Annotated in this window: 388 protein-coding genes, 4 tRNA genes, 1 other RNA gene, 7 pseudogenes, 3 riboswitches and 2 other annotated features (1 of these 405 running past the window's edge); of the genes and pseudogenes, 328 read left to right on the top strand and 72 right to left on the bottom strand. The window is 43.0% G+C overall.

The genetic code is table 11. The features are described 5' to 3' along the window. The 11 genes from atpA to DESACI_RS22010 form a co-directional block, all read left to right on the top strand. Positions 1-1,105, top strand: partial view of a F0F1 ATP synthase subunit alpha gene (gene atpA / locus DESACI_RS22060; RefSeq protein WP_041276175.1) — the 3' portion only. The gene continues 404 nt to the left of window position 1, outside the view; 1,105 of the gene's 1,509 nt are visible here — the last part of the coding sequence; its start codon lies off the left edge, out of view; it ends in the stop codon at positions 1,103-1,105. A 24-nt stretch (positions 1,106-1,129) separates the two neighbouring features. Beyond that, positions 1,130-1,972 (top strand): ATP synthase F1 subunit gamma, encoded by an 843-nt coding sequence (gene atpG / locus DESACI_RS22055; protein ID WP_014829441.1) that lies wholly within the window; start codon positions 1,130-1,132, stop codon positions 1,970-1,972. Between the two features lie 36 nt (positions 1,973-2,008). Then, positions 2,009-3,406: a F0F1 ATP synthase subunit beta gene (atpD, locus tag DESACI_RS22050; protein ID WP_014829440.1), complete on the top strand. Its 1,398-nt coding sequence runs from the start codon at positions 2,009-2,011 to the stop codon at positions 3,404-3,406. A 3-nt stretch (positions 3,407-3,409) separates the two neighbouring features. Next, positions 3,410-3,817 (top strand): F0F1 ATP synthase subunit epsilon, encoded by a 408-nt coding sequence (locus DESACI_RS22045; RefSeq protein WP_014829439.1) that lies wholly within the window; start codon positions 3,410-3,412, stop codon positions 3,815-3,817. A 332-nt stretch (positions 3,818-4,149) separates the two neighbouring features. Further along, on the top strand, positions 4,150-4,872 hold the full coding sequence (locus DESACI_RS22040) for a YwmB family TATA-box binding protein (RefSeq protein ID WP_148271362.1): 723 nt from the start codon (positions 4,150-4,152) through the stop codon (positions 4,870-4,872). A gap of 109 nt (positions 4,873-4,981) precedes the next feature. Then, positions 4,982-6,232 (top strand): UDP-N-acetylglucosamine 1-carboxyvinyltransferase, encoded by a 1,251-nt coding sequence (murA, locus tag DESACI_RS22035; RefSeq protein ID WP_014829437.1) that lies wholly within the window; start codon positions 4,982-4,984, stop codon positions 6,230-6,232. A gap of 162 nt (positions 6,233-6,394) precedes the next feature. Continuing rightward, positions 6,395-7,333: a stage II sporulation protein D gene (spoIID, locus tag DESACI_RS22030; RefSeq protein ID WP_014829436.1), complete on the top strand. Its 939-nt coding sequence runs from the start codon at positions 6,395-6,397 to the stop codon at positions 7,331-7,333. 156 nt (positions 7,334-7,489) lie between these two features. After that, entirely contained in the window at positions 7,490-8,206 is a 717-nt protein-coding gene (locus DESACI_RS22025) for a M23 family metallopeptidase (RefSeq protein WP_014829435.1), read from the top strand. A gap of 132 nt (positions 8,207-8,338) precedes the next feature. Next, positions 8,339-8,587: a sporulation transcriptional regulator SpoIIID gene (gene spoIIID / locus DESACI_RS22020; protein WP_014829434.1), complete on the top strand. Its 249-nt coding sequence runs from the start codon at positions 8,339-8,341 to the stop codon at positions 8,585-8,587. A 190-nt stretch (positions 8,588-8,777) separates the two neighbouring features. After that, positions 8,778-9,758, top strand: coding sequence for a rod shape-determining protein MreB (gene mreB / locus DESACI_RS22015; protein WP_014829433.1), 981 nt, complete (start codon positions 8,778-8,780; stop codon positions 9,756-9,758). Positions 9,759-9,879: 121 nt separating this feature from the next. Continuing rightward, positions 9,880-10,596: a WecB/TagA/CpsF family glycosyltransferase gene (locus DESACI_RS22010; protein WP_014829432.1), complete on the top strand. Its 717-nt coding sequence runs from the start codon at positions 9,880-9,882 to the stop codon at positions 10,594-10,596. A gap of 28 nt (positions 10,597-10,624) precedes the next feature. Here the strand turns inward: DESACI_RS22010 and DESACI_RS22005 are convergent, their stop codons facing one another. Then, positions 10,625-11,728: a glycosyltransferase family 4 protein gene (locus DESACI_RS22005; protein ID WP_014829431.1), complete on the bottom strand. Its 1,104-nt coding sequence runs from the start codon at positions 11,726-11,728 to the stop codon at positions 10,625-10,627. A 159-nt stretch (positions 11,729-11,887) separates the two neighbouring features. Between DESACI_RS22005 and fabZ the strand changes: the two genes are divergently transcribed. The 8 genes from fabZ (at position 11,888) to DESACI_RS21965 (ending at position 18,913) form a co-directional block, all read left to right on the top strand. After that, positions 11,888-12,325, top strand: a complete 438-nt coding sequence (fabZ, locus tag DESACI_RS22000; RefSeq protein ID WP_014829430.1) for a 3-hydroxyacyl-ACP dehydratase FabZ — start codon at positions 11,888-11,890, stop codon at positions 12,323-12,325. A 219-nt stretch (positions 12,326-12,544) separates the two neighbouring features. Beyond that, positions 12,545-12,910 (top strand): hypothetical protein, encoded by a 366-nt coding sequence (locus DESACI_RS21995; protein WP_014829429.1) that lies wholly within the window; start codon positions 12,545-12,547, stop codon positions 12,908-12,910. A gap of 31 nt (positions 12,911-12,941) precedes the next feature. Then, positions 12,942-14,666 carry a DEAD/DEAH box helicase family protein gene (locus DESACI_RS21990; RefSeq protein WP_242833106.1) on the top strand — a complete coding sequence of 575 codons (1,725 nt, stop codon included), beginning with the start codon at positions 12,942-12,944 and terminating at the stop codon, positions 14,664-14,666. A 10-nt stretch (positions 14,667-14,676) separates the two neighbouring features. Continuing rightward, on the top strand, positions 14,677-15,417 hold the full coding sequence (locus tag DESACI_RS21985; RefSeq protein ID WP_014829427.1) for a ComF family protein: 741 nt from the start codon (positions 14,677-14,679) through the stop codon (positions 15,415-15,417). A 64-nt stretch (positions 15,418-15,481) separates the two neighbouring features. After that, on the top strand, positions 15,482-15,784 hold the full coding sequence (locus DESACI_RS21980; RefSeq protein WP_014829426.1) for a zinc-ribbon domain containing protein: 303 nt from the start codon (positions 15,482-15,484) through the stop codon (positions 15,782-15,784). A 597-nt stretch (positions 15,785-16,381) separates the two neighbouring features. Beyond that, the gene (locus DESACI_RS21975; RefSeq protein WP_014829425.1) at positions 16,382-17,191 is read left to right on the top strand and encodes a basic amino acid ABC transporter substrate-binding protein; all 810 of its coding nucleotides are present in this window, start codon (positions 16,382-16,384) and stop codon (positions 17,189-17,191) included. A gap of 338 nt (positions 17,192-17,529) precedes the next feature. Continuing rightward, positions 17,530-18,207 carry an amino acid ABC transporter permease gene (locus DESACI_RS21970; RefSeq protein ID WP_014829424.1) on the top strand — a complete coding sequence of 226 codons (678 nt, stop codon included), beginning with the start codon at positions 17,530-17,532 and terminating at the stop codon, positions 18,205-18,207. After that, complete coding sequence (locus tag DESACI_RS21965; protein ID WP_014829423.1) at positions 18,194-18,913, top strand: amino acid ABC transporter ATP-binding protein; 720 nt, start codon at positions 18,194-18,196, stop codon at positions 18,911-18,913. The genes DESACI_RS21970 and DESACI_RS21965 overlap by 14 nt, the downstream gene beginning before the upstream one ends. 334 nt (positions 18,914-19,247) lie before the next feature. Here DESACI_RS21965 and DESACI_RS25860 read toward each other — a convergent pair whose 3' ends face one another. Then, the gene (locus DESACI_RS25860; RefSeq protein ID WP_427846758.1) at positions 19,248-19,499 is read right to left on the bottom strand and encodes a cation efflux transmembrane domain-containing protein; all 252 of its coding nucleotides are present in this window, start codon (positions 19,497-19,499) and stop codon (positions 19,248-19,250) included. A gap of 71 nt (positions 19,500-19,570) precedes the next feature. Beyond that, positions 19,571-19,843, bottom strand: coding sequence for a hypothetical protein (locus DESACI_RS24370; protein ID WP_148271360.1), 273 nt, complete (start codon positions 19,841-19,843; stop codon positions 19,571-19,573). 194 nt (positions 19,844-20,037) lie between these two features. Between DESACI_RS24370 and DESACI_RS21955 the strand changes: the two genes are divergently transcribed. The 6 genes from DESACI_RS21955 (at position 20,038) to DESACI_RS21930 (ending at position 26,657) form a co-directional block, all read left to right on the top strand. After that, positions 20,038-20,235, top strand: a complete 198-nt coding sequence (locus tag DESACI_RS21955) for a cold shock domain-containing protein (protein WP_014829422.1) — start codon at positions 20,038-20,040, stop codon at positions 20,233-20,235. Positions 20,236-20,392: 157 nt separating this feature from the next. Next, a complete protein-coding gene (gene hpf, locus DESACI_RS21950) occupies positions 20,393-20,917 on the top strand; it encodes a ribosome hibernation-promoting factor, HPF/YfiA family (protein WP_014829421.1) in 525 nt (174 codons plus the stop codon). Positions 20,918-21,140: 223 nt separating this feature from the next. Continuing rightward, positions 21,141-23,642 (top strand): preprotein translocase subunit SecA, encoded by a 2,502-nt coding sequence (gene secA / locus DESACI_RS21945; RefSeq protein WP_014829420.1) that lies wholly within the window; start codon positions 21,141-21,143, stop codon positions 23,640-23,642. A 70-nt stretch (positions 23,643-23,712) separates the two neighbouring features. Further along, positions 23,713-24,820, top strand: a protein-coding gene (prfB, locus tag DESACI_RS21940) for a peptide chain release factor 2 (RefSeq protein WP_179943923.1) whose coding sequence is annotated in 2 segments (ribosomal slippage) — positions 23,713-23,781 and positions 23,783-24,820 — 1,107 coding nt in all. Because the reading frame shifts where the segments join, the coding sequence is not laid out codon by codon here. 75 nt (positions 24,821-24,895) lie between these two features. Beyond that, positions 24,896-25,729 carry a transketolase gene (locus tag DESACI_RS21935; RefSeq protein ID WP_014829419.1) on the top strand — a complete coding sequence of 278 codons (834 nt, stop codon included), beginning with the start codon at positions 24,896-24,898 and terminating at the stop codon, positions 25,727-25,729. Next, positions 25,719-26,657, top strand: coding sequence for a transketolase family protein (locus DESACI_RS21930; RefSeq protein WP_014829418.1), 939 nt, complete (start codon positions 25,719-25,721; stop codon positions 26,655-26,657). Before DESACI_RS21935 ends, DESACI_RS21930 begins: the two co-directional genes overlap by 11 nt. A 150-nt stretch (positions 26,658-26,807) precedes the next feature. Here the strand turns inward: DESACI_RS21930 and DESACI_RS21925 are convergent, their stop codons facing one another. Genes DESACI_RS21925 through DESACI_RS21915 form a run of 3 tightly spaced genes read right to left on the bottom strand, consistent with a single transcriptional unit; the run spans position 26,808 to position 28,804 of the window. After that, positions 26,808-27,506 (bottom strand): ABC-2 transporter permease, encoded by a 699-nt coding sequence (locus DESACI_RS21925; protein WP_014829417.1) that lies wholly within the window; start codon positions 27,504-27,506, stop codon positions 26,808-26,810. Next, positions 27,500-28,375 (bottom strand): ABC transporter ATP-binding protein, encoded by an 876-nt coding sequence (locus DESACI_RS21920; RefSeq protein WP_014829416.1) that lies wholly within the window; start codon positions 28,373-28,375, stop codon positions 27,500-27,502. The genes DESACI_RS21925 and DESACI_RS21920 overlap by 7 nt, the downstream gene beginning before the upstream one ends. 54 nt (positions 28,376-28,429) lie before the next feature. Beyond that, positions 28,430-28,804, bottom strand: a complete 375-nt coding sequence (locus tag DESACI_RS21915) for a GntR family transcriptional regulator (RefSeq protein ID WP_014829415.1) — start codon at positions 28,802-28,804, stop codon at positions 28,430-28,432. 372 nt (positions 28,805-29,176) lie between these two features. Between DESACI_RS21915 and ftsE the strand changes: the two genes are divergently transcribed. The 5 genes from ftsE to DESACI_RS21890 all read left to right on the top strand — a co-directional run bounded on the left by ftsE (position 29,177) and on the right by DESACI_RS21890 (position 34,454). Further along, complete coding sequence (ftsE, locus tag DESACI_RS21910) at positions 29,177-29,863, top strand: cell division ATP-binding protein FtsE (RefSeq protein WP_014829414.1); 687 nt, start codon at positions 29,177-29,179, stop codon at positions 29,861-29,863. Then, positions 29,853-30,743 (top strand): permease-like cell division protein FtsX, encoded by an 891-nt coding sequence (ftsX, locus tag DESACI_RS21905; protein ID WP_014829413.1) that lies wholly within the window; start codon positions 29,853-29,855, stop codon positions 30,741-30,743. The genes ftsE and ftsX overlap by 11 nt, the downstream gene beginning before the upstream one ends. 83 nt (positions 30,744-30,826) lie before the next feature. Then, the gene (locus DESACI_RS21900) at positions 30,827-31,972 is read left to right on the top strand and encodes a murein hydrolase activator EnvC family protein (RefSeq protein ID WP_014829412.1); all 1,146 of its coding nucleotides are present in this window, start codon (positions 30,827-30,829) and stop codon (positions 31,970-31,972) included. Positions 31,973-32,044: 72 nt separating this feature from the next. Continuing rightward, a complete protein-coding gene (locus DESACI_RS21895; protein WP_014829411.1) occupies positions 32,045-33,226 on the top strand; it encodes a S41 family peptidase in 1,182 nt (393 codons plus the stop codon). A gap of 190 nt (positions 33,227-33,416) precedes the next feature. After that, positions 33,417-34,454 carry a hypothetical protein gene (locus DESACI_RS21890; protein WP_014829410.1) on the top strand — a complete coding sequence of 346 codons (1,038 nt, stop codon included), beginning with the start codon at positions 33,417-33,419 and terminating at the stop codon, positions 34,452-34,454. A gap of 14 nt (positions 34,455-34,468) precedes the next feature. Here DESACI_RS21890 and DESACI_RS21885 read toward each other — a convergent pair whose 3' ends face one another. After that, complete coding sequence (locus DESACI_RS21885; RefSeq protein ID WP_014829409.1) at positions 34,469-35,311, bottom strand: HDOD domain-containing protein; 843 nt, start codon at positions 35,309-35,311, stop codon at positions 34,469-34,471. Positions 35,312-35,506: 195 nt separating this feature from the next. On the opposite strand from DESACI_RS21885, the gene DESACI_RS21880 reads away from it, so the two are divergent. The 30 genes from DESACI_RS21880 to DESACI_RS21745 all read left to right on the top strand — a co-directional run bounded on the left by DESACI_RS21880 (position 35,507) and on the right by DESACI_RS21745 (position 73,497). Then, a complete protein-coding gene (locus tag DESACI_RS21880) occupies positions 35,507-36,895 on the top strand; it encodes a sugar ABC transporter substrate-binding protein (protein ID WP_014829408.1) in 1,389 nt (462 codons plus the stop codon). A 351-nt stretch (positions 36,896-37,246) separates the two neighbouring features. Continuing rightward, positions 37,247-39,298 carry an excinuclease ABC subunit UvrB gene (gene uvrB, locus DESACI_RS21875; protein ID WP_014829407.1) on the top strand — a complete coding sequence of 684 codons (2,052 nt, stop codon included), beginning with the start codon at positions 37,247-37,249 and terminating at the stop codon, positions 39,296-39,298. 27 nt (positions 39,299-39,325) lie between these two features. Next, positions 39,326-42,184, top strand: a complete 2,859-nt coding sequence (gene uvrA / locus DESACI_RS21870; RefSeq protein ID WP_014829406.1) for an excinuclease ABC subunit UvrA — start codon at positions 39,326-39,328, stop codon at positions 42,182-42,184. Positions 42,185-42,354: 170 nt separating this feature from the next. After that, positions 42,355-43,206, top strand: a complete 852-nt coding sequence (locus DESACI_RS21865) for a Cof-type HAD-IIB family hydrolase (protein ID WP_049804148.1) — start codon at positions 42,355-42,357, stop codon at positions 43,204-43,206. 43 nt (positions 43,207-43,249) lie between these two features. Next, positions 43,250-44,248 (top strand): alpha-hydroxy-acid oxidizing protein, encoded by a 999-nt coding sequence (locus DESACI_RS21860; protein WP_041276741.1) that lies wholly within the window; start codon positions 43,250-43,252, stop codon positions 44,246-44,248. Positions 44,249-44,398: 150 nt separating this feature from the next. After that, positions 44,399-46,174, top strand: a complete 1,776-nt coding sequence (locus DESACI_RS21855) for a B12-binding domain-containing radical SAM protein (protein WP_014829403.1) — start codon at positions 44,399-44,401, stop codon at positions 46,172-46,174. Continuing rightward, positions 46,107-47,366, top strand: coding sequence for a sugar ABC transporter substrate-binding protein (locus tag DESACI_RS21850; protein WP_242833105.1), 1,260 nt, complete (start codon positions 46,107-46,109; stop codon positions 47,364-47,366). Before DESACI_RS21855 ends, DESACI_RS21850 begins: the two co-directional genes overlap by 68 nt. Before the next feature lie 19 nt (positions 47,367-47,385). Beyond that, positions 47,386-48,276: an RNase adapter RapZ gene (gene rapZ, locus DESACI_RS21845; protein WP_014829401.1), complete on the top strand. Its 891-nt coding sequence runs from the start codon at positions 47,386-47,388 to the stop codon at positions 48,274-48,276. After that, positions 48,273-49,646: a gluconeogenesis factor YvcK family protein gene (locus DESACI_RS21840; RefSeq protein ID WP_014829400.1), complete on the top strand. Its 1,374-nt coding sequence runs from the start codon at positions 48,273-48,275 to the stop codon at positions 49,644-49,646. The genes rapZ and DESACI_RS21840 overlap by 4 nt, the downstream gene beginning before the upstream one ends. 19 nt (positions 49,647-49,665) lie before the next feature. Further along, positions 49,666-50,625, top strand: a complete 960-nt coding sequence (gene whiA / locus DESACI_RS21835) for a DNA-binding protein WhiA (protein ID WP_014829399.1) — start codon at positions 49,666-49,668, stop codon at positions 50,623-50,625. 52 nt (positions 50,626-50,677) lie between these two features. Continuing rightward, complete coding sequence (rpoN, locus tag DESACI_RS21830) at positions 50,678-52,078, top strand: RNA polymerase factor sigma-54 (protein ID WP_014829398.1); 1,401 nt, start codon at positions 50,678-50,680, stop codon at positions 52,076-52,078. Positions 52,079-52,583: 505 nt separating this feature from the next. Continuing rightward, on the top strand, positions 52,584-53,303 hold the full coding sequence (locus tag DESACI_RS21825) for an MIP/aquaporin family protein (RefSeq protein WP_014829397.1): 720 nt from the start codon (positions 52,584-52,586) through the stop codon (positions 53,301-53,303). 45 nt (positions 53,304-53,348) lie between these two features. After that, positions 53,349-54,845 (top strand): glycerol kinase GlpK, encoded by a 1,497-nt coding sequence (gene glpK, locus DESACI_RS21820; RefSeq protein WP_014829396.1) that lies wholly within the window; start codon positions 53,349-53,351, stop codon positions 54,843-54,845. Between the two features lie 128 nt (positions 54,846-54,973). Then, complete coding sequence (gene glpA, locus DESACI_RS21815; protein ID WP_014829395.1) at positions 54,974-56,593, top strand: anaerobic glycerol-3-phosphate dehydrogenase subunit GlpA; 1,620 nt, start codon at positions 54,974-54,976, stop codon at positions 56,591-56,593. Beyond that, positions 56,590-57,837 (top strand): FAD-binding protein, encoded by a 1,248-nt coding sequence (locus tag DESACI_RS21810; protein ID WP_242833104.1) that lies wholly within the window; start codon positions 56,590-56,592, stop codon positions 57,835-57,837. Before glpA ends, DESACI_RS21810 begins: the two co-directional genes overlap by 4 nt. Before the next feature lie 39 nt (positions 57,838-57,876). Beyond that, positions 57,877-59,124, top strand: coding sequence for an anaerobic glycerol-3-phosphate dehydrogenase subunit C (locus DESACI_RS21805; protein WP_014829393.1), 1,248 nt, complete (start codon positions 57,877-57,879; stop codon positions 59,122-59,124). Positions 59,125-59,421: 297 nt separating this feature from the next. After that, positions 59,422-60,000 carry a glycerol-3-phosphate responsive antiterminator gene (locus DESACI_RS21800; protein WP_014829392.1) on the top strand — a complete coding sequence of 193 codons (579 nt, stop codon included), beginning with the start codon at positions 59,422-59,424 and terminating at the stop codon, positions 59,998-60,000. A gap of 270 nt (positions 60,001-60,270) precedes the next feature. Beyond that, a complete protein-coding gene (locus tag DESACI_RS21795; protein WP_014829391.1) occupies positions 60,271-61,455 on the top strand; it encodes a phosphoglycerate kinase in 1,185 nt (394 codons plus the stop codon). A gap of 140 nt (positions 61,456-61,595) precedes the next feature. Then, on the top strand, positions 61,596-62,360 hold the full coding sequence (tpiA, locus tag DESACI_RS21790; RefSeq protein ID WP_041276172.1) for a triose-phosphate isomerase: 765 nt from the start codon (positions 61,596-61,598) through the stop codon (positions 62,358-62,360). 22 nt (positions 62,361-62,382) lie between these two features. Continuing rightward, positions 62,383-63,927: a 2,3-bisphosphoglycerate-independent phosphoglycerate mutase gene (gene gpmI, locus DESACI_RS21785; RefSeq protein ID WP_014829389.1), complete on the top strand. Its 1,545-nt coding sequence runs from the start codon at positions 62,383-62,385 to the stop codon at positions 63,925-63,927. Positions 63,928-63,952: 25 nt separating this feature from the next. Beyond that, positions 63,953-65,236, top strand: coding sequence for a phosphopyruvate hydratase (gene eno, locus DESACI_RS21780; RefSeq protein ID WP_014829388.1), 1,284 nt, complete (start codon positions 63,953-63,955; stop codon positions 65,234-65,236). A 127-nt stretch (positions 65,237-65,363) separates the two neighbouring features. Beyond that, on the top strand, positions 65,364-65,588 hold the full coding sequence (gene secG / locus DESACI_RS21775) for a preprotein translocase subunit SecG (protein ID WP_014829387.1): 225 nt from the start codon (positions 65,364-65,366) through the stop codon (positions 65,586-65,588). A gap of 310 nt (positions 65,589-65,898) precedes the next feature. Beyond that, positions 65,899-66,690, top strand: a complete 792-nt coding sequence (locus tag DESACI_RS21770) for an alpha/beta hydrolase (protein ID WP_014829386.1) — start codon at positions 65,899-65,901, stop codon at positions 66,688-66,690. Positions 66,691-66,904: 214 nt separating this feature from the next. Beyond that, on the top strand, positions 66,905-67,375 hold the full coding sequence (gene smpB, locus DESACI_RS21765) for an SsrA-binding protein SmpB (RefSeq protein WP_014829385.1): 471 nt from the start codon (positions 66,905-66,907) through the stop codon (positions 67,373-67,375). Between the two features lie 171 nt (positions 67,376-67,546). Continuing rightward, positions 67,547-67,897: a transfer-messenger RNA gene (gene ssrA, locus DESACI_RS23935) on the top strand. A 924-nt stretch (positions 67,898-68,821) separates the two neighbouring features. Continuing rightward, a complete protein-coding gene (locus tag DESACI_RS21760) occupies positions 68,822-70,126 on the top strand; it encodes a DNA methyltransferase (protein WP_014829384.1) in 1,305 nt (434 codons plus the stop codon). Positions 70,127-70,151: 25 nt separating this feature from the next. Then, on the top strand, positions 70,152-71,294 hold the full coding sequence (locus DESACI_RS21755; RefSeq protein WP_014829383.1) for a DUF262 domain-containing protein: 1,143 nt from the start codon (positions 70,152-70,154) through the stop codon (positions 71,292-71,294). Further along, positions 71,291-71,422, top strand: coding sequence for a hypothetical protein (locus tag DESACI_RS25615; RefSeq protein WP_282434148.1), 132 nt, complete (start codon positions 71,291-71,293; stop codon positions 71,420-71,422). The genes DESACI_RS21755 and DESACI_RS25615 overlap by 4 nt, the downstream gene beginning before the upstream one ends. Before the next feature lie 5 nt (positions 71,423-71,427). Beyond that, complete coding sequence (locus DESACI_RS21750; RefSeq protein WP_242833103.1) at positions 71,428-71,988, top strand: MAE_28990/MAE_18760 family HEPN-like nuclease; 561 nt, start codon at positions 71,428-71,430, stop codon at positions 71,986-71,988. Between the two features lie 147 nt (positions 71,989-72,135). Further along, positions 72,136-73,497 carry an IS1182 family transposase gene (locus DESACI_RS21745; protein ID WP_014825334.1) on the top strand — a complete coding sequence of 454 codons (1,362 nt, stop codon included), beginning with the start codon at positions 72,136-72,138 and terminating at the stop codon, positions 73,495-73,497. Between the two features lie 57 nt (positions 73,498-73,554). On the opposite strand, the gene DESACI_RS21740 is transcribed toward DESACI_RS21745, so the two are convergent. The 5 genes from DESACI_RS21740 to DESACI_RS21720 all read right to left on the bottom strand — a co-directional run bounded on the left by DESACI_RS21740 (position 73,555) and on the right by DESACI_RS21720 (position 77,169). Then, entirely contained in the window at positions 73,555-74,637 is a 1,083-nt protein-coding gene (locus DESACI_RS21740; protein ID WP_427846735.1) for a replication initiation factor, read from the bottom strand. Between the two features lie 335 nt (positions 74,638-74,972). After that, positions 74,973-75,815 (bottom strand): FtsK/SpoIIIE domain-containing protein, encoded by an 843-nt coding sequence (locus DESACI_RS21735; RefSeq protein WP_014829381.1) that lies wholly within the window; start codon positions 75,813-75,815, stop codon positions 74,973-74,975. Next, entirely contained in the window at positions 75,802-76,542 is a 741-nt protein-coding gene (locus DESACI_RS21730; protein ID WP_014829380.1) for a hypothetical protein, read from the bottom strand. The genes DESACI_RS21735 and DESACI_RS21730 overlap by 14 nt, the downstream gene beginning before the upstream one ends. Further along, positions 76,526-76,909 (bottom strand): hypothetical protein, encoded by a 384-nt coding sequence (locus DESACI_RS21725; RefSeq protein WP_014829379.1) that lies wholly within the window; start codon positions 76,907-76,909, stop codon positions 76,526-76,528. The genes DESACI_RS21730 and DESACI_RS21725 overlap by 17 nt, the downstream gene beginning before the upstream one ends. A gap of 50 nt (positions 76,910-76,959) precedes the next feature. Then, entirely contained in the window at positions 76,960-77,169 is a 210-nt protein-coding gene (locus tag DESACI_RS21720; RefSeq protein ID WP_014829378.1) for a hypothetical protein, read from the bottom strand. A gap of 184 nt (positions 77,170-77,353) precedes the next feature. Between DESACI_RS21720 and DESACI_RS23310 the strand changes: the two genes are divergently transcribed. Continuing rightward, the gene (locus tag DESACI_RS23310) at positions 77,354-78,049 is read left to right on the top strand and encodes a helix-turn-helix domain-containing protein (protein ID WP_014829377.1); all 696 of its coding nucleotides are present in this window, start codon (positions 77,354-77,356) and stop codon (positions 78,047-78,049) included. Beyond that, positions 78,046-79,569: a recombinase family protein gene (locus tag DESACI_RS21710; protein WP_014829376.1), complete on the top strand. Its 1,524-nt coding sequence runs from the start codon at positions 78,046-78,048 to the stop codon at positions 79,567-79,569. Before DESACI_RS23310 ends, DESACI_RS21710 begins: the two co-directional genes overlap by 4 nt. Before the next feature lie 453 nt (positions 79,570-80,022). On the opposite strand, the gene DESACI_RS21705 is transcribed toward DESACI_RS21710, so the two are convergent. Beyond that, positions 80,023-81,006, bottom strand: a complete 984-nt coding sequence (locus DESACI_RS21705; protein ID WP_014829375.1) for an oxidoreductase — start codon at positions 81,004-81,006, stop codon at positions 80,023-80,025. A gap of 279 nt (positions 81,007-81,285) precedes the next feature. Then, positions 81,286-82,527 carry an IS110 family RNA-guided transposase gene (locus tag DESACI_RS21700; protein WP_014826601.1) on the bottom strand — a complete coding sequence of 414 codons (1,242 nt, stop codon included), beginning with the start codon at positions 82,525-82,527 and terminating at the stop codon, positions 81,286-81,288. A gap of 642 nt (positions 82,528-83,169) precedes the next feature. On the opposite strand from DESACI_RS21700, the gene DESACI_RS21695 reads away from it, so the two are divergent. From DESACI_RS21695 to DESACI_RS21675, 5 genes are all read left to right on the top strand, one after another. After that, positions 83,170-83,553 carry a MerR family transcriptional regulator gene (locus tag DESACI_RS21695; RefSeq protein WP_014829374.1) on the top strand — a complete coding sequence of 128 codons (384 nt, stop codon included), beginning with the start codon at positions 83,170-83,172 and terminating at the stop codon, positions 83,551-83,553. Between the two features lie 601 nt (positions 83,554-84,154). Beyond that, complete coding sequence (locus DESACI_RS21690; RefSeq protein WP_014829373.1) at positions 84,155-85,231, top strand: restriction endonuclease PLD domain-containing protein; 1,077 nt, start codon at positions 84,155-84,157, stop codon at positions 85,229-85,231. A 182-nt stretch (positions 85,232-85,413) separates the two neighbouring features. After that, on the top strand, positions 85,414-88,491 hold the full coding sequence (locus tag DESACI_RS21685) for a DEAD/DEAH box helicase (protein ID WP_014829372.1): 3,078 nt from the start codon (positions 85,414-85,416) through the stop codon (positions 88,489-88,491). A gap of 472 nt (positions 88,492-88,963) precedes the next feature. Beyond that, entirely contained in the window at positions 88,964-90,271 is a 1,308-nt protein-coding gene (locus DESACI_RS21680) for an AAA family ATPase (protein ID WP_014829371.1), read from the top strand. Between the two features lies 1 nt (position 90,272). Then, positions 90,273-90,971 (top strand): HNH endonuclease, encoded by a 699-nt coding sequence (locus DESACI_RS21675; RefSeq protein ID WP_014829370.1) that lies wholly within the window; start codon positions 90,273-90,275, stop codon positions 90,969-90,971. A gap of 866 nt (positions 90,972-91,837) precedes the next feature. Here DESACI_RS21675 and DESACI_RS25320 read toward each other — a convergent pair. Further along, positions 91,838-92,056, bottom strand: a pseudogene (locus tag DESACI_RS25320) (IS110 family RNA-guided transposase); the annotation flags it as partial. Between the two features lie 393 nt (positions 92,057-92,449). Between DESACI_RS25320 and DESACI_RS21670 the strand changes: the two are divergent. The 4 genes from DESACI_RS21670 to DESACI_RS23305 all read left to right on the top strand — a co-directional run bounded on the left by DESACI_RS21670 (position 92,450) and on the right by DESACI_RS23305 (position 100,205). Beyond that, positions 92,450-94,297 carry a histidine kinase gene (locus DESACI_RS21670; RefSeq protein ID WP_242833102.1) on the top strand — a complete coding sequence of 616 codons (1,848 nt, stop codon included), beginning with the start codon at positions 92,450-92,452 and terminating at the stop codon, positions 94,295-94,297. Next, positions 94,294-95,142, top strand: a complete 849-nt coding sequence (locus tag DESACI_RS21665; RefSeq protein ID WP_014829368.1) for a response regulator — start codon at positions 94,294-94,296, stop codon at positions 95,140-95,142. The genes DESACI_RS21670 and DESACI_RS21665 overlap by 4 nt, the downstream gene beginning before the upstream one ends. 241 nt (positions 95,143-95,383) lie before the next feature. Next, complete coding sequence (locus tag DESACI_RS21660; RefSeq protein WP_014829366.1) at positions 95,384-95,662, top strand: response regulator; 279 nt, start codon at positions 95,384-95,386, stop codon at positions 95,660-95,662. A 73-nt stretch (positions 95,663-95,735) separates the two neighbouring features. Continuing rightward, positions 95,736-100,205, top strand: a complete 4,470-nt coding sequence (locus DESACI_RS23305) for a cell wall-binding repeat-containing protein (RefSeq protein ID WP_014829365.1) — start codon at positions 95,736-95,738, stop codon at positions 100,203-100,205. Positions 100,206-100,897: 692 nt separating this feature from the next. Here DESACI_RS23305 and DESACI_RS21645 read toward each other — a convergent pair. Both DESACI_RS21645 and DESACI_RS21640 read right to left on the bottom strand, forming a co-directional pair. Next, positions 100,898-102,568 (bottom strand): GH3 auxin-responsive promoter family protein, encoded by a 1,671-nt coding sequence (locus DESACI_RS21645; RefSeq protein ID WP_014829363.1) that lies wholly within the window; start codon positions 102,566-102,568, stop codon positions 100,898-100,900. 524 nt (positions 102,569-103,092) lie between these two features. Beyond that, positions 103,093-104,274, bottom strand: a complete 1,182-nt coding sequence (locus DESACI_RS21640) for a CaiB/BaiF CoA transferase family protein (RefSeq protein ID WP_014829361.1) — start codon at positions 104,272-104,274, stop codon at positions 103,093-103,095. Positions 104,275-104,927: 653 nt separating this feature from the next. On the opposite strand from DESACI_RS21640, the gene DESACI_RS21630 reads away from it, so the two are divergent. The 3 genes from DESACI_RS21630 to DESACI_RS21620 all read left to right on the top strand — a co-directional run bounded on the left by DESACI_RS21630 (position 104,928) and on the right by DESACI_RS21620 (position 109,921). Beyond that, positions 104,928-106,541, top strand: a complete 1,614-nt coding sequence (locus DESACI_RS21630; RefSeq protein ID WP_014829359.1) for an APC family permease — start codon at positions 104,928-104,930, stop codon at positions 106,539-106,541. A gap of 215 nt (positions 106,542-106,756) precedes the next feature. Continuing rightward, positions 106,757-108,469, top strand: coding sequence for a sigma 54-interacting transcriptional regulator (locus DESACI_RS21625; protein WP_014829358.1), 1,713 nt, complete (start codon positions 106,757-106,759; stop codon positions 108,467-108,469). Between the two features lie 351 nt (positions 108,470-108,820). Further along, the gene (locus tag DESACI_RS21620) at positions 108,821-109,921 is read left to right on the top strand and encodes a Leu/Phe/Val dehydrogenase (RefSeq protein ID WP_014829357.1); all 1,101 of its coding nucleotides are present in this window, start codon (positions 108,821-108,823) and stop codon (positions 109,919-109,921) included. A 20-nt stretch (positions 109,922-109,941) separates the two neighbouring features. On the opposite strand, the gene DESACI_RS21615 is transcribed toward DESACI_RS21620, so the two are convergent. Beyond that, a complete protein-coding gene (locus DESACI_RS21615) occupies positions 109,942-110,985 on the bottom strand; it encodes a response regulator transcription factor (protein ID WP_014829356.1) in 1,044 nt (347 codons plus the stop codon). 239 nt (positions 110,986-111,224) lie between these two features. After that, positions 111,225-112,736, bottom strand: coding sequence for an IS5 family transposase (locus DESACI_RS21610; protein WP_049804021.1), 1,512 nt, complete (start codon positions 112,734-112,736; stop codon positions 111,225-111,227). Between the two features lie 657 nt (positions 112,737-113,393). Here DESACI_RS21610 and ald point away from each other — a divergent pair. After that, positions 113,394-114,527 carry an alanine dehydrogenase gene (gene ald / locus DESACI_RS21605; RefSeq protein WP_014829355.1) on the top strand — a complete coding sequence of 378 codons (1,134 nt, stop codon included), beginning with the start codon at positions 113,394-113,396 and terminating at the stop codon, positions 114,525-114,527. A 248-nt stretch (positions 114,528-114,775) separates the two neighbouring features. On the opposite strand, the gene DESACI_RS21600 is transcribed toward ald, so the two are convergent. The 3 genes from DESACI_RS21600 to DESACI_RS24660 form a co-directional block, all read right to left on the bottom strand. Next, on the bottom strand, positions 114,776-116,002 hold the full coding sequence (locus DESACI_RS21600) for a sensor histidine kinase (protein ID WP_014829353.1): 1,227 nt from the start codon (positions 116,000-116,002) through the stop codon (positions 114,776-114,778). Positions 116,003-116,261: 259 nt separating this feature from the next. Continuing rightward, positions 116,262-117,440 carry an iron-containing alcohol dehydrogenase gene (locus DESACI_RS21595; RefSeq protein WP_014829352.1) on the bottom strand — a complete coding sequence of 393 codons (1,179 nt, stop codon included), beginning with the start codon at positions 117,438-117,440 and terminating at the stop codon, positions 116,262-116,264. A 673-nt stretch (positions 117,441-118,113) separates the two neighbouring features. Then, entirely contained in the window at positions 118,114-118,257 is a 144-nt protein-coding gene (locus tag DESACI_RS24660) for a hypothetical protein (RefSeq protein ID WP_014829350.1), read from the bottom strand. A gap of 371 nt (positions 118,258-118,628) precedes the next feature. Between DESACI_RS24660 and DESACI_RS21585 the strand changes: the two genes are divergently transcribed. Further along, positions 118,629-118,970, top strand: a complete 342-nt coding sequence (locus DESACI_RS21585) for a late competence development ComFB family protein (RefSeq protein ID WP_014829349.1) — start codon at positions 118,629-118,631, stop codon at positions 118,968-118,970. A 24-nt stretch (positions 118,971-118,994) separates the two neighbouring features. Here the strand turns inward: DESACI_RS21585 and DESACI_RS21580 are convergent, their stop codons facing one another. Beyond that, positions 118,995-119,396: a response regulator gene (locus DESACI_RS21580; RefSeq protein WP_242833101.1), complete on the bottom strand. Its 402-nt coding sequence runs from the start codon at positions 119,394-119,396 to the stop codon at positions 118,995-118,997. A gap of 112 nt (positions 119,397-119,508) precedes the next feature. Continuing rightward, positions 119,509-119,595, bottom strand: a riboswitch (cyclic di-GMP riboswitch). Between the two features lie 103 nt (positions 119,596-119,698). Between DESACI_RS21580 and DESACI_RS21575 the strand changes: the two genes are divergently transcribed. Beyond that, a complete protein-coding gene (locus DESACI_RS21575) occupies positions 119,699-121,210 on the top strand; it encodes a diguanylate cyclase domain-containing protein (protein WP_014829347.1) in 1,512 nt (503 codons plus the stop codon). Positions 121,211-121,264: 54 nt separating this feature from the next. Here the strand turns inward: DESACI_RS21575 and DESACI_RS21570 are convergent, their stop codons facing one another. Further along, positions 121,265-122,131: a LysR family transcriptional regulator gene (locus DESACI_RS21570; RefSeq protein WP_014829346.1), complete on the bottom strand. Its 867-nt coding sequence runs from the start codon at positions 122,129-122,131 to the stop codon at positions 121,265-121,267. 121 nt (positions 122,132-122,252) lie between these two features. On the opposite strand from DESACI_RS21570, the gene DESACI_RS21565 reads away from it, so the two are divergent. The 15 genes from DESACI_RS21565 (at position 122,253) to DESACI_RS21490 (ending at position 140,989) form a co-directional block, all read left to right on the top strand. After that, a complete protein-coding gene (locus tag DESACI_RS21565; protein WP_014829345.1) occupies positions 122,253-123,623 on the top strand; it encodes a Na+/H+ antiporter NhaC family protein in 1,371 nt (456 codons plus the stop codon). A 213-nt stretch (positions 123,624-123,836) separates the two neighbouring features. Next, entirely contained in the window at positions 123,837-125,513 is a 1,677-nt protein-coding gene (locus DESACI_RS21560; protein ID WP_014829344.1) for a sensor histidine kinase, read from the top strand. 18 nt (positions 125,514-125,531) lie between these two features. Next, entirely contained in the window at positions 125,532-126,299 is a 768-nt protein-coding gene (locus DESACI_RS21555; protein ID WP_014829343.1) for a LytR/AlgR family response regulator transcription factor, read from the top strand. A gap of 201 nt (positions 126,300-126,500) precedes the next feature. Next, positions 126,501-128,321: a carbon starvation CstA family protein gene (locus DESACI_RS21550; RefSeq protein ID WP_014829342.1), complete on the top strand. Its 1,821-nt coding sequence runs from the start codon at positions 126,501-126,503 to the stop codon at positions 128,319-128,321. Between the two features lie 97 nt (positions 128,322-128,418). Further along, positions 128,419-128,724, top strand: coding sequence for a hypothetical protein (locus tag DESACI_RS21545; RefSeq protein WP_014829341.1), 306 nt, complete (start codon positions 128,419-128,421; stop codon positions 128,722-128,724). 513 nt (positions 128,725-129,237) lie between these two features. After that, entirely contained in the window at positions 129,238-130,320 is a 1,083-nt protein-coding gene (gene serC, locus DESACI_RS21540) for a 3-phosphoserine/phosphohydroxythreonine transaminase (RefSeq protein ID WP_014829340.1), read from the top strand. Between the two features lie 58 nt (positions 130,321-130,378). Next, positions 130,379-131,542, top strand: a complete 1,164-nt coding sequence (locus DESACI_RS21535; RefSeq protein WP_014829339.1) for a phosphoglycerate dehydrogenase — start codon at positions 130,379-130,381, stop codon at positions 131,540-131,542. A gap of 104 nt (positions 131,543-131,646) precedes the next feature. Next, a complete protein-coding gene (locus DESACI_RS21530; protein ID WP_014829338.1) occupies positions 131,647-132,885 on the top strand; it encodes a DUF1015 domain-containing protein in 1,239 nt (412 codons plus the stop codon). Between the two features lie 282 nt (positions 132,886-133,167). Further along, positions 133,168-135,432 carry an LUD domain-containing protein gene (locus DESACI_RS21520; RefSeq protein ID WP_014829336.1) on the top strand — a complete coding sequence of 755 codons (2,265 nt, stop codon included), beginning with the start codon at positions 133,168-133,170 and terminating at the stop codon, positions 135,430-135,432. A gap of 2 nt (positions 135,433-135,434) precedes the next feature. Beyond that, the gene (locus DESACI_RS21515) at positions 135,435-136,277 is read left to right on the top strand and encodes a lactate utilization protein (RefSeq protein ID WP_014829335.1); all 843 of its coding nucleotides are present in this window, start codon (positions 135,435-135,437) and stop codon (positions 136,275-136,277) included. A 101-nt stretch (positions 136,278-136,378) separates the two neighbouring features. Further along, positions 136,379-137,557, top strand: coding sequence for an ABC transporter substrate-binding protein (locus tag DESACI_RS21510; RefSeq protein WP_014829334.1), 1,179 nt, complete (start codon positions 136,379-136,381; stop codon positions 137,555-137,557). Positions 137,558-137,674: 117 nt separating this feature from the next. Next, positions 137,675-138,565: a branched-chain amino acid ABC transporter permease gene (locus DESACI_RS21505; protein WP_014829333.1), complete on the top strand. Its 891-nt coding sequence runs from the start codon at positions 137,675-137,677 to the stop codon at positions 138,563-138,565. A gap of 1 nt (position 138,566) precedes the next feature. Further along, the gene (locus tag DESACI_RS21500; RefSeq protein ID WP_014829332.1) at positions 138,567-139,508 is read left to right on the top strand and encodes a branched-chain amino acid ABC transporter permease; all 942 of its coding nucleotides are present in this window, start codon (positions 138,567-138,569) and stop codon (positions 139,506-139,508) included. Next, on the top strand, positions 139,508-140,266 hold the full coding sequence (locus DESACI_RS21495; protein WP_014829331.1) for an ABC transporter ATP-binding protein: 759 nt from the start codon (positions 139,508-139,510) through the stop codon (positions 140,264-140,266). The genes DESACI_RS21500 and DESACI_RS21495 overlap by 1 nt, the downstream gene beginning before the upstream one ends. Further along, positions 140,267-140,989, top strand: a complete 723-nt coding sequence (locus tag DESACI_RS21490) for an ABC transporter ATP-binding protein (RefSeq protein WP_014829330.1) — start codon at positions 140,267-140,269, stop codon at positions 140,987-140,989. A 36-nt stretch (positions 140,990-141,025) separates the two neighbouring features. Here the strand turns inward: DESACI_RS21490 and DESACI_RS21485 are convergent, their stop codons facing one another. The 3 genes from DESACI_RS21485 to DESACI_RS21480 form a co-directional block, all read right to left on the bottom strand. Then, positions 141,026-141,232 (bottom strand): hypothetical protein, encoded by a 207-nt coding sequence (locus DESACI_RS21485; protein WP_014829329.1) that lies wholly within the window; start codon positions 141,230-141,232, stop codon positions 141,026-141,028. Between the two features lie 290 nt (positions 141,233-141,522). Then, positions 141,523-141,651 (bottom strand): hypothetical protein, encoded by a 129-nt coding sequence (locus tag DESACI_RS25610; protein ID WP_282434147.1) that lies wholly within the window; start codon positions 141,649-141,651, stop codon positions 141,523-141,525. A 155-nt stretch (positions 141,652-141,806) separates the two neighbouring features. Then, positions 141,807-143,048: a M48 family metallopeptidase gene (locus DESACI_RS21480; protein ID WP_014829327.1), complete on the bottom strand. Its 1,242-nt coding sequence runs from the start codon at positions 143,046-143,048 to the stop codon at positions 141,807-141,809. A 78-nt stretch (positions 143,049-143,126) separates the two neighbouring features. Here DESACI_RS21480 and DESACI_RS21475 point away from each other — a divergent pair, with 78 nt between their 5' ends. After that, positions 143,127-143,861: an MBL fold metallo-hydrolase gene (locus tag DESACI_RS21475; protein WP_014829326.1), complete on the top strand. Its 735-nt coding sequence runs from the start codon at positions 143,127-143,129 to the stop codon at positions 143,859-143,861. Positions 143,862-144,071: 210 nt separating this feature from the next. Here DESACI_RS21475 and DESACI_RS23920 read toward each other — a convergent pair whose 3' ends face one another. Continuing rightward, positions 144,072-144,245, bottom strand: a complete 174-nt coding sequence (locus tag DESACI_RS23920) for an aspartyl-phosphate phosphatase Spo0E family protein (RefSeq protein ID WP_083845631.1) — start codon at positions 144,243-144,245, stop codon at positions 144,072-144,074. A gap of 264 nt (positions 144,246-144,509) precedes the next feature. On the opposite strand from DESACI_RS23920, the gene DESACI_RS21470 reads away from it, so the two are divergent. The 4 genes from DESACI_RS21470 to DESACI_RS23300 all read left to right on the top strand — a co-directional run bounded on the left by DESACI_RS21470 (position 144,510) and on the right by DESACI_RS23300 (position 153,884). Next, positions 144,510-145,094 (top strand): 4Fe-4S ferredoxin, encoded by a 585-nt coding sequence (locus tag DESACI_RS21470; protein ID WP_014829325.1) that lies wholly within the window; start codon positions 144,510-144,512, stop codon positions 145,092-145,094. A gap of 164 nt (positions 145,095-145,258) precedes the next feature. Next, a complete protein-coding gene (locus tag DESACI_RS21465) occupies positions 145,259-146,998 on the top strand; it encodes a histidine kinase N-terminal 7TM domain-containing protein (protein WP_014829324.1) in 1,740 nt (579 codons plus the stop codon). A gap of 50 nt (positions 146,999-147,048) precedes the next feature. Then, positions 147,049-148,170 carry a response regulator gene (locus DESACI_RS21460; protein ID WP_014829323.1) on the top strand — a complete coding sequence of 374 codons (1,122 nt, stop codon included), beginning with the start codon at positions 147,049-147,051 and terminating at the stop codon, positions 148,168-148,170. A gap of 323 nt (positions 148,171-148,493) precedes the next feature. Next, a complete protein-coding gene (locus tag DESACI_RS23300; RefSeq protein WP_014829322.1) occupies positions 148,494-153,884 on the top strand; it encodes a cell wall-binding repeat-containing protein in 5,391 nt (1,796 codons plus the stop codon). 291 nt (positions 153,885-154,175) lie between these two features. Here the strand turns inward: DESACI_RS23300 and DESACI_RS21450 are convergent, their stop codons facing one another. The 3 genes from DESACI_RS21450 to DESACI_RS21440 all read right to left on the bottom strand — a co-directional run bounded on the left by DESACI_RS21450 (position 154,176) and on the right by DESACI_RS21440 (position 156,789). Beyond that, the gene (locus DESACI_RS21450) at positions 154,176-154,892 is read right to left on the bottom strand and encodes an SIMPL domain-containing protein (RefSeq protein WP_014829321.1); all 717 of its coding nucleotides are present in this window, start codon (positions 154,890-154,892) and stop codon (positions 154,176-154,178) included. 123 nt (positions 154,893-155,015) lie between these two features. After that, complete coding sequence (locus DESACI_RS24710; RefSeq protein WP_014829320.1) at positions 155,016-156,314, bottom strand: hypothetical protein; 1,299 nt, start codon at positions 156,312-156,314, stop codon at positions 155,016-155,018. Further along, on the bottom strand, positions 156,307-156,789 hold the full coding sequence (locus DESACI_RS21440) for an RNA polymerase sigma factor (RefSeq protein ID WP_014829319.1): 483 nt from the start codon (positions 156,787-156,789) through the stop codon (positions 156,307-156,309). The genes DESACI_RS24710 and DESACI_RS21440 overlap by 8 nt, the downstream gene beginning before the upstream one ends. Before the next feature lie 220 nt (positions 156,790-157,009). On the opposite strand from DESACI_RS21440, the gene DESACI_RS21435 reads away from it, so the two are divergent. The 3 genes from DESACI_RS21435 to DESACI_RS21425 all read left to right on the top strand — a co-directional run bounded on the left by DESACI_RS21435 (position 157,010) and on the right by DESACI_RS21425 (position 160,447). Next, positions 157,010-158,314: an HD-GYP domain-containing protein gene (locus DESACI_RS21435; protein WP_014829318.1), complete on the top strand. Its 1,305-nt coding sequence runs from the start codon at positions 157,010-157,012 to the stop codon at positions 158,312-158,314. Between the two features lie 178 nt (positions 158,315-158,492). Further along, entirely contained in the window at positions 158,493-159,824 is a 1,332-nt protein-coding gene (locus DESACI_RS21430) for a sensor histidine kinase (RefSeq protein ID WP_014829317.1), read from the top strand. Next, positions 159,821-160,447 (top strand): response regulator, encoded by a 627-nt coding sequence (locus DESACI_RS21425; RefSeq protein ID WP_014829316.1) that lies wholly within the window; start codon positions 159,821-159,823, stop codon positions 160,445-160,447. The genes DESACI_RS21430 and DESACI_RS21425 overlap by 4 nt, the downstream gene beginning before the upstream one ends. A 182-nt stretch (positions 160,448-160,629) precedes the next feature. Here the strand turns inward: DESACI_RS21425 and DESACI_RS23915 are convergent. Together DESACI_RS23915 and DESACI_RS24365 are read right to left on the bottom strand one after the other, a co-directional pair. Further along, positions 160,630-162,233: pseudogene (locus tag DESACI_RS23915) on the bottom strand (IS1182 family transposase). A 254-nt stretch (positions 162,234-162,487) separates the two neighbouring features. Then, positions 162,488-162,700: a hypothetical protein gene (locus DESACI_RS24365; protein WP_148271356.1), complete on the bottom strand. Its 213-nt coding sequence runs from the start codon at positions 162,698-162,700 to the stop codon at positions 162,488-162,490. Between the two features lie 278 nt (positions 162,701-162,978). On the opposite strand from DESACI_RS24365, the gene DESACI_RS21410 reads away from it, so the two are divergent. From DESACI_RS21410 to hcp, 15 genes are all read left to right on the top strand, one after another. Next, positions 162,979-164,553 carry an ABC transporter substrate-binding protein gene (locus DESACI_RS21410; RefSeq protein WP_014829315.1) on the top strand — a complete coding sequence of 525 codons (1,575 nt, stop codon included), beginning with the start codon at positions 162,979-162,981 and terminating at the stop codon, positions 164,551-164,553. Positions 164,554-164,653: 100 nt separating this feature from the next. Continuing rightward, positions 164,654-165,670, top strand: a complete 1,017-nt coding sequence (locus DESACI_RS21405) for an ABC transporter permease (protein ID WP_014829314.1) — start codon at positions 164,654-164,656, stop codon at positions 165,668-165,670. 5 nt (positions 165,671-165,675) lie between these two features. After that, positions 165,676-166,605: an ABC transporter permease gene (locus tag DESACI_RS21400; protein WP_014829313.1), complete on the top strand. Its 930-nt coding sequence runs from the start codon at positions 165,676-165,678 to the stop codon at positions 166,603-166,605. A gap of 14 nt (positions 166,606-166,619) precedes the next feature. Further along, positions 166,620-167,597, top strand: a complete 978-nt coding sequence (locus DESACI_RS21395; RefSeq protein ID WP_014829312.1) for an ABC transporter ATP-binding protein — start codon at positions 166,620-166,622, stop codon at positions 167,595-167,597. A 2-nt stretch (positions 167,598-167,599) separates the two neighbouring features. Continuing rightward, positions 167,600-168,568 (top strand): ABC transporter ATP-binding protein, encoded by a 969-nt coding sequence (locus DESACI_RS21390; RefSeq protein ID WP_014829311.1) that lies wholly within the window; start codon positions 167,600-167,602, stop codon positions 168,566-168,568. Positions 168,569-169,076: 508 nt separating this feature from the next. After that, positions 169,077-169,592 carry a PadR family transcriptional regulator gene (locus tag DESACI_RS21385; RefSeq protein WP_158310207.1) on the top strand — a complete coding sequence of 172 codons (516 nt, stop codon included), beginning with the start codon at positions 169,077-169,079 and terminating at the stop codon, positions 169,590-169,592. Between the two features lie 81 nt (positions 169,593-169,673). Continuing rightward, complete coding sequence (locus DESACI_RS21380) at positions 169,674-172,832, top strand: efflux RND transporter permease subunit (RefSeq protein WP_014829309.1); 3,159 nt, start codon at positions 169,674-169,676, stop codon at positions 172,830-172,832. Between the two features lie 5 nt (positions 172,833-172,837). Next, complete coding sequence (locus DESACI_RS21375; RefSeq protein WP_014829308.1) at positions 172,838-174,154, top strand: efflux RND transporter periplasmic adaptor subunit; 1,317 nt, start codon at positions 172,838-172,840, stop codon at positions 174,152-174,154. A 199-nt stretch (positions 174,155-174,353) separates the two neighbouring features. Further along, a complete protein-coding gene (locus DESACI_RS21370) occupies positions 174,354-176,090 on the top strand; it encodes an ABC transporter ATP-binding protein (RefSeq protein WP_014829307.1) in 1,737 nt (578 codons plus the stop codon). Next, positions 176,083-177,951, top strand: a complete 1,869-nt coding sequence (locus DESACI_RS21365; protein ID WP_014829306.1) for an ABC transporter ATP-binding protein — start codon at positions 176,083-176,085, stop codon at positions 177,949-177,951. The genes DESACI_RS21370 and DESACI_RS21365 overlap by 8 nt, the downstream gene beginning before the upstream one ends. Before the next feature lie 533 nt (positions 177,952-178,484). Then, the gene (locus DESACI_RS21360; RefSeq protein ID WP_242833100.1) at positions 178,485-178,850 is read left to right on the top strand and encodes a GntR family transcriptional regulator; all 366 of its coding nucleotides are present in this window, start codon (positions 178,485-178,487) and stop codon (positions 178,848-178,850) included. Continuing rightward, complete coding sequence (locus DESACI_RS21355) at positions 178,847-179,743, top strand: ABC transporter ATP-binding protein (protein ID WP_014829304.1); 897 nt, start codon at positions 178,847-178,849, stop codon at positions 179,741-179,743. Before DESACI_RS21360 ends, DESACI_RS21355 begins: the two co-directional genes overlap by 4 nt. After that, on the top strand, positions 179,727-180,458 hold the full coding sequence (locus DESACI_RS21350; protein ID WP_014829303.1) for a hypothetical protein: 732 nt from the start codon (positions 179,727-179,729) through the stop codon (positions 180,456-180,458). Before DESACI_RS21355 ends, DESACI_RS21350 begins: the two co-directional genes overlap by 17 nt. After that, positions 180,455-181,138 carry a hypothetical protein gene (locus DESACI_RS21345; protein WP_014829302.1) on the top strand — a complete coding sequence of 228 codons (684 nt, stop codon included), beginning with the start codon at positions 180,455-180,457 and terminating at the stop codon, positions 181,136-181,138. The genes DESACI_RS21350 and DESACI_RS21345 overlap by 4 nt, the downstream gene beginning before the upstream one ends. A 279-nt stretch (positions 181,139-181,417) precedes the next feature. Beyond that, positions 181,418-183,061 (top strand): hydroxylamine reductase, encoded by a 1,644-nt coding sequence (hcp, locus tag DESACI_RS21340; protein ID WP_014829301.1) that lies wholly within the window; start codon positions 181,418-181,420, stop codon positions 183,059-183,061. Between the two features lie 128 nt (positions 183,062-183,189). Here hcp and DESACI_RS21335 read toward each other — a convergent pair whose 3' ends face one another. Continuing rightward, on the bottom strand, positions 183,190-183,702 hold the full coding sequence (locus DESACI_RS21335) for a gamma carbonic anhydrase family protein (RefSeq protein WP_014829300.1): 513 nt from the start codon (positions 183,700-183,702) through the stop codon (positions 183,190-183,192). Between the two features lie 358 nt (positions 183,703-184,060). Here DESACI_RS21335 and DESACI_RS21330 point away from each other — a divergent pair, with 358 nt between their 5' ends. The 3 genes from DESACI_RS21330 to DESACI_RS21320 all read left to right on the top strand — a co-directional run bounded on the left by DESACI_RS21330 (position 184,061) and on the right by DESACI_RS21320 (position 186,775). Then, on the top strand, positions 184,061-184,717 hold the full coding sequence (locus DESACI_RS21330; RefSeq protein WP_014829299.1) for a hypothetical protein: 657 nt from the start codon (positions 184,061-184,063) through the stop codon (positions 184,715-184,717). A gap of 260 nt (positions 184,718-184,977) precedes the next feature. After that, positions 184,978-186,180 carry an HD-GYP domain-containing protein gene (locus DESACI_RS21325; protein WP_014829298.1) on the top strand — a complete coding sequence of 401 codons (1,203 nt, stop codon included), beginning with the start codon at positions 184,978-184,980 and terminating at the stop codon, positions 186,178-186,180. A 34-nt stretch (positions 186,181-186,214) separates the two neighbouring features. Beyond that, on the top strand, positions 186,215-186,775 hold the full coding sequence (locus tag DESACI_RS21320; protein WP_014829297.1) for a DUF5317 domain-containing protein: 561 nt from the start codon (positions 186,215-186,217) through the stop codon (positions 186,773-186,775). Between the two features lie 210 nt (positions 186,776-186,985). Here DESACI_RS21320 and DESACI_RS21315 read toward each other — a convergent pair whose 3' ends face one another. The 4 genes from DESACI_RS21315 to nuoE all read right to left on the bottom strand — a co-directional run bounded on the left by DESACI_RS21315 (position 186,986) and on the right by nuoE (position 192,172). Continuing rightward, complete coding sequence (locus DESACI_RS21315; protein WP_014829296.1) at positions 186,986-187,756, bottom strand: tRNA threonylcarbamoyladenosine dehydratase; 771 nt, start codon at positions 187,754-187,756, stop codon at positions 186,986-186,988. A 258-nt stretch (positions 187,757-188,014) separates the two neighbouring features. Further along, positions 188,015-189,757, bottom strand: coding sequence for an NADH-dependent [FeFe] hydrogenase, group A6 (locus DESACI_RS21310; RefSeq protein ID WP_014829295.1), 1,743 nt, complete (start codon positions 189,755-189,757; stop codon positions 188,015-188,017). A gap of 22 nt (positions 189,758-189,779) precedes the next feature. Then, positions 189,780-191,663, bottom strand: coding sequence for an NADH-quinone oxidoreductase subunit NuoF (locus DESACI_RS21305; protein WP_014829294.1), 1,884 nt, complete (start codon positions 191,661-191,663; stop codon positions 189,780-189,782). After that, positions 191,660-192,172 (bottom strand): NADH-quinone oxidoreductase subunit NuoE, encoded by a 513-nt coding sequence (nuoE, locus tag DESACI_RS21300; protein ID WP_014829293.1) that lies wholly within the window; start codon positions 192,170-192,172, stop codon positions 191,660-191,662. Before nuoE ends, DESACI_RS21305 begins: the two co-directional genes overlap by 4 nt. 326 nt (positions 192,173-192,498) lie before the next feature. On the opposite strand from nuoE, the gene DESACI_RS21295 reads away from it, so the two are divergent. From DESACI_RS21295 to DESACI_RS24360, 9 genes are all read left to right on the top strand, one after another. After that, positions 192,499-193,737 carry an acyl-CoA dehydrogenase family protein gene (locus DESACI_RS21295; protein WP_014829292.1) on the top strand — a complete coding sequence of 413 codons (1,239 nt, stop codon included), beginning with the start codon at positions 192,499-192,501 and terminating at the stop codon, positions 193,735-193,737. A 126-nt stretch (positions 193,738-193,863) separates the two neighbouring features. Then, on the top strand, positions 193,864-194,337 hold the full coding sequence (locus DESACI_RS21290; RefSeq protein ID WP_014829291.1) for a MarR family winged helix-turn-helix transcriptional regulator: 474 nt from the start codon (positions 193,864-193,866) through the stop codon (positions 194,335-194,337). Positions 194,338-194,467: 130 nt separating this feature from the next. Beyond that, positions 194,468-195,655, top strand: coding sequence for an MFS transporter (locus DESACI_RS21285; RefSeq protein ID WP_014829290.1), 1,188 nt, complete (start codon positions 194,468-194,470; stop codon positions 195,653-195,655). A 71-nt stretch (positions 195,656-195,726) separates the two neighbouring features. Beyond that, on the top strand, positions 195,727-196,983 hold the full coding sequence (locus tag DESACI_RS21280) for a DUF445 domain-containing protein (RefSeq protein WP_014829289.1): 1,257 nt from the start codon (positions 195,727-195,729) through the stop codon (positions 196,981-196,983). Continuing rightward, positions 196,980-198,284, top strand: coding sequence for a DUF445 domain-containing protein (locus DESACI_RS21275; protein WP_014829288.1), 1,305 nt, complete (start codon positions 196,980-196,982; stop codon positions 198,282-198,284). Before DESACI_RS21280 ends, DESACI_RS21275 begins: the two co-directional genes overlap by 4 nt. Positions 198,285-198,635: 351 nt before the next feature. Continuing rightward, entirely contained in the window at positions 198,636-199,865 is a 1,230-nt protein-coding gene (locus tag DESACI_RS21270; protein ID WP_014829287.1) for an ammonium transporter, read from the top strand. A gap of 56 nt (positions 199,866-199,921) precedes the next feature. Next, positions 199,922-200,260, top strand: a complete 339-nt coding sequence (locus tag DESACI_RS21265) for a P-II family nitrogen regulator (RefSeq protein WP_014829286.1) — start codon at positions 199,922-199,924, stop codon at positions 200,258-200,260. 263 nt (positions 200,261-200,523) lie between these two features. Beyond that, a complete protein-coding gene (gene clpP / locus DESACI_RS21260) occupies positions 200,524-201,147 on the top strand; it encodes an ATP-dependent Clp endopeptidase proteolytic subunit ClpP (protein ID WP_014829285.1) in 624 nt (207 codons plus the stop codon). Positions 201,148-201,188: 41 nt separating this feature from the next. After that, complete coding sequence (locus DESACI_RS24360; protein ID WP_148271354.1) at positions 201,189-201,467, top strand: hypothetical protein; 279 nt, start codon at positions 201,189-201,191, stop codon at positions 201,465-201,467. Positions 201,468-201,703: 236 nt separating this feature from the next. Here DESACI_RS24360 and DESACI_RS21255 read toward each other — a convergent pair whose 3' ends face one another. After that, on the bottom strand, positions 201,704-202,945 hold the full coding sequence (locus tag DESACI_RS21255) for an IS110 family RNA-guided transposase (RefSeq protein ID WP_014826601.1): 1,242 nt from the start codon (positions 202,943-202,945) through the stop codon (positions 201,704-201,706). Between the two features lie 642 nt (positions 202,946-203,587). On the opposite strand from DESACI_RS21255, the gene DESACI_RS21250 reads away from it, so the two are divergent. Then, the gene (locus tag DESACI_RS21250) at positions 203,588-205,309 is read left to right on the top strand and encodes a methyl-accepting chemotaxis protein (protein WP_014829284.1); all 1,722 of its coding nucleotides are present in this window, start codon (positions 203,588-203,590) and stop codon (positions 205,307-205,309) included. Here DESACI_RS21250 and DESACI_RS21245 read toward each other — a convergent pair. Beyond that, positions 205,306-205,710, bottom strand: coding sequence for a putative ABC transporter permease (locus DESACI_RS21245; protein WP_041276721.1), 405 nt, complete (start codon positions 205,708-205,710; stop codon positions 205,306-205,308). The genes DESACI_RS21250 and DESACI_RS21245 overlap by 4 nt on opposite strands. Positions 205,711-205,916: 206 nt before the next feature. Here DESACI_RS21245 and galU point away from each other — a divergent pair, with 206 nt between their 5' ends. The 26 genes from galU to DESACI_RS24655 all read left to right on the top strand — a co-directional run bounded on the left by galU (position 205,917) and on the right by DESACI_RS24655 (position 236,272). After that, a complete protein-coding gene (gene galU, locus DESACI_RS21240; RefSeq protein ID WP_014829282.1) occupies positions 205,917-206,804 on the top strand; it encodes a UTP--glucose-1-phosphate uridylyltransferase GalU in 888 nt (295 codons plus the stop codon). Between the two features lie 193 nt (positions 206,805-206,997). After that, positions 206,998-207,789: a hypothetical protein gene (locus DESACI_RS21235; RefSeq protein WP_014829281.1), complete on the top strand. Its 792-nt coding sequence runs from the start codon at positions 206,998-207,000 to the stop codon at positions 207,787-207,789. A gap of 530 nt (positions 207,790-208,319) precedes the next feature. Continuing rightward, complete coding sequence (locus DESACI_RS21230; RefSeq protein ID WP_014829280.1) at positions 208,320-209,117, top strand: hypothetical protein; 798 nt, start codon at positions 208,320-208,322, stop codon at positions 209,115-209,117. Positions 209,118-209,363: 246 nt separating this feature from the next. Further along, on the top strand, positions 209,364-210,419 hold the full coding sequence (locus DESACI_RS21225; RefSeq protein ID WP_014829279.1) for an acyltransferase family protein: 1,056 nt from the start codon (positions 209,364-209,366) through the stop codon (positions 210,417-210,419). Positions 210,420-210,508: 89 nt separating this feature from the next. After that, positions 210,509-211,651: an acyltransferase gene (locus tag DESACI_RS21220; protein WP_014829278.1), complete on the top strand. Its 1,143-nt coding sequence runs from the start codon at positions 210,509-210,511 to the stop codon at positions 211,649-211,651. 105 nt (positions 211,652-211,756) lie between these two features. Beyond that, positions 211,757-213,628, top strand: a complete 1,872-nt coding sequence (locus DESACI_RS21215) for a polysaccharide biosynthesis protein (protein WP_014829277.1) — start codon at positions 211,757-211,759, stop codon at positions 213,626-213,628. A gap of 18 nt (positions 213,629-213,646) precedes the next feature. Further along, entirely contained in the window at positions 213,647-215,002 is a 1,356-nt protein-coding gene (locus DESACI_RS21210) for a nucleotide sugar dehydrogenase (protein WP_014829276.1), read from the top strand. Between the two features lie 262 nt (positions 215,003-215,264). Continuing rightward, positions 215,265-216,311 (top strand): Gfo/Idh/MocA family protein, encoded by a 1,047-nt coding sequence (locus tag DESACI_RS21205; protein WP_014829275.1) that lies wholly within the window; start codon positions 215,265-215,267, stop codon positions 216,309-216,311. Positions 216,312-216,361: 50 nt separating this feature from the next. Further along, positions 216,362-217,222, top strand: coding sequence for an N-acetyltransferase (locus DESACI_RS21200; protein ID WP_014829274.1), 861 nt, complete (start codon positions 216,362-216,364; stop codon positions 217,220-217,222). Positions 217,223-217,446: 224 nt separating this feature from the next. Next, positions 217,447-218,781: an O-antigen ligase family protein gene (locus DESACI_RS21195; RefSeq protein ID WP_014829272.1), complete on the top strand. Its 1,335-nt coding sequence runs from the start codon at positions 217,447-217,449 to the stop codon at positions 218,779-218,781. Next, entirely contained in the window at positions 218,778-219,908 is a 1,131-nt protein-coding gene (locus DESACI_RS21190; RefSeq protein WP_014829271.1) for a glycosyltransferase family 4 protein, read from the top strand. Before DESACI_RS21195 ends, DESACI_RS21190 begins: the two co-directional genes overlap by 4 nt. After that, positions 219,877-221,139 (top strand): glycosyltransferase, encoded by a 1,263-nt coding sequence (locus DESACI_RS21185; protein ID WP_242833099.1) that lies wholly within the window; start codon positions 219,877-219,879, stop codon positions 221,137-221,139. The genes DESACI_RS21190 and DESACI_RS21185 overlap by 32 nt, the downstream gene beginning before the upstream one ends. Before the next feature lie 13 nt (positions 221,140-221,152). Continuing rightward, on the top strand, positions 221,153-221,299 hold the full coding sequence (locus tag DESACI_RS25005; RefSeq protein WP_207643906.1) for a hypothetical protein: 147 nt from the start codon (positions 221,153-221,155) through the stop codon (positions 221,297-221,299). Continuing rightward, on the top strand, positions 221,277-222,698 hold the full coding sequence (locus tag DESACI_RS21180; RefSeq protein ID WP_014829269.1) for a flippase: 1,422 nt from the start codon (positions 221,277-221,279) through the stop codon (positions 222,696-222,698). Before DESACI_RS25005 ends, DESACI_RS21180 begins: the two co-directional genes overlap by 23 nt. A 262-nt stretch (positions 222,699-222,960) precedes the next feature. After that, the gene (wecB, locus tag DESACI_RS21175) at positions 222,961-224,028 is read left to right on the top strand and encodes a non-hydrolyzing UDP-N-acetylglucosamine 2-epimerase (RefSeq protein ID WP_014829268.1); all 1,068 of its coding nucleotides are present in this window, start codon (positions 222,961-222,963) and stop codon (positions 224,026-224,028) included. Positions 224,029-224,033: 5 nt separating this feature from the next. Continuing rightward, the gene (locus DESACI_RS21170) at positions 224,034-225,770 is read left to right on the top strand and encodes a polysaccharide deacetylase family protein (RefSeq protein ID WP_014829267.1); all 1,737 of its coding nucleotides are present in this window, start codon (positions 224,034-224,036) and stop codon (positions 225,768-225,770) included. Further along, complete coding sequence (locus tag DESACI_RS21165; RefSeq protein ID WP_014829266.1) at positions 225,764-227,110, top strand: O-antigen ligase family protein; 1,347 nt, start codon at positions 225,764-225,766, stop codon at positions 227,108-227,110. Before DESACI_RS21170 ends, DESACI_RS21165 begins: the two co-directional genes overlap by 7 nt. After that, on the top strand, positions 227,085-228,089 hold the full coding sequence (locus DESACI_RS21160) for a lipid II:glycine glycyltransferase FemX (RefSeq protein ID WP_014829265.1): 1,005 nt from the start codon (positions 227,085-227,087) through the stop codon (positions 228,087-228,089). The genes DESACI_RS21165 and DESACI_RS21160 overlap by 26 nt, the downstream gene beginning before the upstream one ends. 85 nt (positions 228,090-228,174) lie before the next feature. Beyond that, a complete protein-coding gene (locus DESACI_RS21155; RefSeq protein WP_014829264.1) occupies positions 228,175-229,386 on the top strand; it encodes a glycosyltransferase family 4 protein in 1,212 nt (403 codons plus the stop codon). Between the two features lie 125 nt (positions 229,387-229,511). Further along, positions 229,512-230,168, top strand: a complete 657-nt coding sequence (locus tag DESACI_RS21150) for a sugar transferase (protein ID WP_014829263.1) — start codon at positions 229,512-229,514, stop codon at positions 230,166-230,168. A gap of 203 nt (positions 230,169-230,371) precedes the next feature. Further along, positions 230,372-231,025 (top strand): GNAT family N-acetyltransferase, encoded by a 654-nt coding sequence (locus tag DESACI_RS21145; protein ID WP_014829262.1) that lies wholly within the window; start codon positions 230,372-230,374, stop codon positions 231,023-231,025. 235 nt (positions 231,026-231,260) lie between these two features. After that, positions 231,261-233,624: a cell wall-binding repeat-containing protein gene (locus DESACI_RS21140; RefSeq protein ID WP_041276716.1), complete on the top strand. Its 2,364-nt coding sequence runs from the start codon at positions 231,261-231,263 to the stop codon at positions 233,622-233,624. Between the two features lie 33 nt (positions 233,625-233,657). After that, positions 233,658-234,965: an ArnT family glycosyltransferase gene (locus tag DESACI_RS21135; protein ID WP_014829260.1), complete on the top strand. Its 1,308-nt coding sequence runs from the start codon at positions 233,658-233,660 to the stop codon at positions 234,963-234,965. Between the two features lie 4 nt (positions 234,966-234,969). Further along, positions 234,970-235,335, top strand: a complete 366-nt coding sequence (locus tag DESACI_RS21130) for a DUF2304 domain-containing protein (RefSeq protein ID WP_014829259.1) — start codon at positions 234,970-234,972, stop codon at positions 235,333-235,335. 68 nt (positions 235,336-235,403) lie between these two features. Then, positions 235,404-236,111, top strand: coding sequence for a glycosyltransferase family 2 protein (locus DESACI_RS21125; protein WP_014829258.1), 708 nt, complete (start codon positions 235,404-235,406; stop codon positions 236,109-236,111). After that, complete coding sequence (locus tag DESACI_RS24655) at positions 236,099-236,272, top strand: hypothetical protein (RefSeq protein WP_158310206.1); 174 nt, start codon at positions 236,099-236,101, stop codon at positions 236,270-236,272. Before DESACI_RS21125 ends, DESACI_RS24655 begins: the two co-directional genes overlap by 13 nt. Before the next feature lie 251 nt (positions 236,273-236,523). On the opposite strand, the gene DESACI_RS21120 is transcribed toward DESACI_RS24655, so the two are convergent. Both DESACI_RS21120 and DESACI_RS21115 read right to left on the bottom strand, forming a co-directional pair. Then, positions 236,524-236,868, bottom strand: coding sequence for an EamA family transporter (locus DESACI_RS21120; protein ID WP_014829256.1), 345 nt, complete (start codon positions 236,866-236,868; stop codon positions 236,524-236,526). A gap of 151 nt (positions 236,869-237,019) precedes the next feature. Beyond that, positions 237,020-239,101 carry a cell wall-binding repeat-containing protein gene (locus DESACI_RS21115; RefSeq protein ID WP_014829255.1) on the bottom strand — a complete coding sequence of 694 codons (2,082 nt, stop codon included), beginning with the start codon at positions 239,099-239,101 and terminating at the stop codon, positions 237,020-237,022. A 216-nt stretch (positions 239,102-239,317) separates the two neighbouring features. Between DESACI_RS21115 and DESACI_RS21110 the strand changes: the two genes are divergently transcribed. The 4 genes from DESACI_RS21110 to DESACI_RS21095 all read left to right on the top strand — a co-directional run bounded on the left by DESACI_RS21110 (position 239,318) and on the right by DESACI_RS21095 (position 250,334). Then, positions 239,318-242,092 carry a S8 family serine peptidase gene (locus DESACI_RS21110; protein WP_014829254.1) on the top strand — a complete coding sequence of 925 codons (2,775 nt, stop codon included), beginning with the start codon at positions 239,318-239,320 and terminating at the stop codon, positions 242,090-242,092. 94 nt (positions 242,093-242,186) lie between these two features. After that, positions 242,187-243,776, top strand: a complete 1,590-nt coding sequence (locus tag DESACI_RS21105; protein WP_041276169.1) for an N-acetylmuramoyl-L-alanine amidase — start codon at positions 242,187-242,189, stop codon at positions 243,774-243,776. Positions 243,777-244,483: 707 nt separating this feature from the next. Next, positions 244,484-248,029 (top strand): cell wall-binding repeat-containing protein, encoded by a 3,546-nt coding sequence (locus DESACI_RS21100; RefSeq protein ID WP_014829252.1) that lies wholly within the window; start codon positions 244,484-244,486, stop codon positions 248,027-248,029. 592 nt (positions 248,030-248,621) lie between these two features. Then, the gene (locus DESACI_RS21095) at positions 248,622-250,334 is read left to right on the top strand and encodes a cell wall-binding repeat-containing protein (protein ID WP_014829251.1); all 1,713 of its coding nucleotides are present in this window, start codon (positions 248,622-248,624) and stop codon (positions 250,332-250,334) included. Positions 250,335-250,484: 150 nt separating this feature from the next. Here DESACI_RS21095 and DESACI_RS21090 read toward each other — a convergent pair whose 3' ends face one another. Next, positions 250,485-254,012: a cell wall-binding repeat-containing protein gene (locus tag DESACI_RS21090; protein WP_014829250.1), complete on the bottom strand. Its 3,528-nt coding sequence runs from the start codon at positions 254,010-254,012 to the stop codon at positions 250,485-250,487. A 670-nt stretch (positions 254,013-254,682) separates the two neighbouring features. On the opposite strand from DESACI_RS21090, the gene DESACI_RS23295 reads away from it, so the two are divergent. The 24 genes from DESACI_RS23295 (at position 254,683) to DESACI_RS20970 (ending at position 284,884) form a co-directional block, all read left to right on the top strand. Further along, complete coding sequence (locus tag DESACI_RS23295) at positions 254,683-256,062, top strand: exopolysaccharide biosynthesis polyprenyl glycosylphosphotransferase (RefSeq protein WP_158310205.1); 1,380 nt, start codon at positions 254,683-254,685, stop codon at positions 256,060-256,062. A 102-nt stretch (positions 256,063-256,164) separates the two neighbouring features. Then, a complete protein-coding gene (locus DESACI_RS21080; RefSeq protein ID WP_242833209.1) occupies positions 256,165-257,073 on the top strand; it encodes a GDP-mannose 4,6-dehydratase in 909 nt (302 codons plus the stop codon). 183 nt (positions 257,074-257,256) lie between these two features. Then, on the top strand, positions 257,257-258,300 hold the full coding sequence (gene gmd, locus DESACI_RS21075) for a GDP-mannose 4,6-dehydratase (protein WP_014829247.1): 1,044 nt from the start codon (positions 257,257-257,259) through the stop codon (positions 258,298-258,300). Beyond that, entirely contained in the window at positions 258,300-259,076 is a 777-nt protein-coding gene (locus tag DESACI_RS21070) for an ABC transporter permease (RefSeq protein WP_014829246.1), read from the top strand. Before gmd ends, DESACI_RS21070 begins: the two co-directional genes overlap by 1 nt. Before the next feature lie 10 nt (positions 259,077-259,086). Beyond that, a complete protein-coding gene (locus DESACI_RS21065) occupies positions 259,087-260,412 on the top strand; it encodes an ABC transporter ATP-binding protein (protein ID WP_014829245.1) in 1,326 nt (441 codons plus the stop codon). 108 nt (positions 260,413-260,520) lie between these two features. Continuing rightward, positions 260,521-262,050, top strand: coding sequence for a class I SAM-dependent methyltransferase (locus tag DESACI_RS23290; protein WP_014829244.1), 1,530 nt, complete (start codon positions 260,521-260,523; stop codon positions 262,048-262,050). Positions 262,051-262,054: 4 nt separating this feature from the next. Then, positions 262,055-263,179, top strand: coding sequence for a glycosyltransferase (locus tag DESACI_RS21055; protein WP_014829243.1), 1,125 nt, complete (start codon positions 262,055-262,057; stop codon positions 263,177-263,179). Next, positions 263,176-264,216 (top strand): glycosyltransferase family 4 protein, encoded by a 1,041-nt coding sequence (locus DESACI_RS21050; RefSeq protein WP_014829242.1) that lies wholly within the window; start codon positions 263,176-263,178, stop codon positions 264,214-264,216. Before DESACI_RS21055 ends, DESACI_RS21050 begins: the two co-directional genes overlap by 4 nt. Then, a complete protein-coding gene (locus tag DESACI_RS21045) occupies positions 264,213-265,523 on the top strand; it encodes a glycosyltransferase family 4 protein (RefSeq protein WP_014829241.1) in 1,311 nt (436 codons plus the stop codon). Before DESACI_RS21050 ends, DESACI_RS21045 begins: the two co-directional genes overlap by 4 nt. Positions 265,524-265,584: 61 nt before the next feature. Then, positions 265,585-266,670: a glycosyltransferase family 4 protein gene (locus tag DESACI_RS21040; protein ID WP_014829240.1), complete on the top strand. Its 1,086-nt coding sequence runs from the start codon at positions 265,585-265,587 to the stop codon at positions 266,668-266,670. Between the two features lie 88 nt (positions 266,671-266,758). After that, positions 266,759-267,250: a hypothetical protein gene (locus tag DESACI_RS21035; protein ID WP_041276168.1), complete on the top strand. Its 492-nt coding sequence runs from the start codon at positions 266,759-266,761 to the stop codon at positions 267,248-267,250. 45 nt (positions 267,251-267,295) lie between these two features. After that, the gene (locus DESACI_RS21030) at positions 267,296-269,362 is read left to right on the top strand and encodes a DUF6311 domain-containing protein (protein ID WP_041276167.1); all 2,067 of its coding nucleotides are present in this window, start codon (positions 267,296-267,298) and stop codon (positions 269,360-269,362) included. Positions 269,363-269,398: 36 nt separating this feature from the next. Beyond that, the gene (locus DESACI_RS21025; protein ID WP_014829238.1) at positions 269,399-270,340 is read left to right on the top strand and encodes a glycosyltransferase family 2 protein; all 942 of its coding nucleotides are present in this window, start codon (positions 269,399-269,401) and stop codon (positions 270,338-270,340) included. Further along, complete coding sequence (locus DESACI_RS21020) at positions 270,270-270,719, top strand: GtrA family protein (protein ID WP_345788481.1); 450 nt, start codon at positions 270,270-270,272, stop codon at positions 270,717-270,719. The genes DESACI_RS21025 and DESACI_RS21020 overlap by 71 nt, the downstream gene beginning before the upstream one ends. Before the next feature lie 128 nt (positions 270,720-270,847). Then, on the top strand, positions 270,848-271,882 hold the full coding sequence (locus tag DESACI_RS21015) for an acyltransferase (protein WP_014829236.1): 1,035 nt from the start codon (positions 270,848-270,850) through the stop codon (positions 271,880-271,882). A gap of 81 nt (positions 271,883-271,963) precedes the next feature. Beyond that, the gene (locus tag DESACI_RS21010; RefSeq protein WP_014829235.1) at positions 271,964-272,545 is read left to right on the top strand and encodes an acyltransferase; all 582 of its coding nucleotides are present in this window, start codon (positions 271,964-271,966) and stop codon (positions 272,543-272,545) included. A gap of 877 nt (positions 272,546-273,422) precedes the next feature. Beyond that, the gene (locus tag DESACI_RS21005) at positions 273,423-275,093 is read left to right on the top strand and encodes a Wzt carbohydrate-binding domain-containing protein (RefSeq protein ID WP_014829234.1); all 1,671 of its coding nucleotides are present in this window, start codon (positions 273,423-273,425) and stop codon (positions 275,091-275,093) included. Between the two features lie 264 nt (positions 275,094-275,357). Next, on the top strand, positions 275,358-276,524 hold the full coding sequence (locus DESACI_RS21000; RefSeq protein ID WP_242833098.1) for a glycosyltransferase: 1,167 nt from the start codon (positions 275,358-275,360) through the stop codon (positions 276,522-276,524). A 71-nt stretch (positions 276,525-276,595) separates the two neighbouring features. Then, positions 276,596-277,969, top strand: a complete 1,374-nt coding sequence (locus tag DESACI_RS20995; RefSeq protein ID WP_014829232.1) for a sugar phosphate nucleotidyltransferase — start codon at positions 276,596-276,598, stop codon at positions 277,967-277,969. A gap of 58 nt (positions 277,970-278,027) precedes the next feature. Then, positions 278,028-279,863: an O-antigen ligase family protein gene (locus DESACI_RS20990; protein WP_014829231.1), complete on the top strand. Its 1,836-nt coding sequence runs from the start codon at positions 278,028-278,030 to the stop codon at positions 279,861-279,863. Between the two features lie 294 nt (positions 279,864-280,157). Further along, entirely contained in the window at positions 280,158-280,826 is a 669-nt protein-coding gene (gene cysC, locus DESACI_RS20985; protein WP_014829230.1) for an adenylyl-sulfate kinase, read from the top strand. Between the two features lie 316 nt (positions 280,827-281,142). After that, complete coding sequence (cshA, locus tag DESACI_RS20980) at positions 281,143-282,609, top strand: degradosome RNA helicase CshA (RefSeq protein WP_014829229.1); 1,467 nt, start codon at positions 281,143-281,145, stop codon at positions 282,607-282,609. A gap of 229 nt (positions 282,610-282,838) precedes the next feature. Next, a complete protein-coding gene (locus tag DESACI_RS20975) occupies positions 282,839-284,491 on the top strand; it encodes a S41 family peptidase (RefSeq protein WP_014829228.1) in 1,653 nt (550 codons plus the stop codon). 48 nt (positions 284,492-284,539) lie between these two features. Next, positions 284,540-284,884, top strand: a complete 345-nt coding sequence (locus tag DESACI_RS20970) for a hypothetical protein (RefSeq protein WP_014829227.1) — start codon at positions 284,540-284,542, stop codon at positions 284,882-284,884. Between the two features lie 48 nt (positions 284,885-284,932). On the opposite strand, the gene DESACI_RS20965 is transcribed toward DESACI_RS20970, so the two are convergent. Then, complete coding sequence (locus DESACI_RS20965; protein WP_014829226.1) at positions 284,933-285,169, bottom strand: YtxH domain-containing protein; 237 nt, start codon at positions 285,167-285,169, stop codon at positions 284,933-284,935. A gap of 139 nt (positions 285,170-285,308) precedes the next feature. On the opposite strand from DESACI_RS20965, the gene DESACI_RS20960 reads away from it, so the two are divergent. Both DESACI_RS20960 and DESACI_RS20955 read left to right on the top strand, forming a co-directional pair. Next, complete coding sequence (locus DESACI_RS20960; RefSeq protein ID WP_014829225.1) at positions 285,309-286,484, top strand: TolC family protein; 1,176 nt, start codon at positions 285,309-285,311, stop codon at positions 286,482-286,484. 27 nt (positions 286,485-286,511) lie between these two features. Beyond that, positions 286,512-287,783 carry a TolC family protein gene (locus tag DESACI_RS20955; protein ID WP_014829224.1) on the top strand — a complete coding sequence of 424 codons (1,272 nt, stop codon included), beginning with the start codon at positions 286,512-286,514 and terminating at the stop codon, positions 287,781-287,783. A 276-nt stretch (positions 287,784-288,059) separates the two neighbouring features. Here DESACI_RS20955 and DESACI_RS23285 read toward each other — a convergent pair whose 3' ends face one another. Continuing rightward, positions 288,060-288,455: a hypothetical protein gene (locus tag DESACI_RS23285; protein ID WP_014829223.1), complete on the bottom strand. Its 396-nt coding sequence runs from the start codon at positions 288,453-288,455 to the stop codon at positions 288,060-288,062. Between the two features lie 524 nt (positions 288,456-288,979). Between DESACI_RS23285 and DESACI_RS25315 the strand changes: the two are divergent. Both DESACI_RS25315 and DESACI_RS20940 read left to right on the top strand, forming a co-directional pair. Then, positions 288,980-289,336, top strand: a pseudogene (locus DESACI_RS25315) (cell wall hydrolase); the annotation flags it as partial. Between the two features lie 5 nt (positions 289,337-289,341). Next, positions 289,342-289,581 (top strand): hypothetical protein, encoded by a 240-nt coding sequence (locus DESACI_RS20940; RefSeq protein ID WP_148271351.1) that lies wholly within the window; start codon positions 289,342-289,344, stop codon positions 289,579-289,581. Positions 289,582-289,945: 364 nt separating this feature from the next. On the opposite strand, the gene DESACI_RS20935 is transcribed toward DESACI_RS20940, so the two are convergent. Beyond that, entirely contained in the window at positions 289,946-290,902 is a 957-nt protein-coding gene (locus DESACI_RS20935; protein WP_014829221.1) for a metallophosphoesterase, read from the bottom strand. Positions 290,903-291,016: 114 nt separating this feature from the next. Here DESACI_RS20935 and DESACI_RS20930 point away from each other — a divergent pair, with 114 nt between their 5' ends. Continuing rightward, positions 291,017-291,979, top strand: a complete 963-nt coding sequence (locus tag DESACI_RS20930) for a polyadenylate binding domain-containing protein (RefSeq protein WP_014829220.1) — start codon at positions 291,017-291,019, stop codon at positions 291,977-291,979. Between the two features lie 230 nt (positions 291,980-292,209). Further along, positions 292,210-292,395, top strand: a complete 186-nt coding sequence (locus DESACI_RS24350; RefSeq protein WP_148271350.1) for a hypothetical protein — start codon at positions 292,210-292,212, stop codon at positions 292,393-292,395. A 72-nt stretch (positions 292,396-292,467) separates the two neighbouring features. Here the strand turns inward: DESACI_RS24350 and DESACI_RS20920 are convergent, their stop codons facing one another. Beyond that, positions 292,468-293,067 (bottom strand): hypothetical protein, encoded by a 600-nt coding sequence (locus tag DESACI_RS20920; RefSeq protein WP_014829218.1) that lies wholly within the window; start codon positions 293,065-293,067, stop codon positions 292,468-292,470. A gap of 163 nt (positions 293,068-293,230) precedes the next feature. After that, entirely contained in the window at positions 293,231-293,713 is a 483-nt protein-coding gene (locus DESACI_RS20915) for a YlbF/YmcA family competence regulator (RefSeq protein WP_014829217.1), read from the bottom strand. Between the two features lie 167 nt (positions 293,714-293,880). Here DESACI_RS20915 and DESACI_RS20910 point away from each other — a divergent pair, with 167 nt between their 5' ends. Beyond that, complete coding sequence (locus DESACI_RS20910) at positions 293,881-294,588, top strand: GDSL-type esterase/lipase family protein (protein ID WP_014829216.1); 708 nt, start codon at positions 293,881-293,883, stop codon at positions 294,586-294,588. Here the strand turns inward: DESACI_RS20910 and DESACI_RS20905 are convergent, their stop codons facing one another. Beyond that, positions 294,589-295,329 (bottom strand): ZIP family metal transporter, encoded by a 741-nt coding sequence (locus DESACI_RS20905; RefSeq protein WP_014829215.1) that lies wholly within the window; start codon positions 295,327-295,329, stop codon positions 294,589-294,591. A 211-nt stretch (positions 295,330-295,540) separates the two neighbouring features. On the opposite strand from DESACI_RS20905, the gene DESACI_RS20900 reads away from it, so the two are divergent. The 42 genes from DESACI_RS20900 (at position 295,541) to DESACI_RS20700 (ending at position 342,450) form a co-directional block, all read left to right on the top strand. Further along, positions 295,541-296,344 (top strand): GerMN domain-containing protein, encoded by an 804-nt coding sequence (locus tag DESACI_RS20900; protein WP_014829214.1) that lies wholly within the window; start codon positions 295,541-295,543, stop codon positions 296,342-296,344. Between the two features lie 102 nt (positions 296,345-296,446). Beyond that, positions 296,447-296,881, top strand: a complete 435-nt coding sequence (locus DESACI_RS20895) for a MarR family winged helix-turn-helix transcriptional regulator (protein ID WP_014829213.1) — start codon at positions 296,447-296,449, stop codon at positions 296,879-296,881. Positions 296,882-297,046: 165 nt separating this feature from the next. After that, complete coding sequence (locus DESACI_RS20890) at positions 297,047-297,742, top strand: response regulator transcription factor (RefSeq protein WP_014829212.1); 696 nt, start codon at positions 297,047-297,049, stop codon at positions 297,740-297,742. Continuing rightward, positions 297,739-299,271, top strand: a complete 1,533-nt coding sequence (locus DESACI_RS20885) for a sensor histidine kinase (protein ID WP_014829211.1) — start codon at positions 297,739-297,741, stop codon at positions 299,269-299,271. Before DESACI_RS20890 ends, DESACI_RS20885 begins: the two co-directional genes overlap by 4 nt. Positions 299,272-299,399: 128 nt before the next feature. Further along, complete coding sequence (locus tag DESACI_RS20880) at positions 299,400-301,001, top strand: efflux RND transporter periplasmic adaptor subunit (protein WP_014829210.1); 1,602 nt, start codon at positions 299,400-299,402, stop codon at positions 300,999-301,001. Between the two features lie 42 nt (positions 301,002-301,043). After that, on the top strand, positions 301,044-301,769 hold the full coding sequence (locus DESACI_RS20875; protein ID WP_014829209.1) for an ABC transporter ATP-binding protein: 726 nt from the start codon (positions 301,044-301,046) through the stop codon (positions 301,767-301,769). Continuing rightward, complete coding sequence (locus DESACI_RS20870; protein WP_014829208.1) at positions 301,766-302,983, top strand: ABC transporter permease; 1,218 nt, start codon at positions 301,766-301,768, stop codon at positions 302,981-302,983. The genes DESACI_RS20875 and DESACI_RS20870 overlap by 4 nt, the downstream gene beginning before the upstream one ends. Before the next feature lie 90 nt (positions 302,984-303,073). Continuing rightward, positions 303,074-304,687 carry a cell wall-binding repeat-containing protein gene (locus tag DESACI_RS20865; RefSeq protein WP_148271349.1) on the top strand — a complete coding sequence of 538 codons (1,614 nt, stop codon included), beginning with the start codon at positions 303,074-303,076 and terminating at the stop codon, positions 304,685-304,687. Between the two features lie 325 nt (positions 304,688-305,012). Beyond that, positions 305,013-305,966 (top strand): GntR family transcriptional regulator, encoded by a 954-nt coding sequence (locus tag DESACI_RS20860; RefSeq protein WP_014829206.1) that lies wholly within the window; start codon positions 305,013-305,015, stop codon positions 305,964-305,966. Next, positions 305,963-306,871: a glutamate racemase gene (locus DESACI_RS20855; RefSeq protein WP_014829205.1), complete on the top strand. Its 909-nt coding sequence runs from the start codon at positions 305,963-305,965 to the stop codon at positions 306,869-306,871. Before DESACI_RS20860 ends, DESACI_RS20855 begins: the two co-directional genes overlap by 4 nt. Before the next feature lie 113 nt (positions 306,872-306,984). Beyond that, the gene (gene glmS, locus DESACI_RS20850; RefSeq protein WP_014829204.1) at positions 306,985-307,404 is read left to right on the top strand and encodes a methylaspartate mutase subunit S; all 420 of its coding nucleotides are present in this window, start codon (positions 306,985-306,987) and stop codon (positions 307,402-307,404) included. A 14-nt stretch (positions 307,405-307,418) separates the two neighbouring features. Further along, positions 307,419-308,798 carry a methylaspartate mutase accessory protein GlmL gene (gene glmL, locus DESACI_RS20845; protein WP_014829203.1) on the top strand — a complete coding sequence of 460 codons (1,380 nt, stop codon included), beginning with the start codon at positions 307,419-307,421 and terminating at the stop codon, positions 308,796-308,798. 12 nt (positions 308,799-308,810) lie between these two features. Further along, positions 308,811-310,262, top strand: coding sequence for a methylaspartate mutase subunit E (locus DESACI_RS20840; RefSeq protein ID WP_014829202.1), 1,452 nt, complete (start codon positions 308,811-308,813; stop codon positions 310,260-310,262). Positions 310,263-310,407: 145 nt separating this feature from the next. Continuing rightward, positions 310,408-311,658 carry a methylaspartate ammonia-lyase gene (locus tag DESACI_RS20835; protein WP_014829201.1) on the top strand — a complete coding sequence of 417 codons (1,251 nt, stop codon included), beginning with the start codon at positions 310,408-310,410 and terminating at the stop codon, positions 311,656-311,658. Between the two features lie 196 nt (positions 311,659-311,854). Next, positions 311,855-312,868 carry a 2-hydroxyacyl-CoA dehydratase family protein gene (locus tag DESACI_RS20830; RefSeq protein WP_014829200.1) on the top strand — a complete coding sequence of 338 codons (1,014 nt, stop codon included), beginning with the start codon at positions 311,855-311,857 and terminating at the stop codon, positions 312,866-312,868. A gap of 52 nt (positions 312,869-312,920) precedes the next feature. After that, positions 312,921-313,709, top strand: coding sequence for an acyl-CoA dehydratase activase (locus DESACI_RS20825; RefSeq protein WP_041276702.1), 789 nt, complete (start codon positions 312,921-312,923; stop codon positions 313,707-313,709). Positions 313,710-313,864: 155 nt separating this feature from the next. Further along, positions 313,865-314,254, top strand: coding sequence for a hypothetical protein (locus tag DESACI_RS20820; protein WP_041276165.1), 390 nt, complete (start codon positions 313,865-313,867; stop codon positions 314,252-314,254). Positions 314,255-314,463: 209 nt separating this feature from the next. Continuing rightward, positions 314,464-316,221, top strand: coding sequence for an IS1634 family transposase (locus tag DESACI_RS20815; RefSeq protein ID WP_014825279.1), 1,758 nt, complete (start codon positions 314,464-314,466; stop codon positions 316,219-316,221). Between the two features lie 247 nt (positions 316,222-316,468). After that, a complete protein-coding gene (locus DESACI_RS20810) occupies positions 316,469-319,711 on the top strand; it encodes a cell wall-binding repeat-containing protein (protein ID WP_014829197.1) in 3,243 nt (1,080 codons plus the stop codon). A 256-nt stretch (positions 319,712-319,967) separates the two neighbouring features. Further along, positions 319,968-320,828 carry a fumarate hydratase gene (locus DESACI_RS20805; protein ID WP_014829196.1) on the top strand — a complete coding sequence of 287 codons (861 nt, stop codon included), beginning with the start codon at positions 319,968-319,970 and terminating at the stop codon, positions 320,826-320,828. After that, complete coding sequence (locus tag DESACI_RS20800) at positions 320,825-321,382, top strand: Fe-S-containing hydro-lyase (RefSeq protein ID WP_014829195.1); 558 nt, start codon at positions 320,825-320,827, stop codon at positions 321,380-321,382. Before DESACI_RS20805 ends, DESACI_RS20800 begins: the two co-directional genes overlap by 4 nt. 100 nt (positions 321,383-321,482) lie before the next feature. After that, the gene (locus tag DESACI_RS20795; protein ID WP_014829194.1) at positions 321,483-321,695 is read left to right on the top strand and encodes a hypothetical protein; all 213 of its coding nucleotides are present in this window, start codon (positions 321,483-321,485) and stop codon (positions 321,693-321,695) included. Positions 321,696-321,997: 302 nt separating this feature from the next. Continuing rightward, entirely contained in the window at positions 321,998-323,104 is a 1,107-nt protein-coding gene (locus DESACI_RS20790) for an IS110 family RNA-guided transposase (RefSeq protein ID WP_014825172.1), read from the top strand. Positions 323,105-324,000: 896 nt separating this feature from the next. Further along, positions 324,001-325,248, top strand: a complete 1,248-nt coding sequence (locus DESACI_RS20785; RefSeq protein WP_014829193.1) for a globin-coupled sensor protein — start codon at positions 324,001-324,003, stop codon at positions 325,246-325,248. 32 nt (positions 325,249-325,280) lie between these two features. Continuing rightward, positions 325,281-326,504: an HD-GYP domain-containing protein gene (locus DESACI_RS20780; protein WP_085939242.1), complete on the top strand. Its 1,224-nt coding sequence runs from the start codon at positions 325,281-325,283 to the stop codon at positions 326,502-326,504. A 306-nt stretch (positions 326,505-326,810) separates the two neighbouring features. After that, positions 326,811-327,467: an O-methyltransferase gene (locus DESACI_RS20775; protein WP_041276699.1), complete on the top strand. Its 657-nt coding sequence runs from the start codon at positions 326,811-326,813 to the stop codon at positions 327,465-327,467. Between the two features lie 36 nt (positions 327,468-327,503). Continuing rightward, positions 327,504-328,244, top strand: a complete 741-nt coding sequence (locus DESACI_RS20770) for a heparan-alpha-glucosaminide N-acetyltransferase (protein WP_014829190.1) — start codon at positions 327,504-327,506, stop codon at positions 328,242-328,244. Between the two features lie 50 nt (positions 328,245-328,294). Further along, the gene (locus DESACI_RS20765; RefSeq protein ID WP_041276697.1) at positions 328,295-329,221 is read left to right on the top strand and encodes an alanine-tRNA synthetase second additional domain-containing protein; all 927 of its coding nucleotides are present in this window, start codon (positions 328,295-328,297) and stop codon (positions 329,219-329,221) included. Between the two features lie 105 nt (positions 329,222-329,326). Then, a complete protein-coding gene (gene rph / locus DESACI_RS20760) occupies positions 329,327-330,052 on the top strand; it encodes a ribonuclease PH (RefSeq protein WP_014829188.1) in 726 nt (241 codons plus the stop codon). Next, the gene (locus DESACI_RS20755; protein WP_014829187.1) at positions 330,049-330,651 is read left to right on the top strand and encodes an XTP/dITP diphosphatase; all 603 of its coding nucleotides are present in this window, start codon (positions 330,049-330,051) and stop codon (positions 330,649-330,651) included. The genes rph and DESACI_RS20755 overlap by 4 nt, the downstream gene beginning before the upstream one ends. Positions 330,652-330,845: 194 nt before the next feature. Then, positions 330,846-330,923 (top strand) — tRNA-Pro (locus DESACI_RS20750). A gap of 61 nt (positions 330,924-330,984) precedes the next feature. Next, positions 330,985-331,061 (top strand) — tRNA-Arg (locus tag DESACI_RS20745). Between the two features lie 20 nt (positions 331,062-331,081). Then, positions 331,082-331,157, top strand: a tRNA-His gene (locus DESACI_RS20740). Between the two features lie 264 nt (positions 331,158-331,421). Beyond that, positions 331,422-333,533, top strand: coding sequence for a YhgE/Pip domain-containing protein (locus tag DESACI_RS20735; protein ID WP_427846757.1), 2,112 nt, complete (start codon positions 331,422-331,424; stop codon positions 333,531-333,533). A gap of 32 nt (positions 333,534-333,565) precedes the next feature. Next, entirely contained in the window at positions 333,566-335,728 is a 2,163-nt protein-coding gene (locus DESACI_RS20730; protein WP_014829185.1) for a YhgE/Pip domain-containing protein, read from the top strand. Between the two features lie 228 nt (positions 335,729-335,956). Then, positions 335,957-336,601, top strand: a complete 645-nt coding sequence (locus DESACI_RS20725) for a TVP38/TMEM64 family protein (protein ID WP_014829184.1) — start codon at positions 335,957-335,959, stop codon at positions 336,599-336,601. Between the two features lie 114 nt (positions 336,602-336,715). Further along, a complete protein-coding gene (locus DESACI_RS20720; RefSeq protein WP_014829183.1) occupies positions 336,716-337,720 on the top strand; it encodes a DUF5667 domain-containing protein in 1,005 nt (334 codons plus the stop codon). Positions 337,721-337,993: 273 nt separating this feature from the next. Then, complete coding sequence (locus DESACI_RS20715) at positions 337,994-338,290, top strand: hypothetical protein (RefSeq protein ID WP_014829182.1); 297 nt, start codon at positions 337,994-337,996, stop codon at positions 338,288-338,290. A gap of 79 nt (positions 338,291-338,369) precedes the next feature. After that, positions 338,370-338,452 (top strand) — tRNA-Leu (locus DESACI_RS20710). Positions 338,453-338,948: 496 nt separating this feature from the next. Further along, complete coding sequence (locus tag DESACI_RS25605; protein WP_282434145.1) at positions 338,949-339,077, top strand: hypothetical protein; 129 nt, start codon at positions 338,949-338,951, stop codon at positions 339,075-339,077. Positions 339,078-339,256: 179 nt separating this feature from the next. Then, positions 339,257-339,341, top strand: a riboswitch (cyclic di-GMP riboswitch). Between the two features lie 102 nt (positions 339,342-339,443). Next, positions 339,444-341,048, top strand: a complete 1,605-nt coding sequence (locus DESACI_RS23275) for an Ig-like domain-containing protein (RefSeq protein ID WP_148271348.1) — start codon at positions 339,444-339,446, stop codon at positions 341,046-341,048. A gap of 31 nt (positions 341,049-341,079) precedes the next feature. Continuing rightward, complete coding sequence (locus DESACI_RS20700; protein WP_014829180.1) at positions 341,080-342,450, top strand: Ig-like domain-containing protein; 1,371 nt, start codon at positions 341,080-341,082, stop codon at positions 342,448-342,450. A 361-nt stretch (positions 342,451-342,811) separates the two neighbouring features. Here the strand turns inward: DESACI_RS20700 and DESACI_RS25310 are convergent, their stop codons facing one another. The 5 genes from DESACI_RS25310 to DESACI_RS20680 form a co-directional block, all read right to left on the bottom strand. Continuing rightward, positions 342,812-342,913, bottom strand: a complete 102-nt coding sequence (locus tag DESACI_RS25310) for a putative holin-like toxin (protein ID WP_014829179.1) — start codon at positions 342,911-342,913, stop codon at positions 342,812-342,814. A 253-nt stretch (positions 342,914-343,166) separates the two neighbouring features. Beyond that, positions 343,167-343,361, bottom strand: coding sequence for a hypothetical protein (locus DESACI_RS20695; protein ID WP_014829178.1), 195 nt, complete (start codon positions 343,359-343,361; stop codon positions 343,167-343,169). Positions 343,362-343,594: 233 nt separating this feature from the next. Continuing rightward, the gene (locus tag DESACI_RS20690) at positions 343,595-344,041 is read right to left on the bottom strand and encodes a hypothetical protein (protein ID WP_014829177.1); all 447 of its coding nucleotides are present in this window, start codon (positions 344,039-344,041) and stop codon (positions 343,595-343,597) included. A gap of 206 nt (positions 344,042-344,247) precedes the next feature. Then, the gene (locus DESACI_RS20685; protein WP_014829176.1) at positions 344,248-344,628 is read right to left on the bottom strand and encodes a DUF4363 family protein; all 381 of its coding nucleotides are present in this window, start codon (positions 344,626-344,628) and stop codon (positions 344,248-344,250) included. A gap of 21 nt (positions 344,629-344,649) precedes the next feature. After that, positions 344,650-345,330 carry a DUF421 domain-containing protein gene (locus DESACI_RS20680; RefSeq protein ID WP_014829175.1) on the bottom strand — a complete coding sequence of 227 codons (681 nt, stop codon included), beginning with the start codon at positions 345,328-345,330 and terminating at the stop codon, positions 344,650-344,652. A 185-nt stretch (positions 345,331-345,515) separates the two neighbouring features. On the opposite strand from DESACI_RS20680, the gene DESACI_RS20675 reads away from it, so the two are divergent. The 8 genes from DESACI_RS20675 (at position 345,516) to DESACI_RS20640 (ending at position 357,477) form a co-directional block, all read left to right on the top strand. Next, the gene (locus tag DESACI_RS20675) at positions 345,516-346,667 is read left to right on the top strand and encodes an MGDG synthase family glycosyltransferase (RefSeq protein WP_014829174.1); all 1,152 of its coding nucleotides are present in this window, start codon (positions 345,516-345,518) and stop codon (positions 346,665-346,667) included. A gap of 39 nt (positions 346,668-346,706) precedes the next feature. Continuing rightward, positions 346,707-348,017 carry a polysaccharide deacetylase family protein gene (locus tag DESACI_RS20670; protein WP_014829173.1) on the top strand — a complete coding sequence of 437 codons (1,311 nt, stop codon included), beginning with the start codon at positions 346,707-346,709 and terminating at the stop codon, positions 348,015-348,017. Between the two features lie 323 nt (positions 348,018-348,340). Next, complete coding sequence (gene tig, locus DESACI_RS20665) at positions 348,341-349,624, top strand: trigger factor (RefSeq protein WP_014829172.1); 1,284 nt, start codon at positions 348,341-348,343, stop codon at positions 349,622-349,624. Positions 349,625-349,665: 41 nt separating this feature from the next. Then, entirely contained in the window at positions 349,666-350,931 is a 1,266-nt protein-coding gene (gene clpX, locus DESACI_RS20660; protein WP_014829171.1) for an ATP-dependent Clp protease ATP-binding subunit ClpX, read from the top strand. 184 nt (positions 350,932-351,115) lie between these two features. Then, positions 351,116-352,861 (top strand): ATP-dependent protease LonB, encoded by a 1,746-nt coding sequence (gene lonB, locus DESACI_RS20655; protein ID WP_014829170.1) that lies wholly within the window; start codon positions 351,116-351,118, stop codon positions 352,859-352,861. A 72-nt stretch (positions 352,862-352,933) separates the two neighbouring features. Beyond that, complete coding sequence (gene lon, locus DESACI_RS20650) at positions 352,934-355,354, top strand: endopeptidase La (RefSeq protein ID WP_014829169.1); 2,421 nt, start codon at positions 352,934-352,936, stop codon at positions 355,352-355,354. 390 nt (positions 355,355-355,744) lie between these two features. Continuing rightward, positions 355,745-356,335 (top strand): ribosome biogenesis GTP-binding protein YihA/YsxC, encoded by a 591-nt coding sequence (yihA, locus tag DESACI_RS20645; RefSeq protein ID WP_014829168.1) that lies wholly within the window; start codon positions 355,745-355,747, stop codon positions 356,333-356,335. A 152-nt stretch (positions 356,336-356,487) separates the two neighbouring features. After that, entirely contained in the window at positions 356,488-357,477 is a 990-nt protein-coding gene (locus DESACI_RS20640; RefSeq protein ID WP_041276164.1) for a sodium:calcium antiporter, read from the top strand. A 151-nt stretch (positions 357,478-357,628) separates the two neighbouring features. On the opposite strand, the gene DESACI_RS20635 is transcribed toward DESACI_RS20640, so the two are convergent. Together DESACI_RS20635 and DESACI_RS20630 are read right to left on the bottom strand one after the other, a co-directional pair. After that, on the bottom strand, positions 357,629-358,492 hold the full coding sequence (locus tag DESACI_RS20635; RefSeq protein ID WP_014829166.1) for a DMT family transporter: 864 nt from the start codon (positions 358,490-358,492) through the stop codon (positions 357,629-357,631). 332 nt (positions 358,493-358,824) lie between these two features. Continuing rightward, a complete protein-coding gene (locus DESACI_RS20630; RefSeq protein WP_014829165.1) occupies positions 358,825-359,532 on the bottom strand; it encodes a ferritin family protein in 708 nt (235 codons plus the stop codon). 169 nt (positions 359,533-359,701) lie between these two features. Here DESACI_RS20630 and DESACI_RS23270 point away from each other — a divergent pair, with 169 nt between their 5' ends. From DESACI_RS23270 to cimA, 11 genes are all read left to right on the top strand, one after another. Next, a complete protein-coding gene (locus DESACI_RS23270) occupies positions 359,702-360,529 on the top strand; it encodes a TIGR04086 family membrane protein (RefSeq protein WP_014829164.1) in 828 nt (275 codons plus the stop codon). Positions 360,530-360,725: 196 nt separating this feature from the next. Continuing rightward, positions 360,726-361,256, top strand: coding sequence for a nitroreductase family protein (locus tag DESACI_RS20620; RefSeq protein WP_014829163.1), 531 nt, complete (start codon positions 360,726-360,728; stop codon positions 361,254-361,256). 49 nt (positions 361,257-361,305) lie between these two features. Further along, positions 361,306-361,539, top strand: coding sequence for a hypothetical protein (locus DESACI_RS20615; RefSeq protein ID WP_041276163.1), 234 nt, complete (start codon positions 361,306-361,308; stop codon positions 361,537-361,539). 154 nt (positions 361,540-361,693) lie between these two features. After that, positions 361,694-363,127: an FMN-binding glutamate synthase family protein gene (locus DESACI_RS20610; RefSeq protein WP_014829162.1), complete on the top strand. Its 1,434-nt coding sequence runs from the start codon at positions 361,694-361,696 to the stop codon at positions 363,125-363,127. A gap of 187 nt (positions 363,128-363,314) precedes the next feature. Continuing rightward, positions 363,315-363,536: a binding site (T-box leader), on the top strand. A 55-nt stretch (positions 363,537-363,591) separates the two neighbouring features. Beyond that, positions 363,592-366,252, top strand: coding sequence for a valine--tRNA ligase (locus tag DESACI_RS20605; RefSeq protein ID WP_041276162.1), 2,661 nt, complete (start codon positions 363,592-363,594; stop codon positions 366,250-366,252). Positions 366,253-366,274: 22 nt separating this feature from the next. Next, positions 366,275-367,600 (top strand): bifunctional folylpolyglutamate synthase/dihydrofolate synthase, encoded by a 1,326-nt coding sequence (locus DESACI_RS20600; protein ID WP_014829160.1) that lies wholly within the window; start codon positions 366,275-366,277, stop codon positions 367,598-367,600. A gap of 183 nt (positions 367,601-367,783) precedes the next feature. After that, positions 367,784-368,410, top strand: a complete 627-nt coding sequence (locus DESACI_RS20595; protein WP_014829159.1) for a DUF47 domain-containing protein — start codon at positions 367,784-367,786, stop codon at positions 368,408-368,410. Beyond that, entirely contained in the window at positions 368,403-369,410 is a 1,008-nt protein-coding gene (locus DESACI_RS20590; protein WP_014829158.1) for an inorganic phosphate transporter, read from the top strand. The genes DESACI_RS20595 and DESACI_RS20590 overlap by 8 nt, the downstream gene beginning before the upstream one ends. A 141-nt stretch (positions 369,411-369,551) precedes the next feature. Further along, on the top strand, positions 369,552-370,250 hold the full coding sequence (locus DESACI_RS20585; RefSeq protein WP_014829157.1) for an SPOR domain-containing protein: 699 nt from the start codon (positions 369,552-369,554) through the stop codon (positions 370,248-370,250). Positions 370,251-370,400: 150 nt separating this feature from the next. Beyond that, positions 370,401-371,033: a redox-sensing transcriptional repressor Rex gene (locus DESACI_RS20580; RefSeq protein WP_014829156.1), complete on the top strand. Its 633-nt coding sequence runs from the start codon at positions 370,401-370,403 to the stop codon at positions 371,031-371,033. A gap of 623 nt (positions 371,034-371,656) precedes the next feature. Continuing rightward, on the top strand, positions 371,657-373,249 hold the full coding sequence (cimA, locus tag DESACI_RS20575) for a citramalate synthase (protein WP_014829155.1): 1,593 nt from the start codon (positions 371,657-371,659) through the stop codon (positions 373,247-373,249). A 39-nt stretch (positions 373,250-373,288) separates the two neighbouring features. Here cimA and DESACI_RS20570 read toward each other — a convergent pair whose 3' ends face one another. Then, positions 373,289-373,681 (bottom strand): tautomerase family protein, encoded by a 393-nt coding sequence (locus DESACI_RS20570; RefSeq protein ID WP_014829154.1) that lies wholly within the window; start codon positions 373,679-373,681, stop codon positions 373,289-373,291. A 433-nt stretch (positions 373,682-374,114) separates the two neighbouring features. Then, complete coding sequence (locus DESACI_RS20560) at positions 374,115-374,561, bottom strand: hypothetical protein (RefSeq protein WP_014829152.1); 447 nt, start codon at positions 374,559-374,561, stop codon at positions 374,115-374,117. Between the two features lie 319 nt (positions 374,562-374,880). On the opposite strand from DESACI_RS20560, the gene DESACI_RS20555 reads away from it, so the two are divergent. Then, a complete protein-coding gene (locus DESACI_RS20555) occupies positions 374,881-375,324 on the top strand; it encodes a hypothetical protein (protein ID WP_014829151.1) in 444 nt (147 codons plus the stop codon). 164 nt (positions 375,325-375,488) lie between these two features. On the opposite strand, the gene DESACI_RS20550 is transcribed toward DESACI_RS20555, so the two are convergent. After that, entirely contained in the window at positions 375,489-376,157 is a 669-nt protein-coding gene (locus tag DESACI_RS20550; protein WP_049804089.1) for a glutamate--tRNA ligase family protein, read from the bottom strand. A 139-nt stretch (positions 376,158-376,296) separates the two neighbouring features. Here DESACI_RS20550 and aspA point away from each other — a divergent pair, with 139 nt between their 5' ends. The 47 genes and pseudogenes from aspA to DESACI_RS25305 all read left to right on the top strand — a co-directional run bounded on the left by aspA (position 376,297) and on the right by DESACI_RS25305 (position 427,197). Then, a complete protein-coding gene (aspA, locus tag DESACI_RS20545) occupies positions 376,297-377,706 on the top strand; it encodes an aspartate ammonia-lyase (protein WP_014829150.1) in 1,410 nt (469 codons plus the stop codon). A 646-nt stretch (positions 377,707-378,352) separates the two neighbouring features. Further along, a complete protein-coding gene (locus tag DESACI_RS23265; RefSeq protein ID WP_014829149.1) occupies positions 378,353-379,921 on the top strand; it encodes a hypothetical protein in 1,569 nt (522 codons plus the stop codon). A gap of 396 nt (positions 379,922-380,317) precedes the next feature. Continuing rightward, positions 380,318-380,878, top strand: a complete 561-nt coding sequence (locus DESACI_RS20535; protein ID WP_014829148.1) for a DUF1697 domain-containing protein — start codon at positions 380,318-380,320, stop codon at positions 380,876-380,878. A gap of 188 nt (positions 380,879-381,066) precedes the next feature. Beyond that, the gene (locus tag DESACI_RS25600) at positions 381,067-381,189 is read left to right on the top strand and encodes a hypothetical protein (protein ID WP_282434144.1); all 123 of its coding nucleotides are present in this window, start codon (positions 381,067-381,069) and stop codon (positions 381,187-381,189) included. A gap of 222 nt (positions 381,190-381,411) precedes the next feature. Then, positions 381,412-381,675, top strand: a complete 264-nt coding sequence (locus DESACI_RS20530) for a DUF4321 domain-containing protein (RefSeq protein ID WP_014829147.1) — start codon at positions 381,412-381,414, stop codon at positions 381,673-381,675. A gap of 1 nt (position 381,676) precedes the next feature. After that, positions 381,677-382,315, top strand: coding sequence for a Maf family protein (locus DESACI_RS20525; RefSeq protein ID WP_014829146.1), 639 nt, complete (start codon positions 381,677-381,679; stop codon positions 382,313-382,315). Beyond that, the gene (radC, locus tag DESACI_RS20520; protein WP_014829145.1) at positions 382,284-382,967 is read left to right on the top strand and encodes a RadC family protein; all 684 of its coding nucleotides are present in this window, start codon (positions 382,284-382,286) and stop codon (positions 382,965-382,967) included. The genes DESACI_RS20525 and radC overlap by 32 nt, the downstream gene beginning before the upstream one ends. Positions 382,968-383,138: 171 nt before the next feature. Then, a complete protein-coding gene (locus DESACI_RS20515) occupies positions 383,139-384,158 on the top strand; it encodes a rod shape-determining protein (protein WP_014829144.1) in 1,020 nt (339 codons plus the stop codon). A 21-nt stretch (positions 384,159-384,179) separates the two neighbouring features. Next, a complete protein-coding gene (gene mreC, locus DESACI_RS20510) occupies positions 384,180-385,046 on the top strand; it encodes a rod shape-determining protein MreC (protein WP_014829143.1) in 867 nt (288 codons plus the stop codon). Beyond that, positions 385,046-385,552, top strand: a complete 507-nt coding sequence (gene mreD / locus DESACI_RS20505; RefSeq protein ID WP_014829142.1) for a rod shape-determining protein MreD — start codon at positions 385,046-385,048, stop codon at positions 385,550-385,552. The genes mreC and mreD overlap by 1 nt, the downstream gene beginning before the upstream one ends. Before the next feature lie 180 nt (positions 385,553-385,732). Then, positions 385,733-387,838 carry a penicillin-binding protein 2 gene (mrdA, locus tag DESACI_RS20500; protein WP_014829141.1) on the top strand — a complete coding sequence of 702 codons (2,106 nt, stop codon included), beginning with the start codon at positions 385,733-385,735 and terminating at the stop codon, positions 387,836-387,838. A gap of 111 nt (positions 387,839-387,949) precedes the next feature. Then, complete coding sequence (minC, locus tag DESACI_RS20495; RefSeq protein ID WP_014829140.1) at positions 387,950-388,630, top strand: septum site-determining protein MinC; 681 nt, start codon at positions 387,950-387,952, stop codon at positions 388,628-388,630. Positions 388,631-388,666: 36 nt separating this feature from the next. Further along, the gene (gene minD, locus DESACI_RS20490) at positions 388,667-389,461 is read left to right on the top strand and encodes a septum site-determining protein MinD (protein WP_014829139.1); all 795 of its coding nucleotides are present in this window, start codon (positions 388,667-388,669) and stop codon (positions 389,459-389,461) included. 29 nt (positions 389,462-389,490) lie between these two features. Continuing rightward, on the top strand, positions 389,491-389,769 hold the full coding sequence (gene minE / locus DESACI_RS20485) for a cell division topological specificity factor MinE (protein ID WP_014829138.1): 279 nt from the start codon (positions 389,491-389,493) through the stop codon (positions 389,767-389,769). 177 nt (positions 389,770-389,946) lie between these two features. Further along, positions 389,947-391,107 (top strand): rod shape-determining protein RodA, encoded by a 1,161-nt coding sequence (gene rodA, locus DESACI_RS20480; protein WP_014829137.1) that lies wholly within the window; start codon positions 389,947-389,949, stop codon positions 391,105-391,107. Positions 391,108-391,228: 121 nt separating this feature from the next. After that, positions 391,229-392,011, top strand: coding sequence for a murein hydrolase activator EnvC family protein (locus tag DESACI_RS20475; protein ID WP_014829136.1), 783 nt, complete (start codon positions 391,229-391,231; stop codon positions 392,009-392,011). A gap of 69 nt (positions 392,012-392,080) precedes the next feature. Beyond that, the gene (locus DESACI_RS20470; protein ID WP_014829135.1) at positions 392,081-392,971 is read left to right on the top strand and encodes a site-2 protease family protein; all 891 of its coding nucleotides are present in this window, start codon (positions 392,081-392,083) and stop codon (positions 392,969-392,971) included. 108 nt (positions 392,972-393,079) lie between these two features. Beyond that, positions 393,080-394,936 carry a TIGR03960 family B12-binding radical SAM protein gene (locus tag DESACI_RS20465; protein ID WP_014829134.1) on the top strand — a complete coding sequence of 619 codons (1,857 nt, stop codon included), beginning with the start codon at positions 393,080-393,082 and terminating at the stop codon, positions 394,934-394,936. After that, complete coding sequence (locus DESACI_RS20460) at positions 394,933-395,643, top strand: TIGR03936 family radical SAM-associated protein (RefSeq protein WP_014829133.1); 711 nt, start codon at positions 394,933-394,935, stop codon at positions 395,641-395,643. Before DESACI_RS20465 ends, DESACI_RS20460 begins: the two co-directional genes overlap by 4 nt. A 903-nt stretch (positions 395,644-396,546) precedes the next feature. Beyond that, complete coding sequence (locus DESACI_RS20455; RefSeq protein WP_014829132.1) at positions 396,547-397,833, top strand: Rne/Rng family ribonuclease; 1,287 nt, start codon at positions 396,547-396,549, stop codon at positions 397,831-397,833. Positions 397,834-398,676: 843 nt separating this feature from the next. Further along, positions 398,677-401,604 carry a cell wall-binding repeat-containing protein gene (locus DESACI_RS23900; protein ID WP_014829131.1) on the top strand — a complete coding sequence of 976 codons (2,928 nt, stop codon included), beginning with the start codon at positions 398,677-398,679 and terminating at the stop codon, positions 401,602-401,604. A gap of 237 nt (positions 401,605-401,841) precedes the next feature. Then, entirely contained in the window at positions 401,842-403,395 is a 1,554-nt protein-coding gene (locus DESACI_RS20445) for a cell wall-binding repeat-containing protein (protein WP_014829130.1), read from the top strand. A gap of 230 nt (positions 403,396-403,625) precedes the next feature. Next, entirely contained in the window at positions 403,626-404,324 is a 699-nt protein-coding gene (locus DESACI_RS20440; RefSeq protein ID WP_014829129.1) for a YveK family protein, read from the top strand. A gap of 15 nt (positions 404,325-404,339) precedes the next feature. Further along, the gene (locus DESACI_RS20435; protein WP_014829128.1) at positions 404,340-405,059 is read left to right on the top strand and encodes a CpsD/CapB family tyrosine-protein kinase; all 720 of its coding nucleotides are present in this window, start codon (positions 404,340-404,342) and stop codon (positions 405,057-405,059) included. Between the two features lie 80 nt (positions 405,060-405,139). Further along, a complete protein-coding gene (locus DESACI_RS20430) occupies positions 405,140-405,937 on the top strand; it encodes a tyrosine-protein phosphatase (protein ID WP_014829127.1) in 798 nt (265 codons plus the stop codon). A 298-nt stretch (positions 405,938-406,235) separates the two neighbouring features. Beyond that, on the top strand, positions 406,236-406,559 hold the full coding sequence (locus DESACI_RS24945; RefSeq protein WP_014829126.1) for a sugar transferase: 324 nt from the start codon (positions 406,236-406,238) through the stop codon (positions 406,557-406,559). A gap of 291 nt (positions 406,560-406,850) precedes the next feature. After that, positions 406,851-408,242, top strand: coding sequence for a sugar transferase (locus tag DESACI_RS20420; RefSeq protein ID WP_014829125.1), 1,392 nt, complete (start codon positions 406,851-406,853; stop codon positions 408,240-408,242). A 69-nt stretch (positions 408,243-408,311) separates the two neighbouring features. Continuing rightward, the gene (rfbA, locus tag DESACI_RS20415) at positions 408,312-409,211 is read left to right on the top strand and encodes a glucose-1-phosphate thymidylyltransferase RfbA (protein WP_014829124.1); all 900 of its coding nucleotides are present in this window, start codon (positions 408,312-408,314) and stop codon (positions 409,209-409,211) included. Between the two features lie 13 nt (positions 409,212-409,224). Beyond that, positions 409,225-410,253: a dTDP-glucose 4,6-dehydratase gene (gene rfbB / locus DESACI_RS20410; protein ID WP_014829123.1), complete on the top strand. Its 1,029-nt coding sequence runs from the start codon at positions 409,225-409,227 to the stop codon at positions 410,251-410,253. A gap of 52 nt (positions 410,254-410,305) precedes the next feature. Further along, a complete protein-coding gene (gene rfbD / locus DESACI_RS24050; protein WP_014829122.1) occupies positions 410,306-411,169 on the top strand; it encodes a dTDP-4-dehydrorhamnose reductase in 864 nt (287 codons plus the stop codon). Positions 411,170-411,181: 12 nt separating this feature from the next. Further along, a complete protein-coding gene (gene rfbC, locus DESACI_RS24045) occupies positions 411,182-411,736 on the top strand; it encodes a dTDP-4-dehydrorhamnose 3,5-epimerase (protein WP_014829121.1) in 555 nt (184 codons plus the stop codon). Between the two features lie 60 nt (positions 411,737-411,796). Beyond that, positions 411,797-413,038, top strand: coding sequence for a beta 1-4 rhamnosyltransferase Cps2T (cps2T, locus tag DESACI_RS20395; protein WP_041276686.1), 1,242 nt, complete (start codon positions 411,797-411,799; stop codon positions 413,036-413,038). After that, positions 413,004-413,870, top strand: a complete 867-nt coding sequence (locus DESACI_RS20390) for a glycosyltransferase (protein WP_014829119.1) — start codon at positions 413,004-413,006, stop codon at positions 413,868-413,870. The genes cps2T and DESACI_RS20390 overlap by 35 nt, the downstream gene beginning before the upstream one ends. Continuing rightward, a complete protein-coding gene (locus tag DESACI_RS20385) occupies positions 413,854-415,188 on the top strand; it encodes an O-antigen ligase family protein (RefSeq protein WP_014829118.1) in 1,335 nt (444 codons plus the stop codon). The genes DESACI_RS20390 and DESACI_RS20385 overlap by 17 nt, the downstream gene beginning before the upstream one ends. Positions 415,189-415,531: 343 nt before the next feature. Further along, positions 415,532-416,665 carry a glycosyltransferase family 4 protein gene (locus DESACI_RS20380; protein ID WP_014829117.1) on the top strand — a complete coding sequence of 378 codons (1,134 nt, stop codon included), beginning with the start codon at positions 415,532-415,534 and terminating at the stop codon, positions 416,663-416,665. A 366-nt stretch (positions 416,666-417,031) separates the two neighbouring features. Then, positions 417,032-417,991 (top strand): glycosyltransferase, encoded by a 960-nt coding sequence (locus tag DESACI_RS23260; RefSeq protein WP_014829115.1) that lies wholly within the window; start codon positions 417,032-417,034, stop codon positions 417,989-417,991. Next, positions 417,991-419,112: a glycosyltransferase gene (locus tag DESACI_RS20370; RefSeq protein WP_041276159.1), complete on the top strand. Its 1,122-nt coding sequence runs from the start codon at positions 417,991-417,993 to the stop codon at positions 419,110-419,112. The genes DESACI_RS23260 and DESACI_RS20370 overlap by 1 nt, the downstream gene beginning before the upstream one ends. A gap of 73 nt (positions 419,113-419,185) precedes the next feature. After that, on the top strand, positions 419,186-420,058 hold the full coding sequence (locus DESACI_RS20365) for a sulfotransferase (RefSeq protein WP_014829113.1): 873 nt from the start codon (positions 419,186-419,188) through the stop codon (positions 420,056-420,058). Between the two features lie 122 nt (positions 420,059-420,180). Continuing rightward, on the top strand, positions 420,181-421,779 hold the full coding sequence (gene murJ / locus DESACI_RS20360) for a murein biosynthesis integral membrane protein MurJ (RefSeq protein ID WP_014829112.1): 1,599 nt from the start codon (positions 420,181-420,183) through the stop codon (positions 421,777-421,779). A 115-nt stretch (positions 421,780-421,894) separates the two neighbouring features. Then, positions 421,895-422,467, top strand: a pseudogene (locus DESACI_RS20355) (3'(2'),5'-bisphosphate nucleotidase CysQ family protein); the annotation flags it as partial. Positions 422,468-422,553: 86 nt separating this feature from the next. Beyond that, positions 422,554-422,688, top strand: a complete 135-nt coding sequence (locus DESACI_RS25855) for a hypothetical protein (RefSeq protein ID WP_282434143.1) — start codon at positions 422,554-422,556, stop codon at positions 422,686-422,688. A gap of 41 nt (positions 422,689-422,729) precedes the next feature. After that, positions 422,730-423,938, top strand: a pseudogene (locus tag DESACI_RS25850) (GTP-binding protein); the annotation flags it as partial. A 6-nt stretch (positions 423,939-423,944) separates the two neighbouring features. After that, entirely contained in the window at positions 423,945-424,595 is a 651-nt protein-coding gene (gene cysC, locus DESACI_RS25700; RefSeq protein WP_345788497.1) for an adenylyl-sulfate kinase, read from the top strand. 270 nt (positions 424,596-424,865) lie between these two features. Then, on the top strand, positions 424,866-425,228 hold the full coding sequence (gene tnpA / locus DESACI_RS20345; protein ID WP_014829109.1) for an IS66 family insertion sequence element accessory protein TnpA: 363 nt from the start codon (positions 424,866-424,868) through the stop codon (positions 425,226-425,228). Beyond that, a complete protein-coding gene (gene tnpB / locus DESACI_RS20340) occupies positions 425,222-425,575 on the top strand; it encodes an IS66 family insertion sequence element accessory protein TnpB (RefSeq protein ID WP_014829108.1) in 354 nt (117 codons plus the stop codon). The genes tnpA and tnpB overlap by 7 nt, the downstream gene beginning before the upstream one ends. Further along, complete coding sequence (locus tag DESACI_RS20335) at positions 425,568-426,476, top strand: IS66 family transposase (protein ID WP_014829107.1); 909 nt, start codon at positions 425,568-425,570, stop codon at positions 426,474-426,476. Before tnpB ends, DESACI_RS20335 begins: the two co-directional genes overlap by 8 nt. 529 nt (positions 426,477-427,005) lie before the next feature. Next, a complete protein-coding gene (locus DESACI_RS25305; RefSeq protein ID WP_345788496.1) occupies positions 427,006-427,197 on the top strand; it encodes a transposase in 192 nt (63 codons plus the stop codon). Positions 427,198-427,217: 20 nt separating this feature from the next. Here the strand turns inward: DESACI_RS25305 and DESACI_RS20325 are convergent, their stop codons facing one another. Further along, positions 427,218-427,829, bottom strand: coding sequence for a hypothetical protein (locus DESACI_RS20325; protein WP_014829106.1), 612 nt, complete (start codon positions 427,827-427,829; stop codon positions 427,218-427,220). Positions 427,830-428,170: 341 nt separating this feature from the next. Here DESACI_RS20325 and DESACI_RS20320 point away from each other — a divergent pair. Both DESACI_RS20320 and DESACI_RS20315 read left to right on the top strand, forming a co-directional pair. Further along, positions 428,171-429,532: pseudogene (locus DESACI_RS20320) on the top strand (transposase). A 91-nt stretch (positions 429,533-429,623) separates the two neighbouring features. After that, on the top strand, positions 429,624-429,839 hold the full coding sequence (locus DESACI_RS20315) for a hypothetical protein (protein ID WP_041276156.1): 216 nt from the start codon (positions 429,624-429,626) through the stop codon (positions 429,837-429,839). A 206-nt stretch (positions 429,840-430,045) separates the two neighbouring features. On the opposite strand, the gene DESACI_RS20310 is transcribed toward DESACI_RS20315, so the two are convergent. Beyond that, positions 430,046-430,282, bottom strand: a complete 237-nt coding sequence (locus tag DESACI_RS20310) for a hypothetical protein (protein WP_041276155.1) — start codon at positions 430,280-430,282, stop codon at positions 430,046-430,048. Between the two features lie 40 nt (positions 430,283-430,322). Next, positions 430,323-430,613: a hypothetical protein gene (locus DESACI_RS23255; RefSeq protein WP_014829105.1), complete on the bottom strand. Its 291-nt coding sequence runs from the start codon at positions 430,611-430,613 to the stop codon at positions 430,323-430,325. Between the two features lie 185 nt (positions 430,614-430,798). Here DESACI_RS23255 and DESACI_RS20300 point away from each other — a divergent pair, with 185 nt between their 5' ends. The 4 genes from DESACI_RS20300 to dprA all read left to right on the top strand — a co-directional run bounded on the left by DESACI_RS20300 (position 430,799) and on the right by dprA (position 435,080). After that, entirely contained in the window at positions 430,799-431,071 is a 273-nt protein-coding gene (locus DESACI_RS20300) for a hypothetical protein (RefSeq protein WP_041276154.1), read from the top strand. Between the two features lie 402 nt (positions 431,072-431,473). Further along, on the top strand, positions 431,474-432,040 hold the full coding sequence (locus DESACI_RS20295) for a transposase (protein WP_014829104.1): 567 nt from the start codon (positions 431,474-431,476) through the stop codon (positions 432,038-432,040). Between the two features lie 358 nt (positions 432,041-432,398). Continuing rightward, complete coding sequence (locus DESACI_RS20290; protein WP_014829103.1) at positions 432,399-433,943, top strand: YifB family Mg chelatase-like AAA ATPase; 1,545 nt, start codon at positions 432,399-432,401, stop codon at positions 433,941-433,943. A gap of 18 nt (positions 433,944-433,961) precedes the next feature. After that, positions 433,962-435,080 carry a DNA-processing protein DprA gene (dprA, locus tag DESACI_RS20285; RefSeq protein ID WP_014829102.1) on the top strand — a complete coding sequence of 373 codons (1,119 nt, stop codon included), beginning with the start codon at positions 433,962-433,964 and terminating at the stop codon, positions 435,078-435,080. Positions 435,081-435,316: 236 nt separating this feature from the next. Here dprA and DESACI_RS23880 read toward each other — a convergent pair whose 3' ends face one another. Both DESACI_RS23880 and DESACI_RS23875 read right to left on the bottom strand, forming a co-directional pair. Then, the gene (locus tag DESACI_RS23880; RefSeq protein ID WP_014829101.1) at positions 435,317-435,535 is read right to left on the bottom strand and encodes a helix-turn-helix domain-containing protein; all 219 of its coding nucleotides are present in this window, start codon (positions 435,533-435,535) and stop codon (positions 435,317-435,319) included. 135 nt (positions 435,536-435,670) lie between these two features. Continuing rightward, positions 435,671-435,884: pseudogene (locus tag DESACI_RS23875) on the bottom strand (helix-turn-helix domain-containing protein). Between the two features lie 118 nt (positions 435,885-436,002). On the opposite strand from DESACI_RS23875, the gene DESACI_RS20280 reads away from it, so the two are divergent. The 4 genes from DESACI_RS20280 to DESACI_RS24650 all read left to right on the top strand — a co-directional run bounded on the left by DESACI_RS20280 (position 436,003) and on the right by DESACI_RS24650 (position 437,995). Beyond that, positions 436,003-436,188 carry a hypothetical protein gene (locus DESACI_RS20280; protein ID WP_014829100.1) on the top strand — a complete coding sequence of 62 codons (186 nt, stop codon included), beginning with the start codon at positions 436,003-436,005 and terminating at the stop codon, positions 436,186-436,188. Positions 436,189-436,616: 428 nt separating this feature from the next. Beyond that, positions 436,617-437,039, top strand: a complete 423-nt coding sequence (gene mntA, locus DESACI_RS20270; RefSeq protein ID WP_014829099.1) for a type VII toxin-antitoxin system MntA family adenylyltransferase antitoxin — start codon at positions 436,617-436,619, stop codon at positions 437,037-437,039. Continuing rightward, positions 437,029-437,436 carry a type VII toxin-antitoxin system HepT family RNase toxin gene (gene hepT / locus DESACI_RS20265; RefSeq protein ID WP_014829098.1) on the top strand — a complete coding sequence of 136 codons (408 nt, stop codon included), beginning with the start codon at positions 437,029-437,031 and terminating at the stop codon, positions 437,434-437,436. The genes mntA and hepT overlap by 11 nt, the downstream gene beginning before the upstream one ends. A 233-nt stretch (positions 437,437-437,669) precedes the next feature. Next, positions 437,670-437,754, top strand: a riboswitch (cyclic di-GMP riboswitch). Positions 437,755-437,842: 88 nt separating this feature from the next. After that, positions 437,843-437,995 (top strand): hypothetical protein, encoded by a 153-nt coding sequence (locus tag DESACI_RS24650; RefSeq protein ID WP_014829096.1) that lies wholly within the window; start codon positions 437,843-437,845, stop codon positions 437,993-437,995. 122 nt (positions 437,996-438,117) lie between these two features. On the opposite strand, the gene DESACI_RS20260 is transcribed toward DESACI_RS24650, so the two are convergent. Both DESACI_RS20260 and DESACI_RS20255 read right to left on the bottom strand, forming a co-directional pair. Continuing rightward, a complete protein-coding gene (locus tag DESACI_RS20260; protein WP_014829095.1) occupies positions 438,118-438,561 on the bottom strand; it encodes a DUF6773 family protein in 444 nt (147 codons plus the stop codon). Continuing rightward, positions 438,554-438,763, bottom strand: coding sequence for a helix-turn-helix transcriptional regulator (locus DESACI_RS20255; protein WP_014829094.1), 210 nt, complete (start codon positions 438,761-438,763; stop codon positions 438,554-438,556). The genes DESACI_RS20260 and DESACI_RS20255 overlap by 8 nt, the downstream gene beginning before the upstream one ends. A gap of 372 nt (positions 438,764-439,135) precedes the next feature. On the opposite strand from DESACI_RS20255, the gene DESACI_RS20250 reads away from it, so the two are divergent. Continuing rightward, positions 439,136-439,450, top strand: a complete 315-nt coding sequence (locus DESACI_RS20250; RefSeq protein WP_014829093.1) for a nucleotidyltransferase domain-containing protein — start codon at positions 439,136-439,138, stop codon at positions 439,448-439,450. After that, positions 439,422-439,814, top strand: a complete 393-nt coding sequence (locus tag DESACI_RS20245; RefSeq protein WP_014829092.1) for a nucleotidyltransferase substrate binding protein — start codon at positions 439,422-439,424, stop codon at positions 439,812-439,814. The genes DESACI_RS20250 and DESACI_RS20245 overlap by 29 nt, the downstream gene beginning before the upstream one ends. A 170-nt stretch (positions 439,815-439,984) precedes the next feature. Here DESACI_RS20245 and DESACI_RS20240 read toward each other — a convergent pair whose 3' ends face one another. Continuing rightward, positions 439,985-441,637 (bottom strand): FAD-dependent oxidoreductase, encoded by a 1,653-nt coding sequence (locus DESACI_RS20240; protein ID WP_014829091.1) that lies wholly within the window; start codon positions 441,635-441,637, stop codon positions 439,985-439,987. A gap of 152 nt (positions 441,638-441,789) precedes the next feature. On the opposite strand from DESACI_RS20240, the gene DESACI_RS20235 reads away from it, so the two are divergent. Continuing rightward, positions 441,790-442,233 (top strand): DUF134 domain-containing protein, encoded by a 444-nt coding sequence (locus tag DESACI_RS20235; RefSeq protein WP_014829090.1) that lies wholly within the window; start codon positions 441,790-441,792, stop codon positions 442,231-442,233. Positions 442,234-442,316: 83 nt separating this feature from the next. Here DESACI_RS20235 and DESACI_RS20230 read toward each other — a convergent pair whose 3' ends face one another. The 3 genes from DESACI_RS20230 to DESACI_RS20220 form a co-directional block, all read right to left on the bottom strand. Beyond that, entirely contained in the window at positions 442,317-442,544 is a 228-nt protein-coding gene (locus DESACI_RS20230; RefSeq protein WP_014829089.1) for a DUF2922 domain-containing protein, read from the bottom strand. Between the two features lie 77 nt (positions 442,545-442,621). After that, positions 442,622-442,843, bottom strand: coding sequence for a DUF1659 domain-containing protein (locus DESACI_RS20225; RefSeq protein WP_014829088.1), 222 nt, complete (start codon positions 442,841-442,843; stop codon positions 442,622-442,624). Between the two features lie 198 nt (positions 442,844-443,041). After that, positions 443,042-443,257 (bottom strand): helix-turn-helix domain-containing protein, encoded by a 216-nt coding sequence (locus DESACI_RS20220; RefSeq protein ID WP_014829087.1) that lies wholly within the window; start codon positions 443,255-443,257, stop codon positions 443,042-443,044. A 249-nt stretch (positions 443,258-443,506) separates the two neighbouring features. Between DESACI_RS20220 and DESACI_RS20215 the strand changes: the two genes are divergently transcribed. The 12 genes from DESACI_RS20215 (at position 443,507) to yhbY (ending at position 453,748) form a co-directional block, all read left to right on the top strand. Next, positions 443,507-444,475: an efflux RND transporter periplasmic adaptor subunit gene (locus DESACI_RS20215; RefSeq protein WP_014829086.1), complete on the top strand. Its 969-nt coding sequence runs from the start codon at positions 443,507-443,509 to the stop codon at positions 444,473-444,475. A 14-nt stretch (positions 444,476-444,489) separates the two neighbouring features. Then, a complete protein-coding gene (locus DESACI_RS20210; protein WP_014829085.1) occupies positions 444,490-445,143 on the top strand; it encodes an HlyD family secretion protein in 654 nt (217 codons plus the stop codon). Between the two features lie 15 nt (positions 445,144-445,158). Further along, positions 445,159-446,787, top strand: coding sequence for a DHA2 family efflux MFS transporter permease subunit (locus tag DESACI_RS20205; RefSeq protein WP_014829084.1), 1,629 nt, complete (start codon positions 445,159-445,161; stop codon positions 446,785-446,787). After that, complete coding sequence (locus tag DESACI_RS20200; RefSeq protein ID WP_014829083.1) at positions 446,753-447,220, top strand: MarR family winged helix-turn-helix transcriptional regulator; 468 nt, start codon at positions 446,753-446,755, stop codon at positions 447,218-447,220. Before DESACI_RS20205 ends, DESACI_RS20200 begins: the two co-directional genes overlap by 35 nt. A gap of 536 nt (positions 447,221-447,756) precedes the next feature. After that, positions 447,757-447,833 (top strand) — a sequence feature (ribosomal protein L21 leader region). A gap of 10 nt (positions 447,834-447,843) precedes the next feature. Continuing rightward, positions 447,844-448,155: a 50S ribosomal protein L21 gene (gene rplU / locus DESACI_RS20195; RefSeq protein ID WP_014829082.1), complete on the top strand. Its 312-nt coding sequence runs from the start codon at positions 447,844-447,846 to the stop codon at positions 448,153-448,155. Then, positions 448,061-448,507, top strand: a complete 447-nt coding sequence (locus DESACI_RS23870) for a ribosomal-processing cysteine protease Prp (RefSeq protein WP_345788480.1) — start codon at positions 448,061-448,063, stop codon at positions 448,505-448,507. Before rplU ends, DESACI_RS23870 begins: the two co-directional genes overlap by 95 nt. Further along, the gene (gene rpmA, locus DESACI_RS20185; RefSeq protein ID WP_014829080.1) at positions 448,501-448,806 is read left to right on the top strand and encodes a 50S ribosomal protein L27; all 306 of its coding nucleotides are present in this window, start codon (positions 448,501-448,503) and stop codon (positions 448,804-448,806) included. Before DESACI_RS23870 ends, rpmA begins: the two co-directional genes overlap by 7 nt. Before the next feature lie 264 nt (positions 448,807-449,070). Next, the gene (locus tag DESACI_RS20180) at positions 449,071-449,583 is read left to right on the top strand and encodes a Spo0B domain-containing protein (RefSeq protein WP_014829079.1); all 513 of its coding nucleotides are present in this window, start codon (positions 449,071-449,073) and stop codon (positions 449,581-449,583) included. 62 nt (positions 449,584-449,645) lie between these two features. Then, positions 449,646-450,914 carry a GTPase ObgE gene (obgE, locus tag DESACI_RS20175; RefSeq protein ID WP_041276681.1) on the top strand — a complete coding sequence of 423 codons (1,269 nt, stop codon included), beginning with the start codon at positions 449,646-449,648 and terminating at the stop codon, positions 450,912-450,914. Positions 450,915-450,944: 30 nt separating this feature from the next. Next, entirely contained in the window at positions 450,945-452,219 is a 1,275-nt protein-coding gene (locus DESACI_RS20170) for an efflux RND transporter periplasmic adaptor subunit (protein WP_014829077.1), read from the top strand. Next, positions 452,216-453,415, top strand: coding sequence for an ABC transporter permease (locus tag DESACI_RS20165; protein WP_014829076.1), 1,200 nt, complete (start codon positions 452,216-452,218; stop codon positions 453,413-453,415). The genes DESACI_RS20170 and DESACI_RS20165 overlap by 4 nt, the downstream gene beginning before the upstream one ends. Positions 453,416-453,454: 39 nt before the next feature. Continuing rightward, the gene (gene yhbY, locus DESACI_RS20160) at positions 453,455-453,748 is read left to right on the top strand and encodes a ribosome assembly RNA-binding protein YhbY (RefSeq protein WP_014829075.1); all 294 of its coding nucleotides are present in this window, start codon (positions 453,455-453,457) and stop codon (positions 453,746-453,748) included. Between the two features lie 306 nt (positions 453,749-454,054). Here the strand turns inward: yhbY and DESACI_RS20155 are convergent, their stop codons facing one another. Next, entirely contained in the window at positions 454,055-454,762 is a 708-nt protein-coding gene (locus DESACI_RS20155; protein ID WP_014829074.1) for an SGNH/GDSL hydrolase family protein, read from the bottom strand. Between the two features lie 593 nt (positions 454,763-455,355). Here DESACI_RS20155 and hutU point away from each other — a divergent pair. The 5 genes from hutU (at position 455,356) to hutI (ending at position 460,999) form a co-directional block, all read left to right on the top strand. Next, positions 455,356-457,401: a urocanate hydratase gene (gene hutU, locus DESACI_RS20150; RefSeq protein ID WP_049804143.1), complete on the top strand. Its 2,046-nt coding sequence runs from the start codon at positions 455,356-455,358 to the stop codon at positions 457,399-457,401. Between the two features lie 42 nt (positions 457,402-457,443). Then, on the top strand, positions 457,444-457,596 hold the full coding sequence (locus DESACI_RS24645; RefSeq protein ID WP_158310203.1) for a hypothetical protein: 153 nt from the start codon (positions 457,444-457,446) through the stop codon (positions 457,594-457,596). A 425-nt stretch (positions 457,597-458,021) separates the two neighbouring features. Further along, positions 458,022-458,651 carry a cyclodeaminase/cyclohydrolase family protein gene (locus tag DESACI_RS20145; protein WP_014829071.1) on the top strand — a complete coding sequence of 210 codons (630 nt, stop codon included), beginning with the start codon at positions 458,022-458,024 and terminating at the stop codon, positions 458,649-458,651. A 146-nt stretch (positions 458,652-458,797) separates the two neighbouring features. Continuing rightward, complete coding sequence (gene ftcD, locus DESACI_RS20140) at positions 458,798-459,694, top strand: glutamate formimidoyltransferase (RefSeq protein WP_014829069.1); 897 nt, start codon at positions 458,798-458,800, stop codon at positions 459,692-459,694. Between the two features lie 45 nt (positions 459,695-459,739). Then, positions 459,740-460,999, top strand: a complete 1,260-nt coding sequence (gene hutI, locus DESACI_RS20135; protein ID WP_041276679.1) for an imidazolonepropionase — start codon at positions 459,740-459,742, stop codon at positions 460,997-460,999. Positions 461,000-461,169: 170 nt separating this feature from the next. Here hutI and DESACI_RS25590 read toward each other — a convergent pair whose 3' ends face one another. After that, on the bottom strand, positions 461,170-461,292 hold the full coding sequence (locus DESACI_RS25590) for a hypothetical protein (RefSeq protein WP_282434142.1): 123 nt from the start codon (positions 461,290-461,292) through the stop codon (positions 461,170-461,172). Between the last annotated feature and the right edge of the window lie 81 nt (positions 461,293-461,373).

Genomic DNA, 461,373 nt, shown 5'->3' with positions numbered 1-461,373 from the left:
CGTTATTGCACGGAAATCGGTTCATGAACCTGTGCAAACCGGTCTTAAATCAATCGATGCTATGGTTCCCATTGGCCGCGGTCAGCGTGAGTTAATCATCGGTGACCGTGAAACAGGTAAAACCGCTCTGGCCATCGATACGATTATTAACCAAAAAGGCCAGGATATGGTTTGTATTTACGTTGCTGTTGGGCAAAAGGCTTCAACCGTTGCCAGCGTTGTTCAGAAATTAGAAGAACACGATGCTATGAAGTATACGATTGTTGTTGCTGCCACAGCTTCTGAATCAGCACCAATGGTTTATATTGCACCTTATTCCGGTGCGGCCATGGGTGAAGAATTCATGTATAACGGTAAGCACGTTCTCATTATTTATGATGACCTTTCTAAGCAGGCCGTTGCTTATCGTGAACTTTCACTGCTTCTGAAACGCCCACCAGGACGTGAAGCATACCCTGGTGACGTTTTCTACCTCCACTCCCGTCTCTTGGAACGTGCTGCTAAGTTATCTGACGAACTCGGTGCGGGTTCTATGACAGCACTCCCTGTTATTGAGACTCAGGCCGGAGACGTTTCAGCTTATATTCCTACAAATGTTATCTCTATTACAGATGGTCAGATCTTTTTGGAATCAGACCTCTTCTACTCCGGTTTCCGCCCGGCCATCAACGTTGGTCTCTCCGTCTCGCGGGTAGGTGGCAGTGCGCAAATCAAAGCGATGAAACAAGTTGCCGGTCAGCTCCGTTTGGACCTTGCCAGCTATCGTGAATTAGCTGCATTCGCCCAATTTGGTTCGGACTTGGATAAAGTGACCCAAATGCGCCTCAACCGTGGAAAACGGACAATGGAAATTCTCAAACAAACTCAGTACGCGCCAATGCCTGTTGAGGAAGAAGTTGTGGTTATTTACGCTGCGGTTAAAGGATTTACCGATGATATTGATGTTGAGAAGATTGGGAAATTTGAGCAAGAGTACCTGCGTTTCATGCGCTCCGTTAAGGCTGACCTGTTGACTAAAATCCGCACCGAAAAGGCGCTCTCCAACGAAATGATCGCCGAACTGGAAAAAGCGATTAATGAATTCAAGCAGGGGTTTGTGGCCTAGATTAAAAAGGAGTAGGTGAATGAGGTGGCAGGAGTACGCGATATTCGTCGCCGGATCCGCAGCGTACGTAATATGCAGCAGATCACGAAGGCGATGAAAATGGTTTCCGCGGCCAAACTCAGAAAAGCCCAACAAAAACTTATCGCTGCCCGCCCGTATGCCAACCAATTGCAAGGGGTCTTGGAGCGCCTATCACAGGCTGGGGATACTGTTCATCCGCTTTTAGTCAAGCGGCCTGTGCAAAAGGTGGTTTATGTATTAATTACATCGGACCGTGGTCTCTGCGGAGGGTATAACGCGAACCTGATTCGGAAGACGACCGGTTTGATTGCCGAAACGCCGCAAGAAGTTAAGTTGGTGACGGTAGGCCGCAAAGGTCGGGATTTCTTCCGCCGTGGTAAAATTGAGTTTTTGGCTGAGTTTGTAGCGCTTGGTGATGATCCAAGTTTTAATCAAGCAAAAGATATAGCTCAGGAAGTAATTCGGCTCTATGAGCAAGGTGAAGCGGATGAGGTATATTTATTGTATACTGAGTTCGTTAGCGCTATCACGCAAAGACCTTCGCAAGTCAAATTACTCCCTATTGAAAAACCTGAAGGCAAATATGGAAAACAGTATATTTTTGAACCGTCTCCGGATGAAATCCTTGCCGGCTTATTGCCGAAGTATGTGGAAACACAGATCTTCCGGTCAATTCTTGAAGGAAAAGCTAGTGAGCAAGGTGCCAGGATGACGGCTATGAGTTCGGCAACGGATAATGCCACGGACATGATTGACCGACTGTCGCTGGCTATGAATAGAGCCCGGCAGGCGGCGATTACCAAGGAAATATCTGAAATTGTCGGTGGAGCAGCTGCTTTAGAATAAGCTGCCGGAAATACCCAATAAGGAGGTTTTGCACCTGTGAAGAACGGCAAGGTTTTGCAAGTCATGGGACCGGTAGTTGACGTTGCTTTCGCACCTGATGAACTGCCGGAAATATACACTGCTATTAAGATCAAGGTTCCCGAGAAGAACATTGATCTTACCTTAGAAGCTGCTCAGCATCTAGGAAATGACACAGTACGCTGCGTAGCTATGTCCTCTACCGATGGTCTGCAAAGGGGCATTGAGGCAATAAATACCGGTGCACCAATTACAGTTCCTGTTGGCCCAGCGACACTGGGGCGGATGGTTAACGTTTTAGGAGAGCAAATTGATAACGTCGGAGAAATCAGTATGGAGCATACTTATCCGATTCATCGTCCTGCTCCCGCCTTTGAAGATCAAGAACCATCAACCCGTATTTTAGAAACCGGAATCAAAGTTATTGACTTACTGGCTCCCTACTCGAAGGGTGGTAAGATCGGACTCTTTGGCGGTGCCGGTGTTGGTAAGACAGTCTTAATCATGGAACTGATCAACAATATTGCTAAGCAACATGGTGGTATCTCTGTATTCGCCGGTGTTGGAGAGCGGACTCGTGAAGGAAACGACCTTTACCACGAAATGAAAGAATCAGGCGTTATCGATAAGACAGCCATGGTGTTCGGTCAAATGAATGAACCGCCTGGTGCTCGTCTGCGGGTAGGATTAACCGGACTGACCATGGCGGAATATTTCCGTGATGAACAAGGTCAAGACGTGTTGCTCTTCATCGACAACATTTTCCGCTTTACTCAGGCAGGATCTGAAGTTTCGGCTTTGCTCGGCCGGATGCCATCTGCTGTTGGTTATCAACCAACTTTGGCTACAGAAATGGGTCAATTGCAAGAGCGGATTACTTCAACTCGTACCGGTTCTATTACTTCAGTACAAGCTATCTATGTGCCGGCTGACGACTTAACAGACCCCGCACCGGCAACAGCATTTGCTCACTTGGACGCTAAGACAGTTTTGTCCCGTGCCATTGCCGAAATCGGTATTTACCCGGCAGTGGACCCACTGGATTCAACATCACGGATTCTCTCTCCCCTGGTTTTAGGTGAAGAGCATTATGCGGTTGCCCGACAAGTTCAGCAAATTCTGCAAAAATACAAAGAGCTGCAGGATATCATTGCAATTCTCGGTATGGATGAGTTATCTGAAGAAGAGAAACTTATCGTTGCCCGGGCACGTAAGATTCAACGGTTCTTGTCACAGCCATTCTTCGTTGCAGAAAACTTTACAGGTTCGCCTGGAAAGTATGTGCCTTTGAAAGATACAATTCGTGGCTTTAAAGAAATTGCGGAAGGTAAATACGATGACATTTCGGAGGCAGCCTTCCTGATGGTGGGCCCCATTGAAGAAGTAGTTGAAAAAGCTAAGAAAATGGGGGCGTAAGCCATGGCAAGTACATTTGGATTGCGCATTGTCTCCCCGAATGGAGACGTTCTGAAGGAAGATGTAGAGTTTGTTGTGCTTCCTGGGGGAGCCGGTGAGTTAGGAATATTACCTAACCACGCACCTCTTATTGCGGGACTTGATATTGGCGTTGTTCGTTACACGATCAATGGTACAGTCAAACGCCTTGCCTTAGCGGGTGGCTTCGTCGAAGTGGCTGATAACTCTGCAACGATTCTTGCTGATACGGCTGAGCTGAGTGAGAACATTGATCTCCAGCGTGCCTTGGCAGCGAAGGAGCGCGCTGCAAAGCGTTTAACTTCACCAACCAGTGAAGTCGACGTAAAACGGGCGGAGTATGCTCTGCGTAAAGCTGTGGCTCGGATTAGTGCATCTGAAGATAAGAAGTAAGCTAACCGAAGTGATTAATATTAACCAGCCTTGATCAGTAGGAAATTAATATGTATACTATAAGGGACCCTATGAGGGTCCCTTTTTTTTTATTATGTGCAAGACAACACAATCTGTAGTCCGTAAGCTTAAATTAAAGTAAAATTAAATTAAATTAGAGGAAAAGTAAAGTAAGTCCGCTGAGTAATAGCTCAAGACTCAATTACAGGCTTAAGAGTTATCAGGAGGTCTCTTCAGGTTATGAACCCTGGAATAAATTATAATAATAAAGAGTGGTAAGGATGAAAAATATAGTTAAATAAAGCACAGATATACGTTAGCTTTCACACGATTTGGCAAAACTACCTGTAAGTCCAAAACGTGAGAGAGGTTTAATTGTTTTGAAAAAAATAATAAATATCTTAGGTAAAAACGTAGTTAAAAAGCATAGTAACGTTGGAATACTAGTAGTATGCATTCTTCTGATGCTGTGCCTAAAAACAAATGTCTTAATGGCCCAAAATACGATGAATGATGATGGGGTTTCGAATAAGTCAATCCCTTTACTTTTAAATTCGAAATTTGTAGATGCATCCGAAGCTAGGGTAACTATGGTGATTTGGTTTGATGATTCAAATAGGCCACTCTCCTCTGAGCAAATTACTAATCCGCCGGTTAAGAATTGGTCTTGGTCAAATAATTATCTGCAGGCAGGAAATAGCAGAAGAGCTAGTACCATTTCCGGAGAAGGATTGGTAAATAAAAAAGAAGAACTTAAAGTATATAAATGGTATACTATAATGGCGCCGAAAATAGCCAAAGCCGGCGGCAGGATGTACTTAGATGAACGTGTTCCGGAAAGTATAGACATACCGGCCTATTTGAATCACATAGATGCTCAGCCGGTACAGTGGGCTATTTCAGATAACTTAATTTCTATTGCGGCTTATCAAAAGCTAATCAATCCAAGCGTTAAGATTGGGACGGACAAGCTAAATATACAAATACTCAGTCGAGGGGAAGCTGCAAAAGGAGAAACCGTTTTGGCAATCCCTGTATTATTAGAAGAATTTTGATCAATTTGAGTGGAAAATAGTCGAAATCAAGCAGGAGAAACTACAAGACAGAGAGAATAATATTTAGCTGTGCTTGTCATTAACCTGGAATAGGGGGTGTCTTCAAAATTTGAGTAAGCTAATAATTACCGGCGGGAAACAGCTCGAAGGAACAATCACGGTAAGTGGAGCAAAAAATGCTGTACTGCCTATCATAGCGGCGAGTTTGCTTAGCGCAGAACCTATCCGGCTAGAGGATGCTCCGGATTTATTAGACGTTAATATTATGAATCAAGTGATTTCAGCTTTGGGGGCAGAGGTTGTACGTGAAGGCTCAACACTTAAGATTCAAGCTAGTTCGATAGATTGCATAGAGGCCCCCTATGATCTCGTATCACAGATGAGGGCGTCCATCGTGACGATGGGACCGCTTTTAACGCGACAAGGTCACGTGCGTATTTCTCATCCTGGAGGATGCGCAATTGGCTCCCGTCCCATTAACTGGCATCTTAAAGGTTTAGAAGCTTTAGGTGCAGAGGTAAAGATGGATCATGGGTTTCTCGATGTCACGTGTAACGGACTCAAAGGTGCTAGGATATATTTGGATTATCCCAGTGTCGGAGCAACAGAAAATATTATGATGGCTGCGGCGTTAGCACAGGGAACTACTTTGATAGAAAATGCAGCTCAGGAACCGGAAATTGTGGATTTAGCGACATTTATTAACGAGATGGGCGGAAAGGTCCGCGGTGCCGGGACGAGCATTATTCATATTGAAGGGGTTCGTGAGCTGCATGGTACTACTCATACCGTGATTCCTGATCGCATTGAAGCAGGAAGTTATTTGTTGATGGCTGCAGCGACAGGGGGAGACGTACTTGTGCAGAATGTTATTGCAGATCATCTTAAACCCCTGATGGCTAAAATGGAAGAGGCAGGGATTCATATTTCCGAAGAAGGGGATGGAATTCGAGTCACAGGCGATGGAATTTATACTGCAGTTGATGTAAAAACTCAAGTCCATCCAGGATTCCCGACAGACTTACAAGCTCCGTTCATGGCCTTTTTAACTAGGGCGAAAGGGACAGGTTTAATAACTGAAACTGTTTTCGAAAATCGCTTTATGCATGTGGATGAACTTAAACGCATGAGAGCAGAAATTAAGATTGAAGGACGAAGCGCGGTGGTACAAGGAATTCAGCGCCTCAGTGCAGCCCCTGTTACGGCTACTGATCTGAGGGCCGGAGCTGCCTTAATACTCGCGGGGTTAACTGCAGAAGGAATGACGGAAATCCGGGGAATTCATCATATTGATCGAGGCTATGAGCGGGTGGAAGAAAAGCTTTCACGCATTGGCGGCAACATAGTGCGAGTTGATTAGAGATTCCTTAGTAAGCACTTTCAAAGATGGGGTGATAACAAACGTAATTGTTTGTTATCACCCCATCTTTGTATTAAAGAAGTGTCTTTTTGTCACTTTTGCCATATTCGAAATTGATCCGGCATAGACTGAAAAAAAGGCTTGGACTTGTGGGGGGATACGATGAAAAAGGAATTGTTCTGGTTGATTATTCTTTCGTCATTATTAGTTTTGATAATTCCCTGGAGCTTGGATCACTGGCAAAAAGGCAAAATTAGCACAAAGGATATATCAATTCGCGTACTCATGGCTGACGGAAAGGTTTCGTCAATGCCGCTGGAAGGATACCTGGTGGGTGTTGTGGCAGCAGAAATGCCCGCGGAATTTGAACTTGAAGCGCTTAAAGCACAAGCGATTGCCGCTAGGACCTATGCCGTTAAACAGTACAGTAAACGAGGATCAGCAGATAAGGGGTATGATGTTGATACCACAGTCAAAACTCAGGCATGGTTATCAAACAGCGAACTAAGAAACAAATGGGGCTTGCTTAATTATTTTCGTTATCGGAGTAAATTGGAAAAGGCAGTACAGGAAACTCGTGGTTTGGTACTGGTGGCAAATGGAGATTATATTGATGCATTTTATCATAGCAGCAGTGGGAGAAAGCCTACAGAACGATCCGAAGATGTATGGGGGTCTCCCCGGTCGTATTTGCAAAACGTCAGCTCAGGTGAGACGAATCCGGATCGATATGTTGAAACGCTAAAATTCAGCAGAGAAGATATAATTAAAAAAATGGGGATAACAAATCTATCACACCCGCTTCTTTCAGGGGATTTTAGCATAGTGAGCAGAACGGCAGCAGGAAGGGCTAAGACTGTAAAACTCTTAGGCAAAGTTTATGAGGCGACCCAACTGAGAGGGTTGTTGGGATTACCTTCCACAGATATTGAAGGTGTTGTACAGGGGGACTATCTGATCATCACAGCATATGGCAAGGGTCATGCTGTGGGAATGTCTCAATGGGGGGCAAACGATTTAGCGCGTCAAAAAATGAATTCGCAAGAAATTTTATATCATTTTTATCCTGGGACAAAAATAATGCAAGTTAAAATCAATTAAGAGATAACAACGATATTAAGTCAATTCATGTTCCTTAAATGCAAGTTTTGACTATTAATTCGTTTAGCAACGGGATAACCGCTCACTCAAAGCCATTGCGATTAGAAACGACTAAAAGAAAGAGGATTCGGCAAGTATAGGTTTGAGGTGAGTTTAATGATCCGTTGGAGAGGATCCCTGAGCTGGATTTTGGTTTGGCTTTGTTCAATCATGATTGGGATAGGAATTTTAAGTTTTGGTTATTTTGATACATCATTGAAATTTATCTCCGAAAAAGAGTCATTAAAAACAAACTCAGAGATTCAATCAATAGCACTGCAAAAAGAGACGAAAGTTCAACAAAGGCTAACTAAAGATTCGAAAACAAACGTACAACTTAAAGCAATAAAAGAACCTAAAACCGTAGCAGAATCAAAAAAAGCGGCAAATTTAAATACGCACTCAGCAGAAAATATTGTGATATTAACAAATAAAGACTTTCCAAGTCCAGTTCGGGGAAGGCTCCTGAGGGGTATCGAAAACTATTACAATGATGTTTTTAAAAGTTATTTATTTCATCCCGGTGAAGATTTTGCAGAACCTGAAGGGACAGTTATTCGTGCAACCCATCCGGGAAAGGTGATTTTTGCCGGCTCTGATCTTCTTCTAGGACAGAAGGTAGTGCTGGATTGCGGACAAGGTTGGACAGTAGTCTATGGAGGTTTGGAAAACCTTAGGGTCCAGGCAGGACAGATTGTAGAAATGCAGGGACTGATCGGTCAAGTCGGATTTTCTCCAGGGGCAGAAGGGGTAAATAATCAGTCCCAGCTACACTATGAAGTTTTGTGTGGAAATAAGGTTGAGAAGTCCGGATCAGAAGAGGGGAATTTATAACATTAGGTATAAAAGGAATATGTTAATTAAGAACACAGTATTTACCATCAAAAGACATCCATTTATGGATGTCTTTTTTCAATGAGAATGCATATAAATGTACTACACATGTGGACGAAAGGAGGACTCTGCGTGCAAGAATATATACGTAAACGGGTACTCGATATAGGAACCTATATTTTGGAATCGAGTGCGACGGTAAGGCAAACTGCTGATGTTTTTGGTGTATCAAAGAGTACTGTACATAAAGACGTGACGGAACGGTTACCTTTGGTCAACGAAAAACTATCGATGGAAGTCAAGCACATTCTTGAAATGAATAAGGCAGAGCGCCATATTAGAGGAGGAGAAGCAACGAGGAAAAAATATCAGGAAAATTAGGAAAATTATAGGACTATGTTTAACGAGAATATGTAAAAAATTTGAGAAAGATAAAGGATTTAGAGATTTTATCACGAATTGTTATGTGATTAAGCTAGCATATCTCCCGTAAGGGAGATTATGCTATTTGATGCTATATTTGAGGCTATAAATGGACAAGCTATAGATAACGAAAGGGGTATTTCCAGTAATGTTTGGAATTGACTTGGGGATAGATTTGGGAACGGCAAGCGTTTTGGTATATGCCAAGGGTAAAGGAATTGTATTGCATGAACCCTCTGTTATCGCTATTGATCGCAGCACCTCAAAACGAATTGCCGTGGGAGAAGAAGCCCGCCTCATGATAGGGCGGACTCCAGGTAATATTATTGCTGTAAGGCCGATGCGCGAAGGGGTAATCGCAGATTATCAGACAACTGAACTCATGTTAAAATACTTTTTAGAAAAAGCCGGAGCAAAACGATGGCCCTTCTTCCGAACACGTGTCGTTGTTTGTATACCTTCCGGAGTTACCGAAGTAGAACAGCGAGCTGTGAAACAAGCAGCATATCAGGCCGGTGCTAAAGATGTCAAAGTTGTTGAAGAACCTTATGCAGCGGCTTTAGGTGCCGGGTTGGACATTTCCGGTCCTACCGGCAGCATGGTCGTAGATATAGGCGGAGGAACCACGGACATAGCTGTTTTATCCCTCAATGGGATTGTAGCCAAACGCAGCCTTCGAGTCGGCGGTGACAAATTTGATGAAGCTATCAGCCGATATATTCGAAGAGAGCATAATTTGATGATTGGAGAACGTACTGCAGAGGAAATCAAAATTGCCGTTGGAGCGGCAATACCGGAGGGCAGACCCTCAGCAGATATTGATGTCCGCGGACGAGATCTTATAACCGGATTGCCAAAGACCGTAAAGGTAAATTCACAGGAATGTTTTGTGGCCTTAGAAGAATCAATTGATGCCATTGTTTCCGGTGTTAAGGAAGTGTTGGAGCGTACTCCGCCCGAACTTTCTTCAGACATTCTTGACAAAGGTATTATTATGACAGGCGGCGGCTCATTGATCTATGGTTTTGATACTCGTATTTCCCGCGAGACCGGACTGCCGGTAAGTTTAGCGGAAGATCCGGTGTCCTGTGTTGCCTTAGGCACTGGCAAAGTATTAAATGGATTCTAAGTCCGTTAATAGTAAGTTTTATAATCAGAAATAATTGTCCAAGGTGAGTGCCTTTTACGAATTAAGTTTTATTCGAATGAGGTCTTGCCTTGGATTTTCTTAATCGAAAGGAAGAGTTTTTGTGAGAGTAAATATTCTGGGGGTCACAGTAGATACCTATTCAATGTCAGAGACCGCCGAGAAAATTAAGCTCGCGGTTTCTGCCCAAAGGCCGATTAGAGTAGTTACTGCAAATCCTGAAATAATTTACGCTTCTCAATACAACTGGGCGCTTAAGAACGTAATAAATTCTGCAGATATTATCACAGCAGATGGAATTGGAGTAGTATGGGCGGCGCGGCAGTTGGGAACTCAAATAGAGGAACGAGTGACAGGAATTGATTTGGTACAGTCACTCTTTCCAATCGCCAATGCTGAGAAATGGCGGATGTATTTTCTCGGAGGTAGACCGGGGATTGCAGAACAGGCCGTTAAACAAGTTGCTGAAGATTACCCGGGGATTGTCTTCCACACAAGTCATGGTTATTTTCAGCCCCATGAAGAGTCTGGAATATTAAAGGAAATTTGTGAGTTTCGGCCGGATGTTTTACTTGTGGGTTTAGGCGCTCCGCGTCAAGAATTTTGGCTTGCAGAACATCCGGGCCTAACATTTGTTGGCATTGGTGTAGGAGGGAGTTTTGATGCCCTTGCAGGGACCGTTAGGCGCGCACCAAAGCAATTCCAAGACCTGCATATTGAGTGGCTCTATCGTTTGCTTAAAGAACCCTGGCGCTGGAAGCGTCAGACGGTTTTGCCCCGGTTCCTTTTTAAGGTTCTATGGCAGCGGTTAAAATCTTGATCCCAAGTTATAATTTTATTACTATATCTCAACAGAGTAAGGATTTATAAATTTCTTCAGTCGCTCTGACCATCTCTTCAACAGAAAACAAGGGCCAACGACGTTGCCCTGACGAAACAAGGGATTTTGCCAGTTCAGGATTCTCAATCAGCAAAGTGCAGGCATTAATAAGTTCCGAAACATTTCCGGGAGGGACAAGTAAGGCTTCTTTCTTAGAGCGTACAACTTCGGGAATTCCTCCGATTTCGCTGGCTACAATGGGAACACCCATTTGCATGGCTTCCAGAAGAACCAAACCCATACCTTCACTTATAGAAGGCAGCATAAAAATGTCCATGGCCGGGAGTGCTCGATAAGCTTGAGGGAGGAAGCCTGCAAAGGTATAAGGCAGTGAAGTGTTTTGAAGTTCGGCCTCGAGGGTCGAACGCAGGGGTCCTTCTCCGATAATCAGGAGATGAAGTTTGGGAAATCTCTGAACGAGCTGGCTGGCGGCGCGGCATAAAAATACATGCCCTTTGGTAGGATGCAGGCGGCCAATGGTCCCCAGAACGAAGGCATCCTTTGGGATGCCCCATTGTTCACGGAATTGAACTCGCATAGCTGAAGAGTCAATGAAAGGCAGGGGAGATTGCCCGTTATAAATTGTAGTGAGGTGCTTTCCCCCACGAGAGGAGACTTCCATAGAGAGATAGTGGGAGACAGTAATTATTTTTGAAGTCATGGGGAGAGTCAGCCGGTCAAGACCAATTGCTAAGCGTGCTGACCAAGGGGATAGATAGTCATGGGCAAGTGAACTGTGCACCGTGGTTACATTAGGAAGTTTGAGTAATTTCGCGCTAATCCGCCCGAGAAAATTAGCCCGTGAACCGTGAGTGTGGATAAGGTCAATGCCCTGTTGGCGAAGATAGTGCATAAGACTCGGAAGAAGTGAGAGGTCAAGAGGGTTGCGCATGATGAAGGATTGAGTCGGGATGATGGGTTCAGCAAGCTCAGCGAAAGGACCTTGAGTTAGACAGATTAAAGAGGGGCGAAATTGTGATGGGTCTAAATTTTGGAGGAGAGTTAGAACATGTTGTTCAGCTCCCCCAATTTCTCCCCCTCCGATCATATGTAAAATTTTGAAGGTTTTCATGGGACGTTTCATCTTCCCTTCAATTAGAAACTTAGGTATACTAGGTATGACAAAGGTATTACTCTCATCTTATGAAGAAGAATATCTGATTCTCATCATATGATAAACATGTACATTTCTGCAAGTGTTTCATCCGGTAAGATTCAAGGAGGAGTTTTAGTGCTTTCAAGTCAAGAGATCCAAGATATTATTCCGCACAGGTATCCCTTTTTATTGGTTGATCGCATCGTAGAATTAGAGGAAGGGAAACGGGCTGTAGGGCTAAAAAATGTAACAATTAATGAGCCTTTCTTTCAAGGACATTTTCCGGGGCATCCAATTATGCCGGGGGTTTTAATTATTGAAGCTTTAGCCCAAGTTGGGGCAGTTGCAATATTGAAAATGCCTGAATACGCTGGGTTCTTAGGGTTATTTGCCGGTTTGGATGAAGTGAAAATCAGAAGGCAAGTTATCCCTGGCGATCAATTGCGTTTAGAAGTTGAAGTATTAAAACTTCGTAAAACGTTTGGCGTTGCTAAGGGAAAAGCCTATGTAGGGGAAGAATTGGCCGTCGAAGGCACTCTGAAATTTTTTCTCGAGAAGAATGCAGCTATTTGATGGGAACAACTGCATAAAGTCAGCAGAGCCGGGAGCAGCAGAGCAGCCTCCTGGCTCTTTATTATACTATCTGAAAAGTATAACCATTGGTTGTCTACTGCAAGAAGAGTTAATTCGTGTGAAGACATGTCCTCGCCATCTAGCATCAGTGCAACTAACCTAAAGAATATTCACGCAACTCCTGCTTAATACATAAGTTGTAAGTGGGAGCGTGAGAGTATGCTTGGATGGGGGCTTATTGTAATATTCATTATCTTGTTATGGAGTCTATATTCCCATTGGGAGTGGAGAATTCCGCAAAAACTAGAGGAGTTTATTCGAGCTGAAAAAAATAAGCTTGGCGCTAACTCGATGGGGATCCTTTTTGACCGGAGGGAATTGAAAGAAGATGAACTGGAGAAAGATTTAGCTTGTCTGCAAAAGAGATTTCCTCACCTAAGTAAAAAAAATAAGGTTCATTTTTGGATTGAGGTCGAGGTGGATCGAGCTATAGCCCAAGAACCGCGAAAGAAATACTTAACTTGTCTTCAGCGCAGGTTCTCGGATATTGAAATATCCGTCGGGCAACAAAGATATAGCGAATAACGACTATACTTAGAGTTGGATATGTGAGGTTATGATGTACTTTTTTCTGACGTTAAATAAAAATGGTGACGTCGGTTACTTCCCCGCTGGAGAGAAGGACAGGTTACCTCCCGGAATTTGCTGTCTGAAAAGACCCTTGCCATTAGGGTTAATTCAAAATGCCCAAGATTGGACCAACAAGAGGAAAAAAGGAAGGTTTTGGGGTTCCGGTTTAAAGGAAAGGCAGTGTGACAGAGTAAAATCGGAGTTGTGCAGATTACTCAATGGTCAAGAATGGAATGTCCCAAAACTTTCAAGTCAAGAGGACTTTGTAACTTCAGACTGTCAATTGGCCTCGTCAATAGATGGCAGGGAGCTTATGTTCCAGGCCTTTGATGAACTTGTTCTGGGCAGACAGCTTTCTTGGGGAGAACTAAAGATCTTAGCTCGTGAGCTAAGGTGTGAAGCGGAGATTATTTTAGCATTTGCCCATCTAAACGTCGAAAGGAATATGGCCGAGTGGGTTCCGGCTGTTGTGCCGCAAGGAAAAGGATGGCAATGCCAACGTTGCGGGGAAAGGAATATTAAAGAATGGCCCAGTTATTATGGCAGAGCGGGAACTTGTCTCAGCTGTAAGACTTTAGGTCCCAGCACATCTCTTGAAGCCTTTTACAGAGATCACCGACCACTTCTCAAGGGTCAGGAAAACGTAAATTTTTATCCACATTGGCCCTTAACTGAAGCTCAGAATCTAGCCAGCGGACAAGTCTTGGCTTTCCTCAATAATTCTGCACAGCCCAAAGCCCTTCTTTGGGCGGCATGCGGCAGCGGAAAAACTGAAGTGTGTTTCCCCTCTGCGGCCCGGGCTCTAGAAGAAGGAAAATCGGTTCTATTTGCGGCGCCCCGTCAAGATGTCATTCATGACGTAGCCCCGAGGTTAAAACGAGATTTTCCCGGGGTTCCGATTCAAGTCTTAACCGGGTCTGTTCCTATTAGATACCAAAGGGGAAATTTGGTCTTAGCAACGACTCATCAAGTTTTGAGATTTTGGCAAGCTTTTGACGTAATTTTCCTTGATGAAATGGATGCTTTCCCTTACCAGGGAAGTGAGGCTTTGGAATGGGGGTTGACTCACGCCTTACGTCCTAAAGGTAAATTAATTTACTTAACCGCCACTCCCTCGTTAGAGGCGTTAAAAGAAGTTCGCCGGGGGAATATGTTGCTAATTCGACTTCCGGCGCGCCATCACCGTTATCCGTTGCCAATTCCTGTTGTCGAGAAGTATCGCAATCCATTCGATCCTAAAAGTAATCTGCTATCTCTAAATAAAGCAAGATTTGAATCGATACGTCAGGCCGGCCGAATCTTAGTTTTTGTACCGAAAATATCTTGGATCCAGCCCTGGGTCAATTGTTTTCGCCGATATTTCCCTGATTGGAAGATTGAGGGGAGCTATAGTTCAGACAAGGAACGTTTTGATAAAATCAGTGACCTAAGACAAGGCAAGTTTGATCTTTTTGTTAGTACGACTATTTTAGAACGAGGTATAACTCTTGAGGGAATACAAGTAGTGGTCCTGGGAGCCGAGCACCCTATATTTGACGAACGGGCCTTGGTCCAAATGGCTGGGCGAGTGGGAAGAACTCGAGAAAATCCGAGTGGAACTATTGTTTTTATGTCTTGTTCGAATTCAACTGCTATGAAAACAGCTATTCAATGGATAAAGGATCAAAATCGATTAGCACTCAAACAAGGGCTAATTGACTTAAGGACGTAAGGGAGACTTTATGAAAAGGTTTTTCGAACAAGGATTAAAACTTATTCAAGCCATATGGTACTCGGAGGAAACCGGATGTGTACTCTGTGGAGGGAATGGTGCTCCAATTTGTGAAAGCTGTACCCGAGACCATCTGCATCCGGAATTAGGACGATGCTTGAGATGCGGTAAATTGATTGCCAGGGAAAAGACACTTTGTTTGGACTGCCAAGAAGGAAGAGGTCCCAAGCACCTTAAACGGGTGATTGCTTGGGGTCATTATAGTGGTTATCTCAAAGAATTGATATTAGATGCAAAATTTGGAGCAAACCCTATGCGTATCGCCAAAATTGGTCCACCGTTTGCAGACTGGGCTATTCATTGGCTCCCACCTGCAGACGGGATTTTAGCCGTCCCGATGCATCCGGCGCGTTTAGCAGAGCGGGGATTTAATCAGGCCGAGGTCATCGTATCACAATTACATTGGGAACTGGGGCTGCCAATTTTTCAAGGGGTGACCAGGATTAAACCGACTCCGCCTCAAGTTTCTCTCTCCCGTCAAGAACGGCTGATCAATGTCAAGGATGCTTTTGTGTTACAGGAACCGGAGCGTTTTCAGGGGCGCAGCGTGTGGTTAGTCGATGATGTCACAACTACGGGAACAACGCTTGATGCAGTTGCAGAAGTTCTGCTTGAAGGCGGTGTAAGCACGGTCTATGGCTTATGTCTAGCGGCCGGGATAGAAAAAATACTTGTGCCCGAGTTTGTTTAGAGTTATAATAACAGATGGATGGGCAGAGCCTGTTACATTTTTTTACGTAAGGGGAATATCTTTCATGGCCTTTGAAGACAAAGAACTAGTATGTAAGGACTGCGGAGCAACTTTCATTTTTACCGCCGGAGAACAAGAATTCTACGCTGAAAAAGGGTTCGAAAATGAACCACAACGTTGCCGCGAATGCCGTAACGCTCGTAAAGCAAGCCGTAATGCACAAGAGGGCAGATCACGTGAAATGTTTACTGTAGTTTGTGCGGATTGCGGAGTGGAAACACAAGTACCTTTCCAACCGACATCCGATCGCCCGGTATATTGCCGCGAGTGCTATCAACATCATCGTCCTGCTCGCGAACAATATTAATTTAAAGCCTTTAGTAATTAATTAAGAGATTACAAGCATTGGTTGACCATGTCGCCCAATGCTTTTTCTTATTTTAGCTGGCAGAATGTGCGCAATTTCGGTCGGATAAGATTTTTAACGAATCGACAAAGTTACCCACAAGTTTCTCATGAGAAAAAGTGCCTTTTTGACACTTATCCACATTATCCACAGTTGGTTGTGTGTAACTTTAAGGTATATCTTATAATTCTGAATTATTTCCGTAAGTTCCAGATGCAATTTCCCGACATTTAGAAGTGTAGTGAAGGGCTTAATATATTATTATCAAAATATGTTAAATTGTAATATAGTTTGAAAATACATTTCATTAACTATGGGACAACAATAGGTGTAACTCGAGAGTTATAGAAATGTTATAGATTAGTTGGAAAAATTTTATTAATTATATACATTAGGGGACAGAAAACATAATAAAATGATCTGAGAAAGGAAAAAAATAGGTATTGAATAAATATGCATGTATATGTATAATTGTAACCACAAGGATAAGCTGCCTGGATGATTACCTAGCTTAGGATATTTATTCAAGGACAGTACGTTAAAAAGGGAGGAACTAAAATGTTTAAACCAAAGTTTCGTGTGATTTTGGCAGGATTACTTAGTCTAAGTTTATTTGCTCTTGCAGGATGTGGCAGCACAAGTACATCTTCAGCAACATCTTCGTCAACTTCAGCTCCTGCACCCGCGGCTGAGAAGGTTCTGAAAGTCGGTTCTGATATTACCTATGCACCGTTTGAATTTATGGATGACAAACAAAAACCAACGGGATTTGATATGGAACTTATTCAAGCTATTGGGAAAGATATCGGATATAAAGTTAACATTGAAACATGTAACTTTGATGGTTTGATCACAGCTCTGCAAGCAGGCAAGTACAATGCCGTCATTTCTGCAATGACAATTACCCCTGATCGCGCGAAGAGCGTAACCTTTAGTGACAAGTACTTTAAATCTATGCAGTATATTGCTATGAAAAAAGGATCCAACTTTAAAACTCTTGAAGATCTAAAAGGGAAAAGAGTAGGGGTTCAGCTCAATACAACTGGCCAATTTGATTGTGAAGCAAAAGGAATTACCCCTAAGAAATATGATACGACTCCGGATGCTCTTAATGACTTGCTCAATGGCGGGGTAGACGCTGTTGTTGCAGATTCACCGGTTGTTCTCTGGTTCCAAGCCCAAAATCCAACGGCTCAAATTGAATCAGTTCCGGCCAATGTTGACCCAGAGTATTATGGAATTGCTATGAAACTGGGAGATAAAGAATTAGCTGACAAAGTCAATGCTTCCTTGAAGAAGCTGATGGATAATGGTACTTACAATGAGATCTATAAAAAATGGTTTAAGAAAGATGCTCCGAAATTCTAGATTTTATTAAGTTTAATTAAATTGTGGATTTGATTCTTGATAATTCAAGAAGAAACTTTACCTAAAGGACATCTTCGAAAATTAAGTGTTCACAAAGGAGAAGGTATATTAAGTGCCTTCTCTTTTGAATTGAAAGTAACCTTTCTTTAAAACCCTATTTAACCAGTATAAATTGTATAAATTGTGTAAATTGTATTCATTGTATAAGTGCCTATTTTTGCTTGTATAAATTTAAGCTAATAGGTATAATTTTAGACAGCGATTGCGGAAATCATAAAAAACTATCAGTTATCTGATTTGCGCTCACTATATTAAAATAAAATTAAGGAGGATTTTTCGTGGGATTGAACTGGAATGCGGCGATTGAGAGCATCCCTGTGTTAAATCGTGCAGCTCTGCTCACACTGGAATTAACAGCCGGGGCCGTTGCCATCGGGGTTGTCATTGGATTAATTATGGCTTTGGGACGGTTGTCTAGTGCGAAAATTCTGCGAGGGGCTGCCATCGCTTACATAGATTTCTTTCGAGGGACCCCTTTGTTGGTCCAAATCTTTTTAGTTTATTTTTTAATTCCTAAACTTCTCCACTGGCAGGAACTCCCTGACAACTATCAATATATAGCGGGTATTGTCGCCATGGGGCTTAATTCAGGGGCATATATTGCGGAGATTTTTAGGGCCGGAATTCAATCCATTGACCGGGGACAAACCGAGGCTGCACGTTCTTTAGGTATGACCCACTCTCAGTCCATGCGTCATGTTATCCTTCCGCAAGCATTCAAACGTGTCATCCCACCTTTAGGAAATGAGTTCATTGCCTTATTGAAAGATTCGTCCTTATTATCAATTATTGCGATTGAAGAACTTTTTTATAGTTCAAAGATTATTGCAGGACGTACGTTCCAACCGATCCCCATGTATATAGCAGCTGCATTGTACTATCTTGTGATGACTCAGTTAATTTCTCAATGGGTTGCGTATATGGAGAGGAGGTTAGGCAAGAATGATTTACGTTAAGAACCTGCATAAATCCTATGGGAAGCTGGAAGTCCTTAAAGGAATAGACTGTCACATTCGCGAAAAAGAGGTTGTCGTAGTCATCGGGCCAAGCGGTTCCGGGAAGAGCACCTTTTTGCGCTGCCTTAATAAGTTAGAGGAACCTACAAAAGGGGAAATCATTATCGATGGCATACCGCTGAATTCCGAGGTAAATGTCAATGCAATTCGCCGTGAAGTAGGAATGGTCTTTCAGCGATTTAACTTGTTTCCCCATATGACAGCGATCCAAAATATTACCTTGGCCCCTGTAATTGTACGAAATATGGATAAAGCTGAGGCAGAAAAAATTGCCATGGAGCTTCTGGCTAAAGTTGGACTTTCCGATAAAGCCAATGAATATCCGGACCGTCTCTCAGGCGGACAGCAGCAACGGGTTGCCATCGCCAGGGCTTTAGCCATGAGACCGAAAGTCATGCTCTTTGACGAGACAACATCAGCCTTAGACCCGGAAATGGTGGGAGAAGTGCTCGCAGTTATGAAAGACCTGGCTCGTGAAGGCATGACCATGGTGGCCGTAACCCATGAGATGGGTTTTGCCCGTGAAGTTGGAGATCGAGTCATTTTCATGGACGAGGGGATTATTATGGAAGAGGGAGAACCTAACGAGGTATTCTCAAATCCTAAAAATCCAAGAACCCAGTCATTTTTAAGTAAAATCCTATAAAATGATTTTATGCGTGTTTAGGCATATACCCGAGGCGCTCCGTTCAGAGGCTTAAAAACGTAAAGATATGTATTAAATATTTTTATGCAGAAGAATAATGCAATGGTACTGAAAATTTGTAGTGCAAAAGAACCGCTTGTTGGCGGTTCTTTTAATATGAATAAATTACATTAGCAGAGCCTAAAGCTAAAGAAGTATTTGTCTTTGGGACTGGCCTCTAATGTTTATGACACTGAGCATAATCATTTCCGCAAAAAACTGCCCTATCACAAGGGTTAGTCTTATCTTCTGGTTTAATTGTAACGTGTCCTATACCAAGATGAGCCAATTTTGTTCAATAGCTCTGAGTAGATTCTGCATTCCCTCTATTTCGATTCCAGAGGGAGTCCCTTCCATTAAATGAAAAATTTACTGTTTGCTTAATAATTCTCCATGCTCCAACTGCGATTAACAGAGCAATCAAAATACTAAGAATAGGGTCAATGATATACCATTTAGTAAAGATTATTATAATGCCCCCGATAATAACCCCACCTGATGCTGCTGCATCGCTGAGCATGTGGAAGACAGCGCTTCTTACATTGATGTTTTTTTATGGCTGCGAAGGCCCCTACTCCCAAAATAGACGTGTGCACATGAAATGTGCCGTCACCCAATCTACGTCCCCCCTCGTTCCCCGGACCCAAGATTGGGACGCAGTATGACAACAGCGTGACGTCTTTTACGTAAGCAGCCCAGCAAACTTCGTGAAAGCGACTGACCCCAGATACGGGGCTGCGCATAGGTCCCCTCTCGCCATCCATGGCTCCGGGGACACTCGGCCATCCATGGCCTTCGGACGTGCGCTGCCGCCATTGCGCCAGGGACGACGGCACAGGATGTGCCTAGTGCAGGGTACGCCAAGGATGGCATAGTACCCTGCTGGCGCATATGGCGGGCACCCCGCTCCCCAAAGCCAGGAGCTTGAACGTTAGTTTGCTCTGCGTCGTAAGACAGAACGATGTGTCATACAAGTCCCACAAGTTCCCGGACGTTTAGACTCCCCCAAACTTGGGTATCCTCCTAAAGGTAAGTGTATCATGGCCCCAAAAAGAGCCATAATAATCAAGGAGGGTGTATTTTTTGTGTTAGGTAAAGTCAAGTGGTTTAACAAGCAGAAAGGTTACGGTTTTATCGAACAAGAGAATGGTCAGGATGTTTTTGTCCATTTTCAATCTGTTGTTGGGGAAGGCTTTCGTACTCTCGAAGAAGGTCAAAATGTGGAGTTTGATATTGTCCATGGCCCTCGGGGGGAACAGGCCTCGAACGTAATGGTTCGATAAGAGAGGTTTTAACCTGTTTAGAGAAGGAATCGTTTTATTTAAAACGATTCTCTCTTTAGGTTAAAACAAAAATATCTTTAATAAAGTTGTAAATCAGCAGGATTTTTCGGAGAAATCGGGAATGTTACATATAGATCAGCTATAAGGGGGTTGAAATATGAATATCATTATTCGTGGTAAACATATTGAACTAACAGACGCATTGAAAGAATATGTCACAAAACGGGTTGGAAAGCTTGAAAAATTTTCTGACGAGTTTATGGATGTTCAAGTTACCTTGCTTGTCGAGAGAGATCGTCATCGTGTTGAGGTAACAGCACCGATCCATGGGATAATTTTACGCGGCGAAGAAGAAACAGAGGATATGTATTCGTCAATCGATATGGTTGTAGAAAAGTTGGAACGTCAAATTGATAAATACCGAACGCGAATTAATAAACGTATGCGTTCCAAAGTTATGAAGGATCATGAGCAACCTGCTACAGCCACCGAAGAGCCGCGGGAGGAAGTTGTAAGACAAAAGAAATTCCCAGTGAAGCCAATGTCTGTTGAAGAGGCTATTATGCAAATGAATCTGATCGGACACACATTCTTCGTATTTACCAATTCTGAAACTCAAGAGATGAACGTAGTTTATCTGCGAAACAGTGGAGACTATGGTCTGCTTCAGCCCCAATTTTAGGAGTTTATCGAGACCTCAAGTAAAATCAGCATACGTTCAAAGAGAAACATCGTAAAGTTTTTATGAAGTGATAAGGTTAATTACCAAGCGCAGGCCCGCTGAGCGGGCCTTTTAATGTGAAGTAAAATTATCCCATTGACAAATCGCCCGCTTCAGTTGCAGTGGGTTCTCTGGAATGTTAAAATTATGAAGACACAAGCAAGATTGAAGAAGGGTGGATATCATGGGGCTTTTAAATTTGTTTGATGATAATGCGCGGGAAATCAGGAAGTATCAGAAACGCGTTGATGTAATTAATAGCCTTGAACCGCAAATCGAGGCGTTAAGTGATGATGAACTGCGAGGAAAGACGACTGAGTTTAAAGAACGCCTAGATAAAGGGGAAAGTTTGGATAACATACTGCCGGAAGCTTTTGCGGTTGTACGTGAGGCGAGCCGGAGGGTTATCGGTCAAAGACACTATGACGTACAGCTTATTGGAGGAATGGTTCTTCATGATGGCCGTATTGCAGAGATGCGTACTGGGGAAGGAAAAACCCTTGTTGCAACCCTGCCGTCCTATCTGAATGCCTTGACAGGGCTGGGAGTCCATGTGGTAACAGTTAACGATTACTTAGCCCGGCGTGACAGCGAGTGGATGGGTCAAATCCATCGTTTTCTGGGTTTAACAGTCGGTCTTGTTGTTCATGGTTTGAATTATGAGGAGCGGCGCAGCAGCTATGGTGCGGATATAACCTATGGGACTAACAATGAGTTCGGTTTTGACTACCTGCGGGATAATATGGTTACACGTCCGGATGGTCTTGTGCAGCGGGATTTAAATTATGCCATTGTTGACGAGGTTGACTCAATCCTGATTGACGAAGCCAGAACCCCCTTAATCATTTCCGGTGAGGCGGACAAGCCGACAGAACTCTATTTCAGAGTGGCTATGGTTATCCCCCGTTTGAAGCCGGAAGAGGATTACAAGGTTATTGAAAAAGAGCATGTTGTTACGCTGACAGAACAAGGGGTAAGCCGAGTAGAGAGTATGTTGGGCGTAGAAAATCTCTATGAAGATATCCATACAGAGTTGGCACATCATGTTAACCAGGCTTTAAAAGCCCATACTCTTTTCAAACGCGATCGCGATTATGTGGTTAAAGACGGGGAAGTTATTATTGTTGATGAATTTACCGGACGGTTGATGTTTGGCCGTCGTTATAGTGAAGGGCTTCATCAAGCGATTGAGGCCAAAGAAGGCGTGAAAGTAGAAAAAGAATCCCAAACATTAGCCACCATCACTTTCCAAAATTACTTTAGGATGTTCAAGAAGCTAGCCGGTATGACGGGAACAGCCATGACCGAAGAACCGGAGTTTCGTAAAATATACAAACTCGATGTGGTAGAAATACCTACTAATAAGCCAGCTATCAGAAAGGACGAGCCTGATGTCATCTATCGCACGGAAAAAGGTAAGTTTCTTGCCGTAGTAGAAGACATCATTGAACGTCATTCAAAGGGTCAGCCCCTTCTGGTCGGAACCGTTTCGGTAGAGAAATCCGAACATCTCAGTGCTATGCTGGAGAGGCGGGGAATCCCACACCAGGTTCTGAATGCCAAATATCATGAAAAAGAAGCCCAGATTGTTTCTCAAGCAGGGCAGCTTGGAATGGTGACCATTGCTACGAATATGGCCGGCCGCGGAACGGATATTATTCTTGGTGAGGGCGTTGCCGAACTCGGCGGACTGCATATCATTGGTACAGAGAGACATGAATCCCGCCGGATCGATAATCAATTGCGAGGTCGGGCAGGACGTCAGGGGGACCCCGGTTCGACTCAGTTTTTTATTTCCTTAGAAGATGATTTGATGCGGATGTTTGGCGCGGAAAACATTATGGGCATTATGGACAAATTGGGGATGGACGATTCCGTACCCATTGCTTCCCGTATGATTTCCCGATCCATAGAGTCTGCTCAGCGCCGCGTCGAAAACCGCAACTTTGATATACGGAAACATGTACTTGATTATGATGATGTCATGAACCAGCAGCGTGAGGTCATATATGGGCAGCGGCGAGCTGTTTTAATGGGTGAAAACCTTAAGGATAACATAACGGATATGCTGGAGAAAGCCGTTAAAAACAGTATTGCTATGTTTAGCGGGGACAGTCCTTTTCCTGAGGAATGGGATTTAGCGAGTTTAGCCGACTATGTTGAGAACTTTTATCTGCCGGGAAACCATTTGGACCCCGAAACACTGGCTGATCTCTCCGGCGAAGAAATCGAAGAACTCCTGCTGGATAAAGCCACAGAACTTTATCAAAAGCGCGAAGATGAGTTCGGCGCAGATCTAATGCGTGAAATCGAGCGTGCCGTTATGCTGCAAGTCGTGGACAGCAAATGGATGGATCACCTCGATGCTATGGATATGCTGCGTGAAGGGATTGGTCTGCGGGCCTATGGTCAAAAGGATCCCTTGGTTGAATTCCGTCGAGAAGGATTTGAGATGTTCCAGGCTATGATCGATTCTATTCAAGACGACATTATTCGCTATGTTCTGAGAGTAACCCCACAAGTTCGAGAAGAGGCTCCAGAGCAGCCGCGCAATGTCACGGAAAACCGCTATGAAGGAGAACCAAGCGCACCGGTCCATACAGGGGATCAGATTGGCAGGAATGACCTCTGCCCTTGTGGAAGCGGGAAAAAATATAAGAAGTGCTGCGGGGCAGAAAAAAAGTAATTTCGGAACCCAAGAAGCCACAGAGACGTTTTAATTAAACCATTATCAGATTTGGAAGGGTGAATTGGCAGTGCTTTCTGATTGGAAAAAGGATCTTGAAACTTTAAATGTGCGCCTGGCAGATTTGAGGGTTTCTCTTTGACGTTACTCAGAGAATCGATAAGATCAGTGCTCTGGAGATAGAATTTCATCGCCCGGATTTATGGGATGATCCGGATCTAGCTCAAAAGATTATGCGAGACTTAGCGTTTCACCAGGGAAAGGTAAAACTCTATGAGGAATTAAAAAAGGACTTAGAAGAAACGGAAACACTTTGGCAGTTAGCGGTGGAAGAAGATGATGTGACTCTTGAGCCGGAAGTCGAACAAGGAATTAAAGCGCTGTTAGATAAATTCGACGCCCTGGAACTGGAACTTCTTTTATCAGGACCCTATGACAGGAACAATGCCATTGTTACTCTCCATGCCGGCGCGGGGGGCACTGAAGCGCAAGATTGGGTGCAAATGCTTTGCCGGATGTATACCCGGTGGGGGGAGCGACACGGATATAAAGTCGAAACGTTGGATTTCTTGCCAGGCGAGGAAGCAGGCATTAAGAGTGCAACCTTGTCCTTTAGCGGCGAAAATGCCTATGGATATGCAAAGTCGGAAAAAGGCGTCCACAGGCTGGTGAGAATTTCTCCTTTTGATGCGTCCGGCCGCCGGCATACTTCCTTTGCTTCCGTCGATGTTATTCCGGAAGTAGCCGAGGATAATCAGGAAATAGCAATAGATCCGGAAGACTTGAAGGTAGATACCTACCGATCCGGTGGGGCCGGAGGGCAACACGTTAACAAGACGGATTCAGCCATACGAATTACTCATATTCCCACGGGCATTGTGGTCCAATGTCAGAGCGAGAGGTCCCAGATTCAAAATCGAGCTTCGGCCATGCGGGTTTTGCAGGCAAAATTATTAGAATTAAAACGTAAAGAACAAGAAAATGAGATTTCGGAACTGCGGGGTGAACAACAAGAGATTGCTTGGGGCAGTCAGATTCGTTCTTATGTCTTTCATCCCTACAGTATGGTAAAGGACCACCGAACGAATGTTGAAACGGGAAACGTGTCCTCTGTGATGGATGGGGAAATCGATTCATTTATTGCCGCCTATCTGCAGAAAACCAAAACGGTTCATTAGATTGACCAATGAACCGTGTTTATTGAGCGAATGTTTGACCACCATACCTGGGTGAGATCTAAAGGAGGGAATCACTTGACCACTGTTGAATTAAAACGGAAAGCGAATCTCATTCGTCAAGACATTATTTCTATGCTGGTACCTGCAAAATCAGGCCATCCCGGGGGAAGCCTATCGGCAGCCGATATTGTGGCAACTCTCTATTTCCAAGAAATGAGAATAAATCCACAAGAACCCAATTGGGCCGATCGAGACCGTTTTGTTTTATCCAAAGGTCATGCGGCACCGGTTCTCTATGCAGCGCTTGCTGAAAAAGGGTATTTCCCCAAGGAGGAACTTCAAGGGCTGCGCCAAACGGGGCGTATGCTGCAGGGACATCCGGATATGAAAAAGACTCCCGGAGTCGATATGTCCTCAGGTTCCTTAGGGCAGGGTCTTTCCGTAGCCAATGGCATCGCTTTAGCAGGAAAGCTTGAGAAGAAAGACTATCATGTTTATGCGCTGCTTGGTGACGGAGAAATGGCTGAAGGACAGATTTGGGAAGCAGCAATGGCTGCTGCACATTATAAGCTGGATAATCTTACGGCCATTTTAGACTTTAACGGTTTGCAGATTGACGGAACGACGGATAGTGTCATGTCAACCGCACCACTAACCGATAAGTGGCGTGCTTTTTGCTGGAATGTCATTGAAGTTGACGGCCATGATATTGAGGCCCTGCAAAAGGCCTTTGCCGAAGCCAAACAAGTTAAAGGAAAACCAACGATTCTCATTGCCAAAACTGTGAAAGGCAAGGGTGTTTCCTTTATGGAAGATCAAGCCGGTTGGCATGGCAATGCACCGAATGCTGAGCAAGCTGAACAGGCCCTCAAAGAATTACGAGAGGAGGGTTTATCCCTTGGCGAATAAAGTTGCAACGCGAGATGCTTATGGCAAAGCTCTTCTGACGTTAGGGAAGGAAAACCCTAATGTAGTTGTTTTAGATGCTGATTTATCAAAGTCGACGAAAACAGCCGAATTTGGCAAGAATTATCCTGAACGTTTCTTTAATATGGGTATAGCTGAAGCGAACCTCTTAGGAACTGCGGCTGGGCTGGCAGTTGGCGGAAAAATCCCCTTTGCAAGCAGTTTTGCCATTTTTGCAACCGGGCGGGCCTTTGAGCAAATTCGCAATTCCATTGCCTATCCAAAATTAAATGTGAAGATTGCGGCAACCCATGCAGGAATTTCCGTCGGAGAAGACGGCGGTTCTCATCAGGCCATAGAAGATGTCGCTATCATGCGGGCCCTCCCTAATATGACGGTTTTGGTCCCTGCTGACGGAGAAGAAACCCGCCAGATGGTCTTAGCAGCTGCTGATTACAAGGGTCCCGTTTATATCCGGATGGGAAGATTAGAAGTGCCTGTGATTTTTGATGAAAACTACCATTTTGAAATTGGCAAGGCTAAGGTTCTTAAAGAGGGAAGCGATGCTGCTATTATGGCTAATGGCTTAATGGTGGCCTGCGCCCTGGAAGCTGCCGAGCTGCTGGCAGCAGAAGGAATTAACGTCAGCGTAGTTAATGTTTCTTCAGTAAAACCTATTGATGAAGAAACCATCCTGCGGGTTGCCAAGGAGACAAGAGCCGTCGTCACCGCCGAAGAACACAATATTATCGGGGGCTTGGGCAGCGCCGTTGCGGAAATACTGGGAGAAAAGCTGCCGACACCCATGGTACGTGTTGGGCTTAAGGATACCTTTGGCGAATCCGGACGTCCTTATGAACTTCTTGAAAAATATGGTCTAACGAAAGAAGACCTCGTTAAAGCCGTTCGCGAAGTGCTGTCCAAAAAGTAATCCGGCTTATAAAGATAAACAAAAAGGGCGTAATAAAACTTAGTGTTTTGTTACGCCCGGTATTTTTCTAGGGGTATATTCTCATCTAAGGTTTCTTGTTTTTAGTAGGAAATACTTTATCTCTTCTGTGGAGGCAGGGCCCCTGCCTGCTCAAAATTCTCTCCGAGCATAAAACTTCAGAGAAGTTCCGGCTGACAAGCTGAGCAAGAAAAGATTTAAAGCTCCGAGATAAATGGCAATTTGCCAATTCGCTTGAGATTGTAACCAGCCGGCTAATCTATGCAAGGCTGTTGATAAAGTTTGCAGCAGTAAACTATGCCCTGTACCGGGGGAGTGAGTAATTAGTCCATATACAAAGGGGATCAAAAAGAAACAGGCAAGGAATACCAACATACCAATCATTCTGGAGCGTAGATATCCTAATTTAAAGTATAGCGGAAAATAAATGGAAACAAGAATGATTAGCGCGGAAAAGGCCCCTAAAATCCCAGGAAGGGTTATTTTTGCTGCGTTGATGGGCATTCCTGTAACTGACACGAGTGTTTGCGCCAAAAGATAAGAGAACAGGCCAATGATCGCGTAAAGAAAGATTGAGAGATATTTAGCTAAAACTATGTCCCTTCGCAAGAGCGGCAGGGAAAGCATCATGATTTCCGATCTGTTTTTATCGTCTTGAGCGCAGGCTTGGGAAATCAGAGTATAGGATACTCCAACTAAAGCGGCGCTCAGGGCTCCTTCTTGAAGGTAGTTAAATGCAAAAAGAGCAAAAAAGCCATAGAAAACTGCCACCCATAAATAGCGTTTTAAAATAAGAAGGTCCTTTTTTACTAAATATAGGACGTTCAGCATGCGGATACCCCCCTTACCGTATAGAGCATAACATCTTCTAAGGTTGGTTTTTCCAAGACTACCTGTTCTTTAAAACTTTGTGGTAAGCTCCTTTTGTCTCGAACAAGCCCTTCAAACCCATATGGATTCGTTTTGAGGCCAATGAATAAGCCTTTCAATTCGTTGGTCAGCAATTCCCGTGCTCCTTTTATTACTCCATAGTTATCTAAGATATCATCTTTAGGAGAACTTAAAACAACCCTGCCCTTGTGAAGAAACGTCACATAATCAGCAATCTTATCCAGGTCGGAAGTCAAATGGGTGGAAAAGAAAACCGATTTCCGCTCATCTTGAATCAGGTTTGTCAGTATTTCTAAAAGCTCATAACGAACCAGAGGATCAAGGCCCGCAGTCGGCTCATCCATGATTAAGAGCTCTGCTTGATGAGAAAGGGCAACGGCCAGGGAAAATTTCATCTTCATTCCTTTGGAAAGTTGTTTTATCTTTTGCTTAGGATTGAGGTTGAAGTCTTTTAAATATCCGGCAAAGGTTTTTGGCTGCCAATTCTTATAAAACGATGCAACGATACGACTCATGTCTTGGATAGTTAGGTCATCATAAAAATGGTTTTCATCGAAAACGAAGCCAAGGCGTTCTTTAAGTTCAAGAGCATGTTTTTGGTGATCAAGCCCGAAAACTTTTATCTCACCGCTGTCCTTATGAAGCAAATTCATAATTAATTTCAGGGTGGTGGTTTTACCGGAACCATTGGGCCCGATAAATCCCATTACATACCCGCGGGGCAGGTTAAAACTGACAGATTGTAAGGAAAAATCTTTAAAACTTTTCGTCAAATTTTGAACGGAAAGGATATCTTCCGTTGAATTCATGGCTTTTCCTCCTTAATAATTTTTAGTTTGGCGAGGGAGCATAGGCCTTGGTGATCAGCTATCCTCATAGAGCAGCTTAAACATATCGAGAAGCTCGTTTCGAGATAAACCTGCGATTTTAGCAGCATTGATAGCTTCAGCAACCTTTTCCTCTACGACACGCAGGCGTTGTTCGCGTAATAATTCTTGATTCTGAGCGGCAACAAACGAACCTTTTCCGGCGACCGTTTCTATATAGCCTTCTCTTTCCAGGTCTTCATAAGCTCTCTTAGTAGTAATCACGCTGATTTGCAATTCTTTTGCTAAGGAGCGGATAGAAGGCAGTGCTTCGGCTTCGGAAAGTTTTCCGGTGAGAATCAGATGCTTTAGTTGCATGACAATTTGCTGATAGATGGGTTCTGAAGAAGAATTTGAAATAATGATGTTCATTGCAAGACGGTCACTTCCTTTTGAGTATTAATGAGCTAAAGAAAACTTAGCTGCGTCCACGAACACGGTCTTTTCACGAATTAGAATCCTTGCAGGCACTGTCCTAGGGCGTATTAACTCTTCATGGAGTATTCAACTGAAAGTTATACGTTCTTTCTTTGAAGGTGCCGCTTGGCGGCATGAGGGTCTGATAGTGTAAACAATGGTGTTGCTTATACTGTATATAAACAGTATATACAGTATAAGCGAAGATGTCAAGATTATGTAAAACCTATCATTGACTAAATTTGCAAACAGGAAAATTGCGAGAGATGTCGAATTAATAAGGGTTATAGAAAAAGGGCGTGGCTCGCGAAAATCAAGGAGGACTGTATGATTCAGTTAAAAAATGTATCCAAGATTTATCCGAATGGTGCCAGGGCCCTCGTAGATGTCAATCTTAATATTGGCAAAGGGGAGTTTGTCTTTCTGGTAGGCCCAAGCGGAGCGGGTAAATCGACTCTGATAAAATTACTCTACCGGGATGAAACTCCGACTCGGGGACAGGTTCAAATCAACGGTAAAAATTTAGTTCGGATGAGAGAACGAGAAGTTCCCTATCTGCGGCGCAGCATAGGGGTAATCTTTCAGGATTTTAAGTTACTGCCCAATAAAACGGTTCATGAAAATGTAGCCTTTGCTCTTGAAGTGATCGGTGTCTCAAAAAGAGAGGTTCGTAACCGCACAAGGAACATGTTGGAACTTGTCGGACTTGCGGGTAAGGAAAAAGCCTTTCCCAATGAATTATCCGGCGGAGAGCAGCAGCGTGTTTGTGTTGCTCGGGCCATAATTAACAATCCCGCCTTATTAGTTGCGGACGAACCGACGGGAAACCTTGACCCGGAGACGGCATGGGGAATTATGGATTTGCTCTTTAACATTAACAAAAGAGGAACCACCATCGTTATGGCCACTCATGCTCGGGCAATTGTTAATAAAATGCAAAAACGAGTCATTGCCATTGAAAATGGCCGAGTTGCGCGGGATGAGGAAATGGGGGGCTACGGCTATGACGTTTAATTTTCCCAGTTATATTCTGCGTGAAACGGGTCATTCGATGAAGCGCAACCCTTGGTTAAGCATTGCTTCCGTTCTAACGGTTATGGTATCGCTGGTTATTTTGGGCTTTTCGGTCTTCTTTTTAGCAAATGCAGCCAATATGGCCCAATCTTTTGAATCTCAACTTGAAATTGCTGCCTTTGTTAAAGATGATGCGACAGCGGACCAAGTCCAAACCCTGCAGGGTCAAATTCAAGGGATGACAGGGGTTGCTTCTGTGACTCTTGTTACAAAGGATCAGGCCTTATCAGATTTCGGAAAGACCATAGGCGGATCCCAGAGCAATCTTGTAACAGATTTGGGAGGAACAAATCCATTCCCGGATAAATTGACGGTAAAAGCTACAAATCCTCAAGATGTAAAGACGTTGGCAGATGCTATACAAGCATTGCCGGAAATTGATACAGTGCGCTATGGACAGGGCTATGTGGATAAACTTCTGGAATTCACCAAATGGCTGAGATGGATTGGCCTCGGTGTGGTAGCTGCCTTTTCCGCGGCTTCCGTTGTGCTTATTTCAATTAATGTTAAAATGAATGTTTTTTCCAAACGGCGGGAAATTCAAATTATGAAGTTAGTGGGGGCAAGTAATAGTTTTGTCCGCTGGCCGTTTCTCATTGAAGGATTAACTCTAGGTCTGCTTGGTGGTGCTCTGGCGGCCTTGATTGTCGGAATGGGCTATAACTGGATGACCATGTATATTCAATCGGCTCTTACGTTCTTGCCTGTCGTTCGCAATCCCCTCCTGTTTCACCAAGTGACAGGCGGCCTTTTACTGGCGGGTATGGCTATGGGGGCTGTGGGCAGCGCTGTGTCTTTGCAAAAATTCCTGCGTTCCTAAACATTGAACGTGTATTGTGCTGAGGACACGTGGCAAAACGTGTTCCTTGGCACGTTTGAGATTTGTGTCTTAGGGGGGAGTAGATGTTCAAGAAAAAAGTGGTCTTAATTACGGCACTGAGTCTTGCTTTGCTTATAGCCTCTAAGGCGCCCTCTCAGGCGAGTGAGCTTTATGACGCAGTGCATGAGCAGCAATCGATCTCCAGTCAAAAGAATCAAGCGCAGAACAAACTGCATCAATTGACCTATACCTCCGATAAATTGAAGGCTCAGCTGGCTCAGTTAGAAACCCAAATTTCTGCTGCCCAGTCACTTTTAGCCGAAAAGCAGCGTGCTTTTAACCAAACCCAAACTCAGGTTCAAGCTGCGCAAAAAGAACTGGATCAAAAACAGCAAGAACTGGCCGACCGCCGTACTGCCCTTGGAAAAAGGGCTCGGGGAATTTACGAAAACGGGCAGATCAGCTATTTCGAATTACTCTTTCAATCTGCAAACCTGAGTGATTTTATCACGAGGATGGAGTATTTCAATAAATTAATTACGAATGACCAAAAGTTATTGACAGATATCCAAGAGCAAAAGGAAAAAATCGCTCAAAAAACTCAGGAACTAACAGTGAAGAGGAATCAAGCCGCTCAACTTCAGGCTCAGGCAGCAAAAGCCAAAACAGACCTGGATGCGAAAAAGGCTCAGCAGCAAACGGCTTTGGAGCAAAATCAGAAAGCCGTTCAAGCTTCTTATGATGAGGTCGAACGCTTACAAACAGAAGCCAATGCTTTAAATGATAAGATTCGCAAATTGCAGGCTGCTCAAGCCGGACGAAACAATGGGAATGGAACCATTTCAACCTGGCCCTTACCGGGGCATTATGAGATTAGTGATCCTTATGGGTGGAGAACTCATCCAATCACCCACAAGCAAAGTTTACATACCGGAACGGATATAATGGCTCCTATGGGGACCGAGATTCACGCTGCAGGAAGTGGCGTTGTTATTATGGCCGGTTGGAATGTTGCCTACGGCAACATGGTTATTATCGATCACGGTCATGGGATTTCTTCTCTTTATGGGCATCAGTCAAAATTGAATGTTACCGAAGGACAATCCGTAGAAGCAAACCAAGTTATCGGCTATGTCGGTTCCACTGGATGGAGCACGGGCCCGCATTTGCATTTTGAGGTTAGGGTCGATGGCAACCCGACAGATCCATTGCAATTTTTCCCCAACTAATGGATAAGCAGTATTTCTGCAAGGGGATAGGCATATAATAGAGCAAGACTTGAGGAAAGGGTTTGACATTGAGTGCAGGAGTGGAATTGGAAAAGAACAGCAAAACATGTTGGAGTTGTCTTACTGATTTTTTGTGTGCTGGTGACAGCAACGGTAGGCGGAATCGTACTCGCCAACGTCGATAACATTGGTCGTCTGGTTCATGTTGCACAACTTATTCACAGCGATTACTTAGAGAATGTTTCGACATCACAATTGGTTGAAGGTGCTACGAAAGGAATTGTGGATATTCTGGGGGATCCGTATTCGACCTATATGAATGCCCAAGAGAATCAAGAACTTTTTCAGATTCTTGATAGCAAATTTGGCGGAGTGGGGATTGTTCTTAGCCTGAAGGATCCAAATAAACTCGTGGTCTTGCGGCCTATTAAAAATTCTCCGGCAAGCAAGGCGGGGATTTTGCCGGGGGATGTTGTGAGCAAGATCAATGATACCGATACGGCCGGTATGGACCAGGACAAAGCCGTAAATTTGATGCGCGGTGATCCGGGAACGAAAGTGGTTTTAGCATTATATCGCGCCAGTACCAACAAAACTTATACGGTGAGCCTGACAAGGGAAAATATAACCGTTCCTACGGTTGATGGAGAAGCACTGCCCGGGCATCCTGATATTGCCTATATTAATATTACTCAATTTTCCACGGATACCGGTACTGAACTTAAAGATACTTTGAACAACATGAATATAAAAAAATACAAAGGTATCGTTCTGGATTTAAGATATAATCACGGCGGTGAACTTAATGCGGCTGTTCAAGTTGCAAGTTATTTTGTTCCTTCCGGACCGGTGGTCTATATTGTAGACAAACAAGGAAACGTAGATACAAAGATGGCCACTGGAACGTATTTAGGAATGCCTTTGGTCGTGCTTGTCAATGAAGAGAGCGCTTCGGCCGCGGAGATTGTCTCCGGCGCTATTAAGGATGAGAAAACGGGGACGTTAGTGGGAGTAAAAACCTTCGGCAAAGGGATCGTCCAAACAATTTTCCCTCTCGATGCGGGGACGAGTGTCAAATTAACCACTGCCAAATATCTTACACCAAATAAGGTCTCGATTAACAAAATTGGGATTGAACCGGACGTAATGGTAGAACTCCCAAAGGGCCAGCAAGCTACACTTTCGCCAACGGATACGAATTTTGATCCTCAGCTTTTAAAAGCAGTTCAAGCATTACAAGGAAAAATGAAGTAAAATATACAACCAAAAGTTATACTTTTTGATAGTATAAAGAAAACGAGGCTGCGGCAACATTTTGTTGCGCAACCTCGTTTTTTATTTTAAACGCCTAGACTACAGTTTAGTTCCTTTTTTATAAATTCACCCTCGAAGTTCTAGCTGCATAGACTACGCTGATATAAAAAACAACGGGGGCTGGATGAAGATGGGAAATAAAACTGGGGTAAGGCATTACTTTGCCGAAGGAATCACCACGCGGGGGTATATTTCTCTGGTGCCTAATATGATGCCGAATTGGCAAAGGGTTTATGTCTTGTTAGGGGGGCTGGGAACAGGTAAATCGACTTTAATTAAAGTTATTGGCCTGGAACTGCTAGATCGGGGGTATGAAATTGATTTTATGCGTTCAGCTCGCGACCCCGATTCTATGGCCGGTTTCATAATGCCTCGTATGGGATTGGCTATGCTGGATGTGATGGAAATTTCGCCGTTTCGTTGGCGTGCTCCGGGTGTGGTGGAAAAGTTTATTGATTTTAACCGCTTTTGTGATGATTATAAGCTCGAGAAGCAGCGTATACATATTTTAAAACTTGAAAATCAGCTTCAATTACTTCAACAGAAGGTAGAGGAAGAATTGGCGGCTGAGCTGAGTTCTTTAATTGTTCCCAGGACTTCCAGAACCGATAAAAGAGAGGACATGTCTTGGATTTTGGGCAATTCCGCCCGGCTAAAAATCAGAAAAGAGAATACTGGGCCTTGGCCACTTGCTGAGAATGCAGTAAAACTGCTGCAAAAGAGTATAATTAATCCCTATTTTTTGCATGGCTTAACCTCAGAAGGATGGTTGAACCTAGCCCCTCATTTTCTTATGGATTTTGATCAGATTCGGCTTGAAGGGGATGAAACCTTAGATGCCTTAGACTGGGTATTAAATGAAGCGCAGCAACTCGGTCAATTAATTGAAATTATCTTACATCCACTAAACCCAGATGAAGTGATTGGGATTGTTTTTCCAGAAAGACATCTGGCCATATGGCAGGGTAATCCGGATAACTTAGTTGATCAGGGCTTAGAACGACCCTTTGGGGAAAAGCTAATTGAAACTATCTCCTCTTGGCAAAACCATAGATCTCAGCTTAAAGCCATTTATACAGAATCTGTAGACTTTGGGAAGTTAGATGAATACCGGGAAATTCTTCTTAATACAATTTTGGGAGATTTGAAATTAAATGGATTAAACTAAAATGCTTTGAGAACCTAGCCAAAAATGGAGGGGTCAACGAGATATTCACCAATCTCCGAAATGAGACGTTCAAGGTCACTTTCCTTGAGGGTAAAGCGGTCTAGAATTTCTTGCTCAAGAGGGTTAAAAAAACTGTCCACCCCACCACCTGTGCCGAGCAAATTAGCTAAGCCATTCGCAATGTGAATAACAGACGCTAAATCAATGAAGTTGTGGGCTTTCAAAGGAGAATGGTGGTAGGAAATACCTTCCACAAGGTCGTCTGGCAGGTTCCAGTTAATTGCTAAGTATCCGCCCACCGTAGCATGGTCATAGCCAATAACTTTTTCCTCAAGTTCAACATAGGAAAGTGATGTTTCCTGGACTTTTTGCAAAAGGATGGTATTAACTTCCTGAATATAAATGGAGATGACTAATTTACCGATATCGTGGAGCAAACCTGCGGTGAAAGCAACTTCTCCAAAGGGAAGCCTTAAATGCTGACATAATCGTTTGGCTGCCATAGCCGTTAACATAGAATGCTTCCAGAGGCCCTCCTGTTCAATTTCATAGCCAATGAGGGGCGTTTTAAGTATAGGAGCAACGGCTGAAGCCATGGCTAATCCTTGAGTCGCCTGAAAACCTAACATTACGATGGCTTCTTGGAGTGATGAAATGCGTCGGGCATATCCGTAATAGGCAGAATTGGCTTGCTTCAACATCCCGGCGGCAAGCGCAGGGTCTTGTGAAATTACGGTTTCAAGCTCTTTAACTGTAGTCGTAGGATCTTTTGTTAAGGTTACAACTTTTACGGCAGCAGTAGGCAGAGGGGGAAGAGTATTAACACGAGTGAGAATGTGTTCCAATTTGACCGGCAATTTTAACCCTCCTTAAAATCATTGGGAGCGTCGTCAGACTTGAATGAACTCATGGTTTGAAAAAGAATCATTATAATGTTATAACTAAAGACTTCAACATACAATGAGTCGCTTGAACTATTTAAACAAACTGCATTATTTTATACGACAAGGGAAGACTAATGACAAAATTAGGAGTTCGAAAGGAGCGTTTCCATGACATACAGAAAGCGAACCCTAGTTGTTTTCATTGGTTTATGTTTATGTCTTAGTTTAACCATAAGTGGCTGTGGTCTTCAAGCCCTTTTAGGCAACAAAAACAAAACTTCTTCTGCAGGTAATAATTCTAAACCTCCGATAATTGCAGTGTCTTTAGATGAAAAAGACCCAAATAAATTGCTGATCACCAAAGGCATTGACGATTTAGCGAAGAAGGGGAATGTCAAAGTCAAATACCTCGATTCAAGTCAAGCGGTGGATGATTCAGCCTTGAAAGGGGCTAAAGTCTTAATCTATCAGGGAGGAAATGCGAATCTTTTAAAGAACGCCCAGACAAATAAAGTGCCAGTCCTAGCATTAAACCAAGTTCCGGCGGGCGCTAATCTTGCAGGCATAGTAACGTCAGATCAGGAAAAGACAGGGGAACTGATGGCTCAGTCCTTAGTCAGCAAAGTTTCAGACGGGCAAGTCATCATTTTGCAGGGAGATCCCAGTGAGACGGGATCTCAAGAACTTCTTGCCGGGAACAAAGCGGTTCTCAGTAAATATCCTAAAATATCCATTCAAACGATTGCCAGTCCACAGGGAGCGGAATCAACAGTTAAGCAAAGCTTAAACGACTTTTTACAAAAGAATCCTGGGAAAGTGCAAGGGATTTTAGCCCCTACGGCTCAATTGTCGGGAATGGCAAGTGATGTTTTAAAACAATTGCAATTGGATAAGAAGGTTTTGCTGATTGGGGGGCAGGCAAGTATTTCTTCCCTTGACCGAATGGCCAGCGGATCTCAAACCAGCGATGTGGACACATCTCCGTATCTTCAGGGGGCAAACGCCTTCCAGTGGGCTCAGAAGGTTATTGATAAAGAGCCTCTTGATCTTAGTGATTCAATTACCAGTGAACAGGGAGATATTCCCGCTAAGATCATTCAAGTTAAGGCGGTTACCCCTGATAATCTTGCGGTAATTCAAAAAAGTTATGTTAAAACGATGCAAAGCGCACAACAAGACCAGAAAAAACAGACTTCAAAAGCACAAACTCAGAGTAAGGAACAGGGAGACAGTAAAAATCAGGGAGACAGTAAAGACAAACAAGGGAGTAAACAGAGTGCAAGCGGCAGCAGTGATCAAGCCCAGACGTCAGGAAATGTTCCGCCAGGGGTTGCTAAAGTTACAGAAACAGTTAAGACGGAAACTACAAGAGAATATCTAGATTCGCAAGGGAAAGTCATAGGGACGGAGAAGACGACGAACCAACAAGTTAAGACGGTGCCTCCGGAAATGCTGCAAACGGAAGGGAAAGATCAGTCATCCCAAGGTCAGTCTAAAGACCAAGGAAGCCAATCTTCACAAGACAAAAGCGGCGGTGGCGGTGACAGCGGAGGATAATAAAAGGCTATACAGGGAAGAGACGAAAATCCTTATCCTTTCGTCTCTTCCCTAAGATTTTGACAACCGTTACCCAATGGAATAAAAAGGTATTCTGAGACTGCAATTAAGAGGGCTGATATTGTTGAATATGCATCTCCTAAGATGTAAAATGAACTTAGAAAGATTATAATTATTACCCAAAATGAAGTTTTTATCAAATTGTAAGACTCCCACTACTTCCATAAGTGGGAGTGGTTCACGTTCTCTGCCTCTGTGTGGATAGAGTCCTTCGCCGAGGCCCCGATGTTCAGCTTTGGCTGAACGAGTTCACATAGTGTTTATTTTACAATTTACAAAGGGGATCAAAAGATGGAATTTCGTTTACATGCCCCCTACCAATCTTCAGGAGATCAGCCCCAGGCCGTAGATTCTTTAGCTGCCGGTATAAAGGAAGGAAAGCGTCACCAAACACTGTTGGGGGTCACCGGTTCAGGAAAAACCTTTACAATGGCAAATATTATTACGAAAGTCCAGCGCCCGACCCTTGTTTTAGCGCATAACAAAACATTAGCAGCACAGCTCTACAGCGAATTCAAAGAGTACTTCCCAGAAAACGCCGTAGAGTATTTTGTAAGTTATTATGATTACTATCAACCGGAGGCTTATGTTCCTTCGAGTGATACTTTTATTGAGAAAGATGCTTCAATTAATGACGAAATCGAGAAATTACGTCACTCAGCTACGGCATCACTTTTCGAGCGGCGGGATGTTCTGGTTGTCGCCAGTGTTTCCTGTATTTACGGTTTGGGTTCACCGGAAGAGTATCGTGAGCTGGTGCTCTCTTTACGCCAAGGACAAGTCATTGATCGCAATGATATTCTGCGCAAATTAATTTCAATTCAATACGACCGCAATGACATTGCTTTTACGCGCGGAACCTTTCGCGTGCGCGGGGATGTTGTGGAGATTTATCCGGCGTCTTCTAGTGAAAAGGTTCTTCGAGTTGAGATGTTTGGGGATGAAATTGAACACATTTACGAAATAAATGTATTAACCGGAGAGATTTTAGGGGAAAGAAATCATGTCGCTATTTTCCCAAATTCTCACTATGTCACAGCCCAAGAAAAAGTAATGAAGGCAGCTGAAAATATTGAACTTGAATTAAGTGAACGTTTGCAGGTTTTACAATCCCAAAATAAGCTGCTAGAGGCTCAGCGACTTGAACAGAGAACACGTTATGATCTGGAAATGCTGCGGGAAATGGGCTTTTGCAATGGAATTGAAAATTACTCCAGACATTTGACCTTCCGTGAACCTGGAGAAACTCCTTATACCTTGCTTCACTATTTTCCTGAAGATTTCTTGCTTTTTGTGGATGAATCTCATGTTTCCATCCCTCAAGTAAGAGGGATGTATGAAGGAGACCGATCGCGGAAGACAACCCTCGTAGATTTCGGTTTTAGATTGCCCTCTGCTTTGGATAATCGCCCTTTAACGTTTGCTGAGTTTGAGCGGCTAATTAGGCAAACCATTTATGTCAGTGCTACCCCCGGCCCTTATGAGTTAGCTCACTGCCCAACGGTGGTTGAACAGATCATTCGGCCAACGGGTTTGTTAGATCCGGAAGTCGTTGTCCGTCCGACTAAAGGTCAAATTGACGACCTGCTGGGAGAAATTCGAGCAAGAATTGCCCGAAACGAACGAGTCCTGATTACTACACTAACCAAGAAGATGGCTGAAGATCTCACAGATTATTTAAAAAACCTGGAGATTAAAGTGAAATACCTTCATTCGGATATTAAGACCTTAGAGCGGGTTGAAATTCTGCGAGAGCTTCGTTTAGGTATAATTGATGTCATTGTTGGGATTAATCTCCTGAGAGAAGGTTTGGATTTGCCTGAAGTATCGCTAGTGGCGATTCTTGACGCGGATAAAGAAGGTTTTCTGAGGTCTGATCGTTCCCTCATTCAGACCATTGGACGCGCGGCGCGAAACGCTCAAGGAAAAGTCATTATGTATGGTGACAAGATAACCCAATCTATGCAGGTTGCTCTTGACGAGACGAATCGACGGCGGGCTATCCAGATGGCTTATAATGAGAAAATGGGGATTATCCCCCAAACGATTCGGAAAGCAGTCCATGATGCGCCGGAAGCAACGAAAGTAGCCGAAAGCAAAAAAGCTTATGGTTCAAAACTGCCGCCGGAGGAGATGGCTTCTCTTATCGCCAGCTTAGAACAAGAAATGCGCCTGGCAGCTCAAAACTTGGATTTTGAACGAGCAGCCGAAATTCGTGATGCTATGATAGAATTAAAAGGTGAAGAAAACAAGTACAAAATCACGAGTCAACAGCGGGGAAGCGGAAATCGTTATAACCGATCTAAAGGTGATAATAAGAAGCGAGGTAAAAGAACCAGTTAGATTATCATACAAATTAGGAGGCTGAACATGAGCCAGGAATACTTGCGTGTGCGTGGGGCACGCGCTCATAATTTAAAGAATATTGATATTGATATACCCCGGGACAAGCTTGTTGTAATTACCGGATTATCCGGCTCCGGAAAGTCTTCCCTGGCCTTTGATACGATTTATGCCGAAGGCCAGCGGAGATATGTTGAATCTCTTTCGGCTTATGCCCGGCAATTTTTGGGGCAGATGGACAAGCCGGATGTCGACTCTATCGAAGGCCTATCGCCGGCAATTTCAATTGATCAGAAAACAACGAATCGTAATCCCCGCTCAACCGTAGGTACGGCCACAGAGGTTTGGGATTATTTGCGTTTGTTATATGCACGGATTGGTCATCCCCATTGTCCCAAGTGCGGGCGTGAAATCTCGCAACAAACGATCCAGCAAATGGTGGATAAGATCTTGGAGCTTCCGGAGCGCACAAAACTCCAGATATTAGCACCTTTGGTTAAAGGGAAAAAAGGAGAACACGTAAAAGTATTCGAGGAGGCTCGTAAGGCGGGATATGTTCGGGTCCGAGTTGATGGCGAAATTCGTGATCTCAGTGAAGAGTTTAAATTGGCGAAGACTAAGAAGCATTCCATTGACGTAGTGATCGATAGAATTATCCTAAAACCCGAAAGTGCTGAACGTTTGGCCGATTCTCTGGAAACGGCCTTAAAGCTTGGGGAAGGGAATGTTATTATTGATGTTACTGACGGGGACGAACTGCTGTTTAGTGAGAATTTTGCTTGCCCTGATTGCGGAATAGCACTGGAGGAAATTTCTCCGCGGCTTTTTTCCTTTAACAGTCCCTATGGTGCCTGTCCCACTTGTACCGGTTTAGGTGCTAATTTAGTGGTGGATTTAGACTTAATTCTTCCCGATCATTCTAAGTCCTTATCCGAAGGTGCCATTGCCCCTTGGGCCAAATCAGTTTCCACCTACTATCCTAAAATGATGGAGGCCGTGGCTCACAATCTTGGGTTTACGATGGACACTCCTTTGCAGAAGCTATCTGAGAAGCAATGGCAGGGTCTGCTTTATGGCACGGAAACGCCTATCAAGTTTCAATACCATAATATTTTTGATCAATTAAAAACCTATCATTCTAACTTTGAAGGGTTAATTCCTTATTTTGAGCGCCGCTACAAGGAATCTACTTCCGATACCGTACGCGCTGAGATCGAAAGCTATATGAGTGAACGTCCTTGCCCAGAATGTCAGGGAAAACGCCTAAAGCCGGAGGCTCTGGCTGTCAAGGTAGGGGGGATTTCCATTGATGATTTATCTCGTCTTTCCATTACGGAAGCCATTGACTTTATAAATCAATTAACGCTGACCCCAAAAGAAGAAACGATTGCCTATCAAATTCTGAAGGAAATCAGAGAGAGGCTGGGTTTTCTAATCAATGTTGGTCTGGACTATCTTACGATGGCCCGTTCCGCTGGGACACTTTCCGGCGGAGAGGCTCAGCGAATTCGTCTTGCCACGCAAATCGGATCAAGTCTTATGGGTGTGCTTTATGTTTTGGATGAACCCAGTATTGGACTTCACCAGCGAGACAATGCCCGGCTTCTTTCAACCTTAAAACGCTTAAGGGATTTAGGCAATACTCTGATCGTGGTTGAACACGATGAAGATACGATGCTTGAGGCTGATCATATTATTGATATTGGGCCGGGAGCCGGTGCCCATGGCGGTTACGTGGTGGCTGAAGGGACCATTCAAGAAATTAAGGCTAATAAAAAATCTGTGACAGGTCAGTATTTAAGCGGTGAAAAGCAAATCCCCGTCCCTGAGAAACGGCGGGAAACGAATGGTAAATGGCTGGAAGTCTTCGGGGCTCGCGAGAACAATTTAAAGAATGTTCATGCTCGGATTCCTTTAGGGCTTCTGACCTGTGTAACCGGTGTTTCCGGGTCGGGCAAGAGTACTCTTGTCAATGAAATCATCTATAAAGGTTTGGCACACAAGTTAAATGGTGCACGGCAGCGCCCCGGTGCTCACGATCGTATAGAAGGGCTGGAGCATCTAGATAAAATTATTGATATTGACCAATCTCCTATTGGGAGAACCCCACGTTCTAATCCGGCGACTTATACAGGAGTTTTTGATTTGATACGGGAACTTTTCTCCATGACGCCTGAAGCTAAAATGAGAGGGTATAAGCCGGGGCGGTTCAGCTTTAATGTTAAAGGCGGACGCTGTGAAGCTTGCCATGGAGATGGAATTATTAAAATTGAAATGCATTTTCTTCCGGACGTTTATGTCCCTTGTGAAGTCTGCGAAGGGAAGCGCTATAACCGGGAAACTCTTGAAGTTCGCTATAAAGGGAAAAACATTTCGCAAGTTCTTGACATGACGGTGGATGAGGCCGTGGAGTTTTTTCAGGCGGTCCCCAAGATTTCGAGGAAACTTCAGACCCTTCAGGATGTCGGACTGGGATATATCCACTTAGGTCAGCCGGCCACAACGTTGTCAGGAGGAGAGGCCCAGCGTATTAAGCTGGCTACAGAACTTAGCCGGCGCAGTACCGGTAAAACGATCTATATTCTCGATGAACCTACGACCGGGCTCCATATGGCGGATATTGACAGGCTTCTTCAAGTACTTCACCGCTTAGTGGATGCTGGGGATACTGTTCTGATTATTGAGCACAATCTCGATGTTATCAAAACCGCCGATTGGCTTATTGACCTTGGTCCCGAAGGAGGAGACCGGGGAGGAGAGGTTGTTACAACCGGGACGCCTGAGGAAGTGGCTGCTTTCCCTTCATCTCACACCGGACAATATCTTAAACGATATCTTTCTCAGCCGTCTTTCGGCAACTCGGAATCGATAGCAAAGGCTCAGTGAAATCATTCAGTAACGGATTAAACAACGGAATTTCCGTGAGGTATTCTTGAGGGCTCTGCCTTCTCCGAAGAGAGTGTTGGAGTCACTTCCGCTATAGAAGCGGGGGTCTTAGATAGGGATCAAGGGATTTTTTACCTCTCTAAAGGGAGGTACGGGAGTTGAAGAAAAAATTGGCTATCCGCTTAGTGGCTATGGATTTGGATGATACGTTATTAAGAGATGATTGGACAATCTCTCCTCGTGTGGTCAAGGCTATTCAAAAGGCTCAGGAGCAAAAAGTTAAGGTAACCATCGCAACAGGTCGCATGCCTATATCTACGCGGCCCTATGCTCTCCAATTGGGCATCGATGTTCCTGTGATTACCTATCATGGGGCAATGGTCCAACAAGTTATCAGCGGAGAAATTCTTTTCCGCCGTGTGATCCCAAGCGCGCTAGCAAAGAAAATTATCGGCGATGTTTTGGAACGCGGGATGTATGCACAGATCTATCTAAAAAATCGTGTTATTACCTCAAAGTTGACAGAACTATCGGAGCAATACGCCCGCATCTCAAAGGTCTCGATTGAAGAAGCTGATTTGCAAGAGACAATATCTCAGGAGCCTGAAGGGGTTGAAAAGATATTATTGATGGCGGAAGAAGCAGGGTTAGACCAACTAACGCCGTTTTTGGACCAACGATATGGTGATAAAGTGCATCTTACAAAGTCTAAGCCCTATTTTCTGGAAATGACGGAATCCACGGTTAACAAAGGGGTTGCTCTTGCTGCTTTGGCAGAGAGGTTTAATATAGCTCAAGAAGAAGTCATGGCCATAGGGGACAGCTTTAATGACCTGGAAATGATAAAATATGCCGGAGTTGGCGTTGCCATGGGGAATGCCCGGAAAGAAATTCAAGAACAGGCGAATATAGTAACTGCTACAAATCAGGAAGACGGCGTGGCTGAAGCCATTGAACGCTATGTTTTGGGATCAGCCTTAGACTTGGTTCGAAGAGTGCCAGAAGGAATGACAAGTTCTTAATATACGGATATGAATTAAAAATGTGGGGGAAAAACAAATGAAAATGACCATGAAGACCATTCGCGAAACTGCTCGCGAAAAACTTAAGGGATATTGCCGCGTTTGTCCGGAATGCAATGGCAAAGCCTGTGTCGGGGAGGTTCCGGGAATGGGGGGTGCCGGTACCGGTGCTTCCTTTAAGAATAATGTTGAGGCTCTTGCTGCTTATCGCATAAACTTAAGGTCCCTGCACGGCGCCAAAGATCCGAACACAAGACTGGAATTTTTTGGTCAAGAGTTAGTAACGCCGATTATTGCAGCTCCTATCACCGGCAATAAATTTAATATGGGCGGAGCTTTGAGTGAAGAGGAATGGGCAGAGGCTATTCTCCAGGGCTGCCTGACGGAGGGTTCTTTAGGAACTACGGGTGACGGCCCGGATGTAGCGCTGTATAATACCGGTGTGGATCAAATCGCTAAATTTCAAGGCCGTGGTATCGCCTTCACAAAACCGAGGGAGCCTGAGGAAGTCATTAAATGTCTTAAACGCGCCGAAGAAGCTAAGGTCATAGCGGTGGGCATGGATGTCGATGCTGCCGGTTTGTCAACCATGGCTGTAGGGCCAAAGTCTCTAGAGGAATTAAAAACAATTATATCCGGGACGACGCTGCCGGTAATCCTTAAGGGGATTATGACGGTCGATGAAGCGGAAATTGCCATTGAGGCAGGTGCAGCGGGCATTGTTGTTTCTAATCACGGGGGGCGGATGATTGATCACACTCCGGGCACGGCTGAGGCTCTGCCGGAAATTGCAGCGGCAGTCAATGGTCGAATTGCGGTGCTGGCAGACGGAGGAATACGGTCAGGAGTTGATGTCTTGAAAATGCTGGCTCTTGGTGCAGATGCTGTCCTTATCGGACGTCCTCTTGTGATAGCTGCTTATGGCGGAGGTGCTGAGGGGGTTGCCACAGTCCTGCGCAGGATGACAAACGAACTTAAACAAGCCATGGTATTGACGGGATGTGCTTCTCTAAGTGATATCAGTATGGATGTTATCTTCTAATAATATTTTCTAATAATAAGAATACTAATCCAACCAAAAGGTTAACGGCCTTCTGCTTATTAATAGTGGAAGGCCTTCGTGCATTCTGGCACAAGAATTGCATTAAACGGTCTAAAACGCTATACTTAGGGCGAAGGGGGATTGTCAGATTTGCGTGTTCTACTCGTAGCACTCAATGCAAAATATGTTCATACCAATTTAGCCCTTCGCTATTTGCAAGAAAGCGTACGCCAGTCAGTAACATCCGACGTTATTCTGCGTGAATACAGTATTAATGACCACCTTGAGCGTATCGCCGGAGAAATTTATGAAACTCAGGCCGATGTTATAGGTTTTTCATGTTATATTTGGAACATAAAAGAAGTCATGAGTGTCATTAGACAGCTTCATCCGGTCTGCCCGGATGTGCAATTTGTACTTGGGGGCCCGGAGGTATCCTTTGAAACAGAAGAGTTTTTGAGGTCGCACCATGAAGTGGATGCCGTGATTCTTGACGAGGGAGAGAAATCTTTCCCTGATCTGCTTAGAGCTTGGCAGGAAGGCGGGAATCTTTCACAGGTCGAGGGGCTGGCCTGGAAACATGACGGGAACGTGATCGTCAATCCTCCTAGCCGGGCATTGCTCAATTTAAACGAACTTCCCTTTCCCTATTCTGGTGATGAGGATTTTTCCGGCCGGATTGTTTATGTCGAAACTACCCGTGGGTGTCCTTTTTCCTGTCAGTATTGTTTGTCCTCGACCTTTCAAGGCGTTCGCTATTTGGCTCCCGAAAAATTTCGCATCATGTTTCGGCGCCTTTTAAGTCAAGGCGCACGTACCATCAAGTTTGTTGACCGTACATTTAATGCCCATAAGAAGCATGCTTTGGAAATTCTGACGATTGTACGTGAAGAGACTTGTTCTTTGGGATTAAATGATCGAGTGCGGGTCCATTGCGAAATAGCAGGGGATCTTTTAGATGAAGAATGGATGGACTATCTGAAAGATTATCCACGGGGTCTGATTCAGATGGAAATTGGTGTGCAATCGACCTATCAGCCCACTCTGGAAGTTGTTGCCCGACATCAGAACTTTGAAGACTGGAAAAGGTTTGTACCTGTCATGAAGGATTTGCAGATCCCTTTGCATCTTGATTTGATTGCCGGGCTGCCCCTGGAAAACTGGACGAATTTTCGTAAATCCTTCAATGATGTTTACTCAGTGGGGCCGGACATGCTCCAACTGGGATTTCTAAAAGTCCTGAAAGGATCGGGTTTGCGCCTGAGAAGCCGACAATATGGGCTTCTGTTTAACCCTGATCCGCCATATACTATTCTTGAAACCGCAGCCTTGTCTCATGGTGAAATGCTGCAATTACATCGCATAGAAGAGGTTCTTGACAAATACTATAATTCCGGTAAGTTCACCCATGTTTTGCGTGAAGCTCTTCACTTTTTTCCCTCAGCTTTTGATTTCTACCATCAATTGGCCCTATATTGGGAGAAACAAGGATGGTTTCAGCGGCTGTGGCCGGGTAAAGCATTATTTGATAAACTTTGGGATTTTATAATCTGGATTCAATCCCAAACTCAGCCCAATATGTTAAGCACATCAGAGTTAGATTTAACGCGCTCTTTCCTTGACGCACTGCGCTTTGACTATTACTTATGGGAACGGCCCAAAACCCTTCCTGATTATTTTGCCGTAGGTGCAAGTCAAGAGGCGAAGGAAGCGGAGCTAAAGCGCACCGGCGAAGAGATTCAACGAAACGACTATTGGGCGAGGGTTATTCCTGAGTTTGCAGCCATGGATCGACGTCAGTGGAATCGTAATACAGCAGTGGCTTATTTCGAGACAGATGTGCTGCAAACGGGTGAAGATGTACCAAGCTGGTTCCTCTTCATTTACCGGCAGGGGCAAGTCAAGGTTTATCGCTATCAAGTTTGAATGGAGTGAAACAATGATTTCCCGTTTACTGCACAGTATATTCTGTATGCTAATCATTGTATTTTTGGTCAGTGGATGCAGCAAAGCGCCACAGACAGGAGAACCGGGCGGTCCGGCACCTGCAGTCATCGAGGTTTGGCATTCTCTCCTTGGGGCACAGGCTGATGCCTTGCAGAACCAGGTTCAGGCGATTAATAAGGCTCATCCTCAGGTGATTGTAAAGCTCAGATATGTTCCGGAACAGAATTTTGCAGCCTTTACCTACCAAGCTGAAGCAGGCGGAGAAGGGCCGGAAATTTTTATTGCCAGAAGAGAAATTATTCGTCAGCTATATAGTCAAGGGACTCTGGCCAAGGTTGCCTATGCGGATCAAGGAAGTTTTACCGCTGCTGCTGCCGGTTTTCGCTTTGGAGATACACAATATGCATTACCCTGGTTAACGGATGTTCCGATGCTTTATTATAGAACCGATACGGCAAATGCTCCGAGCACCCTTGCGGATTTATTCTCATCTCAAGGCGGAATCTCTGTTCCTGCAGCTGATACAGCGACGCTTTCCGCCTGGTGGAGCGGTCAGGGAGGGGCCTTAATGACCGGAGGAAACCCTGCTTTAGATAATCCCAGCAACCTTGCCTTTTTACAGCAGCTAATAGCTTGGCAAAACGCTAAGAGCCTTCGGATTGATCCTCAAGCCCTTACGTCCTTTGCAGGGGGTCAGGCTCCCTATGTTATTGCAGGAGCCAGCCAGTCAGTACTCTTAAATCAGCAAAAAGTTCCTTGGGGATGTGTTTCTTTAACCGACTTGACGGCAGGTCAGGGTGAACCGCTTCTGGGTTTAACTTTCGGAATTGCGAATTCCGCGATCATGACCAAGGATCTTAGTCCGGAGATTAAAATCGTTGAACAAGCACTTCTACAGCCCGACGTGGAAGGGGCTCTTGCCAAGTCGGGATCCCTTCTGCCCGCGAATATGGCTTACTATCAGCTGCCTGAAGCTCAAAAGGGAATCTTTCCCCAAGCTTATCGCGCTTTTTCAAAGGCATGGGGACTTGTGGGAAGCGCCCCGGAGTGGAACTTGATATCCCTTCAGGATACAGCCTGGAGCAATGCGCTGGCGGGAAGCAGCAGTCCGCAAGATGCTCTGACGAGTGCTCAGGCTCAGGCTTTAAAGGCTTTAAACAAAAGTTCATAAGAAGCAGGAGGTGAAAGAAATGGATAAAGAAGGTTTAGAAATTATTGTAATTACAGGTTTGTCGGGGGCCGGAAGAACACAGGCTATGCAGAGCCTCGAGGATCAGGGTTTTTTCTGTGTGGACAATTTGCCGCCGACTTTCTTAGTGAAGTTTGCGGAGCTTTGTGCACAATCACGAGGCAAGGTTTCCAAAGCTGCTATTGTTTGTGACCTGCGTGGAGGCGAATTTTTTTCTTCCTTGAGTGAGGCCTTAACTAATCTGGAGACGGAAGGGTTTCATCTGCGGGTCCTCTTCTTAGATGCTTCTGATAAGACGCTGATCCGGCGCTATAAAGAATCTCGCCGCCGTCATCCCTTATCTCCGCAAGGAAGAGTTTTGGATGGAATTCAAGCGGAGCGTCAGCAGCTTGAAGAATTAAGGATTCGGGCAGACGAAATCATTGATACCTCCGATTTAACATCTCAGCAGCTGCGCGCTCAAGTGGCGGAACGGTTTGCTAAAGGGCGAGGCACTCAAATGGCAGTATCGGTGATCTCCTTTGGTTTCAAATATGGAATACCCCTTGATGTCGATTTGCTTATGGATGTGAGATTTTTGCCAAATCCATTTTACGTGGAAAAGCTGCGCCCTTTGACCGGCGAAGATAAACAAGTACAGGATTATATTTTTGGCAATCAAATGGCCCAGGAATTTATGGAGAAATATTTGGCTCTCCTGGAATATATCCTTCCAAATTATATTAGAGAAGGAAAAACTCACTTAGTCATTGGAATCGGCTGCACAGGCGGTCAGCATCGTTCCGTAGCCATTGCTGAACGAGTTGGACAATTCTTAAGAGACCGGAATTATGTTATTAGTATTAAGCATCGGGATGCCGCAAAAAATAGGAAGGGCGGAACTGCTCGATGAAAAGCGAAAACCGTGAGAAGATTGTTCAATATCTGAAGTGGCTCTACCCAAATTTGAAAGTGAAGCGCTGGTTTCTCGTAACAGTTCTGGGGATTTTTTTGTTTGCTACAGGTTTTGCGGTCATGAATGATGGGGTTGCCTTAGGATATGCGGAATTACAATTTCGCGAGATTGTTTATCGTCTCACGGGAAGCACTCAAATTATAGCCATACCCACAGGTTTAGTCATAAGTGCCCTTGGGGTTTTGCTGATCATTGTTGGTTTTAAGCGTATGTTATATTCAATTATCTCCGGGGTATTACCGGAAAATGAGGGCAAAATCGTTGATGTCATTTATTCTCGGCAACATTTAATGAGAGGTCCCAAAATTGTCGTTGTGGGGGGAGGGACCGGGCTTTCCTCCCTTCTGCGCGGGTTAAAACAATATACCCGTAATCTTACGGCGATTGTAACGGTTTCGGATGATGGCGGAAGCTCAGGGCGGCTGCGCGAGGAGTTAGGCATTCAGCCTCCTGGGGATGTGCGGAACTGTTTAGTGGCCCTGGCGGACACCGAGGATATTATGGATACGCTTTTTTCGTACCGCTTTGAAGGCGGGACACTCAATGGCCATAGCTTAGGAAACTTACTTTTAGCAGGCCTGACGGATACGTTTGGTGACTTTCAAATGGGAATTGAGCAAGTTAGTAAAGTTTTCGCTTTGCGCGGTAAGGTCTTCCCATCGACTTTGGAACAGGTTGAATTAAGTGCCGATTTTGAGGACGGGCGACATATTGAAGGAGAAACAGCTATACGGGAAACTGACGGAAAAATCTGTCGAGTTTATTTAAGTCCCGACAATTGTACCCCTCTCCCTGGTGCTTTGCAGGCCCTTGAAGAGGCCGATCTTATCGTTCTTGGCCCGGGCAGTCTTTATACAAGTGTGCTGCCTAATCTCTTAGTTAATGGGCTTCGGGAAAAAATTCGAAACGTGAATGCGCCTTGTGTTTATGTTTGCAATGTAATGACGGAAAAGGGCGAAACAGATGGATACACGGTATCCGACCATCTTAAGGCAATTTTAAATCATTGCGGCTCTGGGTTTGTGGATGCGGTATTGGCAACCAAAGGAGAAATTACAGCTTCTATTTTACAACGCTATGTTGAGGAAGAGGCCGTGCCGGTGGTGACGGATCCCAAAGAAGTAGAACGTTTAGGAGCAAAGTATTTCGAGGCTAACCTTGTTCAAGAAAGAAATGTTGTACGGCACGATCCGGATCGTTTAGCGAAGGAACTTGTTCGCGTGCTGTTTCGTCTAAAACCTATGGGTGAACGGATTGCTTTAGTTGACGCTTATCTGCTGTCCCAGAAGCTTCGCAAAAATACCTAAACTAAAGGAGGGATTGTTATTGTCGTTTAGTGCTGTAACTAAAGAAGAGTTGGCACGCTTGCCTGAACAAAAGCCTTGTTGTGAGCTGGCAGAACTTGCTGCTTTAGTTCGCATGGACGGTACCCTTCAAATCAGCGCGCATCAGCAATACGCTCTGAATGTTATCACGGAAAGCGCCCCTGTAGCCCGAAAGATTTACCGCCTAGCCAAAGATGTGCTCAAACGACCCGTGGATATTGTAGTTCGGCGCAAACTCAGGCTTCGTAAGAACAACTCTTATATGGTCCGAATTTATCCCCGGGGAGCAGAAGACTTGCGGAATTTGGGATTACTCAATGACGATGGACAGATTTACCATGGGATTCCCCCTGATTTAATCAGGAAACGCTGTGACCAAAAGGCTTACTTGCGAGGGGCCTTTTTAGCAGGCGGTTCGATTAATAATCCTGAAGGAACGTATCATTTGGAGATTGTCAGCAATGATGAACAACATGCCAAAGCCTTATGTCAACTTGTCAATCGTTTCAAATTAGGTGCTAAAGTTAGTATGCGCAAACATTGGTATGTCGTTTATATCAAAGAAAGTGAACGCATCGTAGAGTTTCTCGGTTTTATAGGAGCTCACCATGCCCTCTTAGAATTTGAAAATGTACGGGTTCTCAAAGATGTGCGCAACCAAGTTAATCGATTGGTGAATTGTGAAACAGCAAATCTGGATAAAATTGTCGATGCTGCCGTGAGGCAATTGGAGAATATCGAGCTGATTCAAAAAACAGTTGGCCTTCAATCCTTGCCGCCTGCACTTAAAGGCATGGCAGAGCTGCGCTTAGAATATCCCGATGCCAGCTTAAAAGAACTCGGCGAAATGCTGCGGCCTAAAGTAGGCAAATCAGGGGTTAATCATAGAATGCGTAAAATCGAAGAGTTAGCAGAACGAATCAGGAGCCAGAAGATGGGAGATCCTAAGGTAACTATGTGAGTCAAGAGCAAGGCAATAATCTCGTAGACCTAAAAAGAGATGAGGGGATTAGGTGCGGTTAGGATATGGCTTGAGTTTAGAACAAACTCAAAAACTAATTATGACTCCGGAATTGCGACAGGCAATTACAATTTTACAGTTGTCCGCACTCGAATTATCTACGTACGTCGAAGAGCAACTTTTAGAGAATCCCTTACTGGAAACTCAAGAGGAAACCTTGGATGCCAAAGGAGATTCGGAGAACAATAGTGCGGAGGAACATCCGATTGAGGATAAATGGGAAGTTGATTGGCACGATTATTTCCATGATCAAGAGGAAAACCATATCCGGCAAGAACGGGTGACCCCGGATGAAAAGCAGCGGTTTGATCCTTTTGTTGCTGCTGCACCAACTCTTCAGGAGTACTTGCTGGAACAGCTTCACGTGCAAAAGATTTCTGCTTCTTTGGCCGTAGCAGAGTATATTGTGGGGAATCTTGATGACAACGGCGGCCTAACGTTGACGTTAGAAGATATTGCGCGAGAAACCCAAGTCACTTTGGAAGTCGCTGAAAAAGCCTTGGCGGCAGTTCAAGCTTTGGATCCTTTAGGCGTAGGTGCACGCAGTCTTGAAGAGTGTTTGAGATTACAGCTTCCTCTAATTCCAAACTGTCCTACGGAATTACCGGAATTACTGAAGCATCTTGAAGATTTAGCAGCGGGACGTCTGCAAAAGATTGCTCATACCATGAAGTTATCGATTACTCGGGTTCAAGAATTGGCAGACTTGCTTCGCAAATTAGATCCTAAGCCGGGGGTCCGCTTTTCCGGCCCCGGAGATGTGCGCTATATTGTACCCGACGTTGTGATAGAAGAGGTGGGCGGTGAATTCATCATTTTAGTGAATGATGTTACCGTTCCTCGCCTGGGCATCAATAAAACCTACCGCGAGGCTCTCAGTCATGAGGGAGAGACCGACACCCGCAAATTTGTAGAGCAAAAGCTAAACGCGGCTGCCTGGTTGATTCGCAGTATTGAACAGCGGCGCTTAACCTTATATAAAGTTGCCAATGCTATTGTGAAGTGGCAAACGGATTTTCTGCGTCACGGGATTCAGTATTTAAAACCGCTCACGCTGCGGGATATCGCTGAGGAAATCGGTGTGCATGAATCTACCGTCAGCCGGGCTACTTCTCATAAATATGTTCAGACTCCACGCGGAATTTACGAATTTAAATTCTTTTTCGCTAATGGCATGGGGAGAGGACATAATAACGATTCAAACATCACTACGGAGAAGATTAAGCTCGCTCTGCGTGAGATTATTTCCGCAGAGAACCCTAAGAGTCCCTACTCAGACCAGAAATTAGCTGATCTGCTTAAGGCAAAAGACATGGAAATTTCCAGGAGAACTGTTGCTAAATATAGGGACGAGTTAGGAATTCCTACGACAACGGTGAGAAAAAGGTACTAACTAAACATTATGGCTCGGGTTAATTGTAATAATTGCTGAAAAACTGATGCCAAAGGTTTTCTTCTAATTTAGGTTAATTAAGGAACAAGAATTATCGGAAATTTTGTTATTTTAGGTATTGAAAAAGTCCAAAAGAAAGAATATACTGATATCACAGACAAGCGATTACTTCATTGAAATTTGCTTAACTTAATATTAAGGCTAGAGTATTAGAGAAGCCGAGTTATGCTGGTCCTTCTTAAGAAGGGACTAGTGTAATTGGGCTTTTGTTTTTGCCTTGCTTGATGTGAAAATTCAGATTTTACCAACTACTTTGTGAATTCCTTTTGGCGAATCGGGCCCGACCTGCCGAACAGGAGAAACGAATGAAGCATGTTATACGGTTGATTATCTTTTAAAAGGAAAGAAGAAAGGAGGACGAATAAATCAGGGATTCATTAATATATAACTTAATTAATTTTCTAAACTGAATATTTAATATGTTAAAAGTTGAGGAGGACTTGAAGTGGAAGCGAAATTTTTAGCTGAAATGATAGGGACGATGATCATTCTTATCTTTGGTTCGGGGGTAGTTGCCAACGTTGTGTTGAAGAAGACGGGCGGGAATAACGGCGGCACTTTTATGATTACGTTAGGCTGGGCAGTCGGGGTTCTCTTAGCCATTTATGCCACAGGACCTATCAGCGGAGCACACTTAAATCCGGCTGTTACCATAGCCTTGGCAGTTATCGGTCAATTCCCGTGGTCCGAGGTTCCCATATATATTGCGGCACAGTTCATAGGAGCATTTCTCGGTGCAGTTATTGTCTACCTTGCCTATCTGAAACAATGGGAAGTTACCGAAGATCCGGGATCAAAATTAGGAGTTTTTAGCACAGCACCTCAAATCCGAAGTTATGGTGCAAACGTACTCACCGAAATCATAGGTACTTTTACTTTAGTTTTTGTTGGACTTGCCATTGGAATTACCAAATCGGCCACTACCACAGGACTCAATCCGCTTCTCTGGGGCTTCTTAATTTGGGGACTTGGAGTATCCTTAGGCGGGCCTACAGGTTATGCTATCAACCCTGCTCGTGATTTAGGACCTCGTATTGCTCACTTCGTTCTGCCGATACCCGGCAAAGGCAAATCAGATTGGGCATATTCTTGGGTGCCGGTGGTTGGTCCGATTATCGGCGGAATCCTTGGTGCTTTCCTCTATAAAATCATCTACTTGGGCTAGAAAGTCTTAAAAACTTCACTATAATTAAATGAGGAGGATTTACCCATGAAAAAATACGTTATGGCCCTTGACCAAGGTACTACCAGCTGCCGAGCCATTCTATTTGATAAGGAAAGTAAAATTGTAGGGATAACGCAAAAAGAGTTCACGCAAATTTATCCCAAAGCCGGTTGGGTTGAACACGATCCCGAGGAAATATGGAGCACCCAATATGGAGTTATCGCCGAACTCATTGCTAAAACCGGCATAAAAGTTGATGAAATTGCTTCCATTGGGATAACGAACCAACGTGAAACTACGGTGGTTTGGGATAAGAATACCGGTAAACCGGTATATAACGCCATCGTCTGGCAGTGCCGCAGAACAACGGCCATTTGCGATGAGCTGAAAGCTAAAGGTTATGAAGAAATGGTTCGGGAGAAAACAGGCCTTGTGGTTGACGCCTATTTTTCCGGAACAAAGGTTAAATGGATTTTAGATAATGTTGAAGGAGCCCGAGCACTGGCCGAAAAAGGCGACTTGTTATTTGGCACCACGGACACTTGGTTAATCTGGAAACTCACGGGCGGAAAGGTTCATGTCACGGATTATTCCAATGCATCCCGGACCATGATGTTTAATATCCGTGATTTGAAATGGGACCAAGAATTATTAACGATGCTCGATGTACCGAAGGGAATGCTGCCCGAAGTGCATAATTCCAGCGAAGTTTATGGCAACACCGATGCAGGCATTTTCTTGGGTTATGAGATTCCTATTGCCGGTGTGGCTGGCGACCAGCAAGCCGCTCTGTTCGGACAAGCATGCTATGAGCCGGGGGATGCTAAGAATACCTATGGAACGGGCTGTTTCATGCTCATGAATACAGGGAGTAAAATTCATGCTTCAAAACATGGTTTATTGACTACCATTGCTTGGGGAGTTGACGGCAAAGTAGAGTATGCCTTAGAAGGCAGTATCTTCATTGCCGGGGCAGCAATTCAATGGCTGCGGGACGGTCTGAAGATGATTGACGTTGCTCCGGATTCCGAGTATTTTGCGAAAAAGGTTAAAGATACAGATGGAGTTTATTTTGTCCCAGCTTTCGTGGGGTTAGGCGCTCCTTATTGGAACATGCGCGCTCGAGGCGGAATCTTTGGTCTGGCTCGGGGAACTACGAAATCGCATATCATTCGGGCGGCTCTTGACTCCTTGGCTTATCAAACAAAAGATGTTTTAGGCGCTATGGAGGCCGATTCCGGTATTTCTTTGAAATCCCTGAGAGTTGACGGCGGTGCAGTGGCCAATAATTTGCTTATGCAGTTCCAAGCCGACATTTTGGGAACTAAAGTCGACAGACCGGAAATTATTGAGACTACAGCCTTGGGCGCAGCCTATCTCGCCGGCTTGGCAGTTGGCTTCTGGTCGAGCAAAGAGGAATTGGCAAGCCGCTGGCTGCTGAATCAACGCTTCGAGCCTCAAATGGAGGAAGAGAAGAGGAAGAAGCTTTACAAGGGTTGGCTAAAAGCAGTTGAGAGGACGAAAGACTGGGAAGAAGACTAGGATGAGTCTCTCGCGGTCTGGAAAAACTAGATAAGGCGGCTCTGAGAATAAGTGAAGCCACCAAAGAGGCCATTGCGAAACAACGGTTTCTTTGGTGGTTCTTAATTTCGGGCAAGGAGGAAATATGAATGCGTGAGATTGAAACCCAAGTCGTAGTTATCGGTGGAGGAGCGACAGGGGTTGGTATATTAAGAGACCTGAGTATGCGCGGCATACCAGCGCTTTTGTTGGAACAAGGAGATCTGGCACATGGGACAAGTTCACGCTTTCATGGACTATTACACAGCGGCGGCCGCTATGCAGTGAAAGATGGAAAAGCTGCCCAGGAGTGCATTGAAGAAAATAAGATTGTAAAACAGATTGCAGCCCATTGTATCGAGGATACCTCCGGCTGGTTTGTTTATCTAAAAGAGGATGACCCGGGTTATTTGCGGCTGTGGCTTCAAGGATGCGCTGAGGCCGGGATACCAGTTAAGGAGGTCCCTCTTGAAGAGGCTTTTCGACTCGAACCCTTGCTGTCCCGTCAAGCGGCGCGGGTCTTCGAAGTCCCCGATGCCACCGTCGACGGTTTCAAATTGTTATGGGCTAATGTAAAATCTGCCCAGAAATATGGCGGAACCTTTCGAACGTACTGCAAAGTTACGTCCCTTTGGTTAGAAAATAAAGAAATTAAAGGAGTTTATGCGGAAGATCTCCTCACGGGTGAACCCCTGCAGGTACGAAGCAAAATCGTTGTGAATGCTGCCGGCCCTTGGTCGGGTGAGGTTGCGGCCATGTCCGGGTTTGAAGTTCATATGCTGAAAAACAAAGGTTCGTTGCTTGTGTTTAATCAACGGATGTTTAATCGAGTGATTAACCGGTTGCGGACGCCAGGTGATGGGGATATCTTTGTACCTCATGAGACGGTGACTATTTTAGGGACCACCTCACAGATGGTAGATTTGGCGGATGATCATCAAGTTAATGAACAAGATGTTAAGTATTTAATTGAAATGGGCAAAGACTTAGCAGAAGAGATCGAACAACACCGTATCTTGCGTGCTTTTGCAGGTATTCGTCCCTTGTATGAAAACGAAGATAGTTCAGAGCATGAAGGTCGGGGAGTCAGCCGTAATTTTGCTCTTATTGACCATGAAAAAAGAGATGGGGTACGCGGGCTGGTAAGTATCGTAGGAGGCAAACTGACTACCTATCGTTTAATGGCCGAAAAAGTCACCGATTGGGTTGCAGCAAAATTAGACGTGACCGTTCCTTGCCGAACCGCCGAGGAACCTTTGCATCAAGAACCTCCGGCGGAGGTATGGAACAAGGCTTGCCAGCTGATAGGAGCAGCGGCTGCGGATAAGATGATGGAACGCCTGAACGAAGAAGCTGCTTCTGTGGTGGCAGCTATTGAAAAGCAGCCCCTGCTGGGAGAATTCATCTGTGAATGCGAAATGGTTACTCGCGCCGAAGTCCTGCATGCTCTGCAAGACCCTGCAGTTCATTCCCTTGACGATCTTCGCCGGAAGACCAGGCTGGGAATGGGGACTTGTCAAGGAACGTATTGCACCTATCGAGTGACCCCTATGATTAAGGATGCCTTTGGCAGCTGGGAGAGAACTCTCCAAGAATATCAGATTCTGCTAAGTGAACGGTGGCGAGGGATAACTCCGGTTCTCTGGGGGGATCAGCTTCGTGAGAGTGAGCTGGCGAGGGCTTTGTTTTTGAACGTTTTAGATTTTAAGGCAGTTGAAAGTGAGGAATGAGAGAAATGTGGGACGCCATAGTGGTGGGGGGCGGTTTAGCAGGCTGGACAGCAGGAATTCGTGCCGCACAACGGGGCAAAAAGGTGCTTATTGTCGCGGAAGGAGTTGGTACCCTCTATTATTTCTCAGGGATTTTTGATTATGGAGATGTAGAGGGTTTGCGTCACTTGCCGAAACACCCCTATTCCTTATTTGATGCCGAGATGATTGAGAGCGGCAAACAATTTGTCCAAGAGCTCTGTCCGGACTATCTTGGGAAGGACAAGCCTCTGTCGGCTTTGACGGTTTTGGGGACGGCTCGCCAAGGGGATCTTATGCCGCGCAGTATGATTCTTCCGGATCGTCAAGAACGAGGAATTTTCGTGCTTTTAGTGCCCGAAGGGTTGAAGGACTTCTTTCCGGAGATTGCAGCGTCAAATATGGCTCAGGAATTTCCCGGTTGGGAAGTGAAGATAAAGAAAGTACAAGTGGAGATATTCAGAGAATGGGAACAATTGGGCAGGAGTGCGTCCGGTGTTGATTATGCAGCTATCTGGAGAACCGAAGAAGGACAAAACCTTCTGGCCCGCGAAATTGAAGCAATTAAAAGCGAGCTGTCAGCAACGGGGAATAAATCGGAAAAGATTGTCGTCGTTCTGCCAAGTTTGGTAAGGGAGTACTTTGACGCTTCGCGCACTAAAAGTCATGGGCGGGAGTTTTCGCTGCCAATCATGGAGATGAGTTCTTTTATCCCAAGTCCCCACGGCCGTTACTTGGCGGAATATTTAAAGCATCGATTCACAGATTTGGGCGGTGAATTGATGCTTGGAGCCCGTGCGGCTTCTCTGCAGGGTGAATCTGTGCCAGATAACCCAACAAAGTCCTGTGGAGAAATAATCGTTCACAGCATGGGTAAAGCTGTCAACTTAAAAGCCAAAAAATTTATTCTCGCCACCGGAGGGCTCTTAGGCGGCGGAATTAAAGTGGGGATTGAGAGACAATCTATTCGCGAAGGTGTTTTTAATCTCCCCTTATATGTACCGCAAGAATGGAGTGCTTCCCAGTTCCTTGCTCCTCAGCCCTTTGCACAGCTCGGCGTGGAAACAGAAAAGGGTCTGCGTCCGCTGGATCCGGCAACGGGACAAGTGGTCTGGGATAATGTCCATGTCGTGGGAAGAATGCTGGCTCACTGGGATCCTTGGACTCAACGATGCGGCGGAGGCGTAGCGGTGACCTCGGGTTATGCCGCAGCCGAAATGATTTAGAATGCAAGGCACTTTAGACGGGAAGGAGGATCCTTGACGATGGATTCAATAAATGAAATAGCAGCAAGATTGGATGCTTGTCAAAAATGTAATGTGTGTACCGCTCAGTGCCCGGTGGCCAAAGTAAACCCTCATTTTCGGGGTCCCAAAGGATTAGGACCGGATATGGAGCGTTTTCGCAGAGGACAGTTTATTCCAGGGGAAACAACGTTGGACGATTGTTCTAATTGCAAGACCTGTGAAGTAACCTGTCCCTCGGGAGTAAAGATAACAGAGATGATTCTTGCGGCTCGGAGGGCAGCCCAAAAAAGCTCACAGAAAAATGGTTTAGGTGTTAAGTTGCGCTTAAGAGGTTATGTCCTTGGGCGAGCTGAATATCTTGGCAAATTGGGGGTCATCTGGCCTTTAATGGCCAACCAGGCTTTAAAAATCAAACTCATGCGCGTGGCTCTTGATAAAGGGTTAGCGATTAGCCAATATGGGCCCTTGCCTGCCTATGGCAGACCTTTAGAGGTAACGCCGGGTAAAGGCGAAAAGGCTGGAGCAGCTGCAGGTAAGCAAGTTGTGTACTTCCCGGGTTGTTATACACGCTATAATGAAGCGGATACAGGACGAATCATGATTAAGATTTTAGAGCATATTGGATATAAAACCATTGTGCCTAATTTTCATTGCTGCGGCTTACCTTTAGAGGCCAATGGTCAGTTTGATCAAGCGCAAAAGAACGGACTTTATAACCTGGAATTAATGCGCCCCTACCTGGAAGCGGGAGTGCCGGTTATTACCTCCTGTACCAGCTGCGGCCTGAAGTTAAAGGAAGATTATCCCAAGCTGCCTGTGGCAGCGGCCCAATTGATAGGAGCCCAATCCTATGATCTGTTTGAGTTTCTGTGGCAGCTTTACGAAAACGGGGAATTACCCCTGGATTTCAGAGAAGTTAAGGCTTCTTTCGGTTACCATCTGTCCTGTCACTTGAAGGCTCAAGGCATAGGGACTCCGGCCTTGCGTATTTTAGGGTTAATCCCCGGCATGAACGTCCGTAATCTCGATGCCGGCTGCTGTGGTTTATCCGGAAGTTACGGTTTTAAAGCTGAAAAGTATGCTCGCTCGATGAAAATCGGCAGTGCTCTCTTCGAGGCGGTCAATGTGGGTGTTGAACACGGAGACTTTCAGGGCATGTTAACGGAATGCGGTGTATGTAAAGTTCAAATTCAGCATGGCACGGCTGTTCCCACCGAACATCCTTTGCGTATTCTGGCTAGGGCCTATAGGATTATTGACGATTAATGGCATTCTCTTGCCTTTCTTTCTCGTCTTGAACATTATTTAGAGGTTTAATAGTTTTATAGCTTGGTTTCAATGACCTGTAGATAATAGGCTTCTATGATAAGCGGATATGAGTTAAACACTTATCACTGGAAACGTAAGATTGCTTAAATGCTCTAGAAAATTTTGCGTTGGAGGCAGTCAACCATTAAAATGACAAGGGTATGATTAAAGTCTAGGATTGGTACGATAGCATGTGATTGTGACTTGCGGCAATCTGATCTTAATATATTATTTGAGTCATGGGGGGAGAGCAGTGTGGACTTTTTAAATGTTGTCATGCAGGGGAAAAAGGTTGGTGCAACAATAAGGAGAGTTGAAGATCTAAGTGAAGCTTTGCTTCATCCTAATATCGGCGCTATCTTTCTTTTAGGCGGAAACATTAATATTCTGCCCTCCGTTGTAAAAAAGGTTCATGCAGATAATAAGGTTTTAATGGTCCATCTCGATATGCTGGAAGGGGCCGGTAAGGATAAGGCCGGGATACATTTATTGGCGAGAATGGGGCTGCGAGGTTTGGTAACTACGAAGCCAAACTTAGTCAAATTTGCCAAAGAAGAAGGAATGGTGGTTATTCAGCGTTTATTTGTTTTAGATTCGGAGTCTGTTAAAACAGGGATTAAAATGGCAGCCGCCGTTAAACCTAATGCTGTTGAAATTTTACCCGCTACCATTCCCCACTATGTTATCCAGGAAATGAAAGATGCCTTGGGCATCCCTGTTCTTGGAGGTGGATTATTGAGAACGGAAGAAGACGTCAGGACGGCCTTGGCCAAAGGAATAGACGCCGTTTCTACAAGTTTGCAGCATTTATGGGATATTAACTTTGATGAATGAAAAATATAGATCGGTTATTCGCAATCTTTCAATGAAGCTAGGGTTAAGATTTTGTAAAAAGTCTGGAACATGATATACTTGGCAGGAATCTTTAGCTTGATGAAGAAATAGAAATTAAACTCGTTTTGGCAGTATTGCAATCACTAGATAGAGTAGGGAGTTTGGAAGAGTAAGAAGTTTCTTTTCTCGGTATACTAAGGATATCAGCCAATCGCGGAATTGAACTGAGGAAACTACCAAACCCTTGAGTCCTAGAAAGGGGATTTTTGTATGAACAAAAAGAGTATTTACGACATCGATGTTAAGGGAAAACGCGTGTTAGTGCGGGCGGATTTTAATGTGCCGCTGAATGAACAAGGACAAATTACGGATGATACCCGCATACGTGCCTCTCTTCCAACGATTGAATATCTCATTAAAGAGGGAGCTCGTGTTATTCTGGCCTCTCATCTCGGACGCCCCAAAGGGCAGGTTAATCCGAAGTATTCTTTGGCACCCGTTGCTCAGCGCTTGAGTGAACGATTAGGGCAAACCGTTGCCTTAGCTCAAGATTGCGTTGGAGACGCGGCTAAAGAGGCCGTGGATAAATTACAAGATGGTCAGGTTCTTTTGTTGGAAAATGTTCGTTTCCACAAAGAAGAAGAGAAAAATGACCCTGAGTTTGCTCGTCAGATGGCTTCGCTGGCTGACATTTTTGTCAATGATGCTTTTGGAACAGCTCATCGTGCCCATGCTACCACAGAGGGGGTTACTCACTATATCCCGGCTGTGGCAGGACTCTTAATGAAAAAAGAAGTGGAGTTTATGGGCAATGCCTTGGAACGTCCTGAACGCCCCTTTGCAGCGATTATTGGAGGGGCCAAAGTCAGTGACAAGATTGGAGTTATTGAGAACCTCTTAGAAAAGGTCAATGCTTTAATCATCGGCGGGGGAATGGCTAACACGTTCCTAAAAGCTCAAGGTTATAAGGTTGGAAGGTCTTTATTGGAAGAGGATAAACTTGAATTAGCAAAGCAATTGATTGAGAAGGCTAAAGCTCAAGGAGTGGCGTTAGAACTGCCGGTTGACGTCATTGTGGCCAAGGAATTTGCGGCCGACGCTCCTCACCGCATAGCAGCTCTAACAGACATTCAGGACGATGAAATGGCCTTGGATATCGGTCCCGCCAGCTCCGAAAGATTTGGGAATCTGATATCAACAGCGCAAACTGTGGTTTGGAACGGTCCTATGGGTGTTTTTGAAATGGATGCTTTCGCTAAGGGAACTGAGCGGGTGGCCCAAGCCGTTGCGGACTGCAAAGGAACAACCATTGTGGGTGGCGGAGACTCCGTAGCTGCCGTGGAAAAGACCGGAGTGGCCGAGCGGATGACGCATATCTCTACCGGCGGGGGAGCATCTCTCGAATTTTTAGAAGGAAAAATTCTGCCGGGTGTTGCAGCTCTGCTTGACGCTTAAGTAACCTTCGGATAACTCATAGTTTAAACGTTACTATGAAGTTTAAGCTATAAGAATAAAATTAAAGAGGTAAGGTTTCGATGGATTGCGCGCCGCGCAACAAACTTCGTGCCTCTCAAACGAAGTGGAGGAATCAAAACGTGGCAAATCGAAGACACGTAATCGCCGGCAACTGGAAAATGTTCAAAACTGTGAAGGAAGCCGAAGATTACGCAGTAAAGTTTTTAGAGGATGTTAAAAACGTTACCGATCTTGACATTATTCTTTGTGCTCCGTTTACCGCTCTTTATGCCCTTAAAAATGAATTGGAAGAAAGTGTTGTCCATTTAGGTGCCCAGAATATGTCCTGGGCTGATCAAGGCGCCTATACCGGTGAGATATCGGCGCAGATGCTTTTGGAGGCGGCTTGTACTTATGTTATCTTAGGACATTCCGAGCGCAGAGAAATGTTTGGAGAGACCGACGAAGCTATTGCCAAGAAAGTCCGTAAGGCTTTGGAAGCAGGGCTGACTCCTATCCTCTGTGTCGGCGAAAACCTCAGTGTCCGTGAAGCGGGAAAAGCTGTCGCACAAGTGCAGGGTCAAGTAGCGAAGGCCTTAGAAGGTATTTCCCCCGAAGATCTCAGCCGGGTCGTTGTTGCTTATGAACCTATATGGGCCATTGGCACAGGGAAAACTGCTTCCAGTCAGGATGCCCAAGAAATGTGCGCGGCTATTCGTTTTACTCTGGCGCGTTTTATGGGAACAGCTTCGGAGAAAGTGCCCATTCTTTATGGCGGCAGCGTTAAGGCGGATAATATTGCTGAGTTGCTTTCTGAGTCTGATGTTGACGGGGCACTAGTCGGAGGGGCCAGTCTTGATCCCCAGGGTTTCGCGAAACTAATACATAACGCAGCTTCAGTTTAGGCAGCGTGGAAGGAAACTAGAGATGAGTACTGACAAACCACTATTGCTCATGATCCTTGATGGTTGGGGATATCGTGAAACAAGGAAAGGAAATGCTATTGCCCAAGCGAACTTGCCAAATTTCCGGCGTCTAGAAGAGAATTATCCTCACACCTTGCTTCAGGCGTCAGGTGAAGCGGTGGGGCTGCCTGATGGGCAAATGGGGAACTCTGAGGTTGGACATTTAAATCTGGGAGCAGGAAGAGTTGTCTATCAGGAATTAACCCGCATATTTAAAGCGATTAAGGACAGAACCCTTTTTGAGAATCCTGTGATCCTTGAGGCAATGCAATCTGCCCGCCTTCATAATCATGCATTCCATTTGATGGGCTTGCTTTCTGACGGAGGAGTACACTCGCATATAGACCATTTATTCGCCCTGTTGGAGATGGCTAAGCAGCAAGAGTTAACGAAAGTCTTTATTCATGTTATCCTGGATGGCCGGGACGTCTTGCCTCAGAGTGCCAAAGAATACATTACCTGGCTTGAGGGAAAGCTCAAGGAGCTGGGGATTGGACAAATCGCCTCTGTAAGCGGCCGTTATTACCTGATGGACCGGGATAAACGCTGGGAACGTCTGGAAAAGGGTTATCAAGCCTTGGCCTATGGTCAAGGCAAGTTTGCTCCCAGTGCTCTGGCTGCCGTGGAAAATTCCTATGATGTACGTGTTACCGATGAGTTTGTACTCCCCACGGTAATTCTCGGCCAGGATGGAAAGCCTCTAGGGTTAATCCAAGAGGGAGACAGTGTGCTCTTTTACAATTTTCGGTCTGACCGTGCGCGGGAGATTACCCGAGCCTTTGTGGACGAGGAATTTGCAGGTTTTGAGAGACCGAACCGTCCTCATGTGAACTATATCTGCATGACCCAATATGATGATACGATTCCGGCTCCTGTAGCTTTTCCGCAGCAGGACTTGGAAAACACTTTAGGCGAAGTTCTTTCTAAACAAGGGTGTAAACAATTAAGAATTGCTGAGACTGAAAAGTACGCTCATGTGACCTTCTTTTTTAACGGCGGGATTGAGGAACCTGATCCTGGGGAGGAGCGGATTCTGATTCCGTCACCTAAAGTTGCGACCTATAATCTTCAGCCTGAAATGAGCGCTCCTGAAGTCACCAGGACACTTCTTGGGGAACTCAGGAAGAAAACTCACGATGTGATCATCCTTAACTTTGCGAATCCGGATATGGTAGGACATACAGGAGTCTTTGAGGCAACCATTAAAGCAGTAGAAACTATTGACCAATGTCTCGGAGAAATTGAGGCAGAGCTGCACAACATGGACGGGACGCTGCTCGTAACAGCGGATCACGGAAATGCTGAAGAGAAGATTGATCCCGAAACAGACCTTCCTTTAACGGCCCATTCGACCAACTTAGTACCATTCATTCTGGTGGGTGATCAATTTAAAGGACAAACTCTGCGTGAAGGCGGAGCTCTGTGTGATGTAGCGCCAACCATTTTGGAAATACTTCAGATTCCCCAACCCAAGGAAATGACGGGGAAATCATTGCTGAGGTCTTAACATAATAAATAAGGGGGATTTTTCAATGAGTGTAATTACAGATGTTTATGCCCGGGAGATTCTTGATTCCCGCGGCAACCCAACCGTAGAAGTGGATGTTGTTTTGGCGGACGGAATCATGGGTCGTGCCGCTGTTCCTTCAGGAGCTTCGACAGGGGCTTTTGAAGCCGTAGAGCTTCGTGACGGGGATAAAACCCGGTATATGGGCAAAGGGGTTCTGCAAGCCGTCGATAATGTAAATTCTGTGATTGCTCCGGAAGTTGAAGGCTTATCGCCTTTTGATCAACCCGGTCTTGACCAATTGCTCAAGGAATTAGATGGCACAGAAAACAAGGGTAAACTTGGCGCCAATGCCATCCTCGGGGTATCTTTAGCAGCCGCCAAAGCCGCGGCCGAATCCTTGGGCTTGCCTCTCTATCAATACTTGGGCGGAGTCAATGCTAAAGAACTTCCTGTTCCAATGATGAATATCCTCAATGGCGGGAAACACGCGGACAATAACGTAGATATTCAGGAATTTATGATCATGCCCGTAGGAGCCACGAGCTTTGCGGAAGCTCTGCGCATGGGTACCGAAGTCTATCACAGCCTGAAATCCGTTCTTAAGGAAAAGTCCTTGGCAACGTCCATTGGCGATGAAGGCGGCTTTGCCCCCAGTCTCGAATCGAATGAGGATGCATTGCTTTGCATTATGGATGCCATTCAAAGAGCAGGGTTTGTTCCGGGGGAACAAATAGCCTTAGCTTTGGATGTTGCTGCCACAGAACTTTATGATAACGGGGCTTATCATTTAGCAGGAGAAGGCCTTACCAAGAGTTCTGAAGAGATGATTGATTACTATGAAGGCCTAATTACCCGCTATCCCATTGTCTCCATTGAGGATGGTCTTGCCGAAGAAGACTGGGAAGGCTGGGCTAAATTAACTGCACGTTTGGGAGATCGAGTTCAACTCGTTGGAGACGATTTGTTTGTTACCAACCCAGCCCGCTTAGAGCGTGGAATCGAGGCAAAATGCGCCAATTCTATCTTAATTAAAGTAAATCAAATCGGAACTCTCACCGAGACCCTTGATGCCATCGAAATGGCTAAACGTGCCGGATACACTGCGGTTGTTTCTCACCGTTCCGGTGAGACCGAAGACGTCACTCTGGCCCACATCGCGGTAGCGGTTAATGCCGGAATGATTAAAACAGGGGCTCCCGCTCGGACGGAACGGGTGGCAAAATATAACGAACTGCTTCGTATCGAAGAAGAGCTCGGTGACAGCGCCATTTATCGCGGTCGGAAGGCACTGGCAAGAAGTAAGTAATAACCCTTACCAACCAGCAACATACTTTTTATAGGTTTGTTGAGTTTTAAGAAGGCTTGTGCTAAAATAGTCCTACTGACTATTTTGGACGGCATACAACGGAATGTTGTATTTAGGGGGTGTTTACTTGAAAATCGCTTTGATCGTTGTTTTAGTTCTTAGTTCCATTGGATTAATTGCAACTGTCCTTCTCCAATCCGGCAGAAGCGCGGGGTTATCAGGCGCAATTTCCGGTGCCGGAGAGTCTATCTTTGGCAAGAAGAAAGGCATGGACGAATTATTTGCCAAGGTTACGGCAATATTAGCAGCTGTCTTTTTGCTGGCCTCTTTAGGATTAAGTATGGTTCAGTAGAATTAGGGTTAAAGGTTATCAAGGTCGGGCTACCATCAAGTTCGAAACTTGAGACCTAAGCTATATTTTTGATACATGAGGGACACTTCCTATGAAGTGCCCCTTTCGTGTATAGTTTGTCTTGTTGGAAGGCTTCAAAGAAGTATTGTTTCATATCGTTGTAATCAACATATATTTAATATATTGTGCCTTATTAAGGAGAATGTTCTATAGTTAAAGGCTTAAGTTAAAAGATTTTAGTTAAAGGTAAAGGGTTTTAGTGAGAGGCTAGTTTTCTTCGTAAATCTAGCTTTGCGAGGGGGGAATTTGAGTGAAACCGAAAAAACGCTTAGTAGAGCCTTTTTATTTTCCCGGAAATTCTTTAGGGTGCCTACTTATCCATGGTTTTTCGGGATCGCCTTCCGAAATGCGCTATTTAGGCGAACAATTGTCCGGTCTTGGCTGGACTGTGCTGGGAATAAGACTCGCCGGGCATGGAAGCACACCGGAGCAGATGGCGAAGACACGCTGGGAAGACTGGGTCAGGGATGCTGAAGCCGGTGTGAAGGAATTAAGGAAATCCTGTTCTCGCGTGATCGGTATCGGCCTTTCAATGGGAGGGTTATTAGTGCTCCATTTGGCAACACTAGACTTAATTGATGGGATTGTATCGATGAATTCTCCAATGCTGTTGGCTGACCGAAGGACACGATACGTTCGCCTGATTCGCCCTTTCCGAAAATTCGTGGCAAAACCGAATTCGAGAACTAACGGCCAAATTGTCCCCGAGGAATCGAAATCAACTCAGCAAAAGCCGGAACGTTTTGTCTACGATAAAATTCCGGTAGATTCGCTGATATCCTTAAACAAAGCTATTGGTAAGGTTCGCCGTGAACTGAAGAGGATTAAATGCCCGGCCTTATTGATGCAAAGCCGAAAAGACTTTACCGTCGACCCAATCAGTGTTCAGCTTATTAGCAAGAACATTAATGCTCGAAAATCCGAAGTGCTTTTTTGGGAGCATTCAGGACACATATTAACACTTGGGCCTGAACGAGACGAGGTTGTCCGAAAGGTTGACGGGTTTCTTCAGGAATTCAATAACTTTAATCCGGAGATATGATATATTTACATTAATTGCAGGAATCTGGTCATGTCCATTTCGACTATATTTAAACCATCTGCAATATAGTTTTGGCACTTCCACAGTCAATCCTGAGTACCTTAGTTTAGTTGGAATACAAAGCTGCTGTATGGGTAAAAGAGTGGATAAAATAGGAAATAACCATGACATAGTGGTAATATGTAGTATAATAATAACGAGAGGAGGGTTATGAATGCCTTCTGAAGGAATTAAAGTTGTTTCTGAAAACCGCAAAGCTTTCCATGATTATTTTATTGAAGAGCGTATCGAAGCCGGAATCATTCTTACCGGGACTGAAATTAAATCCATCAGGAACGGAAGAGCTAATTTAAAAGACAGTTACGCCAATTTGAATAATGGTGAGATTTGGGTTTATCAAATGCATATTAGTCCTTATGAACAAGGAAATCGTTTTAATCACGACCCTTTGAGGCCTAGAAAATTACTATTGCACCGGTCGGAAATCAATAAACTTGTCGGAAAAATACAGCAGCAAGGGCTAACCTTGGTACCGGTCAAGATTTATTTAAAAAGAGGTTTGGCAAAAGTTGAATTGGGAGTCGCCCAAGGCAAGAAGAATTATGACAAGCGTCAGTCCCTCGCAGAACGTGAAAGCAAACGGGAAATTGAAAGAGCGCTTAAAGAAAGGAATAAGGATTATTAAACTTGGAGATTTAGCGTCCACTAAGGTTTTTTAAAGATTTGTTTAAAAACAGAATTATATTCTTCTTGAATTCTACTAATGTTAATTTTAATTCCATGATAATCCTTACATTCCATTGAAAATCAGTTTGTTTTATGGTCAAATATGATATACTAGTTATGTAATTAATTCGGGGGCGTTTTAGACTCGCTCGGGGAAGCGGTGGCAAGAGTTGCGCGTCGAGATTCCACCTGGTCTCGTTAAACGGTGGACCAAAATAGTTAACGAAGATAATTTCGCTCTAGCTGCCTAAGTGCCGCTAGCATCCTGCCTTCTGACCTACGGTGAAGGGTCAGGGTGTCAAAATAGTAGGACGCTCTAATGTCAATGCTCGGAGACGTTAGCTAAGATGATCGAGCTAGCCTGAAATGAATCCTTGCCTTTAGGAGGCACGAAAGGCGAAACTTAAATTAAAGGACACACGCGTAGACGCTTTTGTGGCTGTTCTTCGATACAGGGGTGCAAGTCCCCTCGCCTCCACCAAAAGAGTATTATACGAACACCTTCTATTATAGAGGCGGCTTTGCCGTTACAGTGTGGTTTTAATATATTGATATAAAAGAGCAACCAAAGTAATAAAACTTGATTGCTCTTTTTATATTGAAAAGTTTAATTTTACCTATTGGGTGGTTGCCGATGATAAGGTGAATGAAGAATAGGTAATCAAAACTGCTGAAAATGAATGATATACTACTTGCAATGACTGATGCAACGATAGGAAAAGTTGGATAATTGCAAAGGTACCCTAAAATTACTTCTCAGGTGATGTTCTAGTATTAAAGACAAAAGATAACATAAGTCCAAATATTACAAAGTCCTATATGGCAAAATCAGTTTAAGCGTCGGATAAATGGTTCAACAAATGGCCATTTATCACCCTGGGGTATGAGTATAATTCTGATACCTAGATTGGATGATGAAGAAAAACTAAAAATGATAAAAACAATATTTTAGAGTAAGGGAAAAGTTTGCGGAATTTTTTAATGAAGCCATAAAAAGAGTTGAATCATTTATTGAAGGTGGAATTTCAATAAGAGACGACGCTCGGCGCTTGCCAGGCAAACTCTCTTTAAATATCGGGTAGTTCTCTGGGGTTAAAGAGACTTTGCAGTTTTTAAGCGTTTGGGTGTGGTGAACGTGTCAATGGGATGATGGCGAGCATATCCTCGGCCTAGCGGCCTCCGGTATCCCCCGAATCACCCTTGACACTTTTTAGAGGGATCAGCATAACACGTAAGACTGTAATCCGCAGTGCTTATACAAAAGTTCACCTAATTAGGTGAAACTTTAGACTGTTTGGGAGTTTCAAAAGCATTTAGTGAAACTTAATAGCTTATTTGCAAATACAGCAGGATTATATAAAATATAGTTATTAATTAGTACACAACGAATGGAGAACCCAAGAACATGAGCAATTTATTCATGATACAAAATCCCAAAAGAACCATTGGGGGAAAGGTAGGTAAGTCTACATGGTATGACTACTATGCCAGTTATTCAGCACAATTTGTCCGCGAATCTATTTTAAACAGTAATCTACCAGTAGGTTCTTCAATAATGGACCCTTGGAATGGCAGTGGTACTACTACGCAGATTGCTGAAGAAATGGGTTATATTTCTTATGGATATGACATAAACCCCGTTATGATTATCATTGCTAAAGCCAAAAGACTCGAACATAGTGTTAAAGATAGTCTCTTTAGTGTCTCAAATGATATTATCAAAAAAGCAAGACGCTATAGAAAATCATTTTGCGATATAACTGACCCATTAGAAACCTGGTTTACTCAAGAGGCAGTAAATGGATTTAGAAATATAGAGCGTGCTATTCAGCAATTGCTAATTAATGATATAACTGGCCACAAATTTTTAAAAGAAATAAACTCGGACATAATATCTAGTCTTGCTGCATTTTACTACGTAGCTTTATTTAGAACTCTCAAGTTTTTTTTAGCAGAATATAAATGCTCCAATCCTACCTGGATAAAAGTTCCTAAAGATGGAGAACAAAAAGTTAAAATTTCTGCTTATGAAATATGCAATTCCTTTCAACAAAGTGTAATTTTAATGATAAATGCTTTTACTGACACTCATACAACAAGTATCTCTAATCCAGGAGCAGTAATAAAAGTTGCATCTTCAACATCAATACCTCTAACAGATAAACAAATAGATATGGTAATCACTTCACCACCATACTGTACAAGAATTGATTATGTAGTAAATACACTTCCTGAATTAGCACTAATGGGCTTCTTTCCAACTAAGGAGGACATACAAAAAATTAGGAATGAAATGATTGGAACTCCAACAATAATTAAATCGGCGTTAACAACAGAAACGAGCTGGGGAAGTGTTTGTTCACAATTCCTAGAAAAAGTCCGTAATCATGAATCTAAAGCATCAGAGTCTTATTACTTAAAGAATTATCTACAATATTTCAACGGAATTTATAAGTCATTAAAAGAAATAGACCGAACACTCAAACATAATGGGAAGTGTATTTTTGTGATACAGGATTCGTATTATAAAGAAATACATTTGGACATTGTAAGTATTTACAATGAGATGGGTAATTTATTATCTTGGAAACTCGAAAATAAAACAGATTTTCCAAATAAACATTCTATGTCGGGAATTAATAAAAATGGTAGTAAATACCGCAAACATACAAAAGCTACTGAAAGTGTCTTAGTATTTAGGAAACTGTGACATATATAAAGAGGAGGGTAAAAGAGTGGATGACGTTATCGTAAAAACTGAAGGAATAGATCTTATTAAGGCCGTAGAACAAAAGATTGACAAGGTTAGAACTAAAAGTCTAGATTTATCATTTAATGAGATTCTGGATATGTATAAGGATCAAGAACTAATAATTGATCCTGAATATCAAAGGTTATTTAGATGGTCAGAAGCTAGTGAATCTAGATTTATAGAATCTTTAATTTTAGAAATGCCAGTACCACCGATATTCGTGATTGAACGTTCTGAAGGAGTATATGAACTAATTGATGGTCTACAACGGGTGTCGTCATACTTGCATTTTCGTGGAAAACATCCGTTGCGAAAAAATTCGGATGATACTTTCGAATTTCTTAAATTAACAGATTGTGATATTGTTCCAGAATTAAACGGCTATGGTTACGAGGACTTGCCTAAAGCATTAGAGATAAGACTAAAGAGAAATTTTATACGTGTTGAAGTACTACGCAAGGAGACTGACCAAAGGCTTCGTTATTATATGTTCAAAAGACTTAATACAGGCGGAGAAGACTTAAGCGAACAAGAAATCAGAAACTGTACAATAAAATTACTAGATGATACTTTCAATAAATTTCTGATTAAATGTAGCCTCAATGAAGATTTTAAAGAATGTATCGAGAATTTGCCAGAAGAGAAGCTCGAACAAAAACAGGACCAAGAATTGGTATTACGGTTTTTTACTTTTAAGAATTATAGACATAAGTATGTTCATGATGTTAAAGACTTTATGACCGAATACATGGAGAGCGTATCCGATCCTGAGGATACGGCGAACGTTTTTGATTACGAAAAAGAATACGCTATTTTTGAAAAGACTTTTAAAGTATTGAAAGAAACATTAGGGTCAAACATTTTTTCTGGCACAAATTCTAGGGGAACTTTAGTATCCAGATTTTTAAGTTATCATTATGAAGCTTTTACACTCGGAATTCAGCCTTATTTAAGTAAAATAGATTTGTCCAGTAAGACAACCATGGAAAAATTAACAAGAATATTTACTGAAATTAAACAGGATTCACAATTTAAGAGAATTACGACTGGTGGTGGAAAGAATTATTCTAAACCTTTGGATGAAAGGATAAACTTTGTCCAAACTAAGGTGGGCGAAGGTTTATGAATGTATTAGACATACTTGCTCAATTAGAAGAAGAGCTAACATGGAGACAAAATGAAATTCGTTTTTTAAAGAATCAGCTTTCTGAAATAAGTGACGTTGAAAAAAAAGACTTTATAGAAAGTCTTTAGTTGTAATGCTTTATTCACATTATGAAGGTTTTTGTAAAACTGCATTTTTAATTTACGTCAAATCGATCAACCAAGAGAAAATTCTTAGATCTATTGCGAATGACTTTATGGTTGCTGGATCTCTTTCGGAAGTATTTAAAGCATTTAATAACACTGATAAAAAATGTAAGGTTTTTAAGAATGCTTTGCCTCATGATGAAAAGCTGCATAGGTTTGCACGTGAGGTGGATTTAGTAAAAGAATTCGACAATTTCTTACAGCAAATTATTAATATACCTGAATCTATTGTTGATGTTGAGTCAAATTTGAAACCGTTAGTTTTGCGTAAAATGCTTTACCGCTTAGGTTTCCAGTATGATACCTTTCAGGTTCACGAAGGATTAATTGACCAATTACTCAATTATAGGAATAATATTGCTCACGGAGCTATAAAAAACGGATTAGAGCAAAGTGACTACGACTCAATTGAGAAGGCCACGTATATTGTAATGGAAGAAATAAAGAAGATGATCATAGATGCATTGCAAAATAAGTTATATTTGAAATCTACCGCAACCCCGCCTTAATAAATTAGTAGATAGATGAGTTAGTTTCATAATTCATACCCCTTGATATAAGCGGGCTTTTTACCCGTAAAAAAAGGAGTACCTCCCCAAAATCTCGAAAGTGTAAGTGACCAAACAAACACCGAGAGGTTGAAAGGAGAACTCCCAATGTTTAGTATTCGCCAAGAACGTCTATTTTCCTTGGAAGAAATCTTAGAAATGTCACCGAAAGAATCGTATCCGCTTCTATTGGATCCGCTGAATATTACTCCTTTGTTGAGAGTGGTTTCAAAAAAGGCATTTTTGGGAGCTCCAACCACGCTTAACTATTCAGCCATGATCTATTCTTTATTCATTCGAGTGATCGAACGAATTCCTACGATCAAAGATTTACGAAAACGATTAAAAAACAGCTTGGAATTCCGTTTCGACTGCGGCTTTACGATGGCTGATGCAGTTCCTAGCGAGTCCTCTTATACTCGAATGATTCAAAAAATCAAGGGTTCTTCTGCTTTGGAAAAAATTCAAAATGAACTAGTCTCTCAGGCGTTTCAAGAAGGCTTCATCGATGGGGATGTTATAGCCATCGATGCTACTCATATTGAAGCGAGAGACCGTAAACCTGAGAAAAAGAAAGACGAAGAGGTTCCAGTCAAGCAAACCTCCAAAAAACGCGGACGAAAACCCAAATCGGAACGGGAGAAATGGCTCAAAGAACAACAGGAACTGGAAGAGAATCGACCCCTCTTTGAGAAGAAAATTGAAGCTCAACTTCCTCTTGATTTCAAGACGATCGAACAGCAAATCCCGCAAGATCCTCACTGGGGAATTAAGAAAAACTCCGAGGGCAAAAACGTCTTTTGGTTCGGGTTCAAAGGTCATCTTCTCGTGGACTGTAAAAGCCAATACATTTTAAAGTCCTTACTTTCCTCGGGAAATGTCAATGATGGCAAAATGGCGATTCCTCTACTCAAGGCTCTTCATGAACTTCACCCCCAGCTGAAGCCTTCCTATTCGCTTTTGGATGCTGGTTACGATTACAGCCCAATTTACCAACAAGCAAAAGCCATGGGGTCAAGGGCCCTGATTGATTACAATCCACGCAATGAACAACTACCCGAAGACAAGGACAAATACTTTTGCCCTAAGTGTCAAGAAGGTCATTCCTACCGATATGATAGCTATGATTCCCGATACGACACGTTGAAATATACTCAACCCAAGAAGTGCAAAGAGTGTCCTCTGAAAGAAAACAACCAGTGTCAAAAGGTATTCAAGGTTAAGGTTTCCTCAGACCCCAGAAAATACACCGTTCCAGCCAGAGGAAGTGGGCGCTACTTTGAACTCTATAAACAGAGAACAGCCGTAGAACGTGTTAATGCTTATCTCAAAGAGTACTTTCAGTTAAACAACATTCGACATCGAGGAAACGTAGCCAAAATCGACTTCGAGTTTTCTATCCTGACCTATACCCTCTGCAAATTAGCCGTAGACCGATTGAACAAGTTCAAACGTATAGCTGCAGCATAAATCTTCAAAAAATGTTACTAACGAAATTCTGAAGGTCTGAGCTTTAACAATTAAACATTATGAAATTGACTCAGATATATACTTTTTCCGTCTTCGTTCCTTTTCATTTGAGAGGGACGTTTGTTTTTGTTCAAGTTTCAAATTGGTCCAGGTCGTCAGAACATTGGTCGTATCATTTATTAGGTTATGGTCTGCCAAAGTAGCAATTGATAATACTATCCCTGCTGCCTGATTTAATAACCTATTGATATTACCTATTTTTACTGCTTCTCGGATCAAAGGAGAAGTGTTAAATCCATAGGTCGATTTTTGAATTAGCTGCCATTTTCGTTTAACTTTCCAACGAGTAACATTTTCAACATCCGGCTTTTTTATTACCAACCATTCTCCCGTAAGATAGGCCCATAGACCATCCAACTTTGCCAAAATGTCTTTAACTGTATCAATGCCAAATTCTTTTAAGACTTCCCTGCGCAGTTGGAATTCCGTTCTCCATACCATTTTAGCGCAATTCCAACCGTTGTTTTCCCATACGGTATAAAACCAAAACTTACCTGAGCGTTTTATCTCTAAAGACTTGTTGTATATCCGTGCTAACAAAGGACCACCACCACCAATAGTAAAACCACTAAATTTTTTGCCTTCGGAGAATTCATCCGTTACGAAGTGTTTTCTTCGTTTCCTTGCCCTTGTAACAATTCCTTTGAGATCGGACTCTACAAAGGCTGCTTCATCAGTATCAACACAAGGATCAACTCGAGAAACCCTATTTCCAGTCACAATTACATTAAAGGCTTTAAACCACTCCATAAAGTTTTCGAATGCTTTTTCATACCCAAAGGACCATAAATAACAGGCCATAAGCCGTACTTTTATAGGTGGGTTATCTTGTATTTCTTTATCCATAAAGCAGATGGAGAAATCATTACAGGTTAGCTTGAAAGCGTGAAAGGGAATCCCGTTCCTATGAACTGATAGGTTTACATCTCCAATCAGTATTTCTTGTTCCTTACCTTCAAGCTGTGCAGCTTCTTTTAGCTCCTTAAACCTTGCTAGAAATTCATTCATGGAACTCAAATAATTCTCAATATCTAAACCGAATTCTAAACTGTCAATTCCCTTTACTATCAACGGTTTCACCTTATTTTCTTGTAATTATAGCCCAGCATGTTATATGGTTGCTGGGCGGTAGCTAAAGGTAATACTGTACTAGCCAACTTACCGCCGCACATGACCCAATAGCTTAGCCTGGCAAACTCTCTGCCCAAGTCATCAGATTAATGCACACTTGAGTCAATTCTTGCGCCTGAGACAGGAAGTTTATGATAGAACTCGATCCCGCGGTCAAGTAAGTCTTTGTTGAGCAAAATGTTTAGACCGTCCATATTCTAGAAATCTATATCGAAGCTATTAGGTTTGTTCTGCTCTGGTCGTAGTCTGCGCCCCCTTTGCCCATACCCGCCCGCGCCCCTTTGCTACGCCTCCGCTTTGCTCTGGCTTCGCAGTGGCGCGGGCGGGTATGGATTTTTGTCATACTGCGTCTCTAAAGCACGTTTCAATGTCGCGGGAAGTTGGCTTTTATCCAGCCTCGGAGTTTCTATCATTTCTGGCTGCTCCGTCTGGCCTGCAAGCATATAAAGACCTTGACCTGGGCTAAATATCCGCTTTGGATATGAAAATCCTTCACCAAATGTCATCCTGTACTCTATGCCACCGGAATTTCCAAGAAAAATTCGCAATCCCGTCTGAGATCTCACTTCGGTACTTATGTTCTGACTTCCGGGATTCTGCATAATTGAACATAGCATGACCCCGGCTTGACGGCCTTGTAAGGTTATACTTTTTACGTCAGCCTCAAAGGATTCACGTTTGCTTTTTCCGAGCGATAATACGAAAGCGGCCATCTCCTCGATTACAAGGAAGATAATCGGCAGCCCAAAGTCAGCAAAGTCAGCTTGAAAAAGCCCTCTTTGAAGACGTTCGGCCTGCATATAGCCATATCGTTCCATCATAACATCGACAACATTATGAACCATTGCGACGATTCTTTCCGGTTCCCATGCCACCCTGTCATGGGGCATAAAACTGGAGAGACTTCCCAAATCTGAGTTTTTTGGATCTGCCAAAAACAGAATGGCATTCTTGATAGAGGCCATTATAATGAGATAAAGTGTAAAGAATGATTTCCCAAATCCTGTATTTGCACTAATGAGGGCGTGGGGTGAAGCCCGTAGTGACCAGACCACCCCATGCTGTATAGGTATTTCGTAGTCCTCGTTTCTGCTTGCTAGCATTACAAGTTGTTCATACATATTCATTTTTATCCACCCCGCTAAAATCATAAGCCTGGCTGACCGTTTCATCTTTGAGGATGAACAAGACAAGGTCATCATCAAAACTCACGCGATTCACACTCCAGCCAATGATGCCGCTTTCTCGAAGCACTCGGCTGATTATTCGCTCGTCAACTGAGTTAATTTTAGCAATGAAGCTGACATATGGTATGAGCAGTATATATCCGATACCAGCAGTCAAGATGAAATCGGTGTGAAATTCGACGGGCTGTACCTGGAGAAATTCGTCGCCTGTGTACACCTTTATTTTTGTCAGTCCGGTTTCTTCGTAGAGACCGAGAGTGATTAAGGCTTCGACAAGGTTGCGATACAGCAATATACTTGCTTCATAGTCATCCTGTGTCCGTTCTGTTTTTAAGTCAATGCGATTGAGATAGCGATTTGGAAGCCATGAAGCAGAATTGCGAAACCCGTTGCAGTTTTTGGCTTGCCACTTAGAAATGAGCAGTTCTCCCCTCACCCTCCGGCGTAGCAGAATAGCCACGACTGCCAGGGTAATGGCGGATGGGGCAATAGCCCACATCCACCATGCTTTAAGTTTGAAGTGGATTGCTGCGACGACATCGAGAATTGCGATACTAATCCAGAAAGCAGGGTTAGAAAATGTTCTCCAAATCGTGCTTAAGGTGTTTACTTCCTGATAGCCCGTTGGCTTCCAAACGAGCAGGACACCTCTATTTTTTTGGTTCATTGTTAGTCTCCACCACCTTCACCACACCAATAACGGAAAGTTGGTTTTTAAAATCTCCGTAGACAGAAGCGCGTTCAATGTCTGAAATTATCACTTCTGTGTTGAGCGGACGCAGCTTAGCATAAGCGGCAGGTGCAACTCCGCGCGTTTTAATGATGAGCTGCTCACCAAAATTGCTGATGTCTTCTTTCGGGTACTTAGTGTCATCCGCCACAATTTGGACGACAACCTTGCTTCCTGCAAGCGTAAGGTTACTCCCTTCGCCTTCATGCCAAGGGGAAGCCTTGACAAAAACCAGACGCTTGCCTGCCAGAAAATCCTCCAGCGAGAAAAAAAGAAATGAGCTTAATCCTTTAAGTGGTGACATAGATTGTTCCTCCTAAATTAAATTTTTTATATAGACCCTGCGCAGGTAATCTATCGCGATTTGATGGGGCGATTGCGTATATGGCGCCGCTTGACATGTGAGGATGTTTGTTTGGTCTCTTTGGCGAGGTATTCATTCTTAAAGCGTTCATAATCCTCTGGATTATCCCGTCTGGCGGCGGCTATAAATGAGCCAATGTCACGATACAAGCCGGCAGCGAGCATATAAGCAACTTTTTGCGCAAGTTTATAGTGAATCACCGCCAGCACCTCCTTGACAAATAGTAAATTAACAACTACCATTAAAACCGAAATATAATTATTTATATTTCGGTTTAGTGCTATTGTATCAAGTGAGGCACATAAGAAGTTATTGTTTCTGCATAAAAAATATTAGCCGAAACACTTTGTGGTATGTTTCGGTTTACAGAAAGGAAGATTCATATTGGAAAAGAAAACGAGGCAAAAAAGAGCCATACATCATGTTGACCCACAGCAAATAAGCGAAGCAGTAGGCAGCGATAAAGAAAAAACAAAGTTATCTTTCTCGATGAAGCTTAACGAGTTATTAAATGACAAAGAAACAGCGCAAGAAGATTTAGCGAAAAAAACGGGTTTATCCATGTCTTCCATTTCAACTTATAGGAATGGCAAGGCTGAACCCAAAATTACAGCTTTTAACGAAATAGCAAAGGTTTTGGATGTGTCTACTGATTATCTATTAGGGAAGACCACGATAGAAAGCCGCGACGAAGATATGCAAATATCATGTAAATATACAGGGCTTTCAGAACCAGCTATCAAGATTATACAGAACTTAGGCAACGAAATTGATTCATATTATTATGATACTTTGGGGTTCAAGCCACCCTTATTGAAGATTCTTAACACACTCTACGAAGAAGGGGTTATTGCTGAATTGACTAAGGCCATTGGCCGTTGCTTATACCAGATTATCGTGCGCGATAATTATGGTGCTGATCGTGTTCTCAGCATAGAGGAAAAACAGCGTATAATGTTGCCAGCCATTGGGTATTTAAACAAAGAAATTGCTGACGAAATAAACAAGGTGATGGATACATTACGGCATGACCTCACAGGATATTATTATGGTTTTGTGAATCCGGAGGATTTGAAATGAAGAAAGCAGTTATTTACGCCCGATACAGTCCCGGCGGTCAACAAACTGCACAATCCATAGAAGGACAGTTAAGGGTCTGCCGTGATTATGCCAACCGCGAGGGATATAATATTGTTACTGAATACACTGACCAAAAGCTGACCGGGAAGACAGCGAAAAAACGCCTCGGCTTCCAGCGCATGATCGCAGATTCGTCAAAGGGGCGGTGGGATTATGTCATTGTATACCAGCTCGACCGATTCAGCCGCAACAAATATGACAACGCCATCTACAAGGAGAAACTGAACAGAAACGGCGTCAAGGTTATTTCTGCAATGGAACGAGTTAATACGGAAGACGCCAGCGGTATCTTGATGGAAACCATGCTTGAGGGGATGGCTGCTTACTATTCACAGGAGTTAAGCCAAAAGATACAGCGGGGAAGGGCAATCAACGCCTCGAAGTTTTTGAGCCTCGGAAGTAATCCCGGCCTCGGATTCAAAGTGGTGGACAAACAAATCGTCATTGACAAAGCCAACGCTCATTACGTTGTACGAGTTTTTGAAATGTACGCCAATGGTGCGACCATGCTGGAAATCATAGCATATCTAAACAATTTGGGCGCGAGGACTTCACATGGAAGACCATTTACAAAAAACAGCTTACAGAGGATTTTAAGAAATAAGCGGTACATTGGGATTTACAGCTATAAAGGCACAGACACCACTGACGCATTGCCGCGCATAGTTCCGCAGACCTTATTTGACCAGGTGCAAAAACGACTTGTTGAGAATATCGGAGCCGGGGGGAGGGGGAAAGCTGTGGAAGATTACATTTTAAGCGGTAAACTGTTTTGTGGGCATTGCTTAATGCCCATGGCAGGAAGCAGCAGTACAGGCAAGAGCGGGAAACTGCATAGATACTATAGGGAGAACAAAGGTTGTAAAAGACTTACCATTATCAAGCACAAAATTGAGGACAAAGTCATTGAAGTTGTAAGGGATATGCTCACAGAGGATAATCAGCGCATAATCGCCCGCGAAATATCTGCACTCTGTGAGCAGGAGCAAAATAACCCGAATTTGAAGAGGCTGCAACAGCTTATGAAAGAAAACAACAAACAAAAAGCCAACCTCTTAGAATCCCTAAAGGTCGGCAAAGCGTCGGCAACAGCCGCTAACTTTGTTTTTGCTGAGATTGACAGACTTGAAAAAGAAGCGGCAGAACTGGAAAAACTAACAGCTGTTGAAGAAGAGCGGCATTATGGCTTATCCGAAGTCGATATTATGTACTTTTTATCTCACTTGCGAAACGGAAATCTTGATGAATTGGAATACAGAAAGCTACTTGTCAATGCGATGGTTAATAGTATTTATGTTTATTCAAATGATGACGGAGGTCACAAGATAACGGTAATTTTCAACGTAAGCAATCAGCAGCCTGTACAAGTTGATATGTCTTTACTGGATGAAATACAGAACAATGGTAGTTTGTATGCATCCTTGTCATCTCCACCAAAAATTACCAATAATAGTAAATAATAACTTGAGACAATACCCATAAATTTTCGTCTTGGGAAAGATATGCTTCCTTTTGAAGTATGAAAATTTGTGCTTCCTTAAAAATTACATCTCTGAAGAAATCCTCACAGGAAACTGGCTGTGGGGATTTTTGATTCTTCATCTTTGCGGCTTATCTAAAACCTGGTGTATTTTCCTAAAAATATTGTAGTAGCCATAAAGTTAAGAGGACGCCATCGGTGTCCTCTTGACTTCGATTATTGGGTCTTTAGCGAAGATTACTTTCTATAAACTGCTCTTCCACAAACTATAGAATCAAAATATTTGATTAAGTCGCGCCTCAAAGTTTGTAAGACATGATTTGAGCAGACAGAAAAGCGACGGTTGCTCAATTTCAGGCATCCGTCGCTCTGTTTCATTAGCTATATTTTGCATTCAACTAAATTTCCCTATCCTTCTGATAACAATACTCGATTAAATTATAAATTCGACACCTGTTAGCCTTTCGCTAAGATCCCATAGTCGCCTTGCCAATTCAAGATCAATTGCCCATGGACGAACGCCTGTGGCACTGAGGCTATCGGCCGATTCTGCAGTTGATATGTCACAATCCTCGCAATAGACCCCGCCCATTCCATTAAGTTGATTGCTAGTTGCACACCAAACACTGGTCGCCGCGCCTTGCTCCACTGTCTTGAATTGGGCGTTGTTTTCATTGCTAACGATTTGTCCCTGCTCGTCTTTAATCGGTTTGGGTCCTATCTCTGCTTCGGTCAAATCCCGTCCTAGTTCGGTATTCGGCACTAACCCAGGGTGAACAGAGAAGGCTCGGATATCAAAGTTCCTGCCTCGCTTGTCTAATTCCAGTGCAAACAGGATGTTGGCAGTTTTAGACTGCGCGTAAGCTTTCCACTTATCGTATTCATGATGTTCAAAATTCGGATCCTCGAAATCAACCCCGCCGAGACGATGGCCCCGTGAGGAAACCGCAATAACTCTTGCACCATGGGCCATTTTCAGGGCTGGGCAAAGTCTTGACGTCAACTGAAAATGACCCAAATGATTCGTTGAGAACTGTGACTCATAACCACGTCCATCACGTCTAAGCGGAGGCGCCATCACACCAGCGCTGTTGATAAGGATGTGCAGAGGTCTGCCGGTGGTAAGAAAGCGTTGTGCGAAATTGTCGATAGAGTCCGGGTTCATGAGATCAAGTTCTTCTAACTCCACATTCGGTATCCTTTCAAGTGAAGCTCGAGCCTTCTCCGGCGTTCTTGCAGGAACGATTACCGTGGCACCGACATTTGACAAAGCACGCGTGGTCTCTAATCCGATACCAGAATAACCACCTGTTACAATCGCTATTTTTCCTGAAAGGTCACAGTGGGCCACCATCTCTCTTGCCGTTGTCAGCGGGCCATATCCTGACTGAATAGGTGACTGTTTGGTAAAATTCATTTAGCCTCTCCTTTATAATTGATAATGTCAGCTTATCTCTTAAAGTCGACTCTAAGTCAAGGAAAAAAGTTTAAATTATCTTGATTAGAGGAACTCTAAGTATTACATTTTAAATATATTAGTTTTAAGTCCTTCGGTAATATGTCAAGACCCTAAGTGAGTCAATTTTTCAGTAAGTTAGTTATCCGTTGGCAAAAAAGGCAATAAAAAACCCTCTTATTCCCAAAATGAAATGGAAACAAGTTACAAAAATGGGACTTCAATTCTCGTAGTTCATGCTTAGTTTGCAATCCCCCTATTGCCATGTGGCATATAGATTTGGTTGCTGCGTAGCAGAGCATCAACCATACGGACGAGTTTGCGTGCAGTAAGCACGAGAGCACGGCGATGATGGTGAGTCTTACTTTCCGAGAATTTACGTTGGTAGAAGGCTTTGTACTCTGGTTCCTTTTGGCGTACTAGGTTAGCAGCCTGGATGATATAACTTCGCAAGTAGGTGTTGCCGGTTCGAGTTAAGGGCGTGTCATCGGCTGTAAAATCACCGGACTGGTGAGAACGCCAGGTTAGCCCAATAAACTTTGCTAAGGCTCCTTCATTCGGAAAACGGCGGATGTCTCCAATCTCAGCAATAATACCAGCTGAAAGCACAGGGCCAATACCGGGAATGGTAATGAGCGTATTAGGGAAATGCCTGATTTCAGCTTCGATCGCCTTATCGATTTTCTTGACCTGTTTCTCTAAAGTGTGGATGGTTTCGATGCTCGTGGCTAGGATAAGGTTAATGGGTTGCAATAGGCTTCCACGTAGTCGATGGGCCTTGCGAGCGGCTTCCTTCAACTCTCTGGCTTTGGCTTCCGGATCCTCGAAATGACTTCTTCCTTTCTCCATGAGGAAATCAATCAGTTCATCAAGCGGTCGAGCCGCAACCTCTTCTGGAGAAAAAAACTCAAGTGTCAAGGATTCAGAAGTAACGCTGAAAGTATTACTAAAAACCGTACCTTGGGCAAGAGTGCTAAACTTTAAGAACAAGTTCGTGAGGAAATAATTCTTCTCTCTGGAGATCATCTCGATCAGATGACAACGAAAGCGAGTGAGTCGCTGTAACGGTAAGTAGCGGAAATCGACCTGAGAGCCCTCCGGGAGCCGGCCGAAGCGTAAACGTTCGGCAATGACCCAGGCATCAATCCAGTCGTTCTTCGGAAGGTCCACATAAGCCTTTTTGAAATTAGCAACGACCTTGGGGTTAAAGGAATAAATTTGGGGCTGTAAAGGTGCTAAACAATGGTCTTCCGCTAAGAACATTTGTAACGGCCAACTGTACACGGAAGTGGCCTCTAAACCAATAACCAGCCGGTCCTCATTCTCTTTATTACAGGCTTCAGAGAGATATCGGGCAACTTGCTCACAACCAGGCTGATCATTCAAAACCCTTAGCCTTTTAACTGGTTCATTACCACGCTCATCTAAGATTCGCACTTTAAAATCACTGGAACTCACATCTATACCGACAAATAAACTCAAGTAAAATCACCTCACTTTCCGAGTCGAAGAATTTGTAAGATTAACGTTGGGACCAGGCACCACAACAGGTCAACAACCTCGCCGAATCAGCACTTGTCTTAAAAAGACCTCGGATCCAACCGATCTGCTACCATCGGAGGGGTTCCCTTTAAGCTGTGCAACCTTCGAGTTAAAAGTTCAAATTGTGGGCTGGCAGTCAGACTTAATAAGAGGTCATAGCCTCAAGGAGTGAAAGGCCTTACCAGAACGAACCTCACGGTATCATTTTGCCTGAAACCCCAACAAACTTAAATACTTTTTTGTTGTCAAAGAACGACTTAAGGAATCATTACTCAGGTATTCCTTATCCTGAGCCTGTGGACAGTGCCAGCCTATGGAAAAGCCCTTATGGGTCTATCTTAAAAGAGCTTTCCCTCAGGCTTTGGACAAGTCGAATTTGAAGTGTGCTTTGGGGTTGACTTGTCCACACTGCCCACAGGCACGACGACTGCATGGGGTATGCGTTATTCTGCGCGCATCTTGTTGATGATGACCAACCAACTGAATTTCCAGTTTTCTTTGGTCATTTAAATACCCCACGTTCCATTAGTTTTTTGGACTCGTGGGGCAGGAACTAAATTAATTATACGAGGAGTAAAGAAGATGGAATATTCAATTAAAGAGGTATCCGAGAAATTCAAATTATCTGCCCATACGCTGCGTTTTTATGAGAAAGAGGGAGTATTGCCGACTATTCAGCGAGACGAGAGTGGTCGCAGGGTTTATAGTAATAAAGACCTTGGAATAATTCAAATTATTTGCTGTATGCGCGTAACGGGTATGTCTTTGGAATACATTAAAAAATACGTTGAGTTATGCATTCTTGGTGATAATACAATCCCGGAACGACATCAAATGATTCTTTCTCAAAAAGAAATAATCGAAGACCTCATTAAGGAATATCAAGATCTTTTGAATGTGGTCAATTGGAAACTACAATATTATGATAACCGAATGCATGAAAATAATTCCACCGCTATCAATTGAGCGTTCTTATCTGTCCAAAAGGCCTTCGTTAAACTCCCAGACAACGAACTTGAATAAAAATCCATAAAGATTGCCCACTACAAAATATGAAACTATTTGTGTTAAAGTTTATGACCTTCAAATGGGCTTTGTCTTAGGTGGGCTACTGACTCTCCGACAACTTGTGTCTGGCAAAACGAACTGGATTGTAGGAGCATAAGATCGATGATTGGGTAAGAAACAAGGTAGAACTTCAGTGACTTTGCTACTGCGAAAACCTCAGGACGTCTTATTTGGACGATCTGTGGTTTTTGTTTTTGCCGAATATTTTGATATCCTGGGAGGAAATTGAGGAAAAATGCGGAAATTATATATGATAACGAAGGAATAACTCACATTTGGCAATAATGCGAGTGGTACTCCCGATTGCATGTACTTTAATAACGGGTGCATAATTCTAAGTGGCTGAAAGAAAGAACAAAGCAAATGTTTATACCTGATATTAAAACAGATCGCTGATAGAATGTAGCTCTTGAACTCAAGACTTGAGGTTTCATGTATCAGTTTGGAGGTAAAGGCTCTTTCTTAATTATACGGATCAAGGCATATCTGGAGGTATACAATGAGAATTATTGATAATATAAGAAACAATCACAATCAAAGCATTCAATCAATGCTTATTACAGCTGACCAGATGATTTTGGCAAGCCCCTTCTTAATTGAAGAATTTGATGAATTTGTACATGATGTGGCAGAGTTGGGAGTGAAAAGTATTGTACTCCTAACGACACTCAAAGATGATTCTCCTGACTTATTTAAAAAAGCAAATTCACTATATTCATTTTGTACTTCATGTGTTCAAAACAGTATGAACTTTGAGGTCAGAGTTGACAATAAACTCCACGGTAAGATTTACATTGCTTCAAGGGATGGTCGCCCAATTAAAGGTATAATTACGTCAGCCAACTTCACTGATAATGGTTTAAAATATAGCCATGAATGGGGTGTTGAAATTGACGATATAGATTTACTTCAAAATTTGATTAATGACCTAATGAGGGTAGGTAGCGATCCCTTAAGTGGCAAGGAGATTGAATTGATCGTTAAGGCAATTGATGATTACTCAAAAGAGAATCCACCGATTCGAGAACCAAAGCTTAAGCTTGAAGTAACAAAGCACATAAGAGATAAGTTGAAGGTAACAATACCAAAGGTAGCACGCACAGAGCAAATTGACTTCCCAGATGATACTAGGTACTTCCTAAAGCCTGTCGGTTCTTCAGATCATCCATTTGAAGAAACGAGAAAACTAAGTGAAACAATACAGGAAATGCACTTTTCCAAGCGTAAGCCTAATGCTGTGCGCCCAGGAGACATCCTTATTTGTTATGGTGTAGGCACTACTAAGCTTTTGGGGTATTTTCGGGTCTTAAATGAACCTTTCCTTTCGCCTGATGAGAATACTAGATGGCCTTGGACAGTTGATTCTGAAAACCTCAGTCCTAAATACAGTTTCAATTGGTCATTATTTAATAACACGCTTTCAAGTGCTCAATCAACTTATGGTTACGACAAAGAACTCACATATGTAGGGGGCAAATCTCTCGGAGCTTTAAATTTTGGAGCCGATAAAATCAGACTTAACGAGTCTTTTGCGCACCATTTAATCAATATCATTGAACAAAAAGTAAAACATTGACTGAAAAACATAAGTAAATCGGTATGTATTCTTTAACCGTGTTTTCTGATCTACCTTTAATAACGACAAGATACCTTAGGTACTGCTCAATGAGTGGACAAGTTTTATTAGTGGTCTATAATCGAAAGCCCTAATTGAAGTTGGGTATACCTACCCAATTTAGTTTATACGGAGGCAATCGGATGTTGCAACAAATCTTGAAATACTGGTACGAACTAGAGTTTTTTAATCCATGCTGGCCAGTCAAACCCCAAGATGATACTGACCTGACCAAGAAAGATTTGCCTTGGCAGCAACCGCAACGAGATCCCAAAATCCAGGTGAGTTATGATGTGTATTTTGGCAGGGCTCGATCTAACGATCTGATTGTTTGGATGCTGGATGCACTGAATCTCCACGCTGAAGGATCGTCTATCGAAAATGACAGTTCGCTGGTTTGTCTTTGCGCCCTAAAAATTGACGAGAAAGGGAAGTATGTTGCCGATTCCTTTGCCATTTCCAGTTTCGTTTGGGCAATCTGCGAGCTAGTTAACGCGGGTTCATTTGGTAAAAAATTAGATGTGTCAGAGCTGGAAACGTTGCAGCAGAAGATAAATAACTTGCTTTTACAAGACAATGCAGACAAGGATGCTCCATCTATGTCAAAGGAGTATTTGTACAAAATTTACGCATTGGTCTGCACGAAAATCAAGGTGAATGATAAGTTGTTTGACGCTGATTTGTGGTCACGCCGAAAGGTCCAGTACGCCAACAAGGATGGCAAATTCCCACCGCTGGATCCTTCCACCGAGTTGTTGCAAAGCTTTTATCTTAAGGATATGAAAAAAATCCAAAAGTCTCCTACACAAAGAATTAAATGTTATGTTCAGGCCAAAATTGAACCCAGCACCGAAATACAGCGTATACAGATTGATACTGATGTTACGCAGATGCAGCGGTGGCTGAAAGCAGATTCTTTTCCGCTTGGCGCATGGCCTTCACAATACAGCCCGAGTCTGATGCAACAGCTGGGGATCAACATTGCTACTGCTGGCGGGCAGGATATTTTTTCAGTTAATGGTCCGCCTGGAACTGGAAAAACTACACTACTCAAGGAAATTGTGGTTTCCAACATCATTCAAAGAGCAATCTTGATGACGGAATATGATGAACCTGAAAAAGCATTTAAAAAGAGAGAGATTAAAAACCCGCCCGACCAGTATAATCAAACATTCTACAAGCTTGACGAAAAGCTATCTGCCTATGGCATGATTGTGGCATCTAACAATAACGCTGCTGTCGAAAACATATCAGTGGAACTGCCTAAGGCGATAGAAAAGGATCGAACCGGACGATTTTCCGGTGTGGTGGATGGAACTGATAAGGAAACATATTTCGCTGATGTTGCAACTAAACTGCTGGGCGAGCCCGCGTGGGGGCTTATCTCAGCTAAGCTGGGAAAGAAGAGCAATTTGAATGCTCTTAAGAAACGTCTTTGGTGGGCGGATGACGAGGTGACGCTTAAGCGTTACTATGAAGGAGATGCACCGGATTGGAATTTGGCACGTCAGAATTTCCGGACGGCACTGCAAGCCGTGATTGATGCACAGATTGATATTGCACAGGCGCAAGCTCTGCTAGTCGAGCAGGAGATAGCAACGGCAGGTCAAATAGCTGCACGTATTAAGAATGACGAGACACAGATCGAACTTTTTCGACAGAAAGAAAGTTTACTGGCCGAGCAGCAAGAGCTGTGCAGGCTGGAAAAAAAGCTGGCATTACAGCAACAGAACATCATTACACTACAATCCAGCCTTTCGTTTTTGAAGCGGATTTTCTGGCGGTTGTTCAGGAACAATTCTGTCATCAAAGAATGGAAGCAAACTGAGCAAAACGCACAAGATACAGTCATTCAGATTACCCGACAAAGGATTGCCTGCCAAGCACAGGCGGAAGTCGTACAGGCGGCGCAAACGCAGAATCAGTTAGCCGAGCGAGAACTGCAGCAAGCGAAACAAATACTACATACTGTCAATGCGGCGGTCGCTCCATACCAAGCGTGCTTTGGCGGAAACTGGGCGGATGGTGCCTTCTGGCAGAATATCAGTGAAAATGAGCGTTCCCAAACAGCCTGCCCGTGGACTTATGCTGAGTACGACAAGCTACGGGAAGAGCTGTTTTATCAGGCGCTCATGTTGCACAAAGCGTTTGCGTTATCCAGCAATTGCGTTAAACAAAATCTGATCCGGCTCTTTGCCATGTGGGACGGCAAGTTTATGAAAAGCGATTGTGAGGCTGCCTATGGAGACCTGCTCAATACTTTGTTGCTGGTGGTGCCAGTAGTATCGACTACCTTTGCCTCAGTGCAATCCTTTTTGGAGGATGTACAGGCGGAGGAACTGGGAATTCTGGTGGTGGACGAAGCGGGTCAGGCTACTCCGCAGAGCACTTTGGGTGCATTGTGGCGAACACGAAAGGCCATTATTGTTGGCGATCCATTGCAGGTGGAACCGATTGTCACCATCCCCAAAGAACTGCGAAAGCGCTTTGCCGATGAAAACGAAATTCCGTCCGAGTATCGAAAACCAGAGTTGTCGGTACAAGAGTTGGCTGACCAGCTTAACCTATTCGGCGGCATTCGCATTCGGAATCTGGACGGCCAAAAATTATGGCTAGGCTGTCCGTTGATTGTACATCGCCGTTGCCTTGATCCCATGTTCCAAATCTCCAATGAGGTGGCTTATAACGGCAGGATGTTTACCAAAACCGCCGAACCGGATCCGGCGATAAAATTTCTGTTGCAGCAATCGGTATGGTTCGATATTAAGGGTGCCGAAAAAGGCAATAAGAACCATGCGGTGCAACAACAGATTGACTTTGTGGTCAACCTATTTGGGCAGGCGATAGATATTTATGACGGGCTGCCTGATCTGTATATAATTACGCCCTTTACCTCAGTGGAGCAGGCATTGAAGAATGCAATTCGTCCAGTGATTATGAGAAAACTGCCGCAGAATTCTCAAGACATCACGGATTGGCTCAAGGAAAACTGCGGCACTATTCATACCTTCCAAGGCAAGGAAGCAAACGAAGTGCTATTGGTACTTGGCTGCGACGCACAAAGTGGGAAAGGCGCCATGCAATGGGTAGGTCAGAAACCTAACATCATTAATGTTGCTGTTTCCCGTGCGAAATATCGTTTGGGTGTTATCGGAGATTATGGCATATGGAAAGATATCCCGTACGTGCAAACGGTATGCAAATACTTGAAACGACAGTAGGGAGAAAATAGGCCAGGCATCCGATTAAGATGAGAGTATTTTGGATTTCCTATTCATAAACCCTGGCGTTTTGTCTATTAGCGGAAGTTGGTATGATAAAGGGATCAGCTAGAACTGCCCCCCTTTTTATGTTGCAAATTTCCGTAATGACTGGAACGTTATTATGGAGTATACTAAATTAAGGTAATTATATTAGCTGTGCTGGCGCGGATGGAATATGCTATTTTTTAGGTCTATAGCACTCAATTATTGGGGTCGATTAATGATTGAAACGAGCAATTCAAGCAAGAGCAGAAACTAGAGAGTCTAGCAACTATTGTAATGTTGTTGGGCTTTTTATCTAATGTTATTTTCAATTGGCTTGGTTTTACGGATTAGCTTTCTTAGGTATTCGCGAGTGCCTGAAGACAGGAATGGGAATTTGATTGGAAAAAAATGGGCACAATACTTAAGGTGAGGGGAGTGTTAACTTGTGCGTATAGAAAAATTGTACTTAAAAAATTTTCGCGGATTTGAAGAACGTGGATTCGAATTCAAAAAAAACTTTTCTGTTATCTCCGGGGAAAACGGGAGTGGCAAAACTAGCATATTAGAAGGACTTTGCGTTGCGCTAGGTGGTTGGTTGTATGCGTTTAATGGAGTGGACAGCAAAGATAAAAGAAATATTGCATCATCTGATAGGAGAGTAATTGTTGGAAAGGTTAATTCCGCACCTCTACAGCAGATTCCAGTTCAAGTCAAATGTTGGGCGGAGATTGCAGGTCAAAACATTGAATGGGAACGCGCAATTACCAGTAGAAATGGGCGCACTACACACGGTGGTCTTTGGTATATTAACAGACTGTCTAAAGAATATAACGAGAAGATCTACTCAGGAAATGATGAAGACATTATTTTGCCAATAGTGGCTTATTATAGCTCTGCACGACTTTGGAACGAACCGATTCAGAGGGAACGTAGAATAAAAAAAGAGAAGGTCCGTTTAGAAGGATATAATAAGTCTATTAGCTTTTCTAATTCAATAAAAGATGCCATGAACATAATCGACAGGATTGCTCATTTAGCGTACCGTGAGGATGATCCTACTAGCCTGCACGAGATTAATTCTATTCTAAATGCTATACAAAAAAGCATTAATCACTCGATGCCTAATGTGAAGGTAACGTACAATACCAAGATTGCAGAAATATGTGTAACCGACGGAACCGGCTTATCTATCCTTTATTCTAAACTAAGTGATGGATATCGATGTATGATTAGTCTGATTGTCGACATTTGCAGACGAATGATCACATTAAACCCACAGTTGGGTGAAAGTGCAATAGATAAAACTCCTGGTGTAGTCTTAATTGATGAAATTGACTTACATCTCCATCCCAAATGGCAAAAAAGCGTAGTTACAGATTTAAAAACTATTTTTCCAAAAATTCAGTTTATCGCAACCACTCACTCCCCGTTTATTATCCAATCACTTAAAGAAGACGAGTTGATTTTACTTTCTGACGCAGATGATGAAGTGGAATATGTTGGAGAAAGTATTGAAGATATTTCAGAAAATGTGATGGGAGTATCGAATCCGCAATACAGCAAAGAAAAAGAAGAAATGTATACCGTAGCACAACAATTTTATAAGGACTTGGATGCAGTAAAAACACCAGAGGAAATGGCTCAAGTTGAAGAAACACTTAAAAGATTGACGGCAAAATATAGTGGCGATGTTGCCTACTATGCTTTTTTGGAGCAGAAATTTTTAGAGAAAAAGTTAACTATGGAGGGATAGTATGCGACCAGTAGATAAAGGTGCATCTCCCTACCAACAAATTCGTGAATACTCACAGGCGTTGCCTTTTTTGGAAGAACGAATTGGCTGTTACTGCTCGTATTGTGAAATGAACATTGGGCATGTCCCAGAAGTCGAACACAATATTGCAAAAGACAGAGGCGGAAGCAGAACAGATTGGGAGAATTTGTTGCTTGGCTGTAAATATTGTAATGCCCGCAAAGGAACAATTATTGGTGACCATCCTAAAGATAGGTGGATATGGCCAGATGAAGACAATACTTTTTTAGCTTTTACATATGATGGTGGAATTCCCAAAATAAACGAGGAATACTTGTGCAAAAATGGGCAAACAATTTATGCTCAAGCTAAACAAATGCTTGAGGACTTAAAGCTTGATAATATCCCGTGTAGCGCAAGTGATAAAGATCGTCGATACAAAAGCCGCATCAATGCCTATAACCGTGCAAAAGAAACGCTTTCCGGTTGGGATAGGGCAAAAGGTACTATTTATGAAGATCATTTCAAGCGAATTATTTGCATAGCGGCAAAAGCTATGGGATTCTTCTCAGTTTGGATGAATGTATATAAGAACGAGCCGATTATACGTGTTGCATTAATTCACGAATTCGAAGGCACTGCCTTGGATTGCTTTGATGCAAATGGTTTAGCAATTCCTCGACTAAATGGGAGAATATAGCTACATAGTCAGGTGAATTCAATAATTAGTTTCGTAGGTAAATACGTGTGTTATTTTGATAAATTGCAGGTTAGCACTACCCATATACTGGAATCCTTGTGTTTTAACACCAATTAACTAATTATAAACAACCCTCCCTTTCATTAAGGGTAAAGCTTATCTTTTGATTTCATGCCAGAAGCTATAAGTTATTAACTAGGGAGCGTCCAGCATTTTAAAAAGAATGCTAGCCCCCTAAGAAAGAAGATGAAAATTTGACATACAGGGTTTTTAATAGTGTCAGCTCGCCTCCGCCATAATAAGTACTCAATAATTGATACAATTAATGAACATAAAAAAGTCCAGCAATGCTGGTCTTTTCGGCTATTTAGGGTAAAGTAAAGCAACGTTTAGGGCGGTGCTTTCTTTGTTTTTGAACCCAAATTGTTTAATGATGCACCCTACTTTTTAACGATTACTACCTCTCTAATAATTTCTCGTTTTTTATCGGATATCTCTCGATATCGCAGTATCTCGTACAAACCAGAAGAGCCTCATACGGACAGAATCGGCATCAAGTGACGGATTCAGAGAAAATGGGTACAGCAAACAAAGCATCATATGATTTTTCTCTGTCGGCCATTGGTAACCCATACATCTCATGGCAGCAAACCTCTCACATCTAACAGGGTCACGGGAGGCCCCGGCCCTCAATTCCTTCGTTCTGCCTATCCATAAAATAGGTGTCAGTAATGCTTTCGTCCCGAGTCGTTGCTCTGATGGAGGTGATAAAGACTGACTACCGGCTCTCTTATCTGTGTGATTGCTATTTCATCGGGATATCCGTTTTCTGCGACGCTTTCAGAAAACATCCCTTGTACCTGAAGTTAAGCCGCTAATCTATCCACTGGCCGGTTAATATCTGTTACAAACTTAACAGGATCATATGCACAGCCCTTGGTTAACAGTGCGTAAAACACTCGGATCAACTTGCAGCTCAGGGCAATGAGCGACTGTTTTTTCTTCAAAGGATTCTTCGCCCTGCTAGTGTAATATTGGCGGTTTTCCTTGAACTCCTGATTTTTGGATACCAAAGGCATTACTGCCTACTGATGGCATTTTTCAAATAATATGAATGCATGGCCATCGCTAAGTTGCATGTTAGTTCGATGATGGGGTTTAATAATTCGTGTTACTGATTTTGAGCAAAGGAAAAATTAAGTTAATTTTGACGCTGTTCAGACAGTGAGTTGTGTTGTAACATATAGTATATACACCTTTCTGGTTTGGGATTGTTTGATTTGATTGACACAATATTACACCAACTGGAAAGGTGCTTTACTGTCTGTGTAGACTGGGTTAAATAGTACTTTTCTTGAGTAAATTGAGTATATAAAAGTTAAACGAAAGTGAATGGCAGAATTGTGAATCTAAAAAAGGGATGGATAAAACCCAGCTTAAAATGGCGGATACTGCTCGTCATAATCGTTCCGGCCATAATGCTTTATACGCTGCTTATGCTGTTATCACCCACCCCGTTCATTGTCCAAAACGGCAGGGCGGATTTGTCAGGAGTCGATTTCACTCACGATAAATTAGTTTCATTAAATGGACAGTGGGAATTCTATTGGAACAAACTGCTGGCGCCGGAAGATTTTAATTCCGGACAAAGGCCAAAAATGGATTCATTCATGAAAGTTCCGGGCGTCTGGTCTAATAATGTCGGCACCCATTATACAGCTCAGGGTTTCGCCACCTACAGGCTGTCCTTTGAGTATCCCTCGACCTTGAAGGAACCTGCTCTGCGCATTTCAGGTGTTGCCAATGCTTATAAGTTATATGTCAACGGACAACTGATGGCAGCGGCTGGAAGCGGCTTGGACAGCAGGGCCAACTTCAAAAACGATGACAAAATCATCATTATTGATTTGCCGAAGGATACCCAGAAGATTGACCTAATATTTCAGGTGGGCAATTTGAATTGTGCCACCGGAGGGCTTCGCGTTGTCCCTGTGTTTGGTTCAAAGCAGACTTTGGAGCGGCAGAGAATGATTTTGATCATCTTGCAGATGCTCTTCATCGGCGGCATCTTAATATTTGCCATTCATTATTTGTTTCTGTTTCTCCTTCAGACCAAAGACAAGACATCCCTGCTTTTGGCCATTTTCTGTTTTGTAACGGCCTTGCGTTCCCTGGGATGGGGTGAAATCCCTCTGTTGATACTCATGCCCAACGCGTCCGTGAACCTGCGAATGTATCTGAACTATTTTACGGGCTATAATTTTGCGGCGATTGTGATGTTGTTTGTTTACAGCTTATACCCATTGGAATTTAATAAAAAGATAATGGGCCTGCTCCTGCTTCCCAGTCTTGATTTTGATATATTCCTTTTGATTAAGAGCCCTGAGTTAATGTCATTTTACACGAATGTTCTATACATTCTTTTGCTTTTACAAATGCTTTATATTCTGGGTGTGCTGGTGAAGGCCGTACTCCGGAAAAGAGACAATGCGATTTTAATGTTCATTGCCATCTGCCTCCTGATTTGGACTATGAATGAGGATATCATCGATTTCATATCGCTTGGCAGCATGAATTTATCTTGTATGTTCTTACTCGGGAATTTCGCGGTCATTTTGGCCATGTCCTATGTACTGGCGCGACAGCAGGCCGTGAACCACAAAAAGCTTATTTTGTACAATGAAAAGCTGCTTGAGGCGGACAGCCTGAAAGATCAGATCATGGCGACAGAGATGTCGTTCTTACAGGCTCAGATCAAGCCGCATTTTCTCTACAATGCGCTCAGCGCCATTGCCAATGTATGTGAAAAGGACGGGAGGCAGGCAGGCAAGCTGATCATCGACTTGGCTCTCTATTTGCGGGGCAGTCTGCAGTTTAACAATATGGACAAAATGGCGACGATCGAAAAAGAACTGGAATTTATCGATACATACTTCCATATTGAGCAGGCGCGTTTCGGACACAAGATCCAGCTGCAGAAAAAGGTGGAAATACCTTTGGATGTGCAAATACCGGTGCTTATTCTCCAGCCGCTGGTTGAAAATGCCGTCAGGCACGGTATTTCCAAACAGCCGGGCGGCGGTAGAGTAAGCGTGCGGATGATGCAGCAAGATGAGAGTATTTACATAGAGATTGAAGACGACGGTCCTGGCATCAACAGCGAAAAGCTGGCCGTGCTCTTCACCGATTTCGGATCGGCTCAAGGGGTAGGACTGCTTAATATTCACAACCGGTTGCTCAAATTATATGGTAGAGGTCTGGAAATAAGTAGTGAGCCAGGACGTACCTGCGTAAAATTATGGATACCGGAGGTTGGATTACAATGAGGATTGCGGCAGTAGACGATGAAACACATGTGCTGGAACGATTCGCCAGGATGGCTGCAGGTGTGCCGGAGCTCAGTGTGTGCGGTTTGTTTGAAACCGGAGAACAGCTGCTGGCCTATTTAAGGAAGAACCCCCTGGATGCCGTTTTCCTGGATATCGAGATGCCGGGCGTGAGCGGTCTTGAATTATCTGAGCAAATCCAAAACCTAAATGAAAACATAGACATCATTTTTGTCACGGCATTTAATCAATATGCGGTTGAGGCTTTTGAATTACAGGCCATGGATTACATCATGAAGCCCATGACGGAAGAAAGACTGGGTAAAACCATCAAGCGCTTATTAAAAACCAAGAGGAGGGCAAGGCCTCAGGAAAAACCATTTATTCAATGCCTGGGCGGTTTTGATGTGTTTTTAAACGGTAAAGCGCTGACCTGGAAGAGCTCTAAAGCCAAGGAAGTATTGGCGTTTTTAGTATATAAAAAAGGAGTGCCGGTGGGTTGGGAAAAGATCACGGATGCTGTTTGGCCGGACTTTAACTCCGAAAAGGCCCAGGCGAACTTTCATGCCACCAACTATTTACTGCGGAAAAGGCTGGCGGAAGCAGGACTGGCTCAGATTCTGAAAAGCGAACGGGGCAATTACAGAATTGTGGCGGACAAATTCGATTGTGATGTTTACCGTCTTGAAGAGATGCTCAAAAACAGTCAGCTAAAAAGCAATGCAGGCTTGCGCTTGCTAGAAGAGCTGGTGCTGAAAGGATATATGGAAGCCAGCGGGTATGGCTGGGCCTACCCGAGAGCGGCCGAACTTGATGATTTGTGCAGAAAAGTATTGGCGGAATAAAAAATATTTTTTGTAAATATATAACAAAATGGCGAAAACCCATGAAATATAAGACTTTGAGAGAAGCGGCCTGTAGGAGAATCGTTCCTATAGGCCGCTTCTGATTTAGGGTTCATTTAGGGTAATTGTTTTAATATGAAGAAAAAGTTGTTTATGGAGGTGGAGGTATGCATGAAATATATCATTGTCGATCCGGATAGACAAAACGGTATGGAACTAAAAAAAATATGGCTATGGATTATTGGATTTTCAGGGAATCTATACAACATTCAGCGCGGCGGAAAAAAATAGCCTTGAACATCTGCCCGATATCGCATTTATCCGGCTGGGCAAAGCGGAGCTGAATGCTTTCAGGCTTGCCGCGGCAATCAAGGAACGAAACCTGCTCTCTAAAGTTATTTTTATCAGCAGTCAGAGAGAAGATGCTGTGGAAGCTTTTGAGTACGAAGCTGATGGTTTTATATTGATACCTTTCAATAAAAAGAAAATTGGGCAACTTCTGCAACAGAATTTAGAATGAAGAAATAATACGCAATGTAACAAGTTTGTAGGAATTATAATGTAAATAGAAATGGGGGGAACACTTCTTAATTATGAAGGGAAAAAAGCAAAAAAGAATCATTTCGTTAATTGTAATGATTTGTATGATTTTAACGATGATTGGTGGGGTAACAAATAAGGTACAGGCAGCTGTAATCCATAATGTATCAGATAACTCATCATTGACAGCCGCAATTAATAATGCAGTGGATGGTGATACGATAAACTTTACAAACAATGTCACTATTACATCAGAAGTCGATATCAGCAAGGCTTTAAATATTGAAGGTAATAATCATATCATTACTGTACCTGTTCCAGGGCTGGATGATTCGGGTATTTATAATACTAACCCATCTACTTTTAGAGTTTTTAATATCAATGTACCTGGAAAAACTGTTGAAATTAACGATTTGACGATTAAGGGCGGTTGCATTAGCTATAATGGATCTACAGCAACAACCGGTAAAGGAGCAGGTATACTTAATAACACTGGTACAGTTCTTGAGCTTAACAATATTGATGTTTCAAATTCAAGGGCTTACGATAGTAGCAGTTACGGTAGTGGTACTTATGGCGGTGGAATTGTAAATAATGGAGGCACTGTTTATCTTAAGGATAGTAATATCAGTAGAAATGCTGCAGAATTCGGCGGCGGGTTTTTAAATACATCAGGTTCTACTATGTTTATTGAAAATAGCACCATAAGCGAGAATAGAAGTACAAGTGCACAAGGTGGAGGCGGAGGCGGGCAAAATAATGGGACCCTCTATGTTAATAATTCAACATTTTCCAATAATAAAAGTACTGAACTGGGAGGAGCCATAAATAATAGGCCAGGCTCAGTTGCATACTTCGTAAATAGTACATTTACAGGAAATGTAGCCTATGGAACTGGTTTTGATGGTGGGGCTATTGCGAATAACGGTGGTACTTCAACTGCTTTAAACTGTTTGTTTGCTTATAATTATCAATTTAATGGCACAAATTATGTTCTAAATGATATATCGGATTATTCTTCATGTGTCCCCATAAATTCATATTACTGCATTTTCCATGCTCCAATGGGTGCCACAAAAATCAATAATGTTATAGGAAATACTCAATACTCCGGGAATGCCGATGGCTCGGACAATAGCATATTTACCAACGGCATTAACGCGCTGGTGTTAAACGGCAATGGACAGACAATCGGAACTAAAACCATCTTTCAGCCAATATTAGCAAAGGCAAATGGTATTAATACACCTACAGCACTACTTAAAACAGGTAGTTTCGCCTTATTCAAGGGTGCCAAAACAGGCTTTACAGATGGGAATGGCAGCCCTGTCATAGGATATAATAATGGGACAAATTGGGTAGACCTGATTGGCAGTAATTCTACAGGCTACGAGGTAACCACAGATCAAGATAATATTTCCAGAACAGCAACACCAACTGTGGGAGCATTAGAAACTGCTTCCTCAACGATTTATATGCTGAAAGTTAATGCGGCAACTGGAGGTACTGTAAATGGGGGTACAATCTATGGTGACGCATATGCGTCAGGGACTAATGTTACCCTTACAGCTATTCCCAATGACGGGTATATGTTTAGTGAGTGGGATTATGTGGACGGAGGTACCGGTACTGCATCAACAAGCAATCCATATCCATTATCCGTAACACAGAATACAACGCTTATTCCTGTTTTTAGAGCTACAAGCACCAAGTCCGTTACTTATATTGATAATGGCAGCACGGGAGGGACTGTACCCAGCAGTTTTAATGTTAGTTTAGGTTCTCAAGTAACGGTATCAGGCAACACAGGACATCTTGTGAAATCAGGGTATAATTTTACAGGATGGAACACAGAAGCTAATGGAAGCGGAACAGCCTATGCAGCAGGTGAAACCTTTAATTTGACGGTAAATTTAGCATTGTATGCGCAATGGGCACCAGTAACAGTACCCGATGCACCAACAAATGTAAGAGCAACAGCAGGAAATGCCAGTGCCTCAGTAACCTGGACGGCTCCAGCCAGTGACGGAGGAAGTCCTATCACAGATTACTTAGTAGATGTTTATAAAAACACTACTTTAGTAAATACAGTGAATACAGGTTCAACAACAACTTCAGCAGCGATAACCGGACTTACCAATGGAACCGCATATACATTTGACGTAAAAGCTGTAAATAGTGTCGGCAATAGCGCGGCATCAAGTGCGACAAGTGCAGTAACCCCAACAGCAGCAGCTACAGTACCCGATGCACCAACAAATGTAAGAGCAACAGCAGGAAATGCCAGTGCTTCAGTAACCTGGACGGCTCCAGCCAGTGACGGAGGAAGTCCTATCACAGATTACTTAGTAGATGTTTATAAAAACACTACTTTAGTAAATACAGTGAATACAGGTTCAACAACAACCTCAGCAGCGATAACCGGACTTACCAATGGAACCGCATATACATTTGACGTAAAAGCTGTAAATAGTGTCGGCAATAGCGCGGCATCAAGTGCGACAAGTGCAGTGACACCAACAGCAGCAGCTACAGTACCCGATGCACCGACAAATGTGAGCGCAACAGCAGGAAATGCCAGTGCCTCAGTAACCTGGACGGCTCCGGCCAATGACGGAGGAAGTCCTATCACAGATTACTTAGTAGATGTTTATAAAAACACTACTTTAGTAAATACAGTGAATACAGGTTCAACAACAACTTCAGCAGCGATAACCGGACTTACCAATGGAACCGCATATACATTTGACGTAAAAGCTGCGAATAGTGTCGGCAATAGCGCGGCATCAAGTGCGACAAATGCAGTAACACCAACAGCTCCGTCAAATTCACATGAAAATGGAGGCTCACCTGGATCTGGGACAGGTTCTTCATCAGGAGCGACAATTACAGCTAATGTTGTGGATGAATCAAATGGTAATATCAATAACAGTAGCCCTGTAGCTTCAATTAATGCAATGGTAGCAGTCAACACAGATGGCACGGATACTATCAGTGTAAAGCAGTCAGACGCTGTAGTAATAAAGCAGCCAGATGGCAGCATTGCTCCTTTTGAGGATTACTCAAAAATTGGGTATATTGCACCTTCAAATGTACCTGTAATTATTAATTCGGATGGAACTGTTCAAGTTAGTAATTTGGTAAAAGGCAGCAGTTATGACGTTCCTGTAACTTATGATATGGGTAATGGTCAGAAAATTATGATTGGCAATATGCATATATCAGTCGATGGTGCTGGTAACGTAAATATGACTTCTAATTTGATAGACCCTTATGGAACGTTGACGGATTCAGTATCCGGCAAAGTTATAAGTGGGGTAAATGTAACTCTTTATTATGCTGACACATCTAGAAATATAGCAGCAGGAATAATTCCAAACACAGCAGTTAAACTTCCAGCTATTAATGGATTTAAACCTAATAATAATCAAAATCCACAGACAACTGATATTTACGGAACATATGGCTTTTTGGTATATCCTAATACCGATTACTATATAGTCGCAGTCAAAGAAGACTATGATACATTGACTAGTCCTACGATTTCCGTTGCTGACAAACAAGTTAAGTACTCTGCTAAAATGAATCACCCAGTCACAGGGATATTAAGATTAGGTGGAGAGTCTAGAGTAGATACTGCTATAGAACTTGCAAAATCAGAGTTTAGTGAAAAAGTTAAAAGTGTCGTCCTGGCAACAGCGGATAACTACCCTGATGCTTTGGTAGGAAGTGTATTAGCATATCAACAGAATGCCCCTATACTTCTTGTTGGAGATTCACAATCGGATCAAGATAAAGTAATAGATTATTTAAAAAGTTATGCTGATACGTCAGTAAATGTCTTCATTCTCGGGCAAACTGCTGTTGTGAGTGAGGCATTTGTTCAAAAAGTCAATGCAGCAGGGTTCTATAATATAAAAAGGCTTGGTGGTTACGATAGATATGAAACTGATGCAAAAATAGTGGATTACTTGGATGTGCCCGAAAGAACTCCTGTTGTAGTTGCATTAGGCGAAAATTATCCTGATGCTTTATCAGTAAGTAGCGCAGCATCTATAAATCAGTTTCCAATTCTTCTCGTTGGTAAAGATGGATTTAATGATTTAGTTAAAGCAGAATTTGCAAAAATAAAACCAAGTAAGGTATATATTATAGGGGGTACAGGTGCAATAAGTGATGGTATTAAAAATCAGATAGCTGATTTAACGTCTTTGGCTAATAACAATATCATCAGATTAGGCGGAATAGATAGGTATGAAACTTCATTAGCAGTAGGAAAATACTTTAATTTATCAGGTCAAAGCATATGTATTGCTACTGGAAATAATTTTCCCGACGCTTTAGCGGGTAGTATCTATGCATCAAACTATAATGCGCCTGTTATTCTTGCAGATAAAACCTTGTCAGATGATCAAATAAATTATTTAAAGAGTAGAAAATTATCTGGGGTAACTATATTTGGTGGAGACGCTGTAATAAGCCAGGAAATACAGCAGGAATTGTCAAAGCTCGTAGGGCAATAAAAGAAAATTATTAAGTTTGGGGTGTGCCGAAACTTTAAAAGTTTTTGGCACACCCCCGCCGTTTTGATTAATAAATGTACAGAAAAAGAGAAATGGCTGCCTATCTATACTGAAGGCTGCCATCTTTCTCATATTATGGGTAAGCGGTGGAACACATACCGTGTGGGATAAAAACAGCCCCACTGTTTGAAGTGAAGCTGTTTATAATAAAGTCCTTCTCGGGCAATTTTTTTGATGTAGTTATACTGTTTCCGTATCAGCTTTTTGAATTCCCCATCGGATAGCTCATTATACAACATGACTATTCCTTCTTCATAAAGATACTCATAAATCAGTTCACAGTAATCATCATCCTCACGATGCGCTTTTTTGTATCGCAGATCAAGCTCTTAGAGAAAATCCAGGCTGTAGGTCATGCTGTCGATCTTACCGTCTAGATATTCCTTGGTCATGTTCATTAAGCCTTCGAAGCAGAGGAGCATCATAAGAAGTAGGGGTTCAACGTGGTAATGAAAGCCTTCGCTGTGAAGGCTTTTTGTATGCCATGGTTGAACCCCTTTGTTTTAGGTAAGCGTATAATAAAGGCCCAGCATCTCGCTTGGACCGCCGATTCATATAACACCTTAACAGAGCACGTATGGTTCGATTGAGGATTCTGGTCACAACTAAGCAAGGTAGTAATTAATTGCCCTTTATTTTATAATTTCAGATTCTTCTAAAAAACAAATTAACGTATTATCACTTATCAATCTAGGAATTTTTACTGGTCCTTTTGATCCAATCTTTTTCCTTAGTGCTTTGGAAAATTCTTCAAACGTACCATTCTTTACAATTTTAACGTTAATGGGGTTGATTTTCCCAGTATCCCTCATGATTTTGTAGATAGGGTTTGCTTCTTTCATGGATTCATCAAGTATCTCCCTGAAACTAGTTAAGTAAGAATTATTGGTGGTTTCGATTTCGACAAAGAAATCATAGTTTCCTGGATGCATATCGTAGTTAACAGTTGTCGTAAAGTCTATTAACAAGCAATCCAATTTCATTGAAGTCTCTAAAAGGGCATTAAAAACTGCATGTTCGGAACTTTTCTCTCCGGCAATATTCAATAATTGGCCATGTCTATACTGAAACTCGATTACCGGACACTGATGATAGAAATCTACAACTTTAACCACATCACCTAGACGATACCGATATAGACCGCAGTAATTCGTCAAAACGATTTCATACGTGTTTCCAAGCTCCAATTTATAAATTGGTAATGCTTCTATTCCGGCGTTGTTATCTGTTGGGATGAATTCAAAATAGGCTGTTCTTGGTGTAAGAACATAATACTGTTTACCCGGCCAAAGGCACGAACCTATTAAGGCCTCTGTGGAATTATAGGCTGGTGTAAAAATAGGGGTATTGCCTACATAGAATTGTAACTTCTGGATATAGACCGAAAAGCTACCACCGGCAATACATTGAACGTACAATAATTTGGGCCAGATCTTAGGGGCAATTTGCTCGAAGCCTTCTTTGAATAGTTTAGTTAGTTCCTCAGCTCGTTCTTCGTCAGGTTCAATGCGATGTTCGAGATTTTCCCGTAATTGATCCGTTAATTCTATGGACCTGTCGATTTTTCCTGTTCTAATATCTTCTATTAAACTCGGCCAATCATGCTCTAATTGATGAAGCAATGCTAATAGCGTTGGTGCAAGTGGGGCATTAAGAAATAATAAATCCCTTTCCTTTAATGCAAATAGAAGATGTATATAATTTGCTGTTTGTTGGTTTGGTTCTTCGAATATTTCAACAGGCGAAGTCCCAGTAATCGAAGCAAGCCACTGTAAGGCCCTCATATTACCGGACGATCCCGCCCCCATCGGAATACCGGATTTCGATTTTCTCACGGCAGATAAGCTCATCATCATTAATCCTTTATTGAATTGTTGTGTTTGAGGGAATTTCTCAAAGAGTACTCCATTTGTTAAAAGACTCATATGCATTGCCCGAATCTTTCTGGCACGTTCAGTAATCGGTATAAGCTTTTGATTTCCCGTCGTTCCCGATGAAAGGCCGAAGAAAACAACGGCTTCCGATGTTAGTAAATTTTCCTCTCCACTGGCCATTCGCTCCACATAGGATTGAAAATCACTATATACGGATAATGGAACATTACTTTTGTATTGCTCTTCATCTTTAATGCATGAAAAGTTATGACCTTTTCCAAATTGAGTGTTTTTATTGATTTCAATGATTTCCTTTAAAACCTCTTTACATGTTTGTTCTACAGCCATTGTTTCCTTTTCGAATTTCGCTTTGAAGGATATTGCATCCGTTACAAAATCCCTCCCAGTGTTTGGGTTAATTATATTCATTCTTTATCTCCTCATGCCAATTAATTTGATAAAGATTTCGTTTTCTACTCTTTCCACAATTAATGGAAATTTCCTCCTTGAATGCCTTAATGTTACGGAAATAATTAGGATTTGTTAGCTTAGAAAAAGTGCTTTTCGAATAGGAGTTATTTATTATCATCCGAGTGGACCGTGGGGATCTGGTCTTGCTAAAGGCTGAGGATATTGAGATTCTCTTTGAAGCGTATATGCAAAAAATAAAATCTGAATTAAATTGCATTTGCCAAAAGATTACACTGTGCGATATAAAGAGTGGTTGCTAAAATGCAGATTTTTAGAGGGGGAGGGGGATAAAATATTTCTTAACCCTTTGGAGGGCTAAGAATATGATAGAAAATTAAGTTCATGGGGGGTCTGAGTCTGTAATAAATATGGTAGAAGTAATAGCCGCTCTTCATGAGCGGCATAGCTATGTAGGACCGATTATAACGACTATGGATATCAGAAAATCACATGATTTGGTCAGTTTAGTCGAAATTGGAAGCTTAGACTATACCCTCTCTTCGAAGTTGTTCAATCTGTTCGAGGCCATAACCTATAGCTTGTAAGAGTTCATCAGTATTTTCTCCAATTCTAGCGAAATTCATTTTAGCTTCACCAGGGGTCTCAGAAAGTTTTATGGGAACTCCTGTACATACGATGTCTTTACCTGATCCTTGGAAATCAGCCAAAGTGTGAACCATCTTTCGCGCCAAAACTTGAGGGTGTTTGACCATTTCATCCAGAGTCAGTATTGGAGTAAAACATATATCAGAATCGGAGAAAAATTCTACCCATTCGTCACGAGTCTTTGTGAGCATTATCTTTTCAATGGAATTCTTAACTTTCGTTTGACTGGATTTTTCCAGCTGCAAAGGAATAAATTCCTCAAGGCCAAGCTTCTTACAGAATCCAGCCCAAAATTTGCTCTCGACTGCTCCTAAACTTACAAATTTACTATCTTTGCACTTATAATTATTGTAAGTCGCATATCCACCGGTCAACAATTCCCCACCGCGTATCGGCAGGTCTCCATTCCCCCCCGACCATTCACCTATAGTGTAGGCTAAAAGACTAATAGCTCCGTCCATCATGGCTACGTCACAAAGCTGACCTTTACCCGTTTTTCCTCTAGCTGCTAGAGCAAGCAAAATGGCTATCACAGAATAAAGGCTGCCTCCAGCGGTATCAGCTATTTGTACTCCGCACATTGCAGGAGGTCCACCGGTTGTACCCATTAACTCCGTAACCCCGGCGGTATTAAGATAGTTTATATCGTGACCAGCTGCGTTACGCATCGGACCAGTTAAACCATAGCCTGTAAGAATACAATAAATGATACGAGGATTTATCTCCTTTAAACTCTCATACCCCAGACCAAGCTTATTCATGACATCAGGTCTGAATTGGTCTAAAACAACATCAGCATTGGCTACCATTTTTTTAAATATCTTTTTCCCTTCCGGATGTTTTAAATTTAAACTTACACTTTTTTTATTGCGGTTTACCGTATAAAATCGAGCACTTGTATCGTTTATCAATGGAGGTAAGTATCGACCTAATTCGCCTTTAGGCTCCTCGATTTTAATAACCTCTGCCCCGAAATCAGCTAAGATTTGGGTTGCCAAAGGGCCGGGCAAGTACCTAGATAAGTCTAATACCTTAATACCTTCTAAGGGTAAAGCCATAGTCCTAACCTCACTTCACTTTCTTATTTATTGTATAAACCGCATTTAACCAATGTGGATAAATATTCCGTGTTGGATAAAATAAATCCTTCTCGTGGTTCTTTGGAATTCCGGACGTTCGGTGATGTTTTAGCGAATTAACTAAAAATTACGAGAAGGAATTTGACATGCAAAAACAAAAACGATCTCAGCTATGCAAAGAGAGAAAAGAAATCGTACAGGTTTCAGTCAACACCTTGAGGAAGACGGCAATCTGTTCTGCTTTTGAATTTAGTAATATTATGATCCATGGTTCTCCGATATTGTTTTCTAATCTCAAATATATCCAGATTATAACTCTCCATTATAATAAGTTTTAACATAATTGCTTTGTTATATATTAGTTGGTTAAAATATTTAATTAATGGTAACCATAATCTGGGTTTAATTCAAATAATTATATTATTACAATGTGTAAATTGTTATTTTTTAAAGTTATATTTACAATTTAGACAATTTATATCAATAAAAAAAGGGGATTACAAACATATTTCTTTATTTAAATTAAAACTGTATAATAGTCTAAAATTACGGATAATTTTTATTATAATTTAATTTCCAAATTTTTTTATAATGATTTAAATACAACACAACTCAAAAAAAGTGGAGGTGAATTGCTTTGTTCGCAAATTACCGGACAAAGCGGCTGTATGAAGCAAGGGCTAAAACGAGAACTTGGTCTGCTTGATTTAACTATGATGGGGTTGGGGGCCATAATCGGTTCCGGATGGCTGTATGCTGCGCAGAAGGCGGGTAATCTCGCTGGCCCTGCGGCAATTTTCGCTTGGCTCGGCGGTGGCATTGCGGTTATGTTTATAGCCTTAGTGTATGCCGAACTAGGTGCCGCGCTTCCCGAATCCGGAGGACTTGTACGTTATTGCCAGTACTCTCATGGAAGTTTTGTCAGTTACATGATGGCTTTTGCTCTCATACTTGCAGATTCAACGGTTATTGCAATCGAAGCCGAAGCAGTTGTGCAGTATGCCAGTTATTATATACCATCGCTATATAATAACACTGCTGGCGCGATGACGCCCAGCGGATGGTTTTTGGCAGCAATCTTAATTGTCATCTTTTTCTTCCTCAATTATCTTAGTGCAAAGGCCTTTGCCAAAAGTAATACCATCATAACCGCTCTAAAATTCTTTACCCCCGCTTTAACTGTTATTGTTCTTCTAACACAGTTCCATGGAGGAAACATGGCAACGGGCGGTTTCGCTCCCTTTGGTGTACCTGGAGTGTTTGCAGCTATTTCTTCCGGTGGGATCATTTTCTCCTATTTTGGCTTCCGGCAAGCAGTAGTAATGTCGGGGGAAGCCAAAAATCCCCAGCGTGATGTTCCGTTAGCTATTGGTCTCGCAATTGGTTTGGGTGTTATTTTATATATTTTATTACAAACTGTCTTTATTGGGGCCTTACCCGCTAGTGAACTTGCAAAGGGCTGGGGGCATATCAATTTCCGTTCTCCTTTTGCCCAATTAGCTATGCTTCTTAACCTCAATTGGCTGGCCGCAATCCTCTTTGCAGATGCGGTTATCTCACCGGCCGGAACTGGTAATATATACATGGGAACCACCTCCCGCTTGATTATGGCTCAGTCAGAAAATGGTTTTTGGTGGAAAATATTTAAGAAGATTCATGCTGAATCGGGAGTTCCCCGGCCGGCGCTCTGGCTTACTATGGTGTTAGCCTTGGTTTGGACAGCCCCTTTCCCTTCATGGGGGAAATTAGTCGGAGTTGTATCAGGGGCAGTTGTATTCACATATATGATTGGTCCGATCAGCGTTTTAGCCCTGCGGAGAACTGCTCCCGAACTGCATCGCCCATTTGTTCTTAAAGGCGTTACCTTCGTGACCGGAATTGCTTTTATCGTCAGCACTCTGATTATCTATTGGAGCGGTTGGTCAACCGATTCAGTCGTAATGATTGCCAATCTCTTTGGTCTTATACTTTTTGTCGGTTTTCTGGCAGTTCGGCCTGATTTACGAACAAATATTGGCAAGCATATTAAAGCTGGTATCTGGCTTGTGGTTTATATGGTGTTCATGATCGCGATCAGTTACTTCGGGAGCTCAAAGTTCGGCGGCAAAGATTTCATCAAATATCCTATGGACCAATTTGTTGCGATTATTGGAGCAGTTATTTTCTACTTCTGGGGTAGTGCCAGCGCATTCCAGACTGAGGAAATAGTAGAAGTAGTTAAAGAACAGGCAAAGGATAAACAATAGTAGACTCAAATTAATTGCTTGTTCCAAAATCGATTGTTTTAACCTGTAAAACGGACATGTACACAAACACCCTATGATAGACATCTATCGTAGGGTGTATTAGCTTGATCTTAAATAGCAGTGAGCATCTTCTTGTGAGGGCAATTACGGATCTTTTTACCCCTCCATTCATAATAATGTTTGGAGTATCCTGGAAATAAGAGGTTGTTGAAAGGATGAATAACGTGCAGCAGCAAGAGTGTGTGATACAAATCGATTTTGTGGATCGTATAGGGTTAGGGTATGAAGTTTTTGAGGTTCTCAAAAAGCACGGAATCAATCTCTTAGGAATGGAAGCGACTCCTAATAAAGGAATCATGATAAAACTTAGTACCCCGCCGGAAAAAATAACCCAAATGCTCATGAATGAATTCAGGGCGATTCAAGGGGTAACGTTTGTTTCCCTTAGAAACCATTTGCTGTATGAAAAAAGGGAACATGAGCTGAAGACGATCCTAAATTCAGTGAACGAGGGAGTTATCGCTGTCGATGTCAAAGGGTGTATTACGCATATCAATGATGTAGCGACACAAATTATGCACTGTACACGAGAAACGGTCGTGGGGCACGATATCGGGGATTATTTTCAGGTCAGAATGCCGATTCAGGAGATTATTAGAACTGGAAAACCCTATCATTTGAAGGAAGTACGTTTTAAACGAGAGAATAGTGTAATCCATTATTTAACAAGCGGAGTCCCCGTACTGGATGAAAAAGGGCGAATTATTGGGGCAGTGGCAACAGTTCATGATTTCAAACAAGTGGAGGCGTTGATAAATAAAGTAGGTGGTCAACGGCGTCTCACCACATTTGATGATATTATCTATCAAAGCCGCAAGATGAGAAGAGTTGTGGAAACGGCTAAGACCGTGGCCAAAGGAAATTCGACGATTTTGCTGCGGGGTGAAAGCGGCACGGGGAAGGAATTATTTGCTCGGGCGATACATATGGAAAGTAGTCGCTCACAGGAACCTTTTATTGCGATCAACTGTTCTGCATTGCCGAATACTTTGTTGGAAAGTGAATTATTCGGCTATGAAGAAGGAGCGTTTACTGGTGCAGCGAAGGGCGGGCGAAAAGGGCTTTTTGAGCAGGCAAACGGGGGAACTCTTTTTCTGGATGAGATTGGGGAAATATCCTTACAGGTTCAAGTAAGTTTGCTTAGAGTTTTGCAGGAGGGTACATTTCGCCGGGTCGGAGGTTCATACGAAATACCGGTCGATGTAAGAATCATTGCAGCAACTCATCGAAACCTTGAACATTTGATTCAACGAGGAGATTTTCGCGAGGACTTGTATTATCGGCTTAATGTCATTCCCATCTGTATTCCGTCACTCCGGGAGCGCAGCGAGGATATTCCGCTCATTGTCCAGCATCTTGTGAGTAAGATTTGTACAAAATTGAAACGGCCAGAGGTGTGTCTGACCCAGGAGAGTATGCAGCTTCTGATGGAAATGCCTTGGCCGGGTAATGTTCGGCAGCTGGAAAACGTTTTAGAGCGAATTATTAATGTTATGGATATTCAGGCAATGAATACGGATGATGCTTTAGAGTGGGCCCTATTAACGGCAAATCAGTCGGTTGAAGAGCAGCCTGTGAAAGGGAAGACAGTTCTTGGGTGGAATTTAAAAGAGCATGCTTTAGAAAAGCCTCAGGTGAAGCGTGAGAAATATAATGTTCATATAAAAATACCGATTCCACTTTCAAAAAAATGGCCGCCATTAAAGTTGATGGTTAACGAAGTGGAAAAACAAATTCTGCTTGAAGTATTAGAAAAATACCCAACATCTCGTAAGGCGGGAAAAGTATTGTCCGTATCGAGCACAACCATTTTGAATAAAATGAAAGGATATGGGATTGAGATTAAATGCGACGATGAGGACAAGTGATACGATTTGTGTGCAGGCTGATAACTTTCTTGATCACTTTGCTTCGAAAGGTTGTCAGCCTTTTTTAGTGTTGAAAGTATAAGCTCGTTTCCTACTTTCTTCCGGCATAAGGGTGCAACCAATAGTTTCGCTCTCGCTAAGGCCCGGAGAAGCCCGGTTATGTGGATTAACTCAGATAATTTTGAATTACAGTGGACTTTTAAGGAATGATTCCGGAAGTTTATAAACTGGCATTATTATTGCTATTCTATTGCTGTTAAAGAACGTCAATGATAGGCCACAACAAGGAAAGTCTGGAACAAGTCGGAGGGTCAAATTATCTGTCAGGTTAATATCAAGGAGGGAAAAACAATGTCAAAAGCGGATAAAGATGCAATCTTAAATATCTTCGAGGAAATGGAGAAGTATGGTCATGAGCAGGTGATTTTCAATTACGATAAGGCTACTGGGTTGAAAGCGATTGTCGCTATCCATGATACAACACTTGGACCGGCATTGGGTGGTTGCCGGATGTGGGATTATCAAACGGAGCAAGAGGCCTTAAATGACGCACTTCGCCTTTCCCGCGGGATGACCTATAAGTGTGCCGTTGCTGGAGTAACTCACGGTGGAGGTAAAACTGTTATTCTTGGGGACCATCGCACCCAAAAATCGGACGAACTTTTCCAGGCTTTGGGAACCTTTATTGAAACCTTAAAGGGCCGTTATTATACCGGAACAGATGTAGGTACGGTAGGCATGGACTTTGTTTCCGCTGCCAAACAATCCAAGTATTTCGTCGGACTTCCGGAAGAGTATGCCGGAAGTGGAAACTCGGCCATAATCACTGCTTATGGAGTTTGGCGAGCAATTAAAGCAACGGCGAAGGAGGCATTTGGAACCGATCGATTGGAAGGTCTCACTATTGCTGTTCAAGGGTTGGGAAAAGTGGGGTATGATCTCGTTCGGCGTTTGCACGAAGAGGGCGCAAAGTTATTCGTGACGGATGTGTTTGAAGAAAGTGTCATCCGAGTAAAGAAAGAGTTCCCGGAGGTGACGGTTGTCAAACCGGATGAAATTTTCAGTGTAGAATGCGATATTTTTTCCCCTAATGCTTTGGGAGCCTGCCTCAACGACGAAACAATACCTCAACTCAAGGCTAAAGCTGTTTGCGGTGCCGCCAACAATCAGTTAGCTGAACCTCGTCATGGAGATCTTTTGCAAGCAAAAGGAATTTTATATGCACCTGATTATATTGCAAATGCCGGTGGCTTAATTCAGGTTGCCGATGAACTTAAGGGCTATAATAAGGAGCGGGCCTTTAAAAATGCCAGTCTGATCTATGATATTCTCCTACAAGTCTATGCCACCTCGAAAAAGGAACACATCCCTACATATAAAGCTGCGGATGTAATGGTTGAAAGACGTATCGAAACCATCGGTCGACTGAATCGGAAATTTAGAGTGAAGTAGGAGATTGCAATATTACTATTCTATCGATTATTAGCGCGAAATTCAGAAGGGGTAATACCTTCATGCTTTTTAAAAATAGCAGAAAAATAACTACTGGAACTGAAACCTGTGGCAGCAGCTATTTGATCAATTGTATCCGTTGACATACGCAGTAGTTGTTTGGCCTTTTTTAGCCGTACTTCAGATAAATATTCCGTAAAACCAACACCTGTTTTCTCATTAAATATCCTGCTTAGATAGGCCGGACTGAGGTGGATATGAGATGCGACTGTGTTCAATGAGATATTATTGGCAAAGTTTAATTCAATATAGTCCATAGCTTTCCGTACCATGATCTGAACTTGACTGGTTTGTTGACTTGCAGCCCATAGACCGATGCATTTTTCCAATAGATTTTCTCCCCAAGACTTAAGCCCGTCGAGGGATGCTAAATGAGTTAAATTTTGGGCCATTTCATTTTCTATGGCAGTTAATTTGGTGGGGTCTGCTCCAGCGGATAAAGCAGCTTGTACGACAATGACCATCAGGCGCAGCCCGAAAGAATTCAGCAAAGAAGGCAGAGGTGAAGAGGTATCTGCCAAATGCTCAAGGAGAAGATCTAACTGTCGCTTACTTTCAATAAGGTTTCCGGTTTTCACTTGCTCTTCGAGCTTAGTCAAATCCATGGAAGGTCCGGGTTGAAATCTTTTGCGAGAAAGTCTGTCCAGAGCTTGGCTAACTGCTGCGATGAGTTGTTGGGGCTGAATTGGTTTGAGTAAATAATCTGTGGCTTGGGCTTTGATAGCCTGCTGAGAATAGGAGAACTTTCCATAGGCAGTTAAAATAAGGACCTCAGTAGCAGGGTTAAGATCCTTAATTTGCCTTGTTGCCTCGATACCGTCAATGCCTGGCATTTTAATATCCATAATGATTAAATCAGGACGAGTTTCACGAACTTTTTCTAACGCTTCCCTTCCGCTGGCTGCCTCCGCCAAGAGAGTTATTGGCAGACCCGAATTTTGTAAGGTAAACCATAATATTTTGCGCTCTAATTCCTCATCGTCAACCAGTAAAATTTTATACATCCATTATCACCCCATGATGTAAAGCAAGTTATAGGTTTTGTCACTATAATTTGCTTTATTGTATCCACTGGAAGCTATAGATCTTATAAGCTGCAACTACCTATAAGGGAAAAATAGAACCAATCCTGAATCCCCCACCGTAGCCACGATGTTCAGCTTTAACTGAACGAGTTCACTTACTTCTTTAATTTAGAGATCTTATATATGTTCAAATTATAATTGATTTTTGTATTTAGGGATTACTGAACAGTCCCCATATTTTTAGTTTCTAGGCAACAAACAAAATCTCCCAACTCGAAAAAAGGCGTTTCCCAAAAAAGGTACAAAAGATCCCGGAGGCGCTTCCCCAGGTTCATGATGATGAACTGTAAGCCAATGACCGTCTCACTCGTTTCTTTGAGACGTACCATTATTCGACCTAGTCCATAACGACGTTTTCCTTCACCGAATTTCGCCTCGACTGCATTTCTTAGGCCTGCCTCTTGTTTCTCTAGCCGCCTTTGTTCTAAATGCTCTTTTTTATCCTTCGAGGGTCGACCTAGTTTGGGCCCGTTAAGCCGAATGCCATGTAACTTGCAGTACTGCAGGTTGTCTCGGTTCCGATATATTTTATCGGCAATCACGGATTCAGGATAGTTTCCATGGCGCTCCTTATAGGTTTCTACCGAATCAATCAGGGTGGTGCCCTCATTAAAGGCTTCCCAACTCAACTTCTCGATCCAAGCAAATCCGTTGACGATACTTATGGCAACTTTCGCTCCAAATTCTGTGGCTGCTGTTTTTTTACCCCTCACAATCGGGCGAACATGCGGTTGGCTAATGCTCACGATACGCTCTTCTATAGTGTGGACTCGTTTGTCATACATGGTTTTTTGCTGTTCAAAGAGTGTTTGTATGGTTTCTAAGTCTTTTTGCTGCCGTTTACTGAGTCCTTCTGGGTACTTGGCTGATAGTTTCAAGACGATCTGAAGGTCTCTTGTAACGAAGCTCAGCTGTTTCCGAATGGCCTTGCGGATTTCACGACTTCTGGGTTTCCGATTCTTTTCTAACTTCAGATAGAGTTTACGTGCCTTTTGTCGATAGGTTCTTGGCTTGAGCTCTTTCCCTATTTGATTCTCATGCAAGGTGTCCACCATGGCCTCTAACTTTTCCCGTGCGTCATTTAGTAGAGAAAAATCCGTGGGATATTTCACATCGGCCGGGGTGCATGTGGCATCCAAAATGAGTTTTCCGTGGTTTTGTTGGGGTGGTTGCTCACTGCTTGCTTGATCTTCACGACGATTGTCGTCTGTACAACCTGAACTTGGTGGGGGAGTGTTTTGATCTTTATGATCTTCAGTTTCCGTCTTTGTTTCTCCCTTACATAAGGCTTCGTTCAGTTCAGCAATTACCTTAGCGTCGAGGCGTTTCCGAAAATGGACCATACTCGATGAATCGAACGGTGGAGTGGTTTGAAATTCCTCCAGCCCGATGAAGTATTGCAAATAGGGGTTTTCCATGATTTGTTGGACGGTTTCTTCGTCGGAAAATCCACACTTTTCTTTGATGATGAGGGCACCCAATGCGACACGAACTGGTTTCGCAACATTTCCAGTATGCTTTGGGAAATGAGAAGCATATCGCTCTTCAACAACGTTCCAGGGAATCAAATCGGCCATCTTGACCCAACGGTTATTCGCATCAAGTTTGCCGCCTGCAAAAAATCTGAAGTCTTCGAGTAAGCTAATTTGACCTGTAGGTTTTCGGTACATTTTCGTCCCCCATCTGCAAGGTTTTTCGACCATATTCATCCTTTATCTTGCTTTATTATACCACGAAAATGGCCTTAGTTCCTACTCCCATGCAGGTTTCGAGGTTATTCAGTAATCCCTATTTATGCCCACTAGTTCTCGATTGGTAAAAATATTAATATTGGGCGTAAATAATTTAATGACTAGTACGAAATATCTGACAATATCCTGCAAGAAATGAATATCGATTTGCATGGTTAAATAATAGAATTGTGAGATAATTTTATTACTTAAATCATACATGACAGAGAAAGGAGAATTGTCGGGAAAATTAATATCAACAATAGTAATTCGTAATTTATTTAATCGAATTTAAGAGTAAATCGAAGCATAGTTTGTGAAATGGATCTCCGTTAATTTTCCCTTAAGTATAGCAAGCCTATAATAAATTGGAGATTAGCGTTATCTTTTTAGATCCGCTTGTTTAGGAGATTAAGTTTTATTTTCGCTATATTAATTTATATTTTAATACTTTAGGTAAAAATGTAGCAAATTAATTGAGGAATTTTAATCAGTATTCTGTAATTAACTCTACTGTTCTATTGAGTCAAACGGCAAAATTTTTGAGACGATGAAACTCGCTAATTACCTTCTAAAATTGAAAGGAGAATACTTAAAATGATTATCGGAGTACCAAAAGAGATTAAGAACAATGAAAATCGTGTTGCCTTAACTCCCGCAGGCGTCGTGTCTTTCATCAATGCCGGTCATGAAGTCGTCATTGAAATGAAGGCCGGTGTCGGCAGCGGGATCAGTGATGAGGAATACATTGCGTCCGGCGCTAAAATTTTAGCCACTCCGCAAGAAGTTTTCAGCAGTGCTGATATGATTATGAAAGTTAAAGAGCCTCTCGCTTCAGAATATGAGCTTTTCAAAGACGGCCAACTGTTATTTACTTATCTGCATTTGGCCCCTGAGCCAGCCTTGACGGCTGCGTTGCTCAAGAAAAATGTTGTTGGTATCGCTTATGAAACAGTTCAACCTGCCGACGGCAGCCTGCCTCTTCTTATACCCATGAGTGAGGTGGCCGGTCGGATGTCCATTCAAGTGGGTGCACATATCCTGGAAAAACCGAGCGGTGGAAAAGGAATTCTCTTAGGCGGGGTTCCTGGGGTCTCATCTGCTAAAGTAACCATTGTCGGTGGTGGTATCGTTGGTATCAATGCCGCTAAAATGGCAATGGGTATGGGAGCAGATGTAACCATTCTGGATGTCAGCAATGCCCGCCTTCGTTATTTAGATGAAATCTTTGGTGCACGTATCAAAACTTTAATGTCTAATAGTTATAATATTGCCCAAGCGGTTGCTGATGCCGACTTGTTGGTAGGTGCAGTTCTTATACCCGGTGCGAAGGCTCCCAAACTTGTGACTGAGACCATGGTTAAAGCAATGAAGCCGGGCTCGGTAATCGTTGATGTTGCCATTGATCAAGGGGGCAGTGTAGAAACGGTAGATCACGTAACAACTCATGCAGAACCAACTTATGAAAAGTATGGGGTTGTTCACTATAGTGTTGCCAATATGCCTGGGGCAGTAGCGCGAACATCAACTTTCGCATTGACTAATGCGACCTTACCCTATGCGCTCAAGCTCGCTAACTTAGGTTATGCCGAAGCAATCAGAACGGACCTCGCTCTGGCCCGCGGAGTGAACGTAATTCACGGTAAACTCACGTATAAAGCCGTAGCTGAGGCTCTCAACCTTAAGTACACCTTTTTAGGAGATGTTACTGAAGTTCCAGCCAATTTTTAATGGATAAAAGTAAAGTAATTATTATTTCACTGGATCAAGAAACGTTTCTGAAATTGCCCAGTGATAGTACAAGCAAAAGAGGACCTGCTCAAGCAGGTCCTCTTTTGCTTGTACTATCAGAAAGCATAACTTTCGATTAATTACTGCAAGAAGAGTTAAAATGTTCGAAGACAATGTTTTCGAGCACCAGCTAAGTTCTCTTTATTTCCTAATTTCCCAAATGATATAGCGTGTCAAATTAAGATGTTTCATCCCTGCATTTTAGATTGAGGGATTAATATACTGACTGTTGTAAGACCTTGTTTGGGTAGGAGCTTGACGCCGAATTCTTTACCAAATTGCAGCTGCAGGCGCTTATGAACATTACGCAGACCAATGCCGGCAATGCTGCTTTGATCCGCGTTAAAATCGAGAGCTGCATAGTGTGAAGGCATGCCCACGCCATTATCGATAACCGAAAGTTCCACATGGTCGTCTACCTCTTTGCCCTTTATCCAGAGGTGACCAACTCCTTCTTTAGGTTCGAGTCCGTGAATACAGGCATTCTCTACTAAAGGCTGTAAGCTTAAAAAAGGAATCTGAGTATTTTGCAGTTCTTCCGGAACCTCAATTAACAGTTCCAGCCTATTTCCGAATCTGGTTTTTTGAATCAGTAGGTAGCTTTCGACATAATGCAATTCTTCACGCAATGATACAAGTTCACCTGGATGATCAAAATTATGCCTAATTAAATTTGAGAGAGCAAAGAGAGTATTCAACCCTTCTGTGTTTTTGGAAAGAGTGATTAAACTGATAATTGTGTTTAGGGTATTGAATAAAAAGTGGGGTTTGATTTGAGCTTGAAGGTTTCTCAACTCCGCTTTATGCAGCGTGTGCTCAAGTTCTAGTATAATTCGCGCATCTTCGGCGGCTTTTATCTTTTCCCTGCTTAACTCTTCCTGCATTTTAGCACGATAGATCAGTTCGACGATATAACTGACGACAAATTGAATGAGTCCGCCTGCTGCTTGGCACTTATCCATACTTATAACCTGGATTTTCTGAAACGTTTGCTCCAGGTCTGCTTGATTAAGTCCTAAGTCAGCAGTGGCTTTAAGCATTTCTTCAATTTCTTGCATTGTCGGTTTTTTGAGGTGCATCTGTCCGCAGGTAATAGACCCATAGAACTGATCATCCACCATAATCGGTACGGACATGAGCATAACACCGGCATGGCACTTTCCAATACAGGAGTTACCCTGTTCAATGCTCTTAAACCCTAGCTGGGCATTGGAATCAATACATCTGTTTAATCCAGCCTCAGTAGAGCGGATGCTGCGACAAAATCCATAAAAGTAATCATGCTGTACTACAGGAAAACCCATGGCATCATTAATATCAATGGTGATATCAGTGGCTTTGGTAAATGTTTCAATGATTCGAACCAGCTTGTCTTCTTCAATGAGTTGAAAAAGACTCTTTGGTTTATGGTCCATATGTTCCTCTCCTGCCAAGTTCTTATGTAGTTATCGATAACGTCATTTTTGACTGTATATAATCCCTTTTTAATTATAGACTTAACCACCCGTTTTTCGCCACTCAAATTTGAGTTGAATTACATGTCAATTTTTGGTGCATAGAGGCAGAGATGACATAAGAAAACTTACTCTGGCCAAATTTTAACGAATCGCTAAAACGACCTTTATTCACAGTGAATGAAGGTCGTTCTTGGCAATTTTCTATTTTTATTTATGACTAAATTGTGACATCGCTTCCGTAGTAGGCGGCTTTGTATAGTTCCATGATGTCTTCTACGGTTGGTTTTCTTGGATTGGTTCCGGTGCAGGGATCATTTAATGCAGCTTCTGAAGTTGCTTTGAGCTCCGCTAAAAAGCTCTCTTCGGATAATCCGGCTTCTTTGAGGGTTAATGGAATGCCAAAAGACTTATTCATATCTCTGACCTTTTCAACTAAAGCCTTAACCAAGTCCTCATCAATATTACCCGCTAGTCCTAATGTTCTAGCTATTTTTGCGTAGCGAGCCCCTGCCGTTTTAGCGTTATATTGAATTACGGCCGGCATAAGCAGGGCATTACAACGCCCATGAGTAAGCGGAACTTTCGTGTTACATTTATGAGACATGCTATGCACGAGACCCAAAATGGCATTGCTAAATGCTATACCAGCAAAGTTCTGGGCAATATGCATTTTAGTTCTTGCTTCAATGTCTTCACCGTCAGCGAATGCTTTTGGAAGCCATTCAGAAATCATTTTAATTGATTCTAAGGAAAAAGTATCTGTATACTCGTTGGCCATGGTAGAAACATAGGCTTCAAAGGAATGAGATAAAGCGTCCATCCCTGTATCAGCAGTCACGTTGGGAGGCATGGTCTTACAAATTTCTGGGTCAACAATGGCTATATCCGGAGTTATTTCATAAGAGGCTAATGGATATTTGATACCCGTTTGATTATCAGTAATGACGGCGACACAAGTTACCTCTGTGCCGGTACCACTCGTTGAGGGAATCGCAACAAATTTAGCTTTCTTGCGTAGTTCTGGAATCGTAAATGGATCTTTAATATCATTAAACGAAAGATTCGGGTATTCATAAAAAACCCACATTGTTTTAGCTGCATCAATAGCAGAGCAGCCACCAAGACCAATGATTAAATCAGGGGCGAACTCTTTCATTTTTTCTACCCCGCGATATACAGTGGCAATCGAAGGGTCTCCTTCAACTCCGTCAAAAACGGTAGATTCGATACCAACTTCTTCTAGATAACTGATCACTTTGTCCAGTACACCATTGGTCTTCATCGAGCCTTTGCCTGTTGAGATAAATGCCCTAGACCCTTTTAATTGTTTTACATACTCAATAGTACCCGTACCAAAGACCACGTCTCTCGGTACCCTAAACCACTGCAGAGCCATCTAATATATTCCTCCCTTTAAACGTAATATCTTTATGATGATTACCGCTTAAATACTATTTTCATTTGGAATTAATTATTCACGCTAGGACTAGCTTGGCTCAAATAAACAGTTCAAGGAGGTATGCTCAATGGTTTGACATGAGTATATAAACAACTAAAAGAGGTTCTTTCCATAGAAGGTAGTCTATCACAATCAGGCGTATCATCGGTGACGTATTAAAAATCTGCTAAACCTATTTTTGTATATCAAAAGATTATCTTTATGGATTCTTAGCATCTGGAAACCGACCGCTGTTCCGATTACATTTTCAACCATATCCAACAAGGAACGTATAATGCTATCTCCTACTATAATTACATCATATAGTTCCTTGCTTAATCCTAAAAGAATAGTTATTGAGACGGCTTGCAAGGTGCTAAGCTTAAGTACTTTAAAACAACAAGCTAACACGATGATTGGCCCGATTAAGTGTAATAGTTTATGAACGGGCATATATTTCCTCCCTTTTTAGAGATATCTATGCTATCATCATTGCCTAATAGTCATTAAAACAAACCTAAAGAGTTGTCCCGCAAAAAGACGTTACTAGATCTACGATCAGCACGATATCCCCAAAAAAAGAAAGACCCTTAAAAGGGCCCTTCTGCCATAAGCAGCTATAAAAATGCAATCAATCTGAAGTCGGATCGTTGAAGATCTTATGTTCCAGAATATCTCCTATTTTTTTCGCAATTGCTTTTGTCTCCGGTATGAAAGTTCCTGCCTTAATAGTCTTACCTAGAGGGGCTGCGGTTTTCTTATTTATGTTAGTCATGATAAAGCCCTCCTTTTCAAATTGAATAGCAGGATGGCTCAGTCCATCCTGCTAAACTTAAGTTTTTATTTAGGTTGAGGTGGTCTGACTTGAGGAGTTGGAGTGCCTTTTCGGGGAGAAGATGGGGGATTTCCTTGAGCATTCATATTGCAGTATTCTCCTTTTTGATAATCTTCAGCATTAGTCTTTGCAATATCTAATTTTCTAAACGTGGTTGGGAGTTTGCCCTAAAGAATTAGGAAAAAAGAAGCAATAATGTGCTTTTGGCACGTCGTTTCGTGCTGATTGACACTAGTATAAGTTACCAAGTTAGAATAATATAAAATTGAGAAGCTAATTGCTTAAGTTAAAAGATCAAAGGAGTTAAGAGAGTGCTGCAAATTACGGATCATCAGGTTAAAAACTACTCGGAAATTTTAGTTAACCAAGCATTAGAAGAATACCTTCGTGATAATGTTATAGTCTGTACTTGTCAACGCTGTCTTGCAGATATTATGGCACTTGCTTTAAATTGTTTACCAGCTCGGTATTATGTTACTTCACTTGGCGAAGTAATTATAAAATCACAATCAGAAGACCTCGCAGAACAAGTGCGTCTTATGTCAATTGTTGCTCATGCAGTGCAACAAGTTGGCGCAAAGCCTTCACATGAACTTAGCAAGCCTATAACCGAGACAGAGGAAGTTAAAAAGCAAAGCCAAAGCGCTCGTTAAATGAGGGCTTTGGCTTGAAGAATATCACTGCAGCTGCTCTTCGGATAACAGGTTATCTACAACAATACCGAGCTTTTCTAAATCAAAGGGCTTAGTCATTACAAAATCGATATTGCCATTGTGAATTAACTCGTTAATTTCTTTTTGATCTGCATAGGCTGATATTAAAATGATTCGAGTGTTGGGATTGTAACCAAGTAATCTCTCCCGAAGTTCTAATCCATTGATGCCTGGCATTTTAATATCTGATATTATGAGATCTGGTGACTGGGTTTTAGCCAATGATAATGCTTCAATCCCTGTAGTGGCAGTGCTTACAACATACCCTTTCGAAGAAAAAAGAGCTTTTAAGAGACTGCGAATTCCCAGATTATCATCAACAATTAGCAAAGAACCTTGATTCAAGCCAATCCATCTCTCTTTCAATAATTTGTTTAAAGATTTTGATAAATCAACCGATATTAAGGTATGCCATCTCGAGGCAAACAATTTCACGCAAACAAAAAGAAAGCAACAAAATAGCTGCTCACATTTAATAGTTTGCAGCCAGGCTGTCATATTCCATGGGAAGTTAGACCCTATAGCTTTGCGTCTTGTTCTTTCGAACAATTTGCCCTAGATAATATTTTGTTGTTAGTATGCTAGTATTTAGTATTTTCTTCCTGTATTGTAATCAAATTTAATACAAATTACAATAATAACTTTTCGGAGTAGATTGAGGAGTTCCTATGACTGAGATTGGAAAAGTCTTGCGGAAACGATATATTATTGGCCTTTCCCTCATTGCCTTTTTAGTATTGCTGGGCCAGTGTGTTATTCAATACACTATCCAGCAGGAATCGGGATATTCTATGGTTATTAATATTGCCGGAAGACAGAGGATGTTAAGCCAGCGTATTACAAAGTGTGCTTTGGGGTATGAACTGGACCATAATGCTTCCGATAGAACTCATTACCTCGAGGAGCTTAAGGAATCGGTAGACGAATGGGAATCTTCTCGCGACAAACTATTATATGGAGATCAAGTCACCGGACTTTCGGGTCAGAATAGCGCTGCAATCATATCACTCTATGCAAAGTTAGATCCATATTATCAGAAGATCTTAACTGCCGCCCAAGACATTATTGTGGGCGGGAATACAAAGGAACCGCTCTCTGACAATAATCTTGCAACAATCCAAGCTAATGAAGAATCATTCCTCAAGGTAATGGATGCCATAGTTTTTCAGTATACGACAGAAGCTAATAACAAGATTTCTGTCATCCGAACTACAGGAGTTGCTTTGATGCTGCTCACCTTTATCGTTCTGATGTTGGAAGTCCGGTTCATCTTTAGGCCGGCGGAACGTATTATTGACGATTCATTTAATAGTATCAGTGATAATAATGAAAATATTGAAAAACTATTTGAACTGGCACCTGCGGCACTTTTTTTAATGCGCTTGCCTGACCTTAAAGTTTTGCGGATGAACAGTCTTGCTGAACAATTTACCGGGACTTCATTTGAAAGTAATGAATCGGACTCACTCTTAAAGTATTTGGAGGAAAACTTAGAAAATGACAGTAACTTGGTTGAAAAAATGGTTGAGGGCATCGCTTTCGCCGATGAGGAAGCTGTTTTTAAAACAGAGGATTCAGTAAAGGCGGTATTAGTTTCCGCCAGCACTTTTCATTACGAGAATAATCCCGCTATGATTCTCAGTATGATGGATATTTCCAGGCGGAAAAATGCGGAGGAAATTCTTAAAAAGTACGCATCGACAGATGAATTAACCGGACTATTGAATCGGCGTTCCGGTAAGATCATTTTGGATAATGCAATTGAAAGAGCTAAAGCAGAAAACACCGACCTGGCGGTTTCGTTTTGTGATATTGATGGTCTTAAATATGTAAATGATACCTTTGGTCATGAAGAAGGGGATTGGTACATAATTGCCATTGCAGAGGCTATTACGTCAAATTTACGTAAAGGCGATTTTGCTTTCAGATATGGAGGAGATGAGCTAATTCTTATCTTTAATAACTGTGATGAAGAGAAGTCTCGAATAATTGTCAAGAGAATTAATAACTCCATAGAACGTAAAAAAATTGAGTTTGAGAAACCCTACAATATGAGCCTGAGCATAGGTACTGTACATCTATTATCCAAAGATAATACAAGTGCTGATGATTTGATAGCAGAAGCGGATAACCTCATGTATGAAGAAAAGAAAAGGAAAAAGGTCCAGCGACTCATGTGATAATTTTTGAGTTCCGAATTATTATGTCGCGAGGTTCAACATGGTTGAAGGAATTCACGATTTAAATAACTCAAGAAAATGTCTGGCAGGAGCCGATAGGTAACGATTCTTCATCCATATTATTACGATTCTAGTTGCCAATGACTCTTCCTTGATCTCCCTGTACAGAAGTTTCGCATCGGGTACCAGTCCAATCATGTCCCTGGGTATAATAACAATCCCCATGCCGGTATTCGCCCAGTTAAGCATAAACCGGGTATCATCAATTCTACATATTATGTTTGGTTCAAAGCCTGCCTTGCGGCAGGCCTCTTTAATGTTGCCGGTATACCTGTTGTGCATAAGCAAGGGTTTGCCTTCAAGTTCCGTTAGTTCCAGAATTCCACTATGGTTGTCCCAGAAAACCTCTTTAAGAGCACCGGCTACCATGGGTTCTTTGGACAGGTGTATAGCTTCAAAAATATCCTGATTGAAGGGCGTCCTAATAAGTCCTATCTCGACAATGCCGCTCTTGATCAATTCAAGAATCTCAAATGTACCGCTCTCTCTAATATAAAAATCAACATTTGGGTAGTTTTTATGAAAGCATTGTATCTTTAAAGGCAAGAGCATTTCTCCGGCTGAGGATATAGTTCCAATGGCAAGCGTCCCTTGAAGCCCCTCTTTTAAATCCTTTAGTTCTTTAGCGGTTTTCTCCGTTAGTTCTAATATTTGTTTTGCCCTTTTCTGGAGAAGCCGCCCTGCGTCCGTGATCTGTATTTTGCGCGTGCTGCGTTCTGCCAGAACGACCCCGAATTCCTCCTCCAGAAGTTTGAGCTGTTGGCTCAAAGGAGGTTGGGCTATGTGCAGCCTTTCTGAAGCTCTTGTAATATTTCCCTCTTCTGCAATAGCTAAAAAATAGGATAGTTGTCGTATATCCATATCATCACCCTAATTTATATGTTATTAGTATAAATATAATATATTTTAGATATTTCTCATATATATCATACCTTATTATAATAAAACTCGGAAATTATTAAGAGTCTTAACTTTCGAAAGGATGATATATACGGGTATTAATCTCGGCATTATTGCTTCTGCAATCATCATTATTCTGGGTGTTTCCCAAAACATATCGGTGGGTATCTTGTTAATGGCTTGTTGGCTGCTCTTTGTAATAATTAGCCTAACTAAAGGTTATAGCATCAAGAGTATTTTTGAGATGTCTATCCTGGGAGGAAGAAAATCATTCGTTGTTGTTGAAATACTTCTCCTTATCGGCGCTGTGACAGGTGCCTGGATGGTCTCAGGAACAATTCCCGGAATCGTATATTATAGCCTTCACTTTATTCAACCCAATACCTTTATCCTGCTGACATTCATAATTTGTTGTGCTGTTTCATTTTTGCTAGGTTCCGCCACGGGAACTGCCAGCGTTGTGGGCCTGCCGCTGATTATTATAGCAAGAGGCGGAGATGTTAACTTAAATATCGCGGCGGGAGCAATTATTGCCGGTGTTTATTTCGGCGACAGATGCTCTCCCATGTCCTCCAGTGCGGCTTTGGTAGCGAACCTGACGGATACAAATCTTTTCCAAAATATAAGAAATATGCTTTATTCTTCGCTTGCTCCTTTTATCTTGTCTTTAGGTTTTTATTATGAATTGTCGAGATTAAACCCCTTAAAAGTTGGGAATAACAATTTGCCTCAGGAAATTCTGAGAACGTTTAAAATCGAATACTTGGTACTTATTCCGATCGTCGTAATACTGGTGCTCTCCTTTCGTAAGATAAGTATCAAGTACTCTATGTTTTTAAGCGTATTTGCCGCCTTCGTCATTGCTGTAATAGTCCAAGGTTATCCCCCCCTGGAAGTGATGAAGGATATACTATTTGGTTTCAAGCTCAATTCTCATAGCTTCCTGCAGAATATCCTCGCAGGAGGCGGAGTAATATCCATGGTCAAAGCCTGTGTCATAGTCTTTATAGCTTGCTGCCTTGCAGGGATTCTTGAAGGGATAAATGCCTTCGACGGTATTAAAAATGTCCTTCATAGTAAAAAACCAACCGGGCCCCTGCTCTATGGAATTACAGCGATGTTAAGTACACTGACGGCTGCTTTGGGATGCTCACAGTCCATAGCCGTAGTCATGACGAACCAAATAATGAAGGATTGCTATTTGCAAGAAAACTACCGGTTTGCCTTAGATATTGAAAATTCCTGTATACTTACATCTGCGCTGATTCCCTGGAACGTAGCGGCTCTGCTTTGTACTACAACGCTGGGTGTCAGCCTATACGGTTTTATTCCCTATGCATTTTACTTGTATAGCTTCCCAATGGTATATTTTCTTTCCTTCTTTTTTAAGTTTAAGGAAAAAATCAAGAAGACCAATCCTGACCATAATTTTAATGGCATATACCCTCGGTAATTGTGCATCCCTCGAGCGAAGCAGAAGCCCCCAACCGACGAGATATAACCTGTTCGCCGTAGGAATCTATTCATAAGGGTTGGCAGCCGGATTCATTAGACACTAGGGAAAAGTTGATCTATACTTATATTCAGAGTTGACAAGATGTAGTTACATATACGGAACTTTGCAGGTTAAAAAGTTCGTTGCTAGTTTTGCTGAGGTGGAAATTGAATGCTTCTACAGCTTTTTCTGAAATTGGCCCAAAATATAAGTGTCATCGTTACTATTTCCTTTCTTTTAAGTAAAACCCGGGTTTTCAAGAAGGCCATGCGTCTCAAAAACGATCTCTGGGAGAAGCTTCTCTTAATTTCTATTTTTAGTGCTATTGGCATCATGGGTACATACACCGGAGTTTCCATCAAGGGAGCCTTGGCTAATTCCCGGGTTGTCGGGGTTGTGGTAGGGGCTTTGATCGGTGGACCGGTTGTGGGAATTGGAGCGGGGATCATAGCAGGGCTCCACCGTTATTTAATTGGAGGGTTTACAGCGTTTCCCTGCGGCGTAGCCACAGTGGCGGAGGCCTGCACGGCGGTTTGGTACTGTCGAAACAGAAGTCCTAAAGAATTTTCTTGGAAGTTTGGGCTTGCCATAGGAGTCGTGACGGAAACCCTGCAAATGTTGATTATCTTAGCTATGGCCCGCCCTTTCGCGGCTGCCTGGGATTTGGTCAGAGCCATTGGCCTTCCCATGATCATTATGAATTCTGTAGGAATCGCCATCTTTGTTGTCATAGCCCGCAACTCTCTTGAAGAAGAGGAAAGAGCCGGGGCTTTACAAGCCCAAAAGGCTTTGGAGATTGCTAAAATTACCTTGCCAATTTTGAGCAAAGGATTAAATGTTGATACAGCCAAACAAGTTGCCCAGATCATTTTTGAGCGAGTGGATGTTGAGGCAGTGGCCTTGACGAATAAAGACGTCATTTTGGCTCATGTGGGGAATGGCTGCTCTCACCATTTGGCAGGTACTCCGATCATGACTGAAGCTACAAAGGAAGCCTTGGTTTCCGGCGAAATGAAGTTGGCCCTGGACAAAGAGCAAATCGGCTGCCTGAATAAGAACTGTACTTTGCGCTCAGCAGTGATTGTTCCTTTATTTAGTCGCGGTGCAGTGAGCGGGTCCTTAAAGCTCTATCAGGATCGTGAGCGAGGTATTGGCAGCGTTGAGATTCAGCTGGCTCAGGGACTGGCAGGTCTGTTCTCAACCCAGTTGGAATTGGCCGTTCTGGAGGAGCAGGCAAAGTTAGTTACTAAGGCTGAGCTCAAGGCTCTGCAGGCTCAAATTAACCCGCACTTCCTTTTTAATGCCTTAAACACGATTGTTGCCCTTATCCGGACAGATGGTGAAAAGGCAAGAAAGCTGCTTATTCAGTTAGGTGAATTTTTTCGGAAAAATATTCAAGGCGGAGATAAGTTTGTAACCCTAAGGCAAGAACTTGAGCATATTCGGGCTTATCTAAGCATTGAACAGGCACGTTTTGGGGATAGTCTGAGAGTGGTTGAAAACATCCAATCCGAAGCGGAAGATTGGCAGCTGCCGGCCTTAACGTTACAACCGTTGGTTGAAAATGCGATCAAACATGGCATTTACCCGAAAATTGATGGCGGTACCGTCGATATTAGCTGCCGGGTTGAAGACAATACCTTACAGGTTGTCATAAGTGACGATGGGGTGGGCATTGAAGCGGAGAGGCTGGAAAAAATCTATCACCAAAAGGGCAATTCCAGTCAGGGACTGGGAGTGGGGCTTAGCAATGTGAATGACCGCCTGAAATATCTTTACGGTTCCGGCCTTCTCATAGAAAGTGAGCACGGTATGGGAACACGGGTTATGTTTAGTATTCCCGGCTGAAAGGTGAGGTGAAAGATAATGCGGGCGTTTATTGTTGATGACGAGGCTCTATCACGGGACGAACTGAAGTATCTGCTGGAACAAGCGGCCGATGTCTCGGTCGTGGGGATGGCTCGAAACGGGAGCGAAGCATTGCAGCTGATTCCCCAAATGCGTCCCGATGTTGTTTTTTTGGATATTCAGATGCCGGATTTATCGGGTTTGGTTGTGGCGCGCGAACTGTTTGCTGCGATGCCATCGAATAGTGCTCCTCTGTTTGTCTTTGCCACAGCTTTTGACGAGCATGCCCTGGAAGCCTTTGAGGTCAGTGCCATTGATTACATCCTTAAGCCCTTCAGCGCTGAGCGCTTGCAAAATACACTCGAGCGCTTGCGCGGGCTCTTGGAGAGGACCGGGGATTCCGAGAAGCTGAAAAAGGATAAACTTGATCGAATTTTAAATCTTCTGGAGAATCCTTCGAATCAAGCAAAACTTCCGGTAGAAGAGAATGAACGGATTATACTTTTGGAAGCGGAGAAGATTATTTATGCCTGGGCGGAGGATCGCCGCGTTTTAGTGAAGACAGATACGGCTTCTTATAAAACCAGTTATAGTTTGAGTGAACTGGAAACTAAGTTGGGTTTACTGCAGACGCATAAGAGTTATTTGGTGAACAAGGATATGGTTCGAGAAATTGTGCCTTGGTTTAATGGGACTTACAACTTGATCATGTCTGACCCTCAAAAGTCACAAGTGCCGGTAAGTCGAACCTATGTGAAATCTGTGCGTTCCGCGCTAAAATTTTAAAAAATACACCCTATAGTCTGTGAACCGGAGATTTTGAATTTTAACAAAGAAAACGCGCCCCTTAGGCGCGTTTTTCTGCGTCTTGTACAAAGATTTCCCACTTTTTTAAACGTGTCTGATATGATGAACATGCAGTGGCCGCTGTATAATGCTTAATTTGTTTTACGTTACGTTAAAAACTTAAGAAAGGTAGGATTAACTATGCATGCGATCTATTTAGTTATTGCTGCCGTCTGTGTATTACTGATTGGCTACCGCCTCTATGGAACGTTTATGGCTACAAAAGTGTTGGCGGTTGATCCGCGCATAATTACACCGGCTAAACGTCTGGAAGATGGACATGATTTTGTCCCCACCAACCGTTGGGTAACTTTTGGACATCATTTCGCCGCGATCGCTGCCGCCGGGCCTTTGGTTGGACCGGTTTTAGCAGCTCAATTCGGTTATCTTCCCGGTACCTTGTGGATTCTTATTGGAGGAGTTCTGGGAGGAGCAGTCCATGATATGGTGGTGCTGTTTGCTTCCGTACGCCACGACGGCAAATCCCTGGCTCAGATTGCTAAAAAAGAAATAGGGCCTGTCACAGGAGCAGCAGCATCATTAGCGGTCTTATTCATTCTGATTATCACTATGGCAGGTTTGTCAATTGTTATTGTCAGTTCCTTGAATACCAACCCCTGGGGAGCCTTTACAGTCGCCATGACGATTCCCATCGCAATCTTTATAGGTATTTATATGCGTTTCCTGCGTCCGGGTAAATTAGGCGAGGCCTCCATAATCGGGGTCGCTCTTATTCTCTTGGCCGTGGCTTTAGGACCCACAATCAAGAGCTCAGCTTTAGCTCCTTTCTTCAATTACAGTGTTCATGCCATAGAAATTGCTCTTCCTGTTTATGCCTTTATTGCCGCAGCACTTCCCGTTTGGCTCCTCTTGGCGCCGCGTGACTATTTGAGTTCTTATCTTAAAATTGGTACAATCGGTGCCTTGGCTCTGGGGATTATCTTTGTAAATCCGGTATTGCAGATGCCGCCGGTAACCAAGTTTATCAACGGCGGCGGCCCCATTATTGCCGGTAAAGTCTGGCCCTTTGTATTTATCACAATTGCCTGTGGGGCAATGTCCGGTTTCCACAGTTTAATTGCGGCTGGTACGACGCCCAAAATGCTGGAAAATGAAAAAGATATTAAGATCGTTGGCTTTGGTGCAATGCTTATGGAATCCTTTGTTGCCATCATGGCAATGATTGCGGCTTCCGTACTCCCGGTGGGTGATTATTTCGCCATCAACACCACACCGGCAGTTTTTGCTCACCTTGGCATGCATGTCGACAAGCTCCCTATGCTATCGAAGCTTATTGGGCTGAATGTGGCAGGCCGTCCCGGCGGTTCAGTTTCTTTAGCCGTTGGAATGTCTTATGTTTTTAGCAGCATACCCGGACTCAGTCATTTAGTTGCTTACTGGTATCAATTTGCTATTATGTTTGAAGCCGTATTTATCCTCACTGCTGTTGATGCCGGAACCAGGGCAGCCCGCTATGTTGTTCAGGACATGATCGGAGTTGTAATTAAACCTTTCAAAAAGATTAACTGGTGGCCGGGTGCAGTGATCAGTGCAGCTCTCGTCTCTTTCGCTTGGGGTTATCTCTTGTATGGAGGGAATATCTCCACGGTTTGGCCGCTCTTTGGAGTTTCGAACCAATTGCTTGCTTCATTGGCCATGGTGGTGGGTACTTCAATCATTTTAAAGAGCACCGGTCGAATCTCCTATGCCCTTACCACCTTTATTCCTTTCGTCTTTCTCTTCGTGACCACCTTAGATGCCTCCTACTTTAATGTCACAAAGGTTTATTTACCTCAACACATGACCTTAAATGTTATTCTTTCCGTCATTATGGCGATTTTAGCTCTGATCATCGTAGCAGATGCCTTTGTAAAATGGACTGCTCTCATCAGAGACAAGCAAACTCTTGAGATACAAAAAGCTCGTCATAAAGAAATCCTTAAAGATCTGGCAGCGAAGTAAGCTCAACGTATGCTTGGCTTTGTGTGACAGTGAACTCGAAGGTAAATTGTTAGGCAGGGTTTTTTAAGCCTTGGATTAATTTTGGGAGGTGCAGTGGATGTGGACAATCTCTCCGGAGGCTTTCGATTTTCTTGAGAAAAGCGGAGTTAAGACGATTTCGGTGGATATGCCGGTGATCATTAACGGATGTTGTCTCCAGATTTCTGAGCCTCCCCTTGTGCATTTGGGTGAGCTCAAAGTGAGAAAAGGGTTAGAGACGGCGCCGGGATCCTATACAGTTATCGAAGTACAAGGGATTAGAATTAACGTTCCTTCCCATTTGAGCAACATGAATCTCGTGGTTGACTTGACGCGCTTTTTCCGCAGAGAGAAATTGGTCATCGAAGGATGGAACCTCTGCTGATTATAGTTTTTTTCGAGAAAAATACAAAAGTCCTTGACACGCTGACGTTTATGGATTAAAATCAACTTCAATAAAACTTAGTAATACCTTTGAACACAATGAAGGGAAGTCCTGGGCTCAAGTTGTTTAGAGAGCTGGCGGTCGGTGTAAGTCAGTCTGCTAAGCCGAAGGATTCCATCCTGGAGTGGCCAATGATGAATTGTGACGGGTTCCGCCCGATAACGCGGACATAAGTTGGCCGATTTTGGCAACATGGGTGGCAACGCGGGAATAACCTCTCGTCCCTAAAGGGATGAGAGGTTTGTTTTATTTTCAAGCCTTTATCATGTGCTTTAATCTGGCTGGAACTTGGGTGGCACCGCGGAATTCCCGCCCCAAATAGGGGCGGGTTTTGTATTCTCACGATCATCCATTAAATAACAATATAGCAAAATAATTCATAAAAAGGAGATAGATGTAAATAATTTAACAAGAGTTGTTCCAGAAAGTTATAAATTAGAAGGAGGATTAATCATGGCAAGAATATATAATTTTTCAGCAGGCCCTGCCGTACTGCCAGAAGAGGTGTTAAAGGAAGCAGCAGAGGAGATGTTAGACTTTAGAAATACAGGTATGTCCGTTATGGAAATGAGTCACCGCTCCAAAGCTTTTGAAGAAATCATTGGCGAGGCCGAAAAAACATTACGAGATTTGATGCACATTCCAGATAATTACAAGGTATTGTTTCTGCAAGGCGGAGCCTCCCAACAGTTCGCTATGATTCCTATGAACTTGATGAAAAACAGAGCGGCCGATCACATTAATACGGGCCAATGGGCGAAAAAGGCCATTGCTGAAGGAAAAATCTATGGCCGAATCAATGTCATTGCCTCATCAGAAGATAAGACCTTTTCTTATATCCCTGATCTCAAGAACTTAAAAATTTCTGATGATGCTGATTATGTGTATATCTGCCATAACAACACAATCTATGGAACAAAATTTAACGATTTGCCGGAAACCTGCGGCAAAACTTTAGTTGCAGATATGTCCTCAGATATACTTTCTGAACCGGTGGATGTGACGAAGTATGGGATCATTTTTGCCGGTGCGCAGAAGAACATTGGCCCCGCAGGAGTCGTTGTTGTTATTATTCGGGAAGACTTAATCACTGACGACGTCTTACCCGGAACGCCGACCATGTTAAAATATAAAACTCATGCCGACAATAAATCACTCTATAATACTCCTCCGGCTTATGGCATCTATATTTGCGGCAAAGTATTTCAGTGGGTGCAACGGCTGGGTGGCCTCGAGGCTATGAAGAAAAGGAATGAAGAGAAGGCTGCGGTCCTCTACGATTACCTTGATTCGAGCAAGCTGTTCAAGGGAACGGTTGCCAAGAAGGATCGTTCCTTAATGAATGTACCCTTTGTTACGGGTTCGGAGGAACTTGATGCTAAATTTGTTAAAGAGTCAAAAGCTGCCGGATTTGAGAACTTAAAGGGGCATAGAACTGTAGGCGGGATGAGAGCGAGTATTTATAACGCCATGCCAATAGAAGGTGTTCAGCGTTTAGTTGACTTTATGAAAAAGTTTGAAGAGGAAAATCAGTGAAATCGTTCAGCTAAAGCTGAACCATGGATAAAACAACTAGATTAAGGAGTAGATACAGATGTTTAAAATTAACCGTTTAAACCCCATAGCCAATGTGGGATTGGATATGCTCACAGACAATTATGAGCTGGTGGAGAGCCTCAAAGATGCCGATGCCGCCATCGTCAGAAGCGCAAATGTTCATGAGCTGGAGCTGCCGAGTTCTTTAAAGGCTATCGCCAGAGCGGGAGCAGGGGTTAACAACATCCCCCTCGATAAATGCGCTGAAAAAGGAATTGTGGTCTTTAATACGCCGGGGGCCAATGCCAACGGGGTAAAAGAGATCGTACTGGCTGGAATGATTCTGGCTTCCCGCGACCTCATTGGGGGAGTGAACTGGGTGAATTCGGTTAAAGAGGAGCCGGAGGTAGCCAAACTTGTTGAAAAGAATAAAGCTAAGTTTGTGGGAACAGAAATCAAAGGCAAGAAGCTCGGTGTTATAGGACTTGGAGCTATTGGGGTTTTGGTTGCCAATATGGCCATTAAACTGGAGATGGATGTTTACGGATACGACCCCTTTATTTCGGTGGGGGCTGCCTGGAAGCTCTCAAAATATATTAAGCCAAGTAAATCATTGGAAGAGATCTACCGAGAATGTGATTTTATTACGGTCCATGTCCCCTTAACAGATTCCACAAAGGGTATGTTCAATCAAGAGGCTTTCGCACTTATGAAAGATGGAGTTAAAATTCTCAACTTTTCAAGAGATACTTTAGTGAATGATGGCGATATGATAGACGCCTTAAAGTCCGGAAAAGTCGGTAAATATGTGACGGATTTTCCTAATCCAGACGTGGTAGGACATGAAGGAGTCATCGCAATACCTCATTTAGGGGCATCCACCAATGAATCTGAAGATAACTGTGCCGTCATGGCGGTTGTGCAATTAATGGACTATCTGGAGAACGGAAATATCAGGAACTCGGTAAACTTCCCCAACTGTGACATGGGGGTATGTACTCAAGCGGAGCGTATCGCCATTCACCATCGCAATGTTCCTAACATGCTGAGTCAATTCACTTCTGCCTTTGCCAAAGAAAACATTAATATTTCGGATATGATGAATAGGAGTAAGGGACAGTGGGCGTATACTATGCTCGATATCGAACCGCCTTCAACTCCTGACATCATCAAGAGAATTGAAGAGATTGATGGGGTTTTAAGAATAAGGGTTATCAAATAAATCAACTTAAAATTACGTTCGGGGGGAGCACTAGTATGGTCCCCTCGAATACTCCTTATTATGAGATTTTAGAGATAATTTAAGGGAATGGAGGAAGAGTAACTTTGGCTACGATAAGACCTTTTAACGCTTTGAGACCGCGGGAAGATGCAGCAGGCAACGTCGCGGCACTTCCTTATGATGTGTATAACCGCGATGAAGCACTAGCCGAAGTCTTAAAGGAACCGTTCTCATTTTTGAAAATTGACCGTGCCGAAACCCAATTTGACCAAAACTTCAATCCTTATGATGCACAGGTCTATGAAAAAGCAAGAGATCTGCTTCAGGAAATGATCCGAGACGGAATTTTCATCAGGGAAGGCAAGAATTGCTACTATATCTATGAGTTGACCATGGATGGCCGTTCCCAGGCAGGTATAGTAGGATGCGCTTCCATTGATGACTATCTGGATAATGTCATAAAGAAGCACGAGAAGACCCGGGAGGACAAAGAAATAGACCGGATTAAGCATGTAGATGTTTGTAATGCTCAAACCGGGCCGATCTTTTTGGCCTACCGTTCACAAAAAGCTATTAACGAAGTCGTCGATAGGATAAAAGAAGGAACTCCCTTATATGATTTTGTCGCTCCGGACGGAGTTCATCATACCGTATGGAAAATTGACGACAGGGCCGACGTAGAAACAATCTATACTGAGTTTCAGAAAATCCAAAATGTCTATATCGCGGATGGCCATCATCGAACGGCTTCGGCGGTTAAAGTTGGGTTAAAGCGCAGAGAAGCAAATCCAGGTTATACCGGGAAAGAGGAGTTTAATTATTTTCTCTCCGTGCTGTTTCCCCATGATCAGTTGAGGATCTTGGACTACAACCGGGTGGTTAAAGATTTAAATGGTTTAGGGAAAGAGGAATTCCTAAAAGAAGTAAAAGAATCCTTTTTAATTGAAGATAGGGGTGAAAAACCCTATAAGCCCACGGAAAAAGGAACCTTTGGGATGTACCTGGAAGGAGTATGGTATAAGTTAATTGCCAAGAAGGAGATTCGCTCCAATGATCCTGTGGAAGGCCTTGATGTCTCTTTGCTGCAAAATTATTTATTGACCCCTGTTCTCAATATAATAGATATAAGAACCGATAAAAGGGTCGACTTCGTGGGTGGAATAAGAGGCCTCGAAGAATTGGAACAAAGAGTCAAAACGGATATGAAGGTCGCCTTCTCAATGTATCCGACCTCAATCAATGAGCTGTTTGCTGTATCCGATGCCGGTCAATTAATGCCGCCAAAGTCGACGTGGTTTGAGCCGAAACTCAGGAGCGGATTATTTATTCATGAGTTAGAATAAGGAATCATTAAGGAAAAGGCCGGCTATGTTTTCTATTAATATTGCCGATAGTCTAAACGCTTTCCAATAAGACGGAGCTTGTTCAGATGTTACAAATTAACATCATGTATAAGCTCGCTTTTTTTTGCCAAATCCATTCTGCTCTCGGCGGCTGGGGGGTTATCAGGAGTAAGGGGCGAAATTTCTGTACTAGAAAAGAAGGAAAAACATGCGCCTTGTTGAATATCTGTTTTTCGGCTGGTTTTTCCATAAATAGTTTTGATTATGAAACGAGGAGTGAATATGGCTAATAAAGAGTTGGATATGAGGGTTCGAAGCGGGCTGGATGATAAAGAGGCTGCTCTCGGACGGGAACGTGCTTTGGGATTTATCCGCGGAGGTATGAGGAAGATGGTGCCTCGGTACCCCGAGTTATCGAATCGTTTGCGTGGCATTAAGTCGAATTCCATAGAAAATCTGGAAAGTCTTCTGGAGCAGGCGACTAGCGTCCTAACCCAAAAAGGGGTGAAGGTTTTTAGAGCAAAGACGCCGGAGGAAGCCTTGCGTCATGTTGCGGAGATTGTCGGCCAAGGCTTGGTCGTAAAATCAAAATCCAATGCGGCTAAGGAAATTGACCTTGTCCAAACCCTGCAGAACCAAGGCGCAAAGGTTGTGGAGACTGATTTAGGTGATCGGATTGTTCAATTGGCAGGCAGCCACGCCAGCCATTCCCTTGCTCCGGCGATTCATATGACCGTAAACCGCGTGGCCGAGATTTTTAGTAATGACCTTGGACGGACGTTTCCCGCCGATGAAGAGGTTTTGGTGGAAGCCGCGCGAGTGTCGCTGCGAAATTACCTGCTCACTGCCGATGTAGGCCTTTCAGGTGCCAATGCCATCGCCGCAGACACAGGCTCTATTATTGTTATGGAAAACGAAGGGAATATTCGCGCGGTAACCAGCTTACCCCGTGTTCATATTGCGATTGCCGGGATTGAAAAGATTGTCCCCACGCTGGAAGATGCACTGACAGTTGTTAGAGCGGCGTCTGTCTTTGGGGTTGGGCAAGATTTTGGCACCTATGCTTCTGTGATCAGCGGCCCAAGCCGCACCTTTGACCTTGATGGCGAGGAGTTTCTGACAGGACTGGGCCCTGAGGAAGTGCATGTTGTTCTTTTGGAACATGGACGGTGGGAAGCAAAAGAACGGGGCTTTGCTGAGACTTTGTACTGTATCAACTGTGGAAGCTGCTTAAACTTTTGCCCCATCTATCGCGAAGTAGGCGAACAATATGGGGATAAATACTTAGGCGGGAGAGGAATCATCACGGCTGCAATCCAAAAAGGCTTAAAAACAGCGGACGTCAGCGGGCTTTCCCTGTGTCTGAACTGCAAGAATTGTACAGAAGCCTGCCCTTCGCAAATAAGTACGCCCGAAATGCTGAACAGACTGCGCGCGCAGTCTTTTATGGAAAATGGTATAGCCCCGCTCTGGAATACAGCGTTCAAGGTGATGTCCAAACAAGCAAGACTTCATTGGTATGCAAACCTAGGAAGCAAGTTTCAGAGCCTTGTTTTTTCCCGGGAAGGAGATGGACAAAAGACTCGTTTTCCAATGGTGGGCTTGCCTTATCGGAGGGTTTTACCTACTTTGGCCGCAAAGTCCTTTTATGATCTATGGCCTGCGGTTGTCACCCCGGAAACCAGTGAGAGGCTTTGGCTGCAGGACAACAATCGTCTCAAAGGGCAGCAGGGTAAAGATAATTTGAGCAAGCCGCCGGTTAAGCCCACTGCAGCTAATAAGCGAGTGACCTTCTTTACCGGGTGCATGATAAATTATGCCTTCACACATATCGGTGATGCCGTTCTGGCTGTTTTGGGCAAGCATGGGTTCACCGTGGATATTCCCCGCGGGCAAGGCTGCTGCGGGCTTCCCATTTATATCAACGGAGATGTAGAAAAGGCAAGAGAAGCGGCGAAGGCAAATATTAAAAGTCTGTTGGACTGTCCCGGAGAAAAGATTGTTGTCGCCTGCGCCACCTGCGGCTCACATCTTTCTCACTCTATGATTGATCTCTTTTCGGAAGGAGATCCGTGGCGGGCAAAAGCAGAATTAGTTGCCGCTAAGGTTGAAGACATTTCTCAGTTTTTGAATCAGTCTGCAAGCCAAGCCGAAGGTTTAGATTTGTCATCCCAGGGTAATAAACCAATTTCTCTTAGTCTCACTTATCATGATCCTTGTCATCTCAACAGAGGACAGGGAGTAAAGCAAGCGCCCAGGGATATTTTGCAAAGGATTGCCGGGATAGAACTTACGGAGATGGCTGATGCAGATACCTGCTGCGGGTTCGGTGGAACCTGCAGTTTTAAACAGTATGAGATCAGTGAGCGCGTACGAAAACGAAAACTAAACTCGATCCGAGAGACGAAGGCTCAAGCTGTTGCAGCTGGATGTCCCGGCTGTCTGCTCCATATCCAAGATGGGTTAAAGCAGGAAGGGATGTCAGTGAAAGCTTATCATCCCGTAGAACTGCTTGCTATGTCCTATGGTTGGAAGGGGAGAGAGTAACTATGGCTTTGGAAACTATATTGGCAACGATTGAAGAGCGTCGCAATGCTCTTTGGCAAAAAAATCAGGTACTGCGTGAAGAGGTTGAAGCCCTCTGGCGAGCTCAGAAAAATGATCTGCCCTCATGGCTGGATAAAGCTAAGAAAAGCCTGGCTCAAAAAGGCTGTGATGTCATTGAGGCTGCGAGTCCCGAAGATGCCGGGGAGATCGTGGAAGATTTGGTTGGGAAAGGCTCTGTCGTTCATGCCTATTCCCCTTTGCTTATGAGCTGCGGTTTGCCGAAAAGACTGCGGCAAAAAGGGCTGGACGTTACAGAAATGCACTTTGGGGCCTTGGCAGCAGAATGGGCAGAAATCGATGCGGCTCATCCCGATTTTCCGGCGGGCAATCTCGAAGAAGGAGAAATATTAGAGACTTTTTCTAAAAAGCTGCAAGTTCTGGAGGGCATTCAGGCAGGTGTACAGCCGGAGAGACGGGAGGTCTTTTTGGCCCTGCGTCAATACCTTCGAGCAAAAGCTGCAAAGGCTGAGTATGGAATCAGTGGAGTTTCCGCGGTCATTGCTGAACACGGCTCTATTGTTCTGAGTGAGGACACAGGGTATATGCGGGCTGTATCAAACCTGCCCCCATTCCATATTGCCGTCATAGATTCTCAGCAAATCGTACCAACGCTGGACGATGCGGTTCATTTGCTTCGCGCCCAGGCAATCAACAGATTTGGCCGGGATATTGAAACATACTTGTCCATTATCAGTGGACCAAGCCGGACCGCTGATATTGAGTTTAAAATGGTAAATGGAGTTCACGGACCTAAAAGAGTCTTTGCCATAGTAATAAATGCCTAAAAATGAAAATATTATCAAGGAGCAAGAAGGAAAACATTAGAAAACGGCGAATAAACCTATTATGTAACACATTGTATAAAGTTGCGAGAGGTGGTAACAGAATGGGGTTTTTTTCACAGAAACGGGTAAGCAAATGGATTGCAGGATTAGCGATAGCCGGCCTGTTTTTAAGCACTGCCGGCTGCGGTACAAATGCTTCCGCACCAGCATCAGGTGCTGGTAACGCGCAGAGCGGTTCTCTGGGAACTGCTAAAATAGGAGTGATTTCCTTTCTGACGGGTGGAGGAGCTGCTTATGGGAAATCAATCAAGCAGGGTTTAGAGATGGCGCAAAGCGAGATTAATGCTCAAGGCAAGCTTAAAATCGACTTGCAGTTTGAGGATTCCCGCGGCGAGAAAACAGATGCCATTAATGCCGCAAATAAGCTGATCAATAAAGATAATGTGGTTGGTATCATCGGACCAACATTGAGCGGTGAAATGTTTGCTGTCGGACCCATTGTTAATCAGGCTGGGGTGCCAATTATGGGTACTTCTACGACGGCAGAGGGAGTTACAGATATCGGAGAATACGTTTTCCGAAATGCTCTTCCGGAATCCCTAGCCATACCGACGGCCATCAAAAAGGCCCAAGAAAAATATAATCTTAAAAAAGTTGCACTTATGTACTCCAACAACGACGATTTTGCAGTGTCAGGGTATAAAACGATGGCTCAAGCAGTCAAGGACGATGGTTTAGAGGTTCTGACCACAGAAACCTTCGCTGATAAAGATACCGATTTTTCTGCACAGCTAACCAAGATTGCCTCCCTTAAACCCGACGCAGTGTTAGTGTCAGGACTCTACCAGGAGGCGGCTCTTATTCTGAAAAAGGCCCGGGAAATCGGTCTGAATGTACCTTTTATCGGCGGCAACGGATTTAATTCACCCCAGTTAATCAAAATAGCTGGCAAAGCTGCGGAAGGCGCAATTGTAGCCAGCCCATGGTTCCCCAACAAAGACGATGCGGCGGTTCAGAAGTTTGTATCTGACTATAAAGCTAAGTACAACGAGATACCGGACCAATTTGCAGCTCAGGCGTATGATGCTTTGAAGATTATGTCCACTGCCTTGGAGAAAGCAGGCAGCACGACAGATCGTAAGAAACTGCGAGACAGTTTAGCCACAATTAAGGATTTCCAAGGAGTTACCGGTAAGTTCGCTTTTGACGAGAAGCGGAATCCGAAAATGGATGCCACCGTACTAATTGTTAAAGATGGCCAATTCACCGAATTAAAATAGTCATAATATGAAGGGGCGAACTACTCTAAGGCCGGTTTTGCCTAAAACCGGCCTTGGGGTTTTCTTTCCTTACGGCAGATTGGTTAGGAAAGGCAAAAACCTTGAGGAGTGAAGCATGTGTTTTGGCAGCAATTAGTTAACGGGCTGACTTTAGGAAGTACTTATTCACTGGTAGCCTTAGGATATACCTTAATAATGGGCGTATTGGACATTGTCAATATGGCCCACGGTGAAGTGTTTATGTTTGGAGCATTTGTCGGACTCATCCTAGTTACTAATTTTCATTGTAATATCTTTGTGGCCATGCTTGGGGCAGCGATTGTTAGTGCTCTTCTTGGGATTCTCTTGGAAAGAGTTGCCTTGCGCCCGCTGCGGCGAAAAAACGGTTCGGGCATTTCCCATTTAGCCCCGCTAATCTCTACCATAGGAGTCTCCATCTTTCTTGAGAGCCTGGCCTTAAAACTCTTTGGCCCCCAGACACAGGCTTTTCCCCAGACGTTTTCCAATACCATCTATACCATCGGCCCCATGAAGATCTCTCTCGTCCAAGTCGTCATCCTGGCTGTGGCTTTCGGGCTCATGTTGGTTCTCAGGTTTTGGCTTGCCAGGACTAAAATCGGCAAGGCCCTGCGGGCAACGGCAGAGAGTACTGAAACCGCAGGGATTCTTGGGGTGAACACCAACCTAATTATCGTGCTTACAGTTTCCCTGGCTTCAGGGTTAGGAGGAATCGCCGGGGTTTTGGTTGGCCTGACATTTAACGCCGTGGAACCAACGATGGGTATTTCCATGGGGCTTAAAGGTTTAGCTGTTCTCATTCTTGGCGGTATGGGCAATATTACAGGAGCCATGTTCGGAGGCCTGGTCTTAGGTGTGGCGGAAGTATTCAGTGTGGCTTACGGGGCCTCGTCTTACAGAGACGCTGTTGCTTTTGGCATGATTATTCTTATACTCTTTTTGCGTCCTCAAGGCTTATTTGGAGCTAAGGACCAGACGGGAGGGCGCTAATATGGATATACTATTAAATCCTTACTATCTGCAGATTGGCACGTTCATTATGCTTAATGCTATTTTAGGTGTCAGTATATACTTAACTCTTGCCACAGGTCAGCTTTCCCTGGGTAATGCCGGCTTCATGAGCATAGGAGCGTATACCTCGGCTTTGTTGACTTTAAAGGCAGGGTTTTCTGTGTTACTGGCCGTTCCCCTAGCCGGGTTCGTTGCTGCAGCTGTCTCTGTCGTGATTGGTTTTCCGGCCTTGCGGCTGAAGGGATTGTACTTGGCTATTGCTACTCTTGGTTTTGGGGAAGTTGTCAGGGTAATATTCTTAAACTTAAAGATCACAAACGGGGCTTTGGGGCTATCAGGTATTCCGTCTATGACGATACTTTTAGGCAAGACATTGTCTTCTCTTGGCTTAGGTTCTGGTATTGGCGGCGTAACTCTTCAACAGTTGAGCAGCGTGCTTATTCTGTTTTTCCTCATCTTAATCGTGGCTTTGCTTGTTTTCGCCTGTCTGCGTTTGAGCAGGTGCCGGGCGGGTCGCGCTTTTGCAGCCATTAAGACGGATGAAACCGCTGCTGAAGCGATGGGAATCAATACTACCTATTACAAGCTTCTCGCCTTTCTCCTCGGCGCCTTCATTGCCGGAGTAGCAGGAGCTTTGTCAGCACATTTGACCTTCTATATCGGACCTGTGGATTTTGATTATCACCGCACGGTAGAAATTCTGATCTTTGCTGTTCTGGGGGGCAGTAATCTTGTCTGGGGACCGATCCTCGGCGCGTTTTTGCTTACCTTGCTGCCCGAAATTCTCAGAGCGGCTTCAGACTATCGGATGATGATTTATGGGGCCATATTGGTTCTTATGATGGCCTTTCGTCCCCAGGGTCTAATTAGTGAAGAAACTCTCCGCTTCTGGAAGGGGAAACTTGGGAGGGAAGAAAAGTGATGATTTTAACTCTCGACCAAGTGAGCAAAGAATTCGGGGGACTTAAAGCCTTATCAGATATAAGTTTTACGGTGAACAAGGGAGACGTTTTTGGGGTTATTGGCCCCAATGGAGCGGGTAAGACGACACTTTTCAATCTGATTACCGGAATTTTTCCTCCGACAAGCGGAAATATCATCTTTAATGGCACAGAAATAATAGGCTTAAAACCCTACAAGGTAACGGCTTTGGGGATTGCGCGGACATTCCAAAATATTCGTCTGTTTGACAACTTAACTGTTTTGGAGAATGTCATGGTTGGAGCGCATTCTCATATGAAAGCCAGCATCTGGCAGGGGATTTGGCGGACCCCAAAACAACGACGCGAAGAGAAAGCCGTGACAGATCGGGCAAAAGAACTATTGGCTTTGGTAGGTATTAAAGCCATTTTCGAGCTTTCAGGCGCGTTGGCCTACGGGCAGCAAAGAAGGCTGGAGATTGCCCGGGCCTTAGCCGCTGATCCGGAGATCTTGCTGCTGGACGAACCGGCGGCCGGAATGAATGAGAGCGAGACTGAAGATTTAATGCGCTTAATTACTCAGATTCGGGACATGGGAAAAACGATTATCCTCATTGAGCACGATATGAATTTAGTCATGAACACCTGCAATCGTCTAGCGGTGATTAATTTCGGCTCTAAAATCGCAGAGGGGAATCCTGAAGAAATCCAGACGAACTCCGAAGTTATCGAAGCCTACCTCGGAAAGGAGGAAGACTAGATGCTGAGTGTAACATCGTTAGTGACGAGCTATGGCAGTATTAAGGCGCTTAAGGGTATTGATCTGGAGGTTCCGGAGGGTTCTATTGTTTCTTTGATCGGTGCCAACGGGGCCGGAAAGACTACGGCAATGAAGTCTATAGCTGGAATTATTAAACCCCAGGAAGGTAAGATTACTTTCCAGGGAAAAGCGATTCAGGGTTGGCCGTCCCATAAAATTGTTGGCTTGGGTATGTCCTTGGTTCCGGAAGGCAGACAGATCCTCGCACGCATGACGGTATTGGAGAACTTAGAAATGGGGGCTTACCAACGAAAGGATAAGGAGATAGCCCAGGATTTAGAAAAGGTGTTCAGCCGTTTCCCGATACTTTCCGAACGGAAACACCAGGCCGGGGGGACGCTTTCGGGCGGCCAGCAGCAAATGCTGGCGATAAGCCGGGCTTTAATGGCTAGGCCTAAGCTCCTTCTTCTAGATGAACCGTCAATGGGTTTGGCTCCCTTGGTTGTTGCAGAAATCTTCCGGGTTATTCAAGAGATCAATCAAGAGGGAACGACGGTACTCCTGGTGGAACAAAATGTACGCCAAGCCTTGAAGATTGCTCATTACGCCTACGTGTTGGAGACAGGGAAAATTGTGCTGCATGGTTCAGCCCAAGAAATTGCCCAAAACCCGCGTGTGAAGGAAGCTTATTTAGGGGGCTCCAAAGCCATTGTCAATGACTAGATAGCTACGGATGAGGATTCAGGGCTTTCCTTAATCTTAATAAGGAAATTGACTAAGCCCGGTGACGGGTAAAGAAACTTTTTCTTTATGAAGAGTGAGAAAGTTTTGAGCAGCAATCATAAATGGGGTTATGTATGGCGTAACATCTATATTTAGCAATATGCTACCTGTTACAATAATGACCGTCGAAAGGTAATTAATAATATCCGCGTGCTCAGTGTTTGGTTTAAAAATTTCTATCAACCTAATTCCTCCTCAAATCACAATCAATTAAGTGATGTAATCATAGCAAGGGAGGATAAATTTACGCTGAAAGAAAACGGAATGTCAGCTTAGAGATAACTTAAGATTTGCTGAAAACAAGTTGTAACTTGATCAAGGTTTAAATATAAAGGCCGTTGCATAATGAGTATTTATACGTTTTTATAGATAATACCCTGCATTAAGTGGATGATTTAAACCACTATTTATGCAGGGTTTTGTTTAATGAGGGGCGCTTATGCATTTTGCAGCAGCCCCAGGGAACAACAGATCTAAGCTGCAGTTGCGGCAGTTGTAAGTCTGGATATGATGACTAGCAATAAACCAATTATAATAATTAAAGCTGTTAAAATACCAATAATTCCTATTAACATTACTTCATCCCCTTCATTAGAATACATAAGAGCTAGGAGGCGAGTATGAGATATTGTATTCACCTTGTCCTTTAAATGTTCACAGGAATAAAACTACGATTATTTCCAGAACTTTTTTGTTAGCAGCTAAACAGGCAATATGCATTTATATTGAACCAGTAATACTAATAATACGGATGATATTAATGATACGAATGATACTCTTGTACCAGGTCTTGAATTCGGGCTAAGGTCGGTGGGTGATCATAGCTGAACCAGACGATGAACGCAGGAGGGGTTAAATCGGCTAAACTATTGCGAGCCAGGTCTTCCTGGAGCTGGATTTCCGCCGGGAGGTTGCCTGTGAGCTGCAGCGAGAAGTAGTCGGCATTTTGTTCCATTTGTCGGGATACAGCATTTTGAATTGGGCTGGTTACAAAAAGGAGCAGGATAACCGCTAATTGCAGGGCTGCCCAGAGTTGAGGCGGCTTGTTGCTGTTTTTAGGCAGCCATGGTTTTAGAAGGATAGTCAGGAGACCAAAAACTATAAAACCGCCTGCCATTCCCAATAAGAGCCCGTGGATAACATCGTTGTGGCGCCAATGCCCCATTTCATGAGCGATAACGGCTTTGATTTCCGGCAACGAATAATTATGTAAAAGGGTATCGTAAATAACAATCCGCTTAGATGTACCAACTCCGGTAAAATAGGCATTAGCAAAGGTCGTCTGTCTACTGGCATCCATCTCAAGAACAGCGCCTACGTTTAACCCAGCCTTATGGGCAAGATCATTGACCATAGATACGATAGCTGAGTCAGGTACCGGTTTAAAATGGTTGAAAATCGGAGAGACGATAATGGGCCAAAAGAAATATTCCGCTACAAGCCAAATACTGAATAACAGCGAGCCAATCAGCCACCAAGATCGGGACGCCTTGTTGACTAACATAAAGAAGATAATTCCTCCTGCCAGTGAGATACATAAATCAATTCCGGTAGTTTTCCAATAATCCATCCACCAGGCTGCTGAACTTTGGGTACTAAACCCCCAGATTTTTTGCCAATAGTATCCAGAAAAATAAGTAAAGGGCAGTGATATTAAGGTGCTTATAAGCCATATACCCAAGACGGAAAGGAGAGTAACTAACCAGTAATTTTTAGTGAACTTCTGGATGCTCTGAAAGAGAGATCTCCCTTTCGAGCTAAAGAGCAGCCAGGATAAAAGAACAACTTGTAAACAAAAGTTGACTATAAAGAGAATACGCGGAGTATAATTGTAAGTTCTTGCTTTCTCAGCCAGAGTTATGGAGAAATATTTGGCCACGGAAGGATCGATTGGGGCAGGAAAGAGGGCAGAAACAAGATATAAAAACGCAAAAATTACGGTTAAACCCAGGATAATTAGCCAGGCGAGTGATACATGGCGAGATTCATAGTTGATCATTTTTAATGTCCCCCTTGCAGCTTTTCTCGTTAATCATTATTATAGATCCAAATGAGTTAACTATGGAGGCAGATTAGAATGAAAATAGCTAATGGTGTCGAAGCACTAGAACTCACTGTAAATTTGATGGGACGCCAAACAACAATTTATCCCACGTTATTTTGGGATGAAAAATCTGTAATACTAGTTGATGCAGGTTTCCCAGGTTTAGAACAACAAATTAGGGCAGTCATTGAAAAAGCAGGAGTTCCCTACGCTAGATTAAATAAAGTAATCATAACCCACCAGGACATTGATCACATTGGCAGTTTGCCGGAGATCCTTGTCAAGTCACAACAGAAAATTGAAGTATTGGCTCATAAGGCAGAGAAACCTTACATTCAAGGTGATAAGCCACTGATCAAAGCAGAAACAGCCAAGAACTCAAAAACGTTTGAAACGTTGCCGGAGGAACAACGAAAACGTTTGCAGGCGGTATTTGCCAACCCGCCAAAAGCAAACGTTGACAGAACTATTGACGATGGAGAAGAGATTGCAGACTGCGGTGGGATAATTGTTATCTTTACACCGGGACATACTCCAGGTCACATTTGTTTATATCATAAATCAAGTAAGACGTTGGTCACTGGAGATGCCCTTACTGCTAATGACGGTGAGTTAACGGGCCCCAATCCATCGGCTACTTATGATTTAGATGAAGCGAGAAAGTCAGTTAAGAAATTAGCTCAATACGATATTCAAACAGTTATCTGTTACCATGGGGGCGTGATTAAAGAAGATGTACAAAACAGAATTCGGCAGATCGCGTTATAAATGATTGGCATAAAATAGGCTTTAATATAATCTAACGAAAACAGGCTCAGCGGAAGTTCATTCGCAGAGCCTGTTTTCGTATATGAAACTATAAAGGGATGCATTTTTCCTAAAGATGCTCCTTAAAATTCAGTAAGATAATAGAATTTTGAAAGTCTGTATTACCCTGAGATTAGGTATCCGAGTATTCCTAAGACTAACTCCTGCCTTCTAATTTTTAAGCTCGCATTTTTTTCTCGAATAAAACTCGTTGATTAACTCATCAAGTCTCTCACTGACATTCAATACCTTTGAATCGGTAAGATCCCTATTCGAAGCAATCTTATGCATTTGTAATCTCAATTCTTCAATTCTAATTATGACTGAGACTTTCAACTGAAGCATCTTCTTTCGATTTTTTATCTCTATACTCGACGATTTTATTATTATCTTATGACAATATCAATGGGCATAAGGTCCCGTTTTTTGTATTTTTGACAATTTACTTAAATGTTCAGGGTATTTTTCAGGTATCCGGATGGTTTGGCTATTTTGTGGAAAGTTAACTATGGTCTGTTTTTCAAGTTATGCGATATATCCTTCAGAGTTCCCGAGAAAATAAAAAGTGGTTGAAGGCACCAAACGATCTCATAAGAAAGGATGTATATAATGGAAAATACTGCAGAAATTCAGAATCACCTTACAAATAAAATATTGCAACAGGGAGCGTTAGTCGTGGGCTATACGATAATAAGGCAGAAAGAACCTGTTATCGTAATTGGTTTCCCCTTCTCAGATCAATGGATTTTGAATCACCCTTTTTACATTACGAAAAGGTTCGGAGAAGAGGTATGGACGAGCTGGAAACTGCTAAGGGATGTTACTCAGGTTTTACGCAGTGAGGGGTATTCCGCAGACCTTAAAACCCCGCTTTCGGTATTCGGGGATTTTCGACCCTTGGCAGTTGCTGCGGGATTGGGAAACTGGGGGAAAAACGGTCTGGTCACAAACACAAACTATGGTTCAAGACTTTTATTTGCAGCGGTTTTTACAAACGCGCCCTTGCAAGTCAGTCTTACAGGGAACTCAGGTTTGATCAATGAGTCTTGTGACAACTGCACACTGTGTATTGATGCATGCCCGGCAAAAGCATTTCAGAATAACAGGTTTCATAAAATGCGTTGTTTCCCAAAGGCTATACGGGGATGCTCTGAGTGCCTTCAGGTTTGTCGGGGGAGAGTTCAATTGCATTAAGGATGGGTCTCTGAATAGGACTTTTGTCCTTATTTGCTTTATTTTGGAATTTGCCAGGGACTTATAAAGGATATGCAGGGAAGCTGTAGAATTTAATATAGTAGGTAGTATTTTTAGTGATCCCAAATAAATGTACATTCTGATTAAAATAGAGGATCAGTCTTATGAATATTGTAAGAATTGCCTATACCTTTTTGCTTGCGGCATCATTGCCTTGTGCCATATTCCTGATAAGATATGCCTGCAAAAGAAGAACCGTGCCGGGTGCCAATTACTTTATCTTGCTGATGCTCGCGGCAATAGTCTATAACGGAGGATATATCGGAGAAATTAATTCTGCAAGTCTTTCGACTGCAATGGTTTGGTTTGATCTTGAGCACCTGGCCATTCCACTTGAACATTATTTCTGGCTGATGATGAGTCTAGAGTATGTCCGTGCACCCAAAAGGTTTCTAAAAATGGCGAAGTATATTATGCTTTACCATCCGGTTTCCTATCTTGTAATTTATTTTACAAACCGTTGGCATCATCTCTATATTCCTGTCTATCGGTTTGTAAGTAATGATTATTTTCCAGTGATCGTTTCCAGTAAAGGTGTGCTTTACATACTGATGGTTGCTTCCGGCACCTTGATGGGCTTGATAGCCACGTTTTTCTATATTCGTGCTTATCTCCATTCACCGCGTCTGCATCGCTACGGTCATATCATTATGATCTTGGCTTCTTTGCTTCCCTGGTTTTCTGTCTATTTAGATGCAACTAATACAAGTTATTTAGGTATTGATTACTATCCGGTGGTTTCAATTTTTTCCGGTCTTTTATATGCCTTTGGAATTTTTAAGTTTAGAGTCTTTAGGACAATCCCCTTGGCTATGCAAATTGTATTCCGAAATTCTAAGGAAGGGACCTTACTCATAGATTTGACAGACAGACTCATTGATGTTAATGATGCTTTTTTAAAGATTTATCCGGAGTTAAATAAACTATCCGATAAATATACCTTTGCTTCTTTTATTCAGGCTCATCCGGAGCTGAACGGCCTTTCGGAAGGCAATGATAAGTTGCAATATCAACGAATGATCAATGGAGAAGAGGGCTATTTCTCGGCTGAAATCACGGAAATTCTAACGGAGGATGGTCTTCAAATCGGCAAGATACTTACGATCAATGATGTGACATTGTTTGTGGAACATCAAAAGAGGCTGGAAGCTATGGCTTCCATGGCTCTAACGAAAGCGGAAACCAACGAGATGTCGTTTCTCCAGGCTCAGATAAAGCCCCACTTTTTGAATAATACCCTCAGCGTAATTGCCTCCATGATCACCGTGAATCCGGAAGAGGCTAAAAACCTTATCGGCAATCTTGGCGAATACCTGTCAAGCTGCTGTTACTTCGACAGTACCTCATTAATGGCAGCGTTGGAAAAGGAACTAGAGATAGTGAATACTTATGTGGCGATTGAAAAGGCCAGATTCGGGGAACGGCTGAATTTCCAGGTTATTTGTGATAAAATTCCCGATCTTAAAATTCCCCGGCTTGTCCTTCAGCCATTGGTAGAAAATGCAATCCGGCATGGAATACTGAAAAAGTCTGAGGGTGGTAATGTCAAGCTGACAATTCGCTGTGAAGGCGGAAAAATCAACTTTGAAATTCAAGATGACGGAGTAGGGATGGGGGAAGAACAAATCAACGCTTTAGAAATCAATGATGAGCAAAAGACCGGCGTAGGTCTGATCAATATCCATAAGCGGCTCTTAAAATGTTACGGCGAGGGTCTGAATATCGTCAGCGTCAGAGGGCAGGGTACTTCAGTGGCTTTTTCTGTACTATTAAAAAATAACCATCAGTTGGATCTGCAAGAAGAGCCAATTCGTTCGATGACAGTGTCTTTGAACGGTATCTAAGCATTCTTTGTCCTTGGAGACAAAAGAGTAATTTAAGCAAGGTGAAAGATATGATGATCAAATGTATTATTGTCGATGATGAATGGTATAATCTCGAAGAAATAAGCAAGCTGGTTGCAAAGACGGGTTTTATGTCCGTCGAAGGGAAGTATCAAAACCCGGTTAGGGCCTTGGAAGAAGTAACAGTTATCTCTCCCCAGGTGGCGTTTATTGATATCGGGATGCTGGAAATGGACGGGATAACTCTTGCGGAAAAGCTTATGGAAAAGGAGCCTTCAATGAGGATTGTTTTTATAACTGCCTGGGATCAGTACGCTATCCAAGCCTTTGATTTGAATGCCCTGGATTATGTGATGAAACCGATCAAACTTGAACGTTTCCAAAGGATGGCTGCTAAGATTCAGAAGGAAGTGCAATTAAAGGTTTCGCTTCAATCCTCTTCAGACCTTAAAATTAAATGTTTTGATCAATTGGAAGTCAGCATCGGAGATAATCCTGTGAAATGGGAGCGGGCTAAGGCTGAAGAACTTTTTGCTTATCTCCTCATGAACCATGGCAGGTATATACATAAAGATACGATAATTCAAGACCTCTGGCCGGGATATGAGTATGCAAAAGCATTGGCGATCCTGCAAACCTCTATTTGTAAAATCAGGAGTGTCTTCTCTCGGAATAAAAGAGAGGTGACACTGAATTTCAACAGAGGAAAATACTGCCTCTCTATTTCCCGGGCCGAATGTGATTACCTTGAAGCGGAAAAGGTCTTATCCCAATACAAGACGGGGGATAAAGCAGTTTATGAGGCGGTGGAAAAGGCTTGTAAGCAGTTTGCCGGGGGTTTTCTGCCCCGGCAGGGATATGTATGGAGCTTGGAAAAGGATGAAGAATTGAGAAGGAGACTTGCCCTGAGCCTGAAAGAGATTATGGCTGCCTATTTAATAGAGGGAAATAATGTTAAGGTATTAAGGGTTTTGAAGCTCCTGGCCGGCTTAGAGCCTTACGATGAAGAAATCAATTGCCGACTGTTAGCGTTACTTGCAGATCAAGGTGATTATCGGGGAGTTACAAACCATTACCAATGGCTGACAAGAATTCTCAGAGAGGAATACGGCACAGTTCCTTCGGCTCAGATCATAGGGGTAGTTAATAGTTTCTATGATCAAATAAAATAGAATGGATTCCAAAGGGACTGTCTGTTGTAGCTTTTTAGAAAATAATATGTAATAAAAAATTAGCCCGGGAGACGCCTCTCGGGTTATTTCTTACTCTCAAAAAGAATAACCTTCGTTCGGATGTATATTTTCCGCTTAGCATCACTGTAACTAGGCAATCAAATTTTCCTTATTCCCTGCCCTAAAAGTTTCTGGCAGATTGCTCTAATGTTACCTTGGGATACTGTTAGAATCCTGTTAGAGGACCTTGGTAAAATTTAATATCAATCACCTAGGCTTATAAATGTGCGAATCATATTAGTAACATGAATGGAGGAAAAAGTATGACTTTTAACAGGGCAAAGGGGGCGGTGCGTCTATGGGTGCAGGCCTCTGGTCTAATTATCTTGACGCTTCTTTTTAGTATTCTTGGGAGCAGGATAGCAATGGCGAATACTGTTAACTTACCCGCATCAACCCAAGATATATTTAGCGGTGCTAGTTATGACGGCTTCACATTTTCAGTCAACGCGCCGGGCGGCGGACCCATGTGTTTGAATGGTTCATTGTTCAGCATTGCTCCGGCGCTAGGGTTTAATATAGACACAAGCGGGTCATACGTACCTGGTAATGTAGACTTCAGAATCAGGAAAACGGATAGTACGAAGTTTCAGATTAGTTCAATGCAGGCTGAAGATTTTTTCATTATGGGTTCTAATTATACCATTACCGGATATGCCGATGGTACTCAGCGTTATTCCGATACCATTAACTTTGAAACTCCAAAGTCGGGCACATCTGCTGGGTCCATTACCTATGATTGCAGTGGCGGAATCTCAGGAACTCTAACCTTTAACAATTGGACGGGTATTGATGAGATCAGAATTACGGGTCCGGATATTTCTTTGGGAATCGGCAATATCAACTACATTCCGGGACAAACAGCGGCTCCGACCATATCAACACCTATTACAGCGGGGTCAAAAGCTGTGTCCGGTACGGCTGTTGCGAATGCAGCCATAACTCTGAGCAAAAATGGATCTCTACTGGGGACAGCAACCGCCGATGCCGGCGGGAACTGGTCATATAGTTCAGCAGCCTCCTTTAGCGCAGGCAATACGATTTCCGTTACTGCTCAAGGAGTAGGTGACGATGTCAGCGCTCCTGCCACCGCAACCGTCGTGGCGACGGTGCCCGGAGCGCCTACAGGAGTGTCAGCCACAGCAGGAAACAGTTGGGCAACTGTAAACTTTACAGCCCCGGTTTCAGACGGAGGCAGCCCAATAGCTTCCTACACGGTAACTTCCAATCCCGGGGGCCTAACCGCAACCGGCTCAGCAAGTCCAATAACAATTTCCGGGTTGGTCAACGGAACTTCTTATAGTTTTACAGTGACTGCGGCAAATGGAGTGGGTACCAGTGGTGCTTCTGCTTCCTCTAACAGTGTCACACCCAGCCATACTAATGCTGCGCCGGTCGTCACTGTCTCCGGCGGAACAACTTCCTTCACAGAAGGTTCATCAGCTGTAGCAGTTGATCCGGGGCTGACGGTAAACGATAGTGATAATACGACATTGGCTAGTGCCACAGTGTCTCTGGGGGCGGGTTTCCAGGTCGGAGAAGATATTCTAAGCTTTATAAATACTGATCCGGCAACCTTTGGAGATATTTCGGCCTTCTCCAATGCATCCACAGGCGTGCTAACCTTGACTTCAGCGGGAGCTAAGGCAACACTCAACCAATGGCAGGCTGCCCTGCGTTCCGTAACGTATAATAATAGTTCCGAAAGTCCGGATATTTCAATGAGAACTGTTAGCTTTGTGGTGAATGATGGGACTGATAATAGTATTGTTGTAACAAAAGATTTATCCGTAATGGCAGTTAATGATTCTCCCAGTGTCACTGCACCGGGGAGCATAACCGTGTACGAAAATCAAGCCACTCCTTTGACAGGTATAAGCTTTAGTGATACGGATGCCGGGAGCGGCAGCGTGACAGTTGATTTTACAGCGACAAGCAGCACGTTCTCTGCTATTTCAGGCGGGGGAGTCATTGCAAGCGGAACTGGCACCTCTTCCTTAGAATTAACTGGTACTATTTCAAATATCAATGCATACATCACGGCCAATAATGTTAGTGTTACGATGAATATTAACTCAGGGCCTGGGTCATTGACTATTACCATAAATGACAATGGAAACACAGGTTCAGGCGGGGCCTTAAGTGGTTCATCATCAATTATGCTTGTACCAAAACCAAGAATATCATCCCTAAGCCCAATGAGTGGATCGGCTGCCGGAGGGACTTCAGTATCAATTACCGGCAGCGGTTTCAGCGGAGCTACCGACGTGAAATTCGGCAGTACCTCCGTTACGGGCTATACTGTCATCAATGATTCCTTAATCACAGTAACCTCTCCGGCGGGAAGCGGTCTTGTCGATGTCACCGTGACCGGACCCGGCGGAACAAGTGCTCCAAGTCCCAATGACCAATTTACCTACCTTGTACCCAACCAGGACCAAGGCGCTCCCACAGGGTTAACCGGAATCACCCCCACTACGGCAGCAAACAATGACGGCAAAATCACCGGAGTCAGTGACAGCATGGAATACCGTCTTCAGGGAGCGGCCACTTTCACCCCAGTTACGGCTTTGGCTACAGAAATCACCGACTTGGCAGCAGGGACCTATCAAGTAAGATATGCGGCAAGAACAGGGTTTAATGCGGGTACTGCCGCTGATGTAGTTGTTCCGGCGTATATTCCCCCAATTACTCCCCCCATATCTTCCTCTTCATCATTTCTCTCCCTGGGAGATTCCATTGCCTGTGGCATGAGTGCTGCAACCGGAAGTGATTATTCCCATCTATTCTATAACCATCTGCTGGCAGACTCCGCCTTCAGTCAACTTACCCTAAATAATCTGGCCGTATCAGGAGATAAGAGCAGCGATTTGCTGCAGAGGTTACAAACGCCCCAATATATCACGGCTGTTGGCAATGCTAAGGTAATTACCATAAGCATAGGCGGAGATAATTTGCTTTCCCCGGTCATTGCTTCAGTTTGTACAGCCTTTGGTGTTAACCCCGCCAGTCCCAATTTAACAGCGGATTTGGCAGCGGCAATGGCTGTGAACCCTAACAAAAATGCCATCCTGACCAGTTTGGCTAATTCCCCAGCCTTACGCCAAGCTTTACAATCTGGGGTCGGCCAATTCGGCACTGATTTTCCGCAGATTATAGCAGCCATAAAAACTCTATCCCCGCAGGCTCAAATCTACGTCCTCAATCTCTACAATCCTTTTGGCGAACAGGATCCGTTGTATCCGGTTTTTGATCCCTTGATCAGGGGGATCAATCAAGTGCTCAGCAATAATGCAGGGTTAGGCTATCGAGTCGCCGACGTTTATACGAAATTCAGAAATACCTCAGGAGCCGTCGCCTTTAACCTGGGAGCAATACAGCTTGATCCGCATCCCACAACTGCAGGTCATGGTGCAATCTATCAGGCCCTTCTTAATGCTGAATCAGGACAGCTCCCATTAAGCTATTACACTGTCAATATCGCCCCTTTGACAGGCGGAAGCATAACAGCCATCTCATCGTCAGCAACTTCTGGTTCTGCCATCAGCCTCGCCATAACTCCAGATAATGGGATGCAGTTGAAACCAGGCACTTTGGTTTATAATGACGGAATTACAAATCACTCCATCAACGGCACCAGCTTCACGATGCCGGCAGCAAATGTTGTGGTAAAGGCAGAGTTTGAGGCAACCGCAACAACATCAGGGGCAATCTATTATTCTGTAGACATTGGAAGTTTGACAGGTGGCAATATCACAGCCAGCCCAACATTGGCGACATCCGGCTCAGCCATCAGCCTCACCATAACTCCGGATAATGGGATGCAGTTAAAACCGGGGACACTAGTCTATAATAATGGAATTACAAACTATGTTATCAGCGGGACCGGCTTCACGATGCCGGCGGCAAATGTTGTAATAACGGCAGAGTTTGAGATCATCTCACCTGCACAGGGGGTATCTTCTGATAACCGAGGCGGTTCCTATTCCTCCTCATCACCAGTTTCTACTTCGACTTCCACTTCCACAACAATCAGCGGCAAGGTCATAGACAGCACTTCCGGTGATACTTTGGCTAATGCAGCGGTTACTGTTATGACCGATAGTAATGGCAAAACAACAATTTCTATGAAGGCAGCTCAAACCGTCATGTATAAACAATCGAATGGAACCACAGACTCTCTATCGGACTTGTCTAAAATTGCTGTTACCGGTAATAATGGAATGACTGCGGCCATATCTGCCGATGGAACAATCCAAGTGTCGGATTTGGCGAAAGGGACGGATAATAACTTTGCTATAACGTATGATTTAGGTAATGGTCAGAAGATAACGATTGGAACTCTGGATATCAACGTCGATAGTAACGGTAACGTTACTGTGACAACAACTTTAATTGACCCCTACGGCATTATCACTGATGCGGCTACAGGAAAGGCTTTGGAAAGCGTTCATGTTACCCTGTATTATGCCGATACTGAGAGGAATAAGGCTTCAGGAAAAACCCCGGATGCCGTTGTCGCACTGCCGGGTATCTCCGGATTTGGGCCTAATGATAATAAAAATCCTCAGGACAGTGATAAAAGCGGTGCCTATGGTTTCATGGTCTTCCCCAATTCAGATTATTACATCGTCGCAACTAAAGATGGCTATGAAAGCTACAAAAGCATGACCATTGCAGTGGAACAAGAAATCGTCAAGTGGGATTTTAAAATGAGCAGGCCCCTGACCGGCGTTACAAGACTGTCAGGAAACAGTTGTGTTGATACGGCTTTGGCCATCGCGAAAGCCAGTTATACAGGAAAGGTGAACAGTGTCATCTTGACCACAGCCGAAAACTACCCGGATGCATTAGCCGGAAGCGTACTGGCCTATAAGCTGAATGCACCGATTCTTTTGGTTGGAAGTACAGATGCTGATCAAGAAAAAGTTTTGGACTATATGAAGAATGATCTGGATTCTTCGGGAACCGTCTATATCTTAGGTGGTACGGCTGCTGTCAGCAGTGCAGTGGAGAGTAAAGTAACAGCCTGCGGCTTTACGAAGATAACCCGTTTAGGCGGAACAGACCGTTATGAAACCTCAGCCAAAATTGCCGATCAATTGGCTGTTAAAACTGGGACACCAATCGTCCTGGCCTATGGCGAAAACTATCCCGACGCTCTCTCCATCAGCAGCATTGCGGCCCAGATGCAAGCACCTATCCTGTTAGTTTCAAACGACGGAATCAGTGACAGCATCAGGCAGGAAATACAATCTATCAAGCCCTCGAAAGTCTATATTATCGGCGGAGAAGGGGTTATTAGTTCAACGGTTGAGAGTCAGATTCAACAACTCAGCGGTTTGTCCCAGGCGAATATCGTGAGAATATGGGGAGCAGACCGTTATGCAACGTCCCTGGCAGCAGCCAAATACTTTAATTTAGCCAGCCCTACGATTTGTATAGCCACCGGCGGGAATTTTCCGGATGCCCTGGCCGGAAGCAGTTATGCGGCTAATCACAATGCTTCCATTTTGTTGGTTGATGACAGTATGTCTGATCAGCTGGAGAATTATCTTTTGAATAAAAAACTTACCAGTGCAGCCATTTTCGGTGGAGAAGCTGTAATCAGCAAGATGATTGAGCAGAAGATTAATGGGTTAATTGAAAAATAGGAATAGGAATAACGACTAAAGGCATCTATTCTCAGAGTAACGCAGGAACAGGATATGGGATTAGGATTAGCTGTGTGTTATGGTATTTTATCTCGGCATAATGGGAAAATCGACATTAATACAAGTCCTGAAGCAACTTTTTATCTATAATAAACAAGGCCGCCCTAATTAAGCAGGGCGGCCTTTGTTTGTAAAAAATAAGCATTCCTCAGAATAAGTACAGATACGTTGTTTTGGAAACAATGTCCTGTCTATTATATGTTCCAGGCTAAATTTGCGAAGATGAACTGCTTATTGCTGGACCGAATAGGACATTGTCGCTGTGGCTGATATTGTTATTTTGTCCGGACTTTGCGGTTGGGGAGTGGCAGATCCTGACAGTGCAAGGGAATTTCGTGGGTAAGGCTGAATGGATGAATCGGAATTGAAATCTATCCTCAGGTTGGCTAATTTGTCAAGTTTAACGCCTATAGCATCTGCGCTGTAAAGAATATTTTGCTTCGCGGCGGCAATAGCTGAAGAAATAACCTGCTCTTTGTATTTTTCCGGATCCTGGATGGAATAGTTAACGGAATTGACATTGACCTCGCTGATATCAGCTAGTTTATCAAGGATTTCACCGACCTTATCCAGCTCCTTAAAGGACACGTCCAGACCGCTGTTCGAGGCGTAGACTGTTACTTCATTTTTGTTGCCGTCATTCGTTTTTGTGTAGGAATAAGTAGAGTAATTCGTAGTTTTAATGGCATCTTTCTCCAGACCTTCACTAACAAGCAAGTTTATTGCCTTGTTTACGGCAGCAGCATTTTTCTCCTGTGCTAAAGCACTGCTGCTGTCTTCGCACCTTACTGTTAAACTGAGCAGCGCAAGATCAGGATCAACCTTCACGGAACTTGTTGCAGAAGACTCGATGGTGCCAGCTTGTTGAAGTTCGGCAGCCGATACAGTTTGGGCGAATAAAAGGGTTAGAGCGGAGATAATCATCAGGATTTTTAAACATTTTTTCAAGGCGGGCCCCTCCTTTTATAATAAGTTGAGAATAATTACGGAACGGATAACGACAGGATAAAAAGATGAATTTTTTACGTAACAAATCACCCCTTTCGAAAAACTGTATTGATAACAACATTATTAGCTCAACTCATTCCAAAAGCTATTAAAAGCAAGGCTGTCTACTTTAAAGAAGATATTAACGCCATTCAGATAGACATAACCTTCCTTAAACAGCCTTAGTTCTACTTCAGTACCATCCTGCAATTTGACATCGATAATCTGCTCATCCGTTGAATTTTGATTATCAAATAGGTTCGCAAGACTATCTTGAGCCTGAGGGAGCGAGTTTTCTAATGCTGCCAGAAAAGTGTTAAATCCGGCAAGCGTTGTCAGCGGCTTATAGTTGTTTCTACCGCTGTTCCAACTGTCGAAATCTTCATAGTTAACGGAGTCAATGTTGTTCTCAAGTTTGAATTTGCTAAAGACGTCGGTTCCTGTTTTTACTGTAATGCCATTTAGACATTCAAAAAGCTGGGCATAGATTTGACCATTGATTTGTCCATAGGTCATGATTCTGAAACTCTTGTCATAGCCTTTGACAGTATAAACGTCCTGGACCCCGACCGTTGATGACAGATCAACAGCATTATCTTTTTGTTGATTCCATTCCGTGATATTTCCCGTAGTCGTGCCAAGTTTTTCTCCTACCAGTTTTTCAGCACTGTTCAAATCGAGAGGTAAAGAATTTTGAAGATATATCCTTCCTTGATAGACAATAAGGCCCATCATTTTAGCTGTATTTATCGTCCCAGTGGGTAATTGAACTTTGGGAACAACAATTTCCTGGTTTTGATTGTTCACGTTTGGGTCTTGACCAAATTGGGCGTTCGAGCCGATATTGTTATCGTGTCGGAGCAATGTTTTGGGGACCAAATCGGGTTCATTTGCAGGCACCTGTTGTTGAGAAGTGTTAGTTTCGTTATTTTGTTTGATAGCTTCTGAATTCCCGTCATGGTTTTCGTTAGAGCTGTTAACAGAAGGCTGGGTCGCCGTATTATCTGCCTGAACGTTCTGACTTTTGGATTCTTGTTTTGGTGTTTCTTTGTTCTCCGGCGGTGCGGCGGTCACATTTCCGGAATTGCTTTTTTGAGTGTTCTGTACCGGGTTGTCATTGCCTTTGTCAGCGGGTAAGAGGGCAACTGAACTGCTGTTTAAGGTATTCGGGTTTGTTGCTGTTAATTTTGCCTTGGTCGCAAGCTGGTAATTGACTATAGCTCCTGCTCCAATAGCCATGACAAGTCCTGCAGCTATTACTGCCCTAGGTTTAAAGGGCATGCTTTTAGATTGCCTTCTGTTCAATTTGGCTGCTAATTTATACTCCAGTTCATTATCCGGTTCAAGCTTTTCGATAACGCGTTTAATATCAAACCTATTCATTTTCATTTCCTTCCAGTTCCATTTTGAGGAGTTGACGCCCCCGCTGTAAACGCATTTTTATGGCAGACTCTTTGACATTGAGAATTTCTGAAATTTGCTTGATAGGATAATCTTCAAAATAATATAAGTAGATGACTGATTTATATTTAGCAGGCAAGTTGATGATATCTTTTAAAATATTGGAGTCGGAAGGATCATTGGAATAATTGTCTAATTCCTCCATCGTTACAACTCGTTTGCGCCAAACACTGCGCAGGATGTCTCGGCAAAGATTAACAGTAATTCTTATAAGCCATGCTTTCTCATGGTCGTCATTATGGAAATTTGGTGATTTGTACAGAAGCTTGTAAAAGGCTTCCTGCATTGTTTCTTCGGCATCCTCTTTGTTTCCGAGATGAACCATGGCAATTTTGAAAACCATATCGCCATATAAATTGTATTTAACAGAAAAATTACTGCCTGACCTTTGGGGCATTTAAGAATCTCCTTTCATCTATAACACGATTGATTATAGAAAAAAGTCACATCGGTCATTATTTTTTTAATAAAAATATTAAGATACTCAAATTTCTGAAATAAATCCTTATAAACATAGGGCGATGACATATCTTATTGTTTCATGCTATTATTGCTTTAACAATAGGGGGAAAATCCAAGGGTACTACGAGTCGAGGGAAAAGATGAGGTTTAATAACATGAGCACCTTACCCGTGAAATTTCGGTGGCTTTTAATACTCCTGACAGCAGCGGCAGCGGTAACCTTCACTTTCTCAGTAGTTCATACGGAGTGGACATCTGCGGCAGTTACTCATTTACTAATCTTTGGAATGCTTGCGGTTCTATGTGAATCCTTCCCCGTTGCCTTGCCTAGAGGAGGTTATGTCACCGTAAGTTTTGCTGTTTTCTATACAGCTTTAATTTTATATCCTGGGGGAGTCGCGGTTGCAGTTTCAGCAATAGGAGGTCTCTTTCTGTTTGGAAAGGCCGCCAAATACCAGCCTTTGTTTAAACGTGTGTATAACAGTTCTCAGTATTTGTTATCTCAGGCAGTTGCTCAGTATGTTCTCTGGCATGCGGGAATTGGCGGCGGTTTTCATTATAAATTTCGGTCTTTCATCCTATATGTAGTGGTAGCCCTTATTTATATAATTGTCAATATTTCGCTGGTGACAATTGGGCTGGGCTTGTTGCAAGAGAGGTCGCCATGGTCGATCTGGCTCAGTAATATGCGTTGGATATTTCCAAACATTATTATTCTCGCGCCGGTTGGCTATATTATGGCTTTAATTTATTATCATTATGGGCCATTGGGACTTCTGCTGGTTTTAGTACCGCTTTTATTATCCCACCGATTTTTTCAGCTTTACATAACCATGCGTAAAAATCACCTCGAAACTGTCGGAGCTCTTGTCCAGGCTCTTGAAGCAAAGGACATTTATACCGGCGGGCATTCGGAAAGAGTTGGGAAACTTGCCGTCAGCATAGCCGAAGCGATTAAAATGACTGAGGACAAGATTGAATTTCTTAAGTATGCTGCATTACTCCATGATGTTGGTAAGATCGGGATAAGTGATGTTATCCTTAATAAGGAAGGGGAACTTCTGGAGTCGGAGTGGGATGTAATCCGCAGCCATCCCGTTATTGGGCAAACAATCATCGAAAATATTAAATTCATGTTTGATATCGGAAAAGTGATACGTCATCATCACGAACGTTATGACGGAAAAGGATACCCTGATGGTATTAGAGGAGAAGCAGTACCTTTAGAAGCGCGGATAATTGCTGTTGCAGATACTTACGATGCAATGACTTCGGATCGGAGTTATCGACCGGGCAAGTCACATGACGAGGCAATTGAGGAACTTAAGAGAGTTTCGGGATCTCAACTGGATCCAAAAATGGTTGAAATTTTTTGCGAGTTAATAGAACATAAAAATAATGATCTAACTGGTAAAAAACAAATTGAAACAACCTTAGCTGCCAAAAAGGCTGTTGGTTAGTTCTTGGATCCGAGCATTTCTATAGGAATATAAATGAGGAATATAAATGAAAAACGAATGAAATTAGCAAATGATATAAGCCTTGGAGAACATTAAAGTTCTTTCACAAGGCTTTTTTCAATGATGCGTCTTTCGATTTTCATGTTATACTTAAAATCAGAGAAAGGATGGTTAAGCCGTGAGGAGAGTTGTAAAGTCAACAAAACTATGGATTGGCGTTGTGCTGTTTTTTCTGGGAATTATCATCCCTTTCTGGTTGAAGCCACAGCTTATCGGACTGGACCAATTACTTCAAACGATGAATCAAAAAGCAGACGGAAGTGCGTTAATGGTTGATGCCTTTCTAATTGTGTCGATTAATAGTTTAGTTTCCATACCCCAATTTCTCAGCGTGGTCATGCTGGGAGATGGAATGGCAGAAGCTCTTAAACGTCCGGTACTAAAAACCGTGATTCCTCTGACGGTCGTTCCCTTGGCCTATGTCCTTGTCAACTTAGTGACTCCATTAAACTACAGTTTTGGGGCAACGGACATTTTCCTTTGGCTGACGATCGTGGTAATGCAGACTCTAAGCAGGCAAAAATTAAACATCGGGATGAAACTCATGGTTTTCTCGCAATTGATTTTTGGTGTTGCCTGGCTGAATCAAGTTCCTTTCCTTACTCCTTACGGCTTCGGGCAAGGTTCTTTATCAATAAAACTAAAACAAGCGGCTGTTCAAATCGGTTTCGGGGAGGTTCTGACCCTCTATGCCAATGTTTTGTTTTTCATTTTCGTTGCCAGTGCTGTGACATTATGGGTTTATTTAATTTTATATATGGAGAAATGGGCCATTTCTCAGGATTTGCTGCGTGCCCAGCTTGAAGCCAATGAATCTCGTTCAGGAAGGGAAGTGCTTCATCTTGTTCACGACCTAAAGACTCCCCTGGCAGCAATTGAGGGACTGGTTTCGTTAATGGAAACCCGCTGGCCGGACCAAAAGATGCAGGAATACTGCCAGACGATTTACCGGTCAATAAATTCTATGAGTGCCATGGTCTCAGAAATTTTATATGAAGATCGAAAGAATTGGTGCAGGCTTAAAGAACTGATTGACTATATTCGAGCCAGTCGTTTTAGCGGGACAAATTCATCCGTGGATATTGAATTAGAGGGAGAACCCCAATCAAATCTTTACATTAATAAAATAAGGTTGACCCGGGCAATTATAAATTTAATCGACAACGCTTTGGACGCCGTTCAAGATCGTGAGGATGGAAAAGTAGTGCTGCGCGCTATAACCACAAAAAATACGGTAAATTTGGAGATTGAGGATAATGGCTATGGCATTACGGAAAACGATGTGAAAAGGATCTGGAAAACAGGATACAGTACTAAAAACCATCCGGGTTTTGGCTTAGCTTTTGTAAGACAGGTTGCGGAAGGACATGATGGATTTGTTAATATAAAAAGTGTGGTTGGTCAGGGAACTAAGGTTTGGATAACCCTGCCTCTGGGAGAAAGCCAATGAAAATAATAATTATGGATGATGAGCAGTCCCTGCGTTATACCCTAAGCGAAATATTTATGTTTGCCGGCTGGGATCCCATCGCTTATCCGAACGGAAGAGAGGGGATTGAGGGGTTTCTCAGCCATGGAGCAGATATCATTTTAGTGGATTATCATATGCCTGAGATTGATGGCTTAGAAACCGTCCGCCTGCTTAGGGAACATGATCAGCAAATTCCCATTCTTGTGCTTACAGTGGACGAACGACAGGAAATTGCCGACCGTTTTCTGGATGCCGGCGCTACCGATTTTGCCCTGAAACCGGTTAAAGCACCGGATTTAATCGCGCGCGTTCAATTACACATGCGTTTGTTAAGTATGACGAAGGCTGTTCAAGCAACACCGAAGGCTCAAGACGAAGTATTTGTAACCAAAGGAATCAGCAAATCCACCCTTTCCTATATAGAACGCTATCTCGCAGATTGTCCCGAACCTTTAACGGTGGAGGAGATTTCCAAAGAGTTATCCCTGGCAATTCCTACCGTTTATCGCTATCTCACCTATCTTGTCAATAACGACAAAGTCCAGTCAATACCCAGTTATCAAAAAATTGGACGACCAAAAAATCGATATTGTTGGATTTAATTTAAATCCAGAGCCGGGAGGTGTCGCAAAACTACTTTTCTAAAGTAGCAAGCGATGCTCCCTTTTTCTTTTTCCCTTGAAAGATATTTATTGGTTTGATTGAAATGCTTAATCTCTACTTTCTTCTTAAATTTGAGTATAACAAAATAAGCCTTCAGGATTAGGCCGTTTTTCTCTCCTTTTTATGCGGTTTTTAGTGGATGAAGGGGTTTCCCAATTCGTTCATTTTGTATTTTAGAGTGAAGTTTATTCACGTTATACCCAAAACACAGCAGCATAAATTCAGTTTTCACACTGTTTTTGCCTCGTGTTAGAAAGCGGTTGAAGTTATAGTCATTTTTGAGGACCCCAAAGGCTCCTTCAACCTGTATGGACCGATTTACTCTTAGCAGTATTCCTTCTTTGGTTGTGATGTTTCTATACGAGATCTGGCGTTTGGCCACAAACGTTTTGGATACTTGCATTCGTCGATTGCCTTTAGCTTTTGTACAGCGACTTTTACACGGACAGTCACTGCAGTCTTCACATTCATAGACTGTTATTTCGGACTGGTAACCGGTTGCTGATGTTCGATGAGTGATTCCAACGGGTTTGAGTTGTTTTCCATTATGACACGTGTATTCATCGATTTCCGCATTGTAAGCCATGTTTTCTCGCTTACTAATATCTTTTTTGAAGCTCTTCTTTTTCCATTGTTCATAGGTCTGTGGCTTTATGTAGCAGGTCTGATGTTTTCCTTCGAGATAAAGATAGTTCTCTTCGCTCTCATAACCAGAGTCTGCGGTAACATTCTCATAATGCGCCTGTAGTTTTGATTCAAGCATTTTAAAAAAGGAATTAATGTGGCTATGTCGTTACGATCCTGGAAGATCCCAACCCCTGTTACATATTCGCTTTCCACGCCAATCTGGACATTGTAAGCCGGCTTTAACTGAGCATTGCGCATATGATCATCTTTCATATGCATGAACGTTGCATCAGGATCGGTCTTAGAGTAGCTATTTCTTCCTTCGAAGAATTGGTGATGTGCATTGTACTTTTCTTGCCGGGTATAGAATTCCTTCAGGCTTTCTATAAATTTCTGCAGCTTTGATTTCCGTTTTCCAATACCGTGAACAAATTCAATCTGCTCTTGCTGACATTTTTCTTCTAGGTAAGAGATAGCAGTCTTAAGATCCTTAAGTAACGTCTCTTTGGTTACGTTGAAGTCCTTTAAATAGGTCAAATTGATCTCCTCAAGACAAGACTGAATTTTCAAGAACATCTTTGCCTCATTTTTGTTAACGACTTTTTTCCAGACAAAGGTATAACGGTTAGCACTGGCTTCAATTTTTGTTCCATCGACAAAGAGGTTCTTAAACTCTACTTCACCAAGCTCATGTAAATGCTTTACCATTTGGAAAAAGAGGTCTTCTATGGCTTCCTTCAGATAGTCTTTTCGGAATCGAGCAATGGTGCTGTGGTCAGGTGCTTTGCATCCTGCCAATAACCACATGAAGTTAATGTCTCTTTTACAGGCGACTTCAATTTTTCGGCTGGAGTAAATGTTATTCATATAGGCATAGGTCAATACTTTAAACAGGATTTTGGGTTCGACTACCGGTTTTCTTCCAGTGGAAGAGTAGGCCTTATACAACGCTTCGTAATTTAATCCCTCCAAAATGTGGCTTAGTAGTCGAACGGAGTCATCCTCTGGTATTAACACGTTAAAATTAAATGGCAAAGCTAATTGATAGTGTCCACCTAATTCGTTATAATTCTTAGTGTGTAATTTGGTTTTTAGCATAACTTAAATTATACGCTAACTGCGAGTTCTTTGGGACCCGCAGTTTTCTATTTTTAGTAAGAAAAAGGGCCGTTGCTTGCGAACTATTTTAGTTCGTTTTGCAACGGCCCCTTTTTTCATACTATCAGAAAGTATAACCTTCGGTTAAATACTGCAAGAAGAGTTTATACGTGCGAAGACAGTGTCTTCGTCCTCTAGCATAAGTGCAACTTAGCTGCCGCTTTCGCCAGAGGCTTAGCGCCAGCTAAGTTTTCTTATGCCTTCAGCAAGCGTAACCTTTGTTCTATACTGTCAGAAGAGTTAATACGTGCCAAGACGGTGTCTTCGTCTTCTAGATTAAGTGCAACAGGGCATAGCTTCTGGGCAAGACGATAAGCGGACAAGCTTATAGCCTCACTGAAACGCATACTTCCGCAGGATGGATTGGTCAAGTATCTCTTAAGCCGTACAAGTGCGATACTCTCCACTGGAGACTATCGGGATGGCGGGAAGAGACCAGCCCTATCTACTGAAAATTTTAATTTTTCTGTCCTCATACATTTTTCCCCGGTATGAGTACAATATTTTATATAATAGTATTCCTTTATAAATTGTATACAATAACCAAACACTTTTTATCTTTTTTATTTCTTTAGATGAGTAAACACATTTGCTATAATTAGGGAAAATAATTTGGAAGTGTTATATAAAAATAAAACAAATAATTAATATTTCCAAATTGAAATTTAAAACGGGAGGAAGAAACGTGAGAAAAGTAAAGAGAATTATGGCCCTTGCTCTATCTGCAACGCTTGTTCTGGTATCCTTAGCAGGCTGCGGCAGCAGCACTACCAACAGTGCTTCAGACAGCAAGAGTGCGCCAAAGGCCAGTGACACTTTAGTCTATGCTCAAGGAGCGGAGCCTAGAGGACTGGATCCGGCCCTTGTTGATGACGGCGAATCTGCTAAAGTAATGAGTAATATTTATGAAGGACTTTTAAAGTACGATAAAGATTCTACGAAGGTAGAACCTTCTCTGGCTACAAGCTGGGATGTGAGTCCCGATGGACTTAGCTATACATTCCATCTTCGTAAAGGTGTTAAATTCCAAGATGGTACTGATTTTAATGCCGATGCCGTGAAGTTTAACATTGATCGTCAATTGCCGCCGAAGGTAACTCAGGATATGTCTTATGCTTCCTTCGTTTTCGGCTCTGTTAAAGATGTTCAAGTGGTTGATCAAAATACTGTTAAAATTAATTTGACGGCTCCCAGCACCCCATTCTTAAAGAATTTAGCGATGATTATGGCAGCACCCATGGTCAGCCCTAAAGCCCTTCAAGACAATAAGAACAATGTCGACCAAGCTCCTGTAGGAACAGGTCCCTACAAATTTGTTAAGTGGGATAAGGATCAAGACATTGTTTTAGTTGCCAACGATCAATATTGGGGAACTAAACCTCTTATTAAGAATGTCGTCTTCAAATTTATTAAAGACAACTCTGCTCGCGTTGTTGCCTTAAACAATGGTGAAGCTGACGTTATCGATGGTATTGATGCAACTGTTGTTAAACAGATTACTGATGCCGGAAACAAGATTTTCCAAGCTCCGGGCATGAATATCAACTATATGGCTTATAATACTTCACGCAAACCTTTCAATGACAAAAATCTCCGTACAGCTATTTCTCAGGCCATTAATGTTCCTGAACTGGTGAAGAGCCTCTATCAAGGATATTCCGAACCTGCAACATCGATCTTGCCAACCTTTATGGAAGGGTATGACAAGAGTGTTTCCCAAGTTGCCTATGATCCTCAAGCTGCAGCGAAAGCTTTGAAAGCTGCCGGCTTAACCACAGTACACATGATTACCTATACCAATCCCAGACCTTATAATACGGCTACCGGACAGGGCTTGGCCGAAGCTATTCAAGGCTATCTCTCTAAAGTCGGAGTTACGGTCAAACTCGATTCCTATGACTGGACTACTTATAAGCAAAAAGTTAAAGCAGGGGATTATGACATTGCTTTCTATGGTTGGGTTGGGGATAACGGAGACCCGGATAACTTCATGAATCTTTTATCAGATCCCGATCCGACGATGAATATTGCCCTTTATAACAATCCACAATTTAACGCCTTAATTAAAAAAGGTGTATCGACCCCAGCAGGTGACGCACGCAATGCGATTTACACTCAATTGGAAAAAATCGCTGCCGCTGATGCAGTATGGCTTCCGATCTCCCACGCACAAACTCTGTGTGCATACAGACCTAATGTCCAAAACTTCTATTTCCATATGACAGGTATAACTCCGTTTGCAGGCGTATCGAAGAAATAACTTTGGTGTAGTTCTTTATAATTTAGACTGCCGAGAACCGGTTTCAAGCCGGTTCCCGGTTTGTTTATTTTATGTTTTATTTGGGGAAAGGTTGTTGCTTATGCTCAGATATATCATAAAAAGAATATTGATGTTAATTCCCGTGCTTTTAGGGGTTTCGATTATTGTCTTCCTCATCATGCGTGTTTTTTCACCCGATCCTGCTCCCATTGTCTTAGGCCAGCATGCTACACTGCAGGCGGAAGAAGCATGGAGGCAAGTCAATGGCCTTAATGACCCAGTCTACTTGCAATACTATCATTATATCAAGGGTGCACTGACCGGTGACCTGGGTACTTCCTACTACACCAAACTACCTGTTGTCAAAGAAATTATGTCACGGTTTCCTGCCACCATCGAATTGGCAATTGTTGCAATTATTCTGGCTTCTTTTTTTGGTATTGTAATTGGTGTCATTTCTGCCGTCAAAAAGAACTCGATTTTCGATAATGCCGGAATGTTCCTGGCACTGATCGGGGTTTCCATGCCTATCTTTTGGCTCGGAATTTTGTTAATTATCTTGTTTTCCGGCACCTTACACTGGCTTCCCTCCAATGGCCGCATTAATCCGCTGCTGGAGCCGTCGCACGTTACGGGCTTTTATCTCCTTGACAGCTTGATAACAGGCAATATGGATTCTTTCTTTAATGCCTTGAAACATATTATTTTGCCTGCCAGTGCTTTAGCTATGTATTCCATGGCCATTATCACCAGAATGACGCGTTCCAGTATGTTGGATACTTTGCAGCAGGATTTTATCCGAACCGCAAGAGCCAAAGGGGTTCCGGAAGGCAAGGTGATCCGCAAGCATGCCTTACGCAACGGCTTAATTCCCATTGTCACAGTCATTGGCCTGCAGTTAGGAAGTCTTCTCGGCGGGGCTGTATTGACAGAAACGGTTTTCTCCTGGCCGGGAATTGGCGCTTATACTGTGGAATGTATTCTGAAATCTGATTTTCCAGTGGTTCAGGGTGTGGTTTTACTGGTAGCTACGATCTATGTATTAATGAATCTCATTGTCGATGTGGTTTATGCCTTCCTTGATCCGCGTATTAAATATTCTAAAAAAGAGGTGTAGCTTGTATGGAAACAAAGTATCGATCGAATCCCGATGAAAATCCACAGGCTGCAGAATACGTGGAAAAACCGGAATCGCAGCTAAAAGCAATGTGGGAAACGCTCCGACAGAACAAAGCCGCAGTTGTTGGTCTGATTATTATTGGGATTTTGGCACTTATTGCCCTCACGGTTTGGGTGAGTGAACTCATGGGTAAACAGATATTACCTTATGACCCTAATTATTCCGATATGACAAAAAGTTTTATTAAACCTAACGCCCAGCACTGGTTTGGTACGGATCAACTAGGCAGGGATATGTTCAGCAGAATACTTGACGGGACGAAAATTTCCTTATTTGTGGGTATTTCGGCCGTCGCCATTTCGCTGACCATTGGGGTTGTCTTTGGTTCTATTGCAGGTTATCGCGGCGGCAAGACAGATACGGTGATCATGAGGTTTATGGATATGCTGCTGTCAATTCCGCAGATCCTGCTGGCCATCGCCTTTATGGCCGCTTTGGGCAAAGGAATCGATAAAGCGATTATTGCCATCGGGCTGGTATCGATTCCGGAGTATGCCCGCATTGTGCGCGGCAGTATTCTTTCAGTTAAAGAAAATGATTATGTTCATGCTGCCAAAATTATGGGTAACAAAACGAGCCGCATTATCTACAAACATATTCTGCCCAATGTTATTTCCGTGATCGTTGTCAGGGCAACTTTGGGTATTTCAACTGCAGTGTTGGATACGGCAGCCCTTGGCTTTCTGGGTCTTGGAGTACAGCCGCCGTTTGCTGAGTGGGGCGATATGCTTGGCCGGGCCAGAGGCTTTATTTTCTCCTCGCCTTATACACTTATTTTTCCCGGTCTTGCCATCACGATTACGGTGCTGGCCTTTAACCTGTTGGGTGACGGGCTGCGGGATGCCCTTGATCCTAAATCCAGAATAAAATAAGGGTGGTGAACAGGATGTTGCTGGAAGTGAAAAATTTGACCACGGAATTTAAGCTGAAGCGCGGCATAGTTAAGGCTGTCGATGATATCAGCTTTACGATAGATAAGGGAGAAATTCTGGCCATTGTCGGCGAGTCCGGCTCGGGCAAAAGCGTCACGTCCCTTTCCATTATGGGGCTCTTGCAAAATCCGGGCAGGATAAGCGGCGGACAGATTTTGTATAAATCCCAGGACTTAAGCAAGTTGAGCAAAAAAGAACTGCAAAAGCTGCGGGGCAACCAAATTTCTATGATATTTCAGGAACCCATGACATCCCTCAATCCGGTCTGGCGCATTAAAGACCAGATCATGGAAAGCATCATGCTGCATATGAAGCTTTCCAAAAAGGAAGCCTTGGCCCGAACCATTGAGATGCTGGAAACAGTCGGAATACCGTCGGCAGCTCAGCGGGCCAACGATTATCCTCATCAGATGAGCGGCGGCATGCGCCAAAGAGTGATGACGGCGATGGCCCTGGCCTGCGATCCGGAACTATTGATTGCCGATGAACCTACGACAGCTCTTGATGTGACCATTCAGGCCCAAATTCTGGAACTTATCTATCAAATGAGGGAAAAGTTCCATATGGCGGTTATGCTGATTACCCATGATTTAGGGGTGGTTTCCGAAGCGGCTGACCGGGTTATTGTCATGTACTGCGGCAAGATCATGGAAGAAGCGGATGTGAAGACTCTTTTCAATCATCCCATGCATCCCTATACGATAGGTTTAATGCAGTCCATTCCGCAAATTGATGATGACAGTGATAAGCGTCTTTATATGATCAAAGGCATGGTTCCCAATCCTCTCGATATGCCCAAAGGCTGTCCCTTTTCAGATCGCTGCGATCAAAGTATGGAGCGCTGCACTCAAGAAATGCCGCAATTACAGGACCTTGGCGGGCATAAGGTGCGCTGTTTCCTATATGACGCTAAGGAAGGGGGATCGAAGTAAAAATGAGCGAAGTGTTGATGGATATTCAAAACCTTGCCAAACATTTTGTAATCGATACCAATTTCCTTGGCAAGCCCGTTTCTGTATTAAAGGCCGTTGATGGCGTGTCCTTTAGTATAAACCAAGGTGAGGCTTTCGGACTGGTCGGCGAATCGGGCTGCGGCAAAACGACTCTTGGCAAAATCCTTGTAAATCTATACCGGCCAACGAACGGTAAACTCATATTTGAGGGTAAAGATCTGACTGGTCTCAATGAAGAGCAGAGACGCTCTTATTGCAAGGATATCCAAATGATTTTTCAGGACCCCTACGCTTCCTTGAATCCGAAAATGACCATTGGCGACATTATTGCGGAACCCATTATTATTAATGGCTTGCTGCCAAGAAATCAGGTGGAAGAGCGGGTAATCTACCTTTTAAACTGTGTGGGGCTGGCCCGACACCAGCGTAACCGCTATCCTCATGAATTCTCAGGAGGCCAGCGCCAGCGTGTGGGCATTGCCCGCGCTCTGGCGGTAGAGCCTAAGCTTATTGTATGTGACGAACCGGTGTCTGCTTTAGATGTGTCCATTCAAGCTCAAGTCTTAAATTTGTTAAGTGACTTGAAAGAAGAGTTTGGCCTGACTTATCTCTTCATTGCCCATGGCTTGAATGTCGTAAAACACATTAGCGACCGTGTAGGCGTCATGTATTTGGGCAAATTAGTAGAGATCGCGCCGAAGAAAGAACTTTATTCCAATCCCCTGCATCCCTATACCCAAGCCCTGCTTTCCGCTATCCCTGTTATTAACCCTGAGAAGAAGATGGAACGTATCATTCTGGAGGGTGACGTCCCCAGTCCCATAAACCCTCCTGCAGGCTGCCGGTTTTCATCCCGCTGCTTTAAAGCGCAAGAAAAGTGCAAACTCAGTGAACCGATATTTAAGGAAGTTTCTCCCGGACACTTAGTCGCCTGCCATTTGTTTGAATAATTTTATTCTTGTTCTAATAAATTTAGCAGAACCGGACATACTAACTCAAGTTTCTCACGTATCAGCTTTTACAAATTCAGTGATTAAATTAGGTAGGACATTCAAGGTATCTCAAGGACGACTATTATTCAAAAGTCTTGTCCCATTTTGAGGTAATCTCATTTGGGGCATTGCGCAGGGGACCTCCGGACGCGGAGGTCCTCATTAATTTCTTTGGCAAAATTGGGTAAGAAATAGTTTCCATGACGGCTTAACATTTTCTAAATATCTTTTACACTAAATCCTAACAGTCTTGGTTTATCCTATAAAAGGACTCACTATAAGTTGGGACACTAGACGGACTCTGACGATCCTCAAAATAGCTGTGTTGAGTGACGACCATAATTTGGCTTAATTTGGAGGTGATTTTTCAGTGTTTTTTTCTTGACTGGTACTGCTCATCATACTACTATTACAAGTAATAGTATGATAGAAATTGGGTGAGAGTATGTTATCAAATAATGAACTTATGTTGTTAAAATTCGTAAAGGCTAAACCGTCTTATGCTTATGAAATAGAAAAGATGATTGAGGTCCGAGAAATTAGAACATGGGTAAAGATTGGAGGTACAACAATCTATCAAGCCTTGGATAGGTTATGCAATAAAGGACTTCTTAAATTTGAAATTGAGAAAGAAGGCAACATGCCTCAAAGGAAACGCTACTACATAACGGATCAGGGTAATAAAGCGTTTGATAAAGCCACGGAAAAAATACTGAAAAACAATGAGTATTATTATTTTGATTTAACCGTCGGATTATTTTGTCGTCATTTAATGGACCCGGAAGTATTTAAGCAAAGCATTCAGGAACGATTAAAGAACCTCAATAATTTTGTAAATCATTTTAATGAAAAGTTTGAAAAGACAAAAGAACTCTATCCAACGAAGAGGCTTATGGTCAAAGAATATCTTTTATCCCATTACCAATTAGAGCAGCAGTTTCTTGAGAAAATCTTAAGGGAGATGGATGAAAAGGACGAATAACATTGAAGGGTACTCTTTAAACTTTAATTAAAAGTTTCTTTAACAACATAATATACTATCAGATGTTTGGAGGTTAATTTGGTGGGTGTTACTGAACTGTCGATAAAACGGCCTGCGACGATCATAATCATTGTCATTTTACTCCTTGGCCTGGGTATCATTGGCTACAACAGCATGGGAGTAGACATGCTGCCTTCGATGAATATTCCTGTCATTACAGTATCAGTCAGCTATACTGGGGCAGGTTCTGATGAGATTAATAAAGAAATTGTCATGCCTATTGAGAATGCCGTTTCCGGGATAAGCGGAATTGATACCCTCTCTTCGACGGCTCGGCAAGGCTCAGGCACAACGGTTATAACCTTTACCCAGAATACGAATATTAACTCAGCCCTTATGGACGTGGAAAAAGCTGTGGACAGAGCTCAGAGACAATTGCCGACAGCTGCAGATAAACCGATCATCCAAAAGATTGACCCCAATGCCTCTGCTGTCCTGATGCTTACTGTATCCGGGGCAACCTCTTATGATGAAATTTATAATGTGGCTTATAACGTCCAGCAGGGTCTTCAGAATCTCCCCAATATTGGCCAAGTATCTCTTCTGGGAGCAAACGCTAAGCAGCTGCAAGTAAAACTGGATAAATCCGCTGTTGAATATTATGGGATTAACCTTAAAACATTAATGGCCTTAATTGGCTCCGAAAACGTGAATACCCCGGCAGGGGACATTGTTCAGGGGCAAAGTGACTTAACGGTGGACATGGTCGGGGAATTCCAAAATATTGATGATGTCAAAAATATCATGGTTCCGACCAGTAACTCCGGCAGTGTTCGTTTGGGCGATATCGCTCAGGTTAATTTTGACTATCCGACGAATGATACCTCCATTAAATTAAACGGCAAAAATGCCATAGCCATAAGCGTTCAAAAACAAAGTGATGCCAATGTGGTGGAAACGGTTGACGGAGTTAAAAATGAACTGGTCAATATTAGAAAAACTCTTCCCAAAGGAGTTGATCTGGGCATTGCCTACGACACCACAACCTCTATCAAGGCTTCAGTCAACAATATTAAGGAAAATATTATCGAAGGTATTATCACCACGGCCTTAGTATTATTCCTCTTTCTGCGCAACTGGCGTTCATCACTTATTGTCTTGATTGCCATTCCAACGTCCCTGATCTCAACTTTTTTTGCCATGTACGTCTGCCATTTTACGCTCAATATGATGTCCCTTTTAGCCTTATCCCTTTGCATTGGAATTTTGGTGGATGACTCCATCGTAGTCCTGGAAAATATTATCCGGCATCGGGAAATGGGTAAAAGTCCGGCACAAGCTGCTCTGGATGGGCGGCAAGAAATTGGGATGGCGGCAGTAGCCATAACTCTCTGCGATGTTGTTGTTTTCACACCGGTAGCCTTTGTATCAGGAACCTCGGGAGCACTGTTTAGGGAATTTGGTCTTACTGTGGCTTTTGCAGCCTTATTTTCTCTCTTTATTTCCTTTACCGTAACCCCTATGCTTTCGTCAAGAATTTTACGTGACGAAATTAATCCCTTTGATTCTGAGGGAAATAGTAAGTTAAAAAAATACCTTCTCAAGGTCTTGGAGCGCTCAAGATTATTCCAAAAGGCCAAAGAGTTACATCCCTTCGAAAAAGCGACAGAGCTTTATAAAACGTCTCTGTTGTGGTCCTTGAAGCACCGGCTGAAAATTATCGCTGTCTTTGTCATCGGAGTTGTTGCTAGTATTGCTTTACTGCCCTTAGGAGCTATCAAGACAGAATTTATTCCCCAGACCGACAACAATCAGCTGTCCGTCAATCTTTTGCTTAATCCTGGGTCCAGCCTAGAGCAAACTGAAAGCAAAGCAATCATTGTGGAAAAATACTTACACACTTTGCCGGAAGTTACCAGCGTTTTTTCCAGAATAGGCGGCAGTGATAAATCTACGGCTAATTTCGTGGTGGGGCTTGTGGATAAAAGTCAGCGCCAGAAGACCCAAGCCCAAGTGGGTGATGAAATTCGCGGTTGGAGTAAAAGACTAACGGGTGCCAGCGTCTTTGTCTCTCAAGCATCCATGGGTGCAGGGGGATTTGGCTTCGGCGGCGGCGGCCGAGGCGGCGGCGGAGGTATCCAGATAAATCTGGAAGGCAGCGATAACACGGTTTTAAAAACTATCTCTTATAAAATTGAAAACTTAGTAAAATCAATACCGGGTGTCGTTGATGTTAACAACTCTGTAAGACAAAATGAAAATGAAATTAGGGTCAATGTTAACCGGCTGGCCTGTAATCAGTACGGCGTATCTCCTTCCGACGTTGCATCAATTCTGAGAACAAGTATCGCAGGATCAACAGTAGGAGAATACACGGACAGTGACGGTACCTCCCACGATATCGTTGTAAGTTTTGAAGATAACCAGATAAAAACTCCTGCAGACATCGGTTCGATTAAGATTATGAATGCCGCGGGACAGCAAATTGCGTTGAATCAGGTTGCCTCTATTGTCATGGCAGATAGTCAAAAAACGATCTCCAGGCAGGATAGGTTGGAAGTTATTAATATCACGGCCAATTTACAGCAGAATGTGGCTTTAGGAACGGCTAATGCGGAAATTCAGAGCAAACTGAGCACAATTTCCTTGCCTTATGGCTACAGTATTAAATTTGGCGGAAATCAAAAAAGCATGTCTGACTCTTTCGGAAGCCTTGGCGAAGCTATGGCAGGATCCATCGTACTTGTTTATATGATTCTTGTCATACTCTATGAATCATTCCTAACCCCTTTAATCAGAATGCTTTCCTTGCCTTGTGCAATCATCGGAGCCTTTATCATGCTGGCTATTACAAGAAACACATTGAACTTGACAACCATGATAGGACTGATTATGCTCGATGGTTTAGCGTCTAAAAATGGGACGTTGCTTATTGACTATACCAATACCCTGATGAAGAGAGGCAAATCCTTAAGAGAAGCCTTGATTGAATCGGGAACAACTCGACTGAGACCGATCATTATGACATCACTGACGATGATCGTAGGAATGCTGCCCGCTGTATTTACGTTCGGTCAGGGCAGCGAGATGAAAGTTGGGATGGCTCTTGTCATTATCGGGGGCATGATCGCCTCAACGATATTCACTCCTATTATCTTGCCTGTAGTATATACCGTCCTGGATGATATGAAGCACCGTCCTCGCAAGAGACGAGAGATTTTAAAACATACGGAGGCTTAAGAGTGATGAGATTTGTTAAAAAGCGTATGGCAATTTCAGTTGTGAGTATTGGTATGTCATTCATTTTAACCGCTTGTGGGACGGCGGCGCCCAAACAACAGAGTGCCGTCAACGTTCATGCTGTACAGGCTGCTACAGGTTCAATAATAACAAATGTTGAATATTCCAGCGTCTTAAAACCATTTCAGACGATCGCCATTTCCCCTAAAATTGCCGGAAAGGTTGCAACGGTGCAAGCCAATGTAGGTGATGAGGTGCAGCAGGGTCAGGTATTGTTTACACTCGACTCAAGTGACTTACAGGCTCAGCTTCAGCAGCAGCAGGCAAATCTGGAAGGAAGCCAAGTAAATTATGATAAAGCACAGGGATCAGGTTATCAGCAGCAATTGCTTCAAGCAGAACAAACTCAGCAAAATGCTCAAATAACGTATAATAACGCTCAAGATACTTATAGTAAAGACCAAACGCTGTATAACGCCGGAGCACTGTCGCAGCAAAGCCTGAACAACGATAAGAAAAGTCTTGATGAAGCAACTGTCGCTCTGAATTCGGCCAACGCCAACCTCAATCTGCTCAAAGAACAATCAGGTCCTCAGTCCGTTCAAGCTGCGGCAGCCCAAGTAAAGCAAGCACAGTCGGCCGTAAACTATGCACAAGTTCAGGTTCAAAACACAACGATTACTTCACCGATTACCGGGACCGTTTCAACTCGTAATGTTGAGGTGGGAGAGATTGCCTCCAGTGCGACTCAAGCCTTTACAGTCATTGATACTAAAACCGTGGTTGCTGAGATTAATGTCCCGGATACGACGGTCACCCATCTCCAAAAGGGTCAAACAGTACCGGTTAAAATCAGTGCTCTGAATAACAAAACCGTCAATGGGACGATCAATATTATCAGTCCTGCTGCCGACAAAACAAATTCCTACGTTGTTGATGTCAATATAGATAATACTAATAATGAATTAAAAGCAGGAATGTATACCACTGTGGTTCTTCCGGCACAAGAAAAGGATAATATCCTGACGGTACCCAACGAGGCAATTTCCATAGAGGATGGAGTTTCATATATTTATGCCGTTGTAAATAACACAGTTGACAAGATTCCGGTACAAGTTGGGATCTCCAATGATACAATGTCCGAAATAGTCAGTGGTTTAAAACCAGGCGAAAATGTAATCACTGAGGGTCAAATTTTCTTAAATAACGGAGAGAAAGTAAAAATCTCCAAAGATAACACGTCGAATACAGCTAAAACAACGAACGCAACGAACTCGACGGATGCTTCTAACACGAACAAAACTAACCCAACTAAAAAGTGATTTTGCAAATCGTAAGACTCCCGTTTTCAGAAGTGGGATTGTGTCCCCCGTACGCCGTTTCGTGAGGGCAGAATCCCACTTTGCCATGAAGTCTTCCTTTTGGTATAGGCGGTTTCGGCGCTACCCCCCACTGGAGACTACTGTCAGCGAAGTCCTTGTGTCCAGCTTTTGCTGAAAAAGTTAGAGAAGCAGGAGAGCTATGGATATCTATAAACGCTATATAAAAAAGTATCGCTTATTATTTTTAACGGCAGTGAGCTGTGTGTTTTTTGAAGCTCTGTGTGATTTAATGCAGCCCACGATTATGGCGCGCATTATCGACGATGGTGTAAAAAACGGGCAAGTGGCGACAGTAATTAGGTTTGGGCTGCTGATGTTGGGGATTACTGCCGCCGGGGCCTGCTTCGCAGGTACTCGGAGTGTTTTGGCAAGCAAGGTATCCCAAAGTTTTGGGGCTGATTTACGCTACGATGTCTTTGCTAAAATCATAGGTTTTTCTGAGATAAGTTCGGATAAAATTGAAAGCGGCTCCCTGATAACCCGGATGACCAATGATATTTCGCAGGTGACCCAGTTTATCAACGGAATGATGAGGATTTTTTTCAAAGCCCCCATCACTTGTTTAGGGAGTATGATTCTGGCGGTTATGTTGAGCCGCCAGATGAGCATAATCCTCTTTCTTGTGGTGATTATCGTTGCAGTGTTCATTGTCATTAGTATGAAACTAAGCTACGTGCGTTTTGCGAAAGTTCAATATGCCATCGATAAAGTAAACTCCGTTGTTCAGGAATACCTGATGGGTGTACGCCTGGTCAAGGCCTTCGGACGGTATGGGGATGAGGAAGAAAAGTTTGATGGCGCTAATTCCGATCTGGCTGATAAAACGGTGTCATCACAAATTGTTATTGCATATTTTTCTCCCCTGATGTCACTGACTATTAATTTGGGAATTGTATTAATTCTTTTCATCGGAAGTATTCTCTTCCGCCAGAGCAATATCGAAGTGGGAAAAATAGCCGCTTTTATCAACTACATGACTCAGATTCTAGCGTCTTTGATTATGATCACGAATATTTTCAATGTATTTGTCAGGACAAAGGCATCCACCGAAAGAATCAACGAAGTATTAAGCAGCGAAGAGGACTTCAAAGGCTCCCAACAAGAGTTAAGCTATGCGTCGGGAGACCTTGAATTTAAAAACGTAACCTTTGCCTATCCTAACGGCAGCGGCTTGCCGACCCTACGAAATCTCTCCTTCAAGATTCATTCAGGAGAAACCTTAGCCGTCATCGGACCTACCGGTTCGGGAAAATCGACCCTGGCCTGGCTTAGTCTTCACTTTTACGATGTCTTAGAAGGTGCGATTTATTTTAACGGTCTGGATGTTAAGACTCTTGACAGTAATATCTTACGGGAAAATATTGCTTTAGCCCCGCAAAAGAGTATGTTGTTTTCTGGGACTGTATTTGAAAATATTGCCTGGGGAAATCCCCAGGCTTCTCAAGAAGAAATCGTAAAAGCAGCCCAAGCAGCTCAGGCCGATGGATTCATTCGGAATATGCCGGCTCAATATGACAGTAATTTAGGTCAGGGTGGGGTTAACCTTTCTGGCGGTCAGAAGCAGCGTATTTCTATCGCTAGAGCTCTGGTGAAAAATGCGCCGGTTTTAATTTTAGATGATTGTACCAGTGCGTTGGATGCGGTAACTGAAGCGAAAGTGCGGCAGGCGATTAAACAGTTCGATACTCATAAAACAGTGATTATGATCACTCAAAGGATAGGAACCGCAATGTTTGCCGATAAAATCCTTGTGCTTGACAATGGAGTTAATGTTGGATTTGGAAGTCACCAGGAATTGCTCCAATCCTGTATAACGTATCAAGGGATTTTTGACTCACAAATCGGCGGCGACTTGAAAGGGATTGCTTATGGCTAAAGAAATCAATAAGAGTTATGAGAATATGCCTAATTTAGGGAGAATGGGCGGCGGAGGCCCCAGACGTTTTGCTCCCACCGCAAAACCTAAAAATACAAAAGCAACGCTGCAGCGGCTTTTTGGAATTTTTATGGTATGGCGCAAATCATTCTTTTTAGCGATTGCTTTAACCATTACCTCAGCCACAGCGGCTCTTTTTACACCCTATTTGTTAGGGAAGGCAATCAATACCTTCGATCCCAAAACAAATCTGGTAAATATGCCCCAGTTGCTGAAAATACTTCTGATGCTAGTGTCTTGTTACTTGGTTGGCTGGTTGATTGATACGTCAAATGGCATGCTCATGGCTAAAGTCACTCAGAAACTGGTTAAATATATAAGAACAGAGCTGTTTGCCAAACTTCAGAAAATCCCCCTGGATTTTTTTGACACTCGATCTCATGGAGATACCATGAGCAGGATCACCAACGATGTTGATAATATCAGCAGCACGATTTCTCAAACAACGACTCAGCTCATAGCGAGCCTATTCACAATCACCGGTTCCTTTATCATGATGCTCGTTCTGAGCCCGATTTTAACCCTTGTGGCCATGGTTTCCATACCTTTGTTCACCATATTAACCAGGACCATTGCCGGTCACAGCCGCAGGTATTTTTTAGGACAGCAGCAGAAATTGGGCGCATTAAACGGCGTGATTGAAGAGAACATTATCGGACTTAAAATGGTCAAAGCCTTCAACCGCCAACAAAATGTTTTAGCTGATTTTGACCATCTCAATCAGGAACTTTGTGATTATTCCACGAAGGCTCAGATCTGGGCCGGTTTCATGATGCCGTTTATGAATGTTATTAATAACCTTAGTTTTACCTTTATCGCCTGTGCCGGAGGAATTCTGTCAGTCAAAGGAATCATAAGCATTGGCGTAGTTGTCAGTTTTCTGACCTATTCTAAACAATTTGGCCAGCCTTTAAATAATATCGCCGGGATGTTTAATAACATCCAGTCGGCATTGGCGGGTGCAGAACGAGTCTTTGAAATCATGGATGAGCGGGAGGAAGTTCCTGATAAAATAGGAACTGAGGACTTGGTGAATCCCCAAGGAAATGTAGAGTTTCGCGATGTGTCATTCTTTTACAATCCCGGCACACCGGTATTAACCGGAATAAATTTTAAGGTCAGTCCCGGTGAAGTCATTGCCTTAGTCGGTGAAACGGGAGCTGGGAAAACAACCATCGTCAATCTTCTGACTCGCTTTTATGAATTGAATCAAGGTAAAATTCTTATTGACAACAAAGATATTACGGAAATAACCAGGAAGAGTCTAAGAAGTTGTTTCTCCGTAGTACTGCAAGATACTTGTTTGTTCAGCGGTACCATCTACGATAATATTCGCTATTCCAGACCGAGTGCCTCGGATGAGGAAGTCAAAGAAGCGGCAAGACTGGCGCATGCGGATGAATTCATATCCCGCTTGCCTAAAGGCTATGACACGCTTGTAACAGCCAGTACGGATAACCTTAGTCAGGGACAGCGCCAACTGCTGGCCATTGCCCGGGCCATCCTCTGCGATGCTCCAATCTTAATCTTGGATGAGGCCACAAGCAGTGTTGATACCAAAACGGAAAAGGAAATTCAGCAGGCCTTGCTTACTCTGATGAAGGATCGCACGAGCTTTTTAATTGCCCATCGTCTTTCAACGATTCGCGATGCCGATAAAATATTGGTCATCGGCGAGGGCAAGATCTTGGAAAGCGGAACTCACGCTGAACTTATGGAAACTAAAGGAGTTTATTATAAAATGGTCATCAGCCAAATGGGCTATGATGAGAGTTTGGGACTGACTGCGGGTATAATCTAGTTTAGCCAATGGTAAGGGTAGCGAGTTGCGTATTTTCCTTGCAAACAAGATAGTTATGACAATACTTGTAGTATATCTGAGGGCCTTTTAGGGGCTCTTTTTTTTGTACTATCAGGACCTCATGCCGCTGCTTAGCACCAGCGGATGATGAAAACAGGACAATGCCTTCGAGTCGGGTAGCATCGCTCACATCGTTCACCCAGCATTACGAGACTTGCTCACTTGCTTGCGCGGGAACTATCTTCAGCGGATACGTATTCTTTGAAGATAGAGGGGACCACGGCTGCACTTTCCCCAACCAAGCCTTTTGAGCTTTACCGCCTCTCCCTGCAATGGGTTCTCTCTTGTGGGCGAAGCTACCTTCCTTTGAGGCCTATTGTGTTCGGTTTAGTTTTTCAGAGTAGCAAAAGAAAATGAGTATCTCATATCGTTGACAAAGAACTATAGATGTTATATAGTGCATTACATCAGTAATGTACTATATAACATCTATATATTTAGGAAGTGAGAACGTGATCCTAAATTCCGACAGCATGAAGCCAATCTACATCCAAATATCCGAATGGCTGGAAACGGAAATATTGCGGGCTAACCTTAAAGAAGAGGAACGTATCTATTCGCAATATCAACTGGCAGAAATGTTCAATATTAATCCTGCCACTGCGGCTAAAGGGCTAAATATTCTGGTGGATGAAAATATTGCCTTTAAGAAGAGGGGGTTGGGGCTCTTTGTATCGTCCGATGCCAAAAAATTCATTCTTCATAAACGCAGAAGCCAGGTTTTAAATCAGATGATTAAAGAGCTTGTGCTTGAAGCGAAGCAATTAGATGTCAAAAAGACTGAATTGATGGATCTAATAGAGAAGGCTTGCGAAGAGATTGAGGGGGATAAGGAATGACAGTTATCCAGGGGGAGAATCTTACTAAATCCTACGGCAAAATTTTAGCCTTAGATCATTTGACCTTCCAAATCGAAGAAAATAAACTCACCGGTCTGATTGGCAGAAATGGAGCGGGAAAAACAACATTGTTGAAAATTATAGCGGGTTATTTGCAGCCCACCCAGGGAGAGATTAAGGTTTTTTTCCAGAATCCTTTTAACAGTCTTCAGGTTTCAGCCAACATTATCTTCATAGATAACCACATGATGTTTCCACCAGCCTTCAGGCTGAAGGATATTTTAAGTGAAGTTTCCCGATTCTATAACAATTGGGATAAAAAACTTGCTCAAAGATTATTTGATTATTTTTCTTTTAACCCCAAACAGCGGCATAGCAGCTTGTCCAAGGGTAATCAAAGTACGTTTAACATGATAATCGGCCTTGCGGCCCATTGCCCGCTGACAATCTTTGATGAGCCGACAAGCGGGATGGATTCCGCTGTAAGAAAGGACTTTTATCGAGCTCTGCTTAAGGACTACCTTGAATATCCTCGTACCATAATCCTATCCAGTCATTTGCTGAGTGAAGTAGAGGATATTTTAGAAGATATTCTTCTTCTTAGAGAAGGGACTAGATGCCTTCATCAGTCCGTTCTTGATCTCAAGGAATATGCACTTGGTCTTAAAGGACCGAAGCAAAGGGTTATAGAGGGGCTTGAAGGTAAGGAAATTCTTTATTCTGAGGAGTTCGCCCAGGGAAGCCTGTATGCAGTGATAAAGAATCAAGGCTTAACCTCTCAGGAGTTTGTTAAGCAGGAGGATCTTGAATTGCTGCCGGTGCCCCTTGAAGACCTATGCATATATTTAACGGGCAATACCAAAGGGGGGATTGACCATGTCTTTAAACAATAATTTATTAACAGTCATTTCACGACAGTATGTCTACAAATTTAAAGCCAATGCATCCGGGGTCTTTTCTCTGATTGTTACCCAAGTTTTGGCTTTATTATTTTCTTTAATCGGAATTCAGAGCATGTCCAGCGGTTCTTCAACCTTGACTGTTAATGTTAAATATTATTCTGCAGATGTAATAATAACCTTTACGTTTATCTGGATTTTTTTCATGGCGTTAAGATTGACGTCAATTCAAAATAAAACAATGGATTTTACTCTCGTAACAAATCGTTTATCAAGTAATTTGTCCAATATGGGGCTATTGCTGACTACGGTAATTTTCGGAAGCATATCCTCATCTTTAATGAGCTTTGTGCTTAAAATCATTATGTATTACGACTTTGACCGCTCTCAGATAGCGATTCGGGGTTTTTACCCGGTTTTTTCAGATATCTTGCTGGGGATTATCACCACAGGTCTTTATATGACTCTAATTGCAGCCATGGGTTATCTGCTGGGAATTTTAGTCCAAATTCATGTGCTTTTTATAGTACTTTACCCTTCAGCTCTCTTTGGGCTTGCAAGGGTAAATCCCCAAGCTTTAAAACGAATGTTTGATTTCTTTGCAACAGAAACGTCGCCCTTGATATTTATGATAAAGATTGTTTTCTCGTCCATAGTATTACTTTTCCTAAGTTGTTTATTTTCCAATCGAATGGAGGTAAGAAAATGAGTATCATTGTCTCCATATTGGTTATTGCAATTATAATTTTATTGACATCGAAACTTGGAATTCTACTTAACAGCTTTATGAGTTGGAGAAAAAGCGCAATTATAGCGGGTGTTTATCTTCTTGTTCTGATTATATCTGTTGGCATTGCAGCAATATTGCCCGATAATGGCTTTTTGCGAGTAGAGAATAACGATAAAGCGGGAAATGTGTCTGGGATTATCTCCAATATTAGATCAATAGATGATTTTATGGATCAACCTGGGCTGTATTTGAGCAGCCGTCAGACTTTTAAAATAGATCAAGAGAGGCCCCTTGGGTTTGTATCGAACTCACAACCTATTCAAGTGTATGTTGAAAAAAAAGATGTTGATGACAGTAAAATTGATGTTTTGACCTATAGTACCCCTTACTATGTCGGAGATACTGACTTTACGAAACTCCTCCAGCCCCCTAAAGTTTCCTTCCCGGGTGGATTATTATCAATCGAACCGGGTCATCAGACCCTAACGTTTAAATTATTTAAGCCAAATTTCACCTTGAGCCAATTCAAAGGACAAAATCAGGTGACCTTGGGAAACTCATTGAGCACTAATTTTGGTGAATCTGAAGTGTTGCTGAGAGTGCCAAAGAATTTGAAGATCGATGGAGGGACTAATTACTTGCTATACCACCTAAATTAAGGACTGATACAGATAAAGATTCCAACCCGCATATACCAATGTTCTGTAATCCGGTATATCAGGGTATATGATCACAAAAGGTCTTCTCTGGGGACTCTTATCGAGACGAAAATAACGTTCTTACGATATTGTACAATCATCTATATACGGTATCAGGTGTGACTTTTATCACACCAAAAGAATAGTCCCAGTCACAGTGTTCTTCCACGATTTGTTTTAAACTAACTCATGTAAGGTTGATTTAGAAAAACTTCAAATAAAATTTAGGGGGATGCACGAATGAGTATGTTTTGTTTTCAATGTCAGGAAACCGCTAAAGGAACCGGCTGCACCATCAAAGGAGTTTGCGGAAAAACCGAAAATGTAGCTAATTTGCAGGATCTTCTCATTTACACATTAAAAGGAATCTCCGTTTTTGCTGTTCAAGCAAGAGAACTGGGGATTGTAAAGCCTGAGATTAATAAATTCATTATGGAAAGCCTCTTCACCACCATTACCAATGCGAACTTCGACCGAAGCCGCATTGTGGCAAGAATTGAAGAAGGACTTAAACTCCGGGACGAACTTAAGCAAGCAATTATTAAAGCCGGCGGGACCATAGCGGCAGACTTACATGATGCCGCAACCTGGACAGCTCCTGCTGGGGAGTTTGAGCAAAAAGCAGCTAGCGTGGGAGTTTTAGCAACAGAAAATGAAGATGTTCGTTCGTTAAGAGAATTACTCACTTATGGTTTAAAAGGAATCGCTGCCTATGCGGAGCATGCCTATACCCTGGCATATAAAGATGATGGGATTTTTGCCTTCATTGAAAAGGCTTTAGCAGCAACCCTAGACAACACTCTGCCTGCCGATGCCCTTGTGGGTTTAGTCTTAGAAGCAGGAAAATACGGTGTAGAGGTTATGGCTCTGTTGGATAAGGCTAACACCACAACCTACGGAAACCCTGAGCTAACCAAAGTAAATATTGGCGTCAGGAACAATCCCGCCATTCTGATCAGTGGTCATGATTTGAAGGATCTTGAAGAATTACTAATTCAGACTCAAGGGACCGGGGTTGATGTCTATACTCACGGTGAAATGCTTCCTGCCCATTACTATCCGGCCTTTAAGAAATACGAAAATTTCGTAGGTAACTATGGTAATGCTTGGTATAAACAAGATAAAGAATTCGAATCCTTTAACGGACCGATTGTTTTAACCACTAACTGCCTCATTCCGCCTAAGGATTCCTACAAGGATCGTCTTTATACAACCGGTGTTGTTGGTTTTGAGGGAGTTAAGCACATCCCTGAGCGTGCCGATGGCCAAACGAAAGATTTTTCGGCAATCATCGCACAAGCTAAGAAATGCCCTCCGCCGACTGAAATTGAAACCGGTGAAATTGTCGGAGGCTTTGCTCACAATCAAGTCCTGGCCCTTGCCGATAAAGTCGTTGAAGCTGTTAAATCAGGTGCGATTAAACGTTTCTTCGTTATGGCTGGCTGTGATGGCCGCATGAAGAACCGTGACTACTATGCCAACTTCGCCGAAGCTTTGCCGAAGGATACTGTCATCCTCACGGCAGGTTGTGCAAAATATAAATACAATAAGCTCAATTTGGGAGACATCGGTGGTATTCCCAGAGTCCTCGATGCAGGACAATGCAACGATTCCTACTCTTTGGCAGTAATTGCTCTGAAACTCAAAGAAGTTTTCGGACTGGAGGATGTCAACCAACTTCCAATTTCCTATAACATCGCTTGGTACGAGCAAAAAGCTGTCATCGTCTTACTGGCTTTACTCTACCTTGGTGTGAAAAACATTCACCTTGGACCCACACTTCCTGCTTTCTTATCCCCCAATGTAGCCAAAGTCCTTGTTGAAAACTTTGGTATTGCAGGAATAACTAATGTCGAGGATGACCTGAAAATCTTTTTAGGTTAATCAACAAATTTATAGGAATATAAAGGGTTGCAATCAACTGGAAAAAACCAGTTGGTTGCAACCCTTTTTTCATACTATCCCATTTTCAAGAGTAATGCAGCTTTTATCAGACCAAGAGTTCGCAAATATTAATCAATATTATCCGCTAATTTTGCGTCCCTTGCCTTTTGTGCATAACGTTCAGCGGTTTCATACAGCGCTTGAACCTCCGATTCGGTCAGCTCTCTGACAACTCTTGCCGGGACTCCCATGAGCATAACACGAGGCGGATAGGTTTTGTTACCAGGGACGATCGCACCGGCAGCAATAGAAGTTTCTTCATTAATTACTGCACCATCGAGAACGATGGCTCCCATCCCGACAAGGGACCCCTTGCGGATGGTACATCCATGAACAATCGCGGAATGGCCGACGGTGACATGGTCTTCTATGATTACAGGCTGATTTCCGTTAACATGAATCGTAACTAAATCTTGAATATTGGTATATTCGCCAATCTGTATTTTTGCGAGATCGCCACGAATGACGGAGTTATACCAGACACTGGAATGCTCTCCGATTTCCACTTCACCCAGGACTTTACAACCGTCGGCAAGAAACACGTTGCCGGCAATCTGAGGTTTCTTCATAGTTTGGCTCATAAGAATTGCCTCCGCTCAATCAATATAATTAATTTGTGGATTTAAATAAATTATACTTTGAGATAATCTATAATGCCAGTACGGAATTGTTAGGATATTAGAATCCTAAATAGTTATGGATTATTGTAACAAAGTTTCCACTGGTCATGACGGTGAGCGGACGAACAATCGTTATAACTGCAACTCATTAAGTACACTCTAGCAGAGCGGTCTGTCTGATTGCCTCTGGGGTTACGGATATAAGAATATGAAAGTTCTGTCATAATTGCCATTTCAATGGGAGGAAAATGCATTTCTACGTCGAAAATAACTTCAATAATGGGTAAACTCAATTTTTAGATAATCAAGGAGTGTTTTCATGTCGGACATGACTTTTTCAAGCCAAGACTGGGAGCAGGCAATAATGCAAATCAAATCGATAATAGCTGCTCGTATTAATGTTAACAATCAAGGAGAAATCGAAGAAGTTCATGTTCTGGCTGGTTCAGGAAGAGCTCCTAAGCAAGTAGTACGAGATGTGGAATCTGTTATGGCTGCACAGTTTGGGTTACAGGTGGACCATAAGAAAATTAGTGTAGCGCAAGTCGGGGATGATGAGGAAAACAACGCACTCGCTGTTGTTGAGTCAACTCGACCAAAATTGGTTGGTGTGACCCTCAGAACCGTCAATGGTATGGCTGAAGTTAAAGTCGAGCTATTGTCTGGAGATAAGCTGATTGAGGGAATCGCAGACGGGCCATCTTCGGCCTACAACAAACTTCGCCTTTTCGTCGATGCAACCCTTAAGGCACTTACTTCCATTACTTTAAAAGAATTTTTATTTGTAACTGAAGATGTAGGCATTATGCGGCTGGCTAAACAAGAGGTCGCTGTAGTTTCTATAACCTTAATTGCTCCCATGGGAGAGCAGTCCTTGACCGGATGTGCATTGGTTCGGAGTGATGATCGAGAAGCAGTGGTCAAGGCGACCCTTGATGCAGTCAACAGAAAACTAAAATTTCTCATAAACGATTAACTTGCTAACTTTGGCCGACTTATTAACAATTAGAATTTGAATTCTGTTTGATTCCCTTGAGCGAAGCGGAAAAAGCAGCGGAACGGATAAAGAGCGGAGCGGTTAAACTATATCTTTGAAAAAAATCAAGGAGGTTTACCGCAATGAGCAAATTGTTAAAAGCTATTACTGTTCTCGTAACACTCGTTCTTGCCGGTGGCGCAAACTTCAGAATCTGATTGTGAAAGAGTCGGCCAAATAATTCTATAGAGGTATTGTAAATGAATACTTTATCTGGAAAATTTAAAATCCTTTTTATTTTTGGAATCTTGGCAGTTGCCAGCGAATCTCTGCCAGTTGCTCTTCCAAGAGGTGGATTTGTTACGGTTAATTATGCAGTTTGCTTTTCAGCAGCGATCCTTTTTCCTTCTTGTGGAGCTCTTATTGTTTCAGCTGTAGGAGGCCTATTTCCTTTAGGAAAAGCGTCTAAAGATGCGCCTCTATATAAACGGGTATTTAACGGTTCTCAATATCTATTATCGCAAGCAGCAGCTTTATATGTTTTAAAGCTGACGGGAATAGAAGGTTTTCATACAAAAGTATTTCCTTTAATAATATATATATTGGTAGCCTTTGTTTACATGATTACAAATATTTTTATAGTAACTATAGCTCTGGGCTTTCTTCAAAGAAAGTCTCCCTGGTCAATATGGATAAGTAATATGCGTTGGGCTTTGCCAAACTTCATGGCTCTTGTGCCGGTGGGCTATTTAATGGCCTTAATCTTTTATAATTATGGAGCCTTAGGACTTTTTCTGCTTTTTATCCCCCTCTTGGTTTGCCGCCATTCCTTTCAGCTCTATATGGATATGCGCGAAAATTACCTTAATACTGTTGAGGCTCTTGTTCAGGCGCTTGAGGCAAAAGACAAATATACGAGCGGACATTCCGCTAGAGTTGGGAAACTTGCTGTCGCTATAGCAGAAGAAATGAAGATGAATGAAGATAAGACAGAGTTTCTAAAATATGCGGCTGTATTGCATGACGTCGGAAAAATAGGGGTTAGCGAAATAATCTTAAATAAAGAAGGCAAATTGTTGGATTCTGAGTGGGAATCCATTCGCAGTCATCCGGTTATTGGGGAAACCATTATCAAAAGCATAAAATTCATGTTCGATATCGGACAAGTAGTTCGCCATCATCATGAGCGTTATGATGGAAAAGGCTATCCCGATGGGATTCAAGGAGAGGAAATTCCTCTGGAGTCTCGGATTATTGCTGTAGCCGATACGTATGATGCTATTACGTCAGATCGGAGTTACCGCAAAGGGAAGACTCATGAGGAGGCCATTGAAGAGCTGAAGAAAGTTGCCGGATCACAATTAGACCCTAAATTGGTTGAGGTTTTTTGTAAAGCCGTCACAACAGAATCGGCATACCAGGTAATGAATGCCGGGAAGGTTCAGATAGTTTCGTCCTACTGAGCACATTTGAATTTGACGGAAGTTGAGGTAAAGCATGCTTATTGAGACCTTGATTTTATCACTGATTATAAGTCTATTATGCGGAGGAAAACTAAGTCGTTTGGGTGAGCTGGCCTTGCGGGAGTTTTGGCTTGTCCTAATGGCTTTTTTATTACAAGGCATCGTTTATTGGGCGAGCCTGCGACATATTGGCCTGGTTACCGGTTGGTTAAGCTCGTTACTTGATACGGTGTCATATCTTTTGCTGCTGATCTTTACTTTACGAAATCGTTCTCTACATGGGATTTGGTTAATTGCTGGGGGAGTTTTTCTCAATACATTAGTAATAGCTTTAAATGGGGGTGCTATGCCCGTCGATCCCCTTTTTCTGCCGGAAACCAGCCGGAAGGCCTTGCTGGCCGGACAAGGTACCCATGGATTGATGACTGCAGCAACTCATTTAAAAGTTTTGGCGGATCGGTTCTATTTGGCTGTTCCTGGGCTTCAGAAACAAGTGTTTAGTATTGGAGATTGTCTTATTGATATAGGATGCTTTACGTTGGTTTTTAGGACGACAAGGAGAACAGTCAACAAGCAAGAACGGAAAACTACATAATTTCTTAAGTAATCTTTAATTTATTATTTTGAGATCTTTACTTAAAGGAAAGAACTTTAAAGAGGCCGTTGCATAATGAATATCTATCCGTTTTTATAAATAAAACCCTGCATATCAGTGGATGATTTAAACCACTATTTTTGCAGGGTTTTGTTTAGTATACCATATCTGATAATTAAAATTACATGATTTGGAATGAGAGTCGTGTAATCATCTCTTTAATAAATCACGGACAACTTCTCCCGCTATGAGCAACCCCACGACCGACGGTACAAAGGAGATACTTCCTGGAGTTTGACGCTTTTGTATCGTGATGGTTTCTTCGTTTTCGGAATTACTAGTCGTTGAATTGTCGGAAGAAGGAGCCGCCGGAGAGAATGAAGAAAGAGGGGCGATCGGGGGCTCGGAACTGAATACGACCTTAACGCCTCGAGTGATTCCTTCTTGACGCAGCAATTTGCGCATGGTTTTCGCAAGGGGGTCACCACTGGTTTTTGAAATATCACTGACCCGGTAATTTTCAGCTGTAAGCCTGTTGCCGGCACCCATACTTGAGATTAACGGTATTTCCTGTGCCAGACATTCTTTGACTAAAATTACTTTGCTGGAAACTGTATCGATGGCATCCACCACATAGTCCGGTTTCTTTTGCAGGAAATCATCAACATTTTCTGCTGAAATAAATTCTTTGAAGGTTTCAACTCGAGCCTCCGGATTTATCTCTTTGATTCGGTGTTTCATAACCTCTACCTTAGCTTCGCCAATTGTCGAGTGAAGGGCGTGGATTTGACGGTTGAGATTTGAAATACTAATCTCGTCGAAATCCACGAGAATTAAATGGCCGATGGCGGCGCGGGCAAGTGCTTCAACGGCGTAGGAACCGACTCCTCCTATTCCGAAAACGAGGACTGTGCTGTGATGAAGTTTCTCTAAGCCCTCGCTGCCAATTAAAAGTTCTGTTCTCGAAAATATTTGTTCCAATTAGATCCCCCGTTTAGATCTTTGTTTGCTGTTATTGTAGCATAACCGCCGCCAGATATGCTAACTTCTGAAGCAAAGGGGTGTTCTGGCATTACGTATTTGCCTAAGCCAAAGGTATTAATTCCATGACGAAAGTGAGACAGAAGAACCGTCCCGTCCTGCGTCCTGTGCCTGGATTCGATGAGAGAAGTGAGACACAAGTTGAGACACAAGAACTGTCCCCGTGTCTCGCGTGTCTCGCACCGTGTCTCAGCTGAGCTAAATTTTAGGGCGTTGAGTGAAGCTGGTGTGGAGAAGCTCATGGGCTCGTTCGCCATAAGGTTCGCCGATGTAGTTTTTGTAGAGCTCTAAGACGGCAGGATTTTCGTGAGATTTGCGGCGGGGCTTGGAACGATCCTCTTTGTAGATCGCGGCAGCACGGGCCTTAAGGATTTCCACATTTCCGTGATGATAAGGCTGACCGCCGCCTCCGATACATCCTCCTGGGCAAGCCATAATTTCTATGGCATCATATTGGGCTTCTCCCGATTGTATTTTCTCTAAAATTGTTCGCGCATTGCCTAGACCATGGGTCACTGCTATTTTAAAGTCTTGCCCTTCAATAGGGACTAAGGCTTCCTTAATTCCATCCATACCGCGAAGACTCTCAAATTCAACGTTTTCCAGCGGTTTCCCTGTCAACCACTCGTAGGCGGTTCTTAAGGCTGCTTCAATAACTCCTCCGGTCGTGCCGAAAACTACGGCGGCCCCAGTGGACTCCCCTAATGGATGGTCGAATTCTTCATCATTAAGACGTTCAAAGTGAATCCCCGCTTCTCGAATCATTCGCGATAATTCACGGGTGGTAATAACAATGTCCACATCCGGTGTGACGGGATCTTGCCCGAGTTCGGGCCGGGCCGCTTCATATTTCTTGGCGACACAGGGCATGACGGAAACAACGGTGATTTTCTGGGGATCAAGCCCGTAGGTATCGGCGTAATAGCTTTTGGCTAAAACACCTAGCATTTCATGAGGCGATTTGCACGTGGATGGAATATCTAAGAGATCAGGAAATTGATGTTCAAAGAACTTGACCCAGGCGGGGCAGCAGCTTGTCAGGATCGGCAGCCGGCCTCTATGTTTCAGGCGGTGAATGAGTTCCGTAGCCTCTTCCATGATGGTCACATCGGCTCCAAATTCCGTATCAAAGACCCGGTCAAAGCCGAGACGGCGAAGAGCAGCGACCATTTTACCGGTGACGATGGTTCCGGGTTCAAGGCCAAAGCCTTCCCCCAGAGCAACCCTTACCGCCGGTGCTGTTTCCACAATCACAAAGCGCGTCGGATCGTTGAGGGCTTTCCAAACCTTATCGACTTGATCCAATTCCATCAAAGCTCCCGTAGGACAAACGGCAATGCATTGTCCGCAGAATGTACAAGACGTTTCATGCTGAGGCAAATTGAAGGCAGTCTTCACCACCGTTTCAAAACCGCGCCCGACGGCGGAATAAACACCAACGGTTTGCACATCGTTACACATGGTTTCACAGCGCCGGCAGCGGATACATTTATTGGGGTCACGAATAATTGCGAGACTGGATTTATCAATTTCAAATTCAGACTCTTCGCCCTCGTAAGAGATATTTCGCACTCCAAGATCTGCGGCGAGAGCCTGCAGGTCACAGTCTAGATTCTTGGCACAAGTTAAACAAGATTTTGGATGATCGGACAGCAGAAGCTCCACCATGGTTCGTCTTGCCTGAATAGCTCGGGGAGTATCAGTTTTAACGACCATATTATTAAATACCGGCGTAGAGCAGGCCGGAGCCAAAGTTCGGCGGCCTTCTACTTCCACCAGACAGACACGGCAGGAGGCAATGTGGTTATTAAGCCTCATTTCATGTAAGTTCAAATAGCATAAGGTTGGAATATCGATATTAACAGTTCTTGCGGCATCAAGAATAGACATTCCTTCGGGTACGGCGAGCTGTATATCATTAATCGTTAATTGTACATCCATAGGGAGTCCTCCTTCTGGGGGCTTAATGGCGAATAATAGCGTCGAAACGGCAATTTTCCAGGCAGGCCCCGCATTTTAAGCAGCGTTCTTGGTCAATGCTGTGCAGCTCTTTAGGTGTTCCTGTGATGCAGCCTGCCGGACAGTTCTTAGCACAAAGGGTACATCCCTTGCATTTATCGGTAATATCAAATTTAAGCAAACTTTTGCAAACACCTGCCGGACAAGTTTTATCAACGATATGGGCTATGTATTCGTCCCGAAAATATTCAATGGTAGAAAGAACCGGATTAGGTGCACTTTGCCCCAGCCCGCAAAGAGAGGAATCTTTAATGGTTTTGCCTAATTTGACCAGTTGATCCAGATCATCAAGATTTCCTTTTCCTTCGGTTATTTTAGTTAGGATTTCATGGAGGCGTTTCGTACCCACCCGGCAAGCCGTACAGCGGCCGCAAGATTCATCCACCGTGAATTCCAAATAGAACTTAGCGATATTAACCATGCAATCGCTCTCGTCCATTACGATCAGACCGCCGGACCCCATCATGGAACCAATGGCGATTAAGGATTCATAATCAATGGGGGTGTCTAAATATTTTGTGGGGATACATCCACCTGAGGGCCCTCCCGTTTGGGCAGCTTTAAAGGTCTTATGATGCTTAATTCCTCCGCCGATATCAAAAATGATCTGCCGCAGCGTCGTCCCCATAGGGACTTCTACCAGACCAACGTTATTGACCTTTCCGGCTAAAGCGAAGACCTTTGTTCCTTTGCTTTTTTCAGTGCCAATTCCGGCATACCATTCAGCCCCTTTTAAAATAATGGGGGGAATGTTGGCCAAGGTTTCTACATTATTGACACATGTGGGCTTCCCCCAGAGCCCTTGCTCAGCGGGAAAGGGTGGTTTAACTGAAGGTTCGCCGCGGGCTCCCTCGATAGAATGGATGAGGGCCGTTTCTTCTCCGCAGACAAACGCTCCTGCGCCGTATTTGATTTCAATATCAAAACAAAAAGTACTGCCCAATATTTCTTTACCGAGCAACCCATACTGTTTTGCTTGTTTAATGGCAGTTTCTAAGCGGTGTATAGCCAGGGGATATTCAGCGCGTATATAGATAAAGCCGTGGGAGGACCCGATGGTATAGCCGGCGATCAGCATTGCTTCTAATACCGTATGAGGATCCCCTTCGAGAATTGAACGGTCCATAAAGGCACCGGGATCACCCTCGTCAGCGTTGCAGATAATGTAACGCTGATTTGCTTCATTGTTTCGAGCCAGTTCCCACTTCACGCCGGTTGGAAATCCCCCGCCGCCGCGCCCGCGCAGACCGCTTTTTTTGATAACGTCAACCACCGTCTCAGGAGTCATTTCGAATAAGACTTTGGACAAGGCTTGGTATCCGTCAACGGCAATATATTCCTTTATATCCTCAGGCGAAATTAAGCTGCAGTTGCGCAGGGCAATTCGCATTTGACTGTGATAGAAAGGAAGGTCTGAGATGATAGGCTTTTCTGTATTGGGATCTTTATAGAGCAGGCGTTCGAGGGGTTTGCCTTGAACGAAGTGTTCTTCAATAATATCCGGAACATCCTTGGGGGAAACCTCAAGGTAAAGAACATTGTCGGGGTGAACTTCAAGAATTGGTCCTTTTTCACAGAAGCCAAAACATCCCGTTTGCAGAACGTGAATTTGCTCAGAGAGCCCGCGCCGCTTAAGTTCTTTTTGAAATTCATCCACAATTTCAGGACTATCGGAGGCATGGCAGCCTGTTCCCCCGCAGACCATGACTTGTCTTGGCAATCCCTGGGCATCAGCGATTGAAATAGGATGGTCAGTTCGCCGGTTTTGAAGGAGAACCTGATGTTCGGCTTTAAGGGTGTTGAGATCTTCAAGCGTTTTAAGTTTCATGATAAGGTTCCTTCCTTCAAAGCGGGTTCCCGGTATTGATTTAAAATTTGTTTGATTTCTTCCGGATCTTTAAGGCGCCCATAGACTTTCCCATCGACCATCATTACAGGAGCGAGGCCGCAGGCCCCTACACAACGCAAGGAATCCAGTGAAAAGAGTTCATCGTCGGTTGTCTGTCCGGTTTTAATCCCCAGTTGTTTTTCAATTTCTTGTTGCAGTTTCTCCGACCCGCGTACAAAACAGGCAGTCCCCATACAAACATTCACCACATGCTTCCCGCGAGGTTTCATGGTGAAAAAGGAGTAGAAACTTACAACTCCGTAAACCTTAGCAGAAGGGATATCAAGTTTAAGAGCTATATGCTTCTGGACCTTATCCGGTAAGTAGCCAAAAAGTTGTTGAGCATGGTGCAGGATGGCAATTAAGTTTTCCTTTTTGTAAGGAAGGCTGTCAATGTACCGGTCTAGTTGTTGATAAGGATTATATAATTGGGAAGGGTTGCTGCACATAAGAATCCTCCTTCAAATAGAGCATAAAGATAGATTGCCCATTGATAAAAAAAATACTTATAAGAATTCAATTTTTTCCTATCCCTTGTACTTGACGTTTAGGTCAATAAACGTAAGAATATTTTTATAAGAATATTTCTAATATACAAACAAGTGAGACGTAATTGTATTGGTTATTTTCATTTGCTGGGGTTTGCGGAAAGGAGATGAAAAACGCAAAGTTTAATCGGAATCAGATGGCAATTCCAAAGTAGCGCGAGAGTTATTTAAGAGCTATTAATAATGTTAAGAACTATATTTAACGAATCATAAGGGGGAGAAAAAGAATGTTTGACTTTCTGCTGACAGATGATCAACTCCAACTGCAGAAGGAGGCCAGTAATTTCGTTAAGGAAAAAGTCCCTAAACAATTAATTTTAGATATGGATGAAGAAAAAGTAATTTATCCTGTGGAATATCTTCAAAAACTTGGAGAAGCTAAGCTTATGGGTCTGCGCTTCGCGCCTGAGTACGGAGGCCGGGGACTGGGATGGGTCGATGAAATAGGGGTTCTGGAGGAAATCGGCGTTTTAGGAACGAGTTTGGCCTGTCTTTATTCATTACCTTCAATTGTAGGCGAAGCAATTTCTCGTTTCGGTTCGGAAGATCTTAAACTTCGATACCTAAAGCCGACCCTGGAGGGGACCCGTTATACTGCTGAAGCTTTGACGGAACCCCGGGGAGGGTCTGATTTCTTTGGGGCAACGACGATCGCTGTAAAAGATGGTGATGATTACATACTTAACGGACAGAAGCGCTTTGTGGTGGGTGCAGAGGGCGCAGATTATTTTATGGTTTATGCCAAGACAAATCCTGAAGGCAAGTCTCATGAAAGTATGAGTGCTTTTATCGTTGACAGGGGCCCGGGCGTAGAAGTCGCCCACGTCTATGGACTGATGGGCACCCGCGGAGGAGGAGCGGGAAGGGTTGTATTTAAGAATGTAAGAGTTCCGAGGGCCAATCTTTTAGGGAAGGAACATGGTGCTGCGGAAATTTTCTATCAGATGATGATTCCGGAAAGAATGACCAGCGCAGCAGGGGCATTGGGGATGGCAAGGGCTGCCCTTGAAGTCGCAGCTCTTTATAGTACAAAACGCAAAGCCTTTGGACAGAAGATTAAAGATTTTCAAGGCGTGAGTTTCAAAGTTGCCGACTCCATTACACGATTGGATGCTGCTCGTTCCCTGGTCTATGCAGCCGCGAAAGCTATAGATTCTGGAATTCCATCATCCCAAGGCCGCCGGATGGTGTCGGAGGCCAAGAAATTCGCGACGGAAACAGCATGGGCTGTAGTCAACGATGCCATGCAGATGATGGGCGGCATTGGATACACGAACGTCTTTCCCGTGGAGCGGCTATTGCGGGACACTCGCTTAATTATGATCTGGACAGGAACCAATGAAGTAATGAATCTGATTATTCAGCATGAATATTACAAAGAGCTCCACACCCAAATGCAAAACCACCGTGCCATAGAAGAAGACGCCCAAAACGCACATCTCAACGAAGAAAAGGTATACGAATAAAGCGTGTCAAAGGTGTCAAAAGGACCGTCCTCCTGACACGCTTGACATAGTTATTGACCTAAACTATTTATGGTGCTTATAATAAGTTAGGATCAAAACTCTTCCATGATGAGGGAGTGTGAGGCTGTGATTCGGGATCAGAAGATGAAACTTATGGAAGAAACAGATGATTTGTTCAGAAGAGTCTGGAAAAGGTATCAGAGTTTCTTAATGTTGACATCAAGCGAGATTTCCGTGCATCAAATGATTTTCCTTAAATTTCTGGAGCATAAAGGAACTTGTACTCCTTCAGACATTGCTCAGAAATTTGGGATTACCCTGGGTGCTGTGACGGGTTTTGTGGATCGCTTGTATAAGTTAGGACTGATCAGGCGAACTCGCAGCGAGGAAGACCGCAGAGTCGTACTTATAGAACTTGCGCCCCAAGGTAAAGAAACGCTCGTGATTTTAGAAAAAGAGCGGAAGAAAAAATTTGGCTGCTTGCTGCATAAATTCGATGGCTTATATCTTACAGATCTGAACAAATCGTTGGAACAATTAAACAAGGTTTTGGCTGAATTAGAAACAGAATTAGAAACAGAGTTAAAAACGGAATTATAGACAAATAGGCCTCTTTAATGAATAGGCCCTGAGAAGGAAATACTTTAGTTGTAATTTTTGTGGAGCAAAGATTTTGTGATAGATTGATAAAGTAGACGAATAATGTCAAGGAAGAAATAGGAGTTTGCAGATGAACAAGAAAATGATGGGGCCTATGGCGATATTGTTTATTATTCAGTTTTTAGTCATGGTAGGGTTTGGGATTGTCGTTCCGATTCTTCCGTTTTTGGTAAGCAAACTTGGCGGTGGTGCCTTTGCCCTTGGAGTTTTTATGTCCGCGTATTCAATTATGCAATTTATTTTTGCTCCTGTTTGGGGTAAACTTTCCGATGGAATCGGGAGGCGCCCGGTAATTCTTCTGGGATTGTTCGGCTATGGCGTGACCTTTTTGATGTTTGGCATGGTCAACAATCTTTATGTTTTGATTATTCTTCGTGCTCTGGCCGGAATCGTTTCCTCCGCGACGCTCCCGACAGCAATGGCCTACTTGGCGGATATTACAGAAGGAGCAGACCGTTCAAAGGGAATGGGGATGATCGGTGCGGCTATGGGCATGGGAATGATTTTCGGCCCTGCTTTGGGAGGTTTCTTAGGAAAATATAGTTTCTCGCTGCCCTTTTTTGTGGCTGGCGGACTGGCCTTATTGCTCCTTCCCTTTACCTGGATTTTCTTGCCGGAATCTCTTAAAGAAATGAATAAGGGTCAAGGTCGAAAGAGAGCCAGGCTCACACCCCAGGTGCTTAAAGACCCGCTATTTTTTCTTTTCGCGTTTAACTTCACTTTAAACTTCACAATGTCTATGTTTGAGAGCACCTTTGCCTTATTAGCTTCAGCTAAAGTAGGTTTCGGCCCAACTGATATGGGAATCACCTTTGCAATCTTAGGTATCTTTGCTGTGATTGTACAGGGAGGACTTATCGGAAAACTAGCCAAAACCTTTGGAGATGCAAAACTTGTCAATACAGGGGCACTTCTATGCGCTCTTGGGCTATTGTCCATCATTATTACGGCTGATGCTAAAAATATTATTTTTTTAGTTTCCGCAACAGTCATCTTTATGGTGGGGAATTCCTTAATGGTTCCCACAAGTTCAAGTCTTGTCTCCAAACAAAGCAATCAGGGACAAGGAATGTCCCTTGGGCTTTTCCAATCCTTCGCCAGCCTGGGAAGAATCCTCGGGCCTTTGACAGGCGGGGCCCTTTTTGGTTTGAACATGGGTTTTCCCTATGTTGCCGGGGCAGCTCTTTTAGTGCTTGTTGTTCTGGTGGCGGGACCTAAAATAAGTGTCAATATTCCTAGACCTCTGGTACAAGACTAGAAAATAGAATAAAATAGGGAAGAAGTTTTATTCTTCCGGCATAAACTTAATCCTTAATTGTAGGTGGTTTTATGGTCAAAAAAATCAATAACACCCAAAGCGCTAATCTTACCCTAGGGGGAATCACCTTAGGGTTTTTGTTAAGCTATCCTTTTCACGCAACAAGTTTTGTAGGCGGACTGATCTCCAGCGGATGCAGTGCAGGGATGATCGGGGGACTTGCCGATTGGTTTGCAGTAACGGCTTTATTTCGCCGGCCCCTGGGAATAAAACCTAGCAAGATATTGCGTACGGAGATTATTCCCCGGAATCGCGAAAGGATTTTTGATGCCTTAGCAGATATGGTTCAGGATGAATTGTTGACGCAAGAAGTGCTCAAGAGAAAGTTAACAATTTGGGACTTTGCAGGGGCATTAATCAAAGTCTTTCAGCAGGATGAAGTTAAGGACTCGGCCAAGGAATTGCTTGCGGATTTAAGTGAGAATTTCATCCGCAGCTTGGATACAAAACCTATTTCCCAATCTCTCATGGGGCTCTTTCAAGATAATCTGAGCAGTTTTGAGCTTTCTCGAATTTTCGGTGATGTTTTAGAATTTTCTCTGGAACATGGTGAGATAGATTATTTGCTGAAAACCTTTTGTGGGGCCATGAGAGAGTTTCTTGCTCAACCCTCGGCAAATAGAGCTTTGACAAAGATGGTGGATGCAGCTATAACGAGGTATGGTGCCAATAACCCAACGCGGAAACTTGTTGGTAAGTTTTTACCTTCACCGGACGTCCTTGCTCAAGGCTTAATAGACAAAGGCAAGACTGCCTTACAAGATGGTACCGTCGAGCAATGGCTGAAGGAATCGCTGCATAACGTAGTTTTGAACTTAAAGACTAACCGGGAAATGCAAGAGAAGTTCACCGAATATTGCTCCAAGGTTCTGACTTATGTGTACTCCGCTGACAGCATACCTGAAAACGCAGAAAGTGAGCGGGTAGCAAGTTCCGGTCCTAACTTTATTTCAACCGGTATTGAACGCGGAATGAAGAAGCTGCGGGACAACTGGGATCAAAATCTGGAATTACTTAAGCATAAGCCTGCCTTCAGAAAAACTTTGAACGGGGAAATTCAGGACTTCCTTCAGAAGCAGATTGAAGTTCATCATGATTTTATTGGACGAATGGTTCGGGAAGGCTTATATCCCTTAACCGATGATAGGCTCGTCAGGCTCATTGAAGAGAAGGCGGGCAATGACTTGCAAATGATTCGGATCAACGGATCCATCGTGGGCGGTTTAGTGGGTATGCTTATTTATGTATTGGGGATGGTATTTCGATGAATTATCGCAAGAAAGCCAATATTACACTTTCGATAGTCTTTATCGGCTTTTTAGGCTCTGTTCTGCTAAAACACCGGTACCCGGATATTGTTGAACTTCAGCTTCTGAATTTCATGCTCGAAGCGGCGTTGGTAGGTGGAATTGCCGATTGGTTTGCTGTCACTGCCATATTTAAGAAACCTTTGGGTTGGGGCTATCACACAGAACTCATCCCCCGTAATCGCGTGAAGCTCATTGAGGCAGTTGCCGGGATGGTACAAACAGAACTATTACATATGGATTTAATTCGCCGAAAAATCTCAGGAATTGACTTCCTGGACGGACTTATACAGTTCGTGGAAAGAAGAGGCGGGGCAGCCTATTTAGCGGATAAAACAACACTCTTAATTCAAGGCTTGGCGGGAAAACAGGACCCCGGCGCTTTGGCTGAGAAATTAGCAGAGTTGCTTCAAAAGAATGCAGAGAAATGGACTCTGGCCCCTTGGGCGGAGAAGTTAAGCCGCTGGGCTTTAACTAAGGGGTATCTTGATCAAGGCTTGGACCGCTTGACTGAACTGCTCTGGGAAAAGGCCTCAGAAGCAGAGACCCGCCTGGTTATTCTAAATTATCTGGAGACCATCAAAGCTGAAAAACTAGGCAACGGCGGGTCAATTTTCCGAACGTTATTGGGTTTCGTAGAAATGTCCGATGGGTTGAACATGGAAGAAGCGGCAGATGCTCTGCATATTGAGCTTCTGCTTACCTTGCGCAAGTTTAATGATCCTGCAGATCCCTTGCGCTTAACCTTAAAGAAAAGCTTAGTAAAGAATCTGGATTCGTTAATGATCGATCCTAACTTCAGGGATCAACTTGAACTATGGAAGAAGGAGCTATTGCATGAAGAGTTTCTCAAGGAACTCTTAACAAAGGTTCTGCGCATAACCTTAGATACCGCTTCAACTGATTCGGAAACGCTGAATAACCTGGTCGGTCCTTATGTCCGGCAAGGCTGGCATGATTTATTGAACAATAAACCTCTTCAAGTGCAGCTTAATACTTTGGTCATAGACATCGTATGTCAGGCCATTCAAAATGAGCACCACGAAATAGGAACGATCGTCAGGGAAACTCTTACCAGTTACTCAAATGAAGATTTGAACCGTTTTGTAGAAGAAAAGGCAGGCAATGATCTGCAGTGGATTCGGATCAATGGCTCGATGATCGGCGGGGCCGTAGGGATGTTTTTATTTTTGTTCTTAGATTATGTTTATGACCCATATATAGGTCCATTTATTATGAGTTTTGCACATCAGTTTCACTAAGTTTGGGAACTTACTTTGTATTATATTGGTATATTGGTGTAGGTTATTTAGGGGACCATAAATGGAATCACCCGAAGGAGGGCGAATTTCTATATCTGCTCATTTTAGAAGAATAATTATTATATAAGTATTATTTTTGCGACAAGTGAAGAGAAGATCAGGTATACAAAATTCATTAACAATTAGGGGTTGCCAAAAAGTCTTTGGGCGTGCTAGAATACCACTCATAAGGCGTGCACAGCCGATACTCAGTTTAAGGAAAAAGTATAAGCAGACAAAGCAATGGCGCTTTGAGTTAACTCTTTTTAGAGTGAACTCAAAGCGCCATTTTTGTTTAAGGAGGTATAATTGATGAATACAGGAGATACGGCGTTTGTCTTGGTGTCAACGGCTCTTGTTCTTTTAATGACGCCTGGTTTAGCATTTTTTTACGGAGGCATGGTTCGCAAAAAGAATGTTCTCAGCACAATTATGCATAGTTGGATTATTATTGGACTTATATCATTACAGTGGATTTTAATAGGTTATACTTTAGCCTTTGGGCCGGATTTTCATGGTATAATCGGCAGTCTGAACTGGCTGGGCCTCAATGGAGTTGGGGCAGCCCCTAACCCAGATTATGCTGCGACAATTCCCGCCATTGTCTTCATGGCTTTTCAGATGATGTTTGCTGTAATAACTCCTGCACTGATCAGCGGTTCATTTGCTGAACGGATGCGCTTTCCGGCCTTTATTATCTTTACACTGCTCTGGGCGACGCTGATTTATGACCCCTTGGCACATTGGGTTTGGGGTGTAGGCGGTTTTTTAAGAAACCTGGGGGCTTTAGATTTTGCAGGCGGAAATGTGGTTCATATCAGTTCTGGTTATTCTGGTCTGATAGTGGCTCTGGTCCTGGGAAAACGTAAAGGTCTGGGCAGAGATTCCATGGCTCCCCATCACATTCCTTTTACCATCTTAGGAGCTGGTCTTTTGTGGTTTGGCTGGTTCGGGTTTAACGCCGGAAGTGCCTTGGGGGCCAACGGATTAGCCGGTATAGCTTTGGTTAATACCAATACGGCTGCCGCTGCCGCGGCAATAGCCTGGGCTGTGGTAGAACGTTATCATCGCGGAAAATCGACGGTTTTAGGCGCTGCCAGTGGTGCTGTGGCAGGATTAGTAGCCATTACACCGGGCGCAGGATTTGTGACGCCCCTTTCTTCAATCCTCATTGGTTTTATCGGAGGTGTCATATGTTATCTGACCATTAGTGTGATGAAGGCGAAATTCGGCTATGATGACGCTTTAGATGCTTTTGGCTGTCATGGAATTGGCGGTACTTGGGGAGCCCTAGCCACCGGTATTTTTGCCACAAAGGCCATTAATCCTGCCGGCGCTAACGGACTCTTGTACGGCAACCCGTCCCAGTTAGGAATCCAGGCTTTAAGCGTTGCAGCTACAGTGGCTTTTGCTGTAATTGGGTCTTGGATACTTTTGAAGGTCATCGGACTCTTCACGACACTGCGTGTCAGTGAAGACCAAGAGGCCATTGGTCTGGATTTGTCGCTGCATGGAGAAGAAGCATATCCCGACTTTATCTAAGTTGATTTGTGTAATTGCAGTTTGAAGAGGCTATATAAACAAGAGGAGGAAGGTTGATGAAGAAGATCGAAGCCATTATTCGTCCCGGAAAGCTGGACATAGTCAAAGATGCCCTTAGTCATCATGGTGTCAATGGCTTAACGGTCACTCAGGTCATTGGCTGCGGCAAGCAAAAAGGGCATACTGAGGTTTATCGGGGAGTAGAGTATACTATTCATTTAATCCCTAAAGTTAAAATTGAAATTGTCGTCAAAGACGGGGATGTTGATTCAGTGATTCAGACGATTGTAAAAGAAGCGAGAACCGGTGAAATAGGGGATGGGAAGATCTTTGTAACCTCTGTGGAAAATGCCTATACTATCAGAACCGGAAATGTGGGCGAAAATGCCTTATAAATAATAATACTATAAAGGATTATCGAAAAAACTGGAGAATTAATGATTAAACCGTGCCGGTTCTGAGCCATTCTAAGGGCAGAAAGAAAATAAGGGCATGGGGAGGAAACAGAAGCCATATATTCAAAGAGGCACAACTTTTTCGTAAAGTTTGGTCTAAACCATTTGACCTTAACTGACCTTTGTTATAAAATAAACGTAACGGGCCAGAATATATTAGGTTAAGTGTTACTTTGAATTTATGTGAATAGGGGGAATTATAAATGGGTTATCTTGTTCCTATGGTTGTAGAGCAAACGAATCGCGGAGAGCGCTCCTATGATATCTACTCGCGACTCCTTAAAGATCGAATTATTTTTCTTGGAGGCGGCATCGACGATGACGTGGCCAATCTTGTAGTGGCGCAAATGCTTTTCCTCGAAGCAGAAGATCCGGAAAAAGATATTAATTTGTACATTAATAGTCCGGGCGGCTCAATAACGGCAGGAATGGCGATTTACGACACGATGCAATACATTCGCTCTGACGTACGTACTATCTGCATTGGGATGGCTGCCAGTATGGGAGCTTTCCTGCTGGCTGCCGGTGCCAAAGGGAAACGTGTTGCCCTTCCTAATTCCGAGGTCCTAATTCATCAGCCATTAATTGGCGGTCATGGACTCTCAGGGCAAGCAACGGAAATCGAAATTCATGCCAAGCAATTGCTGAGGACTAAGTCAAAAATGAACCAAATTTTAGCTGCCAAAACAGGGCAGCCCTTGGAAAAGATAGAAAGAGACACGGATCGGGATTATTATATGTCCGCCGAAGAGGCTAAAGAATATGGTCTTGTTGATCAAATCTTGGAAAAGGTTGAACTTAAGAAAGAAACTGAAAGCAATAGCTGATAATTTAAGACTTCAACGTTGAAGGCTGTAACGAAATCGAAATGCCGATTTTGTTACAGCCTTTTTATTATCTATCCGGAAGTATAACCTGCGGTTGTATACTGCAAGAAGAGTTAATACCTGCGAAGACAGTGTCTTCGGCTTCTAGCATAAGTGCAACTAGGCACCCGCCGGCCATAACGATGAGCGGACGAGCTTATCGCCGTCTGCAACTCATTACGCATACGCCTGAGTGTGGATTGGCCGAGTGTCTCTATAGTCAAACAAGTGCGATACTCCCCACCGGAGACTATCGGGAAGTATATTATAATTTTATCTGAAAAATTAAAAAATTGATAGGATATTGACATTTCTTTGTAGAATAATGAGTTTTACAAAGTTCGGCAGAGTTTTTCTGAGAATAAAGTCCTTCGGTAATATGTCAAGACCCTAAGTGAGTCAATTTTTCAGTAAGTTAGTTATCCGTTGGCAAAAAAGGCAATAAAAAACCCTCTTATTCCCAAAATGAAATGGAAACAAGTTACAAAAATGGGACTTCAATTCTCGTAGTTCATGCTTAGTTTGCAATCCCCCTATTGCCATGTGGCATATAGATTTGGTTGCTGCGTAGCAGAGCATCAACCATACGGACGAGTTTGCGTGCAGTAAGCACGAGAGCACGGCGATGATGGTGAGTCTTACTTTCCGAGAATTTACGTTGGTAGAAGGCTTTGTACTCTGGTTCCTTTTGGCGTACTAGGTTAGCAGCCTGGATGATATAACTTCGCAAGTAGGTGTTGCCGGTTCGAGTTAAGGGCGTGTCATCGGCTGTAAAATCACCGGACTGGTGAGAACGCCAGGTTAGCCCAATAAACTTTGCTAAGGCTCCTTCATTCGGAAAACGGCGGATGTCTCCAATCTCAGCAATAATACCAGCTGAAAGCACAGGGCCAATACCGGGAATGGTAATGAGCGTATTAGGGAAATGCCTGATTTCAGCTTCGATCGCCTTATCGATTTTCTTGACCTGTTTCTCTAAAGTGTGGATGGTTTCGATGCTCGTGGCTAGGATAAGGTTAATGGGTTGCAATAGGCTTCCACGTAGTCGATGGGCCTTGCGAGCGGCTTCCTTCAACTCTCTGGCTTTGGCTTCCGGATCCTCGAAATGACTTCTTCCTTTCTCCATGAGGAAATCAATCAGTTCATCAAGCGGTCGAGCCGCAACCTCTTCTGGAGAAAAAAACTCAAGTGTCAAGGATTCAGAAGTAACGCTGAAAGTATTACTAAAAACCGTACCTTGGGCAAGAGTGCTAAACTTTAAGAACAAGTTCGTGAGGAAATAATTCTTCTCTCTGGAGATCATCTCGATCAGATGACAACGAAAGCGAGTGAGTCGCTGTAACGGTAAGTAGCGGAAATCGACCTGAGAGCCCTCCGGGAGCCGGCCGAAGCGTAAACGTTCGGCAATGACCCAGGCATCAATCCAGTCGTTCTTCGGAAGGTCCACATAAGCCTTTTTGAAATTAGCAACGACCTTGGGGTTAAAGGAATAAATTTGGGGCTGTAAAGGTGCTAAACAATGGTCTTCCGCTAAGAACATTTGTAACGGCCAACTGTACACGGAAGTGGCCTCTAAACCAATAACCAGCCGGTCCTCATTCTCTTTATTACAGGCTTCAGAGAGATATCGGGCAACTTGCTCACAACCAGGCTGATCATTCAAAACCCTTAGCCTTTTAACTGGTTCATTACCACGCTCATCTAAGATTCGCACTTTAAAATCACTGGAACTCACATCTATACCGACAAATAAACTCAAGTAAAATCACCTCACTTTCCGAGTCGAAGAATTTGTAAGATTAACGTTGGGACCAGGCACCACAACAGGTCAACAACCTCGCCGAATCAGCACTTGTCTTAAAAAGACCTCGGATCCAACCGATCTGCTACCATCGGAGGGGTTCCCTTTAAGCTGTGCAACCTTCGAGTTAAAAGTTCAAATTGTGGGCTGGCAGTCAGACTTAATAAGAGGTCATAGCCTCAAGGAGTGAAAGGCCTTACCAGAACGAACCTCACGGTATCATTTTGCCTGAAACCCCAACAAACTTAAATACTTTTTTGTTGTCAAAGAACGACTTAAGGAATCATTACTCAGGTATTCCTTATCCTGAGCCTGTGGACAGTGCCAGCCTATGGAAAAGCCCTTATGGGTCTATCTTAAAAGAGCTTTCCCTCAGGCTTTGGACAAGTCGAATTTGAAGTGTGCTTTGGGGTTGACTTGTCCACACTGCCCACAGGCACGACGACTGCATGGGGTATGCGTTATTCTGCGCGCATCTTGTTGATGATGACCAACCAACTGAATTTCCAGTTTTCTTTGGTCATTTAAATACCCCACGTTCCATTAGTTTTTTGGACTCGTGGGGCAGGAACTAAATTAATTATACGAGGAGTGAAAAGTATGAAATTAAAGAATAAACGGTTAGGATTTCACGTCACCGCTTTAATGATACTCATCGCCTTAGCGGCTTGTGTCGTTGGAGGAATCGGAATTTACGGTATGGAACAGATGCACCAGGCCTCCATCCAAGTCTTTGAACAAGATGTGGTCCCAATGAATTTACTTTCTCAGATGCGTTATAATGCTCAAGCCTACCGGTCAAACGTTATCCTGGCTGTCAGCGCCCGAACGAATGAGGAACAACAAAAGTTCCTGAATCAAGTTGATAAGGAAAAAGACAATATGATCAGTTACATAGGGAAGTATGAAGCAATTCCCCGAACGCCTGCTGAAGATAACGTTTGGAAGCAGTTTAAAACAGCGTGGAATAATTATGTTGTTGCTTCCCAAGTTACGATACAATATGCTGCAGACGGCAGGCTGGAAGATGCCAAAGCGAACATGTTTGGCGATGCCGGTATCAAAAATCAGCAAGCCGGCGCTATCCTCCAGAAAATGGTTGATGATAAGATTGCAAAGGTTAATTCTGATAATATGGGTAAAATGATGCAGATATTTAACCGGGCATCCACTATTTCAATTTCAGTCATGGTGGTTGACTTGATCGTCAGTATTGTTATTGGCTGGTTGCTGAGCAGGGCCTTGAGCAGAATGATGGCTCACTTGCTTCAAAATGCCCATGAGATTGCCGCAGGAGATATTGCCCGAAAAAAGAAAGCACCTTGGAAGCCATGGAATCGTGAAGAATCCGAATTGCAGAAGGCCTTTGGCGATATGGTGGCTTCATTGCGGAACATTATGACCAAAGTAGCTAATATGGCAGGACAATTATCTCAAACTGCTCAAGAGATGCACCTGGGAGCCGAACAATCTTCAAAGGCTTCGGAACAGGTAGCTTCATCTGCCAGTGAGATTGCTGCAGATGCTGAGATACAGGTTCAAATTATGTCTGATAATCATGAGCGTATGAGCCAGGTTATTGAGCATATGAATCAGACGGAACAACATGCCGTACGAGTGAGTCAAGCATCTAACCGGTCTGCCGAGCTTGCTCAAAAGGGCAATCAAGCTCTTGAGCAAGTGGTCAAACAGATGGAAGATATCGAGGGCCAGGTTCATAATCTAAGCCAAGTTATCGGAGATGTCGATGATAAATCAGAGGAAATTGAGAATACCGTACAAATTATAGATGATATCGCTCAACAAACAAACCTATTGGCCTTGAATGCAGCCATTGAAGCGGCACGTGCAGGAGAGAACGGCCGGGGGTTTGCCGTGGTTGCCGAAGAAGTACGCAAGTTAGCTGAGCAAGTTCAGACGAGCTTAGTTGATATTTCTCGACGGGTTCAAGAAATGAGGCAAACTTCGAAAAAGGCTCATCTGGGGATGCAATTAAGTGTTGATAGCGTAAATCAAGGGAGCGTATATCTAACAGAGATTTCCGACCAGTTTGCGGTAATTCTTAACTCTGTAGAAGAAAGTGCCGGTTTGGCTCAGGAAATCGAGACAATCGTACACAAAGTTCAAGGAGATGGGGAGCAGATAAAAATGGGCATGCAAAGAGTTGTGAGTCAAGCGGAGTCCACTTCCGCAGGAACACAAGTAACGGCTGCCGCTGCGGAAGAACAAAATGCTTCTGTAGAGGAGCTTTTTGCCTCCGCCGAAAGCCTCAATGAATTAGCCAATAATTTAAAAGGACTCATTGATTATTTCAAACTTTAAATAGGCATTTTATCTAAGAAATTGTGGAGGTGCTCAAAGCCAAGTCCGGCCAGAAACCATTCAGGGGCCATTTTCAGCGTAATCAGCCCATTAATATTTAAAGGATCGGTATAGTGCCATGGGCAGCTGCCAAGAATAATGCCTAAGATTAAACCACTGGTATATTCAATGCTCCAAATCATAGTTAAATAAATTGCACCGCGGCTCCACCAAGGCAGATCGTAAATCTTTGCCTGGAGAGGTTCGAGGAAGACAGCCAGTCCGTAAATTGGCAGCATCACCAAAAAGGTAAAACCATGCATACTGTAATCTCCTTTGAGAAGAGAGGCAAGCCCTGTATAAATGACCTCAAGAACGAGGCCAATTATTCCGTAAATTAAAAAATGTTTTAGTGTTTTCATGGGATTAGTATGCTTGATCATAATCGTGGCATACACGTTAATAGTAAGTAGGTGTTGGAAGGCGAGGCTTAAGGTCCCTCGTCTTCCTTATTATAGAAAATATTAGGTTTTATGGAAGGAACTTTTTTAATTTTTGCCGAATGTGTAAGGATACTTTATTATATATATTGATGGGAATAAGAGTGATAAAAAGGGGAGAGTCAAACATGCGTAAAATTCGTAAAGCCGTAATACCTGCTGCGGGACTGGGAACTCGTTTTTTACCGGCAACGAAGGCACAGCCGAAAGAGATGCTGCCGATTGTTGATAAACCAACAATACAATATATTGTGGAAGAAGCAATCAATTCGGGGATAGAAGACATCATCATTGTAACCGGCCGAAATAAACGGGCTATAGAAGATCATTTTGACCGCTCGATGGAACTTGAGGCCTTTTTGGAAAAGAATTCGAAAGAAGAACTGCTGGATCTGGTTCAGGATATTGCCAGAATGGCAGATATATATTACGTTCGTCAGAAAGAAGCTCTGGGGTTAGGGCATGCCATCTACAGTGCACGAAAGTTTATTGGGCATGAACCTTTTGCTGTCCTGTTGGGTGACGACATTATTCATTCTGAAGTGCCTGCCTTGCGGCAGATGATGAACCAATACGAACGCTATGGCGCCAGCATGGTTGGAGTTCAGGAGGTTCCCCTGGATGATATCTCCAAATACGGAATTGTCGATGGAGAGAAATTTGCTGATCGATTATATCGTGCTAAAAACATGGTAGAGAAACCACGATACGAAGACGCACCGCAAACTCATTTAGCGATTATGGGCCGCTATATCTTAAATCCTGAAATATTTGACCTCCTAGAAGCTTTGCCTCCGGGTAAAGGCGGGGAGATACAGCTTACTGACGGCATTAAGGAACTGGGACGCTTTCAGGAAATTCTGGCCTATGAATTTGAAGGGCGCCGGCATGATGTGGGAGATAAGTTGGGATTTGTCCAAGCGACCATTGAATATGCCTTGCGCCGCGAAGATCTTGCAGAAGAACTCTCAGGTTATTTGCGAAATCTCGTTCGGAATTTAGGTAGTGATGAATAGAAATCAACAAATTATTATGATAAATGCTGGTTAATTTTCGCGAAATAGTATTGGCCAAAGGTTCTGCTGACAAATCAATACGTCTGAAGACGGAAAATAGGTCAAGTCATACAGCAAAAGTGACAAGCTTCTCTCCCAAAAATTGGTAAAATACCTACGTACCAAGAATAAAGAATAAGGAGGGAAGAGACCAATGAGGCCAATGGATAAGAAGCGGATAGCGACCGTTGCGGGGACACTGGTTCTGGCAGGTGCTGTAGTTGCCGCCGGGGTTTATGGACCCAGTGTTTGGAAAGTATTTCGGCAACAAAGCTCCATATCAGACCAAGTAGTTGTTCAGAATCCACCGGTTGACGGCGCCAAAGCACCGGATAATAACACTGCCACCGGAGTTGGCGCAGGAATCGGAACAGGAACTGGCACGGGAACCGGAACTGGTACATCGCAGCCAGACAGTACGGCACCACCCGGAAAAGCGACGCCAACCGTAATTGCACCCAGTACGATTAACACGCCAGCTCCAGGCGACACAGGTTCGAAAAGTAAATATAGGGAACCGGATACGAGCTTAATCGACTTGGCACCATCGGTTGCAGCTTACTTCGGGGACAATGCTTTAAGCAATGATGCCAAAACTTTAGCGTTTGGCACAGCATGGAACATCCATCAATATGTGGATGGCTATCTGTATGGACCGGCAGCAGGTCCTCAAATGAATGAACAAGATATCAAAAAGTACATTATTTTCCACAAAACTCTTTGGGACAAGCAAATCAAGAATGAGCAGAATGCGAGCAAAGCAACAGTTTTCACGAACTACTTTGATCTTTTGCTGAATACCGGGATTGACGCCTTTGATTCAAAAGATAAAGCTCGAATCGAGCAATTCCATCAAGGAATTCACGACCTGGATGCTCATATCTTGCGCAATGACACTAATTCTAAAATCTACGGGGCAACGCCGTTTGCAACCAAACGGACATAATTTTGAAATTTGATCAAGCAGTACAACAAGAAACGGTATGCAGTTCAGATGTAGCAGGAGAAATGATTAGGACCGCACAGAATTATTTCCATGGTGTAAACGGCAATTGGTAACCTGTATAATTTTTAAAAGATAGGGGTTAGACATGACGAGATGACGCATGGAAAACCTGATTTTTAAGATAGAATTGTGATAAAGAGTTAAATAAATAGATAGATAGATATATCAATAAATAGCTAAACAGAGAAATAAAGGGATGATTCAAAAGGATTTTCCTCTCTTCTTAGAACAATTGAATAGACAATTTGATTCAGTAGACTGTAACCTTGTTCGACAGGGTTGAAAACTAATTAAATTGTCGCCAGGAACCCTATAAACAATTGAATACTAATCGCAAGGCCTGCCCGTTTGGACAGGCCTTGCGATTTTATTCATAAATAATAAGCATTTATGTCTAAAATTCCTTTTAACTGGTCAAGATAGTAGTAAAAATTCAAGTAAAAATCCAGTTGAAGGAGATTTTGGTCTTTATGCGTAAAATGAATTACTTAGTGGGCGGAATCGCTTTAAGTATGGGGGTTATCGTAGGAATCTTAGGGATGTCTATGGTTACAAATTCCAGTTCAGCTGCGTCGTTTATTAGCAAGCTTCGCGGGCAGGAAAACGTGCAGACTGTTTCAGGATCTGTTAACGGTCCAACCCAAGTTCCCCTGACTGCCAAGACGGGGACGGATAACGCACTAAACAATAATGTATCAGGCAGCTCGGCCTTGGGCACAGATTCGAATTCCAGTCCGGATTCGACTTCGAGTTCGGATTCAAGTTCCAGCTCCTCCTCTGGCTCCATTTCCGGCGGACAGCCCAATAATTCAACTTCGGCAGGCCAAAACGGAGACGCTCAAAGTATAGCCAAAGGGAATTCCGTGACCGATGCCTTGAAAGAGCAGATTATCGCCGACTATAAGCAAGATATAGGAACGTTTTTCGACGCTTGGAAGTCAGTTGATATCGATACCTTTCGCCTTAAGCTTGCCAAAGCCTATACCGGTGAGATATTCGAAAAACACGCACGGCGTGCTGAAGAATACCTAGTTCAGGGCATAGGTTTGGATGTTACTTCGATCAACTTTGATCGGGTGGATGTGGAAAGTGCGGATAACAACACGGCTACTCTGCGAGTGGATTATCGCTACACTGCCAAAGACTACAACATAACAGAGGGTGTTCCCGTAGGAGAAGAACACGAACAAAACGTGCATGTTCGAGTTAATCTTATGAAGATGAACTCCCATTGGATGATTACCGGTGAGAGTTCCCTCACTAATTAGAAGGTAAATAGAAAGGAATTAGATAAGCGCTGAAATAAGTTATCCTAAATTACTTAATCTTTAAAAAGCCAGTCAGACTTCTCAGGCTCTCCTTTGTTGGGTTAACTTACTAACCTAACACAGAGGAGAGTTTTTTGTTCCGAAAATCTGTCCCAAATGCGGTTTCTTTACGTGCAGAAACTGTTGGTCTATGATAGACTAGGCTCGGTTCCAATTTATTAATTAAGAACAAGGGGAGGCCAAAACGTGAGCACCGTCTTAGCCCGGGAAACGGAACATTTTGATTGGGCCGATATTTTAAAAGGACTTGGGATTTTGACCGTCGTATGGGGACACGCAGGAAGCAGAGTTTCTTTTTACATGTTTTGGTTTCACATGCCATTGTTTTTTTGGCTCAGCGGCTTTTTATACCGTTATAAACCCGATTCCAGATTCATTGATTATATAAAACGAAAGGCTAAACATCTTTTAGTTCCTTATTTTTTTTATCTGGGATTATTAACGATTCTGGTTCTTGTTTTTAATTTCTGGAAAGGGTATCCGGAGCTGAATTTTTGGTCGGAGGATTGGAAGGCCCTATTATTGGGCGGGAGTCTCTTGGAAGGAATATATGCCACCTTTTGGTTTCCTACTGTCTTGCTTTTTGTTCAGGTTGTTTATGACCTTTTATGCCGAAAGCTCACTTCTCCATTTTTGAGAGGTCTGGTCATCTTAGCCTGTTTTTTACTGGCATATTGGGAATCCCGCTACAGACCTAATAGCTTTGTTCCCTGGAATCTGGATGTGGGTCTCTATGCCATCGTGTTTTATGCTCTCGGACATCTGATGAGACAGAAAAAAGTGCTGGCAGGTCTGAGAAGCAGGCGATGGGTTATGGCAATATCCTGGCTGGCAGCGCTTGGTTTCATTTATCTATATGCGCATCATATCGTTGATTACGGATTGGATATGAAACATCGCCAGTATTATTATTTTGGTCTGAATCTCATTCTTCCGGTGGCCTTCACCTTAATTCTTGCCCAGTTAAGTATGCTGCTTAGGCGGATACAGGGCTTAAAGCAGGGATTAAGCTATGTAGGGAAAGCAGCTATGGTGATTATGTATTTGCACCTTGGCTCAGTTTCCCTGGCCCGTCATTTTTTCGCCATGACACCCCTGAGATTTTTTATTGTTGGGACCATTGCCCCTCTTTTCTTTTATCAGCTCATTCAATATATCCCTTACGGACGATATTTTGCTTTGGGTGAGAATCGAAAGATCAAACCCGCTGATTTTTGTAATGTTCCTAACAAATCAGTATAATATTAATTTAGACAAGCATAAATCATTGATAGTATGCTTGCCTGAAGTGGAGATTAAATAATTATGCCAAAAAGGAATCATAGATTCAAATGAGAAATCAGAGAGTTGGATCCAAATCCGGAAAAATTGCAGAAATAAATTATTTAAGGGGCTTTAGTATCTTAGCAGTCCTGGCAATACACACGACGGGCTACTTTACTAAAATTACCCCTTATCGTACGTTGGCTCTCTTGGCTATTTGGACGGATGTTTTTTCCCAATTCGCCGTCCCCTTATTTATTGCCATTTCCGGTTTTGTTTTAGCTAAAAACTATCGGCAAGGGTTTTCCTTAACGCAGTTTTACTATAAAAGGGCGCGCTCAATTCTCCCTCAATATATGATCTTTTCGGCCTTATATACGGCATTTAATTATTGGGGGGATATGCGGAGCAGCTCATTCTCAGCCAATCTTAAGCGCATTGCCCTGAGTGTTTGGCATTCAGATGCTTCTTACCACCTATGGTTCTTTGCAGTCATCATCCAGCTTTATCTTGCTTATCCCTTAATTATCAAAGGGTATGATTTCTTTAAAGCAAGGAATAAATCAGAATACTTTCTTGCCGGAATGCTGATTATTCAAGTGCTCTGGATGGTAGGTACCCATACATCCTATGCCAATGTTATTAAAGTTAATGCCATAGCTTACCTCTTCTATTTCTGCCTTGGAATCTATGCCCTGGACAAATTCGAAACGTTAAAGGATTTATCCCAGCGTCTGACGCCCTTATGGGGAACGATGTCCTTACTATTAACCTTCGGAGCCAGCTTCTTTATTGTGATAGGTTTAACCACAGGGCATACTTACGATGAAATCCCACCGTATTTCACAACGGGTGCCGAACTGGTTTATCCGGTCTTGAGGCTGGTAACATTTCTATTTATATGGAATTTGGCTGCCGGCTTAACGATTAAAAGGAATGTTTTAGCGAAGTTTATGGCCAGACTGGGGGATTATTCTTTTGGGATCTACCTGATTCACCTTTTTTTTAATCAAGTAACCATAAGAATTCTTAGCAATCACCAGATAGGTCCCTCTCAGTGGTTATTTTATCCAATTGTCTTTACAGCGACACTCATTTTAAGCTACGCAGGAGTCCGGTTGATCAGTTTTCTGCCCTTTAGCTACTATTTGATCGGCTTTGGTCACTCAAAAATCATAAAACGTGAGGGGACAAATAATGTTAAAGAGTAACAGTTTGACCGGGTCTTTAGAGTTGTAAAAGCATGTAAGTTGTAGTAAACTTTAGAACGATAATGTTTCCTCGTTTTTTGTGTAAATCCAGAAGGGGCTGAGCAAGTGTTATTTCGTAAACGTACATTAATTCTTATGCTAATTGATGCTCTGTTAATCAACTTAGCAGCCTTTGGCAGTTTTTATCTGCGTTTTGAGATTTTTGGGCATATCCCGTCCCAGTACTACCAAACCTATTACCATACTGCCATAACTGCCACAATTTTATATATTGCCGTTTTTTACATATTTGGTCTCTATAACAGGCTTTGGCAGTATGCCAGTACCGGAGAACTGCTTTCCATTATTTATGCTGTGACTGTCGGAACAGGCGGAACCGTGGCAGTCGTTTATTGTTACAGTCTTTTTGTAACAAAAGTTCCCTTGAGGATGCCTAATTCTGCTGCAGTTCTCTTATGGTTAGTGATGGTCTTTTTGATCGGCGGTTCGCGTTTTATTTGGCGAATCTTGCAGGAGAATGTCTTCGATCGTCATGTTCCCGGTTCCCAAAAACAAGTCCTGATTGTTGGAGCCGGCGATGCCGGAGTTTTGGCCGCCCGAGAATTAAAAAACCGCAACTATCGCGATGGGCGTCCGATAGGCTTTATTGATGATAACCGCCAGAAGCAAAAACTCCAGCTGCTGGGGATTCCTGTTTTAGGTACGCGTAAAGACATTACTCGCATTGTCAAAGGGCATAATATTGATGAAGTCATTATTGCTATGCCTTCGGCCTCCGGCGAATCTGTCCGGGAGATTGTGCAAATTTGCGAAAAGTCCGGAGTCGACTTGAAAATCATGCCTGGGGTTTATGATATTATCAGCGGTGATATTAATGTTAAACCCATACGCCAAATTCAAGTGGAAGATCTATTAGGCCGAGACCCTGTTTCGGTAGACTTAGAGGAAGTGGCAGGTTATGTTTCCGGTGAGACGGTATTCATTACCGGCGCCGGAGGTTCCATCGGGTCGGAACTCTCTCGTCAGGTTGCTAAGTTTAACCCGGGAAAACTTATCTTGATCGGTCACGGTGAAAACAGCATTTTTGAAATTGAACAAGAGCTTCGTGCTGAGCGCCCGGGGATCGAGTATATTACTGAGATTTTAGATATCAAAGATCGGGAAAAAGTATTTTTGGTTTTTAACCGCTATAAGCCGGGGGTTGTCTTTCACGCAGCAGCTCATAAGCATGTTCCTCTTATGGAACGCAATCCGGAAGAGGCGCTTAAGAATAATGTTCTCGGTACTCAAAATCTGGCGGAAGCAGCTGATGAATACCGGGTTAAAACGTTTGTTTCCATCTCCACAGATAAAGCAGTGAACCCCACCAGTATCATGGGGGCCACTAAGAGGACTGTGGAACTGATGATTCAAAGTTTGGACCGCCGTTCACAGACAAAATTTGTGGCGGTACGTTTCGGCAATGTTTTAGGGAGTAATGGCAGTGTTATCCCAACCTTTAAGAAACAAATTGCCAAAGGCGGTCCGGTGACGGTGACTCATCCTGATATGGTCCGCTATTTTATGACGATTCCGGAAGCAGCCCAATTGGTGATCCAAGCCGGGGCCATGGCTCAGGGCGGGGAAATCTTTATTTTAGATATGGGTAAGCCTGTTAAAATTCTGGATTTAGCGAAGGACTTGATTCGGCTCTCAGGATTTGAACCTGATGTCGATATTAAGATACAATTCACAGGGATTCGGCCGGGAGAAAAGCTCTATGAGGAATTATTGACAGCAGAGGAAGGCATAACGTCCACGAAACATAGTCGAATATTTGTCGCAAAACCAAGCTTTATTGACGTAAGTCTTTTAGAAGATCTTACGCATATTGTTCGAGAGCGGGGAAGTTCTTTGACGCGTGACGAAGTGATCTCCTTGTTGCAGACTGTCATTCCGACCTTTCGTAAGAAGAACACTAACGCTGTAGCCAAATAAGGAGGGAATTGAGTCATCATGATGACTGTAAAAAACGTTATTACCAGTGAGGATGTCATTGCCAAGACTCTCAAAGAAAAGATCTTAAAACACGAAGCTCGTATTGGGGTTATTGGCTTGGGATATGTGGGTCTCCCATTGGCAGTTGAAAAAAGCAAAGTCGGGTTCTCAGTGGTTGGCTTCGACATCAACTCTGCTCGTGTTAATCGTGTCAATGCGGCCGATAACTATATTGGGGATGTTAAAGATCAGGACCTTAAAGATATGGTTGGCAATGGCTTATTGTCCGCGACCACAGATTTTTCCCGCTTAGCTGAATGTGATGTGGTAATTATTTGTGTTCCGACACCCTTAACGATCACAAGAGATCCGGATATTTCATATATTGAAGCTTCATCCCAGCAGATTGCCCAATACCTTCGCCCAGGGCAGTTAATCACCTTGGAAAGTACCACCTATCCCGGTACAACTGAAGAGGTCATTTTACCGCTTTTAGAGAAGTCAGGACTTAAAGTCGGAAAGGACTTTTTCCTTGCTTTCTCGCCGGAACGGGTAGACCCCGGCAATAAGAGATTCAGTACTAAAAATACTTCTAAGGTCGTTGGGGGAATGACGCCTGTTTGCCTGGAGATTGCCTATGCGCTCTACATGCAAACCATTACCAATGTAGTGCCTGTTTCTTCGCCCGCTGCAGCGGAGCTTACCAAGGTCTTCGAGAATACCTATCGCGCCGTGAACATTGCCATGGTTAATGAACTCATGATGCTCTGTGACCGGATGGGAATTGATATTTGGGAAGTTGTGGAGGCTGCCGGCACGAAGCCTTTTGGCATTCAAACCTTCTATCCGGGACCGGGCGTAGGCGGTCACTGTATTCCTATCGATCCTTTCTATCTTACTTGGAAGGCTCGGGAATACGATTTCCATACACGGTTTATCGAACTGGCTGGAGAAATCAATGTCGAGGTATCTTACTACGTTGTTAACAGGCTGATCAGAGCGCTTAATGACGAAAACAAGAGTTTAAAAGATGCTAAAATCCTTGTTCTTGGTGTGGCTTACAAAAAGGATATCGATGATGTCCGTGAATCGCCGGCCTTGAAAATTATGGAGCTCTTACGCAAACAAGGGGCTAATATCACGTACCATGATCCCTATATTTCGGTGATAGAGCCGCACGGCGGAAGTACAATGCATATGGAAAGCGTTCCTTTGACGGATGAGGTATTGACAGAGGCTGACGGCGTTCTGATTTTAACCGATCATAGCACTATAGATTATGCACGAGTTGTGGAAAAAGCGAAACTCGTTGTGGATACTCGCAATGCAACAAAGGATGTTTTGGAGAATCGGGACAGAATCGCCAAAATATAACTTGAACGCGCGTATAGCAGTGGATATAAGTTAAACTATCGAAAATACGGGTTTAAGGGGAATCGGCAAGATTCCCCTTAAACCTGTATAAGGGAATAGTTATTTTTTTCCAGATGCAAGTGACTTAAATAAAGATTCTTGTTTTAACAAACAATAATTAAACTTGAAGCAAAGCCCCGCCATACAATGGTGCGGCTGCCGCTTGCGGATGCCAAGGTGTTTCTTAAAAAGAAATTTAAAAGAAAAGGGATGTAGATTGAAGATGACCGAAGAAAAGAAAATGCGCTTTGCGATTATCGGGTGCGGACGTATCGCTCCCAAACATGCGGAATCTATTGTGGCCTTACCTGAGGCAGAGTTAGTGGCAGTCTGTGATGTTGTACCTGAATTAGCTCAAAATTTTGCGGATAAATACGGTGCTGTTCCGTATACGGATTATAAGGAAATGCTTAAACGATCTGATATCGATGTCGTGACGATTGCTACCCCCAGCGGCCTGCACGCTGAAATAGGAATTGCCGCCGCTGAAGCCGGCAAACATATTCTTGTTGAAAAGCCTATGGCCATGACGTTGAAAACAGCGGATGCCTTGATCGCGGCCTGCCAAAAAGCCGGCGTAAAATTAGGAGTTATTCACCAAAACCGTTTCAATGCTTCTATTAAGATTCTGCGCAAAGCTTTAGAAGATGGGCGCTTTGGCAAATTGACTCATGGACAGGCTACTGTACGCTGGAATCGCAATGATAATTACTACCTCCAGGCACCATGGCGAGGTACGAAACTTCAGGACGGCGGAGTTCTTATGAATCAATCAATTCACAACATTGATTTATTACAGTGGATGTTTGGACCTGTGGACTCTGTTTTTGGATACACTTCAACCTTTATGCGCAAAATTGAAATGGAGGATATGGGTGCGGCCGTAATTAAGTTTAAGAGCGGAGCAATCGGTATTATTGAAGCCGCTTCCACCATTTACCCGAAGAACATCGAAGAAACCATCAATGTTTTTGGCGAGACCGGTTCCGTTATTGTCGGCGGAATTGCTGTTAATCGTATTGAAGTTTGGGAGTTTCCAGACAGCGCGGAAGAGCAGAAGAAGATTTTTGCCAGTCAGGAAGTTGATCCGCCTTCCGTCTACGGATTCGGACACCGAGAACTTATCTCCGATATGATTCACGCCGTTTGGGAGGACCGAGTTCCGGCCATCCCCGGTGAAGAAGGAAGAAAAGCTCTGGAAATCATTCTGGCGATTTACAAGTGCCAGGAGACGAAACAACCGGTGGTATTTCCGCTCATAGAAAGCTAAGGTTAGCTAACTATATTGTCAATGTTCCGGGGAGGAAAGGAGTATATTCTATGTCTCAAAACAATGTGCCGAGGCAGATCGCTTTAAGTGCCATTGTCCCTTCAAGCGTGACGGTTGGGCCGTTTTGTGTTATCGGAGAGGGTGTCGTCCTGGGTGAAAATGTTGTTCTTGGAGTTGGGTGCGTACTCAATGATGGGGCCGTCGTCGGCTCGGGATGTGAACTTGGAAATTATGTTACCCTCGGGTTAGGAGTTCGGCTGGGGTCCCGTTCCAAAGTTGGAGATCATAGCACCATCTATCCCCAGACACAGCTTGGGGACGAAGGATTCATTGGCAGCAACGCTTCGCTGGGACGATTGCCAAAAGCCGCTGCCACGAGTACTGTTAAAGCGCAGACTAATCTCCCTCCTCTCAAAATGGGCAACGGCTATACCATCGGCTGTTCAGCGGTCCTTTACGCAGGGACAAGCTATGCTGACAAAGCCTTTATTGGGGACGGAGCCATTGTCCGGGAAAGATGTTCAATAGGTCAAAATGTCGTTATCGGCAGCGGAGTCGTTGTGGAGAATGATACTTCCATCGGATCATATACGAAGATACAGTCAGGTTCCTATATTACCGCCTATATGGAAATTGAAGAACGAGTATTTATTGCTCCCATGGTTACCACCACCAATGATAACTATATGGGACGAACGGAAAAGCGTTTTAAAGCCATCAAAGGTGCAACCATTCAGAAAGGTGCCAGAATTGGCGGGGCATCGATCCTTTTACCCGGGGTAAACGTTGCTCCCGAAACCTTTGTAGCAGCGGGAGCTTTAGTCACTAAAGACACTCCTGAAAAACGTGTTGTTAAAGGCTTTCCAGCAAAAGAGATTCGAGAAGTTCCAGACGAAGAACTCTTGCCTTAGTGAACTCGTTCAGCTAAAGCTGTACAAAGAGGCTTCAGTGACGAAAGTGTCCCGTGGACAGTTTCGCTGCAAGCGCCTAGCCAATGACAAATGCTATCGCGCTGAAGGATGGACTTTACTCCCACTAATAAAAGCGGGAGTCTCAAGATTGGATGAAATCAGACTAGACAAATTCAGGTTACAGCGATATAAGAGGAGACACACAGGCAACAAGGAGGATAAAGATGTTCTGGAACACTGGGGTCACACGCACGAACTCAAATAAATTGATGCTTATTTTGGCAATTATGCTGTCCACGATGCTCTTGCCTTCAATTGAAATTCGCTCGAGTTTACCCCGCCTTCGCTTAGATGATGTACTGATCTTTGGCGCTTTTGCGCTTAATGTAGTACTTTGGCTGATCCGTCGTACCCCTGCCGAATATGATTTGGGGCTGTCCTATCATGAAGATCAAGCTCGCGGTATAAGGGCTATTACCAATGTTTTTTTGCTTTTGCTGGGGTCCATGATCCTATCAAATATCTTTGCCTTGATTTTCTTGAAGACGCCCTTTGGAGTTCGGGATGCCATGGAGGGAGTTACCTTAGCCAAGTATTATTTGGCCGCTACGTTAGCTGCTTCTTTTGATTTGCGCGATAGTGAATACGGCCTTTTGCGCAATGTCTTCCTGGCAGGATTTGCGCTGATTCTGATTCTTTCCTGGGGTCAATTTTTAAACATCGCTAATGTCAATGCTTGGTTAACGCCTTTTTTTGCCCAGTCGCATTTGGATAATCTCGTAAACGCCAATCCTCCCCGGGTTTTAGGGACTTTTGATAATCCTAATGTGATGGGGATTTTCGCCGTCATCACTTTAACCAGCTTCGTTGCTATGTTCTATTTTCGAACCAATGAACGTTTGAAATCAATCTTCCTTTTCGTTGCCGTGGGATTAACCATCAAGCTGATTTTCATGACTATTTCGCGCACAGCTCTTTTAGGAACGGCTGCTGTGCTTGTGATCCTGAGTCTTTGGGCTTTGTTTAAATACCGGTGGAAAAGGGACATGCTTATAAAAGTAGGGGCTTTGTTTCTTTTAACCTTATTAATCTTTCTTACTTCGCCCCGAGGCTTTACCATGCGGATTAATGAGGCCACGAACCTTGAGACAAGCACCTCGGCTCAAGGACATCTCTTGCGAGCTGGGAACGCCATTGTCTTGATCAAGGAATCCCCTATTTTAGGCTGGGGAACAGCCAAAACGACGATGACAACCCTGGTTGATGATGAGTATGCTTTAATAACCCGACGTTATGGTGTCATTGGCTTGATCATGTATCTCTGGCTTTTTCTGCGCCCGCTTAAAGCAGCGCTTTGGAAAGTCCGGCTCTTTAATTTTTCCGGCTCTGAATCGGGCATGAGAGAAACTAAAACTCTGTTTTGTATCGCCTATGCGGCATCGACAGCCGCCATCTTCATCTATAACATTACGGCTGGGATTTTCTATAACCTTCAATTAATGACCTTTTTTGCCTTGTTTATGGGTTTAATTTATAGAATAGAAGGGGAAAACGATTGAAAGCCTGCATATTAACCACGGCTCATTCTCCTTTTGATGAGCGCATTTTTCATAAGGAAGCCCGAAGCCTGGCTGAAGCGGGTTACGAAGTGGTCATAATTGCCCCCTACGCTAATTCACTGGTTAAAGATGGAATCAGGATTCAGGCTGTACCGCCGCTGTCTTCCAGAGCCGATCGAATCTGGAGGTTAAAAGCCATTTACAAGGCTGCGCTTGAGGAAAAGGCGGACATCTATCACTTCCATGATCCGGATTTAATTCCTGTGGGTTTGCGGCTGAGCCGCAAACATAAGAAGCCTGTCCTTTACGATGTCCATGAATATTACGGTGACAGTCTTCTTACCCGTTACTGGCTGCCCAAGCCATTCCGCAGGATTGTGGCTAAAACCGTAGACCGGGTAGAAAAATGGGCAGCACGTTCTTTTGCCGGTATTATTACGGTGAACAGTCATATGGCAGGGCTTTTTCAGCGGGAAAACCCGGAAGGGGAGATTCTTCACAATTATCCCCTAAAACGACAATTTGAATTTTACAGGCCGGAAGGCATTAAACCCCCCGTTATTTTATACCTCGGAGGAATCAACCGTGAAAGAGGTTTAGAAATTATTTTGCGGGCGATGCCTTTGGTGCGGGAAAAACACCCTGAAGCTGTGTGTGAATTAGTAGGCCCGGCTGAGACTGAGGACCTGGGACCGGATTTTTTTCAGCTCAATCCTTGGTTAGAGCGAGGAAAAGTCCATCTGCGGGGTAAGGTGCCTTACGAACAAGTCCCGGGAATTTTGGCGCAGAGTTCTATTGCCTTGGTTCCTTTGCTGCCCACCTTAAATTATCGCAAGGCTATACCGGTCAAGCTCCTGGAATATATGGCTGCCGGCCTGCCGGTGGTAGGATCACGTTTCGGCTATATAGAAGAAATCATTGAGAAAAACCAGTGCGGTCTGCTCTGTGAACCCGGTGATCCGGAGAGCTTGGCCCAAGCTATATGTACCTTAATCGAGAATCCCGAAAAATCCTTAAGCTATGCTCAAAACGGTTGGGATGCCTTCCAACGTGAGTACACTTGGGAGAAAGAACAAGGCAAACTGCTCAAGCTCTATGAGCGAATTCTGGCTGCGAGGAAACTATAAAATGCGTGTGTTAATCTTATCTCACATGTACCCCAATTCCGTATCCCCGCTTGCTGGGATCTTCGTTCGCCAACAAGCCGTTGCCTTGGCTCAGTTAGGTGTGGACGTGAGAGTTGTGGCACCGGTGCCCTGGGTACCGGGATTGATGTCCGGACGGGGAAAATGGGGAGGATACCCTGATGTCCCTCTTAAGGAGGCTGCTGATGGATTTCCCGTATTTCATCCCAGAGTCTTGGAATTTCCGCGTTCTTTGTTTTTTGAGTATTATCCTCAAACCTTTGGACAGGGCATACGGAACGTTTTTCTTGAGCAAATCGGACACGGTATTGATGTAATTCACGCTCATGTGGCTCATCCCGACGGGGCTGCTGCCTTAAAATTCGGCCGGAAGCATCATCTTCCGGTAGTAGTCACTATCCACGGTCAAGATTTTGCTTATACTTTAAAGCGCAGCCGTACTTGTGCGGACAGTGTGCGAGCCGCCCTTAAGGGGGCTTCTCAGGTGATCTTAGTCAGTCAAAAGCTGAAAAATCAATATGGACTGGAAACCTGGGCAGATGACTTGTCGAAGTATAATGTCATCTACAATGGCGTTGATTTGGAAGATGTTGTTTTAAGCTCAGGGAGTGAAGAAACTCCCACTGCAGATTCCGATAATAAATTCGGAGCGCGAAAACGTCTTCTCAGCGTAGGGTTCCTGCGTCCCGATAAAGGGCATGATGTGGTTTTGCAGGCTTTGCCCGCGTTAATCCGAGAATTTCCGGAGTTAGAATACCGGATTGTGGGCGATGGGTCGGAGCGACAGCGGCTGGAAACTCTTACGACAGACTTAGGTCTTAGAGACCATGTGGTTTTCTTAGGAAGCCTGCCGCACACTGAGGCTATGCGCGAGATGGCTGACTGCGATGTCTTCATCCTGCCAAGTTGGAAGGAAGCTTTCGGGGTCGTTTACTTGGAAGCAATGGCTCATGGAAAGCCAATTATAGGTACACAAGGTGAGGGAATCGCGGAGATTTTAGAAACCACTGAAGTTGGCAAGGCTGTTCCCCCAAAGGATGTCCAAGCCGTCGCTGCTGCGGTGGGTGAACTTTTCCGGGACCCGAAGCGGGCGAAAGAACTTGGACTTAGGGGCAGAGAGCTGGTAACCCGGGAATTTACTTGGTACTCAAATGCTCAGAAAACTCTTGAAGTCTATGAGAAGGCTCGGGACGTATGCAGAGAATCGTTATAACAAGAATTCCTTTTTGTTTTATAAGGATGGACTCTTAGCAAGAGAAGGTTTGGCTGGAAATCTTGTGCCTGCCCAAGAGGTTATGGATGTTCTGATGATCGTCAACAAGTTTAGGTTGAATGGAAAGGTGAGCCTAAGTGGAACTTCGTTTAGTCCTTAAGAATGCCGCTGCCTTAAGTTTGGCAAGCGTACTATCCAAAGTAATTACGGCCGTCGTTGCCATTGCCGTTGCTCGTTATTTAGGGCCTGATATCTATGGAGAGTACAATTCAGCCCTGGCTTTTGTCAGTACCTTTATTCTTTTTGTGGATTTTGGTCTAAGCAACTATATGGTCCAAGAAGGCTCCCGCGATGAAAGTGTTTTGCCCCTTTATTTAGGGAATACCCTGGCATTTAAGACGTTTACCTCACTGGCTATCTACGGGCTGATGCTTGTGCTGATGCCAGCAAATTACAGCATGACAACCCGAGGCATGGTTATTGTTTTTGGAGTGGCCAGTGCGTTAAATGCCTTAGACAGTTCTGTTTACAATTATTTTCAAGCCAAGCAGCAAATGTACTATGCAGCGATGTACCAGTTCTTATCCACATTCCTGATTGGAGTATTGACGATTATCGTAGTTGTCCTAAAGGGCAAGGTTATTATGATTACCTTCGCCCAAATGGCCGCTACACTGATCATTTCCATCCTTTTATATTTTCACTTGAGACGGGATATACGGCTCAAGTTTAATGGCCAACAGCTTCTTGAGATGCTCAAAAAAGGGTTGCCTTATGGGGCTGCTGTTATTTTTTTATACGTTTATTTTCAAATTGACATGTTTATGCTTTCTCTGATGCGCCCCGTACGCGAAGTTGGCATTTACTCGGCCTCCTACCGCTTGATCGCGGTGCTTTTATTCATCCCGGGCATCTTAACCAGTGTCATTTACCCTATCCTATTTCAACTGGGGGTTGAGAGCCACGATAAGCACCGGGAGACTATTGAAAAAATCTTTAAAGTACTCAGCGCAGTGGGGATACCGGGCAGCGTCCTGCTTTTTGTTTTAGCCAACCCATTGTTGTCCTGGCTATACAGTCATCGCTATCAGGAATCTATTCCTATTATGATGATTCTTTGTTGGTTCTTTGCCCTCGAGTGTTTAAGTTTTTCCTTAGGAGATGTTTTAACCACCACGAACCGGCAGTGGACCAGAGCTTGGATTCAAGGCGGAGCCGCTGTTCTGAACGTCGGTATCAACTTGTATGCAATTCCGCACTATGGCATTTACGGTGCAAGTATCGCAACTCTGATCACGGAACTCTATGTCTTTGTCATGTATTATGGGGTAGTCCGGCATCAAGTCTATAAAGTACGAATCTGGCGCCAGCTGCCGATGATTGTTTTCGCTTCGGCCGTGATGGCGTTAGCAGCCTATTTCCTGCGGTTTCTTCATCCTTTGCTCTCCGGAGGAATTGCCGGGATTATTTATCTTGTAATTCTGGTTGGCTTTGATCATGACTTTCAGCGTATTGGAGGGTATGTTTGGCGTCAGGCAAGGAGTTTTAGGAGAAGATAGTCAAGGAATAACAATTTGGGATAGTTAAACGTCAGTTGAAATTGCCCCCCATTGTTTATGAAGAAACCTAGTTAACTTTGCACTATAAATCTGTAATTAACCCTCGAATTATCTAAGATTGAGGTCAGGACTAGAGTTTGGGTATGAATGATTGTGAGAATTGGCGGGTTTGGAATTGGATATTTGAGATCATGATCTCATGAAATCAGTTTAGCCGCTTTGCTGATTTAGTATTGAGAATTAGAATTGAGGTAAAATGGATATGAAAGTAATTACTGTACTCGGCGCTCGGCCCCAGTTTATCAAGGCAGCTCCGCTTTCGGAGACTCTGCGGAAAAAGCATGAAGAAAAGATTGTCCATACGGGACAACATTATGATTACCAAATGTCGGATGTGTTTTTTGAGGAACTGGGTATTCCCAAACCTGATTATTTCCTGGGGGTTGGTTCGAAACAGCATGGAGCCCAGACCGGGGAAATGTTAACAAAGGTGGAAGAAGTGCTGCTGGAGGAAAAACCGGATTGGGTTTTGGTTTATGGAGACACGAACTCTACCTTAGCAGGAGCCTTGGCGGCATCGAAACTCCACATTCCCATTGCCCATGTTGAGGCAGGGCTACGCAGCTATAACCGTCAAATGCCCGAAGAAATCAATCGTGTTCTTACAGATCATCTTTCAACGCTCTTATTTTGCCCGACGGATCAGGCAGTGCATAACTTGGCTCTTGAAGGATTAACTAAGGGAGTCGTCCGAACTGGGGATGTCATGGCAGATGCCCTTTATTTCCATGCCCGGAGGGCCTCTGAGCTTCGAAAAGGAGATGGTCTTCGCTATCCGGAGAAATCGTATCTTCTGGCAACGGTCCACCGTGCCGAAAACACAGATAATCCCCAGCGTCTGCAAGGAATTGTTGAAGCTTTCTCCCGAATTGACGGGCAGATCGTTCTTCCCCTGCACCCCCGGACCAAGAAATTGCTCCAGGATTATAAAATCTCTATTCCGGGAAATGTTCAGGTCATTGATCCGGTAGGTTATTTGGAAATGGTTCTTCTGGAAAAAGGAGCGGAACTTATACTTACTGATTCCGGCGGCGTCCAGAAGGAAGCCTACCTTTGGCAAGTGCCTTGTGTGACCATGAGAGATGAAACAGAATGGGTTGAAACGGTTCAAATTGGTTGGAATACTTTGACAGGTGCCGCAGCAGAGAAGATTGTTTCTGCCGTGGCAGCTTACCGCCAAAATTCCTTGCCGCCATATCAGGAGAATCTTTATGGCAACGGACGGGCCAGCGAAGAAATCGTTGCGGCCCTTGAAGAGCAAAGAAGGTGAGTTGTGTGGGCAGCCACAATGGACTAGGAAGCATTGGGATTTATGTGGCCGAGGAGTTGGAACGGGTCTATCAAGAAATGGCCGCTCTCCTGGGGATACCTGACCTGACTTGGATTAGGCCTGAGAACCGACAAGATTGGACTCAAGATGAAATTGAGACCTTCTCCAATTGTGATGTGATTTTGGTGGATGGTATTTCCCTGGCGGACCTCCCAGATACGGGGGCAAATCCGCTCATTGTTGCCTGCGGTCCGGTTCGTGACCAAAGTCCAAGCCTGCGCCTTAAGACCTTGCCCTTTAATCTTGGGCTTGAGGGAAAGCGTTTGCTCATGGAGGGGCGGGATTATACAGAATCCGGGGTTGCTGAGCCGTCCCTTGACCTCATGCTTGAAGAACTTCGCAGCGTTTTGCGCAGGGAGGTCAAAAACTATCTGGAATTCCCTCCGATCCCCTGGGGTCATGCTTATATGATGACACTTACCCATGACTTAGATATTTTAAGTCTAAAAGAGATGCCCATTGCCCGAACATTCTTAGGGTATTTTTATCGCAGTTCCATCGTAAACTGGAAACGCTGGCGCTCCGGCAAGGTGACAACGTCTGAGTTTACGTTGACTCTATGGGAAATGGTACGCACATGGGCTGCGAAAATCGGCCTTGGGCGCGACGTCTGGGATAGAGCTTTGCCCCTCTTGCTTGATTTGGAGAACCGCTTAGGAGTAAAATCAAGCTTATATTTTATGCCCTTCCCGCGCAAGCCTGGGATTTTGCCGGAAGCATTGAGGGAAGACAAAGATCACCGCAAGTTCCAAGAACAAGACAACAAGATACAGAAGGATCATTACAGAGGATATAGTTCAGATGTTTCAAATTTCTCGAAGGATTCAGCGGTAAGTGCTCCCGCCAATAGGGCCTCATTTTATGATGTGGCAAAATACCGAAGACTTTTAACACGGTTGGAGGAAGACGGGTGGGAAGCCGGTGTCCATGGTATTGATTCCTGGTATTCGGCCCAAGCTGCGCGAGAAGAATATAAGAGAATTTCCATGTTGACAGGTCAGCAGGAACTGGGAGTACGCATGCATTGGCTCTATTTCCAGACACCTGATTCTTTTCAGGCCATGGAAGAGGGCGGATATTTATATGACACTACCTTTGGCTTTAATGAGGTTGTAGGTTTTCGGGCGGGAACTCTTCAACCCTATCATCCCTTGAACTGTCAAACTCTTTGGGAATTACCATTGCATATCCAAGACGGAGCCTTGTTGGCCGAAGAACACCTTGACTTAACACGGGAAGAAGCCTTTAGGCAAGCAAAGCCAATCTTGGCTTGGGCTAAGCGCTTCGGAGGAGCGGTCAGCCTTCTTTGGCACAATCAGAGTTTTACGGCGCCCCGCTTTTGGGGAGAAGTTTATGAACAGCTGATTGAAGAGGGAAAGCAGGACGGCGCCTGGATCACCATCCCCAGAGAGGTCTTGAGATGGTTTGCCCTGAGGCGGGAAGCCAAAGTGACGCTGACCAGGCAAGGGTCAAAATGGCAGATTGGTTGTAATCAATCTGATGAAACCGTCTCTTCAGGGCCGGCTGGCTCTTCGCTGCCTCCTCTTCGCCTGCGCCTCTACCTTGATCCGGACAAGATTAAGGGTTGTTCCGTTCCTTATGAGGCGGGCGAAGGGTATGTTGATATCCCAGCTCAGCCCCTGATCATCCTTGAAGTGGAAGGAGATGAACCCCGGTGCTAATCGCTTTGCAATGGTGCTTTTTTCTTCTGAGCCTGGCCGTCGCTTTCTATTACGGCTGGAAAAAACCAAGTGCCTTAATCTCCATTTTAGCAGGAGCTGTTGCCCTAGACATTTCCATAACCTGGTTTCCTCCGCTGGGAGGAATTGGTTCCCAGATTAACAGCTTGGCTCGTCTTTTTACGGTAGCAATTATCGCGGCGCTGCTCTGGTACCTTTGGAAAGACCCTGAGAAGCGTCAGGATTTAAAGAAACTTTTTAAGCATCCGTTGACCATCGCGCTCCTGATTTATATTGGGGTTGGACTTTTCAGCATCCTCTATACGATCAGCAAAGCGGATACGATGATGGGTGTTATACGGCTCCTTACCATGTTTATGCTGTATGTAGGGGTTTACCTTCTGGCCGAGAAGAATATCGGTTTACTCCCGCTGAAGGTCGTTCATTGGATGGGGGTGGCTTTAATCCCTCTTACGCTCTATGAAGGCGCGACGAGGCATTTCATTTGGCGGGGATATTTAGCGGAAGGCATGATTGCCAGGGTTAACGCGACTTTTGTCGATCCGAATATTTTTGCCCGTTATCTCGTACTGGGGATTGTCGCTAATTTAGTTCTTCAATATTTAGATCAAGAGTCACGCCGGCGCTTCCTCTATTTTGGAACACTTGTGGGGTTATTAGGTGCCTTGGCTATTACCTTATCCCGCAGCGGGGTGGTGACATTGGTAGTTATTTTAGCCCTCATGTGCCTGCTTGTTCCCCGCAAAGGAATACTTCAGCCCATTGGGGTGCTGGCGGTTATTGGGGTTGCGATTGCGGCATCCAGACCGACTGTCTGGGACCGCCTGCTGACTATCCGCAACGGATTGGGAGCTTTAGATGAGCAGCGTGCCTATTTGTTTAGGGTTTCCTTTGCCATGTTTCACGATCACCCTCTTCTCGGAGTCGGTTTAGGAGGCTTTCAAAAGTCGTTTTTGACAAATTATCCAAGCTATAAAACGCATATACCCTACGTCCAAGGAGTAACTCTCTCGCACACGACGATATTGACCATCGCGGCGGAATTAGGTATAGTCGGACTAATCGCTTTGGCTTTAGTTTGGCTGGCTATAATTAGGGACTTGTGGACTTTGCGAAGGAACAGAGACCTAGGTTTTCATACAAACTACCTGATGGGTGTAGCGTACTTCTTGTGGGTCACCGCTGTATTTATCAGTTCTCAGTCCGAAGCGCGCTTTTTTGAAGATCCCATGATCTGGATTAGCATGGGTATGTTGGTTTCCTTGTTGCTAGGGAAAGTTGGGAGTGAAAATAAAAGTGAGTTTAAGGTTACAGCCCATTGAGCGGGACCAATGGCAAGATTTCCTAGAGGGTATCTCTCAGGGATCGCTTTTTCATCGCTGGGAATGGCAGGATATTATTGAGATAGGTTTTGGCTTAAAGGTTAACAGGCTGGGGTTTTTCGATGAAAAAGGGGTTCTTAGAGGTCTGTTCCCTTTAGCCGAGCGGAAGATGAGTCTTTTAAAGCTGGCCGGAAGTTCTTTGTCCGGCGCGGCAACTCCTCACGCGGGTCCCTTGGGAGAGGTAACTTTAGAAGAGGTTCTTCCGGCTCTGGAGGAGTATTTATCTAAAAAGCATACAGATTACATTGAGCTTACCCTTCCGGATATGTCCGGCAAAGATGTCGTCGAACAACATGGATATACGGTCCAGGAACTGCTGACCTTAGATCTGGCCATAGAGAAAGATGTAGAATCCTTATGGTCCGGGCTTGAGGTGCGCTGCCGCAACGCTGTGCGCAAAGCGGAAAAATCGGGGGTCGAAGTGTTTGAACCTCAAACCCTGGAAGAATGGCTGGAACCTTATTACGAGCTCTCCGTCGGAGTTTATCGCCGTCAGGACAAAGAGCCTCCCTTCTCTAAGGAATACTTCACTGCACTATGGCAAAAACTACATCCATCAGGGGATTTGGTGGTTTTGCTGGCCCGTTTTGAGGGTAAAATAATAGCTGGGGGGATTTTCCCCCGGGATAAAAACGTTGCTTATTATTTAGATGGGGTGTCTGACCGGGAATACAATAAGGTTGTGCCCAACAATCTCGTCCAATGGGAATATCTAAAACGGGCACAGGCCATGGGTATTGAACTCTACGATATGGTAGGAGCCAACATCCCGAGCATTGCGAAATTCAAGAAGAGTTTTGGCAGCAGCGAGCGTAATTATCTCTATGCCTACCGGAACCGGACCATGGCGGCCCGATTAGGAAGGTCAGTTTACGTTAAGCACAGTGATACCATTAAGAAATTCCTCAAACGCTCCTGATCAAAGCTCCCGTTTGGCTAAGCAGGTGTGTAGTGTTAAAATGAAATAGGCTTTTTAGCGAGGAGAAAAAGGAGCGGCGTTCTGATTGCGTATTTTAATGTTAACTCAATACTTTCCTCCGGAGTCCGGGGCAGCACAGGTCCGGCTTAAAGAAGTAGCTAAGGGATTGCAGCGAAATGGTCATGAAGTGACGGTCGTAACCGCTTTCCCGAATCATCCCAGCGGCATCATCCCCCCTGAATATCAAGGGCATTGGCGGATGAAAGACGAGGTGGAGGGAATACCCGTTTGGCGGACTTGGATTTATCCGGTCCAGCGCGGGCGTTTTTGGAAGCGCTTGCTTAACTACTTTTCTTTCGTGTTTTCTTCGTTCTGGGGTTTAAGTAAAGCCGGAAAACAAGATATCCTGTTTTTTGAATCCCCGCCGCTATTTCTGGGAATTACTGCTCTCATTTACGGTTGGTTTACACGCACCCGGATCATTATGAATATTTCAGATCTTTGGCCGGAATCGGCAGTGGCTTTAGGGCTGGTAAACAGCCGCTGGATGATCGGCGCAGCCGAGTGGCTGGAGAAATTGCTATATAAGAAAGCATGGAAAATATCTTGTCAGACAGAAGGAATACGCTCATCGCTGTTGGAGCGAGGTGTGCCTGACCATAAAGTGACTTTTTTACCGAACGGAGTGAACTTGGATCTTTTTGCCCCCCGGGAAAGAGATCAAGCAATGGCCGGTAAACTGGGGATCAAGGATGAGGAGTTTGTGCTGATTTATGCCGGGACCATGGGCTATGCTCAGGGTTTGGAATCGGTCATTAAGACGGCAGAGATTTTGCGGGATGAACAGGGGATACGCTTCTTGTTTGTGGGTGACGGCACGGAGAAACCGATGCTGGAAGCCTTGGTCAAGGAAAAAGATTTAGATAATGTGATTTTCGTCGACTTTCAGCCGGTTCAGGAAATGCCGAGATATTTTTCTTTGGCTTCGGCAAGTATTGTTCCGCTGAAAAGGAATAAACTATTTGAAGGGGCACGTCCTTCGAAAATGTTCCCTGCTCTGGGTTCGGAAGTCCCGGTCATCTATTCCGGGGAAGGCGAGGCAGCGGATTTGGTTTTATCCTCCGGCGGTGGTGTGGTTGTTGAACCGGAAAACGCTGAGGACTTGGCAAAGACTATTCTGGAATTGAAGCAGAACACCAATCGACGGGAAATGGGACAGCGGGGACGGAAATTTGTTCAGGAACATTATGCTTGGACGGAAATTATCGTGCGCTGGCTTAAAGAACTTGGAATTTAGAGAAAAACTGTAGTCAATCAAATGACCTCGTTCAGCCTAAAGCCGAACTTGAACCTCGAGCTTAGATCATAATTAAGGCGACGATCTTATTAATTTGTGTTACTGATAGGGGAGGAGATGCTAAAATGAATCAAAGATCTTCAGCATCCGTGGAAAGCCTTAGATTTACATATCCTCAGTGGCAGCTTGCTTTAAAACGGGTGTTAGATTTTCTTGTCGCTTTATGTCTCCTTGTACTCATCTCTCCGTTTTGGCTGTTAATCGTTCTTTGGATTCGTTCAGACTCCGAGGGCCCAGCCATATTTACTCAGACTCGAGTGGGTTTAGAAGGTAAGCCTTATACCATCTATAAGTTTCGGACGATGGTTCGCAACGCGGATGCCATGATTAAAGAAAAATTAGAACAAGTGAAGGATCTCGAAGGGTTTGTATTTCAGGAAAAGGATGACCCCCGGATCACGCGCAGCGGGCGTTTCCTCAGAAAAACCAGTTTAGATGAACTTCCTCAATTACTTAATATTTTAATCGGCAACATGAGTTTGGTAGGCCCTCGTCCTGAGGTTCCGGAAATCGCTAAACTTTATACGCCCGAACAGCGGCAAAGGCTGAATGTCCTGCCCGGAGTGACGGGACTTGCCCAAATCAACGGGCGCAGTGAATTAACCCTGGGAGAAACCATGAGTTATGACCTAGAGTATGTTAGGACCTGGAGTTTTTGGCTGGATCTGAAAATCCTCTGGCAGACAGTCTTTGTGGTTTTCAGCGGCAAGGGAGCTTATTGAGATAGAGATCAAAAGGAGATCATAAAGAGATATATAAAGGATTTAAACAGAATAGACACAAAAGAGACACTATATATTAACAACTCCTTACTATAATTGTATTATGCATAGAACGGCTTTGGATATTTTTGCTTGATATGGGCACGATATTTAAGGATTAAGTTTTAAATGATGTAATCGAAGTGTAAGGAGTGTTCTATCCTGTGTTAAATAAAGAACCTCAATCTAAATTAATGATTGAGGTCGATACTTTGAGGTTATACGATATTCCTGAGGTTGCTCGATTGTATGAAGAGGCTTTTTCCAGTCATTTTTTAGGGCATATGGGCCAGGGTTTTCTTGAACTCTTTTGCGCACAGTTTATGAATTCTGCCACAAACTATGGTTATGTGGCAAAATATCACGGCAGGCCTGTTGGCTTTGTTTTTGGATCTATTGCTGAAAAACCTTTTAGCCAATTTTACCGGCGAAATTTCTGGAAGTTGGTTATTTTAGTTGTCGGAAGATACGTTAATGACAATTACGTTAGGAAACATATTAAGGAGAGGTTACATTGCATTTTGGATGCTCTAAAGACCTTTATTTTTCGGCAATCCGGAGAACAGACTGAGAAGCTGAGCTCTTTTACTGCGGCTAGGATTTTGGCTATCGGAGTCGATCCCAACTATCGTGGAATAGGTATTGCGAATCAATTAACCTCAAATTTTTGTGTTCAGATGAAACAAGAAGGTTTTAAGAAAGTTGGGCTGTCAACTTTTCCCTGGAATGAGAGAGCCATTCGTTTCTATAAGAAAGACGGCTGGATTTTGGAGGGGAGAAATAGTTCATCACTGAGTTTTATTCGCACAATTTTGTAGTATATATATATATATATAGCAAAGTCATAAGAACCGTCCGCAGTGAACCGCTTCTCTTTGTGACAGGGAGCAGCTCACTGAGGACGTTTTTTATTCTTTTGGACTTATAACTTTGGTTGAGGATTTTTTTGTGCGGCACGCCATGAGTTTTATGAGATTGAGGAGGACTGCTTTAATTCTTGTCGAATATATCAATTAACAGAGAAGAATTAGGGTGGAAGGGGAAGAAAAAGTAATGTCTTTGCGCCGATATAGGAAGTTATTGGCCATTTTTATGACCATGCTCTTTTTTATGCAGTTAATACCGATTAGGACAGCATCAGCAGCAGTAGCTCAAACAGCATATTACACGGAAATTGGCGACAAGCTGGAATACTGGGCTAATAAATATAACATACCGCCTGTACTTCTTAAATCCATTGCTTGGATGGAGAGCGGGTGGAGACAATACGAGCTGGATGATAACGGACAACCCATGACTGACCATCCTTTAATCGGGAAGGATGGTATCGGAATTGGGATTATGCAAATCTCCAGTTACAGTTCCACAGATACGGCGACTATTGAGAAGCTGAAGACTGATATAGACTATAATATAGAAATGGGCTGCCAAATGCTTAATCAAAAATGGCGGGCTGCTCCTAAGATTGGCAACGGCGATCGCAATGTTTTAGAAAACTGGTATTTTGCAGTATGGGCTTATAATAGTTGGGGTTCACGAAACAATCCTAATGTAGCTACAGGAAGTCCTGCCTATCAGGATTCGATTTTCAGCCTTATGGGCCAAAAATATAACAGTGCTGTTACCTTCGCACCGGGAGCGACAAAGTACCCGGCAAACCTCTTGCCGCTTGTTAATCCTCCTAATTATTCCAGCCGCTATAGTACGCCTTCAGTGACACATCTGGGAGATCTGACAATTGATCAGAATCAGTTAGTCTCAACCGGGGGAGGAACAGGTGCGGATTCTGCTAATGGGGACTATTGGTTCAACTACGCTCGCTGGGCATCCTATTATGCCTTGGGTTTTTATAATACGGTCTATGACAGTGCGACCATCAGCGATAAAACCCTTGTTTCTCAGAAGATCCAAAGCGCTCAAAATAACCTCCTGGCTGAAGCAGATTCCTTATTGCAGGACGGCAAAGATTCTTCCGATGCCAGTGCAGCTAAATATTATTGGACTGTTCTGCAAGGCCCCAGTTTAGATCAGGGAACTGCAGCAAAGGCTTCTGCCGGTTTGCAAAATGCCCTGGGGAAATTATTAGATGCAGCAGACTCCATGGTTCAAACAGGAGATGCTTCCTCTTGGCAAAGCGCCGTCCAAGACTATCAGACTGTTTTGCAAGGTTCAAGTGTTGATGCTGATCTTATCCAACGTGCAAACACCGGCCTCCTCAACGCCTACAATAAACTATTGGCAGAGGCTGATAAATTAGCCCTTGACGGTTCAACTGATTCTAAAGCCAGTGCCGCAAGTTATTATAAGACGGTTATGCAAGGACCAAATTTAGACGCGAGCCTTGCGGAACGAGCCAAAGAAGGTTACCAGGCTACTGCTTCGTCTTCAGGGACAAGTTCCGGTACAACACCGAGTTCAGGTTCAACCTCGGGCTCGACCAGCGGTACAACCCCGCTAACTCCGGCTTCTCCCACAACCCCAACGACTCAGCCCGCGGCTCCCACAGTTACGCGTCTTTATGGGACCAGTGCTGAAGATACGGCCATCAAAATATCTCAAGCGGGCTGGGCCGACAATTCTGCCCCGGTGGTACTTTTAGCTCGAGTGGACCGCTTCCAGGATGCGTTGGCAGCCGCTCCTCTGGCCAGAAAACTTAAGGCTCCCTTACTCCTTACGGCTCCCGGGGAACTGGAGAGTAATGTACTGCAAGAGTTAAAACGCTTAGGTGCAGGGACAAAAGTATTTGTTATCGGAGGAGAAGGTGCCATTAGCTCAAAGGTCACTGATGCTCTTAGCAAGGCTAATTTATCCTCTGAACGGATTTTCGGAAATACAGCCGCTGATACCGCTGTGGCGATTGCCCGCAGAATGGGCCCAAGCACTCAAGTTATCCTCGCTTCCTCTGCGAGTTTTCCAGATGCTTTATCTGCTTCGGCACCGGCCGCAGCCTTAGGGATTCCGATTCTCTTAACGGATCAAGGATTGCTGTCTAATTCCACCTTACAGCTCTTAAAAGATTACAACGTGACTAAGACAATTATCGTGGGAGGCAAATATGCTGTCTCGACGGCCTTTGACAGCAAAGGCGGTCCCTTAGAAAGCTACGGCCCGATGCGCTTGGCTGGAGAAACAAAATATGATACGATGATCAAGATTGTAAATAATTTTCAGCAGGACCCATCAACGCTTGTGATAGCAACGGGTGAAAACTTCCCGGACGGTTTAGCAGGGGGAGCCTTTGCGGCTATTACCGGAAGCCCCTTGCTCTTAATTCCTCAAGGGAATTTAAACGCAGATATAAAAGCATATTTGCAGGCCCAATGCGGAAAAACAACAAAGGCGTTTATTCTCGGAGGAACAGGCGTCATCCCAAGTTCCACTGAGAAGATTTTAGGGGGTCTTCTAACTCCTTCGTAATTGAAGGACAAGAACACGGAGGTTTGAGATTCATTGGCAAAGCAACATAAAAGGCTATGGATAACAGGCCTCCTGTTCTTCATAGCCTTAGGCATTGAGCTCCTCTATATAAAATCCTATCATGTCTACTATTTTATTTCACAGGATGGGTATCTTTATTCCAATATCGCCGAGAATTTTCTCCACGGTAACGGGCTTGTGAACAGCGCCAATTTTAAGACTGGCGCAGATAATCTCGTGCAAATGATTCCCAAGAACCGGGACTATGTGATCGGACCGATCTACCCCTTACTTCTGGCCTTGATCTACGGATTATTTGGCTTAAAAAGTTATGGGATGGTGGTGTCGGTTCTGCATGCTGTTCTCGGTGCGGCCGGTGCTGTGCTTGCTTATAAAACCGGGGAAGTTTTATTTGGGCGAAAGTATGCCCTGATTCCTTATGCCTTGACTCTGGGATACCCCTTGTTTGCTTTCTGGGAGATGTACGTCTTAACAGAGACTACCTATGTCTTTGCGATTTGGTTGTTTCTTTATTGTTTGACGCGTTATGCTCAAGAGATTAGCAGGCCTAAAATGAGTACCCTTTTGATTCTGGGAGGGGTCATTGGTTTTTCTAATCTCGTTCGTCCGCTGCTTTTGCTTTATTTTCCCGTGCTGGGGTTTTGGATTTTCTGGATGAAAGGCTGGCGCCTTAAGCGCTCCTTGCGTGATTTTTTTCTGATCGTATTCATGACAGTGGTGGTTATGAGTCCCTGGTGGATACGCAATGAGTTAAAATACCATCAGTTTATTCCCTCTTCAAACTATGGTTCCTACGAGTTTTATTTAGGGAATAACCCCAGAACGATCACCAACAGTTACTTTGTTTTTGACCAGCCAAGCTATGATCCGGCGGTTAAGGCCAGGATTGATAAACTTCCTGTCCTGGAACAAGAAAAAGAGTATAAAAGCTTGGGAGCCTCCTACATTTTGAGTCATCCGGTGTTGTTCCTGGAGCGTACCTACGCTAAAGAGAAGAATCTATTTTGGCAGCCGGTAAGTCCCGAGGAAGGACAGGCCTATAAAATGAAAGGCGATTTCCTTGATAAATGGTATCTTCTTTTAGGTTTAAGCGGGATAATCCTGAGTCTTATTTGGCTGAAACGATACAGTTTTCTTCTGCTCTATATACTTTACTATAGCTTTGTTGTGAGTATGATCACAGTGGTTTCGGGAGGACGCTATCGTTTGCCGGTGATGCCCGCTATGATTTTGCTGGGTTCACTAGGTATTGTACTGCTCCTTAAGGGAGCTGGGAGACTATTGGGAATCCCGCAGGAAGCGGATAGGAGGTCGTTTTAAGGATATGACGCGCGTCCAAATAGTCGTACTTATCATGAGTTTTCTGATCACGGGATTTATTGTTGAGCAAGTTCGGCGGCGGCGTCTGGCAGTTGAATACTCTTTAATTTGGATTGTTGCCGGTCTAGGCATGATCTTTCTCTCCTTATGGAGAAATGGAATTGAGTATTTGGCCAACATTATGGGGATTTATTACGCCCCTTCCGCCATTTTCGTGATATTTGGGGTCTTGGTTTTCATCCTCTGTGTGCATTTTTCACTGGAAATTTCCAGATTGAGTTCCACAAATCGTGTTTTAGTACAAAGGATTGCTTTGCTGGAAGACGATTTAAAAAACCTGGAAGTAAAGTCCTCAGAGATAAGGAAATAACGTAATATAAACTGAACAGAAACCTATGGAAGAAAATTTGTCCCCTTAAGGACGTGGAGAAAGAACATATGCAACGAATTTTAGCGATTGTCCCTGCTTTAAATGAGGCAGGGAATATCGGCTCTGTGGTAGATAATCTGAAACAAGTATCCTCTTGGCTGGATGTTCTTGTCATCGATGACGGCTCCACCGATCAGACGGCTGAGGTCGCACGAACCCACGGAGCAAAAGTGATCTCACTCCCTGTAAATTTGGGAATTGGGGGAGCGGTACAAACAGGATTTATCTATGCTGTCAAAAACCACTATGATGTTGCCCTTCAAGTAGATGGGGACGGGCAGCATAAAGCTGAAGAAATACAAAAGTTGATTGAGCCTATTCTGGAAGAAAAAGCGGATGTTACCATCGGATCGCGCTTCCTGAGTAAAACTGCCTATAAATCGTCCCGGTCGCGTCGGACAGGCATTTATCTCCTCAGTAAAACAATCCAATCCGTAGTGCGCAAAAAATTCACGGATCCCACCTCGGGGTTTCGAGCCTATAATCAGAAAGCCTTGCGCATGGTTTCCGCTCATTATTCTACAGATTACCCGGAACCCGATGCCATTGTAACTCTGGTTAAAAATCGAATGCGGGTCATTGAAGTTTCTGTAGAAATGGATGCCCGCATTTCCGGAAATTCGTCAATCACCCCGTTTAAAAGCGGATACTATATGTTTAAAGTGAGTCTGGCGATTATCCTTAATTCGATGATGGAAAGAATATGGCCGGAGTGAAGAAAAACAAGAACGTAAACAGGAACGAAGACGAGAACGAAGACGAGAACGAAGACGAGAACGAAGACGAGAACGAAGATAAGAACGATAATAAGAATGATAATAAGAACGATAATAAGAACGCAAACATGAACCAGAACAAGACAAAACATGAGAACTAAGGAATTTCCTTGAGTTCTCATGTTTTTGTACTCTTAGATCTCTATGTAATTTATTAGACCCTTATGTACTTTCAAATCTTTATGTTCTGAAGCGGCACATTAATAATAGGGAACTTATCTTCCTAGTCAGAAACTATAAATTTGCCTGGCAAAATATAAGAGCAACTAGGCAAGCGCTGATCATGGACAGCCAAGTACCACGAAAGACGTGTCATTAAACTGAGCTTAATATTTGAGTACAGCAACAAGGTTTATCTACGAGTAATGATAATCACTCCAAGACAGATAACTAAAACCCCTACGATTTTTGTTAAAGTAAGCTCTTCTTTGAAAATTGTCGTTCCGATGATCATGGCAAAGATAAAGGCCGTACTTTGAATTGGATAAACATAACTTAATTCACCTTTATTCAAGACATAGATCCAAAGGACCGAAGCAAAGGCATAAACCGTTAAACCGCCAATTATGTAGGGGCTTAGAAAGAGGCGCAAGAGTTGGCCAAGACTGTGAACGTCTTTGCCCGAGGCCCCCAGTTTCCAAAGGGTTTGTCCCGTGACCATAAGAATAGAATTAAAAATCGTCAGCAATATTAACAAAAATGTCCACCCCAAGCTTTTAGACTGCTATATTATAGTATACAATATGTAGCCTCTAAGCAAGTCCCCAGATGTAGAAACGAAAGCGAGACAAGGGAACCGTCCCCTTGTCTCGCCAAAGTGTGTCAAAAGGACCGTCCCTTGAACACGCTTACCGGAGATATTGCTTGAGAAGAGGGAATATAGCATTGGAGCTGGCAGGGTTAAGTGACCAGCTTAGTGACCAGGCTCCGATTCCTCCGAGTCCATACTGGTTAAGGAGTGATAACTTCGCATTCCAGCTTTGGGCGTCGTCGTAATAGACGGTGTGGGTTCCGGAAGAATCCGTGTAATTGAAATAAGGAATCTGGGAGGAATCTCTTTGAATCGGCCCCTGTGCTAGGGCTTGCAGCTCAGCCATTCCGCCCGCTTTCCGCGTATAAGTTGCGCTGCTGCCGGTGCCTGTGGTCAACCAGTCGTTGCCGTAGTAAGGGATTCCCAGGAGAACTTTGTGCATATCAACACCTTGACTGAGGGTATATTGCATCACTTTGTTCATCCAATCCAGGGGAGCAATGGGCCCCGGAGTTGACCGGCTATAGTCATAGGTCATGACGTCCAGGTAGTCAACATTTTGAGCGAGAGCAGAGTAGTTAAATTCCGTCAGCCAGGATTCTGAACCTGTACGGGCCATAACTGCTTCGATGAGCAGTTTGTTTAAAGGGTGAAGTTTATTGTAAAGTTCATTCATAAATTGTGTGAGATTCGGTCCTGTGCTGCCGCTGAGGAGTTCAAAGTCAATGACAATTCCGTCGGAGTTGGTGTTCTGGATTAGGGAAATGATATTGTTTTCTAGTGTTTCGCGAGTTGCTGCGGAGGAGAGTACCGAGTCTACAGTTTTAGGAGTAGACCAACTTGACTGGATCACAGGAAGAACCTTAAGATTGCGGGCGTGCACAGCGCTTGTGAACTGTGTATAGTTCCCAGGGGTGGCATCCCACCCTCCAACAACATTGCCGTTTGCAGCATCATCCAGGTAATACCAGCTTGGTCCAATCAGGTCGGCGTAATCAGTAGCCGGGGTAGGAATGGATTGAAGTTGACTGAGCATTCCTTTCGTACCGTTAAGTCCTCCTTGCGTAAATTGCAGGGAAACCCGTGGTTGTGCAACACCAGTGCGCAAGATGCTTTCCATTTTGTAGTTAATAACGCCCCACCCCCCTAAAATAGTAAAGGTAGTGCCGGAAGACCGTCTTTGGTCAAGATAAGTGGTTGTATAAGATGCTAAGGGCTTTGAAGGAAAAAGAAAGATCGGAGAATTGGTCTGTGCTGCCAAAGCCGCACCGGCTAAAGCATCGGGGAAATTTTCACCGGTGGCAACATAAACGTGGGAACTATCAAAGGGAAGTTGATTTAAGACGATGGAATTTGTTTCGTACTGGTCATACCCTGCAAAGCGGGCAGTGATTTTAACAGGTTGAGGAAGCTTGCTGAGCTGTTGTTCCACAGAGTCTTGAATAACGGCTTTACCGCCAATGAGCGTTACCTGCTGCACTCCCATTTGGGCGAGAGCAGACGCTGTTTCCTGAGGCAAAGAATCGGAGCGGGTAAGTAAAATCGGAATCCCGTGAGCCGCTGCATAAGAAGAAATGCTCAAAGCATCCGGAAAATGGTCGCCGTTCACAATGAAAGCTTGGCTGGTTGTAGGAGTTGCCTCAGCAGCAATGGCAGCAGCTGTTCCATATTGATCCGTGCCTGCCAGGCGTGTCGGAGTGATTCCCGTATCCCTGAGAGTTTGCTCGATAGAAGGACTTAGAGCAACGGTTCCGCCGAGAAGATAAACTTCTTTTGTGCCAAGTCGTTTCAGTTCGGATAAAACATCCGGATTTAAATGATCTGATTCTGTGAGCAGCAGGGGTCCATTTACTTTATGCGCCAGAACGGAACCTGTGAGTGCATCGGGGAAATTTTCACCGGTGGCAAGAACTGCAACCGGTGCCTGGTTCCAGCCGGCCTTCGAAATCTCTATTGCCGTATCGTAGAGCGTATTTCCATAAATTCGATTGGAGAAAGATTCACTCGCAGCAGCCTGCACTTCGGGAGGCTGAAAGGGGAGAAGATTGGTTAAGAGGGCTAAACCACTTATGAGCGCAATAAGACAGGAAAATGAGCGAGATTTATGCTTTTTAATACGATCAATTTTCTTATTATTATAGATTTTCTGCTCGGATTTCTTTGTGAAGAATTTAATCATCCTTTGCCTCCTCAACGTGCCGATAACTGATTATTTGTCTATAAATATTCGTTACGAAAGTGATAAACCCTGCCAAAAATTCGACAATTGACATTTCCAATATTAAACAGCTTCGGGATAACCTTTAAACAAATAGACCATTAAATGATCATTAGAAGAAAAGGAAAGTCCCGATATTTGTCGAATTGGTCTTAGAGAGAATTAAATAAGATAGGAGTGGAAAATATTCACGATATAAAAACTTTCTTTTTAAAAAAGACTCCTAAAGTTAAATATCTGCTTGTTCCTTTTTTAATGGTTGGCATACTATGCTTGAATGTCGTACTTAATCTCTCGGCCCCAGGGGAGCGTGACAGACGCCTTTCTGAGAATGCCCAGCAAGGACAAGCTAACACTTTTACTCAGACAAATAATCCTACTAACTCCTTCGCGAGCAATGCGAGCCGGAATCATGCAAAGATGGTTGACTCAGCAACAAATTTCATTAATTCGGAGAAATTTAACAACGATGCCAAGGTGGCAAGAGTTCCCAATACTGCTCAATCCCAGTCTCCGAAATCTGAACTTACAACAACTGATCCTTTGCAATCCCAGCAAATTGTTATTTCTTTAGCCCCTACGGCAGATATCACAAAAGTAGCAAAGGAATTTCAAGCTGCGGTTTTACGCCGGGGTCCCTTAAATTTTGCTACGTTGGGATTCAACCGTACTATTAATGTGCCCACCATGATCGCGAGCCTCAAAAATACACCGGGGGTTCTCGATGCAGAAGAGAATCATCTTCACAGGATGAGTACCGCGGAGGTTTCCTCGCTGCCTTCAGATCCGGTGTTCAAAGATCAATGGTCCCTGGTGAACGGGGATGTTCCAGGGGCCTGGGACATGGGGGCAACCGGCAAAGGGGTGACAATTGCCATCGTTGATTCAGGCATAGCACTCAATCATCCGGATCTTAAGGACAATATAGTTCCGGGGTATAACGCGATAACTCAGAGTAACGCTCCCGGAGCGAATCAAGACGACAACGGACATGGCACCCATGTTGCCGGGATCGCAGCAGCGGAACGAAATGGCGTGGGAATTGTCGGTGTGGCCTATGACGCGAAAATTATGCCGATTAAGTCCGTAAATTTCGAGGGAGATGGCTATGACGATGCTATTGCCGCCGGAATCGTTTGGGCGGCGGACCATGGAGCCAAGATTATTAATCTTAGTCTTGGGGCCGAAAATGGGGTTTCTTCAGAAGTAATTAAGCAAGCAGTTAATTATGCCTATAATAAGGGATCTTTGCTGGTTGCTGCTGCCGGAAACTACGATCCTTCTACCCAAAAAAATCCCGGGGTCGATTATCCTGCCTCGGACCCTCATGTTCTGGCTGTTGCCGCGACAGATAAAAATGACCAGATTGCTTCCTTCTCAACCTCAGGTCCGCAAATTAGTTTAGCCGCCCCGGGGGATGAAATCGCCAGCGATTGGTGGAGTTTAGCCGAGGGGCCAGGATACGCCAATGCCAGCGGCACTTCCATGGCTTCACCCTTTGTTGCCGGGGAGGCGGCACTTATCTGGGGGCAGCATCCTGAATGGTCCAGGGATCAAGTGGTTGAAGCCCTGGAGTCAGGGGTTAAAGATTTAGGAACTGCTGGCCGGGATAACGATTATGGTTATGGTTTAGTGGATGTGAAACTTGCCCTATCTCTTGCCGCTCAAACAAAAATGACTCTTTCATCTCCTGCGAGTATTGGCAGCCTCGGCGGCAATGTGCAAACGACGGACGGTTCAGCTTCTCTGAACTTATCGATTCCCGCCCAGGCCTTTGATACTTCAGTCAACGTTTCCTTAAATACTGCCGCTATTCCCGCAGCTCTCCCTAACGGGGCAAGGTTTCTGACTCCGGCCGTTGATGTGGAGTGGGGAACGGATACACCTCAAGAGATGCTTTCATTAAACTTCAGTGATCCTTCTCTCAGTGACGCTGTGAACGGAATTGTTTATCATTGGGATGGCGCTCGTTGGATCACCTTAGGAGGAGAGCTCCAAAAAGGAGAGGAACACTTTGGCCTCTTTTATCCGGGTATTTATGCGGTGGGCACAGCCCAAGGTAATGATCAATCGGCTCAGCGCTTTGCAGGCGAAACGGCTGAAGGAACTGCCGTACAAATTTCCCAGGCAACGTTTCCCACAGGAGCTGATACGGTAATCCTTGCTCAAGGCAATCAGTTTCCCGATGCTTTAGCCGGAGCTCCTCTTGCTTACAAGCTGCAAGCTCCAATATTGCTGACGTCCAGTACCTCACTTTCTCCTGATGTCCGGGCTGAAATCCAGCGCCTTGCTCCCAAAACGATCTATCTTCTTGGTGGTCCGGCGGCTCTTTCCTCAACCATTGAAATTGAACTGCAGCAAACGTATAACGTAAAAAGGTTATATGGCTATACGGCAGAGGGGACTGCACGAGCGATTGCAGAAGAGTTAGGTACTCATGGAAGAGCCGTCATCGCCAACGTCAATCATTTTCAGGATACGTTAGCCATTTCCGCCTGGGCTGCACAGCAGGGAGTTCCTATTCTGCTGACAGAAGCCAACACGTTGCCTGATGATACAGAAACGGCTCTTGAAGAGCTCAAGGTCACGAACACGTTAGTAATCGGAGGAAAGGTGGTCATTGCCCCTGGAGTTGAAGAGCAGCTGCCGCTACCCCAAAGAATTGCCGGAACTACGGCCTATGACACCGCGACAGAAGTATTACAGGCCTATCCGCCGATTTCCTCCAAGCTGGAGCTGGCTACCGGTGAAAACTTTCCGGATGCTCTTACGGGAGCCGTTCGGGCAGCCCTGCAAGGTTCCATGGTTGTCTTAGTCCCAACCAGGACGAAGCTGCCTTCAGATTTGGCAGCCCTTTTGACATCGTGGAAAGGGAAACAGGTTGAAGCTTTGGGGGGAACTGTCGCGCTGCCGGACAGTGTTGTCCGGGGAGTAAACGCGTTGTTAGATTAAGAAGGAATAAGAAGGCACGTTTTTGGCAGGACATCGCTTAATAATGTCGAATTACAAAGAATTGTTGCATTGTAACAACGAAGGAGGGATCATATTGGCACCGCTAAAATGGAAAATTATCGGGATACTTATTGCTGTTTTTGGTTTTCTGATTGGGTTTCAAAATCCTGCCAATGCGGCCCCTTTGGATTTTGGGACCACACGGATTTATGGGGCGCGGCAAATTGACACTGCCATAAAAGTTTCGCAAGCGGGCTGGCAGCATGCGGATACAGTTCTCTTGGCGAACTGTGACAATTTTCCGGATGCCTTGGTTGCAGCGCCACTTTCCCATCAATTGGATGCCCCTATTCTTTTAACACCGGTCCAAGGGGTCGATCCTTATGTGATGCAGGAAATTAAACGTTTAGGCGCCAAAAAGGTTATCCTTTTGGGCGGGGTTAAGGCCTTAAGCAATCAAGTCGAAACAGATTTAGAAAATGCAGGTTTTCCCGCTCCGGAACGGATCTGGGGGCAGGACCAATTTGAAACGGCTCAAAAGGTTGCTGAACGTGTAGGCAGCAAAGGACAAGTGATTCTGGCAAACGGTGACCAGTTTCCCGACGCTTTGGCTATTTCAGCTTACGCTGGTGAGACAGAAACCCCAATTCTCCTCACGGAAGCCAAGACCATGCCTGATTCTACAAAACAAGAATTGGACAAACTGCAGCAAAACGGAGACCTCAATACCATTGTTGTAGGCGGTGAAGCCGTAATTTCCAGTTCAACCTTAACCGACTTAAAAAATGTCCAAAGAATTGCCGGAAATGACCGCTACGAGACCGCTGCTGATGTCTATGACTTTGCTCAGAATGATCTCCCTGCGACAACGACCTATGTCGTAACAGGGGAGAACTTCCCGGATGCTCTTGCAGCGGGAGCCTTAGCCGCCAAGCAGCGTGCGGAGATTGTTATGACTCAAAAAACAACACTGCCAGGACCAACCTACTCTGTTTTATCAAGACCTACAGAAAGCCCCTACAGCATGGTGATTGTCGGGGGGACGGCTGTAATCAGCGATCAAGTAACAGGCATGCTGGAAGGGACAATACAGCCGCCCTCATTATTGGCCGGAGTGACGATTGTTGTCGACCCGGGACATGGAGGTCCGGATACCGGTGCGATAGGACCGGCAGGAACTTATGAAAAAAACAACACCCTCGCCGTTGGGCTGGATTTGGAAAATGATCTGCGTTCTGCAGGGGCTCGGGTCATCATGACTCGCACTACCGATGTATCCCCGGCCACAGGGACCTATTCTGAGCTTTCAGATCTTCAGGCGCGAACAAAGATTGCCAACGACGCTCAGGCAGATATGTTTATTTGCCTGCACAATGATTCCTTCAGCAACCCCAGCGCTTCTGGGACAACCACCTATTACAGTTCGGCCAGTCCGGTAGCTGATCAATCCTTAACCCTTGCTAAGAATATACAAAGCGAATTAGTTGCAGCGATAAACTTAAATGACCGGGGTGTAAAAGATGCTCCATTTTACGTGATTAAAAATACTAAAATGCCGGCAGTACTGATAGAAATCGGCTTCATTTCTAACCCAGATGAAGAAAAGTTATTGGGATCACCGGGTTTTCAAAATAAGGCTGCCATGGGGATCTACGATGGAATCTTAAAGTATAAGGGATATTAGCTACTTATTGCAGGAAGTATTATTAGAAGATATCAAGAAGATATCATTTAGAAGTTTATTAATTGAAGCATTAGCAATACCAAGTTTTGGTGGCTGAGAATGTTAATGGTGATCTGCAATTGAATCAACAACATGGATAAATCAGGATATTTACGGTTTCTGGTCCAAATTTTACTTAGATTGTACTGTACTCAGACTTCTAAATAATTTATTTATTAGATGTTAACAAGATGTTCACATCTTTACCGCAAAATTATGGTATACTCATTTAAGTCCAATAGTCAGTATATTTTTTGACTAATGGTGGAAAACTAGTAAGTTTTAGTGTAAACTAAATGAGTACTAACTGAAGGCTGTCCGACAATTTTAAGGCCGATTTAAAAGACTTTAAAAAAAAATCGGACAGTAAGCAGGAATATTAGTTATTATGGAGAATACATATAGCTAATGTAGACCCTTTTTGCGGTTTCTTCATTTTAATGCGGTTCTAAAGAGTAACCATAGGAGGGATGAGACATCATCCTCTGGGGGGACGCTCCCGCGTAGAGTCCTGTGGTCTGCTTTTAGATATTGCGCAATGTCTAAAGATTGTGCTACTCATGTTAAGGGGGTGAGGGACGACTAAAAAACGTCCTAGGTAGTAAGGAAAAGAGATAGTTCATTCACCAGACAGAAGAGATCCAAAGACGAGAGGAGATATTCACTACATGAAAAAAACTAACAAAGCCTTAGCATCATTAGCTATTGCTGGTATGGCCTTAACAGTAGTACCGTTCAATGCTTTCGCTGACAATGCGGTACCAACTCGTTTAGCAGGTAATACCGCAGCTCAAACTGCAGCAGCAATTGCCGATCAAACTGGCTGGACCGGTACAGCAATTCTTGCATCTTCCGCTTCCTATGGTATGGTTGATGCTCTGACTGCAGGACCACTTTCTAGCTACTTAAAAGCTCCAATTCTGTTAACAGGTCCTGGAAATACCCTTGATTCTGATACTAAAGCAGAACTCACCAAACTCAATGTTAAAACAGTTTATGTCACAAGCGGTAAAGCTGTCATCAGCCAAGCAGTTCTTGACCAACTGTCAGGAATGGGTATTAACGTTGTTTCCCTCGGCGGACAAGACCGTGCTGAAACTTCCGTTAACATTGCTAAGAAAATGGTTGGCGTAACCAAAGTTGCCGTTGCTAATGGATTACAAGATGCTCTTTCCATCGCTTCCATTGCTTCCGCTGCCAATGAGCCAATCCTTTTAACCGACAAAGATTCCGTTCCTTCAAGTGTTGCAGCTTACTTAGCAGCTAACCCAAGCATCACTTCCACCGATGTTATCGGCGGAACCGGTGTTATCAGCAATGCAGTAGCAGCTCAATTCCCTAACGCTACTCGCCATTTTGGAACCACCGCTTATGATACTAACAATCAAGTCATCCAAGACTTCAGTTCATCCCTTCAGTTCACCAACGTCTATGTAGCCAATGGCCAAACCGGTATTGATGCTCTTGCAGGTGCGCCTCTTGCAGCTCTGACCAAGTCCCCCATTGTCCTCACAGATGGAACTGTTCCTGCAGCAGCAACCTTTGTTCACAGCAAACTTGCTACTGGTGCAGTTGTAACCGCTCTCGGCGGCGCAGCTGTTGTATCTGATTCAGTTCGCACCGGTGTTCTTACTGGCAGTGCACCTAACCAAGGCGGACCTGTAGCTGTTACTTCCGTCACTGCTGTCAGTGCCAGCAGCTTCAAAGTTCAATTCACATCTGCTCCTGCTGACACCAGCAAAGTTACCTTTGCAGTTACAAATTCAGGAGCTCCTGTTACTGTAACTCCTACTTGGGATTCTTCCAATACATTTGTTACCCTGAGTGGTTCAGCTAACTTCCCAGAAGGAACTTATGCTGTAGATGTAAAAAATGGTGATACAGACCTTGGTTCAAGCACCGTAGCTATTACAACTCAAAAGATCGCTAAGATCAATATTACCGCAACCAAACTTGCTGTTACCCAAGCAACTACTGGTAGTGGCATCGGTTATGCTACCTACACGGTTACTGACCAATATGGCAACGATATTACCAGCAACTATCTTGCTAATAACATCCAATGGCAATGCGGAGTTGGTAACATTACAACACCTTCACACGGTGTCTTAAAAGTTACGCCAAACGGCCAAAACCTCCTTACCTTCTCTACGGTAGTAATCACAGGCTATGATTCAACCTCCGGTGTTTCTGCCAGTGCAACACTGCCTACCTCCACAGCAATGGGAACTTTGAGCAGCATTACGCTGAACAAACTGACCAACGTTAACAACACACCACTCAGAGCTGCTGATACCAGCGACACATGGTATGTTGATTACACTGCTAACGATATGAGCGGCAATCCGACTAATGACTATAACTTAGTTAAAAACGGTTTAATCTTAACCGGAACAAATTCGGATCAGCTGTCAGTTTCCAGCCCTTATGTTATCGCTAAGGTTGTACAAGATCCTAACGACAGCAACAAAGCTGCAATTCAAGTTACAGTAACCACTGACACTGTTCAAATGGATATGCCTGTAACCATTACAGCTATGAGTTGGCAAGGGGCTCCTTCAAGCTTACAATTAACCTTGAAGAAACAGTCCGCTGTTGATACCTTTACCTTAGAAGCTCCTTCTTACAATATTGCGTCTGGTGAGCTCAAACAGATTCCTTTTGTAGCTTATGACCAAGACGGCAAACAATTAACTAAGTATAGTGATATTGTTGGCAGCTCTTCGAATCCTATCGTAACAATTTCCGGCTTTGGGGATCCTAGTACCGGCGCTGGATTTGTACAAAATCCTGATGGAACAGCCAGCTTGTATATGAGAGCAACTAATGTTACCGGAAATCAAAGTGTTCCTCAAATCCTTACGGCTAATACCTCAACCGGTAAGTTCAGCTCTGTCACCATCAACGTTCAACCTACTGCTAAAGCAGATACCATGGTGTTAAACTCTACTTCAATTATTAATACGTTACAAGCGGGTGCTAACCAACGTATTGACTTTGGTTATAACTATGGTGGCTTAACAGTTAATGACCAATACGGTCGCCCGATGGATCTGGATACAGTAACTCAGACGGGTAATGGCTATAACTATGAAGTAGTTGCTATGACTTCTGCTACTACAGGTACTGCTATTCAACTACAACAACTTAATTCCGGTGAGAATGTTACAACTTCAAGTCCAATCACTTATGCAATTGCAGGAGGCGGTAATGGTATTGAAGTCTTAGCTAACCCAAGTCTCACTGATAATAGCACTGTGAACAGAACTCAAACTGTTAACTTCTATTTGATCAATAAATCTGACGAGGCTAATGTTCTTGCCGGTCAAACGAATCTAGCAATTGCTTCTTCATCAATGACTTTCTCAGTTATTAAGAATAAGGACATCACAGGATATACTATTGATAAAGTAGCTAATCCTATTTTTGCTCAAGCAAACTCATCAACTAGTGGTGCAATTTATACTCATCAGCAAACAGATGAGGCCGCTAATCCTGATATCTATGGTACAACTTCCGGCGGTTCCAAGGTAATGTTAGCTCCTGGATTTATTGAAGGTGTGAGTGTTGACAGCCCGAACAAGTTTAAAGCTGTAACTGTGGCAGGTGGAATTTCTAATAGCACAAATGCATATGACTCGGTAAAGGTCATAGGTTTGCCGCTTGATGCTTCACTTACCTCTGCAAGCACGAACTTGACGGTAACCCTTATGGGTGCAGATGGTTTAATCCATACTGTTGTTGCTCCTATCGCCTCGTCAACCACAAGTCCTGTAGCTAAAGAGCTTGATCTTAACTACGATGGTACTGCTGGTATGCATATGTCTGATGATGGAACTACACTCTATATTGACAACGCAACAGCGATGGCCACCGAATTTGGTAGTGCAGCTAATCCAGTTAGTCTGCAAAGAAATGATGCCTATGGCGCAGCTAACGCTAAGGATATCTACTTCTATATTGTAGACTCCTATGGCAAAAAAGGCATGAATGTATCGAACATTTTTGCAACTGATTGGCAATCCAATGGTGTTACTAGAGCAACTGCAATTGCGAATAGTCAAACTACTGTTTCTCCGCTAAATCTTGATGCTACTACTTTATATGCTACGGGCGCTCCTGGTTTAGTCAAGAATGGTGATTATGTAACACTCTCAGCAGTAACCAATAATGGTTTAGTTAAGACCGTTAAGATTGTTAGAAACTATAATTAGTTTCTAACAGTTGGTTGTAACAAGCAAGAGTAAAAACCATTCTATTATTAACTAAGTTATCTAATGGAAAGAGTCTTTCACTTTCGAGTGAAAGACTCTTTTTCAGTATTATGGCATGAAGATTAGCCCGGTGGGATATAGAAAATGCCTACAAAGGGGCATTGATTTAAGATCGCTAAGTTCAGAATCTCATAAACGGTAAAGATACCCAGAACCTACTTGTTCATTATTGCTGGGTATTGTAAGGGTAAAGATATAACGCGAATTAAATTAATTTTAAAATAATAGCTTTAGTAACTGGGCTTTAAGGCGAAATATGCAAACTGAAAATCTAAAGTAGCCGTAGACCACAGGTAAATCATAGTTCCAGTTAAAATGAATAAGAAATAAATAGGGTAGGAAATTTTGAGTTCTTTATGCTATAATTTGTATAGTAAATTCATGATTATTGATACTGCTTTAAAGAATTTGTTTTGACGGCAGAAGGGATTTCTTTAATAAGCCGATACATAAAATTCTAAGAACATTTCAGCTTCTAATTAATAATCTAAACGAAAGATGATTAAGAATTGAAAGAGAGTTGATTGTCTTGATGAAAATGAAACTTAAGTTTTTAGCAATCTTACTTTGTTTGTTTGTTTCAATGATAATAGCCCCTAAAGGTACCTATGCTTTATCTTCATCAAACATTCAAAGCGCGCGATTTGCCGGTGAAGACCAGTATCAAACTTCTTCAGCTATTGCCAAAGCAGGTTGGACTTCGTCTTATTACGCAATTGTTGCCAGCGGGGTGAATTTTCCTGATGCCTTGTGCGCCGCACCTCTTGCTGCAAAATATGATGCTCCTATCTTACTTAATTCAACCAATCATCTGGAAGATGCCACGAAAGAAGAACTTTTAAACTTAAATGTAAAGAGTGTCATTATGATTGGAGGAACCGGGATACTCTCTGCAGGTGTGGAGCAAGATATAGAAGCTTTAGGGATTAACGTCTGGAGAATTGCTGGGCAGGACCGTTATGAGACATCTTTAGATGTTGCCCAAGTTTTGGGAGAGTCTACTGAAGCTGTGATTGCATCAGGTGATGATTTTCAGGACGTATTATCAGCTGCTCCGATAGCGGCACAAAAAAGAATGCCAATTATTCTTACACCTAGTACTGAGCTTGAAACGAATATAAAGGATTACATAGAAAAATCAGTAACGAAAACCTACGTTCTAGGCGATGAAACGTATGTTAGTGATTCTATTTTTAATCAACTTCCCGCGCCCCAAAGATTAAGTTCCAGTGATCACTATAATACGAACATTGAAATATTAAAAGCATTTGCTAATGATCTTAATTTAAATACTTGTTATGTTGCGACAGGTGAGTCCTACCCTGATGCATTGTCCGGATCTGTACTTGCTTCATTAACGAAATCGCCGGTCATTCTTGTAAAAGAACCTTTAAATGAAGAAACGAACAGTTATTTTACGGAAAATGCGAACAACATTAAAAAAGTAATTGCTTTAGGTGGGACAGCAGTAGTATCGGACAATTTGCTAAGCACTATTACCGCATGTAGTGGTTCTAATACTGATAACAACACTAATACAAACACTAATACAAACACTAATACAAACACTAATACAAACACTAATACAAACACTAATACAAACACTAATACAAATACTAATACTAATACTAATACCAATACAGGTAATGCCAATTCCAATTCAGGTAGTGCTAATACTGGGGCAGATAATAACGGTGTACTAGGAAGTCCGACTCATGTTTTAATAAATTCCCCGGACACGAACGAGATTGATTTGTCATGGGATTCAATAAATAATGCTGTTTCCTATAATGTATATAGAACTACAGCCGATTCGGGGGTATACAAACTTATTGCTTCGGTTAATTACCCATACTATATTGATGATAATGCTTTTTCGGGTGTAACATATTACTATAAAGTGCAGGCAGCAAATACAACGGGCACCGGTCCGTATTCAAGTGTAGCGTACGCGACTGCATTACTGGACAAGAATGTTTTTTCTCCTCCGACGAATCTTGTTGCAATCACCCAAAGCAATTCACAAATCCTGCTCAGTTGGATTGGTGTTCCTAATGCTATGTATTACAATATATATAGGGCAACATCTTATGGTGGGACATATAACAAGCTTACATCGGTAACGGTTTCTAATTATACGGACAGTTCTGCAACTGCAGGTACGATGTATTATTACAAAGTCCAGGCTGTCTGTGACAAGGGGCCGAGTACTTTCTCAAATATTGTCTATGGTGTTACAAAGTAATCTTATTTAGTTAAAATATTTAAAGACTAACATCGTTTTTGCTTTCCTAACTTACGCCATGAAAACGATTAAATTGATGCAAGAAAAGTCCTCAAATTCTTAGAATTTGAGGACTTTAAATCTTATTCGCTACTTAATGGTTCGATTATTCTAGTCGGTATAGATTGACATATAGGTAGGATCCGTAGGCTGTACAATAATTTCGATAGATTTAATCATACCATTTTTGCTAACAGCCGTTAGTTTAATTACATCTCCTACATCAGGTGGCGTAACGATCGTCCCATCAAGATTCATGCTAAAGGCGCTAGGTGTTACTCCATCAGCTTTGACCGCGGAAACGACTCTTATCGAATCTAAAGGAATTGCTTTTGTTCCGTACTGGTCAACTCCTAAGAAGTAGACGGCAGCACGACCTATGGTGTTGAGATTAGCCGTGTTATCATATCCGTTATGAGTTGGACCGTAAGTACCAACGGTCCCGTTGCTGTCAAATCTAGCCATGATCTTATTCTTATCAAGCCAGTTTGCGCTTATTTTAGCCACATCACCTATATCGTTAAGTGAGTTGGTTGGTAAATAGGTTCCAACTGCAGCAACAAGCATTTTCGTTACGGGTGACGCTGTTGAAGATTTAATGGGTGTTGTCAGGGCGTGGACTAAACCGTCTGCGCCATTAAGTGTTACTGTCAGATTCGTACTAGATGAATCTTTGCTTGGGTCTAAATCGTTAGCAACGACCTTCACTTTATCATAGGCAATGGGACCGGATGCCGCGTTATTAACAACTGTAAAATCTTTTGAGTCCACAGCTACAGCGATAACTGGCTTGCCTCTAAGTTTTATCTTTGATCCTGAAGATGTCGTTCCATAGACATGGGGGTTTGCAGCATAGTCAATGTCATAATCACTAAGAGTGGAGTTATCATTTACAGCATAGATTGGATTGGGGACAGGGTCGATTGTGTATCCTTTTACATCCGTGTCGGCAAGAACTGAGATATCCACGGATTGTGAATCAATAATCGTATGGGGGTCTGAAACAGTACCGAGATGGCCATCAAGGGCATTAATTAGTTTGAAAGTAATAGTTCCTGATCCTGCTCCCGTTGGGTTGGTTGAATTTGCAGCATTTGCTTTGATGCAGATGCCTTTTGCCCCGGATGCAATCGGATTAGGTGTCAAGTAGGTTGAGTTACCATAGATATCAGTGCCGGTTACCGAAATAGAGCCGGAAGTTGTTGCTATGACTTGGTAACAATATTTAGGGATTGCCACAGTTCCGCCGATAGTAAGAGCAGACGAAGTAGTTGCCTTGCCAATCATATCATAGATTCGGCCATATTGATCTTTAACGCTAAGACCACCGTAGTTAATGCCGAAGTCAATGAATTGTTCAGATCCATTCTGCATGGTACTTAATAGCACTGACGTATTCAATGTTAGCGTCTTTGGTTGCGCAGTTGGCTGAACATTAAGAGTTATGGAGCTAAATTTGCCAGTTGTTGTGACTGCAGTTAAAATTTCAGGAATACTTTGATTACCTGAAACAGCAATAGGTGTATTAAATAAACTAGCAGTTCCGTCAACATTCTCCACAAGCGTACAACTGGTAAGGCCAGTAGTAATATCTTTGATGTCATCATATTTAGTTAATTGTTTTCCATTTTGATCGTATGCCATAAAGGGAATCATTTTAGATTCACCTGAAGCGACATTATATGAAGGCGCCATCAAATTAAATGAATAAAGTGATTGCTGTTTCTTTAATGTTAACTGTAATCCCGAAGGTGCCCCTTGCCAGCCCATAGCAGTAATGGTTACAGGCATATCCGTTTGAATAGTGTCAACAGTGACTGTAACTTGAATTGCAGCTTTGTTACTGTCGTTAGGATCTTGTACAATTTTAGCAATGACATAGGGACTGGAAACTGACAATTGATCAGAATTTACTCCGGTTAAGATTAAACCGTTTTTAACTAAGTTATAGTCGTTAGTAGGGTTACCGCTCATATCGTTAGCGGTGTAATCAACATACCATGTGTCGCTGGTATCGGCAGCAGTAAGCGGTGTGTTATTAACGTTGGTCAGTTTATTCAGCGTAATGCTGCTTAAGGTTCCCATTGCTGTCGAGGTAGGCAGCGTTGCACTGGCGGAAACACCTGAGGTTGAATCATAGCCTGTAAGAACTACCGTAGAGAAGGTAAGGAGGTTCTGACCGTTTGGTGTAACTTTTAAGACACCGTGTGAAGGTGAAGTAATGTTACCGACTCCACATTGCCACTGAATGTTATTAGCAAGATAGCTGTTAGTAATATCGTTGCCATATTGGTCAATAACCGAAAAGGTTGCATAGCCGATGCCGCTGCCTGTGGTAGCCTGAGTAACAGCAAGTTTGGTTGCGGTAATGTTTATCTTAGCGATCTTTTGCGTTGTAATAGCCACGGTGCTTGAACCAAGATCAGATTCGCCATTTTTCACACTAACGGTATAGGTTCCTTCAGGGAAGTTTGCCGAACCACTCAGGGTAGCGACTGTTTTGGTATCGTTCCAAGTAGGAGTAACCGTAACAGGAGCCCCAGAATTTGTAATCGAGAATGTAACTTTGCTGGTATCAGCCGGAGCAGTATTAAACTGGACTTTGATGCTGCTGGCACTTACAGCAGTTACAGATGTGACATTCAATGGACCGACCTGTGAAGGGACACTGCCAGTGAGAACACCGGTACGCACTGCGTCGGAAACAACAGCTGCACCGCCCAAAGCGGTAACAACTGCATTTTCGGCTAATTTGCTGTGGACAAAGGTTGCTGATGCAGGAACAGTTCCGTCTGTGAGGACAATGGGGGACTTTGTCAGAGCTGCAAGAGGCGCACCAGCAAGGGCATCAATCCCGGTTTTGCCATTGGCAACATAAACGTTGGCAAACTGGAGGGACGAACTAAAATCTTGGATGACTTGGTTATTGGTGTCATAAGCCGTTGCTCCGGCATGACGGGTTGCATGAGGGAATTGAGCCGCTACTGAATCACTGATCACACCTGTTCCGCCGATGATATCGGTTGAAGTAATGCTTGGGTTAGCTGCTAAAAAGGCGGCAACACTAGGAGGAACAGAATTCTTGTCGGTAATGAGGATTGGTTCATTAGCAGCCGAAGCAATAGAAGCAATGGAAAGAGCATCTTGTAATCCATTGGCAACGGCAACTTTGGTTACGCCGACCATTTTCTTAGCAATGTTAACGGAAGTTTCAGCACGATCTTGTCCGCCGATGGAAACAACTTTAATGCCCATGGCTGACAGTTGGTCAAGCACTGCTTGGCTGATAACAGCTTTACCGCTTGTGACATAAACTGTTTTAACATTGAGTTTGGTGAGTTCTGCTTTAGTATCAGGGTCAAGGGTATTTCCAGGACCGGTTAACAGGATTGGAGCTTTTAGGTAACTAGAAAGAGGGCCGGCAGTCAGAGCATCAACCATACCATAGGAAGCGGAAGATGCAAGAATTGCTGTACCGGTCCAGCCGGTTTGATCGGCAATTGCTGTTGCAGTTTGTGCTGCGGTTGTGCCGGCTAGACGTGTTGAAGCGGCATTTTCAGCAAAAGCATGTGAAGGAACTGTGGTTAAGGTCATACTTATGATTGCTAACGATGTAAGGAATTTTTTACTTTTTTTCATGTAGTAAAAGTCTCCTTTCAATAGTAAGTTCCACATCGGTGTAAATAAGTCGCCCACCACCCCCTTAAAATAAAGGCAATTAATAAAGTTAAGCAGATAAGTAAATAAATGGAGGAGATAAAAAAATAAGAGTGTTATTTGGAGTTAGCGCTCATTACTCAATAATAAAAGGTATTATAAAAGCAATAATAATAAACAATAACAAGTAAAGAAACCATCATTAACCAAATCTATTATTCTACATACTGATTAGAAATCCTGCAAATATTAAGATAATATAAAAAATTATAAAAATTGTTTATTTTATAAATATTACATGTATAAAAATATTGTATTTTCGAAAGATGTTTCTATTTTTTTGAGTATCTTTGCTATTGAGGATTAAAAGTTATTTTGTACCACTCTATAAAACAAGGAGCAGCGTTAGAACGAGTTAATGTGTATCTTAAGGTATATTCTGAAGTGAACAATATCGGAGATCGAAGAAAAAGGGCACAATTCTATCTTCAGTTTAAATAGTTCAATCAATCTATTGAAGAACTTCAAGTCAGGCATAACTGAAATATTGGAGTTTACATGGAAGGATAATTGTTGATAGCGTCGAATAAGAATTATATATGAAAAACTATGCGGAATATTTCTCTCATAACAGCGGAGGTTAATCGAATTGTTGTACTCTGGAAGAGTATCTAAATTAAGTGTGCGTTTTTTTGTTTTAGATTTAGTGGTGTATGCTATAAGCAGCTTCATAGTCGGATATTTGAAATTCTTGAATGATATATCTGTTATCAGTATCAACGCCTATTTAATAATGTTAGTGCTGATAGGTATTATTTTCATAAGCTTATTATATATTTCAGGGAACTATGAAACGCCAAACCTATTACAAGTCCATCCGCAGATTTATTTTCGCTCACTAATGTATAGTGCTGCTTTTTTTTATGTTATATCCTTTTACGTCCGCTATGTGAGCTACTCTCGTATCTATTTCACCGTATTTTTTGGAGTCAACTTTATTTTAGCAATAACGGCAAGATATCTATTATCAAAAGTATATAAATCAAGTCTCGGTGATAAGGCAAAATTACCTTTAGTGGCTATAGGATTCATGTCTAATAATGAAAACCTCTTGGAAAAACTGGTTCTAGAGATGAGACTTAGGGTTGTGGCTAAACAATCTTTAATTAGCAATCTGGAAGAATTAGTGGATAGTCATCACGAGATTGCAAATAAGTTAGGCTTAGTGAATACAAGAGAGCTAGGCATGTTGGTTTACGAGGAGAAGGTAGGACAACTAGAGCCCCTAATTTCTTATTGCGAACTTAATTATATTCCCCTATTTATTGTGCCGTCGGTTAGTAGTTTATTGTCAATTCCGTTAAAAACAATTAATTATAGAGGGATTCTCCTCTTAGGTCCTAAAGATTTGGTTGTAGATGGCGTCTCAAAACGCTTTAAGAGAATTTTGGATGTGATACTGGCTATTATAGGTATAGTACTGACTTCATGGCTTATGGCTTTTTTATGGGTAATCTTATTATTTGATTCGCCTAGACATGCAATATTTTCTCAAGAGCGCTTAGGTCTTGATGGAAAAAAAGTCCGAATTTTTAAGTTTCGTACAATGGTGATAGACTCGGAAAGACAACTTAAAATCCTCCTTGAAAATGATGGGATAAATAAAAACTATTATGATAATTATAAGATCGAAAACGATCCGCGTATAACACCCTTAGGAAAGTACTTAAGAAAGTGGAGTTTGGACGAACTGCCTCAATTGATAAATATTTTAAAAGGTGATTTAAGTTTTGTTGGGCCACGTCCAATTGTTCCATCAGAACTTGCCCGATATGGTACTCATGGCAAAATAATTCTTCGTGTAAAACCCGGACTTACCGGTTTATGGCAAGTAAGCGGGCGTAATGATGTGAGTTATGAAGATAGAATTCAAATGGATCTATTCTACATACATAATTGGTCTCTGGGCTTTGACATGAAGATAATATTACAGACAATTCCGGCGGTTTTGTGTAGAAAAGGAGCTGGGTAATATTTTCTTATTGAATAATGGAGTTGGTACTACAATACGGGCTAAATGAAGAAGTTTTAAAAACACCGAATATGGAGAGGGGAATAAATTTTCGTGCGAGTGATGATAACCGGCATAAATGGTTTTGTAGGTAAATATTTGGCCAAAGAACTTCTAGAGTATGGCTATACAGTCAGCGGGATTGGCATGGGTAGATTTGAATTGTGTGATAATCAGTATAGAGATATAAATATCTTGGATAAAAATATATTAAAACAAGCGGTGGAGGAACTTAATCCGGATTTGGTTTTTCATCTTGCAGGAAATGCTTCGGTAAGCCGTTCTTGGACTGATCCTAAGGCATCGTTTGATGCTAATGTTGTGGGAACGATCAATTTGTTGGAATCATTGAATGGGAGAGATATTAAGTCTATTATTATTGTGAGCTCATCGGAGATTTATGGGCCTGGAAAGTTATTCGGGGAAAGGTTTGCGGAATCTATGCCTCCGAATCCACAAAACCCCTATGCGACTTCGAAATATGCAGCGGAGCGTATTGCCTTACAACTTGGTCAAATGTACAAGCTGCCCATCATAAATACGCGCCCATTTAATCATATTGGGGTTAGTCAAAGTGAGGGTTTCGTTGTACCCGATTTTGCCCGCCAAATTATCGAAGCATCAAAGGGGGACGGAATTATCAGAGTAGGGCGACTTGATGTATATAGGGATTTCACTGATGTAAGGGATATAGTACGAGCATATCGCCTATTAGCTGAAAAAGGTCTTGCGGGTGAAACCTATAATATATGTTCTGGTGAGGGCAGAAAGATAAGCGATATTTTACAGCTTATGTGCACTGAATATGATGATTTAGCAGTACAACTTGATGAGAAGAAGATTCGTCCTTCGGAGAATATTTATGCTGTTGGAGACAATAGTAAAATAAAATCCGCTGTAGGTTGGGAACCCAGCTATGCTATTGAAGATAGTTTAAGAGAGGTTCTGAACGAATGGAAGAATCGCATGTAGAATGCCCGAAGGAAGGCATATAGGCTACATTTGGTATTACTGAATAAACAAAATGAGTTTGCTTATTGCTCTTGAGAAACAAACACAAATACTTGAGAGTGCGCCAAAATATATTACATAGTAGAGACAGCAAAATTCACAAATAAGATGTAAACTTCAATTAAGAAAGGGTTGTAAAATTATATGAAGAGCGCTTTGATAACAGGTATAACTGGTCAGGATGGATCCTATTTAGCCGAATTGCTTTTAGAAAAAGGTTATAAAGTTTATGGGATAGTTAGGCGAAAGAGTAAAGTTGACTTTGGTACAGTAGATCATTTGAAGGAACAGTTAGAATTTATTTATGCCGATATGACGGATTTACCATCCCTTATCGGGGCTATGAAGATTGCTCAACCGGATGAAGTGTATAATCTTGCCGCTCAATCTTTTGTGGCTACATCCTGGGAACAACCCTTGGCAACAGCCGAAATTGATGCTCTAGGAGTAACTAATATGCTTGAAGCAATTCGCATAGTAAAGCCTGAAGCCCGTTTTTATCAAGCTTCAACGAGCGAAATGTTTGGCTTAGTTCAGGAAACTCCCCAAACAGAAACAACCCCCTTTTATCCGCGGAGTCCTTATGGAGTAGCTAAGCTCTATGGGCACTGGATTACTAAGAACTATCGAGAAAGTTATCAGATGTACGCTTGTTCGGGGATTTTATTCAACCATGAGTCTCCACGACGTGGTTTAGAATTTGTTACACGTAAAATAACAGATGCAGTGGCACGAATTAAGTTTGGGTTACAGGATAAATTATACTTAGGTAATTTGGATGCTAAGCGGGATTGGGGTTATGCAGGAGATTATGTCAAAGCAATGTGGTTAATGCTTCAGCAAAAAGTAGCTGAAGATTATGTTATTGCTTCAGGAGAGACTCATTCCGTTCGTGAATTTGTACAGCTAGCATTTCGCTTTGCAGGCTTTGAACTGGAATGGGTAGGAGAAGGTGTGAAGGAAAAAGGAAGAGACAAGATAAGTGGGAAGACCTTAGTTGTGGTTGATCCGAGTTTCTTTAGACCAGCAGAAGTTGAATTGCTTCTTGGTAGCCCTGCAAAAGCATGCGGCACTTTAGGTTGGGATCGTATTATAGGATTTGAAGAACTGGTGAGCATGATGATGAATGAGGATTTGAACCGAGTCGCACAAGCAGTACAAAAGGAAAATAAAGGAGTATCTGCTTAATGGTTGCAGTTTTCCGTGAGACATATACTTATAGAGAAATGTTGAAAAATATGGTGAAGCGAAATTTGCGCACACGGTATAAGGCATCATTTTTTGGATTTCTTTGGACATTTATAAATCCATTACTGCAATTGGTTGTGTATTCACTAGTATTTTCCACAATAATGAGGATGAATGTCGAGCACTATCCCATGTTCTTGTTTGTAGTGCTTTTGCCGTGGATATTCTTTACAAGCACGACTCAGGAAGCTGCGAACCTAATTGTTAGCAACAACAATATTATCAAAAAGGTATATTTTCCGCGCGAAATTCTTCCACTGGCCTCTACAACTGCAGGCCTTGTTAATTTGGGCCTAAGTTTTATTATTTGTATTATAGCTTTGCTTCTCTTTCAAATTCCCCTAACATTGAGTTTATTGGCGTTACCAATAGTCATGATAAGCGAATTTATTTTTACATTAGGGGTAAGTTTAGTTGTTTCAGCAATAAACGTCTATTTTAGAGATGTAGAACATATTTGGGGTATAGTTATAATGGCTTGGTTTTACCTGACTCCGATAGTCTACCCTTTAAACGTTGTTCCAGCGAAATATTTAGGGTATATCTTCCTTAATCCGATGGTTACTTTAATGGAAGCCTATAGAGATATTCTATATTACGGCGTATTTCCTTATTTTCCGGGCATAGGCTTATTTACGCTTATGTCGTTTCTGATACTCATTTTTGGTTATAAGCTTTTCAAGCATTTATCTAAAGGTTTTGCAGAACAAATATAGGAGTTTTTAAATGGAATATGTAATTGAGGCCCAAGATATTTGGAAAAGATTCCGGTTGTTTCATGACCGTGCACCAACTTTGAAGGAAAGAGTTCTTTTTAGTCATAGACGCAAGTATGACGATCTTTGGGTTCTAAAAGGTGTAGATCTTAAGGTGGAACGGGGGAAAACCATCGGACTAATAGGGCAGAATGGTTCGGGAAAGAGCACTCTGTTGAAACTTATGACGCGAATCTTATACCCGGACAGAGGCGGTATTCAAATAAGAGGAAAGGTTTCTAGTTTGCTTGAACTAGGAGCGGGATTCCACCCTGATTTCAGTGGAATAGAAAATATCTATATGAATGCGGCTATTTTTGGTTTGACCAAAAAGGATATCGATAGGAAGCTCGATGAAATTATTAGTTTTTCGGAACTGGAGGAGTTTATTGATAGTCCTGTGCGAACCTATTCATCAGGAATGTATATGAGGCTTGCTTTTTCCATTGCCATTAACGTTGAACCAGATGTGTTACTAGTAGATGAGATTTTGGCTGTGGGAGACGAAAGCTTTCAGAAAAAGTGTCTAAACAAGATGAAATCCTTTAAAAGCTTAGGGGTAACAACTGTCATTGTTTCCCACAGTATGAGTCAGCTAGAAATGCTTTGCGACGAACTAGTATGGCTTCATGAAGGAAAAATAGTTAGAAAAGGAATTGCTTCAGAGGTTATTGATGATTATAGGGTTACAATGTTTGGCAAAGAGAATCTGAGATTAGAAGCTGAGAATCGGCAAAAGGCAGAGCGTTCTCCGGAAATGATAATTGGCGATGGGGTTGTTTCGGAAAACAACCCAGAATTCGAAAATGAATCCACGTTTCCCCAATCAATTGATGAGAAAAGACGTTGGGGAAACGGTGCAGTAAATATCAATGAAGTCGTGATGCTGGATAATTCCGGACAATCAAGATTTACATTTGAAAGTGGTCAACCATGCACTATTCAAATGCTTTGCAAGATTAATAAATCAATTTCAAATTTGGTTTTTGGAATTGCGATTTATCGCAATGACGATATTTGGTGCTATGGAAGTAATACGTTTATTGATAGATATCCAGTAGATGTTGAGAAGCTCGGGGATGAAGTCGTTGTCAGAGCAAATATCGAAAAGCTAAATCTAGTAGAAGGTGAATATTACCTAAATGTTGCTAGCAGTGACGGTCTTGGGACACAGTATGATTATTGGGCCCGAAGCGTGATATTTAACATGTATTCACATATTAAGGATGTAGGGGTGTGCCGCTTAGATCATCAATGGGAGGTCTTTCAAGCTTTGAAAGGGGAACATGTTATCTAAAAGATGAACTAACTAATTATCAATATAGTACATTATTTATTTCTTTCTTGCACGTGAAATGCCTAGAATCTAGAGGCCTTAGCAATATCTAAGATAAAGGAGATAACAATGGCAAATTCACATCTTACTATCGAGGAAGTAATGAGAAGGATCCAAGATACCATGAAGACTAAGAAGACGACAATGATCTTGGCCAACTCTAATAATATTACAAAAACTAGGAATACCTTGGTTGAGGAGAAGGGTCTTAGCTCACTGGATTCGGAACTGAGGCAGAATAATTTGACTTGGAATATTATTATTGATTATCCGATTACTTCTCACCGCAAAATAATTGGGCGTTTTATTGTATTTGGAAAAAAATTTGTGCGGAAATTCCTGCGCTGGTATATAAATCCTCCGATTGATCGCCAACGTGAGTTTAATGCTAGCGTAACACGAACACTTAATATTTTGGGTGATTATGCTCACGAACAGACTAAGGCTCTGCAAGAAATATTGACTAAGAATCATGACTTAGATGCTATTATGAATTCAGTCAATCATCAATTCGAAGAACTTAGTATTTCAGGTAGAGGATTCGAGTCCTTTACCGATAACTTAAAAGATAAAGCAGATCGAAATGACGTTGAGCTCTTAAAGGGATATCTTGCTGGGAAAGCTGGTTCAGAAGAACTTGAGGTGATAAAAGGTCTTCTTGCTAGCAAAGTCGATGAATCGAAATTTGAGGCAATCCGTGATATGTTAGCAGCTAAGGTGGACAGAGCAGAACTGTCAGAAAAGATAGGTATGGCAGAGATATTCTCTCAAGTAGAAGAACAAACGAAGCGTTCTTTAGAACCTGAACTCACCTTGATAGCTGACCGATTAAGAAGGTTGGAAAGAAAAATTAACAAAGGTCTTAATCTTGAATTAGGTACTCAAACCGTGGAGCGCCTGATTCAGGAGGACAAGAATGATAATCTAGATATCGACTATTTTCTTTTCGAACAGAGATTTAGAGGGAGCAGAGAAGAAATTAAAGAGCGTCAGAAGGTTTATCTTGACTATTTTAGAAATAAAAGCAATGTTTTGGATATTGGCTGCGGTCGTGGGGAGTTTGTAGAGCTTTTGTCTGAAAATGGAATTGGCGTTATGGGGATTGATCTCAACGAGGATATGGTTGGTTATTGCCAAGATAGAGGTCTGCCTGTCATTCAATCGGATTTATTTACCTATCTAGAAGGCCAAGAAGACAATAGTTTGGATGGAATCATAGCTCTTCAGGTTATTGAACACTTGGAGTCAAGGCTTTTAATTCGATTCATTAATCTCGTTCACTCGAAGCTAAAAGTATCAGGTATTTTGATATTGGAAACAATTAACCCCCAGAACATACAGGCAATTAGCAACTGGTTCTATATGGATTTATCTCACATTCGCCCGGTTCATCCAATAACCTTGCAATTTGTTGCCGAAAGTGTAGGGTTAAAGGTAGTTGACCAGTTGGCACTTAACCCAGACATTTCCTCTAGAATATCAACTAATAGTATGGAGCAAGTTTGTGATAGTAGAGTAGATTTACTTATCGATCGATTTAATAGCCTATTTTACGATGCACAGGATTATGCAATTGTTCTACGTAAGGAAGTGGTATAGCAGGATGAACCAAAGGCTTAAGGTAGTAATTGCACATCAAACAGTTGTTGATGGAGATGCTATTGGACATGACATTCTTGGAATGTACCAAACGTTAACTAATATGAACTATGAAGTGTTTATCTATGCAGAGAACTATTTAGGTGATTTTGAAAGATACAAAATGAATGAATATGACTTATTAAAATATCTAAAGGATAAAAAAAATATTTTGATTTATCACCATAGTGTTTTTTGGGATAAGGGAGAAGAACTTATTAATCATTGCAAAGCTCATTTGTTTTTCAGATATCATAATATTACGCCTCCAGAATTTTTTAAATCTTATTCACAGTTATATTACGAAATGACTCTTCAGGGTAGGGAGCAAACAGCAAGGTTTATTCGGATTTACGAAAACGGGCATTGGCTGGCAGATTCGGAATATAACAAGATAGATTTATTAAACTACGGTTTACAATATGAAAGCATTGACGTTGTCCCGCCTTTCCATGCAATTGAAGATTGGTCTGAAATATCTCCAAATATTTCATTAGTTAATCAAGTATTTAGTAATAAAAGGAAAAATGTTTTTTTTGTTGGTCGAATAGCTCCGAATAAAGGCCATAAGCATTTAATCAATGTTATTAAAAATTATAAAGATAATTATGATAAGGATATTCAATTGTGGCTCGTGGGGAGTATTGACACCCACCATCTCAAAAGTTATATGGATGAATTAAGAGGTATTATTAGAGAAAAAAATTTGGAAGAAAATATTAGTTTTACGGACAAGCTACCGCTGCAGGATATTAAAGCACTTTATTTATCTTCCGACGCTTTCTTATGTATGAGTGAACATGAGGGGTTTTGTGTACCGCTCATAGAGGCGCAGTTCCATGGTTTACCAATAGTTACCTTTAATGGGAGTGCTCTGAAGGAGACTGTAGGTCCTGATCAGATTGTGCTCGAATCGATTGATTACAACTTGGCCGCTGCTGCGCTTTATACCGTATTCCATGATTTGGAGATAAAAGAGTTTTGCCAAGATAATGGTTATATAAATTTATACAGAAGATTTTCACAGCAAAATATTCAAGAAAGATTTAACGCTTCGTTGAATAAAGTAATAGGAAGTGAGCCAATTTGAAAGTTGCAATTGCGACAGTTCAGGTCCCATTTATACGCGGCGGAGCGGAAATACATGCCCAAATGCTGCTTGATGCCTTGAGAGCTAGGGGGTATGAAGCTGATATTATTACTATCCCGTTTAAATGGTATCCAGCCAAGACCCTTATTGATGGAATGGTCTTATCTCAACTCGTTGACCTAACTGAAGTAAATGGTCAAAAGATCGATCTTTTGATAGGAACAAAATTTCCGGCTTATTATATATCCCATCCTAATAAAGTTCTCTGGCTCCTCCATCAACATAGACAAGCTTATGAATTATGGAATACTGGGCATGGGGATTTACATAATATGGAGTCAGGACCGGAAGTTCGACAACTTATTATCGAAAATGACAACATACATTTAAGAGAGGCCAAGAAAATATTCACAATTTCGACAACAGTAACTGACAGACTAATGCGATACAATGGGATAGAGTCTACTCCTCTTTACCCTCCACCAATGAATTTGGAAAAACTTGAGCCTAATAACATTGATGACTACATATTTTATCCGAGCCGAATTGACAGCATTAAACGTCAATTACTTCTAGTTAAGGCTTTAAAGTATTGTAAATCTCCTGTAAAGGTAGTACTTGCCGGTAGTGGAGATCCGAGGTATATTGAGCAAATAAGGAAAATCGTAAGAGAAGATGGAACAGAATCGAAGTTAGAAATGTTAGGTTTTATTAGTGAAGAGGAGAAAATACGATTATATTCTAATTGTCTAAGTGTTTACTTTGGACCTCATCAAGAAGATTATGGCTATGTGACCTTAGAGGCGTTTTTCTCAGGTAAATCCGTAATAACACATGAAGATTCTGGTGGTCCTCTGGAATTTGTCAATAACTCAAACGGTTTTATTCTTAATACTGATCCGAAGGAAATAGCTGAAACCATAGATATACTATATGATAACAAAGAAAAAGCCCGTCAATTAGGCGAAAATGGTTCTAAGCTTATGAAAAAACTTAATATTAGTTGGGATTATGTGATAGAGAGGTTAATTGGATGAAAATTGCGTACTTCAGTCCATTAAACCCACTAAAAAGCGGTATTTCAGATTACTCTGAATTTCTCCTTTCCTATTTAAGCAGGTACAGTGAAATAGATCTCTGGGTTGATGGTTTTAAGCCGAATAATTCTGCAATATCACAATATAGAATATTTGATTTTAAGAAACATAAGAACGATCGCAAGAGGCTTATCAAATATGATGCGATTATATACAATTTAGGGAATAACCCCGAATTTCATGCTGGAATGTATGATGTTTTTCTTGAATATCCAGGGTATGTGATTCTACATGATTTTGTACTCTATTATCTAATTACAGGTTATTATTTAAACTATTTGAAGAGTAATGAGTTATATCTTTCAGAGCTTTACTATAATTATGGTGATAACGGAATCCGTGCGGCCAAAGAAGTCCTAACTGGAGATCTTCCTCCGCTGCAATACAATAAACCTGGAAAATTACCGTTAGTAAGGCGTGTAGTAGAAAATGCTAAAGGTATAATAGTTCACTCGGAATATGCAAAAAAGATGGTGCTTCAAACAGGAATATGTAACCCTCATGTAGAGCATATAAATCAAATTAATTATAATAATGAAATAAATATTTTAGATGATGAGATTAAAAGAGTTAGAGCAAAATATGGAGTAACTGACGACGAGATTTTAGTTGCATCCTTTGGATATATCGCACCTACGAAGAGAAATTATCAGGTTATTAAAGCAATCAATGAAATTCAAACAGACCAAAACCTTAAAGTTAAGTACTTAATGGTAGGCGAAGGCGATTATGTTGACGCTTGTTTGAATGAAAAAATTATGAAGACGGGTTATATCTCAATTCACGAATTCGAAAAGTTAATTCATTGTGTTGATATTGTAGTAAATCTACGATATCCATCAATGGGTGAGACATCAGCTACTTTGTTGAGAGCAATGACAGCAGGAAAAGCTTGTATTGTGTCTGATGATGCATGGTTTTCTGAGTTGCCAGATGAAGTTGTAGTGAAAGTTCCTATAGAAGAGGAGTTTGAGAAACCCGCATTAAAAAAAGCCATAGAAAACCTTGTTCGAGATAAGGTAGGAATGCAGGGGTTAGGAAGCGCAGCTAAAGAATATGTTCTTCAGGAACACGACCCTGATTTGATTGCCCAAAAAATCAGTTCCTTTATTTCAAAGGATAGGTTAAGATCTTTTACTACAAAATATCTTGACACTATAGCAGATAAACTCATTCAGCTTGGTATTACAGAGGAAAATGGAGACTATCTTAAATTTTTATCTAAGCGTATTATTAAGGTTCTCTAAATAATTTTTTATGCTCGAGATAAGAAATATACATTAGTTATAGAAAATTGGAGGTCGAATAGTGCGCGTCGCAATAGACATGAGAGCTATGCCACGAACAGGAATAGGAAACTATAGTAGAATTCTTTTGGAAGAAATACCAAGAATCTATTCTGACATAGTTACTGTTCCTGTTTATGATGGGATGGAACTCTCAAGACAAAGTAGTTTAAGCAAATTATATTCGTCGCGGTTAAAAAGACTTGCATGGGAACAGATTGATTTACCAAGGTATCTTAAAGAAAATAATATCGATATTCTACATAATCCCATGAATTTTGGATTACCGGTATTCCCTGGTTGTAAATCATTGGTTACAGTTCACGATGTAATTCCGGCAGTGTTAAAAGGTCAATATCTTAAAAGTTTGGTTGAACGAATCTACTATAAGTTAGCCATGGCAATCTCAACGGGACGAACGGAATATATCATAACGGATTCGAACTTTTCAAAGCAAGAAATACTTAAGTATTTCGCAGTTCAGGAGAAGAAAATAAAAGTTATTTACCTAGGATGCAGTGAGGAATTTAAACCAGTCACTGATTTAAACACTTTAACTAATGTCCGAAATAAATTTGGACTACATAGACCTTACGTTTTAACTATAGGCGGAAATGAGCCAAGAAAAAACGTTGAGCGGTTAATTAAGATATTTCCTCGGCTTAGTGAAACGTTTAAAATCGATCTTGCCATAATCGGTGGAAGCTGGAGAGGGAACACATTAAATACTAATTCTCGAAATGCCGATAACATTTTCTATTTAGGCTCCGTGGATCAACAGGATTTGATTTCACTTTATAGCATGTCGGAATTATTCGTTTTTCCGTCGCTTTATGAAGGGTTTGGACTCCCGATTTTAGAGGCTATGGCCTGTGGAACACCTGTAGCAACCTCAAATTCTTCCTCTATTCCAGAAGTAGCTGGAGAAGCCGCCATACTTTTTGATCCTCTGAATGAGAATAGTATATACGAAGTGGTTTCTGGAATTCTAGGTAGCCAGGAGATAAAAGAGGAACTAAGATTAAGGGGGTTGGAAAGAATCAAGTTATTTTCGTGGAGTGATACATTAGACCAAATAACGGAAGCATATAGAGAAGCATTAAGATAATAAATGGGACGGTTTAGTATGGTAACAGTAGGTTGTTCAAGAAAACAATTTGCTTGTAGTATAGAAAGTAGTAGTGAGGAATAATCGTATGAAACGCAAAGTGGAAATTGGTGTCTTTATTCTTCTACCCCTTCTGATCTTAGGTCTTCTTGTCTTGAACGCTCGTATAATGAATGCCCATTATATGACGCTCAATGGTTTCGATCAAAAGTCAAAAATTTATAGTGAAAAATTTTCTCTTAATAGGAAAACGCTGAATTGTAAGCCAGGACAGACTATAACCGAAAAGGTAGTGGTTACAAATACAAGTAATTTTATTTGGCCTTATGACGGTTCAAATCCAGTGCATATGTCATATCACGTTTTGAATACAGATAAATATTCTATAATCGATGATGGACTGCGCTCAAGTCTTCCTAAGGATCTTCTTCCAGGGCAGAAGGTTACTTTGTCATTGATTGTGAAGGCGCCTAATCAACAAGGACAATATATTGTACAGTTAGATATGGTTCAAGAGGGAGTTTCTTGGTTTAAGGATAAGAGTAAAGATATTCCGCTCATTAATCTAGATGTCCAATGAAAAAGACATTTGATTTGGCAAGGATAGAGAGAGGTGCTTATTCCTTTGAAGACAAAACCCAGTAAAGAAATATTATGGGTAATATTTGAACTTATTATATATGTATTTATCGCTTTTATCTTTATGGGTAAAGCATTGCTGCATCCGTTTGCAATGCAGGTCGGAGGCGGTGGCGATTCTGAACAGGCAATGTGGTTTCTCGGATCCTTTTGGAATTCTATCTTACATGGCCAGAATCCATTTATTTCACGCCTTTTAAACTATCCTGGTGGAATTAATCTAATGGCAGTAACGTCTATATTAGCCGAATCATTTTTAATAGGACCAATAGTGTATCTGTGCAATACAGTTTTTGCTTATAACTTATTATTTTTTATTAATATGGTTGTGTCATGTTATTTGGGTAATTTAATTCTCTATAAGTTAGGTTCCAGGAGGTGGATGTCAGTACTTGGCGGTGGGCTATTTGGGTTAATGCCATATTTATCAGCTCACTCATTGGGTCATGCAAATTTACTTACTGTCGTCTTTTTATTAGCAATAATATACATGTCAATTGACATTATCAACAAAAATGTTACAAGGCCATTATTATATGGATTCATTTTGGGATTTATAGCTGCATGTCAATTTTATACGTCTCTAGAGGTTTTTGCTACTGCTGCAATGATATTATTAATACTTTTGGGTTTAATGTTTATAAACGCGAGGGACAAGTGTTCTAATATTTTTATCCCTATAAATATTAAAACTATATTGGTAGCACTTGGAATTTGTACACTATTTATATTACCAGGTATCATAGAACTTTTTTGGGGACCGTTTACAATTTCTTATTCTAGTCCAATTCAACCTAGAAATTTTTATGTCAATGATTTACTTGGCTTTATTTTACCAACCCCAATATATTTACTTCATGGTCATGCGACAACGCTTATAGCATCAAAGTATACTGGTAATGTTGCGGAACAAAACGGATACCTTGGATTATCCGCGATTCTATTATTATTTTGGGCGGCGCAAAGACTATGGAAAAGAAGATTAACTAAAATACTATTTTCACTTGTATTAATTTCAATCATATTATCCATGGGACCCTATCTTCATATATTAGGATATACTACAAAAATTACTTTGCCGTGGATTTTAATTGAACATTTGCCGTTACTTAAGCAGGCATTACCATCAAGATTAATGCTTTATGGAGATGTCGGAATAATTATTCTCATAATTTTAGCACTTGAGGATTATTTAAATAATAATACAAGAAAAAGTAAAGCAATAACATTAATTTTGTTGATTTCTATTTATTTGACTTGGCTTCCTATAATACCCTTTCCATCATTTCAGATACCTTCGTCGAATCAAGCTCTTCTGCGGAATGGAGCTTTTTATGATAATTTGAAAGGCGAACCTACAGCTTTCTTTACTTCTAATTTCAATGTTGTAATGGAAGCGCTAGCAGATGGAAGATACGCTTTTCCAGTAGTAAATTTATATGGCTATGCGAAAAACACCCCAGCAATGACAAGTTTTAAGCAATTATTAGAAATCAATGATGATAGCCAAAAATATTTAACGCAAAATTATTTAGCTGCATTAATCAGGTTAACAAAAGCTAAAAGGGTCATATATATTCCACGTTCTAAATCACAACATGAGATATCTATTAGAAATAACCTTGAAATGTTACTTGGTAAACCACTAATCGATCAATCTGGAATTTTTTTATGGAAAGTCCCAAACAACATAAATGCAGTATGGTTTGATGGAGAAGTATGGGATAACAATTATTGCATACTAAATGGTAAAGCATCTTGGTGTGGCAAGAATTGGAGTGTCAATACGAGTGGGCAAGATGCACAGATAACAATTACAGCTCCCCCAAAAATTTTTAGGCCTCAGGGAATAAGTTTGAAAATCAAAAAAGGAGCTTCAGATCAATCAGTTAGACTTAAACCCGATGAATCAATTAAGATCCTCTTAAATGCGAATAGCTCTATTAATTTCAGTTCGGAAGATACATTTATACCTGACGAAATAATTCATAATGGTGATAAAACTCACTTGAGTGTTCAGATGGCAATTGACATAAAACCCGAAGTCAAATAAATTATGGCACATTTTGAAAGAAGGTAGATGCTTCAAATGAAAAAATTAATCTCCATTGTAATACCTATATATAACGAAGCGGAGCATTTGAAAGATAGCATTATTCTTATTGTTAATCAAGTTAATAACTTAGGTATTCCATTTGAATTAATATTCATAGATGACGGATCTAAGGATGCATCATGGAATATTATTATGGAGTTGCATACTATCATTCCCCAAATTAGAGCTTATAGACTCAGCAGAAACTTTGGGAAAGAGCAAGCCTTGTGTGCTGGTCTTGAAAAAGCTGAAGGAGATGGGGTAATCATAATGGATGCTGACCTGCAGCATCCGCCGAAACTTATAAAGGATATGATTGAGGCTTGGAAATGTGGTGCTGAAATTGTGGAGTGCATTAAGGTAAGTAGGGGTGATGAGCCGTACATAAATAAAATTGGCTCGAGACTTTTCTATGCAATGCTTAAGCTTTTTTCTGGATATAGTCTTAATGGTGCATCAGATTATAAATTAATGGACAGAAAGGTCGTTAACGAATGGAAAAAGATGGACGAGAGAAATGTCTTTTTCCGGGGTATGGCAGCATGGCTGGGTTTTAGAGTTGAGAAGATACCTTTCAGTGTTGATAAGAGAGCCGGAGGTAAGTCTACTTGGTCAGTAAAAAATCTTGTTAAGTTAGGTATTAAAGCTATTGTTTCGTTTTCAACCATTCCGTTAAGAATTGTGTCTGTTTTAGGGGTCTCGTTCCTTCTTGCGGCAATTTTGATGATAATTCAAACTCTGTATATGAAATTTTCTGGGAATGCAGTAACTGGATTTACGACAGTTATTGTTTTATTGTTGATTATTGGAAGTGTGTTAATGATTAGTTTGGGAGTAATTGGTGAATATATTGCTGCAATTTATAATGAAGTCAAACATAGACCTAGGTTTATTATTTCTGAAGGGACAGAAAAAAAGAGTGAAATTAAATCGTGAAAGCTTTATGCAAATAGTAAAGTATGGGGTTGTAGGGATTATTGGAGCTTCAATTCATTTTGGTAGTGTAGTCCTATTAGTTGAAGTATTTCGACAGAACCCGGTCATCAGCTCCGCATTTGGGTTTTCAATAGTAGTATGCATATCTTACATTCTAAACAAGCGCTGGACATTTAGAATTAAGAACGAGGGAAATTCCTATAGATTTTTCAAATATATTGTAGTTTCTTGCCTAGGTTTCGGGATAAATATCTCTATTATGTACTATTCAGTTCAAATAGCTAAATGGAGCTATATTATAGGCCAAATTATTGTTACAGTAGCAATTCCTGTTAGTAATTTTTTGTTGAATAAATTCTGGACATTTTCGGACAGATAAGACTTTAAATAATCTTCTGTTCAATGCACTCATGGTCTTGGGTGTTGAGACTTTACTATTCCGGAATGCAAAGAAACAGATAGGCCTGTTTTGATGGTCCGATTTGATACTTGAAGGGTGGGATTATAATGGAGTATAAGAGAGTTGCTTGGGTAGATATGGCAAAAATTTTGGCGATATTTGCAGTTATTACAATACATACAGTGGCAACACTTATATTAAATTATAAATTTGGTAGTAAATTGTGGTGGGTTGGTAACATTATTGTTTCAAGTGTAAGATGGTCTGTACCTTTATTTGTTATGTTGAGTGGCTACACTTTGCTCGGTAAGAATGAATCCATGAGACTTCTTTTCCAAAAAAGGACATACCGAGTAGGCATACCTTTCGTGGCATGGACTATTGTTTATTTCTGCTGGGATAAATTCCATAATAAAGTTCAGTTAACATCGAATTTAATTGTAGAAAGAATTTTATCGGGTTCACCTTTTGTACATCTTTATTTTTTTTATATTATTTTAGGACTTTATTTAATTACGCCAGCTTTAAGAATAGTTATGCAGAATTCCTCAAGAAGGTTACAATTGTATCTGTTATTAATTGCATTTTCCTTTTCAATATTACAAAGCTTATTAAATTATTATATGCCAAATTTATCTGTCAGACTAAATGCCTTTACGTATTTTTTATTTTACATTTGTTACTATGTTGCGGGACATTATCTAAAAGATTTTAAATTAAAAGGCAAGAAATTGATCACCTGTATTGTAATATTAATGTTATCTATCGTTATTACTTCAGTGCTCACGTATATAAACGGCAGTACACCTTGGATATATTACTATGATTACTTAAGCTACAATGTGGTGATAATGACAATAACACTTTTTGTTGTTTTTAATAGTTTGAACGATTATATAAATAAGTATAATTATTTATGTAAAACAGCTAAAAATCTAGCACCAAATGTGCTCGGTATTTATGCAATACACATAATAGTTATGGATTTACTATCTCAAGGAATCTTTGGGATACAAGTGAAATTAAATATCGGGAATCTGATTACAAGCTTGCCATTTACTATAGTAACGGTATTCATTATATCCTTTGTTATAACATATGTTGGGAAGCGAATTCCTGTAATAAAATTAATATTCGGATGATCCGGATAAAAAAGCAACTCAAGTATCAGAATTGGGGTTATTTAACGACTAAGTGGGAAAATAATTATAGGAGTTGAAATAGTGCCCAAACTAATAAGTAATATCATTAAACGAATACTAAAAGAACATTTATATCACTACTTAAGTAGTAATGAATTTCAGTCACAAATTCAATCTCAAATTCAATGTCTATTAAAGGAAAATACTGAGAATACAACTATTAATATTGATTATCTAAACACTAAGGAATTTGAGAATACAATCAAGAAAATAATTACGGACAAATATTTGGTTTTTGGTAATGAAAAGGAAAGGTTGAATATTGCAAATACAGCCGTGCTAAATAATGCACTTTTTAATCTTTCTAGTGGAAATATTACTATAGAGGATTGGGTATTTTTTGGTCATAATGTTTCAGTCATAACTGGAACACATAATTATTACTCATTTGACGAGAAACGTCAGAGAGATTTCCCAAGTTCTGGAAGAGATGTTATTATTAAGAGGGGTTCGTGGGTAGCTAGCAACTCTACAATTGCTGGTCCCTGTATAATCGGAGAGCACTCTGTAGTAGCGTCATGTTCTTTTGTAAATAGAGATGTGCCCCCTTATTCAATCGTTGCTGGAATTCCTGCTAAGGTAATTAAAGAAATATCCTTTTAATTTCCTGACCATGATGCTAGAATTTAATTTGCACACTTTAACAGTCGATTAGAATCAAATATAATATGTACTTGGCTTATAACTAGCTGAACGGTATTCAACTTTTTAACATACTTATTGACAAACTCAACATCCCCGCTAATTTTTTGCCTATATCTTGAGATAAAATGGTGTCTAGAAACTAAAGAAGTGTGGATTTCGTGGTATTCTTGACCTGAATCTCAAAAGATTTGATGTAATGTTTCGACTAAATTGCAGCCGCATAATGCCGGGTTTTAACGAGACGATTAAGTAGAACATGCAGAATGATAACAGACCTGTATCGGCGAGTCGGTGAGTTTTTTGTGGACGGATTAAAGGGACAGGAATAAATCTAAAGTTATGACTCTTGATGCAACAGAATTTAGCAGATGAAGACTGTTATAGAAGGTTAAGAAGTTACCTGTGAATTTTTTGGAAATAACTTTAACTGGAATCATCTTTTGAAGATGAGAAGAAATAGCCTGGGTATTCTAAGACATAAAAATAATCCTTTCAATTTTAATAGATTTAAACTGAAGAGATCATATCATGAAACTTGGTAATGGGGACTCGCAAAGCAACCGCGCAGTGGTTTAATACAACATAGCAAATTGAAATCTTTACTTGACAAATTCATTGCAATGTTTATGAAATGCCAGTGATACTTGGAAGAAAAAGTGGTATCATTAGGTATTTTTAAAAGGAAATCTATTAAAACAGTTGCTAATAGTTTTGATATTTGTTATGTTATTAGAATTAGTTCAATTCAGCCTGTAATACTTATGAACTATAAAATGAAAAGACCACGGTAAGTTAAAGAAATATTTTTATTATAGAACAGTGGAGAACACAGCTAATGAATAAATACTTCTTTCTTCACATCCCGAAAACGGCAGGAACATCTCTTTTCACATTTTTCCGTAATATCTTGGGGGAAGAGCAGGTTTATCAGGTTAGGGATGTTAATATTGGTAAACAAAGAGCTGAAGCGATTCGATCATTTGCAATGGTGGGCGGTCATTTGACCTATGATCAGATGCAGACGTATTTCGAGCAAGAACGTTATCGTTTGACCTTCTTACGGCAACCGCTAGAACGCTTTTTATCGATGTACTACTTCTATCGTCAGACAGAAGAGGTTCAACGTGATCTATCTGTTAAGATGGCCAAAAGCATGGATTTGGCCACTTATATCAATTGGCTTTTGGATTCGGAAGAGTATAAACACCTCCGCAATGTCCAAACTTGGTATCTGACTGGTGGACTTACGACTAAGAGGTCCACGTCTCTGGCTGAACGGTTAGATCTAGCCAAGGAAAACTTGACAAGTTTGGACTTTGTTGGTATCACAGAAGATATGTCCGATTCACTTGATTTTCTCAGTTTAGATTGTTGCTGGCCGTTAGTGGAACGGATACCGAGAAACAACGTCACAGCCAGTCGTCCAAAGATAGAAGAGATAGATGGTCAGTTAGTACAGAGGATCCAGGAGATCTCAAGCCTAGATATGGAGCTATATTCTTATGGATTGAAACTTTATAAACAGAAGAAGCGCCAACTTTTGGGCGAATGCATCGAGCGCAGGAGATGGGAGCTTCAGGCAAATACAGAGAAAACCATTCAGATTCATCCGTCAGTTCAACAATTGGAAAGAAAAGAGAATACTCGGGATTGTAATTTAAAAGAAGGCGATACTGGCTCTCGCGAAGTAGAAATTCTGGCAGTGGATGTCAGCGGGACGGAGACTTATTATTCTCGCATTTCATCGGGTGAAACTGCGCTGATCCGCATCATTATGTATTCATATATTGACGAAATGAACCTTATTGTTGGTATCTGTATTAAGGATGATTATGGACAAATTGTCTTCGGAACGAACAGTTATCATCTGGCTCACCATATATCTGTTCATCAAGGGCAGGTTATATGCGTTATCTTCAGTCAGAAAATGGATCTTGGTGAAGGACACTACCATTTGACTGTGGCCCTGCATACTGGAGAAAATCTTGGAGAAACCGTTTATCACTGGAAAGAACGGGCCTGTAGCTTTTATATCAGTGGGTTTAAGCGAACATTCTTTGAAGGAATTACGGGGCTTTATCCTAAGATTTCCTATGAGAGTGCGGATCTGAGCTTGCCATTGCCGATGGAAATGTCATCAGGTGTCTCCATAAAGATTGAGAAAGTTGTGTCGGAGATATTATGCAACACTCGGTTTACTGCTTTGGTGAGTGTTACGAATGAATCAGTATATAATCTGGCAAGCTTTCCGCCCAATCCAGTTTATCTGTCGTATCATTGGTATAGTGTTTCTGGAGGCGAATCTGTTGTTTTTGAAGGAGACCGATCACTATTACTTCGACCACTTAGCGCACAGAGCACAGATACCTACGGGCTTAATGTACACAGTCCTCATAGTATAGGTGAGTATGTTCTTCGAATAACACTAGTGCAGGAGATGGTTTTTTGGTTTGATCAGTTCCCGGGGCATATGTTTGCTGAGTGCAGAGTGAAAGTAACAGGATAAAATATCCATAATTCGCAAACGGGCAATGGTTACCCTCCAAGGAACTGGAGGTGGAACTGGGACATTGGAAAGAAACCTAATGTTGGGTGAAGTTTCTGATATTTATCGACCTGCGAAATGTGATTCATTTAATCTGGGTATTACCTAGAAAAATATTACAGGATGGAATTACAACCAAATGGGTTATTATAAATTATTCCATTCCCAAATTACTTAATTTTATTATAAAAACATAGATGCAAGTCTCCAAAGGAGACTGATAACTTGGGGGACAGGATGGTTAATAACGCTAAATTAGGGGTCAAAGTAGTTAGTGAAAGTTCTCAACCTAAGGTAGCCATTATTCACGAGTGGTTGACCAACATGGGTGGCTCCGAACAAGTAGTAAGTATACTTCTAGAAATTTTCCCAGATGCCCCAGTATATACAACCTTATATGAACCCGCTAATCTAGTTCCTAGCCTGGCGAAGGCTGATGTGCATCCATCTTTTTTGCAACGATTACCTAAGTTCATGCGTAAACACCAGTATTTGCTGCCCTTAATGCCTTATGCCTTTGAACAATTTGATCTAAGTAATTATGACTTGGTTATTAGTAGTTCTTCTTCTTGTGCAAAAGGGGTAATTACGGGGAATGACACGTTTCATGTTTGTTGTTGCTATACACCGATGCGATACGCTTGGGATTCATATCACTTATATATGAGATCATTGAAGGGTCCAAAACGTTGGCTGGCAACCTGGTTAATGCATAAGATACGTTTGTGGGATCGCCTAAGTGCTGATCGAGTTGATCATTTTATTGCTATATCACATGAAGTACAAGATCGCATAAGAAAGCATTATAGGCGAGAATCAAAAGTAATATATCCTCCTGTAGATATTCATCGGTTTAACTCTACTTGTATTAGAGAGGATTTTTACCTTGTCGTTTCCAGATTAGTAGGGTATAAAAGGGTTGAATTAGCGATCGAGGCATGCAATCGTTTAGAACGGCAATTAGTTGTGATTGGAAATGGAGAAGAGCAAAATCACCTGAAGAGGATAGACCGCAGCAATGGTAAATTGGTTAAATTTATGGGTCGTCAGAGTGACCAGGTTGTTGCGGATTACTTAGCTCGTGCTCGTGCCTTTCTATTTCCCGGAGAAGAGGATTTCGGTCTAACCATGGTTGAAGCGTTAGCATCCGGTTGTCCCGTGATTGCTTATGCTCAGGGAGGAGCAATTGATATTGTCGAAGATGGGGTAACAGGTGTATTATTTAATGAGCAAACTGTCAATGGTATGATGGCAGGAATTTTACGCTTTGAGGAATTGAGCGGGAACGGTAATTTTGAACCTTCGTTGCTAAGGAGTAGTGCAGAGAAATTTAGCAAAGAAAATTTCAAAAAGGCATTTTTAGGTGCATTGAAGGATTTTGGTTTTGTCTAACCCAGTATCCAATTGAACTTGTTCGTTATAATTACATGATTTATAAGAATTTAAGGAGTGTTTAAAAGACAATGAAGCTAATTTTACTTTCGGGTGGTTCCGGCAAACGACTCTGGCCTTTATCAAATGATGCAAGATCTAAACAATTTTTGAAAGTATTAAAAAATGAGCAGGGAGAACCCGTTTCTATGGTTCAAAGAGTTTGGGAACAGATGGAATCGGTGGGTATTGCTCATTCTTCTTTGGTTGCCACCAGTAAAGCCCAAGTGGATATGATTCAACGTCAATTAGGCCAAAACGTAACAACGATTGTGGAACCAGAGCGCAGAGACACGTTTTCCGCAATTGCGTTAGCTGCTTCGTATCTTTACTCAGAGGAAAAGACGGGATTGGATGAGACAATAGTTGTCTTACCAGTTGATCCTCACGTAGAAGCAGATTTTTTCAATAAACTTAAAGAATTGGAACAGGTACTAACAGAATCAAACGCTGATTTGGCTCTCATTGGAGTATCACCATCGTTTCCATCGGAGAAATATGGTTATATCGTTCCTGAAACAGATCAGGAAACAAAGTTTTATTCTCGAGTAAGTTATTTTAGAGAAAAGCCTAATAAAACAGATGCCGAGAGGCTTATGGCGCAACAGGCTCTCTGGAATTGCGGAGTATTTGCTTTCAAACTCGACTACATAATTTCCCATCTTACTCAAAAAGGTTTTCCAACAAAGTATGAAGAGTTGCTGCATCGCTATAGTGAACTGCCTAAAATTAGTTTCGACTACGAAGTAGTGGAAAAAGCTAAACATATTGTTGTTCTAAGATACGACGGAGATTGGAAGGACTTAGGAACATGGAATACCTTAACCGAAGAGATGCCAAATGGATTGTTGGGCAACGCAATTTTGAGTGAAGATGCGCACAATACCCATGTTATCAATGAGCTAGACATTCCGGTCGTTGTCCTTGGTATTTCAGATGCCGTAGTGGCAGTGAGCCCAGATGGAATTTTAGTCACGGACAAAGAGTCTAGTCCGTCCATTAAAGAGATAGTGGGTAAATTTGACCTGCGTCCGATGTATGAAGAACGACGTTGGGGATGGTATCGTGTGTTGGATCGGGTGGTATTTGAGAATGGCAACGAAGTTTTAACCAAGAGACTTAGCTTAATGGCAGGGAAAAACTTTAGTTACCAATATCATAACCAGCGAAGTGAAGTCTGGACAATAATAAGTGGTGAAGGACTTTATGCTTTTGAGGGAGTAGTTTATAGAGTTAAGCCTGGGGACGTTTTAAATATCCCAGTTGGCTCTAAGCATGGACTTCGCGCCATCACTGAGTTAGAGTTTATTGAGGTCCAAATGGGAAGTAATCTTGTAGAAGAAGATATTGTCCGAGTTTTTATGACCTGGGAAGACGTTGAAGAACATTGTAAATGGGCTGAGTAATGTTATAATAACAAAAATGATTTCTATAAAGTGCGAGAATTAAAAAGGAGAAACGTTTATGGAAAAGAGGGAAGGCCGTGTACCAGATTACAACTGGTATTTATTGGTGCCGTTAATATTCTTATTATCAGTTGTACCTCTAATTGTTTATCTTAAAGTTGTTCCTTTATCCGGTGCGTCCTTTGAATTTTGGACTGGACAAAAGGAAAATTTGGATTTCTTTTCTTACTACAAAATGGTATCTATTATTATATGCTGTATCATTTCAATCCTTAGTCTGGCATTATTCTCAATGTCCTATGGTTTAGACAAGATAAAGATCAGTGTCTATTATATTCCAATGGCTATCTATGCCTTCTTTGTAATTCTTTCTACGGAGTTTTCTCAGTATACGGATATCTCCCTAACGGGTTTTCCCGATCGTTATGAAGGTATGTACATACTCTTGGCCTATATGGTTATTTTGTTCGTAACAATTAACCTTGTAAATAATGAGGAGAATCTAAAAGTACTAATCGGAGCCCTGTTTACCGGAGCTCTGATTATCGGCATCATTGGCGTTTTTCAATACCTGGGATATGATTTCTTCAAATCAGCTTTTGGCAAAAACCTTATCTTGCCAGCGGCGTATAAACAAATTGCGGATAAATTGCAGTTTCAATTTTCCAAGGGTATGATTTATGCTACGCTTTACCATCTTGACTATGTTGGAAGCTATATGGCTATGCTTTTTCCATTATCGTTTACCATGTTTTTGTTAACCAAAAGAGGTTGGATGAAAGTCCTCATAGCTGCTTTTTCACTTCTAATGGCTGTAAACTGGCTAGGATGTACTTCCCGGGCGGGTATCTTGGGTGGCGTTTTAGCACTTGTAATTTTAATGATTATGATGAATCGCTACATAATCAAAAACTGGAAGTATTTCATAGGTGGTATTGTTATCTTATGTCTAATTTTGGTTGGTTTAAATTCAATTTCGAAGGATTTAAGTTCACGTATGCACAATTTAATTTCTGATGTTGTCAATATTTCGGGAGGTTCCGGAAATGACGGTGGTCAATCGAAGTCACTCCTGCAAGGCCTAGATATTAAAGGGAACCAGGCAACATTAGTGACCTCAACTGAGACGCTTAAATTCGAACTTAATGGAAGTAATATTACCTTTCAGGACAAAGATAATCACCCGATCCCTTTCCAAGCGGATAAAAGTACAGGAAAAATTCAGCTGCAGGATAATCTGTACAAAGATTATCAGATTACAGCTGGCAAATATAATAATATGTCTGAACTTCAAATAGTAAAAGGCATTCTTAAACTGAATTTTAGTCTTGGAAATAGTAAGATTTCCCTACTTGATAGCAGAGGACGGGTTGTAAACATTCAGCCTGTTGCAAGATGGGGGTTTCAAGGTAAAGAACTGTTAGGATCTTCACGGGGATATATTTGGTCCAGATCGATTCCTTTACTGAAAGACACCATATTTATCGGTCATGGGCCGGATACTTTTGCCGCTTATTTTCCTCAAAATGATTTCGTCGGTAAATTCTATGCTTATTTTGGAGATATGTGGCAACTTGTAGATAAACCTCACGACTTCTATCTGCAGGTTGGTATTAATACTGGAATCATTTCTCTTCTAGCACTTCTCTCCATATTTATTTTTTATATTATTAGAAGCGCAAAGCTTTACTTTAGAAACGATTATGAGGATTTCGCATCGAGAGCTGGAGTGGGAGTTTTTGTTGCAGTATGCGGTTATCTTGGGGCAGCCTTCTTTAACGATAGTGTCGTTTCAGTAGCGCCGGTATTTTGGATTCTTTTAGGTTTGGGGATCAGTATTAATTATATGTTAGAACAGAAAAATTTGAAGTCTCGAAAAGTTGCAGTTAAGTAATTGTGCGAGCCATTTTATTATTAATAGATTATTGGCAATAAGAAAATACTAAAAAACATAGAAACAGAGTCCCTCACTTTTAAGGTGAAGAATAAGTGGTGGATAAAATATCGTTGTATAAAAACCTTCTGCCTTGGTATTCTGTTAACAATAAAGAATACATGACAGGAGGTTTTTTTATGACAAAAGGCGCTGCGAGTAATCCATTCGCAGAAGCGTTTCGGTCAGGTGATCTTTGTAGTAAGAGGAAGGTTATACAAAAGCTGCGACGAAGCATATAAATGGAGCGTAATAATGAGATCAGAAAGAGAGCAAACTATTTGTGACCATTACGAGATTGCCGAGGACGCTAATCATAAAGAATTATTTGAGGATCGTAATCTTAGATGGCAAAAAATGTCTATCATACGGCATGACAGAGAAAAATTAAACGGTCATCGTGGCGGAGTTATTTGGTTTACAGGGTTATCGGGATCAGGAAAATCGACTTTAGCGAATGCTTTAGAAAAGCAATTGTATGCAATGGGAATAAGAACATATCTTATGGATGGAGATAATGTACGTCAAGGGCTAAATAGAGATCTAGGGTTTCGAAGGATTGATCGAACGGAAAATATCAGACGGATTGCAGAGGTAGCCAAGCTATTTGTGGATGCAGGGATTGTAGTCCTCACGGCCTTTATATCTCCCTATGACACAGATAGATGTGCCGCTAGGGATATCATTGGTAAGAGCGATTTCTTCGAAGTTTTTGTCGATTGCGCCCTAGAAGAATGCGAAAAAAGGGATCCAAAGGGCTTGTATGCAAAAGCTCGACGAGGTGAGATTCTCGAGTTTACTGGGGTGTCTGATCCTTATGAAATTCCCGAAAATCCCGATTTAATTGTAGCTACTGATAAAGAAGAAGTTGAAGCAGCTATTGAACGAATTCTTATTAAATTAAAGAAACGAGAATTTTATTAAGTATTTAACTCGCGAGTTTGGTTTTGCAATAGTGGGTGGCAGAAATTTAAGCTGGATCATCATTTAATCAGCAAAATTAATACGAAATTAATAGGAAGGCGTGCATGCGAAATTATATCCTATTCCGTAAAGTGACTATTGTGAACCTAGAACTTTTATAATATAATATTATTTTAATCCTTACCTTTAGATGCAAATAAGTCTATAATATTTTTCCTTCTAAAATTTAATTAGGAACAGATAAATGATATTCAGTTATAGACAGAAGCATATTTGGGAAATTTAATAGTATACACAAAAAAAGGAGATTAAAACTTTGGCATCTTTTACAGATTTAGGACTAAGTGAAACGATTATCCGCTCTATTGTCAATATGGGGTTTGAAGAAACTACACCCATTCAAGAAATGACTATACCCATAGCTTTGCAGGGTCGGGATTTGATCGGACAGGCTCAGACAGGGACAGGTAAGACAGCGGCTTATGGAATACCACTCATAGAAAGATTTGCTGAGCAATCAGAACAAATTCAGGGGATAGTATTGGCTCCTACCAGGGAATTAGCGGTTCAAGTCGCAGAGGAGTTAAACAAAATTGGCCAGTTTAAAGGGATTCATTCCTTGCCAATTTATGGGGGGCAAAATATTGACTGGCAGATTCGCGCCCTGAGAAAGAGGCCTCATATTATTGTGGCAACTCCGGGACGATTAATGGATCACATGCGGAGAAGAACAATTCGTCTGAACGAAATAAAGATTGTTGTTTTAGATGAAGCCGATGAGATGTTAAATATGGGCTTTTTGGAGGATATAGAGACGATACTAAAGGAAATTCCGGAGATTCGTCAAACTCTCCTCTTCTCAGCGACCATGCCCAAGCAGATTCAGAATATTGCCCAACGGTTCATGAAAGAGCCTGAATTCATTCAAATTAAAGCAACAGGTGTAACGGTTTCTGATATCGAACAGCATTATATTGAAGTTCCGGAAAAGTTAAAATTTGATGTCTTAACAAGACTTTTGGATATTCAATCACCGGAGTTGTCCATAGTTTTTGCTCGCACGAAGCGAAGGGTGGACGAACTTTCAGAGGGGTTAAATAAACGTGGCTATTCTGCTGAAGGTATTCACGGTGATCTTACCCAAAGTAAGAGGGATAGTGTTTTAAGACAATTTAAAGATGGAACGATCGACGTCTTGGTAGCTACCGATGTTGCGGCGAGAGGACTTGATATCAGCGGAGTGACTCATGTTTTTAACTTTGACATTCCCCAGGATACAGAAAGCTATGTCCATCGGGTTGGCAGAACAGGTCGTGCCGGAAAGACGGGTCTTGCTATTACCTTTGTAACACCACGCGAGATGGGAATGTTAAGACTTATTGAGTCTGTCATTAAGCGTAGAGTCTTGAGAAAGCCGATTCCAACGATCGTTGAAGCGGTTCAGGGTCAGCAACGGTTAACAATGAATGAAATATTAAGAGTCATTGCTGAGGAGGACATTGAGAAATATAAGGGACTAGCAGAAGAGCTGCTCGCCGAAAATGATTCTGTAACGCTGCTGTCGGCAGCCTTGAAAGTTATTACTAAAGAACCGGAAAACGTCGAGGTGCGTTTAACAGAGACTGCGCCGATTCGCGTGAAGGGTATGGGTAATCCGAGAGGTCGTCAAGGTGGGGTCCCCAAGAAAAACTATAATCAGAGAACGGATACTTGGTCAAGAAGAAGAAGCCATGATGGACGAATTGGAACAGCGGGTGCTTCAAGAGGAAAAGGCTTAGTCTAAAACGACTAGTGTAATTTGTTCCATAAATGGTATAGTTTTATAAAATATTTTTAAGGGCTTCAGAAAAGGCCGTATTTATGGCCTTTTCTGTTTTTTGATAATAAAAGTATTTTTTGATTATGTTATAAATTTCACTAGTGCTTTTTTTATTTTAGAAGGTAAATTAAATTATGTGTCGAATAATTCAGGGATAGTGTTCTCTTATATATTGGAGGGAGACAGAATAATTATGTTAAAAAGTGTTTTCCAGAGGAGAGTTTTTGGGAAAATCTTCGCAAATGTTATGCTCTCATTGATTTTAATTTTGAGCACTTCGACTTCGGTTTGGGCTTCATCAAATGATCCGGTGTCTGAAGTCCGATCCTTACTGCAGAACAAGTATGTGGATCCGGTTTCACCCGATGTTTTGAACGCTCCCACCATCGATGAAATGCTAAAGCGCCTTGGGGATCCGCACACTGTTTATTTTACTCCGCAGCAATATAAAGATTTTGAAGGAAGTGTAAACAACAGCTTTACGGGCATCGGAATACATATTCAAGTACTTCCCGAGGGCATTAAGGTGGTTTCAGTAGTTTCCGGCTCACCCGCAGATGAAGTCGGGTTAAAGGCCGGAGATATGCTTCTTAGCGCGGATGGGCAATCTTTGGCCGGATTATCCACCGATCAGGCTGTAAACATCTTGAGAGGACCGGAAGGCAGCACAGTAAAGATCAATGTACAACGCGGGTCTGAGTCCAAGGATTTTACGGTGACTCGCCGAGCTATCACCGAACCCACTGTGACAGGTTCCGTTTTGGATGGACATATCGGTTATGTTGATATATCAACGTTTGGTGAGGAGACGCCGCTGGAATTTGCCAGCACAGTGATCAAATTAAATAGCCAACATGTTAACGCTTGGATCGTTGATTTACGGGATAATGGCGGCGGATACTTAACTTCAGCGCTTTCTCTTGCCGGCTTCTTCATCGGGCCGGACGTTACGATCCAAGTGAAAGACCGTTCCGGGATTCTTCACTTGTATCAAGCCCCGCCGCAGCCGTTTACATTAAACAAACCTATAGTTTTTCTGACCAACGGGAATAGTGCAAGTGCCTCGGAAGTGCTGACCAGCGCGGTTAAAGATTACCGTAAGGCAACTATTGTTGGGACAACGACGTATGGTAAGGGTACAGCCCAGGATATCTTTCCTCTTTCTAATGGCGGTGTTTTAAAAATGACTGTTGATCATTTCTACTCTGCTTTCGGTCATGAGATCAACAAAGTTGGGATTACTCCTGACGTAGAAATAGAAAAGGCGGACTCCCTAAAAGCGGCGGAACTTATGCTGTCAGATAAAACGGATGAGCTGATAAAAGCCAGAACTACGGATTATTGGCAAGCATGGAGTGAACTTTCAAACTCGTCGACATCTGAAACAAATCAGGAACCATATTCCTTGTTCTATCCTGATTATCAGAAAGTCAATGAATTGTCAGGGGTTTCCCTGGATAGGAAATTTGAGATTCATTTCGATGGGGTGATTAACCAGCAGACAGTGAACGATTTAAATATCGAGTTAATTAATAGTTTGAACGGGGAGAGGGTTCCTACTAAGTTCAATATGCTGGGTTCCTCCGATGTTCAGGTCATTCCGGAGAAAGCTTTATCCCCGGGAACGACCTATTGGTTGGTTGTCCATCCCTCTATCCTGGATGCCTCCGGTAAGACATTGAACAAAGGAACTATAACAATTATTAATACAATCAATGCGTCCGAAACAGAAGGAAAGGTTAAGATTCAATCCTTGATAACTCCGAAAGTTGTAGGTGAAAGAATGTTTAACGACCCTTCTGCAACAGATTATGGATTGGCGATTTGGGGTTCTGACAGAAAGTAATTATAATAGCCGAATGTGAGGAAGTTACGGATTAGTAGGGGTGAATCTATGATTTATGAAGTATGTGCACTTGTAGCTACGATTATCTTAGGGATGCTGGGCATAGAATTAATAATCTGGATTCACTCGATCCGGAAACTTACAGATGAGGTTAGGCATACAGTACATGATTTTAATATGTATATGCCTTCTATGCTTGACGACGTAAAAGTGATGACCGGTCTAGTAAGAAATACGACCGAACAAGTAACTGAGACGGTTACCGAGGTTGCAGTTGGCATAGATGCTTTTAGGAAGAATCCGCTGCATCTCGTGACAAGCGTTTTGGAATCTATTAAGCAAATTATAAGCGTTTGGCAGGACTTTCGCGGAAGAAAAAAAGAAGCCCCATAATTGCCCTCTAAGGCAGCAGGGACTAATGAATGTCAGACGCGAAAATCTTTAATTAGTAACTTTGGGATAATTAAGTGTTATGTACCCGGGCCTTCTTGCCTGTGATAAATTCTCTGAATCTTGATTTCTGTTCTTAAGATTATTTCTCAGTGAATGGCGCAAATCTTTTCCCCGTTGTGGTGCAAACAATAAGCCGGCCAAAACTCCGGCAAATCCTCCAACGAGTGCAGCTAAAACTATGGTACCTACAGTTGTCCTATTCAACCCAGATTTTTGGTTAGCCATGAAGATTTCTCCTTCCATAGTTAATACATTTAAAGTATTTTAACATATTACCAACAAAACTTCGAAGGGTGGAGAGATAAGTAATATCATCAAATGAATAGAGAATCATTTATATACTTCAGCAAAGGAGGAACTATATGTGAAAAAAGTATTGTCGATTTTGTTAATAGGATTGATGCTACTAGTTTCAACTAATACTGTCCTGGCGGCAGGCGATTCTTTGGATATAGAAAAAGTGGCCATTCAGTCGATAAAAAATTCCCAACAAGCTCAAAGTGTTGACAGGCAGGTAACCGAAGCTCAGAAAAATTATGAGAATATTGAAGGGTTATCAAATACTCTAAGAGGTACACTGCAATATTCAAACTCGTATGCTACGATACAAGCTGTTATCCTTACCCCCCTGAAAATGGAGAATATGGTGACAGTGGTTACCAATGCCAAAACAGTACTGACAAATTATCTTAGACTCTCTTCCTATCAAGCTTATATAGCCCTTTTAAAAGCGAACTACGCTCAAACTATTCAACAAGGTCTCATGAATGATCTTGCTGCCGACTATAAAACAGCACAGCAACAAGAGTCCTTGGGATTGATTTCGCCGTCACAGATGAGATTGACTGAGATAGCTTATCTCCAAGCACAATACGGTTACGACAGTGCTAAAAAAGCTTTTGATTCTGCCTCTATGAATGTTAATAATCTCATGGGTGAAGATCTTACTAAACAATATTCCACACTTCAAGATTACAACATTGTCCCTGCTGACAAGATTAAGACGTTAAATGATTATGTTAATCTTGCTTTGGCAAACCGATTAGAAATTGTCAATGCTCAGAGTCAGCTGGATGTCGATAAGAAGGGATTTGAACTCGGTAAATCAGCAATACCGACTGATTATGATCTGTACTGTGATCAAGAGCAACAAACCTTAGACAATGATCAAAATAATTTGGACCTTGCTAAAATTGGTGTTCAGAAAAATATTATTCAACTTTATGCTAACCTTCAAGCCAAAATGAAGGTTTTGGAAGCCCAGAAAAATCTTGAAGATATGGCAGCCGCAAATTTTAACTCGGCAGAAATCCAGTATAAAAACTCCATGCTTTCCATACAGGATTTTGATAAAGCAAAAGTTAGTAAAGCTCAGGCAGATGTGAACTATAAAAATGCTCAAATGGATGCCTGGTTAGCGCAAACATTGATGAATTTGGCAAGCGGTGCCGGATATGTACCTTTAAATCTTTCTTTATCATCGGGTTCTTCCACCCACGTAAATAAGCCGCTTCTAACTGGCCCTTCACACGATAAATAAACCATTAATAACATGGGGGTGTTTAACATGAAGAAAAAATATTTATCTATGCTTGTTTTTGTTCCCATTGCTTCGATTATGTTATTTTCAAATAGTACACTGGCCCTTGACAATGCGGCTCAGTCAACGTCCAGTTCGTCTTCCACCGGCACAACTCAGCCTGCAGCCTCAACATCAACCAGCACTTCAGGGACATCATCAACGGGCTCTTCAGATTCATCAACTGCAACCGGTACTGCAGGTACTTCAGATGCTTCGGCAACTGGTACTTCAACTAATTCCGCAGCTCCGGCAGATACTTCCACGTTGAGTCTCTCTCTGGATGACGCTGTAAAAATGGTTGAAACCGGCAACAGTACTATTAAATTAGATGATAGTGAGATTAAAGTCCTAGATAAGCAAAATCAGCAAGATCTGGCGCGGCATGATGCTCATGCTCCGGTAGTTGATGAAGATTCCAGAAAAGACCAAGATTTAAATTATAAACGTTCTCAATGGAGTTTAGACAATGCCAAGCACCAAAGAGATACAGACCTGAAAAATCTTAGAGTTCAAGTAACCAACGAGTATGAAAATATTCTAAATTACCAACAAGAGGCAGAAAATTATCAGACGCAACTGAACAATTTAGATACGCAGATTGATAAAATGAATCTTCAAATAAAACTTGGTCTCCAAATTCCTTCAGCTATTTATGCACTTAACGCCGGTAAAAGTGGTTTGGAAGCTAAACAAAAAGGTGTTCTCAATTCCATTAATAGTGAGATGCTCACTCTCAAACAAGATTTGGGAATTGACCTTAACCGAGATGTTGTTTTGACTTCAAGTTTAGTTCCTTTCACGAAATTCGATGACTCAGATTTGAATAATAAAATTGCAAAAGCAATCCAAAACAACTATGATCTGCAAAAGTATCAACAGGACATTGATATTTCACAAATCGAGTATGAAATTGATATGGTCTTTGAAGATTCTATGTCGGCAGATCAAGTACAATTAAGCATTGAGGACAAGAAAGCGACTCTTGCCGATATATCAAATAACCAATTGGTACAATTAAGATCCGATTATAATTCGTTAAAGACCTTGGAAAATACTGTTTCCGCCGACCAATTAACTGTAGAAGCTGATAAAATCAATATTGATGTCATGCAGAAAAATATTGATGCCGGAAAATCGACCATTTTGGATATGATTTCTTTGCAAAATACGCTTCTTAATGATCAATTTACGCTTCAGCAGGACGTTAATTCCTATATGACTGCTGCGGCTAATTATCAAAACAGTTTAGATGATTAGTTAATGAGTGTCTAAGCGGATCTGTCATTGCAGATCATAAGCTGACTAGTAATGAGACGAGGAAGCTCCGTTATTATACAACAAACGGAAGCCTCCTCGTTTTTCTTCTCCACAGGTATTGCAAGCCTAAGGAACAGATGTCTAATCTTTTTGAAATTGAATCACCAAGAAACTGGTAGTTAATTCCATAATGATAACACAAAGGAAGTTGGTCCGCATAGATTTTTGGGCCAACTTCTTTTCAGCAACATATTTCAAAAATGATGGCAAGGCTGATTAAGAGGGATTTTGAGTTAATAGCTGTGATACCACGGGGACCGGTTTGTTTTGGCCAGTAAAAAATGTGCCATAATAAGCGTGGTGTTGGAGCATACTTTCCAGGGAAAATGAGGGGAATGCTTCTTCGTAATCCTCCCAGTACAGAGACTTTTCCTGAATTCCAAGCATTAGACGGTAACGCTTGTTAAGTATACAATATTGAGTTTCTGCTAACAGAAGTTCAAGTACTGCAATTTCAACATACTCTGGATCTGCATAATAAAAATGATTCCAAGCGTATTCAATTTTCTCCCGAGACTCTTCAATTTCTCCCAGCAATTGTTCGGCCTCGTTGAGTGGTGGTTCGTCCTCTGAAGAATACGATGAAAATAGATTTTTAATTAAAGCTCGCATAATATCACCCTCACTTTACCTGCGTGCTCAAATCCTAAACTTCTCTTTAGCTTTGCTCAGTTTGCCTAAGTATATGTAGATAAACGTTCAGATATGATTAAGAAAAGAGAGAAATTATGGGTCTTTATATCATCAAAATTTATTATGTTATAAAAATCGCCTTTCTTGGGAAAGACTAGAAATAGTTTAGAACTTAAGAGGTGATTTTTTTGCCACACCGACGATGTCGGAAGTCCTGGGCGATCTTTCTTTGTGGGATGATGTGTTTGTTTCTTTGGCAAGCCAGCATTTATCCTGTTTTAGGACAAGATAATGTCTATGAAATCATGTTTGCCAATTCCAACACTAGTCCCAATCCGTCTCGTTCCCAAAAGCCTCAACCCACAAAGTCGACGACAAAGATTCCAACCTATAATATTATTGTTAATAACGATCAGAATCTAACGAATAAAGCTTCACAAGAAATGCCGCCGCCAGAGGCTGTGACTGGACATCAAGTACTCTCCCGAAGTTTGGGGCGCCTAGTGAGCGAAGAGGAAGTTGATCTGCTGTCCCGTGTAATATACGGGGAAGCACGGGGAGAGAATTTTGAAGGCCAAGTAGCAGTTGGAGCAGTTGTTTTAAATCGCCTTAAGGATCCACATTTTCCGAAAACAATTTGGGGTGTCGTTTATCAACCTGGTGCTTTTACAGCGGTCAAGGATCAACAGATACACCTCGATCCTAATGACGAGGCTTATAAAGCAGCAGAAGCGGCGCTTTCAGGTGATGATCCCACCAATGGGGCAATATATTACTATAATCCACGGCTTGCGACAGATCGGTGGATTAAGAGCAGGCCTGTGATTAAGAGGATTGGGAACCATACTTTTAGCATATAGGGGACTTGTGTGACAGAGCGCTCAGTCGTACGTTCGCAGAGCAAACTAACGTTCAAGCTCCTGGCTTTGGGGAGCGGGGTTCCCGCCATAAGCGCCATCCATGGCGCTATGGCGGCGGCGCACGTCCTATGCGCCGCCCCGTATCTGGGGTCGGTCGCTTTCACGAAGTTTGCTGGGCTGCTTACGTAGAGACTTCGCGCTCTTGTCACACTGCGTCCTGGCTTTGGAGAACGGAACGGGAATAGGAGACGTTTTTGGGTGACGGCACATTTCATGTGCACCGTCCGGCCTGGGAAGCGAGAGTATGTATTGCATGAGCGTGCATTGGGGACGGTCCTTTTGACACACTTTTCGTAAGACACGGGGACGGTTCTTTTGTCCGCTTAGGTATGGGTAGATCAGAGAAGAACCGTCTCTTTTTGTTGGGATAAGTGCTCTTGCATTCCGTGTCTTAGGCCTTGGAGAACGTAATAGGAATGAGAGACTTATTCGGAAGACGGCACATTTCATGTGCAACGTCTGTCTCGGGAATAAAGTAAGATAAAAAAAAGTCTTTTTGACAGAGCGAATTTGTGAAAACCAATAAAAAAGTAGCCCCGCAATGCGGGGCTATTTAGCGTTTCGAACCTGGTGCAGAGGTGATTTGTTCCCTCGGTGGAGAGTAAAGAAAGCGATCTCTGGGGGGACGTTAAAGCGCAGGGGGATAACGCTTTCTCCAATGCCGCGGTTTATGTATAAGGGAGTTTCGTTAACAACATGGTAACCTTCATAAATTCCTTTATCACCCAGATAAGTGTTAGTAATTAATGGCCTAAAGCCTGGGAGGCGGATTTGGCCGCCGTGGGTGTGGCCTGTCAGTAAGAGATCGGATCCGTAGGAAGCTACATCGTCAAGGCAATCGGAAGAGTGGGCTAAAGCCAGGCGGAAGGAAGGGTTTTGGGCAACTGGGTGTGATGATTGGGAGCTGAGGAGGTTTTGATAGGCTCGGTCCACGTCGTCGTGAGCAGTGGCTGGGTCGTCGATTCCGATGATCCATAGGTTGAGGGGAGATAGAAAGGTTGATTGATTAAGTAAGGGAATCCATCCTAAACCTTCAAGCTGTTTCAGAAAACGCTTCAGCAGTGTATGTGATAGGTGGCTGTAGTCGTTATTTCCCAGAACGACATAGTTTCCGTAAGGTGCAGAGAATTTGTTTAAATAGGGGTTGACTTTATCGAGATCGATTCGGGTAGAAATAATGTCGCCCGTCAGTACAATAAGGTCGGGCTTTTGTGCCATGGCTGTTTGTCGGATGCGTTCGGGATCCATTTGCAGGGATTCCAGATGTAAGTCGCTTAATTGACAGATTGTTTTTCCCTCGAGGGCTGTCGGAAGTTTGGGGTAAAAAAGATCCCATAGTTCGCTTTGTAATTCCTTAGTATCATGTTCTGCCCAGCCAAGAAGTCCGGCCCCGCCTAGGGGCAGCAAGGAAAGCAGCCAGTGATTGGCAAAGAATCCACCGGTACTGCGCAAAAAGTCACGGCGGGATATTTTTTTGGTAAACAGTGTGGTTAATTTATCTGGCATAGCGGCCTCCCGAAGAATAGTTTTACACATAACAGTAGTATATCAGAACTCTTCCCTTCCTTTAATCATATCATGTTAAGAGATTAGTTTGAAATGATAAAGGAGGGGAACAAGGTGAAGTTCAGCGGGAACACTCCTTCCAATCCCTATGAGCCCATGGGTCCCCAAGGGTTCCCCACATTACCTAGTGCTCCATTAGGCCCGGGACAGTCTCCGGGGACAATTCGTGACACGCTGGGGTCGAGGCTTAAAGCCAGCGGAATTTTTCAAAAGGATGGTCAATTACAAAATATGCGCGGTGGTTTTATCGGTCCAAAACAAACTCCATTCTCAGGTCCGGTTCAAGGAAATCCCTGGCAAGCTCCTTCTCTGTCGCAGAATATGGGTGCTCTCTCACAGCCAATGGGGGGCAATAATCCAAATATGGGATATAGTCAGAACATGGGGTTCAACCCAAATCCCGGGTATAACCAGCCTCAGTTACAAGGGACAAATCAAGTCATGAAACCACGGCAGCTTATTCTTCAACCGGCTCAAGAGGGGATTGCTGCTAATGGCGTGGCCACCATATCGCCTGACAATAGTTTTCTTTTGGTCGCCAATCTCCCGCCGCCACAAACATTCTTGGGACAAGGGCAAGTAGGACAATATGCAGCTTATCTGGTTGATAATAAAGGAAAAATGGGTTTTTTAGCGGGGGTCCTTCGGCCGGTAGGAAATGGTGTTTATAGGACACATTTTCAGAGCCCAGTTCCCTTGTATCCATACAGCCGAACGATTGTTTCTCTGGAAGGCATCGGTCAGCTTGGGCAAGCTCCCAATGGGCCGATTATTTTAAAAGTAAAAGAACCAAGAGGACCTATGGCTTTTTTTACGCCAGTAAAAAACACAGCGCAATCGTTTTGGGGTAAGATTTCTAACTTAATCAGCGGCAGAAAGAACCCGGTGATTGGTCCGGATTCTGTTCCGGCGCCTATTTCAGCTCCTATTCCATCTCCTGTCGCCCCAGAGGTGCTGCCGGTTCCGAGTCAAATGGAAGTGCCCTCAGGTGTGGTTCCCCCTCTGCCTCCTCAATAATCTGAATCTGTTTCGCAAGTGTAGTAACCCTTTGAGTATAAAAAGTCCTTTTGTACCCGAGGACGAAAAGCAACAGCGCCCAAAATTATTCAATGCGTGTGAAACTCCAAGATGTCGCGATAAATGGAGCAGGCAATTCAGAATTACTTGAATGCCTGCTCCATTTTTTACTGTATCCTCGAAGTTTACTAAGAACTATAGTATACATGTAGGATTAAAGTAAAAACAGAATGAGCACAACCATAGCCATAAGGCTAAAAGTTGTAACTGTTACTGCAATACCGAGAGTTTTTAAGGATACTTGTGCTAAAAGAATATTTGAAAAAAAGGCAATGAAAAAGAAAAAGGAAATGGCTAATATGCCTGCACCAACAGGTGGAGATTGGAGAATTGGAACAAGGCGTTTAAAACCATAGTCCCAAGCCTCCGAAGACACTGAAGTGGGACGGTTAGGAAGTGGGGGCTTCGAGCATCCGTTTTTAAACCAATTAAAAAGTGGCAATGCCGTTCCCCCCATTTCCGTTGGTAATAGCTGTCCCGCTGCGCTCGATATAGAACTGGGCGATAATGACTCCCAGGGCAATAATTAAATTACCGGGAACTCCTGGAATTTCAAATAAAGGAACGTTGAAAGAAGTATCGGGACTTCCGTCAAAAGGGGCAAAGGGAGCAGCAACCACAAGTGAGACGCTCAAGTTATCCGGGAAAAGTGGTTCGTCGGTTCCAACCGGGCCGAAACCCTGCCCAGGGACAAACTGAGCGGGTGACTGCACAGGGATTTGTCCGTATATTGCTGCCTGCATAAGTTGAGTTAATTGGGGCAGGGTAAGCGTTATAGGATAATGATCGGGCGTCGGACGATTGATGTTGGGCGGATGGGCTAATGATCGCTTAAAGAGAAAGGTCATCAGCACATCAAGCCCGGCAACGATCATAGAAGCAAATTCAATTTCCGTTGAGGCTATAGGCAAAATCATAGCACTTACCGGACTAAAGGGTAAATCGCGGCGCATGGGGCTGTCTATTAAAATAGAGAAGGAGAAAGAGGTGGCAGGTAACTGGGGAGCGCATTCAGTTCGTTGAATCATAGCCTTCCTCCTCTCCTAAACAATTTAAAACCAAGCGCAGACAGTAACCCAACCTCCTAAAATTATGACAATCAGGAAGGCAATGAATGTCACCGGATGTGATACATCATTGATAAAACTCGGCCCCCGATAACCATCGAGCTTCATGTCAACCCCTGCCTGACTATTTCTGAGTTAATGGTGGTAGTTTAATGTTTTTGAACATTTCTGGAGTGATTTGCATCTTTTCCATAGGGTTTCCGCCGCTGATTTTGTCAAGGATTTGTTGAGCCATGCCTTTCAATTCTTCGGGAATAGGAAGGTCGCTGGCCGAGGGTAAGCCATGCATGGCCGTGGTTAAGGTCAAATTGACCATGGCCATTAGTTTTTCGTAATTCTGCTGTTGAACAAAGTAGTTTTTGATCAAAGGATATTTATTCATAAGACGAACTTTAAGATCCAAGAGAGCTAAAGATTCTTTCTCAGGAACCACCTTACTAATCATTTGGGCAGTGATGAGACTGCGTTCTTTTTCTTGATACTGGCTGAATGCTTCTTGGCTCTGAGGATCAGCCATAATAGCGGCTTCGGCCGTCTTTAACCCTTGAAGTTCTGGGGTTTGCGATAGGGCTTCCCCCAATTCACGGGCCTTGTCAATGTAACTCATAGGGGCACCTCCTTTTTCCTCCTATAAAATATGCGCTCAATTGCACTCTGGTGTATGCCTAGGGGTACATGAGTATGAAACCTGGACGCACATAGTTCTAAGATGTGAGAAGGAAAGAAGAAAACGGTGTAGAATATTAGAATTTAGAAGAAAAGGAGGAAGTATCTATGCGTACTTATCGATTGGAGATACGTTTGATTCAAGCAGCAACCGCGCTTGCTTTAATAGTCTTAATTACCGGATTTCTCGGATTGTGGGGACAGGTGGATCAGCCGTCGGGAGCAAAAGCCGGTGCCGGAGAAACTCGGGAGACGACTTCAGTACAAACTCAAACACCAAGTAATTCGAAGATCGTGGCTTTAGGTGACTCCTTCACCCTTGGATATCCTTTAGATACCGCTCATTCTTGGACTCAACGCTTGGCAGATGATTTGAAGATAAGGGTCGTCAATAAAGGAAAAGGGGGGCAGACCTCCAAAGACTTGTTGGCGCGTTTTGATGCGGATGTGGTTAGTGAAAAGCCAGGCCGGGTCATAATTTTCGTCGGGACCGGGGATGCGCTTCAAAGTGTTCCTTTGAAGGATTTTCAAGCAAATGTTGAAACGATGATTGAAAAGGCTAAAGCTAATAATATTATCCCTATAGTGGCCTTGCCTATTTGGTATCCCAACTATCAGAAGGGTATTCAGGAGATTCGGGATTGGGAGATTGATTATGCTAAAAAACAATCGATTACGACCTTGGATTTTACGACGGTTTTATTTGACAGCTCTCAAAAATACCTTACCGGTTTAGCCTCTGATAATGGAAAGTACCCAAATGCCAAAGGCTACGAGAAAATGGGGGATTATGCGGCAAACCTTCTGAAGACCTGATCACGCCGGAAGAAGCAAGCTTACAATGGCGAAGAAGATAAAACCGACGGTTCCTCCGAGCAGTGCATAGTGAGGGTGGCGTTCCCGTGAGAGGGGTATTAGTTCGGCGAAGACAAGAAAGCCCATAGCCCCTGCAGCAAAGGCTAAGAAAAAGGCAAGCGAATTTTGTACCCCTTCCAAGGCAAAAAGGCCAAGCATAGCCCCCAAGGGGGTGAAGACAGCGATGCCGATATTTAAGAGTAGTATTTTCCACCAACGGATTCTTGCCATGGTCAGAGGTGCTGTTGTAGCCATTCCTTCAGGGAGATTGTGCAGGGTAATGGCCACAGCTATCAGGAGGCCGAGACTTGGTGCTGCTTCTTGGCTGATTGCAATAGCCATTCCTTCAGGAATATCATGCAAAGCAATCCCCGCAGCAACGAGAAGACCGGCACGCTTTAGACGCTGGCGTCTCGACAAGGGAAGTGAATCATTAGGTATTTTTAACTGAAGATGAGCCAAAAACATGAACAATAGGCCTAAAGCAAGGCCGATGACAACCTGAAGCGGCGGTCCTATTTTCCAGGCATTGGGCAGCAAATCAACGCTTACCACCGCCAGCATCACCCCACCGGCACCCGCTAAAAGGGAAGCAAGGAAACGCTCTTGAGGCTTTCCAAATAAAAGAACCAGTATACTCCCCAAAGTCGTGGCCAACCCGGCTATGCTGCTGATTTTAAAAATTTCCAATAGATCCTGCATGCGGGATCTCCTTTCTAATACTATAAGTGCAACCAACCTGCCGCTATCATATTTATGGTTTGATCTCCTGCTTTATACGAAAATGTTTTTCTCTCAGTGAAATTCATACCTATGTCTGAGTTCTTGTACTATTTTTCAGGACAAAGCATAGGCTTATGGTAGGAAAACATATCAGAAGTATAAGTAACAGATCTGGGAGGGGGCATAACCATTGAAAATCAGAAGATGGTACAAACTACTAATTGGAGTCATATTATTTTGTCTGCTGTCGCTTATGGGCTGTGGGACCTTGGAAACGTTGGTAAACAAGGATGGTACTGACAGCTCATTTGGAAATTTTATCGGCGGTGATAAAAACGCAACTCTTCCTGCCACAGCTCCTGCATCGACGGCAAGCGACAGCAGAGTGATTAGCTTATATTTTCCGGATTCAACAGGGAAATATCTCGTTAATGAACAGCGGACATTGCCAAAGACGATGAGTGTTGCCAGAGAAACAGTGACTGAGTGGCTGAAGGGACCGGCATCAACGAAAGCAGCAACGGAACAGGCTGCTGTTCCTACGTCAACGACTCTCTTAGACATAGCCATTAAAAACGATTTGGTAATTATTGATCTAAGTAAAGAATTTTTACAACCCAATCCTAAAGTCTCACCGGTAGTGGCGCTTTATGGCCTCGTCAATACGCTGACGCAGTTTTCCACGATTAAACAAGTGCAAATTCGAATCGAGGGTAAAACACTCACGAAATACGGGACTGTCGATGCTGCAAATTTAGAAAATAAGCCAAGTTTAGTGAAAGGTTCAAATCCCGCGACCACAATCATTCCAAGTCTCGGTAATAGTCTTGGAAAAGAGGGGTCCGGCACCGGAACGAGTCAGAGTATTGGCAATGGAGAGACCTCCGGACAATCTTCCGGAACCGGCTCAGCTAAATCGGATACGAGCAATGGTGCGCTTCCTAATTCCCCTAGTTCAATTAATTTATTTAATTATCCGCCGAGCTCCACCTAAGGGAATGGATTGCAAGGAAATTAGCAATAAAAGGCAATTTTTCCGTGTACAACCCCAAAATCTATGCTAAAATAGAGCTATATGGAGAATGGGGGACGAGAGATGGCATCAACCGAAGAACTGACCAAACAATTAGAGGAGAGCTTAAGACGAGCAAACACAATATTGTTTAAGCGCGGACGATCGATTCTAGTAAGTATGGAAATTTCTTCACTTCAGTTCAATGCTTTATTATGTATCCGGGAATTTGGACCGCTAACCATGGGTGAACTGGGTAAACACTTGTTTGTAGCCTGCAGTACTGCCACTGACTTGGCCGATCGAATGGAACGAGCGCGGTTGGTGGAACGAGTTCGGGATAATAATGATCGAAGAATGGTCCGGCTGCGATTGTTGGACAAAGGAAATGAAATAGTTGATGCTGTCATTACGGAACGACAAAACTTTCTCGGGGAAGTTCTTAAGAATTATACGGAAGATGAATATCAGCAGTTGCTTCAGAGCCTAGATCTTCTGGAACAGCGGATGAATTTATAGTAAGAAAAATACCTTCGCTTGCCTAAGCGAAGGTATTTTTTGGTATATTAAAGAGTAAAATCTCCATAAAATCTTGAAAATAATCTTAAATACAACTAAAACTTACGCGGTATACTTAAACTAATAAATTTTAAGGTATCTACCTTACTGGAGGGAGCAGAGGACGTGGGAAACAAAATAGTATTAGTGGATGATGAGGCTGAAATTCTATCCCTCGTGCGGGACTATCTCACGCGGGATGGTTTTACGGTTGTGACAGCGCTTAATGGAGTGGAAGGAATGGAATTGATTGAAAAGGAAAAACCGGATTTGGTGCTGCTTGATTGGATGCTGCCGGGAATGAGCGGGTTAGAGATGTGCAAGCGTCTGCGTGAAACAAGCACCATCCCAATCATTATGCTGACAGCCAAGTCAGAGGAGATAGACCGTGTTTTAGGTCTTGAGTTCGGAGCAGACGATTATATTGTAAAACCCTTTAGTTTAAGGGAGTTGGCAGCACGCATCAAAACCGTGCTGCGGAGATCTTCCGGAGGGGCTCAGGAGACATCAAACTCCTCCCTTCTCATTCGCGGGGAACTAACAATAGATGTGACAAGTCATAAAGTGACGAAAAGGGGACAAGAACTATTCCTTACCCCCACGGAGTTTAATATTTTGCATTTATTAGCCTTGCGCCCGGGTACTGTTTACAGCCGGCTTCAGCTTTTACGTCAGGCCATGGGAGAGGAATATCTTTATTATGAACGATCCATTGATACCCATGTATCGAACCTGCGTAAAAAAGTCGAAGATAACCCAAGCGATCCCAAATATATCGAAACGGTGTTTGGAGTCGGGTATCGGTTTGGTGAGGACCTATGACGCTGCGCCGTAAATTTATCCTGGCCTTGATAGGCATGGTTGTTTTTATGTCAATTGTCTTCGCAGGTATCGCTCTTACGTCAACGCAAGCATTGATTGGGCATGCCGAAACCTATGTGCAGCAATCCTTTGGAGATCACTTAAATCAATTGCTCAGCGTCTATTACGAAGGACACAGCAGTTGGGAGGGGGTTCAGTCCCACGTCTCTCAAGTCTTGAGCCCGCCTGATCCAAAAGTTGCGCGCCCTCCGCGAGATTTTCAACGTTTTTTGGTATTTGATCAGAACAATAAAGTAATTGTTGATCCCACAAACCAATATCTCGGGAAGCAGTTGGACAACCTTCCCTCGTCCGATAAAATTGAGAAGCAATGGCAAGCCATTGTGGTTAACGGGAAGACCGTAGGACACTATTGGCAGCTTATACACTCGCCTGTCGTAGACAGTAGATTGGCAAAAACTATCGGAACCTCAATTATTCAGGGGATGATCATTGGCCTGATTATTACCTCTCTGATTGCCTTGCTATTAGGTCTCTTATTAACCAGGCATTTCACAAAACCCTTAAATAAACTTATGGAAGCTGTGCGCAGAGTCGGCAATGGAGATCTGTCCTCGCGTGTCGAGGTCGTAGGAAATGGGGATATCGCGCTTTTAGCCCGAGATTTTAACAAGATGACGGAACAATTGAATCGGAATGAAGAAGTAAGGCGAAACATGGTGGCAGATATTGCCCACGAACTGAGGACTCCTCTGGCGGTTATACTTGGAAAACTGGAATCTATTCAAGAAGGAGTGCTGCCTTCAACGCCGGAAAATATATTGCCCATTCAAGATGAGACCTTAAGGCTCATTCGCTTGGTTCGCGACCTACAGCAATTAAGCCTTGCCGAAGCGGGTAAATTGCCTATGAGTCTCAGGAAGGTTAATCTTAGAGCCATTGTTGAGAAAATTACCGAACAATTTGAAATAGAGTTTGAGGAACGAGGGTTAAACATCGAAATCAAAGGAGAAAAGGTTCCGGAGATCATTGGCGATGCCGACCGTCTAACTCAAGTTTTTGTCAACTTAATTGGCAATGCACTTTTGCATACCCCATCAGGGGGGACTCTGCAAGTTTTATTAGATGAAGTAGAAAATCCTCAGGAAAATGTGATGGCAAATGAGGATGCTGCCCGAGGTTTGCGCGGTGTTTTTCGAAGAAAAGATGATAAAGCCGAGGAAGCGGGTTCTAAAGAAAAGACTTCTGTTGATGAATCAGGTACTGGAAGATGGGTTCAAGTCACCGTGAAAGATTCCGGGGAAGGAATTCCTGAAGAAGAACTTGATCATATTTTTGACCGTTTTTATCGGGTTGATAAATCAAGAGAGCGTGAAAACGGCGGAACAGGTTTAGGACTGGCCATTGCTAAAGAATTCATCCAAGCCCACGGGGGAACAATTCAGGTAAAGAGTAAACTTGGTGAAGGAAGTAGTTTCCGCATTTCACTGCCCTTAAAACCCAAAAACACGTCAGATGTCAATCCTTAACAACATCTTAAGAAGTCCTTCGCTGTTTAAACAATAGTTTATGGTATTCTGAGCAAGAATTATTTGAGCAATCCAGCAAATATCATAAGATTTGTTGTTTAAATCAAGTGGAGAAAAGGAGAAAGAGTATGAACAAAAAATGGGTGACCATTGGGGTAGTGGGTGTTCTGATCTTGGGAGGAGGCTACTGGGGGTATAAACATTTTACGGCAAAACCCGCTGCAGCTTCCTATACAACGGCGAAGGCAACAATGGGTGACGTTCAGAAAGTGATTACCGCTACCGGAACAGTTAACTACCCTCATTCGATCACCTTGACTTTTCCAACGTCCGGAAGCGCCTCCTCGGCGGGAAAGATCGTAGAACTCAATGTGAAAGCAGGGGATACGGTTAAAGCAGGGGAAGTTCTGGCCAAGATTGACGATACAAAGCTTAATACATCTGTATTACAGGCACAGGCTAATGTTACCTCTGCCGAGTCCAAGCTCCAGACACTTGAGGATTCCTATAATGATCAAACCCGCGCTCAGGCCGAGTCATCCCTGGAAAAGGCAAAGGAGAATTTAACAACCGCCCAGCAAAATGCTGATCCGAGCTATTTAGCAAATCAAGTCACTATAGCCAACGAGAATGTGCAGCAGGCTAGTAATAATTTAGCTAAAGCACAGATGAGCAACAATCCTTCATCGATACAATCAGCTCAAAGTGCTTTGAATTCTGCCCTGAATGACTTAACAACGGCTAAAAATAACCAGAATGGCGGAGCAGCTCAGGCATTGGCTTCAGCTCAGGCAGATGTTACAGCTGCACAATATCAAGTGAATCAGCAGGAGCAAGGCCCGAACCCGGCGGATGTTTCATCTGCTCAAGCGAATATTCAAATTGCTCAAGCGCAATTAGCTAGTGCCCAGGCAGATTTGGCTGATGCTTCAATTGTTGCCCCTGTAGACGCTGTGGTTGTTGATTGTCCCCTTCAATTGGGACAGGACTCGGATTCAAAATCGATCATTACACTCACTCCTGTAGGCGATAAGCTTGAAGTGGATGCTGCCATTGATCAGGCAGATATTACCCAGTGTAAAGTAGGACAGAAAGTCGATATTACTCTTGATTCCTATCCGAATAATCATATCAGTGGAACAGTGAATGCGGTGGCTTTGCAAGGTACAACGACCTCAAACGTAACCACATATCAGGTCACAGCGTCGGTAGATCAAAACAGTGACTTGCTGCGGGCAGGTATGAATGCCAATATAAATATCATTGTGGCAGAAGCAAATAATGTCTTGACGGTACCGAGCGAAGCGGTTAAGACGAGAGGCAGCCAATCCTTTGTTATGGTACCTGCAGCTCCGGGAACAAGTACCGGAACAGGAAATTCCCAATCTCAGTCACAATCTAAGTCCCAATCACAAGCGCAATCTAATACCGGTAACAATAGATCCGGGAACGGGAGTAACGGCTATTCGGGCAGCGGATACACTGGCAGCAGAAATACCGGCGCTAGAAATGCCACGGCCAATGTTAGGATGGTTCCGGTTGTGACTGGTTTAGATGACGGAACGAATGTGGAAATCAAGAGCGGTTTACAGGAAGGTCAAGAAGTTATTACCGGTTCCGTTTCGAGTACAACGAAGTCAAGTTCTAATACCAGCTCCAACTCGTCATTTAAACTGGGCGGCGGTGCTGCCAGAGCGATGACGGGCGGAGGCGGCCCCAGAGGAAATTAACGAGATCAACTAGCTTTAAGAATGCGTTAGGAGGGATGCAATTTGATAGATCTTAAAGGGATTAAAAAAATCTATGCCAATGGTGATATTCAAGTTGCTGCCTTAGCCGGAGTGGATCTTCACGTGGGAGCTAGTGAGTTTGTTTCCATTATGGGGCCTTCCGGTTCCGGCAAATCATCAATGATGAATATTTTAGGATGCTTGGATACCCCGACTGAAGGAGAATATTTTCTCGACGGAACCGATGTGGCAAAAGCAAGCGGTGATCAGTTATCTGTGATTAGAAACCGCAAGATTGGATTTGTCTTTCAAGGCTTTAACCTGTTGCCGCGGACAACGGCGGTAGAAAATGTCGAGCTTCCTATGCTCTATGCCGGAGTGCCCAGTAAAGAAAGACGAGTTCGCGCTATTGAAGCCTTAGAATCGGTTGGGCTTGGCGGTCGGGTTTTTCACCGCCCTAAGGAACTTTCCGGCGGTCAGCAGCAGCGGGTGGCAATTGCCCGTGCCCTAGTCACAAGGCCCTCAATTATTTTAGCTGATGAGCCCACAGGAAACCTGGACAGTAAGTCGAGCGAAGAGGTTATGGCTATTTTTCAGCGGCTGCATGAGTCGGGAAATACCATTGTTCTTGTAACGCACGAACCGGATATTGCGGAATTTACGGAGCGAATTGTACATTTCCGTGACGGGCGGATCGAAGGGGATGAAAAAGTCGCTAATCCGCGGAAGGCTCGAGCTCAGATTCAAGAGGAGGGGGCAGAAAAGTGAACTTCTTGGAAAGTATCAGGGTCTCTCTCCGTGCTCTGCGGGCAAACAAGCTGCGGTCTGCCTTAACAATGCTGGGTATGATTATCGGGGTTGCGGCAGTTATAGCCATGGTTGGCATCGGAAACGGTGCAACGGCATCGATCACCTCTCAGATTCAAGGACTTGGTTCTAACCTTTTGACCATCAGCTCAGGACAATCCAACGCCGGAGGAGTCAGAGGGGGATTTGGCAGTTCAGATACGTTAAAGATGACGGATGTTTCGAAAATTCAGACTGGAGCTCTTGTGAAAGCAGTCGCTCCTGTCGCGCAAACGAATGCACAAGTTGTCTTTGGTTCCGGGAATACCTCGACAACGATCATGGGTACGAACCAAGACTATCAGGAAATTAAAAATGTAACGATGGCAACGGGGAGGTTCATCACCTCTGACGATGTTGATAAAGGCGCACGAGTCGCCGTACTTGGTCCAACGGTTGTAACTGACCTTTTTGGTGATGCGAATGCTTCGGTGATAGGAAAAGTTATTAAAATCAACAATGTACCTTTCCAAGTTATTGGGGTAACAACGGCAACGGGGTCCACCGGTTTTATGAGCAGTGATGATATGATTACCGCTCCTATTTCTACCATTCAGGAACGCTTGCTTGGGAAAAAGACAGTTCGTAATATTTTGGTATCTGCCACTTCGGCAGACCAAATGCAGGCAGCTCAAGACCAGATTACCGCAGAATTGGAAAAGGCTCATAAGATTCAAGCCGGACAAGCGGATGACTTCTCGATTCAGAATCAGGCAGATATGCTGCAAACTATGACCGGAGTGACTCAGACTTTGACGATGCTTCTCGGAGGCATTGCCGGTATATCCCTTCTCGTTGGCGGGATCGGAATCATGAATATCATGCTTGTTTCAGTCACCGAGCGGACACGGGAAATTGGAATCAGGAAAGCAATCGGTGCAAAAGGTTTAGATATTATGATGCAATTCCTAATCGAGGCAGTTGTGCTCAGTATTTTAGGCGGTGGGATTGGTATCGTTCTTGGATTCGGGGGATCTACGCTGGCAGGGAAGGCCTTAAAGATGAGTACCAGCATCTCTCCGATGTCTGTGTTGGTGGCCTTTGGTTTCTCTGCCGCCATTGGTATAATCTTTGGAGTTTTCCCTGCTCGAAAGGCGGCGGCTATGGATCCTATTGATGCTTTAAGGTATGAGTAATCTGAAGTCGTTGCGTCCTGTGATGTTTCCAGAGTTGAACTAGGATTGTGTATTTTTTATCATCTGATAAGCCGGAAAGGGGAAAAAGAAGTGGGTAAAAAGAGACGGACACAAGTGGTGATGAGTGTACTTGTAATTGTGTTCTTGCTGATAGGAATGATTCCTGGAATAGCATCTGCGAGCACGAATGACGGAAGCACCTGGTTGGCGTGGCTCAGCTTTGCGACCAGTGATGATTCGACACTAATTGCCGGAGAGACATCGAACGTTAATGTTCAGCTTTGGGATAATAACTCAAATCCTTTTAGTGGATCAGTAGCTAGCGCCACCATTACGGACTCTAATGGGGTATCAAAATTGTTTCAAGTATCCGGAAGTAGCGGCAACTATACAATTAATAATGTGACGTTGCAAAATGCCGGAGATTATCAATTAGTAATTCGCGAGGGTGCTCTGGGAACAGCCTTGGCTTCAGGAACTCTCACAGTCTTGAATGCTAAAGCGCTTGCCACAGCTCCCTTGGTTCTCAATGCTAATAATACGATTACTGTGAAAGTAACCGATTCGAACGGAAATCCGTTGACCCAAAGATCAGGTACCGTGGATGGTTCGCTGGTAGGGGCATCGTCATCGTCCTATACAACGCTTAGTGATGGAACGTTCACCTTTACCATGACTCCGACACAATTAGGAAACGTGAATGTTCTATATGCCGGACATATCATTGGTACTATCGTGGTACAGCAGGCATATACTCAGAACACAAGAATTGGTGGGCCTTCACAGGATAACGTTTCCTTAGCGATTAGTGTTGCCCAAACCGGTTGGGCTTCAGGTTCTGCAAATGTCATCTTAACAAGAGACGACCAGTTTTCAGATGCTTTGGCTGCTGCACCGCTTTCGAAGAAACTTGATGCTCCGATCCTCATGACTAACTCTTCTAAATTGGATGACAGAACCTTAGCGGAGATTCAAAGTTTAGGCGCTAAAAACATCTACATCGTCGGTGGTACCGTTGCAGTATCCCAAACGATCCAAGATAGTTTGAGCAGCCAATACACTGTAACTCGGATCGCAGGGCAGCAAGCCTATGATACTGCAGCACAGATATCCGCGAAAGTAGGAATTGATTCTACACAGACGGTCTATATCGCTAATTATGCCGCAATCCCCGATGCTATTGCCATCAGCGCTTTTGCGGCTGAGCAGGGAAGTCCGATTTTACTCACTGAAAGAGATTCCGTACCGTCCTCGACGGCGAAAGCCTTGACAGACCTTAAGGCCAGCAACGTTGTTTTGCTGGGAGGAACAGCAGTGATCGGGACATCTGTGGAAAATGAATTGGGTTCTCAGTATAATGTCAAACGTTGGGGCGGTTATGATCAGTATGACACCCAAAATATTATCTTCCAAAATTTATTTAATACGCAAAAACCTCAAACACCCTTATATTTTGCCTCCGGACTCGTACGGCAAGGTGATGTGACATCAGGGAATCCTAAAGGGGATGCTCTGGTGACAGCGGCCTTGGCAGCTAAACAAGGCGGATTTGTGGCAATGATTCCTCAAAATTCGCTGCCTTCAAGTTTAAACTATTTCTTGCTGTTCAATAAGGGCTACATCAAACAATCGACGGTTGTTGGAAATTATAATGGTGTTTCGCTGGATCTTGAAAATCAACTGAATCAATTATTAGCTCATTAAAAGAGTTGTCTCTTAGAAAAGTTGTCCCGGAGATTGCCAAAGGTGTTCTCGCTTCACTAGTCATGTGAAGTGAGAACACCTTTATTTCTGCTTTTGCTAAGGCTCGGTGGAAGTTGTTTTTGTGGCGGCGCAGTCGTCAGTCATGGATAAAGCCGGAGTAAAAGATAAGAGAAGTGAATTTTATATTAATTTTCATAAAATAATAAGAAAGGCGAAAGGATTTTTCAAGGGGATGACGAATATAAATAACTAAGAACAAATTGGACTAATTGACCATGCCAATAAGGACTAAACCAAATGGTGAATTTGTTTAAGAGGTGGATAAATGGATCTCGATCGTAAGAGTGGAGTTCCCTATTACATACAACTCAAAGAACAAATTAGACGCAACATTACTCAAGGAGTATGGGCTGCAGGGACAAAATTGCCGACGGAGCGTGAACTGGCTGGAAGTTTGTCAGTGAGCCGCAACACGGTAAGTCAAGCTTACAAAGAATTGGAAAGCGAAGGGATATTAAGCTCGGCTCAGGGAAGAGGGACTTTCGTAGCCGATACACTTTTAATTATGCAGCAGGAGGGGCGCAAAGAGAAGGTCTTGCGTATCATTGATGTGGCTATGGAAGAGGCCGTTGGCCTGGGTTTTACCATCGATGATTTTGTCTCTTTTGTTCATGTGCGGGGGATGGAAAAGAAACACCTTCTTTCACGTGTCAAAGTGGCCTTTGTGGAATGCAACCCGGAACAACTTAACGAAGCTAACTGGAATCTTGGTCCCGGTGTTACGTTATTGCCTTTTTTGCTTTCCGAACTTCATGATTCGCTTCTTGCTCAAAAACGGTTGGCAGGCATGGATATGCTAGTGACAGGGGCAGCTCATTTATCGGAAATTAAAAGGTTATTTGAGAAGGTTAGTTTGCCGATTTTAGGGGTGACCCTTCAACCAAAATTGGAAACCATTGTGCGCATTGCGAAATTGACAGCGGGACGTGACTTAGCTTTAGTATGTGAAAGTATACAGTTCGCTGAAAAGGTGAAAAACGCCTTAAATCAAGCCGGGCTGCATCCTGTGTTTAAGACCTTGGTCCAGCCTGATGAAATGAAATTGCGTGAGATTCTGCCGGATTGCGGAGCGGTTATTTATGCCCCTAAGCTGCGCCTGCGGGTTGAAAAAATGCTTCCGGAAAATATGGAATGTATTGAATTTCGTTTCGAACCGGATGCCGGCAGCCTAAACTTGCTTCGCGGTGCTTTGCTGGAAATAAAGGAGGGAAAGTCTTGAGTAAGCAGCGAGTCATAGGTTTATTCGACTCTGGAGTTGGCGGTTTGACGGTAGCCAAACAGATTTTAGAGCAGCTCCCGGATGTTCGGATAGTATATTTTGGTGATACTGCCCGAGTGCCTTATGGAAACCGTTCCCAGGACGAACTTATTCGTTTTGGGGAAGAAAGTATTACATTTTTAATTGGACAAGGCGCCGAAGCAATCGTTGTCGCCTGCAACACCAGTTCCGCTACGGCTCTTCCTGCCTTGAAGGAAAAGTTTGATATTCCGATGATAGGAATGATTGATCCGGGAGCCCGCTTAGCTGTTAAAAAGACCATCGCGGGACGCATTGGCTTAATCGCTACAGAAACCACCGTGCGAAGCAAAGCCTACTCCTCCGGAGTGAGTCGTGCCTTAGCCCGGGGGATTCTGCCCGAAGATCCTACACTTCGATCGGCCTGGCAGGAAGGAGAACAGGCCATTACCCTGGTAAAGGCTCAGGGCTGTCCGTTATTTGTTCCTTTAATCGAGGCCGGGTTAGCTAACTCCTTGGAAGCCCGGGGGATTGCCCAAACCTATTTAGCGCCTCTGCAAAGTGCGGGAGTTGATGCCCTGATTCTTGGATGTACTCACTATCCGTTCTTGGAGCCGGTTCTTAAGGAGATTTTAGGTGACGAAGTTTTAATCATTGATCCTGCTCTGGCGGTTCTAGAAGAACTCAAAGAATTGCTGAAGCGGATGAATGAACAGGATGAGAGGAGGTTTGATCCTTCAGCAGACCTGGCGATGGCTGCCGGTGTTTCAGGAAAGAGTCAATGGCGAGCGCGTTATTATGTCAGCGGAGATCCGGGACTTTTCAAACAGGTAGGAAATACTCTCCTTCAGAAACAGATCGAATTCGTTGAGCAAGTTCATTTGTAAGTGGAACATCGACAATAAGCAAGTGTGTTTAACCTTAATTGCGAATCTCGAAGTATTAAAATCAGGACTCGTTTAATTAATCACTTCAACATAAAAACCGGGAGGAATTTATCGTGCAGCAAAAGACCTTGGTATTAGGGGTAATAGGTTCGGATGTTCATGCCGTGGGAAATCGCATCTTGGATTATGCCTTTACTCAAGCAGGTTTCAAAGTGATCAACATTGGGGTCCTTGCGACTCAGGAGGAGTTCATTCATGCTGCCATCGAGACGAATGCGGATGTCTTGATGGTTTCATCCTTGTATGGGCATGGCGAGATGGATTGCCGGGGGTTGCGTGAGAAATGTCAGGAAAAAGGTATCGGCAATATTTTAATGTATGTAGGCGGCAATCTGGTTGTAGGCAAACAAGATTTTGAGTCGGTTAAAGAGCGCTTCTTAGCGATGGGGTTTAACCGTGTTTACCCACCGGGTACGATGCCGGAAATTCCTATTAAGGATTTGCGGGAAGATTTAGGGATAGCGGATGAATAAAGGGGGAATGAGCCTTGCAAGCAGTTCTTCTCATTGATTTCGGCAGTACTTACACTAAGGTAACCGTCGTTGATCTTGACTCCGAGGTTATCCTCGGTACGGCCCGGTCCGGAACAACCATTGAAACGAATATTATGGATGGATTATATAATGCTTTAGCTCAGATTCCTGAGCCGGCGGGAGGCTGGAATTTTGTCCGCAAGTTAGCTTGCAGCAGTGCTGCGGGTGGCCTGAAGATGATGGCCAGTGGGTTGGTCAAGGAATTGACTGCCGAAGCAGCCCGAAGAGCCGCTTTGGGAGCAGGCGCGAGATTGCTTGAGGTATTTAGTTACGAAATGACGGCTCAGGACCTTGAGAAGATAATTTCTTCCAAACCGGATATCTTTCTCTTAGCCGGAGGTACGGATGGCGGAAATAAGGAAATTCTGCTAAAAAATGCGAGTATGCTCAGTTCATTGCCTTTTAGCCTCCCCATTGTGGTTGCCGGAAATAAAACAGTGTCCGCTCAGGCCGCAGAGATGCTGAAAAAGCGCCATAATCCTGTGGTGGTTGCCGACAATGTCATGCCTGACCTTGGAGTTTTAGCAGTAGACTCGGCACGCCTGGCGATACGTGATATCTTTCTTTCTCATATAATCCATGCCAAAGGATTAGATAAGGCGGAAGAGTTTTTAGAGAGGATCTTGATGCCTACACCGGCGGCGGTCTTGTCGGCGGCGGAATTATTAGCTGAAGGATATGGGTCCGAACACGGCCTGGGAGAACTTATGGTTATTGACGTCGGCGGTGCGACAACAGATGTTCATTCCATTGCTAAAGGGGATCCCAGTAAACCCAGTGTTGCACTCAAAGGCTTGCCTGAACCCTATGCGAAACGAACGGTTGAAGGCGATCTGGGCATGCGTTATAGTTCGGAGGCCTTGGTAGAAGCTGCGGGCCGACGATTGTATGATTATCTTGGTTGGACGGATGAACAGGTAGCCTGTCAATTACGATTATTTAAAGAAAATCCCTGGAGAATACCTCAAACTGAAGAAGAAGCGAAATTTGATTCAGCTATGGGACGAATGGCCGTCAGCTTAGCGGTTGAACGACATGTGGGAACCATTGAAGTAATTTATACGCCGTTTGGAGCAACGTACGTCCAGCATGGCAAAGATTTAACTCCCTTGCCGGTTGTCATTGGGACAGGAGGAGTATTGCTTCATCAGCCAAATGTTTCGGAAATCCTTAAGGGTTCTTTATTTAATACGTCTGAACCTACCCTGCTTAAACCTCAAAATCCAAGTTTCTATCTGGATAAAGATTATATACTGGCAGCCATGGGCTTGCTGCGAGAAGCAGCGCCACAAGCGGCGCTTCGGATGATGAAAAAATATGTGGTCAAACTATAGGAGGGTATAACGATGGAATTAACAGTCCGGCAAATGGATGCTGAAGAGTTTCAGCGTCAGCGCCAGGAAGTCTTAGGACAATGGGAGACAGGCAAGGGTGTCAATTTTGAAGAAGCAGTGGCCTACCATAAGTCTCTGCCTAAGAGCAAAATTTTTGCCGAAAAGCTCGCTGAAGGGAAAGCCAAGGGAGTCACCTTTGCTCAGCCTCGGGCCGGTGTCGCGCTGCTCAATGAGCATATTGAGTTATTGCGTTTTCTCCAGGATGAAGGAGGCGCTGATTTTCTGCCGTCCACCATTGACTCCTATACCCGGCAGAATCGCTATACTGAAGCACAATCCGGAATTGATGAGAGCAGAACCCTCGGGCGCTCCATGCTCAATGGATTTCCGGCAGTAAACCATGGCGTTGCTGCTTGCCGCCAAGTCGTAGAGAGTGTTCAAGTCCCTGTCCAAGTACGCCATGGAACTCCGGATGCCCGCTTGTTAGCTGAAGTCACCATTGCCGGAGGATTTACGGATTATGAAGGGGGCGGCATTTCATATAACATTCCGTACTCCAAAGATGTTTCAATTGAAAGCACCATTAAGTATTGGCAGTATGTTGACCGTCTCATTGGGTTATACGAAGAACAAGGCGTTAAAATTAACCGTGAGCCTTTCGGACCTCTTACCGGTACCCTCGTTCCTCCTGCAATTTCTCATGCTGTGGCAGTCATTGAAGGAATTCTGGCAGTGGCCCAAGGAGTTCGCAGTTTAACCCTGGGTTACGGGCAATGCGGTAATTTAATTCAAGATGTGGCAGCCTTGCATACCCTTCCGGTAATTACTGAGGAATACCTGAAGAAACTGGGCTATCCGGAAACCATGATCACGACGGTTTTCCACCAGTGGATGGGAGGCTTCCCGCAAGATGAAGCCAAAGCCTTTGGCGTTATTTCCTGGGGAGCGGCAACGGCTGCCTTGGGCAAAGCGACCAAAGTTATTGTCAAAACTCCTCACGAAGCACTGGGAATACCGACAAAAGAGGCCAATGCCGCAGGAATTCGTGCTACGAAGCAAGTCCTAAGCATGTTAAAAGACCAGACGTTGCCGATGACTCCGGAACTTGCCTTAGAAGAACAAATGATTCTGAAGGAAACCAGAGCAATCTTAGATCGAGTCTTAACTCTCGGTGAAGGGGATATCGCCGTCGGTACAGTCAGAGCCTTCCAAGCAGGCGTTATCGACGTACCCTTTGCACCAAGCCGCTATAATGCCGGAAAAATTCTGCCGGCTCGTGATACCACAGGGGCTGTAAGAGTGCTGGATTTCGGCAATCTTCCTTTTGATAATGAGATTAAAGACTTCCACCGTGAACGCATTGCACAACGTGGACAGGATGAAGGCAGAGATCCCTCATTCCAAATGGTTATCGACGATATCTATGCCATCGGTAAAGGTATGCTCGTAGGCCGTCCGCGGTAAACTCGCAGCGTGTCAGAGGGACGGTCCTTCTGTCTGAGATGGGTGTATTTTGAAAAGTAATAATTTGTGTGCAGTTTTGCAGGTTTTGGGATGGTAAGATGCACAGAGAGAACCAAAGTTATTGAAATTAAAGGAGGAAATATTCATGAAAATTATTGATATAATTGCTTCACCAGGTCTTACCGGGTTTTATTTTGATGACCAACAGGCGATCAAGGCGGGAGCGGGACACGATGGTTTTTCCTATACCGGAGAGCCGATCACGCCAGGTTTTAAAGCGGTTAGACAGCGTGGGGAGTCCATTTCTGTCATGTTAATCTTGGAAGACGGGCAAGTAGCTGCTGGAGATTGTGCAGCAGTCCAATATTCAGGGGCAGGTGGCCGAGATCCGTTGTTTTTAGCTGAGGATTTTATTCCCATCATTTTGGAGGAAATTGCGCCTAAGCTTTTAGGTCAGGAACTGAACTCTTTCCGCCAATTAGTGGGCTTAGTGGAACATTCAAAACGGCCCAATGGGGAACGTTATCACACGGCAATCCGCTATGGAGTCAGCCAAGCAATTCTGGATGCCGTTGCTAAAGCGAAGAAGAAAACGATGACTGAGGTTATTCTGGAAGAATATGATCTGCCGCTGACGCTTGAACCTGTTCCTATCTTTACTCAAACCGGGGATGATCGTTATGATAATGCCGATAAGGCAATTATTAAGCGTGCCGGAGTATTGCCCCATGCCTTAATCAACAATGTTGAGACAAAGCTTGGAGCCAATGGAGAGCTGCTTTTAGATTATGTAATCTGGTTGAGAAATCGCATCCTTACGATCGGAGGAGAGGATTACCGTCCGGTGCTTCATATTGATGTTTATGGAACGATCGGAATAGCCTTTAAGGATGATACAGAACGAATGGTCGAATATTTTGCAGAACTGGAGAAAGCCGCAGCTCCTCTGCATTTGAGAATCGAAGGTCCTATGGATGCAGGAAGTATTGACGGACAGATAGATCAGCTGAAGGCTTTGAGGGTGGCCTTGAAAAAACGAGGAGTGAATGTGGAAATTGTCGCCGACGAATGGTGCAATACCTATGAAGATATTGTGAGGTTTGTGGACGCTCAAGCGGCAGATATGGTACAAATTAAAACCCCCGATTTAGGAGGAATTCAAAACACCATTGAAGCAGTTATCTATGCTAAAAAATACGGTGTTGGCGCTTACGTCGGCGGATCATGCAACGAAACAGACTCCGGGGGACGTACAGCTGTTCATGTTTCCTTGGCAGCCCGTCCTGACCAAATGCTGGCAAAGCCGGGAATGGGTGTGGATGAAGGATATATGATCGTTCATAATGAAATGAACAGGACACTCGCCTTGTTAAAGAGAAAGGCTTCAAATCGGTAATTTAATGAGGTTTGTTTTGCAAACAAGTCTCAAATAGAGATTCTTGATTAAGAACAAGGTTATAACGGAAACCAGAATCTTATCTGCTTTGGCATATAAGGTTCTGGTCTTTCGTTTTTACTTTTCTAACCGGAACCTTTACAATGGAAGGGAGAAAGAACAAGTAATACATAATGAGCAAGGAGAAGATACCTTTATGGGTAAAATCGGTTTAACGACGACAGTGCCGGTGGAAGTTATCTATGCGGCAGGTGAAATACCGGTTGATTTAAATAATATTTTTATAACTGGATCAGATGCTATGAATCGCGTTGAAGAAGCTGAACTTGCCGGTTTTCCGAGAAGCGTTTGCGGATGGATCAAGGGGTTATATTCAACGGCGTTGCAGCACCCGGAAATCCGCCGAATTATAGCTGTCACACAAGGAGATTGCAGTAATACCCATGCCTTGATGGAAACGTGGGAAGTTGAGGGCATAGAGATAATTCCTTTTGCTTTTCCTTATGATCGTGATTCTGATATGATTAGGCTTCAAATGGATAAGCTAATCACTTCTTTAGGGGCTGCCTGGGATGGTGTTAGTCAACAAAAAAGGCGTCTTGATCAAGTGAGGGCATTGGCTTGGGAGATTGACAGGCTGACCTGGGAAGAAAACCGTGTCAGTGGATTCGAAAATCATCTCTACCAAGTTTCTTGCTCTGATTTCAATGGCGACCCGGAAGGTTTCGCTCGTGAGATGGAGGAATTCATTGGCAAGGCCCGGCAAAGAGAACCATTGTCTGAAAAGGGGCGGTTTTCAGGGCGAAAAAAAGCGCGGGAAGTACGGTTGGGTTTTATCGGTGTGCCGCCGATTTTTCCTGAGTTATATGATTTTGTAGAAAGTCATGGTGCGCGTGTCGTTTACAATGAAGTTCAAAGACAGTTTACGATGCCTTTCCAAACAAATGATGTCGTTGAACAGTACCGCCTTTATACCTATCCCTATCAAGTTTTTCAGAGGATCGATGATATTAGTCGTGAAGCGGAGCAACGCCAGCTTGATGGGATTATCCACTATACTCAGAGTTTCTGTTATCGTCAGATTGAGGATTTAATCATCCGGAAAAAGTTAGACTATCCGATCTTAACTCTAGAAGGAGAAAATCCGACGGGGTTGGATGCGCGAAGTAAGATGAGGATAGAATCGTTTTTAAGTATGCTAGAAGACTAGAGAGACCCCCTGCGCCGATTTTGCAGCATTGGAGGCTAGTGGTAAAATGAAAATGGAGACTATATGTGGAATTGATTTAGGAAGTCGAAGTGTAAAGATCGCTCTGATGCAGTTTCAAAAGGAAAATGATCACTTAACGATTGAACGTTTAGAGAGTATAGACACAATTCGTTTTTATCGTGAGTACGGGCGCAAGCAAGACGAAAAACTGGCTGTAAATTTTGCGGCTTTAGGTTTGCCCAAGGTTGATTGCCTTATATCAACAGGTTATGGGAGAAATACTTTGGAGCTTGCCGGAGGAGAAGCAATTCCCGAATTAAAGGCTCATGTTTTAGGTGCTGTTTATCAGACGGGTCTTCAAGATTTCACCCTTGTCGATCTAGGGGGACAGGACAGCAAAATAATACAAGTTCGTAAGGGCAAAATGGCTGATTTCCTCACCAATGATAAATGTGCCGCCTCCTCGGGACGTTATTTAGAAAACATGGCGACGGTATTGGATCTATCCGTTGAAGAGCTTGGCCGATATGCAGATTCCCCTGTAGAGCTGAATTCTACTTGTGCGGTGTTTGGAGAAAGTGAACTGATTGGCAAGATTGTCGAAGGTTTCCCTCTTAATGAACTCGCCGCCGGAGTAAATGCGACTATAGTAAAGCGAATTTTGCCGCTCCTGAGGTCCTTTGACGGGGATGTTTTAGTGTTTACCGGGGGAGTTGCCCATAGCCATGCGGTTACGCAGCTTTTGCAGGAAGGTACGGGCAGGCGGATTGTTGTTCCGCAGGAACCCCAGTTTAACGGAGCGATTGGTTGCTGTGTTAAAGGCCGCGAGTTTCTTTCTTAGTAGCTCAGTTTAACTAAGGTACTTAAGGTACTAACCACCGGGCGAAAAGTAAATGATGGCATAATGGAGTATGCTTGACTAAGTTAGAAGATATTATGGCAATGCTCTGGAGAGTCAAATTGACTGGTGCGCTTTGGGGTAGGAGGGTTAAAGGTTTGATTAAGGTACTAAAATACCTTACCGGAATTGTAAACTTTTTTCACGATCGATTAATCTTGTTGACTCATTACTTGGGTTTAAACTATACCGATAAACAATTGCATTTTTTGGTCATAGGACTCATCGGAATAGTACTGTTTCTTATTGTTAATAAATTATTTAAGCATCTTGCTCGATATAGCCTTACTGCAATTTCCTTTGTCTATACCTTTACAGTCCTTGTTGTTTTAGTTTTCGCCATAGAAATTGAGCAGAAAATAACCCGTCGGGGAAATATGGAATTCCAAGATATTGTGGAAGGACTCTGGGGTTTCTTAGTCGCATTTGCGATATACATTGGATTAGTAATATTTATCCGCGCGATAAAAAAACACAGGCGAAAATAATCTTTTGAGAATAAATTAACATTTTAGAAACAACTTTAGCCCGAGTTTGGCGACATATATTTCCAATCCCTTGCGGCGCAAGGGATTCAGGCCTCACCTCTAAATATGTAGTCCTAAATAATTAGCAAAATAAATCAAAAATATACCTAATTATAGGTATTTGTGATATAATATTTGTAGTCCTAATATATTGCTCTTGGAGGCTACAAATGTTTCTAAAGAAAGTTACCATTAAAAAAGAAGGCAAAACCTACAGTTACTACAAAATTGTTGCTTCTTATCGAGATAAAGATGGAAAACCCAAGCACCGTCTCATTCAAAACCTTGGTGTTTTATCCGACGAGGATGCCACAAGGATGAAAATGATTCTTCAGGTTCAGCAGGATGCTGATCTTTCCCTTACTAAGAGTTCCGATATCGTAGTCACAAAGCATTGGATGTTTCTACCCATCCTTCTATTACATTCGCTGTGGGAGAAATTCAACTTGCATCGCTTTTTCTCTAATGGCTTGCTTACAGAAGCGATGGTCCTCAATCGTTGTATAGAACCTCGAAGTAAAATCCATGTCATGGAGTGGGTTCAAGATACGGTTTTACCAGCAATACACCGTAGTTCAGCCAAACCTTCTGATTTTGCTGTTTATCGTGAATTAGATGATCTGAACAAGCGGGAATCTGCCTTACAGGCTCATCTCTATCAGCAACTTCTGCAGTTTGATCCTTCAGTCGGGGAAGGCTTTTTCTATGACATTACTTCAACTTATTTGGAAGGTAGCAAATGTGTTATTGCCAAGCTGGGTTATTCGAGAGATCACCGCCCCGACTTGCAACAAATTGTAATCGCATTAATGGTTACTCCTCTTGGTTCTCCTTTCTATTGGAAGGTGCTTGAAGGTAACACTCAGGACGTCACCACGCTGCCTGACGTGGTCAAAGAATTGAAAAAACGATTTGGTTTGACTCGATGTCATCTTGTATTTGATCGAGGCATGGTGTCCGATGATCATTTAAACCTTCTTGAACGGCAAGAACTCACCTATTTGTCGGCAATGGACAAGGATGAGATGGCTAGCCACTCGCTATTCAACGAATTCATGCCAGAGCCTGCTTCAAAAGATGATTATGAGCAGATACTAGCACTTCATGAATTTCAGCCAACGGATGAAAATCAGTTTTTTTATACACGTGAGGGGCAAATTGATCAGCGCCGATTCATTTTCTCTTTTGATGTTACTCGATTTTATGAGGACATTGAATCAAGAGAAAAGCGAGTAGCTCAGGCCATGGCTTGGATCACGGAGAAAAATGACAGTCTGGCGGTTGCCAAAAAGTCGCGTAATAAGGAAACGATTGAGCGAGATATCAAGACAATGATTGCTAAACGAAAACTCAAATCGGTACTTCTCGTGACTGTTACGCCTATTGAACTGACAGTAACTAAAAGTGATAAGACGACACGAATTGTACAATCTTTCCGATTATCGGCCGAGATTGATAAGAACAAGGAACAGCAGAAAAGGCGATTGGACGGAATAACCTGTTTTATTACGAACGATTTGAACATACCACAAAGGGATGTGATTCAAAAGTATCGAGAGAAAAATAAGATTGAAGAAGCTTTCCGCGAGATGAAATCACAGCTTGCTCTACGCCCTATCTATTTGACACGGCCAGAACGTGTAAAAGCCCATGTGAGCATATGCATTATAGCTTACTTGCTGATAAACTCAATCGAGATAATCCTCAGGAATTCAGGAATCGCACTATCATCTGAAGAGCTACTAAGGCAGGTAAGCAGTTGTCAATTAAATCAGGTTGGCTTAAAAAGCTCTACCCAACGTTCTCTAACTATTACGGAGATGACGGAACAGCAGGAACAATGGGTCAAATTGTTTCATTGCGAAAAAATGATGAAACCAAAAGTGATCAACCAATTTGATGATTTCTTACTGAAAAACACGTTGTAGTGACAAAAATTAATTTACACATGGTCTAAAGCCTTGCTACGTCCAGTACTGGTAAAAAATGTCGCCAAACTCGGGCTTTAGTGAAAAATGTTTCCATTTATAAGAAGGATAATGAACACTTGAACAAGAATATACTATCGGATTCGAGAGTTTTATGTCGTAAACGATTTATTGCATTTGCCAAGAATTGGCACTTACTCTAAAGCATTATAAGGATACTCTTTTTGATACAGGAGGAGGAAAATTGATGAAAAGGTTCTATCACAAACTATTGGCTTTAGTGATTTGTTTAACGATTATTGGAGTGATTTTTCCCCAGAACACTCTGGCGGATACTATTCCGCTGCCTCCGACTAATCTTACCGCCACAGTATTGAATAATACCCAAATATACTTATCTTGGAATCCCGCTAGTGGTGCAACCGCGTATTATATTTATAGAGCGACCTCTCCGGATGGATATTACACCATTATTGGCAATCCCACGACTACAAATTATACAGATTCCAGTATATCGATGAACGTTGCCTATTATTACAAAATAACGGCTGCCAATGCTGCCGGAACAAGTGCGGATTCTTCAATAGTTTATACAATATCGACGAGCTCAAGTGGTGCCCCTGCGGCGCCAACAAATCTCATTGCAACAGCAACAAATAGTAATCAAATTTATGTAAGCTGGAGTCCAGTGAGCAATGCGTCCTATTATTATGTTTATAGATCAACGTCCGTTTCTGGAACTTATTCCCTTGTTGCCGGTCCCACCACAACAAATTACACGGATTATAGCGTGACATCAAACGCCCCATACTACTATAAAGTTCGGGCAGTAAACAGCGCCGGAACAAGTTCGGATTCTTCAATTGTATATGCGATACCTGCTAATTCTAATGGTGTTCTGTCAGCACCCACAAATCTCTCGGCTCAGGTTCAAAGCAGCAATCAAGTATTCTTAACTTGGGCCCCTGTAGGTTATGCAACTTATTACAACGTATATAGATCAACCTCGTACTCCGGGCCTTATTCTATTGTTGGCGTCCCTTCCTCTTCGCCATATACGGATACCAGTGTGTCAGCAAATACAACCTACTATTACAAAGTGGTGGCGGGTGGAAGTACCGGAACGAGTGCAGAATCTGCAATAGTTTATGCGACAACGACTACTGCTAACATTGCGCTGACAGCCCCTGTAAATCTTACAGCTTCATTTTCAGGCACCAATCAAGTATATCTGACCTGGAGTCCGGTTAACTACGCAAACTATTATTCCGTTTACAGAGCTACCTCGGTTTCAGGACCTTTTACCATGATTACGGCGGCAACAACTTCAAATTATACAGATTCGGCTGTGCAACAGTATACAACGTATTATTATAAAGTGCAGGCCGTAAACAGCGCTGGTTCGAGTCCAGATTCGCTGATAGCATCCACGTCAGCTAATTTTACTAATAACGCTTTGTCAGCCCCTACCGATGTAATGGCGACCGTTTCCGGCAGTACTCAGATTAACCTAACCTGGGACCCTGTGAGCAATGCAACTTGTTATTATGTGTTCAGATCAACTTCATCTACCGGAACATATTCCATCGTTGGTGAACCGACAACTACAAATTATACAGATTCCGGCTTGTCATCGGGTATTACTTATTATTATAAGGTGGAAGCATTAGGAAACTCGGGCAGCAGCCCGGATTCAGCCATTGTTCCCGCGACAACGACTTATTTTAATGGCGCAATAACTGCTCCGACTAATCTTAGCGCAACACCTGCAAATACCAATCAAATATATTTAACATGGTCTCCTGTAAGTAATGCGACTTATTATAATGTTTATAGATCAACTTCAGCCCTGGGGAGTTTCACAGTTATTGGTGCACCGACAACCACAAATTACACAGATTCCGGTTTGTCCTCAGGTATTACTTATTATTATAAAGTGGTGGCAGTAGGAAGCGTTGGCAGCAGTGCAGACTCTGCCATTGTTCCCGCCACAACGACGGTTACTAACGGTGCCTTGACGGCTCCTACCAATCCGACGGCCACAGCCCTAAGCACAAACCAAATCTATTTAACTTGGGATCTGGTTAGTAATGCAACTTCCTACTATGTGTACAGAGCAACATCGCCCACAGATACGTACACAAATATTGCAACAATTTCAACCACCAATTATACAGACTCCAATCTTTCGCCAAATACAACCTATTATTATAAGATCCAGGCGGCGGGCAGTACCGGCTTGAGCACCTATTCATCAGTCGTTAATGCGACGACGACGGGATCCGGCAGCTCAACTTCTACTTCCACTCCCACTAATATTTCCCAAATTTCCTCCCAACGATTAGCTGGGCAAGACTCCTACGGAACTGCAGCGGAGGTCGCCAAAGCAGGATGGCTTACCTCTTACTATGCTGTCATAGTCAGTGGTGAAACATTTTCCGATGCTTTGTGCAGTGCGCCTCTTGCCAATAAATATAATGCCCCATTGCTGCTGACCACCAAGGATAGCTTGAACGCAGATACAAAGCAACAGCTTTCGCGCCTTAAAGTCAAAAGCGTCTTCATCGTGGGTGGTGCAGGTGTTATTTCTTCAGCAGTTGAACAAACTATTGAATCTATGGGAATACAAGTCACAAGAATTGCAGGAAACGATAGTTATGAAACTTCTGTTAAAATTGCTCAAGCACTTGGGCAAACCACTCAAGCAGTCGTTGCCAGCGGCGAAACTTTCCCGGATGCCCTGTCGATTGCCCCTATTGCCGCAATGAAAGGAATGCCAATCCTGCTGACTACCCAAAATACTCTTCCGGACAGCGTAAAAACCTATCTCAAGGGAATTCAAAGCACTTATGTTGTGGGTGGTACTGGAGTTATCAGTGACTCAATTCTTAGCCAGCTCCCCTCACCTACGAGGCTTAGCGGGCAAGATAGATATGATACAAATATTAGTGTGCTCAAAGCATTCGCCGGCCAACTAGATTTCAGTACTTGCTATATCTCTACCGGTGAAAATTATGCGGACGCTTTAGCCGGTTCAGTCTTGGCTTCCATAACATCTTCACCACTTATCTTGGTAAGTAATCCTGTGGAGCAGTCAACACTTAATTATACGGGGAGTATCTCCGGCACTATTACCAAAGAGGTAGTTTTCGGCGGAACAGCCGTTGTTCCGGACAGTGTCTTAACCAGTTTAAATGGTACAACCAATGTGTCAAATACAATATCTGCGCCGACAATTGTTACGGCATCTCCTGTAAGTTCGAATCAAATTAACCTCAGCTGGGATGCAGTAAGTGGCGCAACATCCTATTATATTTATGGTTCAACTTCCTCCACAGGTGCCTTCAGTCATATAGCGACTGTAACGACGAATAGTTATTCAAATACAGGTCTCTGGGCCAATACAACCTATTATTACAAAGTACAGGCAGTAAATGCTTCCGGTACAAGTCAATATTCCCCGGTGGCTTCAGCTGCTACAACAAACTAAAGTTCTTCCAAGGATATGTCTTTCTGACGGGGAAAATATAAACTTCGTTATACTGCGAGCACATGTGCAGTTGCCGTCTTCCGCTCAGGCAAAGTCGCAGCGGAAGACGGGTTTCTTTTGCGCTTAAAGGGAATAATATGAGTGACTGTTTAGAGGATTGTCTTCCGGATACTTTAGGAGTAAGATAAGAAATGGATTCGCCAATAGTAACATTTTACCAAATATTAGAGTATTACTGTGAAGGAGGTTCGTTAATTTGAAGGAAATTCATGTGGACGAAATTATTTCTGCAATCCGAACACTATGCATGGAAGCAAACTATAACTTGACTTCAGATATCATGACTGGCTTTCAAACGGCACTGAAAAATGAATCCTCTCCTCTGGGCCAGGAAGTTTTAGAACGTCTCATTGAAAATGCCGAAATCGCTCATAACGAACAGGTTCCCATGTGCCAAGATACAGGGATGGCTGTCATTTTTGCTGAAATCGGCCAGGATTTGCACGTAACAGGCGGAGACTTAACGAGTGCGCTTAACGAAGGTGTAAGACAGGGTTACGAAGAGGGTTATCTCCGCAAATCTGTGGTTAAAGATCCTTTTGAAAGGGTCAATACAGGGGACAATACTCCTGCTATTATTCACTATGATATCGTACCAGGGGATACTCTTCGCCTTGTTGTTGCCCCTAAGGGGTTCGGTAGCGAGAATATGGGCGGCCTAAAAATGTGCAAGCCCTCCGAAGGTCTGGAAGGCGCCATGCAATTTGTGGTGGATACTGTTGATCGAGCCGGTGGAAATCCATGTCCTCCGATTATTGTCGGGGTAGGAGTGGGTGGAACTATGGAAAAAGCCACCTTCTTGGCTAAGAAAGCCTTGCTTCGCGAAGTGGGAAAACATAACCAAGACGATCGTTTAGCAAACATTGAAAAGGAATTATTGGAACGCATTAATCGACTGGGTATTGGGCCTCAAGGATTTGGCGGAGTCACAACGGCGCTGGCTGTTAACTTAGAGGTTTATCCCACACATATTGCCGGAATGCCTGTCGCCGTGAATATTGGCTGTCACGCGACACGACATAAAGAAATAACTTTACAAGGGAGGGTGAGTCAATGAGTGACGTCAAGCACCTGGAAACTCCCCTTACGCAAGAAAAACTCAAGACCTTAAAAGCTGGGGATAATGTCTTAATAAGCGGCGTTATTTATACCGGGCGGGATGCAGCTCATAAGAAAATGGTTGAAGCTCTGGAGCAGGGCGTTGAACTGCCTTTCGATATGAAAGATCAAATTATCTATTTCGTAGGTCCTACTCCCGCTAAAGAAGGTCAGGTGATTGGTTCGGCCGGACCGACCACAAGCGGGCGCATGGATGCTTATTCCCCTAAGCTTATTGCTCAAGGTTTGACGGGAATGATAGGCAAAGGACTGCGTAGTTCTGAGGTCGTAGAAGCCATGAAAGAACATGGTGCCGTCTATTTCGGAGCCATCGGCGGGGCAGGTGCCCTTATCGCAAAGCGAATCGTTTCAGCTGAAGTGATTGCCTATCCTGAACTGGGAACCGAAGCAGTCCGGAGATTGGTTGTCAAAGATTTTCCGGCCATTGTGATCATTGATCATGAAGGCACGAACCTTTATGAAAAGGGGAAAGCCCAGTATAGAAAGGATTAAGTTCAGAATTGGTCACAAAAGCTTCACAATTTCTTAAAGTACTATTAAGGATTTTAAGATATAATTAGTTTGTTGGAAATCCTTGATGGGAGTGCTAAAAATGAATAGTTGCCCTTTTTGTGGAGCGCGTGAAGTTGGTCGAATTGGTCGAGAACGATATTATTGCCGTGAATGCTGCCATGAATGGACAAAAGGCGGTGGAGAGGTTAAAATTTTTGAAGTTATGTCTGATGGATCGGTTGAACCCCTAATCCTTGAGCGGGATTCAATTTCTCATATCGTATCCCACTCTGATGTGCGCCGAGCCGGATGAAATGATTTCTAGCCGCCAATAAACCAAGACAAAGTATTTTACTTAATTAGTTTTTCTACAAGTACATGAGTTTCCTAAAGGAGAGCTGAATAAAGCTCTCTTTTAGTTTTACCATCAAAAGTATAACCTTTGGTTAAATACTGCAAGAAGGGTTAATACGTGCGAAGACAGTGTCTTCGTCCTCTGGCATAAGTTATCATGAACGAGACGGCCCCAATTCGCAGCACACAGGTTATTTTTGGTAATGCTATACATGTTAATGATTACCAAAACAGAGCTGAAATGCGAAAGGAGCCGTTACTATGAAGGATAACACAAAATACGTAGGTTTAGACGTATCCAAAGAAAAAATAGCAGTTGCAATTGCCGATGAGGGCAGAGAAGCCCCACGCTACTGGGGTGTTTGCCAAAATAACTCTGAATCGATTAGAAAGTTAATGAAACAGTTAGGAACACCGGGACAACTCAAAGTTTGCTATGAAGCTGGCCCTACGGGGTATCCACTTTATAGATTATTGCTTAGTCTGGGCATCGAATGTAGCGTTGTAGCTCCTTCTTTGATTCCCACAAAACCTGGAGAACGTGTAAAAACCGATCGTCGTGATGCTATTCGCTTATCTCAATTATTTCGTGCTGGAGAATTAACCCCCATTTATGTTCCTACTGAGGATGATGAAGCTTTGCGAGATTTAGTTCGTGCTCGAGAGGATTCAAAAGAGGATCAGCTTCGAGCAAGGCATCGATTAACGAAATTCTTATTGCGATATGACTTAAATCCTCCGGCAGGCATAAAAAAGTGGACAGCAGGTTATCGGGATTGGCTGGACGCTCTGAAGTTCAGCCGTGCTGCACAGAGTACAGTATTTCAAGAGTACCTTCACCATTTAGACGAGATTGAACAGCGCATAAAACGGCTTGAAGCAGAAATTCATGACCAGGCGACAGATAGTGTTCATGCCCCGATGATTCAAGCGCTGCAAACCCTGCGAGGTGTGGCAGAGCTATCAGCGACCAGTTTAGTTGCTGAGATTGGATCGTTTACACGGTTTGGCAGTGCCCGACGAATAATGTCTTATACTGGGTTGGTTCCAAGCGAGCGCTCGACGGGAGAAACACGTCATCAGGGAAAGATGACCAAAACGGGAAATGCTCATGTACGACGTATATTGATTGAAGCCGCCTGGAGCTATCGTTATACACCTGCGATAAAGGGGGAGATTCGTAAAAGGCAGCAAGGGAAACCGCCAGAGATCACAATGATTGCATGGAAGGCCCAAGACCGGTTACATCGGAAATATAAACGATTAATGGGGCGAGGAAAACCAAGTGGGAAAGTAATTGCAGCCGTTGCAAGAGAATTAGCGGGTTTTGTTTGGGCGATAGCATGTGAGGTTGAAAAAGCATCCTAAATTTGGTGAAGGATGATTATTAAAGAATTTGGATTATAAGAGGTGCGAATTAAAAGTAGGGCACGTAGGCAAAAGGAAAAGTCCGTAAAGGAGAATCCACGAGTTGCACTTGTTGCTAGGTTTGTTATACAAACTGAACGCACGCCATAAGTTCGTGGCAGCTCCCCAGACGAAGCGATAAAATGTGAAAATCCACGAATATCAGACTGCTCATCGTCGATGTAAATCGTTTGCCTTCGTGCCGTGTTTTTAAATCAGCAGAAAAGAATGTTGGGGCTTCGCCCCAAGAGTTTAACGCTTTAAATTCTCCTGCAATTTAAAAAGGAAGGGAACAATTTGTTCCCAATTCCTCATTGCAGCAGAAACCAATCTAGCGCTCAGGTTGCTCTCCAGCATTGCCCTATCCTCTAAGATTGGCAAGAGCTACCTATAGTGTTACCAAAATGTGCCCAAAATAAGGTTTTACCAATAAAATTTTAAAAAAGAAGACGGGGCTAGTTGACAGTCTCGTTCATATCAGTGCAACTAACCAGCCGCTTTCGCCGGAGGCTCAGCGCCAGCTAAGTTTTCTTCATCCGAAAGAAAGCCGAAGGCTTCAGCGTCATTAGTCTGCGGCTAATTTTCATTTAAAAATAATAATTGTAAATTAAGATTTAAAGCAGGATTTTGTCGAGGGATAATAGAATTCTAAGAACTTAATAGTATTAATAATAATCGTCAGGATTTTCCTTGATAGTTTACGATGGAAAAGAAACCAATAGCTGCACAGATTATTGGTTTCACGATTATTGGCCTCACGGCTATTCTCAGGCTGATTTTTTATTTCAAAATTGCTAAATTGGAAACTTCTTGCTACGAAACAACTATTACAATGAATCTAGAAAGGGTGAATAGCATTGATACAACTACACCAATTTGATTTATCAGAGTCCACCCAATTATTGAAGATTGATGCTGAGCAGTTAAACCTTCTTAGAGAGGTTCGGGTGATTATCGAAAAGGATGTCGATCAAATTGTTACGAACTTCTATGCTCACGTTGTTACGATTCCGGCTCTCAAAGCAATTATTGACCAGTTTTCATCAGTAGATAAGCTTAAAGTCACCATGAAGAAATATTTATTGTCACTTTGCCCGGAAAAGATTAACGAACAATTCATGGAATGGCGAGTGACGATTGGTGATGTCCACAATCGAATTAACTTGCCTCCGTTTTATTATTTAAGTGCCAATCAGGTTTTGTGCGATGAAGTTATACCCTTAATCTACAAGCATTTTAAAAGAAAAACTGACCTTGCTATGCGATCAGCCCTGGCCTTTCAAAGAATTTTGAGTTTTGATCAGCAGGTTGTTATGGCAAGCTATATTCAATCCTACATGCACGAGATTGATAAGAAAGCAGAGTTAGAAAAAGCGTTATTTGAGATTGACAGCTTGCAGCGCAGAGTAAATGAAGCAAGTCAGGCTTTAGCGGCAACTTCTGAGGAAACTGCGGCTTCTGCGGCTGAAATGAACGAAGCAACAGCACAAATTTCCAATAATGCTTCCGAGGCAGCGGAATTTTCGGGAAAAGTGGATGCATTGGCACAAGAAGGTGCTCGTAAAATCCAAATGATTTCTGAAACGATGATGCATTTAGCAAGCATGACCTCAGAAATGCAAAATAAAATGAATGAGCTAGACCATAGTTCAGCCCGCATTGCTTCCGTTACAGATGTCATTAAAGAAATTGCTTCTCAGACCAACTTACTGGCCTTAAACGCAGCCATTGAAGCTGCTCGAGCTGGGGACAGCGGCCGTGGGTTTGGAGTTGTCGCTGAAGAAGTGAAAAAACTGGCAAACCATTCCGAACAATCTGTTCAAGAAATTAGCGCTCTTATTGCCCTGACCAAAGAAAATACCACGGCAGTGAACAAGTCTATTGTGGAAACTACTCAAGCAATGCAGAGTGCGGCTGAGGAGGCCGGAGAGATTGTTAATCGCTTTGGAGATATTATGACGGCGATCAATTCAAGTATCCAACAGGTTCAGGGAATCGCTCAACAGATTGATGCCTTGGCTCAGACCGCAAGCCAGATCGGAGCAGCCTCTGAAGATGTCGCTAATTCAGCGACGTCACTGGCACAAATGGGCCTCAGAGAATAGAGGGATTAATTAAATTGGTGGATAGAATATCTGTGTCCGAGGATGCCTTTTACATCCGGAGAATGTGGAGCTTTTCCCGTGCGCTTGATCTGGGTTTAGTGGATGAAGAGATTGAACGAGGGTTAACATTTAAAATCGGGCAGCGGCATGGCGAACGAGTGGCTTATATTGCCATGCGTTTAGGACGCTGCCTGGGTCTCAATAAAAAGGAACTGGTTCATTTAACGATTGCCGGGCTGCTGCACGATATTGGAGCATTGGGCTGCTTCAGGACCCATTTCGGAAACCCGAAAATCCTAAGACAACACTGTCTTGTGGGTTCGGACCTTGTTAAACGTTTCCCAGCGGGAGAGATTCTTTCTTCTGCAATTAAATATCATCATGAAACGCCTATCTCATGCCGCAATGTCTTAAAGGTACGGCCTGAGGAAATCACCCTCATGGCCAAAATTCTATCGTTAGCAGATCAGGTGGATTTGCGTCTGACTCGCCGGCAGTACACACGTAAAGAACGAGATGAACTATTGCAATGGGTGTCCTGGGAAAGCGGAGTCCTATTTTTTCCTGAAATAGCCGCTGCCTTTGAACAAATCGCCCGTAAAGAAGCGTTTTGGCTGGATATTGAACAGTCGGATTTGCTGCAAATTGCTTTAGGGTTATTGTGCGGAAAATGGCACCTGCCTGCGGTAAGAGAACTGGAAATACATGGGTTTACGGACGACCTTGCAGTTACTTTTGCAGATTTAATTGACCAAAAGAGCCGATTCACAGCCCGTCACTCGCGGTCTGTGGCTGAAATAGCAGAACGTTTGGCAGAAGGATTAGGTTGGAGTGATCAGCAACGGCATGAATTATATGTAGCAGGTCTACTGCATGATTTAGGGAAACTTTCGATTCCGAAAAAGATTTTGGATAAACAAGGCCCTTTAGACGTCGCCGAAACAGATATCATTCGTACCCATACTTATTATACGCATCGTTTGCTGACGGAAGCCGGATTCCCCACAAGAATGGTTGAATGGGCCGCCCATCATCATGAGCGCCTTGACGGCAAAGGTTATCCTTTTGCATTAACAGCCAAAGAAATTGATACCGGATCCCGACTCATGACCATTGCCGATATGTTTGCCGCCTTAACGGAGGATCGGCCCTATCGGAAGGCAATGTCAGCTGCTGAAGCACTGGAAATAATTCAGCGCGGTTCAGGTATAAGCGTTGATGAACAACTCCTTCCCTTGGCAAGAAAAGTCTTATAGACAAGGGGGACGGTTCTTCTGTCTCATCGGGGCGGCGATTCATCTCGCCACCTATAGAGGATGGGAGTCTTCTCGCTTAAAGAATATAAACACATAAGAGTATGTTTCTTTCTGTCCCTGCATGACTTTTTTACAAATAAATGCAAGAAGAAAGTACATACTTTTATTTTGTTGTAATTTGGGTGTCCTTTGGTCATCGGTCTATAGATTAATGTTTAGTGAGGGAAAGGGTTTAGTCGCAGAGAAGTGATTTAACTCTTAATTTGTGGTAAAGTGGAAACAATGAATATGAAAGGCCTGATCATTTTGTTTTATCCCTTCGAAATGGAACGCTATCTTGAAACACTGCTGGGAGAGAGAGATTCTTTGTTACGGGAAATGGAAGAAATAGCCCTCCAAGAAACCATACCTGTGGTGACACCGGCCGTGGGAAATTTTCTTAACCTGATGGTGACCATAAACAGGTCTCAGTCAATTTTGGAAATTGGTACAGCTATCGGATACTCCACTGTCTGGTTAGCCCGTGGCGCAAAAAAGTGTGGGGGGCATGTCACTACGATTGACATGAATAGAGATCGTCTCTCCAGAGCTGAAGGATATTTCGAGCGTGCAGGACTTTTGCAATCTATTACACCTCTGAAAGGAGATGCCCGGAAGATACTCCCCAGCTTAACTCCCGGGTATGATTTTGTCTTTGTGGATGCCGCTAAGGGAGAATATTTAGATTACCTAAACCTTATTGATCCATTAATCGCCCCGGGAGGAATCCTGGTTGTCGATAATGTCTTGTTTCGTGGCTGGGTAGTACCGGAAAGTAATTTTGCGCCGAAGTATGAACGCATGGTAGGCGGATTGAGAAGGTTCTTGCAAGAACTAAGCCAGAACCCGGAGTATGTAACGACGGTACTGCCCTTCGGAGACGGCATATCTGTCAGCCGAAAAGTTGAGGCTGCCCCGGCGTAAAAGGTTTGCATATTGTCAAGTGAAAAGGTGATAGTCATGGGACAAAAGAAAGCTCTCGGGGTGGTTTCCCAACGATTTGAGGAAATCGATCTGCTCAGAGCTATTGCTATCGTGTTGATGATTATTTTTCATTCGGTTTATGACCTTAAAGAGTTTGTTGGAGTCAATATCGATTATCAAGCGCCTTTTTGGCTTATTCTTGGCAAGATATCAGCGCTTCTCTTTATTATGGTATCCGGACTGGCATGCGGTTTCAGTACCTCCCCTATACGGCGGGGAATCAAGGTCTTGCTTTACGGGATGGGGATAACGGTCGTAACGTTCCTGATCATGAAAGAGGAGTATGTTCGCTTCGGAATTTTACATTTTCTTGGGGTTGCCATGATATTGTCTCCGCTGCTCATGAAATTATCGACACGACTCCTCTGGCTCATCGCCGGTTTAATCGCTGTCTTAGGGTTTTGGTTTAAAACACTGGTGGTCTCCACAAGTCTCTTCCTGCCTTTTGGTCTCATGTATGCAGGTTTCAGCACCATTGACTATTATCCGCTGTTCCCTTATTTAGCTGTAACGATTATTGGAATTCTTGCATATCGAACGTTTTATGCCCAAAGGACCATCAGAATCCCTCAAAAATCCCATATTCGAGCTATGGAAAGACTGAAATGGCATTCTCCCCCGTGGATACTATGGTTAAGCAGGAATTCCTTGGGAATATATCTGATTCATCAACCGATCCTTTTGCTGTTTATTTACCTGTTAAAAATTTTAAGATAAAGAATAACTTGCTTAGTGAGTGAAATGTAGGAGGGGAGTGTGTTTTGACGATGTTTGTGCACGAGCATCTGATGCAGGCAGTATATTTTGCCCCACGAGGAAGAAAACGCTTATTGTTCCTGGGAACAAATATTCAACAACGTTACCTAAGCCCTGAGGATAAGTTAATTGGATTTGTCGGCGATGCCGGTGCCGGTAAATCACTGCTTATTCGCGGTATGTTTCCCGGACTGGAATTGACCAACGATGATGACGGTATCAATATCCGTCCGTTACCCTTAATGGAAGATGCGGATCGCGACCATTTTCGCTGCCATACTTATCATTTGGATGTCCGTTTTGAGTCTGCCTTTACACAACCTTGGCAAATCGCCGAGGCTATACAAAAGGCAATCGCCCGCGGCCGCAGAGTAATTGTAGAACATTTTGATCTTGTCTATCCTCATTTGGGTACGAATGCAGAGGTTTTAATCGGAGTAGGAGAAGAGGTTATTGTTACACGGCCAACAGTATTCGGGCCGGAACCACAAAGCATCGCAGATATTGTCTTTGACTCCATAAAATTTCGCCGTATGGCCCACAGTGCCGAGGACATCACTTCGATGATTCTGGAGGAAATGGGTTTGGAAAAGCCCGAAGTGCATAGTGATATCAAACACGGTTTTGTGCTGGAACTTCCTGAAAAACCGGATATTGATTTAGATTTGGTGGAACAGCGTGTCTTGGATTTAATCAAAGCAGACCTGCCCATTTGTTCTGCAGATGATGAACACATTCGAGTCGGGGAAATGATGTACCCTTGTACCGGTCCGCGCATTCATATTCGCAGGACAAGTGAGATAAAGGGTTTTCAGCTCTTGAAAGAATTTCGTTTTGATCCGATCGCCCGCCTTTATACTATTGCCGGTATCGTTGGCGAGGCAGCCATGCCTTCGCGTTCTATTGATTTATTTGGCGGCAGGGATCAAAATTTATAAGAGTCAAATAGCAAACAATATTTCACTTGTGTAATATTGGCATTTCTTCAATTCTTCTGGTAAACTAAACTAACAGACTATGGCTAAGAAAGGTTAGGTTTCATGATGGAACGTTCATATGATCGGGCTGCAGATGTTCTGCGCCCTGTTAAAATTTCGCGACGCTTTACTAAGGCCCCGGAAGGTTCGGTACTCATTGAAATTGGGGACACGCGGGTTTTATGTACTGCCAGTGTAGAAGAAAAGGTGCCTCCTTTTCAAAAAGGGACGGGAAAAGGCTGGGTAACCGCGGAATATTCAATGATTCCCAGGGCTACTCAGAGTCGAACTCAGCGTGAGGCGACTAAAGGGAAGCTTACCGGTCGAACTATGGAAATCCAGCGCTTAATCGGCCGCGCACTGCGTTCGGTTGTTGACCTGAAAAAGCTAGGTGAACGCACAATCTGGCTGGACTGTGATGTGCTGCAGGCAGACGGCGGGACACGGACTGCTTCTATTACCGGAGCATATGTTGCCTTAACCGACGCAGTGCAATATTTAATGAATAACAAACTATTAAAAACAAACCCCATTACTGACACCTTAGCCGCTGTTTCGGTTGGCAAGGTTCTGGGAAATCAAATATTGGACTTGGACTATGTGGAAGATTCCAAAGCAGAAGTCGATATGAACGTAGTTATGACCGGGTCAGGAAAATTCGTGGAAATTCAAGGAACTGCTGAAGAAATTCCTTTTGATCGAGCGGATTTGAATGTATTTCTGGAGCTCGCTGAAAAGGGAATCCGTACATTGATGGAAGTTCAAAAGACAGCCTTGGAGACAACCTCATGAAGATAATTTTAGCCACCCAAAATGAGGGTAAAGTGAGAGAACTGAGAGATTTAATAGCCGACGAAGAGATAGAGGTGGTTTCGCTGCGGGATCTCCCGGAATCGGAAGAGGTTGAGGAAAACGGAGAAACCTTCGCTGAGAACGCGGCCATTAAAGCAAGGGCCGCAGTTCAAAGGACAGGTCTTATAGCCCTGGCGGATGATTCAGGCTTAGAAGTTGATGCCTTGAAAGGTGCTCCCGGTGTTTTCTCTGCACGATTTGCCGGGGAGCCTAAAGACGATGAGCGCAACAATGAAAAACTCCTAGAGCTTTTGGAGACAATTCCAGAAGACAAGAGAACTGCACGCTTTCGCTGCGCTCTGGTTATTGCAGCCCCAAATGGGGAAGAATATCTCACAGAGGGAAGAGTCGAAGGGAAAATTCTAAGACAGCCTCGAGGGACGGATGGTTTCGGTTATGATCCGCTGTTTTTAGTCCCGGAATTAGGAAGAACATTGGCAGAATTAACCTTAACCGAGAAGAATAATTTAAGTCACAGAGCCCAAGCTTTCCGCAAGGCGATTCCGATATTAAAAGACTTAAAAGCAGAACATCCTTAAAAGCCTGGATCGCTGGACTTTTGCTTGCCTCATTGACAAAGTTATAGGCCATTTTAAGTAAACTCAAGGACATCTGATAATAGGCCAGTTAGGGACAAAAAAACCTGCGGAGGGTTTCAAACCATACAATAAAAAATTCAAATTAGATTCTTGACGAATAACTTGAGATGAGCTATACTAATCAAGTCACCAATCGGGGCATAGCGCAGCTTGGCTAGCGCGCCTGCCTTGGGAGCAGGAGGCCGGGGGTTCGAATCCCTCTGCCCCGACCATTATTCCCAACTTGTCTAGGTTTAGGAGTAACCTGGGTTGACAATCGTGATCTCTCAAACTGCGCCTGTAGCTCAGTTGGATAGAGCATCTGCCTTCTAAGCAGGTTGTCGGGGGTTCGAGTCTCTCCAGGCGCACCAACAAAATTATAGTTCCTATGGTGGGTGTGGCGAAGCGGTTAACGCACCGGGTTGTGGTTCCGGCATTCGTGGGTTCGAAACCCATCACCCACCCCATATTAAGAAATGCGTACCTTCCCCATGTTTTCTCAAGCAAAACATGGGGAAGGTTTTTTTATAGTTCGTTATCTGGAAAAGTTGTTCGCAGCAATATATAATTACGTAGAAACTTGCGAATATTTTTTATAGTAATCAATGGATAACTATCGTGATAAGCAATATGGGCCTGGGAAATACTGTTTCTATAAGGTGTAATTTGCTGCATGAGGAGTAGATCATTTGAAGAATGCTTTAAAACTATACCAAAATGACCTAAAACGCATGAGAAGAAATCCCATTGCTTTAATGATCATTGCAGGACTGTGTATCTTGCCTGCCCTCTATGCTTGGGTAAATATTCTCGCTTGTTGGAATCCTTACGAAAACACCAGTACAATTCCGGTGGCGGTGGTCAATCAGGACAAGGGGATTACATATCAAGGAAAACCGATTAATATGGGGAATACCATTGTCAATAAGTTAAAAACAAACAAACAGATCGGCTGGAAATTCGTGAATGATACCGAGGCCAATTTAGGGGTTGTAGATGGAACCTATTTTGCTGTGATAGAAATCCCGGGTAATTTTTCGGAAAGCTTTGTGAGTGTTCTAACGGATGCAACCAAGAAACCGGAAATTATCTATAAGGTGGATACGAAGGATAATCCAGTTGCCGGTAAAATAACGGAGGCGGCCAAAAATTCGCTGGTTGATCAGATTTCTTCCAATTTCATTGCTGCAGTTAACGAAAGTCTCTTTACTTCGTTCAACAAAATAGGAAAAGATGCTGAAGCCAATCGAACCAAACTAATTCAATGGAAAGACCAAATAATCCTTGCCAATAGAAATATGGGCTTAATCCTAAGCATGCTCCAGGATATCAACAGCAGGTCCGGCAATTTGAGCTCATTCCTGACAGAAATTAAATCCACCATGCCGGGAGTCAATAATCAATTAACCACCCTGGCACAGGTGAATCAAAACAATACAAACACAATTAAATCTACTAAGACGACTTTAAATCAGTCCTTTGACACTATTGAAACGGGTCTGAATAATGCTCAGGCCTCAGTGAACAGAATTCACGATTTAGTTCAAAGCCTTAATTCATCTCTGGCAAATACTTCTCAATTAAATTCCGCTATAGGACAGATCAATCTGGAAATAGGGGCGCTCAATAGCCAGTTAACCGGCATAAGTAATTACTTACAGAAACTTAATAACGTCATGCCAACGACTCAGCTTGCCAATTTAATAGCCTCTTTGCAAAGCATCGAGGGCTCGTTATCCAATGAAACGAATCAACTGAATTCACTGCAGCAGCAAGTAAATAAGACGAATACAATCAACCAAGCCTTATGGGGACAAATAAACGATACGATCACTAATCTAAACTTACAGCTCATTAAGGCAACAAAGTTATATAATTCGAAGGCAAGAAATGATTTGAACTCCATAGCTGATAATTTGGCGGCAGCCACAAACCAAGCCGCCGACCTAATAACTTCAGCCCAGGGACTTCAGGATCAAATCGATAGTTTAATGGGAACGGCGATCGAAGGAAGCCAATTGGCTGCTAAAGTATCTGGGGATTTAAAAGACAGACTTCTCGAGTATCAAGATATTATCGCTAAGTTAAGTGATAAACTCCAGATGGTCAGCAATAATGACTTAGCGCAGATCATTACCATATTACAGAGTAATCCCGAACTTATGGGGAGTTATATAGCTTCGCCCTTTAATTTACGGGAGGAGTCCATTTATGGGGTGCCAAACTATGGCTCTGCTATGACCCCGGTCTATTCAGTCCTGGCACTGTGGGTTGGAACCCTTATTTTGACCTCCCTGCTTAAGACGGAAGCAGCCTATTTCGAGGGAATAGAAACTTTGACGATCCGAGAAAAACACTTTGGAAAAATGCTGACGTTTATCACCTTAGCACTTATCCAGGGATTAATTATTTCTATAGGTGATAAGTTGCTTTTAGGGGTATATTCAGTAAACACAACGTTAATGATTATAGCTGCCCTGATTTCATCTTTAACGTTTGTTATCATTACCTATACCTTAGTTGCTCTTTTGGGTAATTTTGGGAAGGCCCTGGCTATCGTCTATATGATTATCCAATTGGCTGGAAGCGGCGGCACCTATCCTATCCAAGTTGATCCGCTTATCCTGAGAATACTTCAGCCAACGTTCCCCTTTACCTATGCTATTGCGGCCTTTAGGGAGGCAATGGCCGGCCCTCTGATAAGCAGTGTTGCTTTGGACTTTTTTATGCTGATGGTTATTGCAGTGATTTTTATTCTGCTGGGTTTCTTCCTGAAAAAACCTTTATATGAGCGGGTTCATAGGTTTGAAAAAAATTTTGAATTATCGGGAATAGGGGAATAGGCTTTAAGCAAATCCTTTTTAAGGAGCAGAGAATGAAGAAGGTTTTCGGAGTATTTCGGCAAGATTTGCAAAGTATTTTTAAAAGTAAAGCAGCAATTGTTATTATTATGGGCTTATGCATTTTGCCCTCCTTATACGCCTGGATAAATATCCGAGCCAGTTGGAATCCATATGCCAACACAGGAAACCTTCCTATAGCAGTAACAAACAATGATGAGGGAGCTTTTTTCAATGGCAGGGAAATTAATGTCGGGAATCAGATCATTACCGACCTAAAAAAGAATAAATCTATTCATTGGATCATCATCGATTCCTGGCAAGGAAACTATGGGCTGAATGAAGGCAACTATTATGCGCTCATAGAGATCCCCAGAGATTTTTCTCAGAAGTTAGTAAGCTTGACAACGGTTACTGCCCAGAAACCGGATATTATTTATCGAGTCAATGAAAAATTGAATGCCATTGCCTCCAAAATATCTAACGCTGCGACTCAGGAATTAGCCGATAATATAAAGCGTAACTTTTTGGCTACCGTGACAAAAGAAGTTTTAGAGGCGTTGAATCCCGTGGCCGAAAACCTTCAGACGAACAAGGCCAAAATTCTTCAGCTAAAGGACACAGTGACCCAGGCTAGTACTAATGTTGAAGCCATCCAAGGATTTATTGATAAGGCAAATTCTAATTCAGAATCATTACAAGGTTATTTGAAAAGTGTCCAAAATACACTTCCTAAAATTAATGACCAGATCAGCAGTTTGCAAAATGCCACGGAAGCTAATAAATCTCTGGTTTTATCTACAAAGCAATCGATCAATAATACAGCCGCGGATCTTAATAATGATTTGATTCAACTTGAAGCAATTAATCAACAAACTCAGCTCTTACTTTCAACGTTGAAGGAAACAAATGCTGCCTCAAATACCGGAGACCTGATTAATATTATCAACCAGTTGTCCGATCCCTTGAATAGGGCGATTAATTTAACAGATGCGGATATTCAGAGCTTAGAGGCAATCAATCAGAGTTATCCAAACAGTTCATTAGCACAGCTTATAAACCTGCTCAATGGGCTGAAGGGACTCATGAATGATGAAGAGACTAAAATAACCGCTCTAAAGGGACTTTTAGATAACAGTTCCTCAAAGGAGGCCGTTAGTTCAGCGCTTGACCAAATTTCTGCCCTTAATCAAGAGATTGCTAATGATCTTGTCACCATAACTAATGACTTTTATTCGGCAGATTTAAAGGTATTTAATAATCTAGAGGATAATTTAACGAGCAGTTTAGATAATATCGATGCGGTACTAGAGTCCACAAAAGTGATTGTGCCTCAACTAAATGCCCTAGCTAACTATGGAATCGCCAGCAGCGAACTATCTGTACAAGAGGCTGATGATTTAAGCAATAAACTCTCAAATCTTCGGAATGAATTGAATCTCTTAAGCGGAAAGCTAAAGGATTTAAATGAAAATAACATCGATACCCTCATTAATCTCATGAAAATGAATCCGGGCAAGGTTGCAGATTTTCTCTCCTCACCCATCGACGTGAAGGAAATCGATATTTACAATATGGGGACGTTTGGAGTAGGCTTAACTCCTTTCTATACGGTTTTGGCGATTTGGGTAGGAGGTCTGTTGTCCTCTTCATTATTAAGTGTCGAACATACCCGTTTTGAGGATGCAGGTAAACGGTCTTTGACATTAATCCAAAAACATTTTGGCAAAATGATGTTATTCATTGTTGTTTCCATCATTCAAGCCGTAATTGTTACTCTAGGTGACAAGTATATCCTAGGAGTTAATCCCGCAAATATGCCGCTGATGATAGGCTTCGCTATACTTTCCGGAATTTGCTTTACCACGATCATTTTCACGTTGGTATCGATTTTTGGAAACGTCGGGAAGGCCATTGTTGTGGTAATGATGGTATTTCAAATCGCAGGTTCCGGTGGAATCTATCCAATTCAAACAAACCCCAGAATCTTTGGAACCCTGGAGCCTCTCTGGCCATTTACCTATGCTATTGGAGGATTTCGTGAAGCCATTGGAGGTCCGATCTGGGGTAACGTGATAAATTACGCCGCCGCTTTGTTGGGTTTTAGCGTCGTTTTCTTGTGTTTGGCAATTCTAAAGAAGCCGTTCCACAAAGTGACGGAATTTGTGGAACGAAAATTCAGAGAAACCGGACTATAGCTGTTCAGGAAAACCTTCCTCCTGGTTTCGTACTCTCCTCCATATATAATTGCCTAGAAACTTTTAAATACCTATTTGCTAATTAAGAGCTATCTTCAAGAAGATTAAGAAGTTATAACATGACTCGATTAAGGACAATACTAAATTGGTTACTATAACAAGGTGCGCAGATGGAGGGACTGGCAGATAGTTAATGGCGAGGGGATAAAAGGGAAGGACTGGTGATCAATGGGAGACCAACATAATCTTCGCAAATACGGATTGACCGCTCTTATTACGCTGGTTTTCATAATTTTAATTGCAGCTTTTTTTTACTATGACCGGCGGAATCAGATTTCTGATATTATTCAAGCTTGGGGCATCTGGGGAGTTGCTTTCGCGATTTTATTGATGACAGCAATTTGTATGACTCCGATTCCCTCTGAAGGACTTGTTGTCATGTTTTTGAAAATCTTCGGAGTGTATGAAGGGGTTTTTTTTGCCTGGATTGGTTCTACGTTAAGCTCTCTGGTTATCTTTATTCTAGTGCGCTTCTATGGCCAAACCTTATTGAAAAAGCTTATTTCCCCGGAACGGTTCAAAACGGTCGACAACTGGGTTGAAGGCAAAGGGTCGTTCGGTTTATTGGTGGCTCGGCTTCTTCCTATACCAGCCTTTGCGGTGAATTATATAGCGGGAGCTATGCCCTCAATGAAGCTCTGGACCTATCTCTGGACTGCTGCGGTTTCTATGATTCCCTATTACGTAGGGACTGCTCTTGTTTTCACAGGTATTGCACGAGCGACTTGGCTTTGGCTTGTATTAGGTATATGCGCTCTAGTTTTATTCTGGGGAACGGGATATTTTCTAAACAAGAGGAAAGCTGCAATTTAAGAAGGTGTCCCATTTTTCGACAAAATAATTAATCGAGCCCCCTTAAAATTTTCCTTTGCTGCGTAAGTAATAATAGTACGTACTAAAGACAAAGAAAAGGGGAATTATAACAACATGATTAACAAACAGCAGCATATGAAAAAGAAAATGGTTTTCGCTTTGACGTTAGCATTATTAACTCTTCCTGTGGGTTCAAGCCTAACACTTGCAGATACCGTTTCTTCTTCGTCTGCAACGACAGGAACTACAACGGTCGCACCTCCTTTGAATCCGACTGTACCCACAACCGTATCTCCTGCGACTTCAGATTCTACAACATCTTCTTCCATCACGATCCCGCCCGTTGTTGACAGCAATGGCAACACCGTTGCACCTGAAAACTGGTTTACAGATCTCATAGGTAAAATTCAGCTCCTATTAACTTTTAATCCAATCAATAAGGCTTCAATTGAAGAACACCATGCTTTGGCAAAATTGGCTGAAGCTAATAAACTACTGCAGCAAGGAAAGCCGGATGCCGCTGAAGCCTCTTTGTCTCAATATACGGATAAAATTACACAAGCCCAGAATTTTATTAATCAAGTTAAAGATCCAAATTCTCAGGAAGCTAAAACTCTGGCAATAGCCTTATCTAACGTGAATACTAACAATATTAAGGTGTTAAGCGGTTTATTAGATAAGCTTCCTCCTCAAGCGGCCCAGAGGCTGGCTCTAAATATTGTAAGTTCTATGGAAAAGGCTGTTTCAAAAGCATCTTCTGCATCTAATACAACTACCACTGCACCTGCTGCTGCATCAACGTCTCAAACAACTGCTGACCCTGCTGCCGTGAATTCTAATACTACAAGTACTTCAGCGGTTACAAGCAATACCAAGGCTTTAGAAAAGCAAGCCGATACAGCTTTAGAAAACTTTAAGAAATCCCTGAAACAAAAGAAAACGCTACCTCGGGATGATCAAGACCAGGATGAGGATAATCATGGGACTCAACAAGTTCAGATTGCTCCGCAAGCTTCAGTAACCCGAGGAACCATGATGACGATAAAAGGTTCGGCAAATTCAGAGCATCGCGATGAGGCAAAGGGTAAGAACGGAAAAGAAAACCATCGGGACGATTAATCAACCACAGAGAAAGTTCCCTGAATTAGGTTGGCTCTGAGAAATTGTTCCCAAGCAATTGTCCATAAATCTCCCACACCACACTGAGGGTGCGGGAGATTTGTCGTACTATTAGAAAGTATAACCTTCGGTTGTATACTGCAAGAAGCATTAATTCGTGCGAAGACAGTGTCTTCGAGCGCCAGCTAAGTTTTCTTTACGGAATGGTTCTCGGACTTGGATAAACCATGGTATACTGGTGTCCAAGACTTAGACCTTTAAGGAGGAACACCTTTGAGCAGAGCTAAACCAAATCAGAATGACCTGCGTCGTTCCATTGGATATAATATGATCACCTTTATGAGTGTTTTCATTTTTTTGCCGATCATTTGGTTTATTCATCTGTTTTCCAACGATCCGGGTTTATATTGGCGTTGGGGCATAAGCTCGGCAGTCCTTGTCCTAATCAATGTCGTCTTCTACTATTGGGAATATCCAAAGGATTGGCTGAAGAATTTGTTCGCTCTCATTGGAATTGATCTGATCATATTGCTTTTAGAGTATTTTTGGCTGCTGCAGAGCATGGGGTAAACATAGGGGCGGATACTTAGTACTTGCCTTCCCGTGAGATTTATGATATGATACCATTCGTTATATGATTATATGACATGCGGGAGTGGCGGAACTGGCAGACGCACTGGATTTAGGTTCCAGCGGGCAACCGTGCAGGTTCAAGTCCTGTCTCCCGCACCATAATTTGTCTGTAAACCCGCATTTCATGCGGGTTTAACTTTTTTTAGAGGCTTTTTAAGCCTCATTTTTGACCAAATACATAAAAAGAAGGCATGATCAAGTTCGTTCAGGTAGTTGGTCATATTTTCATCAATTCGCTGGAGCTTCTTAGTTAAGATTTTTTTTGTTATACATTTTCTTTCGCCCATAAACCGCCCGGAATTTCGAACCATCGACGGCAATCAGCTCGCGTTCGTAGAGTTTCAGGTCGATATATACTTTGACAAACGCCTTAAAGACATATTTAATAGCCTTTGCATTATTTTTGCGAAAGTAAGGCTTATGGCACAAGGGTTTGTGGGATTTTAAATTAGAATTTGAAAGGGATTTATGGGCAAATCTAGCGAAGTTGGTTTTAGTAATCCAGCGGAGTACTGAATGAGATTTCGTTAATTTAAAAAAATAGTATCCTTCTTTTAACCGTTTGGATTTAGACGGGCTAAAAGGAGGATTTTTTGTGTCTATACGAATCAAAAACTTAATAAGGATTTTTGATGGGAAGATGTCTAATATTTTCTTAGCCATGAAGAAAGCACTGAGGCGCAAAAAAGCAACAATTAATGGTGTGGTTAATTTCGCTAATTAGTCAGGTAACTGCAACATTGATTTCAAGATTAATTTATGTTAGATCAACCATCGAAACTCCTAATTTGCAGAAATTAGCTATTCCCCTATTGATTATTCTTTGTAACTTGTTAATGCTCTAAATTTCGACAGAATATTCAATTTGCAGATGTTACAATAAGGCAGATAAGGATTTTAGACTAGCAGCAAAGGCAAACTTGGCGAAGGCCAAGGACGCAAAGCTATGGGTCTTCCAGTCATTGCTGATGATTGCCAAGCTACCGAACAGTAAGGAAATTGGCCGCTATTGTTTAAATAGTGACTATTTATATTAAGAGAAGGTGAGGAGAATATATTGAGAAAATTACTACTTGGGTTAATAGTATTATTGAGTATATTCGCATTTCCAGGTGTGACATTGGCAGATACAATGCAAACAGCGGCAAATTTGACTGACCTTCAAAGCTTAATCTATCAGGATATGGTAGACAGAGAGACTCCTTTTGAAATTAAGTATACGGGAGATGTCCAAACATTAGAAAACGGGAACCTAATGTCTACGATGAATAAAGCGTCTACTCAAGATGATTATCTTGCTCTTTCTTTCTCAGATATACAATATAACGCAAATGTCATAAGTAAATATGATACTGTTTTAACCTTCACGGTAAGCTACATTACGACAAAGGCTGAGGAGGACTTTGTTACTAGTCAAGCACAATCCATAGTATCAAGCATTATTACTCCTGGCATGACTCCTGACGAAAAGGAAAAAGCGATTCACGATTACATAACGAGTCACGTATCTTATGATTACAGTCTTCAATATCATAGCGCATATGATGCTTTAACATATGGGAGAGCTGTATGTCAAGGATATGCTATGTTAATGGAAAAAATGCTGAATGACGCAGGAATTAAAACGATAATAATTAAGGGCTATCTCAATGGTAATCAGCCGGAGGATTTTCATGCCTGGAATATGGTTCAACTTAATGGATTTTGGTATCAAGTTGATGCGACAAATGACGGTGTCCTAAATAATTTGTTTTACAATGTTACTGACATATTTTTGTCACAACATGGTTTTACTTGGGATAAAACAAAATTTCCACAAGCAGCAACTCTATATTCATCATCAGGTTCAGTCATTGGCATAGCTCTCAGCAAAACAATGGATACAATTGCAGTTGGAAGCAACGATACTTTAGTTACAACCATTACCCCCAGTAATGCGACCAATCAAGCCGTTACGTGGAAATCAAGTAATCCTTCGGTGGCAACGGTTGACCAGAACGGTAAGGTTTTAGCGATTAATGGTGGAACGGCAACAATTACTGTTACAACTCAAGACGGTAATAAATCTGCCTCTTGTCACGTTACTGTCCCTAATTCTGCGACAAACATAGCCTTGAGTCCTGCAAGCACAACCATCGATGTAGGATTTACAAAATCGTTAAGCGTTGTGTTTAGGCCGAGTGCTACAACGGACAAAAAAGTTACGTGGTCATCAGATAACACTTCTGTGGCTGCTGTAGATACTAACGGTAATGTAAAAGGCATTGCAGATGGTAGTGCTAATATTACTGCAAAAAGTGATGACGGAGGATTTGTCGCAACGTGTGCAGTAACGGTTCAAACGGGCGTTACGAAAATAGTCCTTAGTAAGACGACAGACACCATCAATGTTGGAAACAACGATACTTTGGTTGCCGCTATTACTCCCAGTAATGCGACCAGTCAAGCCGTTACCTGGAAATCAAGTAATCCTTCGGTGGCAACGGTTGACCAGAACGGTAAGGTTGTTGCTGTTAAGACGGGAACAACAGTAATTTCAGTTGCGGCTCAAGACGGCAATAAAGTTGCCTCTTGTCAAGTAACTGTTCCCAACTTAGCGTCAAGCATTGCCTTGAATCTCACAAGTACAACCATCGATGTAGGATTTACACAATCGTTAAAACGTTGTATTTACACCAAGCAATACGACGGATAAAAAGGTTACATGGTCATCGGATAATACTTCAGTGGCAACAGTAGACGCTTATGGACGGGTAAAAGGAATTGCTTTGGGTAGTGCCAATATTACTGCAAAGAGTGATGACGGAGGACTTTCCGCAACGTGTGCAATAACGGTTCAAACGGGCGTTACGAAAATAGTCCTTAGTAAGACGGCAGACACCATCAATGTTGGAAACAACGATACTTTGGTTGCCACCATTACTCCCAGTAATGCGACCAATCAAGCCGTTACCTGGAAATCAAGTAATCCTTCGGTGGCAACGGTTGACCAGAACGGTAAGGTTGTTGCTGTTAAGACGGGAACAACAGTAATTTCAGTTGCGACTCAAGACGGCAATAAAGTTGCCTCTTGTCAAGTAACTGTTCCCAACTTAGCGTCAAGCATTGCCTTGAATCTCACAAGTACAACCATCGATGTAGGATTTACACAATCGTTAAACGTTGTATTTACACCAAGCAATACGACGGATAAAAAGGTTACATGGTCATCGGATAATACTTCAGTGGCAACAGTAGACGCTTATGGACGGGTAAAAGGAATTGCTTTGGGTAGTGCCAATATTACTGCAAAGAGTGATGACGGAGGACTTTCCGCAGCGTGTGCAGTAACGGTTCAAACGGGCGTTACGAAAATAGTCCTTAGTAAGACGACAGACACCATCAATGTTGGAAACAACGATACTTTGGTTGCCGCTATTACTCCCGGTAATGCGACCAATCAAGCCGTTACCTGGAAATCAAGTAATCCTTCGGTGGCAACGGTTGACCAGAACGGTAAGGTTGTTGCTGTTAAGACGGGAACAACAGTAATTTCAGTTGCGACTCAAGACGGCAATAAAGTTGCCTCTTGTCAAGTAACTGTTCCCAATTTAGCTAAAGGTATCTCAGTTAATCCCGATATTACAACAGTTAACATTGGTGTAACGAAAACATTAAGTGTTACTTTTAGGCCAAGTGATACTACCGATAAAAAAGTTACATGGTCATCGGATAACCCCTCCGTGGCAACGGTAGATGCTTATGGTCGCGTTAAAGGAATAGCTGAAGGGAGTGCTAATATCACAGCAACTTCAGAAGACGGAGGATTTACCTCAACTTGTGCGTTACTCGTTCAAACAGGCGTTACGAAGATCACGCTTAATAAGACATCAGATATCGTTAAAGTTGGAAACAGTGATACCTTAGTGGCAACCATCACACCGAGCGATGCAACAAACCAAAACTTTACCTGGAAATCAAGCAACCCTTCAGTAGCAACGGTTGATACTAATGGGAACGTTACCGCAATTAAACCAGGAAGAGCAGTTATTACGGTAACGAGTGAAGATGGAAACAAGACTGCTTCATGTAGTGTTACAGTTATTTATTTGTCTTAAACGTTTTATCGATACGAAAAGATATGTTAGCTTCCAATATGGAGACTTTCCGGACAATCTGACCATTCGCAAAAATGTAAAATCCGCTTGACATCAATTGCTGAGCGGATTTCTTGTTTCTTTCGTAAACAGTCAAATAGCAAAATATTTAAGTCGAATATATATACGTTGTAAGGTGTTTTTTTAAAAATTTATATTATTTTACCTGTAATACAAATGTGAAGTTCATCATAATTATGATAATGCAAGTGCAAAAAAACGATAAGGAAAATCCTTATCGGCGCGGGCAGACAACCATATTGGTACGGTGAGAAGTAGCTCGGTTGATCGCTGGCTACTTTTTACCCATCTGGGAAATTGTTTACCTTAGTATCGCTTTTATCACCTCCACGACTAATACCAGTAAACTAACCAGTAATGAACAGGACCCGATCACAACCATCATGGTTTCATATGTTTTCATGATCCCCATTCCTCCCTTTAGAGAGAAATGGCTGCGTACCCGCTACAGACAATAAGTATGTCTATTATGATATATATGCTGTAATCATACCGTTTATTATCCTTTTGAAAAATAAAGTCGTCCAAAGGACGTTTTTCTTTTCACTGTCGGCCTCCCATGTCGCTGAGCGCCAGGAAAGTTTTCCAAAAAAATAGCCTCCGTGTCCGGAGGTTGATGCCAAATCAGTTTGAAACGTGGGGAAAATCTTATGCAATTAATCTTCGCAGCGGTGATTGGCAAGGTACTTTTTATGCATTCTTTGTTTTGTTATAGTTAATGGCCCATATTTCTCCCAATCTTCAGGTGTCATTAAACGAGTTGTACAATCACTAACAAAGGAAGTAGTTACCTTCTCGCACATCATCTGTGCAGTTTGTAAAGTTCCAGGTTTGTTCGTTTTTCCATACATCGCTTAAAACTCCTTTTGAATTTTATTTGATATACAGTTTACACGAGAAATGATACGAAAAGGATATGTCATTAGTCATAAATAAAATAGGACTTAAGGACGAAAAATGACATATCCTTTGTATTCATATCAATATAAGAAGATAAGGATTCAATTAATTAGTTCTATAAGGATTAGTTTGATAAAATTAACTTTGTGCCCCGATCGAGGCCCCTTTCATGTTGCTTCGCAATTTACTTTGAATCAACAGTCAGGATTATAGTTTTAGTGCCGCTTAAAATGGATATTAAAATATTGGCTACATGATCTTGCTTTTTCGCCGAGAAACTGGTAACTTTTTGTTCTTTAGTAATAGTCCAGCCATCTTTCTTAAAGAGTGCTTCATAATCTTCAAATACCTTGGTATCTGTCGTATTTTGGATATAATAGACTGCCTTCCCGAGGGGCTGTTTCGTGCTTGAAGGAGTGTAAGTGGTCGCTTTTGTATCATTGTAGGATGGAAGGTATGTAAATTCTTTAGTGTAAGTTATTTTGGTGCTGGCGTTTGTTTTGTTAGCAGCAGAACTATTGGTATTTGCATTACTTGTGGTATTTGCATTACTTGCAGGACTTTTGGTGCCGCAAGATACTACTGTTGCCAGTACTAATAATAGGATTAAAAAATAAACTGATTTTTTCACTCAAACTCACCTCATGAATTCTATTTCATTAAATTTTATATAGTTTGTTAGAAGATGTCAAACAAGCTAATACATTATTCAGAGCATTATGGCTTGGGGTGAAGTACATAAGATATGCACATGAAGGAAAAAGATAGTATAATCGTCTTGGGATGAATTATAATTCATCCCAAATCTAATTAATGTAATAATATTGAGCCATATTATTATAAAATATTTTCAAGGTTGAGCTGTTCTGAACTTGAAATGTGATCAAATAACAATTCTAGAGTTGAAACTTCAACGAGAGAAAGGGAGAGGTTTTGGGTTAGCAGATATTTGTCAAGGCGAGTTAAGCTAAGGTCAATTTTATCGATCTCTTGATGATCTAAAAGAATAGTCCACCAAAATTTGTTCTTATCCCAGTGTTGTTGGGTTTCCCTCAATTTGCTTTGAGCAGCATCCCATTGCTTGTTGGAGATAGATTGTTCAACGGTAGATACTTGGGAGTGAAGGTTTTGGGTTGTTCTTTGGATATATTGATAAGATAAAAAAGAACCGCCAAGCAACAAAACAACAATTACAAAGATCGTGGGTAGGGTGCGCAAAAGATTTCACCTCGATTATAGTTAGTTAAGATGTTTTTTAGCCTGAACAAACAGCGTATCGGAGCTATCCAAAGAGGCCAAAAGAACATCTTCGACACGGTCAACTTTTTGTTTTTTCAGCTCATTCATAAGCCAATTTAGTTCTTTATTTCCCTGCCGGAGATTCTTATGATTCAGCACACCATCCATGATAATTGTCAGAGGCAGGCCTTCGTATTGGGTTTTTAGCATGAAATCCTTGGGGATTGTTGGCCTATTCTGAGATTTGGGGAAAACACTCAGCTGTCCGTTGGTCTCTAAAACTGCAAATTCGACTTCAGCGATGTTTGGTACATTTTTAATACGCAGCTCTTCCAGCAAATCAGTGAGACTATAACGATTTTTTCTAAGTTCATCTTCTATGATTTTTCCCCGCTCAATAAGGACGCTGGGTGTGCCGCAAATAATTGCTCTGGCACGTTCGCTTTTTAAGGAAATCCAAGCCAATGTTATGCCAGTTAAGAGCAGAACTAAAATGGGTATAATACCGCTGAGAAGGGGAATACCGATATTTTCGCTTGGAATGGCAGCCAGTTCGGAAATCATAATAATAACAACCAGTTCAAAAGGCTGCAACTGACCGATTTCCCGTTTTCCCATAAGGCGAAGGGCTATAATAACCAAGGCATACAGTATAAGAGTTCTGAGCACGACGATGATCATTTTCCTACTCCTTTTTGGATAGATTTCTCACGCTTGGATCGACGGAATTATTTGCTAAAGTATAGTTCCCTCAAAGATTGTGAGTTATCCCTTCGATTCATTGGGTTCTCCATAATTTGGCGAATTGCCAATTTCACGCTATAATGGTCAAAAGAATTAAACATAGTTCACAAGGAGGTTTGTTCGTGGAACACTTAAATGTGCTGATTTTTTCGGCGTCATTTGGCGCCGGGCATGTTCGAGCCGCAGATGCAATTATAGAAGCTCTGCGAGCTAAGGACCCGAACGTTAAGATTACCCACCTGGACTTTGGCGCTTTTTTGAGCAAGACATTTAATTCAGTGGTTAAAAATACTTATATTGAACTTATTAAACATACTCCCAGACTATGGGGCAAGTTTTATTACCGCACTTCGAAGATCCCTCCGGGTTCCTTATTTCAGCGCTTTCTGAATGGTTTAGGGCGACGGGAATTCGTGAGATTTATTCAGGTTTTACAGCCTGACCTCGTAATTTGCACCTATCCGACGGTTGCGGGCGTTTTAGCACAACAAAGACTCAGGGGAGTGTTAAATGTTCCCTTGGTGACGGTGGTCACGGATTATGCGGTGCATAGTCAGTGGATTCACCCCGGGGTAGATCATTACATTGTAGGATGTGAAGGGGTTTATGAAGGGTTAGTAGCTCGAGGAATTAATCCCCAATCCATCCATATCAGCGGGATTCCTGTAAGTCCAAAGTTTGAAAGGACCTTGGATCGCCAAAAGATCTTGAATAAATTAAATATGAATCCCAAGCTCCCTACCGTATTAGTGATGGGCGGAGCGTATGGAGTTTTAGGCGGAGCAAAATGGCTTTGCAAAACTTTATCGGAAGCTGCAGTTCCTTTGCAGACTATTGTAGTTTGCGGGCAGGACGAAAAATTATACAAAGCTTTGGACTCGCTGGTCGAAGATAACAAGAATCCTCTGGTACGCTTCGGTTTCGTCAACAATGTTGAGGAATTGATGAGTGCAGCGGATATGATCATAACAAAGGCCGGAGGACTGACAGTTTCGGAAGCCTTGACAAAACGTCTTCCTTTAGTAATTTTCAAACCAATTCCTGGTCAAGAGGAAGAGAATGCCCGCTATTTGGCGCAAATCGGCGCCGGCCGGGTTGCAGAGAACGAAGATGAGCTGGAGAAAATTGTCTTTACCCTTTTAGAACGTCCCGAGATTTTAGAAGGAATGCGCGGAGCAGCTGCGAAGGCTGTTCCGGGTCGTGCAGCGGAACGGGCCTTGGAGGGAATCCTGCAGCTTGTGGAAGAGCGGCGCAGCACCCAGAGGATTGGTTAGGATTCGGAAGGAGTATCAAGAAAGATAGGGAGATAGAACATGTTTTGGGCAGTTATGGTAATTGGTTTCATATTGATATGTGCGGCGCTCTATACTATTATCCCTGACTTGTTTCTCCATCGCCTGGGTTTTGGAAGCTGGAAGCGGCAATATAGTCCGGGAGTTGCACTCACCTTTGATGATGGGCCTGATCCCATGATCACTCCACGTTTGCTGGAAGTATTGAAACGCCGCAAACTTTCAGTAACCTTCTTTGTAATTGCCGAAAAGGCAGCGAAATATCCGGAATTAATTCGACAGATGGTGAAAGAAGGGCATCAAATTGGTGTCCATTCCCTCTCTCATCATTATGCTTGGTTTACATCCCCATGGAAAACAGCCCGGGAATGGACAGAAAGTGTTCGTATCTTGGAGCAACTGATGGATAAAAAAATAACTTGGATGCGCCCTCCGTGGGGGACCTTTAATCTCGTCACTTGGTTGTGGCTTAAAAGACATAACATGAGAGCTGTCTTATGGAACGCCGAAGGCCATGATTGGGAGGCCCGGCGCTCACCTGAAGATATTAATGCCAGGATCCTAAAAAAGGTCAATGAGGGGTCCATTGTCGTCCTTCATGACAGCGGCGGAGAAAGCGGAGCACCGGAAAATACCCTAAGGGCCTTGGAGTTAATAGCGGACAAAATCCCGCAGCAATTAAAGTTGCCCTTTGTTCCCCTTGAATTTCCCGATTGGTCCTTGGGGCGACGCTTAACGTTCAGACTATGGGAAAAGTGGGAGCACCATTATGCTAAACAACATCATGTAGAGCGGGTTGATGATACGAATATTTTCCGTTTGGAAAAAACGATCTATGAGGGACCTGAACTTTACTCGGAAGAGGGAACCTTATTAGCGCAGAAAGGCGATACGGTGGCAGAAATCCATATCGATAATATTCGGCTTCAGGCTAAAGGACGAGACGCCCAGAAAACGGCGCTCAAGGCCATGCGTAAAGCTCTGATATCATTTCCGGATCTGGCGCGATATATAGCCAATAATCCGGGATACTCTAACATAAAAGTATTTATCGGTGAAACATTACTCTACCGCGGGGTAAAAGGGTTTGGCTTTACGGTTCAAGATTTGCCCGATACTTGGAAGAGCAAGGGTATTGCCTGGCTGCAAAGGACGATCATGCTCATCTATCATCCGGAAGGTAAAGAACGACAAAATGGTCGTTTAGGGAACAAAACGAAATTAGTTTGGATTAGCAGAGAAAAGCTGCTTTCCTACGCTGCCTCGGGAATAACCTTTGGCAATAAGGCAGTTAATGAGGGTCAAACATTACATAGCAAGACAAATGGCTAATCGTTAAGCTAATCGTTAATAGGAGCTAAGAGCAAACCTTAAGAACTTGTATGTCTTGTATTTGATTACGGAGCTTAAGTCTGGTATAATGTGCTAGTGTATTTTTCGGTTCGATTTATGCCCATTTTACGTGAAACTTTGTGATAAAGGGGGAACGATATGTTCCCCCTTAGGCAGATTTAAGCTTTAATGTCTGAAATTAAACTTTTTAGGATGTATTTGGCTTAAGCGGGGTTTGTAGTCTTGAAAAAAAGGCAAGACTATTGAAGTATCCCAAACTTGCCTTGCACATAGAGTAAATAGTGTTTTAAGGGGGAGAACATATGTCAGTCTCGGTTGAAAATGTTGAAAAAAATGTAGTGGCTTTGCAAGTTACAGTTGAAGCGGAAAAATTCGCTCAAGCTGTGGATCAAGCTGCAAAAAGCTTGGCTAAAAGGGTGAATGTTCCCGGCTTCCGCAAAGGGAAAGCTCCTCGCCGGATGGTAGAACTTCAAGTGGGTAAGGCAGCTCTCTATGATGAGGCTCTTGACCATATCATCGGGCCAGCTTATGCTCAAGCTGTTGAAGAAAGCGGAATTAATCCTGTTGATCGTCCTGATGTTGAGCTGGTTCAGATCGAAGAGGGTAAAGAACTGATTTTTAAAGCTAAAGTCGTCGTTCGCCCAGAAGTCATTTTAGGCGATTATAAAGGCTTAGAAATAGAACAAGATGTTGCCAGCGTCACTGAAGAAGAAGTTGTGGAAGAATTAAAGGGCAGACAACAACAGCATGCTAGACTCTTAAGCATAGAAGATGGTAAAATTGAAGATGGGGATATTGTGACCCTTGACTTTGAGGGCTTCACCAATGATGTTCCCTTTGCGGGCGGCAAGGCTGAGAATTATGAGCTTGTCATTGGTTCAGGGACCTTTATTCCTGGTTTTGAAGAAGGTCTCATAGGTGCTGAGGTTGGTAAGGAGATTGATGTCAACGTTACCTTCCCTGATGAATATCATAGTGCAGAGCTAGCAGGGCAAAAAGCTGTTTTTAAATGCAATGTTAAAAAAGTCCAACGTAAAGAGCTTTCGCCTTTAGATGATGAATTTGCAAAAGATGTTAGTGAATTTGATACTCTTGATGAATTGAAAAACGATTTGCGGAATAAATTAATGAAGATCGCTGAATCAAAAGTAAAAGATGATCACCTAAAAGCGATTATTACGAAAGTGGTAGACAACGCCAGTGTTGAAATTCCAGAAGCGATGTTTACGCAACGAATTGATGAGATGTTCGAGGAATTGAATACCAGCCTCATTCAGCAGGGAATGAACATGGATCAGTACTATCAGTTTACGAACTCTTCAGAGGAAATCATGCGGGAACGATTACGTCCTCAGGCCGTGGAAAGCGTTAAAAGAGATTTAGTTTTAGAAGCTGTAGCAAAAGCAGAAGGAATTACGGTCACTGAAGACGAAGTAAATGAAGGACTCAAAAATCTTAGTGAGCGTTTTAAACAAGACCCTGCATTGCTCAAACAATCCCTTCTAGAGCGTGGACAGATGGAGTTCTATAAACAAAGTTTGATTCAAGAGAAGACCGTCAACTTTTTAGTAGAACAGAATGCCTAACTACGCCTTAGAGGGAAATTCTGAGGTATAGAGGTGAGAGGATGGCAAAGTACACCGACGACAAAAATCAACTAAAGTGTTCATTTTGCGGTAAAACCCAGGAGCAAGTCAAGAAACTGGTTGCCGGCCCGGGCGTTTATATCTGCGATGAATGTATTGAACTTTGTAATGAAATTATTGAGGAAGAGCTCACAGACGATTTGGGAGTTGAGATCGGAGAGATCTTAAAGCCTAAGGAAATCCGGGCGATTATTGATCAATATGTTATTGGTCAAGAAGAAGCGAAAAAGGCACTTTCCGTAGCGGTATACAATCATTACAAGCGTATTAATCTTGGTATGAAGATTGATGATGTGGAATTGCAGAAATCCAATATTATTATGCTTGGCCCCACTGGTTCGGGAAAAACTTTGCTGGCCTCGACTCTGGCTAAGGTTCTTAATGTTCCCTTTGCTATCGCTGATGCCACATCGCTTACAGAAGCTGGTTATGTAGGCGAGGATGTCGAAAATATTCTCTTAAAATTAATCCAAGCAGCTGATTATGATGTTGAAAAGGCAGAAAAAGGTATTGTCTATATTGACGAAATCGATAAAATTGCCCGCAAATCAGAAAACCCTTCCATTACCAGGGATGTATCAGGAGAAGGAGTTCAGCAAGCCTTACTGAAGATTCTCGAAGGAACAGTCGCCAGTGTACCTCCACAAGGTGGGCGGAAACATCCTCATCAGGAATTTATTCAGTTGGATACCACAAATATCCTCTTCATCGTCGGCGGGGCTTTTGATGGAATCGAAAAGATCATCAAGAATCGTACCGGTGAAAAGACCATGGGTTTTGGGGCCGATATCCAAAACAAAAAGGATTTGAAAATCGGGGAAGTTCTCAAAGGAATTTTGCCTGCGGACTTGCAAAAGTATGGGCTTATCCCCGAGTTTGTTGGACGTCTCCCCATCATTGTGACCTTGGATGCGCTGGATGAATCTGCCTTAGTCAGAATCCTGACTGAACCTAAAAATGCTCTGGTTAAACAGTATCAGAAGCTTATGGAATTAGACGGCGTAACTTTGGAATTTAAAGACTCGGCCCTTACATCCATTGCCTCTGAGGCGATTCGCCGCAATACCGGTGCACGGGGATTAAGAGCTATCGTGGAAGAGCTTATGCTTAATGTTATGTACGATTTGCCTTCCCGCACTGATGTAACCAAATGCGTAGTAACCCAAGAAGTAGTTCAGAAGAAGGAAGAGCCGATGTTGGTTATGGCTGATAAGGTTAAAAAAGGCAAGAAGGAAGAATCTGCCTGAACTTTGAAGCCTGAAGCCTGAGCAACAAATATGAACGATTAATACGTGGGCTGCAACAAAACCTGTAGATTTTGGTTTTGTTGCAGCCTTTTAGTTTTCTCTCTATCTTTGTGAAATTAAATGTTTTTAATTTAAATCTGCTGGCAATACTAAAAGGGAGAAAAAACTGAGAGGAAATGAGTGTATGAATGGACTGGGCGGAATAGTTATGGTCGTTCAGTTGGTTTTTGCTGTTGTCATCGGGCTGTATTTTTGGGGAATGCTCAAATCGCAACAGGGTAATAAAATCTCCGTTGAACGCGAATCACGTAAAGAACTTGAGAGGCTGCAAAAGATGCGTAAAATCGCTTTAACAACTCCTTTAGCCGAAAAAACTCGTCCTATTCATTTCGAAGAGATTATCGGTCAAAAAGAGGGTATCAAGGCGTTAAGAGCTGCGCTTTGCGGTCCCAATCCCCAGCATGTTTTGATCTATGGGGCTCCGGGTATCGGTAAAACTGCAGCTGCTCGTTTAATTTTAGAAGAGGCCAAGAAAAATCCCCTTTCTCCTTTTAAAGAGAGTGCCTGTTTCACTGAGATTGACGGGGCGACAGCTCGCTTTGACGAGAGGGGTATAGCCGATCCTCTGATAGGTTCAGTCCATGACCCGATTTACCAAGGGGCCGGAGCCATGGGTTTGGCTGGAATTCCTCAGCCAAAACAGGGAGCTGTCACGAAAGCCCATGGAGGCATCCTATTTATTGACGAAATAGGGGAACTTCATCCGATCCAGATTAATAAGCTTCTAAAAGTTTTGGAAGACCGAAAAGTAATTTTAGAAAGTGCCTATTACAGTTCAGAGGATCCGAATATTCCCCAGCATATTCACGATATTTTCCAGAATGGGCTTCCGGCAGATTTTCGTCTTGTTGGGGCCACCACTCGCAGCCCGGAGGAAATCCCGCCTGCCATACGCTCCCGGTGCATGGAAGTTTACTTCCGTGGCTTGCTTCCCGACGAAATTGCGGAGATTGCTCGTGTTGCCGCAGCAAAAATGGATATGACCTTTACTCCGAGTGCCATAGAAGTCATTAAGCAATTTGCCTCTAATGGACGGGAAGCTGTTAATATGGTCCAACTAGCCGCAGGGGTAGCCTTAACAGAACGCCTGACAGAAGTGGACGTGGAAATTGTTGAATGGGTGGTCACTACAGGACAATATACCCCTCGTCCCGAAAGGAAGGTCCCGGCGGAAGCCAGCATAGGAGTTGTTAACGGACTTGCTGTTTATGGCCCTAATATGGGTGCCTTATTGGAACTTGAAGTAACCGCCATGCCTGTTGCCCCAGGTACAGGTAACCTTCTTGTCACAGGGATTGTTGAAGAAGAAGAGCAAGGGAGTGCCGGTAAGAAGATTCGGCGGAAGAGCATGGCCCGCAGTTCCGTGGAGAATGTCCTTACGGTCCTCAGGCGGCAGTTAGGAATTGAGCCGGGAAACTATAATATTCATGTTAATTTTCCCGGCGGGGTGCCTATAGATGGGCCATCAGCGGGAATAGCCATTGCCACTGCCACAGTTTCCGCAATCCTGCAGCAGAAAGTGGATAATTATGTGGCGATGACAGGAGAATTGTCAATCAGAGGAAGGGTGAAACCCATCGGTGGAGTGGCAGCTAAGATTGAAGCGGCAAAACAGGCCGGATGTAAACGCGTTTTAATCCCTAAAGAAAATTGGCAAGAGAGATTTGCTGAATTTGAAGGGGAGATGGAGGTAATCCCTGTGGAAGAGCTTTCCCAGGTTTTGCGGCTGGCGATTTCCGCTGAAATAAGGCTGGAAAAAACAGAAATACGTCCACCTTTGGAAGAAGTTCTAAGTTGTTTAGATTTTGCTGTAAATAAAGTGGTAAACAATGCCTCTGTAAATTTGCCTGAACAAGGCAAAACATGTTAGAATAGATAATGATAAGTTTGGCACACTAGCTGTAGTGTGTCTTTTTCTATAGATCTAATAGGGGGGATATTGATGAGCAAAGAACGTGAATTACCATTGCTTCCCTTGCGCGGAATTCTTGTCTTTCCATATATGGTTATTCACCTTGATGTTGGCAGAGAGCGTTCCATGGCAGCCATTGAAGAAGCGATGCTTGGAGACCGGATCATTTTATTGACTTCACAAAAAGAAACGGAAATTGATTCTCCCACCACGGCAGATTTATATACCATGGGGACCATTGCGGAAATTAAACAACTTCTCAAACTTCCGGGCGGCACCATGCGCGTCCTGGTAGAAGGAATCTCTCGGGGGCATGTCGCCGAATTTCTTCAGGAAGAGCCATTTTTTAAAGTTCGGGTTGAAGAAATCATTGAGAAAAAGAAACCTATGTCTACAGAAACTGAAACACTGATTCGAGGCATGACCCATCAATTTGAAGAGTATGCTAAACTCAGCAAACGAGTTCCTGTAGAAACATTAGGCACTGTTCTCTCCGTCGAAGAGCCAGGCCAGCTTGCTGATATTGTAGCTTCTCATCTCAATCTTAAAGTTCCTGACAAACAAACAATCTTAGAGGCCTTAGAGATAAATGAACGCATCGAGCGTTTAACGGAACTCATTATGCGTGAGATTGAAATCATGGAACTGGAACGCCGCATTGGTTTAAGAGTCCGCAAGCAGATGGATAAAGCTCAGAAAGAATATTATTTACGGGAACAAATCAAGGCGATTCAAAAAGAACTCGGTGATAAGGATGAACGCCAAGTTGAAGCCGATGAATATCGCGAAAAAGTAGCAAAGGCTAAATGTCCAAAAGAAGTTGAGCAAAAGGCTTTAAAAGAAATTGAACGTTTAGAGAAAATGCCTCCCTCCTCTGCGGAAGGTACCGTTGTACGCACATACTTAGATTGGCTCCTGGTCCTGCCTTGGACCAAAACATCCAGAGATAAAATAGACCTGGTGAAGGCTGAGGATATACTTAACGAGGACCACTATGGTTTGGAGAAAGTTAAAGAGCGCATCTTGGAATTCTTAGCGGTCCGCAAACTGACACCAAAAATGAAGAGTCCGATCCTTTGCTTGGTAGGGCCGCCGGGAGTCGGCAAAACGTCCTTAGCGAAATCGATTGCCAGATCGCTGGATCGTAAGTTTGTACGCATGTCCTTAGGCGGCTTGCGCGATGAGGCCGAGATCAGAGGACACCGGCGCACGTATATTGGGGCTTTGCCTGGGCGGATTATTCAAGGGATTCGAACAGCAGGAACACGCAATTCCGTCTTTCTCTTAGACGAAATAGACAAGATGTCTTCAGATTTTCGCGGAGATCCGGCGTCAGCCCTCCTTGAAGTTCTAGATCCTGAGCAAAATGCCAATTTCACGGATCACTATTTAGAGGTTCCTTTCGATTTGTCTCAAACCTTTTTTGTCTTGACGGCGAATACCTTGGATACAATTCCTCGTCCGCTTTTGGACCGCATGGAAGTTATCAGCATCAGCGGCTATACCGAGGATGAAAAGGTCAATATTGCCAAGCGCTATCTCGTTCCGAAACAAAAGAAAGCTCACGGGCTGAAGGAAGATGTTTTGAGCGTTGATGAAGAAATGCTGCTTAAAATCATCCAGAATTACACGCGGGAATCCGGAGTGCGAAATTTAGAGAGACAAATTGCCAATCTCTGCCGTAAGATCGCTGTTCGTTGGGTTAAGGAAGAGTGGGAAGCTCACGATTTAACCCTTGAGGATATTGAAACTGCCTTGGGAGCACCGCGTTATCATTTCCAAGTGGCGGCCAAGGCTCCGGAGATCGGAGCAGTGACAGGGCTGGCCTTCACCGAAGTGGGAGGAGTTGTGCTGACCATCGAGGTGACTCCCTTGCCCGGTAAAGGTCATTTAACCCTGACGGGAAAATTAGGGGATGTCATGAAGGAATCTGCTCAAGCGGCCTGGACCTTCATAAGGGCTTATGCCTTAGAATTGGGAATCGAAGAAGATTTTTATGAGCATACAGATCTTCATATCCATGTTCCTGAAGGTGCTGTTCCCAAAGATGGTCCTTCGGCAGGCATCACCATGGCAACCGCAATGGCCTCCGCCCTTTCTAAACGTGCCGTTCGTGCCGATTTAGCGATGACCGGCGAAATTACACTCCGAGGCAATGTCTTGCCCATCGGCGGAGTGAAAGAAAAAGTCTTGGCGGCCCATCGAGCCGGCATTAAAGTTGTCTTGCTACCGGAAGAAAACCGCAAGGACCTGGAGGAAATTCCCGAGAAGGTACGTAAACTTCTGGAATTCCATTTTGTGAGCCGCATTGAAGAAGTTCTGAAACTGGCGCTTCTCCCCCTGGCTCAATCAGATGAAGTTCAAGATAATGACTCCAGGCACTCCGTATACGGCGCAAAGGGAGTGCCCATCAATAATAACAGACCGGGAGAACGACCGGTAGTGTCATAGCTAAACGTAATAAGCCGGCGGAATAAATCTTCGTTTCCGCCGGCTTAAAATAAACAATGTAAACAATGGGTAAACAATGGTGGGTAAACAATGGGGACGGTTCTTCTGTCTCACTTTTGTATCAACAAGAACAAGGGAGATAAAGGGATGGTTCTGCATGTGACTTGTGAGTTGAATTCTCGACAGAGTGACAGACATAGCTCGTCCTTTTGTCCTCCTTGTCCATATTGAGACAAAGGAACCGTCCCCCTGTCGCACCTTTCGTATCACTTTTGTTTCAAAACAAACAAGTGTAATAAGGAGATAGTTCCCCTTATGTATTAATTTTTATTCGAATGATATTATTATTTAGCGTGATTATACGCAAATTTTTTAAAAGGAAGATGAAGTTTGATAGTTATTCGGAAAGCCGAATATGTGGCATCCGCAGTAAAATATGAACAATACCCAGTCGGTGATTTGCCGGAAATTGCCATGGCTGGGCGGTCTAATGTCGGAAAATCCTCATTAATTAATCGCTTTTTGAGCCGGAAGAACCTCGCCCGAACCGGAAATACACCTGGAAAAACACAGACTCTTAATTTCTATCGTGTCAATGACGCATGGTTTTTAGTGGATTTGCCTGGATATGGGTACGCTAAAGTGGCAAAGTCCGTGAATGCTCAATGGGGTGGCATGATGGAAACCTACTTTAAAAAGCGGGAGTCTCTGCGGGCCGTGATTCAAATTGTTGATATCCGTCATGCACCGAGTCGTGAGGATGTTGAAATGCAGCAGTGGCTTAGGATGAGACAAATTCCAACCATGGTGGTTGCCACAAAGGCCGATAAAATTTCCCGTGGACAATGGCTGAAACATTTAACGATCATCGCCAAGGCATTGGAAATTGATGATGTATCGATGATTTTGCCCTTTTCTGCCCAGACTGGGATAGGGGTTGAGGAGTTAAACGAGTCACTTGAGGAGATGGGACTTGTCTGAGTGAATGGAGCCATTATTAAAATGCCATCAGCACTTTAAAACGTGCTGATGGCATTAAAAGTTCTCGGTTATAAAAGAATTGCCACTCTCGTATAGTTACAGTGAGGAATGATTTGGCAGGTTTAAGCGGGACAGTGAAGGAGGAGAAACGCTTGCGAGATGTGGGAATGCTCATTCTAAGCTTAGGAATAATTCTGATAGGGGCCGAGGCCTTTACGAACAGTATCGAGTGGTTGGGGAAAAAGCTGCACCTTGGCGCGGGAGCTGTGGGGAGTCTTTTGGCAGCTGTTGGGACCGCTTTGCCGGAGACGATTGTTCCGATCATTGCTTTTCTTGGTTTCGGTGAGGGAACAGAGGGGGCAGACATAGGGATCGGGGCTATCCTTGGTGCACCATTCATGCTATCAACCCTGGCTTTCTTTATAACCGGCTCAGCGGTTCTCTTATTTCGCCGGAGTAACCGCCCCTTAAAATTAGAGGCGGAGGTTGTTCAGCGGGATTTGCAGTTTTTTCTTTTAGTATTTACCATCGCCATTTCGGCATCATTTTTAGGGAAACAGCAGTATAAGAACATAGCGGCGTGGTTATTAATTTCAGCTTATATTATTTACGTCTTCCTTACTTTGCGTTCCAACAGGGGTGTGCATAAAGAAGAAAAATTAGCCTCTTTATACGTTGCGCGTAACGTGGATGATCCTAAAATAAGCTCAATTATCTTACAGATTTTCATGGCCTTAGTAGCTATTGTCTTCGGAGCCAATGGCTTTGTTAATGCCGTTCAACCGCTTGCAGTATCTTTGGGGATACCGGTTTTTGTCCTTTCATTAGTAATAACTCCGGTAGCGACAGAGCTGCCGGAGAAGTTTAACAGTGTTCTTTGGATCTTTCGCGGCAAAGATACCTTAGCCCTTGGTAATTTGACAGGCGCAATGGTTTTTCAGAGTTCAGTCATTCCGGCGATCGGAATCATCATGACATCCTGGAAATTGGACCCCTTGGCCCTTTGGAGCGCTTTATTATCCGTTGGTTCTGCGATGATCCCCTTAGTTTCTCTTCGTCGCAAAGGAGCCATCCATCCCACGGGTCTCTTAATGGGAGGTGTCTTTTATCTGATGTTTATTTTGACGGTACTACGTTATTAGAGCCTTACAAGACTGCCTAAACCCTGGACTTTTAAATGCGTGAAAGGGGCCGTGTGAAAACACAGCCGAGAGAAACCGCGGAGTGAAAGGGGGACGGTCCTCTTAACACGAATGTGTTAAAAGGATCGTCCCCCTTTCACATGCACCTTTTTCAGTCCGAGCCGCTGAATTCGGCGATGAGCATGCCTGCGAGGACTAATCCTGCCCCAAATAAGCCTTTAAGGGTTAACACTTCGTCTGCAAGGAAATAGGCCGATAAGCCTGCAAAGACAGGTTCCATAGAAAATATAATGGCGGTATGGGTAGAGGTTGTGAATTGCTGCATTTTCGACTGGACAAAAAAAGCCAGAGAAGTGGCAGGAATGGCGGTCACTAACAGTCCTATCCAAACATTCGCGGTAAAATGCAGTGGAGGTTGAGGTAAAATTACAGAGAAAATTCCGCTTAATATGCTTACCGTAAGGATTTGGAAGCTGGCAAGAACTGTAGCGTTTGTATCCGGAGCAAAACGTCCTACAAGATAAATGTGCAAAGCAAAGCTGACAGCACAGATCAGAACCATGATATCACCTTTGTTGAACTGAAAATGATCTCCTAAGGAAAGTAAGGCTAAGCCGGCTAAAGCGCTGAGGATGCCAAGCATCAGACTGGGGCGCGGGATTTTCTTAGTTGTTAAGGTGACTAAGGCAGGGACAATGACGACGGAAAGCCCGGTAATAAAACCGGTGTTGGAAACAGAGGTGTATTGCAGCCCGATTGTCTGCCATATGTAGCCTGAAGCAAGAAAAACACCGACAGCCATTCCTTTGAGAACGTTTTTTTTGGAAATATAAGCCCTTTGCAGCCAGAGGAAGGGTAATAAGCTGATAAAGGCAAGAAAAAAACGAATGGCCAGAAAAGGAAAGGGTGGAAGATCCGCTATTGCCCATTTCACAACAACAAATGTAAAACCCCAAATAAATGTAATGAGTAATAAGGAAAAATCAGCTCCCTGAGCCCGAGTTATTTTCAACACAATTCAGCTCCTTTGGGCAGTCAACCGCTAAGCGGCATGGATATTTAATAGTATAAAGAAAACTTAGCTGGCGCTAAGCCTCCGGCGAAAGCGGCAGGTTAGTTGCACTTATGCTAGAGGACGAAGACACTGTCTTCGCACGTATAAACTCTTCTTGCAGTATTTAACCAAAAGTTATACTTTCTGATAGTGCGAAAAAGGCCGCTGCGCAAGCGACGCAACAGCCTTTCTGCAATTAGAGATTGTCTTGCAACTGAAACCACGCAATTTTAGTATAACGGAAGGTAAGAGAACTGAAAAGAAGGAAATTTATCTTCTCTCGGGCATAACTATTAACCTATGGTACCTTCAGGGGGTGCTTGCTGTACTGATTGAATGGAATCGTCTGTGGGGACTGTGGCACAGTCGGTACAATATTGCTGCTTAGCCTGGCAGAAAAGATAGTAATGTCGTTCTTCGTCGGCCGCCATTTCGGTTAATATTTTTTGTATTTCCGGTATGGGTATTTTCTGGGCAAGTTCTAGGTAGTGACGATGGGCTTTTGCTTCGTCCTCAATATTATTGTCAAGAAGGGCGCAAAGCTCACTGGTGTAGTTGATGAAGCGAGAGCGCCAGTCAACCCAGTGTCCGCTGCTCAATGAACCGTACCTGGGATCAACCCCCAGATACCTTAAGGCTTGAGCCAGTTTTTCCAGATGACGCATTTCATCATAGGCAATAGGTCTTAACAGAGAATCGAATTCCGGGCGATCCAACAACACAGCCTGGTAAAGATACGTCGTAATTGCGGTTAGTTCTGAATCCGACCCGGCATAGGCCTCGTAGAGCCAAATGGCGTATGTAAAATTTGGTTCAGGTATTTCTCCGGGAGCAGGTTCCTGAGTTCTTGAAACAGGAAGCAGCAGTATCTGACCGGCGTAAATGCGATCGGGATGTTTAAGATGGTTAAGTTGAATAATCTCCGACATCTCGATTGAGTAGGCTCTGGAGATTTTATAAATAGTATCCCCTGCTTGCACTACATAGCGTGCATAATCCATTAGGACTCCTCCTTTTGCTATGGCATAATACACTATATTCGTAAAGTATGCGGCATGGTAATGGAATATTATGGAGATACATGGAATGTATCAGAGTGGTTCTGCGTATCTATAGAACGATAAGAGTTGTCCTAAAGATAGAAAATTCAAAAAGCAGGGAGGAAACTATATGCTTTCATTTGTTCTGAGGGGAATTACAACTGCTTTGCTGGTGACGCTTTTAACTCTTCTCGCTGGAATAGTTTGGGGAGCGATGGGATTAGGGGGGCTGAGCGTTTCTAATCTCGTAGATATTGGACTTCTGGCAAGCTGCTTAATAGGGGGATACCGAGCTTCTCGAGAAAGCGGGGAATTATTGCTGGGTGGAGTTACGGGAGTTGGGTATGTAACAGTAGGGACCCTCTTGTTGGCTTTGTTTCTGCCGATCAGAGTATGGGGCTTTATTCAAGTTTTGGGAGAAGGGGCGATTCTGGGAACTATTGCCGGGGCTTTTGGGGCAGGAGGTTCGCGGCGGGGAAATGTTAGAAGTGCATGGGCAGGCAGGAGGACAAAAGGTGATCAGTGGTCAAATTATAATGAATATGGACGTGAGGAACAGACGGGCCGTGATTTTGAGTGGGATACAAAGGACTTTGACTCATCAAAAGAAACTTTACCCGCCGGTGATGACATAGATGATGATTATTGGAAAACAGACTCGGATAAGGGAGCTTGTGATTCGGATTTAGGGATTGAATCTCGGCTGGATTTTGGAAAGGATTTTGAAAAAGATTATGAAACACATTATGAAACACATCCAGGGGCCAATTCAGGACCGTATTCGGGAGCAAATTTGAAGTCTGATATAGCCGGCCATTTAAGCTCTGATTTTGGAGCGAATTCGGAGATTGATTGGCCCTGGAATAGGAAGCGTGAGAGTGCAAAGCCGCGAAAAACAGAGCCTTTAAAACTTGAGCCATCTCAGGGAATGAAGGAAGATAAACCTTGGTGGGAGTAACTTCTGTGCTTGCATTTAATTAGAAAAAAAGTTAAAAATATATTCCGTCAAATGAATTCCGAGAAATAATTTCCCGAAACAACGTTAAGGAGAAGGAATCATTAATCTTGAGGAGAATTCTGAAAGGAGAATTCAGAATTGAGAACAATGGAGACATAATTGCGAAAGTTCCCTAATGAGAAGGAGGCACTTGATGATGAATTTTCTTGAATTAGCTCAGACCCGCAGAAGTTTGCGTACTTATCTCGATAAGCCTGTAGAGCGTGAAAAGTTGGAATACGTTCTGGAAACAGCCCGTTTAGCACCTTCTTGGAAGAATATGCAATGTTGGCGTTTTATTGTTGTTGAAGACGCAGCAGGAAGAGCAGCGCTGGCCGAGACCATGGGAGAAACAAATCCTGGACGAAAAGCCTTAACGGGAGCGCCTATTGTTATCGTGCTCTGCGCAGTGCCTAAGGAATCGGAAATCTGGGAAGGTAAAGATTTCATGATGCTCGATGCGGGGCTTGCCATGGAACATCTTGTTTTAGCTGCGACAGAGCAGGGGCTTGGCACTTGCTGGCAGGGCTTGTTCACGGAACAAAAGGCTCGAGAAGCCCTGCAGATTCCTGAGGATGTTCGGGTACTAGCCATGACTCCGCTGGGGTATGCAGCGGAGGAACGACGCCCGCGGCCCCGCAAAGCTATGTCGGAGATTGTTTTTCACGGTAAATGGGGTCGGGAATAACAGCAAGATCAGGATGAGGACGAAGGAACGTTAAGTAACATTAAGTAACATGATGGATTTCAGAGGTGGAACTATCCGCCTCTTTTTTTATATCCTCAGACCTCCGTGCCCTGATGCGCTGCCATTGATGAATGAAAGATTAATTTTCCAGGGCGCTAGCATAAGTACGACTAACCAGTTGCTGGCAAGACGAGAAGCGGATGAGCTAATCGTCATACTGCAACTTATTATGCATACTCCTGCTGTGCAGCCGAGTGCCTCTGGAGCCAAACAAGTGCGATAGTCTTCACTGGAAACTATCGGTAGAGCGGGATGAGACCGCCGGCCTTGAATAGCAGCGTTATTGACCGTTGTCCAGCCGGTTAAATGAATATTCTTTGATATGTGGTACAGACTATGAATAAATCGAAGCCTTATATAATGGAGGATTGGCATTGTTGCTTCAGACTGCTCTGCTCGTTATCGCTCTTTCAGCCTTAGGAGCATTCTTGGCAGGAGTTTTACTCTTGGGATTGCTGTTTTTTATAGGCAAACGGTTGTTTCGCACCATTGTCCAGCGGCTTTTCGGCTTGGTGATCGAAAGGCTGCTTGAAGATAAGTATCATGAAAATCTGATGGAGCTATGGAGTGCTGTACGCCGCACTTCGGTACAAACAATCTTGGAAATCAGTTTACGAGCAGAAAAAGGCAAGCTTATTGAACGCCCTCTCGGTTCTCCCAGACGATTTCCTCATTTCGATACTTTAATGTTTGTTCCCGGGCAGATGGCCCGCCTGCCTAAAGAAGCAAACGTAGCTGTTGATATGAAAGTGACTCTTGGGCCCAAAGCACAAAAACCATTAACGATAGAAACTCCCCTGATGATTTCAGGCATGGGGTACGGAATAGGACTCAGTGAACAAGCTAAGCGAGCCTTGGCAAAAGCCGCTAAACAACTTCAAACGGCCACGAATTCCGGAGAGGGTCCTTACTTGGCTGAGGAACGTCAGGAAGCGGGAAAGTTCATTTGGCAAATAAGCAGAAGCCCCTGGGGGCATTCTCCTGAGGCTATAGCAGCGGCAGATATGCTCGAAGTTCAGATGGGACAGGGGACACGTATGGGTCCTTTTACCGTTGAACCCAATGCTGTCAAGGGAAAGGCTCAAAAACTCATGGGTATCTCTCCCGTGGAAACATTAGTTACCCCTGCGGTAATCCCGGGAATTCAAAGTCCCTGGGATTGGATCAAGTACGTTAAGGATTTAAGAGGAGAAGCAGGAGGTATACCTATTGGCCTCAAACTCATGGCCACCGGTGCGATCGAAAGAGATTTAGCAGTGGCTTTAGAGGCGGGCTTTGATGTGATTGTTGTTGACGGGGCCCAGGGCGGCGCCTCGGGGGCTTCTCCCATGATTTGTGATGATTTAGGGATTCCCAGCTTACTAGCCTTAGTTCGGGCGGAACGATTTCTTTGTGAGCAAGGTGCCCGTAAAGAGGTGAGCCTGGTTGTTGCCGGTGGGTATGCGACCAGCGGTGAATGTTTGAAAGCCTTAACTCTGGGAGCCGATGCGGTCTATTTAGGAACCGTTCCCTTGTTTGCCTTAGTACACCGGCAAATTCATAAAATACTTCCCTGGGAACCTTTAACTCAATTGGTTTGGTACAATTCTCCCTATAAAGATCGGCTTGACATTAATTTAGCCAGCCAAAGCGTTGCCAACGTTTTCAAGTCGATGACTTTGGAAATGGAGGAAGGTGTACGGGCTTTGGGAAAAACGTCTTTGTCTGAGCTGGGCCCCAATGACCTTGTAGCTTTGGATGATTGGACGGCCAAAGTAACCGGAGTAAAACCTGCTTATACATACCAGGAAGTGTTTGGTTCCAAAAAATGACAGCAGAGCCCATGAACTAACGAATTCTACATCTTAAGGACGGCGAGTACCAAGGTTGTCGATACTGATTCCTGAATGCTGAGTCCTAATGCCGCCCAAAATGGTTACAATAAAATAAAAGGACTAAACCCTATAAATTTTGACATTAATTAACCTTCTGAGTATAATGTATTCAAATCAAATATTGGTAAACCCGGTGATTGTGAGGAATAGCATCAGGATACCGTTCAGAGAAAAGACTAGGAGCTGAGAGGTCTTTACGGTAAAGTGCTTGGGTCGCACAGGAGGGGCAGAGGGGAACGGAGTACTTTCTGACGGAAAACCCGTTAGGTAAATGAGAGTGAAATGCCATGCTGTAAGGTTGTTTCACTGAAATAAGGTGGTACCACGATCGCTTTTCGTCCTTTATCAGGATGGAAAGCGTTTTTATATTCAATTTTGGGAAGGGGTTTTGAAATAATATCATGGATGAAACTAAGAAAACGGAAATGATAGAGATGGCTAAGGCTTATGACTCGAGCCAAGTTGAGGGAAAGTGGTATCAATTCTGGGAGGAGAATGGATTTTTTCATTCGGAGGTCGATGACACGAAAAAGCCTTTCAGTATTGTCATGCCGCCGCCGAATGTTACGGGAGCTTTACACTTGGGCCATGCCATGGATGGAACGATCCAAGATATTTTAACAAGATATAAACGGATGCGCGGCTTTAATACTCTTTGGCTGCCCGGAACAGATCATGCTGGGATCGCTACTCAAGCGAAAGTAGAGGCTCAGATCGTTAAAGAAGGTACAAGCCGGCAGGAACTTGGGCGGGACAAATTCCTGGAACGGGTCTGGGATTGGAAACAACAGTATGGCGGACGCATTACCCAACAACTTCGGCGTTTAGGGGCTTCCTGTGACTGGGACCGAGAACGGTTTACTATGGACGAAGGCTGTTCAAAAGCGGTGCGGGAAGCTTTTGTATCCTTGTATCGTAAAGGTTTGATATACCGCGGGAATTATATCGTCAATTGGTGTCCAAAGTGTCATACCACCATTTCCGATATCGAAGTGGAGCATGTGGACAGCGAAGGACACTTGTATCATTTGAGTTACCCTGTAAAAGACAGCTTAGAAACCTTGGTTGTTGCCACCACAAGGCCGGAAACGATGCTGGGGGATACGGCAGTGGCTGTCCATCCGGAGGATGAGCGATATCAGCATTTAATCGGCAAAACCCTGATTTTGCCTTTAGTGGACCGGGAAATCCCGATTATCGCCGATGAGTATGTGGATCGGGAGTTTGGCACCGGCGCTGTGAAAATTACCCCGGCTCATGATCCTAACGACTTTGAAGTAGGGCTGCGTCATCAGCTTCCCCAAATTGCCGTAATGGATAAAGAAGCCAGAATGAATGAACAGGCTGGAAAATATCAAGGGCTGGATCGCTTTGAAGCTCGCAAGGCAATTGTCGAAGACCTGAAAACAGCAGGAGTCTTGGTTAAAATTGATAACCATGCCCATGCTGTAGGTGAATGCTATCGTTGTTCGACGGTGATTGAACCTATGGTCAGCAAACAATGGTTTGTGAAAATGGAGCCTTTGGCCAAGCCGGCCATCGAAGTTATTAACGACGGGCGTCTGGGGTTTGTGCCGGACCGTTTTGATAAAATCTATCTGGGCTGGATGGAAAACATTCGTGATTGGTGTATTTCGCGTCAGCTGTGGTGGGGACATCGTATACCGGTATGGTATTGTGAGGATTGCGGTCAGGAGATCTGTGCGCAAGAAGACCCGACGAACTGTCCCTCTTGCGGAAGTGAGCATCTGAAGCAAGATCCGGATGTCCTGGATACTTGGTTTTCCTCGGGACTTTGGCCTTTTTCCACCATGGGCTGGCCGGAAAAAACACCGGAATTGCAGCAGTTTTATCCGACAACGGTGTTGGTTACCGGCAGGGATATTATCTTTTTCTGGGTCGCGCGCATGATCTTTATGGCTATGGAATTTATGAAAGAAGTGCCTTTCCCGAAGGTAATGATCCACGGCCTGGTGCTCGATGCAAAAGGCCGTAAAATGAGCAAGTCTCTGGGCAACGGGGTTGACCCCATTGAAGTGATTGAACAGTATGGAGCGGATACGCTGCGTTTCATGTTAATTACCGGCAACACCCCGGGCAATGATTTGCGCTTCCATCCGGAACGACTGGAAGCAACACGGAATTTCTGCAATAAGATTTGGAATGCTTCCCGCTTTGTTCTGATGAATTTAGAAGACTACGAGGCCGGGCCGCGGGGAGAACTTACCCTGGCAGACCGCTGGATCTTAACGCGTTACGCCTCCACCATCGAGAAAACCACAGAAGCTCTGGAAGCCTTCGATCTGGGCGAGGCCGGCAGAATTCTCTATGAATTTATTTGGAATGAATTCTGTGATTGGTATATTGAACTCAGTAAGCCCCGGCTCTATAACAAAGAAGATGCTCTCGCCCGACACACCGCTCAGTCTATTCTCCTCGAAGTTCTTGAAGGGACACTGCGTTTGCTGCATCCCTTTATGCCCTTCCTGACGGAGGAAATCTGGCAAAACCTCCCCGTTCAGGGCAAAAGCATTATGATGCAGTCATGGCCCGAAGTACCAGCCTATCATGACGAAGAGGCCGTGAAAAGCATGACTCTTCTAATGGAGGCGATTAAAGCAATTCGTAATATCCGAGCTGAAATGAAAGTATCGCCCGGCCAAAAAGTAGAGATTCTGATGCTTGCCTCCGATGCAAACCAACGCCGGGTTTTGGAAAATGGAAAAGCGGATATTCTAAAGTTAGCCGGTGGGGCGAGTGTGGAACTGTTCGAAACCATGGCTGAGAAACCCTCACAGGCAGCAAGCGCTGTTTTAGAAGGAGTGGAAATTTATCTTCCTCTGAAAGGCCTTATGGATCTGGATAAGGAAATAGCCCGTTTAGAGAAGGAGATAACCCTCGTACTTGGTGAACAAAAGGTTCTGGAAGCCAAACTCAATAATCCGGGCTTTGTCGGCAAGGCGCCGGCAGCTGTTGTGGCTAAAGAACGCGAAAGGGCGGAAGGCTTAGCCGCTCGAAAAGCAGCTTTAGAAGAACGTCTGAAGGAATTGCAGCAGAGTTAATACGTTACAGGGGGGAAACGAGATGAAATCAATGGAACTTGAGCATACGTACCAAGCTAGTCTTGATTACCTTGTCAACCTAACAACTTTTGGGATGAACTTTGGCTTGGAGAGAATCCGAGAACTGCTTAAAAGGTTAGGGAATCCGGAAAAGAAACTGCAGGTTGTTCATGTGGGGGGGACCAATGGCAAAGGCTCTACGACAGTTATGGTTGCCCGAATATTACGGGAAGCGGGTTATAAGGTCGGTGTTTTTACCTCTCCTCATCTCCATGATTATCGTGAGCGTATAACGATCAATGGACAAATGATTCCTAAAGAATGGGTAGTTCAGATGATTTCCATTCTCCGTCCCCATTTGGAGGATATGGTTGCCGAAGGATTTGAACACCCTACAGAATTTGAGGTAAGTACCGCCCTGGCCTTCCTTTATTTCGCTCAAGAAGAAATTGATTATGCAATCGTTGAAGTTGGCCTGGGAGGAGCTATTGATTCCACCAACGTGGTAACTCCTCTAATTTCGGTCATTACCAATGTAGCCATGGATCATATGGATTATCTGGGTCCTGATGTGGTATCTATTGCCAAAGTTAAGGCGGGAATTATTAAACCGGAGTCTTTGGTCGTCACAGCAGCTCAGGATCCTGATGTTATTCAAGTGTTGCGTGATACGGCGAAAGCCAACAATGTACCCCTCTTTATCGTGGGTGAGGATGTTCACTGGGAAAGTATATGGAGCGGTGAACTGGAACAGGAATTTGATCTTGTGGGGCTGCATTCTACGTATTATAAATTACGTCTGCATCTTATTGGGCCTCACCAATTGCGCAACGCTGCAACGGCCGTGACGGTCTGTGAACTTCTGCAAAGCAACTGCGGAGTGATTATTCCGCGGGAAGCTGTCTATGCCGGGCTGCGTAATGTTGAATGGCCGGGACGATTAGAAATGCTTTCTCTTAATCCTAAAATTCTTTTGGATGGGGCTCATAATGTTGATGGGGCCCGAGCCTTAGCAGAGGCGCTTCCGCTTTATTCCCGGGACCGCCTTATCCTCTGTATGGGAATGCTGGCAGATAAGGAACGGGAAAAGGTTGTGGATATGCTTGTACCCATGGCGGAAGAGATTGTTATAACCCGTCCCAATTCTCCGCGGGCTGGGGATTGGTTAGCCTTAGGGAAGCTTGCTGAACAGCACGGACGTCCGGTTCAATGTATTGAAGATCCTAAAGAGGCCGTTATCTACGCCCTGAGTCGTCTGGGAGAAAAGGACATGCTCTGTGTTACGGGTTCCCTCTACATGCTTGCAGATGCCCGTCAAGCCCTAATTGAGGAGTTAAAGAAAAAATAACATTCACTTAACATAGTTTTAGAGCAAGGGCCTGATACTTGCCGCCTTTTTATGAACTGTTTCGAAAAACTTAATATATTTTTTACACAAACCCCCAAAGATTTGATACAATGTTTCGTGGAGTGTCCTAGTGATTTTTGGCTTTCCAGGAGAATTGAAAAAATAGGTTGGGGGTTATTTCGTATGTTCGGTTTGTCACCAAAAGAGGATAAATTTTATTTACTCTTCACCCAAAGTACCCAGATCGTCTCCAAAACCTTAATAAGGCTCCAAGACATCATGCAGCAAGACTCTGTTTCCTCGGAAGATGCGGCTCAAATGCATCGATTCGAACATGAAGCAGATAATGTCACAAATCAAATCATGGAACGTCTTAACTCTACCTTTATCACACCCCTAGATCGTGAAGACATCTACAAACTTGCGCAAGTATTGGATGATATCGTCGATTTCGCCGAAGGCACCGTAGAACGCATGCTCTTGTACCGAACAGGAAAACCTTCCCTTGGAGCTCAGGAACTGGTACATTTAGTGGGACTGGCAACTCAGCAAATCCAAGCGGCTTTTGCGTGTTTAGGCAACATTCATTTTAAGAAAACCACGATTTTGGCGGCCGCTGAAGAAATCTATCATTTAGAGAGCGCCGGAGACAAGCTCTATCGCCAGGAAGTGGCGAGACTCTTCGAATTTGAGAAGGATCCTATCGAAATTATTAAGTGGAAAGAGATTCTAGAGCATATTGAAACGACGCTGGATCACTGCGAATCTATCGCCGATCTTCTCAAAAGTGTGGTTCTGAAATATGACTAATATTGGCGCATTGTTAGTAATTGTTGTCTTTTTAGCCTTAACCTTTGACTATATTAATGGATTCCATGACACTGCCAATGCCATTGCCACCAGCGTATCAACACGGGCCTTGAGTCCTAAACATGCCGTTGTTTTGGCTGCGGCCTTTAATTTACTGGGTGCTTTGGTCAGTACAGGAGTGGCCCAAACCATTGCTAAGGATATCGTTTCACCGACGTTAACGACGCAAGAGGTCATTATAGCGGGTTTGCTGAGCGCCATTACTTGGAACCTTTTGACTTGGTATTTAGGAATTCCCAGCAGTTCTTCCCATGCAATTGTCGGAGGAATTGCCGGTGCGGCGGCAGCGAAAGCCGGATTTGCAGTTCTGCATTGGGAAGGCTTAGGCAAAATCATTACGGCCTTAATTTTCTCTCCGATTATCGGTATGATCTTAGGTTTTATCATTATGAAAGTGTTGAACATATTTTTCGGCAGTTTTTCACCATCGCGAGTTAATCATGGATTTAAGAAAATGCAGCTTCTTTCCGCAAGCATGCTAGCCTTTAATCATGGTTCCAATGATGCCCAAAAATCCATGGGGATTATAACAATGACTCTCATTGCCACAGGAATTCAGGCTCAGACAGTTCTGGCGCCTCCCCTTTGGGTTAAACTGGCTTGTGCTCTGGCTATGTCCCTTGGGACTGCCGCTGGGGGATGGAAAATCATTCATACCATGGGTGGCAAGATTTTTAAACTTGAACCTATCAACGGCTTTGCCGCAGATTTAAGTTCTTCCATTGTTATTTGGACTGCTACGGTATTTCCAAGCCTGCACCTCCCGGTATCGACGACGCATGTGGTTTCGGGTTCGATTATGGGGGTGGGCAGTGCGAAGAGAGTTTCGGCTGTACGCTGGGGCATTGCCCAACAAATGCTTATCGCTTGGGTTGTGACAATTCCCACAACTGCGGCTATTGCTGCCTTATACTATTTCGTTGTTTCGAGAATAATGTAAAAAAAAGAAATTTAAGAGGGGTCTGCAATAAACGACTGAAAGTTTACTGCAGACCTCTTTTGAATTTTGAAGTCTATTTTTTGAATTCATAACATATCTTCCGTTAGAAGGGTTGTCCGGCCCTGCGGAAGGGGAAGAGGCATGAAAAACTTTGAGCGTCTGCGCATCCTCGCGGCGTTGGTCTTGGGAATCATCGGCCTAGGTTTATTGACTTGGGGAATCGGAAAAGTATACTTAGAACTTGTCGGGCATTCGGGAGGAATAACTGCTCAAAAAGTAAAAAACGGCGGCCGCCCAGCAGATCAAACAGATATCTTCGTGTTGTCTAAAGCAACGTTTTGGACCTGCCAGATTGGTATTTTTAAAAGCGAAGAAAATGCTCAGTCTTGTCTAAAACAACTTAAGGAATTGTCCTATTCCGGTGGGATAATCAGTCATAATCCCTGGATTGTTGTCCTTGGCTTAGGTCACACAGCCGAGGAATTAAACGGATTGAAGCAGGCTCTGGCAGAAAAGGGAATCCACGCCTTAATCAAACAAGTGAAACTTCCGGAACGGACATTTCGAGTGACAGGAAATGGCTCTCACTTGACGATGGAACTTCTGGCCAATGTAAATGCAATTTTGCAGGAGGGGATTAATTCTCAAAGATTAGCCGAAGAATTTCAACTATGGAACAGTCTTGCCGGAGATTATTCTCCATCACAATTAGTTCAGCTTCACAATATCTATAATCTGCTTCGAGAGAAAAGTGATCCGGAAGAACAACATTTACTTGGATTATCCTTGTATTTTGAAGCAATGAGGATTATAAATAAGTTTTCTGGAAATAATAGTTAGTAGGCCGAAAAACATCCAAGTTAGGATCTAAAATGGTAATCGGTAATATTCTGAAGATTACAAATTGGAACTATTTGCGTTTTTGGTCAATAGTGATATAATTAACATAACTATCTATATTAATTATCAGATGAGAAATGAGGGAACTTATTGAAAACGCTAAAAATCCCGGAGGCCACGATTATTCGACTCTCAGTTTACTCACGACATCTGACAGACGTCGATAGAAAAGGAATAATTACCACCTCATCAGGGGATATCGCAGAAGGAGTCGGTGTCAGCCCCGCACAAGTCCGGAAAGACCTGGCTTATTTTGGAGAGTTTGGAACAAGGGGTGTGGGGTATAACGTCAAAGATCTCCGTCAACATATTCTTAGAATTCTTGGTTTAAGTGTTGACTGGAGTGTTGCTTTGGTCGGGGCCGGGCACTTAGGTTTGGCGTTAAGTTCATACAAAGGCTTTCGTGAGAGAGGGTTCATTATCACCAGTATTTTTGATTCGGATCCAAGCAAGGTCGGAACAAAAATCGGTGATGTGGAAGTCTTGCCGATTGAACAACTGGAAGAAATTACGAGACAAAACCAAACGCAAATCGGTATTATAGCCGTACCATCGGCGGTAGCTCAAGATATTGCAGATAAACTTATTAAAGCCGGCGTGCAGGCAATCTTGAATTTTGCACCGGTAGTTTTGAATGTTCCGCCTGAGATTGAGCTGCGTAATGTTGATCTTGCCGTTAATCTTGAAGTACTTACCTTTAACGTAGGGGCCCAAAGATTTTAGGCTTGAAACGTGCCGAACTATTTCTATACTAATACTTAAATACTCAAGGCCAATGAGTTCGGGGAAGGCAGTGAAGTGCGTGAACCGTTCTCATTGTTGTTTCCAAAAACGGTTTATGCGATTATTTTTGCTATCTATCTACCCATACCAGCAATTATGTTAATTAAGTAAGTTTTGATAAATGCAGTTACATAAATATAATACCGTCAATTTAATAAATATAATACCAACATAATTTATTCGGTTTTTTAAAACCCCCATTTCTATAAGCGGGGGTGGGCCCTTCGTAAACTTCAGGTGGGGTAGAGTCCCTATCTGAACTCCGATGTTCAGCTTTAACTGAACGTGTTCACTAACATAGCTACTGGCGTCTGCCCAAAGATACAGCTAATATAGCTAATAAGATACCTCTATGGAGATTGTGCTGTTGTACATTAAGGCGTTTGTGTCATATAATAGAGCATAAGAAGTGTGTCAAGGGTTCCGCCGCTGGGGTCTGGACCGAGCGACACAGGTTGGAATACCAACTACACCGTGTGGGACAAAAGCCCCGTGGAAGTTCTTTAGAACGGCTGCGGGGTTTTAAGTACTAGTTAGTCTAGTTTCGCCAGAGGAGGAGAAAGATGGGTCGCGACGAGGGTAAAAGAAAAATAACAGTTTATGACACAACCTTAAGAGATGGAGCTCAGGGAGAAGGGATTCATTTTTCGACTCAGGACAAGCTGAGTTACGTCGAACGGATTAAGGAGATGGGCAGCCTCTATGTGGAAGCAGGCTGGCCGGGAGCTAATCCGAAAGATGATAATTTTTTTCAGCTTTTAAAAGAGCAGAACATTCCCATGACACATATTGCTGCCTTTGGGAGTACTTGCAAAGTCAATGAGTCTCCGGAAAATAGTGAGATTCTACTTAAGTTGGTGGCTTCCGGAGCTCAAACGATCACCATCTTTGGGAAGGCTTGGGATCTGCATGTCCGTGATGTCTTGAGGACAAACTTAGCGGAAAACCTCCGTTTAATCCGTGAATCTGTTTCCTTCCTGGTCCAACAGGGCCATGAAGTTTTCTTTGATGCAGAACATTTTTTTGATGGATTTAAGGAGAACCCGGACTATGCTCTGAAGTGTATTAAGATGGCTCTCGAGGCTGGGGCAGCGATATCTATCTTATGTGACACCAACGGCGGGTGTTTGCCTGCTGATATCGCCCGGGGCGTCGAAGCAGTTATGCAGGAATTTGCTCCTCGAGAATTAGGAATTCATGTTCATAATGACAGTGGATTGGCAGTGGCTAATTCACTGGTGGCGGTGGAAGCCGGGGTAACTCAGATCCAAGGGACTTGGAACGGATTTGGTGAACGCTGTGGGAATGCCAATTTAAGTACTTTGATTCCGCTCTTGCAGGTCAAAGGGAACTATACCGTCCTTTCGGAATCGGCACTTCATAAGATCACCCCATTTTCCCGATTTGTTGCGGAACTCTCCAATGCTCCCTTTGATGAGAAGCAGCCCTACGTGGGGCGCAGTGCCTTTGCTCATAAAGCAGGGATGCATGTCGATGCAATTCTCAAAAATCATCGTACGTTTGAGCATATGGATCCGCTGGATGTAGGAAATGAGCGTCGAATATTGATCTCAGATCAGGCCGGGAAAGCAAATATCTTAGAACGTCTTCGCCGTTTTGCTCCGGATATTCTTAAAGAAGATCCCTTAGTAGAAAAGGCCATGTTGGAGATTAAGGACATGGAGAACCATGGATTTCAATTTGAAGCGGCAGAGGGAAGCCTTGATCTGCTGCTGGTGCGTATATTAGGTCGCTTCAGCACACCTTTTGAGGTGTTAGATTACCATGTTTGGAGTGATCCGCTGCGCGGTGAACTTGATTCGGTGGCTGTTGTTAAAGTTAAGGTGGGGGAACAAACCGTGCATATTGCCTCAGAAGGAAACGGCCCGGTAAATGCCTTGGATACGGCTTTAAGGCAGGCCTTGGCAAGTTTCTTCCCCATTCTGGAAAAGAGTGAACTGGTCAATTACAAGGTGAGGGTTTTAGATGGATCGCGGGGCACCGAGGCTATCGTTCGGGTTATTATCGATACTCGTTTGGGGCGCGAGGTTTGGGGGACCATTGGGGTCTCCAACAATATTCTTAAAGCCAGTGCCCAAGCTTTGCTTGATGCAATCAATTGGACGATTTGGAAGTTTGAAGGAGGAGCGTGTTAGGGGACCGTCCCAACACACATGATCGCAAGACCTAAACGTCTAAACGTCTACTTTGAACCCTAAATTTACTTCACTCGCCATTTTACCGCCATGAACCCCCCAGTTTTCCAAAGGTGGTTCATGAACCACAATAGTAATGTCTTCTCCGTCAATGCCGGGGTTGTTTTGAAGATTGCGGACTATAGCAGAGTAAAGAAGCCTCTTTGCTTCAGGGCTCCTGCCCTTGAATACTGTCAAATCTATAATGGTACATTGATCAGTTTTAGTATCAGAGAACTCAAAGTGTTCATTATCCAATTCGTAGAGCCGCTGGTTCCGATCGTAATCAGGAATTTTAAACGATTCCACTAACGCAGAATGAACCCCGTCTAAAATCGCTTTTTTATACTCAGTACTTCTTCCTTTTAGAATTTCTACCTTAACTAGGGGCATACCACTTACCTCCTCCAGCTTGAGATTTCTATATTTAGATCTTCGTCAAACTGGAATAAATAACCTTCTGAGTCTTATAATTAAAATTATGAAAAAGAGCTGCCATTTGGCAGCTCTTCACTGTTGACTTAAATTAGTACGTATTAAATGGCCGATAATAGTTAATTAAAGTTAATGCCAAATAAATTATGCCGCATACAATAACTATTGCAAATTTGCTTAATTTGAAGGGCCATACATTAACTGGAATAATAATTGTAGCCCATACCCCAATTATAGCTCCAATTTTAAGGGTATTCTTCAGAAAGGATCGATGAGTTTTTAACCATGAACGCTTTTCATTAAATAAATCATTCAATATAAATCCCTCCCCCTCTCCCTATTATAAACTATAACCATATTGCCCTCTCTGATGTTGTCCTGTAACAAAGGTTTAAACTTTAGCTTCATATTGTTTAAAGAGATATCTCTTTATGAGAAAGCCTCTTGATAAACCTCCCATAGCTGCTGCACAGGCATGTACGTAGTTACCGGAAGTATTCTGTACTAAGTGAATATTTCCTACAAGAGTCCCAAATATTATAAATAATAGAGATTCTGCGAACATACTAATAAACAAGCATTTAATTACAAAATAATCGTTTCCAAGTATCTTAGGACTATGATACATCACTAATCCTAAGAATGCACTATAGCCAATATATGATAAAATTCCTAATAGGGGACTTCCTTCCTTAATAAACATCATACTTGACGCTTGGAAAAAGGTAACGGTTGTAAGATGGAAAAATTTCATGATCTCAACAAATATACCTACAGGTATGGCCCCTAATATTGATAACAGCATAGCAATTAAAGGTTTATCATACTGCAACTTCACATTTACAACTCCCTTTATTATTTATGTTGTTATTATTGATTTTTACGCAAATAAAATACTATTTTTCTATACTGTTGTCCCTATATCTGCAAAATGCCATAATTGTTAACGAGCAATTATGGCATCGGTGTTTTTAAAAGGCAAGCGTCAATAAAGTGAAGAGAATACTGGCCCACTATGGGTTTCGATTATTGGGTCTTTAGCGAAGGTTATTTTGAGTATATTTTGGATTCGCATCTTTAACCAAGTAACTCTTATATTTGTGTATAGAAAATACTTGCGAAGAAATGATAATAGCAAAAACCATGAAGGAGTTAATATGGCAGAAGTAAAATTTGACAAGCCTTTAATTGCTATGTTTCTATCAATAATCGGTGCTATACCTGCGGGAATATTCTCTGAAATAATGATTTACTTTCATTTCACTACAATATCTGCTCCAAAGGCAACAAGCATGATGTTTATAAGGGAAGGTAGCCTTGCGCTAGGAGTTTTATCTCACATAGGATACAGCGCAATATTAGGACTGTTCTTGTATTACACTCCTAAATTCACCGGAATCGATCATTACTTAATTAAAGCAGTTTTTATTAGTATGTTTGCTGAGGCTGTACTTTTTATTGTTTTCGGAACCTTTATGAGAAATGAATATATGATTCAAAATGCAGCTGGTAACTATTCACAAGCATCAGCTGCAGCAATTGCGGGTCTTGTTAGAGGTTATCTGATTAAGCGATATCTATTCAAGAAACCAAATTTCTAATTTAACAAAAAATGGTATTTTGCTAAAAAACAGCATCTATTGACACAGAAGTATCCAATGTCATTGCAAATTGCTTCGGCTAAACTCCCAGATAGCGAACCAATCTTTGCGCATGAATTAGAAATCTAGAGCAGCATCCATCTCCTCATGCTGTATACTTAACTTTAACCTCCAACGAATTGTTTTGGATCTATTGTTATTTCGTGACGAGGGATCAATTCCAGACTAAAGGGCTTAATCAACTCCTGGGCATTTAATGGAAAAGGTTCAGGAAGGATTCCCGCCCAATATCCCAGCCAGCCTACAACTTGTTGGGGAGCTATGCCGGCCTTTCGTAGCGCATACAGGCTTACATCACCATGTCGTTTGGAAAGCCGGTGACCGTCCGGGCCTAATAAAATAGGGACATGTGCATATTCCGGAATGGGCCAATGAAGTGCATGAAAAAGGGCAATTTGTCGTGCGGCTGAAACTAGTAAGTCAGAACCGCGAAGCACATGCGTAATGTTCATCATGGCGTCATCAACAACGACGGCTAATTGGTAGGCATGTACGCCATCACGACGTCTGACAATAAAATCACCCAACGTTTTTCCGGGTTTGTAATTTTGAACACCGTAACAAAGATCATGGAACGTGATAGTCCTAGGTTTTAAATTAAAACGCAAACTATAGGGTTCTCTTTGTTTTCGATGCTCAACTTCTCTGGAGGATAGCTTGCGGCAAGTGCCTGTATATTCTGAAGCAATATCTATGCCTTGGGGGGCTGAAGCAGAAGCCCGGATATCTGCCCGAGAACAAAAACAGGGATAGACTTCATCGTTCTTTGACACCAACGTGTGAAGTGTGTCGAAAGGACCGTCCCTTTACACGATTTTCGTCGACAGAATTTCAGAAAAGTTGTATAATGTATACAATATACATACTTAACTATAGTTTGTATACTTGCTTAAAGATTGGAGGAGATGTGGCATGCGTCAGGAGAAAGATTTAATAGGGGTTCATGATGTTCCCGATGATGTCTATTATGGAATTCAAACACTGAGGGCGACCGAAAATTTTCCGATTACAGGGTATCATCCTCACCGAGAATTAATCCGGGCTCTGGGCATGGTTAAAGGGGCTGCTGCTGAAGCTAATATGTTTATTGGTTCTCTCAGTCCCGCTATCGGCAAGGCTATCGTTGAAGCTTCTAAGGAACTTATTGATGGGAAGTTTCATGACCAGTTTGTAGTTGATGTAATTCAAGGCGGGGCTGGAACCTCAATTAATATGAATGCCAATGAGGTCATTGCTAATCGGGCTATCGAGATTCTTGGGGGTAAAAAAGGCGAGTACTTTAAAGCTCACCCTAATGTTCATGTGAATATGGCTCAAAGCACTAACGATGTCTTTCCTACGGCAATTCGAATTGCCTGTTTAAATGTTGCCATGGATTTAATGAAGGCTTTAGATGAATTGCGTCAATCTTTGGAGGAAAAAGCGCAGGAATTTGACGGTATTATTAAAATGGGGAGGACCCATTTGCAAGATGCGGTGCCTATTCGCCTTGGTCAGGAATTCTCGGCTTATGCTCATATGATGGGACGTGACCTTAAGCGCTTGAAACAGGCTATGCAGGCCCTTGAGGTAATGAATATGGGCGCGACCGCGGTAGGAACGGGCTTGAATGCTGATCCGAAGTATATTGAAAAGGTATCTGAACGTTTAGTTGAATGGACAGGCCTGCCAATGAGGATGGCCGAAGATTTGGTCGATGCAACACAGAATACGGATGCCTTCATGGAGGTTTCGGGAGTCTTAAAAACCTTAGCCGTTAATCTTTCCAAAGTGGCAAATGATTTGCGCCTTATGGCTTCAGGGCCGCGAACCGGCTTGAATGAAATTAATCTGCCTCCAATGCAGCCGGGATCTTCGATTATGCCGGGCAAAGTAAACCCAGTGATGGCTGAAGTGGTTAATCAAGTATCTTTTCAGGTGCAGGGAAATGATTTTACAATTGCCTTAGCTTGTGGTGCTGGGCAGCTTGAGCTTAATGTTATGGAGCCAGTAATCGTGTTTAATTTGCTTCAATCCCTGGATATTTTGCGCAACGTTATTCGCGTTTTTCGAGAACGCTGTGTGGCAGGGATCACAGCAAATGTGGAACGATGCCGGAATATGGTGGAAAACAGCGTTGGAATTGTCACTGCCATCAATCCGCATGTAGGATATGAAGTGGCCTCCGGAGTGGCCAAGGAAGCGATTATGAGCGGCCGGCCCGTTCGTGATATTGTACTGGAAAAGGGAGTCTTAACTTCGGAGGAACTGGATTTGATTTTACATCCTTATGAAATGACCAAACCAGGTATTGCCGGTGCGGAACTGTTAAAGAGAAAATAACCGAAAGGCCAATAGATGTTATCAAGTGACGTCATTGATGATCGCGTTTGCAACGTTGATTGTCTTAATATGACGTGACGTGAAAAGCAAAAGCAGCCCATCCATGGAGAGCATAATGTGTTAGAGGCACATTATGCTCTTTCTAGTTTTTATTAAAGACTTACTACTATAGGCATGCGGGAAAATTGAATGGACAGGAATCCATTATTTTACTTACTTAGAAGGAATATTCATGAGCCTGTAGAAAATATAAAGATTATACCTGCTGCTTTTTCCCTGCGTTATATCAAATTTTATCGTGGAAAGCAAAATTAGTTACAATAGGAAAATTGCCGACTATTGACTTTAGCATCGGTCCGTTTGAGTGAGTTAATATAATAGGACTAGTGAGGATATCAACGGCGTAGAAATATAGAAGTACAAAAAGAAATATAAAATAAAATCGGAGAATCATACCAAAATGCTTCTGCTTTGTGAATTAGGAGGGGCGGATAATAAATAGTATTGGATTTAATCACTGGGCATGGGTTATGACGTATCGATAGTTACATGAAAGCGAAGGTTATCCATTTGGGGAATTTCGTATTTAGTAATCTTGCTCCATGAACAAATAAGTATAATTAACCAGAAAGAGGTGTTTGCTAATATGTTTAAAACTATCCGAAACTCCTTGGTAGTTGTCTTAATATTCTTACTTATTTCCTCCACCAACGTTTTTGCTTTGCCCCTATCCCATGGCTGGCCAGACCCACTATCTACTCAAATTGTTGGAGATCGATTAGTTATGTCCAGCCCAACCACAGGAACTTTCCACTACAAATTATTTGGTGTACATGGCATAGACATAACTTCTGAGGTCCCTGCTTCCGATCTAACGGTAGACGCGAGAATTTCCACAGATGGTTGGGAAAATGGCGGAGGAAGAGCCGCTGCCAGCTTAGATCCCCTAACTGGGACCTGTACCCTGACCTATAATTTTTCTGAAGCCGACAAATACATTAAAATTTTCTTAACGCCCAGATATTGCAGCGGAGACTCGAAAACTTTAATCATAGGCAATTCTGATGCAGATAGCCTTAAAAGGGTCGATGGAATTCATTTTCTTTCCGATTCTTTAACTAAGACCGGACCCAACACTGCCACCTTCAAATATCAAATAATCAATTTCATAAATGATATTACTCAAGAAATTCCCGCTTCCGAGATCGAAGCGTTTTCATCAATTGATTCAAGTGTTGATTTAGATCCCTCCACAGGAACAGGTATCATAACCTTTAATACCTCCGAGACGAATCAGCTTATCAGAACCACGCTTAGAGATAAACGGACAGGAATAACTGCTGTCTTAAATACATTAGGGTTAGACCCAGTTCCGGATCCAGTTCAAACTACAACTTCTTCGGCAATATCAGCAGAATCAACGACTGAATCAACGACTGATTCAGCAATATCCGTAAATTCGGCGGATGAGTCAACCACCGGCTCAGCAATAACTGCAGATTCTACAACTGAATCAACCACTGACTCGGCAATATCCGTGAATTCAACTCCGGACCCAGTTCAATCAACGACTGCTTCGGCAATTTACAGAATTAGTTTTGTTTCAGGTGATTTAACAAAGACCGGAACGGATACAGCAACCTTCCAATACAAAATATTAGACCATAATTATATGGATATCACCAAGGCGGTTCCGGCAACAGATCTCAATGTTACTGCCTTAACCAGCACCACCAAAGCTGCCGTAAGTTTAGATCCATCAACAGGGATAGGAACGATAACGTATGATTTTTCGAAGAGTGACCCACAAATCCTGGTTAGTTTAAGGCACGAAAAAGGTATCGGTGTTTCAGCGTTACTAAACCTGGCAAGTTCGGAATCAGATAATACGATAGGTAGCAATACCGATGATCTGAAAATAGCTCAAATCTCTTTCATCCCTACGGATATGATTACGTTTAAATCCTACGCTCAGTTGCAATATCAAATACTTAACAAAGAAGGAACAGATATTACATCAAAAGTTTCTGCATCTCAACTTGTTTTGAGTTCCTCAGTCAATTCAATGATATCTTTACAGCCAAAAGATAGAACTTGTACAATAACCTATAATTTAAATGACTCAGATAAAACAATTATAGTTTCCATAACAGATAAAGAAACCGGAGTCAAAACTGCGCTGAATATTGGAAATATGCCCGCTGATTTAAAATAGATGCAGGTATAGATCTAAACAGTGGGACTCAAGAAAGGAAAAAATTTAAAGTAAAAAGATAAAGTGATAAAAAGGTAAAGAGATAAAAGGGGTAACGAGATAAATAGATAAATAGATAAATAGATAAAGAGATAAAGAGATAAGGGGTAAAGAGGTATCCTCAAGAAGGGGATAGCTCTTTACCTATGCCTATTACAGATTCGCAAATATTCGGTCCTATTCATAGCTAATCAGGTCCATCATAGAAAATTATTGCACTGACATATTGTTCCTGGTTCAGTATTCGGAAATTGCAGACAATAATATAATCGAACATGACGGCACTGGAACTATATTGGAAGAAAAGACGCGTAATATTTTTGTACTTAGTACTTAACTGAAAAAGGAGCCGGCAACATGACAACTTATATCGCGCTATTGCGCGGCATAAATGTAGGCGGAAAGAATGTTATAAAGATGGTGGATCTAAAAAAGGTATTTGAAGCAATGGGTCTTTCCGATGTGCAAACGTATATACAAAGCGGTAATGTCTTGTTTAAATCAAATGAACAAGAGGAATCTCTTCGGAACAGACTGGAACATCAAATCGAGGCGACTTTTGGGTTTTCAGTGACGGTGGTTTTGAGGACATCAGCAGAGCTGCAGCAACTGATTTCGGATTACCCATTCTCTGAGGAAGAAACCGCTGCAGCGGCAGAGGGGTCGGATTTTGAGAGCCAATATGTGGCATTGTTGACTCATGAACCTTTAAAGGAAAAGATCGTGTCTTTGGATACCTACGCAAACACGAATAATCAATTTCAAATTATTGGTCGGGATGTATTTCTTTTGCTTCACCAGAGTATTCGAAACTCACAACTTGCCAATAATCTCTATAAGCTTGGAGTTCCGGCAACCATGCGAAACTGGAAAACAATCAGTAAGATTGCGGCCTTAGCCAAGACCAAGGAGACTTAAGGTCAAAATAGGATGCCGCGCCCTTGTGGAGGAATTTGCCATAAACATCCGGTACCATCGTCCTATCCTAAAAATGACGAGAGAGATGTGTCGAAGATTTGACAAAGGATAGGCTATTTGGACTATTTACACGTTCTTAACTATATTTTACAGTAAGAGTAAAAATTAGACATAGGGGGACGCTTGGTTTGTCGGATCGACGATTACCGTGGCATAAAATGAACGCTGGAAAGCAGAACAAAATTATTATTGGGGTATGTATCGTGATCGCCTTAGTCGTTATAATTGTTGCCGGCATTCTGCCGCGTTAGAATGGAACCAGGAGCGGTTCTTTATTGTATGAACTCTGTTTCGTGCAGTAAAGAACCGTTCCTCACTTTGCAGCTTTAATAAAAGTATGTCTTTTTTTAGGCTTCCGGCAGGGGGTACGAACTTGCTTAGTCAAGGGTAAGATGCTACACTAAATGAGAAGTCATAGTTTGGGGATTTCTAGATAAAAGACTGAATTTCTGACGATGGAAGGGGAAAAAACTATGGCGGTTGGGCGAAATTCTTCAGGGACAGGGAGAATGATATTGCTCATTTTAATAGGAGCTGCCCTTGGGACTCTAGTCGGGTTTGGCTTGGATAAATATGGCATATTTGCACCATTTTTAAAGCCGGCTGTCATTGATTTTCCGTCACATACTTATCTCGATTTCTTTTTTCTCTCGCTTTCCTTTGGCTTTCGTCTAAGCATTACCAGTGCCACACTTTTAGGTGCGCTGGGTGGATATATGTTATCAAGGAAGTGGTAAGATGCTTGTTCTTGCATCCACATCTCCCAGGAGAGCAATGCTGCTTCAAGAGGCCGGCTTTTTATTTCAAACGGTTAGATCGACTGTCTCTGAGACGCTGCCGGTTGGAATGCTACCGAAGCCTGGAGTTAGAGAATTGGCAGAACGCAAAGCGAGAGCAGGTCTTCAGCAGTGGCTTAAACTCGGAGGAGACTCTTTGGATGTTGTGCTGGGAGCTGACACCATGGTTGTGTTGGATACCCGAATCTTAGGTAAACCGTCAAATCCGCAGGAAGCAGAGGAAATGCTGCAAGAGTTAAGTGGACGAACTCATGTTGTTCTGACCGGTGTGGCCTTGTTGAATGGGTTTGGAAAACTGAAGACTGAGGTAATTGAAACTTTTGTGGTTTTCCGTCAAATGTCCCCTCAGGAAATTAAAGACTATGTCAAAAGCGGAGAACCGATGGATAAAGCGGGTGCCTATGGAATTCAGGGAGAAGCCAGAAAGTTTGTCACTTCTGTTGAGGGATCACTGACAAATGTTATTGGGCTTCCGATGGAATACTTAACAGATGAACTTAAGGCGTGGGGGATTATGCAGGCAAATATCGCTTCACGCGAGGTGAATCATGGAGTATCGGCGTCTGAAAGATCTACCTGAGGAACTGCTGCCGCGGGAAAGACTTTGTTTATTAGGACCGGAGGTGCTGTCTAACAGCGAAATCCTGGCAATCCTCCTGCGTACAGGCCTTAAAGGGGAAAACGTTTTAACACTGGCAGAACGTATTCTGGCAGGGGTAGGCGGCCTTTCGGGGTTAGGAAAGCTTACGGTTCATGAATTAGCTCAGATTCACGGTTTAGGAAAGGCGAAGTCCGCCGAGTTAAAGGCTGCTCTAGAATTGGGTCGCCGATCAGTTTCAGTGGACCCCATGTCTAGGCCGACCGTTAATTCGCCGCAAGATGTGGCGCATATTGTTATGGAAGAAATGCGCTATTTGGACAGGGAGCATTTTCGGGTGGTTTCCCTCTCGACAAAAAATCATGTCTTGGGGATCAGCCCCATCTCGATTGGTTCACTCAATTCATCGCTGGTTCATCCCAGAGAATGTTTTAAAGAAGCCATTCGGAGAAATTCGAATGCTATTATTTTATTACATAATCATCCCAGCGGTGACCCGACTCCCAGTAAGGAAGACATAGAAGTTACCCGCCGCCTGGCAGACGGGGGAAAGATTCTCGGTATTGAGGTTCTTGATCACGTTATCATTGGGGATAACCGTTATGTCAGCTTGAAGGAACGGGGAGTCATATAGCGAGGTTCGGGGTTCGAATAAATCTAAAGATCTAAAGATCTGAAATCAGATCTAAAATCTGAAGATCAGGAAATTAGAACTATGGTATAATATTTGGCGTTTGGTAATTTTAGGTTTGAACGGGTATACTGTTCGTATAGAGAGTGTGACTGGAAGGAGTTTTTACAAACCATGTTTAGTTTTTTCAGCCGGGATTTAGGGATTGACCTTGGGACAGCGAACTCATTAGTTCATTTAAAGGGAAAAGGTATTGTTGTACGTGAACCCTCCGTTGTTGCGATGGATATTATGACGAAGACCCCAATGGCAGTCGGAGACAAAGCTAAGGAAATGATTGGCCGTACTCCCAGCAATATTGTGGCTATTCGCCCTCTTAAAGACGGGGTTATTTCGGATTTTAATATTACTCAGAAAATGTTGAAATACTTTATCAGCCGTGCTCTCGGAACGGATCATCCTTTTATTCGCCCCAGGGTGGTCATTTGTGTGCCTTCCGGTGTTACACCCGTTGAAGAACGCGCAGTTAAAGAAGCTGCCATGGCCGCCGGTGCCAAGGATCCCATGATTCTGGAAGAACCGATGGCAGCAGCCATCGGCGCAGGACTTCCGGTCAGTGAACCGACAGGCAATATGATTGTAGACATTGGCGGCGGCACCACAGAAGTTGCAGTCATATCTCTGGGAGGAATCGTAACCAGCCGTTCAATCCGAGTGGCAGGAGACGAGATGGACGATGCCATTGTAGCTCATATTAAGAGACGATATAATTTAATGGTGGGTTACCGCACCGCTGAGTCCCTGAAATTTGAAATCGGTTATGCTTATATGGCTGAACCGGGCAATTACACGGTGCGCGGGCGAGATTTATTAACAGGACTTCCAAAAACCATTGATGTCTCTGCAGAGGAAATCCAAGAAGCCTTGCAGGAACCGGTGATGGCCATTGTTGATGCGGTTAAATCGTGCCTGGAGAAGACTCCGCCGGAATTATCTTCCGACATTATGGACCGAGGAATTATGATGGCGGGCGGAGGCTCATTGCTTCGCAATCTTGATCGGCTGATATCCGATGAAACAGGCATTGCGGTGCACTTGGCGGAGGACCCTCTGTCTTGTGTTGTTCACGGGACAGGACATGTCCTGGAACACGCTGATGTCCTTCGTAAAATAGCTGCCTCGCAAAAAAGCTAGGAATAGCGGGGAGGAATCTTGGTGGGGAAGAGAGTTAATGTAACGGGAATTGCGGTTCTCGTTTTCTTTCTGTTGCTGGGCGTATTAATAAGTATTCGCTTGACGGGTCTTGGCAGCCGGTTCCCCAATCCCGTAGGGGGAGCTATGCAAAGAGTGTTGAGTGTCGTAGAGAAGCCTATTCTTCAGTTGGGAAACGGAATTCGAGATAATACCAAAGTTCTGTGGAATTTCAGAAATGTTGAGCAGGAAAATCAAGAATTACACAAAAAAGTAGATCAGCTTACCGGTGATAACCTAAAACTTAAAGAACAAGTGCTGGCCGGCTTGCGATACTCAGAACTTGACCAAGGAGTATTTCGCAGCCCGACCCTTGATAAGTATACCAAAGTAGGGGCAACGATCATCAATCGCAACCCGACATCCTGGTACAGCACATTGACTGTAAATCGAGGAAGCAATGATGGGGTTCAGATTAATGATCCTGTGATCGGAGACTTAGGTTTGGTGGGTAAGGTTGTTAGTGTTTCACCGACAACGTCTGAAGTTCTGATGATTCTCGATGGTGAAGGACAAGTAAGTGCTGTCGTGCGCGATAGTGCAGGCAATGGTACCTTCGGAATTGTACAGGGTACTTATAAACGGGGTTCTCGTCTGACCCCTGAGGGGAATTTGGAAATGCTCTTTCGCCGGGCGGATAATGTCAATGTTGGAAATCTGGTCCTGACTTCCGGTCAGGGCGGAGTTTACCCTCAAGATGTCCCCATCGGGAAAGTTAAAGAAATCGAGCTTGACCCTTCCGGTCTGCTCAAGACGGCATACATCGAACCCTTGGTTGACTTTGATTCTCTTGAAGAAGTCTATATTGTGAAAATGGTGGGGGCAAAATAATGCGCTACATCCTGATTACAGTCATGTTTCTTCTAAGCTTGATCTTGCCGGGGACGCTTTTCCACTTTTGGGCCTGGTCAGGCATTAAACCGGATCTTCTCATGCTCTTGACCATCTATATGGCCGCGCACCACCGGCGGCTTTCCAGTTTGCTTTGGGGTTTAGGTGCGGGGCTGTTGGAAGACTTTTATTTAGGCCGGTATATAGGAATGTATACTCTTACTCTCTTAGTAGTGGCCTTCTTAAGCAACTGGCTGACGGAACGCTGGTATCGGGAAAATTTCTTGCTGACAACGTTCATGGTCTTCATAGTTACGGCGGTTGGGCAAATTTGTGTAGCTTTTTTGGCCTTGGGAGCAGGACTGCAATGGTCGATGGCTGACATAGCCCAATTAGTGTTTGGAGTCGCATTATACAATGCTGTTCTCGTTCCAATCACCTATCCTTTGATTCACAGGTCTTTCCAGTACGGCTGGCTGCGGTACAGACCAAGATATGAACGATAATCTATTACCGAATACTAAAACTCATGAATTAGCACTTAAGTCCATAAAATAATGATGGTTTTAACTCTAAATAATACAACTGATTCCGTTCTTCGATTCAATAAATCGAATCCGTTTCGAACCAGGGAAATCGAACCAGGAATATCGAGCCAGGAACATCGAATTGGAGGAGTTTTTGAAATGGATGACAAAGAACGAAAACCATATGTCCATCGTTTTTGGGGTCTCTCGGCGGTCGTGGTTATTGTTTTTTTGATTTTGGGTTTAAACCTTTGGCATTTGCAAATTGCTGAGGGATCTTACTATTCGGAAATGGCTAAAGGCAACGTTATGCAGCTTGTGAAGATTCCAACCACTCGCGGCGATATTGTTGACAAAAACAATAAGCTTTTGGCCACCAGCGTGCCGGAGTTTGTCCTAACCTTAGACTGGCTTGATCTTCAGCAGTCTAAAACGACCAACTGGAAAGACGTAGTTATGCGTTTAGCGGGCTTTATAAAGCCCTATTGGCCTAATGCCAACGAAACTGTTGATGCTATCGATGTCGATATTTTAGTCAATATCCAAAACCACCAGTGGGAACGTTACCGCCCGGTTACAATCTTGGAGAATGTTCCTCAACAGCTTCAAGCCGTTATTGCCGAGCATCAAGATGAACTTCCCGGGGTCAGCGTGGATGCAACGCCAATCCGCTCTTACCCTCAGCATACCTTAGCAGGACAGATTCTTGGCTATGTGCGGGAGATCGGTCCCAATGAAATTGATCAGTTTAATAAAAACCCCGATGCTCAAAAAGCCGGATTTACCTATTCTCAGGGGGACCTGGTGGGTAAGGACGGTGTGGAAAAGACTTATGATTTTTGGCTGCGCGGTAAAGAAGGGGTGCAACAAGTTGAAGTCGACAATAATGCCCGCCCTTTGACCAAAAAGATAGTTCAGACACCGGAACCCGGAAAGACAATTCAGCTGACTATCGACGCCGACTTGCAAAAAACGGTGGAAGACAGCTTGGATCAGGTTATAGCCAATGTTCAAAGAGACACGAATCCCAACGCCAAATCGGGTGCAGCTGTGGTCATTGATGTCAATACAGGCAAGATATTGGCTATGGCCTCCCGGCCGAGTATGGACCCCAATGATTTGATCGGAAATATTTCTCAACAAGTTTCGGATAAATACTTTACCAATAAAGATGCACCGGCGGCTTCCCTGAACCGCGCCTTAGCAGGGCTTTACCCGCCTGGTTCTACCTTTAAAATGATTACGGCAATGGCTGCTTTGCAATTGAAATTAACGACGCCGGATGAAAAAATTAATGACGTACTCTCCTCGCTGGGAAATATCGTAGCTCAAAAACAAGGGTTTGTAGAATGGGGCGGAAATAATTTTGGCCTTGTGAATATTTATCGGGCTCTGGCCTTATCCTCGGATATCTATTTTGAAGTTGTGGGCCGGCGGGTTTTTGACGCCAATCCGGAATTTATTGGCCAGATTGCCCATGAATTTGGTTTGGGGACTTACACCGGTGTCGATTTACCCGGTGAAGCAAAGGGACTTGTACCTTCAGAACAATGGAAAAAGGCCAATATTGAACCCCAATATGCCAAACAGCGGGATCAGAAACTCGCTGCTATCAACAGTAAATATGCACCAAAATTAGCTCAGGCTAAGGATACTCAGACGAAACAGAAACTGCAGTCTGCTGAAGATCAGGAGAAAAAGCAAGTTCAGGTTTGGTATCAGCAAATGGTCGATCAGTACGTGGCTTGGAAAGCTTATGACAGTTATAACAATGCTATCGGGCAAGGGTACAATGATTATACGCCTCTCCAATTGGCGAATTACGTGGCAACCATCGTCAATGGCGGCAAACACTATCGTCCCTACATTGTGAATAAAATAAGCGATCCTTTGACGGGAAAAGTAGTCATGCAAAATCAGCCTAAAGTCGAAAATACGGTCTCGATCTCGCCGGACGTTTTGGCTACAGTCAAGCAGGGGATGCAGGCCGCGACAACAGGCGAAGGAACAGCAGCTTTTCTGTTTTCCGATATTCCCGACTTTTCAGGCGGTGCTAAGACAGGTACCGCTCAAACCGGATCAGTAAATACTAGTAATGCAGATGTCTATAACGGGATGTTTGTGGCCTTTGCTCCCTATGATCATCCTCAGATAGCCTTTGCCGGAGTCGTTGAATATGGAAGTCACGGCGGGGATACGGCAGGATACGTCGCTAGGGCGGCATTTATGAAGTATTTTGGATGGAAATCCACGAATGGGGGCTAAAAAACGAGGAAATTTCTCCTCGTTTTTTTTTAAGAAGAAAAGGGAATTGGGACAGGCTTGTAGAATTTATAGTAGGCATTTATTATGAAAAGCAATGGAGGATTGTGCAGGTTGACACGGACAGAACATGTTGCCCTAAAGGGCACCCGCGAAGGACTGGTGCTGTACTTTGATCCGGCTGCGGAGTTTGGATTGTTGATGACGGAACTCGATAAGTTGCTGAAGGATTCAGTTCAATTCCTAAAGGGTGCGACAGTTCGGTGTTTTGCAGGAAGCAAAGAATACTCAGAGGGTGAGCATGATCAGTTAACAAACCTCTTAAGTGAGCACCAGTTGGAACTTGGGGGATGGTTAACGACGGAGGAAGTGTACGTGCCGGGAAAAATTCAATCCCACGCGGAAGAGAAAGAAACGCGGGCTGTCGATGAAGGGATGGTCTCGGGACAATGCCTCTTTGTGGAACGCACGATGCGTTCCGGGAAGAGTGTGCAATTTGAAGGGCATGTTGTAGTGCTGGGTGATGTTAATCCCGGTGCAGAGATTATTGCTACCGGAAATATTGTTGTTTTGGGGTCTTTGCGCGGCGTAGCTCATGCAGGGGCCACCGGAGAACGGACAGCCTCAGTAAGTGCCTATCATCTGGCACCGACACAGCTGAGAATTGCAGATTTAGTAACAAGAGCACCTGATGAGGAATCAGAGGAACGAGGACCGGAAATTGCCAGAATTAAAGATGACCGTTTGATTGTCGAAGCAGCTGGTTTGACAGGTTATCGTGGCAAAGGTCGTTAAGAAGAATAAGTACTAAGCGGAAAGGTAGGTCAGAATATGGGAGAGGTAATCGTCGTAACTTCCGGCAAAGGAGGCGTAGGCAAGACAACAACATCAGCGAACATTGGGACAGGACTGGCTTCTGCAGGGCATAAAGTAGTCTTAGTCGATACAGATATCGGATTGCGTAATCTTGATGTTGTGATGGGACTGGAGAATCGAATTGTCTATGATCTTGTGGATGTAACGAGTGAAAATTGCCGTTTAAAGCAAGCGCTCATTAAAGATAAACGTTTTCAAAATCTCCATCTGCTCCCCGCGGCTCAAACGAAGGACAAAACAGCCGTCAGCCCGGAGCAGATGAAGGTTTTGTCTGAGGAGTTAAAACAAGAATTTGATTATGCCATTATTGATTGCCCCGCCGGAATTGAGCAAGGCTTTCGCAATGCTATTGCCGGAGCGGATCGGGCGATTGTTGTCTGCACCCCGGAAGTAAGCTCGGTGAGGGATGCTGACAGGATTATCGGTCTTTTAGAGGCAGCAGATCTTAGAAATCCGAAATTGATTATCAATCGTATTCGTCCTCAGATGGTAAAACGGGGAGATATGATGGACATCAATGATATTCTGGATATCTTGGCCATAGATCTGATCGGGGTTGTTCCGGAAGACGAGAGCATTGTCATTTCGACGAACCGTGGAGAACCTTGTGTTATGGATAAGAATTCTAAAGCCGGAGAGGCTTATCGAAGGATTACGAAGCGGATACAGGGAGAAGATGTTCCCTTAATGAACCTGGACGTGCCTGAAGGATTTATGGATAAACTCAAAAGACTCGTCGGCAAACGTTAATTGTTCGATAGTGAGAGGAGGAATCGTCCTTGTTAGAATTTATCAGCCGCATACTTGGCAAGGAAACTGCCTCGAGCAAGTCGTTGGCCAAAGAACGTCTGCGACTCGTTTTGGTTCACGACCGCGCCAGTATTTCACCCGCAATGCTAAACAAGTTGAGGGAAGATTTGGTTAAGGTAATCACGAACTATATGGAGATTGACGAAAATGCCTTGGAATTTAATCTTTGTCAAGATGAACGTGATGTAGCCTTGGTTGCCAATATTCCGGTTATCAAAATGAAACGTGATTATGCGGCAAAAGGTTAAACCATCAATGGCTTAGACAAGTATGCTCTTGAACTCAAAGCTGCAGCGACCTGTAAAGTTGCTGCAGTTTTTTTTCCTTCTCCATATGTTGGGGAGAAAAGTCGAGTTGTGTTATAATGTTTGAAGTGCATACTTATAATAATTCTGCTGCGACATTTAATGAAGGGGACAGCTTGTGTGGATAAACGCGTATATCGAAACATAGACCTTTTATTTGTTGTCTTTACGGCTCTGTTACTGGCCGCGAGCTTATTTATTCTCAGTACGGCTTCGATCAATGTTGATAAGGCAGACCCTATGCATTATGTGAAAGCTCAGGCGATTTGGATCGCCAGCGGGATTATCATAGCCGTTGTCATAGCTGCCTTAGATTATCAGAAATGGCGGCATTTTCGCTGGTGGATTTACGGTTTGAATCTGGCTCTGCTCCTGGCGGTTATTCTTTTCGGATCCAGCGCCAAGGGAGCAACACGCTGGATTCCCATCACCTCAAGTTTTAGCATCCAGCCTTCGGAGTTCGCTAAAATTTTCATTATTTTAACCCTGGCGGATTTTTTGGCGAATCGTAAAGGAAAGCTGAATAATTTCAAAGACTTTATTCTGCCTTTCCTTTTTGTTTTGATACCGATGCTGCTGATTTTTAAACAGCCTGACTTAGGGACGACCTTAGTTTTTGCGGCAATTTTCATTGGTATGATGTTTGTGGCCGGCGCAAATCCTTACAAATTCGGAGGCTTGCTGCTGGGAGGGGCCTGTATCGTGGCGGTTGCCCTCTGGCTTCATTTTGCCACAGACCTGCCGTGGTGGCTGCATTGGGCTCAAGGCCTTCCTTTGCCCATGCAGGATTATCAGTTGAAGCGGCTGACAATCTTCGTTAATCCGGCAGCCGATACCTCCGGGGACGGCTACCATATCATTCAGTCTATCTGGGCCATTGGCTCAGGAGGTTTCTGGGGTAAAGGGTATCGAATGGGTACCCAGGGGCAGCTGAATTTTCTTCCCGAACATCACACTGATTTTATTTTTTCGGTGGTTGGTGAAGAATTTGGTTTTATCGGAACAGTGACCTTGCTCTTTATTTTCCTGATATTTATTCTCCGCAGTGTCAGTATCGCCATGAAAGCTCGGGACCCCTATGGGATGCTGATAGGGACTGGTATCATATCCATGTTTACCTTTCATATCTTAGTTAATGTAGGAATGACCTCAGGGATTATGCCCGTAACCGGAATTCCCTTACCCTTGATCAGTTTCGGAGGAAGCGCCATGTGGTCAAATATGGCGGCGGTGGGACTGCTCTTGAGCATCAATCTAAGGAGTCAGCACCTAATGTTTTGAACACCTAATGTTTCGAAATAGAACTCTCACGAGTTCTATTTTTTTTGCCCTCTCATAAACTAGTAAAGAAATAGTACGAGCTTGGTCATAGAAATCAACGGTAAAAGTGAGGCCTTGAACTATGAATCCATTTGAACGCTGGGATGATTGGGAATGGGAACGGGCTATTCAAGAAGTAGGGAAAGACAAGGGGCGTGGAAAATCAAGAAATACTCAGTATAATCCCGGAGGATATCGACACTCGCCGAAAGAGAGCTGGGGGAATTTTTTTAAGAACTGGAATGGGATTCAAAGGCAGACTCTTTTGGCTGCCATGTTATTTCTCTTGGTATTTTTCAGTGCCAATGGCTCGGACGGCCTTTCACAAGCAGTTCATGGTATTTACCGCAGCGCTATGGACTCGGGAAATTATTATACTACCATGAACGGCATGGCCAAGGACGCCCTGTCTCTGGGTGGTGTCAGCAATAGCAGTGTTCCTGTCGATGCTAAGATGCTGGGACAGTTTCTGCCTCCTATCTCCGGTCAGGTGATGGCTAAATTCGGGATCGTCGGTGAAGGGGGCAGCAATGCTGCCGGAACCGTACACCAGGGAATTGATGTTGAGAGTGCCTTGGGAACTAAAGTGGAATCGCCGGCCGACGGAGTGGTCACTTTCGTCGGAAGCGATCCTCAATTGGGGAACATCGTCAAAGCAGATTTGGGTGACGGGTGGACGACTGTTCTCGGCAATCTAGGATCAATCTATGTGCAGAAGGGCCAGCGAATCAGCAGGGGAAGCGTTATTGGCACGGTTGGGCTGTCGGCTCCTCTGAAAAAGCCCTGGCTGCACTTTGAACTGCGCAAAAACAACAAGCCTCTTGATCCAATCCCTTATTTGGTCCCGCCCCAATCTAAAAATTAAACGAGATCAACCTGACAAGCCATTGAATAAGGAAAGAGGTGAAGTCCCTGGTTTTGAACCGGGATAACGATGGAGCTTTTGAAGGTTTTCGGGATAAGTGTGCGCATTCATCCAACATTTTTTCTCGTTCTGGCAATTTACGGGGTCCTGGGTCTTGTAACCCAGGCTCTTCTCATCTTCGCATTAGTATTAGGCCATGAGCTGGCTCATCTCTTAACAGCCCGGGCTTATGGCTTTAAAGTCGTCGGTTTAGAGCTTTTCCCCTTCGGAGGAGCGGCCTATTGCGATGATCTCTTCGAGGGGCGAAAGCTGGAGGAGAGTGTGATGGCTTTAGCCGGCCCGGCTTTTAACCTTGTTCTCCTCTTCACTGCTCAGGGTTTAAGGTGGCAAGGAATCTGGGCAAGCGATCTGGCGAATGATTTTGTACGCTATAATCTCTGGCTGGCAGTGTTTAACTTGCTGCCGGTGCTGCCCTTGGACGGAGGGCGGGTCATGCGGGCTCTCTGGGCAGACGCTTGCGGCTTTGTGCGAACCACGAAATTTCTGGCCTGGGCGGGCAAAGGCCTGGGCGTCCTCTTGACGCTTTATGGGATTCTTCTTTGGAGCAAGGGGCAGTTTTCTGAGGGTCCCCTGACCTTTATCGTTCTGGGAGGATTCTTTTGGCTGGCCGGAAGCAAGGAAATATCGGCAGCTCATATTACCTTTCTCCGCCAGCTGACTCATAAAAAGGAGGAACTTCTCAAGAAAGGCCTCATGCGCAGCAAGTGGCTTACGGTGCAGCCCGATACGCCCCTGGTCCGCATTGTTGAGAAATTCACCCCTGATCGTTATACTCTGATCAGTTTAACCAAAGAAGAAATGGGTCTGGAGAAAATCCTGACGGAAACGGATGTTTTAGAGGGAATGCTCAACGAAGGAATTCGCTTTCCGGTGGGGAAACTGGGGAAAAGAATCAGTTAAACGGCCTTTTGGAAATTTAAGGGGGCTTGCGTAAAATATTGGGTATTTCCTGCAATCTGTGTTATAATGTAAGTTCACAAAGGAGTACAAGGAGGCCTTGCGGAAATCATGAGTGAACTTACTGCTGCGGAATTGCGCCGGCAGGTGGAAATGTTTTTGCCTAAAGTTTTGAAGCCGAGCCGTTACCTGGGGTCGGAGTGGAACGCTATAAAAAAGGACTGGGATCAAACCGAAGTGCACATGGCCTTTGCTTTTCCCGATGTCTATGAAGTAGGAATGTCTCATCTAGGAACCAAGATTCTTTACCATTTAGTAAACTCCATTCCGGAGTTCCTCTGCGAAAGGGTTTTTGCTCCCTGGGTGGATATGGAGGAAATGCTGCGGCAAAGAAATCTTCCCTTATATACCCTTGAATCTTTTCAGCCGCTGAAGACCTTTGATGTGGTTGGCTTTACACTGCAATACGAAATGAGTTTCACCAATATTCTTAATATGCTCGATTTAGCGGGGATTCCGCTCCGCTGTGAGGAACGGGGAGAGAACGATCCGTGGATTATTGCCGGAGGTCCCTGTGCCTTCAATCCTGAACCCCTGGTCGGGTTTATTGATTTCTTCTTGCTGGGGGAAAGTGAAGAACAGCTGCCGGAAGTCCTGCGCTTGATGAATGAACAGAAGAAGCACCCCTTGCCTCGCCGGGAGTTTCTGCTGCGAGTGGCCCAAGTTCAAGGAGTGTACGTTCCGGATTTCTACCATGTATCTTACAAGCAGGACGGTCGGATTGACGAGATCAAGGCGGAGCCCGGTGTCCCGGCTGTGGTGGAGAAAGCGATTGTGGTTGATTTCGATCAGGCCTTTTTCCCGACGAAGCCCATTGTCCCGTATATGGAAATCGTTCATGACCGGATGATGTTGGAAGTGATGCGCGGTTGTTCCCGGGGCTGCCGTTTTTGTCAAGCGGGCATGATTTACCGCCCGGTGCGGGAGAGATCAACAGATACCCTGCTTAAACAAACGGAAGAATTGGTTCGTTCCACAGGCTATGATGAAATTGCCCTGACTTCTCTTTCCAGCGGCGATTATTCCTGTATCCAACCGACGATTCAGGCGATTATGGAAAAGCATAGTCCCGAAGGAGTGGGGGTTTCCCTGCCCTCCCTGCGTGTGGACTCTTTTGATGTCGATCTCGCTGAGTCGATTCAGAAAGCCCGCAAATCCGGGTTGACTTTCGCCCCGGAAGCCGGGTCTCAGCGCTTGAGAAATGTCATTAACAAAGGAGTTACGGAGGAAAACCTTTTGGCCGCTGTAGGAGCTGCCTTTCAAAAGGGTTGGTCCAATATTAAGCTGTATTTCATGATGGGACTGCCTACGGAAACTCAGGAAGATATTGACGGGATTGCGGATTTGGCGAAAAAGGTCGCCAATTTGGGAACCCAGTTGGGCCGCCGCAATGTTAACGTGACGGTTTCTACAAGTATTTTTGTTCCCAAGGCCCACACTCCGTTTCAGTGGGAACCTCAGGAAGCACATCTTTCCGTCGAGCTGAAGCAGAAGTATCTTAAAGATAAACTTAAGGATCGGCGGATAAAATATAATTATCACGACATGCAGACCAGCTATATGGAGGCGGTATTTGCCAAGGGAGACCGGCGCTTGGCTCCTCTATTGGAATGGGCCTTTAAACATGGTTGTCGTTTTGACGGTTGGTCTGAACATTTTGATCAGGAAACTTGGATGCAAGGCTTTAAAGAATTAGACATCGATCCTCATTTTTATGCCAACAGGGTTATGGATTACGATGATATCCTGCCTTGGGAGCATTTAGAAAGCGGAGTGACGAAACAATTCTTGGTAGAAGAACATCACCGGGCCTTAGATGAAGCCAGGACCATTGATTGTCGGTATGATGTCTGTACCGGGTGCGGGATTTGCCCGGGCAGAGGGGTTCAGATTGATTTGAAAGGGTGAGTGCCATGCGGCTGAGAATCGCCTATACCAAAAAGGAAGATGCTAAGTTTATTGCCCATCTGGATTTGACTCGGGTGTTTGAACGCGCTATTCGGCGGGCAGGGATTAAAATGTCCTATACGGAAGGATTTAACCCCCGGCCGAAAATCTCTTTTGGTTTTGCTCTGGCAGTGGGAACCGAAGGGGAACGAGAATATGTGGATATTGAGTTGGACCGGGATCTTGAATTGACCGAGGTCTTAGGTCGAATTCAGGAACAATTGCCTCCCGGAATCCGTTTATTGCAGGGCCAGTTTCTAACCATAGGAGCTAAACCGTTAATGGCCGTTCTGAATGCTGCGAGCTATAAGATGCGGGTTCCTATGGCTCTGCCGGTTCAGGAGGAGCGTTTGCAGGAAGCGATTAAGGCTTGGTTAGCACGGGGACATGTGACCTTTTCCCGCTATTCGAAGAAAGGACCGACAGATAAGGACATTCGTCCCTGGGTTAAGAGTCTTAAAGGGGAAGTTCATGGGGATGAGCTTGTCTTCGAGTTGGAGGTTGAGATCGGGAATGCAGGGAGCGTCCGGCCGGAGGAGGTTCTCGGCAGTTTGAGGGAGTTGGAGAACTTGCCGTTGGATTTGGATGGGTTAAGGGTTAAGCGGACGGGTGTGCATATTTCTTATAAGGGGACGAAGAGTTCGCCGTTCGAGCTGCTTGCGGAGTAGGGGCGAGCTAGTATTGGGTCCTGCTCGGGAGCGAGGGGCGCGTCACCTTGTTCAACCGTGCAGTAGCCGGGCCAAACTAGGGCTTTAACCCCTTTACGGAAGAGGGCAGGGTTCCCGGCCTATGCGACATCCCTGTCGCAAGGCCGGCGGGAAACGTCCAGTTTCCCGCCCTGCTGGATGCAAGAGGGGTTAAAGCCGAGTTTGGCAGCGGCTCCCGCAAAGGTTTCACGCCGGTGATCGCGCCCCTCGCTCTGAAGCTCGGGTGGCGCTCGGGTATTCTTGCTTGGATTCCAGTTGGGAATGTTCGGGAGCGGAGTGGCACGTCACCTTGTTCAACCGTGCGCTCGCCCCGCCAAACTAGGGCTTTAAATTCTTAATGGAAGAGGGCAGGGTTCCCGGCCAAAGCGTCATCCTTGACGCTTGGCCGGCGGGAAACGTCCAGTTTCCCGCCCTGCTGGATGAATGAGAATTTAAAGCCGAGTTTGGCAGCGGCTCCCGCAAAGGTTTCACGCCGGTGATCGCGCCCCTCGCTCTGAAGCTCGGGTGGTGCTCGGGTATTCTTGCAAGTATTTCTTAAGACTTCTTATTAGGAATACCGGGGCAGAATTAGCTTAGAACTTCGCGCTTACAAAAGCGACCTTCTTTGATCAAGCAGCTATCAAACTTGACTCAAGAGCGCTTTCATAAGCGGGGCAGTGTACTGGACGTACACTGCCGGCATTCGGACAGGGTCCCCTCCCGCCATCCGTGGCTCCGGGGACACTAGGCCGTCCTAGCCGTCGGATGTCCGATATGCCGGGAACCCCGCCCGCTAATTTTCAAGCTCTTGGGTCCTAGTTTGATCTGCGAGAGCATGCAAGGTTGCGTGGTAACGCAAGTTCTCTTAGGAGGTGTAAATCCGATATGAAACTTGAAAACTCGGGGACTTGTAAGAAGGAACTGGTTCTGCAAAGTGAGCCGAATGCTAAAGGGAAATCTCAAAGGATTCGGGCGGCTGTGTTTGAATGTGGTGAATTGATGGATGTCTTTGAGGATGAGGATGGTTCTTCTCATTTGGTGGGGAATATTTATCGCGGGCGGGTGGAGAATGTTTTGCCCGGGATGCAGGCGGCTTTTGTGGATATTGGTTTAGAGAAGAATGCCTTTCTTTATGTGGGGGATGTGATTCCTTCTCCTTCCCGTTATGAGGAAGAGGAAAAGAGTACTTCGGTTATTCAAGAACGGATTGAGAACCTCTTAAAGCCTCGGCAGGAACTTTTGGTTCAGATCAGTAAGGAACCTGTGGGCACGAAGGGGGCGCGGATTAGTGTCAATCTTACGCTGCCTGGGAGATATGTGGTCCTTCTTCCTCAGGTAAGTTATATCGGTGTGTCCCGGAAGATCAGCGATGGCCAGGAACGGGAGAGATTGAAAGGGTTGGCCGAGAAAGCTAAACCTGACGGGATGGGTGTGATTATTCGTACATTAGCGGAGGGGATTGACGGTGAGGAAATTGCCGAAGATATTGATCAGTTGGTTAAAACTTGGCAAGCTTTAGAGCGTAAGATTCCCCATGTCTCTGTTCCCGGATTAGTACATAAGGATGTTGATTTGATTTCACGCCTAGTCCGGGATTGGATTGATCAGGATGTGGAGAGAATTACCGTTGATCAGGAGGAAACCGCTGAGACTCTGCGTCAAGCCTTACGTGAAATTGAACATCCGGCGGCGAAACGAATCTTAGTCGTACCGGGGGAAAGTCTGTTTACTCAATATGGTATAGACGATGAAATACGGAAAGCCTTACGCTCAAAGGTCTGGCTGAAAAGCGGCGGCTATCTGGTGATCCAGCAAACGGAGGCTCTTGTTGTCATTGATGTGAATACTGGGAAATATGTGGGACAACGTTCTCTGGAAGAAACGGTGGCCCATACTAATTTGGAAGCGGCTCGGGAAATAGCCCGGCAGCTGCGCTTGAGAAATCTCGGAGGAATTATCATCATTGACTTTATTGATATGGCAGCGAAGGAAGATCAGGAGCGAGTGATCGATGCTTTGGAAGAGGCCTGTGCGCGGGATAAAACAAAGTCTCAGATTCTGGGACTTACTCAGCTAGGTTTAGTGGAAATGACACGGAAGAAAGTCGGCCAGACCTTGGCCGTTCGCTATACGTCACCCTGTCCCACTTGTGAGGGAAGCGGGAGGGTATGAAGAGGCTTCGGCCTCTTTTTGTATTAACATAAGAAATATATAACTTAGACTTGTGAATCAACGATGTAGGAGTGTGCGATGGCACGCTTTTTTTTGTACTATCAGCACCACACACAGCGAAGCGGCATCACAGATGAGTGAACTCGTTCAGCTAAAGCTGAACATTAGGGCACGGTGGGAGGTTCTACCCCCACCGTTGCGGAGAACGGGGACCATTCCATTTATAGAAGTATGAGTCTTAAGATAGGATGAAAATCGTATAACCAGCGGCAGGTGTCAGAGCCTAGATACCTGTTAAGTTTTCTATACTAACCCAATTAAAATGTTGTATTTTGTAGCAATAACATGACAAGAGTCGATTACAACAAAAACAAAGAATATATTATTGTGTTCGCAAGAAATTTAAGGAAATTAAAAGGATTTGACAATATTTTGAGTCAATTAAATGGAAATTTGTCAGAATAAAAATATATTTATTTAAATATAGCGTAAAATAAGTGTATTTTTAAATATTAATCGTAATTTAAAGAATGTAAAGCAAATACATTATTATAAGTGCAATTATTTCTGCAGTAGGTCAATTTTATTGACTTTAAATAAAAAGTTTGGCAAGACTTAGCAGGATTTTCTTAAATATATAAAGAATAATTTCATGTATATCTGGATGGACAATGGGTGAAAAATTTCACATCTTCGGTATTATACTTTTACCCTATTACCGGAAAGGATAGATTTATTTTAAGGAGGTGAGGGACGGTTAGCTGCGTCCGGAGTGTGAATGGAAAAAGTCACCTCGCATAAATGAAAAAGTTAAGAAGAGGGTTGAGAGGAGAATCCCAACAAATGACAAGAATCAGAAAGGCTGTAGCAACGTTTGCTATTGCAACTATGGCACTAACCTTTGTTCCTTTAAATGTCCTGGCGGCGAACACGTTCCCGACACGTATTGCCGGAGACACTGCGGCACAAACTGCGGTACAGATTGCTGAACAGACCGGATGGTCCGGTACTGCGATCCTAGCTTCTTCAACATCCTATGGCATGGTTGATGCCTTGACCGCCGGTCCCCTTGCTGCTTACCTTAAAGCGCCGATCCTTTTGACAGATGCGGGAGATGCCTTAAATCCCGACACAAAAGCAGAGTTAACAAAACTCAAAGTTACGCAGGTTTATGTCACCAGCGGAACAGGAGTTATCAGTCAGGGTGTTCTTGATGAATTAACGGGGATGGGCATAACGGTTGTTCCTCTGGGAGGAGTTGACCGCTTCGCAACCTCAGTAAATATTGCCAATAAAATGGTAGAGCTCGGTGCTAAGGTTGAAAAAGCTGCGGTGGCCTTTGGATGGAAGAATCAAGATGCTCTTTCCATAGCCTCTATCGCCGCTGCGCAAACTGAACCCATTCTCTTGACAGAGAAAGATTCCATTCCAGCAAGCGTTCAGGAGTTTTTGGCGAACAACACGAGTGTTAAATCCACCGATGTGATTGGCGGAACCGGCGTAATCAGTGATGAGGTGAAAGATCAGCTGCCGAAGGCTGCTCGTTATTATGGGACGAGTGCTTACGATACAAACCTTGCTGTTTTAAAAGCATTTGACAGCGTATTAAAATATGACCACGTCTTTATTGCGAACGGTGAAACGGCCATTGACGCATTGGCAGGAGCACCTCTGGCAGCAAAATACAAGGCCGGCATTGTGCTCACTAACGGCGAAGCCAATGAGGGTACCCAATATGTAAAAACTAAACTTAATGCCAACAGCGTCGTCAGCGCCTTGGGCGGGACTGCTGTGGTACCTGAAGGTGTCCGCTCAAGCATAGTGTATACTGCTCCCGCCGGCGGCGGTGGCGCAGGTGGAGGCGGAGGCGGTGCTGTAGGTGGTGGCGGCGGTGGCGGTAGTAATGGCGGTGGCACCTCCACAACAGTCTATGGTACAGCCAATTCGACCATCGGACCGACTACCGGTACACAAACCGTGACGGGTAACGTTCAGATCACTGCACAGGGAATCCATCTTCAGCATATGTACATTAGCGGAAATTTGGAAATCTCTGCGGCTGTCGGAGATGGAGACGTCTACTTGGATAATGTCACCATCGCAGGACAAACAACAGTCTACGGCGGAGGAGAACATAGTATTCATATCTCAAATTCGACATTATCTGGAACATTGATTGTTATCAGACAAGACGGTCATGTTCGGATCGTTGCTGCGGGAAGTACGAGCATCGCAAGTTCTCAGGTACAGTCCGGGGCAACATTGGAAAATGACACCGGATCAAGTACTACGTTTGGCAAGGTGACAGTGATGACCCTTTCCGGGACTGATAAAGGCATTGATCTTGAAGGAGATTTCACAGATGTCACGATAGAAGCCCCAGGCGTTTCAGTCACTGTTCCCAGTGGAACCGTGTCAAACCTTTCTTTGGGTCAAAGTGCGGCCGGAAGCTCGGTGAATGTGACAGGAGGAACAGTTACCTCCCTGACCGTTTCCCAAGGGGTCAGCAGTCCTTCCGTCTCGATGAGTTCGGGAAGTATCGGACAACTTGACATCCAAGCGACGGCTCAAGTCACGATACATGGTGGTTCAGTAAATACGATTACAGTCGATAGCTCTGCACCAAGCACCGCTATCAGCATGGATTCAGCAGCATCGGTAGATACCATGACTCTGAATGCTGCTACCGGTGTCACCGGTTCGGGGGCTATCCAGAACGTGACGGTTAATGCCAGCGGAACGACCATCGAACAATCTCCCGTTTCAACGACTGTTTCGAATTCGGCCGGCAGTGCCTCAGTAGGCGGGCAGAGTGTTCCGGGAGGTCAAACCGTGACGACGCCGGCACCAAAAGTAACGTCTATTATCAGTGGTGTCACCGGAGGATCTGCTGCCACTGTCAGCGGAACTCAGATAACGATCGCCTCAGGAGCTTTTAAAGAACCAATTATATCCGTGGATCAAAATTCAACGATGAAAATTACAGTGACGAGAAATGGTACCCAATATAATCTTGGGTCCTGGAACCTATCGAAATCCGCAGGCAACGATATCCTTTCAGTGAGCAATGCTTCCGATCTGAACCTGATTGATACTCTTAAGGCCTTAAAAGCCTCACAAATCACCAGCTCTCAAATTTTTAGTGCAGTAAATTTCCAGGCGCTTCTGACTGCAGCTCAAGGCTTATCAACAACGGATAAACAAAAAGTGTATAATGCGCTGGCTGATATTATGAGTCAAGGGAAAAATACAAGCGCAGCAAATTCATTTTATCAGGCTCTAAATCTACCGGGAATATATGCAGCGGCTGATGTGAATACCCAGACAAGTATCAGTTCAATTATTGATAATGCCTTAAATGCCTTGCCGACTCCCACAGGTGTAACCGCCGCCCAATTGTTGTCTTCCTCAACCTCGGCAACCGCTGTCGCGACGCTGAGCAGCTCAAATCAAATGAATGCGTTCTTCAGCAATCTTGATTTTCAACAACTGTTTAGTGTCTTGCGTACCTCCCCAAATAAAGGGGCTGTATACACAGCCATAAACTTTACAGCTCTGTTCACCTCTGTGGACAGTTTACCATCAGCCAATAAAGACCTTGTTTACCTGGATTGTGCCGTTATCTACCAAGTGGCTTTATCCACGAATCTCAGCAACACAATTGATTACGGAGCTCTGCTGGAATTAGTAATGACAAGTCCCAATACAGTGACACTGTCCTTATCTAATGCCAACCAAACCACTACGACGTATACCGTTGTTAAGTCCTAATATACCAGTAGGATGGAGAAGTTAAGTTCTTAGGATTGGCTTGAACAAAGAGTTTTTCCTGGGGAAGAACCCGCTAGAAAAGCAGCGGGTTCTTCTAAGTTTGAAAACTCCAAATTGATTATTTCGATCCGGGCTATTAACTAAATAACCCTCTCTTGCATGATTTAACCGCAGAGAGTTCGTTTTTTTCAAGCAAAGCATTCATGACTTAAAATGATAAGAGGAGGTCCAAATTAAATGCCTCAAAGGATAAAACGGAAGTTGATACGGGGTTGTATGGCAGGGATTGTTGTCTTATCCGCACTTCTAACGCCGGTAACCGCAAAAGCTGACACGACGAGTACCCCGTCCACTACGAAGACAGTAACTAGTAATGTGTCCAGGATTGGCGGAGTTGATCAATACCAGACAGCTGCGCTCATCGCTGAGAAAGGCTGGACAGGAACGGCGGATAACATTGTTCTCTCTTCGGGAATAAGCAAGGCCCTTGTTGATGCACTCTCGGCGGGTCCTTTGGCGGCTCAATTAAAAGCTCCCATTCTGTTAACGGATAACGGGCAAACGTTGAACTCATTTACCAAAATTGAACTGCAGCGCCTTAAACCGAAGAAGATATACATTACCAGTGGGACAGCAGTAATTAAACCCTCGGTGATTGAAGAAATCAAAGAGCTGGGGATCACTCCTGTTTTACTTGGGGGAAATGATCAATATGAAACCTCTGCCAACATTGCTAAGGAAATGATAGCTCAGGGGGCTAAGGTTACGAAGGTGATCGTTGCCGCCGGCTGGATGGCTCCGGCAGATGCCTTGTCCGTTTCCTCCATCGCCGCTGCTCAGGGAATTCCTATTTTAGCAACGACACGCGATACTCTGCCTCCGTCAATCAAGGATGTTATGAGCAATCTCCAAGGCGTTACAGATTCCTATGTCATCGGCGGAACGGCTGTTGTAGGAAATTCAATTATGGGGGGGCTTCCGGGAACGGTTCATCGCTTTTCCGGAGAAACGAAATTTGATACGAACCTGGAAGTGCTGAAGGGATTTGCCGGTGACCTACATTTTGATAAGGTTTATATAGCAAACGGAGATACTTTTGTCGATGCCTTGGCTGGAGTGTCACTGGCTTCTCTCAGCGATTCTCCGATCCTTTTAAGTCAAAAAGAATGGCCGGCCCCTATGCAGGAATTCCTGATACAGAATCACTTGCAAAATATTGTAGCACTTGGCGGAACGTTCGTTGTTCCCGACGGAGTATTGGCGTCTTTATCTACTGTCAGTGGAGGGGGGAAGTCATCATCACCTTCTTCGGGGAACGCTCCCGCCCAGACGCCTGTATCGACCGGAGGCGTTGGAGGCGTGGCTGCATCGGTTCCGTCAGTTCCTTCAGCACCATCGACACCTACATCTCCTACTAATCCGAGCAAGGTCACGGTAGGCAATCTTCGAGTCAACACCAATCCGGCCAATTTCTTGGGACCGTTTAAAAATGGGACGACGATTGATCTTTCCGGGTTGGATGATTCTGTAAAAGTGCTTGGTTTTAGCTTAACCGCAGATCAGGATTGCACTCTTCAGTTTAAGTTACTGGATAAAACTCAGAATATCCCTTTGACAGCTAATGTACAGAAGGATGTTACGGTTGGGGATTTAATTACAGGCGGACAAATTCAGACAGAAGTTAATTTAGGGGAATTCAGAGCAGTTTATACAACGAAAACCCTGACCGGACAGCTTTTGAAAGATGGAGTTTCTGCCGGGACCTTGACGGTAACCTTGAAATTTAAATGATCCCAGCAATGGCTATTTGCTCCAAAGCTGTAGGCATACTGCGGCTTTGGAATTGCCATGCATTTTAGTTAAATATAACTTTCATAAAGTAACGAATTGTATGTTTGGACTCATTAGGTTGATATGGCAATATACCGGAATATTAGAAAAGTAATCTGAAGGAATATTAAGACTGATCGCGAATACTAAATTTTGGACAAGTTTACAAAGACAGATATGGGAGGTTGACAATGGAAGAGGAAATTGATTTACGGCAGTACTTAGAAGTGCTGGGCAAACGATGGTTAATCATAGTGGCAATACCTCTCATTGCAGCAATCACAAGCGGAGTCATAAGCTTTTTTATTCTCAAGCCTTCTTATGAGGCGTCTACGACCTTGATCGTCGGCAAGAAAGCCACTGAAGAAGGGCAAGCGGCAGCCCAAATGCTGGACAATAATGTCCTGCTGGCCAATCAGCAATTGGCCAAGACCTATGCCACTATTGCTCAAAGCAGAACCGTGGAGGAACAAGTTATTAAAGATTTAGACCTGCCGCTGACCGTAGAGGCACTTGATAAGCTCATCACGGTTGACCAAGTGAAGACAACGGAGATTTTAGAAATAAAAGTAAGCAATAACGATCCTAAATTGGCCGCCTCCATAGCCAATACCATGGCTAAGGAATTTTCTAAAGCAGTAATTGAGATAAAAAAGGTAGACAGCGTCAGTATTGTTGATAAAGCTGAGACCCCGGATGCCCCTGTTAAACCCAATAAAAAGCTCAATATCTTAATTGGTTTTGTAGTGGGCTTGATGGCAGCTGTGGGCCTTGCTTTTCTGTTGGAGTATTTGGATAACACAATAAAAACTTCAAATGACGTGGAAACTCTTTTGGGAATACCGGTTTTAGGAGTCATACCGAACTATGAGATCGGAAAACAGGCATAAGAGAGGAAGATTTCATTGAAGCATTCATTAATTACATTAGAGCAATCGAAATCACCGGTCTCAGAAGCCTTTCGCACACTGCGCACGAATGTTCAGTTCACAAGCGTGGATTCCCAGACTAAGAAGATTATGGTGACAAGTGCAGGCCCGCAGGAAGGGAAATCTTCGACGGTTGCTAATCTGGCTGTCAGCATCGCTCAAACAGGAAAAACTGTTCTGGTAGTGGATGCGGACCTGCGTAATCCGACACAGCATAAGCTTTTTGGACTGCCGAATGTTGAAGGTTTATCCGTGGCCTTAGTTCAGGATCAAGACTATATTAATTATGCCAGGGAAACGAGTGTTTCGGGCTTAAGAGTCATCACCGGAGGGCCAATCCCCCCGAATCCGGCGGAACTGGTCGGTTCAAAACGAATGAAACGACTCATTGAAGAAGCCAGTGAACAATTTGATATGGTCCTTATCGATACTCCGCCTGTGGTGGCGGTAACAGATGCCTCCATTTTGGCACAGGAAGTCGATGGAGTCATCCTAATTTTGGCTTCCGGTGAAGTAAACAAGGATTATGCTCAGCGTGCGAAGGAACAATTAGATAAAGTTGGAGCAAAGATTTTAGGAGCAGTTCTTAATAAAGCAGATTTAAAAACCAGCGAATATTATTATTACTACTATTATCATGGGTCTGAAGATCCTAATGAAAGCAAGAGAAAGCATAAACGGCAAAGAGCACATTAAATTACAACACCAGAAACCGATTCTTTCCACTTTCCTGAAAGTCATTGAAAGAGTCGGTTTTGATTTTGGGAGAGTTTAAAATGATTGATATTCACAGCCACATTCTGCCCGGCTTCGATGACGGGTCTAAAAGCATGGAAGAAACACTGCTTATGGTGCGCCAGTTAGAAAGAACCGGCTTTAAGACCATTGTTGCTACACCGCATGTCTTGGAAGGAACGGATTATCTAAAACCCGGAGAAATCCTTGCTGCAACAGAGCAAGTGAATCGAGCAGTGGCTGAGGCAGGTGTTTCAGTAGAAATCGTCCCGGGAGCAGAGAATTACATCTTTCCGGATATGGCCAAATGGGTACGAGAGGGCAGATTGCTGACCTTGGGCAACACCGGTATGTATATTCTTGTCGAACTGCCAATGATGGAAATACCCCGGTATACGGATCAAGTCTTCTTCGAATTACAGGTCAAGGGCCTAATCCCAGTACTTGCACATCCGGAGAGATATCTGGGATTATTATCCAAACCTGAACAACTGATTGAGTGGGCAAAGCGAGGAATCCTCTTTCAAATTGATCTTGGAAGCTTAAGAGGGCGATATGGTCCGCAGCCTAGGCAGCTGGCGGAACGGATGCTGAGCAGTGGCTTAATTCATCTTGTCGGCTCTGATGCCCATCGCGTTTCACGAAATGAATCCTCAAATAGGGAAGTACTCCAAAAGGTATGGAAAAGTATGGGCGAAGAAAGATTTCAAGAAGTTACTGTTAAGAATCCAAAGAGCATTCTTAAAGGCGAAATTGTCCGTAATAACGGGGATTATGTGTTGAAAGATGCAAATAGAAAGAAGAAAGTAAGAAGTATTTGGGAAATAATAAGAAGATAATGTCGAAATAGTAGTTTTTAAATTAGATATTAAGATAAAACGAAAGAGGTTAATTCAATTTATGAAATAATTTCTTTCGTTTTATCTTTTTTATATATAAATGCATCTTAAATGTAACAATTTGGGGAATAATGTTTAAATTTAATTGAAGGAAATTCAAGGAAGGTGAAGAATATCAATAGGTAAATAGAAGTACATTTGTCCTAGGACCGTAGACCTATAAGGTTGGTCTACGGTCCTAGCTATGAGCATAAATTACATCGTTGGCATACTATTGGTTGGAAAAGGAGATTAATTTATGAGATTAATCTTACTTTCAGTGGGATCAGGCAAACGCCTGTGGCCTCTGTCCAATGATGCTCGGTCAAAACAGTTTCTTAAAGTTCTTGAGAGCATAAGCGGTGAACGAGAATCCATGGTTCAGCGAGTTTTGGAGCGCTTAGCTCATTTAAATGAGATGAGCGGACCGGTTTTTAAAATTACCAATGATCCCAAAGTAACAACAGTAGGAAGATTTTTTTGCAAAACGAGGATTGATAAATTGCCTCAATTGTTCAACTTGTTTAGGGGGGATTTGAGAACTGTGGATGGTATGGGAATTGGGAATTTAAGTAAGGGGTAGGAGATGTCTGAAGTTCTGTAATCCGCTATAGAGCGGGCTTGGGAGAAATTAGAGTCTGTCAATCAGAGCTTTGAAATATTTCATGTGATAGAAAATGGTGATCTAAAAGGCCGAAGAACATAGTTGCCCTTGTTTCTAAGCCTTGAATGATGACTGCTCCTATTGCATCACCTTGGTTACGTTAGACCGTAATCAGTGAAATAAGCAGTAAGAGATGTAGGCGGAGTTGTCAAGTCGGATAGGCTTTTACCAAGTATGTATAGAGACAGGTTACCTTGGGGAGGAAAGATTGTGTTAAGAGAACACGAGGCGATTTTAGATGATATTTCCCAGTTCGTCGATTTAGTTATTCTGGGATTAGGTTTCTATTTTAGTGTGGAAATATATCACTATAAACATGCCTTAGTCGGAAGAGTCTGGGAACAGTACTTTCTCATATTTCTCGTCTATATCTTTTGCTGGATTATTGGTGCTAACATATATCGTATATATCAGTCTAGGCGGTTTATGACAACGCTATTTGAGGTTAAGCAATTGATTAAAGCACATCTTTTAACCTTCGTTATAACCATTGCTTCGGTGACGTTATATGATCCAACGATGATCCATAACCGATTTGTATTTTACTTTGAGATAGTGGCTTTGTGTTTGACGTTAGGTTTTCACTTGGTGGTCCGTTTGTTCCTACAAGCATGGCGCACTATCGGTCGCAATACTCGTTATGTTCTAATTCTAGGTAGCGGCGCAGCAGCTCACACTTATCTGGAGAAGGTCAATTCTAACCCTCAGTTGGGATATAAAGTCATTGGTTATTTGGCACCGGAAAGGAACAGCTTAGAAATCCCTTACTTAGGAGATTACTCGAATCTTCAAACTGTGATTAGTATGAAAATCGTCGATCTTACGGTAATCACAGCCCCCTTATCCGATGAAAGAGTTAAAATTTGTGTGGATTTGCTCAATGAAATGGGTAAAACAGTAACGATTCTTCTCGATGATTTGATTGCAAAGGTAACGCGAAGCAGGCCTGTTGATTTTGATGGATTGGCGATGGTTGCGTACGACGGAGGAGCCAGGCGTCCCTGGCATGAATTAGCCAAGAGGATATTCGATATTGTTCTTACAGGCGCTGGTCTTATAGTTATTAGTCCAATTCTCTTGGCCATTGCGATTGCTATTAAGCTGACGGCTGAAGGGCCAGTGATATTTGCTCAAGATCGTGTGGGTGTCAATGGGCGAACGTTTAAAATGTACAAGTTTAGATCGATGGTTGTTAATGCAGAAGAGTTAAGGGAGAAGTTAGCTCATCTTAATGAGATGAGCGGGCCGGTGTTTAAAATTACGAATGATCCAAGGGTTACGTCGGTTGGAAGGTTTTTAAGGAAAACGAGTTTGGATGAGTTACCGCAGTTGTGGAATGTATTGATTGGTGACATGAGTCTTGTGGGGCCGCGGCCTCCACTACCGAGTGAGGTAAATATGTATGATCTTAAGCATCGGAAACGGTTGGCGGTAAAACCAGGGATTACGTGTATTTGGCAAATTAGTGGTCGTAATGAAGTGGACTTTGAAGAGTGGATGGCAATGGATGCTGATTACGTTGAGCGGTGGTCGCTGTGGATGGATGTGAAGATTTTGGCAAAGACTGTGCCAGTGGTGTTGATGAGGAAGGGTGCGAGTTGAAAACATAGACTTGATATCTAAACCTAATGAATCAATACTTATGAAATGATGTTAAGGGGAATCTTAGATATGAAAGGTATAGTGCTAGCCGGAGGCTCCGGTACCAGACTTTATCCATTAACAATGGTTACTTCTAAGCAGTTGTTGCCAATCTACGACAAGCCAATGATTTACTATCCGTTAAGTGTATTAATGGATGCAGGTATAAGGGATATTTTGATTATAAGCACTCCTGCCGATACTCCTAGATTTAGAGCACTTATGGGCGACGGCGATCAGTTTGGTATAAGACTATCTTATGCAGTTCAACTCAGTCCTGACGGCCTGGCACAGGCTTTTATTATAGGTGAGAAATTTATTGGTGATGACAATGTAGCAATGGTTCTAGGGGATAATATCTTTGCTGGTCATGGTCTTAAAGAGCGGCTAAAAAATGCTGTGACTTACGCTCACGATAAGATTGCTACAGTGTTTGGGTATTATGTAGATGACCCCGAACGTTTTGGTATTGTTGAGTTTGATAAGAATGGGAAAGCCATTTCAATAGAAGAGAAGCCTTTAAACCCCAAATCAAACTATTGTGTAACTGGATTGTATTTTTATGATAATCGTGTAGTTGAATATGCAAAAAGTTTATCGCCCTCGGCTAGAGGTGAACTTGAAATAACAGATCTCAATCGCATTTATCTTCAAAACGGGGAACTGAATGTTGAATTGCTTGGCCAAGGCTTTACTTGGCTAGATACGGGTACTCACGAGAGTCTTGTAGAAGCTACGAATTTCGTGAAGACTGTGGAGACACATCAGCATCGAAAAATCGGTTGTCTTGAGGAAATTGGCTATTTAAACGGTTGGATTGATAGAGAACAGTTAATTAAGTCAATTGACCCACTTAAGAAAAACGGGTATGGGGCTTATTTAATGGATGTACTGGGTGGAAAATACCTAGACAAGATACACGCAATATAAGGGAGAAGAGACTGTGAAAATTATTGTAACCGGGGGAGCAGGTTTTATTGGCTCCAATTTCGTTTACTTTGAATTACAAGAGAACCCAGAGGACCAAATCATTTGTCTCGATAGTCTAACATACGCCGGAAACCTTTCAACACTTGAAGAGGCTATGAATAATCCCAATTTTAAGTTTGTTAAGGCGGATATTTCTGATCGAAAAGCTATTTTTAAGATATTTGAAGAAGAACGTCCGGACATTGTAGTCAATTTTGCGGCCGAGAGTCATGTGGATAGAAGTATAGAAAATCCAGGTATTTTCCTTGAGACTAACGTGATCGGTACTGGAGTTCTAATGGATGCATGCAGGAAATATGGTATTACTCGTTTCCATCAAGTTTCTACGGACGAAGTATACGGCGACCTTCCATTAGATCGTCCTGATCTATTCTTTACTGAGGATACCCCACTTTATACAAGTAGCCCTTATAGCTCTAGTAAAGCTGGTGCAGATTTATTGGTACTTGCCTACTATAGAACATATAAACTGCCTGTATCGATTACACGATGTTCAAACAATTATGGGCCATACCATTTTCCGGAGAAGTTGATACCTCTTATGATTAGCCGAGCTTTAGCTGATCAATCTTTACCTGTTTATGGTAAAGGCGAGAATGTAAGAGACTGGCTCTATGTGAGGGATCATTGCTCAGCAATAGATCAGGTAATGAGGAAAGGCCGCTTGGGCGAAGTCTATAATATTGGTGGGCATAATGAAAGAACTAATCTCGAGGTAGTAAAAACTATTCTTCGTGAGTTAGACAAGCCTGAAAGTCTAATAACATTTGTTACTGACCGTCCAGGTCATGATATGCGTTATGCTATCGATCCCACCAAAATCTATAATGAGCTCGGTTGGTTTCCCGAAACAAAATTTGAGGATGGTATCAGAAAGACTATTCAGTGGTATTTAGATAATAAGAAGTGGTGGGAAGAAATTCTCTCCGGGGAGTATACTAAGTACCTTGGGAATACGTATGGTAACAAAATAGTTAGTTAAGAAGTAAAGAAAGCTACTTATTGTTAAGTCTATTCAATAGAGGAGAAGATCAATGAAAATACTTGTTACCGGTGCAAAGGGACAACTCGGTTTTGATGTCGTTAATGAAATAAAAAATCGAGGCTACACGGCAATTGGTGTTGATATTCAGGAGATGGATATCACGGATTCGGAATCCGTGGAAAAAATAATTGAGGAGGCCAACCCTAATGCAGTAATCCATTGTGCTGCATGGACAGAGGTAGATGCGGCAGAGGATAATATAGAAAAATGCAGACTTGCTAATGCGACTGGGACAGAAAACATTGTAAAGATCTGCAAAAAACTCGATATTAAGATGTTATATTTATCTACAGACTATGTTTTTAACGGGCAGGGCACTAGACCATGGCTTCCAGATGATGAACGAAATCCACTTAATGTATATGGACAAACGAAGTATGAAGGCGAGGTCGTAGTAGAAAGTAATTTATCAAAATACTTCATCGTTCGTATTGCATGGGTATTTGGTGTTAATGGCAAGAACTTTGTTAAAACAATGTTAAATCTAGGTAAGACGAACACTCATCTTAATATTGTAGATGATCAGATTGGTTCTCCTACTTATACATTCGATCTTGCTCGTCTTCTGATTGATATGGTTGAGACTGAAAAATATGGTCGTTATCATGCCACGAATGAAGGCTTTTGTTCTTGGTATGAGTTTGCCTGTAAAATTTTTAGACAGGCAGCAGAAATAGACCCTATCTACAAGAATATTTCGATTGATCCAGTAGATAGTAGCACTTATCCAGCAAAGGCAAAAAGACCTTCTAACAGCCGGATGAGTAAGAAGAAGTTAACTGATAATGGGTTCGATAGATTGCCTTCATGGCAGGATGCGTTGAGCCGTTATCTAAAAGAAATAAAGTTGTAATGGAGCGTTATTATGGGACAGATAAAAGTAAGCACATGTCCGATTGAGGGACTATATATAATAGAGCCTGCTGTTCATGGAGACAGTAGAGGGTACTTTATGGAAACATATAATCAGAAGGATATGCATGAAGCAGGATTAGACATGGTATTTGTTCAGGATAACCAGTCAATGTCTGTAAAAGGAGTTCTGCGTGGTCTACATTACCAGAAACATTTTCCTCAGGGCAAGTTGGTTCGTGTAATTCGAGGTTCTGTTTTTGATGTTGCTGTCGATCTGAGACACAATTCGGCAACGTATGGTATATGGTACGGTGTGGAGTTGACAGCGGAAAACAAGAAGCAGTTCTATATCAGTGAGGGGTTTGCGCATGGTTTTTTGGTTCTATCCGATGAAGCAGAATTCTGTTATAAGGTTACTGATTTTTATCATCCGGGTGATGAGTGCGGTTTAGCTTGGAATGATCCTGAAATTGGAATTAAGTGGCCGATCCTCGAGGGCATAGAACTCATAATGAGTGAAAAGGATCAAAAGTGGCTGGGATTAACGGATATGATAAAGTTCTGACATTAACTAGAACTGTATTTTTCGTTTTAAATATGTGAGGTTGATAAATTGTGTACTAAGATGACCGAAATAGAAAAACAACACGTTTTTATTATAGGCTCAAAGGGAATTCCGGCTAGGTACGGCGGATTTGAAACCTTTGTAGAAAAGCTTACTCTTTATCAAAAATCTCCTGATATTCAGTATCACGTTTCGTGTCTTGTGGATGATAATGAGAAATTGCGTACGTTTTCCCATAATGGTGCAAAATGTTTTGATATTAAAGGTTATAATATAGGACCAGCCAAAGCAATTTTTTATGATGTGGAGTCTTTGAAGTATTGTTTAGCGTATATCAAGTCTAACAAAATTCAGCACCCAATTATTTATGTGCTTGCTTGCCGTATCGGTCCTTTCATTGGGTATTATAAGGCGAAGATTGAAAAACTTGGCGGGCGACTTTATGTTAATCCCGATGGGCATGAATGGAAAAGGGCTAAGTGGAATGCACTAGTCAGGAGGTATTGGAGAATTTCGGAAATGCTAATGGTAAAGTATTCGGATGTTTTAATTTGTGACAGTAAGAATATTCAAAAGTATATTAAGACACGGTATAAAAAATTCAATCCGAACACAACTTTTATTGCTTATGGATCAGAAACTACTAAGTCAAAATTAATGGATGACGATCAAAAAGTTGTGGCTTGGTATCAAAACAAGAATGTCAGACCTCATGAGTACTATCTTGTTGTCGGAAGATTTGTACCGGAAAACAATTATGAGACAATCATTCGAGAGTTTATGAGATCGAACACAGATAAAGATATTGTTATAATTACTGAAATTAGAAATAATCCTTTTTATGATAAACTTAAATTAGCAACTGGGTTTGAAAACGATAAAAGAATCAAATTTGTTGGTACAGTATATGAACAGCAATTACTCACGAAAATTAGAGAAAATGCTTATGGTTATATTCACGGTCATGAAGTGGGAGGAACTAATCCAAGCTTATTGGAAGCTCTTGGCAGCACAGATCTGAACTTATTACTGGATGTAGGATTTAATCGGGAAGTCGGTGAAGATGGGGCTATTTATTGGATGAAGGAAGATATGAGTCTTGCTAAATTAATCGATGTAGCAGACAAAATGAGTCCTAAAGAAACTCATGAATTGAGCACGCTTGCGAGAAAGAGAATCAATGACTGTTATGGTTGGGAATACATTATTGAAAGATATGAAAGTATATTTTTTTCTTACTTTATACAAAGAGATGAAGTGACAAAAAATGGAAATAGCACTAGTAGTATTAAATTACAATGACTTAGACACGACTAGAAACTTTATAAACTCAGTTAAAGACTATGATTCATTTTTTAAAATTATTGTTGTTGATAACTGTTCAACTGATAATTCCTTTTCAGTATTAATGCAATCAAAGTCTCAAAAAATAGATATTATCAAAACAGAAAGAAATGGCGGCTATGCGTATGGAAATAATTTTGGAATAAAATACGCCTTAAGGAATTTCGGTATAAGTTACTTTATTATTGCTAATCCTGATGTACACTTTGACAATAAAATTATAAACGAAATGATAAAAGTTTATAATGAAATTGAAAAGGTCGGCATAGTAGCGCCTAGGATGATTAGTGAGCAGAATGGAACTTTGGAATCCTGGAAATTGCCTACTTTTTTTGATACAATTAAATCTTTGTTTTTCCTAAATAGATTTTTCCAAAGAGAGAATAAGAAAGCTAGGAAAACTAGTAAATACATTTTGGTTGAAGTTTTGCCAGGTTCATTTTTTATGATTAGTACCGAAGCTATTAAAAATATTAATTATTTTGACGAAAGAACTTTTTTATATATGGAAGAAAATGTTTTAGGTTATAGATTGAAACAACATGGTTATAAGAATGTGCTTATTCCTGATATTACTTACTATCATAGCCACTCTGTATCAATAAATAGGAATTTGAATTTGATAAAAAAATACAAAACATTAATAAATAGTACAAGGATATACAATAATTACTATCTTAAAATAAACTTTTTGCAAAAATTACTTTTTCATCTGTTTGCTGAATTAAGTATAATTGAAAAACATATTTTTCTAAAAGTCTTGGAGATTAAAAATGATCTATATAGATAAAAGAAAAACGGAACAAAATGTAATATATTTAATATTCTTTAGTTTTTATTTCTTTTCATATAAAATTAACTTTTTTGTAATGTTATTAGTTAGTCTGATTTTATTAATAAGAAATAAATTTAAAATTCAAAAGAAAATGTTTGCTTTATTATTACCTAATATACTCTTATTAATAATCGGTTTAATAAATAGTATGAATAATCAAAACTATTATATTCAACATGATATTTTTTATTTTGCAAATCCAATAATTATTCTCATGACTGGTTTTATGTTAACCAAAAAAATAAATGACGTAGAAACTGTAACCAAAATAATAATCAATATTGCAATAATTATTTCTTTAATTCATATTGGTAAATTTATATATAAACCTTCAGTTTTAGGTGATTATAATAGTATAAGAGAATATGGTGGTCTAGATAGTTATATAGAAGTAATTGCTATAAGTTTAATTTTTAATAGTAAAAATTTATACAACAAAATATTAAAAAGAATTATTATATTTATATTATTATGTTCTATAATTTCATACTTATCTAGAGTTGTATTTGGAGTATCAATAATTCTTGTCTTTTTCTTGATTTTTAACAGAAGTAAAAAAAAATTTAAATCGCTAATTTTTTTATTAACGACTTTAATCATTTTAGGTTCATTTTCTATATTTTTAACAGGTATGAAAGAATCTCCAGTATTTGTGTTTTATAATAAAATTGCTAACTCTATTAATGAAATAAGCCCTTCTGATTATTCTGATATTGCCGAGATTAATAAAAATTGGCGGGGATATGAAGCATATAGGACTAAAGAAATGTTCGAAAACGGAACTATAACTAAGAAGTTATTTGGATATGGTTTAGGATCTTTGGTCGATTTAGGCATAAATATAGATTTAAATGGTCAGGTTTATGATGAAGTGGTTATAACACATAATGGATATTATATGATTTTAATAAAGACTGGGCTATTTGGATTGTTAATGTTTTTTTTATTTTTATATAGATTTAATGATTTTTTAAAAGAAGTAGAACATGTACAATATAATGCTTTTGTTAAAATAATAAGAGCGCTTTTAGTATCCATTACATTTTTGACACTGGTAGTAACTGGTATCTATAGTCAAACTGGATGCTTCGAAATACTTTTTACAGCAAGTTTGTTAAGTAGCGTTTTATTTGGAATCCATAATAAAATGAATATTTCGTTTCACCAGATCAGTGATCTCGGTGAAACTGAGCATTTGTCACACGCAAGCAGAGCACCTATATCGCTCAAAAGAACACCTAATTCGGTCAGTGATTCGTGTTCTAGGCTATAGTGCATTTATACGTCCTCAAACCCCAAATTAAATTTGATATGGGCGCGGCGGATGGTACCCTAATGCTAAGGGATAGGGCTTACCCCAAATGAACATCTTTTGAGCCATAGCCCTCGACCCAATTGAAGCATCCGTCGAGGGGTTCCATGTCAAATTTAACAATCCCAGAGTAATTCAGTACGCTTAATAAATTGCTATTTTATCCAATGCTATCTCAACGGGACGGATACTCTTGAAGCCCTGACAAGTGCTCTGAATTTGCAAGATAGCAGCACTCCCTCAATGAAATACAAATAAAATATCGACATCATTCTTAGACAGCATGTCAGAAAGGAGGATAGTAATGAAAATTGGATTTATAACTACGAATAATCCTATTGATAAAACAAGCGCATCTGGAACAATTTATACTATTTTTCATTTACTTAAAAATAAATACAATATTGAATGGATTGGACCTGCTAATATATCTATTATTCAATTTTCATTGTTAATTAAAAAATATTTTGTTATAAAAGTCCTCAAAAGGAAATACATGATTAGTCATACTCACTTTTTTTCACGGAATTTAGGGAGGATTTATACAAAGTTAATAAAAGAAGGAGATTATGATATTATAATTGCTCCCTTTGCGTCTTCAGAAATTGCTTATGTTGAGACAAACGTGCCAATTATTTACTTAAGTGATGCTACATTTCAAATAATGCTAAATTATTATCATTCTTTTGAGAACTTGATCAAATCGAATATAATATCTGGAAACGATATTGAGTCTAATGCTTTGCATAAATCTAAACGAATTGTTCTTTCATCTAAATGGGCCGCTGATTCTTCAAATGCACAGTATAATGTAGCTGGAAATAAAGTTAGAATCTTAAAATTTGGACCAAATTTAGAAAAAATACCTACAAAAGAGGAAATTGTATGGGAAAAGCAATTAAATACCATAAATTTGTTATTTGTAGGGGTGGATTGGGAAAGAAAAGGTGGTGGTATAGCCTTAGAAACTTTAAAAACACTAAATGAAAGAGGAATAAATACTAACTTGATTATTGTTGGATGCAATCCCCATATTTTGGATGATAAGGTAAATATTATTCCCTTTCTAAATAAAAATAATAATAAAGACTTTGAAAAGTTATATAAATTATTTTTGGAAAGTAGTTTCCTTATTTTACCTACTCGAGCGGAGTGTTCAGCAATTGTATATTGTGAGGCAAGCGCTTTTGCACTACCAATTTTAACTACTAATACTGGGGGGGTAGGTAGTTATGTTGAAGATAATGTTAATGGTTTCAAGTTCGAATTAAAAGCTAAAGGATTAGATTATGCCAATAAAATTCAATATTTATATAATAATCCATTTATTTATTCGCAACTGATGTATTCAACTAGGGAAAAATATGAGAGAGAATTGAACTGGGATAAGTGGTTGGAACAATTTGAAAAGGTTATTAAAGAGGCTCTTAATAATTAATTAAATTAAAGTATAAAAGAAGTAAAAATTATTAAATACTGTGGTTTACCTTTAGTTATTCTTGAGCTTTTTATTTTATTCATTTTGGTACGCTAGGGATAGGGTTATATGGTCAACGTCAAATCAAGATAGACTTCTATACATAAAACAATTGTATAAATTAAGGAATAGATAAATGAGTATAATAAAAAGTTATATGTACAATTTGGTGGCACAAGTATTCAATGTAATAATACCAATAATCACCATACCATATGTTGCAGGGATTTTAGGTAGCAGTGATAGGCTTGGCCAATATGCCCATATTCCGTTACTTGTTATATAAAATAAATAAAGAGGATTAACTTTTAGAATGGAGATGAAAGAGTGAAAGTCTTTGCGGTCATCGTTGCATATAATTCACCTTTAGATTTAATGGAATTAATAAAAGCTTTAACAAATCAAACTTATAAGATAAATAAGTTAATTGTTTTAGATAATAGCACAGAAACAAAGGGACAAAATGAGGAAGTTGTTTTGAATAGTACATTAAATATTGAATATGTCGATATGAAGGGTAACTGTGGTTCTGCAAAAGGTTTTTCAAAAGGCATGCAAATGGCTTATTGCCAAGGGGCTGATTATATCTGGTTACTGGATCAAGATGGTATTCCCTATAACGATTGTTTAGAGCAATTAGCTGCTAACATATCTAAAGCAGAAATTGTTTGCCCCATAGTTCTGGATCAAGAAATGAACGAACAGGGTTTTTTTAGAATGAGAATAAGTATTTTTGGAAAGTTTTATTACGTTTGCTCTAAATCAAAGGATTTTTTTATCGATTCATTTGGAACTAATGGTGTTCTCATTTCGAGGAAAGTCCTCGGGGTTATTGGGTTTTATGATTATATACATTTTTTTGTTGGAGGCGAAGATATAGAGTATTCCCTGCGAGCAAAAAAATATGGCTTTACAATATTTGTAGTAAATAATGCTAAGATTGTTCATCCGAATTTGGAACATAAACATTCTTTGAACTTAAATCAATGGAAAAGGCATGCGAGGAAATTAGGAATTAATCGATTACTACCAAACAATTTCGGTCACATAAAAAATGATGTTAAAAATAATAATGGTATAATATGCTTTACATATATAATGGGAAAGTACTTTTCTTGGTATCAAATAATCTATTATTTTATTTTTTTATTCATAGTACTTTTAATGAAGAAAATTACAAATAAAGAGATCCACGCTCTAAATACTTTGTCTGCTAATATCACTGGGTTTGGAATGGGATTGAAAGAACGTAAACTGACTAATTCTAATCAGAGGTTTAAAATGTGATGAAGATTTTGATGCAATCGAGATCAAATTTACTTTCGACTAAGGGCGGAGATACGATTCAAATTTTAAAAACAAAAGAGTACTTAGAAAAATACAATGTTCACGTTGATTTATCATTAAGTATTTTTGAAGATGTTAGAAAATATGATATTGTGCATCTTTTTAATTTGACAAGGGTTCAGGAAACTTATCTTCAATTACTAAATGCAAAAAAATATAATAAACCAGTAATTCTTTCAACAATTTATTGGCCTACAGATGAACTCGAATTGAAAGGTCAATTTAAACTAAGAAAAACATTGAATAAAATCTTAGGAGTTAATCGTTATGAAACTATAAAAATGAACGTTAAATATATAAAAGAAGAAAAGAAACTTCCGCCTTTAAAAATGGTTTTAAAGACATATTCCTGCATCCAAGAAAAAATTTTAGAATCGGCTGACTGGTTACTGCCGAATTCTGTGTTAGAGATTAAAGAACTAAACAAAAAATTCGGACGCAATTTGACGAATTATAATGTCGTGGTAAATGCTATTGATACAACTCAGCTGAATTGTGAGCCCTCACTTAATAAATCAAAGGCTAAATTAGATTATGAAAATACCATTTTATGCGTTGGACGTATTGAGCCTCGAAAAAACCAATTGAACTTAGTTAGGGCATTATATAACACGAACTACAAGTTGTATATCGTTGGAGACGCTGCACCAAATCACAAGAAATATTATCAAATGGTAGTTAATAACGCAAATAATAATACAGTATTTTTAAGTCACGTCTCTTATGATAAAGTCTATGAGATGTATTTAAAAGCAAAAGTTCATGTCTTACCAAGCTGGTACGAAACGCCCGGTCTAGTAAGTTTAGAAGCAGCTTCTTGTGGATGTAATATTGTAGTAACGAACAGGGGAACAACAATCGACTATTTTGGAGACATGGCTTACTATTGTGAACCTGAAGATCCTCAGTCAATATTTTTAGCTGTTAAGCAAGCAGTTATTGAAAAAAATAATCCAAGACTAAAAGAACGGGTAAAGAATTTTTATACATGGGAAAATGCTGCGAAACAAACTATAGTAGGCTACCAAAATCTTCTTAACAACTATAATAAAAACGGATAAGACTTGCTATTTAGATATTTTGTCAAAGTATAACCTAAAAATGTGAAAACAAATTTCTGGAGTGAGGCAAAAAATGAATTTTTTAGCTCCCGTTATTATTCTTGGAATGCATCGGTCTGGTACCACTATGCTAACAAAACATCTTGAAACTTTAGGATTATTTGTAGGTTGCAAAAAAGAAGAGAACTGCGAATCTGTGTTTTTTTTAAAGTTAAATTCGTGGATTTTATCGGAGTGTTGCGCTAGCTGGGACAATCCGGGTTATTTTACTAAATGCATAAGTTCAAATGTCAATATTAAACGAGAGCTAATTAAAGTTACTACATACCATTTGTCATCACTCCGTGCAATTGAATACATGGGCCTCCGTCATTATCTAAGATATGGGAATATCAGTAAGCTTAGTATACCGTGGGGATGGAAGGACCCGAGGAATACCTTTACCGTTGAATTTTGGAAGGAGATATTTCCGTCAGCTAAAATAGTCCATATCTATAGAAATCCGATTGATACAGCGGAGAGCCTCCGAAAAAGGGAATTAACAATAAGAAAAGAATTTAAACATTCATTAAAAACATATATCAAACAAGCACTTTTACTAGGTAAAACGAACATTCTTGAATCCATGAGAGTAGCAGAGATTCATGGGGGAGTTGGGTTATGGAAGGAATACATTTGTCAGGCTTCCTTGATGGAAGAGAGATTTTCCTCTGATTGGATGAGCATTCAATACGAGGATTATGTGGAACGACCTGAATATTACTTAAACAGCTTATCAGATTTTATTGGAACAGACTTTGATCGTGGCAAGCTAAGGAATATCGTAGATACTACGCAATTATCCCGGAAATACGCTTTTTTAAATGACAAAGAACTTGTTAATGTATACAAACAGCTTAAGGACGATGTGGTGGTTAAAAGATTGGGTTATGGAAATCTCTTTTAGCCAATAGAACGATTATAGCTTTACTTAACAAAAAGTCTCTTTTCAATTTTATGTTGACCACAGACTGTATCCCCCCTCGGAAGTATAGTTGTAAAATAGTACTAGGTCGGAGGAGTAATGGAATGACGGTTTTATCCACACAGAAATTTATTGCTCGTAACGCACTAATGGTTGCACTCATAATAGGATTTAGCACTGTTTTAGGGCTTATCCGGGAATCATCAATCGCCTATACGTTTGGGGCTTCTGGAATGACAGATGCCTATCTTGTTGCCGCAATTATTCCTACTTTTTTTTCTGGTACAATCAGCGGTTCGCTAACTAGCACTTTTATTACGGTCTATGCTAGTTACTTAGCTAAAGGTGAGGAAGAGAAAGCCTGGCGCACAACAAACATTGTCTTTTCCCTTTTCATTTTACTACTTGGAGCGTTGGGAACAATCTTTTTCCTTTTTGCGCCGTTCATCGTTCACCTGATTGCGCCAAGCTATGCTGGAAGTCGATTAAACCTCACGGTAGAGCTTACTCGCATAATGCTGCCGAATCTTTTCTTCGGCGGGCTTCTGGGAATCCTGGTGGGGGTGAACAACGCTCACCACTCATTCCTTGCTCCATCTTCGATCGGACTTATCTCTAATGTGTTTATTATCAGTAGCATCTTCACGCTAGGTAGGTTTTGGGGCATTTACGGACTGGCAGCGGGATCTGTTCTTGGGGTGCTGGGCCAGTTTTTGCTCCAACTACCTTCAGCTCGCAAGCATGGGTTTCACTACCGCTTTCTTTTGGATTTTTACGACCCTGGGGTGCGGGAGATGTTTACTTTGCTGACTCCATTTATAGTCTCAGCCGCGGTGGCTCAGGTGAACCTCATCGTCGACCGTACCTTAGCGACAGGGCTACCGGCGGGAAGGGTTTCTGCGCTGTATTTTGCCAGCAAATTGGTACTCCTGCCCCAGACTATCTTTAGCGGGGCGGTGGGTATGGTAGTCTATCCGCTCTTGGTCAATGCGGCAGCCCTCGAGGATTGGCCCCGCTTGGTCGAAGGGCTCAATCGAGCTGTACGTCTCCTCTTACTCGTCATTTTTCCAGCTGTTATCGGGCTCTACGTTCTCCGTTTCCCTCTCGTCCAGATGCTTTTTCAGCATGGAGTTTTTGATACGGAGGATACGCGGATTACGGCAGAGACCGTCCCATATCTGCTGGGTGTGCTCTTAACTGGGTCGATGGTAGGCATGCTGGTGAACGTTTATTTTGCCTTGAAAAAGATGGTTGTGGCAGTCGGAACCGGTGCCATGGCTTTATTGGTTAATATTTTCTTAAGTATCATCCTGGTTCGTTTACTGCAGCAGCGGGGGCTTGCTCTTGCCAACTCACTTTCGGGATTGACTAATTTAATCCTCCTTTTTCTCGGATTTTTTGTCGTGCTGAAGCTCCAGAAGAAGGCACCTCTGCCTTACCGGGCCTTAGTGGTCTTTGCCTTGCAGATCCTAGCGGCCGGAGGGCTTACGGGAGTAGTTGTTTATTTTGCTAATACGCTTTTGCACGGATATTGGGCTGGATTTAAAGGGTTAATCCTCAGCACCCTTTTAAGCGTCCTGGCTGGGCTGTTGGTCTATCTGGTACTGACTTATGTTTTTCGGGTTGAAGAAGTGTGCAAGGGGATCGCTTGGGTGAGAAGGAAGGTCGGACGGATTAAGGCAGTGAAGATCTTCCTAAATTAGTAATTATTTCTCGTCGGGGTCATTAGCGTAAACCTGAAGGAATTTATTATCTTCGGCCTCGGCCAGTGGTTAACTGTCAAATGCCAGCATAAGTAATGGAATATGGAGTTTTTAGATGAACCTAGAAACATTAATGGAAGAATTTTATACATTGGCAATAAAAGCTGGGACCGAAATACAAAAAATTTATGAGACGAATTTTAATATTGAAGTTAAAGAAGACAAATCCCCTTTGACTTTTGCTGATCGCAAATCTAATGAAATCATTATGACAGGGCTTAAAGCTAATTATTCGGAATATGCAATATTATCGGAAGAATCTAGAGATGATAAAAGTCGATTAGTTAATGACTTTTGCTTTATTGTTGATCCATTAGATGGGACAAAGGAGTTTATTAATAGAAATGGTCAATTTACGGTCAACATTGCATTAGCCTATAAGCATAAGATTATCATTGGTGTTATATACGTGCCTGTTACGGGTGACTTATATTTCGCCAGTAAAGATTATGGATCATATATAGAGAAAGTTCAAAACGGAGAAATTAGTCTGGAAAAAAGGAGACTTCAATTTACAGATAAAGTTGAAAATCTTATCATGGTATCCATCAAGTCTCATTCATCAGAAAAAGACGTTAAGCTAATTGAAGTGAATAATGACAAAATCAAAGAGACCGTATCGGCAGGTAGCTCACTAAAAGGCTGCTTGGTAGCTTCAGGTGAAGCAGATGTATATTATCGTTTCGGTTTACTTCGGAATGGGATACGGCAGCTATGCAGTGTATCGTTGAAGAAGCTGGGTGCATCTTTAGACAAATGGATGGGACCGAGATGCTTTATAATCGGGAAAACATCCTGAATGAAAAAGGGTTTTATGTTGTGAATAGAAAAGAGAATATATGGATTTAATTAACTGTGTATAGGTAATAAGAAAAAGAGGGTATATCGCCTTGAAAACCGTACTTAAATTGATTTTCTGCGGACCGGTTAATAGCGGAAAATCAACATTGGTCGAAAGAATATTTGGTAAGGAAAAATTAATAACTTCTAATTCTGTCGCGGAACCAGATAACAAAACTGGCATTCATGGTGAAGAAATTAACTATTCTTTTGACTATTTTTTAAACGACTTGCTAACCAAACAAGAAATTTTAAATAATATAAGTAGATATTATGAAACCGCAACTAAGTCTTTTATTGTTACCGATGCTCCTGGTGATGAGCAAACTTTGTGTGAGATAGCTCTGGGGGCTTTTCTTTCAAATCTGGCTGTTATTGTCTTAGATGGTGTCCAAGGTGTGTCTGAGCAACTTAAAAGACAACTGAAAATTTGCACTTTGATGGGCATTCATCACATTGTTGTGGTTGTAAATAAGATGGATTTGCTTCATTATGATTTTTATAGATTTAGGGAAATTAGACAGGACTTTTTAAGTCTTACAGCTGATTTTAACATGAAAAGTATCGAGTTCATTCCGGTTTCGGGAACTGAAGGCGATAATGTTATCAAGCCATCTAATCATATGTCCTGGAATGAAGGGTTACCTTTACTTTCTTATCTCGAAGAGATCGAAACAAACTCAAAATCGAACAGCGAAAGTTTTGTCATGTTAGTCCAAAAGGTGACAAACCTAAAATTTAATGATTCCTTCAGAGAACTTCAGGGACAGATAGAATCTGGGACCATTTCTGTTGGTGATGAGGTTCTTACTCTTCCGAGCAGACAAAAGGCCAAAATAAAAGGTATTTATACGGATAGTAAAAAAGATCAGGCATTTATGGGGCAAGCAGTTACTATTTGCATTGACAAAGAAGTGGATGTAGCAAGAGGATGTGTATTAGTTAAAGAAGCAAATCTTCAAATTGCTGACATGTTTACCGCTACAATCCTTTGGTTGGATAACATAGAGCTTGTTGCTGGGAAAAGCTACCTTATTAGGGTAGGGGCCAAAGTTCTGACAGCTACGGTAATGGCTCTTAAATATAAAATTGACATAAACACTGGCAATAGGATTAGTGTCAATAGTGTATTCAGGAGTGAGCTGGCAGTATGTGATATAGCTCTGTCTGAAAATATAGTGTTTGATAAAATTAAGAATAACAAGTCATTAGGGTCTCTTAGTTTAATCGACAAGATTACAAATAAAACCTCCGCATTGGGGGTTATTGAACATTCATTAAGAAGATCAACGAATGTTGTGTGGCAGAATACTGATATCACTCGAGAAATCCGTGCACAACAAAAGTGCCAAAAACCGCTGACTCTATGGTTCACGGGCTTATCAGGTTCCGGGAAGTCTACCCTTGCAAATGAAGTAGAGAAAGGGCTCGTTGCCATGGGCAAACATACTATGTTGCTTGATGGTGATAATGTCAGACACGGTTTGAATAAAAATTTAGGTTTTAAAGAGGCTGACAGAATTGAAAATATCAGAAGGATTGCCGAAGTCGCTAAGCTAATGAATGATGCAGGAATTATCACTCTTACGGCATTTATCTCGCCATATAAAGATGATCGGGAAAACGCCAGAAGGATTATTGGCAAAGAATTTGTAGAAATATATGTAAGTACACCTCTCGAAGAATGTGAAAAAAGAGATGTAAAAGGACTTTACAAAAAAGCCAGAGCTGGTGAGATCCCCAATTTCACCGGAATTTCTAGTCCTTATGAAGCGCCGGATAATCCTGATATTGAGATCGATACGAGTAAGTTTTCTATCGAGACTGCAGCAGATATTGTTATCAAACATATTTTGAAGTACAGCAATGGGCTCCTATTCAGTCATCCTTACCTTGAGATGGTTCCCGTACGCTAAACAAAAGCCTTACTCGCCGGAACGACTCCCAGTAGTCCCCGTTCCGGGCATAATGGATAACCATGTTCACTTGCTTATTGAGACAATGGATAGGTTACACTAAAATAGACAGTTCTCTTGTAAGCGTCAAATCTAACGACACATAGCTCACACGCTTTTTCTGTGAGAAACTATGGTAGCGAGAGTATCCTGAGATATCGCGAGAACTCTCAGTAGCTCTTAATACTACTCGCAGGAGAGGATGAAAAATGGAACTGCAAAAGGTAAAACATGAGAGAGCTAAAAGTGGAGAAATGGCGCAAGCTTATCTATGAATGTCGGAACAGCGGACAAACAATTCGCACTTGGTGCAACGAGCACAATATTAGTCCTCAGACCTTTTATCGGTGGCAGCGTGTTGTTTGGGACGCAGGGACACAAAACCTTCTTGAAGGGTCAAAGCGGCAGCCGGTTATGATACTGGATGAGACAGCGGTATTTGCCGAATACCCGTTGTCGGCTCCGATTCAGAGCGCGCCTGCATCTACGGCTGCCGTCATCCTTCATCTCGATGCTGTCACACTGGAAATTCAAAACGGGGTCAGTTCAGAAACCGTGGAAGCTGTCCTAAGAGCGGTGAAGGCGCTGTGTTAGATGTCACACGCGCTGCGCACGTGTATCTGGCCTGCGGCTACACAGACCTACGGCGGGGCATTGACGGACTGGCAGCTATGGTTCAGCAACGCTTTCAGCTTGACCCCTTCTCGGACAGTCTGTTTCTGTTCTGCGGCCGGAGAACCGACCGTATTAAAGCGCTCTACTGGGAGGAAGACGGGTTCGTGCTTCTGTATAAGCGGTTGGAGAACGGGCGTTTCCAATGGCCGAGAACCCCGGAAGACGTCCGTGTACTCACGGAGCAGCAGTTCCGCTGGCTCATGGAAGGACTCTCCATCGACCAGCCCAAAGCCCTGCGTCCGATGAAGGATTTGAGTATTGTTTAGCGCCGGAAAGCCTTTGAAATACGACTTTTTCATTGTTTTTCGAGGAAAAATATGGTATAATTCAAGTATGAAAAACGCGAATGAAACCGTTAAAGACAGCGTCGAAATCGTCACGATTTCGCGCACAGAATACAATGAATATCTTTCACTGAAGACCCAAAACGCTGAATTGTCGCGTCAGGTAGAGTGGTTTCTGGAACAACTGCGCCTGACCCGGCAAAAACGTTTTGGGTCTTCGTCTGAGCAAAGCAAATATGACGAGTGGGAGCAGCCGAACCTATTCAATGAAGCGGAAGTCTTCGCAGACGAAGCCATGCCGGAACCAGAGCTAACCGACGTTAAAAAACACGTTCGGAAGAAGCGCCGAGAAACGAAGGAAAAGCTACCAGAGGATCTGCCCGTCGAAACCACCGAGCATTTTCTGCCGAAGGAAGAGCGAAACTGCCCGGTATGCAGCGACGAACTGCAAATCATCGGTAAGACCGTACAGCGACGGCTAAAAATCATTCCGGCCAGCGCGGTAATCCTGGAGGATATTTATTATACCTATGCCTGCCGAACCTGCGAAAAAACCGGAACTAACGTCCCCGTGATTAGAACGCCACAGAGAAACAATGTCATCAAAGGCAGCTTTGCCTCACCGGAGGCGGTGGCGCACATCATCACGCAAAAGTTTGTCATGGGAGCCCCGCTGTACCGGCAGGAACAAGCCTTTTTGCGCCAGGGAATAACGCTTTCGCGACAAACCTTGTCCAACTGGGTACTGAAAAGCACCGAGGACTGGCTGGAGCCCATCTATCGTGAACTGCATCGAAGGCTTTGCGCCCGGCAGGTACTGCATGGGGATGAATTATGTAAAGCTTCACATAATTCGTCTTATGTAGAGCCGTATATTATGTAGTACTCGCCGGAACGGCTCCCGGTGGTCACCGTTCCGGGCAGGTTCCGGGAACCTTTCTTTTCCTATAAGTTTCGACAATATTTTAGAAAAGAGTAATAAGTTAGGTCACTAGAATAATGCCGGGATGTTAGCCCATCCCAGTTTATATTACGACGAAATACTTACCATTATTAGACGTTACTTTTTAGGTCAATTCAAGTTAGTTGGGGCTAAGTATTATACTCCCCGGAACCTTCCTTTTCTTTCGTATACACCATATAAGTAAATATAGGAATTAGCCAATTTTAAATAAAGCTATTGGCAAAGCGGATTCATAACTTATGCAACAATAATGACCCCACATATATAATGAAAGATTAACAATTTATATGTTTCACAATATAAATTTATGAAACTTGTTAATCTGAAGAGAATATTAAAAAACGACTTTGAATTCCCATTCCACCGAGTTTTTTGCTATGGGCATATAGTGTAATAGAGTTGGGGTGAGGAAATGCCAAGGAAAAAGAGATGCTAGGTCCCTGGAGATATATATCATATTACATGTCGGGGCAATCATCGGCAGAACATCTTTCGAGATGATGAGGATCGTGAATTTTATCTTATTGTTTTGAAGCGGTTTAGGTCTATTACTCCCTACGTACTTCATACTTATTGCTTGATGGATAACCATGTTCATTTGCTTATTGAGACAATTTCGGATATAAAACAGCTTCAGTAACAATAAGGAATTGTCTTCATTTAAAATTCATCTTGAATAACTATTACTTTGCCATTGCTTAAATAAACAGTTCTGCCAGAGTCATAAATCCATTTCTCTCTTACACTATAAGCGGTAGTAGTTTGGTTTACCTTTGTTGGTTTTCCCCATGAGGATTCCAGCACTTGATCAGATGTCATTCCGATTTTAGGTTCTGAAGGGGGTTCGGGAAAGCTAGTTGTTAGATGAGCTAAATTTTCCTTTTGCAGTTCTACCTTTTCTCGCTCCAATTTGGTTGCGTAAACTTTAATATCCTCAACAAATTCACCGTTATAATCAGAGGGCAGAAAATTTAGTGTAATTGTTGAGTGAGGATTTTTGGTTTTAATATCTTTGGCATAAGCATAACACCATAATATAAACGAGTTTTTATAACCCTTTGGACTGCTATGAGCTAAATTATCCAAAATCTCCGCGGCTTCGGACCATTCTTGTTGATTTATCAATTTAATACTATTTCTGTATGCTATTTCATAGTTCCGCTCTTTTAGATAAGAAACTATTTTGGGTTGTACAAAAGTAATAGATATTAAAACTATTATCATGACTAGAATTATTACAATTAAAATGATAAGTAATACATCGTTTAGCATCAATGTCTTCCTTCCGAAATATTCTCTGTTATAAACTATACCATTAGTTAATATTATTAATCTGCCGAAATTTGTAAATGGTGAATGTTTAATATCCGAAAAATTACTCGCCTGAACCTATTCTGAATAAAATCTTCTTGATCGTAATAATATCTTAGGATGAAACCTGGCGGAGGTTGCTTATGAAAATAAAAAAGAAATTATTAACATTTGAGTTAGTTTCATAATTCATACCCCTTGATATAAGCGGGCTTTTTACCCGTAAAAAAGGAGTACCTCCCCAAAATCTCGAAAGTGTAAGTGACCAAACAAACACCGAGAGGTTGAAAGGAGAACTCCCAATGTTTAGTATTCGCCAAGAACGTCTATTTTCCTTGGAAGAAATCTTAGAAATGTCACCGAAAGAATCGTATCCGCTTCTATTGGAACCGCTGAATATTACTCCTTTGTTGAGAGTGGTTTCAAAAAAGGGCATTTTTGGGAGCTCCAACCACGCTTAACTATTCAGCCATGATCTATTCTTTATTCATTCGAGTGATCGAACGAATTCCTACGATCAAAGATTTACGAAAACGATTAAAAAACAGCTTGGAATTCCGTTTCGACTGCGGCTTTACGATGGCTGATGCAGTTCCTAGCGAGTCCTCTTATACTCGAATGATTCAAAAAATCAAGGGTTCTTCTGCTTTGGAAAAAATTCAAAATGAACTAGTCTCTCAGGCGTTTCAAGAAGGCTTCATCGATGGGGATGTTATAGCCATCGATGCTACTCATATTGAAGCGAGAGACCGTAAACCTGAGAAAAAGAAAGACGAAGAGATTCCTGTCAAGCAAACCTCCAAAAAACGCGGACGAAAACCCAAATCGGAACGGGAGAAATGGCTCAAAGAACAACAGGAACTGGAAGAGAATCGACCCCTCTTTGAGAAGAAAATTGAAGCTCAACTTCCTCTTGATTTCAAGACGATCGAACAGCAAATCCCGCAAGATCCTCACTGGGGAATTAAGAAAAACTCCGAGGGCAAAAACGTCTTTTGGTTCGGGTTCAAAGGTCATCTTCTCGTGGACTGTAAAAGCCAATACATTTTAAAGTCCTTACTTTCTTCGGGAAATGTCAATGATGGCAAAATGGCGATTCCTCTACTCAAGGCTCTTCATGAACTTCACCCCCAGCTGAAGCCTTCCTATTCGCTTTTGGATGCTGGTTACGATTACAGCTCAATTTACCAACAAGCAAAAGCCATGGGGTCAAGGGCCCTGATTGATTACAATCCACGCAATGAACAACTACCCGAAGACAAGGACAAATACTTTTGCCCTAAGTGTCAAGAAGGTCATTCCTACCGATATGATAGCTATGATTCCCGATACGACACGTTGAAATATACTCAACCCAAGGAGTGCAAAGAGTGTCCTCTGAAAGAAAACAACCAGTGTCAAAAGGTATTCAAGGTTAAGGTTTCCTCAGACCCCAGAAAATACACCGTTCCAGCCAGAGGAAGTGGGCGCTACTTTGAACTCTATAAACAGAGAACAGCAGTAGAACGTGTTAATGCTTATCTCAAAGAGTACTTTCAGTTAAACAACATTCGACATCGAGGAAACGTAGCCAAAGTCGACTTCGAGTTTTCTATCTGACCTATACCCTCTGCAAATTAGCCGTAGACCGATTGAACAAGTTCAAACGTATAGCTGCAGCATAAATCTTCAAAAAATGTTACTAACGAAATTCTGAAGGCCTGAGCTTTAACAATTAAACATTATGAAATTGACTCATTTATATGTTGTCTGCTAATGCTCATAGCGATTGGTGCCCTCTGGGGTTATCAACAGTATTTTGCGCCCAACCAACAGGTTAAGAAACAACTCACCAATCAGTTTGGGGCGGATTATTTTACTTCCTTTAATACTGAAGAAGCTGGCAGTGGTTCTGGGGCGGAAAGTGGTCCGACGGTAAAGGATAATGCCAAGAACAATAATGCCAATACTCGCCGGAACGGCTCCCGGTGATCCCCGTTCCGGAAAGGTTCCAGGAACTTCTGTTATCTTGGATATTTCGACAATTCGATGCTACTACTGTCCTTAAGAGTCTCTCGTTCGTTAGTCCTTCCCCGAGTCTGACCATCACGTAATTCTGACAATCAAATGTTACACTAGGCCATTAAGTATCATAAAGGGATAATAAAACCTCCTGATGAAAGGAGGTAATTGCATACTTAGTTTTTCTTCCAGTATATATTTTGACGCTTATGTTTAATGCCATCAATCCAAACGATTGAATTCTGTTCATCCACATCAAGAATTAAAATCACTTGATAGAGTCCAAGTCTTGCCCAATAACCTTCTAATTTTCCGTAAGGTATTTGCTTCGCAGTAAGAGTTGGTAAATGAGATAACCGAGTGAATGAATCATTAAAAATGCGCTCCTTAACTTCGGGAGGATAAGACAACATGTTTGCAAGTTCATCTAAACCGGTCTGTGATCAGTATACTTTAAACATTTTGTCCACGCTCAAACTCCTTGATTCTTTCGCGCAAATACTCTAGCCCTGCTTGATGATCATATACTCTTCCGGATTTCCGATCATCACGGCTGTGTTCTATCTGGTGAATTAAATTAGTATCATCAGCTAAGGATTCGATATCTATGCTATCTTCGTTTTCCTCTTCGATCCAAACGTTTACATTAAATTCATCTTTAATGACTTGAACAAGGTCTGATATTCCTAATATTTCTTTGTGCCTAAATTTTTCGAGAAGCTGATTTGTTGTAATGTATTTCATGAATATCACCCACCTTTATAGACTCATTATACAGGATGATGGAAATTAATTCACGTAAAATCTGACATTAATACTCGCTGGAACGGCTCCCAGTGGTCTCCGTTCCGGGTAGGTTCCCGGAACCTTTCTTTTCTTCAAAAATTCGACATTATGTTCGGTCAATTCAGTGTAAGGGTGAGTGACAGATGGATTACAATAAGTTCATTGAAAGAGCAAGACTTGAAAGGCTTTATAAATACAATGGAGAGTTAAGTGAAGAAATAAAGAAGTATGCTTTGGAATTAATTGAAACATGCTCAAGAATTGGGCTAGACAATGTCAGCTTTATTTATAAACGGATCATGCCAACGTATTTCTTGGAGTTTGAAAGCGGTATATGGAAATTATGCATAGGCATGGATACATACCAATTGACTAATGGAGAGTTTGAGTTGATAGAAACCTTGGGAGCTAACTAACGGTTGTAATAGTACTCTCCAGAATGGTTAACGGTTCGGCCATTTTAGTACTCGCCGGAACGGCTCCCGGTGGTCTCCCGGGCAGGTTCCCGGAACCTTTCTTTTCTTCGAAAGTTCGACATATTTTATTGCAACTGTGGAGCTATAAGTAACTGAGTACCAATGAAAAGACGATAGGTTATAGACTTTTGGTAATTAGTTCAATACTACCTGATCTCATCTAAAAAGAACGGGTTTCTTATACAACCATAATAATGGTATAATATGGGTGAGAGTTACGAATAAGGTTGTTTCACAATGAAATAGAAATAATTTAAGGAATTTGTTAATTTTGACTTGAATTCCCATTCTGCCAAGTTCTTTGCTATGGGCATTATAGTGTAATAGAGTTGGGGTGAGGAAATGCCAAGGAAAAAGAGGTGCTGGGTCCCTGGAGATATATATCATATTACATGTCGGGGCAATCATCAGCAGAACATCTTTCGAGATGATGAGGATCGCGAATTTTATCTTATAGTTTTGAAACGGTTAAGGTCAATTACTCCTTACGTACTTCACACTTATTGCTTAATGGATAACCATGTTCATTTGCTTATTGAGACAACAACCGTTGATATATCTAAGGTTATGTACCGCATAAATAAGGACTATGCTGTTTACTTTAATCAGAAGTACCATTTTGTCGGGCATCTTTTTCAAGGACGTTTTCGCTGGGAATTAGTTGATAACGATCCTTATTTTCTTGAAGTTAGCCGATATATTCATCTTAATCCAGTTAAAGCTGAGATGGTGCTAAGACCTAATGAGTATAAATGGAGTAGTTATCAATCCTATTCTCAGGAAGAGTTAGAAGATATCTTGGTAGATACACAGAAACTGTTAGGTTATTTTATAGAACCTAAGAGGATCAGGTATCAAAGATTTGTCGAAGACGGGGTTATTCAGGATGTCATAGGTCTATTGAAATAATATGAGCTCTTCGTTGACAACGAGGGTTTTTTTGTGTTCCCGCCGAAGTAGTATTAACGAGGAGGTGCCAAAACGTACGAAATGATCCATTCGTTACGTAAGTGTAACGTAGCAAGGGAAGCCTCCCCGGTGATTGGACTAACGTTAGGAAGCTGATGCCGTCATATAATATACCACAATGAAAAATATTAAACAGTTATAGGAAAGTGATAGGAAAAATGGGAAGTGATGGAGAATAGCTATTTTGATGACCAGGTAAATATAATATGTGCAATTTTTTAGTTTGTTTTTCTAAACACAAAGTTATGAAATTGAGATGATTTTCTATTTGCTTTAAGGATTGAGGTGGTTAGATAAAATGGCAACAGTTGTCCGGTCCTTTGCTTTGTCTGGGGTTAATGCGTATTCTGTGACGGTAGAGACTGTGACACTATATGGCCAGCCTTCGGTGAATATCGTTGGCATGGGTGACACCGCGGTTAAAGAGGCTGCTCATCGATTAGAGGCATCCTTGACTTATGGGAGTTTCGAATTTCCGAAACTTAAGGTTGTGATTAATTTAGCTCCGAGTGGGATCAAGAAAAGTGGCTCACATTTCGATCTGGCAATGGCTGTAAGTCTTTTGCTTGAGGCAGGACAAGTGTTGGTGGATCGAGATAAGCTGTATGATTCCGCATTTATAGGAGAACTTTCCCTGAATGCGGAGTTGCGCTCAGTTAGCGGAGTCCTGCCGATGGTCATGGCGGCAAGAGAAAGTGGAATCAAACGGATTTTTATTCCCTTTGAAAATAACCGAGAGGCTAGTCTCGTTAAAGGTTTGGATATCTATGCTTTTAAATCTCTTATCGAAGTGGTCGAATTTTTACAAGGAAAACAAGAGTACTATTGTCCGACCTTTGAAGAAGCGGAGAAGACCTCTGATTCTTATGAAGGCCTTGACTTTGCTGATGTTCGCGGTCAGGATGTTCTGATCGAATATATTGTTGCAGCAGTGGCTGGGGGACATAATATCCTCATGATTGGCTCTCCGGGGTGCGGGAAATCTATGATTGCGAAAAGGATATCGACTATTATGCCAGAGCTTAGCGAGGAAGAGGCACTTGAGATTACAAGAATCTATAGTGTAACTGGTCATTTGCGTGAACGTGGAAGTTTAATTGAAAAACGTCCTTTTCGCTCACCACATCATAATGCTTCGATGAATTCCCTTGTCGGTGGTGGGAGTCCAGTTGTACCCGGTGAAATATCATTGGCGCATAATGGGATTCTTTTTCTTGATGAAATCGCAGAATTTGATAAAAAAAGTCTGGACGCTCTTCGGCAGCCAATGGAAGATAAAGTCGTTACAGTTTCAAGAGTGAAAAGTATAGGAGTATTCCCGGCGAACTTTATGCTTGTTGCTGCTATGAATCCATGTCCGTGTGGATATTACGGGCAATCGCGCTGCCGGTGCACAGATTATGAGGTGCTTAAATACAGACAGAAATTATCTGGGCCCATTCTGGATAGGATTGAAGTCCATAAATACGTTCAACCTGTAAATTTTCTGAATTTATCAATGCAGGAGAAAGGACGAAGTTCGGCTGAACTCAGAGAAAGGGTTCAGAAGGCTAGGCGAATTCAGCAAGAAAGGTTCAATGGAATTCCCAATGTCAATTCGAATGCCCAAATGAGCGAAGCGATGATCAAAGAGTTTTGCAAGCTTGATGAAGAGAGCAATAAATTGTTAAGAGTGGCCTTTGAAAAGTTTCATTACAGTGCTAGAACCTACAACAAATTTCTTAAGACAGCAAGAACGTTTGCAGACCTCGAGGAATCAGAGGTCATTCGTAAAAAAGATATTAGTGCTGCTTTGATGAGCCGTGATTTAGACAAAGATCGAAGCGGCATGCTTGTCGTTTAGAGAATTTGGGGGTCTTACGTGATTACATATTGGTTGTGGCTTATAAATCTAAAGGGTATAGGACCAGTAACTATACGGAAACTTGTAGACAGATTGGGTTCACCTATGGCAGTTTATCAGGCATCGATAGAAGAATTGCAAAATATTAAGGGCCTGAAGTTAGGTCAAATTGAGACGTTATTGAGTCAACATTCATTAGAAAGTGCTCAACGAATTGAAGATTACATGCAGAGAAATGGGATTAATCTTTTAACTTATGACGATCCCTATTTTCCTCCCTATATAAATGAATTTCCAGGCCTTCCGGCAATACTCTACTATCGCGGGAAATTGCGTACTTTGACGTCAAGTATTGGGATTGTTGGAAGTCGACGATGTACCGCTTATGGCAAGGAAGTAACTGCTGATGCCGCTGCCTTTCTAGGACATGCAGGCATGACAGTCGTGAGCGGAATGGCTAAGGGCATCGATAGTTACGCTCATACGGCTTGCTTAAAGGCTGGTGGATATACCTTAGCTCTGGTGGCGAATGGAGTGGATATTTGCTACCCTCCTGAACATCAAATGCTAATGGAAGAAATTGTTGAAAGCGGAGCTGTAATTTCTTCATATCCTCCTGGGACGAGACCCAGGCAAGAATATTTTCCAGAAAGGAATAAGCTTTTAGCTGCTTGGGTAGAAAAGCTTTTAGTAGTGGAGGCTGCCGATCGAAGCGGAGCTCTGATTACAGCTGAATACGCGATGTGGTTTAAGCATAGGGTATATGCTGTACCCAATAGTATTTATAGTCCGGAAAGTTTAGGAACTAATCGGTTGCTTTTGCACGGGGCGGAGGTCTATCTTGGACCCGATCAATTACTTAAAAAGTGTAAAAAGGAAGACTCAAACAACTCGTTGCTTAAAAAACCACAAAAGAGTAAGGCTTTAAAGAAGCAAAGGCAAAATAGATGCGATTCAAATAAACTTCAAGAGCAGGTTATACTTGATCGACTTGACCAGGTACAAGATATAAACGACCTTCTTGATGTATGTAACGGTGATATTAGTGGCTTAATTGAATTGCTTTGCAGAATGGAGCTTGAGGGAAAAGTCTCGATATTAGGACAGAAGGTAAAGAGATTGTCTGAAGTTGAGTAAAATTATCAGAATTGATTGATAGAACCAGGTTGTTAGATTTACAGATGCCTGTACTGGGTGTGAAGTTCCAGGACCCTTTTTTTGGACCCTTTCTTTTCCGTCGAAATACTTATTATTAGTATACTTTACTTTCTAGGCCAATAAAATTAGTTGGAGCTAATTATAACTAAACCTAAACCTAAACCTAACTTTCGGTCTCGACCGAAATCTAAATAATACCATTATGCAAGTGAATATCAGTCTTTTGGATAAGGCTTTTTCCTGTTTGTTCTATTCAAGAGATAGTCAGTACTTGTATTATGTAATTCCGCCAATTTGATTAAAATTACGGTGGGCAAATCCACTTCACCGCGTTCATAATTACTGTATATTCTCTGACTGCAATTTAGATAAGTTGCAACTTGCGTTTGCGTCAGATCTTTGTCTTCCCTTAAGTGTCTTATTCTTTCATACACCAAAAATCACCTCAAGATAATTATAGTTTAGCGAATTATTCGCTATTGACTTTTAGCGAAAATTTCGCTAATATTATCTCAAATGGTAAATTAAAAAATGTAAGAGGATAGGCGCAAACGAATTTGAATTTGCGATCACGCTATTCGGCGATAAGGCTTTTTATTATTGGTCAGCCTCACTAGATAGTCGATACTCGTTTCATAAAACTCGTCAAGTTTAATGAGCGAGGAGCTAGGAATATCTAGGACACAGCTTTCATATCTTGAATAGGTTGTTTGGCTTACTTTATGAAAGGCTGCAAGCTCCTGTTGAGTGAGTTAGATTCCTGTCTTCTCTTAAATCGCGTATTCTTGGGACATTGTGGTCACCTCAATAGCATTCTATATTATGCGATAATTGCATATTGATAATTATGCAATTATCGCATTATGCATGTATAAGAAATTGTTTTTGGGGGTAAAGAGCATTGGCAGATTATAAGGAAATGTACAGTATATTATTTAACAAATTGACAGATATAATAGAAGAAATCCAGCAGGTGCAGCGTCGAACAGAGGAAATGTATATGCATAGCAAGGATAGTAAATTCATTCTTCTGAAGTCATGTGAAGAGCGGACGGAGCAACTGGAGAAGCCGGAGAAGAATGAATAATGCCATTAAATAATATATCGGTTGATACTAGGGTAAGATATTTCATTGAACAATCCAAATCTGCGTTTTTACTGGGCGGAACAGATCCCAAAGGTCGCTGTTCCGCCCAGGTACTAGACCCCTTTCTTTTTAGGATATATTGCCGACATGCCAGATTTAAAAGGGTGCTCGGCATTTGGTGTAACACCGGAGGAAGCATTACGAGAATTACAGGCAGCAAAAAGGTTTGAGTCGAATCTGCTATGTCCAATGGCATCCCAATACCAGAACCGCGATACCGACCAATTATTTTTCAAATTAATTAATTCTCGGGTCGGGAAAGGCCTTCGAAGTTAAAACAGTGTGCCCAACAAAGAGTGGTGGCTTTATTTACAACCATATTATTGGTATAATATGGTTGTAGTTTTTGGAAGAAGGAGCGATTATTAATGGAGGGCTACTTTGAGCTTAATTCAGAGCAAATAGAGACTATTATCCATACGCTAAGAAAATCTGTAGCTCCTTGGCTCATTATCCTATTTGGCTCCTATGCCAAGGGCAGAGCCCGCGGGGATAGTGATATTGATATCGCTTATCTGACCGATCAGGTCGTTAATGAATATCAGACTTTTTGTATGGCCCAAGGCTTGGCCGATTTACTAGGTAAGAGTTGTGATTGTATTAACTTGAAGTTAGTTAGTACTGTGTTTCAAGTTCAAGTGGTTGGATACGGAAAAGTGCTTTATTGTCAGGATGAGACACGACGAAAATATTATTTCCTCCGTACGTACAAAGAGTACGCTCTTCTTAATGAGGAACGGGAGCCTATTCTAAAAAGGATAAAAGAGAGAGGGACGATCTATGGGGGATGATGTAATTTATAACAAATGCTCGATTATCGAGCGTTGTATTGAGCGTATTCATGAGGAATATGAAAACAACCCTAAAAATCTGGAAAACTATACAAAGCAGGATTCGATCATTCTGAATATACAAAGAAGCTGTGAGGCTGCTATTGACTTAGCTATGCACATAGTGGCCGAAGAGAAATGGGGAATCCCGCAAAATAGCCGTGAAGCGTTTGATATTCTTCACCAACATAATTGCATGGAGGAATCGTTAGCCGAATCTTTAAAATCAATGGTTGGTTTCCGTAATATCGCGGTACATAATTATCAATCTCTCAATTTAAAGATTGTAAGTCAAGTCATTGAGCATTATCTCGATGATTTAAAGGAATTTAGTAAAATTATGCTTAAGAGGTTTTAGAGTTTGTAAGGTGGGACTGAGGACATTTCTGATTTCGCAGCGGTTGCTGCCAGAAATAATCGGTTTTATCGTCACAGTCTATTTTATTGTCTGGCTCTTTCTATATCATTGGCCCTTCGTTTTATTAAAAATGGGGAATTTGAGTAATTATTTATTCCCTACTGTTTATTTCGACATAAAATTTGTATGATTCGTGGTATAATTTCTACAATTTAAATATTGCTAATATCTACTAGCGATAAAGGCAAACTTAGTGAAAACTAAGGACGCAAAGCTATGGATCTTCCAGGTAAAGCTGATGACTGCCAAGCCGCCGAACAGTTGTTGCTATTATCGCTATACCTTTTTATAGGTAAGCGATTTTTTTATTTTCCCAAAGGTCTACTAAAGATTGGGAGGGATCAAGATGAAATTCATTCTTTTTTATTTCTTCGCTTTGACTATTCTATTATTATTTAATTATGGTGCTCATGCGAAGAAAAAAATAGCCTGCGAATTATACGAAGGAAAAGACCATGAGTTTCCCAATGCCTTTATCCCGATGCCTTTAGGTAAGTAAAAAGTGTTTCACTGCTTCCGGATAAAAAATCCCTGAACAGGTTTTATGCAAACCGCCCTCAGGGATTTTCATTTTGCCTATTTATTTCTCGTCTCTTCACAGAACAATCCAAGTCTGCGTTTTTATTCACATTCTCGCTCAAGTTTTTCCTTCCTCTTTTTGTATAAATAGCTTGAAAACTGAAGGGCACCGAAGCATAGCAAGAATGTGAATATTCCTATCGATCCAATCGACAGTGACGAGTGACTTTGCTTATTCTGGAGATGAAATTCGATTCCGAAGATCACGGATACGCTCAAGCCGGCAAGCAGACTCAGCAAGGCATTCGTTTTGAGGTTCGGCTTTAAGCGTCTGTCCCAAATACCGTTCTTGATGCAGGCGATCAAAGTATAAAAACTAAGCAGCATAAAAATGATCCATTCACCGGCAAACTGTTTAAAATTAGCGCCTTGACATATTTGAATCATTATGGCTGCCAGCAGGCCCCAAAAGGCCAGCCACATTCCGTTATGTTCAATACTCAATAATTTTTTCTCTTGCATTTCATCTAAATTGTTTTTACGCATCTTCATTCTCCTCTCCAAACAGCTCATCAAGTGACTTTCCAAGTACTCTGCAAATATTGCGGCATAATTTTATGGTGGGGTTATATTCCCCTTGTTCTATGGCATTCATGGTTTGACGAGATATTCCCACGGCTTCGGCTAAGGCTTTTTGAGTCATGTCGAGTTCCGCACGGGCAACTTTAATTTTGATGTTTCTTCCCATTTCAACACCTCGATTAAACTATAATATATATGTGAATGAATGTCAATTATATACGACATTAATTATTGGATGGGTGACATTTGGTTAAGGTTAACTACTTTAACTACTTTAACTACTTTAAGGTTTACTTAATACTTAATTGAAGGGCGAGATGCTATTTCGTAAAACAAAATGCATATTTATTCATTATTCCAGCGTCTTATGTTGAAAATAATGGCCAGATGCTCTCTCTAGAGGTAATCATGAGGGATACTAAAGGACGTAATAAGCTTTATTTACAACCATGTTATTGGTATAATATGGTTGTATTTTAATGAGTGAAATGATTGCGTTAAATTGGGAACCAAATCTCGTAGGGGGACTAGGACTATTATGAACTTTAATCTTGACAAGGGTCTGATTCAGAGGATTCGTGAAATCGGAAGAAACTATGCTATTGAGAAGATTGTTCTTTTTGGATCAAGAGCAAGAGGGGAAAATAATCCCACAAGTGATATAGATTTAGCAGTTTTTCCTTTGCCCGAGTTTAATTCTAAAGGGCGATTAACCAGCAACTTTGATGATCTTAATACTCTCTTAAAAATAGATACCATATTCATTAGTGAAACTATTGATCCCAAATTATTAGACAATATTAATAGAGAAGGAGTGTCTCTTTATGAGCGATCCGCATGTAAAAGTCAATAATTTTAAAAATGCTCTTTCTAAACTTAAAGAGGGGATTGCTAAATGTAATAATTCAGATGATCTGCTAAGAGATGGACTCATACAACGTTTTGAGTTCACGTTTGAACTTGCCTGGAAAACTTTAAAAGCTGTCTTCGAGGATGAGGGTTTAATTGGGTTAAATTCTCCAAAATCTGTGTTACGAGAAGCCTTTGCGGCAGAGCTAATAAGGGATGATGAATTATGGCTTGCCATGCTTAATGATAGAAATTCGACCGTACATATTTATAATGAACAATTAGCAATGGAGATCTGTAAAAACATACAAGAGAAATATTTCATAGCACTTACTAATCTATTAGAGAATATCGAAAAACGACTATAGAGGACGAAGATTGCCTCGTTAGTAAGTACATAATGTTTCTAGCAATACTTGTATTACAGAAAAAAGGAATCCCAGAAGAGTCCAATTATTATTGGCTGCTCCAGGGATTCTTTTCTAATTCTCTATCTGTATTTATATCCTATCAGATACTTCAAAGAATAATCCAATGCTTACCCAAACACCGGTGGGAAATACGTCACCCAACCGCCGGTTAAATCTTTCACCCGGGTGAAGCCGTGCTGGGTTAACATCCGAGAGGCAACGTAGCCGCGCAAGCCGATTTCGCAGTAGACCACGATATCTTTATCTTTAGGAAGTTCGGAGAGGCGGTCACGGAGTTCGTCGATGGGGATATGGATTGATCCGGGGATGAATTTTCCTCTGCGTTCTTCGATAGTTCGGACATCGACGATACAGACCTCTTTGGGGTCTAAATCTTTGACTTCATACCATTGAATAGTCTTGAGGTCGCCGTTGATGACGTTTTCAGCCACATAGCCGGCCATATTGACCGGGTCTTTAGCGGAGGAGAAAGGCGGGGCATAGGCCAATTCGAGTTCCTGCAGGTCATAGACGGTGCCTTGGCGGCGGATGACGCCGGCGATATCGTCGATGCGTTTATCCACGCCGTTGCCGCCAACAATTTGAGCGCCCAGGACTCGGCCGTTGCTCTTGTCAAAGAGCAGTTTTGTGGATAAGCGGGTGGCTCCGGGATAATAAGCGGCATTGGAGCCGGAGTGAGTGAAGATGACTTCGTAGGGAATTCCGTATTTTTTAAGCATTTTTTCATTGGCTCCGGTAGAAGCTGCCGCTAAATCAAAGACTTTAGCGATGGAAGTTCCTTGGGTTCCTTCATATTTGCTGTCCCGGCCGGCAATCACATCGGCAACGATGCGGCCTTGTTTATTGGCGGGACCGGCGAGAGGGATCAGGGCGGGTTGGCCGGTGACAAAATGTTTCACTTCGATGGCGTCGCCCACGGCGTAGATGTTAGGGTCAGAAGTTTGCAGGTGTTCATTGACTTTAATTCCGCCCAGCTCTCCGATGGCTAACCCGGCTTCCTTGGCCAGTTTAATTTCCGGTTTGACGCCAATGGCCAGGATGGTTAATTCCGTCTCAACCTTATTGCCGCTTTGAAGGGTAATAAAAGTCTTATCTCCTTCTTGAGCGAAGGACTTTACGCCGTCTTCTAAGATAAGGTTCACGTTTTTGTTAAAGATGTGTTCATGAAGAATGGCGGCCATTTCATAATCCAGCGGGGCCATCACTTGATTGCTCATTTCAATCAAGGTGGTGGAGACGCCTTTGTGCTGGAGATTTTCAGCCATTTCCAGGCCGATAAAACCGCCGCCGACGACAGCAGCAGTTCGAGGCTGTTTTTCATCGATATATTGTTTAATGCGGTCAATATCTGTAACGTTGCGTACTACCAGTGCTTCGATGTCGTCAATTCCGGGAATCGGCGGGCGAAGCGGTGCTGCTCCGGGAGAAAGGATCAAATAATCATAGGTTTCCCGGTAGGTCTTGCCGTGAGCTTCTTGGACTTCCACTGTTTTTTCGGCGGGAAGAATACGGGTGACTTCGCTAAAGGTTCGGACATCAATGTTAAAACGTTTTTTCATTCCTTCCGGTGTTTGCACCAGAAGGGCATCTCTTTGGGCGATAACTCCGCTGACATAATAGGGTAACCCGCAGTTGGCGTAAGAAATATGTTCTCCACGTTCAAAGATGATGATTTCCATGTTTTCGTCTAAACGACGCAAGCGTGCCGCGGCGCTGGCTCCTCCAGCTACTCCGCCGACTATCACTACCTTCTTGCCCATTACAACGTCTCCTTCAGCATATAACTTGATACCCCACCCCTACGGGGTAATAGAATTTAAGAAAATAATATCACGATTATTGGCATTTGACAATAATCGTGATATTCTCAGGTGAGATAAATGAGAGAAGATTAGACCGAAAGGAGAGGCCTATGCCCAGACCGGTTAAATGGAGAAGAGTAGAGTATATACCTGAGAACAAAATGTTTGCCCCCTGTTCCAAGGGAAAGTGTCCCTGCCTGGATGGGGTTCAAGAGGTTCAGCTTAAGATAGAAGAATTAGAAGCGATGCGTTTAAAAGATATGGAAGAGTTATCTCAAGAAGAATGCGCTGTACGGATGCAGATCTCCAGGCAGACCTTTCAAAATATTATTGATGAGGCGCGGAAGAAGGTTGTCAGAGCGCTTTTGGAAAATAAGGCCATAACTATTGGGGGCGGGCATTATACGAAAAACGTCTGTTATCTCAAGTGTTCGGCCTGCGGTACGGAAATGATGGCAACTTATGAAGAAAGGGGTCTGGTCTGTCAACATTGTGGTTCGGATAGAGTAGAATGCAATAAGAAGCAATGTTGTCAGACTTCCTGCGAAAAGTGAAGGCATCGAACAGATCGGTGCCTTCACGCTTAAATTACCCTTGAGCTTGCTCCCTATAGCCGGTTCATTCATACCTTTCTGTTTTAGTCATAAAGGTCATTTGTAGTGGTGTCAATAATTCTCACATCTCGCTTGGAGATGAGCTCTCCTCCGGGGGTGAGGAATATATTCTTGGCAATAATTTGATCCATGACGGCTTCGATATCTGCAGCGGTTAAGGCTGCTTTTGGCTGGGGCAGGGTTATTGTGACGGCGTTACCTGCGGCATTGTTAAAGGTCATGCGCAGGACTTTTTTTGTGGTGCTGGCCACGGTACTCCTCCTTTCTTATTGAATCCTCCTAGTGAGGATTTTTGATTTCCATGTTTCGACTGGTTTAATAACGGCTGCTACTGAGTCAGATCGACTCGATTGTCTCTCCGTACACTGATTAGGGGGTAGTCTTGAAGCCCATAAAGGGCTGCCGCGACATCGTAGACGTCTTGGTCTGAGCTGGTAGATTTGACATTTGGGAAGCTGTGCTGACTGAGTTTCGGTGAACCTTGCGCAGTCAGACCGATCTGGTAGGTTACCACCATCACGGTGTCTTTGGCGCTCGCGACAACAGGCATCGTATCACTTCCTTTCTTATTTAAATAGACTTTATTAATTGGACTTCAAATGGACCTCACTCCGATTCTCGATGCGAAAACAGCCGGTGCTGCGACTGCTTAGGAAAGAGGGAGGAGTGGTTGTCCTAATTTCAGTATATGGAGGCAATGAATTCCTGTCACAATTGGGAAATGACCGGGAATGAAATTACCCTCCTGCTAATTTGCATAATCCGTCCAGTCTCCGCCTAAAACTTCGGCTATTTTCTGAGCCCAAGAGGGGCTCATGCGTCGTTTGCCCCGTTCTAAATCGCTGATAATATTGGCCGGAATTCCTGTTTTTTCTGATAGTTCCTTTTGAGTTCCAATAGCCGCTTTAAGGCGGGCATCTCTCAATTTTTGACCATGATAGACAACCGGATTCTTCTTATTCAAACTCCGAGCCCTCCTTCAAGATTTAATCCTAATATTATATGGACATGTCCTTCAGGAAGTGCCTGGGAGCCTTTTTTATCTGTGATAGGAAGAATGCTAAAATCAGTACTGCCTCTGTAACTTGTAGGAATTCGGGCCGAAACGTCGTATTTTAGGTCTTGACAAGAACGGCAGATTGGAAGAGAATTAGTCATGCTACCAAACAATATGCATACGAACGGTTGGAGTGCTAACATAAGGGGGATTGGAATGAAAAGAGTTGTTTTAATCATGCTGGCTTTGGCTGTTGTCCTGACGGGCTGCGGTACGACGAGTCAACCGGCTGAAAAAGCAAGTGCCGGTGTTCAAACAAACAAGCCGGTTTATGTGATGGCAGGAATTATAAATGCCAACGACAAGGCGAACATCACGTCTAAGATTGGGGCTAAAGTTGCAGGTATCTCAGTAGATGTGGGTTCTGTTGTTAAACAAGGAGATACTTTACTTACCTTAGATACGAACGATATTCAAGCCCAAGTGAATCAAGCTCAAGCTCAAGTTTCTATGACTCAGGCAAATTTGGCCAATGCTCAAGCCGGGGCTCGACCGGAACAGATTGCCCAAGCCCAGGCTGCCCTGGATGCTGCGCAAACAGCTTATAATAATGCCAAGACGAATTTTGACCGGGATCAACAGCTCTTTCAAGGAGGGGCTCTTCCCCAAGCACAGTTGGATGCTGCTCAGACAGTACTTTCTACGGCTCAGTCAGTGTATAATTCGGATCAACAACAATTGGATTTATTAAAAAAAGGGTCAACTCAAGATCAGATAGATGCCCTGAAGGCCCAAGTTCAACAGGCTCAGGCGGCCTTAGATTATGCTAAAGCGATGCTTGCTAACGGCACTATTGTTGCCCCTATTTCAGGAACCATTAGTGCAAAAAGTATCAATGTTGGTGAATTGGCATCCCCTGGAGAAACCTTACTTACCATCACCAACAACAGCTCTTTATTTGTCAATGCCTCTCTGCCGGCTGATCTCGCTGGGAGTGTAAAGGTTGGTCAGGTCGTTGCAGTTAAAGTTTCCGAAATCCCCAATAAGGATTTCTCAGGTACTGTATCGATGGTCAATTCAGTCGTTGACTCTCAAAATACGAGTGTCTTAGTGAAAGTCCAGATTACTGATCCTGATCCTGCCTTAAAACCAGGCATGCTGGCAGAAATAGGCCTTAAAAAGTAAGGAGAGGCGAGAATATGAATGAAAAACGCAAAAAAATGATTTTACTAATTCTTGCAGTTATGGTCGTGGTGTTTGCCGGGATCGGAGGTTACTACTGGTATCAAAGTGAATACTACGTTTCTACAGATGATGCTACTGTGACGGGCGATCTTGTTGCTGTAAGTCCTCAGATGTCCGGCAAACTGGTGGAGTTAAATGTGGAAGAGGGAGATACGGTGGTTAAGGGGCAAATTGTTGGCCGCCAGGGAATCGATAATCCTTCGGATACTAACATCGATGAAACCGTGCTCAGAGCTCCCATCAACGGAATTGTCATTAAGAAACAAGCAACTGTGGGAGAGATTGTTTCTCCCGGCCAAACGATTGCCTACCTCATTGATCCCACGAAACTTTATGTTTCGGCGAACGTTGAAGAAACCAAACTTGGCTATGTTAAAGCAGGCCAAAAAGTAGATTTGACCATTGACCAATTTGGGAACAAGCAATTTACGGGTACCGTTAAATATGTTGGTGAAGCCGCAAACTCAACGTTTTCGTTGCTACCGACCTCAACCAGCGGAACCTTCACCAAGGTTGTGCAAAAAATTCCGGTAAAAATATATCTCGATAAAAACGATGCTTCAATTCTGCCAGGGACAAATGCTGTGGTTCATATTCACATAAAGTGATGAGGTGAGATAAGTATGACTGAACATCACCATCAGGAACCAGAAGGAGCAGGTGACGCATCGTATAAGTGGTTAGCTCTGTTTGTCGTTGTCATCGGCACCTTCATGGTTATGTTGGACAGCAGTATTGTCAATATTGCGATTCCCAAAATGATGAATGTTTTTAACACGGATTTAGATTCTATTAAGTGGGTGCTTACGGGTTATACTCTGGCTATGGGCGCCGTTGTTCCTATTACAGGTTTTTTAAGCGATACCTTTGGCATTAAAAGACTCTTCATTGCCGCTTTGGGTATATTTACGATAGGTTCCTTCCTATGTGGTTTTTCCTGGAGCAATAATGTGATGGTTGTTTTCCGGGTCATTCAGGCCATAGGCGGCGGAGCTATTATGCCTGTCGGAATGTCCTATATTATGATGATTTTCCCAGTTCAAGAGCGTGGAAAGGCTTTAGGCTTCTGGGGGATTGCCTCTATGGCTGCACCGGCCATTGGTCCAACCTTAGGTGGATATATCATTCAATACATGGATTGGCGCTTTATCTTCTATGTCAACGTTCCCATTGGAATCTTTGGAGTTATCTTTGCGAGTATTTTACTTAAAGATACGCCTTTGATACCTTATAAAGGAAATTTTGACTATATTGGCTTGGTGTCCGTGGTGGTGGGTATTGTAAGTCTGCTGTATGTTCTGGGTGAGGCAGATAACATAGACTGGGGAAATATTAAATTTCCGCTCCTGATTGCTCTGGGTATTTTTGGCCTTTTGATATTTGTAGTTAACGAATTAACTCATCCTAATCCCATGCTGGAATTGCGAGTCCTTAAAATCTATGATTTTACGCTTAGTCAATTTATCACGGCCATTACTATGCTGGCTCTGATGGGCGGAGTTTATGTGCTCCCGTTGTTCCTGCAAAACTTAAGAGGCTATACGGCCATGCAAACAGGGTTGATCCTATTTCCCTCAGCCATTGCCTCAGGCTTGATGATGCCCGTCAGCGGCGCTATATTCGACAAATTTGGGGCAAAAGTGGTAACCCTTCCCGGACTTCTGATCGTTGCCTTTGCCTCCTATCAAATGTCATTGTTTAATATGAATACAGCTGTGTCCTATATTACATTCATTGCCATGGTCCGGGGATTTGGCCTTGGTCTTGCCATGATGCCTGTTAATACGGCTGCTATGAACGCTGTACCCAGGCCTCTCTATGGTAGAGCCACAGCCCTTTCCACGACGATCCGAAGTATTACGCAAGCTATAGCCATCACCTTTATGACAACAGTAATTTCCGGTTCGTCCAATGTTAACTATGCCCGCCTGTCTGAACAGATAACTCCTTTTAATCGGACGGCCTCCTCTGTCATCGCCATGATTAAAGGTGTCTATATGAGTTACGGATTGCCTCAATTGGATGCTATGCAAAATGCCTATGCAACCTTAGGAAAGGTGATTTATGGTCAGGCTTATCTGGATGCGATGAATCACGCGGTCGCCCTTACTGTTCCGATAATCTTTGTCGCGATTTTCTTAGTTCTCTTGATGAGTCCTAAAAAAGCGACTGGGCACGATAAGAAGGATCCCAGTCAAGCAGGAGAGAAGGTAGATCATGAGCCAGAATCTGGATTTGCCTTTATGGAGTAATGCTTCCGAACGAATCATATTTCTGTTTAAGGCGGTTCAAAAAATCTACCGGGACCAAATTTTCGAAAAGTCTCAGCAATATGGCTTCACTGGACCGCAAATGGGTCTGATTCTCGGCCTCAGCAAGCATCCCTATTCCACGTTAAATGAGCTGAGCGAATGTATAGGGTTGTCCAAAAGCACAGTTTCCGGAATCGTAAACCGGTTGGTAGGACAGGGTGTTGTTATTCGCGAGATTCCCGAAAATAACCGCAGAATTGTGCGTTTATCTCTTTCACCGGAATTCGAACGAAATAACGTCATTAAAGAGCTTATCAATAATTACATTTCGGATTCAATCAAAGGTGCCAGTGATGAAGAAATTGAGAAAATTATCGTTGGGCTGGAGGTCCTCCACGACTTATTGTGCAAAGAACATGAACCCTCCGAATAAATTGCTTCCAATAAAGCTGCGTTCCAACAATGAGGAAGGAACTTAGTTTTAACGCGATAGACTTAAAGGACTCAGCTGAGGCTCACTCAACTGAGTCCTTTCTTAACTTAACAGGTGGAAAAAGCAGGCAGGGGATCACGGCGCTCTCTTTGGAACTCGGGATGTGAAAAGGGGAAAGCTTCGCAGATGGATTCTATGGGAAGCCGGAAACGTTAAGCGGAACGCCAGAGGTAAAAGGCGATAATCAGCAGGCAAATTAGCACAGCCCCTCCTATAATAAATAGATCTTGGCGTGATGGAAGACGGAAAGGGGACCCATTAAGCTGTTTCCATGGCATAGTTTCTCACTCCTAACAATAAATGGATAGAAAGTGTATTCCACATAACTATTAATTCTCCTTTCGGTGCAATTAGCAAATAATGGGGATTTTTCTGAGATTTTTTTGGGGTCGCTAGTGGATCGAGATTAAATTCTTTGCTTAAACTTTATTTGACAAATGAAGTGTTCAAATGCTAAAATTACTAAATGTGGTGACTTCTCACCGCAACCGCTCAAATCAGGCAACAACGGGTTTTTTTAAGCCGGCCTGCAATGGCGAGTCTAGGGTATGGGAGGTGTAATAATGTACGCAGTGATTGAAACCGGTGGTAAACAGTTTAAGGTCCAAGAAGGCGACGAAATTTTCGTTGAAAAATTGGAAGCTAATGTTGGAGACACCGTTACCATTGACAAAGTTCTTCTCTTAGAAAAAGAGGGAGTTGTCAAAGTAGGTACTCCCGTTGTTGCGGGTGCTAGCGCAGTGCTTAAAGTTGTGGAGCACGGCAAAGGGGCGAAGGTTATTGTTTTCAAATACAAGGCGAAGAAAAACTATCGTCGTAAACAAGGACATCGTCAACCTTACACAAAGGTTCTCGTCGAAGCACTCCAAGCCTAAGCGACAAGACGGAATTCGTTTTCTGGTCTGGGTAGATGAACTGGGACGGATTCACGGTTTTGAAATCTCCGGTCATGCCGGATATGCGGAAGCAGGGCAAGATATTGTCTGTGCAGGCGTTTCCGCCCTGAGTATTGCAGCTGCTAATGGCTTAGAACATTTTCTTTCCAGGGCTCCTCAAGTAAGGGAAGAGGAAGGTTTTCTTTCTTGTCAGCTTGCAGGAATTTCCGATCAGGAATTGGAACAAGCTCAGTGGATTCTGCAAACCTTAAAGCTTGGCATCGAACAAATAGAAGCGGTCTACGGACCGGCGTATATATTAATAGATCAAAGGAGGTGGACTCCATGTTAAACATGAATCTGCAGCTCTTTGCCCATAAAAAAGGGGTAGGTAGTTCCAGAAACGGTCGTGACAGTAATGCACAGCGCCTTGGATTAAAGCGCGGCGACGGGCAATTCGTCAAAGCCGGAACAATTATTGTACGGCAAAGAGGAACTAAGTTCCATCCCGCAAAAAATTGCGGTATTGGCAAAGATGATACCTTATTTGCTCTGATTGACGGTTATGTTAAATTTGAGCATAAAGACAGGATGCATAAACAAGTGAGCGTTTATGCGGAACGCAAAGCACCGGCGGTTGTTGCGCAATAAGCTGTTTCCTTTACGCCCCTGGGTTTTCCCCAGGGGTTTTTCGTAAATGCTTTTAATTTATGTCTTCAGGAACATTCGGCAATTCTTGCCGAAGCATAATTGTAACGGCTTCTGATCTTCCAAGCTCGGCCTAAGCCGAGCTTTCTTTATGCTTCTTGATAGTTCTTTTTAACGTTTTGGACGTGAGCCGGTTTTATACATGATGCAATCCGGTGTTGTATTTTAGAGGAATGAGTGATTAGTTACCCATAATGAGAGGAAACGATGACAATGTCAGAGCTTGAACATAATTTATTAGAAGAGGTCTTACAGTGGTATCGCCTTCAAAGACATGATTTTTTTAATCATTGGCAAGTTGTGATGGGGAATATTCAACTTCAACAACCGGAGAAGGCCCTTGAATATATTCGTGATTTAATAAAGCCTCAAGAAGAGCAAAAGATCGGGCTGATCCCGGCGCCTGTGCTTGCGGCGATTCTTCTTGGCTGGGCTATACGGCTCAGGCTGCTCAATATTAGAACCTCGGTGAATTACCCGGATGATATGAGATTGGAAGATTTTTGGCAGGATCATTGGCAAAAAGAATATGGAGAGAGCTTATTCGGGTACACTAGAGAATGTTTGGAAGCTGCGGAACAGTTTAACGGATTACCGGATATGAATGCAGAAGTATATCTGTTTGAAGAGCGGAAAGGATTTTCTTGTCAATTTATTTTGGAGGATGAAGAAAAAGTCCTTATCGAAAAGATGATCAGCTTTGAACAGATAGATTCCTAAGAAGTGAGTAAACTTACGTTGTAAACGAGTTATTTTGGGATACAAGGAGAATGGGTATGTCGTTGTTTTATGATCGGGCAAAGATTTATGTCAAGGGGGGCGATGGCGGAGCAGGCGCCGTCGCCTTTCGCCGGGAAAAATACGTTCCCGAGGGGGGGCCAAGCGGCGGGGACGGAGGCCGCGGGGGCAATATTGTCTTCGTTGGAGATGAAGGGATGAGCACCTTAGTAGACTTCCGCTATAAACGCCATTATAAAGGGGAACGGGGCGAGCATGGACAAGCTAAAAATATGACCGGAAAAAGAGGTACTGATGTTGAACTGCGTATCCCGGTGGGCACGGTGGTCTTAGAGGATGAGACCGGCGACGTGATTGCCGATATTACGGAGCATGGTCAACGAGTGGTGGTTGCTGCCGGCGGAAGAGGGGGACGGGGAAATGCCCGATTTATGAGCAATACCAATAAAGCCCCGACCTTAGCGGAAAACGGAGAACCAGGCGAGGAACGCTGGCTGAGATTAGAACTGAAACTGCTGGCGGATGTCGGTTTAGTAGGGTTCCCGAATGTGGGAAAATCGACGCTGATCTCCAAAGTTTCGGCCGCAAAGCCGAAAATCGCGGATTACCATTTTACGACCCTCGTACCGAACCTCGGGGTAGTTGAACTTGAAGACGGGCAGAGTTTTGTCATGGCGGATATTCCCGGCCTGATTGAGGGTGCCCATGCAGGGGCAGGTTTGGGTCATGAATTTTTGCGTCATACTGAGAGAACGCGTTTGATTCTCCACGTTTTAGATATCTCCGGTTCAGAAGAACGGGATCCCTTAGAGGATTTTCGCATTATTCAAGAGGAACTTCGCCTCTATAGTCCTGACCTCGCCCAGAGGCCTGTGCTGGTGGCCGCTAATAAAATAGATATTCCGGGTGCTGAGGAACATCTCCGGCGTTTAAAAGAGGAGCTGGGGGAAGAGCTGGAGGTCTTTCCGATTTCTGCGGCAACGGGGGAAGGGCTGCAGCCTTTGACCTATCGAATTGCCCAGCTTCTGCCGGATATTCCCGTTCCGGAAATCACTAATTACACGGCGGAACATGTGGTAACCAAAGCAGAGCCGGAACAACGATTTGAGATTATTAAGGAAAATAACCAATTCGTGATTATGGGCAAAGAAGTGGAGAAACATGTGCGCATGACTTTGTTTGACCGGGAAGAAAGTATTTACCGCTTTCAAAATATCTTAAAGGCTATGGGGATTGATGATGCTCTGCGTGAGGCGGGTATTAAAGAAGGAGACAGCGTAGAGATCGCAGGCATGACCTTTGAATGGGAGTAAAAATCAATTTAGACCTCTGGAGGTAACACTGTGAAGAAACGTCTTGGGTGGGGAATAGGGATTGGGCTGGTACTTGCCGCAGGTCTCGGCTGGTGGTTCTGGAGGAATTCTCAGAGTCCTCTTAAAGTCAGCTCCGGCATGGTGTCTCGGATCTCGATGCAGGAAGATATCTATGCCACAGGAAGCGTGGTTCCTAATTCCCGCCAGGATGTGTATGCTTTAAACTCCGGAATTGTTTCCAAGGTCGCTGTTCAGGCCGGAGACTCCGTCAAAGCCGGCCAGGCTCTGGTAGCTTTTAACTCAACCTTAGCGGATGCCCAAGTTGCTCAAGCTCAGGCGAATGTTGAGGCAGCTCAGGCCTCGGTCAACGCCGCCCAGCGCGGTTTAGAGGATATAAAGCAAGCTCAGAGTGCTGCCAAAGCCTCTGCGGTGACTGCAGGCGGAGTCCAAGCGGGTTCAGGCACTGTTAATATCAGCGGCACCGGCGGCGGAAATCTCATCCCTAATAACGGCGCCGGCAGCAATGGGGCGGTGACAAACCCGGCGACTCATAGTTTGGCGGCAGCCAATACTGCACTAAGCAGCAGCCTGGAAAGTACTCAGGCTGTTCACCAGGCGGAAGGAACGTTGGCTCAGAGTCAAGCCGGTTTAAAACAGGCCCAGGAGGCCTTGAATGTAGCTCAGGTGCAGAGAGACCAGTTCACGTCGAAGGCGGCGGCTGACGGGACAGTTCTCGAGGTGAATGTCCAGGCCGGAGAGCCGGCCCCTGTCCAACAGCCTTTAGTGGTGGTTGCCGATCTGGCTCACTTGAATGTCCTGGTGCAGCTCAATGAAATGGATGCCACCAAAGTTAAGGTAGGGGGAAAGGTCAAGGTAACCAGTAAGACATTGGGCAGTGCCTCTTTGACAGGGGTTATCGAAAAAATTGCACCGGAAGCAGTTGCCCAGCCAACGGCGGCCCAAGGGAGTGCTTCCCCTACGGTGGCGGTGACCATCCGTTTAGACAAAGTGCCTGCCGAATTGAAGCCCGGCTATTCCGTAACGATTCAAGCGATTGTGGCGACGAAAAAAGGAGTTTTGGCCGTTCCTCTGGAAGCTCTGTTTCAAGAGGGAAGCAAAAACTATGTCTACCGTATTCAAGACGGGCACCTGCATAAGACAGAGGTCAAAGTGGGGATCGGCAATGATACGGATCAAGAAATCACCTCCGGTCTTAAGCCCGGGGATCTCATTGTTCTTAATCCTACCAATGAACTCTCCGAAGGTCTGGCGGTCACTCCTGATCAAGGGAGTGGAAGCGGATGAGTCTGTTTGAAGCTTTGCGGGGAGCCTTGTTTAGTCTGAGAACGAACAAGCTGAGAACAGGGCTGACCATGCTGGGAATTGTCATTGGCATTGCAGCCGTGATTGCCGTGGTAACCATCGGTTTAGGCGGAAAGGCCGCCATAATGCAGGAAATGCAGAAAAGCGGTGTCAATCTCTTTGTCTTATATACGAAATCCGTGGGGCAAACGGGACAATCTGAAGAGGCTATCCTGACCTTACAGGACTGCGAAAGTTTAAAGAGGTCCTTGCCCCAAGTAAAGACACTGCTGCCGGCAAGTGTGGATTACGCTGCTTTGGAAGTGAATCAAAAGAACTCTTCGGCGATGATTGTGGGGACAACCCCGGAATTTGCCGGTTTGCGCAGCCGTGACGTTGCCTTGGGGCGTTTTTTTTCTGAGGAGGAGTACGGAGCGGAACGCAGGGTGGTGGTGATTGACCAAGATTTGGCCAATAATTTGTTTGGGGCCGGAAATCCCTTAGGACAGCAGGTGATGGTTCAAAATATCCCCTGCCGGGTGATCGGAGTTTTAGCAAAGGATACCTCTGCCTTTTCCCAGTTCCAAGTGGGGCCTCAGAATTCTTATGCCTATGTCCCTTGGGGAACTTGGTCGGATATGTTCCAATCGACTCGGGTGGACCAGTTAGAGGGAGCCACTTATCAGGAAGCGGACTTGGACAGTACCATCTCTAGCGCCAAAAGAATTCTCAACCTGCGTCATGGAACCACAGACCAGTATGATGCTTATAATGTTCAGCAGTTAGTACAGTCAGCCAATAAAATCACCCAAATTTTAACGAGTATTATTGGCTTAGTGGCCGGGATCTCTCTGCTGGTTGGAGGAATCGGAATTATGAACATCATGCTGGTGTCAGTGACGGAACGCACCCATGAAATCGGGCTGCGCAAAGCCGTAGGGGCCAAAGAACGCGATATTCTGCTGCAGTTTCTTTTGGAAGCTACCGTTTTAGCCTTAGCAGGAGGTATCGTGGGGATTCTTTTGGGAGTGGGGAGTGCGTTTACAGCAGCGAATCTTTTGAACTGGCCGCCTTTATTATCCGGATGGTCGATTCTGTTTGCTGTGACCTTTTCCCTGGCAGTGGGGCTCTTCTTCGGATATTATCCGGCCATGAAAGCGGCAAAACTGGAACCTATCACTGCCTTAAGATATGAGTAAGATAAAATATCCATAGTAATGTTAAAGGGAGGATACTTAGTGTTAACAGGTAAGCAAAAATGTTATTTAAGGGCCATGGGCAATGAAATGGACCCCATTCTGCAAGTCGGCAAGGGCGGGATTGCCGAAGCCGTTGTCACCCAGACGAATGATGCTCTGGAAGCTCGCGAACTGATCAAAGGCCGGGTTCTGCAAAATTGCCTGGAAGAGCCTAAAAGTGTGGCCGCCGATCTGGCGGAACAAACCAGGTCTGAACTGGTTCAAGTGATCGGGCGGAATTTCTTGCTTTACAGACCATCCAAAGAAAAGGCCATGATTGTATTGCCTGATTAGGTTCTCGATGAGCAAGGATGTTAATGGGCACCTGCGTTAGAGGAAATTATACAACAGGAAGTCAAATTTCAGACAGAAAGAAAAAAGGTTTCAGGGGATTTGCTCTCCTAAAACCTTTTTTGTTTTTTAACCAATCATGAACTCTCGGTCTATATGTAGGAGCAGTCCTCGTTCCCTGCTTCGGCGGGGGTAGAGTTCATCCTACAGTTCGCTGGTATTTATTATTGGCTGGATGCTTTCGGCGAAAGTGTCCACAGGGCACTTTCGCCACCGAAGCCCTGATGTTCAGCTTTAGCTGAACGAGTTTCACTTTCCCGAATCTATTATCGAAAACAATTTTTTGCCTATGGAGTAGGACATTATCTTGTACCCTGCATCGTTGGGGTGAAGTCCGTCGGACAGAACGTCAGCCAAATCCCTTTGCTTTATTGGAAAGTCACTCCAGACATCTATGGAGTTGGCCTGATCATTAAATGCATTGACGATGATTTGTGATCGGATGGCTGTGAATGAGGAATCGTCTGAAGATACCATAGGGGGCTCAACGATACAAAATATATCGGCTTTCGGAGCTTTTCGGTGGACCATCCAAATTAGATCGGAATACTTTAAGCAGAACTGACCGGGGGTGTAAAAGTTTCTGTCGTTTCTGCCTACACAAATAAATACTGCGTCTGTTTTACTGTCGATTTCTTCAGCCCGCTGCAAACAGTAATCGACGAGGGTTCCTGATTTAGCCTTGTTATTCCAAAGTATCCTGTGTGAATATTTTCGGCTGATCAAGGTATTAAGATCAGAATCCCATCCTGTCGTGAGGGGATCCGAAGCGTCTTGGCTGACGGCAATAGAATCTCCCAAAATAACGGCATTAATGTCAGCGGTTTTTAACTTTTTGATGCCTGTGGCGGTGTTAATAGGGAGCTGCGCTCCTTGTGCTTTATGGGGAATGATGAAACCGGCCATTATGAACAACATGGTTAGGGATAAGAATATCGCTTTGTTCTTTATGATCATTCGTTTTTTGTTCTCTTCTTTCTGCTGCGGCTATTTATACTATCAAAAGATACCTTCGCTTAACTACTTTCATCCAGCATAATAAGTGCGATACTTATCATCAATTACAAAAACTTTGCTAAAATGTGGCCCAATCTGCTCTACTTTTTAATAATCCCATAATTTCCTTGCGAAGTAAGGGGAAAAATGTCTAAAAAGCGAAAAATAGTCCCTTGTCATTCCAATTATAAACCTTGGGCAGAAATTATGGTTACTATTTTAAACTAAAAATGCTTCTTTTCCGTAGGGGTTTCTTTTGAAATAAGGCTGGGTTAGAACGTCGGAGATGAAGTGTTGCAAAGTTTAAAATGTCATTACAAAAGATCTTGATATCGATGTATTAACTGGTATAGTAAGAGGGGAAAGTTTGGCAAACACTATGAAGTGCCAGACATGAGACCTGTTGCCGGATGTTGCTCATAGCAAATGGGGATAGCTATTAGTTGATGGACCCTATGGAGCTAGAAAAAGCCATTCGCTCGGAACGGACTCGTGGAAAACCGCTGTCAGCAGCGGTAATTTCGAGCGGCCTAAAAAGAAGGAGGGTAATAATGATGATCACTAATCAAGACATCTCGCAAGCCATGACCATTAAATTAGATGCTGCCTTGCCGGAGCCGAAACAATTTGTGAAAGGCATTCGCCGGGCGCCGGACCGTGGGTATTGCCTTACCCCTGAACAGACGAAGACAGCTCTGAAAAATGCATTGCGCTATGTACCGGAAGAACTCCACGAAACGTTAGCTCCCGAGTTTTTAGAGGAACTGCGTACCCGGGGGAGAATTTATGCTTATCGCTACCGGCCGGAAGGCCGTTTATACGGCAAACCTATTTCCGAATATAAAGGAAACTGCCTTGAAGGAAAGGCTTTCCAAGTGATGATTGACAATAATCTTGACTTTGATGTGGCTTTATATCCTTATGAATTAGTTACATACGGTGAAACCGGAAGTGTCTGTCAGAACTGGCTGCAATATTGCCTTATCAAAAAGTATCTGGAGGTTTTGACAGATCAACAGACGTTAGTTTTAGAATCCGGTCATCCGGTAGGATTGTTTCCCTCACGTCCTGAGGCGCCCCGTGTCATTATTACCAATGCCTTGATGGTTGGCATGTTTGACAATCAAAAAGACTGGGAAATCGCTGAACAAATGGGTGTAGCCAATTACGGACAGATGACGGCAGGCGGCTGGATGTATATTGGGCCGCAAGGGATTGTCCATGGAACCTTTAATACACTGCTTAATGCCGGGCGGATGAAATTAGGTGTTCCCCATGACGGAGATCTGAAAGGCTTTTTATTTATTTCCTCAGGTTTGGGCGGCATGAGCGGCGCTCAAGCTAAATCCATAGAAATTGCTCAAGGTGTAGGGATTATCGCTGAAGTCGACGGGTCCCGCATTCAGACCCGGCATGAACAAGGCTGGGTGACTAAAGTTTCCGCCGATTTAGATGAGGTTTTTCGGATTGCTGAGGAGTATATACAGAAGAAAGAGCCTATGTCGATTGCCTATCAGGGGAACGTGGTAGACCTTCTGGAGTATGCCGTTCAAAAGAACATTAAGGTGGATCTGCTTTCTGATCAGACCTCCTGCCACGTGGTTTATGAGGGCGGTTACTGTCCGCAGGGGATTACCTTCTCCGAACGGACAGAGATGCTTGCTTCAAACCGTGAGGAATTTAAGAAGCGAGTAGATCAAAGTCTGAGACGCCACCATGATTTGATCTCGGAGTTAGTTAAGCGCGGAACTTATTTCTTTGACTATGGAAATTCCTTTATGAAAGCGGTTTATGATGCCGGGGTGCAGGAGATTTCCAAAAACGGGATCGATGAAAAAGACGGGTTTATTTTCCCTTCCTATGTGGAAGATATTATGGGACCTGAACTTTTTGACTACGGATACGGGCCTTTCCGCTGGGTTTGCCTGAGCGGAAGGAAAGAGGATTTGCACAAAACCGATGAAGCTGCTATGGCTTGTATTGATCCGAACCGCCGGGGACAAGACAGAGACAACTATATTTGGATTAGGGATGCTGAAAAGAATAAGCTGGTGGTTGGAACGCAGGCCAGGATTCTCTATCAAGATGCCGAAGGGCGAATTAAAATTGCCCTTAAGTTTAATGAATTAGTCCGCCAGGGAGAGATCGGGCCGGTTATGCTCGGCCGGGATCACCATGATGTAAGCGGAACGGATTCACCCTTTAGAGAAACTGCCAACATTAAAGATGGCAGTAATGTCATGGCAGATATGGCCGTTCAGAGCTTCGCCGGCGATGCCGCCCGGGGAATGAGCCTGGTGTCCCTGCACAACGGCGGGGGCGTAGGAATCGGTAAGGCGATCAACGGCGGCTTTGGCTTAGTGCTTGACGGGAGTGAACGTGTAGATAATGTTATTAAGTCGGCTCTTCTCTGGGATGTGATCGGAGGGGTTGCCCGCCGTTCCTGGGCCCGCAACCAGCATTCTATTGAGACGAGTATTGAGTTTAATGATAGGTACGCCGGTAAGGGGCATATTACGATACCGTTTGTGGCGAGGGAGGAGCTCATAGAGAGGGTCACGAGACACTTGCTCGACCATACGCCGGGCCGGTCAAACTAGGGCTTTAAACTTTGATTTTGGGTGGGGCGGGGTTCCCGGCCAATGCGACGTCCCTGTCGCAGTGGCCGGCGGAACACGTCCTGTGTTCCGCCCCGCCTGATGCATGAAAAGTTTAAAGCCGAGTTTGACACGTCTCGTCGTAAAGGTTTCACGCGTGTTCTCGTGACCCTCTGGGGCAAGGGATGTGAAGAGTGAATTTGGGGTCGTGTGCATGATGCTTCATTATGTCTTTGCTTCAGCCGACATATAAGGAAGGGACGTAATTTGGGGAGGGCAGGTTCGGCCGATGCGACACTGTCGCATGGCCGGCGGACACATTCTGTGATCCGCCCTGCCTGATGCAAGAATGGTTTAGGCTGAGTTTTTACGTCTCGTCGTAAAGGTTTCGCGAGTGTTCTCGTGACCTTCTGGGGCAGGGGACGTGAAGAGTGAATTTGGGGTCGTGTGCATGATGCTTCATTATGTCTTTGTTTCAGCAGACATATAAGTAAAGGGCCGTAATTTGGGGAGGGCAGGTTCGGCCGATGCGACGCTGTCGCATGGCCGGCGGACACATCCTGTGTTCCGCTCTGCCTGATGAAGGAAGTTTTAAGTAAAGTTTGCGTAGGAGGAATCCGAAGTTGGATTTGAAGGATATGAGTTTACGTGAGTTTGGGCTGGAGGTGGCTTCTTCTTCACCGGCGCCGGGGGGTGGGAGTGTTGCCGCCTATGCTGGGGTGCAGGGATTTGCTTTGGCGGCTATGGTTTGTCGATTGACGTTAGGGAGAGAAAAGTTTTCTGCTGTTCAGGATGAGATGCAGTCGTTATTGGATATGGCCGAGAAGAAGCAGGAGATTCTGCTGGCCCTTGTGGATGAGGATACTGAAGGGTTTAAGGCTGTGATGGGGGCTTTGGGCCTCCCTAAAACTAGTGATGAGGAAAAGGTTTTGCGGCGTGAGGCTTTGGAAGGGGCAACTATGAAGGCTGCGGATATTCCTATGCATACGGCGCGGGAGTGTTTGGCGGGGCTGCGTGTGCTTCCTGGTTTGTTGGATAAAGGCAATCCTAATGCTTTAAGTGATATGGGTGTAGCATCTTTGATGTTTAAGTCCGGATTAGAAGGGGCTTTATATAATGTCCAGATTAATGCTTTAGGGTTAAAGTCTCAGGCTAAGAAAGAGGACTTGCTGGCGGAATGTCAAAGGCTTCGCGATGAAGGGAATGCGCTGTTTGCTGAGTGCCAGGAGAAGGTTCTGAAGGGATTGAAATAATAAGAAGTAGGTTAAGAGGAGTTAGTAACAGGATCGGTGAAGCCAGTTCTTGGAGTAGTGAAGACATTGACAGGGGTTAATATTGGTTTAATACTTAATGAAGTAAGTTTAGAGAAAGAAGCAGAAGATTTTTAGGGGGATTAATGGTGGTTAAAATCGTAGAATGTATTCCAAATATCAGTGAAGGACGTCGGTTGGAAGTTGTTGAGGAGATTCTTGATGAGGTGAGACAGGTTGCGGGTGTGACCTTGTTGGATTATTCAAGCAATGCAGATCATAATCGAACTGTCATTAGTATGATCGGTGAACCGGAAAAGGTTCTGGAGGCTGCTTGGAGGCTGATTGTTAAAGCGGCGGAAAAGATTGATCTGGATCAGCATCAAGGTGAACATCCAAGGATGGGAGCAACGGATGTTGTGCCCTTTGTTCCTGTCCGGGGAATGACGATGGATGAATGTGTGGAGTTGGCGAAGCGATTGGGAGAACGCGTTGGGCGGGAGTTGTCGATTCCGGTTTATCTCTATGAGAAAGCGGCGACCCGGCCGGAACGGCGCAATTTAGCTGATGTGCGCAGAGGGCAGTATGAAGGTCTGAAGGAAAGTGTTAAAACACCGGAGCGTACTCCGGACTTTGGACCGAGTGTGTTAGGCAAGGCCGGCGCCATTGCTGTCGGTGCACGACCTCCGTTAGTTGCTTTTAACGTCAATTTAGGGACAACAAATCTGGAAATCGGCAAAGCGATTGCGAAGGGGATTCGGGGCAGTTCAGGGGGGTTTGTCAACGTTAAGGCATTAGGGATAGATCTTTCTGAGCAAGGAATGATCCAAATCTCGATGAATATGGTCGATACCCAAGGAACTCCGTTGTATCGAGCCATGGAATTTATTAAAACGGAAGCAGCTCATTTCGGGGTTCCGGTGATCGGAAGCGAAATCGTCGGGCTTGTTCCGTTAGATGCTATGCTCGATGCGGCTACTTATTACTTGAAACTGCACGACTTTTCAAGCGAGCAGATTTTAGAGAAGCGGGTATTTGGGTTTTAGGAGTGAAAAGGGAACGTGGATCAGATTCTAAGAAGAGATGGTATCATGCCGAGTGCGGATCTTGTGATCCATTCTGCTGATATAATGGTGACGATGAAGGGGCACTCTGACTCCCCAGCGTGTAAAGAGGGAATGTCGGAGATTGGTTTGATTGAAAATGGTGCTGTCGCTGTGCGGGACGGTAAGATCGTTGCAGTAGGTTCAACAGAGGAAGTTTTAGCCGATGGCTGGGTTGGACCTTATACTGTTCAAATTAATGCTCAGGGAAAGGTGGTTACTCCTGGGTTTGTTGACCCTCATACCCACGTGATTTATGCAGGTTCGCGTGAGAATGAGTTGTCTCTAAAATTAAAAGGGGTGCCTTACCTGGAAATTCTTCGGCAGGGCGGAGGAATTCATTCTACGGTTCGGAGTACGAGACTGGCCTCTGATGCTGAAGTAAAAAGTCAAACGAGAAACCGCCTTAAGACGATGCTGAGCATGGGAACGACAACAGCAGAAGTTAAGAGCGGATATGGACTTACCCTTGAGGAAGAACTCCGGATGCTGCGCTTGATCAAGGAATTAGATCATGAGCAGGATTTGGACCTTGTGCCCACCTTTATGGGGGCCCATGCTGTGCCATCGGGATATACTGAAGAAGAGTTTACGGACTATGTTGTGGAAGGCATGCTTCCGCAAGTTGCCTTCAAGGGATTGGCGGAGTTTTGCGACGTTTTCTGCGAACCGGGAGTGTTCAGTGTTCAATCCAGTGAAAGGATTTTGAAAAAAGCCAGGGAACTAAACCTGAAGCTTAAAATTCATGCTGATGAATTGGAATCTGCCGGAGGAGCCGAATTAGGAGCGAAAATGGGTGTCACAAGCGCCGACCACTTGCTGCAGGCTTCGGATCAAGGAATTTCTGCCCTTGCCGAACAAGGGGTTATTGCGGTCCTTCTTCCTGCAACATCATTTAATCTTGCCAAGAATTCTTATGCCCGGGCACGGACTATGATCGAAAAAGGGGTGCCTGTGGCTGTGGCTACAGATTCTAATCCCGGTTCGTCGCCAACGGAATCCATCCCTTTTGTCTTGACCCTAGCTTGCCTTTATCTTCGTCTAACCCCAGAAGAAGCTATTACAGCGGCAACAATTAATGCCGCCTATGCCGTAGGCAGAGCCCATCAGGTGGGCAGTCTGGAGATTGGAAAGCAAGGAGATATTCTCGTGCTAAACGTTCCTAATCTTAATTATTTGCCCTACCATTTTGGGAATAACCCGGTTGACGTGGTAGTTAAGAACGGTAAAATTGTTTGGAGAGTTTGACTTGACAGAGGCAGCCCTAGTTCCTTGCACCGGAGGCTTGGTGCCAGCACAAAACGAATATCGATAATATAAATGAAAAACGAGTTCCTTAACGTTTAATCAGGAACTCGTTTTTACTCACTTAAAGTTTGGCAGTATGAAATTAGCATCATTTTTCATTTCGCCCCTTTTTAGGAGATTTTTTTGAGGACATTTTTTGGCTCACAGGCTTTTAAAGATTCAAGCCCAACTGAATCGAGAATTTCCTCAACAATAATAATTTGTTTCTTAATCAAAAGCACACTTCCTTTCATATAAGTTCATCAGCCATAGAGGCTTCATTGACAAGTTAAATTACTTTGCCAGACTAGTCCTAACAACGAACTTCAAAATTT

It is taken from the genome of Desulfosporosinus acidiphilus SJ4 (genome assembly GCF_000255115.2).
Lineage (GTDB): Bacteria > Bacillota > Desulfitobacteriia > Desulfitobacteriales > Desulfitobacteriaceae > Desulfosporosinus > Desulfosporosinus acidiphilus.
Note: the sequence above shows the minus strand (reverse complement) of the source record. Positions and strands in the feature narration are given on the sequence as shown.

Coding starts and splice junctions, on each gene's coding strand:
- DESACI_RS24360 (WP_148271354.1), top strand. CDS start 201,189: ATGCCGATTTTGTTACAGCCTTTTTATTATCTATCCGGAAGTATAACC.
- DESACI_RS21810 (WP_242833104.1), top strand. CDS start 56,590: ATGAGAGAAATGTGGGACGCCATAGTGGTGGGGGGCGGTTTAGCAGGC.
- DESACI_RS23265 (WP_014829149.1), top strand. CDS start 378,353: ATGTTTAAAACTATCCGAAACTCCTTGGTAGTTGTCTTAATATTCTTA.
- minD (WP_014829139.1), top strand. CDS start 388,667: ATGGGAGAGGTAATCGTCGTAACTTCCGGCAAAGGAGGCGTAGGCAAG.
- DESACI_RS21925 (WP_014829417.1), bottom strand. CDS start 27,506: ATGCTGAACGTCCTATATTTAGTAAAAAAGGACCTTCTTATTTTAAAA.
- DESACI_RS21335 (WP_014829300.1), bottom strand. CDS start 183,702: ATGAGCCAAACTATGAAGAAACCTCAGATTGCCGGCAACGTGTTTCTT.
- DESACI_RS20590 (WP_014829158.1), top strand. CDS start 368,403: ATGACTAATATTGGCGCATTGTTAGTAATTGTTGTCTTTTTAGCCTTA.
- DESACI_RS21600 (WP_014829353.1), bottom strand. CDS start 116,002: ATGGACCATAAACCAAAGAGTCTTTTTCAACTCATTGAAGAAGACAAG.
- DESACI_RS21330 (WP_014829299.1), top strand. CDS start 184,061: ATGTCGGACATGACTTTTTCAAGCCAAGACTGGGAGCAGGCAATAATG.
- DESACI_RS21545 (WP_014829341.1), top strand. CDS start 128,419: ATGTGGACAATCTCTCCGGAGGCTTTCGATTTTCTTGAGAAAAGCGGA.
- DESACI_RS25310 (WP_014829179.1), bottom strand. CDS start 342,913: ATGAAAACATATGAAACCATGATGGTTGTGATCGGGTCCTGTTCATTA.
- uvrA (WP_014829406.1), top strand. CDS start 39,326: ATGAGCCAGGAATACTTGCGTGTGCGTGGGGCACGCGCTCATAATTTA.
- DESACI_RS21475 (WP_014829326.1), top strand. CDS start 143,127: ATGAAAATAGCTAATGGTGTCGAAGCACTAGAACTCACTGTAAATTTG.
- DESACI_RS20615 (WP_041276163.1), top strand. CDS start 361,306: ATGATGGATTTCAGAGGTGGAACTATCCGCCTCTTTTTTTATATCCTC.
- DESACI_RS20465 (WP_014829134.1), top strand. CDS start 393,080: ATGAGTGAACTTACTGCTGCGGAATTGCGCCGGCAGGTGGAAATGTTT.
- DESACI_RS21515 (WP_014829335.1), top strand. CDS start 135,435: ATGGCTTTGGAAACTATATTGGCAACGATTGAAGAGCGTCGCAATGCT.
- DESACI_RS21065 (WP_014829245.1), top strand. CDS start 259,087: ATGGAATATGTAATTGAGGCCCAAGATATTTGGAAAAGATTCCGGTTG.
- DESACI_RS21615 (WP_014829356.1), bottom strand. CDS start 110,985: ATGTATAAAATTTTACTGGTTGACGATGAGGAATTAGAGCGCAAAATA.
- DESACI_RS20825 (WP_041276702.1), top strand. CDS start 312,921: ATGGAGACTATATGTGGAATTGATTTAGGAAGTCGAAGTGTAAAGATC.
- DESACI_RS21425 (WP_014829316.1), top strand. CDS start 159,821: ATGAAAATAATAATTATGGATGATGAGCAGTCCCTGCGTTATACCCTA.
- secA (WP_014829420.1), top strand. CDS start 21,141: ATGGGGCTTTTAAATTTGTTTGATGATAATGCGCGGGAAATCAGGAAG.
- DESACI_RS21710 (WP_014829376.1), top strand. CDS start 78,046: ATGAAGAAAGCAGTTATTTACGCCCGATACAGTCCCGGCGGTCAACAA.
- mreB (WP_014829433.1), top strand. CDS start 8,778: ATGTTTGGAATTGACTTGGGGATAGATTTGGGAACGGCAAGCGTTTTG.
- DESACI_RS20430 (WP_014829127.1), top strand. CDS start 405,140: ATGATTGATATTCACAGCCACATTCTGCCCGGCTTCGATGACGGGTCT.
- DESACI_RS21325 (WP_014829298.1), top strand. CDS start 184,978: ATGAATACTTTATCTGGAAAATTTAAAATCCTTTTTATTTTTGGAATC.
- DESACI_RS20390 (WP_014829119.1), top strand. CDS start 413,004: ATGGAAATAGCACTAGTAGTATTAAATTACAATGACTTAGACACGACT.
- ald (WP_014829355.1), top strand. CDS start 113,394: ATGATTATCGGAGTACCAAAAGAGATTAAGAACAATGAAAATCGTGTT.
- murJ (WP_014829112.1), top strand. CDS start 420,181: ATGACGGTTTTATCCACACAGAAATTTATTGCTCGTAACGCACTAATG.
- DESACI_RS21370 (WP_014829307.1), top strand. CDS start 174,354: ATGGATATCTATAAACGCTATATAAAAAAGTATCGCTTATTATTTTTA.
- DESACI_RS21115 (WP_014829255.1), bottom strand. CDS start 239,101: ATGATTAAATTCTTCACAAAGAAATCCGAGCAGAAAATCTATAATAAT.
- DESACI_RS21900 (WP_014829412.1), top strand. CDS start 30,827: ATGTTCAAGAAAAAAGTGGTCTTAATTACGGCACTGAGTCTTGCTTTG.
- DESACI_RS21435 (WP_014829318.1), top strand. CDS start 157,010: ATGAGCACCTTACCCGTGAAATTTCGGTGGCTTTTAATACTCCTGACA.
- DESACI_RS21500 (WP_014829332.1), top strand. CDS start 138,567: ATGGATATACTATTAAATCCTTACTATCTGCAGATTGGCACGTTCATT.
- DESACI_RS21275 (WP_014829288.1), top strand. CDS start 196,980: ATGAATTATCGCAAGAAAGCCAATATTACACTTTCGATAGTCTTTATC.
- wecB (WP_014829268.1), top strand. CDS start 222,961: ATGAAAGTAATTACTGTACTCGGCGCTCGGCCCCAGTTTATCAAGGCA.
- DESACI_RS20975 (WP_014829228.1), top strand. CDS start 282,839: ATGTTAAAAAGTGTTTTCCAGAGGAGAGTTTTTGGGAAAATCTTCGCA.
- DESACI_RS23255 (WP_014829105.1), bottom strand. CDS start 430,613: ATGAAATACATTACAACAAATCAGCTTCTCGAAAAATTTAGGCACAAA.
- DESACI_RS21320 (WP_014829297.1), top strand. CDS start 186,215: ATGCTTATTGAGACCTTGATTTTATCACTGATTATAAGTCTATTATGC.
- DESACI_RS20295 (WP_014829104.1), top strand. CDS start 431,474: ATGCCAAGGAAAAAGAGGTGCTGGGTCCCTGGAGATATATATCATATT.
- aspA (WP_014829150.1), top strand. CDS start 376,297: ATGCGTCAGGAGAAAGATTTAATAGGGGTTCATGATGTTCCCGATGAT.
- DESACI_RS20210 (WP_014829085.1), top strand. CDS start 444,490: ATGAATGAAAAACGCAAAAAAATGATTTTACTAATTCTTGCAGTTATG.
- rph (WP_014829188.1), top strand. CDS start 329,327: ATGGAACGTTCATATGATCGGGCTGCAGATGTTCTGCGCCCTGTTAAA.
- DESACI_RS21130 (WP_014829259.1), top strand. CDS start 234,970: ATGACGCGCGTCCAAATAGTCGTACTTATCATGAGTTTTCTGATCACG.
- DESACI_RS20800 (WP_014829195.1), top strand. CDS start 320,825: ATGAGTGACGTCAAGCACCTGGAAACTCCCCTTACGCAAGAAAAACTC.
- rpmA (WP_014829080.1), top strand. CDS start 448,501: ATGTTAAACATGAATCTGCAGCTCTTTGCCCATAAAAAAGGGGTAGGT.
- DESACI_RS20965 (WP_014829226.1), bottom strand. CDS start 285,169: ATGGCTAACCAAAAATCTGGGTTGAATAGGACAACTGTAGGTACCATA.
- DESACI_RS21295 (WP_014829292.1), top strand. CDS start 192,499: ATGTTTGACTTTCTGCTGACAGATGATCAACTCCAACTGCAGAAGGAG.
- glpK (WP_014829396.1), top strand. CDS start 53,349: ATGAAAAAATACGTTATGGCCCTTGACCAAGGTACTACCAGCTGCCGA.
- gpmI (WP_014829389.1), top strand. CDS start 62,383: ATGAGTACTGACAAACCACTATTGCTCATGATCCTTGATGGTTGGGGA.
- DESACI_RS20315 (WP_041276156.1), top strand. CDS start 429,624: ATGCTCATAGCGATTGGTGCCCTCTGGGGTTATCAACAGTATTTTGCG.
- DESACI_RS20260 (WP_014829095.1), bottom strand. CDS start 438,561: ATGCGTAAAAACAATTTAGATGAAATGCAAGAGAAAAAATTATTGAGT.
- DESACI_RS21860 (WP_041276741.1), top strand. CDS start 43,250: ATGACCATGAAGACCATTCGCGAAACTGCTCGCGAAAAACTTAAGGGA.
- DESACI_RS21070 (WP_014829246.1), top strand. CDS start 258,300: ATGGTTGCAGTTTTCCGTGAGACATATACTTATAGAGAAATGTTGAAA.
- rfbD (WP_014829122.1), top strand. CDS start 410,306: ATGAAAATACTTGTTACCGGTGCAAAGGGACAACTCGGTTTTGATGTC.
- DESACI_RS21730 (WP_014829380.1), bottom strand. CDS start 76,542: ATGAACCAAAAAAATAGAGGTGTCCTGCTCGTTTGGAAGCCAACGGGC.
- DESACI_RS20840 (WP_014829202.1), top strand. CDS start 308,811: ATGGAATTAACAGTCCGGCAAATGGATGCTGAAGAGTTTCAGCGTCAG.
- DESACI_RS20530 (WP_014829147.1), top strand. CDS start 381,412: ATGGCGGTTGGGCGAAATTCTTCAGGGACAGGGAGAATGATATTGCTC.
- DESACI_RS21245 (WP_041276721.1), bottom strand. CDS start 205,710: ATGAAAACACTAAAACATTTTTTAATTTACGGAATAATTGGCCTCGTT.
- DESACI_RS20695 (WP_014829178.1), bottom strand. CDS start 343,361: ATGTATGGAAAAACGAACAAACCTGGAACTTTACAAACTGCACAGATG.
- DESACI_RS20515 (WP_014829144.1), top strand. CDS start 383,139: ATGTTTAGTTTTTTCAGCCGGGATTTAGGGATTGACCTTGGGACAGCG.
- DESACI_RS21840 (WP_014829400.1), top strand. CDS start 48,273: ATGAAAAGCGAAAACCGTGAGAAGATTGTTCAATATCTGAAGTGGCTC.
- DESACI_RS20770 (WP_014829190.1), top strand. CDS start 327,504: ATGGGACAAAAGAAAGCTCTCGGGGTGGTTTCCCAACGATTTGAGGAA.
- DESACI_RS23300 (WP_014829322.1), top strand. CDS start 148,494: ATGACTTTTAACAGGGCAAAGGGGGCGGTGCGTCTATGGGTGCAGGCC.
- DESACI_RS21625 (WP_014829358.1), top strand. CDS start 106,757: ATGAATAACGTGCAGCAGCAAGAGTGTGTGATACAAATCGATTTTGTG.
- uvrB (WP_014829407.1), top strand. CDS start 37,247: ATGGAATTTCGTTTACATGCCCCCTACCAATCTTCAGGAGATCAGCCC.
- DESACI_RS20225 (WP_014829088.1), bottom strand. CDS start 442,843: ATGCCTGTTGTCGCGAGCGCCAAAGACACCGTGATGGTGGTAACCTAC.
- DESACI_RS20955 (WP_014829224.1), top strand. CDS start 286,512: ATGAAGAAAAAATATTTATCTATGCTTGTTTTTGTTCCCATTGCTTCG.
- DESACI_RS21995 (WP_014829429.1), top strand. CDS start 12,545: ATGCTTGGATGGGGGCTTATTGTAATATTCATTATCTTGTTATGGAGT.
- serC (WP_014829340.1), top strand. CDS start 129,238: ATGGCAAGAATATATAATTTTTCAGCAGGCCCTGCCGTACTGCCAGAA.
- DESACI_RS21210 (WP_014829276.1), top strand. CDS start 213,647: ATGATGACTGTAAAAAACGTTATTACCAGTGAGGATGTCATTGCCAAG.
- DESACI_RS21670 (WP_242833102.1), top strand. CDS start 92,450: ATGCTTTATACGCTGCTTATGCTGTTATCACCCACCCCGTTCATTGTC.
- DESACI_RS21480 (WP_014829327.1), bottom strand. CDS start 143,048: ATGATCAACTATGAATCTCGCCATGTATCACTCGCCTGGCTAATTATC.
- DESACI_RS20570 (WP_014829154.1), bottom strand. CDS start 373,681: ATGCCCCTAGTTAAGGTAGAAATTCTAAAAGGAAGAAGTACTGAGTAT.
- DESACI_RS21080 (WP_242833209.1), top strand. CDS start 256,165: ATGATAACCGGCATAAATGGTTTTGTAGGTAAATATTTGGCCAAAGAA.
- DESACI_RS20595 (WP_014829159.1), top strand. CDS start 367,784: ATGTTCGGTTTGTCACCAAAAGAGGATAAATTTTATTTACTCTTCACC.
- DESACI_RS22005 (WP_014829431.1), bottom strand. CDS start 11,728: ATGAAAACCTTCAAAATTTTACATATGATCGGAGGGGGAGAAATTGGG.
- cimA (WP_014829155.1), top strand. CDS start 371,657: ATGGGTCGCGACGAGGGTAAAAGAAAAATAACAGTTTATGACACAACC.
- DESACI_RS21355 (WP_014829304.1), top strand. CDS start 178,847: ATGACAGTTATCCAGGGGGAGAATCTTACTAAATCCTACGGCAAAATT.
- DESACI_RS21520 (WP_014829336.1), top strand. CDS start 133,168: ATGGCTAATAAAGAGTTGGATATGAGGGTTCGAAGCGGGCTGGATGAT.
- DESACI_RS21620 (WP_014829357.1), top strand. CDS start 108,821: ATGTCAAAAGCGGATAAAGATGCAATCTTAAATATCTTCGAGGAAATG.
- DESACI_RS20605 (WP_041276162.1), top strand. CDS start 363,592: ATGGATGAAACTAAGAAAACGGAAATGATAGAGATGGCTAAGGCTTAT.
- clpP (WP_014829285.1), top strand. CDS start 200,524: ATGGGTTATCTTGTTCCTATGGTTGTAGAGCAAACGAATCGCGGAGAG.
- DESACI_RS21090 (WP_014829250.1), bottom strand. CDS start 254,012: ATGAAAAAAAGTAAAAAATTCCTTACATCGTTAGCAATCATAAGTATG.
- DESACI_RS21195 (WP_014829272.1), top strand. CDS start 217,447: ATGTTCTGGAACACTGGGGTCACACGCACGAACTCAAATAAATTGATG.
- DESACI_RS21575 (WP_014829347.1), top strand. CDS start 119,699: ATGACTGAGATTGGAAAAGTCTTGCGGAAACGATATATTATTGGCCTT.
- DESACI_RS22045 (WP_014829439.1), top strand. CDS start 3,410: ATGGCAAGTACATTTGGATTGCGCATTGTCTCCCCGAATGGAGACGTT.
- DESACI_RS23920 (WP_083845631.1), bottom strand. CDS start 144,245: ATGCTTCAGTTGAAAGTCTCAGTCATAATTAGAATTGAAGAATTGAGA.
- DESACI_RS21690 (WP_014829373.1), top strand. CDS start 84,155: ATGAGAATTATTGATAATATAAGAAACAATCACAATCAAAGCATTCAA.
- DESACI_RS21250 (WP_014829284.1), top strand. CDS start 203,588: ATGAAATTAAAGAATAAACGGTTAGGATTTCACGTCACCGCTTTAATG.
- DESACI_RS21465 (WP_014829324.1), top strand. CDS start 145,259: ATGAATATTGTAAGAATTGCCTATACCTTTTTGCTTGCGGCATCATTG.
- ftsX (WP_014829413.1), top strand. CDS start 29,853: ATGACGTTTAATTTTCCCAGTTATATTCTGCGTGAAACGGGTCATTCG.
- DESACI_RS21495 (WP_014829331.1), top strand. CDS start 139,508: ATGATTTTAACTCTCGACCAAGTGAGCAAAGAATTCGGGGGACTTAAA.
- DESACI_RS21535 (WP_014829339.1), top strand. CDS start 130,379: ATGTTTAAAATTAACCGTTTAAACCCCATAGCCAATGTGGGATTGGAT.
- DESACI_RS20835 (WP_014829201.1), top strand. CDS start 310,408: ATGAAAATTATTGATATAATTGCTTCACCAGGTCTTACCGGGTTTTAT.
- DESACI_RS21350 (WP_014829303.1), top strand. CDS start 179,727: ATGTCTTTAAACAATAATTTATTAACAGTCATTTCACGACAGTATGTC.
- DESACI_RS21405 (WP_014829314.1), top strand. CDS start 164,654: ATGCTCAGATATATCATAAAAAGAATATTGATGTTAATTCCCGTGCTT.
- DESACI_RS21015 (WP_014829236.1), top strand. CDS start 270,848: ATGGAGTATAAGAGAGTTGCTTGGGTAGATATGGCAAAAATTTTGGCG.
- DESACI_RS21750 (WP_242833103.1), top strand. CDS start 71,428: ATGCTTTATTCACATTATGAAGGTTTTTGTAAAACTGCATTTTTAATT.
- DESACI_RS24660 (WP_014829350.1), bottom strand. CDS start 118,257: ATGACTAACATAAATAAGAAAACCGCAGCCCCTCTAGGTAAGACTATT.
- lon (WP_014829169.1), top strand. CDS start 352,934: ATGAGCAAAGAACGTGAATTACCATTGCTTCCCTTGCGCGGAATTCTT.
- DESACI_RS21550 (WP_014829342.1), top strand. CDS start 126,501: ATGCATGCGATCTATTTAGTTATTGCTGCCGTCTGTGTATTACTGATT.
- DESACI_RS24945 (WP_014829126.1), top strand. CDS start 406,236: ATGAGATTAATCTTACTTTCAGTGGGATCAGGCAAACGCCTGTGGCCT.
- DESACI_RS21850 (WP_242833105.1), top strand. CDS start 46,107: ATGTACCAAGCTGGTTCCTCTTCATTTACCGGCAGGGGCAAGTCAAGG.
- DESACI_RS20240 (WP_014829091.1), bottom strand. CDS start 441,637: ATGGGCAAGAAGGTAGTGATAGTCGGCGGAGTAGCTGGAGGAGCCAGC.
- DESACI_RS20180 (WP_014829079.1), top strand. CDS start 449,071: ATGACAATGTCAGAGCTTGAACATAATTTATTAGAAGAGGTCTTACAG.
- nuoE (WP_014829293.1), bottom strand. CDS start 192,172: ATGTGCAGCAACCCTTCCCAATTATATAATCCTTATCAACAACTAGAC.
- DESACI_RS20915 (WP_014829217.1), bottom strand. CDS start 293,713: ATGAGTTACATTGACAAGGCCCGTGAATTGGGGGAAGCCCTATCGCAA.
- DESACI_RS21570 (WP_014829346.1), bottom strand. CDS start 122,131: ATGGATATACGACAACTATCCTATTTTTTAGCTATTGCAGAAGAGGGA.
- DESACI_RS20735 (WP_427846757.1), top strand. CDS start 331,422: ATGAGAAGAAATCCCATTGCTTTAATGATCATTGCAGGACTGTGTATC.
- DESACI_RS21095 (WP_014829251.1), top strand. CDS start 248,622: ATGAAAATGAAACTTAAGTTTTTAGCAATCTTACTTTGTTTGTTTGTT.
- smpB (WP_014829385.1), top strand. CDS start 66,905: ATGCCTTCTGAAGGAATTAAAGTTGTTTCTGAAAACCGCAAAGCTTTC.
- DESACI_RS21150 (WP_014829263.1), top strand. CDS start 229,512: ATGAATCAAAGATCTTCAGCATCCGTGGAAAGCCTTAGATTTACATAT.
- DESACI_RS20600 (WP_014829160.1), top strand. CDS start 366,275: ATGAAATCAATGGAACTTGAGCATACGTACCAAGCTAGTCTTGATTAC.
- DESACI_RS21270 (WP_014829287.1), top strand. CDS start 198,636: ATGAATACAGGAGATACGGCGTTTGTCTTGGTGTCAACGGCTCTTGTT.
- DESACI_RS24370 (WP_148271360.1), bottom strand. CDS start 19,843: ATGCGCCAGCAGGGTACTATGCCATCCTTGGCGTACCCTGCACTAGGC.
- cps2T (WP_041276686.1), top strand. CDS start 411,797: ATGACCGAAATAGAAAAACAACACGTTTTTATTATAGGCTCAAAGGGA.
- DESACI_RS21035 (WP_041276168.1), top strand. CDS start 266,759: ATGAAACGCAAAGTGGAAATTGGTGTCTTTATTCTTCTACCCCTTCTG.
- hepT (WP_014829098.1), top strand. CDS start 437,029: ATGGGGGATGATGTAATTTATAACAAATGCTCGATTATCGAGCGTTGT.
- DESACI_RS20440 (WP_014829129.1), top strand. CDS start 403,626: ATGGAAGAGGAAATTGATTTACGGCAGTACTTAGAAGTGCTGGGCAAA.
- DESACI_RS20995 (WP_014829232.1), top strand. CDS start 276,596: ATGAAGCTAATTTTACTTTCGGGTGGTTCCGGCAAACGACTCTGGCCT.
- DESACI_RS20765 (WP_041276697.1), top strand. CDS start 328,295: ATGTTTGTGCACGAGCATCTGATGCAGGCAGTATATTTTGCCCCACGA.
- hutI (WP_041276679.1), top strand. CDS start 459,740: ATGCCGAGTGCGGATCTTGTGATCCATTCTGCTGATATAATGGTGACG.
- DESACI_RS21990 (WP_242833106.1), top strand. CDS start 12,942: ATGATGTACTTTTTTCTGACGTTAAATAAAAATGGTGACGTCGGTTAC.
- DESACI_RS20885 (WP_014829211.1), top strand. CDS start 297,739: ATGACGCTGCGCCGTAAATTTATCCTGGCCTTGATAGGCATGGTTGTT.
- DESACI_RS24655 (WP_158310206.1), top strand. CDS start 236,099: ATGGCCGGAGTGAAGAAAAACAAGAACGTAAACAGGAACGAAGACGAG.
- DESACI_RS21360 (WP_242833100.1), top strand. CDS start 178,485: ATGAAGCCAATCTACATCCAAATATCCGAATGGCTGGAAACGGAAATA.
- DESACI_RS20385 (WP_014829118.1), top strand. CDS start 413,854: ATGATCTATATAGATAAAAGAAAAACGGAACAAAATGTAATATATTTA.
- DESACI_RS21880 (WP_014829408.1), top strand. CDS start 35,507: ATGACATACAGAAAGCGAACCCTAGTTGTTTTCATTGGTTTATGTTTA.
- DESACI_RS20935 (WP_014829221.1), bottom strand. CDS start 290,902: ATGCCAGATAAATTAACCACACTGTTTACCAAAAAAATATCCCGCCGT.
- DESACI_RS20215 (WP_014829086.1), top strand. CDS start 443,507: ATGAAAAGAGTTGTTTTAATCATGCTGGCTTTGGCTGTTGTCCTGACG.
- DESACI_RS20725 (WP_014829184.1), top strand. CDS start 335,957: ATGGGAGACCAACATAATCTTCGCAAATACGGATTGACCGCTCTTATT.
- DESACI_RS20670 (WP_014829173.1), top strand. CDS start 346,707: ATGTTTTGGGCAGTTATGGTAATTGGTTTCATATTGATATGTGCGGCG.
- DESACI_RS21805 (WP_014829393.1), top strand. CDS start 57,877: ATGGATTCAATAAATGAAATAGCAGCAAGATTGGATGCTTGTCAAAAA.
- mreD (WP_014829142.1), top strand. CDS start 385,046: ATGCGCTACATCCTGATTACAGTCATGTTTCTTCTAAGCTTGATCTTG.
- DESACI_RS21985 (WP_014829427.1), top strand. CDS start 14,677: ATGAAAAGGTTTTTCGAACAAGGATTAAAACTTATTCAAGCCATATGG.
- DESACI_RS20620 (WP_014829163.1), top strand. CDS start 360,726: ATGAATTTTCTTGAATTAGCTCAGACCCGCAGAAGTTTGCGTACTTAT.
- radC (WP_014829145.1), top strand. CDS start 382,284: ATGGAGTATCGGCGTCTGAAAGATCTACCTGAGGAACTGCTGCCGCGG.
- DESACI_RS20990 (WP_014829231.1), top strand. CDS start 278,028: ATGGAAAAGAGGGAAGGCCGTGTACCAGATTACAACTGGTATTTATTG.
- DESACI_RS21490 (WP_014829330.1), top strand. CDS start 140,267: ATGCTGAGTGTAACATCGTTAGTGACGAGCTATGGCAGTATTAAGGCG.
- DESACI_RS21665 (WP_014829368.1), top strand. CDS start 94,294: ATGAGGATTGCGGCAGTAGACGATGAAACACATGTGCTGGAACGATTC.
- DESACI_RS20795 (WP_014829194.1), top strand. CDS start 321,483: ATGAATAGTTGCCCTTTTTGTGGAGCGCGTGAAGTTGGTCGAATTGGT.
- DESACI_RS24710 (WP_014829320.1), bottom strand. CDS start 156,314: ATGAATAGGTTTGATATTAAACGCGTTATCGAAAAGCTTGAACCGGAT.
- DESACI_RS20895 (WP_014829213.1), top strand. CDS start 296,447: ATGGCATCAACCGAAGAACTGACCAAACAATTAGAGGAGAGCTTAAGA.
- DESACI_RS20810 (WP_014829197.1), top strand. CDS start 316,469: ATGAAAAGGTTCTATCACAAACTATTGGCTTTAGTGATTTGTTTAACG.
- DESACI_RS21920 (WP_014829416.1), bottom strand. CDS start 28,375: ATGAATTCAACGGAAGATATCCTTTCCGTTCAAAATTTGACGAAAAGT.
- DESACI_RS21565 (WP_014829345.1), top strand. CDS start 122,253: ATGATATATACGGGTATTAATCTCGGCATTATTGCTTCTGCAATCATC.
- DESACI_RS21510 (WP_014829334.1), top strand. CDS start 136,379: ATGGGGTTTTTTTCACAGAAACGGGTAAGCAAATGGATTGCAGGATTA.
- tig (WP_014829172.1), top strand. CDS start 348,341: ATGTCAGTCTCGGTTGAAAATGTTGAAAAAAATGTAGTGGCTTTGCAA.
- DESACI_RS21305 (WP_014829294.1), bottom strand. CDS start 191,663: ATGAAACTTAAAACGCTTGAAGATCTCAACACCCTTAAAGCCGAACAT.
- rapZ (WP_014829401.1), top strand. CDS start 47,386: ATGGATAAAGAAGGTTTAGAAATTATTGTAATTACAGGTTTGTCGGGG.
- DESACI_RS21055 (WP_014829243.1), top strand. CDS start 262,055: ATGAACCAAAGGCTTAAGGTAGTAATTGCACATCAAACAGTTGTTGAT.
- DESACI_RS20905 (WP_014829215.1), bottom strand. CDS start 295,329: ATGCAGGATCTATTGGAAATTTTTAAAATCAGCAGCATAGCCGGGTTG.
- DESACI_RS21100 (WP_014829252.1), top strand. CDS start 244,484: ATGAAAAAAACTAACAAAGCCTTAGCATCATTAGCTATTGCTGGTATG.
- DESACI_RS20470 (WP_014829135.1), top strand. CDS start 392,081: ATGGAGCTTTTGAAGGTTTTCGGGATAAGTGTGCGCATTCATCCAACA.
- DESACI_RS21915 (WP_014829415.1), bottom strand. CDS start 28,804: ATGAACATCATTATTTCAAATTCTTCTTCAGAACCCATCTATCAGCAA.
- DESACI_RS24650 (WP_014829096.1), top strand. CDS start 437,843: ATGAAATTCATTCTTTTTTATTTCTTCGCTTTGACTATTCTATTATTA.
- DESACI_RS21125 (WP_014829258.1), top strand. CDS start 235,404: ATGCAACGAATTTTAGCGATTGTCCCTGCTTTAAATGAGGCAGGGAAT.
- DESACI_RS20445 (WP_014829130.1), top strand. CDS start 401,842: ATGCCTCAAAGGATAAAACGGAAGTTGATACGGGGTTGTATGGCAGGG.
- DESACI_RS25610 (WP_282434147.1), bottom strand. CDS start 141,651: ATGTATTCTAATGAAGGGGATGAAGTAATGTTAATAGGAATTATTGGT.
- DESACI_RS21365 (WP_014829306.1), top strand. CDS start 176,083: ATGGCTAAAGAAATCAATAAGAGTTATGAGAATATGCCTAATTTAGGG.
- DESACI_RS21555 (WP_014829343.1), top strand. CDS start 125,532: ATGCGGGCGTTTATTGTTGATGACGAGGCTCTATCACGGGACGAACTG.
- DESACI_RS24350 (WP_148271350.1), top strand. CDS start 292,210: ATGAGCACAACCATAGCCATAAGGCTAAAAGTTGTAACTGTTACTGCA.
- DESACI_RS20830 (WP_014829200.1), top strand. CDS start 311,855: ATGGGTAAAATCGGTTTAACGACGACAGTGCCGGTGGAAGTTATCTAT.
- gmd (WP_014829247.1), top strand. CDS start 257,257: ATGAAGAGCGCTTTGATAACAGGTATAACTGGTCAGGATGGATCCTAT.
- DESACI_RS21745 (WP_014825334.1), top strand. CDS start 72,136: ATGTTTAGTATTCGCCAAGAACGTCTATTTTCCTTGGAAGAAATCTTA.
- DESACI_RS20680 (WP_014829175.1), bottom strand. CDS start 345,330: ATGATCATCGTCGTGCTCAGAACTCTTATACTGTATGCCTTGGTTATT.
- DESACI_RS20165 (WP_014829076.1), top strand. CDS start 452,216: ATGAGTCTGTTTGAAGCTTTGCGGGGAGCCTTGTTTAGTCTGAGAACG.
- DESACI_RS21560 (WP_014829344.1), top strand. CDS start 123,837: ATGCTTCTACAGCTTTTTCTGAAATTGGCCCAAAATATAAGTGTCATC.
- DESACI_RS21285 (WP_014829290.1), top strand. CDS start 194,468: ATGAACAAGAAAATGATGGGGCCTATGGCGATATTGTTTATTATTCAG.
- DESACI_RS21395 (WP_014829312.1), top strand. CDS start 166,620: ATGTTGCTGGAAGTGAAAAATTTGACCACGGAATTTAAGCTGAAGCGC.
- DESACI_RS20970 (WP_014829227.1), top strand. CDS start 284,540: ATGATTTATGAAGTATGTGCACTTGTAGCTACGATTATCTTAGGGATG.
- DESACI_RS21345 (WP_014829302.1), top strand. CDS start 180,455: ATGAGTATCATTGTCTCCATATTGGTTATTGCAATTATAATTTTATTG.
- DESACI_RS23285 (WP_014829223.1), bottom strand. CDS start 288,455: ATGCGAGCTTTAATTAAAAATCTATTTTCATCGTATTCTTCAGAGGAC.
- DESACI_RS21025 (WP_014829238.1), top strand. CDS start 269,399: ATGAAAAAATTAATCTCCATTGTAATACCTATATATAACGAAGCGGAG.
- DESACI_RS21440 (WP_014829319.1), bottom strand. CDS start 156,789: ATGCCCCAAAGGTCAGGCAGTAATTTTTCTGTTAAATACAATTTATAT.
- spoIID (WP_014829436.1), top strand. CDS start 6,395: ATGAAAAAGGAATTGTTCTGGTTGATTATTCTTTCGTCATTATTAGTT.
- DESACI_RS20815 (WP_014825279.1), top strand. CDS start 314,464: ATGTTTCTAAAGAAAGTTACCATTAAAAAAGAAGGCAAAACCTACAGT.
- DESACI_RS20860 (WP_014829206.1), top strand. CDS start 305,013: ATGGATCTCGATCGTAAGAGTGGAGTTCCCTATTACATACAACTCAAA.
- lonB (WP_014829170.1), top strand. CDS start 351,116: ATGAATGGACTGGGCGGAATAGTTATGGTCGTTCAGTTGGTTTTTGCT.
- DESACI_RS21975 (WP_014829425.1), top strand. CDS start 16,382: ATGTTTAAACCAAAGTTTCGTGTGATTTTGGCAGGATTACTTAGTCTA.
- DESACI_RS21965 (WP_014829423.1), top strand. CDS start 18,194: ATGATTTACGTTAAGAACCTGCATAAATCCTATGGGAAGCTGGAAGTC.
- DESACI_RS20155 (WP_014829074.1), bottom strand. CDS start 454,762: ATGATCATAAAGAACAAAGCGATATTCTTATCCCTAACCATGTTGTTC.
- DESACI_RS20585 (WP_014829157.1), top strand. CDS start 369,552: ATGAAAAACTTTGAGCGTCTGCGCATCCTCGCGGCGTTGGTCTTGGGA.
- DESACI_RS21385 (WP_158310207.1), top strand. CDS start 169,077: ATGTTGTTAAAATTCGTAAAGGCTAAACCGTCTTATGCTTATGAAATA.
- hutU (WP_049804143.1), top strand. CDS start 455,356: ATGATCACTAATCAAGACATCTCGCAAGCCATGACCATTAAATTAGAT.
- DESACI_RS20755 (WP_014829187.1), top strand. CDS start 330,049: ATGAAGATAATTTTAGCCACCCAAAATGAGGGTAAAGTGAGAGAACTG.
- DESACI_RS21220 (WP_014829278.1), top strand. CDS start 210,509: ATGAGAAATCAGAGAGTTGGATCCAAATCCGGAAAAATTGCAGAAATA.
- mntA (WP_014829099.1), top strand. CDS start 436,617: ATGGAGGGCTACTTTGAGCTTAATTCAGAGCAAATAGAGACTATTATC.
- DESACI_RS20365 (WP_014829113.1), top strand. CDS start 419,186: ATGAATTTTTTAGCTCCCGTTATTATTCTTGGAATGCATCGGTCTGGT.
- ftsE (WP_014829414.1), top strand. CDS start 29,177: ATGATTCAGTTAAAAAATGTATCCAAGATTTATCCGAATGGTGCCAGG.
- DESACI_RS20720 (WP_014829183.1), top strand. CDS start 336,716: ATGATTAACAAACAGCAGCATATGAAAAAGAAAATGGTTTTCGCTTTG.
- hpf (WP_014829421.1), top strand. CDS start 20,393: ATGAATATCATTATTCGTGGTAAACATATTGAACTAACAGACGCATTG.
- DESACI_RS21005 (WP_014829234.1), top strand. CDS start 273,423: ATGAATAAATACTTCTTTCTTCACATCCCGAAAACGGCAGGAACATCT.
- DESACI_RS25615 (WP_282434148.1), top strand. CDS start 71,291: ATGAATGTATTAGACATACTTGCTCAATTAGAAGAAGAGCTAACATGG.
- DESACI_RS23900 (WP_014829131.1), top strand. CDS start 398,677: ATGACAAGAATCAGAAAGGCTGTAGCAACGTTTGCTATTGCAACTATG.
- DESACI_RS21675 (WP_014829370.1), top strand. CDS start 90,273: ATGCGACCAGTAGATAAAGGTGCATCTCCCTACCAACAAATTCGTGAA.
- DESACI_RS20380 (WP_014829117.1), top strand. CDS start 415,532: ATGAAAATTGGATTTATAACTACGAATAATCCTATTGATAAAACAAGC.
- DESACI_RS21695 (WP_014829374.1), top strand. CDS start 83,170: ATGGAATATTCAATTAAAGAGGTATCCGAGAAATTCAAATTATCTGCC.
- DESACI_RS20920 (WP_014829218.1), bottom strand. CDS start 293,067: ATGATTCAACGAACTGAATGCGCTCCCCAGTTACCTGCCACCTCTTTC.
- DESACI_RS20910 (WP_014829216.1), top strand. CDS start 293,881: ATGCGTACTTATCGATTGGAGATACGTTTGATTCAAGCAGCAACCGCG.
- DESACI_RS20730 (WP_014829185.1), top strand. CDS start 333,566: ATGAAGAAGGTTTTCGGAGTATTTCGGCAAGATTTGCAAAGTATTTTT.
- galU (WP_014829282.1), top strand. CDS start 205,917: ATGCGTAAAATTCGTAAAGCCGTAATACCTGCTGCGGGACTGGGAACT.
- rplU (WP_014829082.1), top strand. CDS start 447,844: ATGTACGCAGTGATTGAAACCGGTGGTAAACAGTTTAAGGTCCAAGAA.
- DESACI_RS21645 (WP_014829363.1), bottom strand. CDS start 102,568: ATGAATATAATTAACCCAAACACTGGGAGGGATTTTGTAACGGATGCA.
- DESACI_RS20370 (WP_041276159.1), top strand. CDS start 417,991: ATGAAGATTTTGATGCAATCGAGATCAAATTTACTTTCGACTAAGGGC.
- DESACI_RS23290 (WP_014829244.1), top strand. CDS start 260,521: ATGGCAAATTCACATCTTACTATCGAGGAAGTAATGAGAAGGATCCAA.
- rfbC (WP_014829121.1), top strand. CDS start 411,182: ATGGGACAGATAAAAGTAAGCACATGTCCGATTGAGGGACTATATATA.
- DESACI_RS21400 (WP_014829313.1), top strand. CDS start 165,676: ATGGAAACAAAGTATCGATCGAATCCCGATGAAAATCCACAGGCTGCA.
- DESACI_RS20250 (WP_014829093.1), top strand. CDS start 439,136: ATGAACTTTAATCTTGACAAGGGTCTGATTCAGAGGATTCGTGAAATC.
- DESACI_RS20535 (WP_014829148.1), top strand. CDS start 380,318: ATGACAACTTATATCGCGCTATTGCGCGGCATAAATGTAGGCGGAAAG.
- DESACI_RS21460 (WP_014829323.1), top strand. CDS start 147,049: ATGATGATCAAATGTATTATTGTCGATGATGAATGGTATAATCTCGAA.
- DESACI_RS22025 (WP_014829435.1), top strand. CDS start 7,490: ATGATCCGTTGGAGAGGATCCCTGAGCTGGATTTTGGTTTGGCTTTGT.
- DESACI_RS20300 (WP_041276154.1), top strand. CDS start 430,799: ATGGATTACAATAAGTTCATTGAAAGAGCAAGACTTGAAAGGCTTTAT.
- DESACI_RS21230 (WP_014829280.1), top strand. CDS start 208,320: ATGCGTAAAATGAATTACTTAGTGGGCGGAATCGCTTTAAGTATGGGG.
- DESACI_RS21705 (WP_014829375.1), bottom strand. CDS start 81,006: ATGAATTTTACCAAACAGTCACCTATTCAGTCAGGATATGGCCCGCTG.
- DESACI_RS21020 (WP_345788481.1), top strand. CDS start 270,270: ATGAAGTCAAACATAGACCTAGGTTTATTATTTCTGAAGGGACAGAAA.
- DESACI_RS20325 (WP_014829106.1), bottom strand. CDS start 427,829: ATGCTAAACGATGTATTACTTATCATTTTAATTGTAATAATTCTAGTC.
- DESACI_RS20455 (WP_014829132.1), top strand. CDS start 396,547: ATGAAACTTGAAAACTCGGGGACTTGTAAGAAGGAACTGGTTCTGCAA.
- DESACI_RS21140 (WP_041276716.1), top strand. CDS start 231,261: ATGTCTTTGCGCCGATATAGGAAGTTATTGGCCATTTTTATGACCATG.
- DESACI_RS20235 (WP_014829090.1), top strand. CDS start 441,790: ATGCCCAGACCGGTTAAATGGAGAAGAGTAGAGTATATACCTGAGAAC.
- DESACI_RS21265 (WP_014829286.1), top strand. CDS start 199,922: ATGAAGAAGATCGAAGCCATTATTCGTCCCGGAAAGCTGGACATAGTC.
- DESACI_RS20255 (WP_014829094.1), bottom strand. CDS start 438,763: ATGGGAAGAAACATCAAAATTAAAGTTGCCCGTGCGGAACTCGACATG.
- clpX (WP_014829171.1), top strand. CDS start 349,666: ATGGCAAAGTACACCGACGACAAAAATCAACTAAAGTGTTCATTTTGC.
- DESACI_RS25590 (WP_282434142.1), bottom strand. CDS start 461,292: ATGAAAGGAAGTGTGCTTTTGATTAAGAAACAAATTATTATTGTTGAG.
- DESACI_RS25855 (WP_282434143.1), top strand. CDS start 422,554: ATGCAGTGTATCGTTGAAGAAGCTGGGTGCATCTTTAGACAAATGGAT.
- DESACI_RS21640 (WP_014829361.1), bottom strand. CDS start 104,274: ATGGCTTTACCCTTAGAAGGTATTAAGGTATTAGACTTATCTAGGTAC.
- rfbA (WP_014829124.1), top strand. CDS start 408,312: ATGAAAGGTATAGTGCTAGCCGGAGGCTCCGGTACCAGACTTTATCCA.
- DESACI_RS20205 (WP_014829084.1), top strand. CDS start 445,159: ATGACTGAACATCACCATCAGGAACCAGAAGGAGCAGGTGACGCATCG.
- DESACI_RS21390 (WP_014829311.1), top strand. CDS start 167,600: ATGAGCGAAGTGTTGATGGATATTCAAAACCTTGCCAAACATTTTGTA.
- DESACI_RS21980 (WP_014829426.1), top strand. CDS start 15,482: ATGGCCTTTGAAGACAAAGAACTAGTATGTAAGGACTGCGGAGCAACT.
- DESACI_RS21280 (WP_014829289.1), top strand. CDS start 195,727: ATGGTCAAAAAAATCAATAACACCCAAAGCGCTAATCTTACCCTAGGG.
- DESACI_RS20290 (WP_014829103.1), top strand. CDS start 432,399: ATGGCAACAGTTGTCCGGTCCTTTGCTTTGTCTGGGGTTAATGCGTAT.
- DESACI_RS20630 (WP_014829165.1), bottom strand. CDS start 359,532: ATGGATTATGCACGCTATGTAGTGCAAGCAGGGGATACTATTTATAAA.
- cysC (WP_014829230.1), top strand. CDS start 280,158: ATGAGATCAGAAAGAGAGCAAACTATTTGTGACCATTACGAGATTGCC.
- hcp (WP_014829301.1), top strand. CDS start 181,418: ATGAGTATGTTTTGTTTTCAATGTCAGGAAACCGCTAAAGGAACCGGC.
- DESACI_RS21610 (WP_049804021.1), bottom strand. CDS start 112,736: ATGTACCGAAAACCTACAGGTCAAATTAGCTTACTCGAAGACTTCAGA.
- DESACI_RS23270 (WP_014829164.1), top strand. CDS start 359,702: ATGCTTTCATTTGTTCTGAGGGGAATTACAACTGCTTTGCTGGTGACG.
- DESACI_RS21795 (WP_014829391.1), top strand. CDS start 60,271: ATGAACAAAAAGAGTATTTACGACATCGATGTTAAGGGAAAACGCGTG.
- DESACI_RS21235 (WP_014829281.1), top strand. CDS start 206,998: ATGAGGCCAATGGATAAGAAGCGGATAGCGACCGTTGCGGGGACACTG.
- DESACI_RS20880 (WP_014829210.1), top strand. CDS start 299,400: ATGAACAAAAAATGGGTGACCATTGGGGTAGTGGGTGTTCTGATCTTG.
- DESACI_RS21045 (WP_014829241.1), top strand. CDS start 264,213: ATGAAAATTGCGTACTTCAGTCCATTAAACCCACTAAAAAGCGGTATT.
- DESACI_RS21725 (WP_014829379.1), bottom strand. CDS start 76,909: ATGTCACCACTTAAAGGATTAAGCTCATTTCTTTTTTTCTCGCTGGAG.
- DESACI_RS20310 (WP_041276155.1), bottom strand. CDS start 430,282: ATGTTGTCTTATCCTCCCGAAGTTAAGGAGCGCATTTTTAATGATTCA.
- DESACI_RS21200 (WP_014829274.1), top strand. CDS start 216,362: ATGTCTCAAAACAATGTGCCGAGGCAGATCGCTTTAAGTGCCATTGTC.
- DESACI_RS21375 (WP_014829308.1), top strand. CDS start 172,838: ATGAGATTTGTTAAAAAGCGTATGGCAATTTCAGTTGTGAGTATTGGT.
- glpA (WP_014829395.1), top strand. CDS start 54,974: ATGCGTGAGATTGAAACCCAAGTCGTAGTTATCGGTGGAGGAGCGACA.
- eno (WP_014829388.1), top strand. CDS start 63,953: ATGAGTGTAATTACAGATGTTTATGCCCGGGAGATTCTTGATTCCCGC.
- DESACI_RS21735 (WP_014829381.1), bottom strand. CDS start 75,815: ATGAATATGTATGAACAACTTGTAATGCTAGCAAGCAGAAACGAGGAC.
- DESACI_RS20245 (WP_014829092.1), top strand. CDS start 439,422: ATGAGCGATCCGCATGTAAAAGTCAATAATTTTAAAAATGCTCTTTCT.
- DESACI_RS21890 (WP_014829410.1), top strand. CDS start 33,417: ATGGGAAATAAAACTGGGGTAAGGCATTACTTTGCCGAAGGAATCACC.
- DESACI_RS20475 (WP_014829136.1), top strand. CDS start 391,229: ATGAATCCATTTGAACGCTGGGATGATTGGGAATGGGAACGGGCTATT.
- DESACI_RS21310 (WP_014829295.1), bottom strand. CDS start 189,757: ATGGATGTACAATTAACGATTAATGATATACAGCTCGCCGTACCCGAA.
- DESACI_RS21760 (WP_014829384.1), top strand. CDS start 68,822: ATGAGCAATTTATTCATGATACAAAATCCCAAAAGAACCATTGGGGGA.
- DESACI_RS20555 (WP_014829151.1), top strand. CDS start 374,881: ATGGCAGAAGTAAAATTTGACAAGCCTTTAATTGCTATGTTTCTATCA.
- DESACI_RS24645 (WP_158310203.1), top strand. CDS start 457,444: ATGCGACGTCCCTGTCGCAGTGGCCGGCGGAACACGTCCTGTGTTCCG.
- DESACI_RS21470 (WP_014829325.1), top strand. CDS start 144,510: ATGGAAAATACTGCAGAAATTCAGAATCACCTTACAAATAAAATATTG.
- DESACI_RS20200 (WP_014829083.1), top strand. CDS start 446,753: ATGAGCCAGAATCTGGATTTGCCTTTATGGAGTAATGCTTCCGAACGA.
- tnpA (WP_014829109.1), top strand. CDS start 424,866: ATGAGAGAGCTAAAAGTGGAGAAATGGCGCAAGCTTATCTATGAATGT.
- DESACI_RS21185 (WP_242833099.1), top strand. CDS start 219,877: ATGAGCGAATTCTGGCTGCGAGGAAACTATAAAATGCGTGTGTTAATC.
- DESACI_RS21685 (WP_014829372.1), top strand. CDS start 85,414: ATGTTGCAACAAATCTTGAAATACTGGTACGAACTAGAGTTTTTTAAT.
- DESACI_RS20525 (WP_014829146.1), top strand. CDS start 381,677: ATGCTTGTTCTTGCATCCACATCTCCCAGGAGAGCAATGCTGCTTCAA.
- mrdA (WP_014829141.1), top strand. CDS start 385,733: ATGGATGACAAAGAACGAAAACCATATGTCCATCGTTTTTGGGGTCTC.
- DESACI_RS23305 (WP_014829365.1), top strand. CDS start 95,736: ATGAAGGGAAAAAAGCAAAAAAGAATCATTTCGTTAATTGTAATGATT.
- DESACI_RS20790 (WP_014825172.1), top strand. CDS start 321,998: ATGAAGGATAACACAAAATACGTAGGTTTAGACGTATCCAAAGAAAAA.
- DESACI_RS21205 (WP_014829275.1), top strand. CDS start 215,265: ATGACCGAAGAAAAGAAAATGCGCTTTGCGATTATCGGGTGCGGACGT.
- DESACI_RS21595 (WP_014829352.1), bottom strand. CDS start 117,440: ATGGCTCTGCAGTGGTTTAGGGTACCGAGAGACGTGGTCTTTGGTACG.